420 protein-coding genes, 6 tRNA genes, 1 pseudogene and 3 riboswitches (2 of these 430 only partly in view) are annotated in these 461373 nt (G+C 72.6%); of the genes and pseudogenes, 290 read left to right on the forward strand and 137 right to left on the reverse strand.

Annotation, left to right across the window (positions count from 1 at the left end; translation table 11 throughout):
• Together HDG69_RS02970 and HDG69_RS02975 are read right to left on the reverse strand one after the other, a co-directional pair.
• Nucleotides 1-505, reverse strand: partial view of a LutB/LldF family L-lactate oxidation iron-sulfur protein gene (locus tag HDG69_RS02970; protein WP_171782272.1) — the 5' end (the start) only. The gene continues 1067 nt to the left of window position 1, outside the view; 505 of the gene's 1572 nt are visible here — the first part of the coding sequence; the start codon lies at nt 503-505; its stop codon lies beyond the left edge, outside the window.
• Nucleotides 502-1293, reverse strand: a complete 792-nt coding sequence (locus HDG69_RS02975) for a (Fe-S)-binding protein (protein WP_171782273.1) — start codon at nt 1291-1293, stop codon at nt 502-504. The genes HDG69_RS02970 and HDG69_RS02975 overlap by 4 nt, the downstream gene beginning before the upstream one ends.
• Nucleotides 1294-1394: 101 nt before the next feature.
• Between HDG69_RS02975 and HDG69_RS02980 the strand changes: the two genes are divergently transcribed.
• The 3 genes from HDG69_RS02980 to HDG69_RS02990 are packed head-to-tail and all read left to right on the forward strand — an operon-like array spanning nt 1395 to nt 2640.
• On the forward strand, nt 1395-2144 hold the full coding sequence (locus HDG69_RS02980) for an FCD domain-containing protein (protein WP_171782274.1): 750 nt from the start codon (nt 1395-1397) through the stop codon (nt 2142-2144).
• Nucleotides 2145-2185: 41 nt separating this feature from the next.
• Nucleotides 2186-2371, forward strand: a complete 186-nt coding sequence (locus HDG69_RS02985) for a DUF2283 domain-containing protein (protein WP_171782275.1) — start codon at nt 2186-2188, stop codon at nt 2369-2371.
• A complete protein-coding gene (locus HDG69_RS02990; protein ID WP_171782276.1) occupies nt 2368-2640 on the forward strand; it encodes a hypothetical protein in 273 nt (90 codons plus the stop codon). The genes HDG69_RS02985 and HDG69_RS02990 overlap by 4 nt, the downstream gene beginning before the upstream one ends.
• A 10-nt stretch (nt 2641-2650) precedes the next feature.
• Here the strand turns inward: HDG69_RS02990 and HDG69_RS02995 are convergent, their stop codons facing one another.
• Both HDG69_RS02995 and HDG69_RS03000 read right to left on the reverse strand, forming a co-directional pair.
• Entirely contained in the window at nt 2651-3391 is a 741-nt protein-coding gene (locus HDG69_RS02995; RefSeq protein ID WP_171782277.1) for a VOC family protein, read from the reverse strand.
• 16 nt (nt 3392-3407) lie between these two features.
• On the reverse strand, nt 3408-4628 hold the full coding sequence (locus HDG69_RS03000) for an AGE family epimerase/isomerase (RefSeq protein WP_171782278.1): 1221 nt from the start codon (nt 4626-4628) through the stop codon (nt 3408-3410).
• 407 nt (nt 4629-5035) lie between these two features.
• Between HDG69_RS03000 and HDG69_RS19300 the strand changes: the two genes are divergently transcribed.
• From HDG69_RS19300 to HDG69_RS03020, 4 genes are all read left to right on the forward strand, one after another.
• On the forward strand, nt 5036-10471 hold the full coding sequence (locus HDG69_RS19300) for a rhamnogalacturonan lyase family protein (protein ID WP_171782279.1): 5436 nt from the start codon (nt 5036-5038) through the stop codon (nt 10469-10471).
• Between the two features lie 80 nt (nt 10472-10551).
• Nucleotides 10552-11577, forward strand: a complete 1026-nt coding sequence (locus HDG69_RS03010; RefSeq protein ID WP_246255969.1) for a 3-oxoacyl-[acyl-carrier-protein] synthase III C-terminal domain-containing protein — start codon at nt 10552-10554, stop codon at nt 11575-11577.
• Nucleotides 11578-11719: 142 nt separating this feature from the next.
• On the forward strand, nt 11720-13075 hold the full coding sequence (locus HDG69_RS03015) for a Gfo/Idh/MocA family protein (protein WP_246255971.1): 1356 nt from the start codon (nt 11720-11722) through the stop codon (nt 13073-13075).
• 155 nt (nt 13076-13230) lie between these two features.
• Nucleotides 13231-14574 carry a Gfo/Idh/MocA family protein gene (locus tag HDG69_RS03020; RefSeq protein WP_171782282.1) on the forward strand — a complete coding sequence of 448 codons (1344 nt, stop codon included), beginning with the start codon at nt 13231-13233 and terminating at the stop codon, nt 14572-14574.
• A 27-nt stretch (nt 14575-14601) separates the two neighbouring features.
• Here the strand turns inward: HDG69_RS03020 and HDG69_RS03025 are convergent, their stop codons facing one another.
• The 3 genes from HDG69_RS03025 to HDG69_RS03035 form a co-directional block, all read right to left on the reverse strand.
• Complete coding sequence (locus HDG69_RS03025) at nt 14602-15333, reverse strand: hypothetical protein (protein WP_171782283.1); 732 nt, start codon at nt 15331-15333, stop codon at nt 14602-14604.
• Nucleotides 15334-15423: 90 nt separating this feature from the next.
• The gene (locus tag HDG69_RS03030; protein WP_171782284.1) at nt 15424-16584 is read right to left on the reverse strand and encodes a Gfo/Idh/MocA family protein; all 1161 of its coding nucleotides are present in this window, start codon (nt 16582-16584) and stop codon (nt 15424-15426) included.
• A 58-nt stretch (nt 16585-16642) separates the two neighbouring features.
• Nucleotides 16643-18610 carry a DUF6807 family protein gene (locus HDG69_RS03035; RefSeq protein WP_171782285.1) on the reverse strand — a complete coding sequence of 656 codons (1968 nt, stop codon included), beginning with the start codon at nt 18608-18610 and terminating at the stop codon, nt 16643-16645.
• A gap of 250 nt (nt 18611-18860) precedes the next feature.
• On the opposite strand from HDG69_RS03035, the gene HDG69_RS03040 reads away from it, so the two are divergent.
• The 4 genes from HDG69_RS03040 to HDG69_RS03055 all read left to right on the forward strand — a co-directional run bounded on the left by HDG69_RS03040 (nt 18861) and on the right by HDG69_RS03055 (nt 23901).
• Nucleotides 18861-19784: a carbohydrate ABC transporter permease gene (locus HDG69_RS03040; RefSeq protein ID WP_171782286.1), complete on the forward strand. Its 924-nt coding sequence runs from the start codon at nt 18861-18863 to the stop codon at nt 19782-19784.
• Nucleotides 19777-20736, forward strand: coding sequence for a carbohydrate ABC transporter permease (locus HDG69_RS03045; RefSeq protein ID WP_171782287.1), 960 nt, complete (start codon nt 19777-19779; stop codon nt 20734-20736). The genes HDG69_RS03040 and HDG69_RS03045 overlap by 8 nt, the downstream gene beginning before the upstream one ends.
• 85 nt (nt 20737-20821) lie before the next feature.
• Nucleotides 20822-22159 carry an ABC transporter substrate-binding protein gene (locus tag HDG69_RS03050; RefSeq protein ID WP_171782288.1) on the forward strand — a complete coding sequence of 446 codons (1338 nt, stop codon included), beginning with the start codon at nt 20822-20824 and terminating at the stop codon, nt 22157-22159.
• A gap of 146 nt (nt 22160-22305) precedes the next feature.
• On the forward strand, nt 22306-23901 hold the full coding sequence (locus HDG69_RS03055) for a UxaA family hydrolase (protein WP_171782289.1): 1596 nt from the start codon (nt 22306-22308) through the stop codon (nt 23899-23901).
• A gap of 95 nt (nt 23902-23996) precedes the next feature.
• Here HDG69_RS03055 and HDG69_RS03060 read toward each other — a convergent pair whose 3' ends face one another.
• Nucleotides 23997-24803: a MerR family transcriptional regulator gene (locus HDG69_RS03060; RefSeq protein WP_171782290.1), complete on the reverse strand. Its 807-nt coding sequence runs from the start codon at nt 24801-24803 to the stop codon at nt 23997-23999.
• 65 nt (nt 24804-24868) lie between these two features.
• The gene (locus tag HDG69_RS03065; RefSeq protein ID WP_171782291.1) at nt 24869-25348 is read right to left on the reverse strand and encodes a MarR family winged helix-turn-helix transcriptional regulator; all 480 of its coding nucleotides are present in this window, start codon (nt 25346-25348) and stop codon (nt 24869-24871) included.
• 94 nt (nt 25349-25442) lie between these two features.
• On the opposite strand from HDG69_RS03065, the gene HDG69_RS03070 reads away from it, so the two are divergent.
• A complete protein-coding gene (locus HDG69_RS03070) occupies nt 25443-27710 on the forward strand; it encodes an LLM class flavin-dependent oxidoreductase (RefSeq protein ID WP_171782292.1) in 2268 nt (755 codons plus the stop codon).
• Between the two features lie 9 nt (nt 27711-27719).
• Here the strand turns inward: HDG69_RS03070 and HDG69_RS03075 are convergent, their stop codons facing one another.
• On the reverse strand, nt 27720-28001 hold the full coding sequence (locus tag HDG69_RS03075) for a hypothetical protein (protein ID WP_171782293.1): 282 nt from the start codon (nt 27999-28001) through the stop codon (nt 27720-27722).
• Nucleotides 28002-28304: 303 nt separating this feature from the next.
• On the opposite strand from HDG69_RS03075, the gene HDG69_RS03080 reads away from it, so the two are divergent.
• The 5 genes from HDG69_RS03080 to HDG69_RS03100 all read left to right on the forward strand — a co-directional run bounded on the left by HDG69_RS03080 (nt 28305) and on the right by HDG69_RS03100 (nt 32656).
• The gene (locus HDG69_RS03080; RefSeq protein WP_171782294.1) at nt 28305-29537 is read left to right on the forward strand and encodes an AAA family ATPase; all 1233 of its coding nucleotides are present in this window, start codon (nt 28305-28307) and stop codon (nt 29535-29537) included.
• Between the two features lie 12 nt (nt 29538-29549).
• Nucleotides 29550-30611, forward strand: a complete 1062-nt coding sequence (gene mgrA / locus HDG69_RS03085; protein ID WP_171782295.1) for an L-glyceraldehyde 3-phosphate reductase — start codon at nt 29550-29552, stop codon at nt 30609-30611.
• 17 nt (nt 30612-30628) lie between these two features.
• On the forward strand, nt 30629-31489 hold the full coding sequence (locus tag HDG69_RS03090) for a PfkB family carbohydrate kinase (protein WP_171782296.1): 861 nt from the start codon (nt 30629-30631) through the stop codon (nt 31487-31489).
• Nucleotides 31486-32112, forward strand: a complete 627-nt coding sequence (locus HDG69_RS03095) for a nucleoside/nucleotide kinase family protein (protein ID WP_171782297.1) — start codon at nt 31486-31488, stop codon at nt 32110-32112. Before HDG69_RS03090 ends, HDG69_RS03095 begins: the two co-directional genes overlap by 4 nt.
• A gap of 100 nt (nt 32113-32212) precedes the next feature.
• Entirely contained in the window at nt 32213-32656 is a 444-nt protein-coding gene (locus HDG69_RS03100; RefSeq protein WP_171782298.1) for a hypothetical protein, read from the forward strand.
• 4 nt (nt 32657-32660) lie between these two features.
• Here HDG69_RS03100 and HDG69_RS03105 read toward each other — a convergent pair whose 3' ends face one another.
• A complete protein-coding gene (locus HDG69_RS03105; protein WP_171782299.1) occupies nt 32661-33134 on the reverse strand; it encodes an Lrp/AsnC ligand binding domain-containing protein in 474 nt (157 codons plus the stop codon).
• Between the two features lie 274 nt (nt 33135-33408).
• On the opposite strand from HDG69_RS03105, the gene pdhA reads away from it, so the two are divergent.
• From pdhA to HDG69_RS03165, 12 genes are all read left to right on the forward strand, one after another.
• The gene (pdhA, locus tag HDG69_RS03110; RefSeq protein ID WP_171782300.1) at nt 33409-34689 is read left to right on the forward strand and encodes a pyruvate dehydrogenase (acetyl-transferring) E1 component subunit alpha; all 1281 of its coding nucleotides are present in this window, start codon (nt 33409-33411) and stop codon (nt 34687-34689) included.
• A complete protein-coding gene (locus tag HDG69_RS03115; protein WP_171782301.1) occupies nt 34686-35729 on the forward strand; it encodes an alpha-ketoacid dehydrogenase subunit beta in 1044 nt (347 codons plus the stop codon). The genes pdhA and HDG69_RS03115 overlap by 4 nt, the downstream gene beginning before the upstream one ends.
• A gap of 46 nt (nt 35730-35775) precedes the next feature.
• A complete protein-coding gene (locus tag HDG69_RS03120; protein WP_171782302.1) occupies nt 35776-37224 on the forward strand; it encodes a dihydrolipoamide acetyltransferase family protein in 1449 nt (482 codons plus the stop codon).
• Nucleotides 37221-38852: a carboxyl transferase domain-containing protein gene (locus HDG69_RS03125; protein ID WP_171782303.1), complete on the forward strand. Its 1632-nt coding sequence runs from the start codon at nt 37221-37223 to the stop codon at nt 38850-38852. Before HDG69_RS03120 ends, HDG69_RS03125 begins: the two co-directional genes overlap by 4 nt.
• 5 nt (nt 38853-38857) lie before the next feature.
• Nucleotides 38858-40996 (forward strand): ATP-binding protein, encoded by a 2139-nt coding sequence (locus HDG69_RS03130; RefSeq protein WP_171782304.1) that lies wholly within the window; start codon nt 38858-38860, stop codon nt 40994-40996.
• Nucleotides 40993-42186, forward strand: a complete 1194-nt coding sequence (locus tag HDG69_RS03135; protein WP_171782305.1) for an acyl-CoA dehydrogenase family protein — start codon at nt 40993-40995, stop codon at nt 42184-42186. The genes HDG69_RS03130 and HDG69_RS03135 overlap by 4 nt, the downstream gene beginning before the upstream one ends.
• A gap of 93 nt (nt 42187-42279) precedes the next feature.
• Nucleotides 42280-42774, forward strand: a complete 495-nt coding sequence (locus HDG69_RS03140; RefSeq protein WP_171782306.1) for a MaoC family dehydratase — start codon at nt 42280-42282, stop codon at nt 42772-42774.
• Nucleotides 42771-43640, forward strand: a complete 870-nt coding sequence (locus HDG69_RS03145; protein WP_171782307.1) for an aldolase/citrate lyase family protein — start codon at nt 42771-42773, stop codon at nt 43638-43640. Before HDG69_RS03140 ends, HDG69_RS03145 begins: the two co-directional genes overlap by 4 nt.
• Before the next feature lie 51 nt (nt 43641-43691).
• Nucleotides 43692-44297 carry a thymidine kinase gene (locus HDG69_RS03150; RefSeq protein WP_171782308.1) on the forward strand — a complete coding sequence of 202 codons (606 nt, stop codon included), beginning with the start codon at nt 43692-43694 and terminating at the stop codon, nt 44295-44297.
• An 88-nt stretch (nt 44298-44385) separates the two neighbouring features.
• The gene (locus HDG69_RS03155) at nt 44386-45111 is read left to right on the forward strand and encodes a ThuA domain-containing protein (RefSeq protein WP_171782309.1); all 726 of its coding nucleotides are present in this window, start codon (nt 44386-44388) and stop codon (nt 45109-45111) included.
• Nucleotides 45108-45713 carry a copper resistance protein CopC gene (locus HDG69_RS03160; protein WP_171782310.1) on the forward strand — a complete coding sequence of 202 codons (606 nt, stop codon included), beginning with the start codon at nt 45108-45110 and terminating at the stop codon, nt 45711-45713. The genes HDG69_RS03155 and HDG69_RS03160 overlap by 4 nt, the downstream gene beginning before the upstream one ends.
• A gap of 75 nt (nt 45714-45788) precedes the next feature.
• On the forward strand, nt 45789-46952 hold the full coding sequence (locus HDG69_RS03165; RefSeq protein WP_343036225.1) for an MFS transporter: 1164 nt from the start codon (nt 45789-45791) through the stop codon (nt 46950-46952).
• On the opposite strand, the gene HDG69_RS03170 is transcribed toward HDG69_RS03165, so the two are convergent.
• Nucleotides 46863-47768 carry a helix-turn-helix transcriptional regulator gene (locus HDG69_RS03170; protein ID WP_246256155.1) on the reverse strand — a complete coding sequence of 302 codons (906 nt, stop codon included), beginning with the start codon at nt 47766-47768 and terminating at the stop codon, nt 46863-46865. The two genes, HDG69_RS03165 and HDG69_RS03170, sit on opposite strands and share 90 nt — an antisense overlap.
• Before the next feature lie 36 nt (nt 47769-47804).
• A complete protein-coding gene (locus HDG69_RS03175) occupies nt 47805-48284 on the reverse strand; it encodes a tRNA (cytidine(34)-2'-O)-methyltransferase (protein ID WP_171782312.1) in 480 nt (159 codons plus the stop codon).
• Nucleotides 48285-48377: 93 nt separating this feature from the next.
• Here HDG69_RS03175 and HDG69_RS03180 point away from each other — a divergent pair, with 93 nt between their 5' ends.
• The 4 genes from HDG69_RS03180 to trpS all read left to right on the forward strand — a co-directional run bounded on the left by HDG69_RS03180 (nt 48378) and on the right by trpS (nt 53104).
• A complete protein-coding gene (locus HDG69_RS03180; protein WP_171782313.1) occupies nt 48378-49484 on the forward strand; it encodes an alcohol dehydrogenase family protein in 1107 nt (368 codons plus the stop codon).
• Entirely contained in the window at nt 49474-50523 is a 1050-nt protein-coding gene (locus HDG69_RS03185) for a proline racemase family protein (RefSeq protein ID WP_171782314.1), read from the forward strand. The genes HDG69_RS03180 and HDG69_RS03185 overlap by 11 nt, the downstream gene beginning before the upstream one ends.
• A gap of 53 nt (nt 50524-50576) precedes the next feature.
• Complete coding sequence (locus tag HDG69_RS03190; RefSeq protein ID WP_171782315.1) at nt 50577-51791, forward strand: hypothetical protein; 1215 nt, start codon at nt 50577-50579, stop codon at nt 51789-51791.
• A gap of 173 nt (nt 51792-51964) precedes the next feature.
• Nucleotides 51965-53104, forward strand: coding sequence for a tryptophan--tRNA ligase (gene trpS / locus HDG69_RS03195; RefSeq protein ID WP_171782316.1), 1140 nt, complete (start codon nt 51965-51967; stop codon nt 53102-53104).
• Nucleotides 53105-53209: 105 nt separating this feature from the next.
• Here the strand turns inward: trpS and HDG69_RS03200 are convergent, their stop codons facing one another.
• Nucleotides 53210-55138: a phosphoenolpyruvate carboxykinase (GTP) gene (locus HDG69_RS03200; RefSeq protein ID WP_171782317.1), complete on the reverse strand. Its 1929-nt coding sequence runs from the start codon at nt 55136-55138 to the stop codon at nt 53210-53212.
• A gap of 129 nt (nt 55139-55267) precedes the next feature.
• Here HDG69_RS03200 and HDG69_RS03205 point away from each other — a divergent pair, with 129 nt between their 5' ends.
• Both HDG69_RS03205 and HDG69_RS03210 read left to right on the forward strand, forming a co-directional pair.
• Entirely contained in the window at nt 55268-56749 is a 1482-nt protein-coding gene (locus tag HDG69_RS03205) for an XRE family transcriptional regulator (RefSeq protein WP_171782318.1), read from the forward strand.
• On the forward strand, nt 56746-57357 hold the full coding sequence (locus HDG69_RS03210; RefSeq protein WP_171782319.1) for a 4'-phosphopantetheinyl transferase family protein: 612 nt from the start codon (nt 56746-56748) through the stop codon (nt 57355-57357). Before HDG69_RS03205 ends, HDG69_RS03210 begins: the two co-directional genes overlap by 4 nt.
• On the opposite strand, the gene HDG69_RS03215 is transcribed toward HDG69_RS03210, so the two are convergent.
• The 3 genes from HDG69_RS03215 to HDG69_RS03225 all read right to left on the reverse strand — a co-directional run bounded on the left by HDG69_RS03215 (nt 57329) and on the right by HDG69_RS03225 (nt 64609).
• Nucleotides 57329-58693, reverse strand: a complete 1365-nt coding sequence (locus HDG69_RS03215) for a M1 family metallopeptidase (RefSeq protein WP_171782320.1) — start codon at nt 58691-58693, stop codon at nt 57329-57331. The genes HDG69_RS03210 and HDG69_RS03215 overlap by 29 nt on opposite strands.
• An 11-nt stretch (nt 58694-58704) precedes the next feature.
• The gene (locus HDG69_RS03220; protein ID WP_171782321.1) at nt 58705-62691 is read right to left on the reverse strand and encodes a Pls/PosA family non-ribosomal peptide synthetase; all 3987 of its coding nucleotides are present in this window, start codon (nt 62689-62691) and stop codon (nt 58705-58707) included.
• 124 nt (nt 62692-62815) lie between these two features.
• Nucleotides 62816-64609, reverse strand: a complete 1794-nt coding sequence (locus tag HDG69_RS03225; RefSeq protein WP_343036226.1) for an alpha/beta fold hydrolase — start codon at nt 64607-64609, stop codon at nt 62816-62818.
• A gap of 56 nt (nt 64610-64665) precedes the next feature.
• Between HDG69_RS03225 and HDG69_RS03230 the strand changes: the two genes are divergently transcribed.
• From HDG69_RS03230 to HDG69_RS03240, 3 genes are read left to right on the forward strand one after another with little or no spacing between them, the layout of a single operon-like run.
• Entirely contained in the window at nt 64666-65379 is a 714-nt protein-coding gene (locus tag HDG69_RS03230; RefSeq protein WP_171782322.1) for a YqeB family protein, read from the forward strand.
• Nucleotides 65357-65953 (forward strand): TetR/AcrR family transcriptional regulator, encoded by a 597-nt coding sequence (locus HDG69_RS03235; protein ID WP_343036227.1) that lies wholly within the window; start codon nt 65357-65359, stop codon nt 65951-65953. The genes HDG69_RS03230 and HDG69_RS03235 overlap by 23 nt, the downstream gene beginning before the upstream one ends.
• Before the next feature lie 50 nt (nt 65954-66003).
• A complete protein-coding gene (locus HDG69_RS03240; protein ID WP_171782323.1) occupies nt 66004-66444 on the forward strand; it encodes a hypothetical protein in 441 nt (146 codons plus the stop codon).
• Between the two features lie 70 nt (nt 66445-66514).
• Here the strand turns inward: HDG69_RS03240 and glpK are convergent, their stop codons facing one another.
• From glpK to HDG69_RS03255, 3 genes are all read right to left on the reverse strand, one after another.
• Nucleotides 66515-68035, reverse strand: a complete 1521-nt coding sequence (gene glpK / locus HDG69_RS03245) for a glycerol kinase GlpK (RefSeq protein WP_171782324.1) — start codon at nt 68033-68035, stop codon at nt 66515-66517.
• 49 nt (nt 68036-68084) lie between these two features.
• Entirely contained in the window at nt 68085-68819 is a 735-nt protein-coding gene (locus HDG69_RS03250) for an MIP/aquaporin family protein (protein ID WP_171782325.1), read from the reverse strand.
• Nucleotides 68820-68915: 96 nt separating this feature from the next.
• The gene (locus HDG69_RS03255) at nt 68916-70661 is read right to left on the reverse strand and encodes a glycerol-3-phosphate dehydrogenase/oxidase (protein WP_171782326.1); all 1746 of its coding nucleotides are present in this window, start codon (nt 70659-70661) and stop codon (nt 68916-68918) included.
• Between the two features lie 110 nt (nt 70662-70771).
• Between HDG69_RS03255 and HDG69_RS03260 the strand changes: the two genes are divergently transcribed.
• Together HDG69_RS03260 and HDG69_RS03265 are read left to right on the forward strand one after the other, a co-directional pair.
• Nucleotides 70772-71728 (forward strand): sugar-binding domain-containing protein, encoded by a 957-nt coding sequence (locus HDG69_RS03260; RefSeq protein ID WP_171782327.1) that lies wholly within the window; start codon nt 70772-70774, stop codon nt 71726-71728.
• 60 nt (nt 71729-71788) lie between these two features.
• Nucleotides 71789-72301: an amino-acid N-acetyltransferase gene (locus HDG69_RS03265; protein ID WP_171782328.1), complete on the forward strand. Its 513-nt coding sequence runs from the start codon at nt 71789-71791 to the stop codon at nt 72299-72301.
• Nucleotides 72302-72304: 3 nt separating this feature from the next.
• Here HDG69_RS03265 and HDG69_RS03270 read toward each other — a convergent pair whose 3' ends face one another.
• Entirely contained in the window at nt 72305-73183 is an 879-nt protein-coding gene (locus HDG69_RS03270; RefSeq protein WP_171782329.1) for an HhH-GPD family protein, read from the reverse strand.
• 581 nt (nt 73184-73764) lie between these two features.
• On the opposite strand from HDG69_RS03270, the gene HDG69_RS03275 reads away from it, so the two are divergent.
• Entirely contained in the window at nt 73765-74571 is an 807-nt protein-coding gene (locus HDG69_RS03275; protein WP_171782330.1) for a hypothetical protein, read from the forward strand.
• Nucleotides 74572-74597: 26 nt separating this feature from the next.
• Here HDG69_RS03275 and disA read toward each other — a convergent pair whose 3' ends face one another.
• The 3 genes from disA to HDG69_RS03290 are packed head-to-tail and all read right to left on the reverse strand — an operon-like array spanning nt 74598 to nt 78038.
• The gene (gene disA, locus HDG69_RS03280) at nt 74598-75683 is read right to left on the reverse strand and encodes a DNA integrity scanning diadenylate cyclase DisA (protein ID WP_171782331.1); all 1086 of its coding nucleotides are present in this window, start codon (nt 75681-75683) and stop codon (nt 74598-74600) included.
• Between the two features lie 9 nt (nt 75684-75692).
• Nucleotides 75693-77135, reverse strand: a complete 1443-nt coding sequence (gene radA / locus HDG69_RS03285) for a DNA repair protein RadA (protein ID WP_171782332.1) — start codon at nt 77133-77135, stop codon at nt 75693-75695.
• A 60-nt stretch (nt 77136-77195) separates the two neighbouring features.
• On the reverse strand, nt 77196-78038 hold the full coding sequence (locus HDG69_RS03290; RefSeq protein ID WP_343036228.1) for an SDR family oxidoreductase: 843 nt from the start codon (nt 78036-78038) through the stop codon (nt 77196-77198).
• A gap of 85 nt (nt 78039-78123) precedes the next feature.
• Between HDG69_RS03290 and HDG69_RS03295 the strand changes: the two genes are divergently transcribed.
• The 6 genes from HDG69_RS03295 (at nt 78124) to HDG69_RS03320 (ending at nt 82455) form a co-directional block, all read left to right on the forward strand.
• Nucleotides 78124-78693 carry a TetR/AcrR family transcriptional regulator gene (locus HDG69_RS03295; protein ID WP_171782334.1) on the forward strand — a complete coding sequence of 190 codons (570 nt, stop codon included), beginning with the start codon at nt 78124-78126 and terminating at the stop codon, nt 78691-78693.
• A 148-nt stretch (nt 78694-78841) separates the two neighbouring features.
• Complete coding sequence (locus HDG69_RS03300; protein ID WP_171782335.1) at nt 78842-79507, forward strand: hypothetical protein; 666 nt, start codon at nt 78842-78844, stop codon at nt 79505-79507.
• Between the two features lie 11 nt (nt 79508-79518).
• Nucleotides 79519-80346 carry a pyrroline-5-carboxylate reductase gene (gene proC, locus HDG69_RS03305; RefSeq protein ID WP_171782336.1) on the forward strand — a complete coding sequence of 276 codons (828 nt, stop codon included), beginning with the start codon at nt 79519-79521 and terminating at the stop codon, nt 80344-80346.
• Nucleotides 80347-80350: 4 nt separating this feature from the next.
• Nucleotides 80351-80953, forward strand: a complete 603-nt coding sequence (locus tag HDG69_RS03310; RefSeq protein ID WP_171782337.1) for a TetR/AcrR family transcriptional regulator — start codon at nt 80351-80353, stop codon at nt 80951-80953.
• 42 nt (nt 80954-80995) lie between these two features.
• Complete coding sequence (locus HDG69_RS03315) at nt 80996-81742, forward strand: ABC transporter ATP-binding protein (protein WP_171782338.1); 747 nt, start codon at nt 80996-80998, stop codon at nt 81740-81742.
• Nucleotides 81739-82455, forward strand: a complete 717-nt coding sequence (locus HDG69_RS03320) for an ABC transporter permease (RefSeq protein ID WP_171782339.1) — start codon at nt 81739-81741, stop codon at nt 82453-82455. Before HDG69_RS03315 ends, HDG69_RS03320 begins: the two co-directional genes overlap by 4 nt.
• Before the next feature lie 37 nt (nt 82456-82492).
• On the opposite strand, the gene HDG69_RS03325 is transcribed toward HDG69_RS03320, so the two are convergent.
• Together HDG69_RS03325 and HDG69_RS03330 are read right to left on the reverse strand one after the other, a co-directional pair.
• On the reverse strand, nt 82493-83164 hold the full coding sequence (locus tag HDG69_RS03325; RefSeq protein WP_171782340.1) for an NAD-binding protein: 672 nt from the start codon (nt 83162-83164) through the stop codon (nt 82493-82495).
• Between the two features lie 66 nt (nt 83165-83230).
• The gene (locus tag HDG69_RS03330) at nt 83231-84649 is read right to left on the reverse strand and encodes a TrkH family potassium uptake protein (protein ID WP_171782341.1); all 1419 of its coding nucleotides are present in this window, start codon (nt 84647-84649) and stop codon (nt 83231-83233) included.
• 49 nt (nt 84650-84698) lie between these two features.
• On the opposite strand from HDG69_RS03330, the gene HDG69_RS03335 reads away from it, so the two are divergent.
• Together HDG69_RS03335 and HDG69_RS03340 are read left to right on the forward strand one after the other, a co-directional pair.
• A complete protein-coding gene (locus tag HDG69_RS03335) occupies nt 84699-85874 on the forward strand; it encodes an acetoin utilization protein AcuC (protein ID WP_171782342.1) in 1176 nt (391 codons plus the stop codon).
• Between the two features lie 373 nt (nt 85875-86247).
• On the forward strand, nt 86248-86346 hold the full coding sequence (locus tag HDG69_RS03340; RefSeq protein WP_003792170.1) for a 30S ribosomal protein bS22: 99 nt from the start codon (nt 86248-86250) through the stop codon (nt 86344-86346).
• A gap of 134 nt (nt 86347-86480) precedes the next feature.
• On the opposite strand, the gene HDG69_RS03345 is transcribed toward HDG69_RS03340, so the two are convergent.
• Entirely contained in the window at nt 86481-87296 is an 816-nt protein-coding gene (locus HDG69_RS03345) for an HAD family hydrolase (RefSeq protein WP_171782343.1), read from the reverse strand.
• A gap of 35 nt (nt 87297-87331) precedes the next feature.
• Here HDG69_RS03345 and HDG69_RS03350 point away from each other — a divergent pair, with 35 nt between their 5' ends.
• Nucleotides 87332-87616, forward strand: coding sequence for a glutaredoxin family protein (locus tag HDG69_RS03350; protein WP_343036229.1), 285 nt, complete (start codon nt 87332-87334; stop codon nt 87614-87616).
• Nucleotides 87613-88296 (forward strand): redox-sensing transcriptional repressor Rex, encoded by a 684-nt coding sequence (locus HDG69_RS03355; protein ID WP_171782344.1) that lies wholly within the window; start codon nt 87613-87615, stop codon nt 88294-88296. Before HDG69_RS03350 ends, HDG69_RS03355 begins: the two co-directional genes overlap by 4 nt.
• A 59-nt stretch (nt 88297-88355) precedes the next feature.
• On the opposite strand, the gene HDG69_RS03360 is transcribed toward HDG69_RS03355, so the two are convergent.
• Both HDG69_RS03360 and HDG69_RS03365 read right to left on the reverse strand, forming a co-directional pair.
• Entirely contained in the window at nt 88356-88907 is a 552-nt protein-coding gene (locus HDG69_RS03360) for a YceI family protein (protein ID WP_171782345.1), read from the reverse strand.
• Nucleotides 88908-89022: 115 nt separating this feature from the next.
• Nucleotides 89023-90015, reverse strand: a complete 993-nt coding sequence (locus HDG69_RS03365; protein WP_171782346.1) for an ATP-grasp domain-containing protein — start codon at nt 90013-90015, stop codon at nt 89023-89025.
• A gap of 139 nt (nt 90016-90154) precedes the next feature.
• Between HDG69_RS03365 and HDG69_RS03370 the strand changes: the two genes are divergently transcribed.
• From HDG69_RS03370 to ccsB, 5 genes are read left to right on the forward strand one after another with little or no spacing between them, the layout of a single operon-like run.
• Entirely contained in the window at nt 90155-90799 is a 645-nt protein-coding gene (locus HDG69_RS03370) for a histidine phosphatase family protein (RefSeq protein WP_171782347.1), read from the forward strand.
• Nucleotides 90799-91407: a TlpA family protein disulfide reductase gene (locus tag HDG69_RS03375; protein ID WP_171782348.1), complete on the forward strand. Its 609-nt coding sequence runs from the start codon at nt 90799-90801 to the stop codon at nt 91405-91407. Before HDG69_RS03370 ends, HDG69_RS03375 begins: the two co-directional genes overlap by 1 nt.
• Nucleotides 91408-92232: a cytochrome c biogenesis protein CcdA gene (locus HDG69_RS03380; RefSeq protein WP_171782349.1), complete on the forward strand. Its 825-nt coding sequence runs from the start codon at nt 91408-91410 to the stop codon at nt 92230-92232.
• Nucleotides 92232-94010 carry a cytochrome c biogenesis protein ResB gene (resB, locus tag HDG69_RS03385; RefSeq protein ID WP_171782350.1) on the forward strand — a complete coding sequence of 593 codons (1779 nt, stop codon included), beginning with the start codon at nt 92232-92234 and terminating at the stop codon, nt 94008-94010. The genes HDG69_RS03380 and resB overlap by 1 nt, the downstream gene beginning before the upstream one ends.
• Before the next feature lie 2 nt (nt 94011-94012).
• Nucleotides 94013-94999 (forward strand): c-type cytochrome biogenesis protein CcsB, encoded by a 987-nt coding sequence (ccsB, locus tag HDG69_RS03390; RefSeq protein ID WP_171782351.1) that lies wholly within the window; start codon nt 94013-94015, stop codon nt 94997-94999.
• Between the two features lie 53 nt (nt 95000-95052).
• Here the strand turns inward: ccsB and HDG69_RS03395 are convergent, their stop codons facing one another.
• On the reverse strand, nt 95053-95400 hold the full coding sequence (locus tag HDG69_RS03395; RefSeq protein WP_171782352.1) for a PLD nuclease N-terminal domain-containing protein: 348 nt from the start codon (nt 95398-95400) through the stop codon (nt 95053-95055).
• Between the two features lie 79 nt (nt 95401-95479).
• Between HDG69_RS03395 and HDG69_RS03400 the strand changes: the two genes are divergently transcribed.
• The gene (locus tag HDG69_RS03400; RefSeq protein ID WP_171782353.1) at nt 95480-95791 is read left to right on the forward strand and encodes a DUF4229 domain-containing protein; all 312 of its coding nucleotides are present in this window, start codon (nt 95480-95482) and stop codon (nt 95789-95791) included.
• Nucleotides 95792-95828: 37 nt separating this feature from the next.
• Here the strand turns inward: HDG69_RS03400 and HDG69_RS03405 are convergent, their stop codons facing one another.
• Both HDG69_RS03405 and HDG69_RS03410 read right to left on the reverse strand, forming a co-directional pair.
• The gene (locus HDG69_RS03405; RefSeq protein ID WP_171782354.1) at nt 95829-96698 is read right to left on the reverse strand and encodes a 1,4-dihydroxy-2-naphthoate polyprenyltransferase; all 870 of its coding nucleotides are present in this window, start codon (nt 96696-96698) and stop codon (nt 95829-95831) included.
• An 11-nt stretch (nt 96699-96709) separates the two neighbouring features.
• The gene (locus tag HDG69_RS03410; protein WP_343036230.1) at nt 96710-97855 is read right to left on the reverse strand and encodes an AMP-binding protein; all 1146 of its coding nucleotides are present in this window, start codon (nt 97853-97855) and stop codon (nt 96710-96712) included.
• A 102-nt stretch (nt 97856-97957) separates the two neighbouring features.
• Here HDG69_RS03410 and HDG69_RS03415 point away from each other — a divergent pair, with 102 nt between their 5' ends.
• On the forward strand, nt 97958-99025 hold the full coding sequence (locus tag HDG69_RS03415) for a DUF3048 domain-containing protein (protein WP_171782355.1): 1068 nt from the start codon (nt 97958-97960) through the stop codon (nt 99023-99025).
• 16 nt (nt 99026-99041) lie between these two features.
• On the opposite strand, the gene HDG69_RS03420 is transcribed toward HDG69_RS03415, so the two are convergent.
• The gene (locus tag HDG69_RS03420; protein ID WP_171782356.1) at nt 99042-100037 is read right to left on the reverse strand and encodes a 1,4-dihydroxy-2-naphthoyl-CoA synthase; all 996 of its coding nucleotides are present in this window, start codon (nt 100035-100037) and stop codon (nt 99042-99044) included.
• Nucleotides 100038-100154: 117 nt separating this feature from the next.
• Here HDG69_RS03420 and HDG69_RS03425 point away from each other — a divergent pair, with 117 nt between their 5' ends.
• A complete protein-coding gene (locus tag HDG69_RS03425) occupies nt 100155-101408 on the forward strand; it encodes a DUF4143 domain-containing protein (protein ID WP_171782357.1) in 1254 nt (417 codons plus the stop codon).
• A gap of 15 nt (nt 101409-101423) precedes the next feature.
• Here the strand turns inward: HDG69_RS03425 and HDG69_RS03430 are convergent, their stop codons facing one another.
• The gene (locus HDG69_RS03430; protein ID WP_246255973.1) at nt 101424-102191 is read right to left on the reverse strand and encodes a SurA N-terminal domain-containing protein; all 768 of its coding nucleotides are present in this window, start codon (nt 102189-102191) and stop codon (nt 101424-101426) included.
• Nucleotides 102192-102400: 209 nt separating this feature from the next.
• Between HDG69_RS03430 and HDG69_RS03435 the strand changes: the two genes are divergently transcribed.
• From HDG69_RS03435 to HDG69_RS03450, 4 genes are all read left to right on the forward strand, one after another.
• Nucleotides 102401-102586, forward strand: coding sequence for a hypothetical protein (locus HDG69_RS03435; RefSeq protein ID WP_171782359.1), 186 nt, complete (start codon nt 102401-102403; stop codon nt 102584-102586).
• Between the two features lie 59 nt (nt 102587-102645).
• On the forward strand, nt 102646-103686 hold the full coding sequence (locus HDG69_RS03440; protein ID WP_171782360.1) for an o-succinylbenzoate synthase: 1041 nt from the start codon (nt 102646-102648) through the stop codon (nt 103684-103686).
• Nucleotides 103683-105539 carry a 2-succinyl-5-enolpyruvyl-6-hydroxy-3-cyclohexene-1-carboxylic-acid synthase gene (gene menD, locus HDG69_RS03445; RefSeq protein WP_171782361.1) on the forward strand — a complete coding sequence of 619 codons (1857 nt, stop codon included), beginning with the start codon at nt 103683-103685 and terminating at the stop codon, nt 105537-105539. Before HDG69_RS03440 ends, menD begins: the two co-directional genes overlap by 4 nt.
• 143 nt (nt 105540-105682) lie before the next feature.
• Complete coding sequence (locus tag HDG69_RS03450; RefSeq protein ID WP_171782362.1) at nt 105683-107236, forward strand: S1C family serine protease; 1554 nt, start codon at nt 105683-105685, stop codon at nt 107234-107236.
• Nucleotides 107237-107416: 180 nt separating this feature from the next.
• Here the strand turns inward: HDG69_RS03450 and HDG69_RS03455 are convergent, their stop codons facing one another.
• Nucleotides 107417-108790: an isochorismate synthase gene (locus HDG69_RS03455; protein ID WP_171782363.1), complete on the reverse strand. Its 1374-nt coding sequence runs from the start codon at nt 108788-108790 to the stop codon at nt 107417-107419.
• A gap of 77 nt (nt 108791-108867) precedes the next feature.
• Entirely contained in the window at nt 108868-109455 is a 588-nt protein-coding gene (locus HDG69_RS03460; RefSeq protein WP_171782364.1) for a hypothetical protein, read from the reverse strand.
• 299 nt (nt 109456-109754) lie between these two features.
• On the opposite strand from HDG69_RS03460, the gene HDG69_RS03465 reads away from it, so the two are divergent.
• From HDG69_RS03465 to HDG69_RS03485, 5 genes are all read left to right on the forward strand, one after another.
• Complete coding sequence (locus tag HDG69_RS03465) at nt 109755-110744, forward strand: carbohydrate ABC transporter permease (protein ID WP_216645140.1); 990 nt, start codon at nt 109755-109757, stop codon at nt 110742-110744.
• Nucleotides 110741-111625, forward strand: a complete 885-nt coding sequence (locus HDG69_RS03470) for a carbohydrate ABC transporter permease (RefSeq protein ID WP_171782365.1) — start codon at nt 110741-110743, stop codon at nt 111623-111625. Before HDG69_RS03465 ends, HDG69_RS03470 begins: the two co-directional genes overlap by 4 nt.
• A gap of 90 nt (nt 111626-111715) precedes the next feature.
• Nucleotides 111716-113089 (forward strand): extracellular solute-binding protein, encoded by a 1374-nt coding sequence (locus HDG69_RS03475; RefSeq protein WP_171782366.1) that lies wholly within the window; start codon nt 111716-111718, stop codon nt 113087-113089.
• A gap of 2 nt (nt 113090-113091) precedes the next feature.
• Nucleotides 113092-113838, forward strand: a complete 747-nt coding sequence (locus HDG69_RS03480; protein ID WP_171783152.1) for a glycerophosphodiester phosphodiesterase — start codon at nt 113092-113094, stop codon at nt 113836-113838.
• A 38-nt stretch (nt 113839-113876) separates the two neighbouring features.
• Nucleotides 113877-114572 (forward strand): demethylmenaquinone methyltransferase, encoded by a 696-nt coding sequence (locus HDG69_RS03485; RefSeq protein ID WP_171782367.1) that lies wholly within the window; start codon nt 113877-113879, stop codon nt 114570-114572.
• A 19-nt stretch (nt 114573-114591) separates the two neighbouring features.
• Here the strand turns inward: HDG69_RS03485 and HDG69_RS03490 are convergent, their stop codons facing one another.
• Nucleotides 114592-114750, reverse strand: coding sequence for a hypothetical protein (locus HDG69_RS03490; RefSeq protein ID WP_171782368.1), 159 nt, complete (start codon nt 114748-114750; stop codon nt 114592-114594).
• A 232-nt stretch (nt 114751-114982) separates the two neighbouring features.
• Between HDG69_RS03490 and HDG69_RS03495 the strand changes: the two genes are divergently transcribed.
• The 16 genes from HDG69_RS03495 (at nt 114983) to HDG69_RS03570 (ending at nt 133986) form a co-directional block, all read left to right on the forward strand.
• Nucleotides 114983-116296: a geranylgeranyl reductase family protein gene (locus HDG69_RS03495; RefSeq protein WP_171782369.1), complete on the forward strand. Its 1314-nt coding sequence runs from the start codon at nt 114983-114985 to the stop codon at nt 116294-116296.
• A gap of 146 nt (nt 116297-116442) precedes the next feature.
• Nucleotides 116443-116802 carry an NADH-quinone oxidoreductase subunit A gene (locus HDG69_RS03500; protein WP_171782370.1) on the forward strand — a complete coding sequence of 120 codons (360 nt, stop codon included), beginning with the start codon at nt 116443-116445 and terminating at the stop codon, nt 116800-116802.
• A 58-nt stretch (nt 116803-116860) separates the two neighbouring features.
• Entirely contained in the window at nt 116861-117412 is a 552-nt protein-coding gene (locus HDG69_RS03505; protein WP_171782371.1) for a NuoB/complex I 20 kDa subunit family protein, read from the forward strand.
• Nucleotides 117409-118167 carry an NADH-quinone oxidoreductase subunit C gene (locus HDG69_RS03510; RefSeq protein ID WP_171782372.1) on the forward strand — a complete coding sequence of 253 codons (759 nt, stop codon included), beginning with the start codon at nt 117409-117411 and terminating at the stop codon, nt 118165-118167. Before HDG69_RS03505 ends, HDG69_RS03510 begins: the two co-directional genes overlap by 4 nt.
• Entirely contained in the window at nt 118164-119525 is a 1362-nt protein-coding gene (locus HDG69_RS03515; RefSeq protein ID WP_171782373.1) for an NADH-quinone oxidoreductase subunit D, read from the forward strand. Before HDG69_RS03510 ends, HDG69_RS03515 begins: the two co-directional genes overlap by 4 nt.
• Complete coding sequence (nuoE, locus tag HDG69_RS03520; RefSeq protein ID WP_171782374.1) at nt 119522-120370, forward strand: NADH-quinone oxidoreductase subunit NuoE; 849 nt, start codon at nt 119522-119524, stop codon at nt 120368-120370. The genes HDG69_RS03515 and nuoE overlap by 4 nt, the downstream gene beginning before the upstream one ends.
• Nucleotides 120363-121700: an NADH-quinone oxidoreductase subunit NuoF gene (gene nuoF / locus HDG69_RS03525; RefSeq protein ID WP_171782375.1), complete on the forward strand. Its 1338-nt coding sequence runs from the start codon at nt 120363-120365 to the stop codon at nt 121698-121700. Before nuoE ends, nuoF begins: the two co-directional genes overlap by 8 nt.
• Nucleotides 121700-124357, forward strand: coding sequence for an NADH-quinone oxidoreductase subunit G (locus HDG69_RS03530; protein ID WP_171782376.1), 2658 nt, complete (start codon nt 121700-121702; stop codon nt 124355-124357). The genes nuoF and HDG69_RS03530 overlap by 1 nt, the downstream gene beginning before the upstream one ends.
• A complete protein-coding gene (gene nuoH / locus HDG69_RS03535; RefSeq protein WP_171782377.1) occupies nt 124354-125682 on the forward strand; it encodes an NADH-quinone oxidoreductase subunit NuoH in 1329 nt (442 codons plus the stop codon). The genes HDG69_RS03530 and nuoH overlap by 4 nt, the downstream gene beginning before the upstream one ends.
• Nucleotides 125679-126470, forward strand: coding sequence for an NADH-quinone oxidoreductase subunit NuoI (gene nuoI / locus HDG69_RS03540; RefSeq protein ID WP_171782378.1), 792 nt, complete (start codon nt 125679-125681; stop codon nt 126468-126470). The genes nuoH and nuoI overlap by 4 nt, the downstream gene beginning before the upstream one ends.
• A gap of 41 nt (nt 126471-126511) precedes the next feature.
• Nucleotides 126512-127279, forward strand: coding sequence for an NADH-quinone oxidoreductase subunit J (locus tag HDG69_RS03545; RefSeq protein ID WP_246256165.1), 768 nt, complete (start codon nt 126512-126514; stop codon nt 127277-127279).
• Entirely contained in the window at nt 127279-127578 is a 300-nt protein-coding gene (nuoK, locus tag HDG69_RS03550; protein WP_171782380.1) for an NADH-quinone oxidoreductase subunit NuoK, read from the forward strand. Before HDG69_RS03545 ends, nuoK begins: the two co-directional genes overlap by 1 nt.
• 23 nt (nt 127579-127601) lie before the next feature.
• On the forward strand, nt 127602-129548 hold the full coding sequence (gene nuoL, locus HDG69_RS03555) for an NADH-quinone oxidoreductase subunit L (protein ID WP_171783153.1): 1947 nt from the start codon (nt 127602-127604) through the stop codon (nt 129546-129548).
• 12 nt (nt 129549-129560) lie between these two features.
• Nucleotides 129561-131174 carry an NADH-quinone oxidoreductase subunit M gene (locus HDG69_RS03560; protein ID WP_425484017.1) on the forward strand — a complete coding sequence of 538 codons (1614 nt, stop codon included), beginning with the start codon at nt 129561-129563 and terminating at the stop codon, nt 131172-131174.
• Nucleotides 131174-132901 (forward strand): NADH-quinone oxidoreductase subunit NuoN, encoded by a 1728-nt coding sequence (nuoN, locus tag HDG69_RS03565; protein WP_171782382.1) that lies wholly within the window; start codon nt 131174-131176, stop codon nt 132899-132901. Before HDG69_RS03560 ends, nuoN begins: the two co-directional genes overlap by 1 nt.
• 44 nt (nt 132902-132945) lie before the next feature.
• A complete protein-coding gene (locus HDG69_RS03570) occupies nt 132946-133986 on the forward strand; it encodes a polyprenyl synthetase family protein (protein ID WP_171782383.1) in 1041 nt (346 codons plus the stop codon).
• Between the two features lie 28 nt (nt 133987-134014).
• Here the strand turns inward: HDG69_RS03570 and HDG69_RS03575 are convergent, their stop codons facing one another.
• Entirely contained in the window at nt 134015-134593 is a 579-nt protein-coding gene (locus HDG69_RS03575) for a prepilin peptidase (RefSeq protein ID WP_343036231.1), read from the reverse strand.
• A gap of 112 nt (nt 134594-134705) precedes the next feature.
• Here HDG69_RS03575 and HDG69_RS03580 point away from each other — a divergent pair, with 112 nt between their 5' ends.
• A complete protein-coding gene (locus HDG69_RS03580; RefSeq protein WP_171781747.1) occupies nt 134706-135305 on the forward strand; it encodes a hypothetical protein in 600 nt (199 codons plus the stop codon).
• A 25-nt stretch (nt 135306-135330) separates the two neighbouring features.
• On the opposite strand, the gene HDG69_RS03585 is transcribed toward HDG69_RS03580, so the two are convergent.
• Nucleotides 135331-136173, reverse strand: a complete 843-nt coding sequence (locus HDG69_RS03585) for a UbiA family prenyltransferase (protein WP_171782385.1) — start codon at nt 136171-136173, stop codon at nt 135331-135333.
• A gap of 55 nt (nt 136174-136228) precedes the next feature.
• Between HDG69_RS03585 and HDG69_RS03590 the strand changes: the two genes are divergently transcribed.
• The 6 genes from HDG69_RS03590 (at nt 136229) to HDG69_RS03615 (ending at nt 142344) form a co-directional block, all read left to right on the forward strand.
• Nucleotides 136229-137308 carry a type III polyketide synthase gene (locus HDG69_RS03590; protein ID WP_171782386.1) on the forward strand — a complete coding sequence of 360 codons (1080 nt, stop codon included), beginning with the start codon at nt 136229-136231 and terminating at the stop codon, nt 137306-137308.
• Nucleotides 137305-137850 (forward strand): isoprenylcysteine carboxyl methyltransferase family protein, encoded by a 546-nt coding sequence (locus HDG69_RS03595; RefSeq protein ID WP_171782387.1) that lies wholly within the window; start codon nt 137305-137307, stop codon nt 137848-137850. The genes HDG69_RS03590 and HDG69_RS03595 overlap by 4 nt, the downstream gene beginning before the upstream one ends.
• A complete protein-coding gene (locus tag HDG69_RS03600; protein ID WP_171782388.1) occupies nt 137847-138899 on the forward strand; it encodes an FAD-dependent monooxygenase in 1053 nt (350 codons plus the stop codon). The genes HDG69_RS03595 and HDG69_RS03600 overlap by 4 nt, the downstream gene beginning before the upstream one ends.
• A gap of 183 nt (nt 138900-139082) precedes the next feature.
• Nucleotides 139083-140489 (forward strand): FAD-dependent oxidoreductase, encoded by a 1407-nt coding sequence (locus HDG69_RS03605; RefSeq protein ID WP_171782389.1) that lies wholly within the window; start codon nt 139083-139085, stop codon nt 140487-140489.
• Nucleotides 140490-140576: 87 nt separating this feature from the next.
• A complete protein-coding gene (gene htpX / locus HDG69_RS03610; protein WP_171782390.1) occupies nt 140577-141470 on the forward strand; it encodes a zinc metalloprotease HtpX in 894 nt (297 codons plus the stop codon).
• A 55-nt stretch (nt 141471-141525) separates the two neighbouring features.
• Nucleotides 141526-142344 carry a potassium channel family protein gene (locus tag HDG69_RS03615; RefSeq protein ID WP_216645141.1) on the forward strand — a complete coding sequence of 273 codons (819 nt, stop codon included), beginning with the start codon at nt 141526-141528 and terminating at the stop codon, nt 142342-142344.
• Between the two features lies 1 nt (nt 142345).
• Here the strand turns inward: HDG69_RS03615 and HDG69_RS03620 are convergent, their stop codons facing one another.
• The 4 genes from HDG69_RS03620 to HDG69_RS03635 all read right to left on the reverse strand — a co-directional run bounded on the left by HDG69_RS03620 (nt 142346) and on the right by HDG69_RS03635 (nt 146632).
• Nucleotides 142346-143239, reverse strand: coding sequence for an HAD family hydrolase (locus HDG69_RS03620; protein WP_171782391.1), 894 nt, complete (start codon nt 143237-143239; stop codon nt 142346-142348).
• Between the two features lie 20 nt (nt 143240-143259).
• Complete coding sequence (locus HDG69_RS03625) at nt 143260-145104, reverse strand: glycoside hydrolase family 15 protein (RefSeq protein WP_171782392.1); 1845 nt, start codon at nt 145102-145104, stop codon at nt 143260-143262.
• On the reverse strand, nt 145101-146066 hold the full coding sequence (locus HDG69_RS03630) for a TIGR03885 family FMN-dependent LLM class oxidoreductase (RefSeq protein ID WP_171782393.1): 966 nt from the start codon (nt 146064-146066) through the stop codon (nt 145101-145103). The genes HDG69_RS03625 and HDG69_RS03630 overlap by 4 nt, the downstream gene beginning before the upstream one ends.
• Before the next feature lie 71 nt (nt 146067-146137).
• Nucleotides 146138-146632, reverse strand: coding sequence for a YajQ family cyclic di-GMP-binding protein (locus HDG69_RS03635; protein ID WP_171782394.1), 495 nt, complete (start codon nt 146630-146632; stop codon nt 146138-146140).
• 310 nt (nt 146633-146942) lie between these two features.
• On the opposite strand from HDG69_RS03635, the gene HDG69_RS03640 reads away from it, so the two are divergent.
• The 17 genes from HDG69_RS03640 (at nt 146943) to HDG69_RS03720 (ending at nt 173197) form a co-directional block, all read left to right on the forward strand.
• Complete coding sequence (locus HDG69_RS03640; protein ID WP_171782395.1) at nt 146943-153017, forward strand: Ig-like domain-containing protein; 6075 nt, start codon at nt 146943-146945, stop codon at nt 153015-153017.
• Nucleotides 153018-153042: 25 nt separating this feature from the next.
• Nucleotides 153043-154014: an AAA family ATPase gene (locus HDG69_RS03645; protein WP_171782396.1), complete on the forward strand. Its 972-nt coding sequence runs from the start codon at nt 153043-153045 to the stop codon at nt 154012-154014.
• A complete protein-coding gene (locus HDG69_RS03650; protein WP_171782397.1) occupies nt 154011-155294 on the forward strand; it encodes a DUF58 domain-containing protein in 1284 nt (427 codons plus the stop codon). Before HDG69_RS03645 ends, HDG69_RS03650 begins: the two co-directional genes overlap by 4 nt.
• Nucleotides 155291-157696, forward strand: coding sequence for a transglutaminase TgpA family protein (locus HDG69_RS03655; RefSeq protein WP_171782398.1), 2406 nt, complete (start codon nt 155291-155293; stop codon nt 157694-157696). The genes HDG69_RS03650 and HDG69_RS03655 overlap by 4 nt, the downstream gene beginning before the upstream one ends.
• On the forward strand, nt 157693-159222 hold the full coding sequence (locus HDG69_RS03660) for an RDD family protein (protein WP_171782399.1): 1530 nt from the start codon (nt 157693-157695) through the stop codon (nt 159220-159222). Before HDG69_RS03655 ends, HDG69_RS03660 begins: the two co-directional genes overlap by 4 nt.
• Nucleotides 159219-160073 carry a PP2C family protein-serine/threonine phosphatase gene (locus HDG69_RS03665; RefSeq protein WP_171782400.1) on the forward strand — a complete coding sequence of 285 codons (855 nt, stop codon included), beginning with the start codon at nt 159219-159221 and terminating at the stop codon, nt 160071-160073. The genes HDG69_RS03660 and HDG69_RS03665 overlap by 4 nt, the downstream gene beginning before the upstream one ends.
• Nucleotides 160070-161827, forward strand: a complete 1758-nt coding sequence (locus HDG69_RS03670; protein WP_171782401.1) for an FHA domain-containing protein — start codon at nt 160070-160072, stop codon at nt 161825-161827. Before HDG69_RS03665 ends, HDG69_RS03670 begins: the two co-directional genes overlap by 4 nt.
• A gap of 7 nt (nt 161828-161834) precedes the next feature.
• The gene (locus tag HDG69_RS03675) at nt 161835-163505 is read left to right on the forward strand and encodes a serine/threonine-protein kinase (protein ID WP_171782402.1); all 1671 of its coding nucleotides are present in this window, start codon (nt 161835-161837) and stop codon (nt 163503-163505) included.
• 19 nt (nt 163506-163524) lie between these two features.
• Nucleotides 163525-164220, forward strand: coding sequence for a hypothetical protein (locus tag HDG69_RS03680; RefSeq protein ID WP_171782403.1), 696 nt, complete (start codon nt 163525-163527; stop codon nt 164218-164220).
• A 1-nt stretch (nt 164221) separates the two neighbouring features.
• A complete protein-coding gene (locus HDG69_RS03685; RefSeq protein ID WP_171782404.1) occupies nt 164222-168700 on the forward strand; it encodes an FtsK/SpoIIIE domain-containing protein in 4479 nt (1492 codons plus the stop codon).
• A 132-nt stretch (nt 168701-168832) separates the two neighbouring features.
• Nucleotides 168833-169117, forward strand: coding sequence for a WXG100 family type VII secretion target (locus HDG69_RS03690; protein WP_171782405.1), 285 nt, complete (start codon nt 168833-168835; stop codon nt 169115-169117).
• 18 nt (nt 169118-169135) lie between these two features.
• The gene (locus HDG69_RS03695) at nt 169136-169357 is read left to right on the forward strand and encodes a hypothetical protein (protein ID WP_171782406.1); all 222 of its coding nucleotides are present in this window, start codon (nt 169136-169138) and stop codon (nt 169355-169357) included.
• Nucleotides 169358-169482: 125 nt separating this feature from the next.
• Nucleotides 169483-169767, forward strand: coding sequence for a WXG100 family type VII secretion target (locus HDG69_RS03700; protein WP_171782405.1), 285 nt, complete (start codon nt 169483-169485; stop codon nt 169765-169767).
• 122 nt (nt 169768-169889) lie between these two features.
• Entirely contained in the window at nt 169890-171137 is a 1248-nt protein-coding gene (locus HDG69_RS03705) for a WXG100 family type VII secretion target (protein WP_171782407.1), read from the forward strand.
• Between the two features lie 32 nt (nt 171138-171169).
• Nucleotides 171170-171646 (forward strand): LpqN/LpqT family lipoprotein, encoded by a 477-nt coding sequence (locus HDG69_RS03710; RefSeq protein ID WP_171782408.1) that lies wholly within the window; start codon nt 171170-171172, stop codon nt 171644-171646.
• Nucleotides 171643-172437, forward strand: a complete 795-nt coding sequence (locus tag HDG69_RS03715; protein ID WP_171782409.1) for a hypothetical protein — start codon at nt 171643-171645, stop codon at nt 172435-172437. Before HDG69_RS03710 ends, HDG69_RS03715 begins: the two co-directional genes overlap by 4 nt.
• Nucleotides 172438-172486: 49 nt before the next feature.
• Entirely contained in the window at nt 172487-173197 is a 711-nt protein-coding gene (locus HDG69_RS03720) for a hypothetical protein (protein WP_171782410.1), read from the forward strand.
• Between the two features lie 21 nt (nt 173198-173218).
• Here HDG69_RS03720 and rarD read toward each other — a convergent pair whose 3' ends face one another.
• Nucleotides 173219-174166, reverse strand: a complete 948-nt coding sequence (gene rarD, locus HDG69_RS03725; protein ID WP_171782411.1) for an EamA family transporter RarD — start codon at nt 174164-174166, stop codon at nt 173219-173221.
• A gap of 106 nt (nt 174167-174272) precedes the next feature.
• Here rarD and HDG69_RS03730 point away from each other — a divergent pair.
• The 13 genes from HDG69_RS03730 to HDG69_RS03790 all read left to right on the forward strand — a co-directional run bounded on the left by HDG69_RS03730 (nt 174273) and on the right by HDG69_RS03790 (nt 187656).
• Nucleotides 174273-174354, forward strand: a tRNA-Tyr gene (locus HDG69_RS03730).
• 115 nt (nt 174355-174469) lie between these two features.
• Nucleotides 174470-174542 (forward strand) — tRNA-Thr (locus tag HDG69_RS03735).
• A 65-nt stretch (nt 174543-174607) separates the two neighbouring features.
• Nucleotides 174608-174684 (forward strand) — tRNA-Met (locus HDG69_RS03740).
• Nucleotides 174685-174777: 93 nt separating this feature from the next.
• On the forward strand, nt 174778-174948 hold the full coding sequence (rpmG, locus tag HDG69_RS03745; RefSeq protein WP_171782412.1) for a 50S ribosomal protein L33: 171 nt from the start codon (nt 174778-174780) through the stop codon (nt 174946-174948).
• A 23-nt stretch (nt 174949-174971) separates the two neighbouring features.
• Nucleotides 174972-175445: an FAS1-like dehydratase domain-containing protein gene (locus tag HDG69_RS03750; protein ID WP_425484007.1), complete on the forward strand. Its 474-nt coding sequence runs from the start codon at nt 174972-174974 to the stop codon at nt 175443-175445.
• Entirely contained in the window at nt 175445-175876 is a 432-nt protein-coding gene (locus tag HDG69_RS03755; RefSeq protein ID WP_171782413.1) for a MaoC family dehydratase, read from the forward strand. The genes HDG69_RS03750 and HDG69_RS03755 overlap by 1 nt, the downstream gene beginning before the upstream one ends.
• Nucleotides 175877-175986: 110 nt before the next feature.
• Nucleotides 175987-177435, forward strand: coding sequence for a Tat pathway signal sequence domain protein (locus HDG69_RS03760; protein WP_216645142.1), 1449 nt, complete (start codon nt 175987-175989; stop codon nt 177433-177435).
• Nucleotides 177436-177482: 47 nt separating this feature from the next.
• A riboswitch (TPP riboswitch) is annotated at nt 177483-177590 on the forward strand.
• The gene (thiC, locus tag HDG69_RS03765; RefSeq protein WP_171782414.1) at nt 177586-179346 is read left to right on the forward strand and encodes a phosphomethylpyrimidine synthase ThiC; all 1761 of its coding nucleotides are present in this window, start codon (nt 177586-177588) and stop codon (nt 179344-179346) included. Its footprint overlaps the riboswitch before it by 5 nt.
• 187 nt (nt 179347-179533) lie before the next feature.
• Complete coding sequence (locus tag HDG69_RS03770) at nt 179534-181093, forward strand: pyridoxal-dependent decarboxylase (protein WP_171782415.1); 1560 nt, start codon at nt 179534-179536, stop codon at nt 181091-181093.
• Entirely contained in the window at nt 181093-182469 is a 1377-nt protein-coding gene (locus HDG69_RS03775; RefSeq protein WP_171782416.1) for a lysine N(6)-hydroxylase/L-ornithine N(5)-oxygenase family protein, read from the forward strand. The genes HDG69_RS03770 and HDG69_RS03775 overlap by 1 nt, the downstream gene beginning before the upstream one ends.
• Complete coding sequence (locus HDG69_RS03780) at nt 182466-184952, forward strand: GNAT family N-acetyltransferase (protein WP_171782417.1); 2487 nt, start codon at nt 182466-182468, stop codon at nt 184950-184952. Before HDG69_RS03775 ends, HDG69_RS03780 begins: the two co-directional genes overlap by 4 nt.
• Complete coding sequence (locus tag HDG69_RS03785) at nt 184949-187090, forward strand: penicillin acylase family protein (protein WP_171782418.1); 2142 nt, start codon at nt 184949-184951, stop codon at nt 187088-187090. Before HDG69_RS03780 ends, HDG69_RS03785 begins: the two co-directional genes overlap by 4 nt.
• Nucleotides 187072-187656, forward strand: coding sequence for a GNAT family N-acetyltransferase (locus HDG69_RS03790; RefSeq protein WP_171782419.1), 585 nt, complete (start codon nt 187072-187074; stop codon nt 187654-187656). Before HDG69_RS03785 ends, HDG69_RS03790 begins: the two co-directional genes overlap by 19 nt.
• A gap of 6 nt (nt 187657-187662) precedes the next feature.
• On the opposite strand, the gene HDG69_RS03795 is transcribed toward HDG69_RS03790, so the two are convergent.
• Nucleotides 187663-188742: a LacI family DNA-binding transcriptional regulator gene (locus HDG69_RS03795; RefSeq protein ID WP_171782420.1), complete on the reverse strand. Its 1080-nt coding sequence runs from the start codon at nt 188740-188742 to the stop codon at nt 187663-187665.
• A gap of 104 nt (nt 188743-188846) precedes the next feature.
• On the opposite strand from HDG69_RS03795, the gene HDG69_RS03800 reads away from it, so the two are divergent.
• Both HDG69_RS03800 and HDG69_RS03805 read left to right on the forward strand, forming a co-directional pair.
• Entirely contained in the window at nt 188847-190115 is a 1269-nt protein-coding gene (locus tag HDG69_RS03800) for an MFS transporter (protein WP_171782421.1), read from the forward strand.
• Between the two features lie 66 nt (nt 190116-190181).
• Entirely contained in the window at nt 190182-191402 is a 1221-nt protein-coding gene (locus HDG69_RS03805) for a UDP-N-acetylmuramate dehydrogenase (protein WP_171782422.1), read from the forward strand.
• 41 nt (nt 191403-191443) lie between these two features.
• On the opposite strand, the gene HDG69_RS03810 is transcribed toward HDG69_RS03805, so the two are convergent.
• A complete protein-coding gene (locus tag HDG69_RS03810; RefSeq protein ID WP_171782423.1) occupies nt 191444-192457 on the reverse strand; it encodes a L,D-transpeptidase family protein in 1014 nt (337 codons plus the stop codon).
• Between the two features lie 210 nt (nt 192458-192667).
• Between HDG69_RS03810 and HDG69_RS03815 the strand changes: the two genes are divergently transcribed.
• Complete coding sequence (locus HDG69_RS03815; protein WP_171782424.1) at nt 192668-193966, forward strand: phosphotransferase; 1299 nt, start codon at nt 192668-192670, stop codon at nt 193964-193966.
• 30 nt (nt 193967-193996) lie between these two features.
• Here the strand turns inward: HDG69_RS03815 and HDG69_RS03820 are convergent, their stop codons facing one another.
• The 9 genes from HDG69_RS03820 to HDG69_RS03860 all read right to left on the reverse strand — a co-directional run bounded on the left by HDG69_RS03820 (nt 193997) and on the right by HDG69_RS03860 (nt 201882).
• Nucleotides 193997-194587 (reverse strand): hypothetical protein, encoded by a 591-nt coding sequence (locus tag HDG69_RS03820; protein WP_171782425.1) that lies wholly within the window; start codon nt 194585-194587, stop codon nt 193997-193999.
• Nucleotides 194588-194689: 102 nt separating this feature from the next.
• Nucleotides 194690-195346 carry a response regulator gene (locus HDG69_RS03825; protein WP_171782426.1) on the reverse strand — a complete coding sequence of 219 codons (657 nt, stop codon included), beginning with the start codon at nt 195344-195346 and terminating at the stop codon, nt 194690-194692.
• Complete coding sequence (locus tag HDG69_RS03830; RefSeq protein WP_171782427.1) at nt 195343-196854, reverse strand: sensor histidine kinase; 1512 nt, start codon at nt 196852-196854, stop codon at nt 195343-195345. Before HDG69_RS03830 ends, HDG69_RS03825 begins: the two co-directional genes overlap by 4 nt.
• On the reverse strand, nt 196854-197177 hold the full coding sequence (locus tag HDG69_RS03835) for a hypothetical protein (protein ID WP_171781748.1): 324 nt from the start codon (nt 197175-197177) through the stop codon (nt 196854-196856). The genes HDG69_RS03830 and HDG69_RS03835 overlap by 1 nt, the downstream gene beginning before the upstream one ends.
• Nucleotides 197178-197184: 7 nt before the next feature.
• Nucleotides 197185-198270: an adenosine deaminase gene (locus HDG69_RS03840; protein ID WP_171782428.1), complete on the reverse strand. Its 1086-nt coding sequence runs from the start codon at nt 198268-198270 to the stop codon at nt 197185-197187.
• 19 nt (nt 198271-198289) lie between these two features.
• Nucleotides 198290-198853, reverse strand: a complete 564-nt coding sequence (locus tag HDG69_RS03845) for a response regulator (protein ID WP_246256180.1) — start codon at nt 198851-198853, stop codon at nt 198290-198292.
• Between the two features lie 59 nt (nt 198854-198912).
• On the reverse strand, nt 198913-200154 hold the full coding sequence (locus HDG69_RS19520; protein ID WP_171782430.1) for a histidine kinase: 1242 nt from the start codon (nt 200152-200154) through the stop codon (nt 198913-198915).
• Nucleotides 200141-200998: an ABC transporter permease gene (locus tag HDG69_RS03855; protein ID WP_171782431.1), complete on the reverse strand. Its 858-nt coding sequence runs from the start codon at nt 200996-200998 to the stop codon at nt 200141-200143. The genes HDG69_RS19520 and HDG69_RS03855 overlap by 14 nt, the downstream gene beginning before the upstream one ends.
• Entirely contained in the window at nt 200995-201882 is an 888-nt protein-coding gene (locus HDG69_RS03860; protein WP_171782432.1) for an ABC transporter ATP-binding protein, read from the reverse strand. The genes HDG69_RS03855 and HDG69_RS03860 overlap by 4 nt, the downstream gene beginning before the upstream one ends.
• Nucleotides 201883-202065: 183 nt before the next feature.
• On the opposite strand from HDG69_RS03860, the gene HDG69_RS03865 reads away from it, so the two are divergent.
• The 48 genes from HDG69_RS03865 to HDG69_RS04100 all read left to right on the forward strand — a co-directional run bounded on the left by HDG69_RS03865 (nt 202066) and on the right by HDG69_RS04100 (nt 242371).
• Nucleotides 202066-202141: transfer RNA gene (locus HDG69_RS03865), tRNA-Trp, on the forward strand.
• Nucleotides 202142-202276: 135 nt separating this feature from the next.
• Entirely contained in the window at nt 202277-202531 is a 255-nt protein-coding gene (gene secE / locus HDG69_RS03870) for a preprotein translocase subunit SecE (protein WP_171782433.1), read from the forward strand.
• A gap of 65 nt (nt 202532-202596) precedes the next feature.
• Nucleotides 202597-203403 carry a transcription termination/antitermination protein NusG gene (gene nusG, locus HDG69_RS03875; protein ID WP_171782434.1) on the forward strand — a complete coding sequence of 269 codons (807 nt, stop codon included), beginning with the start codon at nt 202597-202599 and terminating at the stop codon, nt 203401-203403.
• A 93-nt stretch (nt 203404-203496) separates the two neighbouring features.
• Nucleotides 203497-203928: a 50S ribosomal protein L11 gene (gene rplK / locus HDG69_RS03880; protein WP_171782435.1), complete on the forward strand. Its 432-nt coding sequence runs from the start codon at nt 203497-203499 to the stop codon at nt 203926-203928.
• 173 nt (nt 203929-204101) lie between these two features.
• Complete coding sequence (gene rplA / locus HDG69_RS03885) at nt 204102-204809, forward strand: 50S ribosomal protein L1 (protein WP_171782436.1); 708 nt, start codon at nt 204102-204104, stop codon at nt 204807-204809.
• Nucleotides 204810-205067: 258 nt separating this feature from the next.
• The gene (locus HDG69_RS03890; RefSeq protein WP_246255975.1) at nt 205068-205676 is read left to right on the forward strand and encodes an RNA polymerase sigma factor; all 609 of its coding nucleotides are present in this window, start codon (nt 205068-205070) and stop codon (nt 205674-205676) included.
• Nucleotides 205667-206167: a hypothetical protein gene (locus HDG69_RS03895; RefSeq protein WP_171782438.1), complete on the forward strand. Its 501-nt coding sequence runs from the start codon at nt 205667-205669 to the stop codon at nt 206165-206167. Before HDG69_RS03890 ends, HDG69_RS03895 begins: the two co-directional genes overlap by 10 nt.
• A 58-nt stretch (nt 206168-206225) precedes the next feature.
• On the forward strand, nt 206226-207968 hold the full coding sequence (locus HDG69_RS03900; RefSeq protein ID WP_171782439.1) for a S8 family serine peptidase: 1743 nt from the start codon (nt 206226-206228) through the stop codon (nt 207966-207968).
• 162 nt (nt 207969-208130) lie between these two features.
• Entirely contained in the window at nt 208131-210536 is a 2406-nt protein-coding gene (locus HDG69_RS03905; RefSeq protein WP_171782440.1) for a CHAT domain-containing protein, read from the forward strand.
• A 262-nt stretch (nt 210537-210798) separates the two neighbouring features.
• Nucleotides 210799-211329 carry a 50S ribosomal protein L10 gene (rplJ, locus tag HDG69_RS03910; protein WP_171782441.1) on the forward strand — a complete coding sequence of 177 codons (531 nt, stop codon included), beginning with the start codon at nt 210799-210801 and terminating at the stop codon, nt 211327-211329.
• Between the two features lie 84 nt (nt 211330-211413).
• Nucleotides 211414-211803, forward strand: a complete 390-nt coding sequence (gene rplL / locus HDG69_RS03915) for a 50S ribosomal protein L7/L12 (RefSeq protein WP_171782442.1) — start codon at nt 211414-211416, stop codon at nt 211801-211803.
• A 516-nt stretch (nt 211804-212319) separates the two neighbouring features.
• A complete protein-coding gene (gene rpoB / locus HDG69_RS03920) occupies nt 212320-215832 on the forward strand; it encodes a DNA-directed RNA polymerase subunit beta (RefSeq protein ID WP_171782443.1) in 3513 nt (1170 codons plus the stop codon).
• 56 nt (nt 215833-215888) lie between these two features.
• On the forward strand, nt 215889-219770 hold the full coding sequence (locus HDG69_RS03925) for a DNA-directed RNA polymerase subunit beta' (protein ID WP_171782444.1): 3882 nt from the start codon (nt 215889-215891) through the stop codon (nt 219768-219770).
• Between the two features lie 549 nt (nt 219771-220319).
• Nucleotides 220320-220694, forward strand: a complete 375-nt coding sequence (gene rpsL, locus HDG69_RS03930) for a 30S ribosomal protein S12 (RefSeq protein ID WP_106267324.1) — start codon at nt 220320-220322, stop codon at nt 220692-220694.
• Entirely contained in the window at nt 220694-221164 is a 471-nt protein-coding gene (gene rpsG, locus HDG69_RS03935) for a 30S ribosomal protein S7 (RefSeq protein ID WP_171782445.1), read from the forward strand. The genes rpsL and rpsG overlap by 1 nt, the downstream gene beginning before the upstream one ends.
• A gap of 114 nt (nt 221165-221278) precedes the next feature.
• Nucleotides 221279-223381, forward strand: coding sequence for an elongation factor G (gene fusA / locus HDG69_RS03940; protein ID WP_171782446.1), 2103 nt, complete (start codon nt 221279-221281; stop codon nt 223379-223381).
• A 126-nt stretch (nt 223382-223507) separates the two neighbouring features.
• A complete protein-coding gene (gene tuf / locus HDG69_RS03945) occupies nt 223508-224704 on the forward strand; it encodes an elongation factor Tu (protein ID WP_171782447.1) in 1197 nt (398 codons plus the stop codon).
• Between the two features lie 468 nt (nt 224705-225172).
• Nucleotides 225173-225481 carry a 30S ribosomal protein S10 gene (gene rpsJ / locus HDG69_RS03950; RefSeq protein WP_013837837.1) on the forward strand — a complete coding sequence of 103 codons (309 nt, stop codon included), beginning with the start codon at nt 225173-225175 and terminating at the stop codon, nt 225479-225481.
• Nucleotides 225482-225492: 11 nt separating this feature from the next.
• A complete protein-coding gene (rplC, locus tag HDG69_RS03955; protein ID WP_171782448.1) occupies nt 225493-226146 on the forward strand; it encodes a 50S ribosomal protein L3 in 654 nt (217 codons plus the stop codon).
• 5 nt (nt 226147-226151) lie between these two features.
• Entirely contained in the window at nt 226152-226865 is a 714-nt protein-coding gene (gene rplD / locus HDG69_RS03960; RefSeq protein WP_171782449.1) for a 50S ribosomal protein L4, read from the forward strand.
• Nucleotides 226862-227164, forward strand: coding sequence for a 50S ribosomal protein L23 (rplW, locus tag HDG69_RS03965; protein ID WP_106267314.1), 303 nt, complete (start codon nt 226862-226864; stop codon nt 227162-227164). The genes rplD and rplW overlap by 4 nt, the downstream gene beginning before the upstream one ends.
• 31 nt (nt 227165-227195) lie before the next feature.
• Nucleotides 227196-228032: a 50S ribosomal protein L2 gene (gene rplB / locus HDG69_RS03970; protein ID WP_171782450.1), complete on the forward strand. Its 837-nt coding sequence runs from the start codon at nt 227196-227198 to the stop codon at nt 228030-228032.
• A 14-nt stretch (nt 228033-228046) separates the two neighbouring features.
• A complete protein-coding gene (gene rpsS / locus HDG69_RS03975; RefSeq protein WP_171782451.1) occupies nt 228047-228328 on the forward strand; it encodes a 30S ribosomal protein S19 in 282 nt (93 codons plus the stop codon).
• Nucleotides 228329-228371: 43 nt separating this feature from the next.
• A complete protein-coding gene (rplV, locus tag HDG69_RS03980; RefSeq protein ID WP_106267310.1) occupies nt 228372-228740 on the forward strand; it encodes a 50S ribosomal protein L22 in 369 nt (122 codons plus the stop codon).
• Nucleotides 228740-229591: a 30S ribosomal protein S3 gene (gene rpsC, locus HDG69_RS03985; protein WP_171782452.1), complete on the forward strand. Its 852-nt coding sequence runs from the start codon at nt 228740-228742 to the stop codon at nt 229589-229591. Before rplV ends, rpsC begins: the two co-directional genes overlap by 1 nt.
• Before the next feature lie 3 nt (nt 229592-229594).
• On the forward strand, nt 229595-230014 hold the full coding sequence (gene rplP, locus HDG69_RS03990; RefSeq protein WP_106267307.1) for a 50S ribosomal protein L16: 420 nt from the start codon (nt 229595-229597) through the stop codon (nt 230012-230014).
• On the forward strand, nt 230014-230253 hold the full coding sequence (gene rpmC / locus HDG69_RS03995; protein WP_246255976.1) for a 50S ribosomal protein L29: 240 nt from the start codon (nt 230014-230016) through the stop codon (nt 230251-230253). The genes rplP and rpmC overlap by 1 nt, the downstream gene beginning before the upstream one ends.
• A 7-nt stretch (nt 230254-230260) precedes the next feature.
• Complete coding sequence (rpsQ, locus tag HDG69_RS04000; RefSeq protein WP_171782453.1) at nt 230261-230545, forward strand: 30S ribosomal protein S17; 285 nt, start codon at nt 230261-230263, stop codon at nt 230543-230545.
• A gap of 133 nt (nt 230546-230678) precedes the next feature.
• Entirely contained in the window at nt 230679-231047 is a 369-nt protein-coding gene (gene rplN, locus HDG69_RS04005; protein ID WP_106267302.1) for a 50S ribosomal protein L14, read from the forward strand.
• A gap of 2 nt (nt 231048-231049) precedes the next feature.
• Nucleotides 231050-231391 (forward strand): 50S ribosomal protein L24, encoded by a 342-nt coding sequence (gene rplX, locus HDG69_RS04010; protein WP_171782454.1) that lies wholly within the window; start codon nt 231050-231052, stop codon nt 231389-231391.
• Nucleotides 231391-231963 (forward strand): 50S ribosomal protein L5, encoded by a 573-nt coding sequence (gene rplE, locus HDG69_RS04015; protein ID WP_171782455.1) that lies wholly within the window; start codon nt 231391-231393, stop codon nt 231961-231963. The genes rplX and rplE overlap by 1 nt, the downstream gene beginning before the upstream one ends.
• Nucleotide 231964: 1 nt before the next feature.
• On the forward strand, nt 231965-232150 hold the full coding sequence (locus HDG69_RS04020) for a type Z 30S ribosomal protein S14 (RefSeq protein ID WP_013837851.1): 186 nt from the start codon (nt 231965-231967) through the stop codon (nt 232148-232150).
• A 79-nt stretch (nt 232151-232229) separates the two neighbouring features.
• Nucleotides 232230-232628 carry a 30S ribosomal protein S8 gene (rpsH, locus tag HDG69_RS04025; RefSeq protein WP_171782456.1) on the forward strand — a complete coding sequence of 133 codons (399 nt, stop codon included), beginning with the start codon at nt 232230-232232 and terminating at the stop codon, nt 232626-232628.
• 19 nt (nt 232629-232647) lie between these two features.
• Entirely contained in the window at nt 232648-233184 is a 537-nt protein-coding gene (rplF, locus tag HDG69_RS04030; RefSeq protein WP_171782457.1) for a 50S ribosomal protein L6, read from the forward strand.
• A complete protein-coding gene (gene rplR / locus HDG69_RS04035; protein ID WP_171782458.1) occupies nt 233184-233555 on the forward strand; it encodes a 50S ribosomal protein L18 in 372 nt (123 codons plus the stop codon). The genes rplF and rplR overlap by 1 nt, the downstream gene beginning before the upstream one ends.
• Nucleotides 233556-233592: 37 nt before the next feature.
• On the forward strand, nt 233593-234258 hold the full coding sequence (gene rpsE, locus HDG69_RS04040) for a 30S ribosomal protein S5 (protein WP_171782459.1): 666 nt from the start codon (nt 233593-233595) through the stop codon (nt 234256-234258).
• Complete coding sequence (gene rpmD, locus HDG69_RS04045) at nt 234258-234440, forward strand: 50S ribosomal protein L30 (RefSeq protein WP_106267288.1); 183 nt, start codon at nt 234258-234260, stop codon at nt 234438-234440. Before rpsE ends, rpmD begins: the two co-directional genes overlap by 1 nt.
• Nucleotides 234441-234442: 2 nt before the next feature.
• Nucleotides 234443-234919, forward strand: a complete 477-nt coding sequence (rplO, locus tag HDG69_RS04050) for a 50S ribosomal protein L15 (protein WP_216645143.1) — start codon at nt 234443-234445, stop codon at nt 234917-234919.
• Between the two features lie 341 nt (nt 234920-235260).
• A complete protein-coding gene (gene secY, locus HDG69_RS04055) occupies nt 235261-236559 on the forward strand; it encodes a preprotein translocase subunit SecY (RefSeq protein WP_171782460.1) in 1299 nt (432 codons plus the stop codon).
• A gap of 80 nt (nt 236560-236639) precedes the next feature.
• The gene (locus tag HDG69_RS04060; RefSeq protein ID WP_171783159.1) at nt 236640-237197 is read left to right on the forward strand and encodes an adenylate kinase; all 558 of its coding nucleotides are present in this window, start codon (nt 236640-236642) and stop codon (nt 237195-237197) included.
• A gap of 7 nt (nt 237198-237204) precedes the next feature.
• Entirely contained in the window at nt 237205-238074 is an 870-nt protein-coding gene (gene map, locus HDG69_RS04065) for a type I methionyl aminopeptidase (RefSeq protein ID WP_171782461.1), read from the forward strand.
• 234 nt (nt 238075-238308) lie between these two features.
• Nucleotides 238309-238530 carry a translation initiation factor IF-1 gene (gene infA / locus HDG69_RS04070; RefSeq protein ID WP_012877432.1) on the forward strand — a complete coding sequence of 74 codons (222 nt, stop codon included), beginning with the start codon at nt 238309-238311 and terminating at the stop codon, nt 238528-238530.
• Between the two features lie 82 nt (nt 238531-238612).
• On the forward strand, nt 238613-238726 hold the full coding sequence (gene rpmJ / locus HDG69_RS04075; protein WP_003956441.1) for a 50S ribosomal protein L36: 114 nt from the start codon (nt 238613-238615) through the stop codon (nt 238724-238726).
• A 180-nt stretch (nt 238727-238906) separates the two neighbouring features.
• Nucleotides 238907-239281 carry a 30S ribosomal protein S13 gene (gene rpsM, locus HDG69_RS04080; RefSeq protein WP_171782462.1) on the forward strand — a complete coding sequence of 125 codons (375 nt, stop codon included), beginning with the start codon at nt 238907-238909 and terminating at the stop codon, nt 239279-239281.
• 71 nt (nt 239282-239352) lie between these two features.
• Nucleotides 239353-239757: a 30S ribosomal protein S11 gene (gene rpsK, locus HDG69_RS04085; RefSeq protein WP_106267278.1), complete on the forward strand. Its 405-nt coding sequence runs from the start codon at nt 239353-239355 to the stop codon at nt 239755-239757.
• A 179-nt stretch (nt 239758-239936) separates the two neighbouring features.
• Nucleotides 239937-240953, forward strand: coding sequence for a DNA-directed RNA polymerase subunit alpha (locus HDG69_RS04090; RefSeq protein WP_171782463.1), 1017 nt, complete (start codon nt 239937-239939; stop codon nt 240951-240953).
• 76 nt (nt 240954-241029) lie between these two features.
• On the forward strand, nt 241030-241548 hold the full coding sequence (rplQ, locus tag HDG69_RS04095; RefSeq protein WP_171782464.1) for a 50S ribosomal protein L17: 519 nt from the start codon (nt 241030-241032) through the stop codon (nt 241546-241548).
• Nucleotides 241549-241627: 79 nt separating this feature from the next.
• The gene (locus HDG69_RS04100; RefSeq protein ID WP_171782465.1) at nt 241628-242371 is read left to right on the forward strand and encodes an alpha/beta fold hydrolase; all 744 of its coding nucleotides are present in this window, start codon (nt 241628-241630) and stop codon (nt 242369-242371) included.
• Nucleotides 242372-242375: 4 nt separating this feature from the next.
• On the opposite strand, the gene HDG69_RS04105 is transcribed toward HDG69_RS04100, so the two are convergent.
• Nucleotides 242376-243122 carry an ROK family protein gene (locus HDG69_RS04105; RefSeq protein ID WP_171783160.1) on the reverse strand — a complete coding sequence of 249 codons (747 nt, stop codon included), beginning with the start codon at nt 243120-243122 and terminating at the stop codon, nt 242376-242378.
• Nucleotides 243123-243162: 40 nt separating this feature from the next.
• On the opposite strand from HDG69_RS04105, the gene truA reads away from it, so the two are divergent.
• Nucleotides 243163-244077 carry a tRNA pseudouridine(38-40) synthase TruA gene (gene truA, locus HDG69_RS04110; RefSeq protein WP_343036235.1) on the forward strand — a complete coding sequence of 305 codons (915 nt, stop codon included), beginning with the start codon at nt 243163-243165 and terminating at the stop codon, nt 244075-244077.
• 185 nt (nt 244078-244262) lie between these two features.
• Here the strand turns inward: truA and HDG69_RS04115 are convergent, their stop codons facing one another.
• Nucleotides 244263-244676, reverse strand: coding sequence for a DUF5709 domain-containing protein (locus HDG69_RS04115; RefSeq protein WP_171782467.1), 414 nt, complete (start codon nt 244674-244676; stop codon nt 244263-244265).
• Between the two features lie 274 nt (nt 244677-244950).
• Here HDG69_RS04115 and rplM point away from each other — a divergent pair, with 274 nt between their 5' ends.
• The 5 genes from rplM to HDG69_RS04140 all read left to right on the forward strand — a co-directional run bounded on the left by rplM (nt 244951) and on the right by HDG69_RS04140 (nt 248979).
• The gene (rplM, locus tag HDG69_RS04120) at nt 244951-245400 is read left to right on the forward strand and encodes a 50S ribosomal protein L13 (RefSeq protein ID WP_343036236.1); all 450 of its coding nucleotides are present in this window, start codon (nt 244951-244953) and stop codon (nt 245398-245400) included.
• Between the two features lie 32 nt (nt 245401-245432).
• Nucleotides 245433-245921, forward strand: a complete 489-nt coding sequence (gene rpsI, locus HDG69_RS04125) for a 30S ribosomal protein S9 (RefSeq protein ID WP_343036237.1) — start codon at nt 245433-245435, stop codon at nt 245919-245921.
• 108 nt (nt 245922-246029) lie between these two features.
• Nucleotides 246030-247391 (forward strand): phosphoglucosamine mutase, encoded by a 1362-nt coding sequence (glmM, locus tag HDG69_RS04130; RefSeq protein ID WP_171782470.1) that lies wholly within the window; start codon nt 246030-246032, stop codon nt 247389-247391.
• Entirely contained in the window at nt 247388-248080 is a 693-nt protein-coding gene (locus HDG69_RS04135) for a peptide deformylase (RefSeq protein WP_171782471.1), read from the forward strand. Before glmM ends, HDG69_RS04135 begins: the two co-directional genes overlap by 4 nt.
• A gap of 191 nt (nt 248081-248271) precedes the next feature.
• Nucleotides 248272-248979, forward strand: coding sequence for a DedA family protein (locus HDG69_RS04140; protein WP_343036238.1), 708 nt, complete (start codon nt 248272-248274; stop codon nt 248977-248979).
• Here HDG69_RS04140 and coaA read toward each other — a convergent pair.
• A complete protein-coding gene (coaA, locus tag HDG69_RS04145; protein WP_171783162.1) occupies nt 248965-249912 on the reverse strand; it encodes a type I pantothenate kinase in 948 nt (315 codons plus the stop codon). The two genes, HDG69_RS04140 and coaA, sit on opposite strands and share 15 nt — an antisense overlap.
• A gap of 185 nt (nt 249913-250097) precedes the next feature.
• On the opposite strand from coaA, the gene glmS reads away from it, so the two are divergent.
• From glmS to HDG69_RS04155, 3 genes are all read left to right on the forward strand, one after another.
• The gene (gene glmS / locus HDG69_RS04150; protein WP_171782472.1) at nt 250098-252002 is read left to right on the forward strand and encodes a glutamine--fructose-6-phosphate transaminase (isomerizing); all 1905 of its coding nucleotides are present in this window, start codon (nt 250098-250100) and stop codon (nt 252000-252002) included.
• A gap of 96 nt (nt 252003-252098) precedes the next feature.
• A complete protein-coding gene (locus tag HDG69_RS19305) occupies nt 252099-252230 on the forward strand; it encodes a hypothetical protein (RefSeq protein WP_281360120.1) in 132 nt (43 codons plus the stop codon).
• Entirely contained in the window at nt 252227-252577 is a 351-nt protein-coding gene (locus tag HDG69_RS04155; protein ID WP_171782473.1) for a holo-ACP synthase, read from the forward strand. The genes HDG69_RS19305 and HDG69_RS04155 overlap by 4 nt, the downstream gene beginning before the upstream one ends.
• A 120-nt stretch (nt 252578-252697) precedes the next feature.
• Here HDG69_RS04155 and HDG69_RS04160 read toward each other — a convergent pair whose 3' ends face one another.
• Complete coding sequence (locus HDG69_RS04160) at nt 252698-253630, reverse strand: hypothetical protein (RefSeq protein WP_171782474.1); 933 nt, start codon at nt 253628-253630, stop codon at nt 252698-252700.
• Between the two features lie 212 nt (nt 253631-253842).
• Entirely contained in the window at nt 253843-254898 is a 1056-nt protein-coding gene (locus HDG69_RS04165; RefSeq protein ID WP_171782475.1) for an LLM class F420-dependent oxidoreductase, read from the reverse strand.
• A 95-nt stretch (nt 254899-254993) separates the two neighbouring features.
• Here HDG69_RS04165 and HDG69_RS04170 point away from each other — a divergent pair, with 95 nt between their 5' ends.
• Genes HDG69_RS04170 through HDG69_RS04180 form a run of 3 tightly spaced genes read left to right on the forward strand, consistent with a single transcriptional unit; the run spans nt 254994 to nt 257898 of the window.
• On the forward strand, nt 254994-255779 hold the full coding sequence (locus HDG69_RS04170; RefSeq protein ID WP_246255980.1) for a formylglycine-generating enzyme family protein: 786 nt from the start codon (nt 254994-254996) through the stop codon (nt 255777-255779).
• Nucleotides 255776-257344 carry an NAD(P)H-hydrate epimerase gene (locus tag HDG69_RS04175; RefSeq protein WP_171782476.1) on the forward strand — a complete coding sequence of 523 codons (1569 nt, stop codon included), beginning with the start codon at nt 255776-255778 and terminating at the stop codon, nt 257342-257344. Before HDG69_RS04170 ends, HDG69_RS04175 begins: the two co-directional genes overlap by 4 nt.
• The gene (locus HDG69_RS04180) at nt 257341-257898 is read left to right on the forward strand and encodes a GNAT family N-acetyltransferase (RefSeq protein ID WP_343036239.1); all 558 of its coding nucleotides are present in this window, start codon (nt 257341-257343) and stop codon (nt 257896-257898) included. Before HDG69_RS04175 ends, HDG69_RS04180 begins: the two co-directional genes overlap by 4 nt.
• On the opposite strand, the gene HDG69_RS04185 is transcribed toward HDG69_RS04180, so the two are convergent.
• Genes HDG69_RS04185 through HDG69_RS04195 form a run of 3 tightly spaced genes read right to left on the reverse strand, consistent with a single transcriptional unit; the run spans nt 257899 to nt 259872 of the window.
• Nucleotides 257899-258381 (reverse strand): glutathione peroxidase, encoded by a 483-nt coding sequence (locus tag HDG69_RS04185; protein WP_171782477.1) that lies wholly within the window; start codon nt 258379-258381, stop codon nt 257899-257901.
• A complete protein-coding gene (locus HDG69_RS04190; protein WP_171782478.1) occupies nt 258378-259229 on the reverse strand; it encodes a cytochrome c biogenesis protein CcdA in 852 nt (283 codons plus the stop codon). Before HDG69_RS04190 ends, HDG69_RS04185 begins: the two co-directional genes overlap by 4 nt.
• Nucleotides 259230-259233: 4 nt before the next feature.
• A complete protein-coding gene (locus tag HDG69_RS04195) occupies nt 259234-259872 on the reverse strand; it encodes a TlpA family protein disulfide reductase (protein WP_171782479.1) in 639 nt (212 codons plus the stop codon).
• A gap of 81 nt (nt 259873-259953) precedes the next feature.
• Here HDG69_RS04195 and HDG69_RS04200 point away from each other — a divergent pair, with 81 nt between their 5' ends.
• Genes HDG69_RS04200 through HDG69_RS04225 form a run of 6 tightly spaced genes read left to right on the forward strand, consistent with a single transcriptional unit; the run spans nt 259954 to nt 264904 of the window.
• Nucleotides 259954-260943, forward strand: coding sequence for a pseudouridine synthase (locus tag HDG69_RS04200; protein WP_171782480.1), 990 nt, complete (start codon nt 259954-259956; stop codon nt 260941-260943).
• A gap of 14 nt (nt 260944-260957) precedes the next feature.
• Nucleotides 260958-262172, forward strand: coding sequence for an alanine racemase (gene alr / locus HDG69_RS04205; RefSeq protein ID WP_343036240.1), 1215 nt, complete (start codon nt 260958-260960; stop codon nt 262170-262172).
• Nucleotides 262169-262708, forward strand: coding sequence for a tRNA (adenosine(37)-N6)-threonylcarbamoyltransferase complex ATPase subunit type 1 TsaE (tsaE, locus tag HDG69_RS04210; RefSeq protein WP_171782482.1), 540 nt, complete (start codon nt 262169-262171; stop codon nt 262706-262708). Before alr ends, tsaE begins: the two co-directional genes overlap by 4 nt.
• A gap of 56 nt (nt 262709-262764) precedes the next feature.
• Entirely contained in the window at nt 262765-263505 is a 741-nt protein-coding gene (tsaB, locus tag HDG69_RS04215) for a tRNA (adenosine(37)-N6)-threonylcarbamoyltransferase complex dimerization subunit type 1 TsaB (protein WP_171782483.1), read from the forward strand.
• Nucleotides 263502-264032, forward strand: a complete 531-nt coding sequence (rimI, locus tag HDG69_RS04220; protein ID WP_171782484.1) for a ribosomal protein S18-alanine N-acetyltransferase — start codon at nt 263502-263504, stop codon at nt 264030-264032. Before tsaB ends, rimI begins: the two co-directional genes overlap by 4 nt.
• Nucleotides 264029-264904, forward strand: a complete 876-nt coding sequence (locus HDG69_RS04225) for a sulfurtransferase (protein WP_425484008.1) — start codon at nt 264029-264031, stop codon at nt 264902-264904. The genes rimI and HDG69_RS04225 overlap by 4 nt, the downstream gene beginning before the upstream one ends.
• 101 nt (nt 264905-265005) lie before the next feature.
• Here HDG69_RS04225 and HDG69_RS04230 read toward each other — a convergent pair whose 3' ends face one another.
• Both HDG69_RS04230 and HDG69_RS04235 read right to left on the reverse strand, forming a co-directional pair.
• Complete coding sequence (locus HDG69_RS04230; protein ID WP_171782485.1) at nt 265006-265629, reverse strand: malonic semialdehyde reductase; 624 nt, start codon at nt 265627-265629, stop codon at nt 265006-265008.
• Between the two features lie 64 nt (nt 265630-265693).
• Complete coding sequence (locus HDG69_RS04235) at nt 265694-266749, reverse strand: substrate-binding domain-containing protein (RefSeq protein ID WP_171782486.1); 1056 nt, start codon at nt 266747-266749, stop codon at nt 265694-265696.
• 83 nt (nt 266750-266832) lie between these two features.
• On the opposite strand from HDG69_RS04235, the gene HDG69_RS04240 reads away from it, so the two are divergent.
• A complete protein-coding gene (locus tag HDG69_RS04240; protein WP_216645144.1) occupies nt 266833-267213 on the forward strand; it encodes a MarR family transcriptional regulator in 381 nt (126 codons plus the stop codon).
• On the opposite strand, the gene HDG69_RS04245 is transcribed toward HDG69_RS04240, so the two are convergent.
• On the reverse strand, nt 267184-267693 hold the full coding sequence (locus HDG69_RS04245) for a Fur family transcriptional regulator (protein ID WP_171782487.1): 510 nt from the start codon (nt 267691-267693) through the stop codon (nt 267184-267186). The two genes, HDG69_RS04240 and HDG69_RS04245, sit on opposite strands and share 30 nt — an antisense overlap.
• A 129-nt stretch (nt 267694-267822) precedes the next feature.
• Between HDG69_RS04245 and HDG69_RS04250 the strand changes: the two genes are divergently transcribed.
• Genes HDG69_RS04250 through HDG69_RS04260 form a run of 3 tightly spaced genes read left to right on the forward strand, consistent with a single transcriptional unit; the run spans nt 267823 to nt 270825 of the window.
• Nucleotides 267823-268914 (forward strand): iron chelate uptake ABC transporter family permease subunit, encoded by a 1092-nt coding sequence (locus HDG69_RS04250; protein WP_171782488.1) that lies wholly within the window; start codon nt 267823-267825, stop codon nt 268912-268914.
• A gap of 58 nt (nt 268915-268972) precedes the next feature.
• The gene (locus HDG69_RS04255) at nt 268973-269989 is read left to right on the forward strand and encodes an ABC transporter substrate-binding protein (protein WP_343036241.1); all 1017 of its coding nucleotides are present in this window, start codon (nt 268973-268975) and stop codon (nt 269987-269989) included.
• The gene (locus HDG69_RS04260) at nt 269986-270825 is read left to right on the forward strand and encodes an ATP-binding cassette domain-containing protein (protein ID WP_171782489.1); all 840 of its coding nucleotides are present in this window, start codon (nt 269986-269988) and stop codon (nt 270823-270825) included. Before HDG69_RS04255 ends, HDG69_RS04260 begins: the two co-directional genes overlap by 4 nt.
• Here HDG69_RS04260 and HDG69_RS04265 read toward each other — a convergent pair.
• The 11 genes from HDG69_RS04265 to urtA are packed head-to-tail and all read right to left on the reverse strand — an operon-like array spanning nt 270794 to nt 280292.
• Nucleotides 270794-271558, reverse strand: coding sequence for an urease accessory protein UreD (locus HDG69_RS04265; protein ID WP_171782490.1), 765 nt, complete (start codon nt 271556-271558; stop codon nt 270794-270796). The genes HDG69_RS04260 and HDG69_RS04265 overlap by 32 nt on opposite strands.
• Nucleotides 271530-272315 carry an urease accessory protein UreG gene (gene ureG / locus HDG69_RS04270; RefSeq protein ID WP_171782491.1) on the reverse strand — a complete coding sequence of 262 codons (786 nt, stop codon included), beginning with the start codon at nt 272313-272315 and terminating at the stop codon, nt 271530-271532. Before ureG ends, HDG69_RS04265 begins: the two co-directional genes overlap by 29 nt.
• Nucleotides 272308-273033, reverse strand: coding sequence for an urease accessory protein UreF (locus tag HDG69_RS04275; RefSeq protein ID WP_343036242.1), 726 nt, complete (start codon nt 273031-273033; stop codon nt 272308-272310). The genes ureG and HDG69_RS04275 overlap by 8 nt, the downstream gene beginning before the upstream one ends.
• A gap of 8 nt (nt 273034-273041) precedes the next feature.
• On the reverse strand, nt 273042-274745 hold the full coding sequence (locus HDG69_RS04280; protein WP_171782492.1) for an urease subunit alpha: 1704 nt from the start codon (nt 274743-274745) through the stop codon (nt 273042-273044).
• Nucleotides 274745-275107: an urease subunit beta gene (gene ureB / locus HDG69_RS04285; protein WP_171782493.1), complete on the reverse strand. Its 363-nt coding sequence runs from the start codon at nt 275105-275107 to the stop codon at nt 274745-274747. Before ureB ends, HDG69_RS04280 begins: the two co-directional genes overlap by 1 nt.
• Before the next feature lie 9 nt (nt 275108-275116).
• Nucleotides 275117-275419 carry an urease subunit gamma gene (locus HDG69_RS04290; protein ID WP_171782494.1) on the reverse strand — a complete coding sequence of 101 codons (303 nt, stop codon included), beginning with the start codon at nt 275417-275419 and terminating at the stop codon, nt 275117-275119.
• A gap of 25 nt (nt 275420-275444) precedes the next feature.
• Nucleotides 275445-276140 carry an ATP-binding cassette domain-containing protein gene (locus HDG69_RS04295; protein WP_171782495.1) on the reverse strand — a complete coding sequence of 232 codons (696 nt, stop codon included), beginning with the start codon at nt 276138-276140 and terminating at the stop codon, nt 275445-275447.
• Nucleotides 276140-276994 (reverse strand): urea ABC transporter ATP-binding protein UrtD, encoded by an 855-nt coding sequence (gene urtD / locus HDG69_RS04300; protein WP_171782496.1) that lies wholly within the window; start codon nt 276992-276994, stop codon nt 276140-276142. The genes HDG69_RS04295 and urtD overlap by 1 nt, the downstream gene beginning before the upstream one ends.
• Nucleotides 276991-278097, reverse strand: coding sequence for an urea ABC transporter permease subunit UrtC (gene urtC, locus HDG69_RS04305; protein WP_216645145.1), 1107 nt, complete (start codon nt 278095-278097; stop codon nt 276991-276993). The genes urtD and urtC overlap by 4 nt, the downstream gene beginning before the upstream one ends.
• The gene (gene urtB / locus HDG69_RS04310) at nt 278094-278978 is read right to left on the reverse strand and encodes an urea ABC transporter permease subunit UrtB (RefSeq protein WP_171782497.1); all 885 of its coding nucleotides are present in this window, start codon (nt 278976-278978) and stop codon (nt 278094-278096) included. Before urtB ends, urtC begins: the two co-directional genes overlap by 4 nt.
• 45 nt (nt 278979-279023) lie before the next feature.
• Nucleotides 279024-280292 (reverse strand): urea ABC transporter substrate-binding protein, encoded by a 1269-nt coding sequence (urtA, locus tag HDG69_RS04315; RefSeq protein ID WP_171782498.1) that lies wholly within the window; start codon nt 280290-280292, stop codon nt 279024-279026.
• A 151-nt stretch (nt 280293-280443) separates the two neighbouring features.
• On the opposite strand from urtA, the gene tsaD reads away from it, so the two are divergent.
• The 3 genes from tsaD to HDG69_RS04330 are packed head-to-tail and all read left to right on the forward strand — an operon-like array spanning nt 280444 to nt 282807.
• Nucleotides 280444-281502 carry a tRNA (adenosine(37)-N6)-threonylcarbamoyltransferase complex transferase subunit TsaD gene (tsaD, locus tag HDG69_RS04320; protein WP_171782499.1) on the forward strand — a complete coding sequence of 353 codons (1059 nt, stop codon included), beginning with the start codon at nt 280444-280446 and terminating at the stop codon, nt 281500-281502.
• Between the two features lie 4 nt (nt 281503-281506).
• Nucleotides 281507-282106: an SRPBCC family protein gene (locus tag HDG69_RS04325; RefSeq protein WP_171782500.1), complete on the forward strand. Its 600-nt coding sequence runs from the start codon at nt 281507-281509 to the stop codon at nt 282104-282106.
• Entirely contained in the window at nt 282103-282807 is a 705-nt protein-coding gene (locus tag HDG69_RS04330) for a DUF4166 domain-containing protein (RefSeq protein WP_171782501.1), read from the forward strand. The genes HDG69_RS04325 and HDG69_RS04330 overlap by 4 nt, the downstream gene beginning before the upstream one ends.
• 22 nt (nt 282808-282829) lie before the next feature.
• Here HDG69_RS04330 and HDG69_RS04335 read toward each other — a convergent pair whose 3' ends face one another.
• Nucleotides 282830-283978, reverse strand: coding sequence for a glutamate--cysteine ligase (locus HDG69_RS04335; RefSeq protein WP_171782502.1), 1149 nt, complete (start codon nt 283976-283978; stop codon nt 282830-282832).
• Nucleotides 283979-284018: 40 nt separating this feature from the next.
• Nucleotides 284019-285263: a class I SAM-dependent methyltransferase gene (locus HDG69_RS04340; protein ID WP_171782503.1), complete on the reverse strand. Its 1245-nt coding sequence runs from the start codon at nt 285261-285263 to the stop codon at nt 284019-284021.
• Nucleotides 285264-285456: 193 nt separating this feature from the next.
• Here HDG69_RS04340 and groES point away from each other — a divergent pair, with 193 nt between their 5' ends.
• The gene (gene groES / locus HDG69_RS04345) at nt 285457-285753 is read left to right on the forward strand and encodes a co-chaperone GroES (protein WP_171782504.1); all 297 of its coding nucleotides are present in this window, start codon (nt 285457-285459) and stop codon (nt 285751-285753) included.
• Between the two features lie 283 nt (nt 285754-286036).
• Here groES and HDG69_RS04350 read toward each other — a convergent pair whose 3' ends face one another.
• Nucleotides 286037-286327 (reverse strand): WhiB family transcriptional regulator, encoded by a 291-nt coding sequence (locus HDG69_RS04350; RefSeq protein ID WP_171782505.1) that lies wholly within the window; start codon nt 286325-286327, stop codon nt 286037-286039.
• Nucleotides 286328-286527: 200 nt separating this feature from the next.
• On the opposite strand from HDG69_RS04350, the gene HDG69_RS04355 reads away from it, so the two are divergent.
• Nucleotides 286528-287640, forward strand: a complete 1113-nt coding sequence (locus HDG69_RS04355; RefSeq protein WP_171782506.1) for a MerR family transcriptional regulator — start codon at nt 286528-286530, stop codon at nt 287638-287640.
• A gap of 75 nt (nt 287641-287715) precedes the next feature.
• On the forward strand, nt 287716-289233 hold the full coding sequence (guaB, locus tag HDG69_RS04360; protein ID WP_171782507.1) for an IMP dehydrogenase: 1518 nt from the start codon (nt 287716-287718) through the stop codon (nt 289231-289233).
• 9 nt (nt 289234-289242) lie between these two features.
• Here the strand turns inward: guaB and HDG69_RS04365 are convergent, their stop codons facing one another.
• On the reverse strand, nt 289243-289977 hold the full coding sequence (locus HDG69_RS04365; protein ID WP_171782508.1) for an exonuclease domain-containing protein: 735 nt from the start codon (nt 289975-289977) through the stop codon (nt 289243-289245).
• A gap of 107 nt (nt 289978-290084) precedes the next feature.
• Between HDG69_RS04365 and HDG69_RS04370 the strand changes: the two genes are divergently transcribed.
• From HDG69_RS04370 to HDG69_RS04380, 3 genes are all read left to right on the forward strand, one after another.
• Nucleotides 290085-291209: a GuaB3 family IMP dehydrogenase-related protein gene (locus HDG69_RS04370; RefSeq protein WP_171782509.1), complete on the forward strand. Its 1125-nt coding sequence runs from the start codon at nt 290085-290087 to the stop codon at nt 291207-291209.
• Nucleotides 291206-291652 carry a GNAT family acetyltransferase gene (locus HDG69_RS04375; RefSeq protein WP_343036243.1) on the forward strand — a complete coding sequence of 149 codons (447 nt, stop codon included), beginning with the start codon at nt 291206-291208 and terminating at the stop codon, nt 291650-291652. Before HDG69_RS04370 ends, HDG69_RS04375 begins: the two co-directional genes overlap by 4 nt.
• A 69-nt stretch (nt 291653-291721) precedes the next feature.
• A complete protein-coding gene (locus HDG69_RS04380) occupies nt 291722-293344 on the forward strand; it encodes a succinic semialdehyde dehydrogenase (RefSeq protein WP_171782510.1) in 1623 nt (540 codons plus the stop codon).
• 19 nt (nt 293345-293363) lie between these two features.
• Here HDG69_RS04380 and HDG69_RS04385 read toward each other — a convergent pair whose 3' ends face one another.
• From HDG69_RS04385 to HDG69_RS04405, 5 genes are all read right to left on the reverse strand, one after another.
• The gene (locus HDG69_RS04385) at nt 293364-293978 is read right to left on the reverse strand and encodes a SanA/YdcF family protein (RefSeq protein ID WP_343036244.1); all 615 of its coding nucleotides are present in this window, start codon (nt 293976-293978) and stop codon (nt 293364-293366) included.
• Nucleotides 293975-295195 (reverse strand): MFS transporter, encoded by a 1221-nt coding sequence (locus tag HDG69_RS04390; protein ID WP_171782511.1) that lies wholly within the window; start codon nt 295193-295195, stop codon nt 293975-293977. Before HDG69_RS04390 ends, HDG69_RS04385 begins: the two co-directional genes overlap by 4 nt.
• Nucleotides 295196-295242: 47 nt before the next feature.
• Nucleotides 295243-296772, reverse strand: a complete 1530-nt coding sequence (locus HDG69_RS04395) for an HD domain-containing phosphohydrolase (protein WP_171782512.1) — start codon at nt 296770-296772, stop codon at nt 295243-295245.
• A 62-nt stretch (nt 296773-296834) separates the two neighbouring features.
• Nucleotides 296835-297788, reverse strand: coding sequence for a DUF4031 domain-containing protein (locus HDG69_RS04400; protein ID WP_171782513.1), 954 nt, complete (start codon nt 297786-297788; stop codon nt 296835-296837).
• Nucleotides 297785-298495 carry a FadR/GntR family transcriptional regulator gene (locus HDG69_RS04405; protein ID WP_171782514.1) on the reverse strand — a complete coding sequence of 237 codons (711 nt, stop codon included), beginning with the start codon at nt 298493-298495 and terminating at the stop codon, nt 297785-297787. The genes HDG69_RS04400 and HDG69_RS04405 overlap by 4 nt, the downstream gene beginning before the upstream one ends.
• Nucleotides 298496-298612: 117 nt before the next feature.
• Here HDG69_RS04405 and HDG69_RS04410 point away from each other — a divergent pair, with 117 nt between their 5' ends.
• Together HDG69_RS04410 and HDG69_RS04415 are read left to right on the forward strand one after the other, a co-directional pair.
• Nucleotides 298613-299170 (forward strand): gluconokinase, encoded by a 558-nt coding sequence (locus HDG69_RS04410; RefSeq protein WP_171782515.1) that lies wholly within the window; start codon nt 298613-298615, stop codon nt 299168-299170.
• Complete coding sequence (locus HDG69_RS04415) at nt 299167-300561, forward strand: GntP family permease (RefSeq protein ID WP_171782516.1); 1395 nt, start codon at nt 299167-299169, stop codon at nt 300559-300561. Before HDG69_RS04410 ends, HDG69_RS04415 begins: the two co-directional genes overlap by 4 nt.
• Before the next feature lie 121 nt (nt 300562-300682).
• On the opposite strand, the gene HDG69_RS04420 is transcribed toward HDG69_RS04415, so the two are convergent.
• From HDG69_RS04420 to HDG69_RS04430, 3 genes are all read right to left on the reverse strand, one after another.
• Nucleotides 300683-301966 carry an acetate/propionate family kinase gene (locus HDG69_RS04420; protein ID WP_171782517.1) on the reverse strand — a complete coding sequence of 428 codons (1284 nt, stop codon included), beginning with the start codon at nt 301964-301966 and terminating at the stop codon, nt 300683-300685.
• The gene (gene pta, locus HDG69_RS04425) at nt 301963-304089 is read right to left on the reverse strand and encodes a phosphate acetyltransferase (protein ID WP_171782518.1); all 2127 of its coding nucleotides are present in this window, start codon (nt 304087-304089) and stop codon (nt 301963-301965) included. The genes HDG69_RS04420 and pta overlap by 4 nt, the downstream gene beginning before the upstream one ends.
• A gap of 100 nt (nt 304090-304189) precedes the next feature.
• A complete protein-coding gene (locus tag HDG69_RS04430) occupies nt 304190-306685 on the reverse strand; it encodes a phosphoketolase family protein (RefSeq protein WP_171782519.1) in 2496 nt (831 codons plus the stop codon).
• A 153-nt stretch (nt 306686-306838) separates the two neighbouring features.
• Between HDG69_RS04430 and HDG69_RS04435 the strand changes: the two genes are divergently transcribed.
• Nucleotides 306839-307753 carry an SURF1 family protein gene (locus HDG69_RS04435; protein WP_343036245.1) on the forward strand — a complete coding sequence of 305 codons (915 nt, stop codon included), beginning with the start codon at nt 306839-306841 and terminating at the stop codon, nt 307751-307753.
• 130 nt (nt 307754-307883) lie between these two features.
• Nucleotides 307884-308897, forward strand: a complete 1014-nt coding sequence (locus HDG69_RS04440; protein ID WP_343036246.1) for a type IV toxin-antitoxin system AbiEi family antitoxin domain-containing protein — start codon at nt 307884-307886, stop codon at nt 308895-308897.
• Nucleotides 308898-308939: 42 nt separating this feature from the next.
• Here the strand turns inward: HDG69_RS04440 and HDG69_RS04445 are convergent, their stop codons facing one another.
• Together HDG69_RS04445 and HDG69_RS04450 are read right to left on the reverse strand one after the other, a co-directional pair.
• Nucleotides 308940-310712: an ABC transporter ATP-binding protein gene (locus tag HDG69_RS04445; RefSeq protein WP_171782521.1), complete on the reverse strand. Its 1773-nt coding sequence runs from the start codon at nt 310710-310712 to the stop codon at nt 308940-308942.
• Complete coding sequence (locus tag HDG69_RS04450; protein ID WP_171782522.1) at nt 310709-312493, reverse strand: ABC transporter transmembrane domain-containing protein; 1785 nt, start codon at nt 312491-312493, stop codon at nt 310709-310711. The genes HDG69_RS04445 and HDG69_RS04450 overlap by 4 nt, the downstream gene beginning before the upstream one ends.
• Nucleotides 312494-312559: 66 nt before the next feature.
• Here HDG69_RS04450 and HDG69_RS04455 point away from each other — a divergent pair, with 66 nt between their 5' ends.
• Together HDG69_RS04455 and HDG69_RS04460 are read left to right on the forward strand one after the other, a co-directional pair.
• Nucleotides 312560-312955, forward strand: a complete 396-nt coding sequence (locus tag HDG69_RS04455; protein ID WP_171782523.1) for a DUF3817 domain-containing protein — start codon at nt 312560-312562, stop codon at nt 312953-312955.
• The gene (locus HDG69_RS04460; RefSeq protein ID WP_171782524.1) at nt 312952-314235 is read left to right on the forward strand and encodes a ThiF family adenylyltransferase; all 1284 of its coding nucleotides are present in this window, start codon (nt 312952-312954) and stop codon (nt 314233-314235) included. Before HDG69_RS04455 ends, HDG69_RS04460 begins: the two co-directional genes overlap by 4 nt.
• Nucleotides 314236-314272: 37 nt before the next feature.
• Here HDG69_RS04460 and HDG69_RS04465 read toward each other — a convergent pair whose 3' ends face one another.
• The 3 genes from HDG69_RS04465 to thiO all read right to left on the reverse strand — a co-directional run bounded on the left by HDG69_RS04465 (nt 314273) and on the right by thiO (nt 316626).
• A complete protein-coding gene (locus HDG69_RS04465) occupies nt 314273-315100 on the reverse strand; it encodes a thiazole synthase (protein ID WP_171782525.1) in 828 nt (275 codons plus the stop codon).
• A 9-nt stretch (nt 315101-315109) separates the two neighbouring features.
• A complete protein-coding gene (thiS, locus tag HDG69_RS04470) occupies nt 315110-315373 on the reverse strand; it encodes a sulfur carrier protein ThiS (RefSeq protein WP_171782526.1) in 264 nt (87 codons plus the stop codon).
• Nucleotides 315370-316626, reverse strand: coding sequence for a glycine oxidase ThiO (gene thiO / locus HDG69_RS04475; protein ID WP_343036247.1), 1257 nt, complete (start codon nt 316624-316626; stop codon nt 315370-315372). Before thiO ends, thiS begins: the two co-directional genes overlap by 4 nt.
• Nucleotides 316617-316721, reverse strand: a riboswitch (TPP riboswitch). Its footprint overlaps the gene before it by 10 nt.
• 70 nt (nt 316722-316791) lie before the next feature.
• Here thiO and thiE point away from each other — a divergent pair.
• The 5 genes from thiE to HDG69_RS04500 all read left to right on the forward strand — a co-directional run bounded on the left by thiE (nt 316792) and on the right by HDG69_RS04500 (nt 321178).
• The gene (gene thiE, locus HDG69_RS04480) at nt 316792-317439 is read left to right on the forward strand and encodes a thiamine phosphate synthase (protein ID WP_171782527.1); all 648 of its coding nucleotides are present in this window, start codon (nt 316792-316794) and stop codon (nt 317437-317439) included.
• Nucleotides 317440-317518: 79 nt separating this feature from the next.
• Nucleotides 317519-318160: a hypothetical protein gene (locus HDG69_RS04485; protein ID WP_171782528.1), complete on the forward strand. Its 642-nt coding sequence runs from the start codon at nt 317519-317521 to the stop codon at nt 318158-318160.
• The gene (locus HDG69_RS04490; RefSeq protein ID WP_171782529.1) at nt 318157-318801 is read left to right on the forward strand and encodes an OmpA family protein; all 645 of its coding nucleotides are present in this window, start codon (nt 318157-318159) and stop codon (nt 318799-318801) included. Before HDG69_RS04485 ends, HDG69_RS04490 begins: the two co-directional genes overlap by 4 nt.
• A 49-nt stretch (nt 318802-318850) precedes the next feature.
• Nucleotides 318851-320470, forward strand: a complete 1620-nt coding sequence (gene guaA / locus HDG69_RS04495) for a glutamine-hydrolyzing GMP synthase (RefSeq protein ID WP_171782530.1) — start codon at nt 318851-318853, stop codon at nt 320468-320470.
• A 108-nt stretch (nt 320471-320578) separates the two neighbouring features.
• Complete coding sequence (locus HDG69_RS04500; RefSeq protein ID WP_343036248.1) at nt 320579-321178, forward strand: aromatic ring-opening dioxygenase LigA; 600 nt, start codon at nt 320579-320581, stop codon at nt 321176-321178.
• Between the two features lie 71 nt (nt 321179-321249).
• Here the strand turns inward: HDG69_RS04500 and HDG69_RS04505 are convergent, their stop codons facing one another.
• Nucleotides 321250-321732: a hypothetical protein gene (locus tag HDG69_RS04505; protein WP_171782531.1), complete on the reverse strand. Its 483-nt coding sequence runs from the start codon at nt 321730-321732 to the stop codon at nt 321250-321252.
• A complete protein-coding gene (locus tag HDG69_RS04510; RefSeq protein ID WP_171782532.1) occupies nt 321729-323249 on the reverse strand; it encodes a PspC domain-containing protein in 1521 nt (506 codons plus the stop codon). Before HDG69_RS04510 ends, HDG69_RS04505 begins: the two co-directional genes overlap by 4 nt.
• Before the next feature lie 124 nt (nt 323250-323373).
• On the opposite strand from HDG69_RS04510, the gene HDG69_RS04515 reads away from it, so the two are divergent.
• From HDG69_RS04515 to HDG69_RS04530, 4 genes are read left to right on the forward strand one after another with little or no spacing between them, the layout of a single operon-like run.
• A complete protein-coding gene (locus tag HDG69_RS04515) occupies nt 323374-324729 on the forward strand; it encodes an ATP-binding protein (RefSeq protein WP_343036249.1) in 1356 nt (451 codons plus the stop codon).
• 41 nt (nt 324730-324770) lie between these two features.
• Entirely contained in the window at nt 324771-325385 is a 615-nt protein-coding gene (locus HDG69_RS04520; RefSeq protein WP_216645306.1) for a LuxR C-terminal-related transcriptional regulator, read from the forward strand.
• A 60-nt stretch (nt 325386-325445) separates the two neighbouring features.
• Entirely contained in the window at nt 325446-325997 is a 552-nt protein-coding gene (locus HDG69_RS04525; RefSeq protein ID WP_171782534.1) for an STM3941 family protein, read from the forward strand.
• Nucleotides 325994-326368, forward strand: a complete 375-nt coding sequence (locus HDG69_RS04530) for a hypothetical protein (protein ID WP_171782535.1) — start codon at nt 325994-325996, stop codon at nt 326366-326368. Before HDG69_RS04525 ends, HDG69_RS04530 begins: the two co-directional genes overlap by 4 nt.
• A gap of 7 nt (nt 326369-326375) precedes the next feature.
• Here the strand turns inward: HDG69_RS04530 and HDG69_RS04535 are convergent, their stop codons facing one another.
• Genes HDG69_RS04535 through HDG69_RS04550 form a run of 4 tightly spaced genes read right to left on the reverse strand, consistent with a single transcriptional unit; the run spans nt 326376 to nt 331052 of the window.
• Nucleotides 326376-327083 carry a sirohydrochlorin chelatase gene (locus tag HDG69_RS04535; RefSeq protein ID WP_171782536.1) on the reverse strand — a complete coding sequence of 236 codons (708 nt, stop codon included), beginning with the start codon at nt 327081-327083 and terminating at the stop codon, nt 326376-326378.
• 57 nt (nt 327084-327140) lie between these two features.
• Complete coding sequence (cobA, locus tag HDG69_RS04540) at nt 327141-328400, reverse strand: uroporphyrinogen-III C-methyltransferase (protein WP_343036250.1); 1260 nt, start codon at nt 328398-328400, stop codon at nt 327141-327143.
• 28 nt (nt 328401-328428) lie between these two features.
• A complete protein-coding gene (locus HDG69_RS04545) occupies nt 328429-329313 on the reverse strand; it encodes a phosphoadenylyl-sulfate reductase (protein ID WP_171782538.1) in 885 nt (294 codons plus the stop codon).
• Nucleotides 329310-331052 (reverse strand): nitrite/sulfite reductase, encoded by a 1743-nt coding sequence (locus HDG69_RS04550; RefSeq protein WP_171782539.1) that lies wholly within the window; start codon nt 331050-331052, stop codon nt 329310-329312. Before HDG69_RS04550 ends, HDG69_RS04545 begins: the two co-directional genes overlap by 4 nt.
• Before the next feature lie 372 nt (nt 331053-331424).
• Here HDG69_RS04550 and HDG69_RS04555 point away from each other — a divergent pair, with 372 nt between their 5' ends.
• Genes HDG69_RS04555 through HDG69_RS04565 form a run of 3 tightly spaced genes read left to right on the forward strand, consistent with a single transcriptional unit; the run spans nt 331425 to nt 332797 of the window.
• A complete protein-coding gene (locus HDG69_RS04555) occupies nt 331425-331796 on the forward strand; it encodes a hypothetical protein (protein ID WP_171782540.1) in 372 nt (123 codons plus the stop codon).
• 40 nt (nt 331797-331836) lie between these two features.
• The gene (locus HDG69_RS04560; protein ID WP_171782541.1) at nt 331837-332319 is read left to right on the forward strand and encodes a DUF456 family protein; all 483 of its coding nucleotides are present in this window, start codon (nt 331837-331839) and stop codon (nt 332317-332319) included.
• Between the two features lie 37 nt (nt 332320-332356).
• Nucleotides 332357-332797 (forward strand): GNAT family N-acetyltransferase, encoded by a 441-nt coding sequence (locus HDG69_RS04565; RefSeq protein WP_171782542.1) that lies wholly within the window; start codon nt 332357-332359, stop codon nt 332795-332797.
• A gap of 9 nt (nt 332798-332806) precedes the next feature.
• On the opposite strand, the gene HDG69_RS04570 is transcribed toward HDG69_RS04565, so the two are convergent.
• The gene (locus HDG69_RS04570; protein WP_171782543.1) at nt 332807-334411 is read right to left on the reverse strand and encodes a DUF389 domain-containing protein; all 1605 of its coding nucleotides are present in this window, start codon (nt 334409-334411) and stop codon (nt 332807-332809) included.
• A gap of 97 nt (nt 334412-334508) precedes the next feature.
• Between HDG69_RS04570 and pcrA the strand changes: the two genes are divergently transcribed.
• On the forward strand, nt 334509-337211 hold the full coding sequence (pcrA, locus tag HDG69_RS04575; RefSeq protein ID WP_171782544.1) for a DNA helicase PcrA: 2703 nt from the start codon (nt 334509-334511) through the stop codon (nt 337209-337211).
• Between the two features lie 5 nt (nt 337212-337216).
• Here the strand turns inward: pcrA and HDG69_RS04580 are convergent, their stop codons facing one another.
• Together HDG69_RS04580 and HDG69_RS04585 are read right to left on the reverse strand one after the other, a co-directional pair.
• Nucleotides 337217-337762 (reverse strand): Clp protease N-terminal domain-containing protein, encoded by a 546-nt coding sequence (locus tag HDG69_RS04580; protein WP_171782545.1) that lies wholly within the window; start codon nt 337760-337762, stop codon nt 337217-337219.
• Nucleotides 337763-337764: 2 nt separating this feature from the next.
• Nucleotides 337765-337968: a helix-turn-helix domain-containing protein gene (locus HDG69_RS04585; protein ID WP_171782546.1), complete on the reverse strand. Its 204-nt coding sequence runs from the start codon at nt 337966-337968 to the stop codon at nt 337765-337767.
• A gap of 224 nt (nt 337969-338192) precedes the next feature.
• On the opposite strand from HDG69_RS04585, the gene sucC reads away from it, so the two are divergent.
• From sucC to purN, 4 genes are all read left to right on the forward strand, one after another.
• On the forward strand, nt 338193-339362 hold the full coding sequence (gene sucC / locus HDG69_RS04590; RefSeq protein ID WP_171782547.1) for an ADP-forming succinate--CoA ligase subunit beta: 1170 nt from the start codon (nt 338193-338195) through the stop codon (nt 339360-339362).
• Between the two features lie 37 nt (nt 339363-339399).
• Complete coding sequence (sucD, locus tag HDG69_RS04595; protein ID WP_171782548.1) at nt 339400-340296, forward strand: succinate--CoA ligase subunit alpha; 897 nt, start codon at nt 339400-339402, stop codon at nt 340294-340296.
• Between the two features lie 133 nt (nt 340297-340429).
• A complete protein-coding gene (locus HDG69_RS04600) occupies nt 340430-341683 on the forward strand; it encodes a cell division protein PerM (RefSeq protein ID WP_171782549.1) in 1254 nt (417 codons plus the stop codon).
• A gap of 5 nt (nt 341684-341688) precedes the next feature.
• Complete coding sequence (gene purN, locus HDG69_RS04605) at nt 341689-342333, forward strand: phosphoribosylglycinamide formyltransferase (RefSeq protein ID WP_171782550.1); 645 nt, start codon at nt 341689-341691, stop codon at nt 342331-342333.
• Between the two features lie 39 nt (nt 342334-342372).
• Here the strand turns inward: purN and HDG69_RS04610 are convergent, their stop codons facing one another.
• Complete coding sequence (locus tag HDG69_RS04610; RefSeq protein ID WP_171782551.1) at nt 342373-342960, reverse strand: ArsR/SmtB family transcription factor; 588 nt, start codon at nt 342958-342960, stop codon at nt 342373-342375.
• A 72-nt stretch (nt 342961-343032) separates the two neighbouring features.
• Here HDG69_RS04610 and HDG69_RS04615 point away from each other — a divergent pair, with 72 nt between their 5' ends.
• Entirely contained in the window at nt 343033-344352 is a 1320-nt protein-coding gene (locus tag HDG69_RS04615) for an MFS transporter (protein ID WP_171782552.1), read from the forward strand.
• Here HDG69_RS04615 and HDG69_RS04620 read toward each other — a convergent pair.
• On the reverse strand, nt 344313-345395 hold the full coding sequence (locus HDG69_RS04620; protein ID WP_171782553.1) for an SDR family NAD(P)-dependent oxidoreductase: 1083 nt from the start codon (nt 345393-345395) through the stop codon (nt 344313-344315). The genes HDG69_RS04615 and HDG69_RS04620 overlap by 40 nt on opposite strands.
• Nucleotides 345396-345461: 66 nt before the next feature.
• Here HDG69_RS04620 and HDG69_RS04625 point away from each other — a divergent pair, with 66 nt between their 5' ends.
• Both HDG69_RS04625 and purH read left to right on the forward strand, forming a co-directional pair.
• Nucleotides 345462-346049 (forward strand): TetR family transcriptional regulator, encoded by a 588-nt coding sequence (locus HDG69_RS04625; RefSeq protein ID WP_171782554.1) that lies wholly within the window; start codon nt 345462-345464, stop codon nt 346047-346049.
• Nucleotides 346050-346202: 153 nt separating this feature from the next.
• A complete protein-coding gene (gene purH, locus HDG69_RS04630) occupies nt 346203-347846 on the forward strand; it encodes a bifunctional phosphoribosylaminoimidazolecarboxamide formyltransferase/IMP cyclohydrolase (RefSeq protein ID WP_171782555.1) in 1644 nt (547 codons plus the stop codon).
• Nucleotides 347847-347942: 96 nt separating this feature from the next.
• On the opposite strand, the gene HDG69_RS04635 is transcribed toward purH, so the two are convergent.
• Nucleotides 347943-349244, reverse strand: coding sequence for an NAD(P)/FAD-dependent oxidoreductase (locus tag HDG69_RS04635; RefSeq protein WP_171782556.1), 1302 nt, complete (start codon nt 349242-349244; stop codon nt 347943-347945).
• Nucleotides 349245-349300: 56 nt separating this feature from the next.
• Here HDG69_RS04635 and HDG69_RS04640 point away from each other — a divergent pair, with 56 nt between their 5' ends.
• Nucleotides 349301-349630, forward strand: a complete 330-nt coding sequence (locus tag HDG69_RS04640; RefSeq protein WP_343036252.1) for a DUF3017 domain-containing protein — start codon at nt 349301-349303, stop codon at nt 349628-349630.
• 210 nt (nt 349631-349840) lie between these two features.
• On the opposite strand, the gene HDG69_RS04645 is transcribed toward HDG69_RS04640, so the two are convergent.
• Nucleotides 349841-350905 (reverse strand): aquaporin, encoded by a 1065-nt coding sequence (locus HDG69_RS04645; RefSeq protein WP_246255982.1) that lies wholly within the window; start codon nt 350903-350905, stop codon nt 349841-349843.
• 220 nt (nt 350906-351125) lie between these two features.
• Between HDG69_RS04645 and HDG69_RS04650 the strand changes: the two genes are divergently transcribed.
• Complete coding sequence (locus HDG69_RS04650) at nt 351126-352112, forward strand: malate dehydrogenase (RefSeq protein ID WP_171782557.1); 987 nt, start codon at nt 351126-351128, stop codon at nt 352110-352112.
• A gap of 90 nt (nt 352113-352202) precedes the next feature.
• Nucleotides 352203-355748 carry an ATP-binding cassette domain-containing protein gene (locus tag HDG69_RS04655; RefSeq protein ID WP_171782558.1) on the forward strand — a complete coding sequence of 1182 codons (3546 nt, stop codon included), beginning with the start codon at nt 352203-352205 and terminating at the stop codon, nt 355746-355748.
• A 55-nt stretch (nt 355749-355803) separates the two neighbouring features.
• Here the strand turns inward: HDG69_RS04655 and HDG69_RS04660 are convergent, their stop codons facing one another.
• A complete protein-coding gene (locus tag HDG69_RS04660) occupies nt 355804-356256 on the reverse strand; it encodes an Lrp/AsnC family transcriptional regulator (RefSeq protein WP_216645147.1) in 453 nt (150 codons plus the stop codon).
• Between the two features lie 58 nt (nt 356257-356314).
• On the opposite strand from HDG69_RS04660, the gene HDG69_RS04665 reads away from it, so the two are divergent.
• The 8 genes from HDG69_RS04665 (at nt 356315) to HDG69_RS04700 (ending at nt 370371) form a co-directional block, all read left to right on the forward strand.
• Complete coding sequence (locus tag HDG69_RS04665) at nt 356315-356935, forward strand: LysE family transporter (RefSeq protein WP_171782560.1); 621 nt, start codon at nt 356315-356317, stop codon at nt 356933-356935.
• 94 nt (nt 356936-357029) lie between these two features.
• On the forward strand, nt 357030-362849 hold the full coding sequence (gene pulA / locus HDG69_RS04670; protein ID WP_171782561.1) for a pullulanase-type alpha-1,6-glucosidase: 5820 nt from the start codon (nt 357030-357032) through the stop codon (nt 362847-362849).
• Nucleotides 362850-363105: 256 nt separating this feature from the next.
• Entirely contained in the window at nt 363106-364260 is a 1155-nt protein-coding gene (gene chvE, locus HDG69_RS04675; RefSeq protein ID WP_171782562.1) for a multiple monosaccharide ABC transporter substrate-binding protein, read from the forward strand.
• Nucleotides 364261-364383: 123 nt separating this feature from the next.
• Nucleotides 364384-365943 (forward strand): multiple monosaccharide ABC transporter ATP-binding protein, encoded by a 1560-nt coding sequence (mmsA, locus tag HDG69_RS04680; RefSeq protein ID WP_171782563.1) that lies wholly within the window; start codon nt 364384-364386, stop codon nt 365941-365943.
• On the forward strand, nt 365940-367118 hold the full coding sequence (gene mmsB / locus HDG69_RS04685; RefSeq protein WP_171782564.1) for a multiple monosaccharide ABC transporter permease: 1179 nt from the start codon (nt 365940-365942) through the stop codon (nt 367116-367118). The genes mmsA and mmsB overlap by 4 nt, the downstream gene beginning before the upstream one ends.
• 67 nt (nt 367119-367185) lie before the next feature.
• Nucleotides 367186-368388 (forward strand): ROK family transcriptional regulator, encoded by a 1203-nt coding sequence (locus HDG69_RS04690; RefSeq protein WP_425484009.1) that lies wholly within the window; start codon nt 367186-367188, stop codon nt 368386-368388.
• Entirely contained in the window at nt 368385-369140 is a 756-nt protein-coding gene (locus HDG69_RS04695; protein ID WP_171782565.1) for an ATP-binding cassette domain-containing protein, read from the forward strand. The genes HDG69_RS04690 and HDG69_RS04695 overlap by 4 nt, the downstream gene beginning before the upstream one ends.
• 97 nt (nt 369141-369237) lie before the next feature.
• Nucleotides 369238-370371, forward strand: a complete 1134-nt coding sequence (locus HDG69_RS04700; protein WP_171782566.1) for a substrate-binding domain-containing protein — start codon at nt 369238-369240, stop codon at nt 370369-370371.
• A 20-nt stretch (nt 370372-370391) separates the two neighbouring features.
• Here HDG69_RS04700 and purU read toward each other — a convergent pair whose 3' ends face one another.
• A complete protein-coding gene (purU, locus tag HDG69_RS04705) occupies nt 370392-371306 on the reverse strand; it encodes a formyltetrahydrofolate deformylase (protein ID WP_171782567.1) in 915 nt (304 codons plus the stop codon).
• 29 nt (nt 371307-371335) lie between these two features.
• Between purU and HDG69_RS04710 the strand changes: the two genes are divergently transcribed.
• The 12 genes from HDG69_RS04710 to HDG69_RS04765 all read left to right on the forward strand — a co-directional run bounded on the left by HDG69_RS04710 (nt 371336) and on the right by HDG69_RS04765 (nt 387640).
• Nucleotides 371336-371911: a GNAT family N-acetyltransferase gene (locus tag HDG69_RS04710; protein ID WP_171782568.1), complete on the forward strand. Its 576-nt coding sequence runs from the start codon at nt 371336-371338 to the stop codon at nt 371909-371911.
• Between the two features lie 32 nt (nt 371912-371943).
• Nucleotides 371944-372975, forward strand: a complete 1032-nt coding sequence (locus HDG69_RS04715; protein WP_171782569.1) for a LacI family DNA-binding transcriptional regulator — start codon at nt 371944-371946, stop codon at nt 372973-372975.
• Nucleotides 372976-373063: 88 nt separating this feature from the next.
• Entirely contained in the window at nt 373064-374677 is a 1614-nt protein-coding gene (locus HDG69_RS04720; RefSeq protein WP_171782570.1) for a xylulokinase, read from the forward strand.
• A 23-nt stretch (nt 374678-374700) separates the two neighbouring features.
• Complete coding sequence (locus HDG69_RS04725) at nt 374701-375417, forward strand: L-ribulose-5-phosphate 4-epimerase (RefSeq protein WP_171782571.1); 717 nt, start codon at nt 374701-374703, stop codon at nt 375415-375417.
• A gap of 53 nt (nt 375418-375470) precedes the next feature.
• Nucleotides 375471-376982: an L-arabinose isomerase gene (gene araA / locus HDG69_RS04730; protein ID WP_171782572.1), complete on the forward strand. Its 1512-nt coding sequence runs from the start codon at nt 375471-375473 to the stop codon at nt 376980-376982.
• A gap of 187 nt (nt 376983-377169) precedes the next feature.
• Nucleotides 377170-378189 carry a LacI family DNA-binding transcriptional regulator gene (locus tag HDG69_RS04735; RefSeq protein WP_171782573.1) on the forward strand — a complete coding sequence of 340 codons (1020 nt, stop codon included), beginning with the start codon at nt 377170-377172 and terminating at the stop codon, nt 378187-378189.
• Complete coding sequence (locus HDG69_RS04740) at nt 378189-379757, forward strand: sugar ABC transporter ATP-binding protein (protein ID WP_171782574.1); 1569 nt, start codon at nt 378189-378191, stop codon at nt 379755-379757. The genes HDG69_RS04735 and HDG69_RS04740 overlap by 1 nt, the downstream gene beginning before the upstream one ends.
• 172 nt (nt 379758-379929) lie before the next feature.
• Nucleotides 379930-380949 (forward strand): substrate-binding domain-containing protein, encoded by a 1020-nt coding sequence (locus HDG69_RS04745; protein ID WP_171782575.1) that lies wholly within the window; start codon nt 379930-379932, stop codon nt 380947-380949.
• A 101-nt stretch (nt 380950-381050) separates the two neighbouring features.
• Nucleotides 381051-382589 (forward strand): sugar ABC transporter ATP-binding protein, encoded by a 1539-nt coding sequence (locus HDG69_RS04750; RefSeq protein ID WP_171782576.1) that lies wholly within the window; start codon nt 381051-381053, stop codon nt 382587-382589.
• Nucleotides 382589-383662 carry an ABC transporter permease gene (locus tag HDG69_RS04755; RefSeq protein ID WP_171782577.1) on the forward strand — a complete coding sequence of 358 codons (1074 nt, stop codon included), beginning with the start codon at nt 382589-382591 and terminating at the stop codon, nt 383660-383662. The genes HDG69_RS04750 and HDG69_RS04755 overlap by 1 nt, the downstream gene beginning before the upstream one ends.
• Nucleotides 383662-384711: a galactofuranose ABC transporter, permease protein YjfF gene (gene yjfF / locus HDG69_RS04760; protein ID WP_171782578.1), complete on the forward strand. Its 1050-nt coding sequence runs from the start codon at nt 383662-383664 to the stop codon at nt 384709-384711. Before HDG69_RS04755 ends, yjfF begins: the two co-directional genes overlap by 1 nt.
• Before the next feature lie 517 nt (nt 384712-385228).
• The gene (locus tag HDG69_RS04765; protein WP_171782579.1) at nt 385229-387640 is read left to right on the forward strand and encodes a family 43 glycosylhydrolase; all 2412 of its coding nucleotides are present in this window, start codon (nt 385229-385231) and stop codon (nt 387638-387640) included.
• A gap of 82 nt (nt 387641-387722) precedes the next feature.
• On the opposite strand, the gene HDG69_RS04770 is transcribed toward HDG69_RS04765, so the two are convergent.
• A complete protein-coding gene (locus tag HDG69_RS04770; RefSeq protein WP_171782580.1) occupies nt 387723-389126 on the reverse strand; it encodes a carboxylesterase family protein in 1404 nt (467 codons plus the stop codon).
• A 169-nt stretch (nt 389127-389295) separates the two neighbouring features.
• On the opposite strand from HDG69_RS04770, the gene HDG69_RS19525 reads away from it, so the two are divergent.
• Nucleotides 389296-390723, forward strand: a complete 1428-nt coding sequence (locus HDG69_RS19525) for a helix-turn-helix domain-containing protein (RefSeq protein WP_171782581.1) — start codon at nt 389296-389298, stop codon at nt 390721-390723.
• Between the two features lie 87 nt (nt 390724-390810).
• On the opposite strand, the gene arfA is transcribed toward HDG69_RS19525, so the two are convergent.
• The gene (arfA, locus tag HDG69_RS04780; protein ID WP_171782582.1) at nt 390811-392340 is read right to left on the reverse strand and encodes an arabinosylfuranosidase ArfA; all 1530 of its coding nucleotides are present in this window, start codon (nt 392338-392340) and stop codon (nt 390811-390813) included.
• 153 nt (nt 392341-392493) lie between these two features.
• On the opposite strand from arfA, the gene HDG69_RS04785 reads away from it, so the two are divergent.
• Together HDG69_RS04785 and HDG69_RS04790 are read left to right on the forward strand one after the other, a co-directional pair.
• Nucleotides 392494-393576: a LacI family DNA-binding transcriptional regulator gene (locus tag HDG69_RS04785; RefSeq protein ID WP_171783177.1), complete on the forward strand. Its 1083-nt coding sequence runs from the start codon at nt 392494-392496 to the stop codon at nt 393574-393576.
• 232 nt (nt 393577-393808) lie between these two features.
• A complete protein-coding gene (locus HDG69_RS04790; RefSeq protein WP_171782583.1) occupies nt 393809-395917 on the forward strand; it encodes a carbohydrate-binding module family 20 domain-containing protein in 2109 nt (702 codons plus the stop codon).
• 58 nt (nt 395918-395975) lie between these two features.
• Here the strand turns inward: HDG69_RS04790 and HDG69_RS04795 are convergent, their stop codons facing one another.
• The 5 genes from HDG69_RS04795 to HDG69_RS04815 form a co-directional block, all read right to left on the reverse strand.
• On the reverse strand, nt 395976-396650 hold the full coding sequence (locus HDG69_RS04795) for a DUF624 domain-containing protein (protein ID WP_171782584.1): 675 nt from the start codon (nt 396648-396650) through the stop codon (nt 395976-395978).
• Nucleotides 396647-398047 (reverse strand): arabinan endo-1,5-alpha-L-arabinosidase, encoded by a 1401-nt coding sequence (locus HDG69_RS04800; RefSeq protein ID WP_171782585.1) that lies wholly within the window; start codon nt 398045-398047, stop codon nt 396647-396649. The genes HDG69_RS04795 and HDG69_RS04800 overlap by 4 nt, the downstream gene beginning before the upstream one ends.
• A 1-nt stretch (nt 398048) precedes the next feature.
• Nucleotides 398049-398915, reverse strand: a complete 867-nt coding sequence (locus HDG69_RS04805; protein ID WP_246255985.1) for a carbohydrate ABC transporter permease — start codon at nt 398913-398915, stop codon at nt 398049-398051.
• A 17-nt stretch (nt 398916-398932) separates the two neighbouring features.
• Nucleotides 398933-399907, reverse strand: coding sequence for a carbohydrate ABC transporter permease (locus tag HDG69_RS04810; protein WP_216645148.1), 975 nt, complete (start codon nt 399905-399907; stop codon nt 398933-398935).
• Nucleotides 399908-399979: 72 nt separating this feature from the next.
• Nucleotides 399980-401329: an ABC transporter substrate-binding protein gene (locus tag HDG69_RS04815; protein ID WP_171782586.1), complete on the reverse strand. Its 1350-nt coding sequence runs from the start codon at nt 401327-401329 to the stop codon at nt 399980-399982.
• 234 nt (nt 401330-401563) lie between these two features.
• On the opposite strand from HDG69_RS04815, the gene HDG69_RS04820 reads away from it, so the two are divergent.
• From HDG69_RS04820 to HDG69_RS04840, 5 genes are all read left to right on the forward strand, one after another.
• Nucleotides 401564-402703 (forward strand): arabinan endo-1,5-alpha-L-arabinosidase, encoded by a 1140-nt coding sequence (locus HDG69_RS04820; protein ID WP_171782587.1) that lies wholly within the window; start codon nt 401564-401566, stop codon nt 402701-402703.
• Between the two features lie 12 nt (nt 402704-402715).
• Nucleotides 402716-402803, forward strand: a riboswitch (ZMP/ZTP riboswitch).
• A 44-nt stretch (nt 402804-402847) separates the two neighbouring features.
• Entirely contained in the window at nt 402848-404125 is a 1278-nt protein-coding gene (gene glyA / locus HDG69_RS04825; RefSeq protein ID WP_171782588.1) for a serine hydroxymethyltransferase, read from the forward strand.
• Nucleotides 404126-404249: 124 nt separating this feature from the next.
• The gene (locus HDG69_RS04830) at nt 404250-405131 is read left to right on the forward strand and encodes a bifunctional methylenetetrahydrofolate dehydrogenase/methenyltetrahydrofolate cyclohydrolase (protein ID WP_171782589.1); all 882 of its coding nucleotides are present in this window, start codon (nt 404250-404252) and stop codon (nt 405129-405131) included.
• Nucleotides 405132-405164: 33 nt separating this feature from the next.
• A complete protein-coding gene (locus HDG69_RS04835) occupies nt 405165-406028 on the forward strand; it encodes a PPK2 family polyphosphate kinase (protein WP_171782590.1) in 864 nt (287 codons plus the stop codon).
• Between the two features lie 75 nt (nt 406029-406103).
• Nucleotides 406104-406592, forward strand: a complete 489-nt coding sequence (locus HDG69_RS04840; protein WP_171782591.1) for a VOC family protein — start codon at nt 406104-406106, stop codon at nt 406590-406592.
• Here HDG69_RS04840 and HDG69_RS04845 read toward each other — a convergent pair.
• Nucleotides 406571-407620 (reverse strand): YdcF family protein, encoded by a 1050-nt coding sequence (locus HDG69_RS04845; protein ID WP_171782592.1) that lies wholly within the window; start codon nt 407618-407620, stop codon nt 406571-406573. The two genes, HDG69_RS04840 and HDG69_RS04845, sit on opposite strands and share 22 nt — an antisense overlap.
• A gap of 73 nt (nt 407621-407693) precedes the next feature.
• Between HDG69_RS04845 and HDG69_RS04850 the strand changes: the two genes are divergently transcribed.
• The 7 genes from HDG69_RS04850 (at nt 407694) to HDG69_RS04880 (ending at nt 413263) form a co-directional block, all read left to right on the forward strand.
• Nucleotides 407694-408509, forward strand: a complete 816-nt coding sequence (locus tag HDG69_RS04850) for an exodeoxyribonuclease III (RefSeq protein ID WP_171782593.1) — start codon at nt 407694-407696, stop codon at nt 408507-408509.
• Nucleotides 408510-408655: 146 nt separating this feature from the next.
• A complete protein-coding gene (locus HDG69_RS04855; RefSeq protein ID WP_171782594.1) occupies nt 408656-409894 on the forward strand; it encodes a Na/Pi symporter in 1239 nt (412 codons plus the stop codon).
• Nucleotides 409895-409917: 23 nt separating this feature from the next.
• Nucleotides 409918-410223, forward strand: a complete 306-nt coding sequence (locus HDG69_RS04860) for a hypothetical protein (RefSeq protein WP_216645149.1) — start codon at nt 409918-409920, stop codon at nt 410221-410223.
• On the forward strand, nt 410216-411211 hold the full coding sequence (locus tag HDG69_RS04865; protein WP_216645150.1) for a substrate-binding domain-containing protein: 996 nt from the start codon (nt 410216-410218) through the stop codon (nt 411209-411211). Before HDG69_RS04860 ends, HDG69_RS04865 begins: the two co-directional genes overlap by 8 nt.
• A gap of 161 nt (nt 411212-411372) precedes the next feature.
• Nucleotides 411373-412611 (forward strand): Na/Pi symporter, encoded by a 1239-nt coding sequence (locus HDG69_RS04870; RefSeq protein WP_171782595.1) that lies wholly within the window; start codon nt 411373-411375, stop codon nt 412609-412611.
• A 26-nt stretch (nt 412612-412637) separates the two neighbouring features.
• Nucleotides 412638-412898, forward strand: a complete 261-nt coding sequence (locus tag HDG69_RS04875) for a hypothetical protein (RefSeq protein WP_171782596.1) — start codon at nt 412638-412640, stop codon at nt 412896-412898.
• 128 nt (nt 412899-413026) lie between these two features.
• Nucleotides 413027-413263 carry a hypothetical protein gene (locus HDG69_RS04880; RefSeq protein WP_171782597.1) on the forward strand — a complete coding sequence of 79 codons (237 nt, stop codon included), beginning with the start codon at nt 413027-413029 and terminating at the stop codon, nt 413261-413263.
• 17 nt (nt 413264-413280) lie between these two features.
• Here the strand turns inward: HDG69_RS04880 and galK are convergent, their stop codons facing one another.
• From galK to HDG69_RS04900, 5 genes are all read right to left on the reverse strand, one after another.
• On the reverse strand, nt 413281-414507 hold the full coding sequence (gene galK / locus HDG69_RS04885) for a galactokinase (RefSeq protein WP_171782598.1): 1227 nt from the start codon (nt 414505-414507) through the stop codon (nt 413281-413283).
• 46 nt (nt 414508-414553) lie between these two features.
• Nucleotides 414554-416140: a GMC family oxidoreductase gene (locus tag HDG69_RS04890; protein WP_343036254.1), complete on the reverse strand. Its 1587-nt coding sequence runs from the start codon at nt 416138-416140 to the stop codon at nt 414554-414556.
• Nucleotides 416137-417645: an aldehyde dehydrogenase family protein gene (locus HDG69_RS18645; RefSeq protein WP_216645151.1), complete on the reverse strand. Its 1509-nt coding sequence runs from the start codon at nt 417643-417645 to the stop codon at nt 416137-416139. The genes HDG69_RS04890 and HDG69_RS18645 overlap by 4 nt, the downstream gene beginning before the upstream one ends.
• Before the next feature lie 12 nt (nt 417646-417657).
• Nucleotides 417658-419736 (reverse strand): choline BCCT transporter BetT, encoded by a 2079-nt coding sequence (gene betT, locus HDG69_RS04895; RefSeq protein WP_246255990.1) that lies wholly within the window; start codon nt 419734-419736, stop codon nt 417658-417660.
• Nucleotides 419737-419939: 203 nt separating this feature from the next.
• On the reverse strand, nt 419940-421106 hold the full coding sequence (locus tag HDG69_RS04900; RefSeq protein ID WP_171782600.1) for a P-loop NTPase: 1167 nt from the start codon (nt 421104-421106) through the stop codon (nt 419940-419942).
• Nucleotides 421107-421164: 58 nt separating this feature from the next.
• On the opposite strand from HDG69_RS04900, the gene HDG69_RS04905 reads away from it, so the two are divergent.
• Nucleotides 421165-421950: a YflT domain-containing protein gene (locus HDG69_RS04905; protein WP_171782601.1), complete on the forward strand. Its 786-nt coding sequence runs from the start codon at nt 421165-421167 to the stop codon at nt 421948-421950.
• Between the two features lie 199 nt (nt 421951-422149).
• Nucleotides 422150-423112 carry a hypothetical protein gene (locus tag HDG69_RS04910; protein ID WP_171782602.1) on the forward strand — a complete coding sequence of 321 codons (963 nt, stop codon included), beginning with the start codon at nt 422150-422152 and terminating at the stop codon, nt 423110-423112.
• 110 nt (nt 423113-423222) lie between these two features.
• Here HDG69_RS04910 and HDG69_RS04915 read toward each other — a convergent pair whose 3' ends face one another.
• Both HDG69_RS04915 and HDG69_RS04920 read right to left on the reverse strand, forming a co-directional pair.
• The gene (locus HDG69_RS04915) at nt 423223-424767 is read right to left on the reverse strand and encodes an aminopeptidase P family protein (protein WP_171782603.1); all 1545 of its coding nucleotides are present in this window, start codon (nt 424765-424767) and stop codon (nt 423223-423225) included.
• Between the two features lie 97 nt (nt 424768-424864).
• Nucleotides 424865-425653, reverse strand: a pseudogene (locus HDG69_RS04920) (alpha/beta hydrolase); the annotation flags it as partial.
• Nucleotides 425654-425740: 87 nt separating this feature from the next.
• Here HDG69_RS04920 and HDG69_RS04925 point away from each other — a divergent pair.
• Nucleotides 425741-426592, forward strand: coding sequence for a PHP domain-containing protein (locus HDG69_RS04925; protein WP_171782604.1), 852 nt, complete (start codon nt 425741-425743; stop codon nt 426590-426592).
• Nucleotides 426589-427224 carry a MarC family protein gene (locus HDG69_RS04930; RefSeq protein ID WP_171782605.1) on the forward strand — a complete coding sequence of 212 codons (636 nt, stop codon included), beginning with the start codon at nt 426589-426591 and terminating at the stop codon, nt 427222-427224. Before HDG69_RS04925 ends, HDG69_RS04930 begins: the two co-directional genes overlap by 4 nt.
• Before the next feature lie 27 nt (nt 427225-427251).
• On the opposite strand, the gene HDG69_RS04935 is transcribed toward HDG69_RS04930, so the two are convergent.
• Complete coding sequence (locus HDG69_RS04935; protein WP_171782606.1) at nt 427252-427548, reverse strand: DUF1905 domain-containing protein; 297 nt, start codon at nt 427546-427548, stop codon at nt 427252-427254.
• A 96-nt stretch (nt 427549-427644) separates the two neighbouring features.
• Nucleotides 427645-429324 carry a DEAD/DEAH box helicase gene (locus HDG69_RS04940; RefSeq protein ID WP_171782607.1) on the reverse strand — a complete coding sequence of 560 codons (1680 nt, stop codon included), beginning with the start codon at nt 429322-429324 and terminating at the stop codon, nt 427645-427647.
• A 233-nt stretch (nt 429325-429557) separates the two neighbouring features.
• Here HDG69_RS04940 and HDG69_RS04945 point away from each other — a divergent pair, with 233 nt between their 5' ends.
• On the forward strand, nt 429558-430313 hold the full coding sequence (locus tag HDG69_RS04945; RefSeq protein ID WP_246256233.1) for a ferritin-like fold-containing protein: 756 nt from the start codon (nt 429558-429560) through the stop codon (nt 430311-430313).
• Nucleotides 430314-430376: 63 nt separating this feature from the next.
• Here the strand turns inward: HDG69_RS04945 and HDG69_RS18850 are convergent, their stop codons facing one another.
• Nucleotides 430377-430601: a DUF3107 family protein gene (locus tag HDG69_RS18850; RefSeq protein WP_171782609.1), complete on the reverse strand. Its 225-nt coding sequence runs from the start codon at nt 430599-430601 to the stop codon at nt 430377-430379.
• A gap of 173 nt (nt 430602-430774) precedes the next feature.
• Here HDG69_RS18850 and HDG69_RS04955 point away from each other — a divergent pair, with 173 nt between their 5' ends.
• Entirely contained in the window at nt 430775-434275 is a 3501-nt protein-coding gene (locus HDG69_RS04955) for an ATP-dependent helicase (protein WP_343036255.1), read from the forward strand.
• Complete coding sequence (locus HDG69_RS04960; protein WP_425484010.1) at nt 434272-437856, forward strand: ATP-dependent helicase; 3585 nt, start codon at nt 434272-434274, stop codon at nt 437854-437856. Before HDG69_RS04955 ends, HDG69_RS04960 begins: the two co-directional genes overlap by 4 nt.
• 201 nt (nt 437857-438057) lie before the next feature.
• Here HDG69_RS04960 and HDG69_RS04965 read toward each other — a convergent pair whose 3' ends face one another.
• Nucleotides 438058-438981 carry a phosphotransferase gene (locus HDG69_RS04965; RefSeq protein WP_171782611.1) on the reverse strand — a complete coding sequence of 308 codons (924 nt, stop codon included), beginning with the start codon at nt 438979-438981 and terminating at the stop codon, nt 438058-438060.
• 74 nt (nt 438982-439055) lie between these two features.
• Between HDG69_RS04965 and nudC the strand changes: the two genes are divergently transcribed.
• The gene (nudC, locus tag HDG69_RS04970) at nt 439056-440006 is read left to right on the forward strand and encodes an NAD(+) diphosphatase (RefSeq protein ID WP_171782612.1); all 951 of its coding nucleotides are present in this window, start codon (nt 439056-439058) and stop codon (nt 440004-440006) included.
• 8 nt (nt 440007-440014) lie between these two features.
• Here the strand turns inward: nudC and HDG69_RS04975 are convergent, their stop codons facing one another.
• On the reverse strand, nt 440015-440281 hold the full coding sequence (locus HDG69_RS04975; protein WP_171782613.1) for a mycoredoxin: 267 nt from the start codon (nt 440279-440281) through the stop codon (nt 440015-440017).
• Nucleotides 440282-440339: 58 nt separating this feature from the next.
• Between HDG69_RS04975 and HDG69_RS04980 the strand changes: the two genes are divergently transcribed.
• The 3 genes from HDG69_RS04980 (at nt 440340) to HDG69_RS04990 (ending at nt 443227) form a co-directional block, all read left to right on the forward strand.
• Complete coding sequence (locus tag HDG69_RS04980) at nt 440340-442376, forward strand: ATP-dependent helicase (protein WP_171782614.1); 2037 nt, start codon at nt 440340-440342, stop codon at nt 442374-442376.
• Between the two features lie 142 nt (nt 442377-442518).
• Nucleotides 442519-442689 (forward strand): hypothetical protein, encoded by a 171-nt coding sequence (locus tag HDG69_RS04985; RefSeq protein ID WP_171782615.1) that lies wholly within the window; start codon nt 442519-442521, stop codon nt 442687-442689.
• Nucleotides 442690-442855: 166 nt separating this feature from the next.
• Entirely contained in the window at nt 442856-443227 is a 372-nt protein-coding gene (locus tag HDG69_RS04990; RefSeq protein ID WP_171782616.1) for a WhiB family transcriptional regulator, read from the forward strand.
• A gap of 58 nt (nt 443228-443285) precedes the next feature.
• On the opposite strand, the gene HDG69_RS04995 is transcribed toward HDG69_RS04990, so the two are convergent.
• Entirely contained in the window at nt 443286-444338 is a 1053-nt protein-coding gene (locus HDG69_RS04995; RefSeq protein ID WP_171782617.1) for a ThiF family adenylyltransferase, read from the reverse strand.
• A 142-nt stretch (nt 444339-444480) separates the two neighbouring features.
• On the opposite strand from HDG69_RS04995, the gene HDG69_RS05000 reads away from it, so the two are divergent.
• Nucleotides 444481-445029: a M48 metallopeptidase family protein gene (locus HDG69_RS05000; RefSeq protein WP_343036256.1), complete on the forward strand. Its 549-nt coding sequence runs from the start codon at nt 444481-444483 to the stop codon at nt 445027-445029.
• Nucleotides 445030-445038: 9 nt separating this feature from the next.
• Here HDG69_RS05000 and HDG69_RS05005 read toward each other — a convergent pair whose 3' ends face one another.
• A complete protein-coding gene (locus HDG69_RS05005) occupies nt 445039-446514 on the reverse strand; it encodes a zinc-dependent metalloprotease (RefSeq protein WP_171782619.1) in 1476 nt (491 codons plus the stop codon).
• A 134-nt stretch (nt 446515-446648) separates the two neighbouring features.
• Here HDG69_RS05005 and HDG69_RS05010 point away from each other — a divergent pair, with 134 nt between their 5' ends.
• The 6 genes from HDG69_RS05010 (at nt 446649) to HDG69_RS05035 (ending at nt 452484) form a co-directional block, all read left to right on the forward strand.
• A complete protein-coding gene (locus HDG69_RS05010) occupies nt 446649-447833 on the forward strand; it encodes a YlbL family protein (protein WP_343036257.1) in 1185 nt (394 codons plus the stop codon).
• Between the two features lie 145 nt (nt 447834-447978).
• The gene (locus HDG69_RS05015; protein ID WP_171782620.1) at nt 447979-451023 is read left to right on the forward strand and encodes a UPF0182 family membrane protein; all 3045 of its coding nucleotides are present in this window, start codon (nt 447979-447981) and stop codon (nt 451021-451023) included.
• 99 nt (nt 451024-451122) lie between these two features.
• Nucleotides 451123-451196, forward strand: a tRNA-Met gene (locus tag HDG69_RS05020).
• Nucleotides 451197-451353: 157 nt separating this feature from the next.
• Nucleotides 451354-451427, forward strand: a tRNA-Met gene (locus HDG69_RS05025).
• Nucleotides 451428-451587: 160 nt separating this feature from the next.
• Nucleotides 451588-451857 (forward strand): DUF7218 family protein, encoded by a 270-nt coding sequence (locus HDG69_RS05030; RefSeq protein WP_171782621.1) that lies wholly within the window; start codon nt 451588-451590, stop codon nt 451855-451857.
• A 123-nt stretch (nt 451858-451980) separates the two neighbouring features.
• Nucleotides 451981-452484, forward strand: coding sequence for a dsRBD fold-containing protein (locus HDG69_RS05035; protein ID WP_171782622.1), 504 nt, complete (start codon nt 451981-451983; stop codon nt 452482-452484).
• 9 nt (nt 452485-452493) lie between these two features.
• Here HDG69_RS05035 and HDG69_RS05040 read toward each other — a convergent pair whose 3' ends face one another.
• Both HDG69_RS05040 and HDG69_RS05045 read right to left on the reverse strand, forming a co-directional pair.
• On the reverse strand, nt 452494-453033 hold the full coding sequence (locus HDG69_RS05040) for a DUF6596 domain-containing protein (protein WP_171782623.1): 540 nt from the start codon (nt 453031-453033) through the stop codon (nt 452494-452496).
• The gene (locus HDG69_RS05045; RefSeq protein ID WP_171782624.1) at nt 453030-453416 is read right to left on the reverse strand and encodes a YciI family protein; all 387 of its coding nucleotides are present in this window, start codon (nt 453414-453416) and stop codon (nt 453030-453032) included. Before HDG69_RS05045 ends, HDG69_RS05040 begins: the two co-directional genes overlap by 4 nt.
• Before the next feature lie 183 nt (nt 453417-453599).
• Between HDG69_RS05045 and HDG69_RS05050 the strand changes: the two genes are divergently transcribed.
• Genes HDG69_RS05050 through HDG69_RS05060 form a run of 3 tightly spaced genes read left to right on the forward strand, consistent with a single transcriptional unit; the run spans nt 453600 to nt 456098 of the window.
• Nucleotides 453600-454472, forward strand: a complete 873-nt coding sequence (locus HDG69_RS05050; protein WP_171782625.1) for a transporter substrate-binding domain-containing protein — start codon at nt 453600-453602, stop codon at nt 454470-454472.
• A gap of 4 nt (nt 454473-454476) precedes the next feature.
• Nucleotides 454477-455346 carry an ABC transporter permease subunit gene (locus HDG69_RS05055; protein ID WP_171782626.1) on the forward strand — a complete coding sequence of 290 codons (870 nt, stop codon included), beginning with the start codon at nt 454477-454479 and terminating at the stop codon, nt 455344-455346.
• Nucleotides 455343-456098, forward strand: a complete 756-nt coding sequence (locus HDG69_RS05060) for an amino acid ABC transporter ATP-binding protein (RefSeq protein WP_171782627.1) — start codon at nt 455343-455345, stop codon at nt 456096-456098. The genes HDG69_RS05055 and HDG69_RS05060 overlap by 4 nt, the downstream gene beginning before the upstream one ends.
• A gap of 24 nt (nt 456099-456122) precedes the next feature.
• Here the strand turns inward: HDG69_RS05060 and HDG69_RS05065 are convergent, their stop codons facing one another.
• From HDG69_RS05065 to HDG69_RS05080, 4 genes are all read right to left on the reverse strand, one after another.
• The gene (locus HDG69_RS05065; RefSeq protein WP_171782628.1) at nt 456123-456503 is read right to left on the reverse strand and encodes a universal stress protein; all 381 of its coding nucleotides are present in this window, start codon (nt 456501-456503) and stop codon (nt 456123-456125) included.
• A 13-nt stretch (nt 456504-456516) separates the two neighbouring features.
• Nucleotides 456517-457632 carry a calcium/sodium antiporter gene (locus HDG69_RS05070; protein ID WP_171782629.1) on the reverse strand — a complete coding sequence of 372 codons (1116 nt, stop codon included), beginning with the start codon at nt 457630-457632 and terminating at the stop codon, nt 456517-456519.
• A 67-nt stretch (nt 457633-457699) separates the two neighbouring features.
• Nucleotides 457700-458155, reverse strand: coding sequence for a SufE family protein (locus HDG69_RS05075; protein WP_171782630.1), 456 nt, complete (start codon nt 458153-458155; stop codon nt 457700-457702).
• A gap of 29 nt (nt 458156-458184) precedes the next feature.
• Nucleotides 458185-459108: a sulfurtransferase gene (locus HDG69_RS05080; protein ID WP_171782631.1), complete on the reverse strand. Its 924-nt coding sequence runs from the start codon at nt 459106-459108 to the stop codon at nt 458185-458187.
• 192 nt (nt 459109-459300) lie between these two features.
• On the opposite strand from HDG69_RS05080, the gene HDG69_RS05085 reads away from it, so the two are divergent.
• Together HDG69_RS05085 and exaC are read left to right on the forward strand one after the other, a co-directional pair.
• Nucleotides 459301-460587, forward strand: a complete 1287-nt coding sequence (locus HDG69_RS05085; RefSeq protein ID WP_171782632.1) for a GAF domain-containing protein — start codon at nt 459301-459303, stop codon at nt 460585-460587.
• Nucleotides 460588-460738: 151 nt separating this feature from the next.
• Nucleotides 460739-461373, forward strand: the 5' end (the start) of a protein-coding gene (gene exaC, locus HDG69_RS05090) for an acetaldehyde dehydrogenase ExaC (protein WP_171782633.1). The gene runs 889 nt beyond the window's last position; the window shows 635 of its 1524 coding nt (coding positions 1-635); the start codon lies at nt 460739-460741; its stop codon lies off the right edge, out of view.

A 461373-nucleotide genomic window follows, 5' to 3' on the forward strand; every position in this document is an offset into this window, starting at 1 on the left:
CGATCGCGGCGATGCCCTCGTCGGCCAGGTGCTCGTTGAGGCCGATCTCCTGGGTGGCCATCGACTTGACCTTGACGACCTCGTCGGCGCCCTTGGCCTGCGCGATCTCGGTGACGATGCGATTGGCCTCGGCGGCGTCCCGGGCCCAGTGCACGACGCCGCCGCGCGCGGTGACGTTCTCCTCGAGCTGAGCCAGGAGGTCCGGCAGCTGCGCCATGACCTGCTCCTTGACCGCCGATCCGGTGTCGCGCAGCGCCTCCCAGTCCGGCACCTCGTCGACGACGGCGGCCCGCTTGCCGCGGATGGTGCGGGTGGCGTGGCCCAGGTTCTTGCGGAGCTGTTCGTTCTTCAGGGTGTGCTTCGCCGCGGCCGGGAAGGACTCGCCCCAGCGCAACGGCTCGTCGGGGTGGGGGACGGCGCCCCAGGGCTCGGCGGCGCTCGCGGCCGTCGCGCCGTCGTCGGGCACGCGCCGCCGCAGGCCGGGGAGGCCGAGGAACGTGCTCATCGGGCCACCTCCGGCGTGCGGGTACGGGGCAGGGGTGTCGGCTCCTCGCGGGTCGAGGCGAGGATCTCCGCGAGATGCATGGTGCCGACCCCTGCCCGCTGCCGGGAGAGCCCGCCGCCGATGTGCATGAGGCAGGAGTAGTCGCCGGCGGTGACCACCTGTGCCTCGGTGGAGCGGACGTTCGCCGTCTTGTCCGCGAGCATCGCGGCCGAGGTGTCCGCGTTCTTCAGGGCGAACGTCCCGCCGAACCCGCAGCAGGACTCGGCCTCCGGCAGCTCGACCAGGTCGATGTCCGTCACCGCGCGCAGCAGCTGCAGCGGCTTGTCGCCCACGCGCAGCATCCGCAGCGAGTGGCAGGTGGGGTGGTAGGTGACGCGGTGGGGGAACCAGGCGCCGACGTCGCGCAGGCCGAGCACGTCGACGAGCAGCTCGCTCAGCTCGTAGGTCTTCGCGGAGACGGCCTCGGCGGTGCTGGCGAGGTCGTCGAGTCCGGCGCGGCGGCACACCATGGCCTGCTGGTGGCGGATCGACCCGGTGCACGAGCCGGAGGGGACGACGACGGCGTCCCACTCGCCGTCGGCCGCGGGGGCGAACGTCTCGACGTGGTTGCGGATGACGGGCACGGCCTCGTCGAGGTAGCCGGTGTTGACGTGCATCTGCCCGCAGCACGCCTGGCCGCGGGGGAAGACGACGTCGTGGCCGAGCCGTTCGAGCAGGCGGACGGTGGCGCGCGGCGCGCCGGGGAACAGGGTGTCCGCGATGCAGGTCGCGGCGAGGGCGATGCGCAACGTCCGGCTCCTTCGGCGGGGTGGCAGGGCTGATCCGTGCTGTGGTCCGACCACTGTAGCCCACTCGCCGGCTGTGGTCAGACCACGGCTAGGATCGTGGCGTGCGCACCCACGAGAAGGTCCTGGCCCGCATCGAGTCCGAGCTCGCCGCGGGCCGTTGGGCGCTCGGCGAGCGTCTCCCGGCCGAGCGGGCGCTCGCCGAGGAGCTGGGCGTCTCCCGGCCGTCCGTGCGCGAGGCCCTGCGCATCCTGGAGGCGATGGGGATCATCCGCACCGCCGTGGGCTCGGGGCCCGACGCCGGCGCCACCGTCATCGACCGGCCCGCCGCAGGCCTCGGCGCCGCGGTCCGGCTGCACGTGGCCTCCGGGACCCTGCCCGTGCACGACGTCGTGAGCACGCGCGTCGCGCTCGAGACCTGGGCCGTGCGGCAGGCGGCGCTCGCGGCCGGTGCCGACGATGCAGCGCCCGACGCCGACGACGGGACGGAGGCCCACCGGCTCGTGCGGGCGATGGCGGTGCCCGGCCTCGCCGTGGAGGAGTTCGTGCGGCTGGACCAGGACTTCCACCTGGCCATCGCGCGCCGGGCGGGCAACCAGCTCGTCGAGGCGATCCTCACCGGCCTGCGCAGCGCCGTGCGCGACTACGTGGCCCGGGGGATGGCGGGGCTGCCCTCGTGGCCGGACACCGCGCGACGGCTGTGCGCCGAGCACGAGGAGATCCTCGACGCCGTGACCGCCGGGGACGCGGACCGCGCCGAGCGGGCCGTGCGCGACCACATCGTCGGCTTCTCCCGCGAGGCCGGGCTCGCCGGGGCCGGGACGACGGGCCATCCGGAAGGAGGGAACCGATGAGTGCCGAAGCTGTTCCTCTTCGGCTCGACCATGACCGAGAGGTGGACGCTGCCTACATCAACCTCACCGGGCGGGATCTGGTCGACGGAGAGGCCATCACCCAGATCCAGGTCGAGGACCCCCGGCTGCACGGCACGATCGTCATCGACCTCGACGGGGACGAGCGGGTGCTGGGCATCGAGCTCGTCGGGTTCGAGGAGATGAAGGCCGGGATCGTCCCCCGATGACCTCCGGTGACGACATCGCAGCGGACCTTCGCCAGTTCGCCGAGCTGGCGCGCTCGTCGCGGGCATGGAGCGTGGATGTCGACGAGCCGACATCCGCGTGGCGCACCGTGAGGGTGACGGTGTCCCGCGGCGATGGATTCGTGACCCTCTTCGAGGACAACGAGCAGGTCTGCTGGATGTCGAGCGCGGTGCCGCACTCGACGCCGGCTCGGAGCAGGGAGCCCGGAGAGCTGATCGGTCTCGTCGAGGAGCTCTGGGACGGGGCCTGAGGAGTGCGCGTCAGCGCACCCCGAGGACGCAGAAGTCGTTGCCCTCCGGGTCCGCGAGGCAGACCCAGGGGACGTCGTCGCCCTGGCCGACGTCCGCGTCGGTGGCACCCAGCGAGCGCAGCCGTGCCAGCTCGGCCGCCGGGTCACCGTCGCGGTGCGACAGCACGTCGAGGTGCACCCGGTGGTGCACCGTTCCCGGGTCGGGGTGCCGGACGAGCTCGAGGTACGGGCCGACGCCCTGCGGCGCCCGGAGCCGCACGAGGTCGTCGGAGGCCTCGTGCCGGGTCCAGCCGGTGACCTCGCGCCAGAACGCCCCCAGTGCGCGCGGGTCCGTGCAGTGGACGACGACGGCGGCGATCGGCCCGGTGTCCCGGTAGACGTCCCGGGGCTCCAGCACGCAGAAGACGTTGCCCTCCGGGTCGGCGAGCACCGTCCAGGGGACGTCTCCCTGGCCGATGTCCGCCGGTGTCGCGCCGAGCCCGACCAGGCGGGCGACCAGCTCTGTGTGGTGCTCGGCCGAGGAGGTCGCGAGGTCGAGGTGCGCGCGGTAGCGGACCGACTCGGGGTCCGGGACGGCGACGACGTCCACGCAGAGCGCGGTGGGGTCCGGCCAGTCGAAACCGGGCGGCTCGACGTTCGCCACTCCCGGTGCCTCGCTGGACAGGTCCCAACCCAGGGCATCGGCCCAGAACCGGCCGATCGCCGTCTCGTCGCGGGCCTTGATGTTCACCTGGACCAGCTGCAGCACCATCGTGCGCCAGCGCCGGTCAGATGGCGCCCGAGCCGGCCCGGCCGGCGGACTCGGCGAAGGAGCCGGCCAGGGGAAGGTCCGGGACGAGGAGGGCCTGGACCGCGTGGTAGATGTCCGGCTTGCCGGCCCACACCTCACCGGCCGGCTGGTCCGCGGCGTCGAGCTCGTGGTGCCAGGAGCCGCGCTCGGGGTCGACGAACCGGTCGCGGACCAGCTCCCACCAGGCGGCTGCCTGCTCCGCGTAGCGAGCGGAGCCGGTGACTCGGGCGAGGACCTCGGCCGCGGCGACGGCCTCGGCCGCCACCCAGTGGAAGCGTCGGCGTTCCACGGGTTCGCCGGACCAGTCGACCGTGTACACGAACCCGGTGCCGTCGAACCCGTCGGACAGCGCACGGTCGAACAGGTTGACGGCCGCCTCGGTGCGGCGGCCCACCTGCTCGGACGCGACGTCGAGCTGGAGCAGCAGGCGGGCCCACTCGAAGCCGTGCCCGGGGGTGGAGCCGTAGGGCTTGAACTGGTCGTGCGGGCGGTCGGCGTTGAACTCGAGGTCCGGTGCCCACTCGGCCGTGAAGTGCTCGGGGATGCGCCAGCCGTTGTCCTGCGCCCAGGCCGCCGTCCGGTCGACGACGCGGGCGGCCCGGTCCCGCCACCGGGCGTCGCCGGTGGCGTCGGAGGCCGCGAGCAGGGCCTCGACGCCGTGCATGTTCGCGTTGATGCCCCGGTAGGTCGAGAGCTCGAGCCAGGGGCGGTCCCACTCGTCGGCGAGCAGGTCGGACTCGGTCTCCCAGAACCGCTCGTCGAGCACGTCGAGCGCCTCGCCGAGCAGGGCCTCGGCACCCGGTCGTCCCGCCTGGGACGCCGAGGAGGCGGCCAGCACCACGAACGCGTGGGCGTAGGCGGCCTTGGTGCCGTCGACGGCGTCGCCCGGGCCGGACGACGCGAACCAGCCGCCGTGCTCGTGGTCGTGCAGCGTGCCGGTCAGCCCGGCGAGCGCCCGGTCGACCCGCTCGCCGCAGTGCGGCACGCCGAGCAGGTGACCGAGGGCGTAGGTGTGCGCCATGCGCGAGGTGATCCAGGTGTGGACGGGCTGACCCGTGTCCGGGCGACCGTCGTCGTCGAGCCACGTGGCGCCGTCTGATCCCTCGACCGACGGCGCGCCGAACTCCAGGAGCTCTCGGACCTGCTCGGCACGCCAGGCGGCGTCGGGCTGGCGGGGGGTGCTGGCCTCGTGAGGCATCGGGGTCCTCTCCGGCGGGGCCGGTCGTCCCGGTGCCTCCGCTGTGGTGGTCCTGCTCCCTGACGGCGGTGCCAGGTGCGCGGGGCCAATCTCTCATGCGGGCTGCCCGGCCTCAACCGTCGCCGGCGGGATCGACCGCGACGCGGTGCGCCGGGTGCTGACCTGGTGTGGACAACGCCGTGACGAGCGGGCATGATGACGACGACGCGCGGATTGAATCCATTCATTAAATCCGTTGAACCAACCTCACCGACGAGGGCGCGTCACCGGCCGAGGCCGGACTCAACGACGAGACGACGAGGTGAACCGTGCAGCAGCCCGACAGGCTCTCACGTGCCGAGCGTGAAAGCGCTTACCGGCACCGTTCGACCACACCACCCCCGAGCCGCCGCCCAGCCCGAGGCCTGGTGGCCGGCGCTGCCGCCGCGGCCCTCGTGCTGCCGCTCCTGCCCGCCACGGCGGTCGCGGCCGACGACGACGCCGTCTGGCTCTTCGACTTCGGCACCCCCGACAGCCCCGTCGCCGAGGGGTACGAGCGCGTGGACCCCACCACCGCCTACGACGAGGACGCAGGCTTCGGCATCACCTCCGGTGACGTCGCCGCCCGCGACCGGTCGACGGACGTCGACCCGCTGACCGGCGACTTCGTGCTCGGTGCCGAGTGGGAGTTCGCCGTCGACGTGCCGGACGGGACCTACGACGTCGAGGTGTGGGTCGGGGACACCCTCGCCGGCACCTCCAGCGTGCGCACCACCGTCGCCCCCGAGGGCGGGGCCGGCACCAACATCACCGCCGACGCCGAGCAGACGAGCAGCGGCACGCTGACGGCCGAGGTCTCCGACGGGCAGCTCAACCTCGGCATCACCGGCAAGGGGTACGGCTACGTCAACGGCCTGCGGATCACCCAGGTCGCCGACGACTCCGAGGAACCGGGCGACGGCGGCGCTGAGCCCGGCGAGGAGCCCGACGACGGCGACGGCGCGCCCGGCCCGGCGAACCTGCGCGTCGCGGCAGCGAGCGACGGCGAGGTCGTCCTGCGCTGGAACGAGGTCTCCGGCGCCACCGGGTACACGCTGACCCGCAGCGACGCCGTCGACGGCGACTACACCGAGATCGCCGCCACCGGCGCCCGCGAGGTCTTCTTCGCCGACACCGACGTCGACACCTCGGCGGTGAGCTACTACCGCGTGCACGCGGTCACCGGCGACGGCACCACGGCGGCCTCCGCGCCCGCGGTCGGCACCCTGTCGAGCGAGCCGAACTTCCCCGAGGGCGGCACGCTGCACATCGACCTGGGCTCCGGCGCGGTCGACGGTGACGCCGTCGTCGTCGACGCCGACACCGCCTACGACGCCGAGAACCGTCTCGGGTTCGTCGACATCTCCGTGGTGACGGCCACCGACCGCGGCGGGGACGACGCGCTGCGCGGCGACTTCGTGACCGCCGACGGCGCCGAGCTCGTCATCGACCTGCCGAACGGTGACTACACGGTCGCCGTCGTCGCCGGCGATGCCGAGGCGGCCACCGACGTCGCGATCACCGCCGAGCAGATGGCCAAGGTGCAGCCCACCGAGAAGCCCGCGGGCGAGTTCCTGGAGATGGAGTTCGACCTCGCGCTCGTGGACGGCCAGCTCAACCTGCAGCTCGCCGGCAGCGCCGCGAACCTCAACGGTCTGACGATCACCCGCCAGGACGACCGGGACGCCGCCGACCAGTCCACCGTGTACGTCACCGGCGACTCCACCGTGCAGACCTACGACCCCTACTGGGCCCCGCAGGCCGGCTGGGGGCAGATGATCGAGCGCTACCTGTCCGACGACGTCGTGGTCGACAACCACGCGATCGGCGGACGGTCCTCGAAGAACTTCATCAGCCAGGGCCGTCTCGACGAGGTCCTGACCCAGATCCGCCCGGGCGACCACCTCTACGTCCAGTTCGGGCACAACGACAACAGCTACGGCGTCGACGACCGCTGGGCGGGCCCGGGCGACTACTACTACTACCTGCGCACGTTCATCGACGGCGCCGTGCAGCGCGGTGCGCAGCCGATCGTCGTCACGCCGGTCTCGCGCCGGTCGTTCGATGCCGCCACTGGCCAGTTCAACGTGTCCTTCCCGGAGTACGTGGACGCCGCGACCCGGGCCGCGGCCGACACCGGCACCCCGCTGGTCGATCTCTCGGCCTCGTCGCGGGCCTTCCTCGACGAGATCGGCCCCGAGGAGGCCAAGAGCGTGTTCCTGCACGTGCCGGCCGGGGTCTATCCGAACCGGCCGCAGGGCACCACGGACGACACCCACTTCCAGGAGTACGGCGCCATCCAGATGGCCCGGCTCGTCGCCGTCGGCACCGCCGAGCTGGACGTCCCGCTCGCGGGCGAGGTCGTCGACGCAGAGCCGCCCGCCGAGGTGCCGGACGCACCTGCCGGGCTCGTGGCGGGCAACGTCTCGGCCACGAGCGTGACCCTGTCGTGGACCGAGTCCGAGGGTGCGGACATCTACCGCGTGCTGGCCCGGACCGGGGACGGCGACTTCGGCCTGGTCGCCAGCTCGACGGTCGGCGTCGCCGAGGTGACCGGCCTCGAGCAGGGCACCTCGTACGACCTGCGGGTCGTGGCGGTCAACGGCCGGGGCGAGTCCGCGCCGTCGGCCACCCTGTCGGTCACCACCAAGGCGCCCCTGTACAAGTTCGACGTGCAGGTCTCCGGCAACAGCACCCAGGACGGCTACACGGCCTTCGACGAGACGACGCTGTACACCGCCGAGCGCGGGTACGGGTTCACCTCGGACTCCGGTCCGGGAGGCCGCGACCGCGGCACCGGCGACGGGGCGCTGAACGACCTGCAGCGGGACTTCCTGCTGCCTGGCACCGGCCACCCGATGCGCTTCGACGTCCCCAACGGCACCTACGCCGTCGAGGTGATCTGGGGTGACCTCATCGGCACCGCACGCCTCGGCGTGACCGTGCAGGGTGTCGACCACGGGTCGGCCAACGCAGGCCGGGGCAGCACCTCCAGCAAGATCGTCCAGCCCGTGGTCGTCACCGACGGCAAGATCGACGTCGTCGCCGACGGCTGGCTGAACGGCCTGGAGATCACCTCGCTCCTCTACGCGCCGACCGAGCTCGTCGCCGGTGACGTCTCGATCGACGGGGCCGACGTCTCGGTGCCGCTGTCGTGGCAGCCGGCGCAGGACGTCGCCGGCTACCGGGTCTACCGGCAGGCGGAGGGCGCGAGCCGTCCGACGGCCCTGGCGGACGTGGACGCGACGGAGCTGGTCGACACCACGGCCGACGTCGGGCTGAGGTACACCTACACGGTCGTCGCGCTCGACGCGGCGGGCAACGAGTCGGTCGCGTCCAACGCGGTCGAGCTCACCACGGTGGATGCCGACGCCGAGCCTGCCGCGACCCCCACGGGCCTGGCCGTCACCGGCATCGAGAAGAACGCCGTGTCGCTCGCCTGGGAGCCGTCCGAGGGTGCGCTGTTCTACCACGTCTACCGTGCCGACAAGGCTGGTGACCTGGTGCTCGTGGACCGCACCGACGACCCGGAACACCGGGACACGGACGTCCTCACCACCATCGGGTACACGTACGCGGTGGCCTCGGTGAACGCGGGTGGCGTCTCCGAGCTGTCGGGGACCGTCACCTCGGACGCCGTGACCGAGCTGGCCCGGCAGGCGGAGCGCACCGGCCGTCAGCCCGTCGCAGCAGTGTCCGACGACGGGGTGTACGTCGGCTGGCGCATGCTGGGCGACGACCCCGAGGAGATCGCCTTCCACGTCTACCGCGACGGGGAGCGGATCACCGCCGAGCCGGTCACGGGATCGACGAACCACGTGGACGCGGAGGGCACGCAGGACGCGACCTACCGGATCTCCGCCGTCGTCGACGGGACCGAACGCTGGGCCACGGGGGACTTCGTGCCGTGGGACGGCCAGACCCTCGACATCCCGCTGAACACCCCGCAGGACGGCACCACCCAGGACGGCCAGCCGTACTCCTACAGCGCGAACGACGTGTCCGTCGGCGACGTCACCGGCGACGGGCAGTACGAGTACATCGTCAAGTGGAACCCGTCCAACGCGAAGGACAACTCGCAGTCGGGCTACACCGGCAACGTCTACCTGGACGCCTACACCCTGTCCGGCGAGCAGCTGTGGCGCATCGACCTGGGCCACAACATCCGTGCCGGGGCGCACTACACCCAGTTCCAGGTGTACGACTACGACGGCGACGGCAAGGCCGAGATGATCGTCAAGACCGCCGACGGCACCGTCGACGGTCAGGGGACGGTCATCGGCGACGCCCGGGCCGACTTCCGCAGCTCGGCGGGCTACGTCCTGTCCGGGCCGGAGTTCCTCACCGTGTTCGACGGTGAGACCGGGGCCGCGATCGACACGATCGACTACGTGCCGCCGCGCGGCGACGTCGGCTCGTGGGGCGACGGGTACGGCAACCGCGTGGACCGTTTCCTGGCGGCCACGGCCTACCTGGACGGGGAGACCCCGACGGCGATCTTCTCGCGGGGCTACTACACCCGGGCCGTCATCGCGGCGTTCGACTTCGACGGGTCCGAGCTCACCGAGCGGTGGGTCTTCGACTCCGACGTCGAGGGCGACCAGTACCGCGGCCAGGGCAACCACGACATGCAGGTGGCCGACGTCGACGGGGACCAGAAGGACGAGATCGTCTTCGGGTCCATGACCGTCGACGACGACGGCACGGCGCTGTACAACACCCGTCTCGGGCACGGTGACGCCATGCACGTCGGCGACTTCGATCCCTCGCGTCCGGGCCTCGAGATGTTCGCGGCCCACGAGGACATGCGGGCGTCGGGCAACCGGGGCGGCACGTTCCGCGACGCCGCCACGGGGGAGGTCCTGTGGTCCGTCCCGGCGCAGGTCGACACCGGCCGGGCCGCGATGGGTGACATCGACCCCCGGTACGACGGCGCCGAGGGCTGGGCCATCGGCGGCGACGGGGCGTGGAACTCGCCGGTCGGCTACCTGATGTCCGCCAGCGGGGAGCTCATCTCCGAGAACATCCCGGCGGCGAACTTCCTGACCTGGTGGGACGGCGACCTGCTGCGCGAGATCGGCGACCACGACTGGGACGCCGACTCCTCCACGGGTGTACCCACCATCGCCAAGTGGGACTGGGAGAACGAGACCGAGGTCGAGCTGTACCGGGCCGAGGGCACGCTGTCGAACAACAGCACCAAGGGCAACTTCTCGATCCAGGCCGACCTGTTCGGTGACTGGCGCGAGGAGATCGTCACGCGCACCGAGGACTCGTCCGCGCTGCGCATCGCGACGACGGTGATCCCCACCGAGCACCGCCTGCGGACACTGATGTCGGACCCGCAGTATCGCCTCGCGGTGGCCTGGCAGAACACCGCCTACAACCAGCCGCCGCACACCTCCTACCACCTGGGTGAGGGCATGGAGGCCCCGGAGGCGCCGCGGCTGGCGTACACCTCCGAGGCGGAGCCGGGTGAGATCGTGCCGGGCGAGACCGACCCGGGCGAGACGCCCGCCGCCTGGTCGGCGGACACCGTCTACACGGGGGGCGACCGCGTGGAGCACGACGGCGTCGTCTTCGAGGCGCTGTGGTGGACGCGCGGCGAGGAGCCCGGGTCCTCGCCGTGGGGTGCCTGGCAGGAGATCGGCCCGGCCGGTGAGCCGGCGCCGGAGTGCGGGGCCCTGTGGACCGCCAGCCGCATCTTCGTCGCGGGCGACCAGGCCGTGCACGAGGGCGCCCTCTGGGAGGCCAAGTGGTGGACCCGCAACCAGGAGCCCGGCGCCAGCCCGTGGGGTCCCTGGGAGCAGGTCGGCGAGTGCTGAGCTGACCTGAGCAACGGCCGGGGGTCGTCGTCGCGTACGCGGCGGCGACCCCCGGCCGTCCGCGTGGAATGATCGGGAGCATGTTCACGCTGCCCGCCGGTGCTGCCGGCTCCCGCATCGTCGGCCTCGGGCACCACCAGCCCGCCCGGGTCATGACGAACGACGACGTCGCCCGGTTCGTGGAGACGAACGACGAGTGGATCCGCTCGCGGACCGGGATCGTCACCCGGCACGTCGCCGCCGACGACGTCACGGTGGCCGACATGGCGACCGCCGCGGCGGAGCACGCGCTCGCCGACGCCGGGGTGGACCCTGGTGACGTCGACCTGGTGATCGTCGCGACGACGACGGCCGTGGACCGTTCGCCGAACACCGCCGGCCGGGTGGCGTACGCGCTGCGCACGGGGGTCCAGCCCGGCGCGAGCACGCCCGAGGGCGAGGAGGCCCCCGACCTGCGCGACGTCGTCGGCCCGGGGGTCGTGGACATCAACACCGCCTGCTCGGGCTTCGCCTATGCCATGGGTCTGGCGGACCAGGCGATCCGCACCGGGAGCGCGAGGACCGCCGTCGTCGTGGGCTCGGAGAAGCTCACGGCCGTCACCGACTGGAGCGACCGGTCCACGAGCATCCTCACCGCAGACGGCGCGGGAGCGGCCGTGCTGCAGGCGACCGACGAGCCCGCGGTGAGCCCCGTGGTGTGGGGCTCGGAGCCGGAGATCACGCCCGCGGTGGTCATCGAGGCGCCGACCGAGAAGTTTGCCCAGGACGGCCGGACGGTCTTCAAGTGGGCCATCACGCGTGCCGCCGACCGCGCCCGGCGTGTCGTGGAGGCCTCGGGCCTCGGGCTCGACGAGATCGAGGTCCTGGTCGCCCACCAGGCGAACCTGCGGATCATCGAGCCGCTGGCGAAGTCGCTGGGGCTCGAGGACCGGGTGGTCGTCACCGACATCACCGAGTCGGGGAACACCTCGGCCGCGTCGATCCCGCTGGGGATGTCGAAGTGGTGGCACGCGGGCCGGCTGCCCGCCGACGCGCCGGCGCTGTTGTTCGGGTTCGGCGGCGGCTTCACGTGGGCCGGCCAGGTGGTGCTCACCCCGCGGCGGTAGCCGCTGATCCGGTCGGCACGATGCGGCCGGGTCGGTACGCATGTCTGCCGACCTGGCCGCATCGTGCCGATGGGATGCCGTGACCCTCTCGGGTACAGTGGTGGGAAACCGCTTTCTGACCGCGAGACACAGGAGTCCGACGTTGTCCTCCACCACCCCCAGCCGCCTCCGCTACGCCGTCGTCGGCACCGGCCATCGTGCCGGCATGTACGTCTCGGCCCTCGTCGACGCCCACGCCGACGCCGGCGAGATCGTCGCGTGGGTCGAGCCCAACCCGGTCCGCGCCGCGGTCCACGAGGCCCGGGTCGCCGCGAAGGTCGGCGGCGAGCGTCCCGTGTACGCCCCGGCCGACCTCGAGAAGGCCGTCACGGAGCAGCGGGTCGACCGCGTCGTCGTCACCAGCATCGACAACACCCACGCCGACATGGTCTCCCGCGCGCTGCGCGCCGGCGTCGACGTCGTGGTGGAGAAGCCCATCGCCGCCACGGCGGAGGAGGCGCGGCAGATCACCGACGCCGTCGCCGAGACCGGGCGCGACCTGACCATGACCTTCAACTACCGCTACTCGCCGCGGAACTCGGCGCTGCGTGAGGTCATCGCGTCCGGCGAGATCGGGAAGGTGTTGTCCGTCCACTTCGACTGGTCGCTCGACACCGTGCACGGCGCGGACTACTTCCGCCGCTGGCACCGCGAGAAGGTGAACAACGGTGGCCTGCTCGTGCACAAGTCGAGCCACCACTTCGACCTGGTCAACTGGTGGATCGACGACGTGCCCGTACGGGTCTTCGCCTCCGGCGGACGGCGCTTCTACGGCGACGACGCTGCGCACGCACAGGGCTACGAGCCGACGGGCGGCGAGCGGGCGCTCAACGCCGAGGGCGTCGACCCCTGGGCGCTGGACATGGCCAAGGACCCGTACCTCGGCGAGCTCTACGGACCCGAGGCGCAGGCGCACGACGGCTATGTCCGCAACAGGTCGGTGTTCGACGCCGGCATCACCACCGAGGACACCCTGGGCCTGGTCGTGGAGTACGCGGGCGGGCCGATGCTCACCTACTCGCTGACGGCGTCGGCCCCCTGGGAGGGCTACCGGGTCGTGGTCAACGGCTCGCGCGGGCAGGCGACCCTCGAGGTGACCGAACGCGGTTCGGTCGTGTTCGGCGAGGACGGGAAGGCGGTCCTGGACCCGAGCCTCACCGAGGCGTTCGCGCAGGACGAGGTGCGACCCAACGGCGAGCGGCTGCTCGTGCAGCGGCACTGGGAGCGTGCGGAGGAGCGGCCGATCGTGGCCCTCGGTGCCGGTGGGCACGGCGGCGGCGACGCGCTGCTGCTGAACGACATCTTCGTGGGGCGCGACGAGTCGGACCCGCTGGGGCGGGCCGCCGGGTTCGTCGACGGGTTGCGGGCGTCGGGTGTCGGCTACGCGGGCAACCGCTCGCTCGAGACGGGCGAGCCGGTGCGCCTCGCGGACCTGGGTCTCGGCGTCGACCTGACCTGACCCGCGGCTCGCTGATCGCCACCCGAGATCGACCCACCCGTACGGGTGGGTCGATCTCGGCATGTGGAGCCCTCTGGCGGAGAGCCGGGGGCGAGGTAGTGTGGACTTGAAAGCGCTTTCCCGCTGACCGAGCGTCCACCCCGAGGAGCCCGACGATGACGTCTCCCCCCTTCGCCGCCCCGGCCACCGAGGCCGGTCCCACGCCGGCACCCCGCCGGACGCGCCGCCGGTACGCCGTCGTCGGCACCGGGCACCGAGCCCGCCTCTACACCGACGCGATGACGGGCGAGCACGCCGACGTCGCTGACCTGGTCGCGCTGTGCGACACCAACCCCGTCCGTCTCGCCTTCCACACCGAGCGGGCGCGGCGCGCCGGGGCGGACGTGCCGGCCGGCTATGACGCGCACGACGTCGGCCGCATGCTCGACGAGGTCCGGCCCGACGTCGTCGTGGTCTCCTCGCCCGACCGGATGCACGCCGAGCACGTGGCCGCCGCGCTGCACCACGGGGCGGACGTCGTCGTCGAGAAGCCGCTGACCATCGACGCCGCCGGGATGTACACGATCCTGGCCGCCGCCCGCACCAGCGGTCGCCAGGTCACGGTGGCGCACAACTACCGGTACGCGCCCCGGAACGCCGCGCTGCGCCAGGTCGTCGCCGACGGTCGCATCGGCGACGTCGTCTCGGTGCACTTCGAGTGGCTCCTCGACACCGCCCACGGCGCCGACTACTTCCGTCGTTGGCACCGGGACAAGGCCACCTCCGGCGGGCTGCTGGTGCACAAGGCCAGCCACCACTTCGACCTGGTCGGCTGGTGGACGCAGGACGTCCCCGAGTCGGTCTACGCCCGGGGCGGGCTGCGGTTCTACGGCGAGGCCGCCGGCGACGGCGGGCCTCGCTACGCCCTCGACCTCGCCGCCGACCCGGAGCTGGCGTCCCTCTACGCAGGTGACGCGGCCACCGACGGGTACCGGCGCGACCGGGACCCCTTCAGCCCGGGGGCCACGATCGAGGACACCCTCAGCCTGCTGGTGGGCTACCGGTCGGGCGCGTCGATGACGTACTCGCTCACCGCGCACAGCCCGTGGGAGGGGTACCGGGTGGCGATCAACGGCACCCGCGGTCGGGCCGAGCTGGACGTCGTCGAACGGTGCCACACCACGGAGGGCCTGCCCGGAGCACGGCCCGACGACGGCGCCTCCGCCTGCTGCGAGGTGCGGCGCGGCGGCGGGCGGCTCGTGGTGCAGGAGCACTGGGGGCGTGCGGTCGAGGTGCCGCTGGTGGGGTCGGCCGGCCACGGTGAGGGGGACGCCGCGATGCTGCACGACGTGCTCCGTGACCACCTGCCGCCGTCGGAGGGTGGCCCCGTGGCCGACCCGCTCGGCCGCCGCGCCGGGGTGGTCGACGGGCTGCGCGCGGTGGCCGTCGGCGTGGCGGGCAACCGGTCGCTGGCGACCGGTCAGGTGGTACCGGTGGCCAGCCTCGGCATCCCTCTGTAGGCGCCGATCGCGTCCGGCGGGCCGGGGTCAGGTCCTGCCGCGGCTTCTGAGCAGCAACACAGCGGCGGCGGCGACGAGCAGAGCACCGCCGACGGCCAGGGCGAGGCCGGTCGACGCCCGCTCCGACACACCGGCAGCACCGTCGGCATCAGCGGGTTCGTCCTGATGGTCCGCCTCGAGCTCTGCCCACTGTGCGGTCTTGAGGTCGCGCAGGGTCTGGACGTCGATCTCCCCGGATCCGATGAGGTCCGCCGCCTCCTCGCTCAGCGCCCGGACGGTCGTCAGCTCGGCCGAGGCCGCGTAGGCCTCGCCGAACCTGCCGTCGGTGAGGAGCACCTGACCCGGCTCCATCGCGGCGATGGCGTCGACCTCCTCGGGGGCGAACCCCCCGTACCCGCCGAACGCGCCGTCTTCCTCGATGATGAGAGTCGATTCCGGCGTCCCGTCGAGCAGGTCGACCGTGATGTAGAAGGGTGGGAGGTCGTCGAAGTCGCTCTCCGTCAGAGTGGCCCCTGCGGAGCCTGGCGCCAGGTCGAGGTAGGCGTACCGGTGCACGTCGTCGAAGGTGCGCACCGCCCCGTGCGCGGTACCTGACGGCAGCTCCTGATCGTGCTCCGCCAGCCACGCCAACCCCGCGCCGCCGGGCTGCAGGCTCTCGAGGACCGCGTCGGGCACGTCGCCCGTCGCCGCGAGCGACAGCGGCAGCGTGTGGAGATCGGCCGCGAGCACGAGCGCGCCGCCTGCGAGGACGTTCCCCATGCCACGAGCTCCTCGCCGGGTCGGTGGCCGGCACCGGTGCCGACCTGTGCCGGGAACCTAGCAGGGCCGGGCCCAGGGAAGGCTGCACGCTCAACGAGCCCAGGGTGCCCCGAGCTCCGAGAACGTCCGCTGGGTCCGTGCGACCTGCTCGCACCACGTCTCGACGTCCTGGACGACGGGACGCCGCGTGTCGCCGTCGCCGGCCCAGGTGACGGCGTCGGCCGGGACGGGTCGTGGGTCAGGTCCCGTGCGCACGGCCTCGAGCACCCGCATGAAGGCACCGGTGTCGCGGACGTCGCACAGCAGCGTGCGCCCCGTGTCACCGGTGGCCCGGGCGGTGCGCACGTCCAGCAGGTCCTCCAGCAGGGGCGTGCGGCCGTACGTCTTGTCCATCGTCACCTTCTCGGTGCGCAGCACGAGCCGGTCGTGCTCGTACTGCAGCTCGATCTCGCCCAGGGTGCCGAGCACGAGCACGTGGGCGGTGCCCCGCTCGGCGGCGCACAGGGTCAGTCCGAACCCGTAGCGGGTCCCGTCGGTCGCCGTGACCCGGACCGACGAGGTGTCGTCCGCCTCGATAGGGTTCGCCCGGTACAGGTCCGTGTCCACCCAGGCCACGTCCTCGGCGCGGGTCGCACCACCGATCCGCAGCGTCGTCGCCACGGCGTGCGCGAGCGGGTTCGTCACGACGCCGTCGACGACGTCGCGCCCGTCGAGCCGCCGTCGTCCCGCCCAGGGGGCGCGCGCCCAGTACGCGGCGTCGCGCACCCAGGTGCCCACGGCGCCGTAGCCGATCACCTCGCCGATCTCGCCGCGGGCGACGAGCTCGGCGACGGCGTCGAGCGCGTGCGACCCGAACGTCTGGAAGCCGACCTGGCAGAGCCGGCCCGTCCGGTCGCTGATCGTCACCAGCTCGGTCAGCTCGGCGAGCGACGCCGTCGTGGGCTTCTCCAGCAGCACGTCCATCCCGGCCTCCATCGCGGCCTTGGCCAGCGGCAGGTGCGTCGGGATCGGGGTGCAGAGCACGACGACGTCGGGGCGGACGTCCGGGTCGGGGGAGGACAGCAAGTCGCCGAGGGTCGGGAACCACGGGGTCCTCGTGCCGTACGCCGTGTGACCCTCGGCGGGCTCGCGCGGGTCGACGACGGCGCACAGGCGTGCCCGCCGGCCGTCCGTGCCGAGCTCCAGCGCGTGCTGCACGTGCTTCTCGCCGTGGCCGTGGATGCCGACGACGGCGATGCGGGCGTTCGTCATGGAGCTCTCCGTGAGTGAGGGGGGTCGTGCCGCCGGGGTCGTCAGCAGAGGCAGGTCGTCAGCGCAGACCGGTGGCGAGCGTGGCGGCCTCGGTGGCGTCGAGCTCGCGGTCGAACATCGCCGCGACGAGCCCCGTCTCGACCGTGCCGCCGGCGGGGACCGTCAGGGGCGAGTTCCACGCGAGCGCCGGGCAGGCGCCCGGGTACTCCTCGGAGCGCAGGAACCAGTGGCGGGCGGGCGAGGTCTGGGCGAGCAGCGTCGTCGTCGACCGCTCGCCGCCCCGGGCGTCACGGTGGCGCTGGACGAACGCGACCCAGGGTGACGTCGAACCATGGGCCAGGTCCTGCCCCTCGCCGTCGGCGGAGAGCACGCGGGTGGACGCCGCGATCGGCAGCCGCCAGAACACCCCGCCGTACCCGGCACCCGGGCGGCCGTTGGTGGCGGGGGACCGGATCTCCAACGGGCCGTGCGCGGCGTGCAGCGTGGAGCGCCACTTGAGCGCCCAGCCGTCGTCGAGCAGGCGGGCGCCGATGCGGCGTCGTTCGTCGAGCTGGGGCGCGCCGTGCTCGTCGGTCCACAGCACGGTGTCCAGCAGCAGGTGCGGGGACAGGGGGTCGACGAGCGTGCCCGTCGACGTCTGCCGGCCGTGGTTCGGCAGGAGCGTCGGGCCGACGTCGGTCACGAACGTGCGCCCGCCCCAGTGGCTCGTGCCGTTGACGTCCGCGACGGCGATGCTCACGCCGTAGTGGTGGCGATGGTCGACGGGCCCCGACTCGGTCAGGGGCACCCCGGCCAGGGAGTGGACGGGGTGCAGGAACGGGCGCGGCGAGTGGATCGTGGGCAGGCCGACCCCCGACTCGTAGCGGGACAGCGCGACGCGGTCGGCCGCCCGGCGCAGGACCGGGACACCGTTCTCGACGGTCCAGGCCGGTGCCTGCTCCGTCTCCTCGTCCGGGGCGTCGTACGCCGTCGGGGCGGTCGACGCCTCCACCGAGGGCTCGGTGCGGACGGGGCTGCGAGGGACGGGGCCGGTGCTGGCCCGGACCTCGAGCCGGACGCCGAACCGCGTGGTCTCGGCGGCGCTCGCGGTGTTGTCGATCACGGCGTGCAGTTCCCTCCAGGCATGCCGTCCCAGGTCCTCCTGGGGAACGGCGACGGTGGTCAGTCCCGGCGTGGCGTACCGGGCGAGCTCGATGTCGTCGAAGCCGCACACGGAGATGTCCGTGGGGACGGCCACGCCCGCCTCGTTGAGCGCTGCGAGCAGCCCGAACGAGACGAGGTCGTTGAAGGCGACCGCGGCGGTGACCCGGCTGGCCAGCACGGCGGGCGCGGCGGCGTGGCCGGCTGCGATGTCGGAACCGGCGGCGATGTCGACGATCTCCAGGTCGGTGTGCCGCTCGCCGCACAGAGTGAGCCCTCGCCGTCGCGCACCGTCCGAGACGGACGCCGCGGGGCCCGAGAGGTAGGCGATGCGGCGGTGCCCGAGCCCGACCAGGTGCTCGATGACCTGCACCGTGGCGTCGGCGTAGTCCACGACGAGGCTCGGCGTGCCGCCCGCGACCTCCCGGTTGATGACGACGGCGGGGGAGACCTCGGGCAGGAGTGCGTCGAGGGCGGCGTCGGGCATCCGCGGGGAGACGAGGATGAGGGCGTCGCAGCGGTGGCGGGCCTCGCGGGCGATGGCCGCCTCCGCGCTCGGGTCCTCCGCAGAGTCGGCCACCAGCACGCGGTACCCGTCCTCGCCGGCGGCCGAGGAGACGCCCCCGAGGATCTGCTGGAACACGGGGTTGCCGAGGTCGGGGACGACGAGGGCGACCGTCGTGGTCCGTCCCAGCGACAGGCTGCGGGCGACGTTGCTCGGCCGGTAGGACAGCTCGATGGCGACCTCCTGCACGCGGGCCGAGATCCCGGGGTCGACCGTGCTGCGACCGTTCATCACGCGGGAGACCGTCGCACGGGAGACGCCGGCCGCTCTCGCGACATCGGCGATCGTCACCGCGGGACGGCGTGTCTTCGCGTCGGGCATCGTTGCCTCCGTCCTCGCGTCACGCGCAGATCACGCGTGGATCACGTTCTGATCACTGCCGGCGCCCTGACGGGGGGCCGGTCCAGAAGATGACGGTACACCATGGGAAACCGGTTCCTACTGTGATACCTTCCTCAGCAGCAACCGGTTTCCCGGCCTGGAGCACCCGCTCCGACCGGCAGCCGCGATCGACGACGATCAGGAGGACGACGATGGTGTCCACCCCTGCACGGCACGGGGAGGTGCGGTCATGGCGATGATTCAGGAGGTCGCCAAGACCCGGCACGCCAGCCGTGAGACCCGCAAGGGCGACGGCAAGGCAGCCGCCGTGTTCCTCGCGCCCTGGTTCATCGGGCTGGGCCTCATCACGGCCTTCCCGCTGCTGGCCTCGCTGTACCTGTCCTTCACGGACTACAGCCTGCTCGAGCCCCCGAACTGGGTCGGCATCGAGAACTACCAGCGGATGTTCGAGGACGCCCGGTGGATCCAGTCCCTCGGGGTGACGTTCCGGTACGTGTTCTTCTCGGTGCCGCTGCAGCTCGCGATGGCCCTCATGCTCGCCATGGCGCTCGACAAGGGGCTGCGCGGGCTGGCGTTCTACCGGTCGATCTACTACCTGCCCTCCCTGCTGGGCGGCTCGGTGGCGATCGCGCTGCTGTGGCGCCAGGTGTTCGGCGCCGACGGCCTGGTGAACCAGTTCCTCGCGTACTTCGGGATCCAGGGCTACGGCTGGGTGTCCCACCCGGACTACGCCCTCGGCACCCTGATGATCCTCAACGTGTGGACCTTCGGCGCGCCGATGGTGATCTTCCTGGCCGGCCTGCGGCAGGTGCCGACCATGTACTACGAGGCGGCGTCCATCGACGGGGCCAGCAAGGTGCGCCAGTTCTTCAGCATCACGATCCCGCTGCTGTCACCGATCATCTTCTTCAACCTGGTGCTGCAGCTCATCGGTGCCTTCCAGGCGTTCACCCAGGCGTTCGTCGTCTCCGGCGGGACCGGTGGCCCCATCGACTCCACGCTCTTCTACACGCTGTACCTCTACCAGCAGGGGTTCAAGTCCTTCGACATGGGGTACGCCTCCGCGATGGCCTGGTTCCTGCTCCTCATCGTCGCCTGCCTGACGGCGGTCAACTTCTTCGCCTCCAAGTACTGGGTCTTCTACGATGACTGACACGCCGGTGCGCCCCGACGCACACACCGAGACCACCACGACCACCGCGCAGCGCATCCGTCCCGAGCGCACGCTGTCCGAGGTCGCCGCCGAGGTCCCCGACGTCCGGCGCAAGCGCAGGGTCGGACCGCGCACGCGGCGCCTGATCAAGCACCTGCTGCTCATCGGGTTCGGGCTGATCATGCTCTACCCGCTGCTGTGGATGCTCTCCAGCTCGTTCAAGCCCAACGAGATCATCTTCCGCGAGCCGGGCCTGATCCCCAGCGAGATCGACCTCACGAACTACACCGCGGGCTGGAACGCGCTGCTGCACCCCTTCAGCCACTACCTGATGAACTCGGCGATCGTGGTGATGGGCAGCGTGCTGGGGAACCTGATCTCCTGCTCGATGGCGGCCTACGCGTTCGCGCGGCTCAAGTTCCGGGGCCGGCCGCTCTGGTTCGCCATCATGCTCATGACGATCATGCTGCCGATCCACGTCATCATCGTGCCGCAGTACATCCTGTTCTCCCAGCTCGAGTGGATCAACACGTTCCTGCCGCTGATCGTGCCCAAGCTGCTGGCCACGGACGCGTTCTTCATCTTCCTCATGGTCCAGTTCTTCCGGGGACTGCCCAAGGAGCTCGACGAGGCCGCGCGCCTGGACGGCTGCGGGCACGGGCGCATCTTCCTGCGGATCATGCTGCCGCTGTCCCTGCCGGCGCTCGCCACCACGGCGATCTTCACGTTCATCTGGACGTGGAACGACTTCTTCAGCCAGCTCATCTTCCTGACCCGGCCGGACATGTACACGGTCCCGATCGCGCTGCGGACGTTCCTGGACGCCACGAGCAACAGCTCGTGGGGCCCGCTGTTCGCCATGTCGATCGTGTCCCTGATCCCCATCTTCTTCGTCTTCCTCTTCGGCCAGAAGTACCTGGTCAAGGGGATCGCGACGACCGGCATCAAGTAGCCGCTCCACCACCCGGACCCCGACGGCGGGGTCCGGTGCTCGATGACAACGACGACGTTCTCGTCACGCACACACAAGGAGAATCATGCGAGCCACGACCACACGGCGGGGACGCTCCCGCGCCGCGTTCATCGCCTTCACCGCCGCCGGCGCCCTGGCGCTGGGTGCCTGCTCCGGGGACTCGGGCGTCCCCGGCGAGGCCGGTGAGACCGAGGCCTCCGAGGAGGGTGGCGACGGGGACGTCTCGATCCGCTTCTCCTGGTGGGGCTCGGACGACCGGCACCAGACCACCCAGGAGATCATCGACCTGTTCGAGGAGAAGAACCCGGGCATCACGGTGGTCCCGGACTTCACCGACTGGGGCGGCTACTGGGACAAGCTGGCCACGACGGTGGCGGGCGGGGACACCCCCGACGTCATCACGCACGAGGAGCGGTTCATCGCCGACTACGCGAACCGCGGGGTGCTGGCGGACCTCGAGTCCCTGGACATCGACACCTCGGAGATCCCCGAGACCGTCCTCGACGGCGGGCGGGTCGACGGCGCCCTCTACGGCCTGGCCACCGGCGTCAACGCCTACGCGATGGTCGCGGACCCCGAGGTCTTCGCCGACGCGGGCGTCGACGTCCCCGACGACACGACGTGGACGTGGGAGGAGTTCGTCGAGGTCTCGGGCCAGATCTCGGAGGCCGCCGGTGACGGCGTCTGGGGCACCCAGGACCTCGGCTTCAACGAGGCCGGCCTGAGCATCCTCGCCCGGCAGAAGGGTCAGGCCCTCTTCAACGAGGACGGCACGCTCGGTGTCGACGCCGAGACGGTCTCGCAGTTCTTCCAGATCGGCCTGGACCTGCAGGAGAACGGCGGCTCCCCGGACGGCTCGCGCACCACGGAGATCCAGGCGGCCGGCCCCGAGGGCTCGCTGCTGGGCACCAACTCCGGCGCCATGGGCGTCTGGTGGTCGAACCAGCTCGGCGCGCTGAGCTCGGCCTCGGGCCACGACCTCGAGCTGCTGCGCATCCCCGGCGAGACCGAGTTCGACCGCACCGGGATGTACTTCAAGCCCGCGATGTTCTACTCGGTCTCGGCGACCACCGAGCACCCGGAGGAGTCGGCGCTGTTCGTGGACTTCCTGCTCAACGACCCCGAGGCCGCCGCGCTGCAGCTCACCGACCGCGGCCTGCCGTCGAACCTGTCGGTCCGCGAGTCGATCCTGGGTGACCTCGAGGCCGCCGACGCCAAGGTCGCGGAGTTCATGGCCGCGCTCGACGAGGAGATCGTGGACGCCCCGCCGGTGCCGCCGAACGGTGCCGGTGACGTCCAGGACATCATCACCCGCATCAACTCCGAGGTGCTCTTCGGCTCCATGACCCCGGACGAGGCCGCCGAGGCGTTCCTCTCCGAGGTCGAGGCAGCCACCTCCTGAGCCGCCTCGGTCCCGAGCCGATGCCACGGCTCACCTGACCCGAAGGGTGCGGGGCCGCCGACCGGAACCTCCGGCGGCCCCGTGCCCGACGGTCCCCGCCCCGTCGGCCGACGGGGCCTTCGCCCTGTGGAGGACGGAAGAACCCGATGAACGACCTGCTGGTGCTCCGCGAGGGCGACGACGTCGCCGTCGCCACGCGCGACCTCGCCCCCGACGACCGCGCGGTCGCACCCGACGGGACCGCCGTCGTCGTCCTCGACGCGGTCCCTCGCGGGCACAAGATCGCGCTGCGGCAGGTCGCCGTCGGAGCTCCGGTGCGCAAGTACGGCCAGGTCATCGGCGTCGCGACGGCGGACGTCGCGCCGGGCGCCCACGTGCACTCCCACAACCTGGGGTTCGACCAGGGCGAGCGGCGGGCGCCGCTCGGTGGTGTCCACACCGAGCTCCCCGTGCCGGCCGGGCCACGTCCCACCTTCCGCGGCTACCGTCGCGCCGACGGGCGCGTGGGCACCCGCAACTACGTCGCGATCCTCACGAGCGTGAACTGCTCGGCCTCGACGGCGAAGATGATCGCCGAGCAGTTCCGTGGTTCGGCGCTGGACGAGTTCGGAGGCGTCGACGGCGTCATCGCCCTGACGCACACCAGCGGGTGCGGCCTGGTGCCGGACTCCGAGGGCGGACAGCTGCTGCTGCGCACGCTGCGTGGGTACGCCGCCCACCCGAACGTCGCCGGCCTGCTCGTGCTGGGACTGGGGTGCGAGATGGTGCCGGGCGCCGCGCTGTCGGCGCGCTCGGGCGCCGTCGCCGACCTGGGGATGCCCGGCGTCGGGGCTCCGGGGCCGACCGAGAGCGCCGGGCTGCTCGCCGCGATCCCGGGCGACACCGTGGTGCGGTCGATGACCATCCAGGAGACCGGGGGCGTGCGTGCTTCGGTGCGCGCCGGCGTCGAGGCCGTGCGGTCGATGCTGCCGGAGGTGAACGCCCGGCAGCGCGTCGAGTGCGACGTCTCCGAGCTGGTGCTGGGGCTCAACTGCGGCGGCTCGGACGGGTACTCGGGCATCACGGCGAACCCGGCCCTCGGCTGGGCCTCGGACCGCATCGTGAGCTACGGCGGCACGTCGGTGCTGGCCGAGACGCCCGAGGTCTACGGCGCCGAGCACCTGCTGACGGCCCGCGCCACCGAACCCGGCGTCGCGAAGAGGCTGCTCGACCGGATCGACTGGTGGCAGGAGTACGTCGCGGCCGGCGGCGGGACCCTCGACAACAACCCCTCGCCGGGCAACAAGGCGGGGGGCCTGACCACGATCCTGGAGAAGTCGCTCGGTGCCGTGGCCAAGGGCGGCCAGGCCGACCTGACGGCCGTCTACGAGTACGCCGAGCCGATCACCGACCGGGGCTTCACCTTCATGGACACCCCGGGGTACGACCCCGTGTCCGTAACGGGTCTGGTCGCGGGCGGAGCGAACGTGGTCGTGTTCACCACCGGGCGCGGGTCGGTGTTCGGCTGCCAGCCCACGCCGTCGATCAAGGTCGCCACGAACACCCCGATGTACGACCGGATGAGTGAGGACATGGACCTCAACGCCGGCACGATCGTGGACGGGACCGCCACGTTGGACGAGGTCGGCGCGGAGATCCTGGCGAAGATCCTCGCGGTGGCGTCCGGCGAGCAGTCCGTGAGCGAGGAGCTCGGCATCGGCGCCGAGGAGTTCATCCCCTGGCACCTCGGCGCCGTCACCTGATCGTTGTGGGCGCGATCTCTGGCCCGATATGTTTGTTTTGCCCAGGCTGGAAGCCCAGAAATCGCGCCCACAGCTCTTCGGTGGGGTGGTCGGAGTCAGGCGGTGGTGACCGGCTGCTGCAGCTCGGTCACCCAGTCGCTCTGGTCCTCGTCCGGCTCCGCGCGGACGTAGAGCTCCCGGCACGGTCCGGACGGTACGAGCCCTCGCGCCGTCATCTCGGTGTGCAGCGCCTGCCAGGACTCGCCGATCCGGTCCATCGAGCCGTGGTGCACCGCGCACACGGCGATGTCCACCGCCGGCAGGTCGACGACCTCGAACCCGGGCCGCGCCTCGCCGGCGTAGGCGTACCCGACCACGACGCGTAGACCGTCCTCGCCGGCGTCGTACTGAGCGATCGGCGTCTCCAGCAGCCCCTGGTTCGGCTCGAGCGCCCGGGCCACGGCGTCGAAGGACGGCCCGACGACGGCGGCCACCTCCGGCTGGGCGGCCACCACGGTGGTGCGCGCCGCGAGCCGGACGGCGGGCAGGGACTTCTTGACGATCTCGATGCTGGTCATGGCCTTCTCCTTCTCGATGAGCCGGAGCCTGCGCTCCACGTCGACGAGCCGCGCCGTCGCCTCCTCGTGCTCCCTGGCCACCTCGGCCCTCCGGACCTGCAGCAGGCCGGTGAGCTGCTCGGCGTCCACGCCGTCGGCGAGGACGAGCGCGACGTCGTCGAGGCCGAAGCCGAGCTGGCGCAGGGCGACGATGCGATGGAGCCGGTCGAGCTGGGACGGGTCGTACGAGCGGTACCCGGTGAACTCGTCGACGTGGGCGGGAACGAGCAGGCCGGCGGAGTCCCAGTGCCGCAGCATGCGGTGGGTCACCTGACCGATCTGCGCGAACGCCCCGATGGACAACATGGCACCGTTCTCCCGTCTGTCACCGTGTCAGGGTCAAGCGCCTCCGAGGGGCAAGGTCTTGCCGGTCAGGTCCCGGGTGCGATGGTGTCGCCGACGACGGCGCACCGGTCGTCGTGCGGTGCGGCCCCGCCGGCCGCCCGCTCGAGCAGGGTGCGCAGCGTCGCGCGCTCGGCGGGGTCGAGGGTCGACAACAGCTCGTCCTCGGCACGGGCGACCGCGCCGTCGAGCCCGGTGACGATCTCGCGTCCGCGCGCGGTGGCGACGATCCGACGCGCCCGCCGGTCGCTGGGGTCGGGCTGCCGCCGGGCGAGGCCCGCCGCGTCGAGCTCGTCGAGCAGGTAGGTCATGACCGTGCGGTCGATCCCGAGGCGGGCGGCGAGCGCTGCCTGGGTGGGGGGCTCGTCGTGCACGACGGCGGAGAGCACCTCGTAGCCCCGGGATCCCTGCGGCAGCTCGCTGCATGTCGCGGCAACCCGCTGTTTCCACTCGCGCAGGAGCGCGGCGAGGGACCAGCCGAAGGGCGAGGGCGCGTCGGGTGAGGGCATGCGGCGATCCTACCGCGGAATGCGATGTCGTCGAGATGAGTTGTTTCGACTATCGTCTGTTCAACAGATTAATCTCGTCCTCAGGAGCAGCCCCATGACCGACTACGGCCACGACCTGGTCTTCGGTACGTTCGTCACCCCGTCGAACCGTGACCCTCAGCAGCCCGTCCGGCTCGCCCAGGCCGCCGAGACCGCCGGCCTGGACCTCGTGACCTTCCAGGACCACCCGTACCAGCCCGGGTTCCTGGACACGTGGACGCTCATCTCCTACGTGGCGGCCGCCACCGAGCGGGTGCACCTGGCCGGCAACGTCCTCAACCTGCCACTGCGCCAGCCGGCCGTGCTGGCGCGGTCGGTCGCCAGCCTCGACCTGCTCAGCGGCGGGCGCATCGACCTCGGCCTCGGTGCGGGCGGGTTCTGGGACGCCATCGAGTCCATGGGCGCCGAGCGGCTGACCCCGGCGCAGTCCGTCACGGCCCTCGAGGAAGCCCTCGAGATCATCCGTGGCATCTGGGACCCCGGTGAGCGTCGCGGCCTGCGCACCAGCGGCGAGCACCACCGCGTCACCGGGGCGAAGCGAGGGCCCGCCCCGGCGCACGACGTGCCCGTCTGGCTCGGCGCGTACAAGCCCCGCATGCTGCGACTCGTCGCGCGCAAGGCCGACGGCTGGCTGCCCTCCCTCGCCTACCTGAAGGACGGTGACCTGGCCCGGGGCAACAAGGTCATCGACGAGGCCGCCGAGGAGGCCGGCCGCCACCCCGCGGAGATCCGCCGCCTGCTCAACGTGCAGGGCGCTGTCGCACCCGCACGCCAGGGGTTCCTGCAGGGGCCCGTCGAGCAGTGGGTCGACGAGCTCGCCACCCTCGCCCTGTCCGACGGCATCGGGACGTTCGTCGTCGCCACCGACGACCCGACCCAGACGGCGGTGCTCGGCCACGAGATCGCCCCGGCGGTGCGCGAGCTGGTCGCCCGCGAGCGCGCAGCCGCCGGGACCGCCCCGGCCGCCACCCGCCGGGGCAGAGCCGCGATCGAGCTGCGCCGGGACGGGATCGACTACGGCGCCGTGCCGGCCGCGCTGGCGAGCACCGCCGTCGAACCGGGCGACCGCGCCTACGACACCGTGCGCCACAACTACCTGCGCTCCGGCGCCCCGGGCCTCGTGCTCCGTCCCCGCGACGCCACCGAGGTCGCCGAAGCCGTCGCCTATGCCCGGGCGCAGGACGTCCCGCTGGGCATCCGCTCCGGCGGGCACGGCATCAGCGGGCGGTCCACGAACGACGGCGGGATCGTCGTCGACCTCGGGTCGCTGAATGCCATCGAGGTGGTCGACGACGCCACCCGCCGCGTGCGGATCGGTGCCGGCGCCACCTGGAGTCAGGTCGCCGAAGCGCTGGCACCGCGCGGCTGGGCGATCAGCTCGGGTGACTACGGCGGTGTCGGTGTCGGCGGGCTCGCCACCGCCGGCGGGGTCGGGTTCCTCGGGCGCACGTACGGGCTGACCATCGACCACCTCGTGGCGGCGGAGGTCGTGACGGCGGACGGGCGCGTCGTACGAGCCTCCGCCACGGAGCACCCCGACCTGTTCTGGGGGCTGCGCGGTGCCGGCGGGAACCTGGGCGCCGTCACCTGGGTCGAGATCGAGGCGCAGGAGGTCGGCGACGTTGTCTTCTCCCAGATGACCCTCGACGCCACCGACACCGCCGGGCTGCTCGAGCGCTGGGGGAAGGCGGTCGAGACCGCTCCCCGCGAGCTCACGAGCTTCCTCATCCTGTCGCCAGGCCGGCGTGGGAACGGGCCGGTCGCCCAGCTCATGACCGTCTGGGCCGGTGACGACACCGTCGCGGCCGTCACCCAGCTCGAACGGTTGGCCGACGCCGGACCGCTCCTGGGGCACGAGGCGTACCTGCTGCCCTACTCCGGCGTCGTGCAGGCGGCGGCGAAGCAGCACCAGGGCGGCGGCGACCCGGCGGTCCGTTCCGCTCTGGTGACCCACCTCGACACGGCGACCGCCCGCGCCTTCGAGCGGGTGGCGGCGTCGGGCGCCGCCTACTTCCTGCAGGTCCGCGCGACCGGCGGGGCGACCCACGACGTCCCGGTGGAGGCCACGGCCTACGCGCACCGGCGGCAGAACTTCGTGCTCTCGGCGATGGGGAGCTCGCAGGAGCAGCTCGACATGCTCTGGGACGCCGAGATGGCGTCGCACACGGACGGGCTCTACCTGTCCTTCGACACCGACACGCGACCCGAGCGGCTCGACGAGGCGTTCCCCGGGCCGACCCTGGCGCGGCTGCGCCAGGTCAAGCGGGACTGGGACCCGACGAACCTCTTCAGCGCCAACTTCCCCGTGCCGCCGGCGGAGTAGCTCGCCGGTTCAGCCGTGGCCGATGCTCGCGGCGAGCGAGAACAGCACGACACCCAGCGTCACGACGCCCGTCATCGCCCCCACGAGCCCCCGGGCGGTGCCGGGGCGCGCGTCGCGCTCGGCGACGTGGATGGCGAACGATCCCAGGCCGATGGAGGCGAGAGCGAGAGGGGCGGCCACCCAGTCGCCGACCACGGGGACGACGGCGCAGGCCAGCCCCGCCACCCCGAGTGCCACCGACCACTCGGCCGAGCGCGGCACGCCGGGCCCCGAGGTGTCGCCGTCGTCCATGTGTCGCTCCGTCTCGCCGGTCCCGTCCTCGTCCGGGTCAAGTGTGACGGGTGTCAGATGAATCCTGCTCTGCTCATCGTGTCGACCCTCCCCCTCGAGTGGAGTCAGGTTCACTCGACCCTCCCCCTTGAGTGGAGTCATGTTTACTCAACCCTCCCCCTCGAGTGAGTATGGTGCTACCTTCATTGCCTGCGCGATGACTCCATCCGGCACCACCTCAGCGAGCGAAACCCCTGGTGGAAGGCGCAGGTGCTCGGCGAAGAGACTACCGCTTGGACGCGGCGGCATCCTGTGCTGCAGGGGTTGGCCACGTACGACATCGGATATCGGGCGGAAGCGCTCGACGACGTCGCGACGGATCCGCTCGGCGATCGGTTGATCGTCCTGTCGGGGCCGCGGCGCATCGGCAAGTCGGTCGTGATGCTGCAGCTCGCCGCGACGCTCTGCGAACGGAGCGATATCGATCCCCGGCAGATCATCCACGTCCCGTGCGACACGTTGGCACTGCAAGACGTCCGCCGCGTTCTCACGCTCGCGCGCAGCATGACGGAGTCGGTCGACCTCGACGGGGCGCGGCCTCGAGTGTGGCTCTTCGACGAGATCACCTCGGTGCGTGGTTGGTCGTCCGTGTTCAAGGACGCCCGGGACAACACGGCGTTCGCGCACGACACCGTCATCGCCGCGGGGTCCCGATGGGACCCGGACGAGGACATCGAGGGCAACCTCATGGCAGGTCGGGCAGGTTCTGAGACACGTCGCCGCCGAACACTCCTGCCGATGAGCTTCCGCGAGTTCCTCATCACCACGCGTGAGAACCTCCCCGTGCTGTCACGTCTTCATCCAGGTCACTTGCAGAGTCGCGAGGCGCGTGCCCAGCTCGCCGAGACGGAACTGTTCGTCGACGAGTTCGATCTGGCTTGGCAGCAGTTCCTGAGTGTGGGTGGGTTTCCGCGCGCCGTGGCCGAGTACGTCCGGAACGGTGCCGTCTCGGATGCGTATCTGCAGGATCTCCAGGCGTGGACTCGGGCGGCCTTGGAGACCCGGCTGACGCGGATGGTGTCGTCGCACGCTGTGCTGCGCTGTCCTCAGCGAGACGACTTCGGAGCGCTGGTGCCTCGAACGCAGTCCAAGCACTACCTCACCGATCCGGTCCTCTCGTGGTTGCCGTCACGCCTACGTGGTGGGGCGAAGGCGCCCGACATGACGTCCCTGACCGAACAGGCCATCGGTGTGCACCTCGCGCGTGCGGTGGACGCCCACTCCGAGGGGCGATGGCTGGCTGGTGACACCATCGGATACGCACGGACGAGCAACGACCGGGAGATCGACCTGGCGCCGGTCTCGTTGCCGTCCGCTGCGGGGACCGTCATGAGCGTGCCGATCGAGTCGAAGTGGGTCTCGCGTGGCTGGAAGAGCGAGGCCCGCGTGATCATGGGGAAGTACCAGCGGGGAATCCTCGCGACGAAGTCGATCTTGGACACGAGCGGAGAGGTGTGGGCCGTCCCGGCGCCGCTGCTGGCGTTGACGCTGCTCTGACAGGATGCTCCTATGCCTCTCGCACCTCGCTACCTGGCCGCCGACACCCGTTACGACACGATGACCTATCGCCGGACGGGTCGTTCCGGGCTGGACCTGCCGGCGCTGTCGCTGGGCCTGTGGCACAACTTCGGCCACGTGAACCCGCTGGAGACGCAGCGTGCGATCCTGTGCCGCGCGTTCGACCTCGGCGTGACGCACTTCGACCTGGCGAACAACTACGGCCCGCCGTACGGCTCGGCGGAGGAGAACTTCGGCCGCCACCTGGCCACCGACCTGCGGCCGTACCGCGACGAGCTCGTCATCTCCACCAAGGCGGGCTACGACATGTGGCCGGGCCCGTACGGCGACCACGGCTCGCGCAAGTACCTGCTGTCCTCGCTCGACCAGTCCCTGCACCGCATGGGTCTCGACCACGTCGACATCTTCTACCACCACCGCCCGGACCCCTCGACGCCGCTGGAAGAGACCATGGGTGCCCTCGCCTCCGCCGTCGCGCAGGGCAAGGCGCTGTACGTCGGGGTCTCGAACTACTCGCCGTCGCGCACCCGGGAGGCGGCCCAGATCCTGGCGGAGCTGGGTACCCCGATGCTCATCCACCAGCCCAGCTACTCGATGTTCAACCGGCACATCGAAGACGCCGAGCGCGAGGACCCCTACGACGGTCAGCAGAGCGAGTCCCTGCTCGACGCCGTCGAGGACCTGGGAGTGGGCACCATCGTCTTCTCCCCGCTGCAGCAGGGACTGCTGACCGGCCGCTACCTGGGCGGTTCGGCACCGGAGGGGTCGCGCGCGGCGCGGTCGGACTCGCCGTTCCTCTCCAGCGACGCCCTCAGCGAGACCTACCTCGAACGGGCGCGCGCCCTGCACGAGATCGCCGCCGGGCGCGGGCAGAGCCTCGCCCAGCTCGCGCTGTCGTGGGTGCTGCGGGACTCGCGCGTGACGTCGGCGCTGATCGGGGCGTCCTCGGTGGCGCAGCTCGAGGACAACGTCGCGGCGCTCGCGGCCGGGCCCTTGACCGAGGACGAGGTCGCCGCGATCGAGCCGTACGCCGTCGACGGCACCGGCCGCTGACCGGGAAGGGGACTCGGATGAGCACCTGCTGGTTCGTGGGCCTGACCACGCTCGACGTCGTGCACCGGGCCACCGCGCGGCCGGGCAGCGACGAGAAGGTCACGGCCGTCCGCCAGGACGTCGCCGCGGGCGGTCCGGCTGCCAACGCCGCCGTGACGGCCGCCGCGCTCGGGGTCCGGGCCGTGCTGATCACGGCGCTGGGTGACGGGCCGGTCGCGATGGCGGCGCGCAGCGACCTGGCCGCCCACGGCGTCGAGGTCCAGGACGTGGCCGCCGGGTCGGACTTCCCGCTCGCCGTCTCCGCGGTGCTGGTCGACGACGCGACCGGGGAACGGTCGGTCGTCTCGGCGGACGCGGCGCTCGCCGACGCCCCGGCGCCGTCGAACCTGCCGCAGCTGCCCACCCCGGACCTCGTGCTGCTGGACGGGCACCACCCGGCGATCGCCCGCGCCGTCGTGGAGCACGTCGGGACCCTCGACCGCCGCCCACCCGTGCTGCTGGACGCCGGGCGGTGGCGGGAGGTGTTCGCCGAGCTGATCCCTGCCGCCGACGTCGCCGCGCTCTCGGCGGACTTCTCGGTCCCCGGGCACGACGACGGCGCTTCGGGCGCCCGGGCGCTCGGGGCCGGCGCCGTGGTGGTCACCCACGGCGGCGACCCGGTCGAGTGGTTCGGCGCGGACGGGTCCGGGACGGTCGACGTGCCGGAGGTCGAGGTCCGCGACACGCTCGGCGCGGGCGACGCCTTCCACGGGGCGCTCGCCGCCGCCCTGGCCGGCGGGGCCGCACTGTCCGAGGCCTGCGCGCAGGCGGCACGGGTCGCGAGCACCCGGGTGGCTCACGACGGACCACGTGCCTGGCTCGCGGAGCTGCGCGGGTGAGCACGACGGCGGAGCTCGCCGCCCGGGCGCGCGGGCTCGTCGCGTCAGGGGAGCGCGCGATCCTCGGGATCGTCGGGGCACCCGGCTCGGGCAAGTCGACGGTGGCGGCGGCGCTGGTCGAGGAGCTCGGGCCGGAGCTGGCCGTCTGCGTCGGGATGGACGGCTTCCACCTGTCGGACGCGGTGCTGGCCGCGCACGGGTCCCGGCACCGCAAGGGCGCGATCGACACGTTCGACGACGCCGGGTACGCGGCGCTGATCGCGCGGCTCGCCGACGCCCGCCCCGGTGACCCTCCGGTCTACGCCCCGGTGTTCCGGCGGGAGATCGAGGAACCGGTCGCCGCCGGTGTCGAGGTGCCGGCCGAGGTGCCGCTGGTCGTCACCGAGGGGAACTATCTGCTCGCGGCGTCGGGCGCCTGGCCCGCCGCACGGGCCCGGATGGCCGAGGTCTGGTACGTCGAGCTGCCCGACGACGTCCGCCTGGCCCGCCTCGAGGCGCGGCACCGGGCGTTCGGCAAGAGCGCCGAGGACGCGCGGCGCTGGGCGCGCGGCTCGGACCAGGTCAACACGGAGCTCATCGAGGCGACGCAGGGTGCGGCCGACCTGGTGGTCGGGCTCTCCTGACGCGACGGCTCCGGTGCGCGCGGACCTTCCCGGCGCGTGCCGGTGCTGACATCATGGCGCCGGGCCGCGGCTGCGTCCCCGCAGAACGAGGGGAGACGCGGTGCGTGGCGGGACGGTGGTGGCCGGAGCAGTGCTCGCGCTCATGGTGCTGGGCGGTTGCAGCGGCAACATGTGGATCGGGTACGGGCGGGAGTGCGAGGAGTCCGTCGAGGCGTACGGGGAGGCCCTGAGCGCGGAGGCGGAGCGCCTGGCCGCGGAGCTCGGGGGTGGTGCACCGCACGAGGTGACCTGTGACACCGATGGCGGTCCGACGGCGTGGGTGGGCTTCGACCTCGACGCGCCGGGGGCCGTCGACGTCGAGACCGCTGATGCCCGGTTGACGGAGCTGGGGTGGGTCCCCGAGAGCTCCGAGGAGGAGGCCGGCGGATACCGAGAGCTGTGGTACGCCGCCGGCGACGGAAGCGGCATGGGCCTGATCCTCACGCGGTTCACGACCGGCGACGTCCGCGTGAGCGTCCACCGCGGGCCACCGGGCGACGACTGACGGCTCACAGCCCGCGGCGCAGCTTCTCCACGAGCGGCTGGATGCGGAACGGCACCAGCTCGCCCATCGAGAGGGACGTCTCGGTGCGCTGCACGCCGTCGATGCGCAGGATCGCGGCGTCGATGCGGAACAGGTGATCGGTGTCCCGGCAGACGACGTGGACGCGCAGGTCCGCTGCTCCGCTGTGCCCGAACGCCTGGATCACCTCGGGGATCTCGGCGAGCTCGGTGACGATCCGGGCGAGCTCCTGCTGGTGCACGGTGACCTCGATGAAGGCGGTCAGCGGGTGACCGAGCACGGCAGGGTCGATGCACCGGTCGAACTCCCGGAAGGCGCCGGCGTCCTCCAGGCGGGTCAGCCGGGCGGCCACGGTGTTGCGCGAGATGCCCAGCCGCTGGGCGAGGGCGACCGTCGTGGCGCGCGGGTCCTGCGAGAGGGCCCTCAGCAGTGCGAGGTCCACGGCGTCGATGCTGTGCACCCGATCAGCCTATCCGTGATGCGCACCACGTTCCGGTCGGCACGTTCGGCTCCGGTCGGCAGCCGCAGTGACCGATCGGAGCCGGAGGTGCCGACCGGAGCGCTGAGGTCACGAACCGCGCCGGGCTGTGCACTCTGCTCAGCCCGACACCACGCACCAGAGCACTGTGCGTAGCGTGCCCGACGGCGGTGGTGCGGTGTGACCCAGCCGCGTTACGTTCGCCACATCGGCGCTCGACGAGGAGCGCCGTCTCCGATGCGAGGTGAGGCCACCCATGCCCAGCACCACGGATCCGAGGACGCGGCGCCTGTCACGAGCAGGCCACGACTCCTCGGTGGACAGCGCCCACGGCGGCGCGCGCGACCATGCGCCCGCCACCGCCCGCCCGGCCTCCGCGCGCGAGGGCGTCGACCCCGGGGACGGCACCGTCCGGCTGGTCGACGCCGACGGCGTGCGCCACCCGGACGCGACGTACGACGCCTGGGTCGAGGACGTCGACCACGCCGCCCTGCTGCGCCTCTACGAGGACATGGTGGTCGTGCGTCGCATCGACACCGAGGCCACCGCCCTGCAGCGCCAGGGCCACCTCGCGCTGTGGCCCCCGCTGCTCGGCCAGGAGGCCGCCCAGATCGGCTCGGCCCGTGCCCTGGACGTCGACGACTTCGTGTTCTCCAGCTACCGCGAGCACGGCGTCGCCCACGTGCGTGGCATCGCCGGGGCGGACCTGCTGCGCGTGTGGCGCGGCGTCACCGGCGCCGGGTGGGACCCGCACGAGGCCCGGATGGCGCCCATGCAGGTGATCATCGGTGCCCAGGCCCTGCACGCCGTGGGCTACGCCGTCGGGATCCTCGCCGACCAGGAGACCGACGAACGGGGCGAGGCCCCGGGCTCCGGTGCCACCGCCGGGGCCGCACCCACCGAGGCCGTCATCTCCTACTTCGGTGACGGCGCGACGAGCCAGGGCGACGTCGCCGAGGCGTTCACGTTCGCCTCGACCTGGACGGCGCCCGTGGTCTTCTTCTGCCAGAACAACCAGTGGGCGATCTCCGAGCCGGTGTCGCTGCAGTCCAAGGTGCCGCTCGTCGAGCGTGCCCGGGGCTTCGGCATGCCGGGCGTCCGGGTGGACGGCAACGACGTGCTGGCCGTGCTCGCGGTGACGCGCCAGGCGCTGCACCGGGCGCGCACCGGCGGCGGCCCCACCTTCATCGAGGCCGTCACCTACCGCCGCGGGCCGCACACCACGGCCGACGACCCCACCCGTTACCGCACCTCCGCCGAGATCGAGCACTGGGAGGCGCGCGACCCGGTCGACCGCATCGCCGCCCACCTGCGTGCCGAGGGTGCGCTCGACGACGACGGCGAGGCCCGGGTGCAGGCCGCTGCCGACGCCGTCGCGGCCGAGCTGCGCGCCGGCGTCACCTCCATCGCGGACCCGTCGTGGCCCGACGTCTTCGCGGACGTCTACGCCGAGCCGCACGCCGAGCTCGACGCCGAGCGGGACGCCTACGCCCGCTACCTCGACGGCTTCGAGACCTCCGAAGGAGGCGGACGATGACGACGCAGACGATGACGCTGGCCCAGGGCCTCAACGCCGGCCTGCGGCAGGCGCTGCGCGACGACGACCACGTGGTGCTGCTCGGTGAGGACATCGGCGCCCTCGGCGGGGTCTTCCGGGTCACGGACGGGCTGCAGCGCGAGTTCGGGCCGCGCCGGGTGGTGGACACGCCGCTGGCGGAGTCGGGGATCCTCGGCACCGCCATCGGGATGGCGTACCGCGGGTACCGCTCGGTGGTGGAGATCCAGTTCGACGGGTTCGTCTACGTCGCGTTCGACCAGATCGTCAGCCAGGTCGCCAAGATGCACGCCCGCACGAGGGGCAAGGTGCCGATGCCGCTGACGATCCGCATCCCCGTCGCCGGCGGAATCGGCGCGGCGGAGCACCACAGCGAGTCCCCGGAGGCGTACTTCGTGCACACCGCGGGGCTGCGCGTGGTGTCGGTGTCGAACCCGCAGGACGCCAGCACCGTGCTGCGCCAGGCGATCGCCTGCGACGACCCGGTGATCTTCTTCGAGCCCAAGCGGCTCTACCACGTCAAGGGCGAGGTCGACCCCGCCGTCGACCTCGCCGACGCCCCGCCCATGAGCGCAGCCCACGTGGTGCGCCCCGGCCGTGACGTCACCGTCGCCACGTGGGGCTCGCACGTCGCCACCGGCATCGACGCGGCCGAGGCGTACGACGGCGCGTCGATCGAGGTCATCGACCTGCGGTCGCTCTCGCCGTGGGACGCCGACGCCGTCACCGAGTCCGTGCGCCGCACGGGGCGGCTCGTCGTGGTCCACGAGGGACCACGTCAGGCGGGCGTCGGTGCCGAGATCTGCGCGACGGTCACCGAGCGGTGCTTCGAGCACCTCGAGGCCCCGCCCGTACGCATCACGGGCCACGACGTGCCCTACCCGCCGGCCAAGCTCGAGGGACACCACGTGCCCGACCTGGACCGGGTGTGCTTCGCCGTCGACCAGGTGCTGGGCAGGGTGCCGCTCGACGTCCCGACGGTCAGCGCGGCCGTCCGGTCCGGCGGGGAGATGGCGGCATGAGCGCGAGCAGCGAGGCGCGGCAGCGTTCAGGCAAGGAGGACGACTCATGAGCACCCAGGAGTTCCTGCTCCCGGACCTCGGCGAAGGACTGACCGAGTCCGAGGTGGTCGAGTGGCGCGTGACGCCGGGCGACACGGTGACGCTGAACCAGGTGATCGCCGAGGTCGAGACCGCCAAGGCGCTCGTCGAGATCCCCTCGCCGTACGCGGGCGTCGTCGCGGTCCTCCACGCGGAGGAGGGGCAGATCGTCGAGGTCGGCGAGCCGCTGGTCACCTTCGAGCTCGAGACGGCGACCGGCTCGCCTGCCGCCCACGACGGCCCGGCACCTGCGACGGAGGAGCCGGCCGCGTCGCACGAGCTGTCGGCCCCGTCCGGGACGCCGACGTCGTCGGCCTCGTCGGAACCGGCGGACGAGGAGGAGTCCCGGCCCAACCTCGTGGGCTACGGGGCCCGCGCGGCCCGTCGCGGCCGCGCGACCCGCCGTCCGCGCAAGCCGGTCGCCGTGCCCGGGCCGGCGCCGTCGGACGGGGTGGCCCCGCGGGCCACGGCCACCCGCCGCGCCACCCCGGGGGTCCGCGCGATGGCCAAGCGGCTCGGTGTCGACCTCACGCAGGTCACCGGCACCGGCACCGACGGGCGCATCTCGCGCGACGACGTGGAGACCGCTGCGCACGGCGCACCGGGCGCCGGTCCCCGCCGCGTGGAAGCTGCCGAGCACCGCGAGCCGGTGCGCGGCGTGCGCAAGCACACCGCCGCCGCGATGGTCGCCAGCGCCGCGATCCCGCAGGCCACCGTGCACCTCACCTGCGACGTGACGGCGCTGACCGAGCTGCTGGCGCGCCTGCGCGAGCACCCGCGCACCGCAGGGACCCGCCTGACCGTCCTCGCCCTCGTGGCCCGCGCGGTGTGCGCGCTGCTGCCCGACCACCCGGCGCTCGTCACGCGGTGGGAGGAGTCCGACGAGGGCCCGCAGCTCGTGCGCCCGGCGCACGTGCACCTGGGGATCGCCGTGGCCACGGACCGCGGGCTCGTGGTGCCGCACGTGCCGCACGCCGACGAGCTGTCCCTGGTCGGCCTGGCCCGGGAGCTCGGCGAGCTCGTCGCGGTCGCCCGCGCCGGACGGACCCGGCCCGAGCGGCTCACCGGCGGCACCCTGACGCTCACCAACGTCGGGGTGTTCGGGGTCGACGCGGGCACGCCGCTGCTCAACCCCGGCGAGTCGGCCATCCTCGGGATCGGGCGGCTCGCGCGGCGGCCCTGGGAGCACGCGGGCGAGATCGCGCTGCGCGAGACGTTGACGCTCAGCCTGACCTTCGACCACCGGGTGGTCGACGGCGAGCAGGGCGCCCGGTTCCTCGCCGACCTCGGGGCGGTGCTCACCGACCCTGCGCTCGTGCTGCTGCTCGGCGGTTCCGACCGCGCGGACGGCCTGGGCGCCGTCCACGGCTCTGCAGCGACCGGCGACTCCCCAGGACCCGAGGGGCGGGTCGCATGACCGTCCTGACCTCCGCCGTCGACCCCGCGGCCGATGCCGTCCGGGCGAACGCCGACGCGCAGCGGGCGCTCGCGGACGAGCTGCGCCGTCGGACCGCGCAGGCGGCCCGCGGCGGCTCCGACGCCGCCCGGGAGCGCCACGTGGGCCGGGGCAAGCTGCTCCCGCGCGACCGCGTCGACCGGCTGCTGGACCCCGGCAGCCCGTTCCTGGAGATCTCCCCGCTGGCGGCGTACGGGGTCGACGCCGGCCCGGGCGAGGTGGGCGAGTGGCCCGGCGCGGGCGTCGTGGCGGGCGTCGGGCTGGTGAGCGGGCGCCAGGTGATGGTGGTGTGCAACGACCCGACGGTCAAGGGCGGCACCTATCACCCGTTGACGGTGAAGAAGCACCTGCGCGCCCAGGAGGTCGCGCTGGAGAACCGGCTGCCGTGCGTGTACCTCGTGGACTCCGGCGGGGCGTTCCTGCCCCGGCAGGACGAGGTGTTCCCCGACCGGGACCACTTCGGACGGATCTTCTACCACCAGGCGCGGCTGTCCGCGGAGGGGATCCCGCAGATCTCGGCGGTGCTGGGCTCGTGCACGGCCGGCGGGGCGTACGTGCCGGCGATGAGCGACGAGACGGTGATCGTGCGGAACCAGGGCACGATCTTCCTCGGCGGCCCGCCGCTGGTGAAGGCTGCCATCGGCGAGGTCGTCACGGCCGAGGAGCTCGGCGGGGGAGAGCTGCACGCGCGGCGCTCGGGCGTGGTGGACCACCTGGCCGAGGACGACGAGCACGCCCTGGACATCGTGCGCGACATCGTCGCGACGCTGCCGCCGGACCCGGAGCCCGCGTGGGAGGTCGTCGAGACCGAGGCGCCCGCCGTCGGGCCGGACGGACTCGACACCGTGGTGCCCGTCGACGTGCAGCAGCCCTACGACCCGCGTGAGGTGATCGCCCGGCTCGTGGACGGCAGCCGGCTGACCGAGTTCAAGGCCGAGTACGGCACCACGCTGGTGTGCGGGTTCGCGCACCTGCACGGCCACCCCGTCGGCGTGCTGGCCAACCACGGGGTGCTGCTGCGCGAGTCGGCCCTCAAGGGGGCGCACTTCATCGAGCTGTGCGACCAGCGCGGCATCCCGCTGCTGTTCCTGCAGAACATCTCCGGGTTCATGGTGGGCACCGACGCCGAGGCAGGCGGCATCGCCAAGGACGGCGCCAAGATGGTCACCGCCGTCGCCACGGCCCGGGTGCCGAAGCTGACGGTCGTCGTGGGCGGGTCGTTCGGCGCCGGGAACTACGCGATGTGCGGCCGCGCCTACTCCCCGCGGTTCCTGTGGACGTGGCCCGGGGCGCGGGTGTCGGTGATGGGCGGCGAGCAGGCCTCCTCGGTCCTGGCGACGGTCCGGCGCGACCAGGCCACAGCCCGCGGCCAGGAGTGGGACGCCGAGGACGAGGAGGTCTTCCGCCGCGAGATCCGCGACTCCTACGAGGCCGCCGGCAACCCGTACCACGCGACCGCGCGGCTGTGGGACGACGGCATCATCGAGCCGGCCGAGACGCGACGCGTGCTCGGCATGGCCCTGGCGGTGTGCGCCCGCACCCCGCTCCCGGCGACCCAGGGCCCGCGCTTCGGGCTCTTCCGGATGTGAGGCACGTGTTCCCGTCGGTCCTGGTCGCCAACCGCGGCGAGATCGCCTGCCGCGTGATCGGCACGCTGCGCCGCCTCGGCATCCGCTCCGTGGCCGTGCACGCGGGACCGGCCGGAGGGATCGACGCGCGATCTCGCCACGTGCGCGAGGCCGACGTCGCGGTGTCGCTCGGCGGTGAGGTCGGTGCCCGCGCCTACCTGGACGTCGAGGCCGTCGTGGCGGCCGCCGTCGCCACCGGGGCGGAGGCGATCCACCCCGGGTACGGCTTCCTGTCGGAGAACCCGGAGCTCGCCCGTGCCTGCGAGCGGGCCGGGATCGTCTTCGTCGGACCGCCGGTCGGCGCGATCGAGGCGATGGCCGACAAGGTCGCCGGCAAGCGGATCGTCGCCGAGCGCGGCGTGCCCGTGCTGCCCGGCACGCTCGACGCCTCGCTCGACGACGACGCTCTCGTCGCCGCCGCGGACGAGGTCGGCTTCCCGCTGCTGGTCAAGCCGGTCGCCGGGGGCGGCGGCAAGGGGATGGTGGTCGTCCGGGCCGCCGCAGCGCTGCCGGACGCGCTGGCCTCGGCCCGCCGCGTGGCGACGTCGGCGTTCGGCGACGACGGGCTGCTGCTCGAACGGCTCGTGGACACCCCCCGGCACATCGAGGTGCAGGTCCTGGCCGACATCCGCGGCGCCGTCGTGCACCTGGGCGAGCGGGAGTGCACGCTGCAGCGCCGCCACCAGAAGATCATCGAGGAGGCGCCGTCGCCCGTGGTCGACGAGACCACCCGGGACCGCCTCGGCGCGGCCGCCTGCGAGGTGGCCCGCTCGGTGGGGTACGTCGGTGTCGGCACGGTGGAGTTCCTCGTGCCCGCGGACGCCCCGGACGACTTCGCGTTCATCGAGATGAACACGCGCCTGCAGGTGGAGCACCCGGTCACCGAGATGGTCACCGGCCTGGACCTGGTGGAGGCGCAGCTGCGGGTCGCCGCCGGCGAGCCGTTGTGGTTCGGCCAGCAGGACGTGCGGATCACGGGCCACGCGATCGAGGCCCGGGTGTACGCCGAGTCGCCCGCCCGCGGGTTCCTGCCGTCGGTGGGGCGCGTCGAGGTGTTCGACGACGCCGGGGTGGGCGCCGGGCCGCAGGCCTTCCCGCTGCGCCTGGATGCCGGGATCCGTGCCGGGGACGAGGTGAGCGGGGACTACGACCCGATGCTCGCCAAGGCCGTCGCCCACGGCGTGGACCGGGACCAGGCGCTGGCCCGGCTCGACGGGCTCCTGGCCCGCACGGCGGTGCTCGGCGTCGAGACCAACACCGCGTTCCTGCGCGACCTGCTCGCCGACCCGGACGTCCGGGCCGGCAAGCTCGACACCGGGCTGGTGGACCGGCTGGTCGTCCCCGCGGAGCCTCCGGGGCCGGCGCGGGACGGGCAGGACGCCGACCTCGACGATGCGGTGGTGGCTGCGGCGATGCTCGTCGGCACCACCTCGGCCGGCGACGACGGTGGCGCTGGTGACGGCGTCGCGAGCCCCTGGATCCGCGACGGCTGGCGCCTCAACGCCGCACCCGCCACCCGTCGGGTCGCCCTGCGCGACGCCGCCGGGACGATCCACGACCTCGAGGCCACCGGGACGCGGGACGCCGCCACGGTGGCGCGCGCACCCGGGGGCCCCCAGGGGCCGCGGCGTGGCGGGGACGCCTCACGGGCCGACGGCGGCACCCCGGTGCGCGCGTCCCTGCGCCCGGCCGGTGGCGCCCCGCACCGCCGCCTGCTCACGCTCGACCGACGCACGACGCCGGTCCACGTGCTGCGGCAGGGCGACCTCGTGTGGGTCGCCGCCGCGGGCCGCACCACCGTGCTCACCGTCCTGGACCGTGCCGCCCGCGCGGCGCTGCGCCGCAGCGGACGGGTAGCCACGGGCGGACCGGGATCACCGACCGGTCCCACCGAGGTCCGGGCCCAGATGCCCGGCACGGTGACCGCCACCCATGCCGAAGGACCCGTCCTCGCCGGTGCCGCCGTCGTCGTCGTCGAGGCCATGAAGATGGAGCACCCCCTGCCCGCACCCGCCGCAGGGACCCTGCGCGTCGTGGTGCACCCGGGCGACCAGGTCCGCCTCGACCAGGTGGTCGCCGTCGTCGAACCCGAAGGAGCGTCATGATCCCCGACACCGCCGCCACCGCCCTGACCGACGAGCAGCGCAAGCTGAGCCAGACGGTGCGCGAGTTCGCCGACGAGGTCGTCGCGCCGGCCGCCTACCGGTACGACACCGAGCGCCGGCTGCCGATGGAGATCATCGCGCAGATGGGAGAGCTCGGGCTGTTCGGGCTGCCGTTCCCGCGCGACGTGGGCGGGCAGGGCGACGACTACGTGTCGCTGTGCCTCGCCGTCGAGGCGCTCGCCCGGGTGGACCAGTCGATCGCCGTGACGCTGGAGGCCGGCGTCGGGCTCGGCATCATGCCGATCTTCCGGCACGGCACCGCCGAGCAGAAGGAACGCTGGCTGCCGGACCTCGTGGCCGGCCGGGCGCTCGCGGCGTTCGGGCTCACCGAGGCCGGCGCCGGCTCGGACGCGGGGGCGACGCAGACGACGGCGCGGCTCACCTCGGGCCCGGCCGGGGACGAGTGGGTCATCGACGGCACCAAGCAGTTCATCACCAACTCCGGCACTCCGATCACCAGCGTCATCACCATCACGGCCGTCACGGGCGAGCGGACCGGTGGCGACGGCGTCGTGCGCCCCGAGCTGTCGTCCATCCTGGTGCCCGCGGGCACCCCGGGCCTGACGGTCGGCGAGCCCTACGACAAGGTCGGCTGGCACACCTCGGACACCCACCCCTTGCGGCTCGACGGGGTCCGGGTGCCGGCGGCGAACCTGCTCGGCGAGCGGGGCCGCGGGTACGCGAACTTCCTCCACGTCCTCGACGAGGGTCGCGTCGCGTTCGCCGCTCTGGCCACCGGCGCCGCGCAGGGGTGCCTGGAGGAGGCGCTGCGGTACGCGAAGGAGCGCACCGTGTTCGGGCGCTCCATCGGGAGCAACCAGCACGTCGCCTTCACCCTCGCGCGGATGCAGGCGCGCGTGCACGCGGCCCGGCTGTGCTGGTTGGACGCGGCGCTCAAGCTCACCCACGGCAAGCCGTTCAAGGCCGAGGCGTCGGTCGCCAAGCTCACCGGTGGGGAGGCGGCGATGGCGAACGCCCGGGACGCCTCGCAGATCTTCGGCGGGTACGGGTTCCTCAACGAGAACCCCGTCGCCCGGCACTACCGCGACTCGAAGATCCTCGAGGTCGGCGAGGGCACCACGGAGGTCCAGCTCATGATCATCGCCCGCGACCTGGGGCTGGCTTCATGAGCGCAACCATGAGTGCCGAACAGGACCTTGCGCCCGCTATGGGCCCGTACAGCGGGCCCAGGTTCCTGCTCGGCACCGGGGGGTGGAGGGGCGATGCGTGACGAGATCCAGCGCGGCCTCTACTACGACGAGCTCGACGACGGCGTGCGGTACGTGCACCGGCCCGGCCGCACCCTCACCGAGGCCGACAACACGCTGTTCACGTCGGTGACGATGAACCCGCAGGGCCTGCACCTGGACGCCGCATGGGCGGCCACCCAGCCGTTCGGGCGGCCGCTGATGAACTCCATGCTCACGCTCGCCACCCTGGTCGGGCTCAGCGTCGCCCACCTCACCAGAGGCACCATCGTGGCGAACCTCGGGTTCACCGAGGTGCGGTTCCCGGCCCCGATGTTCCCCGGCGACACCCTCTACGGGTCGACGACGGTGCGCGACCGCCGGCTCTCGGCCTCCCGGCCGGGCACGGGGATCGTCACGCTCGAGCACGTCGGCACCAACCAGGACGACGTCGAGGTCGCCCGGGCCGTGCGCACCGTCCTGATGTGGACCCGCGCCGGGCACGAGCAGGCCGGGAAGGACGAGCCGTGACCCCGGAGCCCTTCACCCTCGGACCGGCCCTGCTGTTCTGCCCGGCCGACCGCCCCGACCGGTTCGCCAAGGCGGCCGAGAGGGCCGACGGCGTGATCCTCGACCTGGAGGACGGCGTCGGACCGGCGTCGCGGGAGGCCGCCCGCCGGGCACTGCAAGAGCACCCCCTGGACCCCGCGCGGACCATCGTGCGGGTCAACGCCGTCGGCACCCCCGACCACGAGGCGGACCTGGCGGCGCTCGCCGGCACCGCCTACACGACCGTCATGCTGCCCAAGGCCGACGGCCGGTTCGTCGGTCCGCTGCTGCGGGCCGACGGCGCCCCCTACGCGGTGGTGGCCCTGTGCGAGACGGCCGCGGGGGTGCTCGCCGCCCCGGCGCTCGCCATGCGGCCCGACGTCGTCGCGCTGGCCTGGGGTGCCGAGGACCTGGTCGCCTCCCTCGGCGGCACGTCCAGCCGGCGAGCGGACGGCACCTACCGCGACGTCGCCCGGCACGCCCGGTCCGCCGTGCTGCTGGCCGCGGGGGCGGCGGGCAAGGCCGCCGTCGACGCCGTGCACGTGGACCTGGACGACCTCGACGGGGTGCGCGCCGAGGCCGAGGACGCCGCCGCGTGCGGGTTCACCGCCACGATGTGCGTCCACCCGCGGCACGCCGAGGCGGTCCGCGCGGCGTACGCACCCAGCGGCGAGGAGGTGGAGCGGGCCCGGCGCCTGCTCGACGGCGCCGGGGTGCCGCCCTCGGGCGGTGCGGTACCGGGCGGGGCGGCGCGCGTCGATGGGCAGATGGTCGACGAACCGCTGCTGCGGCACGCGCGCACGGTGCTCGAGCGGGCCGTGGCAGGAGGGGCCGTCGGCGAGCACTAAGGTGCTGTGCGGCGGGCGCCCGGTCCGCCGCGGACGGCAGGGAGGTGCCCGGTGGAGCTGTCGCTGGTGCTCGGCCCGATGAAGTCCGGCAAGTCGCTCGACCTCATCGCGCAGGTCGCCCCGCTGGCGTACTCGCGGCTGAGCTGCGCCGTCGTGCAGTCCGCCCGGCACGTGCGCGACGCGCAGATCGTCTCGCGCACGGGGGCCTCGCTGCCCACGATCAAGCTGGAGACGCTCGAACCGCTGCTGCACACGGACGAGGACGTCGTCGCGATCGACGAGGTCCACATGTTCACCCCCGCCGACGTCCGCGTCGTCGAGGAGCTGGTGCTGCGCGGCACCCGGGTCATCGCCTGCGGCATCGACCTCGACCATCGGGGCGAGCTGTTCGCGACGATCCGCGCCCTGCTGGAGCTCGGCCCCACGGATGTCCGGTACCGCCGAGCGGTGTGCGACCGGTGCCAGGACCTGCACGCGGCGTTCACGCAGGTGCTCAGCGGCGGGGTGCCGTTCCTCGAACCGCTCGGGGCCTCCGAGCCGTTGCCCGACGACGGCACCTTCACCTACGAGGCGCTGTGCCGCCGCTGCTTCGTGCTGCCGGAGACGGCGATCGTCACCGGCTCGCCCGGCGTGCCGCGGGCCACCGCGCAGCCGTAGCGGCTCCGCGGCACGGCCGCGAGAACGCCGCCGGCCCGGACCCGACCGCACCTCGGCCGACATCCTCACGACGTGGCACCATCGTGCCGTGACGACGACGCCTGAGCCCTCCGAGAACCCGTACCGCGTCCTGGTGCTCGCCGGTCGTGGCCGCTACGAGGACCCGTGGCACGACCACGCCGCGACGAGCCACCGCCTCGCCCTGGCGCTGGACGAGCTGGAGCTCGGGGGCAGGACCACCGACGTCGTCGTGCGATCCACCTTCCCCGACGCGCTCGACGACCTCGACGACGTCGACCTGCTGGTGGTCAACGCCGGCACCTCCTGGCCGGGTTTCCGCGAGGCGGGCATCGGGCCCGACGACGACGCGTGGGCGCCGTTCCACGCCCGGCTCGACGCCTGGGCACGGGACGACGGGCGGGTCCTCGCGGTGCACCAGTCGGCCAACACGTTCGACGACGCCCCGGGCTGGGAGGAGATCCTCGGGGGCCGTTGGGTGCCGGACACCTCGTACCACCCGCCGTTCCGCCGGACCGAGGTCACCCTGGCCACCGGCGGGCACCCGATCATCGCCGGGTCGCCCGGCTCGGTCGACCTCGACGACGAGCGGTACTGCGCGCTGCGGGTCGCGGCGTCGTCCGAGGTGCTCGGCTGGGTCCCTGACGACGACGGCGGGCGGCAGCCGGTCGTGTGGGCGACGGAGGAGCACGGGGGCCGCACGGTGTACAGCGGTCTCGGGCACGACGTGCGGGCCTACGACTCCCCGGGCTACCGGAACCTGCTGCTGCGCGCCGCCACCTGGTTGCTGGCGTGAGGGTTCGTGCCCTGATCTCCGGCGCCGTCGGCGTGGTCCTGGTCCTCGGGGTCGCGCCTCCTGCGTCGGCGCACAACTACGTGGTGAGCACGGACCCGGCCGAGGACGAGGACGCCACCACGGCCGTCGAGGAGGTCTCTGTCACGTTCAACGACGTGGTGCTCGACCTGGGCCGCGACGCCACCACGGTCGATGTCACGGGACCCGACGGCAGGCACCACGCCGTCGCCTGCCCCGAGCTGTCCGACGAGACGGTGTCCGTCCCGGTCGAGCTGGGCGGGCCGGGGGAGTACCGGGTCGCCTGGCGGATCGTCTCGGCCGACGGTCACCCGGTCTCGGGCGACTTCACCTTCACCTACACCCCTCCGTCGGGCACCGACGAGGCCGCGGGCGCCGCTGGACCCGTGTGCGCGCCGGCCGGAGCCGGCACGGGGGAGGCGGAGGACGCGCAGGGCGACCAGAGCACCTCCGGCTCCACCCCGCCGGCCGGCGTGCTGATCGCCGTCGCGGGCGGCACGGTCCTGCTGGGCGTCGCGGTCGTGCTCGCCCTCGTCGTGGCGGGCCGCCAGCACCGACGCCGACAGGACGGCGCCTCGGACTGACGGGTCCGGCATCCTGGTCAACTGGTCCCGGTGGACGATCAACTCCGTGGGACGGCGGCGGCACAGCATGGTCGGGTGACCACCTCGACACGTCCCCCGACCGCGCCGACGGCGAGAGCGACCTGGACCCCCGTCCTCTCCCTGACCTTCGGCATCACCATGCTGGTCTCCAGCGAGTTCCTGCCCGCCGGGGTGCTGCCCGGGCTGGCCGCCGACCTCGGCGTCACCGAGGGCACCGCCGGCCTGGCCGTCGCCGCGACCGCCGTGGCCGGGCTGCTCACCGCCCCCACCATCGCCGTGGTGGTGCCCCGTGCCGACCGCAGGACCGTGCTGTCCGCCCTGCTGGCGGTCGGCGCCGTGGCCAACCTCGTCGTCGCCGTCGCGCCGTCGTTCGGCGTGCTGCTGGCCGGCCGGCTCCTGCTGGGCGTCGCCGTCGCCGGCTACTGGGCCTTCGCGTTCGCGGCGGGCATCCGGGCCGTGCCGGGCCGCGCCGCCACCGTCTCGACCACCCTCGCCCTCGGCGTCAGCATCGCCACCATCGCCGGGGTGCCGCTGGGGTCGCTCCTGGGCGACGTGTTCGGCTGGCGGCTCGTGTTCGCCCTGGCCGCGCTGCTCACGGCCGCCAGCGCCGTCGCCGTGTGGATCTCGATGCCGAGCGTGCCCGCGCAGCCGGGTGCCGGCCTGGCGATGCTGCGCCAGGCCCTGGCGCACCGGCGGCTCATGCTCGGGATCGGGTTCCTCTTCGTGGCGGTGCTGGGCAACTTCGCGGCCTACCCGTTCATCCGCCTCGCCATCGAGAGGGTGGATGTCTCGGCGGTCGCGCTGCTGCTGCTCCTGTGGGGCCTCGGTGGCCTGGGCGGCAACCTCGCCGCGGGGGCTCTGTCCCGTCGGTTGCGGCTGGCCACGACGGCCGGACCGGCGCTGTTCGCGCTCGCGCTGGCCGTGCTGGCCGGGGCGGACACGTTGTGGGTGGCGGTGCCGGCGGTGATCCTGTGGGGCTTCGGGATGAACATGGTCCCGGTGTCGACCCAGCTCTGGGTGACGACGGCGGAGCCGCGGCGCACCGAGTCGGCGCTCGCGCTGCAGGTGACCGCGTTCCAGGCCGCGATCATGCTGGGGTCGGTCCTAGGGGGCCGGCTGCTCGACGGGTCAGGTCTGACGCCGGTGCTCCTGACCGGTGCGGTCCTCGCCCTCGTGGGTGCTGCGGGCTTCGCGAGCCTGCGCGGGCGGACGGGATGAGTGCGCACGCCAGCAGCGCGGCGTCATCCCGTGCACGCTCGTGAAGGCGCGGCTGAACGCGGCGACCGACCCGTAGCCGACGGCGAACGCGACGTGGGTGACCGAGCGGTCGTCGTCGGCGAGCAGCTGGCGGGAGCGGTGCATCCGTACCTGGCGGACGAACTGCAGGGGGCTGGTCCCCAGCGCCACCCGGAATCGCTCGCCGAGGCTGGAGCGGCTCAGGTGCGCGATCCGGGCGAGCTCCTCGAGCGTCCAGGAGCGGGCGGGGTCGTGGGAGACGGCGGCCACGACCCGTCCGAGCTCGGGGGCGAGGCTCTCGGGGGCGGGCGGGTCGTCGGCCAGCTCGCGGTGGTGCTTGCGCATGGCCGCGGCGATCAGCTCGCCGTAGCTCGTGGCGAAGTAGCTCAGGTGGTGGGCGGTGGACATCGGGCACATCTCGACCAGGGCGGTGATGCCGCGGTGCGTGGTGCCGAAGTCGCGCGCGACGAAGTGCTCGGGCAACGGTGGCTCGCCGCCCGACTGGCGGACGGACGCCAGGACGAGTCGCGTGGCTTCCGTGGTCCGCACCCGGTACGCGTGCGCCCGGCCGAGGAAGGCCGCGTCGCTCGCCGTGAGGACCTCGGTGGCCTGCCACGACTCGACGGCGAGCTCGCCGTCCAGGACCAGGAGCCAGGCGGACGGGCCGGGAAGGTGGACGGTGGTGCCCGCTCCGAGGTGCTCGACGCTCGACCCGGTCAGCTCCCAGCGGGCGGTACGCGGGTCGACGGCGGACGACGTGCCGCTCGGCGCGACGCGTGGGGGCTCCAGGACGACCATGACCGGCACAGCGCGACCCGGGCCGGGACTATTCCCTCAGGCTCCGGCGAACCCGGTCTGGCGCCAGGCCTCGTAGACGGCGATCGAGGCCGCGTTGGTCAGGTTCAGGGAGCGGCGTCCGGCCAGCATGGGGATCCGCAGCTGGTCGGTCACCCGCGGGTGCGCCAGGACGTCGTCGGGCAGGCCGGTGGGCTCCGGCCCGAAGAGCAGCACGTCGCCCGGCGTGTAGGTGACGGAGGTGTACGACGTCGTCGCCTGCGTGGTGAAGGCGAAGACGCGGGCGTCCGGCAGGGCATCGAGCACGGCGTCCAGCGACGTGTGCACGTCCATGAACGCCAGGTCGTGGTAGTCCAGCCCGGCCCGCTTGAGCTTGGCCTCGGACAGGTCGAAGCCGAGCGGCTCCACGAGGTGCAGGCGCGCGCCGGTCACCGCGGCGAGGCGGATCGCCGACCCGGTGTTCCCGGGGATGCGCGGCTCGAAGTACACGACGTGGACGAACGGGTCTGGCTGGGGCACGCCCACGATTCTCGCACCCGCGCCCGGGGGCTCCTGCGGCCGGACGGCGCGCCTCGTGCAGCAGGCGCGCTGCGCAGCCCCTAGCCTCGATGGATGGAACCCGTACCTGCACAGATGAAGGCGGTCCAGCTCGTCGGGCACGGCGGTCTGGAACAGCTGGTCTACCGGGAGATCCCCACCCCTGCCCCGGCTCGGGGGGAGGTGCTGATCGACGTGCACGCCTGCGGCATGAACAACACGGACGTCTGGGTGCGCGAGGGCGCCTACGGCACGGAGACCGACGCCGCGGAGGTGTCGACCTGGCGGCGCGGCCGCTCCACCCTGGAGTTCCCCCGCATCCAGGGGACCGACACCGTCGGGGTGATCGCCGCGGTCGGCGACGGCGTGCCGGCCGAGCGTGTCGGCGAGCGCGTCATGGTCGACTTCAGCATCTACAACAGGCCCGAGGGCGACGAGTCCCTGGCCGACATCGACTACATCGGCCACGGACGCGACGGCGGGTACGCCGAGTACGCCACGGTGCCCGCCGAGAACGCCTACGAGATCACGTCCGACATCAGCGACGCCGAGCTCGCCACGTTCTGCTGCGCCTACCTCACCGCGGAGCAGATGCTCGACCGCGCACGGCTGGCTTCCGGCGAGAACATCCTGGTCACGGGGGCCTCCGGCGGGGTGGGCTCGGCGATCGTGCAGCTCGCCCGGGTCCGCGGGGCGATCCCGTACGCGGTGACGAGCGCCGGCAAGGAGGACGCGCTGCGCGAGATCGGTGCCGAGGGTGTGATCCTGCGGGACACCGACGACCTCGTGGCCGCGACCGAACGCGTCGTCGACGGACCGGTCGACGTCGTGGCGGACCTGGTGGCCGGGCCGATGTTCAACGACCTGCTGCGGATCCTGCGACCCGAGGGCCGGTACACCACCGCCGGGGCGATCGGGGGCCCGGTGGTCGACCTCGACCTGCGCACCATGTACCTCAAGCAGCTCGAGCTGCACGGTTCCTCGCAAGGGACACGGACGGCCTTCCGCCGGCTGGTGCGCTACATCGAGAGCGGTGAGATCAAGCCGCTGCTGGACCGTGCCTTCCGGTTGTCCGAGTTCCACGAGGCGCAGCGCACCTTCATGGCCAAGACCTATGTCGGCAAGCTGGTCGTCGTCCCCGACCGGCACTGGGAGACGGTGGGAGCCGATCATGCATCGTGAGCGGACGCTGCACCTCATCGACACCCAGTCCGGCGGGGACGTCAGCCGGATCGTCACGGCCGGCGTCGAGCTCATCCCCGGGACGACCGTGCTGGAGAAGGCTCGATACCTGGAGCGCGAGGGTGACGGCCTGCGCCGCCTGCTGCTCTCGGAGCCCTACGGCGACCCCGCGATGTCGGTGGACCTCGTCGTGGAGCCGAGCCACCCCGAGGCACAGGCCGGCTACATCATCATGGAGGCGATGGGATACCCCCTGTACTCGGGGTCCAACACCATCTGCACCGCCACAGCCCTGCTGACCAGCGGCATGATCCCGATGCGCCCCGACGACGGGCTGCAGGCCGTGGTGCTGGAGTCCCCGGCCGGGCTGGCGCGCATCACCGCACAGATCGCCGGCGGCCGTGTCGAGTCGATCACCACCCAGGGCGAGCCGGCCTACGTGGCCGACGAAGGGCTCGTCGTCGACGTCCCGCACTACGGCGAGGTGCGGTTCGACCTGGTGTGGAGCGGTGCCTACTACGCGATGATCGAGGCTGCCGCCCACGGGTTCACCATCAACGCCGAGGAGCAGATCGCGCTGACGGCCTTCGGCGACGCCTTCGTCCGGGCCGCCCGCCCGGGGCTGCTGGAGGAGCACCCCGAGCTCGGTCACGTCGGCCCGCTGCCGTTCGCGCACTTCATGGGCCCGGTCCGCGGCGTGGGACCCGGCCACCTGGAGTCGCCGTCGGCGACCTACGTCCACCCCGGCGTGATCTGCCGCAGCCCCACGGGGACCGGCACCTCGGCACGGCTGGCGCTGATGGCTCAGCGCGGCGAGATCGCCGAGGGCGACGCGCTGGAGACGATCTCCCCGCGCGGCAGCCGGTTCGTCGGCACCGTGCTGGGGGAGGCGCACGTGGGCGCCTACCGGGCGCTGCACTCGACCATCACCGGGTCGGCCCGGCTGCTCGCGCACTCGCAGATCACGGTCGACCTGGACGACCCGCTCGTCGACGCCTCCGACCTGGAGCACGTGCTCGCGGTGCAGGAACCTGCCTGACGGCAGGTGCAACCCCCGCCTTCCCGTCCAGGGACGTGACAACATGCGGTGTGATGACCCGCACGGACCCCGGTGACGCCGCCCTGCACGACCTCACCGGCCGCGCCTCCACGATGCTCGGCGTCTCGTTGAGCCTGGTCGGTTCGCTCGGCGGCTCGCGGCGGTCCACCGTCGTGCGATACACCCGGCCCGGCGGCGACGCCGTCGTCGTCAAGCAGGTGCACGACGACGGCACGGAGGCCCGGGAGAGGTTCGTGCGGGAGGTCGTGGGGCTGAGGGTGCTCGACGGCGTCCCGCGGGCGCTGGCTCGCGACGACGACGCGATGGTCGTCGTCATGGATGACCTGGGTGACGGGCCGACGCTCGCCGACCTGCTGCTCGCCGACGATCGCGACACGGCCTGGGAGGGCACACGCGCATGGGCCCGCGCGCTCGGTGTGATGCTGGGACGGTCAGCTGGTCGACTCGGGGAAGCGCGGGAGCAGTTCGCGGCCGTGGGTGTGGACGCCCGCTGGTCGGCTCGCCACGTCGTGATCCGTGGCCTGTGCGTACTCACCGGGCGTGATCCGGACGATGTCCGCGCCGGTGACGCCGGCCTTGCCGACGAGCTGGCCCGCGTCGAGGCAGTCCTGCGGCCCAGTGCCTCCGACGTGCTCTCGCCGACCGACACCTGCCCCGACAACGCGATCCTGACGAGGGTCGGCTGGCGGTTCCTCGACCTCGAGGGCACCTCTGTCCAGCACGTGGCGCTCGACGCCGCGTACACACTGCTGCCCTTCGCGACCTGCTGGTGCGTCTACGACCCGCCCCCCGGCCTCACCGACGATCTGATCGGCACGTTCCGTGCCGGGCTCGGCGAGGCGGCCCCGGCACTGGCGGACTCACCCACCTGGGACGACGACGTCGACGCGGCCTGTGCAGGGTGGATCCTGGCTGCGACCGGCTGGATGGAACGCGGCGCGCAGGCGGGAGATCCGCACGTCGGATTCACCGACCAGGCGCCGCCGTACCGTGAGCTGCTGGTGAACCGCTGGCGCTGGGGCGCGGCCCACCTGGGGTACACGTTCCCGCGGCTGGCCGAGATGTTCGCCGACGCCGCCGAGCGCGCCGACGCCGCATGGGACGCACCACGCCTGGCCGGATACCCAGCGTTCGCCTCGTCACGGGTCGTCGGAGAGTCGTTCCGTCGTGCGTCGGGGCCAGGCTCCGATGTCGTGCGCGCCGACCTCGACGCCTACGTCGACCAGGGGATCGACCCTCGGACCTGATCCGCTAGCCTGGTCGCATGACGGGGCGTACCGACTGGTGGCGGCTGCAGCAGCAGTCGTGACCTGACGCGCCCCGAGCCCACGAGTCCCGAGCTGCCCGCCGCAGCCCGGGACTCGTCGCGTTGGTGCCGACGTCGGGCACCGGTGGCCGGCACCCACCGAAGGAGCCGACCATGAGCACCACCACGACCACCAGCCCCAGCCCCGTCGCTGCGCCAGCACCGGTGCCCGAGACCGACACCGAGACCGCCTCCGTCCGGGCGGCCCGCACCCGCAGCGCCGAGATCGAGCGGCGCATCGCACGCGACCCGAGCATGTTCCGGGTGCTCACCGGAGACCGCCCCACGGGCGCGCTGCACCTGGGCCACTACCTCGGCACGCTGGCCAACCGGGTGCGGCTGCAGGACGCCGGCGTGGACGTCGTCCTCGTCGTCGCCGACTACCAGGTCATCACCGACCGCGACGAGACCGGCAACCTGCCCGCCGTCGTGCGCGAGGTGGTGCTCGACTACCTCGCGGCCGGCATCGACCCGGGCCGGTCCACGGTGTTCGCCCACTCCTCGGTGGCGGCCCTGCACCAGCTCATGCTGCCGTTCCTGTCGCTGGTGACGGTGGCCGAGCTGGAGCGCAACCCGACGGTGAAGGCGGAGGCGGTGGATGCTGCCGGCCGGCAGGGGCGCGGCATGTCCGGGCTGCTGCTCACCTACCCGGTCCACCAGGCTGCCGACATCCTGGCGGTGCACGGCAACCTGGTGCCGGTGGGCGCCGACCAGCTGCCGCACCTGGAGACCTCGCGGACGGTCGCGCGGCGGTTCAACCAGCGGTTCAGCGCGGCGCAGCCGTACTTCGCCGAGCCGGAGCCGCTGCTCGCCGACACCCCGACGGTGCTGGGGAACGACGGCGCCAAGATGTCGAAGTCGCGGGGCAACGTGCTCGAGCTGCGGGCCGACGAGGACGAGACGGCCGCCTACCTGCGGCGGGCCCGGACCGACTCGCAGCGGCACATCACCTTTGAGCCGGACACCCGCCCGGAGGTGGCGAGCCTGCTGCGGCTGGGCGCGCACTTCGTCGGGACGACGCCGGAGGCCCTGGCGGACACGATCGGTGCGGCCGGCGCCGGGCGGCTCAAGGAGGTCGTCACCGAGGCGGTCGTCGAGGGGCTCCGCCCGCTCCGTGCCCGACGGCGGTCCCTGGCAGCGGACGGGCCCGCCGTCGTCGGCGAGGTGCTCGCGCGCGGGGCGCAGCGCGCGACGGTGCTCGCGGAGGGCACGCTCACCGACGTCCGCGAGCTCATGGGGATGACGTACCTCTGAGCCTTAGGTCGCCGAACATGCCCTGACGACGGCCGAACATGTGATGGCGGCCCGTCCCGGACTCGGGACGGGCCGCCATCACATGTTCGGCGACGGGGGGAGGGGTCAGCGGAGGCGGTCGGCGAGCCGGTCGAGCTGGTCACGCAGAGCCTGCGGGACACGGTCGCCGAAGGTGTCGAAGAACTCCTCCGTCAGCCGGGTCTCGGCCAGCCAAGCGTCGCCGGGCACGTCGAACAGGGCGGCCAGGTCCTCGTCGGCCAGGTCGAGCCCGCTGACGTCCAGCGCTCCCGGAGCCGGGAGGAGCCCGACGGGGGACGGGACGGCACCGGAGTCGGTGCGCACGCCCCGGGACCGGTCGATCTGCTCGGTGATCCACTTGACCACGCGGGAGTTCTCCCCGAACCCGGGCCAGATGAACGAACCCTCGGCGTCCTTGCGGAACCAGTTGACCTGGAAGACCTTCGGCCGGTGCTCGGAGGACAGCCCGCTGCCCACCCGCAGCCAGTGCGACCAGTGGTCGGCCATGTTGTAGCCGCAGAACGGCAGCATGGCGAAGGGGTCGCGACGCAGCTCGCCGACGGCACCCTCGGCCGCCGCCGTGCGCTCGGAGCTGATGGTCGCACCCATGAAGACGCCGTGCTCCCAGCTCGTCGCCTGGGCGACCAGCGGAACGTTCGACGCCCGGCGCCCACCGAAGACGATCGCGTCCACCGGCACGCCCGCCGGGTCCTCCCACCCGTCCGCGATGGACGGGCACTGTGCGGCGGCCACCGTGAACCGGGAGTTCGGGTGCGCGGCGGGCTTGTCGGAGGACGGCGTCCAGTCGTTGCCCTGCCAGTCGATCAGGTGCTCCGGCGGCTCCGCGGTGAGGCCCTCCCACCACACGTCGCCGTCGTCCGTCAGCGCGACGTTGGTGAAGATGACGTCGTGGGTGAGCGTCTCGATGGCGGTCGGGTTGGTCTCGACGCCCGTGCCCGGCGCGACGCCGAAGAACCCGGCCTCCGGGTTGATGGCGCGCAGCGAGCCGTCCTGGCCGGGGCGCATCCAGACGATGTCGTCGCCGATGGTCTCGACCGTCCACCCCGGCACGGTCGGCTGCAGCATGGCGAGGTTCGTCTTGCCGCACGCGCTGGGGAACGCGGCCGCCAGGTGGTACTGGCGCTGCTCGGGCGAGGTGACCCGGATGAGCAGCATGTGCTCGGCCAGCCAGCCCTCGTCGCGGGCCATCGCCGAGGCGATGCGCAGCGCGAAGCACTTCTTGCCGAGCAGCGCGTTGCCGCCGTACCCGGAGCCGTAGGACCAGATCTCCCGGCTCTCGGGGTAGTGGACGATGTACTTCTCGTCGTTGCACGGCCACGCGACGTCCTCGTGCCGCGTGCCGTCGTCCTCGACGAGCGGTGCGCCCACCGAGTGCACCGCGGGCACCCACTGCCGGCCACCGTCGATGAGGTCGAGCACCTCGCTCGAGACCCGCGTCATGACGTGCATGGAGACGACGACGTAGGGCGAGTCGGTGACCTCGATGCCGACCTGGGAGATCGGACCCCCGACGGGACCCATGGAGAACGGCACCACGTACATCGTGCGGCCCCGCATCGAGCCCTCGAAGACGCCGTCCAGCTCGGCACGCATCTCGGCCGGGTCCCGCCAGTTGTTCGTGGGGCCGGCGTCGCCCTCGCGCTCGGAGCAGATGAACGTGCGGGACTCGACGCGGGCGACGTCCGACGGGTTCGACCGGGCGAGGTAGGAGTTCGGTCGCCTCTCCTCGTTCAGCCTGGTCAGCGTGCCGGCCTCGACCATGCCGTCGATCAGCCGCTGCTTCTCCTCGGCGGACCCGTCGCACCACACGACGTCGTCCGGCTGGGTCAGCTCGGCGATCTCGGCGACCCAGGCGTGGGGGTCGCGGGTCGGCACGCTGCCCGACGGCGTCGCCGCGGTCGTGGGGTACCCGGCGGCGTCGGTGCGGTCCAGCAGGTCGGGGACGATCTCGGCGAGCGCGAGGCGGGTCCGGCGGGGATTGGCGGTGAAGGTCATCGGTGCTCCTGGATCGACGCGGGTCCCGCCCGGGGGGCGAGGTCTCTGTTCTCACCCTGGACCCGAACAGGCGGCCCTTTCCACCAAGTCGGCCGTGAAGATTCGCAGATCTTCACGTAACGTGAAGCCATGACCGTAGCAACGCCGTCGGACACCCCGGACCTCATCACCCTGGGCCGGCGCATCCGGCACGCCCGCACCTCCCGCGGGCTCACGTTGGACGGCCTGGGCCGGTCGGTGGACTGCGCACCCAGCCTGCTCTCGCTGATCGAGAACGGGCGCCGTGAGCCACGGCTCTCGCTGCTGCGTGCGCTCGCCGAGGCGCTCGGCGTGACCCTGGCCGACCTGCTCGCCGACGAGCCGCCGTCGCGTCGCGCCGAGCTCGAGATCGCCCTGGAGCGGGCTCAGCGCGGTCCCCTCTTCGGTGCGCTCGGGCTGCCGGCGGTCCGGCCGAGCCAGAAGCTGCCCGTCCCGGTGCTCGAGCAGCTCGTCGGCCTGCACGTCGAGCTCGCCCGGCGGGAGGAGGAGGCCATCGCCACGCCCGAGGAGGCCCGGCGCGCCAACACCGTGCTGCGCACGGAGCGCCAGGAGCGTGACAACCACATGCCGCAGATCGAGGCGGTGGCCCACGACATGACGCGCCGCGCCGGCTACACCGGGGGAGCGCTGACCCACCGGACCGTGGCCCGCATCGCCGAGGACCTGGGGCTGACGATCCTGCACGTGGACGACCTGCCGCGCTCCGCGCGCTCGGTGACCGACTGGAAGAACGGCCGCATCTACCTTCCGCCGGCCTCGATCCCCGGGGGTCACGGGCTGCGATCTCTCGCGCTGCAGGCGATCGGGCACCGCGTGCTCGGCCACGAGCGTCCCCGGTCCTACGGCGAGTTCCTGCGTCAGCGCGTCGAGATCACCTACTTCGCCGCGGCCTGCCTGATCCCGGAACCCGCTGCGGTGGAGTTCCTGACCCAGCGCAAGCGCCAGAAGGACCTCGCGGTGGAGGACTTCCGGGACGCGTTCGGCGTCACCCACGAGGCCGCCGCGATGCGCCTGACGAACCTCGCCACGGTGCACCTGGGCATCCCCCTGCACTTCCTGCGGGTGGGCGACGACGGCGCCCTGTTCCGCGGGTACGCCAACGACGGCATCCCGTTGCCCCAGGACGTCACCGGCGCCATCGAGGGGCAGCTGGTGTGCCGGTGGTGGCCGGCGCGCGAGGCGTTCCGCCGACGGGACCGCGCCACGGAGTCCTACCAGTACACCGACACGCCGGCGGGGACCTTCTGGGACTCGGTGCAGACGGGGACGGCGGCGGACGGCCGGCAGTTCTCCATCACGGTCGGCGTGCCGTACGTGCACGCGAAGTGGTTCCGGGGCCGCGACACGCAGGTGCGCCACACCTCGACGTGCCCGGACCCCGCCTGCTGCCAGCGGCCGCCGTCGGACCTCACCGAACGCTGGCAGGCGCACTCCTGGCCGAGCGCCCGCATGCACCAGCAGGTGCTCGCGGCCCTGCCGCGCGGGGTGTTCCCCGGGGTGGACGACACGGACGTCTACCGTTTCCTGGAGCGGCACGCCCCGGCGGACGACGACGGGCGACCGGCGGGATGAGCACGCTGCTCGTCCGGGTCGCGGCCCTGCCGGGAGGGCGGACCTCGCCGGCCTACCGGGACGTCCGCACGGCGCTGCTGGACAGCGTCCTCACCGCGGCCGGCCTCGACCTCGGTGGGGCGGTCGCCGTCCTGCGGCGTCGCTGCCTCACGTGCGGCGGGACCGATCACGGCAAGCCCGAGGTCCCGGCGGCGCTGGCGGCGGGCTGGCACATCGGCGTGGCGCACACCGCGACCCGGGTGGTCGTGGCGGCGTCCGGTGCCGGTCCGTGCGGTGTCGACGTCGAGGACGTCGACGCGGTCGCCCGGGCGCCCGTGGCGCCGGTGCTGCTCGCGCCCGAGGAGCGGGCGGACGCCGGTGCGGAGTCGGTAGAACGGCTCGCGCGGACCTGGGTCCGCAAGGAGGCGCTCCTGAAGGCCGTGGGCCACGGGCTGGCCGTGGACCCCGCGTCGGTGGTCCTCGACGGCGAGCAGCGTGCTCCGCGGGTCGTGCGCTGGGCGGGTCCCGGTCGTGCGCCGGTGCCGGCGGCCTGGGTGGAGGACGACCTGCCCGCGACCCTGGGCGTGCCGCGCGCGCTGGTCAGCGCCGTCGCGCTGCGCGCGCCCTGAGACCGGCGCCGCGGGAGCCGGGTTCCCCGCCCGACGGCAGGTCCGGCAGCTCGGCGTCGTCGAGCCAGCGGTCCAGCAGCTCGTCGAGGCCGTCCGGGGCCGCCGCCACCTCGAGCACCAGCGACCGCAGGTCCGCCGTCGTGGCGTGGCCGTGCCGGTGCCGACCGGTCCAGGTCTGCAGGAGCTCGAAGAAGGCGTCGTCGCCGAGCGTCAGGCGCAGCGCGTGCAGCGTGAGCGCCCCGCGCTTGTACAGCCGGTCGTCGAACATGAGGTCGGGCCCCGGGTCGGCGATGACCAGGTCCTGCTCGAGCACGGCGAGCCGGCCGTGGTGCTCGCGGGCGACCTGGTCCGCCGTCGGGCCTCCCGACCCCTCCGACCACAGCCACTCCGCGTAGCAGGCGAACCCCTCGTTGAGCCAGATGTCGCGCCACGCCCGCACCGAGACGCTGTTGCCGAACCACTGGTGGGCGAGCTCGTGGGCGACGAGGCGGTCGGAGCCCTTGCTCCCGTCCAGGTGGTTCGCGCCGAACACCGAGACCCCGTGCGCCTCGAGCGGGATCTCGAGCGGGTCGGACGTGACCACGACCGTGTACTCGGCGAACGGGTACGGCCCGAAGAGGCCCTCGAACAGGGAGAAGAGCTCGTCGTGCCGATCCAGGTCGTGCGCGACGTCGGCGGCCTGGCCCGCAGGCCGGGCCACGCGGGCACGGTCGCCCAGGGCCGCGACGTCGTACGGGCCCACCTGCACCGTGGCGAGGTAGGAGCACATCGGCTCGGTGCGCTCGAACGTCCAGGTGCGGGTCCCGGCCCGGCGGGTGACCGTGCGGAGGGGCGCGTTGGCGACCACGGTGTACGGGGCGTCGGTCGTGACCGACAGGTCGTACGTCGCCTTGTACCCGGGGTGGTCGTTGCAGGGGAACCAGGTGGGCGCACCCGTGGGCTGCCCGGCGACGAGCGCTCCCTCGGTCAGCTCCTCCCAGCCGACGTCGCCCCAGGGACCCGTGGCCGGTGCCGGGTTCCCGGCGTAGGCGACGGACACCGCTGCGGTGCCTCCGGCCTCCAGGGCGTCGGCGAGGCGGACCCGGACGGAGCCCTTGCGCTGGGAGTGGCGGACGCGGACCCCGTCGACCTCGACGCGGGAGACGCGCAGGCCCACGAGGTCGAGCTGCAGCTCGTCGAGCGCGCCGAGTGCGCGCACGGCCAGGCGGGCGCGGCCCTCGAGCCGGTTCGGTTCCACGCGGTAGCGCAGATCCAGGTCGTAGTGGTCGACGACGTAGTCGCGCGACCCGTGGTGCGGCACGTAGGGGTCGGGGTCGCTCGCGCGGCTGTGCAGCATGGTCGGTGAGCCTATCCGTCCTGGGTCGCCGGCCACGGCGAGACCGGGTTGCCGTGCCAGCGCGAGCCCGCGGGAAGCACCTCGCCCCGCATCACCAGGGATGCGGGGCCCGCCACGGCCGTGCGTCCCAGGCGGGTGGCGGGCAGCACCACCGAGTGCGGCCCGACGGTCGCGCCGGGCAGGAGCTCGACCGTGTCCAGGCTCATCACCCGGTCGTGGAACAGGTGGGTCTGCAGCACGGTGCCGCGGCCGACGACGGAGCCGTCGCCGAGGCGTACCAGGTCGCCCTCGGGCAGCCAGTACGTCTCGCACCACACGCCGCGGCCCACCTGCACGCCCATGGTGCGCAGCCAGCCGGTGAGCAGCGAGGTACCCGTGACGTGGTTCGCGAACCACGGGGCGGCCACCACCTCGGTGAAGGTGTCGGCGAGCTCGTTGCGCCACACGAAGCTGCTCCACAGCGGATGGTCGCCGGCCCGGAACCGGCCGACCAGCAGCCACTTGGCGGCCGACGTCAGGAGGGCGGCGAGGAGGCCCCCGGCGAGCAGCGCCGGCCCGGCCAGAAGGCCCGCCGCCCCCCAGCCCGCGGCGCGGGCCGCCTCGAGCACGACGGTCACGACCGCGGCGGCGAGCCCGGCCGAGACGACCACGGCCGACAGCCGGAGCACCTCGACGGCACCGCGAGCCCACAGCAGCCGTCGGTTCGGGTTGAAGGTCAGCCCTTCGTCGGACTCGTCGGCCGTCGCGCGGCGCAGCAGGACCGGGGGGCTGCCGATCCAGGAAGAGCCCTTGCGCGCCTTGTGCGGTGCAGCGGACAGGACGGCGACGAGCCCGTTCTTGGGCACGCTGCGGCCGGGCGCGGTGATGCCGGAGTTGCCGAGGAACGCTCTGCGCCCGACCTTGGCACGGGCCACGCGCATCCATCCGCCACCCAGCTCGTAGGGCGCCACCATGGTGTCGTCGGCGAGGAAGGCGCCGTCGGAGGCCTCCATCATCGACGGGATCCCCACGACGGTCGACGCCTCGACGTGCTTGCCCATCCGGGCGCCGAGCAGGCGCAACCACCCCGGTGTGAACACGCTCGAGTAGAGCGGGAAGAGCGCGGTGCGGGCCGAGTCCATGACGCGCTCGGTGGACCACGCCTGCCAGCCGACGCGGCTGCGCACGGGATGGTATCCCGCGGTCATGCCCAGGCTGAGGACGCGGACGAGCGCGAGCGTGAGCAGCGCGTAGGTCGCGAACGCCGCGAGAGCTGCGGCCGGGAGCCGGGCGGCGGCGGCCACCATCACGTCCGCCGGCGTGGGCGTACCGGCCGGCGGGGGGCCCGCGAGCAGCACGAGCGCCCCGACGGTGACGGCGGCCACGGGCAGCAGGGACAGCAGGACACCGCCCACGCCGTAGAGGACCACCCAGGCCGGGCCCCGGTCCGGGCGCCCGTCCGGCCACGGGTGCTTGACCTGGCTGCGGCGGCGGGTCGCGGGCGATCCCTCCCAGTACTCGTTGCGGCCCGTGGAGCCGACGACGGCGGACCCGGCCGCCACGTCGGTGCCACGGCGGACACGTGCCCCCGGCAGCAGGACGCTGCGCGCGCCGATGGTGGCGCCGCGGCCGATGGTGATCGGGCCGAGGTGGAGCACGTCGCCCTCGATCCAGTGCCCGGAGAGGTCGACCTCCGGCTCGACGGCGGCGCCGTCACCGATCCGCAGCATGCCGGTGACCGGCGGCAGGGTGTGCAGGTCGACACCGCGGCCGATGCGCGCGCCCAGGGCCCGGGCGTAGAGACCCACGAGCGGGGCGGCCGAGACCGTGATGCCGCCGAGGGCGTCGACGAGCCGTTCGGCCAGCCAGAGTCGTCGGTGCACCGAGCCCCCTCGGGGGTGGTCCCCGGCACGCACGCCACGCAGCAGGACCCGGGCCCCGAGGGCGGCGAGGGCCAACCGGCCCAGCGGCGTCACGAGCAGCAACCAGGCGAGGATCACGCCGGCCGCGGGCACAGCCGGGACACCGTCCACCATCCGCGCGGTACCGGACCCGGGATCGAGGACCCCGACGTCGACGGCGCCCCGGGTGGCGACCACGGCCAGCGCGGTCCAGGTGGCCCAGCGCAGGCCCGAGACCACTCGGAGCGCCACGAGCATCACCTGCTGGAAAAGGTGCGTGCCGGGCGCCGTCAAGGGGACCGGCGCGGTGGGGTCCGCGGCCGGTTCGAGGTCGGCGAGCCCGTACGTCGCCTCGAGATGCTCGGCGAGCTCGGCGACGGTGGGGTGGGCGTAGAGGTCGGCGACCGTGGCGGCGGGGTAGCGCTCGCGGACGGACGAGACGACCTGGGCGGCCGTGAGGCTTCCACCACCGAGGTCGAAGAAGTCGTCGTCGGGGTTCGCGGGAGCGACGCCGAGCACCGCCGACCAGCGATCGGCGAGCCAGACGGCGGTCGGCCCGCCGAGGTCGGAGCCGCTGTCGGGTGGCGTTCCCCCGCCTGGTTCGACGAGCGGCCAGGGCAGTGCGTCGCGGTCGACCTTGCCGCTGGTGCGGGTCGGGATCTCGTCGACGACGCCGAGCAGCGGAACGAGCGCCGCGGGGAGCACGTCGCGCAGGTGGGCGGTCAGGGCGTGGGCGTCGAAGGTGGCCGGGTCGGTCGGCACGACGTAGCCCACGATCACCTGGTTGCCGGCACCGGACCGGCGGACGGCGGCGGCCGCGGCCGAGACCTGCGGGTCGGCGAGCAGGGCGGCGTCGATCTCTCCCAGCTCGATGCGCCGGCCGCCGACCTTGACCTGGTCGTCGGCGCGTCCCACGAACAGCAGCCCGGCCGGGTCGTTGACCACCAGGTCGCCCGACCGGTACGCGCGCTCCCAGCCGAGCGAGGGCAGCGGGGCGTACTTCTCGGCGTCCTTGACGGGGTCGAGGTAGCGGCCGAGCCCGACGCCGCCGATCACGAGCTCACCGGTCGCGCCCGCGGGGACGGGCTCCCCGGCGTCGTCCACCACGACGAGGTCCCAGCCCTCGAGCGGGAGGCCGATCCGGATCTCGCCCGTCCCGTCGAGCGGCGCCGCGCAGGCCACGACGGTCGCCTCGGTGGGGCCGTAGGTGTTCCACACCTCGCGGTCCGGCCCGACGAGCCGTGCCGCCAGCTCGGGCGGCACGGCCTCGCCGCCGAAGATGAGCAGCCGGACCCGTTCCAGGTCGGAGGCGGGCAGCAGCCCGGCGAGCGTGGGGACGGTCGAGATCACGGTGATGCCCCGGTCGGCGACCCACGGACCCAGGTCGAGCCCGGTGCGCACCAGCGCGCGGTCGGCCGGGACGAGGCAGGCGCCGTGGCGCCATGCCAGCCACATCTCCTCGCAGCTCGCGTCGAACGCCACGGACAGGCCCGCCAGCACGCGGTCGCCCGGGCCCAGCGGTGCCTGCTGCAGGAAGAGGCGGGCCTCGGCGTCGACGAAGGCGGCCGCGCTGCGGTGGGTGACGGCCACGCCCTTCGGGACGCCGGTCGACCCGGAGGTGAAGATGATCCAGGCGTCGTCCTCGGGTCGGGGCGGTGCAGGGGCGTCGGTGCTCGCGAGGTCGTCGGGGTCGACGACGGCGGCAGCGCCGTCCGGGAGGGCATGGCCCGGCCCGGGGACGACCTCGCCGTCGTCGCCCACCACGGCGACGACCCCGGCCTCGCCGAAGACGAGCTCGGCTCGTTCGGCCGGGTCGTCGCGGTCGACGGGCACGTAGGCGGCACCGGCGTGCAGGACCGCGAGGATCGACAGGTAGAGGTCCGCACGGCCGGACGTGGCACGCACGCCGACGCGATCTCCGCGCCGGACGCCGTGACGGGCCAGCGCCGTCGCCCGCGACCGCACCTCCGCGTGGAGGTCGGTGTAGCTCCAGGTCCTGGCGTCGTCCTCGATGGCCGGGGCGTCCGGGTAGGTGGCGGCGGTGCTCGCCAGGACGTCGACGAGGGTACGGACGGAGGGTGTGCGGTCGCTCGCGAGCAGGGACGAGGTCGGGGACACACGGGTCCTCTCGAGGTGGCCGAACGGGTGCGCCTTCACCCGGATCGTATGTTCCGGCGTCGCGCACCGCTCGTCGTGTCCGCGGGCGCCGTGCGTCGAGCCTCGGCCCTCGTGCGGCGCGTGCTCAGTCGTCCGTGCGGTGCTCCCACGCGTCGAGGCGCACCGTCCAGGGCCAGGGCAGGGCCGCCTGGAGCGCGTCGCGCAGCCGCTCGCCCTCGGCCCGGTGCTCGCCTGCCACGGCGGCGTCGTCCCAGCCGTCGAACGGGCCGAAGTGCTCCTGGAACGTCTCCGCCCAGGCGCGGAGCCGGGAGCGCAGCGTGTCGTCGATGCCGTCCTCGATGCGCGCCGGGAGGCTCGACCACAGCGGCCACTCGGCGGAGTAGTCGTTCATCAGTCGGACCTCGTACGCCGCGTGCGGCGACGGAGGCTCCGCGGGGCTCTCGGCAGAGAGGTCGGTGCCGACGCCCGGGCTGTCGCCGACGGGGTCCGCGCTGTCCGCGGACGACTCGTCGGCGGACCCCACGCCGTCGGGGGCGAACACCTCGCCCGACTGCGGTGCGTAGGCGAACCACCCGAAGGACGCGCTTCCGGCACCTGGCTCGGCGAGCGGCCCGCCGCGCGCGTCGAGCCGCTCCAGCAGGCGGGCGAAGACGTCGCCGGCGCGCAGGCCGTCGTGCTCGAACTCGTTGGTCACCCAGGCGCGGGCGTTGCCCACCCGGGCCGTGGTGTCCAGGGAGAGGCCGGCGTCGACGAACATGTCGTCGTGGTAGACCGCCGCCTCGAGCGGCACCTCGTTCGCGGCGAGCACGTCGAGGTCGTACAGGTCGCGCCAGCCGTCGCGGGCGGCCAGCGCCTCCGCGGCCGCGCGGAACGGCCGCAGGGCGGCGACCTGCTCGAACATCCAGGGGTAGATCATCTCGCCGGTGAGGAGCAGCGGCCGGGCGCCGGTGGCGAAGGAGGGGTCGGCGTCGCGCACCCGCTGCGCCGCCCACGCCGTCGGCCCGGTGCTGGACTGGGCGTAGATGGACTCGTGCAGCACGGCGTACAGCGGGTTGGTGGCGAAGCCGGTGGCGGCCTCGACCTCGGCGAGGAAGGTGTCGGTGAGGGTGTCGGCGGCGCCTGCTCCAGGCAGGTCGTCGAACGCCTCGTCGATGATCCAGTGCACCCGTTCGAACCCAGGCCCCATGCCGAACGCCATGCCGAGGCTCTGGAAGCGCTCGACGGTGAGCAGGTCGCCACCGGGCAGGTGCACGTCGCCGACGGCGATCCGGTCGGCGATCCGGGCGATGCGGTCGGCGTCCTGCGGGTACCGCGCCCGGTACAGCGCGTTCTTCGCGACGACGCGCGGCTGCGTGCGCCCGTAGACGTCGTCGGCGCTCGCGGTCAGGCCGGCCAGCCCGCCGGTGACGTACGACGCCGCCACGCCCTCGGGGGCGAGCGACAGGTAGGTGAGCGTGAGGAACCCGCCGTACGACTGGCCGAGCGTGGACCAGCGCCGGTCGTCGTACAGGGTCCTGCGCACGTGCTCGGCGTCGAGCACGATCGAGTCGGCGCGGAAGTGCGACAGGTGCTCGGCCTGGGCCTCGGCGGTGCCGAGCGCGGCGAGCGTGCCTGCCCGGACCGCTGTCGACCGCCCCGTGCCGCGCTGGTCGAGAAGCACCACGCGGAACCGTTCGAGCGCCTTGCCGAGCCAACCCTCGGGTCCGGTGGGGCGCGGCCCCTTCCCGCCGGGGCCGCCCTGGAGGAAGACCAGCAGGGGTAGGTCGTCGTGACGGCGCTGCGGGGCGACGACCTCGCGGACGAACAGCGAGAGCGTACGGTCGTCGCCGGGCGTCGCCCAGTCGAGGGGGACCGTGAGGGTGCGGTCGGTGACGTGGGCGCCGGGGATCGTGTACCCGGCGGTCGAGGTGATGGTCACGGAAGCAGCCTAAGCCCGGCTTGAGTTCTTGGAGCGGTTGCTCGGATAATGGTCCGGTGACCCCGACGGAACTGCGCCCCTCCCACGCCGCCGCGGTGGCCCTCGGCGTCGGCACGCTCGTGCTGGGCGTGGTGCTCGGCCTCGTCCTGTCGCCCGTCGCCCGCTGGTTGCAGGACGTGCTCGAGGGCACCCCGCTGCCCGTGCACGGTGCCGTCGGGGTCGTCGCCGACCTGCCTCTGACCTGGTCGCTGCCGATCCTGTCCGGCGCGGGCCTCGTCGGGGGAGTCCTGCTCGCGCTCGTCGCCGAGTCCGAGATGCTGCGCCTCACCGTGGCCGACGACCACCTCGAGCACCGCACCGACGACCGCGAGGGCTGGATCGAACGCAGCGACGTCGCGGCCGTGCACCGTGACGGCAAGGACCTCGTCCTCCTCGGTGACGGCGGGCGACCCCGCGCCCGGATGGCGGCGGACGACCTGAACGGCTCGGCGATCGCGAGCACGCTGCGGGCGCACGGGTGGCCCTGGCTCGACGAGGACCCGTACGACGCCGACTTCGAGCCGTGGATCCACGGCCGGCCCGGGTTCAGCGACGTCGAGCAGAACCTGCTGCGGGACCGGCTCGACCAGCGCAAGGACGCCGCCGCCGTCGTCCGGCTGGACGACGAGCTCGCCGCCTGCGGGCTGGCCGTCCGCGAGCGCGACGGACGGCTCCAGGTCCGGCGCTGCGGTGGAGATGGGGAAGGCCGTGGCACGGCCCGTCGACCTTGAGCGCCACGCGGCCCGGCGTCTGCAGATCATCGACGCGGGGCTGACCGTCTTCTCCGAGCGAGGGTACGACGGCGCCACGACGGCCCGGATCTGTCAGCAGGCCGGGATCGGGTCGGGCACGTTCTTCCACTACTTCGCGACGAAGGCCGACCTGCTGGTGGCGATCCTGGAGCTGGGCACGGACGAGGTCCGCGAACGGGCGGCCGGGCTCGCGGACCGCACGGACCCGGTGGGTGTCCTGCTCGAGCTGGTGGGGTCGACGGCGGAAGATGCCGCCGACCCGAGGATCCCCGGCTTCGTCCGGGCGGTGGCCGGGGTGATGGACGAACCGCGGATCGCCGAGGCGCTCGCCGTCGACGACGCTGCGCAGCGCGACGTCCTGCGGCAGTGGGTGGAGCGCGGCCAGTCGGCCGGTGAGGTCCGCACGGACGTGCCGGCGGAACGGATCGTGTCGTGGCTGCTGCTCCTCACCGGGGGCTTCCTCGAGAGGGTCGCCGTCGACGAACGCTTCGACCCGACGGTGGAGAACGGGCTCCTCGTCGCCACGGCGCGGAACCTCCTGCGCGGTGGGTGAGGTGGGGCGCCCGGCTCTCGACGGGTGCCCTCGCGTGCGACCATCAGACCGTGAGCCAGTCAGAGGCGGCGTCCCCGCACCGACGCGCCAGCCGTGACGAGCTCGTCCGTGTCGTCGGTCGGCTGCTGTGGGTGGGTGCCTGTGCCGGCCTGGGCGTGGGCGCGGCGGTGGGACTGGTGCTGCTCTTCGACACCCCTGACTACGTCCAGCCCGGCCTGCTGCTCGGCGGGCTGCTGGGGGCTGCCGTCGCGGTCCCCGTCCAGGCCGTCACCGGCGTGATCGTCTGGAACCTGCTCGCGTCGGTGCACCCGCGGCGCCGACGGGCGGTCGCCGCGGCCGTCGCGACGCCGACGCTCGCTGCCGCGCTGGTCACCGGCGTCCTGCTGGTGTGGTTGGACGCGCCCTCGAACTGGCTGCTCCCCGCCGTCGCCGTGGTGGTGCTCCTCGTGAGCGGGGCGACGGCGCGGTGGTGCTTGAGCCCGGCGGGGTGACGTCGCGTGCCGGAGGACGTCGGAGGCCGCCGCCCCTGAGGGACAGCGGCCTCCGACGCGGCACCGGGGGTCAGCGGGCCTCGGCGTCGTCGTCCACCCAGTCGAAGGTCTTGGTCACGGCCTTCTTCCACTGCCGGTAGAGGCGCTCGCGCTCCTCCTCCGCGACCGACGGCGTCCAGCGCTTGCCCTCGGCCCAGTTGTCGGTGACGTCCTGCTCGCCCTGCCAGAACCCCACGGCGATGCCCGCGGCGTAGGCGGCGCCCAGCGCCGTCGTCTCGGCGACCTCCGGGCGGACGACGTCGACCCCGAGCTGGTCGGCCTGGAACTGCATGAGCAGCTCGTTGGCGACCATGCCGCCGTCGACCTTCAGCTCGGTGAGCTCCACCCCGGAGTCCGCCCGCATGGCGTCCACGACCTCGCGGGTCTGGAAGGCGGTGGCCTCCAGCGCGGCACGGGCGATGTGGTTGCGGTCCACGTACCGCGTGAGACCGACGAGCGCCCCGCGGGCGTCCGGACGCCAGTACGGGGCGAACAGGCCGGAGAACGCCGGGACGAAGTAGGCCCCGCCGTTGTCGTCGACCTTGCGCGCCATGTACTCGATGTCCGGTGCGTCGGCGAACAGCCCGAGGTTGTCCCGCAACCATTGCACCAGCGACCCGGTGACGGCGATCGAGCCTTCCAGGGCGTAGACGGCGTCGGCGTCGCCGATCTTGTAGCAGACCGTCGTGAGCAGGCCGTTCTCGGACGGGACCTTCTCCGTGCCGGTGTTGAGCAGCATGAAGTTGCCCGTGCCGTAGGTGTTCTTCGCCGTGCCGACCTCGAAGCAGGCCTGCCCGAAGGTCGCGGCCTGCTGGTCACCGAGGATCCCGGCGATCGGCACGCCCGGCACCATGCCGCGCGGACGGCCCCGGCCGTACACCTCGGACGAGGAACGGATCTCGGGCAGCATCGACAGCGGGATCCCCATGTCGGCGGCGATGTCCTCGCGCCAGCTCAGGGTGTCGAGGTCCATGAGCATGGTGCGCGAGGCGTTGGTGACGTCCGTGACGTGCACGCCCCCCTCGGTCCCGCCGGTCATGTTCCACAGCACCCACGTGTCGGTGTTGCCGAACAGGAGGTCGCCGCGCTCGGCGGCCTCGCGGGCGCCGTCGACGTTGTCGAGGATCCACTTGATCTTCGGCCCCGAGAAGTAGGTGGCCAGCGGCAGACCGACGACCGACTTGTACTTGTCGGCCCCCTCGTCGCCCCCGAGCTCGTCGACGATCGCCTGTGTGCGGGTGTCCTGCCACACGATGGCGTTGTAGACGGGCTTGCCGGTGTTCTTGTCCCAGACGACGGCGGTCTCGCGCTGGTTGGTGATGCCGACGGCGGCGAGATCCTCGTGCGAGATGTTGCCGCGGGTCAGCGCCAGGCCGACGACCTCACGGACGTTGTTCCAGATCTGCTCGGCGTTGTGCTCGACCCAGCCGGCCTTGGGGAAGATCTGGTCGTGCTCGAGCTGGCCCGTCGCGACGCTGCGACCCGAGTGGTCGAAGACGATGGCACGCGAGCTCGTGGTGCCCTGGTCGATGGCGAGGACGTAGTCGGCCATGCTGTGCTCCTTTGCTTGAGGGTGTTTCGATGCGATGGAAGGGCGCGGGTCAGCCGAAGGCGACCGCGGGGGCGAGCAGACCGGCGAGGATCCCACCGGTGACGGGGCCCGCGACGGGCACCCAGGAGTACGCCCAGTCGCTGGATCCCTTGCCCTTGATGGGCAGCAGGGCGTGCGCGATGCGCGGTCCGAGGTCACGGGCCGGGTTGATGGCGTAGCCGGTGGGGCCACCGAGGCTGGCACCGATGCCGACCACGAGCAGGGCGACGGCCAGCGGTCCGATGTCGCCGGGCCAGTTGCCGAAGTTCAGCACCACGAACACCAGGACGAAGGTGCCGATGACCTCGGTGACGAAGTTCCATCCGTAGGAGCGGATCTCCGGACCGGTCGAGAACACGGCGAGCTTGGTGGCGGGGGGCGCCTCCTCGTCGAAGTGCTTCTTGTACGCCAGGAACGCGAGCGTCGCGCCGATGGCGGCTCCCGCGATCTGTGCCGAGACGTAGATGAACCCGTTCAGGGCGGTGACCGGGATGCCGGGACCGAACTCGGAGGCGCCGCTCGCCCAGATCCCGAACGTGACGGCCGGGTTGATGTGTGCCCCGGACTTGAACGCCACGAACACACCGGCGAAGACGGCGAGGCCCCAGCCGAAGTTGATCAGCAGCCAGCCACCGTTGAACCCTTTCGACTTCGGCAGGATGACGTTGGCGACGACGCCGGCACCACCCAGCAGCAGGATCATCGTGCCCAGGAACTCGGTGATGAAGAGCTCACCTGACGACATTGTCGTACTCACCTTCTGTCGGACTTCGTTGTCGGATCCCCGGCGGGTGCCGGGGTCGTGCAGGGACGAACCAGTCGTGAGGGCCCGCAGAACCGGTCAGGAGCTGCGCAGCGGTTGCATCGGGGCGACGTCGGGCGCCTCTGCCCGCGCCCGCTCGGCGGACGCGTCGTCGGTCTGCCGCGCCGCGGCATCCTCGGCGTCGGCGCGGGACCGGTAGGCGTCGATCTCGGAGCGCTTCGTGTCCTCGTCCCAGCCGAGCAGCGGCGCGGCGATCTCGGCGATCTCCTCCAGCGCGGCGCGGCCCTTGTCGGGCACCTCGTAGACCAGCCGGGTGCGTCGCAGGAGCAGGTCCTCCAGGTGCAGCGCGCCCTCGTGGCTGACGGCGTAGTGGATCTCCGCGCGCAGGTACGCCGGGGCGTGCTCGAGCGGTCGGGCGAGCGAGGGGTCCTCCTCGCAGAGGGTGACGAGCTCGCGCAGCGCGGAGCCGTAGCGGTGCAGCAGGTGGTCGAGCATCGCCGGGCTCCACCGGTAGCGCTGCGACCAGGCGCGGGCCTGACGGCGGACGGCGGCCAGGCCGACGGCGCCGATCAGCGGGATCTGGTGCGTCACAGACGGCAGGGCTTGCGCGCGCTGTCCGATCGCGAAGTCCACGGCGTCCTTGGCCATCACGCGATAGGTCGTGAGCTTGCCGCCGGCGATGACGGTGAGACCGGGGGCGGGGGAGGCGACGGTGTGCTCGCGGGACACCTTGGCCGAGCCGGTGCCCTCCTTCGTCCCGGGCTGCAGCAGCGGACGCAGGCCGGCGTAGGTGCCGATGATGTCGTCGCGGGTCAGGGGGTGCGCCAGGACGGCGTTGGCGTGGTCGAGGACGTAGTCGATGTCGGTGGCGGTGGCCACGGGGTGGACGGGCTCCTGCTCCCACGGGGTGTCCGTGGTGCCGATGATCCAGTAGCGCGACCAGGGGATGATGAACAGCACCGACTTCTCGGTCTGCAGGATCAGTCCGACGGTGCCCTTGATGCGCTCCCGGGGGACGACGATGTGGATCCCCTTCGACGCCAGCACCCGCAGCCCGCCCTCGTCGCCGGCGAGCGCCTCGGTGTCCTCGGTCCACACGCCGGTCGCGTTGATGACGTGCCGGGCGCGGACGCTGATCTCGCGTCCGGTCTCCAGGTCGACCACGACGGCGCCGTTGACGGCGCCCGTCGCGCTCTTGGTCAGGGCGACCACCTGGGTGCGGGACGCGGCGTGGGCGCCGTAGTCGACGGCGGTGCGCACGAGGGTGCTGACCAGCCGGGAGTCGTCCACCGAGGCGTCCCAGTACTGGACGGCGCCGATGGCGGCCTCGTGGGCCAGGTCGGGGAACTTGCGCGCGATCTGCCGCCGGCTGAGGTGGCGGTGGATGGGCATGGCACGGCGGCCCGGCGCGACGGCGGCCAGGGTGTCGTACAGCGCGATGCCGGCGCCGACGTACGCCCGCTCCCAGACGCGGTGCTCGAGCGGGTACAGGAACGGCACGGGCTTGACCAGGTGCGGGGCGAGCTCCTTGAGCAGCAGGTCACGCTCGGTCAGGGCCTCGTGCACGAGGGAGAAGTCGAGCATCTGCAGGTAGCGCAGCCCGCCGTGGACGAGCTTGCTGGACCAGCTGGACGTGCCGGCGGACCAGTCCTGGGCCTCGACGATCGCGGTGGACAGGCCGCGGGTGACCGCGTCGAGGGCGATGCCGGCGCCGGTGACACCACCGCCGACGACCAGCACGTCGAGCTCGGTGGCGGGTTCCTGCGAGCTCTCCAGGGCTGCCAGTGCCCTGGAGCGTGACTCTGCCGTGAGTCGGGAGGCCATCGGTCGTGCTCCTCTCGGTCGGTTCCCCACCAGGGCAACACCTCGGGAACGTTCTCGCAAGCCAGGTGCACGAACGTGCAATCCGCGGCTTCGCGGGGCATCCTGGGGCGGTGACAACCTCCCGGGAACGCGACGTCGTGATGGCCGCGACCATGTACTACCTGCAGGACATGAAGATGGAGTCGATCGCGCGCCACCTGCGCACCTCGCGCTCCACGGTCTCGCGGCTGCTCAAGCGCGCGCGGGACACCGGCGTCGTGGAGATCACCCTGCGCCCGGCGCACTCCCGTGCGCCGGGGCTCGGCCGGGAGCTCGCCTCGCGGTACGGCATCGAGGTGTACGTCGTCCCGGTGGCAGACTCCGCCGACGACACCGAACGGCTCGGCCAGGTCGCCCGCACCGCCGCGCGACTCGTCTCGCGCTGGTTCGACTCGGACATGGTGCTCGGCGTCGCCTGGGGGACCACCCTGGCGGCGGTGGCCGAGCACCTGACCCACAAGGCGACCCGCGGTTCGGTGGTGGTCCAGCTCAACGGGGCGGCCAACACCCGGACGTCCGGGGTGAGCTACGCGGGCGGACTGATCGACCAGATCGGAGCCGCTTTCGAGGCGAACGTGCACCATTTCCCCGTCCCGGCCTTCTTCGACTACGCCGAGACCCGCGCCGCGATGTGGCGCGAGCGGTCGGTGCGCCGGGTGCTGGACGTCCAGGCGCGCACCGACCTCGCGGTCTTCTCGGTCGGGGCGCTCACCGGGGTGCCCTCGCACGTGTACTCGGCCGGGTACCTCGACCCCGAGGACGTCGCCACGCTGGACCGCGCCGGCGTGGCCGGTGACGTCTGCACGGTGTTCCTGCGACCCGACGGCTCCTACCGGGACATCGACATCAACGCCCGTGCGACGGGGCCGACGCCCGACCAGCTCCGGCGCATCCCGCGACGGCTGTGCGCCGTCGCCGGCGACAACAAGATCGTCCCGCTGCGCGCGGCGCTCGCCGCCGGGGTGGTCACGGACCTCGTGGTCGACGAGGCCACGGCCGCGGGCCTCGCCGACGCGGCGGGAGACTGAACGTTCGTGCGCGCGGCGGGGTTCCTGCCCGGCCCGACGTCGCGGTCCTACAGTGGCGGGGTGCGCCCCGCGAGCTTCGTCGTCCGTCAGGCCCTCCCCGCCGACATCCGTGTCGTGCGGGACCTGGTCGAGCCGTACGCCGCCGAACGGATCCTGCTCGCCAAGGAGATGGTCGGCTACTACGAGGCCGTCCAGGAGTTCGCGGTCGCCGACGCCGGACCCGACCACGGTGTCATCGGCTGCGGTGCGCTGCACGTGATGTGGGAGGACGTCGCCGAGATCCGCACGCTCGCCGTCGATCGCTCCTGGACGGGCCACGGCGTCGGTCACGCCCTGGTCACCGAGCTCATCGGCCGGGCGCGCGGCATGGGCCTGCGCCGCCTGTTCTGCCTGACGTTCGAGGTCGACTTCTTCGCGGCGCACGGCTTCGAGGAGATCGACGGCACCCCGGTCACGCACGAGGTCTACGCCGAGCTGCTGCGCTCCCACGACGACGGCGTCGCGGAGTTCCTCGACCTCGCCCGCGTCAAGCCCAACACCCTCGGCAACACCCGGATGCTGCTCGAGCTGTGAGGCTCACGCCGGCAGCAGGTAGCGCCCCGCGTCGTCGGTCTCCGCCAGGCCGTCCTCGACCAGCCCGGCGAGGCACCGGTCGAGCTGGTCCGGCGGACCGGCGTCGGCGAGCAGCGCCCGGTGCACGGGGGACTCGGCTCCCCGCAGCGCCGCCATGACGCGACCCCGCACCTGCCGGTCCGTGCCCTCCCAGGCCTGGGTCCGCCGTCGGGCGGCGTGCTCGTCCGCCGGGAACCCCGCGAGCCGCCACGCGCAGGTCGTCCGCAGCGGACAGTCGTCGCAGTGCGGCACCCGCGCGGTGCAGACCAGGGCCCCGAGCTCCATCGAGGCGGCCGCCCACCGGGCGGCCGTGGCGTCGTCGTCGGGCACGAGGGACGCCGCGAGGCGGCGCTCGGCCGCCGTGTACGACGGTGCGGGCAGCGCGACGCCGGTCACGGCGCGGGCCTGCACGCGGCGGACGTTCGTGTCGACGACGACGGCGCGGCGCCCGAACGCGAACGCCCGCACCGCGGCGGCCGTGTACTCCCCGACGCCGGGCAGCGCCCGCAGCGCGTCCTCGTCCCGGGGCACCTCGCCGTCGTGCCGCTCGACGACGGCCCGGGCGCAGTCGGCAAGCCGCAGCGCGCGGCGGGGGTAGCCGAGGCGCCCCCAGGCGCGCAGGACGTCGGCGGTGGGTGCTGCCGCCAGGTCGGCGGGCGTGGGCCAGCGCCGCATCCACTCCCGCCACACCGGCTCGACCCGCACCACGGGGGTCTGCTGGAGCATCACCTCGCTCACCAGCACACCCCAGGGCGTCCTGTCCGCGGCACGCCAGGGCAGGTCCCGGGCGGCGTCGCCGAACCATGCGGTCACCCGCTCGACCAGTTCTTGCACGAGCGCCATTGTGCCTGGTCCGAGCCCCGGGTGATCCCGGCGGTGCAGCGGCGCGGCTTCGTGGTCGAGCGCTCGTGACGACGTAGCGTCTGCCGCAGGACGAAGTGTCAGGAGGCGGGGGCGCAGTGGCGACAGCGAAGGACCGGGGTCGAGGCGACTCCTCGGGCGGACGGCGGGCGACGCGGTCCGCGCGGGCGTCGTCGGGCGGTCCGCGCACGTCCTCCCGGTCCTCGTCGTCGCGGACGACGGCGGCGCGCGGCGCCAGCGGTGCTGCCGGCAAGAAGTCGGCACCCCGTGCTCCGACGGCGAAGAGCAGCGGTGCGGCGAAGGGTTCGAGCACGAGGAAGCCGGCGGCGAAGGGCTCGACGGCGAGGAAGCCTGCCGCGAAGAAGCCCGCTCCGAAGAAGCCCGGCGCCGCACCGAAGAAGCCTGCTGCGAGGAGTGGCGGCCAGCGGGCGGCGGCCACGCGGCCTGCCGCGAAGACGGGCGCTTCCGGCAGGTCCGGTTCCACGAAGCGTGCCTCGGCCCCGCGGTCCGGGCGTGCCCCGTCGTCGACCGGCCGCCAGGGCGGCGGGTCGCGAGCGCGCGCGGTGACGACCAACGGCCTGGTCGCCCCCGGCGCGACGCCACGTCCGCGACCCAAGCCGTCGTCCCGCAGCACACCCCAGCGCCGACCGAAGAGGCCCACGGCACAGCAGCTGCGCCGTCGTCGAGCCGTCCGCAACGGCATGCTCGTCGTGCTGCTCAGCGTCGGGCTGCTGGTCGGCCTGGGAACGGCTGCGGGCTACGGCATCGGCCGAGCCGTCGACGTCGTCCGCGACGTGTGGCCCGAGGCAGGTCCGGACCTGACCTCCGACAAGGCGCTCCCCCCGGAGCCGATCGACCTGACCGGCCCCGCCGAGGCGTGCACGGCCGGCGCCGTCGCGCTGGACCTGACCGCCGGCGCGACCACCCTGGTCAAGGGCGAGGTGCTGCCCTTCACCCTGCGCGTCACCAACGAGGGGCGCGTGCCGTGCCTGCTGGACGGTCGAGGCACCAGCATGCAGGTCGTGGTGACCGACGACGAGGGGGAGCGGGTGTGGTCCTCCGCCGACTGCGGTGCCGGGGGCGGGAGCGACCTGCTGCTGGGCGCCCGGAACACCCTGGACACCTGGGACACCACGGTCCGCTGGAGCGGGGCGTCCTCGAAGCCCGGGTGCGAGGGCGAGCGAGCGCGCGTCCCCGCGGGGGAGTACACGGCCACGATGACCCTGGCGGACGTCCCCGACGCCGTCGGTGACCCGGTGACGGTGACCGTGGTGGAGCCTCCGGCGAAGGAGTCCGCCGAGGATGACGAGAAGCCTGCCGACGAGAAGTCGGGCGATGACGAGGAGCCGGCCGGCGAGTCGTCGGACTGAGTCCGCCTCCTCGCCGTACGGCCGAGCTACACGTAGCGCTCGAGGATGCTGGACTCCGCGAGCCGGGACAGCCCCTCGCGCACCGCACGGGCGCGCTGGTCCCCGACGCCGTCGACACCCATGAGGTCCTCGGCGCTGGCGGCGAGGAGCTTCTGCAGCCCGCCGAAGTGGGCGACCAGGCGGTCGATGATCGAGGTGGGCAGGCGCGGCACCTTGGACAGCAGCCGGTACCCGTGCGGGGCGACCGCGGCGTCGAGGGCGACGCCGCCACCGGGCAGGTCGAGGACACGTCCGATCTGGGACAGGTCCAGGAGCTGGGCCGAGTCCAGTGCGGCGAGGTCGGCGTGGACCTCCTTGATGCTGCGGCCCGACCGGTCCACGTCCACGTAGTCACGCACGACGAAGTCGCGGTCGGCGCCGATGCCGCCGATCAGCTCGTCGAGCTGCAGGGCGAGGAGCCGGCCGTCGGTGCCGAGCTCGACCACGTAGCCGTCGATCTCGTCGGAGATCCGGCGGACCATCTCGAGGCGCTGGACCACCGCGCAGACGTCCCGGATGGTCACCAGGTCCTCGATCTCGAGCGCCGACAGCGTGCCGGAGACCTCGTCCAGGCGCGAGCGGTACCGCTCGAGGGTGGCGAGAGCCTGGTTGGCGCGGCCGAGGATGGTGTCCGAGTCCTCCAGGACGTGGCGCATGCCGCCGATGTAGATGGCCACGATCCGCATGGACTGGCTCACCGAGACGATCGGCAGGCCGGTCTGCTTCGCGACCCGCTCGGCGGTGCGGTGGCGGGTGCCGGACTCGCTCGTCTCGATCGTGGGGTCCGGCAGGAGCTGGACGGCCGCACGCCGGATGCGGGTGTAGTCCCGGTCGAGCACGACGGCGCCGTCCATCTTGGACAGCTCGCGCAGCCGGGTGGCGGAGAACTCGACGTCGAGCACGAACCCGCCGGAACAGATCTCCTCGACCGTCTTGTCCAGCCCCAGCACGATCAGCGCCCCGGTGCGGCCGCGCAGGATGCGTTCGAGGCCGTCGCGCAGCTCGGTCCCCGGCGCTACCGCGGCAAGGGTCTCTCGCAGCAGGGCGTCGGGGTGCGCGTTGGAGGGAGCCACCTGCGTATTCTACGACGGACTGCCCTGTCGGCCACGGGTTGTCCGACTGGTGTCGTCCTGTGCTGCGAGCTCCACGGCCTCGGCGATGTGCCGGGCCTCGGCCAGCCTGAGACCGGCGGGAGCCTTGACCGAGGTTCCGGCGGGGACGACGGCCCGGCTGAACCCCAGCCGAGCAGCCTCGGTGAGCCGTCGCTCGAGGCCGGTCACCGGGCGGATGTCGCCGGCGAGACCGACCTCGCCGACCGCGACGGTGCCGGAAGGCAAGGCGTCCCCCGTGCGGGCCGAGACGATCGCCAGCGCGGTGGCGAGGTCCGCGGCGGGCTCGGTGACCCGGGCCCCGCCGATCGTCGAGGCGTAGACGTCGGAGTCGGCCAGCCGCAGGCCCGCGTGCCGGTGCAGCACCGCGAGGATCATCGCGAGCCGCTGGGACTCGACGCCGCTGGTCGCCCGGCGAGGATTCGCCAGCGGTGACGGCGCCACCAGCGACTGGATCTCCAGGGCGAGCGGGCGGCGACCTTCCAGGGTCACGGTGACGCAGGTCCCCGGCACGCCGGCACCCAGGTGGGACAGGAACAGCCCGCTCGGGTCGCTGAGCCCGACGATGCCGGACTCCGACAGGTCGAAGCAGCCGACCTCGTCCGTGGGACCGAACCGGTTCTTGACGGCGCGGACCATGCGCAGCCGGGAGTGACGGTCACCCTCGAACTGGCACACCACGTCCACCAGGTGCTCCAGGGTCCGTGGACCCGCCACCGTGCCGTCCTTGGTGACGTGCCCGACCAGGAGCACCGGCACCTGGCGTGCCTTGGCGGCCGCGATGAGCGCACCGGCCACCTCGCGCACCTGGCTGACCCCGCCCGGAGCGCCGTCGACCTCCGCCGAGGCGATGGTCTGCACCGAGTCCACGACCAGCAGCGCGGGGTCGGCGGCCTCCAGGTGCCCGAGCACGGTGGCGAGGTCCGTCTCCGCCGCGAGCAGCAGGGTGTCCGCGAGGGCCCCGATGCGCTCGGCCCGCAGCCGGACCTGTCCGGCGGACTCCTCGCCCGTCACGTACAGCACCGGACGCGCCACGCCGTCCGCCCCGCGGGCCGCGTTCGAGGCGACCGAGAGCAGCAGCGTCGACTTGCCGACGCCTGGTTCCCCGGCGAGCAGCACGACGGCGCCGGGGACCAGCCCGCCACCGAGCACCCGATCCAGCTCCTCCACCCCCGTCGGGGTCGCCCGGGCCGCGTCGACGTCGATCTCCGCGATGGGCCGGGCGGCCGAGCGCACCGGGTTCACCGCCGTCGTGCGTGGTCCCGCCGAGGCCGGACCCTCCTCCGCCACGGTGCCCCACTCCTGGCACTCCCCGCACCGGCCGACCCACTTCGCGGTGGTCCACCCGCACTCGGTGCAGCGGAACGCCGGGCGGGAGGACTTGGCGCGCGAGCGCGCGGAGGTCGTGGTGCTCACGGTCGCCACGCTATGTCCCGGCACCGACACCGGTCGCCGTCCTGCCTGGCGTCCTGCGGATCACGCTGTGGCGGCCGCGGTGTCCATGGTCTGGCTACGCAGCGTTCGGGTGATCATGCGGTCGAGCGTGCGGTCGGAGACGAACCGGATGAGCCGGGACAGGAGCGCAGCCTCCCGGCCGATCGTGTAGCGGGTCCGCGGTCGCGCCGCGGTGATCGCGGTCATGACGGTGCGGGCGGCCTCATCGGCGGTGATGCCCGTGCGATCCAGGGCGGCGGCGTAGCCGAGGAACGCACTCATCGTCTCGCCGTAGAGATCGCGCTGCCGCGGGGTCATGCGCTCGAGCTGTCCCTCGGCCGCCGAGGTGCCCCGCGATCCCATCTCGGTACGCATGCCCCCGGGCTCCACGATCACGACCTGCACCCCGTGGGGTGCGAGCTCCTGCCGCAAGGAGTCACTGATCGCCTCGAGGGCGAACTTGCTGCCGGAGTAGGCGCCGAAGGCCGGCATCGCGACCTTGCCGCCGATCGAGGTGATGTTCACGACCCGCCCGCTGCTGCGGTGCAGCGCCGGGAGGAGGGCCTGCGTCAGGGCGACGGCGCCGAACACGTTCACGTCGAACACCGCCCGCCAGTCCTCCAGGGGCAAGGTCTCCACCGGCGCGTTCGCAGCGAGCCCTGCGTTGTTGACCACGGCCCGCAGCGGCTTGCCGGAGGCGTCGATCCGCGCAGCGAGCCGAGCGATGTCTTCCGCGTGCGTGACGTCGAGGTTCACCGGCTCGGCTCCTGCCTGCCGGAGGCGTTCGCCGTCCTGCTCGCGTCGGACTCCGGCCAGCACGTGGAACCCCCGCTCTGCGAGCGTGCGCGTGGTCGCGGCACCGAGACCGGTGGATGCGCCGCTCACGACGACCGTGCCTGATGTTTCATGTGACAGTGTCATGTCAAACAGGTTAGGCGACTGATGTGACGCTGTCAAATAGACTGTCCGCATGGCAACCAGAGCTGAGACAGCCGCCGCGACCAGACGCGCACTGCTTGACGCCGCGGGGAGTCTGCTCGATTCGGGAGGGCCGGACGCCGTCACGCTCCGAGCAGTAGGTGCGGCCGCCGGGGTCTCCCGAGGAGCGCCCTACGGCCACTTCTCGACCAAGGACGAGCTGCTCACCGCGGTGGCGGCCGAACAATGGGCACTCACCGCGGAGCGACTCGCTGCGCTTCGTGCCGACGAGCGCCTCGCACCCGGAGCGCGCTTGGAGCAGGCGCTGACCGGTTGGCTGCAGCTTGCCCGGAGCCGCCCGCACCTGTACGTCTTCATGTTCGCCCCACCGTCCCCGAACCCGGATGCGCTCATCGCCGCCGCGAACGAGGCGCAGGACGAGTTCCTCGCCCTGGTCTCCGACTCGACGCAGACCGACGATCCCCTCCGGGTCGCCGCACTCCTGCTGGCGACCACCCATGGGGTCGCGGGCCTGGAGCAAGCCGGCCAGCTCGGCACGACGAAGTGGGGAATGACCGGCGCCGAGCTCCTCGGACTGGCCATCGGCCGGCTTGCCTCCTGACTGGCGTGGTGTCGGCGTCGCTCCTCGGCCCCCGACCGGACCGGCGTGCTCTGGGCCCGGTTCCGGTCATCGCTCTGCGCGAGGCCGTAGGCTGCTGCGCGACACCCTCGTCGGCGGCGCCGCGCGGGGGGAGAGCAGGAGGACGTCGATGGTCGACCAGAGGCCCGGGTACATGTCCCCGGGATTCCGGACCCCGGGGGACAAGGTGCACCAGAGGAAGTCTCGGGCCGCCACGGTCCGCCGCCGCAAGATCGGGGTCGTCGTGGCGCTGGTCGTGATCGCCGCCGTGGCCGTCGTGACAGCCTTCGTCTGGCCGGGCTTCGCGCGCCAGGGCGCCGACCCGCAGCCCGACGTCACGGTGACGGCAGCGCCGCCCACCCCGACCGCGGAGCCCGTGGACCTGCCCGGCGACGCGACGGCGTTCCTGTCCGCCATGCCGGGCTCGGTGCTGCAGCTCGTCCGTCTCGAGCCGGCCGAGGACACCGAGCTGGTGGAGGACGCCGACGCCGTCGAGGCCTGGGCGGTCACCTACGGCGACGGGTCCACCGGTGGAGAGCAGGTGGAGCTCCGCGCCGGGCAGTGGGCGGACGCGGACGCCGCCGAGCAGGTGCACTCCGCGCTCCTCGCGGCAGCGGGCGACACCTCCGCCGACGGCGACGTGCTGGTCGACGGCGAGGTCGTCGGCACCTACGCCCTGACGACGGGCAGCCCGGCGGGGACCTCCGTCGTCACCTGGCGCAACGGCACCGCTGTCTTCGAGGTGCGTGGCCCCGACCGGCTGGTCCAGGACTTCTACCAGGCCTTCCCGCTGTGACAGGAGAACCGATGAGCACGCAGATCGCCGGCACCCGGGTGGCCTTCCTCGGGACCGGGAACATGGCCGAGGCCGTCCTGGCCGGAGCGCTCCGGTCCGGCGTCGCGCCGTCCGACGTCGTGGCCACGGTGCGCCGGCCCGAGCGCGGTGCCGAGCTGGCCGAGCGGTACGGCGTCGCCACGACCGTGGACAACGCGGAGGCCGTCGTCGGCGCGCGCGTCGTCGTCGTGGGCGTCAAGCCGAAGGACGTCGGTGCGATGCTCGACTCCGTGGCGGGCTCGCTGGAGCCGGACGCCCTCGTGGTGAGCGTGGCCGTCGGGCTGCCGCTGTCGCTCTACGCCCGCCACCTGCCCGAGGGGCAGGCGGTGGTGCGGACCATGCCGAACACCCCCGCCCAGGTGGGGGCCGGGGTGACGGCTGTCGTCGCCGGACCGACCGCGAGCGAGGAGCACGTCACCCTCGTCGAGGCGCTGCTCGCCGGGACCGGCGAGACCGTCCGGATCACCGAGAAGGAGATCGACGCGTTCGGGGCCCTCGCCGGCTCGGGCCCCGCCTACGTCTTCTACGTCGTCGACGCGATGGCCGAGGCGGGGGTCCTCCTGGGCCTGACGCGCGACGTCGCCCGGCGGCTCGCCGTGCAGACCGTGCTGGGTGCGGGAACGCTCCTCGCGGAGACCGGGGAGCACCCGGTGGTCCTGCGCGAGAAGGTCTCCTCGCCCGGCGGGACCACGATCCAGGCGCTCAAGCGTCTGGACGACGGCGGCGTGCGGGCAGCGTTCCTCGCCGCGCTCGAGGCGGCACGGGACCGCTCGCGCGAGCTCGCGACCGAGCTCGGCTGACGCGGTGGGGGACACCGGTGCCGCCCGGCGCGGCCGGCGCCCCGCAGGGCAGGACACCCGCGCGGTGGTGCTGGACGCAGCACGGGCGGAGTTCCTCGAGCGCGGCTACGACGCCGCGTCGGTGCGCGGGATCGCACGCCGCGCGGGCGTGGACCCCGGGACGGTCCGGCACTGGTACGCCGACAAGCGCGAGCTGCTGACGGCGATGCTGGGCATCGCGCCCCTCGACCCCGCCGCGATGGTGCAGGGAGTGCTGCCTGGTGCCGTCGAGGGGATGGGTGAGCGGCTCGTGCGCGGTGTGCTCGGGCTCTGGGACGACGACTCGGGAGCGACGGTGCGCCTCGTCATGCCGGCGGTGATGGCGGACCCGGACCTGCGCGGCCTGCTGCCGGGCTTCCTGGGCGCGGAGGTCCTGGGCCCGGTCGTCGCGCGGCTGGGTGTGCCCGACGCGCGCCGCCGGGCCTCCCTGGTCGCCTCGCAGGTCGCCGGGCTGCTCATGACCCGGTACCTGGTACCGGTCGAGCCCTTGGCGTCGATGCCGGTCGAGGAGGTCGCCCGGCTCGTGGGACCGAACGTCCAGCGCTACCTGACCGAGGGCCTGGACTAGGACCTCTTGCACGGCGGCTCCCGCAGGAGCACAATTCCTCACATGGAGAAAAACAGGAGCCCCGCCGTCCGCGCCCGGGGACTGGGTGTCGAACGGGGCGGCCACCGGGTGATCGACGGTCTCGACGTCGACGTGCCCGCCGGCCGGGTCGTCGGCCTGCTCGGGCCGTCCGGCTCCGGCAAGACGACCCTCCTGCGGGCCGTCGTCGGCGTCCAGGACCACGTCAGCGGTGAGCTGACCGTCCTGGGCGAGCCCGCCGGCAGTACCGTCCTCCGACGGCGGGTCGGCTACGTCACGCAGGCGGCCTCCGTCTACACCGACCTCACCGTGGCCCAGAACCTGCGCTACTTCGCCCGTCTGGCCGGGCTGCCGCCGTCGGCCACCGGGGCCGGGGTCGCCCGCGCCGTCGCCACCGTCGATCTCGGTGGCCACGAGCACCAGACGGTCGGGACCCTCTCCGGCGGCGAGCGGTCGCGCGTCTCGCTCGCAGCGGCGCTCGTCGGCGACCCGGAGCTGCTCGTGCTCGACGAACCGACCGTCGGCCTGGACCCCGTCCTCCGCCGTGACCTGTGGACCACCTTCCGTGCGCTCGCCGCCGAGGGACGCACCCTGCTCGTGTCCAGCCACGTGATGGACGAGGCCACGCAGTGCGACCGCCTGCTGCTCCTGCGTGACGGCGATCTCGTCGCCGACACCACCCCGGACGAGCTGCTCGTCACCACCGGGGCACCGGACGCCGAACGCGCGTTCCTCGCGCTCATCGACCGCACCACCCAGGAGTCCCGATGATGCTCACCACCACGGGACGGGTCCTCGCCCAGCTGCGTGGCGACCACCGCACCGTCGCCCTGATCCTCGCCCTGCCCTGCCTGCTGCTCGGCCTCATCGCCTGGATGTTCGAGGGCACGCCGGTGCTCGACCAGTTCGGGCCCCTGCTGGTCGGGATCTTCCCCCTCGTCGTCATGTTCCTCGTCACCAGCGTCGCGACGTTGCGCGAGCGCCAGTCGGGAACGCTCGAACGACTCATGACCACGCCGGTCCGCAAGGGCGACCTCGTCGGTGGTTACGCGCTCGCGTTCGGCGTGCTCGCGCTGCTGCAGGCGTTCGTGGTGGTCGGGTTCGCGGTCCTGATCGGCATGGACGTCGCCGGCCCGCTCTGGCTCGTGATCCTCGTCGCCCTGCTCAACGCGGTGCTGGGGTCGTGCCTCGGTCTCGCCGCCTCGGCGCTCGCCCGCACCGAGTTCCAGGCCGTGCAGACGATGCCGGCCGTGATCTTCCCGCAGCTCATCGTCTGCGGGCTCCTCATGCCCCGCGACCAGATGCCGCAGGTGCTCGAGTGGATCTCCCGCGCGTTCCCGCTCACCTACGCCGTGGACGCCATGCAGCAGCTCGCCGCGGGTGGCGGGTGGAGCGACGTGGCGGGTGCGATCGGCGTGACCGTCGCCTTCATCGCGGCCGCGATCGCCCTCGGCGTCGTCACCCTGCGGCGACGGACGCCCTGAGGTTCGGTGCCCGACGGCGTGACCCCGGCCCGAGCGGTCACGGCCTGGCCGAGAACCGCTCCAGCAGGTCCGCGTGGCCCGAGCACACCAGCAGGTCGTTCGCGCTGACCCGCGTCTCCGGCGTCGCGTAGGCGAAGTCGATCCCGGGGGACTTCACCCCGATGACCGTGACGCCGTACTTCTTGCGGACGTCCGACTGCGCCAGCGTGAAGCCCTGCATCTCACGGGGTGGCCGCATCTTGACGATCGTGAACCCGTCCTCGACCTCGATGTAGTCGAGCATCTTGCCGCTGACCAGGTGCGCGACGCGGGACCCGGCGTCGGACTCCGGGAAGACGACGTGGTGCGCGCCGATGCGGGTCAGGATGCGCCCGTGCTCCGCCGAGATCGCCTTGGCCCAGATCTGCGGCGTCCCCAGGTCGACGAGGTTGCCCGTGATGAGCACCGACGCCTCGAGCTCGGTGCCCACACCGACCACCACGACGCCGAAGTCCCGTGCGCCGAGCTGCTCGAGGGCCTCGGGGTTGGACGCGTCCGCCTCGACCACGGGCAGCCGGCCGGACCACTGGGCGACGAGGCGGTCGTCGTTCTCCACGGCGAGCACGTCCTGGCCGAGCCGGTCGAGCGTCGTCGCGATGGACGATCCGAACCGGCCCAGCCCGATGACGAGCACCCCGGCGTCACGCTCGGAAGCCTTCTTGTCTGCCACGTGCGGGTCGTCCTCTCGCAGGGTTCTGTCGGGTGAGCCTCCGGTCTGCCTCGCTGCACCTCCGTCTCACCCGATCACGGGGCGCTCCTCGGGGAAGCGTACGACGCGCCGCCGGTCCCGCAGCGCGATGGCACCGAGCACGGAGATCGTGCCCACGCGTCCCAGGTACATCAGGGCGCACAGCACGTACTTGCCGCCGTCGGGCAGGTCTGCGGTGATCCCGGTCGACAGGCCCACCGTGGCGAACGCCGAGATCACCTCGAACAGGACCTCGGCGAGCGAGAACTCGGTGATGCTCAGCAGGGCGATGCAGGAGGCCAGCACCATGGTCGCGCCGATGAACACGACCGCGATGGACAGTCGCAGCGTGTCCCGCGGGATGCGGCGGCCGAAGACGTCGATGTCCCGGTCGCCGCGGGCCTCGGCCAGGATCGCCAGCAGCATGACCGCCAGCGTGGTGACCTTGATGCCGCCCGCCGTCGAGGCGGAGCCCCCGCCCACGAACATCAGGGCGTCCATGACGAGCCAGGACTCCGGGTTCATCGCACCGGTGTCCACGGTGCTGAAGCCTCCCGAGCGCGGCATGATCGAGGCGAACGACGCCGACAGCAGCTTGGTCGCCACGTCCTGGTCTCCGAACGTGCGGGGGTTCGCCCACTCCATCGCGCCGATGATCAGGAACCCCGCCCCGAACAGCGCGACGCTGGTGGTCACCGTGAGCTTGGTGTGCAGCGACAGGTGGCGGTACCAGCGCCGGCCGAACCGGCGTGCCTGGAGGAGGTTCGCCATCACGGGGAAGCCCAGGGCGCCGACGAACACGCCGAGGCCGATGGGGACGACCACGAGCCAGTCGGACGTGTAGGGCATCAGCCCTTCGGCCGTGGGGACGAAGCCGGCGTTGTTGAAGGCCGAGATCCCGTAGAAGACGGCGTGCCACAGGGCGGAGCCGAAGCTCTCGCCCAGCGCGAGGAAGCGGGGCAGCAGGATCGCTGCGACCGCCGCCTCGATGGTCACGGACACCACGATGATGAGCCGGATGAGGTAGCCGACCTCGCCGAGGCTGCTGGTGCGGACCTTGGCCTCGGAGGCGGTGAGCAGCTTCTGCGTGAGGCCGATGCGCCGCGAGACGGCCATGCCCAGCAGGGAGGCGAGCGTCATCACGCCCAGCCCGCCGATCTTGATGCCGGCCAGGATCACGGCACGCCCGTACTCGGACCAGTAGGTGCCCGTGTCCACCACCACGAGCCCGGTGACGCACACGGCGGACACCGCGGTGAACAGCGCGTCCACGAACCGTGCCCCGGTGCCGGAAGCCGTGGCCCAGGGCGGCAGGAGCAGGAGCGTGAAGATGGCGATCACGGCGCCGAAGACGGTCATCGCGAGGCGTGCCGGGTACTCCCGAGCGGTGCGGTCCACCCACTCCCTCAGCGTCGCACCGCGATCCCGCCACCTTGTCGCCACCGACCGGTTCCTCCGTCGTCTCATCCGCCAGGCGTCTGGCCCAGCCTGCCACGGGTTCGGCTACCGTGGCGGGATGTCCGTCGCCCGGCTGCTGTGGAGTCCTGAGCTCCTGACCTACGACTTCGGCGCCGGGCACCCGATGGCGCCGGCCCGACTCGACCTCACGATGCGGCTGGTCGAGGCGTTCGGCCTCCCGGACTCCCCGTCGCTGGAGATCGCGTCGATCCCGGCGAGCCGGGACGACCTCGTGACCTCGGTCCACGACGCGGGGTACGTCGCCGCGGTCCAGCGTGCTGCCCGCACGGGGGAGCCGGACCTGGAGAGAGGCCTCGGGACCGAGGACAACCCGATCTTCCCCGTGATGCACGAGTCGGCCTCCCGGCTCGTCACCGCCTCGGCGTCGCTGGCCGAGGCGGTGTGGGCGGGCGAGATCCAGCACGGTGTCAACGTCGCCGGTGGGATGCACCACGCCCGTCGTGCCGCCGCGTCCGGGTTCTGCCTGTACAACGACGCCGCGGCGACCGTGCAGCGCTTCCTGGACCTCGGGGCGCAGCGCGTGGCGTACGTGGACCTCGACGCGCACCACGGTGACGGCGTGGAGTCGATCTTCTGGGACGACCCGCGGGTGGTCACGTTCTCGGTGCACCAGGACGGCCGGACCCTCTACCCGGGCACGGGCAGCCCCGCGGACACCGGCGGGCCAGGAGCGGAGTGCTCGGCCGTGAACCTCGCCCTGCCGCCTCGTACGGACTCGGCGCGCTGGCTGCGCGCCGTCGACGCCGTGCTGCCGATCGTCCTGCGGGAGTTCCGACCCGACGCGATCGTCTCGCAGCACGGGACCGACGCGCACGGCAACGATCCCCTCGCGGACCTGAACGTCGGGATCGACGCCCAGCTGGAGGCAGCGTCGTGGGTGCACTCCCTCGCGCTCGAGCTGTGCGAGGGCCGGTGGGTCGCGCTCGGTGGAGGAGGCTACGCCGTCGTCGACGTGGTGCCGCTGGTCTGGTCCGCGCTGGTGGCCGAGGCCGCCCACGTCCCGATCGCGCCGGGGACCCCGCTGCCTCAGGAGTGGCGGGTCGCCGCCGAGGAGATGTCCGGGCTGGAACCCGCGAAGAGGCTCGGCCGCGGCGCCGTGGCGTGGCGTCCCTGGAGTGAGGGCTACGACCCGTCCGACGCCGTGGACCGCGCCGTCCTGGCGACCCGGCGGCACGTGTTCCCCGGTCTGGGCCTGGACCCCTTCCTCGACTGAACCGAAGGTGCAGCGCAGGGTGCGGGCCGAGGAACGAGGCGCTCGCCCGCAGCGGAACCGCAGGTTCGGCCGACGTCGGTTCGACTGAACCGAAGGTGCAGCGCAGGGTGCGGGCCGAGGAACGAGGCGCTCGCCCGCAGCGGAACCGCAGGTTCGGTCGACGTCGGTTCGACTGAACCGCAGGTTCGGTCGACGTCGGTTCGGCCGAGTGACCGGCCAGTTCGGGGCACGGCCCCGGGTCGGGTATTCTGGGGGACGGACTTTTTCGCGTTGGTCGGCAGTGCTTGGTCCCGGGGTTCGTTCACGCGAGCACGGGGCACAGGATCGTCGGGACCAACCGGCCTCCACCACCGATCAGCATTGTGAGGACCTCATGGGCTCCGTCATCAAGAAGCGTCGTAAGCGCATGGCAAAGAAGAAGCACCGCAAGCTGCTTCGCAAGACGCGTCACCAGCGCCGCAACAAGAAGTGACGCAGCGCCCGCCGACGGCGGGCCGCGCGCACCGAGCCCGGACCTCGTCCAGAGGTGCCGGGCTCTTTGCGTTCCCGGGACGAGGCGTGCCCACGGGAGGAGGCGTTCCCGGGCTCGTGGCGACGGCCGTCGCGTCAGTGGCCGCCGAGCCGCCGGCGGACGCTGCGCTGTGCTGCGCGCAGCACGAGACCGACGACCCACGCCGCCCCGGCCCAGGAGGCCGTCCGCACCCCGCGCCCCGCGGCTCGCTGCCCGCGTCCACGGAACTCCCGGATGGGCCAGCCGACCTCCTTGGCGTGCCGGCGCAGCCGGACGTCCGGGTTGATGGGGCAGGGATGGCCGACCGAACGCATCATCGGCAGGTCGTTCAGGGAGTCTCCGTAGGCGTAGGAGGCCTGGAGGTCGAGCCCCTCGCGCTCGGCGAGCTCGCGGACCGCCGCGGCCTTGGCCTCGCCGTGCATGAGGTCGCCGACCAGGGCGCCCGTGTAGTAGCCGTCGGAGTGCTCGGCGATCGTGCCGAGGCACCCGGTCGCCCCGAGGCGTCGGGCGATGAGTCCGCCGATCTCCACGGGGGTGGCCGTCACCAGCCAGACCTGGTCGCCCGCCGCGAGGTGCTCGTCGAGCAGCCTCTTGGTGCCGGGGAAGATCCGCAGCTCCAGGACGGTGTCGTACACCTCCTCGCCGACCGCCGTGACCTCGGCGACGGACCGGCCGGCGATGAGCGACAGGGCGCGCGTGCGCACGGTCTCGATCTGGGAGCGCGACTCGCCGAAGACCAGGTACTTGGCCTGGATCCAGGCGAAGCGCAGCAGGTCGGTGGTCCCGAAGAACCTGCGCTGGTACAGCGCCCGGGCCAGGTGGAAGGAGCTCGCGCCCCGGATGATGGTGTTGTCGACGTCGAAGAAGGCTGCTGCCGTCGGGCGGACCGTGGGCGCAGCGTGAGACGACATGCGGCCCACTGTAGTAGCGCCGATACGCTGTGCTCGTGAGCAGGCCCTCGACCCGACCCGACGCGTCCCGCGTGGTCGTGTACAGCAGAGCCGACTGCCACCTGTGCGACGAGGCGCGGGCGGTGGTCGCCGCGGTGTGCGCCGAGGCGGGGGAGACCTGGCAGGAGATCGACATCGACGCCGAGCCCTCCCTGGTGGAGCGCTACGGCGAGTACGTGCCCGTCGTCGAGGTGGACGGCGTGCAGCAGGGGTTCTGGCGGGTCGACGCGGCGCGGTTGGCGCGGCGTCTCGCCCGGCCCCCGGGAGGGAAGCACAAGTGATCGAGATCGGTGAGGTGACGGTGCCCGCGGCGACGGTGGCGCGGCTGCCGTACTACCTGCGCGCCCTGCGCGACCTGATGCGCGAGGGGGTCGAGACGACGTCGTCCTCGGACCTCGCGGAGCGGTCCGGGGTGGGGTCCGCGCAGCTGCGCAAGGACCTGTCGTACCTGGGGTCCTTCGGGACGCGGGGCGTGGGGTACGACGTCGAGTCGTTGTCGTCGTACATCGCGACGGCCCTGGGGCTCGGCTCGGAGCACCGGCTGGCCATCGTCGGGGTCGGCAACCTGGGGCACGCGCTGGCGAACTACTCGGGCTATGCGGCCCGGGGCTTCCAGGTCGTGGCGCTGCTCGACGCGGACCCCGCGGTGGTCGGGGGTCGGGCCGCGGGGATCGAGGTCGAGCACGTCGACGGGCTCGAGCAGATCATCGTCGAGCGGCACGTGTCGATGGTCGTGCTGGCGACGCCGGGGCCGCCGGCGCAGGAGATCGCGGAGCGGGTCGTGACGGCGGGGGTGCGAGAGATCCTGTCTTTCGCACCCGTGGCGCTGCACCTGCCCGACGACGTCGTCGTCCGCAGCGTGGACGTCGCGGGGGAGCTGCAGATCCTCGCGTTCCACGCGGCGGCGCGGCACGCGAACGGTGTCGCCTCGGCGGGGGCAGACGGCGTCCCCGCCAGGTAGCGCTCGGCCCCGCGAGGTAGTGCTACCTCACGGGGCCGAGCGCGCTGCCTCGCGCGGGGTCAGTTCTGGGAGATCGCGGAGACGTCGAGCGCGATCTTCACCTTGTCGCCGACGAGGAACCCGCCGGTCTCGAGGGCTGCGTTCCAGGTCAGGCCGAACTCCTGGCGGGAGATCTCGACCTCGGCCTCGAACCCGGCGCGGTCGTTGCCGAAGGGGTCCTTGGCGGTGCCCGCGAACTCGGTGGGGAGGTCGACGGTCTTGGTCACGCCGTTGATGGTGAGGTCGCCGGAGATCACGTAGGCGTCGCCGTCCACGGAGATGTTCTTCGAGGTGAAGGACCAGACCGGCTTCTCCTCGGCGTGCCAGAAGTCCGCGCTCTTGAGGTGGCCGTCGCGGTTCTCGTCACCGGTGTTGACCGACGCGGCGTCGAGCTCGGCCCGCACCGCGGTCGACTCGAGGTCCTCACCGACGGTGATCGTGCCGGCGGCGATGTCGATCGTGCCCCGGACCTTGGAGATGCCCGCGTGGCGGACGACGAAGGACGCGGTGGAGTGGGAGGCGTCGATCGTGTAGGTGCCGGAGGTCAGACCGGTGGGCAGCGGCGTAGCCATGGAGATGCTCCTTCTGGTGGATGTCGTGTGCAGTGCGAACCCCACGAGGCGGGTCCATCGAAATGCATCAACCGGGAGCGGTCCACGGCTATTCCCGGTCTCCGGTCGGGGCCGTTCAGGCGTCGGGGTAGCTCTCCCGCAGGAGCCTCCCCAGGAAGCGTGCGATCTCCCGTGGCCCGCTGGCGGGCGCCGTGCTCTCGACGCCCGCGTTGTAGTTGGTGTTGGTGTTGACGTCGTAGGTCAGCACGCGTCCGTCGGCGGTGCGGATGTTCTCCACGCCGGCGATCTCGACGCCGTGGTCCCGGGTGAACCGCAGGTATCGCTCCACCACCGGGTCGTCGTAGCCGGCGCGCAGCGAGAACAGGCTCGTCGCGTCGTCGGGCGCCATCTGGACGGTCGCACCCGGGGGCATGACGGGCCGGCCCGTCGTCGGGTCGATCTCGCAGGCGTCCGCCGGGCAGAGCTGGAAGCCGCCCCGCTCGGTGTCCCCGCGCACGGCGTAGATCATCTCGCCACCGACGATCTCCACGCGCGTGATCCCGCCGTCGGCCGCCGTGACGTACTCCTGGACCAGCGTGATGCCGTCCACCGGCTCGGCGTAGTCTGCGGAGGCGACGTGGTCGGCCAGGTCGTCCACCGCCTCGAACCGCAGCACGCCCAGGCCCTTGCCGCCCTGGTTGTGCTTCGTGACGAAGGGGCCCGGCACGGCGTCGGTGAAGCGGCGTGCCGCCTCGACCACGCGGTCGCGCCCGACGGCCGCCACCGTCCTCGGCACGTCGATGCCGGCGGCCCGCAGCGCGGTGAGCTGGTCGACCTTGCTCATCTCCAGCTCGAGCACCCGCCGACCGTTGACGGTGCGGCGTCCGTGCGCCTCCAGCCAGGACAGCACGGCCCGGGAGTAGTCCTTGGTGAGGGCGTGGTCGCGGGTGTGGGACGACGCCGAGATGCGCGACCAGAAGATCCCCTCGGGCGGAGCCTCGTCCAGGTCGAGCGTGCCGTCGAGAAGCTGCCACTCCACCCAGGGCAGACCCTCGGCGTCGAGGGCGTCGGCGAACACCGTGAACCACTCGGGATTCTCGTGCAGCGCATAGATCATCGGGCGGTCCATGGCTCCACGATAGGCACCGGGAAGGTCGTCCCGATCGCGTCGGGTGAGCTTGTGAGACCTGTCACAACCTCGGGGAGGAATCTCCCGGAGACGGCCGGACGGCACCTGAAGGCGCCCGCGATCTGGGACACTGGGGGCCATGGCCACCACCACCGTCCATCTGCTGCGGCACGGCGAGGTCCACAACCCCGACGGCGTCCTGTACGGGCGCATCCCCGGGTACCGGCTGTCCGAGCGCGGTCAGCGGATGGCGCACCGCGTCGCGGAGCACCTGTCCGACCGCGGTCGGGACGTCGTCGCCGTCGTGGCGAGCCCCCTGCAGCGCGCCCAGGAGACCGCCGCACCCGTCGCCGCCACCTTCGACGTGGAGCTCGCCACCGACGACCGCCTCATCGAGGCGGGCAACAGCTTCGAGGGCAGCACGATCGGCAAGCGGCCCGGCCAGCTCGTGCACCCCCGCTACTGGAAGCTGCTGTGGAACCCGCTGCGTCCCTCCTGGGGCGAGAGCTACGTCGACCAGGCCACCCGGATGCGGGCCGCCGTCGACGACGCCCGCCGTACCTTCGCCGGCCACGAGGTCGTGCTGGTCAGCCACCAGCTCCCCGTCTGGATGGCGCGGCTGTCCTTCGAGGGGCGCCGGCTCGCGCACGACCCGCGCCGCCGCGAGTGCGCCCTCGCCTCCCTGACCTCCGTGACCTTCGACGACGACCGGTTCGTCGCGCTGCACTACACGGAGCCCGCCGGGGACCTGCTCGCCGGCGCCGACCCGGTGCCGGGCGCCTGATGGTGCGCGTCGCCCTCCCCGGTGCCGTGCGGACGGTCGCCCTGGTCGCGGCCGTCGGGCTGGTCGCTGCCTGCGGCGCCGCCGACTCCGGTGCCGGCGACGTCGTCGGGCAGGGCTTCGTGTCCGGCGACGGCTCCGTGCAGCAGTGGGAGCCCGACGAGCGCGGCGACGTCGTGACCGTCGAGGGCACCTCGTTCGAGGGCGACGACGTCTCCACCGCGGACTGGCTCGGCGACGTCGTCGTGCTCAACACCTGGTACGCCGGCTGCGCCCCGTGCCGCGCCGAGGCGCCGGACCTGGTGGCGCTCGCCGAGGACCGTGCGGACGACGGCGTGCACCTGCTCGGCATCAACACCGAGGACGACGCCGGCACGGCCCTGGCCTTCCAGCGCACCTTCGACGTGACCTACCCGTCGATCGAGGACCGCAGCGGCCAGGTCGTGGCCGGGCTCTCCGGCGTCGTGCCGCTGCAGGCCGTGCCGTCCACGGTGGTGCTCGACGCCGAGGGCCGCGTGGCCGCCCGCGTCGTCGGCCAGGTCGCCGGGTCCACCCTGGACGGGATCGTCGACGACGTGCTGTCGGGGACGAGCCCCGAGGGGAGCGCCTGAGTGGGTGAGGCCTTCGCCACCACGGCCGTGAGCGGCTCGCTGCTGCTCGCGGTCCTCGTCGCGCTGCTCGCCGGTCTCGTGTCGTTCGCCTCGCCCTGCGTGCTGCCGCTGGTCCCCGGGTACGTGGGCTACGTCGGCGGGCTCGCGGCGGCGAACGCCGGACCTGCACGTTCAGGGCGCGCCGACGGCCCGGCCGGCTCGGCGGGCACGGCCGGGCCGACGACGGCGGCACCCCCGCGCGCCCCCGGCCGCGGGCGCGTCGTGCTGGGCGTCGCGCTCTTCGTGCTCGGCTTCACCGCCGTGTTCGTCGCGCTCATGGCGGCCGCCGGGGCCGTGGGCTCCTACCTCGTGCGCTACGAGGACGTCCTGACCCGAGTGCTCGGCGTCGTCGTGATCCTCATGGGCGTGGCGTTCCTCGGCGGTATCCGGTTCCTGCAGCGGGAGCGGCGGCTGCACGTCAGCCCGCGCGCGGGTCTGTGGGGTGCGCCGCTGCTCGGCGTCGTCTTCGGCCTGGGCTGGACGCCGTGCCTCGGTCCGACGCTCGCCGCCGTGCAGTCCCTCGCGCTCAACGAGGCCTCGGCCGGGCGCGGCGTCGTCCTGGGGATCGCGTACTGCATCGGCCTCGGCGTGCCGTTCCTGCTGGTCGCCCTCGGGCTGCAGTCCTCGGAGCGCATGCTCGGCTTCCTGCGACGCCACCGGCTCGCGATCATGCGGTGCGGCGGCGGGCTGCTCGTCCTCATCGGCCTGACCATGGTCACGGGTGTGTGGGGCTCGTTGACGAGCATGCTGCAGAGCTGGATCAGCGGATACACGACGGTGGTGTGATGAGCGGACGCAGCTATCGTCCCGAGGGGATCGCGGACGAGTTCACCCAGGGCGCCCGGGGCGGCGAGCAGCCGACCGACGCCGGTTCCGAGGGCGCCGCGCCGACCGACGCTCCGCCGTCGGGCACGGCACGCGCCCCCCGGATCGGCTGGCGCGGGATGCTGCGCTGGACCTGGCGGCAGCTCACCAGCATGCGGGTCGCCCTCATGCTGCTCATGCTGCTCGCCGTCGCCGCGGTACCCGGCTCGATCTTCCCGCAGCGCAGCCAGGACCCGGCCGCCGTCGTCGAGTACCTCGGCGAGCACCCCACCGCGGGCGAGTGGCTCGACCGGTTCGGGTTCTTCGAGGTCTACTCGTCGGTCTGGTTCTCGGCGATCTACCTGCTGCTCTTCGTGTCCCTCGTGGGCTGCATCGTGCCGCGCACGATCGCGCACGCCAAGGCGGTGCGTCACCGGCCTCCACGCCCCCCGGCACGTTTCGCACGGTTCCCCGCCCAGGCCTCGGGGACCACGTCGGCCGCTCCGCAGGAGGTGACGGACGCCCTCGCCGCCCACCTGCGCGGACGCCGCTGGCTGCCGGCGTTCCGCGTGGACACGGCAGCGGAGCCGGCGCACGAGGCCCGCGGCAAGGTCCCCGCCCGGCCCGCGGCGCGCACCGTGGCCGCAGAGCGCGGCTACCTGCGCGAGAGCGGCAACCTGCTGTTCCACCTGGCGCTGCTCGGGCTGATCGTCGCCGTCGGCGTCGGGCAGCTGATGCACTACCGGGGCCAGGCGATCATCACCGAGGGACGCGGGTTCGCCAACGCCGTCGTCGACTACGACACGTTCGAGAGCGGGGCGTGGTTCCAGCCCGAGTCGCTGGTGCCCTTCTCGATGACGCTGGACTCGTTCACCTCGCAGTTCGCGACCGACACCGTCGCCTTCGCGCAGTCGCGGGACTTCACGGCCGCGGTGACGGTGACCGAGCCGGACGGGTCGTCGTCGCAGGAGACCATCAAGGTCAACCACCCGCTGACGATCGACGGCTCCAAGATCTACCTGCAGGGCAACGGCTACGCCCCGCAGATCACGGTCGAGGACGCCGAGGGAGCGATCGCGTTCTCCGGCCGCGTGCCGTTCCTGCCGGAGGACCAGGTCTACACCTCGCGAGGCGTCGTCAAGGTCCCTGACGTCTCGCCCGGCCTCGACCAGGTGGGCCTCATCGGCTACTTCCTGCCGACGGCCGTCATCGAGGCCGACGGCTCGGCACGCTCGGTCTTCCCCCTGCCGGAGAGCCCGCTGCTGGTGCTCGAGGTGTACCGCGGCGACCTCGGCCTGGACGAGGGCGTCCCCCAGAACGTCTACCGCCTCGACACCGAGAGCCTCACGCCGTCGCTGGACGCGAACGGGGACCGGGTGACCCTCCTGCTCGAGCCGGGGGACACCGTCGAGCTGCCCGACGGCCTGGGCACCGTCTCGCTCGGCGAGGACGTGCCCCGGTTCGTCGCCCTCGACCTGCGCCACGACCCGTCGCTGGTCTGGGTGCTCGGGTTCTCCCTGGCCGCGCTCGTCGGCCTGACCGGCTCGCTGTTCCTGCCCCGCCGCCGCGTCTGGGTGCGATCATGGGTGGACGACGGCGTCACGCGCGTCGAGGTCGCCGGCCTCGCCCGGGGCGACGACGTCGGCCTGCAGCCCGAGGTGGATCGCACGCTCGCCGCGGTCCCGGGTCTGGACGACCCCGCCACCGAGCCTGACCCCGACCCTGTCACCGTCACGACGCACGACCCTGAGAGAGGCTGACCATGGAGATCGCCGAGCTGAGCGACCTGCTCGTCTGGGCCGCGGCGACCGCGCTCGCCGTCGCGATGATCGCGTTCGCCGTCGACCTGGGGCGGCGCACCGAGGAGCGCGTCGGCGCCCGCACGCAGGAGCGGGTGGCCGTCGGGGCCGCGACGGCCCCGGGCGCGCCGACCGCCGGTGCCGACGCGCCGGCCGCCGGTGCCGACGCGCCGGCCGAGGCCGCACCGCGCCGTCGGGCCGCGGGGATCGCCATGGCGACCACCTGGCTCGGCACGGCGATGCTGCTGGCCGCCATCGTGCTGCGCGGGCTCGCCGCCGGGCGCACCCCGTGGGCCAACATGTACGAGTTCACGATGGTGGGCTCTTTCATCGCGCTGGTCGTGTTCCTGCTGCTCAACGTGCGACGTGACGTGCGGTTCCTCGGGGCGTTCGTCACCGGGTTGGTGACGCTGTTCCTCGTGGTGGGCCTGAACTCGTTCCACGTGGCAGCGACCGGTGTCCAGCCCGCGCTGCAGAACTACTGGCTGGTGCTGCACGTCGGCGTCGCGATCGCCGCCACCGGGATCTTCACCGTGTCGTTCGTGATGTCGGCGCTGCAGCTCCTGCGCGACGTCCGCGACGAGGGCAGCCCGTTCCTCTCCCGACCAGGGTTCCGCTGGCTGGACCGGACCCCTGTCCCGGCGACCCTGGAGTCGATGTCGTTCCGGCTCAACGCCGTCGGGTTCGTCATGTGGACCTTCACGATCATCGGCGGGGCGATCTGGGCCGAGGACGCCTGGGGCCGCTACTGGGGCTGGGACCCCAAGGAGGTCTGGAGCTTCGTCATCTGGGTCGTGTACGCGGCGTACCTGCACGCGCGCACCACGCGCGGCTGGTCGGGGCGCCGCGCGGCGTGGTTCGTCGTCGTCGGCTACGCCTGCGTGCTGTTCAACTTCACGGGCGTGAACCTGATCTTCAACGGCAAGCACTCCTACTCCGGCATCAGCTGACCGGGTCGGCCCGCCCTTCCGCGGGCGGCTGACCGGGCCGGCCGCGCCGGGTGCTACCTCGGCGAGTCGCCGTCGCCCTCGCCCCGCTCGCGGCGCTGCTGACGGCGCTTCTCCTGCTCGAGGCGCCACAGGAAGTCCGGGTCGTCGTCGGGGGCGACGGGTCCGGAGGGCCGACGGGGGCCGCGACCGGGCCGGGCGCCGCGTCCGCCCGACCCTCCGCGGCGTCGGGACTGCTTGGTGGCGATCCAGGTGATCGGACCGAAGACGGGCAGCAGGACGATGATGACGACCCAGAGCCACTTGGGCAGCCCGGCGCGATCCTCCTCCTGAGACGCGGAGAGGTCGGCGAGGCTGTAGACCAACAGGCCGACGACGACGAGGCCCACCAGGACGCGGAACATTCCCTCAGCCTAGTTCTCCTGGAGGCGGGAACCGAATCGCGGGGGACGGCTCCACGACGGGCGGCCGTATCCTGGAGGGGTGCCTCTCGTGATCTACACCGTGCTCCGCCTGCTCCTCTTCGCCGTCGCGCTCGGCGTCGGGTACCTGGTCGGGCTGCGCAGCTGGTTGCTGCTGCTCGTGGCGATCGTGGTGGCCTTCGGGGTCGCCTACCTGGTGCTGACGAAGCAGAAGGACGCGGCGGCCCGGTGGCTCGCCGAGCGTGCCGAGCGCCGTCGGGCGGGCCAGGAGGGCCTGGACAGGGTCATCGACGAGGATGCTGCCGCCGAGGACTCCGCCGTCGACGAGGCGAGCCGCACCGACGGGCCGAACAGGAACTTGGGCCCGCAATAGTGGCCCGTTGCGGGCACAGGCTCCTGGTCGGCGAGGGCTACAGCGCCAGGCCCAGGCCGAGCAGGACGCCGTAGGCGAGCTCGAACAGCCCGGTCCCGGCGAGCACGGGGATCAGCGCCCTGCCGCGTGCCCCGGCGATCACGGTGGTCGCCAGCAGCACGGCGGGGAGCAGCAGCACGGCGACCAGGATTGCCCACGGGTTCCACACGGCGCAGGCGAGCCCGAGCAGGACGGGCAGCACGACCCACAGGGCGTACAGCCGCCGTGCGCGGCGGTCGCCGAGGCGCACGGCCAGCGTGCGCTTGCCGGCCACCGCGTCCGTGGGGATGTCGCGCACGTTGTTGACCATGAGCAGCGCGCAGGCGATCAGGCCCACCCCGACGGCGCCGAGCACGGCAGGCCAGGTGATCCGGTCCGCCTGCGTGTAGGTGGTGCCGAGGGTGGCCACCAGGCCGAAGAAGACGAACACACCGGCCTCGCCGAGGCCCGCGTACCCGTAGGGCCGTTTGCCGCCGGTGTAGTACCACCCGGCGAGCATCGACACGGCGCCGACGGCGATCAGCCACCAGTGGCCGCTCACGGCGCACAGCGCCAGTCCGAGCAGCCCGGCCACCCCGAACGCGCCGAACGCCGCGGCCTTCACCTGTCCCGGTCGGGCGATGCCCGACGCCGTCAGGCGCAGCGGGCCGACGCGGTCGAGGTCCGTGCCGCGGACGCCGTCGGAGTAGTCGTTGGCGTAGTTGACGCCGACCTGCAGCGCGAGCGCGACACCGAGGGCCAGCACGGCGGGCAGCCAGTCGAAGGCGTCGACCTGGGCGGCGGCGCCGGTACCGATGGCGACGGGCGCGGCGGCGGCGGGCAGGGTGCGGGGCCGGGCTCCGGCGACCCACTGGGCCGTGCTGGCCATGCGAGCTCCTCTCAGTCGCGCGCGGAACGGGCGCGCACCAGGTCGACGACGGCGGCACGGTCGACCTTGCCGGGTCCGCGCAGGGGGAGGTCCGCCACCCGCAGCAGGCGGCGGGGCGCGGCGGCCGGGCCGAGTCTAGCCGCGACGGCGGACCGCACCCGTGCCAGCTCCGTCGCCTCCCCGTCGCCACCCACAGCATCTGACAGCACGGCGACCAGCTCCTGGCCCCACTCGTCGTGCGGCACGCCGACGACGCACACCTCGGCGCCCAGCAGCTCGCCGAGCACCGTCTCCACAGCGGTCGGTGCGACGTTCACCCCGCCGGTGACCACGACGTCGTCGGCGCGACCGAGGACCCGCAGCACGCCGTCGTCCACCACCCCGAGGTCGCTGGTGCGGAACCAGCGTCCGTCCGGGCCCTCGCTGAACGCTGCCGCGCCGGCCTCGTCGTCGCCGAGGTAGCCGGTGGCCAGCACGGGTCCGCCCAGCTCGACGACGCCCGGGTGTCCGCCGGGGGCGTCGACGCGGACCCGCACGCCCCGCAGCGGCAGCCCGTCGTACACGCAGCCGCCCGCGGTCTCGGACATCCCGTAGGTCCGCACCACCGGCACCCCGGCGTCCCGGGCGCGGGCGAGCAGCCGCGGCGGGGTCGCCGCACCCCCCAGCAGCACCGCCCCGCACCGGGCGAGCGCCTCCAGCGCGGCCGGTGCACCGCCGTCGGCGGCCTCGACCACGCGGTGCAGCTGGGTCGGCACCAGCGAGAGGTGCACCGGGTCGTCCCCGGCGAGGGGGTCGGCGAGCAGCTCGGCCAGCGCCTCCGCGCGGAACGGCCCGGGGCCGGCGACCGTGAGCGGCGTGCCGGCCAGCAGCGAGCGCACGATCACCTGCATCCCCGCGACATGGGTGGGCGGCAGGGTCAGCACCCAGCGGCCGGCGGCGCCGAGCCGCTCGCGGGTCGCGGCGGCGGCCGCACGCAGCGCCTCGGCGGTCAGGGCGACCTCGCGCGGCGTCCCGGTCGAGCCGGACGTGCGCACCACGAGCGCGGTGCCCGACGGCGGCGCCTGCGCCGTGAGGCGGGGCAGCGGCGCGACCGGTGGGCCGCCGTCGAGCGCACGGCGCATGCCGCCCACGAGCGCGGCGAGGTCGGGAGTGCTCACCGGCTCACGATAGGCCGCCACGACACCGGCCAGGGGCCAGGCTCCGCGGCTCGGGCTGCTGCGTGACGTAGGGTGTGCGCCAGTTCACACCTCGGAGGACTGATGACCGCACGGTTCACGCGGCCGGCGGCGCCCGGCGCGCTCCTCGGGACCGCCCTGCTCCTGGTGGCCTGCAGCGGGCAGGAGCCTGCTCCGGCCCCGACGACGACGGTCGACGCGTCGGCCGCCGCGCAGAAGGCGGCACCACCCGAGCCGGACGCGTCGATCGTGTGGCCGCTGACCGGCGTCGAGACCGCCGAGGTCGCCGAGCGACCCGCGCTGGCGATCAAGATCGAGAACTCCCGCGAGGCGCGGCCGCAGACCGGCCTGGAGCAGGCCGACCTGGTCTGGGAGGAGGTCGTCGAGGGCGGCATCACCCGCTACGTGGCGGTCTACCACTCGAGCATCCCGGAGGCGGTCGAGCCGGTGCGCTCGGTGCGGCCGATGGACCCCGCGATCGTCGCCCCGCTGGACGGCATCCTCGCCTACTCCGGCGCTCAGCCGCCGTTCATCGACGCGGTGGACGCCAGCGGGACGCAGTCGGTGATCATGGACGCGGGGGACGCCGGCTTCAGCCGGGACCCGAACCGGTACGCCCCGCACAACGTGGTCGGTGATCCCGAGGCCTTCCTGGCACAGGCCGACGGCGAGCGCACCGTGCCGCCCCCGGCGCAGTTCGCCTTCGCCGACGACCCGGGGGAGGGGACCGCCGTGAGCGACGGGACGCCGGCGTCGTCGCTGGAGGTCGTCATGTCGCGGATGCAGACCACGGGGTGGCAGTGGGACGAGGGCTCCGGCACGTGGCTGCGCAGCGAGGGCACCAGCCCGTCGATGTCGACCTCCGGCGACCAGCACGCGGCGACCAACGTCGTCGTCCTCGAGGTGGAGGTCGTGGACACGGCGTTCAAGGACTCGTCCGGTGCGGCGGTGCCCGAGACGAGGCTCGTGGACTCCTCCGGCACCGGGGTGGTGGCGAGCGGGGGCAGCACGATCGATGTCGAGTGGTCCAAGGGTGGGCTCGACGAGCCCATCGAGCTGACGGCGGGTGGCGAGCCCGTCGAGCTGGCACCGGGCAGCACGTGGGTCGGGCTCATGCCGCAGGCCACCGGCTCGCTCACCGTCACAGGGTGAGCGACCGGCGACCGCGTCAGTAGGCGTAGGGGAAGCCGGACCAGTCGGGGTCGCGCTTGGCGAGGAACGCGTCGCGCCCCTCGACGGCCTCGTCGGTCATGTAGGCGAGGCGCGTGGCCTCGCCGGCGAAGACCTGCTGGCCCATGAGCCCGTCGTCGGGCAGGTTGAAGGCGAACTTGAGCATGCGCACCGCCTGCGGTGACTTGGTGGCGATCGTCGCGGCGTACTCCAGCGCCAGGTTCTCCAGCTCGGCGTGGTCGGCGACCTCGTTGACGGCGCCCCAGCGCTCGGCGTCCTCGGCGGAGTACTCGCGGGCGAGGAAGAAGATCTCGCGGGCCCGCTTCTGCCCGACCTGGCGTGCCAGGTACGCCGAGCCGTAGCCGCCGTCGAAGGAGCCGACGTTCGCGTCGGTCTGCTTGAACCGGGCGTGCTCCCGGCTCGCGATCGACAGGTCTGCCACCACGTGCAGCGAGTGCCCACCGCCGGCGGCCCAGCCGTTGACGACGGCGATGACGACCTTGGGCATGGTGCGGACGAGGCGCTGCACCTCGAGGATGTGCAGCCGCCCGGCGCGTGCCGGGTCGACGTGGTCGGCGGTGTCGGCACCGTCGAGGGGGCGGCCGTCGTCGTCGGTGGCCGTGTACTGGTACCCCGAGCGCCCGCGGATGCGCTGGTCGCCGCCCGAGCAGAACGCCCACCCGCCGTCCTTGGGGGACGGGCCGTTGCCGGTGAGCAGCACGGTGCCGACGTCGGAGGTCATGCGGGCGTGGTCGAGCACCCGGTAGAGCTCGTCGACGGTGTGCGGGCGGAACGCGTTGCGTACCTCGGGCCGGTCGAAGGCGATCCGCACGACCGGCAGGTCGCGCGAGGACGGGGTGCCGTCGTCGGACGTGTCGCGCTCCACGCCCCGGTGGTACGTGAGGTCCGTCAGGTCGTCGAACCCGGCCACGGTGCGCCACCGCGTGGGGTCGAAGGTCTCGGAGACGGGTGCGGGAAGGTCGCTGGTGCTCACGCGGGCCAGCGTAGTGCGCTCCGTGGGTTGGCGGTCCACGCGGACTGGTCTGCAAAGTGAAGTCCGGAATGCCTGCAAAGTGTAGCCTGGAGGTCCTGCAAACTGTAGTATTCGCTGGTGGAGTACATCGAGAGGATCGCCGACCGTCTCGTGGCGGACCGACTTCGGTCGGCGGGAGCTGTGCTCATCGAGGGCCCGCGGGCGTGCGGCAAGACGTCCACCGCGCGGCAGCACGCCGCGAGCGCTGTCTACCTGCAGAACGACGACGCCGCGCGCTCGGCTCTCGACGTGGACCCGCGGCTCGTCCTGGCTGGTGCGACGCCGCGTCTTCTCGACGAGTGGCAGGTGGACGCCACCCGCCTCTGGAACGGCGTACGCGCAACCGTCGACGACCGAGGGAAGCCAGGGCAGTTCATCCTGACCGGGTCGGCGGTGCCGGACGACGACGCCCGGCGTCACACCGGCGCGGGACGGTTCGCGCGAGTGGAGATGCGACCGATGGCCCTCGCCGAGTCCGGCGAGTCCAGCGGTGCGATGTCGTTGCGAGCGCTCCTCGACGGAGATCCGCCGGATCCCGGGCGTTCCGACCTGACGATCCCTGACCTGGCACGGCTGGTGGTCCGGGGCGGGTGGCCGCTGCACCTCCGCATGGATGACACCGCCGCGGCCCAGGCGTCGTCGGACTACCTGGCCTCGATCGCGGACGCGGACCTGGGACGCCTGGACACGTCGCGGCGTGATCCTGCGCGTGCCGGACGGTTGCTGCACGCGTTGGCGCGGAACACCGCCATGGAGCTCGTCGTCGACCGTCTGACCCGCGAGGTCGACGGCCCGGACGGCGCGATGGCTCGCACCACGGTCTACGACTATCTCGTCGATCTTCGCCGTCTCATGGTTCTCCAGGAGCAGCCCGCCTGGGCACCACGCCTGCGGTCGAGAGCGCGGTTGCGCACGCGGCCGCGCGTCCACCTCGTCGATCCGTCGCTCGCATCGGCAGCGCTGCAGGCCGACGCCGATCACCTCCTCGCGGACCTGACGACCTTCGGCCTGCTCTTCGAGTCGTTGGTGGTCCGGGACCTACGCACCTATGCCGACGCCCTGGACGCCCGGGTCTTCCACTACCGGGACTCCGACAACCTCGAGATCGACGTCGTGGTCCAACGACGCGACGGTGTGTTCGGCGCGTTCGAGGTCAAGCTCGGTGCAGGGCAGGTCGACGCGGCGGCGGCAGCCCTGCTGCGCTTCGCGGCGAAGCTGGACGCCGATCACTCCGGTGCGCCCGCGGTGCTCGGGGTGATCACCGGCAGCGAGTACGGCTACGTGCGACCGGACGGGGTCGTGGTCGTCCCGCTGGGGATGCTCGGCGCCTGACGTGCCGACGTCCGCTCACAGGTGGATGGTCACGTCGCCCTGGTCGCGCAGCGTGGACACGATCTCCTGGACCGCCGCGTTCTGCTGCTCGCCGGTCGCCTGCTGGGCGAGCTGGTCGCGGACGTCCTCGAACGGCGGGATCTCCGTCTCCGGGGTCTCCTCGCCGCCCTGGGCCTCCAGCTGCTCGACGAGGGCGTCGTACTGGGCGCGCAGCTCGTCCTCGGACGGCTCCTCGATGTCCGCCTCGGCCTCGATGTAGGCGCTGACCTGGAACTGCGCGGCGGCGTCCGAGCGCACCTCGTCCTCCGAGAGACCCTGCTCGCCGAGTGCGGCGATCACCTCGTCGGCGGACTGCAGCCCGTTCTGCGCGGCGATGTCCTCGAGCGTGGTCCGGACGTCCTCGTCGGTCACCTCGATGTCGGCCTGCGCGGCCGCCTGCGTCAGCAGCCGGTTGCCCACCAGCTGCTCGACGACCTGCTGCTTGAGGGCCTCCTGGTCGATCTCCTCGCCGGTGCTCTGCTGGGTCATCGCGGCCTGCTGCAGCTGACCCTCGTAGCTGGCGGCGAACTCCTCCCGGTCGATGTCCTCGCCGTTGACCTCGGCGACGACGTCGGGCACACCCTCCAGGTCGGCCTCGGGGAGCTCGGTGCCTGCGCCGGCGTCGGGTGCTTGCTCGGCGCTCGGGCCGGCCGCGGGGTCCTGGTCGTCGGTCTCGGACGTGCAGCCGGCGAGCGCGACGACCGCGGCCACAGAGAGCGCGACGAGCGGGCGCTTGATCGACATGGTCACTCCTCGTGATCGGTGCTGGGCGGACGACGGTAAACACATGAACCTGAGAGCGGGCGGAGCGGTGATCAGGTCCCGTTCAGGAACCGGACGGACGGTCGCCGGTCACCGAGCCCTGGCACACGGCACCGAGCTCTTGCAGGGCGTCCCGAGCATCCGCGCGCGTCGCCCGCAGAATCTGCACGACGGTGGCGCACCATGGAGTCATGAACACGATGCCACCTCGAGACACCGAGGTCGCCGACCCGGACGAGGTCGTCGACGAGCTCATCGCCTACGACGCCGCCGCCCTGCGCCGCGCAACCGCTGCCACGCAGTCCGTCCCGTTGACCGCACGGCGCGGGCCGAACCGCTGGACGTACCGCAACCCGCCCGAGGAGTTCACGGACTGACGCGGGGACCGGCGCGGCACAGGCCGCGCGGTCCGGTCGGCTCGTCCTACCCTGAGGTCGTGCCCGCCAACCTCTCCGCGACGAGGCAGGACCGGTCCGTCTGGTCGTCCCCCCTGCGCACCCGCTTCCGCCAGCTCGACGTCCGCGACGGACTGCTCCTGCGTGGCGAGTCCGGCTGGGGGGAGCTCAGCCCCTTCTGGGAGTACGACGACGGCGAGTCGGCCGCGTGGCTGCGTGCGGCCCGGGAGGCCGCAGACCTGCCGTTCCCCGACCCGGTGCGCGACCGGGTCCCGGTGAACGTCACCGTGCCCGCCGTCGACCCGGAGCGGGCCCGCGACATCGTGCTGGGCTCCGGCGGTTGCCGCACCGCGAAGGTCAAGGTCGCGCAACGCACGAGCAGCACGGGAAGCGCCGGGAGCACCCGCGGCGTCGTCGAACCCGTCGACACCGAGATCGCGCGGGTCGAGGCGGTCCGCGCCGCGTTCGACGAGGCGGGGATGCCCGACGCCGCGATCCGCGTGGACGCCAACGGCGCCTGGACCCTCGAGGAGGCGCTGCGGCGCATCCCGTTGCTGGACGCCGCGGCCCGCGGGTTGGAGTACGTCGAGCAGCCGTGCGCCACGGTCACCGAGCTGGCGGCGGTGCGCCGTGGTACCGACGTGCCCGTCGCCGCCGACGAGTCGATCCGGCGTGCCGCCGACCCGTTGCGTGTCGTCCGCGAGGAGGCCGCCGACGTCGTGGTGCTCAAGGTGCAGCCGCTCGGCGGGGTGCGGGCCTGCCTGGCGCTGGCCGAGCAGGTCGGGCTGCCCGTGGTCGTGTCCTCCGCCCTGGAGTCCTCCGTCGGCCTCGCGGCCGGCGTCGCGCTCGCCGCCGCCCTGCCCGAGCTGCCGCACGCCTGCGGGCTGGCCACCTCCCAGCTCCTCGTGCACGACGTGACCGGCACCCCGCTGCTGCCCGTCGACGGCGCCCTCCCGGCCCGCCGCGTCGCCCCGGACGCGGACGCCCTGGCCGCCGCCACGGCGCACCCGGCGCTCCGGGACCGGTGGTTCGCCCGCCACGACCGGCTGGCCGCCCTCCTCGACGCGGGACGTGCCGCATGACCCCCGTGCCGGCGTCGGACGGCCCCAGGCCCGCGGTGGAGGCTGCCCGGGCCCTCGTCGCGGACCTCGTCGCCCAGGGTGTCCGAGACGTCGTGCTGGCACCCGGCTCCCGCTCGGCGCCCCTCGCCTACGCGCTCGCCGAGGCGGACGCCCGCGGCGACCTCGTGCTGCACGTGCGGGTCGACGAACGCTCGGCCGGCTTCCTGGCGCTGGGGCTGTCGCGCGGCTCGGCCCTGGGCCCCACGGACGACGGCGGCACCCCGGACGACGACGCTGCTTCCGGTGGCGCCGTTCTGCGCCCGGCCGCGCCACGGCCCGTCGCGGTCGTGACGACGTCGGGCACCGCGGTGGCGAACCTGCACCCGGCCGTGCTGGAGGCGCACCACGCCCACCTGCCGCTGGTCGCCCTGACCGCCGACCGGCCGCACGAGCTGCGGGGGAGCGGTGCCTCGCAGACCACCGACCAGGTGGGGATCTTCGGCACCGCCGCGCGTGCCGCCGTCGACGTCCCCGCCCCGGACGGCCGCCCGGGGGAGGTGCGCGACCTGCTCGCCACCGGGCGGCGGGTGCTGGCCGCGGCGCGGGGGCTGCGCGACGGCCGGCCGGGGCCGGTCCACCTCAACCTCGCTTTTCGTGACCCGTTGCAGCCCAGCAGCGGACTGGCGGGCCACACCGTGGCGGACCCGGACGGCGTCGAGGTGGTGCCGCCGTCACCCGGTCCCGGCGCCGACCCGGCTCTCCCCGGTGACCCCACGCGCACGCTGGTCGTGGCGGGTGACGGCGCAGGGTCCGGCGCTCGACGCCTCGCCGAGGCGCAGGGCTGGCCCCTGCTCGCCGAACCGTCCTCGGGCAGCGCGGGTGGTCCGCTGGCCGTGACCGCCTACCGGTCGGTGCTCGGCAGCGACGGGATCGCCGACGACGTCGAGCACGTCGTCGTGCTGGGCCACCCGACCCTGTCCCGCCCGGTCCAGCGGCTGCTCGCCCGCCCGGACGTCGCGGTCACCGTGGTCGCCCCCGGTGGCGGGCCCTGGCCCGACGCGGCACGCAACGCGACCCGGGTGGTCGAGGCGCTCCACGACCGGTGGTTCGAGCCGACAGCACCTGCCGACGGCGGGGCCTTCCGCTCCCGGTGGCAGGCCGCGAGCGCGGCCGCGGCTGCCGTCGTCGACGCGGCGACCGGCGACGACGCCGTGCGCGAGGGCCTGCTCACGGCCCCGTACGCGGCGCTCGCCGTCGCCCGCGCCGTCGTCGCCGTCTCGGCCCCGGGCGACGTGCTGGTGGTGGGTGCGTCGAACCCGGTGCGGGACCTCGACCTCGTGCTGGGTCTCGACCCGGTACCGGTGCCGCAGGTGCTGGCGAACCGGGGTCTCGCCGGGATCGACGGCACGCTCTCGAGCGCGACGGGGGTGGCGATCGGGGCCGCCCGGGCAGGTCGGCGCACGCGCGCGCTGGTCGGAGACCTGACGTTCCTGCACGACGTCGGCGGGCTGCTGCGCGGTCCCGGCGAACCGCCCGTGGACCTCGACGTGGTCGTGGTGAACGACGACGGTGGCTCGATCTTCGCGACCCTCGAGCACGGGGCGCTCGCGGCGACGGGACCGACGGCGGCCGCGACCTTCGAGCGGGTCTTCGGCACGCCGCACGGGGCGAACCTGGCCCAGCTGTGCGCCGGCTTCGGCGTCGACCACCAGCTCGTGGAGGACGCTCCCTCGCTGCGCCACGCCCTGGCGGGACCCTCGCACGGGGTGCGCGTGGTGGAGGTGCACGTGTCGCGCGCCGACCGGTTCGTCGGGTCGCGGGACCTCACCGCGCGGGTCCAGGCCGCGGTGGCCGCCCGGCTCGGGTCGCTCTGACGCCGGGCGCCCGGCCCGAGCAGCCGCGATCCTCGCCCCGCTGACCTGCTGCGACCGCGTTTGCCAGGGAGTTCACAGGTCCGGCCAAGGGGTGCCCCAGGATCACGGTGTTCTCTGGACCCAGGACATCGAGGAGAGGGCACATGAGCACCGAGAACACGTCGCCGCAGGACCCGTCGCACGGGGAGCACCCGGTCGAGCAGCCCACCGCACCGTTGCACCCCGTCCACCAGCCTCAGCCCGCCCGGTTCGCGCACCCGGCCGCGCCGTCGTACCAGGCCCCGCCGCAGCAGGCCCCCCACGCGGGTGGTCCGCCGCCGGGGTACCCGACGGGCCAGGCGTACCCCACAGGGGGCCGGCCCCTGCCCGCTCCGTACGCCACGGCGGACGCCACGACGCAGCAGCGCCGGCGCTCGGCGTGGGGCCCGGTCGTGGCCGCCGCGGCCGGTGCCGCCGTCCTGGCGAGCGGTGCGACCTACGCGCTCACCGGGACGCTGGGGGGCGACGGCGTCGCGTCGCTCGCCGACGTGGGCACCCCGGAGCAGAGCACCACGGCGCCCGTGGCGAGCTCCAGCAACCAGAACCCCGACTGGCAGGCCGTCACGGCGGCCGTCGCGCCGTCCGTCGTCGCGATCCAGGTGTCCGGTCAGGGCGGCGGGTCCGAGGGCTCGGGCGTCGTCCTCGACGCCGAGGGTCACGTCCTGACGAACAACCACGTCGTCGCCGGCGCCTCCGACGGCGCGGTGCAGGTCACCCTCAGCGACGGCAGGCTGTACGCGGCGACGATCGTCGGCACCGACCCGACCACGGACCTCGCCGTCGTGCAGCTCGACGACGCGCCCGACGACCTCGAGCCTGCCACCTTCGGTGACTCCGACGCCGTGCAGGTGGGCGACTCGGTCCTCGCGGTCGGCAACCCGCTCGGCCTGGCGAACACGGCGACGACCGGCATCGTCTCCGCGCTGGACCGGCCGGTGGCCGCCTCCGGAGACGACTCCGGAGAGGTCGTGGTGACGAACGCGATCCAGATCGATGCCGCGATCAACCCGGGCAACTCCGGTGGTCCGCTGTTCGACGCGCAGGGTCGCGTCGTCGGGATCACGTCCTCCATCGCCACGCTCTCGAACGGTGCGAACCAGTCGGGCTCGATCGGCCTCGGCTTCGCGATCCCGGTCAACCTCGCGACGAACGTCGCCCAGCAGCTCGTCGAGGACGGCACGGCCGAGCACGCGTTCCTGGGCGTCTCGCTCGGGGACGCCACGGCGGAGGCCGACGGCGTCACGCGCCGCGGCGCCGAGGTCGGGCAGGTCACCGAGGGCTCGCCGGCCGCGGAGGCCGGTCTGCGACCGGGTGACGTCATCGTGGCCATCGACGAGGACAGCGTCAACGGGGCGGAGTCCCTCACCGCCTACGTGCGCGAGCGCACGGCCGGGGAGCAGGCCACGATCACGTACGTCCGGGACGGTCGGACCCAGACGGCGGACGTGACCCTCGCGGTCCGCGAGGCGACCACCACCGGTTCCCAGGGCGGCTCCGACGGCTCGGGGCTGCCTGGGCAGGACGGGTCCGGCCAGCAGGGTCAGGGGTCCGACGAGGGCGGCTCGGACCAGGGCGGCTCGGACCAGGGCGGCGAGGGTTCCGACCCGACGCAGCCCGACAACATCCCGGACTGGTTGCACGACCTGTTCGGCAACTGATCCTCCACGCTCCCGCGGCGGCCCGGCGTCCCCCCTCGTCTGTCGCCACCGCGGGTGCCGACCGTGCCGCCTCACCTCGGTTCGGTCGGCAAGCCGCGGCCGGTTCGGCACGACTGCGTGCCGAACCGGCCGCGTCGTGCCGACCGGATGCCTGGCTGCGCCGAGGCGCGCTGCGTCAGGTCAGGAGAGCCCGCCGAGGGCCCAGCTCATCGGGACCAGCTTCGCCTCCGACTCGGCCAGCTCGGCCTGCGGGTCGGACGCCGCGACGATGCCGCAGCCGGCGAAGAGCCGGACGTGCCGGGGGTCCTCGCCGAGCTCGGCGGACCGCAGCGCGATGCCCCACTCGCCGTCGCCGTCGGCCCCCACCCAGCCGACCGGGCCGGCGTACCGGGAGCGGTCGATGCCCTCGATCTCACGGATGAGGTCGCGGGCCGCCGTCGTCGGGGTGCCGCACACCGCGGCCGAGGGGTGCAGGGCGGCGGCCAGTGTCAGCGAGCTGGCGTGCGTCGCGGGGTCGAGCACGGCCGTGACGTCGGACGCGAGGTGCATGACGTTGGGCAGGTGCAGCACGAAGGGTGCGTCCGGCACGTTCATCGAGGAGCAGAACGGTTCGAGCGCCCGTGCGACGGACCGGACCGCGTACTCGTGCTCCTCGAGATCCTTCGAGGAGCGGGCGAGCTGGGCGGCGTGCAGCAGCGCGTCGTCGTCGCTCATCCCGGGCTCGCGGCGGATGGTGCCGGCCAGCACCCGGGAGGTGACGAGGCCCTTCTCGCTGCGCACGAGCAGCTCGGGGGTGGCTCCCACCATCCCGGCGACGGAGAACGTCCAGCAGGAGGCGTACCCCGCGGCGAGGCGGGCCAGCACCCAGCGCGGGTCGACGGGCCGTTCGGTGGTGGCGAGCACCTCGCGGGCCAGGACGACCTTGTCGAGCTCGCCCGCCTGGATGCGCTCCACGCCCTCGGCGACGACGGCGGGCCAGTCACGGGCGGCGACCGCACCGTCGGCGAACCTCACCCGGCCGGGGCTCGTCACCGTTTCGCGCACGGTGCGGGCGAGTGCCTCGGACCCCGGGGCGTCGAGCTGGTCGGCGGGGGAGACGGTCGTCATCCACGACACGTCCCCGCGCCGGCCGACGACCACGCGGGGCACGATGAGCGAGCCCTCCGGCCGGGCGCCGTCGAAGTGGTCGCCGGCGCCGTCGTCGAACGCGAAGGTACCGAAGGCGACCGGGCCCGTGCCCGGCAGCCGGACCTCGTCGCGCACGACGGCGCGGTCCAGGGTCGCGCGCCAGGCGGCCTCGGCGTCCGCGAACCGCCCGGGGCCGAAGCTGTCCAGGCGGAGCGCCTCCCCCCAGCCGACGAGACCGTCCCCGCGACGCACCCAGGTGAGCGGGCGGGTGTCGGGGAGCAGGTCGACCAGTGCGGTGAGGTCGGCGGGCAGCGGGTCGATGCGGGTGGTGCGCACGACGAGCGGCTGCGGCTCGGGGGCCGGTGCGCGGCTGCCGGTGGACGCGCCCGACGGCGGGACCGGCGCCGGGTGGGGCGTGGCGGACATCGGCCCCAGGATACGCCGCGGGTGGCGTCCTGCTCTCGTGCCGGCGGCCGGCCAGGGGGTGCGCACGGCACCACCGCTCAGACCGTCCGGTAGACCCGACGCCCCTCGCCCGGGGTGAAGCCCGCCCGGACGTAGGCGTCGAGCAGGGCGTCGTCACCCGCGGCGGCCACGACGACGTCGCCCGCGGGCAGGTCCTCGACCAGCCGTCGGGCCAGCAGCACCGCCGAGAGCCTCGTGCCCGGGCGCTGGGCGAGCGCGGCGAGCTGCCAACGCCGTCCGCGCGGTGTCTCGTCGCCCACCGGTGACACGCCGACGGCGCTGCCCGAGACCGAGATGACCGCCCCTCCGACGAGCACCCACACCACGGGCGCGTAGGCGCTCAGCACCACGGCCAGCACCCCGCCGTCCGGGAAGACCAGGGATCCGAGGAACCCGAACAGGGCCGCGAACGGCACCAGCACGAGCACGGCGAGAGCGATCTCCAGCGCGGGCCGCCACCTGGCCAGGACGACCATGCCGTCGCCGTCGGGCGAGGAGTACACCGACCGCGTCAGCGCGGAGGGCGCCAGCGCGGCGAGACAGCCGACCACGGCGACCACGGCCGCCGGGCGGGAGCCCGTGAAGGCCCGTGCCATGAGCCACGCGAGCCGGGGGACCTGCCTCATCCGTGTCGGTGACGGCCGTCGGCGGTATGGCTCGGTGTTCACACGACCGATCCTGGCAGACCGGGCGTGACCGCGGTCGCGGAGGTGCGGATGGCCGGCCGGTGACGCCGCCGTGGACGCTCGGTGGCGCCGTCGTGCCTGGTGACGGGGGTCCTGCCTGTCGATGAACCTTGCTCGAAGCATCCGACGGCAATGGTGCAAAAGCCGTATATCGCACCTCGACGACGGTCGTTCCGACCTAGGCTCCGAACAGCCGAACGGCCGAGCACACCACCCCTTCTGCGAAGCGGATCCCAGTCTTGACCACCGTCATCACGCCGGACGCCGACGCCGTCCCCGCAGCCTCCAGGCCTCCGGGCGACCGGCCACGCCCGCCCGCCCCCCGCCGTCCTGCGACGCGCCGATCGTCGGCGCGCCGCCGCCGTCGTGCTCTGTGGTGGGCGCTGCTGCTGGCCGGCCCGAACGTCCTGCTGCTGCTCGTCTTCACCTACCGGCCGCTGGTCGAGAGCTTCTACCTGTCGACCCTGCAGTGGAACCTCGGGGCGCCGTCGGCGCGGTTCGTCGGCCTGGGCAACTACGTCGAGTGGTTCGCCGCCCCGACCACCGGCCGGGTGGTCACGACCACCGTCGTCTTCACGGTCGCCACCGTCGGAGGTGCCCTGGTGCTCGGGCTCGGGCTCGCCCTGCTGCTGAACCGCCGTCTGGTGGGGCGCACCGTCGCCCGGACGGTGGCCTTCGCCCCGTACGTGCTGTCCGGCTTCGCCGTCGGCATCCTGTGGCTGTTCATCTTCGACCCGCGCTACGGGCTGCTCCAGGAGCTGTTGGGCCGGGTCGGTCTGTCGTCACCCGCCTGGTACACCGAGCGCCCCTGGCCGCTGGTCATGGTGATCGTCGTCTACCTGTGGAAGAACCTCGGGTACGTCGCCCTCATCTACCTCGCCGGGCTGCAGTCCGTCCCGCAGGACCTGCGGGACGCGGCGGCGCTCGACGGCGCCAGCCCTGCCCGGACGCTGCGGTCGGTCGTCCTGCCGCTGCTGACCCCGACGACGTTCTTCCTGCTGGTGACGATGCTGCTCGCCTCGCTGCAGTCCTTCGACATCATCAAGGCGATGACGCAGGGCGGGCCGCTCGGCTCGACCACGACGCTCATGTACTCGATCTACGAGGAGGGATTCGTCAACGGCCGGGCGGGATACGCCTCGGCCGTGGCCACGATCCTGTTCGTCTCGCTGCTCGTCGTCACCGCGGTCCAGCTGCGCTACGTCCAACGGAAGGTCCACTACGCATGACCGCGCTCACGAGCCAGTCGCCCGCCGCGCCTCCGGACGCAGCACCCGCGGTCCGTCGCCGCCGTGGCCGGCCGCAGGTCGGCAGCCACCTCACGATGCTCCTTGCGACCGTCGTGCTCGGTGCGCCCCTGGTCTGGATGGCGCTGGCGAGCCTCAAGACCTCCGAGGAGCTGTACCGGCGGCCGTTGCAGTGGCTGCCCGGTCAGGTCTCCTTCGACAACTACGCCCAGGCGGCCGCCACCGTCCCCCTGGGTCAGCTGCTGGCCAACAGCGTCGGGCTGACGGTCGCGGGGGCGGGGCTCAAGGTCCTGCTGGGCCTGTGCTGCGCCTACGCGCTGGTGTTCCTCGACTTCCCCGGCAAGAAGGTCGTGTTCGGGATCGTCATCGCCACCCTGATGATCCCGCCGCAGATCACGATCATCCCCAACTACACGCTCGTGGCCTCCCTCGGCTGGCTCAACACCTACCAGGGGATCCTCGTGCCAGGGCTCGCCAGCGCGTTCGGCACCTTCCTGTTCCGGCAGCACTTCCTCACGCTGCCGCGGTCGATCCTCGAGGCCGCCGAGCTCGACGGGGCAGGCCACTGGCGCAAGCTGTGGCGGTTCGTGGTGCCGATGTCCGCACCGACGCTGGCCGCCGTCGCGCTCGTCTCGGTGGTCGCCGAGTGGAACGACTACCTGTGGCCGTTCCTGGTGGTCGACGACCCCGCCAAGATGACGCTGCCGGTCGGGCTGACCCTGCTGCAGAACATCGACGGCATGACCAGCTGGGGCGTGCTGCTGGCCGCCACCGTCGTCGTGACCCTGCCGATCCTGCTGGTCTTCCTCGTCCTGCAACGACGGCTCGTCGCCGGGCTGACGGCCGGAGCCGTCACCGGCTGACCGGAGACGCCCCCCGATTCCTGCCCGCGGTCGCGGTGCAGGCGACCGAGCGCTCGTGGCTCGGCCGAACCTCTCACCGAAGGAGCACCCGTGCCACACCCCTCCGCCCGGACCCGTCCTGCCCGGCGTACCCCGTCGCGTGCCCTGACGGCCACCCTCGGCGCCACGACAGCCCTCACCCTCGCCGCGTGCGCCGGCCCGACCGTCGGGGCGACCTCCGGCGACGACGCGCCCGGCGAGGCCGTGGACTGGGCCCAGGTCCAGCCGGCGACCGAGATCACCTTCTGGAGCAACCACCCCGGTCAGTCCCAGGAGGTCGAGCAGGACATCATCGACGCGTTCGAGGCCGAGACGGGCATCGCCGTGCAGCTCGTGACCGCGGGCGCGAACTACGACGAGGTCGCGCAGCGTTTCCAGGCCGCCTCCCAGACCGACGAGATGCCCGACGCCGTCATCGCCTCCGACGTGTGGTGGTTCCGGTACCACCTCAACGACCAGATCATCCCGCTCGACGACGTCCTGGAGCACCTGGACGCCGGTGCGGACGACTTCCAGCCGGCGCTGTACTCCGACTACGAGTACGACGGGCAGCACTGGGCGGTGCCCTACGCCCGGTCGACGCCGTTGTTCTACTACAACCGGGACCTGTGGGAGGCGGCCGGCCTGCCCGACCGCGGCCCGGAGACGTGGGCCGAGCTGGAGGAGTGGAGCACGGACCTGCAGGCAGAGCTCCCCGACGACGGGTCCGCCCTCGGGCTGTCCACCGGACCCTCCTGGGGCGCCTGGTGGTTCGAGAACATGATCTGGGGGCACGGCGGCGCCTACTCCGACGGGTTCGACCTCACCCTGGACACCCCGGAGTCGATCGCCGGCGGTGAGTTCCTGGCCGACCTGTTCGGTGACTCGGGGGTGGCGACGCTCTCCTCGGACGACGCGATGGCGGACTTCTCCTCCGGTCTGATCGCCTCGACGATCGGGTCCACCGGATCGCTCACGGGAGCCCTGGAGGCCGCCGCGTTCGAGGTCGGCACGGCCTACCTGCCCGACGGGCCGGCCGGGGGCGGCACCCCGACCGGAGGGACGGGTGTCGCGGTCTCGGCGTCGTCCACGCCGGAGGAGCAGCTCGCCGCGGCGATGTTCGTCGACTTCCTGACGAACACCGAGAACACGTCGAACTACTCGCAGAGCACCGGGTACATGCCGGTGCGCACCTCGGCGGTGGAGAGCGAGGCCATGCAGGAGATCTACGAGTCCACGCCGCAGTTCCGCACCGCCGTCGACCAGCTCGCCGACAAGGCGCGTCCCCAGGACGACGCCCGCGTGTTCATCCCCGGGGCTGACGCGCTGCTCAACGAAGCGATCGAACGGATCGTCATCGAGGGCGCGGACCCCGCCGAGGCGTTCGGGTCGGTGGCCCCGCGCATCGAGACGGCGTACACCGAGAACGTGGAGCCCTACCTGTGACGATGACCGACGTGCTGCCCCTCGTGGTGGCGCACCGGGGCAACAGCTCCGTGGCCCCCCAGAACACGCTCGCCGCCTTCGAGGCGGCGCTGAGGGTCGGCGTGCACAGCATCGAGCTGGACCTGCACCTCTCGGCGGACGGCGAGGTGGTGGTGATCCACGACGAGACCGTGGACGCCACCACCTCGGGCAGCGGCGCGGTGCGCGAGCTCGACGTGGGCGGCGTGCGGGCGCTGGACGCCGGCGCCTGGTTCGCCCCGGCCTTCGCCGGTCAGCGGGTGCCGCTGTTCACCGAGGTGGTCGACCTGGTCGCGGCGCGCGGCGGGGCCGAGCTCCTCGTCGAGCTCAAGGGCGTCTGGAGCGCTGCCGAGGCGCGGCAGGTGACCGAGGTGCTCGCCGCCGCCGGGCTCACGGGCCGGGCGGTCGGGCAGAGCTTCTGGCCCGAGACGGTCGCCGCGCTCCGCGAGGCCGACCCGGCCCTGCGGCGCGGCCTGCTGGTCGCGGCCGTCGACGACGGCCTGCTGGGTCTGTGTGCCGAGCTCGGGGTGACCATGTGCAACCCGGCGGGTCCCGTGCTGCACGACGACCCGACCCTGGTGGAGCGGCTCCACGCCGCCGGGCTGGAGGTCGCGGTGTGGACGCTCAACGAGCCCGCGCACTGGGCGCTCGCGGTCGCACTGGGTGTCGACCAGATCATCACCGACCGTCCGGACCGCCTGGCCGGGTGGCTCGCGCACCGAGCGGCGTGACGAGCGAGGACATGGCCTCGTCGTGGCACGATGAGGCCATGTCCCGCGCCAGCCTGGAGAAGAACCCTGCCGAGGTCGCGTCGATGTTCGACGGGATCGCCCGGCGGTACGACCTGACCAACGACGTGATCTCGCTCGGGCAGGACCGCCGGTGGCGGCGTGCCACGGTCGCGGCGGTCGGCGCACGTCCCGGGGAGAAGGTGCTGGACCTGGCGGCCGGGACGGGCACCTCGAGCGAGCCGTTCGCGGACGCGGGCGCCGTCGTCGTCCCCTCCGACTTCTCGCTCGGCATGCTGCGCGTGGGCAAGGACCGCAGCGCCGACCTGCCGTTCGTCGCCGGGGACGCCACCCGGCTGCCGTTCGCCGACGGGGCGTTCGACGCCGTGACCATCAGCTTCGGGTTGCGCAACGTCGTCGACACGGTCGCGGCGCTGCGCGAGATGCTGCGGGTCGTCCGACCGGGCGGGCGCGTGGTGATCTGCGAGTTCTCGCACCCCACCTGGATGCCGCTGCGGGCCGCCTACTTCGACGTGTTCCTTCGGGGGCTCCCGTCCGTCGCGGCCGCGGTCACGCGGGAGAAGGGCTCCTACGAGTACCTCGCGGAGTCGATCCGTGCCTGGCCCGACCAGGAGGCGCTGGGCCGGCTCATGCTGGACGCCGGGTGGGCGCGGGCGGGCTTCCGCAACCTGTCGGGCGGCATCGTCGCCCTGCACCGGGCGACGCGCCCCGCCTGAGCGGCGGGGGCGCGGTGGGTCAGCCCTTGGCGAACTCGGAGACCTTCTCCTGGACCCGCGGGTCGTTCCAGGTCTCCGTCGCCCAGCCCTTGGCCTGGTCGAGGGTCTCGCGGCCCTTCTCGGTGCCGAGGAAGTAGCCCAGGGCGGCGCCGAGGACGAGAGCGGTCGTTGCCTTCATGATGTGTGCCTCCGAGGTGATGGGTGGCGGGGCCGGGGTGTCCGCGGTGCCGGTCCGCTGCCCCGACCGTATGACGTGACCAGCCTCGACGCCACCGTCAGCGGCAGGGAAGGTATGCCTTCCTACACATCCGCCGTGGAACGTGACTAGAGTGACGACCGAACGTTGTGACTGAGTTCACAAGACGTCCTCGGCAAGGGAGTCGAGGTCTCACTTCGGGAGGAGGCGGGCAGTGCGGGCATCGCATCGCGACGACGCCGACGTGATCGTCGTGGGCGCCGGGCCGGCCGGCGCGTCGACCGCGCACTGGTGCGCCTCCGCCGGTCTGGACGTGCTGCTCCTGGACAAGGCCGCCTTCCCGCGCGACAAGGTCTGCGGGGACGGTCTGACACCGCGCGCGGTGGCCGAGCTCGCCCGGATGGGCGTCGACACCCGCGCCGACGACGGCTGGATCCGCAACGAGGGCCTGCGCGTCGTCGCCGGCAGCCGGTCGTGGGAGCTCGCCTGGCCGGAGCTCACGACCTACCCGGGCTACGGCATGGCCCGCTCCCGCATGTCGCTGGACCACCGTCTCGTCCAGCACGCCCAGGCCTCCGGCGCCAAGCTCGTCGATCGCACGCGGGTCGCCGGGGCGCTGACCGACGACCGGACGGGCCGGGTCGTGGGCGTCACGGCCCAGCCGCTCGACGGTCGGGGGCGAGCCGACGGTCCTGCGGCCACCTACCGTGCCCCGGTCGTGGTCGCCGCCGACGGCGTGTCCTCACGGTTCGCCACCACGCTCGGCATCACCCGCCGCGACGACCGCCCCATGGGCACCGCCGTGCGCACCTACTTCCGCACGGAGGGCACCTCGCGCCACGAGGACGCCTTCATGGAGTCGCACCTCGAGCTCTGGGACGGCGCGCCGGGGGAGTCCAACCTCCTGCCCGGGTACGGCTGGATCTTCGCCCTCGGCGACGGCACCGCGAACGTCGGTCTGGGCTCGGTGAGCTCGACCCCGGCGCGACAGTCCGCCGTCGGGCACGACTACCGCGCCCTGATGGACGCGTGGATGCGCAACACCCCCACGGAGTGGGGCTTCACCGAGGAGAACCAGGTGGGTCCGGTGCGCGGTGCCGCGCTGCCGATGGGTTTCAACCGGTCGCCGATGTACTCCGACGGCACCCTGCTGGTCGGTGACTCCGCGGGGATGGTCAGCCCGTTCAACGGGGAGGGCATCGCCTACGCGCTGCAGGCCGGTCGCGTGGCTGCCGAGGCGATCGCGCAGGCCCGCACCAAGGTGTCCGACGACGCTCGCGAGCGCACGCTGGCGACCTACAGCGACCGGATGCGCGACGACCTGGGCGGCTACTACACGCTGGGCCGCTGGTTCGTGCGCCTCATCGAGCACCCCGCGGTGATGCGGGCGTGCGTGCGGTACGGGCTGCCACGACGGGTCGTCATGCAGTTCGTCCTCAAGCTGCTCTCCGACTGCTACGAACCTCGCGGCGGCGACTGGGTCGACCGGGTGATCGCGGGACTGACCAGGGTGGTGCCCCGTGCGTGAGATCGAGGAGTCCCCGCGGAGGGACGTCGAGGGACGAGGTGTGCCGGAGCGAGGCACCGCAGAGCTCTCGTGGAGGAGCCGGGCATGAACACCGACGTGGCACGAAGGAGTGACACCCACGTGATCGATCCAGGCGAGGAGATCCGATGAACCCGTACGTCCCGGTACTGGTCCTCATGGGGATCGCCGCGGTGCTGGCCCTCGGCGGGGTGGCGGCGAGCGCCGTCATCGGGCCCAAGCGCTACAACCGCGCCAAGCTCGACGCCTACGAGTGCGGCATCGAGCCGACGCCGCTCGCGATGGGTGGGGGGCGGCTGCCGATCAAGTACTACCTGGTGGCCATGACGTTCATCGTGTTCGACATCGAGGTCGTCTTCCTCTACCCGTGGGCGGTGGACTTCGTGGTCCTGGCCGGGTTCGGGCTGGCGGCCATGGTCATCTTCCTGGCCCTGATCACCGTGCCGTTCGTCTACGAGTGGCGGCGCGGCGGGTTCGACTGGGTCTGACAGGCAGTTCGGCAAGGGTGCCGCCGCGGCGGCACCGACGCTCCGCGAAGGAGGAGACATGGGGTTGGAGGAGTCGCCGTCGGGCTTCCTGCTCACGACGATCGAGGACCTCGCGGGCTACCTGCGCAAGGCGTCCGTGTGGCCGGTGACGTTCGGGCTGGCGTGCTGCGCCATCGAGATGATGGCCGCGGGCGCGTCGCGGTTCGACCTGTCCCGGTTCGGCATGGAGGTCTTCCGGGCCTCGCCGCGCCAGGCGGACCTCATGATCGTGGCCGGGCGGGTGAGCCAGAAGATGGCACCCGTCGTGCGGCAGGTCTACGACCAGATGAGCGAGCCCAAGTGGGTGCTGTCGATGGGTGTGTGCGCCTCCAGCGGCGGCATGTTCAACAACTACGCGATCGTGCAGGGCGTCGACCACATCGTCCCGGTCGACATCTATCTGCCGGGCTGCCCCCCGCGCCCCGAGATGCTGATCAACGCGATCCTGGCGCTGCACCAGCAGATCCAGGACACGCCGCTCGGGGTGAACCGCGTCGAGGCGGCCAAGGCGGCCGAGGCGGCTGCGCTCGAGGCGACGCCCACCTCGCAGATGATCGGCCTGCTGCGGTGACCGCCGCGGACGGGCGCGAGGTCGCCCGCGGCGGTCACGACGTGCCGGAGCCGACGGCGGAGCGGGTCGCGGAGCGGACGGGCATGTTCGGTCCACCCGGCACGGGCGACACCTCCGGCTACGGCGGGCTGGTCCGCACGGTCACGATGCCGCCCGCCGCGGCACGGCCCTACGGCAGCTGGTTCGACGAGGCCGTCGACGTGCTGGCGGAGGTCCTCGACGGCCAGGGCGTCCGGCTCGACGACGCGGTCGAGCGTGTGGTGGTCACCGACCCCCGCGCTCGGGGCGAGGGCGACGGACCGAGCGACGACGCCGAGCTCACCCTGTACGTGTCCCGCGAGCACCTCGTGGCCGTCTGCCAGGTGCTGCGCGACGACCAGGACCTGCGCTTCGAGCTCTCGCTGGGCGTCTCCGGCGTGCACTACCCGCAGGACACCGGGCGCGAGCTGCACGCCGTCTACCACCTGACCTCCGTGACGCACGCCCGCCGGCTGCGGCTCGAGGTCACGTGCCCGGACGGCGACCCGCACGTGCCCACCACCACGGGCGTGTACCCGACCAACGACTGGCACGAGCGCGAGACCTGGGACTTCTTCGGGATCGTCTTCGACGGGCACCCCGGCCTGGCCCGCATCGAGATGCCGGACGACTGGCCCGGGCACCCGCAGCGCAAGGACTACCCGCTCGGAGGCATCCCCGTGGAGTACAAGGGCGCCACGGTCCCGCCCCCGGACACGAGGAGGCAGTACTCATGAGCGCGCCTGCCGACCACGCACACCGTGCGCCGCACTCGACCCGTCCGCCCGCCGAGGACTACGGCCCCGGCGTCCCGGGGTTCGAGGCCTCCGGCGGGGACTGGGACGAGATCGCCCGCGAGGCGATCGGCGAGGAGCGGATCATCGTCAACATGGGTCCGCAGCACCCGTCCACGCACGGCGTGCTGCGGCTGATGCTGGAGATCGACGGCGAGACGGTGACCGAGGCTCGCTGCGGGATCGGCTACCTGCACACCGGCATCGAGAAGAACATGGAGTTCCGCACCTGGACGCAGGGCACCACGTTCTGCACCCGGATGGACTACCTCGCGCCGCTGTTCCAGGAGACGGCCTACTGCCTGGGCACCGAGCGCCTGCTCGGCATCACCGACGACGTCCCGGAGCGCGCGAGCGTGATCCGGGTGCTGATGATGGAGCTCAACCGGGTCGCGTCCCACCTCGTCTGCCTGGGCACGGGCGGCAACGAGATGGGCGCCACCACGGTCATGACGATCGGCTTCACGGCGCGCGAGGAGATCCTGCGACTGTTCGAGGCGATCACCGGCCTGCGCATGAACCACGCGTACGTGCGCCCGGGCGGTGTCGCGACGGACACCCCGGAGGGTTTCACCGACCAGGTCCGCGCGGCGCTGCCGAACATCCGCGGCTACCTGGGCCAGCTCGGCGACCTGATGCTCGCCAACCCCATCTTCAAGTCGCGGCTCACGGACGTCGGGGTGCTGAACCTGGCGGGCTGCTTCGCCCTCGGCATCACCGGTCCGGTGCTCCGCTCGGCCGGCCACCCGTACGACGTGCGCAAGGCGTTCCCCTACAGCGGGTACGAGACCTACGACTTCGACGTGCCCACGGACACGGCCGCCGACTCCTACTCGCGGGTCGTGCTGCGTCTGGAGGAGTGCTACCAGTCGCTCAAGATCGTCGAGCAGTGCCTGGCACGCCTCGACGACACGGTCGGTGACCGGGTCATGGTCGCGGACAAGAAGATCGCCTGGCCTGCGCAGCTCGCCGTCGGCTCCGACGGGCAGGGCAACTCGCTGGACCACATCCGCCACATCATGGGCACCTCGATGGAGGCGCTCATCCATCACTTCAAGCTGGTGACCGAGGGGTTCGGGGTCCCGGCAGGGCAGACGTGGCAGACCGTCGAGCACCCGCGCGGCGAGCTCGGCGTGCACCTCGTGTCCGACGGCGGCACGAGACCGTACCGGGCGCACTTCCGCGACCCGTCGTTCAACAACCTCCAGGCGGTGTCGGTCCTGTGCGAGGGCGGCCAGGTGGCCGACGTCGTCGTCGCCGTCGCCTCCCTGGACCCGGTGCTGGGAGGGGTGGACCGATGACGGCCGAACCGGTGGGTGCGCGGTCGCGCACCGGCTACGACGCCGAGACGCTGGCCGCGCTGACGGCCGACGCCGAGCAGATCGTGGCCCGCTACCCGGACCCGCGCTCGGGTCTGCTGCCGATGCTGCACCTGGTGCAGTCCGTGGACGGCTTCGTGAGCCGCGACGGCATCCTGTTCTGCGCGGAGCAGCTGGAGATGACCGCCGCCGAGGTCTCGGCGGTGGCGACGTTCTACACCCAGTACAAGCGCCACCCCAACGGCACCTACACGGTGGGCGTGTGCACCAACACGCTGTGCGCCGTCATGGGTGGCGACCTGATCTTCGACCGGCTCTCGGAGCACCTCGACGTCGGGCACGACGAGACCACCGAGGACGGGGCGATCACGCTCGAGCGGGTCGAGTGCAACGCCGCGTGCGACTACGCGCCCGTGATGATGGTCAACTGGGAGTTCTTCGACAACCAGACCCCGGACTCGGCCGTCGAGGTCACCGACCGGCTCCGTGCGGGCGAGGACGTCGCCCCGACGCGCGGAGCGTCGAGCGTGTGCACGTTCAAGCAGACCAGCCGGGTGCTGGCCGGGTTCACCGACGGACGTGCCGACGAGGGCGTCGGCGCCGGTGGCCCGACCCTGGAAGGGCTGCGCATCGCCCGCGAGCAGGGGTGGACGGCGCCGGAGCCCGAGAGCCCCGAGGCCACCGGGGAGCCTGCGGCCGAGGTGCCGCCGGAGACCGGCACCGCGCAGTCCAGCGCCGAGCGCAAGCCCGCGACCACGCAGGACGAGAAGCCGGGCACGCCGGACGCCTCGGAGCCGGGCAAGGGAGCGGAGGGTTCCGATGACTGACATGCTCACGCCGGTCCTGACCGACACCTGGGACGCCGAGAGCTCCTGGCGCCTGGACACGTATCTCGCGCACGGTGGCTACGAGGGCCTGCGGGCCGCGCTCGCCCAGGACCCGTCCGACATCGTGCAGCTCGTCAAGGACTCCGGCCTGCGCGGCCGTGGTGGTGCCGGGTTCCCCACGGGCATGAAGTGGGGCTTTCTGCCGCCGCCCGACGGCGGGCCACGCTACCTGGTGGTCAACGCCGACGAGTCCGAGCCGGGCACGTGCAAGGACATCCCGCTGATGCTCGCCAGCCCTCAGCACCTCATCGAGGGGGTGGTGATCTCCAGCTATGCCATCGGGTGCCACCACGCGTTCATCTATGTGCGCGGCGAGGTGCTGCACGTCTACCGGCGCCTGCTGGCCGCCGTGCAGGAGGCCTACGACGCCGGCTACCTGGGCACGGACATCCAGGGTTCCGGGTTCGATCTCGAGGTCACGGTGCACGCCGGGGCCGGCGCGTACATCTGCGGCGAGGAGACGGCGCTGCTGGACTCCCTCGAGGGCAAGCGCGGCCAGCCCCGCCTCAAGCCTCCCTTCCCGGCGGTCGCCGGTCTCTACGCCCGCCCCACCGTGGTCAACAACGTGGAGTCGGTCGCCTCGGTGCCCGGCATCGTCGCCAAGGGCGCCGACTGGTTCGCGTCCATGGGCACGGAGAAGTCGCAGGGCCACGGTCTGTTCTCCCTGTCGGGCCACGTCACGCGCCCCGGGCAGTACGAGGCACCGCTCGGTATCACCCTGCGCGAGCTCCTCGACCTGGCCGGGGGGATCCGTGCCGGGCACGAGCTGAAGTTCTGGACCCCGGGGGGGTCCTCGACGCCGATCTTCACCGCCGAGCACCTCGACATCCCCCTGGACTACGAGTCGGTGGGCGCAGCAGGTTCCATGCTCGGTACCCGTGCGCTGCAGATCTTCGACGAGACGACCTGCGTGGTCCGGGCCGTCAGCCGGTGGACCGACTTCTACGCCCACGAGTCCTGCGGCAAGTGCACCCCCTGCCGCGAGGGCACCTACTGGCTCAAGCAGATCCTGCACCGGATCCTCGACGGCGAGGGTCAGCCGGGGGACATCGAGCTGTTGCTCGACCTGTGCGACAACATCCTCGGCCGGTCGTTCTGCGCACTCGGGGACGGTGCCACCTCGCCGATCACCTCCTCGATCCAGTACTTCCGGCACGAGTACGAGGCGTACATCTCCGGGACGGCGACGCCACCGGACCCGCGCCTCGCCACGCTGTTCGACGACGAGCCCCAGGCGCCGGCGGCGCACGCGGGCGCGGGAGGCCGCTGATGACTGCCACGACGGACCGGCACACCGGTCAGCCCGTCGAGACGGTGACGTGCACGATCGACGAGGTCGAGGTCACCGTGCCGAAGGGCACCCTGATCATCCGTGCCGCCGAACAGGTGGGGATCGAGATCCCCCGGTTCTGCGACCACCCGCTGCTCGAGCCCGCCGGCGCCTGCCGCCAGTGCCTCGTCGAGGTCTCGATGCCGGACCGTGAGGGCAACCTGCGGGCGATGCCGAAGCCCCAGGCCTCCTGCACGATGACGGTGACGCCGGGCATGGTCGTCAAGACCCAGCGCACCTCCGCGGTCGCGGAGAAGGCGCAGGAGGGGGTCATGGAGCTGCTGCTCATGAACCACCCCCTGGACTGTCCCGTCTGCGACAAGGGCGGCGAGTGCCCCCTGCAGAACCAAGCCATGAAGAACGGGCGGGCCACGTCCCGCTTCTCCGACGTCAAGCGCACCTTCCCCAAGCCGATCCAGGTCTCCTCCCAGGTGCTCCTCGACCGCGAACGGTGCGTGCTGTGCCAACGGTGCACCCGGTTCAGCGAGGAGATCGCCGGCGACGAGTTCATCGCCCTGCAGGAGCGCGGTGCCCAGCAGCAGGTCGGCCGCTTCGACGAGCAGGTGCTCGACTTCGCCCCGCCGTGCGGTGGTCACCACGGTGCTGACGAGGGTGCCAGCGGTCCGGTGTCCGACGGTCCCGCTGACCCTGCACTCGCCAGCTCGCTCCGGGCCAGCGGTCCGGTGGACATCCCGCTCGGGATCGCCCAGCCCGACGCCTCGGGCCAGCCCTTCGCCTCCTACTTCTCCGGCAACACGGTCCAGATCTGCCCGGTGGGCGCCCTGACGGGGGCGAGCTACCGGTTCCGGTCCCGGCCGTTCGACCTGGTGTCCGCCCAGGGGATCGCGGAGCACGACGCCTGCGGCTCCGCGATCCGCGTCGACCACCGACGCGGCAAGGTGATGCGGCGGCTCGCGGGCGACGACCCGGCGGTGAACGAGGAGTGGATCACCGACAAGGACCGTTTCGCGTTCACGTGGCAGTCGGCCCCGGACCGGATCACGACGCCGCTCGTGCGCACCGACGGCGAGCTGCGGCCCGCGTCGTGGGTCGAGGCGCTCGAGGTCGCGGCGCAGGGCCTGGCTGCTGCGCGGGACGACGGCGGCGTCGGCGTCCTGCCCGGGGGGCGGCTCACCGTCGAGGACGCGTTCGCCTGGTCGCGGTTCGCCCGGACGGTGCTCGGGACGGACGACGTCGACCAGCGTGCCCGGGTGCACTCGGTCGAGGAGGCCGCGTTCCTGGCGCACGGGGTCGCGGGCACCGGGGTCGGTGTCACCTTCGGCGACCTCGAGGCCGCTCCGGCCGTGCTGCTCGCCGGCCTGGAGGCCGAGGAGGAGGCCGGGGTCACGTTCCTGCGGCTGCGCAAGGCTGCTCGGGCCGGCACCCGGGTCTTCTCCGTGGCGCCGTTCCGCAGCCGAGGGCTGGCCCGGCTGGACGGGACGCTGCTGCCGAGCGCGCCGGGGACCGAGGCGGACTGGCTGAGCACGCTCGCGACGCAGGCTGCGGGAGACCTGGTGCCCGCCGGAGCCGACCGCGAGACGCTCGAGGACGTCGCAGGGGCCCTGAGCCAGGAGGGCGCGGTCGTGCTCGTCGGCGAGCGTCTCGCCGGCGCACCGGGCGCCTACACCGCGGCGCTGCGGCTGGCCGAGGCGACCGGTGCCCGGATCGCCTGGATCCCTCGTCGCGCGGGTGAGCGGGGTGGGGTCGAGGCGGGCCTGCTGCCCGGTCTGCTGCCGGGCGGCCGCCCGTTGCACGACGCCGACGCCCGCGAGCAGGTCGCGGCGGCGTGGGGCGTCGATCCCGAGGCCTTGCCGCAGAGCACCGGGCTGGACCTGGACGGCATCCTCGACGCGCTCAGCGTGGGCCAGCTCTCCGGAGCCCTGGTCGGCGGCGTCGAGCTGGCGGACCTGCCCGACCCGGAGCACGCGCGCCGGGCGCTGGGTGCGGCGCGGTTCGTCGTCGCCCTCGAGGTGCGACGCACCGAGGCCACCGAGCTGGCCGACGTGGTGCTGCCGGTCGCGCCGCCCGTCGAGCGGGCCGGTTCGTACTGGAACTGGGAGGGGCGTGTGCGACCGTTCGCCCAGGCGCTCGACTCCTCCGCCCTGCCGGACCACCGGGTCCTCGACGCCCTGGCCGCCCAGCTCGACGTGGACCTCGGCGCGGCGGAGCCGCTCGCGGCGCACTGGGCGATCGCGGCGTTCGGGGCCTGGACGGGACCTCGGGCGGACGCACCGGTCACCGGTGCCTCCGAACCGCCCGCCGTCGGCACCGGTACGGCGGTGCTGGCGAGCTGGCACCTCATGCTCGACGACGGCGCGCTGCAGGATGGTGAGGAGCACCTGGCCGGGACGGCGAAACGTCCCGTGGCCCGGGTCAGCGCCGTGACCGCCGCCGGCTTCGACGTCTTCGACGGCGACCTGGTGACGGTGTCGACCGACCGTGGTGCGATCACGGTGCCGGTCGCCATCACCGAGATGGTGGACCACGTGGTCTGGTTGCCGACGGCGTCGCGAGGGTGCCGGATCCACGACGACCTGGGCGCCCGGCCCGGGGAACCCGTGCGGATCGCCCCCGCCGAGAAGGGAGTCGACGCATGATCCCCGGAGTCGCCGCGGACTTCAGCGCGGACACCATCGTCACGAGCATCGTCAAGGCCGTGCTCGTCGTGGTGTTCCTGCTGACCAGCGTGCTCTTCGCGATCTGGTTCGAGCGCAAGGTCGTGGCCCGCATGCAGGTGCGGCCCGGCCCGAACTGGCACGGCCCGAAGGGCCTGCTGCAGTCGCTGGCGGACGCGATGAAGCTCCTGCTCAAGGAGGACCTGACGGTCACGCGCGCCGACCGGGTGACCTACCTGCTGGCGCCGATGATCTCCGTGTTCTGCGCCCTGCTGGTGTTCGCGGTCATCCCGTTCGGACCCAGCGTGACGATCCCGTTCACGGACTACTCGACCCCGGCTCAGCTCACGGACTTCCCCGTGGCGACGCTGTACGTCCTGGCGTGCGCCTCCATCGGCGTCTACGGCATCGTGCTCGGCGGCTGGTCCTCCGGCTCGACCTACCCGCTGCTCGGCGCGGTGCGGTCCACCGCGCAGGTCATCAGCTACGAGCTGGCGATGGGCCTGTCCCTGGTGAGCGTGTTCATCATGGCGGGCTCGATGTCGACCTCGTCGATCGTCGAGTCGCAGACGAACCTGTGGTGGTTCCTGCCGCTGGCGCCGGCGTTCGTGGTGTACGTCATCTCGATGGTGGGCGAGACGAACCGGCTGCCCTTCGACCTGCCCGAGGCGGAGGGCGAGCTGGTCTCCGGCTACATGACCGAGTACTCGTCGATGAAGTTCGCCTGGTTCTTCCTCGCGGAGTACATCGCGATGATCAACGTCTCGGCGGTCGCCGTCACGCTCTTCCTCGGCGGCTGGCGCGCCCCGTGGCCGCTGTCCGTGATCGGCGACGGCGTGCTCAACACCGGCTGGTGGCCGGTGCTGTGGTTCCTCGCCAAGGTGTGGCTGCTGATGTTCTTCTTCGTCTGGGTGCGCGGCACGCTCCTGCGGCTGCGCTACGACCAGTTCATGGTGTTCGGCTGGAAGGTCCTCATCCCGTTCGCCCTCGGCTGGCTGGTCGCGTTGGCGACCTTCCAGTGGCTGGGCCTGGCGGGCGTCACCCGCACCCAGATGTTCGTGGCGATCGCCGCGGTGGCCCTGCTGGCCGCGGTGATCGTGTGGCTCCTGCCCGAGCGCAAGTCGCCGGACAGATCACCCGACGACGGCGGGGACGGGCGGTTCGACGCCTTCGCGGGCGGGTACCCCGTCCCGCCCCTGCCCGGGCAGAGCCTGCCGCCCTCGCCGCGGGCCCGCCGGACGGTGCCCCCGGCGCCACCGGAGTCGTCAGGATCACCGGCCGACGTCGACGCGGAGGAGACGCGATGACCGACAAGCCGTACGAGCCGCTGCGCCCGACCAAGGGACCGGTGGGCGAGTTCTTCGCCCCGGTCGCCGGGTTCGGCGTCACGTTCTCGTCGATGTTCAAGCCGACCGTCACCGAGGAGTACCCCCGCAAGAAGACGCCGCCACAGAGCCGGTACCACGGCCGCCACCAGCTCAACCGGTACGCCGACGGGCTGGAGAAGTGCATCGGCTGCGAGCTGTGCGCCTGGGCGTGCCCGGCCGACGCGATCTACGTCGAGGGCGCGGACAACGCGGACCTGCCGGAGAACGACGGCGGCGGGGTGCCGGTGCACATCTCGCCGGGGGAGCGGTACGGCCGCGTCTACCAGATCAACTACCTGCGCTGCATCTTCTGCGCGCTGTGCATCGAGGCGTGCCCGACCCGCGCGCTGACCATGAGCAACGACTACGAGATCGCCGGGCCCAGCCGGGAGGGGATGATCTACGAGAAGCAGGACATCCTGGCCCCGCTGGCCGAGGGCATGCTGGCCGGCCCGCACCCGATGGTCGAGGGCACCACGGACACCGAGTACTACCGCGGCGAGGTCACGGCCCCCACGGCCGAGCAGGTCGACTGGGTGCGTGAGCACCGTCCGGACGACCCGACGCTCGAGGCGGCGGACGCCGTCGTCGCCGGGGACGCACCTCCACCGGTGCCCGACCAGCACCGGTTGCGACCCGACCAGGACCGCGCGGCGGCCACCCGTGCCGCGGCGTACGAGTCCAACCTCGACGGCCGCACCGCGCTCGGGACGGAGGCTCACCCGTGAGCGGCGGCGAGGAGGTCCTCTTCTGGGTCCTGGCCCCGCTCATGGTGATCGCCGCCGCCGGTCTGCTGGTGGTCCGCCGGGCGGTGCACGCCGCGGTGTGCGTCGTCTTCGTGATGATCGGCCTCGCGGTGCTCTACGTGGCCCAGGAGGCCCCGTTCCTGGGGATCGTCCAGGTGGTCGTCTACACGGGCGCCGTGATGATGCTGTTCCTGTTCGTGCTGATGCTGGTGGGCGTCGACGCCGCGGACTCCCTCACCGAGACCATCCGCGGGCAGCGCTGGATCGGGGTCCTGCTGGGTCTGGGGCTCGCGGCGGTGCTGCTCGGTGTCGTCGCGCAGGCGACGTTCCCGCCGTCGGTCGGCCTCGAGCAGGCCAACGCGGTCACCAACCCGGTCGCCCTGGCCCGGGTGCTCCTGGGGGAGTACGTGGTCGCGATGGAGGTGGTGGGCATCCTGCTCGTCACCGCGGCTCTCGCCGGGCTGGTCCTGACGCACCGGCGTCGGCTCGGCAAGAAGCCCACTCAGCGGGCGCTGGCCGAGGCGAAGGTCGCGCTGCTGCCCACGGGGCGCCATCTCACCCCGTTGCCCGCCCCGGGTGTGTACGCGCAGAACAACGCGATGGACACCCCGGCGCTCGGGCCCGACGGGCGCCCGCTCGACCACTCGGTGCCGCGGGTGCTGCGCATCCGTGGGCAGCAGCGGTCCGCGACGGAGCTGCTCACGGCCGAGGAGACCCTTGTCGAACGGCGACAGGGCTCCGACGACGTGGCCCCGGCGCGCTCCGACCGTCCTGAGGAGGAGACCCGCTGATGGATCTCGTGAACTACCTCTACCTCGCCTCGATCCTGTTCGCGCTGGGTGCCACCACGGTGCTCCTGCGGCGCAACGCGATCGTCGTGTTCATGGGGATCGAGCTGATGCTGAACGCGACGAACCTGGCGCTGGTGACCTTCGCCCGCATGCACGGCGACATCACCGGTCAGGTGCTGGCGTTCTTCGTCATGGTGGTGGCCGCCGCGGAGGTCGTGGTCGGGCTGGCCATCATCGTGACGATCTTCCGCGCCCGCCGGTCGGCCTCGGTCGACGACGTCAACCTGCTCAAGAGCTAGAGGGGCCGACGACTTCGATGACGATGCAGACACTCTCCCTCGCGCCCTGGCTGGTCGCCACGCCGCTGATCGGGGCGGCCCTGCTGCTCCTGGTCGGGCGTCGCAGCGACCGGTGGGGGCACTGGCTCGGCGTGCTCGCCTCGACCGCCACGTTCGTGATCGGCCTGGTCATCCTGCTCGACATGCTCGCCGCGGACCCCGACCAGCGGGTGGGCGTGCACACGGTGGCGAGCTGGATCGACGTCGGTCCGCTGCAGGTGGACGTCGGGTTCCAGGTGGACCCGTTGTCGATGACCTTCGTCATGCTGATCACGCTGGTGGGCTCGCTGATCCACCTGTACTCCGTGGCGTACATGTCCCACGACCGCGACCGCCGCCGGTTCTTCGCCTACCTCAACCTGTTCGTCGCGGCGATGCTGCTGCTGGTCCTGGCGGACTCCTACCTGCTGCTGTTCGTCGGCTGGGAGGGCGTGGGCCTGGCCTCGTTCCTGCTCATCGGGTTCTGGGACCACCACCTGCCCAACGCGGTGGCCGGCAAGAAGGCGTTCGTCATGAACCGGGTCGGCGACATGGGGCTCATCGCGGCGATGATGCTCATGCTCGCGACGTTCGGCGGGGTGGACTTCTCCACCGTGCTCGGCTCGGCCGGTGCGGCGGACCAGGGCACGACGACGGCGATCGGGCTGCTGCTCCTGCTGGCGGCCTGCGGCAAGTCGGCCCAGCTGCCGCTGCAGGCGTGGCTCGGCGACGCGATGGCCGGCCCGACGCCGGTCTCCGCCCTGATCCACGCGGCCACGATGGTCACCGCGGGCGTCTACCTCCTGGTGCGCTCCGGGCCGGTCCTCGAGGCCGCCCCGGACGCCCAGCTCGTCATCGCCGTGGTCGGTGCGCTCACCCTGCTGTTCGGGGCGGTCGTCGGCTGTGCCAAGGACGACATCAAGAAGGCGCTGGCCGCCTCGACGATGTCGCAGATCGGCTACATGATGCTGGCGGCGGGCCTGGGCCCGGTCGGCTACGCGTTCGCGATCTTCCACCTGGTGACGCACGGCTTCTTCAAGGCGGGCCTGTTCCTCGGGGCCGGCTCGGTGATGCACGCGATGGACGACGACGTGAACATGCGCCGCTTCGGCGGCCTCGCCCGGCTGCTCCCGGTCACGGCGATCACGATGGGCCTGGGCTGGCTCGCCATCCTCGGTGTCCCGCCGTTCTCCGGCTTCTACTCCAAGGACAAGATCATCGAGGCGGCGTTCGTCGGCGAGGGCTGGCGGCCCTGGGTCTTCGGCACCGTCGCGCTGCTCGGCGCGGGGATCACCGCCTACTACATGTCCCGGTTGTTCTTCATGACGTTCATGGGCCGACGCCGGTGGGTCACCGAGCTCGCCGGCGGTGCGGGGCGCGAGGGTGGGTCGGACGGCACCCCCGTGCGGCACCCGCACGAGTCGCCGTGGCTCATGACGCTGCCGATGATCGTGCTGGCCGTGGGGTCGGTGGGGCTCGGGTTCGCGCTCAACGCGGGCGAGCGGTTCGTGCACTTCCTGGAGCCCGTGACGGGCCATGCCGAGCACCACGACCCGGTGCTGCCGATCTGGCTGATCATCACGCTCACCCTGACGCTGGTGGCCGCCGGGCTGGCGCTCGCCTTCGTGCAGTACGCGATGCGTCCGGTACCGACGACGCCGCCTCCCGCTCCGGCGGTGGTCCGTGCGGCCCGGGTGGACCTGCACCAGGACGACGTCAACGAGGCGGTCGTCATGTTGCCGGGGAAGGTGCTGACCCGCTCGCTGGTCTTCGCCGACCGGACCGCCGTCGACGCCGGGTGGCTGGGGCTGGCCGGGGGAGTGGGACGGTTCGGCACCTGGCTGCGGGGGCTGCAGTCCGGCTACGTCCGGCAGTACGCCGCGATGACCCTGGGCGGTCTCGGTGTGATCGTGCTCGTGATCTGGCTGTTCTCCGGCCAGGGGGCGAGCTGAGACATGGAAGGGATGACGATGTCCAGCTTTCCCTGGTTGACCGCCCTGGTGGTGTGGCCGCTGGTCGCGGCCCTGGCGACGGTGCTCACGGGCGCCGGGCGCGGCCGTCCGGCCTCGGGAGCAGCGAGCGGCGGCGGCGCGTTCAGCGCCGGCTCGGCCCGCACGGTGGCTCTGGTCGGCTCCCTGGTGCAGGTCGCCCTGCTGGTCGGCGCCTTCGGGGCGTTCGACACCTCGACGGCGGGCACGCACCAGCTCACCGAGACCTACGCGTGGATCCCGGCGCTCGGGGCGAGCTACGCCGTCGGCGTCGACGGGGTGTCGCTGCTGCTGGTCGCCCTGAGCGTGGGGCTCGTGCCGCTGGTGATCCTGGCGGCCTGGCGCGAGCAGGGCGGTGACCACGTCCGGCTGCGGCGCTACCTGGCCACGGTGCTGGTGCTGCTGTCCTTCATGGTCGTGGTGTTCGCGGCGCGCGACGTGTTCCTCTTCTACGTGGTCTTCGAGGCCATGCTCATCCCGGCCTACTTCCTCATCGGCGGGTTCGGGCAGGGTGCGCAGCGACGCTACGCGGCCGTGAAGTTCCTGCTGTTCTCCCTGGCCGGCGGGCTGGTCATGCTGGCCGCCGTGGTCGCGCTGTACCTGCAGGTACCGGTCGACCCGGCCACCGGGCTGCGTCCCGAGGACGCGTTCCTGACTGAAAATCTCACCGGTCTGGCGCTCGACCCCACGGCCGAGCGGCTGATGTTCGCCGCCTTCTTCCTGGCCTTCGCCATCAAGGCGCCGATGTTCCCGGTGCACACGTGGCTGCCGGACGTCACGCAGAACGCCACCCCGGGAACCTCCACGCTGCTGATCTGCGTCCTGGACAAGGTCGGCACCTTCGGGATGCTCACGCTGTGCCTGCCGCTGTTCCCGCAGGCGAGCCGATGGGCGGCACCCGCGATCATCGTGCTCGCGGTCATCTCGATCCTGTACGGCGCGATCCTCGCGATCGGTCAGACCGACGTGCTGCGCCTCATCGGCTACACCTCCGTGTCGCACTTCGGGTTCATCATCCTGGGGATCTTCACCTTCACGTCGCTGGGCATCTCCGGGGCGAGCTTCATGATGCTCAACCACGGGATCTCCACCGGTGCGCTGTTCCTCCTGGCCGGGTTCACGATCGCCCGGCACCCGCGGCGCAGCCAGCAGATCGCGGACTACGGCGGCATGCGCAAGGTCGCACCGGTCCTCGGGGGGACCTTCCTGGTCGCCGGGCTCTCGGCGCTCGCGCTGCCGGGTCTGGCGACGTTCGTCTCCGAGATCATGGTGTTCCTCGGGGCGTACGCACGGTGGCCCGCGGCGGTGCTGGTCGCTGTGCCCGCGGTCGTCCTGGCCGCGGTGTACGTGCTGCTCACCTACCAGCGCATGTTCACCGGCGAGGTGGGCGCCGAGGTCGTCGGCGCGAAGGACCTGGACGTCCGGGAGAAGACGGTCGCGGGGGTGCTCGTGGCCGCGCTGGTGGTCCTCGGGCTCGTGCCCGGACCGGCGCTGGACTACGTCCGTGAACCGGCGGGCGTGTCCGTCGAGCACGTGGGTGAGACCGATCCGGAGCCCGTGCTCGGGGCTCTCGAGGGGAGCGAGCAGTGATGGAGTTCGAGGCACCTGTCATCGACTGGGCCGTGCTGTCGCCCGTCCTGGTCGTGCTCGCCGCGGGCGTGGTCGGCGTCCTGATCGAGGCGTTCGTCCCCGACCGGGTCCGGCGCGCCGTCCAGGTGGTGCTGACGCTGGCGGCGCTGGTCGGTTCGGTCGTGGCCGTCGCCCTGCTGTGGGACCGTGTCGCCACGGACGGGTTCGCGTTCGTGGTCAACGGCACGTTCCTGCTCACACCTTTCACCCTGGGGATCCAGGCGGTGGTGGCGGTCCTGGCGATCCTGGGCGTGCTGGTCATCGCGGACCGCACCCGCACGGGGGACGACGCCTTCGCGCCGACGGCGGCCGCCGTCCCGGGCACCACCTACGAGGACGCCGCCCGGGAGGCGGGCCTGCAGCAGACGGAGATCTACCCGCTGGTGCTGTTCGCGACCGGTGGCATGCTGCTGTTCCCCGCCACGGACAACCTCATCGTGCTGTTCATCGCCCTGGAGGTGCTGTCGCTGCCGCTGTACGTGCTGTGCGCGACCGCGCGGCGCCGTCGGCTGCTCAGCCAGGAGGCCGCGTTCAAGTACTTCCTGCTCGGTTCGTTCGCGAGCGCCATCATGCTGTTCGGCATCGCGTTGGTCTACGGGTTCGCCGGCACCGTGAGCCTCGAGACGGCGCTGTTCCGCATGGCGCAACCGGGCGGCCCGATCCTCGAGCTCATGCCTGCCCTGGTGATCGCGGGGGTGCTGCTCATCACGGTGGGGCTGTTGTTCAAGATCGGTGCCGCCCCGTTCCACATGTGGACGCCGGACGTCTACCAGGGCGCCCCGACTCCCATCACCGGGTTCATGGCGGCCTGCGTGAAGGCCGCTGCCGTCGGTGCGCTGGTCCGGGTGGTCTTCACGCTCTCGCTCGGCCTCGACGAGGAGCTGCGTCGCAACCTCGAGGTCGGCCTGTGGGCCGTGGCGATCCTGACGATGCTGGTCGGGACCGTCGCCGGTGCGGTGCAGACCGACGTCAAGCGCCTGCTCGCCTACTCGTCGATCGCGCACGCCGGGTTCCTGACGGTGGCGTTCGTGGGCTTCTCCGAGACGGGCGCGCAGGCCGTGCTCTTCTACGTGCTCGCCTACGGGCTGGCGACGCTCGGCGCGTTCGCGGTGGTGACGCTCGTGCGTGAGCAGGACGCCGACGGGGTGGTGCTCGGTGAGGCGACGCACCTGTCGCATTGGGCCGGGCTGGCCCGTCGTGCACCGTGGCTGGCCGCAGCGTTCTCGCTGTTCCTGCTCTCCATGGCCGGGATCCCTCTCACGGCAGGTTTCATCGCCAAGTTCGGGGTCTTCTCGGCGGCAGTCGTGGCGGGCGCGTGGCCGTTGGCGGTCGTCGGTGTGCTCGCCTCGGCGGTCGCGGTGTTCTTCTACGTGCGTCTCATCGTGCTCATGGTGCTCACTCCTCCCGCCGAGGACGCCGAGGGAGCCCAGGACGCCGAGGTCGCGACCGAGGGCCAGGATGCCCCCGACCTCGCCGCGGACGGTGCGGGGTCGAGCGCTGCGGCGGGCCGGACCCTGGCTCCTGCCAGGACGCTCCGGCGGGCGCCCGTCGTGGTGCTCTCGTCGCGGGGGTTCGCCACGGTCGCCATCGTGATCTGCGCGGTCGGGGTCGTGCTGCTCGGTGTGGTCCCGCAGCTCGCGCTGGACTGGGCGGGCCAGGCGGCGTCGTTCCGGCCCGTGCAGCCGTGATCCTCGGTTCGCCGCTGCCGTGCTCGGGCAGATAGGTTCGGACCGTGACCCGTGCTTCTGACGCCGTCGGCGCTGCCGCCGCGCTGCCGACCGCCATCCCCGTGAGCGACCCCGAGCTGGCGGACCGGCTCGCGGGACGGCTCGCGCTGGTCGACGCCGCGCTCGACGAGGCCGTGGCGTCCACCGATGCGCTGGCCGACGACGCGTCGCGCCACCTCATCGCGGCCGGCGGCAAGCGGTTCCGGCCGCTGCTGACCCTGCTCGCCGGCGAGCTGGGTGACGGCGCGGACCCACGGCTCGTCGACGCCGCCGTGGTGGTCGAGCTCACGCAGGTCGCCTCGCTCTACCACGACGACGTCATGGACTCCGCCCCGGTGCGCCGGGGCGCGCCGTCGGTGCACTCGGTGTGGGGCAACACCGTGGCGATCCTCGTCGGGGACCTGCTGTTCGCCCGCGCGTCGGCCCTGGTGGCCGGCCTCGGCCCGGAGGCCGTCGTGCTGCAGTCGCGCACGTTCGAGCGGATGTGCCTGGGCCAGCTGCACGAGACGACCGGGCCGGCCGCGGGCGCCGACGCCGTGGAGCACTACCTGAAGGTGCTCAGCGACAAGACGGCGTCGCTCCTGGCGACCTCGGCGCGGCTCGGTGCGATGTTCGGTGGCTGCTCGGAGCCGATCGTCGAGGCGGTCACGGGGTACGGCGAGAAGGTCGGGGTGGCGTTCCAGCTCGCGGACGACGTGCTCGACGTCGCCTCCTCGGGCGACGAGTCCGGCAAGACGCCCGGGACCGACCTGCGTGAGCACGTGCCGACGATGCCGGTGCTGCTGCTGCGCCGCCGCGTCGAGCGGGGTGAGGCGACGCCGTCGGACATCGAGCTGCTGGCCCGCCTGGACGGGGACCTGTCCGACGACGCCGCCCTGGCCTCCGTGGTGGCGGACCTGCGCGAGCACGGCGTGCTGGCCGAGACCCGCGAGCTGGCCGTGCGCTGGGCACGCGAGGCGGCGGCCGAGCTCGCGCCGCTGCCCGAGGGCCCGGTCAAGCAGGCGTTCGACGACCTGGCGACGGCGCTGGCCGACCGGGCCGTCTGAGGCCGGCCGAACCTCCCGGGGGCGAGGCTCAGGGCGCCGTGAGCCGGGCGGCCGTGAGCGCGAGAGCCGCGCCGACCAGCATGAACGGGCCGAACGCGATGGCGGTCTTCCGGGTGGCCCGCCGCGCCACGATGAGCGCGGTCGCCACGAGCCCGCCGAGGACGAACGGCAGCAGGGCGGTCGCCCAGAGCGTGCTCCAGCCGTACCAGGCGCCGACGAGCCCCAGCAGGACGGCGAGCTTCACGTCGCCCAGGCCGAGCCCCGACGGGCTGATCAGGTGCAGCAACAGGTAGCCGCACCCGAGGGCCAGGGCCCCGAGGAGCGCACGCAGCGCGGCGTCCCACGAGCCGTCGCCGGCTGCCGCCGCAGCGAGCAGGACGGCGACGACGGCGGTCGCCGGGTAGGTCAGGGCGTTGGGCAACCGGTGGCTCGCGCCGTCGATCACACCGAGGGCGACGCCTGCCAGCGCCGCGACGACGAGCGCGGGCGTCGACCACCCCGGTCCGCTCGCCCAGACGGCCCAGACGGCGGAGACGGCGCAACCGACGGCGATGCGCCGCCGGTACGGCGTCACCTCGTGCAGGGCACGTTCGACGAGGGTGGGCACCTGAGGATCGTAGGCGAGACGAGGTGCGGCGTCGTCGCTGTCCACAGGCAGGCGGCGCACCGGTCTCGGGTAGTGTCCGCGTCGTCCTGCCGTCGACGGAGAGGCTCGATCTGTGAACGTCCGGAACATGCGCACCGTCTTCCTGGCCGCGATGGTCACGCTCGCCGCCGTGTCGGGGCTGCGCCTGGTGGCCGACGTGCGCGCCGGTGACACCGACGCCGCGGCGATCTGGATCGGCCTGCTGCTCGTCGTCGTGATCCTCGCGGTCGTCTTCGCCACGATGTCCCGCCGTGTCGTGTCGTGCGCGGCCCGCGCCGCCCGGCACCGCCCGGGCATGGTGGTGGTCCCGGGCTTCACGACCGCGGAGATGCGGGACATTGCGCGCCACCAGGGCGCCTCGGCGCGTGGCTGGCTGGCGATGGGCGGCAGCCCGGTGGCCGTCGTCGTCACGCCCACGGAGCTCGAGGTGTGGGGACGTCTCGACGACGGACCACGCTGGGTGGTGCAGCGCACGCCCGACGGCGTCACGGACGGTCCCGCGGTCTACGGCGGCCGGGAGGTGCCGGCGGTCTGGGCGCACGACGGCCTGACGGCGGTGGTGCTCGTCCCGGCCTACCGCCCGCTGCCGGCGATGGTCGGCCGGGTCGGGGCGGACGTCGACCGCGCCGTCGCCGAGCTGAGCGGTACGGCGCCGGTGCCCGGCGCGGGCTGAGCGCCCCGCGCGCTGCGGTCCGCCGCTAGACCGCCACGAGGTCGCCGGCCGCCACGATCTGGACCACGCACAGGCCCGCGACGGCCATGCTGAGCAGGAACGGTGCCCGGCTACGAGGCCGGACGACACCGAGGACGCCACCGGTGACGGCGAGGGCCAGGGCGAGGACGGTCAGGACGCTCCTCGTCGCCGAGGGCGTCCCGGCCGGCCCGAGGTACGTCACGAGGCTCCCCGCCGCCAGCACCAGCGGCGCGATCGCGCTGGAGGTCCGGCGACCCAGCCGGTGCGGCAGGCCGCGGATCGAGGTCGCCGCGTCGTCGTCCAGGTCGGGCAGCACGTTGGCGACGTGCGCGCCGACGCCGAGCAGGGCACCGGCGAGCACCGCCCATCCGGCCACGACCTGGTCGCCACCACCACCGGCCACCACGAACGCGGGCAGCAGCCCGAACGCCACGGCATAGGGCAGCCACGACAGGACGGTCCGCTTGAACCACAGGTTGTAGGTCCAGCCGCCGGCGAGCACGCCGAGGTTGGCCAGGCCGGCGACCACGCCGACGCCGAAGCCGAGCACGGTGCTGACGGCCAGGGCCACGAACGCCGCGGTGCGCAGCGTCGCCGGGCTCACCCGGCCCGAGACCGTCGGCTTGTCGGACCGCCCCACCTGGCGGTCGCGGGCGGCGTCGAGCCAGTCGTTGCTCCAGCCGATGGAGAGCTGGCCCGCGCCGACGGCGGCCGTGACCACGAGGGCACCACCGGGGCTCGTCGCGACCTCCACGGCCAGCAGGGCGGCGAACAGGGTGACCGCCGCGGCCGGTGCCGGGTGGGTGGCCGCGGCCATCGCGCGGACCTGCGATCCCAGTCTGGTCATGCCTGCGAACCTAGTGCCCGCGCGGCGAGGCCGCCGAGGTGCCACGATGCCTAGCATGTCCCACGTGCTGGCCGTCGCCCCCGCACTACCCCCGGACGTCTACCCGCAGCAGCAGATCTCGGACGTGATCGTGCCGCTGCTCGCCCCGGAGGGACCCCGCCGCAGGCTCGCCCACCGGGTGCACGCCGCCTCGGGGGTCACCACCCGGCACCTGGCGCTGCCGATCGACGAGTACGAGGACCTGACGTCCTTCGGTGACGCCAACGCCCACTTCGTCCGCGTCGGCACGGATCTGGCCGAGCAGGCGTGCCGGGCGGCGCTCGCGGACGCGGACGTCGCACCCGACGAGATCGACCTGGTGTTCTTCACGTCCGTGACCGGGATCGGCGCGCCCTCGCTCGACGCCGCGCTGGTGCACCGCCTGGGGCTGCGGCCCGACGTCCGCCGCGTGCCGTCCTTCGGCCTGGGGTGCGCCGGCGGGGCGGCCGGGCTGGCGCACCTGCACGAGCACCTCGTCGGCCATCGCGACCGGCTCGCCCTGCTGGTCTCGGTGGAGCTGTGCTCGCTCACCTTCCAGCGCGACGACACCTCGACGGCCAACCTCGTCTCGTCGGGCCTGTTCGGCGACGGGGCGAGCGCCGTCGTCGTCGCCGGTGACGACGTGGAACCGCGGTCGGCCGCCGGGCCGCGCTTGGTCGGCACCCGCAGCCACCTGTACCCCGGGACGGCCCACGCCCTGGGGTGGGACGTGCGGGACACCGGGTTCGGCATCGTGCTGTCTCCTGAGCTTCCCGATCTCCTGGGAGCGCACCTGGCCGGGGACGTCAAGGACCTGCTGGCACCTCAGGGGCTGACGGCGGACGACGTCGGCACGTGGGTGGTGCACGCGGGCGGTCCCAAGGTCGTGGACGCGGTCCGTGGCGCGCTCGACCTGCCGGAGAGCGCGGTCGCGCGCACCCGGGCGACGCTCGCGGCCGAGGGGAACCTGTCCTCCTCGTCGGTGCTGCACGTGCTCGCCGCGACGCTGGCCGACGGTGAGCCGGCGCCGGGGGAGTGGGCCGTGCTCATGGCGTTCGGGCCCGGCGTGGCCACCGAGCTGGTGCTGCTGCGCGGACGTGAGGAGGCTGCCGCATGAGCGTCGCGCTGTACGTCGCGCTCGTGGTGGCGACCGGGTTCGAGCGTCTCGCGGAGCTGGTGGTCTCCGCCCGCCACGCCCGCTGGTCGTTCGAGCGTGGGGGCGTCGAGTCCGGCCGCGGGCACTTCGGACCCATGGTGCTGCTGCACACCGGGCTGCTGGTGGCGTGCGTGGTCGAAGTGGTCGTGCTCGACCGCCCGTTCCTGCCGTGGCTGGGCTGGTCGATGCTCGTGCTCGTGCTGGTGAGCCAGGGGCTGCGCTGGTGGTGCATCGCCACGTTGGGCCCGCAGTGGAACACCCGCGTCATCGTGGTGCCCGGGGCCTCGCTCGTGCGCCGCGGGCCGTACCGGTGGATCCCGCACCCCAACTACGTCGCGGTGGCCCTGGAGGGGATCGCGCTGCCGCTGGTGCACTCGGCGTGGATCACGGCCGTCGGCTTCACGGTGCTGAACGCCTGGTTGCTGCTGGGCTTCCGGATCCCGGCCGAGGAGCGGGCGCTGCGCCTCGCCGACGAGCCGACGCGGGGCGACGGCCGGCGGTGAGCCCGGACACGGACGTCCTGGTCGTCGGGGGCGGACCGGTGGGCCTGGCCGCGGCGATCGAGGCCCGGCGGGCCGGGCTCGACGTCGCCGTCCTCGAGCCGCGGGGCGTCCCGGTGGACAAGGCCTGCGGCGAGGGGCTGCTTCCGGGCACGCTCACGGCGGTGCGCCGGCTCGGCGTCGACCCGGCGGGATGGGACCTGGCAGGGATCTCCTACCGCCAGGACGGCCGGGTCGCGGACCACCGGTTCCGCGACGGGCCCGGACGCGGGGTGCGGCGCACGACGCTGCACGCCCGGCTCCACGAGGCGGCGCTCGCCGAGGGGGCCGTGGTGGTGCCGCGACGTGCGGGCACGGTGGCCCAGGACGACGACGGCGTCACGGCGGGCGGGGTGCGCGCCCGGTGGCTGCTGGGCTGCGACGGGCTGCACTCGCGGGTGCGTCGCGAGGTGGGGCTCGAGGTGGTGCCGGGGCGCCGGGCACCGAGGTCGTGGTGGCCCTCGTCGAGGGCCGGCCGGCGGTTCGGGCTGCGTCGGCACTACCGGGTGGCGCCGTGGTCCGACCAGGTGGAGGTGCACTGGGGTCCTCGGGTCGAGGCCTACGTGACCCCGGTGGCGCCCGACCTGGTGGGGGTGGCGCTGCTCGGCCCGGTCGGCATGGACTTCGACGCGGAGCTCGCGACGATCCCGGAGCTCGCGGGGCGCCTGGCGCGGGAGGCGGAGGGGTCTGTGCGCGGGGCCGGGCCGCTGCGCGTCCGGACCAGGGCTCGCGTACGGGGCCGGGTCCGGCTCGTCGGCGACGCGTCGGGGTACGTCGACGCGCTGACGGGGGAGGGGCTGCGGGTCGGGTTCGCGCAGGCGCGCGCCGCCGTGGCGCTCCTCGACGACGGCGCGGGCTACGAGCGTGCGTGGCGGCGCGTGACGCGGGACTACCGGTGGCTGACGTCGGGCCTGGTCGGGGCGGCGACGTCGCCGGTCCGGCGGGGTGTGGTCCCGGCGGCGGCGCGGTGGCCGGGGGTGTACGGGGCGGTGGTGGAACGGCTGGCACGATGAGTGGTCATGAACCGCTCGCCATGTGAGACGACCTGTTCACACCTCGGGACGGATGTGAGAACCTGGGCGTCCAGCCAGCATGCTGGGCGTCGGTGGACGTGAGGTAACCCTCACCTCCGTGCCCGGAGTTCCTCGTAGAATCGACACCCACGCAAAGCCCCGATCCGGAAGGCGTACCTCGCAGTGAGCAGCTCCCGACCTCTGCGCGTCGCGATCGTCGGTGCAGGACCCGCGGGCATCTACGCCGCGGACATCCTGTCCAAGACGGACCTCGACGTCAGCATCGACCTCTTCGAGCGTCTGCCCGCCCCGTTCGGCCTCGTGCGCTACGGCGTCGCCCCCGACCACCCGCGCATCAAGGGCATCATCGGCGCCCTGCACAAGGTGCTGAGCAAGGGCGACGTGCGACTGCTGGCGAACGTCAACTACGGCGTCGACCTCAAGCTCGAGGACCTGCGCCAGTACTACGACGCGGTGATCTTCTCGACCGGCGCGATCCGGGACGCCGACCTGACGATCCCCGGCATCGACCTCGACGGCTCCTACGGCGCCGCGGACTTCGTGTCCTGGTTCGACGGCCACCCCGACGTGCCGCGCACCTGGCCCCTGGAGGCCAAGGAGGTCGCGGTCCTCGGTGCCGGCAACGTCGCGCTCGACGTCGCCCGCATCCTGGCCAAGCACCCGAAGGACCTGATGACCACGGAGATCCCTGCCAACGTGCAGGCCGGTCTCGAGGCGTCCCCGGTCACCGACGTGCACGTCTTCGCCCGCCGCGGCCCCGCCCAGGTGAAGTTCTCCCCGCTGGAGCTGCGCGAGCTGGGGCACGTGCCGGACGTCGACATCGTCGTCTACCCCGAGGACTACGACTTCGACGAGGGGTCGATGGCCGCGATCGAGGCGACCAACCAGACCAAGCAGGTCGTCAAGACCCTCACCGACTGGACCCTCGTCGAGCCGTCCCAGCAGACGGCGTCGCGACGCATCCACCTGCACTTCCTGCAGGCGCCCGCGGAGATCGTCGGCGAGGACGGGAAGGTAGCCGGCCTGCGCACCGAGCGCACCGCGCTGCAGGGTGACGGCACCGTCAAGGGAACCGGCGAGTTCCACGAGTGGCCCGTCCAGGCGGTCTACCGCGCGGTCGGCTACTTCGGCTCGCCGCTGCCCGAGATCCCCTTCGACGACCTCAAGGGCGTCATCTCCAACCGCGAGGGGCGCGTCGTCGACCTCGACGGCGAGCACCTGGGCGGCGTGTACGCCACGGGCTGGATCAAGCGTGGCCCCGTGGGCCTCATCGGGCACACCAAGTCCGACGCGTCCGAGACCGTCCGACACCTCGTCGAGGACGTCACCGGCGTGCCCGACGGCGGAGACGTCTCGCAGGGCGACCTCGACGGCGGCCGGACCGCCCCCCACGGCGAGCCGCAGCAGATCCTGGACTTCCTGTCCGAGCGCGGCGTCGACGTCGTCACCTGGGACGAGTTCTCCCTGCTCGACGCCCACGAGCTCGCCCTCGGCGAGGCCGGTGGGCGCGAGCGCATCAAGGTCGTCCCGCGCGAGGAGATGATCGACATCGCGAAGGGTCGCGCCTGACCCTCACGTGACACGAGGCCCGACGGCGGTGGGAACCGCGGTCGGGCCTCGTGCGTTGCACGGGTGTCGCCTGGAAGGAGAACGCACGTGGGTCATCGGCACTTCAACGGTCTCAAGACCGTGCTGCTGTTCGGGGTTCTGTGGGCTGTGCTCCTGGGCCTGTGGGCAGTGTTCTTCCGTGGCAGCCAGGGGATGCTCTTCCTGTTCACGGCGCTCGGCCTCATCGGCACCTTCGTCGGTTACTGGAACTCGGACAAGATCGCGATCAAGGCGATGCACGCCTACCCGGTCACCGAGCTCGAGGCCCCGGAGATGTACCGGATCGTGCGTGAGCTGTCGACGGTCGCGCGGCAGCCCATGCCGCGGCTGTACATCTCGCCCACGCAGGCGCCCAACGCCTTCGCGACCGGCCGCAACCCCAAGAACGCGGCCGTGTGCTGCACCGAGGGCATCCTGCGGATCCTCGACGAGCGCGAGCTGCGCGGCGTCCTCGGCCACGAGCTCATGCACGTCTACAACCGGGACATCCTCACGTCCTCGGTGGCCTCGGCGCTGGCCGGCGTCATCACGTCGCTCGCGCAGTTCCTGCTGATCTTCGGCGGCGGCGACCGTCGCGGTGGCGGCAACCCGCTGGCGGCGCTCGCCCTGGCCATCCTCGCGCCGTTCGCCGCGATGCTCATCCAGATGGCGATCTCCCGCACCCGCGAGTACGACGCCGACGAGGACGGCGCCAAGCTCACCGGCGACCCCCTGGCCCTGGCGTCCGCGCTGCGCAAGCTCGAGCAGGGCACCGCCGCGGCGCCCCTGCCCCAGACGCGCGACCTGGAGAACGTCTCGCACCTGATGCTCGCCAACCCGTTCCGCGGCGGCGGCATGGCCAAGCTCTTCGCGACCCACCCGCCGATGGCGGAGCGCATCGCGCGCCTCGAGAGGATGGCCGGCGGCTCGGGCTTCGGCCCCGGGGGCATCACCCGCTACTGAGGCGCACCGACAGAGCGGCCCGGCGGGAACCCGGGTTTCGCTACGCTGACCCGCGATGACCGACCGCACCCTGTCACCGCCCCGCACCCCGTCGTCGCAGCCCGTCGAGGACCCTCGCGTCGCGGCGTGGGAGCGACGGATGGAGTGGCCGCTGATCGTGGTCGCGGGCGTCTTCCTGGTCGCGTACGCGATCCCGATCGTGTGGCCGCAGGCGTCCGCCACGCTGCAGTCGGTGTGCGCGGCCGCCGTCCTCGGATCCTGGCTGGTGTTCGTCGTCGACTACGTCGCCCGGCTGCTGCTGTCCCAGCAGCGCTGGCGGTTCGTGCGCGGGAACCTGCTCGACCTGGCCGTCGTGGCGGTGCCGCTGCTGCGTCCGCTGCGGTTGCTGCTCCTGGTCAAGGCGATCAGGCGGCTCAACAACGCGGGTGCCACGGCGATGCGCGGTCGTGTCGTCCTGTACGCCGTGGCCGGGTCGGCGCTCCTGGTGCTCGCCGGCGCACTGGCCGTCACCGACGCCGAGCGTGGCGCCGCCGGCAGCACCGTCCAGAACGTCGGGGACGGCTTCTGGTGGGCGCTCGTGACGATGGCGACCGTCGGGTACGGCGACACCTACCCGGTGACCGTGACCGGGCGGTTCGTGGCGGTCGCCATGATGCTCGGCGGCATCGCGGTGCTCGGCGTGGTGACGGCGACGCTGTCGTCCTGGCTGGTGCAGAACGTCGAGGAGCGCACCGACGAGGAGCGTGCCGAGCGCCGCGACAGCACGGACGACCTGTGGGCCCGACGCGGCGATGTCGAGAGCCTGGTGGCGGAGGTGCGCGCCCTGCGCGAGGAGGTCTCGCGGTTGCGGCCGGACCACCACCCGCCCGGTTGAGTCAGACCCGCGTGAGCAGCTCCTCGAGCGCTGCGGCGACGCCGTCGTCGGCATGATGGCCGACGACGGCGTCGGCCGCCGCGAGGACGTCGGGGTGGGCGTTGGCCACGGCTATCCCACGCCCGGCCCAGCGCAGCATCGGGAGATCGTTCGGCATGTCCCCGAAGGCCCACACGTCCGACGCCGCCACGCCGCGCCGGTCGCACCACCGGGCGAGGGCGGCGTCCTTCGTCACGTGCGGGGCGAGCAGCTCGGCCATCCCCGCCGCCCCGGAGAACGCGAGGTGCGCACGGTGCCCGACGGCGGCTCGCACGGTCGCGAAGAACTCCTCCTGCGCGGCGTCGCCCGGGGTGCCGCCGTGCTGGACGTCACCGGGACGAACCGACGCCGCCGCCTGCGGGCGCACGGCGAGCAGCTTGCCCACCGGGGACCCGGGCGGTGCCGGGGTGCCGCCGTCGGGCAGGGTCTCCTCGACGGGCACGGCCCGCACCGAGGTCGGGAGCCCGGTCTCGCCTCGGGGGAACCAGGGGTCGAACACCGGGCCGTCGGTCCGCTCGAAGGCGAGGGCGACGTCGGGGACCGCCGAGCGCAGGTCCGCCACCAGGTCGCGCAGGTCCTGGTCCGCGAAGCCGTCGACCTCGAGAGCCGTCCCCGTCGCGAGGTCCCACACGGCGGCACCGCCCAGGCAGACCACCCGACCGTGCCCACCCACGCAGTGCGCCAGCCCGGGCAGCCACCGGGGCGGGCGCGCGGTGACGAACACGATCTCGATCCCTGCTGCCTCCACGGCCTGGAGCGTCGCCCGGGTCCGGGCCGAGACGGTGCCGTCGGCGCCGAGCAGGGTCCCGTCGAGGTCCGTGGCGACAAGCTGAGGGCGGCCCGTGCTGCTCGTCATGGTCCGACCCTAGCCCGCCGTCACCACCGCTCCTCGAACGCCTCGGGCTGTCGCAGCGTCCAGGCGCGCAGCACGTCGTCGTCGTCGCTCCACCGCAGCGCGACCGCCGCCTCGATGAGCCCGAGGTGGCTGAAGGCCTGCGGATAGTTGCCCAGCGCGTGACCGTCCGGGTCCATCTGCTCGGCGTACAGACCGAGCGGTCCGCAACGGTCCACCAGCCAGTCGAAGCGTCGTCGGGCCTCGGACGCCCGGCCGGCGAGGACGAGCGCGCTCACCATCTCGAACGACGAGAGCAGGAAGGCGCCCTCGCCGCCGGTGACGCCGTCGTCGACCTCGTCGGTGTCGTACCGGTGGATCAGGGCCGGCCCGGCCCCGAGTCCCTCGGCGACGCGGTCGATCGTCCCGACCACGCGAGCGTCGTCCCCCGGCAGGAAGCCGAGCAACGCGATGCGCAGCAGCGAGGCGTCCAGCGCCGTGCCGCCGTAGGCCAACGTGAACGCCCCCAGCTCGTGGTTCCAGCCGTGCTCGAGGATGTCGGCCCGCACCTCGTCGCGGTTCCGGCGCCAGACGTCCAGCGGGGCCTCGCCGTCGTCGAGCTCCTCGGCCAGCTGGATCCCCCGGTCGATGGCGACCCAGTTCATCAGCTTGCTGTGGGTGTAGTGCTGCGGTTCACCCCGCATCTCCCACATGTGGGCGTCGGGCTCGCGCCACTGCCGGCACGCGGAGTCGACGACGTCGCGCATCGCCTCCCAGTGCCCGGGGGGCAGGCCGCCGGCCACCCTGAGGTGGATGAGCGCGGTGTCGAGCACGAACCCGTGCGTGCTGTGCTGGACCTGCTCGAAGGCCTCGTTGCCGATCCGCACGGGTCGCGAGCCCGAGTACCCGTCCAGGTGCTCGAGCTCTCCCTCCGCACCGCTCTGCTCCCCGCGCAGCCCGGCCATCGGCCGCAGCCGCTCGACGCCTCGGACGCACCTGTCCACGAGGAACTCCCCGTAGCTGCGACCCAGCCCGACGTGGCCCAGCAGGTGCAGCGCCATCACGTGCAGACTGGCGTCCCGGTGCCACGTGTAGCGGTAGTCCCAGTTCCGTTCGCCGCCGATCTCCTCCGGCAGGGACGTCGTCGGGGCCGCCATCAGAGCACCGGTCTCGTCGAAGGAGAGCGCCCTCAGGACCAGGGCGCTGCGCAGCACGGCCTCGTGCGCCGGCCCGTCGTAGCGCGCTCGCTCACCCCACCGGCGCCACGACGCGGCGGTTCGCTCGGCCAGCTCCTCACCGCGTCCCAGGCAGTCCGTGTCGAGGGCGTCGGGCAGGTAGGCGAGGCCCCAGGTGGCCGACTCGCCGGCCTCCAGCTCCGCGGTCGCCGTGAGCAGGCCGTCCTCGGCCGCCAGCGGGACGTCGGAGAGCAGCCGGACACCCGAGACCTCCTCGGTCCAGGTCCCGTCGTCCTGCTGCCACCGCGGCCGCTGCCGGGCATAGTCCGGCCGGGCGTCGACCCGGCAGCGGACCCGTGCGCGGCCCCGCACCACCCGGACCAGCCGGAGCAGCAGGTGCCCCGCGTCGAGCTCGTCGGGGTCGTCGGTCTGCCGGACGTCCAGCAGGTCGACCACCTCGGCCACCCCTTCGGGCGCCTCCCAGGTCGTGACCAGGACGAAGGTGCCGGGCAGGTAGCGGCGGCCGGTGACCCGGCCGTCGACGACGTCGACCTGCCAGGAGCCACCGCGTCCCGCGTCGAGGATGCGGGCGAAGAGACTGGGGCCGTCGGCCTGCGGCACGCACAGCCAGTCGACGGATCCGTCCGGTCCGACGAGTGCCGTGGTGTGGGAGTCGGACAGGAAGCCGTAGGTGTCGATGGGTGTGTGCGTCACACTGCCTCCAGGGCGGGCAGCACGTCGCTGCCGTAGAGATCGAGGAACGGGGCCTGCTGCTGCCCCACGTGGTGGACGTAGACCTCGTCGAACCCGAGGTCCGCCAGCTCGGCCAACCAGTCCACGTGCTGCCCGGGGTCGCTGCTGGCCAGCACGTGGGGGTGCATGTCGTCGGGGTCGATGTACGCGGCGATCTCCTCGAGCTCCTGCGGGAGGTCCAGCAACCAGCCGACGGGGCTGCCGAGGATCGCCGGCGCCCACTGCTCGTGCGCGAGCCGTCGTGCGGCGTCATCGGTGGGCGCCCAGCTGACGTGCACCTGGAGGACGGCGGGCTTGCCGTCACCGCCGCCGCCGCGAAACGCGTCGAGCACCTCGCGCAGCACGTCCAGCGGCTGGTTGACCGTGATGATCCCGTCCGCCCACTGCCCGACCCACCCGGCCGTGGCGGGCGTGACCGCAGCACCCAGGAGCGGTGGCGGGACCTCGGGCAGGGACCAGAGCCGAGCCCGGTCGACGGTGACGCGGCCGTCGTGGGTCACCTCCTCCCCGGCGAGCAGCGCGCGCATCACGTCGACGCACTCGCGCAGCCGAGCCTCCCGGTCGGCCTTGCGCGGCCACGGATCGCCGGTGACGTGCTCGTTGAGGGCCTGACCGCTGCCCAGCGCCGCCCAGAACCGCCCGGGGAACATGCTCGCGAGGGTCGCGACGGCCTGCGCGTGCACCGCCGGGTGGTAGCGCTGCCCGGGCGCGGTCACCACGCCGAAGGGCAGCTGCGTGGTGGCCAGGGCCGCGCCGAGCCACGACCAGGCGTAGCCCGACTCGCCCTGCGCGGCGCTCCAGGGCGCGAAGTGGTCCGAGCACATGGCTGCCGTGAAACCCGCGCGCTCGGCCGCGCGGACGTCGTCGAGGAGGGGGCCGGGGGCGATCTGCTCGTGGGAGGCGTGGAAGCCGAATCGGGTCACCCACCACGCCTATCACCGGCGCCGTCTGCGCGCACGGGGCGCGCAGACAGCCGTCCCGGGCGCGCGGAGGGTCAGCGGTAGTTGACGAACTGCAGGGCCACGTCCAGGTCGGCACCCTTGAGCAGCGCGATGACGGCCTGGAGGTCGTCGCGCTTCTTGGAGCTGACGCGCACCTCGTCGCCGGTGATCTGGGTCTTGACGCCCTTCGGGCCCTCGTCCCGGATCAGCTTGGTGATCTTCTTGGCGTCCTCGCTGCTCAAGCCCTCCTTGAGCGTCGCGGGCAGGCGGTACTCCTTGCCGGAGGCCTGCGGCTCGCCCTCACCGGTGTCGATCGCCTTGAGGGAGACGCCGCGCCGGATGAGCTTGGTCTGGAACACGTCGAGGACGGCGTTGACGCGCTCGGCGGAGTTGGCGACCAGGACGATCGCGTCGCCGCTCCAGGAGATGGAGGCACCCACACCGCGGAAGTCGTAGCGCTGGTTGATCTCCTTGGCAGCCTGGTTGAGGGCGTTGTCGACCTCCTGGCGGTCGACCTTGGAGACGATGTCGAACGACGAGTCGGCCATGGCGGTTGCTCCTTCTGCTGGTGACTTTCCTGGTGACACCGTAGTCGGCGCGGCGCCGGAGGTGCCTGCTGGTCATTTCTGTCGAGAGCGGACGATCCGGACATACACCATGGGTAGTCCTCCCCATGAGATCCCCTGTCCGTTCTCCTGGGGCAACGGTAAGGTTCCGTCCGGAGTCGTCGTGCCTCGTGGCCGTCGACATCACCCGGGGGGCATCCGGACAGTCTCGCGCCGTGCGCGAGGACGCGCTGCTGCGCGCGCTCGGCCACGAGACGCCCCTGTGCTGGACAACTACTGGAGGGTTCCCCGCATGAGCCTCGTCTCACGCGTCTACGAGCACCGCCGCTCGGTCGTCTCCGGGGGCGTCGTCGCCCTCTTCGGCGCCGGCCTGGCGGGGTTCGCGCTCTGGTACGACGGCGAGGCGACGGCGGACATCGAGCTCAACGACTCGGGGGTGTGGGTCACGCAGACCTCCACGGGGACGCTCGGTCGGTTCAACCACGAGGCCCAGGCGCTGGACGGCACGCTGCTCGCCAACTCCGTCAGCTTCGACGTCCAGCAGAACGCGCAGCGGGTGCTGCTGGAGAACCGTGGTGACCGCTCGGCGAGCCCGGTGGACCCGGCCCAGCTCGCGCTGCGGGGCGCCCTGGCCTACCCCGCCGGTGCTCAGGTGGTCGCGGGCGGGTCGAGCACCGTGGTGCACGACGGCGAGACCGGTCGCGTCTGGGTGCTGCCCTTCGACGGGACGGCCGCGTTCGACGAGGACGAGCTCGATCCCGACCTGGAGGTCGGGACCGGAGGATCGGCGGTGGTCTCCCAGGACGGCACCGTGTTCGTCGCCGTCCCCTCCGACGGCACGCTCTACACGATCGAGACGGGCCCCCAGGGTGCGGCCGTCGCCACCAGCGAGGTGGGGCTGTCCGTCCGTTCGGACGGCGAGGTCGACCTCACGACGGTCGGTGACGAGGTCGTCGTGCTGGACCGTGCGAGCGGCAGGCTCGTCCTGCCGGGCGGCGACGCCGTCGACCTCGACGGGGGAGCAGAGGCCGAGCTGCAGCAGCCGTCGGGGCCCTCCGACGTCGTCGCCCTCGCGACCTCGCGCGGCCTGGTCTACCAGCCGCTCGACGGCGGCGCCGCCACCACGCGGTCGGCCAACGGCACGCCGGCCCGCCCTGTCCAGCTCGGGGGCTGCACCTACGGTGCCTGGTCCGTCTCCGGCCAGGTGATCCGTGACTGCCCGGGCACGGACCGCGACGAGGACATGGTCCTCGAGGGGATCGGCGCCGACACGGCGCTGGTGTACCGGGTGAACCGTGACGTCATCGTGCTCAACGACCTGGTCAACGGCACCCTGTGGATGGCCGCGGACGACTTCCAGATGGTCGACGACTGGGAGCTCACCATGCCGGAGGACGCGGAGGGCGAGGAGGCCGAGTCCGAGGAGAGCATCCCGGAGCAGGTCGACCAGTTCGTCGCGGCGCGTGACGAGGAGAACCGCCCCCCGATCGCGGCGGACGACACGTTCGGTGTGCGCCCGGGAAGCACGACGGTGCTCGACGTGCTCGGCAACGACGTCGACCCCGACGGCGACGTCATGACGGCATCGGTGCTCGACGGCCCGGACGGCGACATCGAGGTGCACCGGGTGCTCGACGGCGCGGCGCTGCAGGCATCCGTCCCGGCCGACGCGACGGGCACCGTGAGCTTCACCTACCAGGTGGACGACGGGCGCCCCGGCGGCACCGACGAGGCCTCGGTGGAGCTGCGGGTGGTGCCGCTGTCGGAGAACGAGGCACCGGTGCAGACGGGCGAGCCGGTGCTGCAGGTGGGCCAGGACCAGACCGGGACCATCAAGGTGCTCCCGTACTTCCAGGACCCCGACGGCGACGACCTGTTCCTGTCCTTCGCCGGCACCAACGACCCGCACGACGAGGTGCGGTTCCGGCCGGACGGGAGCGTCGAGTTCCGCGACGGCGGGTCGGCCACCGGGCGCAAGATCGTGGACCTCACCGTCTCCGACTCGTCGGGACGCCCGGTCGAGGGACGCCTGTTCGTCGACGTGGTGGCGACCAACGTGCCGCCGATCGCCGTCGGTGACCATGTCACGACGCTCACCGGTCAGCCGGTGACCGTGCACCCTCTGCGCAACGACACCGACCCCAACGGGGACACCCTGCGGCTCGTCAACGTCGCCGACCGTGACGGGGTGTCCGTCACCCCGAACCTGTCCGCGGGCACGGTGACGGTCGAGGGTGACGAGCCCGGCTCGTACGACATCACCTACCAGGTCAGCGACGGCCCGAACGCGACGATGGGCCTGATCCGTGTGGACGTCGTCGACCCGCCGGACGACGGCGCACCTCCCGTCGTGGTGGCCGACCAGGTCCTGCTGCCCACGGACGGCACGGCCCTGCTGGACGTGCTGGCCAACGACACCGACCCGAACGGCGGCGTGCTCGTCGTGCAGTCCGTGTCGCTGCCGCAGGACCTGCCGATCGACGTCACGGTGATCGACAACCAGATCCTCAAGATCTCGCAGACCCGGCGCGTGGACGAGCCGATCACCTTCGAGTACACGGCGGCCAACGCGGTGGGCACCACCGTCGGTCAGGTACGGGTGGTGCCGATCCCGGCGCCCGACGTGCTGCGTCCCCCGGAGGCGGCTCCGGACGAGGTGCTGGTCTACGCCGGCGACATCGTGACGATCCCCGTGCTGCGCAACGACACCCATCCGGACGGCCTGGAGCTCAGGCTCAACGACGAGCTCCAGGAGGAGCCGGACCCCGAGCTGGGGGAGGCCTTCGTCTCGGAGGACACCGTCCGGTTCCGCGCCGGTGAGGAGCCCGGGACGGCGCACCTGGTGTACGAGGTGGTCGACTCCAACGGGCAGAAGGACTCGGCCCAGGTGACGGTGACCATCAACGCCGCCGAGGAGAACGCGGCCCCCCAGGTGCCGGACACGACCGCCCGGGTGCTGGCGGGCCGCACCACGCGGATCGCGCTCCCGCTGGAGGGCTCCGACCCGGACGGCGACCACGTCACGGTGACGTCGATCTCGAGCGCTCCCGCCCAGGGCCGCGCCACGATCGTGGACGGGTACATCGACTACGTGGCCGGTGACCGGGCCGCCGGTCTGGACACCTTCACGTACCTGGTGACGGACACCCGCGGCGCCGTCGGCGAGGCCACCGTCCGGGTGGGGGTCGTCCCGCCGCCGGAGACGAACCAGCGGCCCCGCGCCGTCGACGACGAGACCACGGTGCGCCCCGGGCGGACCGTCGCGATCCGCGCCCTGGAGAACGACTCCGACCCCGACGGTGACGACATCGGCCTGCTCGCCGACGGTTTCGAAGGGGTGCCCGAGGGACTGGAGCCGGAGGTGGTCGACGACGAGGTCATCGTCGCTGCCCCGCAGGAGCAGGGCGCGTACTCGTTCTACTACACGATCCAGGACACCTTCGGCGCGCAGGCCACCGGCACGATCACCCTGAACGTCGACGACGAGGCCCCGTTGCTCCGGCCGATCGCCCGCGACGACGTCGTCTCCGCCGACCAGGTGCAGGACTCGGCCGCGGTGACCGTCGACGTGCTGGCCAACGACGTCGACCCCGACGGCGTCACCGCCGATCTCACCGTGACCGTCGAGGATGACCTCGAGGGGGTCCGGGTCACCGAGGACCAGCAGGTCGAGGTGCAGCTCACGCCGCAGCCGCAGGTCATCGTCTACACGATCACCGACGTCGACGAGCTGGAGGCCAAGGCGTTCGTCCGGGTGCCCGGCAACCAGTCGCGCCCGTACCTCACGCCCGGGCTCGAACCGTTGCAGGCCGTCAGCGGGGAACCGCTGCCGATCGAGCTCACGGAGTACGTCGTGGTCCGTGACGAGCGCACCCCGCGCATCACCGAGGAGTCCTCGGCCACGGCCACGGACGGTGGCGTCGAGGTCACCGACCACGAGACGCTCGTGTACACCTCGCACGAGGACTACGCCGGGCCGGCCTCCGTCAGCGTGGAGGTCACCGACGGCAGCGGCCCGGACGACCCGGACGGTCTCACCTCCGTCATCACCCTGCCGATCGACGTCACGCCGGCCGAGAACATGCCCCCGGAGATCGAGGGTTCGCCGGTGCTGGAGGTCGCGGCCGGCGAGGAGAGCGCGGTCGACCTGGCCCGGTACGTCGTCGACCCCGACGGCGACGACCTGACGTTCGAGGTCGAGGGCAGCGAGGGCATCAGCACCTCGGTGTCCGGGGGCACGGTGACGGCCCAGGCCGATCCGTCGGTCCCCAAGGGCACCGTGCGCGACATCGGGTTCACCGTGTCCGACGGCGTGAACCCCCCGGTCTCGGGCCGGCTGTCCGTCACGGTGGTGGGCTCGACCCGACCGCTCGTGCAGACCACCCCCGACGAGGTGCTCGACGCGCACCAGGGCGTGCAGATCGCCGTCCCGGTGCTGGAGAACGACTCCAACCCGTTCCCCGAGACCCCGCTGACCCTGGTGGGCGCCTACGGCGAGAGCGGGCAGGGGGACGTCTCCGTCGACGGGTCGTCCGTGGTCGTCACCCCGGGGGAGAACTTCCACGGGGTGCTGCGCGTGCGGTACACCGTGGAGGACGCCACGCAGGACCCGGACCGGCACGTCGACGGCGTGCTGACGGTCACGGTGCTCGGCAAGCCGGACGCGCCCCGCGCCCCGCGCGTCGACGAGGTGCGCTCCGAGACGGCCGTGCTGAGCTGGGAGCAGCCGAACAACAACGGTGCCGAGGTCACGGGCTACGTGGTGCGGACGCACGACGGCCTGAGCCGAGAGTGCGCCACCACGACCTGCACGTTCGACGGGCTGACCAACGACGTCACCTACACGTTCACCGTCGCGGCGGTCAACGAGGTCGGCGAGTCCGAGCCGTCGCCCGCCTCGGCGGAGGCCCGTCCGGACCAGAAGCCCGACCCGCCGGCCGCACCGACCCTGGAGTTCGGCGACGAGGAGCTCACGGTCTCCTGGACGAACCGGACCTACACCGACCGCTCGCCGATCGAGTGCGTCAACCTGGAGATCAGCCCGGCCCCGGCGAGCGGGCAGGTCCAGCAGACCTGCCTGACCACCACGAGCACCGTGTGGGACGGTCTCACCAACGGCACGGCGTACACGGTGCGGGTCCAGGCCGTGAACCGCGCCCCGGACCCGTCCGACTGGTCGGAGGCGTCGGCGCCGGAGACCCCGGCCGGCCCGCCGTTCCAGCCGGGTGCACCCACGGCCACGCGCGTGGACACCGCGGTCGGCGGGCAGACCACCGTCAGCTGGGAACAGCCGAACACCAACGGTGACGCCATCAAGACGTACCACCTGGACGTGCTGGAGAACGGCAGCGCCGTCCGCACGATCGAGGTCTCGGGGAGCAGCACGTCGCAGACCGTCCAGGACCTGAAACCGACGTCCACCTACACGTTCCGGGTCTCCGCCGAGAACAAGGCGGGCACGTCGGAGAACAGCGCGGCGTCCAACGCGGTGGTGCCCTTCGGCACACCCGTGGTGCCCAGCGGGGTGTCGGCGAGGCTCGGGGAGAACACCAACGGCAGGGCGATCGTCAGCTGGAACGCCACGTCCGACTTCCGGGGCAACGGCCCGTACTACCAGGTGCGGGCGAACGGGTCCGGGACGACGAACGCCGGGAACGACACCCAGTACACCTACACGGGGCTCACCAACGGGACGTCGTACACGTTCGACGTGCGGGCCTGCAACGAGTTCACGTGCTCGGACTGGTCGGCGCAGTCCAACGCCGTGACGCCCTTCACGACACCGGGCACGCCCGGCATCACCTCGTCCCGGGTGGCGGACGACCAGGGAGAGTTCCGCGTGTCGGCCCCGAGCAACAACGGCGGCAGGTCGCTGGACCGCATCGAGTACCGGAGGTCCTGGGACTCGAACGGGAGCAGGACGTCGTGGCCGTGGACGTTCAGGACGTCCAGGGCCTACAGCACCACGTTCACCGTGGAGGCACGAGCCTGCAACGAGGCCGGCTGCAGCTCGTGGGCGAGCCAGAGCTACAGGACCGGCGCGGAGCCGAACCCCCGTGCCGTGGTGTCGCGAGGCAACGGCTACATCGACCCCAACCAGTGCAGAGACGGCACGTGCGCGACGCTCAGGGTGACGACGCACGACTTCAGGGACACGGGCTCGCAGAGCGTGGCCTGCTGGACCGACCTCGATGAAGGGCCCCACCGGTTCCACGGCACGGGGACCTACACGCGGAACATCTCCGCGAACGGGACCTTCGACCTGCCGTGCTTCATCGGCAGCGCGGCCCCGAGGTACGGCGGGCACAACGTCTGGGTCGTGATCAACGGCAAGCACTACGAGAAGACGTTCTGGCGGACCAACTAGGCATGTCACGGAAGAGGAACACGAGATGACCATGACCCCCGAGCAGGCGGCCTGGTTCGCCCAGACCTTCGACCGCCTCAGCGGCAACGTCGGCCTGGCGGTGCTGGGCAAGGCGCCCGTGGTGCGCCTCGCCCTGACCTGCATGCTGGCCGAGGGCCACCTGCTGCTGGAGGACGCCCCGGGCACGGGCAAGACGGCGATGGCCCGCGCCATCGCCGCCTCGGTCCAGGGCACCCAGAACCGCGTGCAGTTCACGCCGGACCTGCTGCCCTCCGACGTGACGGGCGTGATGATCTACGACCAGAAGACAGGCACCTTCGACTTCCGGCCGGGGCCGATCTTCGCGTCCATCGTGCTCGCGGACGAGATCAACCGTGCCTCGCCCAAGACCCAGTCGGCGTTGCTCGAGGTGATGGAGGAGGGGCGGGTCACCGTCGACGGCACCGCGCACGACGTCGGCCGCCCGTTCATGGTGATCGCGACCCAGAACCCGATCGAGCAGGCGGGCACCTACCGGCTGCCCGAGGCCCAGCTCGACCGGTTCCTCATGAAGACGTCGGTGGGCTACCCGGACCACGCCTCGACGGTGGAGATCCTCTCGGGGGCGGCGACCCGCGACCGCAGCGCGGCCCTGAACCCGATCATCACGACCAAGGCGGTCGCCGACATGGCCGACCTCGCCGCGACGGTGCACACCGACCAGGCGGTGCTGGAGTACGTGAGCCGGCTCTCCGAGGAGACCCGCAACGCGCCCGAGGCGCGGATCGGCGTGTCGGTGCGTGGTGCGCTGGCCCTGGTCCGCTGCTGCAAGGTGTGGGCGGCGGCGCACGGACGCAACTACGTGCTGCCCGACGACGTCAAGCAGCTCGCCCAGCCGGTGTGGGCGCACCGGTTCGTCCTCGACCCCGAGGCCGAGTTCACCGGCGCCCGGGCCGAGGTCGTGCTCGCGCGGATCCTGTCCGACGTGGCGGCACCGCAGGAGCGCGCCGGCGTATGACGACCTCAGCACCCCGGCGGGCGGCGCCGCGCGTCGCCGCCGCGAGACTGCGCACCGGGAGGTGGTGGGCGACGGCCGTCGCCACGCTGCGCCACGCCTGGGCGACCCTGCTGCGCGTGCTGGCACCGCTGACCCAGGCGTTCAGCACCTTCGGCGTCGCGGTGCTCGTCGTCGCGGCCGGGGCGTGGGTGGCCGGCCTGGTGCTCGGCTGGCTCGAGGTGCTCGTCGCGGCGATCGTCCTGACGGTCGCGCTCGTGGCGGCCATCGTGTTCGTGCTGGGCCGGCTGCGGTACGACGTCACGCTGAGCCTGACCCAGTCGCGGGTCACCGTCGGGGACCCCGCGGTGGGGCGGCTCGACGTGCGCAACAGCTCGGCCCGGCCGCTGCTGCCGTCCGTCATGGAGCTGCCCGTCGGGCGCGGCACGGCGGCCTTCCCCGTGCCACGGATGCGCGGCGGGGCGACGCACGAGGAGATCTTCCGGATCCCGACCCGGCGCCGCAGCGTCATCACGGTCGGTCCGGTCAAGTCGGTCCGCGCCGACCCGCTGGGCCTGCTGCGCCGCGAGGTGACGTGGACGGACGAGCAGGAGCTGTACGTGCACCCTGCGGTGAAGAGCCTCGCGAGCTCCTCGACGGGGCTGCTCCGTGACCTCGAGGGTCGCGCCACGAACGACCTCACGGACTCCGACATCTCGTTCCACGCGCTGCGCGAGTACGTGCCGGGGGACGACCTGCGCCACATCCACTGGAAGACGACGGCACGTACCGGCACGCTCATGGTGCGGCAGTTCGAGGAGACGCGCCGGTCGCACCTGGCCGTGCTGCTGTCCACCCGGGCCCAGGACTACGCGGACGACGAGGAGTTCGAGCTGGCGGTGTCGGTGTGCGGCTCGCTCGGGCTGCAGGCGATCAAGGAGGACCGCGGGGTGACGGTGCTGGTGCACACCGGGAGCCTGCGCGGCGACCATCACACCCGCCTCCTCGACGACCTCTCCCGCATCGAGGCGATCCCGTCCCGCAGCAAGCTGGTGGACCTGGCCCGCGGCGTCGGGTCCAGCGCCGCCAGCGCCTCGGTGATCGCCTTCGTGGTGGGCAGCAAGGTGACCCCGAGCGAGCTGCGGGCCGCGTCCGCGCGCCTGCCCGTCGGGGTGACGGTCATGGCGATCCAGTGCGTCCCGGGGGCCAACCTGGCACGGCACACGATCGGTGAGGTCGGGGTGCTCACCCTGGGCAGGCTCGGAGACCTGCCCCTCGCGCTGAAGAAGATGAGCGACGCATGAACGACGAGACCACCCGCGGCGGGGGCTTCGCCCGGCAGGACACGAAGGCGCGCGAGGAGTTCCGCACCGGCACGGGGCGGGGCACCACCCGGCGCCACCAGGACGCGGTCCCCCGGGCGACGACGGCGCCCGCGCTGGTCGACCTGGCCGCCCTGCTCGTGCTGCTCGGCGCCGTGGCCGTCGGGTTCGGCCCGGCGTGGGGTTCGCCCGGCTACCTGCTGCCCGCCGTCGGGGGCCTGGTCGTGGGTCTGGGCGTGGCCTGGCTGGGAGCCTGGCGCCGCTTCTCGGCGGTGACCGTCACGGGGCTGGCGGTGCTGGGCTACCTGCTGCTCGGCGGTGTCTTCGCCCTGCCCGGCGCGGCCGTCCTCGGTGTGCTCCCGAGCCTGACGACCCTGCACGACCTGCTCGTCGGCGCGGTCGAGGGCTGGAAGCAGTTCGTGACGACGTCGCCGCCTCTCGAGTCGTTCCCGGACCTCGCCGTCGTCCCGTACCTGCTGATGCTGGTGGTCGCGCTGGTGGCCGGCACGATCGCGTGGCGCGCCCGGCACGCCGTGTGGGCCCTGGCCCCGGTCGTGGTCGGGTTCGTCGCGGTCATCCTGCTCGGGACGCTGGACGAGGCCCTGCCGGTGCTGCAGGGCGGCGTGATCGCGCTGGTCGGCCTGCTCTGGGGCGGGGTCCGCGCCATGGAGGCACGCGTCGGGACGCACTCGATCGCGACGGAGTCGAGCAGTGCCGCGATCCGGCGCCTGCGCTGGTACCGGGTGCGCACCGGTGCGGCGATCCTCGGTGCCGCGGCGCTCACGGCGGCGTTCGTCGCGCCCGCGATCATGCCGGAGCAGCCGCGCACGGTGCTGCGGGAGACGATCGTGCCACCGCTGGACCTGCACCAGTACGCGAGCCCGCTCGTCGCGTTCCGGCACTACGTGAAGGAGCGCCGCACCGACGAGCTGTTCACCTTCGAGAACCTCCCGGACGACGGCCGCGTCCGCCTGGCGACGCTCGACCGGTACGACGGCGTGGTCTTCGACGCCTCCGGTGACGGTGGTGACACCGGTGTCTACAGCCGCGTGGGCGAGCACATCGCGACGGCGGCGACGGGAGAGCCCGTCGAGGTCACGGTCTCCGTCACGGGGTACGACGGCGTGTGGGTGCCGGAGGTCGGCGCGCTCACCGGCGTGCGCTGGAGCGGCCCGAACGCTGCCGCGCAGGACGCCTCGACGTACTACAACTCGGCGACGCGCACGGCGATCACCACCGCGGGGCTGCGCCCCGGCGACTCCTACACGCTCAACGCGGTGGTGCAGGACCTCCCGGACGAGGAGGAGCTGCGTCGGTCGACGATCGCGGAGGCGGACCTGCCTCCGGTCCAGGACCGCGCCGTCCCGGCCGGTCTGCCGGGCAAGGCGGTGCAGTTCACCGGTGAGGAGACCGACGCCACGACCAAGCTCTTCCTCCTGCGGGACCTGCTGGCGTCCTCGGGCGTGCTGTCGAGCGGGCTCGAGGGCCAGCTGCCCTCCCGTCCGGGTCACTCCGCCGAGCGGATCGACACGCTCGTGCAGGAGGAGAAGATGGTGGGCGACGACGAGCAGTTCGCCGTCGCCCTGGCGCTCATGGCACGCCAGTCGGGCATCCCCGCCCGCGTGGTGATGGGTTTCGCGCCGACCGAGGACAGCAGCTACGAACCCGGTGAACCGTGGACGGTGCTGGGCAGCGACGTCCGCGCCTGGGTCGAGGTGCCGTTCGAGGGCCACGGCTGGGTACCGGTCGAGGCCGTTCCCGAGGAGCAGCCGAAGATCCAGCCCGAACCGCAGTCCGAGGAGGTTCCCAAGCCCCCGGTGCTGCAGGAGCCCGAACCTCCCGAGGAGCCCGACCAGGCCCGGTCCGGCAGCGTCGAGGACGAGGAGAAGGACGACGAGGTCGACAACGAGGCCTTCGACTGGGCGCGCTTCGGCCTGATCGTCCTGGCCGTGGGCATCCCGCTGCTGCTGGTGCTGGGCCCGATCGTCGCGATCCTCGCGTTCAAGGCGCGACGACGGACCCGACGGCGGTCCGCCGACGAGCTCACCGCGCGGTTCAGCGGGGGCTGGCACGAGGTCGTCGACGTCGCCACCGACCTCGGCAGCACCGTGCCGGCCTCGGCGACCCGGCGGGAGAGCGCCGACCTGATCGCCACGGCGCACCAGGCACCCGGTACGCTCGCTGTCGCCCACCGCGCGGACGCGAGCGTCTTCGGGGCGGGCGAGTCCAGCGTCGCGGACGCCGAAGGGTACTGGCAGGAGATCGACCAGCTCGTCGGCGGCATGCGTGCAGGGGTGCCACGGGGTCGTCGGCTCCGGGCGGCGCTCTCCCTGCGCTCCGTCCGCGCGCGCAGCCGCTGGGGCAGGAGCGAGGAGAGACGATGAGCGACGTGGTCTGTGCGGGCTGCGGGTCGGGCCAGCGTGCCGGGGCACCGTACTGTGCCGTGTGCGGGCAGGAGTTCCCGCGCACCGGGCGACCGGTGGAGATCTCTCCGGACGGCCCGCGGGGCGGCGTCCAGCAGGCTTTCGGGCAGCAGGCGCACGGCGGGGGTGACCCGGGCGACCCCGTCTCGATGATGCACACCGGCACCACGGAGCCCGAGCACGTGACGGCGACGCAGGTACCGGCCTCCTACCGGCAGCCTCCCGAGGAGCCGGCGGCGACACCCTCGTTCGCTCATGTGGGTCGACGCTTGGTCGCGCACCTGATCGACGGTGCGATCGCCGGGCTGCTGTTCGGGGCCGTCTACGGCGTCGGCTTCGCGTTCGTCGACCTCCCGGCAGGGGTGTACACGCCCGAGGACCCGGAGTTCGCCGCGGTCCTCGGCTCCATCCTCACCGTGCTGGGCGTCGCGCTGGCCGTCCTGCTCGGGTACGGGGTGTTCCAGCTCGTCTGGGAGGGGCGTGCCGGCCGGACGGTGGGCCACCTGATGCTCGGGATGCGCGTCCAGGGTGCCGACGACGGGATGCCGATCGGGGTGGGCCGGGCCTTCCTGCGGTACCTGGTGGTCGCCGCCGGGTCGCTGGTGCTCGGGATCGGCCAGCTCGTCGTGCTGCTCAGCCCCCTGTGGGACGCGAGCGGTCGCAAGCAGGGCTGGCACGACAAGGCCGCCAAGGCCGTGGTCGTCGACGCCCGCGCCAGGTCCACCGCAGCGGCTGCGGCACCGTCGGCGACGGCGTCACAGGCCTCCGCGCCCAGGACTCCCGCGCCCACGACCTACCCGGTGGTCCACCCGACCCCCCACCAGGCCGAGCTCCCGACGCCGGCACCCACGGTGCCACCCGCCGTCGGCGGGCTCGCCGGGCCCTCGGGTGCGTACGGCGCGGGTACCTACGGAGCGCCCGCCGCGGCGGCGCCGTCGCCGCCCGTCGCCGACAGCCTCATCACCGGGGTGCCCGGCGTGACGAGCGACAGCCCGGCACCGGCTCCCGCCGTCGCCCCCGAGGCCACCCCGGACGCCGCCCCCCAGGCCCCGGACGCCGCGCCCGACGCCCTGCCCTCCGAGCACACCTCGTTCGGGGAGACGCGGATGCAGGCACCGGCTCAGCGCCAGGCGCTCTCGCCCGCGCCGGTGGCAGCCGTCGAGCTCGAGCTCGAGTCGGGCGCCCGGCAGACCGTCGACCGGCTCGCCCGGATCGGCCGGAACCCGGACGCCGCCACCGGCGAGGAGGTCCTGCTCATCCGGATCGAGGACCCGAGCCGGTCCGTGTCGAAGAACCACGCCGACCTCGGGGTCGACTCCGCGGGCCTGTGGCTGACCGACCGGGGATCCACCAACGGCACCGTCATCTCGGCGGCAGGGCTGCCGCCCCGGGTGGCGGAGCCCGGCGCACGGGTCCGCGTCCCGATGGGTTCGACCATCCACGTGGGCGACCGGCAGGTCGTCGTCCACCCGGGACGCGGCGCATGACCGCCGGCGAGCTCGTGCTGAGCTGGGGTGCCGCGACGCACGAAGGGCTCCGGCGCCGCGTCAACGAGGACGGCTTCCTCGCGGGCGACGGTGTGTTCCTCGTGGCCGACGGCATGGGTGGTCACGACGCCGGGGAGGTCGCGAGCGCCCTGGCCCTCGAGGCACTGAGCCCGCTGCGTGACGTCACCCGGGTCGACCCCGACGTCGTCGTCGGCCTCGTCACGGCGGCGCAGGCGCGCATCCGCGGCATCGACACGGGCCCTGGGGGGCGCGCCGCCGGCACCACCCTGACCGGTGCGGTGGTCGCCTACCAGGACGACGTGCCCTACTGGCTGTTCGTGAACGTCGGTGACTCCCGCACGTACCTGCTGTCCGGCGGCACGCTGGACCAGGTGAGCGTGGACCACTCGGAGGTCCAGCAGCTCGTCGACGCGGGGCTGCTCACGGAGGAGGAAGCCCGCCGGCACCCGCGCCGGAACGTGGTCACGCGGGCGCTCGGGGCGGACGAGACGCCTGCCCCGGACTTCCGCTACGTGCCGGTGGTCCTGGACGACCGGCTCCTGGTCTGCTCCGACGGGCTGACCGTCGAGCTCACGGACGAGCGCATCACCCAGGTGCTGCTCGACCACGCGGACCCGCAGCAGGCGGCCGCCCGCCTGGTCGACGAGGCGATCGCCGCCGGGGGGCGGGACAACATCACGGTCGTCGTCGTCGACGTCACGGGCGGGAACGACGCCGACCGGACGGTCACGAGCCCGCGGGGCGCCTGGGAGCCGGACGAGGACACGGTGCCGAGCGGTGCGTCGGCCCCAGGTCGGGACGGTTCGCCACGAGCACAGGAGGACGCATGACGACCGCCGAGTACACCGAGGGCACCGCCCGTGCGATCGTGCGCGGCGACACGGTGGTGCTGCTTCCGGAGCCGGTGAGCGCCGAGCTGGTCGACCGGGTCTGGGCCGTGCTGCCCGACGCGAGCGCACCGGACGGCGACGCCGGGGCACCGTCCGGCGGCGTGGTCGCCGTCGTCGGGGTCCTCGCCCACGTCTCGGGCACCCTCACGGACATCCCGCCGTTCGCGGTGGCCACCTGGGACGCGTCCCGGCGGACCGCCCGCGTCGCCGTGCGCGGCACGGCGGCCTCCGTCGTCGTCACGACCGACGACGGAGAGGCAGAGATCACGGGTGCCGACGTGCTGATGTGGGCCGAACGAGTCGTCGAGGGTGCGACGGGGATCCACGTGCGCAGCGCCGGTGCGGAGAGCGCCGCCCCGGTGTGGCCGCTGCTGGGCGGCGTGGTCCGGGCGTCCACGGTGCGCTGCGGTGAGCACGAGCACGCGTCGACCACCACCGCTGCCGCACCGGCCGCGCCGGACCTGGAGACGCCCGACGACCCGGGCACCTGGCCCGTCCCCGGGCAGCGAACGCTCGTCGCGCCGTCGGACGCACCGCTCAGCCAGGAGACCATCGTCGGCAGCGTCGAGGCGCCCCCGGTGCCGACGGGGGCGAGCCCCGCCGAGGAACCCGTGGCGCCCGCCGCCGCGCCGGGCTCCACGGACGCCGACCCCGCCCGCGACGCCGGGGCGTCGGTCGCTTCTGCGGACGCGGAGCCGGGTCCGGGTGATCCTGGGGTCTCCGAGAACACGATGCTGGGCGACGACGGGGACGGCTACGAGCACCTCTTCGGCGACACCGTCTTCCGCCGGGTCGAGGACGCCGCCGTCCGGGTCGTCGAGGAGGATGACGACGCACCGTCGGACGCCGTGCCGCCCGTCGAGCCGGCGGCCGTCGAGCCGGTGCCCTCCGCTCCCGTCTCGTCCCTCACCCTCGCACCGGACGCGCCCTCGCAGCCCGATCTCGCGCCCGGGGACGGGCTCATCGCCGAGGTGCCCGGTGCTGGTGGGCCGCCGCCGTCGTCGCCGCTGGCCGGCACCCCCGGTGCCGTCTCCCGGGCGGCAGCCGTCGACTCCGCACCGCAGGCCGGTCCGAGCGTGGACGCCGGTCAGGACGGCCTCGACGACCACGACGGCCACACCATCATGTCCGGCGAGCTCGCGGCGCTGCGCGAGGCCGCCGGGGACGTCCCGCAGTTCAGCGTCCCGGCACCCCCCGGGGCGCAGGACGTGCTGGCCCTGACCTGTCCGCAGGGCCACCCGAACCCCCCGACGCGGGAGCTCTGCCGCACCTGTCGCACGCCGCTCGACGGTGACCCGCGGCTCGTGCCACGTCCCCTGCTGGGCCGCATCCTCGTCTCCTCCGGGGTGGCCACGGGCGGCACGATCGACGTGGACGGCGGCCAGGCGGTCGAGCTCGACCGGGACGTCGTGGTGGGGCGCCGCCCGCGCACGTCGACGACGTCGGCGGACCGGATCCCGCGTCTCGTGACCGTCACGAGCCCCCAGCACGACATCTCGCGGTCGCACGTCGAGGTCACGCTCGAGGAGTGGCACGTGCTGGTCGAGGACCTCGCCACCACCAACGGCACGATGCTGCTGCGTCCCGGCCAGGAGCCGCGGCGCCTGCACCCGCACCAGAAGGAGATCGTCGCGGACGGTGACGTGGTCGAGCTCGGCGACGGCGTCACCCTGACGTTCGAGGGGATCTGGTGAGGCGCGGATGAGCAGCAAGCGCGCGCCGTCGGCGCCCCCGGAGATCCCCGGCTACGAGTTCCGCCAGCTCATCGGCTCCGGCGGGTTCTCGGACGTCTTCCTGTACGAGCAGCGCCGTCCGCGGCGGCAGGTCGCCGTCAAGGTGCTCCTCAAGGAGTGGTCCAGCGACACGCAGCGGGCGGCCTTCGACGCCGAGGCCGACCTCATGGCCACGCTCGGCAACCACCCCTCGATCGTCACGATGTTCGAGGCCGGGGTGGCCCCGGACAACCGTCCGTACCTCGCGATGGAGCACTGCTCGCGGCCGAACCTGGGGTCGCGGTACCGCCGCGAGAGGTTCTCCGTGGCCGAGGCGATGCGCACCACGATCCAGATCGCCGGAGCGGTCGAGACCGCGCACCGGCTCGGGATCCTGCACCGGGACATCAAGCCCGCGAACATCCTGGTGACCCAGTTCGGGCACCCGGTGCTCACGGACTTCGGCATCTCCTCGACCGTGGACTCGGCGTCGGTGGCCGAGGGCATGTCGATCCCGTGGTCGCCGCCCGAGTCCTTCGGCGACCCGCCGGTGAGCGGCATCGCCACGGACGTCTGGGCCCTCGGTGCCACCTGCTACACGCTGCTGGCCGGCCGCACGCCGTTCGAGGTGCCGGGCGGGTCGAACGCGTCTGCCGACCTCATGAGTCGCATCGCGACGGCCCCGCTGCCCGGCACCGGTCGCGGAGACGTGCCGGACTCCCTCGAACGGGTGCTCCGCATCGCGATGGCCAAGCACCCGTCGTCGCGGTACCCGACGGCCCTGGCGTTCGCCCGCGCGATGCAGCAGGTCCAGGTCGAGCTGGCGCGCGACATGACGCCGATCGACATCCTCGACGAGTCCGGTGGGGTGCACGCCGAGGACGACGACGCCGCGGACGGCACGCGGATGAACCGGATCACCGCGATCGACCCCGGGCAGGCGCCGCCGGACGCCGGGCAGCCCCGTGCAGCGGCATCGCCGGCCCCGGCCGGCTCGCCGGTCTCCGCGAGCTCGGCGGCGAGCCCTGTGGTCCCGGGCGGTCCGGTACCCGTAGCGGGCGGCCCGCCGGTGCCGTCGGTCGGTGGATCCGCGTCCGTGGGCTCCGGCCCTGGCTCGGTGCCCACGGTCCAGGGCGGGTCGCAGTGGGCCCTCCCCCTGGACGAGACGGTCCATCGGGCGCCGGAGCCGGCGTCGAGCACCCCGGACGACGGCGGGGACGACGACGCGCGGTCACGACGGGCGTGGTGGCCTCTCGTGGGCGGCGCCGTCGGGCTGCTGGGCGTCGGCGCCCTCGTCTGGTGGCTGTCCACCGGGACGGGTGGGCCGCAGGACGTCGAGCCGGAGGCCGGACCGACGGACGTCAACCCGGTCGAGGCGGTCGGGGGGTACGTCCCCCCTGTCCGTGGACTGGATGCCGAGGTCGCCGGTGACGAGGTCGTGGTCACCTGGGAGCCGCCTCGCGAGACGCGAGAGGGCGACGTCTACGGGTGGCGGCAGCTGTCCCTGACCGGGCAGTCGCCGTACCAGGAGGTCGGCGAGACGACGGTGCGGGTCCCCGCCGACCCGGCGCAGGACGTCTGCGTCGAGGTGGTCGTGGTGCGGGACGGCAAGCAGTCCGCTCAGGCCGAGCAGGTGTGCGTCGGTTCCGACGAGGCATGACGACGAGGACGGGGGAGAGATGAGCGAGCTGGCGATCGAGTTCTGCGGCGAGTGGTTCCACCCGGAGCCCGGTGAGCCGTTCGACGTCGGGCGTGAGGGCGACCTCGCCATCGACGACAACCTCTACCTGCACCGCCGCTTCCTCCGGTTCGCCCGGGAGGACGGGATCTGGTGGCTGAGCAACATCGGCTCCGCGGTCGCGGCGACGGTCTGCGACCAGCGGGGCGGGGTCCAGTCCTGGCTGCCGCCCGGCAACCGCCTGCCGGTCGTGTTCCCGACGACGTCCGTGGTCTTCACGGCCGGCCCGACCACGTACGAGCTGACCGCCACCCTCACGGACGCCCCGTACGCGGAGGTCAACGCCGAGGAGCCCGCCACCGGGGACACCACCATCGGGGCCGTCCAGTTCACCATCAGCCAGAAGCAGCTGATCGTCGCGCTGTCCGAACCCATGCTGCGGCGCGAGGGCACCGGGCTGAGCGAGATCCCGTCCAGCGCGGACGCGGCACGTCGGCTCGGGTGGGCCACCACCCGGTTCAACCGCAAGCTCGACAACGTCTGCGACAAGCTCGACCGCATCGGCGTCAAGGGCCTGCGCGGCGGGCCCGGCGGGGCGGCGACCAACCGGCGCGCGCGGCTCGTCGAGCACGCGGTCACCTCTCGCCTCGTGACCCAGGAAGACCTGCCGCTCCTCGATCTGAAGGACCCTGCCTGACGTGCGCATCAAGCTGACCCTGAGCCGGCCCGACGAGTCCGCCGTCAACGTGGCCGTCACCGCCGACGCCACCGCCACGGTCCGCGACGTCGCCGAGGTGCTCTTCTCCGCCGACCCGACCCGTCACGGCGCAGCGGCCCCGGACAACCTCACGCTGCAGGTGCTGGGTGACAGCTCGGCGCAGCGTAACGTCACCGCGGGCCGGGTGCTCACGCCGACCAGCGACCTCGTGCAGGCCGGGCTGCGCTCCGGCTCGGCCGTGTCGATCGTGCGGGTCTCGGAGCAGTTCGTCCACCCGGGGCAGGAGCGCGGTGCCGCCGTGGCGGTGCTGCGGGTGCTGGAGGGGCCCGACGCCGGCCGGGAGTTCCACCTGCCCGTCGGCACGTCCTACCTCGGTCGCGACCGGGACATGGACGTCCGGCTCCAGGACCCGCAGGTCTCGAAGCGCCACGCCCGGATCGTCGTGGGCGAGCAGGTCGAGATCCACGACCTGGACTCCGCGAACGGGCTCGTGATGGGCGGCCAGCGGATGACGCGGTCGGCGCTGACGTCGTCCGACACCGTGACGGTGGGCGGCAGCGTCGTGTCCGTCGTGAGCCTGCACCGGTCGACCAGCCTGGTCCCCACCAGCCCGGTGGTCGAGTTCAACCGGTCACCTCGCGTGGTCGCCCGGTTCGCGGAGACGGAGATCGCGTCGCCCAAGCCGCCGCGCCCGAAGACCCCGCGCGGGTTGCCGTGGCTGCCCATGATGGTGCCCGCCATCATGGGCCTGGTGCTCTGGTGGATCTTCCAGAACCCCCGGATGCTCGTGTTCATGTTCATGAGCCCGATGATCATGGTCGCGATGTACCTCGACCGCAAGCACAACGCGAAGAAGGAGTTCGAGGAGGCCACGCGCCTGTTCGAGGAGTCCGTCGCGGCGACCCGGGAGCGGATCACCAAGACGCACGCGGTGGAGCGCGCGGTCCGGCGTTCCGAGGCGCCGGCGCTCGCGGAGGCCATCGACGCCGTGCGGCGGCTCGGCGGACTGATGTGGACCCACCGTCCCGAGCACCGAGGGTTCCTGACCCTCCGGCTCGGCATGGGCAGCGCCCCCGCGCGGACGAAGTTCGCCCAGCCGCGCGAGAACGAAGCCCTCCCGGAGCACTGGGAGATGGTGCTGGACCTGCAGGAACGGTGCTCGGTCATCGATGACGTCCCCACGGTCGCCGCCCTGCGCTACGGGGGGAACGTCGGGCTTGCCGGACCCAGCGGACCGGTGGAGTCGGTCGCGCGGGCGGCGCTGCTGCAGCTCGTCGCCCTGCACTCCCCGGCCGAGATGGTCGTCACCGCCCTCACGTCGCACCGGTCCCGCGAGGACTGGGAGTGGCTGCAGTGGGTGCCCCACACCGGGTCGCCGCACAGCCCGCTCGGAGCCTCCGACCACCTGGCGAGCGACCCCGGGCGTGGTGCGTCGCTGCTCGCCCGTCTGGAGGGTCTCATCGAGTCGCGCGGTGGCGTGCTCGACGGCCCTCCGCCGTTCGAGGGGGAGCGCGACGCGGAGAAGGACCGGGAGGACCGTGCGCCGAAGCCCGTGCTGCCCGCCGTCGTCGTCCTGGTCGAGGACGACGCCCCCCTCGACCGGTCGCGGCTCGTCCGACTCGCCGAGCGGGGCCCGGCGGCGAACGTGCACGTGGTGTGGGTCGCCCCGACCGTGGAACAGCTCCCGGCGGCCTGCCGGACCTTCGTGCTGCTCGACCCGCAGTCCCGTGACGAGAACGGGATGACCGGCGAGGTGCACTACGGACGGCTGACGTACCCGGTCTCCTGCGAGACCGCGGACCTGGCGACCGCCCACGAGGTGGCGCGGATCCTGTCGCCCGTGGTCGACGTCGGCGCACCGGTGGAGGACGAGTCGGACCTGCCCCGCGCGGTGTCCTACCTGGCGCTGGCCGGGACCGACCTCGGCTCGGACGCGGCCGGCGTCGTCGAGCGGTGGCGGGAGAACCTGTCGCTCACGCCGCGTGACGGGTCGGCGCCCGTCCGCCGCAAGAGCCCGACGAACCTGAGGGCGCTGGTCGGCCACAACGGGGTCGAGGAGTTCTACCTCGACCTGCGCACCCAGGGCCCGCACGCACTGGTGGGTGGGACCACCGGTGCGGGCAAGTCGGAGTTCCTCCAGTCCTGGGTGCTCGGGATGGCGGCGGCGCACAGCCCGGACCGCGTCACGTTCCTCTTCGTGGACTACAAGGGCGGCGCCGCCTTCGCCGACTGCGTGGACCTGCCGCACACGGTCGGTCTGGTGACGGACCTGTCCCCGCACCTCGTGCGACGCGCGCTGTCCTCCTTGCGTGCCGAGCTGCACCACCGCGAGCACCTGCTCAACCGCAAGAAGGCGAAGGACCTCGCCTCCCTGGAGAAGACCGGGGACCCGGAGGCGCCGCCCAGCCTGATCATCGTGGTGGACGAGTTCGCGGCGCTCGTGGGCGAGGTCCCCGAGTTCGTCGACGGGGTGGTCGACGTCGCTCAGCGAGGACGCTCGCTCGGCCTGCACCTGATCCTGGCGACCCAGCGTCCTGCCGGTGTCATCAAGGACAACCTGCGCGCGAACACCAACCTGCGGATCGCGCTGCGCATGGCCGACGAGTCCGACTCCAAGGACGTGCTCGACGACGAGATGGCGGCGCACTTCTCCCCGTCGATCCCCGGCCGTGGTGCGGCCAAGACCGGGCCGGGACGCATCACCACGTTCCAGACCGGGTACGCCGGTGGGTGGACCCGTGACGAGCCGGACCCGACGCAGGTCGAGGTCGAAGAGCTGGACTTCGGCACGGGTCGCCGGTGGGAGATGCCGGCCCCGGAGCTTCCGGAGGCCGGGGACCCGGGCCCGAACGACATCTCGAGGATGGTGGCGACGATCCGGCAGGCGGCCACCAGCGCCGGGGTGCCGGCCCCCCGCAAGCCGTGGCTCGAGGAGCTGGCCGCCACGTACGACCTCGCGCTGCTGCCGAACCCGCGCACGGACGCCCGGCTGCTCGTGGGCGTCCTGGACGACCCGCACGCCCAGGCGCAGCCCACGGTGCACTACGAGCCGGACGCGGACGGCAACCTCGCCGTCTACGGCGCCGGTGGTACGGGCAAGAGCACGACGTTGCGCACCGTCGCCGTCTCGGCGGGTCTCACGGCGCGTGGCGGACCGACGCAGGTGTACGGCATCGACTGCGGCTCCGGCGGCCTGTCGATGCTCGAGAACCTGCCGCACGTCGGTGCCGTCATCTCCGGCGACGACGAGGAGCGGATCACGCGCCTCATGCGCCGCCTGACGGAGCTGCTCGACGAGCGGTCCGCCCGCTACGCGGAGGTGCGGGCGAGCACCATCGACGAGTACCGGCGGATCGCGGACCGGCCCGACGAACCACGGATCTTCGTGATGGTCGACGGGATCGGGAACTTCCGCGACTCCTACGAGGTGTCGTCGGTCCGCGGCTTCTCGATCTTCGGCGCGTTCACCCAGCTCGCGACGGACGGGCGTCCGGTGGGTATCCATCTCGTGATGTCGGGCGACCGCGCGGTCTCGGTGCCGCCGTCGTTGACCTCGACGGTGCAGAAGCGGATCGTCCACCGCCTCGCCCGCGAGGACGACTACCTGATGCTCAACGTCCCCCGTGACGTGCTGAGCCCGGCCTCGCCGCCGGGCCGCGCGATCATGTACGGGCAGGAGGCGCAGATCGCCGTGCTGGGGGGCGAGTCGAACGGGGCCGTGCAGTCGCGCGAGCTGGCGCGGCTCGAGCAGACGATGCGGCGGATGGGTGCGCCGCGGGCGCCCGGGGTGGCCCGGCTGCCCGACAGCTTCACGCTCGACGCGCTGCCGCCGACGGTGGGGGACCTCGCGACCGTCGGGCTGCGCGACCTGGACCTCGCCCCGGTCGGCCTGCCGATGCGTTCGCCGTTCATGCTGGCCGGGCCTCCGGGGTCCGGACGCACGACGGCGTTCGTCACCCTCGCGACGACGTTGCGGCGGGCGGGGCGCACCCGCCTGGTGTACCTGTCGTCGCGCCGGTCGAGCCTGGGTGCGCTGGACCTGTGGGACGAGCAGGCGTCCGACCCCGAAGCCGTGGTGGAGCTTCTCAAGGAGCTCACCACGGCGCTGCAGGAGGACCGGGTCCCGCCGGGCCGGCTGACCGTGATGATCGAGAACTACACGGAGCTGACGGGCACGCCGGCGGAGAAGCCGCTGGAGGCGTTCGTCAAGCTCGCGGTCCGCAAGGAACAGCTCGTGGTCGGGGAGTCGGAGACGTCGACCTGGTCGAAGGCCTTCACCCTGGCGGGGCCGTTCAAGTCCGGTCGCAACGGCATCCTGCTCACCCCGGGGGACACGGACGGCGACGTCCTGATGAACACCGGGCTCGGCCGCATGCGCCGCAAGGACTTCCCGCCCGGGCGGGGATTCCTCATCACGGCCGGCCGAGCCTCCAAGATCCACGTCGCCCTGCCGGAGTGATCCGGCGCAGCGACGGACGGGATGGGGAGTGCTCCCCATTCCTTGTGGTCACGGGCTCTGGTTGAGTTCGTGGTGTTGAAGCGATGAGGTGGTTGTCCCGCAGGGGGCGGCCCTTGAGTGAAGGAGCATGGCATGGTTGCAGAGGGTGGCAACGTCTTCGGTCTTGACATCGAGGCGGTCCGGAGCCTGGCCGGGGTTCTGCGGGACCAGGCGGAGGTCGTGCGGACGTCGGTGACGACGATCACGAACCAGATGTCGCAGACGGAGTGGAACGGTCCGGACGCGGTGCAGTTCCAGGACGAGTGGGACGGGACGCACGCGGCGAAGCTGAACGAGATCGCGGCGGCGCTGGATGGTTACGCCACCACGGCGGACAACAACGCCACGCAGCAGGAGAACACCTCGACCGCTTACTGAGCGAGAGGTCTGCTCGCCGTGGGCGCGCTGGGGAGGTGGAGCCTCGGCACCGGTCTGGTGCTGACCGCTCTGGCCGTGGTCTGTGCCGCGGTCGACGTCGTCCCGGTCGCGACGATCGCGGGGATCCTCGCGATCGTCGCGTGGGTGGTCGCGGGGTACGACGCCGTCTACCGGGCGCTGGAGCGTCGAGAGCTGCGGCGCCGGGCCGACCGCGCACGGCGTGCGGGCGGCGACCGCTGAGCCGTGGCCGGCGCATGGGGAGTGCTCCCCATTCCTTGTGGTCACGGGCTCTGGTTGAGTTCGTGGTGTTGAAGCGATGACGTGGTTGTCCCGCAGGGGGCGGCCCTTGAGTGAAGGAGCATGGCATGGTTGCAGAGGGTGGCAACGTCTTCGGTCTTGACATCGAGGCGGTCCGGAGCCTGGCTGGGGTTCTGCGGGACCAGGCGGAGGTCGTGCGGACGTCGGTGACGACGATCACGAACCAGATGTCGCAGACGGAGTGGAACGGTCCGGACGCGGTGCAGTTCCAGGACGAGTGGGACGGGACGCACGCGGCGAAGCTGAACGAGATCGCGGCGGCGCTGGATGGTTACGCCACGACGGCGGACAACAACGCCACGCAGCAGGAGAACACCTCGACCGCTTACTGAGCGGGAGGTCTGCCCCCGGACGGGGGCTGGTGAGGGGTGCGGTGCCGGCGGTGCCGCACCTCTCGTCCGTGGGGCCAGAGAACTGAGGTCGATCCCGGGTGCGCGGGTCAGGAGGAGGAGCTGTGGGCGGAGGGATGTACGGCGCCGATATCGAGGCGCTGCGCCAGCTCGCTGACAAGATCGCGGAGGGCGGTGACGCCCTGGACGCGGTCGTGGCAACGGTGGAGGGCGCCATTCCGGGGCCCGAGGGCTGGGAAGGCCCGGACGGTGACGGTTTCCGCGCCGAGTGGGGGGACACCCACATCGTCCGACTGCGGAACACCGCAGACCTGCTGCGCGACGTCGCGTCGAAGGTCCGGGAGAACGCCGACGACCAGGAGCGCACCTCGGACGACACCGGCTCCGGTGGCGGTCCTGGCGGTCCTAGCGGTGGCGGTGGCACCGGTGGCGGCAACGGCAACGGCAACGGTGGTTCCGGTTCCGGAGGATCCGACGACGACGGCGGCAACCCGCTCGCGTCGCCCGGATCCGACCCGACGAAGTCACCGACGGACACCAGCGATCCTGGGCACAGCTGGACGGACGGCTACAACACGCATCGTGGTCCGCAGTACAACCCCGACGGTGTCAGCGGCACCTACGAGAACGGCGTCTTCACGCCGTCACCCGACGGCGAGAGCGCGGCGACCGCGTCGGAGAAGGGCAACATCAACCACACGTTCGCCGAGGGCGAGACCGGCGGGTTCGCGGGCTACCAGGCGGGCGTGGACGGAGAGTTCGGGTCCGAGGACGGGTTCCACGGGTCCGGCGAGGCCGGAGTCGCCGCGGGGGCCGGCTACGACGCCTCTGGCGAGGTCAGCCTCTCGGAGAACGGTCTGGTGGCCGAGGGCTCCGTGGGGGTCAACGCCGGGGCGAGTGCGAGTGCGAGCGGTGAGGTCGGCTACGGGGACCACTTCGGCGCGCAGGGCTCTGCCGAGGCGTTCGTCGGGGGGCGTGCCGAGGCGAACGCCGGGGCCTCGCTGGGCCCGCACGGTCTCGGGATGAGCGCCGGCGTCGACGCCTTCGCGGGCGCCGAGGCGGGTGTGGACGGGTCGGTCACGGCCGCGGGCGTCACCGCCGGGGGCAGTGCCAACGTCTACGCGGGGGTGGGCTTCACGGCCGGCGCGGACGTGAACTTCGGCATGGACAGCGTGAGCCTGGACCTGGAGCTGGGCGCGGCACTGGGCATCGGTGCCGGGTTCGACGTCTCGCTGGAGTGGTCGCCGGCCGACACGGTCTCGGCGATCTCTGACTTCGGCGGCGATCTCGTCGGCGGTGCCGGGGATGCGGTCGGCGGGTTCGTCGACGGCATCACCGGCGGATGGTGGTGACCGGGCATGGCACCGACTGATTGGATGGACACATGACTACCGTCTCTTACCCGAGCGAGGACTTCCCGGGCTTCCCGGAGATCACCATGGACTGCCCCGACGGGTGGGAGCCCCGGCGGGTCCCGGGTTCCCAGCTCGCGATCGTCCAGCAGCGTCCGGAGGGCGAGTTCAGGCCCAACGTCCTGGTCATCATGCAGCGCCTCCACCCGGACCAGACCGCAGACGACGTGATCGCCGACGCGGTGAAGCGACTCGAGGCCACACCGGGGTACGAGGAGGTCGGCCGGATGAAGACGACGCTGGCCGGCGTCCCGGCGGCGCGGATCGAAGGCGCCTGGTCCACGGAGGAGACGGGCACCATCGCCCAGGCGCTCCGGATCGCCGTGATCGAGCACGATGGCGTCCGGGATGCCCTCGAGGTCACCGGGACGTGCGCCGGACCGCAGGCGCCGGACGTCTGGCCCGCGGTGCGCGCCATCCAGGACAGCATCGCCCTGGTCGGCCGATGAGCGAGACGGGCGCGCAGGACGGCTCACCGACCGGAGCTGATCGCTTCGCCGTGATCAGCCGCCGGGTGATCTTCTTCTCGGGCTACGTGATCATCCCTCTCGGGGCGTGGGCGATCGTCTCGGGCCGGGTCGCTCTCGGCATCACGATCATCGCGGCGTTCTTCGTCGTGGTGGTCGCTCGTGTCGTGTGGATGGCGAGGCGTGGGGCGCGGGCGCTGGCGGAACGCCGGGAGGTGGCCGAGGTGGCGGACGTCGCTGTCGCGACCCCGGGCGCGCCGTCGTCCGTCGACCGGGTGGTCGGTGAGCTGCTCGCACTGAACTCCGACGGCCTTCCCTATCTGCTCGAGGCGCAGCGGGGCGCCGACGGCCGCGTGCGGCTCGAGGTGCGGTGGAAGTCCGAGGAGATGCGTTGGCAGACCCTGTTCGTCAAGGGCAAGGTCGCCTACGCCTGGCGCATGGAGGTCGACCTCGATCCGGTGCGGTCCCGGTACACCTTCGTCGAGTACTCCGGCACGGCGGACTCCCGCACCGTCGTCGGTCCCGGAGGGGCGTCCTCGCGGGCGAGCTGGACGTGGCACCGTGGCAAGACGGCCGGTCGTCTCAACATGACGATCGCCGAGGGTGCCGACGGCCAGGTGCACGTGGCGAGCTCGGGGGAGACGCGGACCTCGTGGGAGGGTGCAGTGTCGATCCGACCGTCCGACGCGAAGGTCCCGGTGCTCACCCTGCTCCGCAACCACGGCTGGCGCCCACGGTTCGACTGGTTCGGCGCCCGGCTGTTCGAGAAGTAGGGCGCCGATCCGCTCGCGAGAACTGACCCGACACGACCTGAGGATTTTCATGCATCACATCAGAAGCCGCCGTCGTCTGGCCGCGGCGCTCACCGCGCTCGTCGTGGCCCCGTCGCTGGCCGCGTGCTCGTTCGAGGTCGGTGAGATCGAGAAGGTCGGCGAGGACGCCGAGACGTCCGAGTCCACCGAGACGGAGGAGCCGGCGACCGACGAGCCCGACGCCGCGGGCGACGAGGGCGCCGCGGACGCCGGGCAGGCCGACGAGGGAGCCGAGGCCGCGGGTGACGCACCGGTGTCCGCGACCGAGCTCGCGACCATCCACGCCGAGCACGTCGCGGCCCGTGTCCCGGCCAACTGGGAGTCGCTGGGCGACGCCGACGGCTGGTCCTACGTCCACCAGCTCTCGAACGCCGAGGGCGGCGTCGCCGGTCGGATCGGGTTCATGCCCGGCGGGGCGGAGATGACCGCCGACGGGGCGGTCGACTGGTTCATCAGCCAGGTCGAGGGCCAGGGCGTCACCGACGAGAACTACGCACCGGTGACGACGCTGCGTGACGACGAGGGCCGCGCCAACACCTCGTACACGTACGACTCGGGCGGCCAGAAGTACGTCGCGGTGGTCTGGGCGCTCGTGGACGGCAACGGCATCCCGTCGCTCGTGCAGCTGTCCGGCTCCCAGGAGGTCGTCACGCAGGATCTGGTGGCGACCATCGACCAGAACCTCAACCTCAACGGCGACTGGCAGGGCACGGCGGGCTGACGCCTCCGCGCCCCCGTACGCTCAGCCCGCCCGTCTGGCCGCCGTCGCACCCGCGGCGGCGGCCAGACGCGTTGCACGGGCCGCCTGCGTGCCGTCCACGGTGAGCACCACCAGCGCGACCCACACCAGCCCGAAGCCGATCCAGCGGGTAGGCGACATGTGCTCGCCGAACACGAGCAGCCCGACCAGGAACTGCAGCGTGGGCGTGAGGTACTGCAGCATCCCCACCACGGACAGCGGCAGGCGCCGTGCGGCGGCGCCGAACAGCAGCAGCGGCACGCCCGTGACCACGCCGGCGGAGACGAGCAGCAGCGCGTGCCCGGCTCCCTCCTGGCCGAAGGTGGAGACCCCGGTGGCGGTCAGCCAGGCGAGGTAGGCGAGCGCGAACGGTGTGGCGAGCGTCGTCTCGACGGCGAGCCCGGGCAGGGCGTCGACCGACCGTCCGGCGCGGTTCTTCATCAGCGAGTAGGACCCGAACGAGAACGCCAGGACGAGGGAGATCCAGGGTAGGCCGCCCACACCGGTGGAGATCACGGCGACCGCGGCCGCGCCGAAGCCGAGGGCGACCCACTGGGCCGGCCGCAACCGCTCACGCAGCGCGACGACGCCGAGCAGGACGGTGACGAGCGGGTTGATGTAGTAGCCGAGCGCGGCGTCGAGCACGTGGTTGCTCAGGACGGCGTAGACGTAGGTCACCCAGTTGGTGACGATGAGGACCGCCGCGACGGCGAGCACGCCGAGGGTGCGTGGCTGCCGGAAGACCGCGGTGAAGCGGGACAGCGTGCGGGTCGCGGCCAGCAGCACGAGGCAGAACACGAGCGACCACACGACACGGTGGGCGATGATCTCCAGGGCGCCCGCGGGCTCCAGGAGCGGGAAGTACAGGGGCATCGCGCCCCACAGGAGGTACGCCCCCAGGCCCAGCGAGAGGCCCCATCGGGCTGGGGGCGGGGTGGGGGTGCTCGTCACCTGCGCAGGATATGCGGTCGGGTGACAAGGGCCACGGTGAACGGATTTCCGCAGCGGGCGCCGGGCCGCTATGGTTGTCTCCGCAAGGCCGTCCGCGGCCTTGCTCGGCAGGTTGCCCGAGCGGCCAAAGGGAGCTGACTGTAAATCAGCCGTCATCGACTTCGGGGGTTCGAATCCCTCACCTGCCACCGCTCGGAGCGTGTCTCACCCCGGTGAGGCGGTTCCGGCACTGTGGAGGTGCACGAGCGGCGTCGAGCTCCGGATTTCGTCCGGACCGCGATGGCCGTGTAATGTTTCCTCCGCGCCCCGATAGCTCAGTCGGTAGAGCATCTCCATGGTAAGGAGAAGGTCAAGGGTTCGAATCCCTTTCGGGGCTCTGTGACATGTCGCGGGGCCGCCACCCGGTATACCGGGTGGATGGTCTCGCGATGAGTCACGCGCGGCGGGGTAGCTCAGCTGGTCAGAGCGCACGACTCATAATCGTGAGGTCGCGGGTTCGAGCCCCGCCCTCGCTACCATCCACACGGCACACACGGTTCGACGGCCGGCGTCGAACCACCCAGTTCCTTGACGCACGTTGCGCCTTCCGGGGGCGCGAGAGGTGACACACCATGGCTTCCAAGAGCGCGGACGTCCGCCCGAAGATCACGCTCGCCTGCGTGGACTGCAAGGAGCGGAACTACATCACCAAGAAGAACCGGCGCAACAACCCGGACCGTCTCGAGATGGCGAAGTTCTGCCCGCGTTGCGCCAAGCACACGTCGCACCGCGAGACCCGCTGACGCGGCTCGTCCTCGACAGCGACGTGGCGAGCACCCTGCCCGACGCCGGCTTCGCCGGTCGTGAGTACCCGGTCACCGCACCGTACTCCGTGGGGCGCGAGAAGATCCGCGAGTTCGCCACCGCTGTCGGTTCCCAGCACCCCGCCCACCACGATCTTGTGGCGGCGCGGGGTCTTGGCTATCCGGACCTGGTGGCGCCGCCGACCTTCGCGGTCGTCGTCGCCCAGCGTGCCGAGTCCCAGTACGTCGCCGACCCGGCGGCCGGGATCGACTTCTCCCGCGTGGTGCATGCGGACGAGCAGTTCACGCACCACCGTCCGATCGTCGCGGGCGACGAGCTCGTGACGATCCTGCACGTGGACGCGGTGACCCAGCGCTCCAGCATCTCGATGGTCACGACGCGCTGCGAGATCCACGCGGCGTCCCCCGAGGGCGCCCCGGGCGAGCACGTCGCCACGGTGACCTCCAGCCTCGTCGTCCGTGGGGAGGACGCCTGATGGCCACGCAGAGGCCCGACCTGGCATCGCTCTCGGCCGGTGACGTCGTCGCCACCCGGTCGATCGAGCTCGACCGGGCTGCTCTGGTGCGGTACGCGGGCGCCAGCGGGGACTTCAACCCCATCCACTGGAACGAGGAGTTCGCCACCGAGGTCGGGCTTCCCGGAGTGATCGCCCACGGCATGTGCACGATGGGCTCCGTGATCGCTGTCGTCGAGGACTGGGCGGGCGACCCCGGCGCGATCGTGCGGTACGGCACGCGTTTCACCAAGCCGGTGCCGGTGCCCTCCCGCGGTGCCGCCGTCGTCGAGGTCACCGCCACGGTCGGTGCCGTGGACGCCGAGGCCGGGACGGTTCGTGTCGACCTCGCGGTCGTGCACGACGGTGCCAAGGTCCTGGGCCGCGCCCAGGCCGTCGTCCGCCTCGCCTGACGATTCTTCCTCCCCGCGGAGCCGGCCCTTCCCAATCGCAGGTGACACGAGTAACTTGTCGCTGGTAGCACTCCCGACGGCGGGAGCGCAGACCATCGAAGGAGATGCTCATGTCCCGACCTGCCATGCCTCTGCCGTCTGCCGCGGCCCCTGGTGAAGCCGATCGCACCGGGATCTCCCGGCGCGGCCTGCTCGTCGCCGGCGCCGCCGGGGCGCTGACCCTCGCCACCGGGGCCGAGGCGTGGGCCGCAGGAACCCGACTGCACCCGAGCGGTGGTGGTGCCGCGGCGCCGTCGGGCTCCGTGCGCCGCGCCCACGGGTTCCTCGGCGCGATGACCGACGCCTATCCCGCGGTGAACCCGGGTCCCCGCCTGGCCCAGTCCTACGCCGACCAGCTCGGCCTGTTCTCGACCGCGTTCGTCTACGACGTCGCGCTGATGATCTGCGCCTCCCTGGCGGGAGGGCGCGTCGAGCGGGCGAAGGTCCTGGCCGACGGCCTGGTCTTCGCCCAGGAGCACGACCCGGCCCACGACGACGGTCGGCTCCGCCAGGCGTACAACGCCGGCCCGTACACGTTCTACGACGGCAACCCGCAGCCGTACGGTCTCGAGCTCCCGGACGGCACCGCCAACATCGGCTGGCAGTTCGGGTTCCTCGGGACGGCGGTCGGGGACATGGCCTGGCCGGGGATCGCCCTGCTGCACACCTACGAGGCGACCGGCGACCGGCGCTACCGGGACGCTGCGGTGCGCATCGGTGAGTGGATCCTCGACAACGCCTGGTCGACCCGGCCGCTGGGAGGGTTCTCCTTCGGTGTCGACGGCGGCAACGCCCCGATCCCCAACGGCTCGACCGAGCACAACGTCGACTGCGTGGCGTTCTTCCGCCAGCTCGACGCGCTGGCCGGCGGCCGGCGGTGGCGGACGGCAGAGCGGCACGCCCGGCAGTTCGTCGACCGCATGTGGGACCACCGTGGGGGGTACTTCTACACCGGCACCAACGACGGCGAGGAGATCAACACCGACCCGCTGCCGCTGGACCCGGCGACCTGGGGATGGCTCGCCCTGCGGGAGAACCGCTACGGGCGAGCCGTCGACTGGGTCGCCTCGGACCTCGCGGCCCGCGACGTCGGCGGCCGGGGGCTCTCCCAGCTGCCCGACGGCGTGTCGATCTCCGGCGTGACGTTCTCGAGCGCCAGCCTGACCACGACCGCGTCGTACGAGGGCGTCCCGGCCCATCCGGACGCCGTGTGGCTGGAAGGGACGGCTCAGCTGGCCTGCGCCCTGACCGACCGGGGGCGTGGTCGTCACGACCAGGGCCGTGCCGACCGGCTGCTGGTCGAGCTGCGCCGCACGCAGGAGCTGCTCGGGGCCGACCAGACGGTCGGTGGTCGGGCCCTGCCCGCGCGCTCCGGCGTGGTCGCCGCGACCAGCCTCGTCGACACCGGGTTCGGTTTCGGGTACTTCCAGGTCCAGCACACGGGTGCCACCGCGTGGTACCTCATGGCCGCAGCCGGGGCCAACCCGCTCCAGGTCGGTGGCCTGCGCGGACGCAGGTGACGACGCCGGCCCCCTGAGCAGCGCGACGGTGCGCCGTGCTACGTTGCAGGTGATCCCACGGGAGCCTCACGCAGGGGCTGAGATCGGGCTGACGCGGCCCGGACCGTCGAACCTGACCGGGTCATGCCGGCGTAGGAAGATGGAGTACACATGTCGCACGACGCACCGTCGCGCGCGCTCGCCTTCGAGCGCGACACCAAGACCGGGATCGTCGTCCCGGTCACCGAGATCACCCTGGCCGACGCCCCTGACGGCTCGGCCAACCCCCCGGTGCGGATCTACCGCACCGACGGCCCGGGCGGGGACCCCACCGTGGGGATCCCGGACCTGCGCTCGGCGTGGATCGCCGAGCGGGGGGACACCGAGGAGTACACCGGCCGGGAGCGGTCCCTCGCCGACGACGGCCGTGGTGCGGCCCGTCGGGGGGCCGCGTCCGCCGAGTGGCAGGGCGCGCGCCGTCGGCCGCTCCGCAGCACGACGGGCCGCAAGGTCACCCAGATGCACTACGCCCGCCGAGGCGAGATCACCCCGGAGATGCGCTACGTCGCGATCCGCGAGCAGTGCGACGTCGAGCTGGTGCGGTCCGAGGTCGCCGCGGGCCGCGCGATCATCCCGAACAACGTGAACCACCCCGAGTCCGAGCCGATGATCATCGGCAAGGCGTTCACCGTGAAGGTCAACGCGAACATCGGCAACTCGGCGGTCCACTCCTCGATCGCGGAGGAGGTGGAGAAGCTGCAGTGGGCCACCAAGTGGGGTGCGGACACGGTGATGGACCTGTCCACCGGGGACGACATCCACACCACGCGTGAGTGGCTGCTGCGCAACGCGCCCGTGCCGATCGGGACGGTGCCGATCTACCAGGCGCTGGAGAAGGTCGACGGCGACGCCTCGCGCCTGACCTGGGAGATCTACCGCGACACCGTGATCGAGCAGTGCGAGCAGGGCGTCGACTACATGACGGTGCATGCCGGCGTGCTGCTGCGCTACGTGCCGCTCACCGCGAACCGGGTGACCGGGATCGTCTCGCGCGGCGGGTCGATCATGGCCGGGTGGTGCCTGGCGCACCACCAGGAGAACTTCCTGTACACGCACTACGACGAGCTCTGCGAGATCTTCGCCCGGTACGACGTCGCGTTCTCGCTCGGTGACGGGCTGCGCCCGGGGTCGATCGCCGACGCCAACGACGCCGCCCAGTTCGCCGAGCTGGACACGTTGGCTGAGCTGACCAAGCGAGCCTGGAAGCACGACGTGCAGGTGATGGTCGAGGGGCCCGGGCACGTCCCGCTGCACCTGGTGCGCGAGAACGTCGAGCGGCAGCAGGAGCTGTGCGACGGTGCCCCGTTCTACACGCTCGGGCCGCTGGTGACCGACATCGCGCCGGGGTACGACCACATCACCTCGGCGATCGGCGCCACCGAGATCGCCCGGTACGGCACGGCGATGCTCTGCTACGTCACGCCCAAGGAGCACCTGGGTCTGCCGAACCGTGACGACGTGCGCACCGGGGTGGTGACGTACAAGATCGCGGCGCACGCGGCCGACGTCGCCAAGGGGCACCCGGGGGCGACCGCGCGGGACGACGCGCTGAGCAAGGCCCGCTTCGAGTTCCGGTGGCGCGACCAGTTCAACCTGTCGCTGGACCCGGAGCTGGCCGAGGAGTACCACGACGAGACGTTGCCGGCGGAGGCCGCCAAGGCGGCGCACTTCTGCTCGATGTGCGGGCCGAAGTTCTGCTCGATGCGCATCTCGCAGGACATCCGCGACGAGTTCGGTGACGCCGGTGCCCAGCAGGAGATCGTGGCCGCGGCGCAGGACGAGGTGGCGGCGGGCATGGCCGCGAAGTCGGCGGAGTTCCGTGCCGCCGGGGGAGAGGTCTACCTGCCCACCCCGACCGTCCCCACCCGGTAGGACCACGCCCCCTCCGCGCCCCTGCGGGTGCACGACACGCCGTCTGACGCGAACCGGCAGCGGCGTGTCGTGCACCCCAGGGGCGCCGTCGGTGGACCTGAGGCTTAGGTGAGGCTAAGTTAGGCGAGCCTGACCTCATCCCCTTGTCTCCCGAGGAGTCCCGGACGTGTCTCTCACTCCGCCCGATGTGACCCTGACCAGCACCGACGCGCTGCTCAACAGCGGCACCGCGGGCGTCTACGCCCGCACGGTCCACCGCGTCGTCGACGACGTCGCGGCCCGTCTCGCGGCCGTCGACCAGCCGTGGAGCGGGGCGAGCCGGACCGAGCTCGCCGAGCTCGTCGACGGCGTCGACCTCGATTCGTCCGGCGTGGGCACCGAGGACGCGCTGCGCGAGACCGCCGCGCTCTACGCCACCCACGCCGTCTGGTTCCACGACCCCGCCTACGCGGCTCACCTCAACTGCCCGGTGGCCGTCCCGGCCGTGGGCGCCGAGGCGATGCTCGCCGCCATCAACACCTCGGTCGACACCTACGACCAGTCCACCGTCGCCACCCTCATGGAGCGCCGCCTCGTCGCCTGGGCGAACCGGCGCATCGGCTTCGCCGGCGGTGACGGCGTCTTCACCTCCGGTGGCACCCAGTCCAACCTGCACGCGCTGCTCGCTGCGCGAGAGCGCGCGCTGACCGGCCCGGACGGCAACCGTCTCACCGGGATCGCCCGGCACGGGCTGCAGGGTCGGCTGCGCGTCCTGGCCACCGCAGCCGGCCACTTCTCCGTCGCGAAGTCCGCGATGATCCTCGGGCTCGCCGACGACGCCGTGGTCACGGTCGCGACGGACGCGAGCGGACGGATGGACCCCGACGCGCTCGCTGGGGCGCTCGCCACCACCGAGCGCGTCGGCGACGTCGTCATGGCGGTGGTGGCCACGGCCGGCACCACGGACCGCGGCACCATCGACCCCCTCGGTCCGGTCGCCGACCTGTGCGACGCCACCGACACCTGGCTGCACGTCGACGCGGCCTACGGCGGCGGACTGCTCGTCTCGCGCACCCGCCGTCACCTCCTCGACGGCATCGAGCGCGCCCGCAGCGTCACCGTCGACTTCCACAAGACCTTCTTCCAGCCGGTCTCGGCCAGCGCCGTCCTGGTCCGGGAGCCCGAGGACCTGGCCCGGACCGCCTGGCACGCCGACTACCTCAACCCTGTCGAGGACTCCGCCGAGGTCAACCAGGTGGACCGGTCGCTGCAGACCACCCGCCGGTTCGACGCCCTCAAGCTGTGGACGACGCTGCGCGCGATCGGTCCGGACGGCATCGGCGCGATGGTCGACGCCGTCTGCGACCTCGCCGCCGCCGTGCACGCCGACCTCGCCCGTGACCCCGAGCTGCACGTGGTGAGCGGCACCGACCTGTCCACGGTGATCTTCCGGTACCAGCCCGACGGCGTCACCGACGAGCAGGCGGACGCCCTCGTGGCGCGCGTCCGTCGCGTCCTGTTCGACTCCGGTCGCGCCAGCGTGGCCAAGACCGTGATCGACGGCCGCCCCTGCCTGAAGCTCACCCTGCTCAACCCTGCCGTCACCCTCGCCGACGTGCGCCGCGTGCTGAGCCTGGTGCGGGACGCAGCGCACGGCCTCCTCGCGGGCCAGGCGCTCGCCGACGAGCACGAGCCCCCCTGCCGCGACGTCCACCCGCACCTCGCCCGCCACGCCGGCGACGCCGTCGGCCCGAAGGAGGCCCGCTGATGAGAACGTACGACCTCGTGGGGATCGGAGTCGGGCCGTTCAACCTCGGGCTGGCGGCGCTCGCGGACCCGCTGGCCGACGTGGACGCCGTGTTCCTCGACCAGGCACAGGAGTTCCGCTGGCACCCGGGCATGATGATCGAGGGCGCGACGATCCAGGTGCCGTTCCTCGCCGACCTGGTGACGATGGCCGACCCGACCTCGCCGTACTCCTTCCTGGCCTATCTCAAGGAGGTCGGTCGGCTGTACCCCTTCTACATCCGCGAGTCCTTCTACCCGCTGCGCGCCGAGTACGACGCGTACTGCCGGTGGGTCGCGGACCGTCTGGAGACGCTGCGGTGGGGACGCCGCGTCGTCGCCGTCGAGCACGATCCGGCGAGCGACACCTACGTCGTCACGGCGGAGGTGACCGGCGCCGACGAACCGGGTGAGCCCCGCCGCGAGAAGTACCGGGCCCGGCACGTCGTGCTCGGCGTCGGCACGACCCCGAGGCTGCCCGCCCCGTTGGCGGCGCTCGCGGCGACCGCGGCCGCCACCGAGGGTGCCGGTCCGGTGGTCCACAGCGCCGACTACCTGCCGCACCGCGCCGACCTGACGGAGAGCGGTGCCGTGACGGTGGTCGGTTCCGGGCAGTCCGCCGCGGAGATCTACCGGGACCTGCTCCAGGAAGCGGGCAGGTACCGGCTGGACTGGGTGACCCGCTCGCCGCGGTTCTTCCCGATGGAGTACACCAAGCTCACCCTCGAGATGACCTCGCCCGAGTACACCGACCACTTCCACGCCCTGGACCCCGAGCTGCGCGACCTCCTCGGCCGCGAGCAGCGTCACCTCTCCAAGGGCATCAGCGGTGACGTCGTCGACGACATCTACGACACGCTCTACCGTCGCAGCGCCCTGGGCCGTGAGGTCCCCACCTCGCTGCTCACCGACACCGAGGTGGTCGCGGCGCGCACCGAGCGGGCCGAGGACGGCGCCTGCGAGCACGTCCTGACCCTGCGGCACGCCCAGCTCGGCACGACGGCCGAGCACCGCACGCGCGCCGTCGTCGCCGCGACGGGGTACGGCTCCGGGGTGCCCGCGTTCCTCGATCCGGTGCGTGATCGTCTCCGGCTGGACGACCGTGGCCGGTTCGACGTCACCCGCGACTACTCGGTGTCCGCCGACGACCGCCTGCACACCCTCAACGGGGAGGAGCACACGCACGGTGTGACGGCTCCGGACCTCGGGTTCGGCGCGTGGCGGAACGCGGTGGTCCTGGCGAAGGTCACCGGCCGGGAGCCGTACGCCGTCGAGCGGCGTATCGCCTTCCAGTCGTTCGGCCTCCCCGACGGCGCCCCCGCCGCGCTCGCCGGGACGGCTCAGGAGGTCGCCCGGTGACCGCGAGCGCAGTGCTGACGACCAGCACGTACACCGCCCCGACCCCCCTGGGCGACCTGGCGTTCGCCTCCGCGGTGCCCGCCGTCGACGCCGTGGCGGTGCACGGATGGCTGGCCCACCCGGCGTCGGCGGCGTGGCACATGGGCGACCTGTCGCCGGACGAGGTGCACGACTACCTCGCCGCCGTGGCCGCGGACGACGCCCAGCAGGGCTGGATCGGTCGCCTGGACGGGGAACCGGTCGTCTACGTCGAGACGTACGACCCGGCCCGGGTGCTCCTGACGGGCGTCCACGACGCCGAGCCCGGCGACGTCGGCATGCACCTGCTCGTCGCGCCGGCGCCCGAGGACCGGCACGCGCGCCGACCCGGGCTCACCGACGCCGTGATGTCGGCGGTCGTGCGCTTCTGCCTCGCCGACACCGCCGCGGGCGGGCGTGGGGGAGCGCGCGTCGTCGTCGAACCCGACGTGCAGAACGCGAAGATCGCCGCCAAGAACGCTGCCGCCGGTTTTCGGGTCCTGCGCGAGGTCGAGGTGACCGACGGCGGCCTCACCAAGACGGCCGCGCTGAGCGTGTGCACGCACCAGGACTTCGCGGCGTCCCCCCTGGGCGACGGCGTCGCCGTGGCACCGCACCTGCGCGGCGACCTCGCCGAGCGCGCCCACCGCCACCTCGTGGCCAAGGCGGTCGCCGAGCTCGCGCACGAGCGGCTCTTCGCCCCGGAGCTCGACGGCACCGGCGGGCCGGAGGGCCCGGGTCGCCCACGGGGCTACCGGCTCGACCTCGACGCCGTCACCTACTCCTTCGTCGCGCGCACCTTCGCCCTGGAGCACTGGGTCCTCGACCCGGCGTCGATCACCCGCACGGGACACGACGGCCGGGACCTCCCGGTCGACGTCCTCGAGCTCGTCACCGACCTGCAGCCGATGCTGGCGATCCCCGAGGACCTCCTGGCGACCTACCTGGAAGAGCTGTCGAGCACGCTGGCTGCCGCCATGGCCAAGCGCGACCGCGAGCTGAGCGGCGTCACGCCCGACGTCGTCCGGCTGGTCGCGGGGCTCACGGCACCGGAGGCTGCGGGACCGGAGGCGCAGGAACCGGCACAGCACCCGGCGGAGGACCGCCGTCGGACGGCGCAGTCCTTCCAGGCCGTCGAGGCCGCGATGAGCGAGGGGCACCCGGGGTTCCTCGCGAACAACGGCCGGATCGGCTTCTCGCTGCCCGACTACGAGCGGTACGCCCCGGAGCGCGGCGGCCGGTTGCGGCTGCAGTGGCTCGCCGCACGCCGTGCGCACAGCCACCTGGCGCTCGCGGCCGACCAGTCCGAGGCGGGGCTGTACGAGGCGGAGCTGAGCGGCGCCGAGCGTGCGGCGTTCGCCGCCCGGCTCGCCGCCCGCGGCCTCGACCCGGCCGACTACCTCTACCTGCCGGTCCACCCCTGGCAGGCGGAGCACCGGGTGCCGATCACGTTCGCGGCGGACGTCGCCCGGGACGACCTGGTGCTGCTCGGTCAGGGCGCCGACGAGTACACCCCGCAGCAGTCGATCCGCACGATGTTCAACCGCACCCGGCCCGAGAGGCACTACGTCAAGGTGGCCCTCGCCATCCAGAACATGGGGTTCCTGCGCGGGCTGTCCCCGGCCTACATGCGCGCGACCCCGGCGATCAACGACTGGGTCGCACGCCTGGTCGAGGGGGACGGCACGCTGCAGGCCGCGGGGTTCGGGGTGCTGCGCGAGCTCGCCTCCGTCGGCTACACGGGGGACGTCTACCACCGCACCGACCGCCCCAACGCGCACCGCAAGATGCTGGCCGCGCTGTGGCGCGAGTCCCCGCTGCCGCGCACGGCGCCGGGGGAGAGGCTGGCGACGATGGCGTCCCTGCTGCACCGGGACGCGGCCGGTTCGGCGCTGGTCACCGAGCTCGTGCGAGTCTCGGGGGTCTCCGCCGACGCCTGGGTGCGTGCCTACCTGGACGCCTACCTCTACCCGCTGGTGCACGGCCTGCGGGCGCACGCCCTGGCCTTCATGCCGCACGGGGAGAACCTCGTGCTCGTGCTGCGCGACGGCGTGGTGCGGCGGGTGTTCATGAAGGACATCGGCGAGGAGGTCGCCGTGCTGTCCGACCGGGGGCTGCCGGAGCCGGTCTCCCGGGTCGTCTCCCCGGTGGACGACGCCGAGGCGGCGCTGGCGATCTTCACCGACGTGTTCGACGGCGTGCTGCGGCACCTCGCCGGCATCCTGGCGGTCGACGGGGTGCTGGGCGAGGACCGGTTCTGGGCCCTGGTCGGTGAGTGCCTGGACCGTCACGAGGCCGAGCACCCGGACCTGGACTCCGGGGTCGACCTGCGCGCGGCGCGGTTCGCCCACTCGTGCCTCAACCGGCTCCAGCTGCGCAACACCCTGCAGATGGTGGACCTGGCCGACCAGTCGAGCTCGCTGATCTACGCGGGCACGCTGGCGAACCCGGTGGCCCGGCGGTGAGCTTCGAGGTCTTCCGCGACACCTGGGGCGTGCCGCACGTGCGGGCCGGCACCGAGCTGGACCTCGCCCGCGGGCAGGGGTACGTCACCGCGCGCGACCGCGGATGGCAGCTCGAGTCGGACCGGTGGCGGGCCGAGGGACGGCTCGCCACGCGGTTCGGGCCGAGCGGGCTCGCCTGGGACCGGTTCGCCGTCCGGGTGCGGCTGGCCGACACCGCGCGGCGGGCCTTCGAGGCGCTGGCCGGTCCCGAGCGGGAATGGCTCGCCGCCTACACCGCCGGGGTGAACGCGGGGCTGTCCGAGGGTGGGCGCGACGTCCCCGAGCTCGCGGCGCTCACCGACGCGCCCGGCCGGATGCCCGCGCACGAGCCCTGGCCCGACTGGATGCCGCTCGGGGTCTTCCTGACCAACCACGTCCTGTTCGGCACCTGGCCGCACCTGCTGTGGCGCGAGCAGGTCCGACGGGTGCTCGGTCGCGAGAACCCGCTCGCCGCGATCCTGTCCGGCGCGCAGGACGCCGCCGGGTCGGGGTCCAACGCCTGGGTGCTCACCGGGGGGCGGACGGCGAGCGGGCTGCCCCTGCTCGCCGGCGACCCGCACCGCCTGCTCGAGCTGCCGGGGGTCTACCAGCAGGTCCGCCTCGCCTGCGACGAGTACGACGTGGTCGGGCTGGCCTTCCCCGGCGTGCCCGGGGTGCTGCACTTCGGCCAGGCGCAGGCGCCCGACGGCGGGTCCGTCGCGTGGGGCATCACCAACGCCCTCGCCCACCAGACCGAGCTGTTCACCGAGACGGCGCGGTCGCTGGCCGCCGAGGACGTCCGGCGTGGTGCCGAGACGGTGCCGGTGCGAGCCGGGGAGCCGGTCGAGGTCGACTGGGTCGAGACGCCCCGTGGCCCGCTCGTGACGGACCGGCACGCGCTGCGCTGGCCCGTCCGGGTGGGGGCGGACCTCGGCGTCGCGTCCTGGCGAGCCCTGCAGCGCGCACGGTCCGCCGCCGACGTCGCCGAGGCGTTCACCGGCTGGGTGGAGCCCGTCAACAGGGTGCTCACCGCCGACTCGGACGGGACGGTGCTCAGCGTGACCGCGGGCAGGGTGCCCGAGCGCAGTGCGGCGCAGCGTGTGCTGCCGCACGCCGTCGGGTCCGCGTGGAGCCCGCCGCCGTGGCGTGCGCCGTCGGCCCCCGTGCCGGTGGGCGACCTGGCGGTGGATGCCAACGAGCGACCCGGCCCGGACGGACGGGTGCCGGACCTCGGGCTGGTGTACGCACCGCACCGGGCGGCCCGGATCCGTGAGCTGTTGGCCGTGCCGCCGGACGGTGGTGACCGGCCGGAGGGTCAGGAGCGGGTGCACGGCGACGTCGCGGACGCCGGTGCGGCGGGACTGGTGGGATGGCTCGACGGGGTCAGCGGCGCGGGCGTCGGACCGGCGGCCGAGCGGCTGCGGAGCTGGGCGGCCTCCGGTGCCCGGATGACCGCGGACTCGCCCGAGGCCGCCCTGTTCGTCACCTGGCGCGACGAGCTGGTCCGGCGGTTCGCCGAGCACCCGGCGCTCGCCGCCCTGCACGAGACGACCTCGGCCCCTGCCGTCCTGGCACCGTGGTTCGACGTCCGTGCCCGGACCGGGCAGGTCCTCGAGGAGCTGCTGGCGGCCGCCGGCTCGTGGTCGCCGCCGCTGGACGCCCGGGCCGTGGCGCAGGAGGCGCTCGTCTCCGCCCTCGCGGCGCTGCGCTCACGAGGACGGCGCGCCGGGCCGGGCACGCGGTGGGGCGAGCTGCACCCCGTCGTGCCGCTGCACGCGCTGGCCGAGGCGACGGGCGTCGACCCGGCGCTGGTGCCCGGGGTGCCGCGCGACCGTCGGGCTCCCGTCGGGGGCGCCGCTGACACGGTGTGCTGCACCGGGTCGGTGCCCGGGGTGTCCACCGCCTCGTGGCGAGGATCCGTGGCGCGCTGGGTGTGGGACCTGTCGGACCGTCGCCGCAGCCGGTGGGGAGTGCCGTTCGGGGCGTCGGGCGACCCGCGCTCGGAGCACTTCGCCGACCAGCACGCCGAGTGGGCCCGCGCGGGCACGCACGAGATCGAGACCGACTGGGCGCGGCTGCGCCGGGAGACGTGGGAGGACGCATGGACCACCGACTGCTGACGGGCGCACCAGGCGAGGAGGTGTGGCGGGACGGGGCAGGGACGACCGTGCACGTGCTCGACCCGGTGGCCGACGTCGACGTGCTGCACGCCTGGGTGAACCGACCGCACGCCGGGTTCTTCGGGCTCGGCGGCCTCTCCCGGGACGAGCTGCGCGACACGTACCTGTTCGTCGACTCGCTGCCCACGCACCACGCCTACCTCGTGCGGGCCGCCGGCGAGCCCGCGGCGCTGGTCCAGCTCTACCACCCGGAGGACGACCCGGTCGCGGCGGCCTACGACGTCGAGCCGGGTGACGTCGGTGCGCACTTCTTCAAGGGCAGCGACGAGCTCGACTGGACGGTGTTCGGCGCCGCCCTGCTGGCGTTCGCCTTCGCGTGCCCGGGAGCGCGGCGGATCGTGGCGGAGCCGGACGTGCGGAACCGGCCGGCGATCGCCCGGATGGCGGCGCTGGGGTTCGAGCTCGCCGGCGAGGTGCACTTCGACTCGCCGCACGGCCCCAAGGACGCCCGGCTCGGGTTCCTCCCGAGAGCACGGGCGACGTCGCTCCTCGCCCGGCTCGGCTGACGGCGGTCAGCGCGCCGGCACCGGTCCCGTCGTCGTGCCGGGGACCAGCCCGACCGGGAGCGCGACGGACGCCGGTTCCTCGCCGGCGATCAGGTCGATCGCGGCCTGCCCGAGCCTCGTGCCCTTCTCCCGCAGGGGCTGGTGCACGCTGGTCAGCACGTCGGGGGACAGCCACGGCAGGTCGAGGCCGTCGAACCCGGCGATCGAGACCTCCTCGGGGATGCGCAGCCCGAGCTCGCGGGCTGCGATGACGGCCCCGGCCGCCAGCAGGTCGGAGTGCGCGACGATCGCCGTCGGACGTTCGGAGGACGGCACCCACGTGCCGAGGATCTCCGTGGCGGCGTCACGGCCGTGCTCGACCAGCGAGGCCGGGGTCTCCCAGGTGATGACGGGTTCGACGACGTCGCGGATCCCTGCCATGCGGTGCGCGGTGGGGGTGCGGTCGACGCAGGTGGCCCGCTCGGCGTCCACCGGGCCCGACCGTTCCCCGCGGCTGAGGGGCAGCGCGATCTCGGCGATCCGGGTGTGCCCGAGCTCGACCAGGTGGCGCACGGCCTCGGCGGCGCCGGCACGGTCCTCCAGGGACACCAGCGGTGCCCCCTCGACGGCACGCCCCTCACCGACGACGACGGGCACGTTGCGGCGCTGCAGGGCGGCCAGCGCCGGGTCGTCCTTCAGCACGCCCCACACGAGCACCGCGACGTCCATCGCGGCGGTCTCCAGCAGCGGGTCGACGGCCTCGTCCCCGAGGTCGACCCCGGGGATGAGCAGGACGCCGAGACCCTCGGCGCCGAGCACGTCGACCAGGCCGTCGAGCACCTGCACGGCGACGGGGTCGCGGAAGGCACGGCCGGGGTGGTCCCCGATGACGACGCCGACGATGCCGGACCGTCCCCGACGCAGCTGGCGTCCCAGGGGGTTGGGTCCGGTGTAGCCGAGGTCGGTGGCGGCGGCGAGGACCTTGTCGCGGGTCTCGGGGGTGATGGGCCCGGAACCGGAGAAGGCGAGGGAGGCGGTCGAGACGGACACCCCGGCGCGCTCGGCGACGCGGGCGAGTGTGGGGCGGTTGCCCGGTGCGCGGCCCATGGCGCTCCTTCCGGCAGACGGTGCGAGCCGCCAGCCTATCGGTGCGTCGGACCGTTCGCTCGAATCGATTTGACGACGGCCCGGCCGTCCGGAACCGTCGGACCGTGAACACCTCTGCACCCACGGCGGCCGAGCGTCGTCTGCGCACCGCCACCTGGGCGGTCCTCGGCGTCTTCGCCGCCGCCGGCTTCGGCATGGCGACCTGGTTCTCGCGCATCCCCGCCGTGCGGGACGGTCTCGGCTACTCCGAGTCGCAGATGGGGCTTCTGCTGCTGACCGCCTCGGTCGGCTCGATCATCGCGCTGCCCGTCTCCGGCATGATCACCTCCCGCATCGGTGCCGGCCGCGCCGTGCTGTTCTTCACCGCCGTGTCCGCCGTGGGCTACACGGTCGCGTGCCTCGGCGTCGGTGCCGAGGAGCACCTGTGGGTGCGGGCCGGCATGTTCGTCGCCGGGATCGGTGTCGGCGTGTGGGACGCGGCCATGAACCTCGAAGGGGCGGCCGTCGAGCAGCGCCTGGGACGCGCGATCATGCCGCGCTTCCACGCGGCCTTCTCGGTGGGAACCGTCGTGGGGGCGGCGCTGGGCGCCGGCATCATCCGGCTCGGTGTCGACCTGCTCTGGCACCTGGCGGGTGTCGTCGTGCTGTACACGGTGGTCGTCGCGCTGTGCGTGCGTGCCTTCCAGCCGGCGCACGACGCGGGCCCGCAGACCTCGATGGCCGGGGCGCAGGACACGATCGCCGACCCGGCTGCCGCCGTCGAGCCGTCGCACGGGCACAGCCTCAAGGACACGCTCGCCACCTGGCGCGAGCCGCGCACCCTGCTGGTCGGGCTCATCGTCATGGGTGCCGCCCTCACCGAGGGAGCGGCCAACGACTGGGTGGGTCTGGCCGTCGTGGACGGGTTCGACGCCCCGGAGGAGCTCGGTGCCACGGCGCTCGCCATCTTCCTCGGTGCGATGACCATCACCCGGTTGGCCGGCACCCGGCTCATCGACCGGCTCGGCCGGGTGTGGGTGCTGCGCGCCTCCGGGGCGTCGGCGATCGCGGGCGTGCTGCTGTTCGGGCTCGTGCCGAGCCTCCCGCTCGCCCTCGTCGGCGTCGCCCTGTGGGGCGTGGGCGCGGCGCTCGGCTTCCCCCTCGGCATGTCGGCCGCGTCGGACGAGCCCGCCCGGGCCGCGCTGCGGGTGTCGGTCGTGGCGACCATCGGGTACTCGGCGTTCTTCGTCGGCCCCGCACTCATCGGCTTCCTCGCGGACGTCACCGGCTACCGGCTCGCACTGCTGGTGCTGGCCGCGCCGCTGGTGCTGGCGCTGTTCGTCGCCGGTGCCGCGCGGCCTCCTCAGGAGCCCGCTCGCGACGAGACGGCCTAGCGTGCGTCCGGCTGCCGTCGTGCTCGGGGGCCCCCGGTACCGCCGGATCGCCCGTACGCTGGACCGGTGAGCCAGACCGTACCGAGCGCCCCCGCCGAGCCGACCACCGGCGTCGGACCTGACGCCGTCCCGAACCTGTCCGACCTGACGACCCTGCGGGTCGGCGGGCCGGCGGGCGAGTACGTCGAGGCGACCACAGAGGCCGAGCTGATCGAGGCCGTGCGCTCTGCGGACGACGCCGGGACGCCGCTGCTGGTGGTCGGTGGCGGGTCGAACCTGCTGGTCGCGGACGAGGGGTTCGACGGCGTCGTGGTGCGGGACGTGCGCCAGGGTCTGGAGGCCGACCTGGCCGACTCCTGCGGCACGGACGGGGCGTGCGGCGGCGCGAGCCTGAGCCTGCCCGCGGGGCAGGACTGGGACGCCTTCGTCGCCCAGGCCGTGGCGAACGAGTGGGTCGGCGTCGAGGCGCTGTCGGGCATCCCGGGGACGATGGGCGCCGCGCCGGTGCAGAACATCGGGGCGTACGGCCAGGAGGTCTCCGGCGTCGTGGCGTCGGTGCAGACGTGGGACCGGGCGACCGGGCAGCGCAAGCTGCTCACCCTGTCCGAGCTGGGGTTCGGCTACCGCACGAGCGTGCTCAAGCGGTCGATGCGTGCCGACGTGACGAGCGGCGACCTCTGGTACCCGACGCCGCGCTACGTGGTGCTGCAGGTGAACCTGCAGATGCGCCTCGGGTCGCTCTCCGCGCCGGTCGCCTACGCGGAGCTCGCACGCCGCTTGGGTGTCGAGGTGGGGCAGCGGGCACCCTCGGTCGAGGTGCGCGAGGCCGTCCTGGAGCTCCGGGCCGGCAAGGGCATGCTGCTCGACGGCGTCGGGGGGGCCGCCGCGCCCGACCACGACCGGTGGAGCGCCGGGTCGTTCTTCACCAACCCCGTCGTGCCGGTGGAGGCGGCGGGCGGCCTGCCCGACGACGCCCCGCGCTACCCGGTGCGCTCGGCGACCCCCACCACCACGACAGGGCCTGCCGTGGGTGAGATCGACCCGTCGCTGGTCAAGACGTCGGCCGCCTGGCTGATCGAGCAGGCCGGGTTCACCAAGGGCTTCGGGGTGGCGGGGGAGCACTCCCCGGCCCGGCTGTCGACGCGGCACACGCTGGCGCTGACCAATCGCGGCGGAGCGACGGCGCAAGATCTCGTGGCGCTGGCGCGGGCCGTCCGCGACGGGGTGCGCGACGAGTTCGGCATCGAGCTGGAGCCCGAGCCGGTCCTCGTCGGCCTCGCCCTCTGAGCCCTCACCACCTGAGGGCCGTGGGTGCACGACGGGTGAGGTCAGTAGACGACGACGGTCGTGCCCTGGGGCATGCCCCAGTCGTCCCACAGCCAGTTCATCGCCGAGTTCGACACCCGGATGCAGCCGTGCGACGCGGGCCACGGTGGGATCGACGGCGACCCGTGCACGGCGATGCCCCCCGTGAAGTACTTCGGCCGGTACATCGCCCCGAGCTCGAGCGTCGACTCGTGCAGGTAGTCGCGCTCCATGTAGACGCTGAACGTCCCGCGCGGGGTCGTCGCCCGGTAGCTGCGACCCTTCGCCTCGAAGCTCTCGCCGTTGCCCGACGACGCGTTGAGGGTGCGCACCACCCGTCCGTCCTCCACCGCGAGCAGGAGCTGACGGTCGAGGTCGATCTCGACGACCTTGCCCTTCGACGACTGAGGGGACGGTCGCGCGCCGTCCTTCAGGGCCTGGCGCGTCTTCGGCCCGACGACGGCGTCACGGCCCAGGCCTGCTGCCTTCTGCAGCGCCCACACCGCCTGCTGCGTCTGCGGTCCGAACGAGCCGTCGGCCTCGGGCAGGTAGTAGCCGAGCTCGATCAGGTCCTCCTGCAGCGCGCGCACCTTCGTGCCCGTGGCGCCCCGCTCGAGGTGGTCGGGCTTCTTCTTCTCGGCCTTCTCCTCGTCCACCTCGCCGGCAGAGCCCTCGGCGTCGGACTCGTCGGGCTCCTCGGCCCGCTCGTCCTCGTCCTGCGCCCCCTGCTCCTCCGGCTCCTCGGCTTCTTCGACCTCCTCGGGTTCCGTGGAGGGTTCCGCGGTCCGGGTCGGGTCAGGTGAGGCCGACGGCGACGCGTCGGCCGACGGCGTGACCGGCGGCGGGTCCGGCGGCTCCTCGGACGGCGTCGTGGTGCTGGTCGGCTCCGACGCCTCGCCCGACGGCGCGGCGGACGTGGTGGCCTGGGCCTCGCTGCCGCTGATCTCGCTCAGGGCGGCGCAGCCGGGGACGACCAGGAGAGCGAGGGCCGTCGCCGCCGCAGTGGTCCCGCGGCGCAGCGAGGTCGGGATCGTCATCGTGCGGAACCTTTCCTGGAGGGTCGCGCAGGGGCAGTGCCCGCCGTCGCGGACCCCTACCATGCCGCGAACCGGGGCGCCGGGCGAGCCGACCGCACCGTGGCCGGGCCGATCGACACCATCCCGTGACCTGAGGGGGTGAGAGCCGGATGAGAGGACTCTCATCCGGCTCTCACCCGCCGCACCCGTGCGCACGGTGGGGTAGGGGGCATGACCGTCACGACCCCTGCACCCAGCCACGACGAGACGGCCTGGCAGGAGACGCTGACCGGCCCTGAGGCCGGCGGCCTGCTGTCGGCGGCGCTCGCGGCGGACGGTGCGGAGCTCGGCAGCTGGCAGGTCCGGGAGATCCACGCCCGGCCGGGCGCGGAGACGACCGTCGCCTACGACGTCGTCGCTCGTCGTCGCCACGACGGAACGGAGCTGGTGGCCCACGAGCACCTCTTCGCGACCAGTGCCACGGCGCGTTCGCTCTCGGCCGCGCGGGGGGCGGCGGCGCTCGGTGACGGGGTGGTGCGCCTCGACGACGGTGAGCGGGTCGTGCACGTGTGGCGACACCCGCACGACCCGGCCCTGCCGGGCCTGGCGGCGGGCAGCGTCCCGGCAGCCGTCGAGGAGCGCCTGCGGGCCGCCGGCGCGGACGTCACGGTCAGCTCGCTGGAGACGGTGACCTACCGGCCGCTGCGCCGCGCCGTGCTGCGTGCCCGGACCGCCGGCACGGCAGACGCGGGGAGCGGCACCGTCTACGTCAAGGTGGTGCGCCCCGGCCGGACGTCGGACCTCGTGCGGCGGCACCGGCTGTTCGAGGGCACCGGCGCTCTCGCCGCCCCCGCCGTGCTCGCGGCCGACCACGACGGCGTGGTCCTCCTCGCCGAGCTGGCAGGCCCGTCCCTCGCCGAGCACCTGGCGGCCCTCCCGGCAGAGCAGCAGGCGACCGCGCTCGACCCCGCCGAGCTGCTGCGGGTCACCGAGGCGCTGCCGACCGCAGGGGTCGAGCTGAGCCGCCGTGCGCCGTGGGCCGACCGGCTCGACCAGTACGTCACGGCGCTGACGGCCCGGCACGGCATCGACGCCTCGCGGCTGGGGCGGGTGGAGGCCCGTGTCGGGTCGGCCCTGCGGGGACGGGACCTCGGCCCGGTCGTGACGACGCACGGTGACCTGCACGCGGCGAACCTGATCCTCGCGGACGCCCGGCCCGGCCGATCGCCTCGGGTGGCCGGTGTGCTCGACGTCGACACCCTCGGTCCCGGCCACCGTGTCGACGACCTGGCGTGCGCTCTCGCCCACCTGACGGTGCTGCCCTCGCTCTCGCCGACGGCCTACGACGGCGTCCCGCGCCTGGTGGACCGGTCCCTGCGGGCCTTCGACCGCGTGGTCGACCCGGTGGTGCTGCGTGCCAGGACCGCTGCCGTGATCGTCTCGCTGGCCGTCGGTGCGCCCGACGCGGTTCTCGCCGGCCGCTGGGTCGGGCTCGCGGAGCATCTGCTGGCCCGGACGGACAGTTTCTGAGAGTGCTCTCACCTCAGGCTCCTCGAGGTCTCACCCGGGCCCACGAGGCTCGAGTCGACAGGCAGCCGAAGGGCTGCACATCACGGACCGCACGGTCCACGGTACGAAGGAGCTGGAAGCCATGAAGGCACGCAACGTCTGGATCGTCAGCGGAGCACTCGGAGCGGTCGCGCTCGGGACCACGGTCGCGGCGGCGCAGGCGACGTTCGACGCGCCGGCCGACGGCGTCGTCTCGTCGGCCGTCACCGTGTCGCCCGAGGGTTCGCGCGGCGAGGCCACGGCCGCCACCCAGTCCGTCTCGCCGTCGCCGGCAGCGGTGCAGAACGGTACCTCGATCACCACGGTGACGGCCGGCTCGGTCGCCAGCGCCACCACGGCGCCGTCGACGCACACCCCGGGGTCGCCGGCCAGCCCGGTCTCGGCCATGAGCCCGGTGAGCCCGGTGTCCCCCCAGTCGGCCCAGAGCCCCCAGTCGGCCCAGAGCCCTCGGTCACCGCAGAGCCCGGCGTCGACGCCCTCCACCCCCTCGGCCCAGAGCGCCCAGTCCGCGCCCTCCGCCCCGTCGGCGGGCTGACGCAGGGCTCGCACCACCCCAGGGGGCGAGGACGGGAGACTCTTCACGCGGTCGTCAGACGGGAAGCGCAGGTCGCGCAGCGACCGTGAGCGCGACCGCGTGGAGAGTCTCCCGTCCTCGCCCGCACACCCTGCTGTCCGGGCACGGCGTCACGCCAGCCGGTACCCCATCCCGCGCACCGTGACGAACCGCTCGGCCCCGAGCTTGTTGCGCAGGTACCGCACGTACACGTCGACCACGTTCGAGCCGGGGTCGAAGTCGTAGCCCCACACCCGCGAGAGCAGCTGCTCGCGGCTGAGCACCTGCCCGGGGTTGCGCAGGAACGCCTCGGCGAGGGCGAACTCGCGTGCGGACAGGTCCACCTCGACGTCGCCGGCACGGGCACGTCGCGTGCGCAGGTCCAGGCTCAGGTCGCCGTGGTCGAGGACGGTCACCTCTCCGCCGGGATCGGCCCGCAGGCGCAGCCGGATGCGGGCCAGCAGCTCCTCGAAGCGGAACGGCTTGGGCATGTAGTCGTCGGCCCCGCCCTCGAGCCCGGCGACGGTGTCCGAGACGGAGGTCCGCGCCGTGAGGATGATGACCGGCAGGGTGACCTTGGCCTCGCGGAGGCGGCGCAGCACGGTGAACCCGTCCTGGTCGGGCAGGCCGAGATCGAGCACCAGCAGGTCGAACTCGCCCGACGCCGCGAGGTCGAACGCCTCGCGGGCCGTGTCCACGGTGGTGCTGGCGTAGCCGGCGGACCGCAGCCCCTTGGCGATGAACGAGGCGATGCGGGACTCGTCCTCGGCGACGAGGATCTGGCTCACGGGTGGTTCCTTCCGTCGGTCGGGAGCGTGATCGAGGGCTCAGCCGCGGGGGCCGCGGCCTCGGGGTGCACCGGCAGGTCGATGAGGAAGGTGGCGCCGCGGCCGGGGGCGGAGTCGACGGTGATCTTCCCCTGGTGGCCGGCGACGATGGCGGCGACGATCGCCAGACCGAGCCCGGACCCTTCGCGGCGGACCTCGCCGTGGTGCCCGCGGGCGAAGCGTTCGAAGATCGCCGCGGCGTCGTCCTCGGCGATGCCGACCCCCTCGTCGCGGACCCACAGCCGCACGCGGGTGCCGTCGTCGGAGGCGCGGGACCCGATCGCGACGGTGCTGCCGGGCTCGGAGAACTTCACGGCGTTCGCGGCGAGCTGCAGCCACGCCTGGGTGAGACGTTGCCCGTCGGCGAGGGCCGTGGTGTCGGTCCGCGCGTCGACGAGCCAGCGGCGCTCGCCGAGCGTGCGGGCCTTGTCGTGGACGTCGTCGGTGAGGCGACCGAGGTCGACGGGCGCCGGGCGGACGAAGTCGGGCTGGCCGACGGTCGCGAGGGTCACGAGGTCGTCGACGAGCCGGCGCATCCGGTCGAGCTCGTCGAGCGTGAGGTCGCGGGTCTCGGCGGCGTCGGCGGGGTCGTGCGGGTCCATGAGCTCGAGGTGTCCGCGCACGATCGTCAAGGGGGTGCGCAGCTCGTGCCCGACGTCGTCGAGGAGGCGCCGCTGGGCCTCGAAGGACGACTCGAGCCGCCCCAGCATGCCGTTGACGGCCTGGGTGAGCCGGGTGAGGTCGTCGTTGCCGGTCTCGGGGATGCGTGCGGACAGGTCGGTGTCCCCGATCTGCTGCGCTGTCGCGGCCAGGAGGCGGATCGGTCGCAGCAGTCGCCCGGCGACGAGCCAGCCGACCACGCCCGTGACGACGAGGGCGGCGAGGGCCACGAGCCCGTACGTGCGGAAGACGGCCTGTGTCTCGGCGTGCTCCGCCCGGCGGTCGTAGGCGAGGACGAGGGCAGCGGGTGCCTGCCCGGGATCGGAGACTGCGGCGGCCGACGTGACCGGGATGACGACGGCGCGGTAGTCGGTCGTCGCGGTGCGTACCAGGCGCAGCACCGCGTGGTCCTCGGTGACGAGGGGGGAGATCGCTCGGACGAACTCCGCGTCGCTCTCCAGGTGGACCGTGACCGACTGCTGGCTCACCAGGGGGCTCTGTCCCTCGCGCAGGCCGAGCACCCCTTCGTTCCGCGACGGGACGGTCAGCTGGATCGCGGCGACGACGACGTCCTCGGGGGACGCGAAGGGTTCCCCGGTGGCGGGGTTCACACCGGAGTCGGCCAGTGCCTTCAGCTCACCGACGTCCTGCCGCAGGTCGGCGTCGATCCGGGTGTCGACCTGCTGGTACGCCAGCCAGTAGGCCGTGCCGCCCGCGAGGGTGAGGGCGAGCGCCGTCAGGGCGAGCAGCGCGGCGAGGATGCGGGTGCGGACGGTGAGGCCGCGGGCCGGGTCGGCGAGGCGCGCCATCAGTCGTCCTCGTCATCGTCATCGTCATCGTCATCATCGTCATCATCGTCGTCGTCATCATCGTCGTCCCCGCTCGCGGGCGGGACGGGAGCGACCTCGCCGCCGCGGCCGTCGTCCTCGTCGTCCTCGTCGGAAGGGCTCGCGTCCGGCGACGGCGCCTCCGAAGTCGGTGAGGGACGCGGTGCGGGCGAGACGACGACGACGTCACCGACGTCGAGGTCCTCGGGCTCGTCGACCATCGCCGCCGCCACGCCGACACCACCGAGCAGGAGCAGGAGGCCCAGGGCCACCCACGGCAGCACGCGGCGTGTCGGTCGGGTCATGCGTGGATCATCCCGTGGTCCGATGAGACGCAGATGAGAGCGAGGTCGCAGCGCCGAGGTCGCCGTCGTCGTCGTCGGGCCCGGCCAGCCAGGAGTCGATGCCGGCCTGGAGGCGTCGCTGCGTGCCCTGCGAGGCGCGCGACGCCCGGACGGACGCGCGGGCGAGGTCGGCGAGCTCGGCGTCGCTGAACCCGTGCACGGTGCGCGCCGTCTCGTACTGCTCCACGAGGCGGGAGCCGAACAGCAGCGGGTCGTCGGCGCCGAGAGCGACCGTCGCCCCGGCGTCGACCAGTGCCCGCAACGGGACGTCGTGCTCGCGCTCGTAGACACCCAGGCTCACGTTGGACGCGGGGCACACCTCGAGCGCCACCCCCGACTCCACCAGTGACCCGAGCAGTGCGGGGTCCTCCACGGACCGGACCCCGTGGCCCAACCGGTCGGGAGCCAGCGCGCCGAGCACCTCCTGGACGTGGGCGGGGCCCAGGAGCTCGCCGCCGTGGGGCACCGAGGCGAGCCCCGCCCGGCGGGCGATGCGGAAGGCGTGCGCGAACTGCTCGGTGTCCCCGCGCCGTTCGTCGTTGCTCAGACCGAAGCCGACGACCTCGCCGGGACCGTCACCGGCGTACCGGGCGGCGAGCCTGGCCAGCGTGCGGGCGTCGAGGGGGTGCCGCATGCGGGAGGCGGCCACGACGACGGCGACCTCGACACCGTGCCGGGCGCTCGCGGCCCGTGCCTCGTCCAGCACGATCTCGACCGCAGGGGTGATGCCCCCGACGAACGGCGCGTACGACGTCGGGTCCACCTGGATCTCCAGGCGTCCCGAACCTTCGGCGGCGTCGTCCGCGGCGGCCTCGTCGACCAGTCGGCGCATGTCGGCCTCGGAGCGCACGCAGTGCCGTGCCGCGTCGTACAGCCGCTGGAACCGGAACCACCCGCGTTCGTCGGCCGGCACCCGCAGGGCGACACCGTCGGTGAGCGCGGACGGCAGCCCCATCCCGTGCTCGACGGACATCTCGCGCAGGGACGACAGTCGCAGCGAACCGGTGAAGTGCAGGTGCAGGTGGGCCTTCGGGAGCTTCGCCAGGTCACGCATCCGCTCAGTCTGGCACCCCTCAGGTGAGCCAGCCGCGCCGGCGTGCCACGGCCACGGCCGCTGTGCGGTCGTCCACCCCGAGCTTGGCGAAGGCGCGCAGGAGGTGCGTCTTCACGGTCGCCTCGGCGATGAACAGCTCTCGCCCGATCGCGACGTTCGACAACCCGCGCTCCACGAGCCGCAGCACCTCGGCCTCCCGCGGGGTCGGGCGCGCCTCCGCCGTGCGGACGGACGTCACCAGTCGCGTCGCCACCGACGGCGCCAGCACCGTCTCGCCGCGCGCCGCGGCCCGCACCCCGGCGACGAGCGTCGCCCGCGGCGTGTCCTTGAGCAGGTAGCCGGTGGCGCCGGCCTCGACCGCTCGCAGGATGTCGGCGTCCGTGTCGTAGGTGGTGAGCACGACGACGCGCGGCCCCGCGGGCGAGCCCCGGACGATCCGATCGGTCGCGCCGACGCCGTCGAGCACGGGCATCCGCAGGTCCATGAGCACGACGTCGGGGGTGAGCTCGCGGGCCAGGGCCACCGCCTGCTCGCCGTCGGGCGCCTCCCCGACGATCTCGACGTCGGGTTCGCCGGCCAGCATCCCGACGATGCCCGAGCGGACCACGGGATGGTCGTCGGCGACGAGGACGCGGATCGCCGTCACGACGGGACCACCGGCAGCCGGACCTGGAGCCGGGTTCCCCGGGTGGGTGCCGGACCGATCTCGAGCGCACCCCCGGCCGCTGCGGCGCGCTCGCGCATACCCGTCAGCCCGAAGCCCTCGGAGAACTGCGGGGGCAGCCCCCGGCCGTCGTCCGACACCTCGAGCTCGACGCCACCGTGGGGGTGGGTGAGCCGGACCGTGACGGCGGACGCCCCGGCATGCCGACGGACGTTCGTGAGCGCCTCCTGCGCCGCGCGCAGCAGGACGACGTCGGTCGTCGGGTCGACCGCACCGCCGTCGTCGGACGTGACGACCGGGCTCCCGACGTCGATCCGCACCGCGGTGCCCGTCTCGGCGGTGAACCGGTCCGCGAGGCGTCGCAGGGCCTCCGGCAGGGTCGAGCCCTGCAGCGGCACCGGCGCGAACGCCGCGACCAGTCCGCGTGCCTCGGCCAGGTTCTCCCTGCCGGTCGCCTCGATGAGGCCGAGCCGTTCGCGGGCGGTCGTCTCCTCGCCCCGGTCGAGCGCCGCCGAGGCGGCCTGCGCCTGCATCACGACACTCGTGAACCCCTGGGCGAGGGTGTCGTGGATCTCGCGGGCCATGCGCTCGCGCTCGGCGGCGACCCCTGCCGAGTGGTGCGTCTGTGCGAGCTGGGCCTGCGTGGCCCGGAGCTCGCGCAACAGCTGGGCCCGCTCGTCGGAGCGTCGCATCCAGGTCGCGGTCCAGAGCCCGAGCGTCAGCGCGAAGGCGAGGGCGACGGCCATCTGCGGTGCCGCCGCGAGCAGCCCCTGCGAGGAGAACCCCGCCTCGTAGGCGAGCCCGAACGTCGTGGCCACGGCCAGCGCCACGGACGCGAGGACGGCCCGGCGGGGAGGCTCGAGCAGCATCCAGAGCTGGGTGAACGCGCCGAACAGCAGGAAGGTCGCCAGGCCGCCCTGGGACACGGCGACAGCGGTCGCGACGACGAGCACCGGCACGTAGGTCAGGGCGCGGCGCTGGTCCCGCGACCGTGCCGCCGGGGCGCCCCAGGCCGTGTAGGCGGCGAGGATGGTCGCCATCGCCCCGTAGGCGACCCACAGCTCCCGGCCCGACTGACCGCTCAGGGGCAGGGCGACTGCGGTGAGCAGGACGATCGCGACGAAGGCGACGTCCCACCAGATCACCTGCCGGTCCCAGTCGTCGGTGTCGTCCGGCGGGTCGGCGACGAGGTCGGGAGCCTCCTGGTCAGCCGTCGTCACGGCGCCGCCACCGGAACGTGCGGACCCCGACCACGAGCGAGACGACCAGCCATGCGGCCAGTACAGCAGCCGTCGCACCGTGCTGCCAGGTGCCGGCCACCTCGAGCGCCTGGGCGTCGTCGGGCAGGAAGACCGATCGCATGCCCTGCGCCATCCACTTCAGCGGGAAGACCGAGGCCACCGTCTGCATCCAGGACGGCAGGGCGAAGAACGCGAAGAAGACCCCGGAGACGAACTGCAGCACCAGGACGACCGGGGTGACGACGGCGGTCGCGGACCTCCCGGACCGCGGCAGCGTGGAGAACGCCACCCCGCAGACCGTGCCCGTGGCGGTGCCGAGCACGAACACCCAGGCGAACGTCGCCCACGACGAGACGTCGGCCGGCATCGGCACGTCGTAGACCGTCGCGGCGAGCACGAGCAGCAGCGACGTCTGCACCACCGTGGTGAGCAGGACGAGCCCGATCTTGCCGTAGAAGTAGCTGAGCGCCGGCAGGGGCGTCGCGCGCAGGCGTTTGAGGGTGCCGTCGTCGCGCTCGACCGCGATGGAGATCGCCAGCGACTGGAAGCTCGTCAGCATGACGCCGGTCGCGACCATCCCCGGCAGGAAGTACTGCGCGAACGGCACGCCGTAGCCGTCTGCGCCCTGGTCCTGGCCGCTGAAGACCGTCGCGAAGATCGCCATCATGATGAGCGGGTAGGAGAAGATGAAGATCACCGCGTCGCGCTCGCGGAAGAACGCGCGCAGCTCGATGCCCGTCCGGTCGGCCCCGAGCCGTGCGGCGGACGGCAGGCGGGGGTGGGCCGCGGTCGCCGCCCGGTTCGTAGGTGCGGTGGCGCTCATCGCGCGACCTCCTCGGTGGTTGCTCCGACGAGCTCGAGGTACACGTCCTCGAGGCTCGGTCGTACGACCTGCAGCCCGGGTACCTCGCCGTCGGGTGCGGTGCTCGCAGCCAGCTCGTGGACCAGTCGCGTGGGACGGTCGGTGCGCTCGCTCCGGGTGCTGCCGTCGGCCCCGGTCCAGCGCACGACGGGGCGCCGGGCCTGCGGCCCGCCGAGCGCGTCGGGGGTGTCGAGGGCGACCAGGCGGCCGTCGCGCACGACCGCGACGCGGTCGGCGAGGTGTGCGGCCTCGTCGAGGTAGTGGGTGGTCAGCAGGATCGTCGTGCCACCGTCGCGCAGCGAGCGGACGAGCTCCCAGAACGAGCGACGGGCCTGGGGGTCGAAGCCGGTGGTCGGCTCGTCGAGGAAGAGCAGCTCGGGGCGGCCCACGATCCCGAGGGCGACGTCCAGCCGGCGACGCTGGCCGCCCGAGAGCTGGCGGGCGCGCGTGGACCCCTTCTCCCGCAGCCCGACGGCGTCGATCACCTCCTCGGGGTCCTGCCCGGCCGGGTAGAACCCGGCGAAGTGGTGCACGAGCTCGCGGACGGTCAGCTCGACCTGGTCGCGAGAGTCCTGCAGGACGACCCCGAGGCGGCTGCGCCAGGCGCGCCCGCCGGACGCCGGGTCCTGGCCGAGCACGGTGACCTCGCCCGCGTCCCGGCTGCGAAAACCCTCGAGGATCTCGACGGTGGTCGTCTTCCCCGCTCCGTTGGGGCCGAGGACGGCGAAGATCTCGCCCTGCTCGACACGAAGGTCGAGGCCGTCGACCGCCTGCTTGGTGCCGTAGCGCTTGCGCAGGCCGAGACCCTCGATGACGGGCGCGCCCTGGCGTCGTGGTGTGTCCATGGACCCACCCTGCTGCGGGCGTGGGTCCCGGCGGGACGACCGTCCGGTGGCACCTCGCGTCCACCGACCGGTGGACGTGGTTCGACCCACGGCGCCGCTTCGCGTACAGTTGTCCCTCGGTGGTTGACGGCCGCCATGCTGGACCGCGCCCTCGGGCGTGAGCCTGGTCGCCGTCGGGCACGAAGGGTAGTGGCGCAATTGGTAGCGCAGCGGTCTCCAAAACCGCAGGTTGCAGGTTCGAGTCCTGTCTACCCTGCCAGCGTGATCCCCCGCGGGGCCGCGCGCAGCGGGGCCATGCGACACGTGTGACCCGGAACGCCAGGAGTCTGTGCCGTGGGTGCGTCGCCGGCAGGCGGCGTGGCTGCGGTGTGATCGCGAAACGGGGTAGGTCGAAGTGAGCGAGTCGCCGGCTGAGGCCGCTGGGACGCACGACGCCGGAGCAGGCAAGGAGCGTCGCAATGTCTTTGCCCGCATCGCGCTGTTCGTCCGTCAGGTGGTGGGCGAGCTCCGCAAGGTGGTCACCCCGACCCGGTCGGAGCTGATCAACTACACGATCGTCGTGATCGTGTTCGTCACGGTGGCGATGCTGTTCGTCACCGCGCTCGACCTCGTCGTCGGCCAGGGTGCCGGCTGGCTCTTCGGGAACTGATCCCGACCAGCTGCCGGCCCGCCCGGGTCGCAACCCACATCCGAAGTCAGAAAGCAGGTTGGTTCGTGTCCCAGGATCCTCTGGAGCAGGCCGAGAACGTCGACCCCACGCAGCCCGACGCCCCCGGCGTCGAGGCTGACCTCGACGTGCCCGGGACCGAGGAGGACGCCGAGGCCGCGGCCGACGACGTCACCGACGCAGAGTCGGACGAGGACGCCGAGACCGCTGCTGACGACGTCACCGCGGAGATCGAGGACCCCGCCGAGGAGCTGAAGCGCACGCTGCGCGGACAGTTCGGCGACTGGTACGTCATCCACTCCTACGCCGGGTACGAGAACCGCGTGAAGGCCAACCTGGAGAACCGCATCCAGAGCCTGAACATGGAGGACTACATCTTCCAGGTCGAGGTCCCCATGGAGGAGGTGACCGAGATCAAGAACGCGCAGAAGAAGACCGTGCGCCGTGTCCGCATCCCCGGTTACGTCCTCGTGCGCATGGACCTCACCGACGAGTCGTGGGGCGCCGTGCGGCACACCCCGGGCGTCACGGGCTTCGTCGGCCACACCCACCAGCCCGTCCCGCTGTCGCTGGACGAGGTCTTCGGGATGCTGGCTCCGACCATGCTCGAGGAAGCGCCCGCCAAGCAGGCGACCGCCGGCGCCACCGGCGCGCAGGGCGCGTCCGCGCGTCCTTCCATCGAGGTCGACTTCGAGGTCGGCGAGTCGGTCACCGTCACGGACGGACCCTTCGACACGCTGCCCGCCACGATCTCCGAGATCAACGCCGAGGCCCAGAAGCTCAAGGTCCTCGTCACCATCTTCGGCCGGGAGACCCCGGTCGAGCTGTCGTTCAACCAGGTCGCCAAGATCTGACCGGGGTGCCGGGTCCCCGGCGCCTCGTGAACGGCTTCATGCAACCGGGTCATCGCCCACGGCGTCGGCCCTGACACAGGAAGGGGATGCACCATGCCTCCCAAGAAGAAGGTCTCCGGCCTCATCAAGCTCCAGATCCAGGCCGGGGCCGCGAACCCCGCCCCGCCGATCGGCCCCGCGCTGGGTCAGCACGGCGTGAACATCATGGAGTTCTGCAAGGCCTACAACGCGGCCACCGAGTCGCAGCGCGGCAACGTGGTCCCGGTGGAGATCACGGTCTACGAGGACCGCTCCTTCACCTTCATCACGAAGACCCCGCCGGCCGCGGAGCTCATCAAGAAGGCCGCCGGTGTCGCCAAGGGTTCGGCGACGCCGCACACGACCAAGGTCGCCCAGCTCACCCAGGACCAGGTCCGGGAGATCGCGGAGACCAAGATGCCGGACATCAACGCGAACGACATCGAGGCCGCGAAGAAGATCATCGCCGGCACCGCTCGTTCCATGGGCATCACCGTCGCGGAGTGACGGAGCGCAGGCGGAGGTAGGACGAGCACAGCGAGTCCTGCCGAAGCCGAGCGCGGTCGCTGCGCGACAGCAGGAACCGTCGCGCAGCGACACCTCAAGACCCGGCGACAGCCGCCGGGCACGTGGGAGGGTCTGCGCAGACCCGTCGACCACGACTGCAGAAGGAGAAGCAGATGGCACAGCGCAGCAAGGCGTACCGCGCCGCCGCGGCGAAGATCGACCGCGACAACCAGTACACGCCCCTCGAGGCCGTGAAGATCGCCAAGGAGACCGCCTCCACGAAGTCGGACGCGACCCTCGAGGTCGTCTTCCGTCTCGGCGTGGACCCGCGCAAGGCGGACCAGCTGGTCCGTGGCACGGTCAACCTGCCCCACGGCACGGGCAAGACGGCCCGCGTGATCGTCTTCGCCAACGGTCCGAAGGCGGAGGAGGCCATCGCGGCCGGTGCCGACGAGGTCGGCGGTGACGAGCTCATCGCGAAGGTCGCCGGTGGCTACACCGACTTCGACGCGGCCGTGGCCACGCCGGACCTCATGGGCAAGGTCGGTCGTCTCGGCAAGGTCCTCGGTCCTCGTGGCCTCATGCCGAACCCGAAGACCGGCACCGTGACCATGGACGTCACCAAGGCCGTGTCCGACATCAAGGGCGGCAAGATCGAGTTCCGCGTCGACAAGCACTCGAACCTCCACTTCATCATCGGCAAGGCCTCGTTCTCCGAGGAGCAGCTGGTGGAGAACTACGGTGCCGCCCTCGACGAGGTCCTGCGGCTCAAGCCGTCGTCCTCGAAGGGCCGCTACATCACGAAGGCGACGCTCGCGACGACGTTCGGTCCGGGGATCCCCCTCGACCAGTCGCGCACCACGCGCCTGATGGAGAGCTGAGACAGCTTCCCGCACCACGACGGCCCGGCACCCTCTCCGCGAGGGTGCCGGGCCCTCGTCGTCCCTGGAGCAGATCCGTACGCGGTGTATCAGCGAGCCGCGAGCGCCCTCCCTTCCTGGTGACAGCGCTGATCGTGCGGAGGGTGAAATCTCATGGGTGGACCCGGGGCGCGCCGCGGGGCGTACCACGGCGCCCTAGGCTCGTGGCAGACCTCCGAGGCGCCCCGCGCCTCGGAGCACGAGGCCGCGCGAGGAGAGATGACGAGTCCCGCTGAGACGGAGAGCCTGGGTGACCGCGCTGCGGCCGCCCTCGTCGGCTACCGCGAGGGCCACGCCGAGCTGATGAGCGAGTTCGTCCGCGAGGCGACGCCGATGCTGTGGCACACGGTGCGCGCCCAGGGTGTCCCGCGGGAGGTGGCCGACGACGTCGTGCAGCAGACCTGGGCCGCGCTCGTCGCGCACGTGGAGTCGATCACCGAGCCGCAGGCCACCCTCAAGTGGTTGCTGGTGACGGCCCGCCGTGCCGCGTGGGAGGCGGTGCGCAAGGGGCGTGCGGACGACCACCGGCGCACAGAGCTTCCGGACGACGACGCCGACACGGCTGCGACGCTGCCGGACACGGCGCCCGGCCCGGAGGCCGAGGTGCTGCGCGACGAGCGTGACCGGATGCTGTGGACCGCCCTGCAGCAGCTCCCGGGCCGTTGCCAGGAGCTGCTGCGTCTGGTGTCCCTCGCCGACCGTCCGGACTACCGCTCCATCTCCGCCGCGATCGGCATGCCGGTGGGGAGCATCGGCGCCACCCGGGGACGGTGCCTCGCCAAGCTGCGGGCCGTCCTCACCGAGCAGGGGGAGACCTCATGGACATGACCGACCTCGACGGCGTCGTGGGCGCCGACGACCCGCTGGACGCCTCGGACGTCGCCCTGCTGGAGCGGGTGGCGGAGCTCAGCGGCCGGGTGGACCCCGTCCCGGAAGGGCTCGTGGAGCGGTCGCGCTTCGCCATGACGCTGGCGGGCCTGGAGTCGGAGGTGATGGAGCTCATGGTGCTCGAGGCGCCGGCCGGCACGGTGCGCAGCGATGCGCCACCCCTGGAGACCCGCACCATCACCTTCACGCACGAACGCCTCACGGTGATGATCGCCCTGTCACCCGGTGACGAGCCACGGACCGTGCGGGTCGACGGCTGGCTCGCCCCCGCAGAGACGTTGACGGTCGTGCTGCGCCGTCCGGACGGCGACCACCGCACCACCGCCGACGACGACGGCCGGTTCGTCCTGGAGAACGTCCCGCGCGGCCTGGCCAGCCTGCTCGTCGAGCAGGACGACCTCCCCATCACGACGCCCGTCATCGAGCTGTAGACCCGAGCACCCTGTCTGACCTGCGGGCGCGAGCGTGCCCGACACCGAGGAGGAGCACGTGAGCGAGACGACCATCTCCGACGCCGCCGGAGGCCGCCGCCCCGTGCGTCACCTGGACCCGGACCGGGTCCGCCGCAGCCCGGGCGCCTCGCGGGTCGCGGAGACCACCTACGTCGCGGACCGGCTCATCGTCCGTGGGCCGCTGCCGGCGGGTCTGCGAGGGCAGGTCGCCGAGGCGGTTCCGGCGCTCGTCGCGGGGGGCGGCAGCGCACAGGCCGGCCTGGACCCGTGGCCCGAGGACGACGAGCCGCAGACGTGGATCGACGGGGTACGACGCATCGCCACGGAGATGGGCTACCGGGTCGTCTACGACGGCACGCTGGGAGACCTCGCGGTCGACGACGTCGACGACGAGACGTTCGGGTACGCGCTGCGCCTGGTCCCGCTGCGCGACGACGACGTCGAGGTGGACGCCTGGCAGGTCCTCGAGCGGATCGCCGGGGAGCTCGGCGAGCTGGACGCTCGCGACGACGGCGACGAGGGGGAGGAGCGGACGCCGCGCGTGGGCCTCGATCATGTGATGCGGGCGCAGCGCCACCGGTCGACGCCGATGCCCTTCGTCCCCGTCGCTCGTGCTCGCAGCACCCCCTTGCCGTACAGCGCCGTCGACGAGTACGGGCGTCCCGGGACGGGCGGGCTGACGCCTGTGCGCTATCTCGGCGGTGCACCGCGTCGTGAGCTCGCCGACGGTCCGACGCCGTGGGCGGCCGCGGACGGCACACGGAGGCCGGTCGTGGCGATCGTCGACACCGGGGTCGGGTCGCACCCGTGGTTCGGCGAGTACGACCCGCACGATCCCCAGGACAGCCCGGTCGTCGTGCGGACCGCCTCCCTCGACGGTCGGCCGGTGGGGCTGTTCCCTGTGTCCCGGTTCGACTCCGAGGACGCTGAGTTCGGCGGCCTCAGCGTCGACCCGCTGACGGGCCCTCTGGACCCGGTGGCGGGGCACGGCACCTTCATGGCCGGAGTCGTCCACCAGGTCTGCCCGGACGCGGTGCTCATGGCCGTCCGCGCCTTCGGAGGTTCGGGCGACATCCCGGAGTGGCAGGTGCTCCACACCCTGTGGAGGTTGCTGCGCTACCACCGGCGAGGACTGGCCGGCAGGGACGGCTACCACCAGGTCGACGTGGTGGTGCTGGCGATGGGTTACTACCACGAGCAGCCGGTGGACTACGGGTACGACGGGCCTCTGCGGCGGGTGCTGCGCGAGCTGCGCCGTGCCGGTGTCGTCGTGGTCACCGCGGCAGGGAACGACGGGACCACGAGGCCCCTGTTCCCGGCCGCGTGGGCACCTCGCCTGGAGCACCGGGAGAACGGCCCGGCCCCGGTCGACGACCACCAGCTCTCATCGACGTACCCGCCCCTCCTGGTCGCCGGGGCCACCAACCCGGACGGCACGATCGCGGTCTTCAGCAACGACGGCCCGTGGGTCACCTGCGTCCGGCCGGGGGCCGCCGTCGTCTCCACGATGCCGACGACGCTGGACGGGCCGGAGACCCCGGAAGCCCGAGTGGCCGAGCGGCTGAGACCCGGGGTCCGGGCAACGGTCGACCCGGACGACTTCACCGGGGGGTACGCCACATGGAGCGGGACGTCGTTCTCGGCGCCGTACCTGGCTGCCCAGATCGCCGCGGCACGTCTGGGACGGGCCCGGGCCGACGGGGATCTCGCGGCGGCGACGTGGGATGCTGTCGCGCAGGCGACGGGCCTCGGCCCTGTCGGGAGCAGCGCGTCCGGCTAGGAGGAGGCAGGGATCGACAAGGCGGCGTACGACGCGCGTCTCCGCGAGGCGCAAGAGCTCAACGCGGCCTCGCAGGTCCGGCGGGCCTCGCGTGCCTACCAGGCACTCCTGCGCGACGTCCTGCCGCTGGAAGCCTCGATCCACGGCGACTGGGTCGTCGAGATGCGTGTCCGCGCACTGATCGGTGAGGCGTCGTGCGTCTACGGGCTGACCGGTGACCTGGCCGGCGCGCGGAGGCTGATCGGTGAGGCGCTCGCCGCCGCACAGGTGCCTGCGCTGGCCGCTGTCGTGCACGCCCAGGACGGGCTGCTGCTGCTGAGGTCCGGCGACGCCGTCGCGGCGGCGCGGACCTTCGACCGCGCACTGTCGACCGCCGATCCCGAGAACCATCGGGACCTTGCCGTGGTGCACATCAACCGGGGGGCCGCGGCAGGTGAGATGGGTGATCTCGACGCGGACCTCCGCCATCACGAGCTGGCGTTGCATCACGCGCGTCGCGCCGGGCACGACCTGTATGCGGCCTTCGCGCTCTTCAACCTGGGCTTCGGGAACTACCTGCGAGGTGACATCCCCGCGGCCCTGAACCAGATGGAGGAGGCGGCCGCGCTCCAGCCCGGCGGACCTGACGGCTGGTCGGAGGTGGGCCGTGCGGCGGTCCTGCTCGATGCGGGCCTGGTCACCGACGCCGAGAAGGTGCTGGCCGGCGCGGTCGACCTGCTGACGTCCGAGGACCTGACCGGGGAGCGGGGCGACGCCGCGCTCGGCCGGGCACAGTGCGCGATCCTGCTGAGGAGGTACGACGAGGCCGTCCGGTGGGCCGACAGGTCGCGCCGCGCGTTCCTCCTGGTCAGGAACGAGGCCTGGGCGCTGCGCGCCAGCGCGGTCGGGCTCGAGGCACTGCTGGCGGCGGACCGGGACGGAAGGCCCTCCCGCCGTGCGACCCGGCGCGCTCGTCGGGAACGGTCGTTGGCGCTCGCGGGTGACGCCGAACGTCGCGGACGGGGTGCGGGCGCTGTCGTCGCGGTGACGGGCAGGCTGCTCGCCGTCGAGTGGTCCCTGCTGGCCGGGGACGTCGGTCGTGCCGGAGAGATCGCCGGGACCCTGCCTCCGCGCCTGAGCGCTGACAACCCGCTCCCGCTGCGGGTGCACCACCAGTCCGTGCTGGCGCAGGTGGCCTTCGCGCGGGCCGATCGGCGTGCCGGGCTGCGTGCCGTGCGCCGTGGGCAGGAGATCCTGGCCGACCACCGGGCGCGTGTCGGGTCGGTCGAGGCGGTGGCTGCGGCGGCGGCGCACGGTGGCCGGCTCGCACGGGTGGACGTGGAGGCAGCGCTCGCCACCGGGCGGGCCCGCGCCGTGTTCGACGCCACCGAACGAGGCCGCGCGGCGTTCGCGGGTGCGGCCCGGGTGCGTCCGCCCGACGACCCCGAGCTCGCCGACCTCCTGACCCGCGCCCGGCGAGCCGGCGAGGAGGCTCGCGAGCTGGGTGCCAGCCCGGACCCCGCCGACCGGAAGGTCGGTGCTCGGCGGGAGCTCGAGTCGCGCAAGCTCCAGGAGCGTGCCCGGCGTCGCTCCTGGCGGCTTGCCGGAGCGGGGGAGAGGATGCCGACGGCGGCGACGGCGTCGGCCGTGGTCGAGCGTCTCCGGTGCGTCGCACCCGACGCCGTGCTCGTCTCCTACCTGCTCACCGACCGCGTCACGGCTCTCCGCGTCGCGTCCGACGGCGTCCGCTCGTCCGAGCTGTGCCCCGCTCCCGAGGTGCTGGAGCTGGCCCGCCGCGTGGGTCAGGACCTCCAGGTCCTCGCGAACCGGCTCATCCCCGCGCCGTTGCGGGAGATCGCGGCGACGTCCGCCCGACGGTCTCTCGCCCGGATCGACACGCTGCTGCTGGAGCCGCTCGGCGTCGGCGGGACGCTGCACGTCGCGGCTCGGGGTGCGCTGCTGGGGATCCCCTGGGCTGCGATGCCCTCCCGGGCCGGCCACGGGACCTGGGTCAACTCGTGGGCCGACCTCGGTTCCGTCGGTCGGCCTGCGGGCGTCGACCGGGCGGTCGTCGTCGCCGGTCCGGGACTCGTGGCCGCAGAGGAGGAGGCCCGTCTGGTGGCGGAGGTGTGGGACGACGTCCAGGTGCTCACCGGGCCGGAGGCGACCTGCGCCGCCACGACGAGGGCATGGGTCGGCGCGGGGGTGGTCCATCTCGCCGCTCACGGGACGCACGAGCCGGACAACCCGTTGTTCTCCTCCGTCCGCCTCGCGGACGGTGCCCTGTACGCGCACGAGCTGGACGGTGCGGACCTGCGAGGGGCCGTCGTCGTCCTCTCGGCGTGCGAGGTCGGACGGTCCTCGTCGCGGATCGGTGGCGAGCCGCTCGGCCTGACGAGCGTGCTGCTGCGGCTGGGCGCCCGTGCCGTCGTCGCCGCCGTCGCACCGTTGCGTGACGACGTCGCGGCACGGGTGATGCCACGGCTGCACCGGGAGCTGCGCGACGGGGCGGACGCCGCGACCGCCCTGGCTCGTGCCGTCCGGCCCGAGCCCGAACCGGTCCCGCTGGTCTGCTTCGGTCCGCTGTGACGCGCGCCTCCCTCCCCGGGGTGCCGTGACGCCGCCGTCGTCGTGTAGGGTTCTCGGGTAACCCAAGACCGCCGGTCGTCAGATACTGCCCGGAGCTTGCTCCGAACGGTTGAAGACCGAAGTCCCGCGAAGAGCGGGGTCCTGCGCAGGTGACACGACGACGATCCACAGTCCTGCTGTGAGCTCCGAGCCCCGTGCGCCTGCGCCGGGGCTCTTTCTCTTTCCCGGGGTGACCGGTGGCTCCACCACCGGAAGGATTGCCATGGCGAGGCCGGACAAGGCAGCCGCCGTCGCGGAGATCGCGGACAAGTTCCGTGAGACCAACGCGGCCGTGCTGACCGAGTACCGCGGGCTCACCGTCACGCAGCTCCAGGAGCTGCGACGGTCGCTGCGCGGCAACGCAACCTACGCCGTGGTGAAGAACACGCTGACGACGATCGCGGCCAAGGAGGCGGGTGTCGAGGGTCTCGACGCCGACCTCAAGGGCCCCTCTGCGATCGCGTTCGTGACCGGGGACCCGGTCGAGGCCGCCAAGGGCCTGCGTGACTTCGCCAAGGCGAACCCTGCACTGGTCATCAAGGGCGGTGTCCTCGACGGGAACCCGCTGACCGCTGCGGAGATCACCCAGCTCGCGGACCTCGAGTCCCGCGAGGTTCTCCTGGCCAAGGTGGCTGGTGGGCTGAAGGCCACGCTGACGCGTGCTGCCTACGCCTTCTCGGCCAAGCCTGCCCAGGTCGCCCGAGTCATCGATGCCCTGCGTCAGAAGCAGGACTCGGAGGGCGTCGCCGCCTGACCTGGCGGACGCCCTGACACACAACCCCCTGCTTCTGGCGGGCCGGACGGCCCGCGAAGCGCTGATTGAAAGGAACGCCACATCATGGCGAAGCTCAGCACCGACGAGCTCCTGTCCGCCTTCGAGGAGCTCACCCTCATCGAGCTCTCCGAGTTCGTGAAGGCCTTCGAGGAGAAGTTCGACGTCACCGCCGCTGCTCCGGTCGCGGTTGCTGCCGCGGGCGGCGCCGCTGGTGGCGCCGAGGCCGAGGCTGCCGAGGAGCAGTCCGAGTTCGACGTCATCCTCGAGTCGGCCGGCGACAAGAAGATCCAGGTCATCAAGGAGGTGCGCGCGCTCACGTCCCTCGGTCTCAAGGAGGCCAAGGACCTGGTCGACGGCGCGCCGAAGCCGGTCGTCGAGGGCGTCGACAAGGACGCTGCCGAGAAGGCCAAGGAGGCGCTCGAGGGCGCCGGCGCCACCGTCACCCTCAAGTGAGCACCGCGGCCTGAGCCGCACTCACGGGTGGCACCGCGACCTGCGTCGCGGCGCCTGATCCGCACGAAGGCCCGTCCCCTCTCCGGGGGCGGGCCTTCGTGCTGTCCGGGCCTGTCCGTGGCGAGGTCCGTTCATGGGGAAACTGTGAGGAGGCGGGGGAGTGTGAGCAAGGGCTCCGTTCTCTGCCTGGCAACCTCGCCTGTCGGGCGGTAACGTCGGTGGGTACCGTTTCTTGGGCGGCATATGGCGGCCACCGAGACAACGTCCTCACAACCGACGAAGCCGAGGACGTCTGCTCGCGCGCCCTCGCGGGTGGACACGTCACTCGGCTTCGGCTACGCTAGCGCTTTGCGCTCGCCTGTGCCCTGACGCCCTTTCCCGCTGTCGTCGTCCCGCCCGCTGAGATCACCGTGGTCACCCTCGGTCCCCTCGCGGCGCGGCCCTTCGCCTGCGGCTCGGCGCCCCGTCGCAGCACGAGCGTACAGCGTGCCATCGAACTGCAGGGAAGGACCCCTCTTGGCTGCCTCGCGCACCCCTTCTGCTCCGTCCGCCGACGCCATCGCGAACCGCACCGCCTCCCGCCGCGTCTCCTTCGCCCGGATCCACGAGCCGCTCCAGGCGCCCGACCTGCTCGGGCTCCAGGTCGAGAGCTTCGACTGGCTCCTGGGCAACGAGGCCTGGCAGGCCCGGGTCGAGGCCGCGCTCGAGTCCGGTCGCCACGACGTCCCGGACGCCTCCGGTCTGGAGGAGATCTTCGAGGAGATCTCCCCGATCGAGGACTTCGGACAGTCGATGTCCCTCTCCTTCTCCAACCACCGCTTCGAGCCGCCGAAGTACACGGTGGACGAGTGCAAGGAGAAGGACTTCACCTACGCGGCGCCGCTGTTCGTCACGGCCGAGTTCGTCAACTACACCACCGGTGAGATCAAGAGCCAGACGGTGTTCATGGGCGACTTCCCGCTCATGACCGACCGGGGCACCTTCGTCATCAACGGCACCGAGCGCGTCGTCGTCTCGCAGCTCGTGCGGTCCCCGGGCGTCTACTTCGAGCGGACCCCGGACAAGACCAGCGACAAGGACGTCTACTCCGCGAAGATCATCCCCTCGCGCGGCGCCTGGCTGGAGTTCGAGATCGACAAGCGCGACGCCGTCGGCGTGCGCGTCGACCGCAAGCGCAAGCAGCCGGTCACCGTCCTGCTCAAGGCGCTCGGCCTGACGGAGTCGGAGATCCGCGAGGAGTTCGCCGACTTCCCCACGATCCTGGACACGCTCGAGAAGGACCACGTCCACACCCAGGACGAGGCCCTGGTCGACCTGTACCGCAAGATCCGTCCGGGCGAGCCGCCCACGGTCGAGGCCGGCCGCGCCCTCGTCGAGAACTTCTACTTCAACCCGAAGCGCTACGACCTCGCGAAGGTCGGCCGCTACAAGCTGAACAAGAAGGTCGGTGTCACCGCCGAGCTCAGCGAGAGCACGCTGGCGGTCAACGACGTCGTCGCGACGATCAAGTACCTGGCCGCGCTGCACGCCGACAAGACCACCATCGACGGCACCCGCGACGGCGAGCCCTACGAGGTCCGCGTCGAGACCGACGACATCGACCACTTCGGCAACCGTCGCATCCGTGCGGTCGGTGAGCTCATCCAGAACCAGGTCCGCACCGGTCTGTCCCGCATGGAGCGCGTCGTCCGCGAGCGCATGACCACGCAGGACGTCGAGGCGATCACGCCGCAGACGCTGATCAACATCCGACCGGTCGTGGCATCGATCCGCGAGTTCTTCGGCACCTCGCAGCTGTCGCAGTTCATGGACCAGAACAACCCCCTGGCGGGTCTGACGCACAAGCGTCGTCTGTCCGCGCTGGGCCCCGGTGGTCTGTCCCGCGACCGTGCCGGCATGGAGGTCCGTGACGTCCACCCGTCGCACTACGGCCGCATGTGCCCGATCGAGACCCCTGAGGGCCCGAACATCGGTCTGATCGGCTCGCTCGCCTCGTTCGGCCGCATCAACCCGTTCGGGTTCATCGAGACCCCGTACCGCAAGGTCGTCAACGGCCGCGTCACGGACGAGGTCGTGTACCTCACCGCCGACGACGAGGACCGTCACGTCATCGCCCAGGCGAACACGGCGCTGAACGACGACGGTTCCTTCGCGCTCGACCGGGTCCTGGTGCGGACCAAGGGCGGCGAGACGGACGACATCCTGGCCTCCGACGTCGACTACATGGACGTCTCCCCGCGCCAGATGGTGTCCGTGGCGACCGCGCTCATCCCGTTCCTCGAGCACGACGACGCGAACCGCGCGCTCATGGGTGCCAACATGCAGCGCCAGGCCGTGCCGCTGGTGCGGTCCGAGGCCCCGCTCGTCGGTACCGGCATGGAGCGTCGTGCCGCCGTCGACGCCGGTGACGTCATCGTCGCCTCCAAGGCCGGTGTGGTCACGCAGGTCTCGGCAGACCTCATCACCGTCGCCAACGACGACGCGACGACCACGACGTACCGCGTGGCGAAGTTCCGCCGCTCGAACCAGGGCACGAGCTACAACCAGCGCGTGCTGGTCGACGACGGCCAGCGGGTCGAGGTCGGCTCGGTGCTCGCCGACGGTCCGGCGACCGACGAGGGCGACCTCGCGCTCGGCCGCAACCTGCTCGTGGCGTTCATGTCGTGGGAGGGCCACAACTACGAGGACGCGATCATCCTGTCGCAGCGCCTCGTGGAGGACGACGTCCTGTCTTCGATCCACATCGAGGAGCACGAGGTCGACGCCCGCGACACCAAGCTCGGGCCCGAGGAGATCACCCGGGACATCCCGAACGTCTCCGAGGAGGTGCTGGCGGACCTCGACGAGCGCGGGATCATCCGCATCGGTGCCGAGGTCGGCGCCGGCGACGTGCTGGTCGGCAAGGTCACGCCCAAGGGCGAGACGGAGCTGACCCCGGAGGAGCGCCTGCTGCGCGCCATCTTCGGCGAGAAGGCCCGCGAGGTCCGCGACACGTCCCTCAAGGTGCCCCACGGCGAGTCCGGCACGGTCATCGGCGTGCGCGAGTTCAACCGGGAGGACGGCGACGAGCTGCCCGCCGGCGTGAACCAGCTCGTGCGGGTCTACATCGCCAACCGCCGCAAGATCACGGTCGGTGACAAGCTCGCCGGCCGCCACGGCAACAAGGGCGTCATCTCCAAGATCCTCCCGCAGGAGGACATGCCGTTCCTGCCCGACGGCACGCCGGTCGACATCGTCCTGAACCCGCTGGGTGTTCCGGGCCGCATGAACGTCGGTCAGGTTCTCGAGACCCACCTGGGCTGGGTCGCCAGCCGAGGCTGGGACGTCGAGCTCGCCGAGGGCGACGACCTGCAGTGGCGCGAGAAGCTCCCCGAGCACGCCAAGCGCTCCGAGCCGGGCGTGCCGGTGGCGACACCGGTGTTCGACGGCCTGGAGGAGGACGCACTGCGCGGTCTGATCTCCACGACGTTGCCGAACCGCGACGGGGACCGCATGGTCGGCCTCGACGGCAAGGCGCCGTTGTTCGACGGTCGGTCCGGCGAGCCGTTCCCGGACCCGGTGGCGGTCGGCTACATGTACATCCTCAAGCTGCACCACCTGGTGGACGACAAGATCCACGCACGGTCGACCGGCCCGTACTCGATGATCACCCAGCAGCCGCTCGGTGGTAAGGCGCAGTTCGGTGGTCAGCGGTTCGGCGAGATGGAGGTCTGGGCGCTCGAGGCCTACGGGGCCGCGTACACGCTCCAGGAGCTCCTCACCATCAAGTCCGACGACATCCCCGGCCGTGTCAAGGTCTACGAGGCGATCGTCAAGGGCGAGAACATCCCCGACTCGGGCATCCCGGAGTCCTTCAAGGTCCTCCTCAAGGAGATGCAGTCGCTCTGCCTGAACGTCGAGGTGCTCTCGAGCGACGGCGTCCAGATCGAGATGAAGGAGTCGGACGACGAGGTCTACCGCGCAGCGGAGGAGCTCGGCATCGACCTGTCCCGCCGTCCGAACTCGGCGACCACGGTCGACGAGATCTGATCCAGCGACCGGCTGAACGACGGAACATCCGAAAAGTTTTGAGGAAGTAGGACATCTTGCTCGACGTCAATGTCTTCGACGAGCTGCGTATCGGCCTGGCCAGGGCCGATGACATCCGTGCCTGGTCGCACGGCGAGGTGAAGAAGCCCGAGACCATCAACTACCGCACCCTGAAGCCGGAGAAGGACGGGCTCTTCTGCGAGAAGATCTTCGGCCCCACCCGGGACTGGGAGTGCTACTGCGGCAAGTACAAGCGGGTGCGCTTCAAGGGCATCATCTGCGAGCGCTGCGGTGTCGAGGTCACGCGGTCCAAGGTGCGCCGTGAGCGCATGGGCCACATCGAGCTCGCCGCCCCGGTGACGCACATCTGGTTCTTCAAGGGTGTGCCCTCGCGACTCGGCTACCTGCTCGACCTGGCACCGAAGGACCTGGAGAAGGTCATCTACTTCGCGGCCTACATGATCACGTGGGTCGACGACGAGGCCCGCCAGGAAGACCTCCCGAACCTCCAGAACGAGATCGACCTGGAGAAGAAGGAGATCAGCGACCGGCGCGACAACGACATCAACGTCCGCGCCCAGAAGCTCGAGGCCGACCTGGCCGAGCTCGAGGCCGAGGGTGCCAAGGCCGACGCGCGTCGCAAGGTCCGTGACTCGGCCGAGCGCGAGATGGCTCAGCTGCGCAAGCGTGCCGACGCGGAGCTCGACCGCCTGGAGCAGGTCTGGGACCGCTTCAAGAACCTCAAGGTCGCCGACCTCGAGGGCGACGAGATGCTGTACCGCCAGCTCGTCGACCGCTACGGCACCTACTTCGAGGGCTCGATGGGCGCCGCGGCGATCCAGAAGCGTCTGGAGAGCTTCGACCTGGAGGCCGAGGCGGAGACGCTCCGTGAGCTGATCCGCAGCGGCAAGGGGCAGCGCAAGACCCGCGCGCTCAAGCGCCTCAAGGTCGTCAACGCGTTCCTGACGACGACGAACTCGCCGTCCGCCATGGTGCTCGACGCCGTGCCGGTCATCCCGCCGGACCTGCGCCCGATGGTGCAGCTGGACGGTGGCCGCTTCGCGACGTCGGACCTCAACGACCTGTACCGCCGCGTCATCAACCGCAACAACCGCCTCAAGCGGCTGCTCGACCTGGGCGCGCCGGAGATCATCGTCAACAACGAGAAGCGGATGCTGCAGGAGGCCGTCGACTCGCTGTTCGACAACGGTCGCCGTGGTCGCCCGGTCACCGGGCCGGGCAACCGCCCGCTGAAGTCGATCTCCGACATGCTCAAGGGCAAGCAGGGGCGGTTCCGCCAGAACCTGCTCGGCAAGCGTGTCGACTACTCCGGCCGTTCGGTCATCGTGGTCGGCCCGCAGCTCAAGCTGCACCAGTGCGGCCTGCCGAAGCAGATGGCGCTGGAGCTGTTCAAGCCGTTCGTCATGAAGCGGCTCGTGGAGCTCAACCACGCGCAGAACATCAAGTCGGCCAAGCGCATGGTCGAGCGCACGCGCGCCGTGGTGTGGGACGTCCTCGAAGAGGTCATCACCGAGCACCCGGTGCTGCTCAACCGTGCACCGACGCTGCACCGCCTGGGCATCCAGGCCTTCGAGCCGCAGCTCGTCGAGGGCAAGGCCATCCACCTGCACCCGCTCGTCTGCGGCGCGTTCAACGCCGACTTCGACGGTGACCAGATGGCGGTCCACCTGCCCCTGAGCGCGGAGGCGCAGGCCGAGGCCCGCATCCTCATGCTCTCGAGCAACAACATCCTCAAGCCGTCGGACGGCCGTCCGGTGACCATGCCCTCGCAGGACATGATCATCGGTCTGCACCACCTGACGGCGGACCGCCCGGGTGCCAAGGGCGAGGGCCGCGTGTTCTCGTCCCAGGCCGAGGCGATCATGGCCTTCGACCGTGGCGAGCTCGACATCAACGCCGAGATCACGGTGCGGATGTCGGACCTCGTACCGCCGCTGCGCGGCTTCGAGGCCCCCGAGGGCTGGGAGCAGGGGCAGCCGCTGCTGTTCTCCACGACGCTCGGCCGGACCCTCTTCAACGAGGCGCTGCCCGTCGACTACCCGTTCCAGAACGAGATCGTCGGCAAGAAGGAGCTCTCGACGATCGTCAACGACCTGGCGGAGCGCTACCCGAAGGTCGACGTGGCGACGTCGCTCGACGCGCTGAAGGACGCCGGCTACAAGTGGGCCACCCGCTCGGGCGTGACGATCTCGATCACCGACGTCGCGATGCCGGTCGAGAAGAACGAGATCCTCGACGAGCACGAGGCGCGGGCGCTCAAGGTGCAGGGCCAGTACGAGAAGGGTCTGATCACCGACGACGAGCGCCGTCAGGAGCTCATCGAGATCTGGACGCAGGCGACCGACAAGATCGCCGGCGTCATGCGCGAGCACCTCGAGAACGACGAGCGCAACACCCTGTACCGCATGGTCTCCTCGGGGGCCCGTGGTAACTGGATGCAGGTCCGTCAGATCGCCGGTATGCGTGGCCTCGTGGCGAACCCGAAGGGCGAGATCATCCCGCGCCCGATCAAGTCGAACTACCGTGAGGGTCTGTCCGTCCTCGAGTACTTCATCGCCTCCCACGGTGCTCGTAAGGGCCTCGCGGACACGGCGCTGCGGACGGCGGACTCCGGCTACCTGACGCGTCGTCTGGTCGACGTCTCGCAGGACGTCATCATCCGCGAGGAGGACTGCGGCACCGAACGCGGCCTCCCGCTGCCCGTGGGTGAGCGCATCGGTGACCAGTTGGTGCCGCACCCCCGGGTGGAGACGTCGATCTACTCGCGGACCTTCGCCACGGACGTCGTGGCGAAGGACGGCACGGTCATCGCCGAGGCCGGCTCCGACGCGGGCGACATCATCATCGGCAAGGTGCTCGAGGCCGGGATCGAGGAGGTCAAGGTCCGTTCGGTCCTGACCTGCGAGTCTCGGGTCGGTACGTGCGCGAAGTGCTACGGCCGATCCCTGGCGACGGGCAAGCTCGTGGACATCGGCGAGGCCGTGGGCATCATCGCGGCGCAGTCGATCGGTGAGCCGGGAACCCAGCTCACGATGCGTACCTTCCACACCGGTGGTGTGGCCTCCGCGGAGGACATCACGCAGGGTCTGCCCCGTGTCACCGAGCTCTTCGAGGCCCGCACCCCCAAGGGTGAGGCCCCGATCGCGGAGTACACGGGACGGGTCACCATCGAGGACACCGAGCGCACCCGTCACCTGGTGCTCACGCCGGACGACGGGGGCGAGGAGATCCGCTACCCCGTGACCAAGCGTGCCCGTCTGCTGATCGCGGACGGCGACCACGTCACGGTCGGGACCCAGATGGTGCAGGGTGCGGTCGACCCGAAGAAGGTGCTGCGCATCCTCGGCCCGCGTGCCACGCAGAAGCAGCTCGTGGACGCGGTGCAGGAGACGTACCGCTCGCAGGGCGTGGACATCCACGACAAGCACATCGAGGTCATCGTGCGGCAGATGCTGCGTCGCGTGACCGTGCTCGACGCCGGAGACGCCGCCCTGCTGCCGGGTGAGCTCGCCGAGCGCACCCGCTTCGAGGACGCGAACCGCAAGGCCGTGGCGGAGGGTGGCCAGCCGGCTGCCGGCCGTCCCGAGCTGATGGGTATCACGAAGGCCTCGCTCGCCACCGACTCGTGGCTCTCGGCCGCCTCCTTCCAGGAGACGACCCGGGTGCTCACCGAGGCGGCGATGAGCGGTCGTCGGGACCCGCTGCTGGGCCTCAAGGAGAACGTCATCATCGGTAAGCTCATCCCCGCCGGTACGGGCCTGCCCCGCTACCGGAACATCGAGGTCGAGCCGACCGAGCAGGCGAAGGCCGAGCTCTACCCGAGCTTCGGCTACGACGAGATCGACTTCCCGACGCTCGGCATGGGCTCGGGCGAGGCGATCCCGCTGGAGGACCTGGACTTCGGCGACTTCCGCTGATCTCGTTCGGCACGGGGTAGGGGAAGACCCCCGCCGATCCGGTCGCGTTCACGGGCGCTGCGCGCCCTCCACTTCGGGAACGCGGACGACCGGATCGACGGGGGTCTTCCCCTACCCCTTTGTCGTGTCCTCGCGGAAGGGTCGCAGGGACGACGACGGCGGTGCCGGCGGTGCCTCGGTGCGGTTTCGTCAGGGCGGGGGCGACGGACGTCACAGGGCGGCCGTCGTCTCGTCCTTTGACCACGCTTGCTTCCGCAGGTAGCCTAGGAAGCCGTGCCCGTGCCGTCGCGCCGTGCATCCGTCAGTACTCCGGGACCTGTGTCCGGGAACTGTGCGGAGGCGCCGTTGATGCGTGCACGAGCATCCCGGGGTGACCGCTCGACCCGTTCCGTCAGGACGGGGAGCGGACCCGGGCCATCGAGCCGGTGGTAAGTGGCGTTGCGGTCCGTGAGGATCGCGGGTGCTGCCTGCGATCGGCACGCACAAGCCAGACAGACCACCGTCGAGGGCCACGAGGCCCTCGTGAGCTCGAGAGACGACGGAGACGTAGTGCCTACGATCCAGCAGCTCGTCCGCAAGGGCCGGACCTCCAAGGCCGGGAAGTCGAAGACCCCGGCCCTCAAGGGTTCCCCCCAGCGGCGCGGCGTGTGCACCCGTGTGTACACCACCACCCCCAAGAAGCCGAACTCGGCGCTCCGTAAGGTCGCGCGTGTGAAGCTCTCCTCCGGCATCGAGGTCACGGCCTACATCCCCGGTGTCGGCCACAACCTCCAGGAGCACTCGATCGTGCTCGTGCGCGGAGGCCGTGTGAAGGACCTTCCCGGCGTCCGCTACAAGATCGTGCGCGGCGCGCTCGACACCCAGGGTGTCAAGGGCCGTCAGCAGGCGCGTTCCCGGTACGGCGCGAAGAAGGAGAAGGCCTGATGCCTCGTAAGGGTCCGGCCCCCAAGCGGCCGCTCATCGTCGACCCCGTCTACGGGTCGCCCGTCGTGACGCAGCTGATCAACAAGGTCCTGCTCGACGGCAAGAAGTCCACCGCGGAGTCCATCGTCTACGGCGCCCTCGAGGGTGTCCGCGACAAGACGGACCAGGACCCGGTCGTCGTGCTCAAGCGCGCGCTGGAGAACATCCGCCCGGCGCTCGAGGTCCGCTCCCGCCGTGTCGGTGGAGCGACCTACCAGGTGCCGGTCGAGGTCCGTCCGTCGCGCTCGACGACGCTCGCGCTGCGCTGGCTCACCGACTTCTCGCGCGCTCGCCGCGAGAAGACGATGACCGAGCGTCTGATGAACGAGATCCTCGACGCCTCGAACGGCCTCGGTGCCGCGGTCAAGCGTCGCGAGGACATGCACAAGATGGCCGAGTCCAACAAGGCCTTCGCGCACTACCGCTGGTGATGCGCACGGACGACCTCGGGAGCATCCCGGGGTCGTCCGCGGATCCGGAGCCGGCCGGAGGCCGGGTCTCCGGCACCGGTTCCCGACGTCCCACTACCCGAGGGGTAAGACACCGTGGCACTTGACGTGCTGACCGACCTGAAGAAGGTCCGCAACATCGGCATCATGGCGCACATCGATGCCGGCAAGACCACCACCACCGAGCGCATCCTGTACTACACGGGTGTGAACTACAAGATCGGCGAGACGCACGACGGTGCGTCGACGATGGACTGGATGGAGCAGGAGCAGGAGCGCGGCATCACGATCACGTCCGCCGCGACGACCTGCTACTGGGACAACAACCAGATCAACATCATCGACACCCCGGGTCACGTCGACTTCACCGTCGAGGTGGAGCGCTCCCTGCGTGTCCTCGACGGTGCCGTCGCCGTCTTCGACGGCAAGGAGGGTGTCGAGCCCCAGTCGGAGACCGTGTGGCGTCAGGCCGACAAGTACGACGTCCCGCGCATCTGCTTCGTCAACAAGATGGACAAGCTCGGTGCGGACTTCTACTTCACGGTCAAGACGATCGTCGAGCGCCTCAAGGCCAAGCCCCTGGTCATCCAGCTGCCGATCGGCGCCGAGAACGACTTCACCGGTGTCGTCGACCTGCTGCAGATGAAGGCTCTGGTCTGGCACGGCGAGACCGCCCTCGGCGAGAAGTACGAGATCGAGGACATCCCCGCGGACCTTCAGGAGAAGGCGGAGCAGTACCGCAGCGAGCTCATCGAGGCCGTCGCCGAGACGGACGAGGAGCTGCTCGAGAAGTACCTCGGCGGCGAGGAGCTGACGATCGACGAGATCAAGGGCGGCATCCGCCAGCTCGTCGTCAACTCCGAGGCCTTCCCGGTGCTGTGCGGCTCGGCGTTCAAGAACAAGGGCGTGCAGCCCATGCTCGACGCCGTGATCGACTACCTGCCCTCCCCGCTCGACGTGCCCGCGGTCCAGGGCCACGACGCCAAGGACGAGGAGAAGATCATCGAGCGTCACTCGGACGCCTCGGAGCCCTTCTCCGCGCTGGCGTTCAAGGTCGCCTCGCACCCGTTCTTCGGCAAGCTCACCTACGTCCGCGTCTACTCGGGCAAGGTGGAGCAGGGCGCCCAGGTCTACAACACGACCAAGGGCAAGAAGGAGCGCATCGGGAAGCTCTTCCAGATGCACTCCAACAAGGAGAACCCGGTCCCCGAGGCGCAGGCCGGCCACATCTACGCGTTCATCGGGCTCAAGGACACCACCACCGGTGACACCCTGAGCGCCCCGGACTCCCAGGTCATCCTCGAGTCGATGACCTTCCCGGAGCCCGTGATCGACGTGGCCATCGAGCCGAAGACCAAGGCGGACCAGGAGAAGCTCTCCACGGCGATCCAGAAGCTCGCCGAGGAGGACCCGACGTTCCGGGTCAAGCTCGACGAGGAGACCGGCCAGACCGTCATCGGCGGTATGGGCGAGCTCCACCTCGACATCCTCGTCGACCGCATGAAGCGGGAGTTCAAGGTCGAGGCCAACGTCGGCAAGCCGCAGGTCGCGTACCGCGAGACGATCCGTCGCAAGGCGGAGAAGATCGACTACACGCACAAGAAGCAGACCGGTGGCTCGGGTCAGTTCGCGAAGGTCCAGGTGACCTTCGAGCCGCTGGAGACCACGGAGGGCGAGCTCTACGAGTTCGCCAACGCGGTCACCGGTGGCCGGATCCCGCGTGAGTACATCCCGTCGGTGGACGCCGGTATCCAGGCGGCCATGCAGCAGGGTGTGCTGGCCGGCTTCCCGGTGGTCGGCGTCAAGGCCACGCTCATCGACGGGGCGTACCACGACGTCGACTCCTCGGAGATGGCGTTCAAGATCGCCGGCTCCATGGTGTTCAAGGAGGGTGTCCGCCGTGCCGACCCGGTGCTGCTGGAGCCCCTCATGGCCGTCGAGGTGCGCACGCCCGAGGAGTACATGGGCGACGTCATCGGCGACATCAACTCGCGGCGTGGACTGATCCAGTCCATGGAGGACGCGACGGGCGTCAAGGTCGTGCGCGCCCAGGTACCGTTGAGCGAGATGTTCGGGTACATCGGGGACCTGCGTTCCAAGACGCAGGGCCGCGCCGTGTACTCGATGCAGTTCGACAGCTATGGCGAAGTTCCCAAGGCCGTGGCTGACGAGATCATCAAGAAGACCCGGGGCGAGTGAGTCCCCACAGGTCGAACACCTGCACAACCATCAACCTGTAGGAAACCGCAACGCCCCGAGGGTTAGGCTTGATCGGCCGACACTCGCAACGTTCGGAACATCTACCCAAGTCCCAGGAGGACCCCAGTGGCTAAGGCCAAGTTCGAGCGGACCAAGCCGCACGTCAACGTCGGCACCATCGGTCACGTCGACCACGGTAAGACGACGCTGACGGCCGCGATCTCGAAGACGCTCGCCGACGCGTACCCCGACCTGCCTGCCAACACGCAGCGCAACTTCGACGAGATCGATGCCGCGCCGGAGGAGAAGCAGCGCGGTATCACGATCAACATCGCCCACATCGAGTACGAGACGCCGAACCGTCACTACGCTCACGTGGACGCGCCGGGTCACGCCGACTACATCAAGAACATGATCACGGGTGCGGCGCAGATGGACGGCGCCATCCTCGTGGTCGCCGCGACCGACGGCCCGATGGCCCAGACGCGCGAGCACGTCCTCCTGGCCCGCCAGGTGGGCGTCCCCTACCTGCTCGTGGCTCTGAACAAGTCGGACATGGTCGAGGACGAGGAGCTCCTCGAGCTCGTCGAGATGGAGGTCCGCGAGCTGCTGTCGTCGCAGGAGTTCGACGGCGACAACGCTCCGGTCGTGCGCGTCTCCGGCCTGAAGGCTCTCGAGGGCGACCCCGAGTGGACCAAGAAGGTCCTGGAGCTCATGGAGGCTGTGGACGAGAACGTCCCCGAGCCCGTCCGCGAGCTCGACAAGCCGTTCCTCATGCCGATCGAGGACGTCTTCACGATCACCGGCCGTGGCACGGTCGTCACCGGCAAGGTGGCGCGTGGCACGCTCGACATCAACTCCGAGGTCGAGATCGTCGGTATCCGTCAGCCGCAGAAGACCACGGTCACCGGTATCGAGACGTTCCACAAGCAGATGGACCAGGCGCAGGCCGGCGACAACACCGGTCTCCTGCTGCGTGGCCTCAAGCGCGAGGACGTCGAGCGCGGCCAGGTCGTCGTGAAGCCGGGTTCGATCACCCCGCACACGAACTTCGAGGCGCAGGTCTACATCCTGGGCAAGGACGAGGGCGGCCGTCACAACCCGTTCTACTCGAACTACCGTCCGCAGTTCTACTTCCGGACCACGGACGTCACCGGCGTCATCACGCTGCCCGAGGGCACCGAGATGGTCATGCCCGGCGACAACACCGACATGTCGGTCGAGCTGATCCAGCCGATCGCCATGGAGGAGGGCCTCGGCTTCGCCATCCGCGAGGGTGGCCGCACGGTCGGTTCCGGCCGTGTCACCAAGATCCTCAAGTGATCTGCTGATCGCTCGATGATCCTGGGGAGCTGAGCTCCACCGGTTCTCTGCCCGAGGCCCGGACCCCTTGGTGGGACCGGGCCTCGGGTGCGTCCGGGGTCACACCCGGACGACTTGGCCTCTTGCACCCTCGTGTGGCAAGATGGTCAAGTTGCCTGTCACGGGCGCGTTCTTTCTCGTGTCGAACAGTGTGTAGCACCGCGGTGCACGTCACGGCCTCTGGCTGGGACGGCGCCTGGAGCGGACCCCTCCTTCGAGGGGCTCGTGGGGATGCCTGCTGTCGATACGCGGAACGCCCCACGAGACACATGTCTCGACAGGCTGGACATACGTCGTGGTCCGCGCAGCGGTCCACAATCAACGGCCCCGACGCCGAACAGGCGTGCGCTCGAACATGTCGCACTATGCGACACGCCCGAGCGCGGGGGTCGGACAGTAGCGGTTCGAGAGAGAGAGTCAGACGACGCCATGGCGGGACAGAAGATCCGCATCCGGCTCAAGTCCTACGACCACGAGGTCATCGACAGCTCGGCGCGCAAGATCGTCGACACGGTGACGCGCGCTGGTGCGACGGTCGTGGGTCCGGTGCCGCTGCCGACGGAGAAGAACGTCTTCACCGTCATCCGGTCGCCTCACAAGTACAAGGACAGCCGTGAGCACTTCGAGATGCGCACGCACAAGCGCCTGATCGACATCATCGATCCCACGCCGAAGGCGGTCGACTCGCTCATGCGCATCGACCTGCCGGCTGACGTGAACATCGAGATCAAGCTCTGAGGCTGGAGATCATGACCAACCAGCAGAAGAACATGACCGCGGTGCTCGGCACCAAGCTCGGCATGACGCAGACCTGGGACGACGCGGGCAAGCTCGTTCCCGTCACCGTCGTCGCCGTTCCCACCAACGTGGTGACGCAGGTCCGTGCCGCGGACTCGGACGGCTACGCGGCCGTCCAGCTCGCCGCCGGCCAGATCGACCCGCGCAAGGTCACGAAGCCGCTCAAGGGCCACTTCGAGAAGGCCGGCGTCACGCCGCGTCGTCACGTCGTCGAGGTCCGTACCGACGACGCCGGCGAGTACTCGACCGGCCAGGAGATCACCGCCGAGGCCTTCGAGGCCGGGGCCGTGGTCGACGTCGTCGGCACCACCAAGGGCAAGGGCACCGCCGGTGTGATGAAGCGTCACGGCTTCTCCGGCGTCGGCGCCTCGCACGGTGCGCACCGCAACCACCGCAAGCCGGGTTCGATCGGCGGCGCCTCCACGCCCTCGCGCGTGTTCAAGGGCATGCGGATGGCCGGTCGCATGGGCCACGCCCGCAAGACCGTCCAGAACCTGACCGTCCACGCGGTCGACGCGGAGAAGGGCCTGCTGCTCGTCAAGGGCGCGGTCCCGGGTCCCAAGGGCGGCATCGTCCTCGTCCGTACCGCCGCGAAGGGAGCCTGAGACAGATGGCCAACCTGAACGTCGACGTGCTCGACGCCACCGGTAAGAAGGCCGGCACCGCCGAGCTTCCTGCCGAGGTCTTCGACGTCGTCACGAACGTCCCGCTGATCCACCAGGTGGTCGTCGCCCAGCGCGCTGCGGCGCGCCAGGGCACCGCGTCCACCAAGACGCGCGGCGAGGTTCGCGGCGGCGGTCGCAAGCCGTACAAGCAGAAGGGCACCGGCCGCGCCCGTCAGGGTTCGACCCGCGCCCCGCAGTTCGCCGGCGGTGGCACCGTCCACGGCCCGCAGCCGCGCAAGTACGACCAGCGCACCCCGAAGAAGATGAAGGCGGCCGCCCTGCGCGGTGCGCTCTCGGACCGGGCTCGTGCGGGCCGCGTGCACGTGGTGTCGGGCTTCGGCGTCGACGGCGTGCCGTCGACCAAGACCGCGCTCAGCACGCTCGCCACGCTCAGCGACCGCCGGCACGTGCTGGTCGTCACGGAGCGCACCGACGAGCTGACCATCAAGTCGCTCCGCAACGTCGAGCAGGTCCACCTGCTCACCGCGGACCAGCTCAACACCTACGACGTGCTCGTCTCCGACGACATCGTCTTCACGCAGGGCGCGCTCGACGCGTTCCTGGCGGGCCCGGCCACGGGCAAGCCGGTGAAGGCCGTCGCCACGGAGAGCGACGTCGAGGCCGAGGCCGCGACGACCACCGAGGAGGCCACCAAGTGACCGCCGTGACGAAGGACCCGCGCGACATCCTGATCGCGCCGGTCGTCTCCGAGAAGTCCTACAACCTCCTCGACGAGGGCAAGTACACCTTCGTCGTGGACCCGGACGCCAACAAGACCGAGATCAAGATCGCGGTCGAGCAGGTCTTCGGTGTGAAGGTCGCCTCGGTGAACACGATCAACCGCAAGGGCAAGACGCGTCGCACGCGTTACGGCCTGGGCAAGCGCAAGGACACGAAGCGTGCGATCGTCACCCTCCGCGAGGGTTCGATCGACATCTTCGGCGGTCCGGTCGGCTGAGCCGGACGAGAGCAGATCGAGGACAACTTCCATGGGAATCCGTAAGCACAAGCCGACGACGCCCGGCCGCCGAGGCTCGAGCGTTGCCGACTTCGTCGAGATCACGCGCTCCGCGCCGGAGAAGTCGCTGGTTCGTCCGCTGTCGAAGACTGGCGGCCGCAACAACTCCGGTCGGATCACCACCCGCCACAAGGGTGGTGGCCACAAGCGCGCCTACCGAGTGATCGACTTCCGTCGTCACGACAAGGACGGCGTGCCGGCCAAGGTCGCGCACATCGAGTACGACCCGAACCGCACGGCGCGCATCGCGCTGCTGCACTACGCCGACGGCACGAAGCGTTACATTGTGGCGCCGAACAAGCTGAAGCAGGGCGACACGGTCGAGGCCGGTCCCGGTGCCGACATCAAGCCCGGCAACAACCTTCCGCTGCGCAACATCCCCACGGGTACGGTCATCCACGCTGTCGAGCTCCGGCCCGGCGGCGGCGCGAAGATCGCCCGTTCAGCGGGGGCATCCGTGCAGCTCGTCGCGAAGGACGGTCCCTACGCCCAGCTGCGTATGCCGTCCGGCGAGATCCGGAACGTCGACCTCCGCTGCCGCGGGACCGTCGGCGAGGTCGGGAACGCCGAGCAGTCGAACATCAACTGGGGCAAGGCCGGCCGCAACCGCTGGAAGGGCATCCGCCCGACCGTGCGTGGTGTCGTCATGAACCCGGTCGACCACCCGCACGGTGGTGGTGAGGGCAAGACCTCCGGTGGCCGTCACCCGGTCAGCCCGTGGGGCCAGCCCGAGGGCCGGACCCGCCGCCCGAACAAGTCGAGCGACCGGATGATCGTCCGCCGTCGCCGTACCGGCAAGAAGCGCTGATAGGAGCCTGACAGATGCCTCGTAGCCTGAAGAAGGGCCCCTTCGTCGACGACCACCTTCAGAAGAAGGTGGACGCGCAGAACGAGAAGGGGACCAAGAACGTCATCAAGACCTGGTCCCGCCGGTCGGTCATCACGCCCGACTTCCTCGGTCACACCTTCGCCGTGCACGACGGGCGGAAGCACACCCCGGTCTTCGTGACCGAGGCCATGGTGGGCCACAAGCTCGGCGAGTTCGCTCCCACGCGGACCTTCCGCGGCCACGTGAAGGACGACCGGAAGGGCCGCCGCCGCTGAGCGGCGCGCCCCTGTCGGTCTGAGAAAAGGAAGCAGGACAGCAATGGAAGCCAAGGCGCAGGCGCGGTTCGTCCGTGTCACGCCCCAGAAGGCCCGGCGCGTCGTGGACCTCATCCGTGGCAAGCAGGCCGTCGAGGCCGTCGCGGTGCTGAAGTTCGCGCCGCAGGCCGCGAGCGAGCCGGTCCGCAAGGTCGTCGAGTCCGCTGTGGCGAATGCCCGGGTCAAGGCCGACCGCGCGAGCGAGCGCTTCGACGAGACCGAGTACGTGGTCTCCGAGGTGTACGTGGACGAGGGGCCGACGCTCAAGCGGTTCCGTCCGCGGGCGCAGGGGCGTGCGAGCCAGATCCTCAAGCGCACCAGCCACATCACCGTGGTCGTCGCACCGCGTGAGCAGAAGGAAGGGGCCCGATAGTGGGGCAGAAGATTCACCCGCACGGGTACCGCCTCGGCATCACCACCGACCACCGGTCGCGCTGGTTCGCCGACAGCACCAAGCCCGGTCAGCGGTACCGCGACTACGTCCGCGAGGACGTCGAGATCCGCAAGCTCATGAGCACGGGTCTCGAGCGTGCCGGCATCGCCAAGGTCGAGATCGAGCGCACCCGCGACCGTGTCCGCGTGGACATCCACACGGCGCGTCCGGGCATCGTCATCGGCCGCCGTGGCGCTGAGGCGGACCGCATCCGTGGTGAGCTCGAGAAGCTCACGGGCAAGCAGGTCCAGCTCAACATCCTCGAGGTCAAGAACGCCGAGATCGACGCGCAGCTCGTCGCGCAGGGCATCGCCGAGCAGCTGGCGAGCCGCGTCTCCTTCCGTCGCGCCATGCGCAAGGGCATCCAGTCCGCGCAGCGTGCCGGTGCCAAGGGGATCCGTGTGCAGGTCGCCGGTCGTCTCGGCGGCGCCGAGATGAGCCGGTCGGAGTTCTACCGCGAAGGCCGTGTGCCGCTGCACACCCTGCGCGCGAACATCGACTACGGCTTCTTCGAGGCCCGCACGACCTTCGGCCGCATCGGTGTGAAGGTCTGGATCTACAAGGGCGACATGACCGAGAAGGAGTTCGCCGCGCAGCAGGCCGCCGCCGGTCCGCGCCAGGGCCGCGGCGGAGCCCGCGGTGGCGAGCGCCGTGGCGGTCCTCGCCGCAACGACCGCAACGAGCGTCCGTCGCAGCCGAAGCAGCAGTCCGCTGCCGAGGCACCCGCCGCGTCCGACGCGCCGGCCCCGGCCGACCAGGCCGCGGCCCCCGAGTCCGGAACGGAGGCCTGAGTCATGCTGATCCCGCGCAGACTCAAGCACCGCAAGCAGCACCACCCGAAGCGCTCCGGCATGGCCAAGGGTGGCACCACGATCTCGTTCGGCGACTACGGCATCCAGGCTCTCGAGCCCGCCTACGTCACCAACCGTCAGATCGAGGCTGCTCGTATCGCGATGACCCGCCACATCAAGCGTGGCGGCAAGGTCTGGATCAACATCTACCCGGACCGTCCGCTCACCAAGAAGCCTGCCGAGACCCGCATGGGTTCCGGTAAGGGTTCGCCCGAGTGGTGGGTCGCCAACGTCAAGCCCGGCCGCATCGTCTTCGAGCTGGCCGGTGTCCCTGAGGAGCTTGCTCGCGAGGCGCTTCGCCGCGCGATGCACAAGCTCCCGATGAAGTGCCGTTTCGTGGTGCGCGAAGGTGGTGCGAACTGATGGCTATCGGTACCCAGGGTCTTGCCCTGGCCGACCTCGACGGCTTCGACGACGAGACTCTCGTCGCCAAGGTCAAGGAGCAGAAGCAGGAGCTCTTCAACCTGCGCTTCCAGGCCGCCACCGGCCAGCTCGAGTCGCACGGCCGCCTCAAGGCGGTCAAGCGTGACATCGCGCGGATCTACACGGTCCTGCGTGAGCGCGAGCTCGGCATCCGTACGGCCCCGAGCGTGAGTGAGTGAGGCTTTGATGAGCGAGAACACCGAGACGGTGACCACCGAGGAGCGGGCGAGCCGCAAGGTGCGCCGCGGCTACGTCGTCAGCGACAAGATGGACAAGACCATCGTCGTCGAGGTCGAGGACCGTGTGAAGCACCCGCTCTACGGCAAGGTCATGCGCCGTACCAACAAGGTCAAGGTGCACGACGAGCAGAACACCGCCGGTATCGGCGACCTGGTCGTCATCATGGAGACCCGCCCGCTGTCCGCGACCAAGCGGTGGCGTCTGGTGGAGCTCCTCGAGAAGGCCAAGTAAGACAGTCCTTCCCGGTGGGGACGCGGTGTGACACACGTATGCGTCGGGTCCCCACCACAGCAACTATCCGTTCGGCAAGGCTCGCCCGGGAGATCCTGGGCAGAGAACCGGCTCGACGACAGGAGATCAATCAATGATCCAGCAGGAGTCGCGACTGCGGGTCGCCGACAACACGGGTGCCAAGGAGATTCTCTGCATCCGTGTTCTCGGTGGATCCGGCCGTCGCTACGCCGGTATCGGCGACACCATCGTCGCCACCGTCAAGGACGCGATCCCGGGCGGCAACGTGAAGAAGGGCGATGTGGTCAAGGCCGTCATCGTCCGGACCGTCAAGGAGCGCCGTCGTCCCGACGGTTCCTACATCAAGTTCGACGAGAACGCCGCCGTCATCCTCAAGACCGACGGCGAGCCGCGCGGTACGCGCATCTTCGGCCCGGTCGGTCGCGAGCTGCGCGACAAGCGGTTCATGAAGATCATCTCGTTGGCCCCGGAGGTGCTCTGACCATGGCGAAGATCAAGAAGGGCGACCAGGTCCAGGTGATCTCTGGTCGCGACAAGGGCCTGACGGGCCGCGTGCTCGAGGTGCTCACCGACAGCGACCGCATCGTCGTCGAGGGCGTCCAGCGCGTGACCAAGCACGTGAAGGCCGGCCAGACGTCGCGTGGCACCCGCACGGGTGGCATCGAGACCGTCGAGGCGCCGATCCACGTCTCCAACGTGATGCTGGTCGACCCCGAGAGCAAGAAGCCGACCCGCGTCGGGTTCCGCCTCGAGGAGGTCGAGCAGGACGGTCGCACCCGTACGGTGCGCGTCCGCTACGCCAAGCGCTCCGGGAAGGACATCTGATGACCGAGACGACTCTCGAGGCCAAGGTCCAGCCGCGCCTCAAGCAGAAGTACCGCGAGGAGATCCTTGCCGCGCTCCAGGAGGAGTTCGGTCACTCGAACCTCCACCAGGTCGCCGGCCTGACGAAGATCGTCGTCAACATGGGTGTCGGTGACGCGGCGAAGGACTCGAAGCTGATCGAGGGCGCGATCCGCGACCTCACGGCGATCACGGGCCAGAAGCCGCAGATCAACCGTGCGAAGAAGTCCATCGCGCAGTTCAAGCTGCGCGAGGGCATGCCGATCGGTGCGCACGTCACGTTGCGCGGCGACCGCATGTGGGAGTTCCTCGACCGTCTGCTGTCGATCGCGCTGCCGCGTATCCGCGACTTCCGTGGTCTGAGCCCGAAGCAGTTCGACGGGCACGGCAACTACACGTTCGGTCTCACGGAGCAGTCGATGTTCCACGAGATCGACCAGGACAAGATCGACCGGGTCCGCGGCATGGACATCACGGTCGTGACCACGGCGACGACCGACGACGAGGGCCGCTCCCTGCTGCGCCGTCTCGGTTTCCCCTTCAAGGAGAACTGACATGGCGAAGAAGGCCCTGATCAACAAGGCGAACGCCAAGCCGAAGTTCGCCGTGCGCGCCTACACCCGGTGCCAGCGGTGCGGTCGTCCGCACTCGGTCTACCGCAAGTTCGGCCTGTGCCGGATCTGCCTGCGGGAGATGGCCCACCGTGGTGAGCTCCCCGGCGTCACCAAGAGCAGCTGGTAAATCAACTACGCCGTAGGTCCGTGCGGCGCTCCTCGGAGCGCCGCACGGATACCCCGGCGAGGAAGGGCTGGAGCCCGATATGACTATGACCGACCCGATCGCAGACATGCTGACACGTCTGCGTAACGCGAACTCGGCGCACCACGACACGGTCACGATGCCGTTCTCGAAGCTGAAGTCGCGGATCGCGGACATCCTGCAGGCCGAGGGTTACATCACCGGCTGGACCGTCGAGGACGCGAAGGTGGGCAAGGACCTCACCATCAACCTCAAGTACGGCCCGAGCCGCGAGCGCGCCCTGACGGGCGTGCGCCGTGTCTCGAAGCCCGGCCTGCGCGTGTACGCGAAGTCCACCAATCTGCCCAAGGTCCTCGGCGGCCTCGGCGTGGCCATCCTGTCCACCTCGTCCGGGCTCCTGACCGACCGTCAGGCCCAGGACAAGGGCGTGGGCGGCGAAGTCCTCGCCTACGTCTGGTAATCGGAAAGGAGAGACGCCAATGTCTCGAATCGGCAAGCTCCCCGTTCCGGTCCCGGCCGGCGTGGACGTCACCATCAGCGGAGCGCTCGTGACTGTGAAGGGCCCCAAGGGGTCCCTCGAGCACACGGTGCCCGCACCCATCACCGTCGAGCAGGAGGACGGCAGCCTGAAGGTCGCCCGTCCCGACGAAGAGCGTTCGTCCCGTGCCCTGCACGGGCTCACCCGCACCCTGCTCGCCAACATGATCACCGGCGTGACCCAGGGCTACGAGAAGAAGCTCGAGATCGTCGGCACCGGCTACCGCGTGGCGGCCAAGGGCAAGGGCCTCGAGTTCGCCCTCGGCTTCTCGCACCCGGTGGAGGTCGCCGCTCCCGAGGGCATCACCTTCACGGTCGAGAGCCCGACGAAGTTCTCGGTGGCCGGCATCGACAAGCAGCAGGTGGGCGAGGTCTCGGCGAACATCCGCAAGATCCGCAAGCCCGAGCCCTACAAGGGCAAGGGCGTGCGCTACGCCGACGAGGTCGTCCGTCGCAAGGTCGGAAAGGCTGGTAAGTGATGGCTCTCAAGGTTCTGGGCAAGGGCAAGAGCGTCGCTCGTCAGCGCCGTCACCTTCGCCTGCGCAAGAAGATCAAGGGCACTGCAGCGCGTCCGCGCCTCGTCGTGACCCGTTCGTCCCGTCACATGGTGGCCCAGGTCGTCGACGACACCGTCGGCCGCACCGTGGTCTCCGCCTCGACGCTCGAGGCCGACCTTCGCGCCTCGAACGACGACAAGACCGCCAAGGCGCGCAAGGTCGGCGAGCTCGTCGCCGAGCGAGCGAAGGCTGCCGGGATCGACGCCGTGGTCTTCGACCGCGGCGGCAACAAGTACCACGGTCGGGTGGCTGCGGTCGCCGACGGCGCCCGCGAAGGCGGTCTGGCGCTGTGATGACGACCACTTTCGCACGGAAGATGAGGATCCTCTGATGGCTGCAGGGCAGCGCAACACCGGCGCCCCCCAGGGCGCCAACGAGTCCAAGAACGACGGTCGTCGCTCCAACCGGCGCGACGACCGCCGCAACAACCCCCGCGAGGACAAGAACGCCTTCGTCGAGCGCGTGGTCACGATCAACCGCGTCTCCAAGGTCGTCAAGGGTGGTCGTCGCTTCAGCTTCACCGCCCTGGTGGTCGTGGGCGACGCCGACGGGACCGTCGGCGTCGGCTACGGCAAGGCCAAGGAGGTTCCCTCGGCGATCGCCAAGGGTGTCGAGGAGGCGAAGAAGAACTTCTTCCGCGTTCCCCGCATCCAGGGCACCATCCCGCACCCCATCCAGGGTGAGGAAGCGGCCGGCGTCGTGTTCCTGCGGCCCGCCTCCCCGGGTACCGGTGTGATCGCCGGTGGTCCGGTGCGTGCCGTGCTGGAGTGCGCCGGGATCCACGACGTGCTGAGCAAGTCCCTCGGCTCGTCGAACGCGATCAACATCGTCCACGCCACCGTGGCGGCCCTCAAGGGCCTCGAGGAGCCGGCCGCCGTGGCCGCTCGTCGCGGTCTCCCGCTCGAGCACGTGGCCCCGGCCTCGCTCCTGCGGGCGCAGGCCGCCGGTCTTGCCGCCAAGGGCGACAAGAAGACCGACGAGAAGGTGGGTGCGTGATGGCTCGCCTGAAGGTCACCCAGGTCAAGTCCGCCATCGGCGGCAAGCAGAACCAGCGTGACACGCTGCGGACCCTCGGCCTCAAGCGGATCGGCGACACCGCCGTGAAGGAGGACCGCCCGGAGATTCGTGGCATGGTCACCACGGTGGCGCACCTCGTCACCGTCGAGGAGGTCGAGTGAGCATGGCCGACAGCACCGAGAAGAACGCGGCGCCGTCCCAGCCGCTGAAGGTCCACCACCTGCGTCCGGCTCCCGGCGCCAAGAAGGCCAAGACCCGTGTGGGTCGTGGTGAGGCGTCGAAGGGCAAGACGGCGGGTCGCGGTACCAAGGGGACGAAGGCTCGATACCAGGTTCCGGCAGGTTTCGAGGGTGGGCAGGTTCCCCTGCACATGCGCCTGCCGAAGCTCCGCGGGTTCAAGAACCCGTTCCGTGTCGAGTTCCAGGTCGTGAACCTGGACAAGCTCGCCGCGCTGTACCCGAGCGGTGGCTCCGTCACCGTCGAGGACCTCGTCGCCAAGGGCGCGGTCCGCTCCGGTCAGCCGGTGAAGGTGCTCGGGACGGGTGAGATCACCGTCAAGCTGGAGATCGCGGTCGACGCGATCTCGGCGTCCGCCAAGGAGAAGATCCTGGCGGCCGGTGGCTCCGTCTCGGAGGACTGAGAGCTGACGAAGGGCCGGCGGCGCACCTGCGCTGCCGGCCCTCCGTGCTGTCCCGGACGGGGTGACGACCGTCTCGGGAACGTCTGTCGGGAGGACCGACTTCGGGCGATCTGCTAGTTTCGTTCGACGCACGTGGCCCAGGTCACGTCCCGAGGCACGTAGAATCCGTCACGGTCCGCACTGCACGCGGCGTACGCGGCGTGTGCAGCGTTCGTCGGGTGACCGGCCGGGCCACGACCGAGTCGGTGCGTCGACGCCGCGGTTCCGACCGCGGCAGTGCGTGCCACACCTCGCCGGACCCCGGCGACACGACACCCCGCCGCGGCGGGTCAGGAGGATAGGTGCTCAGCGCATTCGGCCGGGCTTTCCGGACACCGGACCTGCGGCGCAAGCTGCTGTTCACGATCGCCATCATGGCGCTCTTCCGCGTGGGGTCTTTCATCCCGACCCCGGGCGTCGACTACGGCAACGTGCAGCAGTGCGTGGCGACCCTCGAGGGCGAGACCTCGCTGCTCGGGCTGGTCAACACGTTCAGCGGTGGCGCGCTCCTGCAGCTGTCGGTCTTCGCCCTCGGCATCATGCCGTACATCACGGCGAGCATCATCACCCAGCTGCTGCGTGTGGTGATCCCTCGCTTCGAGGCGCTCCACAAGGAAGGCCAGTCCGGCCAGGCCAAGCTGACGCAGTACACGCGCTACCTCACGATCGCGCTGGCGATCCTGCAGTCGACGACGATCGTCACCACGGCTCGCACCGGGCTGCTGTTCCCGGGCTGCGGGCTCGACGTGGTCGTCAACGACAGCTTCGTGACGGCTGCTCTGATGGTCGTGACGATGACGGCGGGGACCGGTCTGGTCATGTGGATGGGCGAGCTCATCACCGAGCGCGGCATCGGCAACGGTATGTCGCTGCTGATCTTCACCTCGATCGTGGCCAGCTTCCCCACGGCCCTGTGGTCGATCGCCGGCGGCGCCAACGGGCCGCTGAACTTCATCATCATGATCCTGGTGATCGTCCTGGTCATCGGGATGGTCGTCTACGTCGAGCAGTCGCAGCGCCGGATCCCGGTGCAGTACGCCAAGCGCATGGTCGGCCGCCGGATGTACGGCGGGACGAGCACCTACATCCCGATCAAGATCAACATGTCGGGCGTCATCCCGGTCATCTTCGCGGCGTCGATCCTCGCGATCCCCGCGCTGCTCGCCCAGTTCGGTGACCAGACCGCCGACTGGGTGATCTGGATCTCCAACAACATCGCTCAGCAGGACCAGGCGCTGTACATCGCCTTGTACGTCCTGATGATCATCTTCTTCGCCTTCTTCTACACGTCGATCACGTTCAACCCGGACGAGGTCGCGGACAACATGAAGAAGTACGGGGGCTTCATCCCCGGTATCCGTGCCGGCCGTCCCACGGCCGAGTACCTGGACTTCGTGATCACCCGCATCACGTCGGCAGGTGCGCTCTATCTCGCCATCGTCGCGCTCATCCCGACGCTGGTGCTGGTCTTCCTGGGAGCTGCGACGAACATCCCGTTCGGCGGTACGTCGATCCTCATCATCGTCGGCGTCGGCCTCGAGTTCGTGAAGCAGGTCAACTCCCAGCTGCAGCAGCGACACTACGAAGGGTTCCTCCGTTGACCGAGACGAACACCCCGACCACCCGCCGCGAGCTCCACGGCGCCCCGAGCGACGAAGGGCGAGTGACGCGACTGGTGATCATGGGCCCGCAGGGCGCCGGCAAGGGCACCCAGGCGGCGCGGCTCGCCGAGGTCTTCGGCATCCCCGCGATCTCGACCGGGGACATCTTCCGTGCGAACATCGCCGGCGGTACCGAGCTGGGCCGCCTCGCCCAGGAGTACTCCTCGAAGGGTGAGCTCGTCCCGGACGAGGTCACGGACTCGATGGTTCGCGACCGGCTCGCCGAGGAGGATGTCCACGGCGGGTTCCTGCTGGACGGCTACCCGCGCAACGCGCACCAGGTCGAGGCGTTGGACGGCATCCTGTCCGACCTGGGCTGGGAGCTGGACGGCGTCATCGAGCTGACGGCGGACCGTGACGAGCTGCTCGGGCGCATCGCCAAGCGTGCGGAGGTCGAGGGGCGTGAGGACGACACCCCGGCCGCGATCGCGCGTCGTCTGGACATCTACGACGCCGAGACGGCACCGCTGACCGCCGCGTACGCGGAGCGGGGCATCCTTGCCCAGGTCGACGGCATCGGGGAGATCTCCGAGGTCACGGACCGCATCGTGACCGCGCTCGCGCAGCAGCTCGGCTGAGCTGGCGTTGTTCCGCTCGCACCCACGGATCGAGCTCAAGAGCCTCGACCAGATGCGCCTCATGCGACGCGCGGGGCTGGTCGTGGCAGACACGCTCGCCGCGGTGCGGGCGGCCGCGCGTCCGGGCTGCACCACGAGCGACCTCGACGCGGTCGCGGCCCGGTCGATCGACGCCGCCGGTGCCGTTCCCTCGTTCCTGGGCTACCAGGGCTTCCCGGCGACGATCTGCACGTCGGTGAACGAGGAGATCGTCCACGGCATCCCGGGTCGGCGCGTGCTGGCCCCGGGGGACGTCGTCTCGGTCGACTGCGGTGCCGTCGTCGAGGGCTGGCACGGCGACTCGGCGATCACCTTCGTCCTCGGCGAGGACGGCGCGACGGACCTCGAAGACCCGGCCGGCGACGTCGACCAGGCTGACCTGGGACTGGTTCGCGCGACCCGTACGGCCATGTGGGCGGGTATCGCGGCGCTGGCGGACGGCCGCAGGGTCGGCGACGTGGGCGTGGCCGTCGAGGCGTCGGTGGAAGTGTCCGCCGACCTCCTGGGTCACGGGTACGGGATCGTCGAGGAGTACACGGGCCACGGCATCGGCACCCAGATGCACCAGCCGCCCGACGTCGTCAACTTTGCTGCCGGCGACCGGGGGCCCCGGTTGAGGCCGGGCATGTGCCTGGCGGTCGAGCCGATGGTCACGCTCGGATCGGCGACGACCGCGGTCCTCGACGACGGCTGGACGGTGGTGACGGCCGACGGGTCCCGCGCTGCGCACTGGGAGCACACGGTCGCTCTCCTCGACGGCGGGGTCGCCGTGCTGACGGCTCAGGACCTCGGCGCGGCCGGCCTGGAGCTGTTCGGCGTCCGGCCCGTCGGGTTGTGACCGACGTCAAGGTTGCTCTTCGGACTTCATGGCGTAGGATGGTCTGTCGGGTGTAGTCCGTTCGTGCGTGCCCGTCCCGAGCTCGTGGAGTCTCCGCTGAGCAGAGGATGTCGGCCTGGCTAGCGGAAGCACGCGATCCACGTTCCCGACGTCCTGTCCTGGTGCCGCCACGGACGGTCGGGGGGCGCGTGGCAGCAGTCCGTCGAGAGACACAGACGAGAGTTAGCGGAGGACATGGCAAAGAAGGACGGTGTCATCGAGATCGAGGGCAGCGTGATCGAGGCTCTGCCGAACGCGATGTTCCGCGTGGAGCTGGCCAACGGTCACAAGGTTCTCGCGCACATCTCGGGCAAGATGCGGCAGCACTACATCCGGATCCTTCCCGAGGACCGGGTCGTGGTGGAGCTCAGCCCGTACGACCTGTCCCGTGGCCGGATCGTCTACCGCTACAAGTAGTCGTCATCCCCCCACCCGATCTACATCGCCGCCTGCGCGGCCGGCCTCACGGCTCGGCCAGGGAGGCGGCGGAGGAACACTGATGAAGGTCAAGCCGAGCGTCAAGAAGATCTGCGACAAGTGCAAGGTGATCCGCCGGCACGGTCGCGTCATGGTGATCTGCGACAACCTGCGCCACAAGCAGCGCCAGGGCTGATCGCAGCAGCATGACTCCGTGGCCCGTCCTCCGGGGCGAGCCGCGCACAGCGCACCAGCACGAACCCGACCGTCCCTCCCGGGCGGCGGGGGAACCTCCGGTCCAGAGGCCGGGGCCCGCGGACCGCGGGAGGCAGGTGCGGCAGACCTCTGGAGAGCAGTACAAGGAGCCGGAAGGCACATGGCACGTCTTGTCGGCGTCGACCTCCCCCGCGAAAAGCGGATCGTGGTCGCGCTCACCTACATCTACGGCGTCGGTCGTACGCGCGCCGAGCAGGCCGTCGCGGCGACGGGGGTCTCCCCGGACGCACGCGTGAAGGAGCTCGGCGACGCCGAGCTCGTCGCGCTGCGCGACTACCTCGAGGGGAACTTCCAGCTCGAGGGTGATCTCCGTCGCGAGGTCGCCGCCGACATCCGCCGCAAGGTGGAGATCGGTACCTACCAGGGTCTGCGTCACCGTCGCGGACTGCCGGTGCGCGGTCAGCGCACCAAGACCAACGCGCGTACCCGCAAGGGCAAGAAGCGCACCGTCGCGGGCAAGAAGAAGGCCCGCTGACGTCAGCAGTCCGTGGAGCGGCCTGACCGCCGCCCCGGTCCGACGACCTCAGACCAGGAGTATTTGCACATATGCCTCCCAAGACTCGCGCAGGTGCTGCGCGCAAGCCCCGCCGCAAGGACAAGAAGAACGTCCCGCTCGGCCAGGCGCACATCAAGAGCACGTTCAACAACACGATCGTCTCGATCACCGACCCGTCGGGCGCCGTCATCTCGTGGGCGTCCGCCGGCCACGTCGGCTTCAAGGGCTCCCGCAAGTCCACGCCGTACGCCGCGCAGCTCGCTGCCGAGTCGGCCGCTCGCCGCGCGCAGGAGCACGGCGTCAAGAAGGTCGACGTCTTCGTCAAGGGCCCGGGTTCCGGTCGCGAGACCGCCATCCGCTCCCTGCAGGCGACCGGCCTCGAGGTCGGCTCGATCCAGGACGTGACGCCCCAGGCGCACAACGGCTGCCGCCCCCCCAAGCGTCGCCGCGTCTGACCGTCTGATCGCCGGCCGCACCCGGGTGCGGCGTGGGAGTGCCGAGAGGCGGCTCCCGCGCCTCGCCCGGGCCGACCGGCAACCTGCCCGGACGGGTGGACCGAGTCCCGTCCGGGACCGCGCCAGACCGCGGATCGTGATGCGTCATATAGCGGACGCACACTGAAAGGACCAACACAGTGCTCATCGCACAGCGCCCCACCCTGACCGAAGAGGTCATCTCGGAGTACCGTTCGCGCTTCTCCATCGAGCCGCTCGAGCCTGGCTTCGGCTACACGCTCGGCAACTCGCTGCGTCGCACGCTGCTGTCGTCCATCCCGGGCGCAGCGGTCACCTCCATCCGCATCGACGGTGTGCTCCACGAGTTCACCACCGTGCCGGGTGTCAAGGAGGACGTCACCGAGATCATCCTCAACATCAAGAACCTCGTCGTCTCCTCGGAGAACGACGAGCCGGTCGTGATGTACCTGCGCAAGCAGGGTGCCGGTGCGGCGACCGCGGCGGACATCGTGCCGCCCGCGGGTGTCGAGGTGCACAACCCCGACCTGCACATCGCCACGCTCAACGACGAGGGCAAGCTCGAGATCGAGCTCACCGTCGAGCGTGGACGTGGCTATGTGTCCGCCGCGCAGAACAAGGCGTTGGACGCCGAGATCGGTCGGATCCCCGTGGACTCGATCTACTCGCCCGTCCTGAAGGTCACCTACAAGGTCGAGGCCACCCGTGTCGAGCAGCGCACGGACTTCGACAAGCTGATCGTCGACGTCGAGACCAAGCAGGCCATCGCACCGCGTGACGCGCTCGCGTCGGCCGGCAAGACGCTCGTCGAGCTGTTCGGCCTCGCCCGGGAGCTCAACGTCGAGGCCGAGGGCATCGAGATCGGACCGTCGCCGACGGACACCGCGCTCGCCGCGGACCTGGCGCTGCCGATCGAGGAGCTCAACCTCACCATCCGGTCGTACAACTGCCTCAAGCGCGAGGGCATCCACCAGGTCGGTGAGCTGGTCGCGCGCAGCGAGGCGGACCTGCTCGACATCCGCAACTTCGGTGCCAAGTCGATCAACGAGGTCAAGGAAAAGCTCGCGGAGCTGGGTCTCGCCCTCAAGGACTCGCCTCTCGACTTCGACCCCTCCGGCGCGCAGTACTTCAGCGGCGGGGACGACGAGACCTCGTACACCGACGAGCAGTCGTACTGACGCACCGCGCCCGCAGCGGCCCCGCTCGACATGACGGGGCCGCGCGACGCGGTACCACCCTCAAGGAGAACCAGAAATGCCTACCCCCACCAAGGGTCCGCGGCTCGGTGGCAGCCCGGCTCACGAGCGCCTGATCCTCGCGAACCTCGCGACGGCGCTCTTCGAGCACGGCCGTATCACCACGACCGAGACGAAGGCCAAGCGTCTGCGTCCGACCGCCGAGCGTCTCATCACGCTCGCCAAGCGTGGCGACCTGCACGCCCGGCGTCGGGTGCTGACGGTCGTGCGCGACAAGTCCGTCGTGCACACCCTGTTCACCGAGATCGCCCCGGCCATGGCCGAGCGCAACGGTGGCTACACCCGCATCACGAAGGTCGGTAACCGCAAGGGCGACAACGCGCCGATGGCGGTCATCGAGCTCGTGACGGAGCCGGTCAGCCCGAAGCAGGCCGTCGTGGCCGAGGCCACCAAGGCCGCCGAGAAGTCGGCGAAGGCCGAGACGGCGGAGAAGCCGGCCGAGGAGGCGCCCGCCGCCGAGTCGCCGGTCGAGGCCGCCGAGTCCGAGGCCCCGGCCGAGGAGAAGAAGGAGGACTGAGTCCTCTCTTCTGCCAGTCTCCGAAGGCCCCGCACCACACCAGTGGTGCGGGGCCTTCGCCGTCCCTACCGTGGGTGCCATGCTCCCCGTCGTCCTGGTCCACGGCTCCCGGACGTCACGGACGATGTGGCGGCGCCAGCTCGAGGTGCTGCAGGCCGCCGGGATCCCGGCGATCGCTCCCGACCTGCCCGGGCACGGAGCGCGGCGTGACGAGAGGTTCGGCCTCGACACCGCCGTCGGGGCGGTGCACGACGCCGTCGCGGACGTCGGTGGTCGGGCACTGGTCGTCGGGCTCTCACTGGGCGGGTATGTCGCGATCGAGCATCGAGCGCGGTTCCCTGGGCAGTGTGCGGGCCTGGTCGCCGCCTCGTGCTGCACGAGCCCGACCACGCCGCTGCGGGCGGGCTGGTTGACGATCGCGCGCTGGATCGAGCGGTGGCCCGACTCCGGGGCGCGGCTCAACGAGACCCTGGTTCGGGGGCTGCTGGACGCCGAGGCCGGCCGCGACCTGGCGGCCGGAGGCTTCGCGCTCGAGGTCATGGTCGACGTCCTGCAGGAGGTCGAGCGCGTCGACGTGCGCCGTTCGCTCGCAGTGACGGACAGCCCGGTCCGGCTCGTCAACGGTCAGTGGGACCACTTCCGGGGTCAGGAGCGGTCGATGGTCGCCGCGGCGCGTGCGGGTGGGGCGGACGCGCGTCTCGTCGTCGTCCCGCGCGCGCGACACCTCGTCAGCCTGGACCGTCCGGTCGCCTTCAGCCGTGCCGTGCTGGAGGCCCATGCCGCGGTGGCGCCCCACGACACCCGTCCGGCGGCCGGTGCGTAGCGCCTCAGCCGGCGAACAGGTCCCATGCGCGTGCTCCGCCGACCAGCGCCGCCGCGTTCGGGACGACGACGACGTCGTCACCCAGCCGTGCGAGCGCCGACGGCGTGATGCGGCGTGCGTTGCCCCCACCCAGGTAGAGCCGGTCCCACCAGAAGACGGGACGCAGCCCCTCGACGACGGACACGACCCGCCGGGACCACAGGCCGTCGCCGAGGCGGCGTCGTTCAGGCTCCCCGACGTAGGCGTCGTAGGTGGTGCCGCGACGGACCGGTGCCCGGGACCACTCCAGGTGCGGGGCGAGCCGGCCGCCGTCGAACAACGCCGATCCCAGGCCGGTACCGAGGGTGAGGACGAGCTCGACACCGGACGACGCGACGACGCCGGCGCCATGGATCTCCGCGTCGTTGAGCACGAGCGCGGGCACGCCGAGTCGATCGACCAGCGCGGCCCGGACGTCGAAGCTGCGCCAGGCCGTCACGAGCTCGGGCACGACCCGGGTGCGCGGCCCCGCGCGGGTCACGTAGTGGGGCGTGTGCACCACGACGCCGTGACGCACCATCCCCGGCATGCCGAGCGTCACCCTGTCGGCGGGCGGTAGCCCGGCCGCGATGTCGGCGACGGTGTCCACGAGCAGGGTGGGCGGGAGCGGGTACGGCGTCGGGACACGGACCGGCGGCGAGTGGGCGGTACCTGCCGCGTCGAGGACGTTCGCCTTGATGCCGCCACCGCCGCAGTCCACCGCCAGGGTCATGAGATCGGCCACCACTCCATCATCCGGTCAGAATGGTGCCGTGAGCACCACGACACCCTCGGACCCCTCGGGCAGGGTTCCCGGCAGCCTGCGGGTCCGCCTCGACCTGGCCTACGCCGGGACACACTTCGCCGGGTGGGCCGCCCAGCCCGGCCTGCGGACCGTCCAGGGCGTCCTGGAGGAGGCTCTGACGACGATCGTGCGGGCCGAGCCGCTCGGCCTCGCCAGACCCCGGCTGACCGTGGCCGGCCGGACGGACGCCGGCGTGCACGCCCGGGGGCAGGTGGCGCACGTCGACCTCCCGGTCGAACGGTGGGAGGCGATGCCCGGTCGGTCGGGCCGGACCCCGGGCCGGGCACTGGTCGACCGGCTGTCCGGGCTGCTGCCGCCCGACGTCGTCGTCCATCGTGCGAGCCGTGCGCCGGCGGGGTTCGACGCGCGCTTCTCCGCGACGGCTCGGACGTACCGGTACCGGATCGCCGACCAGCACGAGCTGCGCGATCCCTTGCGGCGGGAGGGAGTGCTGTGGCACCGCCGCGAGCTCGACGTGGCGGCCATGCAGGCTGCCGCGCAACCGCTGCTCGGGCTGCACGACTTCGCGGCCTACTGCAAGCCTCGCGAGGGGGCCACGACGATCCGCGAGCTGACCAGGTTCGACTGGTCGAGGCCGGACGCCGGAGCTGACGCGGGGCTGGTGGTCGCGGTGGTCGAGGCGGACGCGTTCTGCCACTCCATGGTGCGGGCGCTGGTCGGCACGTCGCTCGCGGTGGGGGAGGGGCGGCGCGACCGGGAGGACCAGGCGCTCGTCCTGGCCGGGAGGGACCGCGCGGCCGCGGCCGCGGTCGCGCCGGCGCAGGGGCTCACGCTCGAGCGGGTGGACTATCCGCCGGACGAGGAGCTGGGGGAGCGAGCGGCGCGCATCCGGGCGCGACGCTCGCCCGACGAGCTGAGGTAGCTCACGGCGACGGTGAGCGTCTCGCCGCGAGCCTGCGCTGTGCTGCGGGCGCCGGCCTCGTCCCTCGGCCGCCACCCTGCGCGACGCTCCGGCTCACGGCTCGGTGCCGGTGGTCGCCGCGAGCCTGCGCTGTGCTGCGGGCGCCGGCCTCGTCCCTCGGCCGCCACCCTGCGCGACGCTCCGGCTCACGGCTCCTGGACCCAGTGGACGGCGGCCTCTTCCGCCGTGGCACCTGCGCCGTCGATCCCCGCGTCGGCCCCGTACACGTCGTTGTCCCGTGCCCCGTCCGCACCCGGGTCGGCGTCGCCGTCGGCGACGAGACGTCCGGCCCGCGAGGTGTCGGCCCGGCTCAGCGGGTCGCGGTCCCACGACTCCGGCTCCTCCTGCGCGAGACGCTGGTCGAGGGGCTCCCCGTGGGACTCCTCCCACTGCGTCTCGCCCCAGTGGTTCTGCCGTGGGCGGTCCGGTGGTGAGTAGCCCTCGTCGAGGAAGTCGCGTGTCCCGCGGTCCAGCAGCGTGTCCTCGGTGGGCAGCTGGTTGCCGTCGCCCTCGGTCCCGAGCTCCGGGTCCGGGCGTGTCCCTGGCGTGTCTTCCGTCATAGACTCCACGGTGCACCGCGAGCGCCGGGCGCGCAGCCCGGGACGGGACGTGAGCATCGCGACGTCGCGGTGACGCACGTCGCTTTGACCGCCGCGACGGCGTACCGCTAGACTGACCAGTCGTTGTGCTATGCCCCGGCGTCCCGCACTGTCCACGTTCCCACCGTCGGACAGTGCAAGGCCAGGACGCCGACCGGGGCCCCGCGTACAACATCTGACTCATCGGGCGCCGCTTCTCGCCCGACGACACCGACCACGAAAAAGGTTACGAACCGTGCGTACGTACACCCCGAAGCCCGGCGACATCCAGCGCGACTGGCACGTCGTCGACGCGACCGACGTCGTCCTGGGCCGCCTGGCCAGCCAGGTCGCCACCCTCCTGCGCGGGAAGCACAAGCCGACCTTCGCGCCGCACGTCGACGGTGGTGACTTCGTCATCGTCATCAACGCGGACAAGGTCGCCCTCTCCGGCAACAAGCGCGAGGACAAGCTCGCCTACCGCCACTCCGGCTACCCGGGCGGCCTCCGTTCCGTCAAGTACGGCGACCTCCTCGAGAACAAGCCCGAGGAAGCCGTGGAGAAGGCCGTGCGCGGCATGCTCCCCAAGAACACGCTCGGGCGCGAGCAGATCAAGAAGCTCAAGGTCTACCGCGGTGCGGAGCACCCGCACGCGGCCCAGACGCCCCAGCCGTTCGAGATCACCCAGCTTTCGCAGCAGGCCTGAGCCGCTGCCCGATGCCGAGCGAAGGAAACACCGTGGCTGACACCACCGTCGACACCGAGCTGGACGAGAACACGCCCAGCAGCTACACCACCGAGACCGCGGCCCCCGTGGCCAACGGCGGTCAGTCCATCACTGCCCCGGGCCAGGCCCTGGGTCGCCGCAAGGAGGCCGTGGCGCGCGTGCGCCTCGTCCCCGGCACCGGCCAGTGGAAGATCAACGGTCGCACCCTCGAGGACTACTTCCCGAACAAGGTGCACCAGCAGCTGGTCAACGACCCGCTGAAGCTCGTCGAGGTCGAGGGGCGTTTCGACGTCATCGCCCGCATCACCGGCGGGGGCCCCTCGGGCCAGGCCGGTGCGCTGCGACTGGGCATCTCGCGTGCCCTCAACGCGATCGACCAGGACGCGAACCGCGCCGCCCTGAAGAAGGCCGGCTTCCTCACCCGCGACCCGCGTGCGGTGGAGAGCAAGAAGGCCGGTCTCAAGAAGGCCCGCAAGGCTCCGCAGTACTCGAAGCGCTGACCTGTCGCTTCCGCGCACGGCCCCGTCGGTCTCTCCGGCGGGGCCGTCCGCATGTCCGGACGCACTACGATCGTCCGAGCGCCCACCCCTCCGAGAGGATCAGAACCGATGGCACGACTCTTCGGCACCGATGGTGTCCGTGGCCTGGCCAACCGTGACGTGACGGTCGAGCTCGCGCTCGACCTCGGCAGCGCCGCCGCGCACGTGCTGGGTTCGCGCACCGTGCCAGGGCACCGGCCCAAGGCGGTCGTCGGACGGGACCCCCGTGCGTCGGGCGAGTTCCTGTCGGCTGCGGTCTCGGCAGGTCTGGCGGCTTCCGGCGTCGACGTCGTGGACCTCGGTGTCGTCCCCACGCCGGCGCTGGCCTACCTCGTGAGCGCGATGCACGCCGACCTCGGGGTCATGGTGTCCGCCTCGCACAACGCCATGCCGGACAACGGCATCAAGTTCTTCGCCCGGGGCGGCCTGAAGCTCGACGACAGCGTCGAGGACGAGATCGAGGCCGCGCTCGGCAACGGCTGGGAGCGCCCGATCGGTGCCGAGGTCGGGCGCATGCGCGTCGACACGGGCATCGCGGCCGAGCAGTACGTCGAGCACCTGACCGCGAGCATCGGCACGACGCCGGACCACCGGCCGCTGGAGGGCCTGCGCATCGCGGTGGACGCCGCCAACGGGGCGGCGAGCCAGGTCGGGCCGGACGCCCTGCGCGCGGCGGGTGCCGACGTCGTCGTCATCAACGCCAGCCCCGACGGGCGCAACATCAACGAGAAGGCCGGGTCCACGCACCCCGAGCAGCTCCAGGCCGTCGTGGTGGCGGCGGAGGCGGACTTCGGTGTGGCGTTCGACGGGGACGCCGACCGCTGCCTGGCCGTGGACCACGGGGGCGTCCTCGTGGACGGCGACCAGATCCTCGGGATCCTCGCCAAGTCCATGAAGGACGACGAGCGGCTCCCGGGGGACACGCTCGTCGTGACCGTGATGAGCAACCTCGGCCTGCTGCTCGCCATGAAGGACGCAGGGATCAGCACCGTCCAGACGGGCGTCGGTGACCGGTACGTGCTGGAGGAGATGCGGGCGCACGGCTACGGCCTCGGCGGCGAGCAGTCCGGTCACATCATCCTCGCCGAGCACGCCACGACGGGCGACGGCGTCCTCACCGCGCTCCACCTCGCCGCCCGCATCCAGGCGACCGGCCAGCGGCTCGCCGACCTCGCGACCGAGATCCCCCGGCTGCCGCAGACGCTCGTCAACGTCAAGGGCGTCGACAAGGCGCGCGCCTCCACCGACGAGGACCTCCTGGCCGCCGTCGCGAGCGCCGAGTCGCTGCTGGGTGAGACCGGCCGCGTGCTGCTGCGCCCGTCGGGCACCGAGCCGGTCGTGCGGGTCATGGTCGAGGCCGCGACCCAGACGCAGGCGGAGGGCGTCGCGGAGACGCTCGCCGCCGTCGTGCGCGAGCGCCTCGGTCTGTGAACCACTGGGGCGGTGACCCGGTGCCGGCGCTGGTGGAGGCGGTGGGCGACCTGCTCGACGTCGCGTACGCCCACCCCGAGACACCGGGGGTCCTGCCGATCGTGCAGGCCGGGGACCCGGTCCTGCGCAGGCCCGCCACGGCCTACGACGGCCAGCTCGGCGACCTGCTCCCGCGGCTGCTGGACGCCATGCGTCGCACGATGCACGCCGCACCCGGGGTCGGGCTCGCCGCCCCGCAGATCGGCATCGGGCTGGCCCTGGCCGTCTGCGAGGACGCCGGCATGCCCGGGGACGAGCGGGACCGAGAGCCGTTGCCGTACCGCGTGCTGGTCAACCCTGGCTACGCACCTGTCGACGACGACGGCGCGCCGGTACCGCCGTCCAGCACCGCGGGGTCGGTCGCCTTCTACGAGGGCTGCCTGTCCGTGGACGGGTGGCAGGCCGTCGTCGCGCGACCGCGCCGTGTCCGGCTGTGGTGCCAGGACGAGACCGGCGCACCGGTCGACGAGGTCCTGCGCGGGTGGCCGGCACGCATCGTGCAGCACGAGACCGACCACCTCCACGGTGAGCTGTACCTCGACCACGCCGAGCTCCGCTCGCTCACCTCCCACGCGAACCTCGCGCGCCACTGGTCCGCGTCCCCCGACCCGGCCCCCGCCGCCGAGGCGCTCGGATTCACCCTGCCGTGAGCGCCCCCGACGCCACCTGCGGGCGGCGCTGGACAGATGCTGTGAAGCCGGCGTGAACGTTCGTCGCTCAGGGCCGGACCGGGGGGATCCCTGATGTTCGCACCGCCGCGGCGCCTCTACGCTGGTACCCGCGGCACCGGATGGTGCCGTCGCCGCCGCCGGACCGTACCGGCTGACGAACGAGGGACCGCGTGCCGGGAATCACCGCGATGCTGAGCCAGGTGGAGGCCTGGATCCTCGAGATCGCCGCATCCGTGTGGATCTACCCCGCGATGTTCGCCTCGGCGTTCATCGACGGGTTCTTCCCCCCGGTCCCCAGCGAGTCCGTGCTCGTCACCCTCGTCATCTCGGCCCAGGCCACCGGCGTGCCGTGGCTGTGGTTGATCATCCCGATCGCCGCGGTCGGGGCCTGGCTGGGGGACCAGACCGCCTACTTCCTGGGACGCCGCTACGGCACCGAGCGCCTCCTGGCGATGCGGAGCAGACGCGGACGCAAGACCGTCTCGTGGGCACGACGCGCGCTGGCTCGTCGCGGCGCCGTCTTCATCATCGCGGCGCGGTACGTCCCTGTCGGCCGGGTGGCGGTCAACATGACGGCCGGCGCCCTCGGCTACCCGCAGCGACGCTTCATGGCGTTCTCCGGTGTCGCCGCCGTGCTCTGGGCCGGGTACTCGACGCTCATCGGGATCGCGGCCGCCGAGGTGCTCGGGCACGACCCGCTGCTCGCGATGGTCGTCGGCGTGGTCGGCGGTGGTGTCCTCGGCCTCCTCGTGGACCGCGTCGTCCAGGTCTTCACCCCCCGCGAGGAGGTCCTGGAGGAGATGCGCCACCAGGTCCCCGTCGGGGTGGCGGCCGCGGACCGGCCTGCCGACGACGGCGAGCCCTCAGAGCTTGCGTAGGCGGACCCGCTGGACCGAGTGGTCCGAGCCCTTCGTCAGCACGAGGGTGGCGCGTCCCCGGGTGGGCAGCACGTTCTGCTCGAGGTTGGGGGCGTTGATCGACTCCCAGATGCTCAGCGCCCGCTGCGTCGCCTCCGCGTCGGACAGGTCGGCGTAGCGGCGGAAGTACGACTCCGGCCGGCTGAAGGCGGTGCGGCGCAGCTTGAGGAACCGGTCGACGTACCACTGGCGGATGTTGCGCGTGCGGGCGTCGACGTAGATCGAGAAGTCGAAGAAGTCGCTCACGGCCACCGTCGGGTCGGTGGCCGAGGTGGGACGAGCGGGCTGCAGCACGTTGAGCCCCTCGACGATGAGGACGTCCGGGCGGTGCACCACCGCCTCCTGGTCCGGCACGATGTCGTAGACCACGTGCGAGTACACCGGGGCGTAGACCTCCGGGTGACCGGCCTTGACCCGGGACAGGAAGCGCACGAGCGCCCTGCGGTCGTACGACTCCGGGAAGCCCTTGCGGTCCAGCAGGCCCCGTCGTTCCAGCTCGGCGTTCGGGTAGAGGAAACCGTCGGTCGTGATCAGCTCGACGTGCGGGGTCTCGGGCCAACGCGCCATCATCTCCCGCAGCACGCGCGCCGTGGTCGACTTGCCGACCGCCACGGACCCGGCGACACCGATCACGTACGGCGTGCGGGGCGGCTCCTCGCCGAGGAACGTCGACGTCGCCTGGTGCAGCCCGGCCGTCGCCGTGACGTACAGGTTGAGCAGCCGCGACAGCGGTCGGTAGATCGCGTCGACCTCGGCCAGGTCGATCGGGTCGCCGAGGCCCCGCAGCCGCGCGACGTCGTCGTCGGTGAGCGGCAGGGGCGTCTGCTCGGACAGTCCGCTCCACGCCGGCCGGTCGAAGTCGACGTAGGGCGAGGCCGGCGCGAGCCGGGGCAGGTGCTCCGACAACGGAGGGAGCGACGGTGGCTCGCCGTTCGCAGGAACGGGTGCCGTGGGCGAGGAGGTCACCGGTCGATTCTGCCCGAGGTCCCCACCGGCGACGCAAACCACCGATCGACGACCTCCGTGGCGGCGTCGTCCAGCGCAGGTCCGGTGCACCCGGCGTGGGTAGACTCCCGCGCATGTGTGGCATCGTCGGATATGCGGGCCCGGGGACCGGGCGCCGCACGGAGCAGGACGTCGATCTCGGCCCGGGGCCGTCGCAGCGGCCGCTCGAGGTGGTGATCGAAGGGCTGCGACGGCTCGAGTACCGCGGCTACGACTCCGCGGGCGTCGCGCTCGTCGGGCCGGACACCGAGGATGTCGCCTTCGCCAAGAAGGCGGGCAAGCTCGTGAACCTGCGGACCGAGCTCGCCGACCGTTCGCTGCCCGCCGCGACGGCCGCCGTCGGGCACACGCGGTGGGCCACCCACGGCGGGCCCACCGACGGCAACGCGCACCCGCACCTGGCCGACGCCGGCCGCCTCGCCGTCATCCACAACGGCATCATCGAGAACTACAGCGAGCTGCGCCGCACGCTCGCTGCCGAGGGTGCGACGTTCCGCTCGGAGACGGACACCGAGGTCGCCGCCCACCTGCTGGCCCGTGAGTACCGTGCGGCCGGCGACCTCACGGCGGCGATGGTCGCCACCGCCGGTCACCTGCGCGGCACGTTCACCCTGCTGGCCGTGCACGCCGACGCGCCCGACACCGTGGTCGGCGCGCGGCACGACTCGCCGCTCGTGGTCGGGCTGGGCGAGGGGGAGAACTTCCTCGGGTCCGACGTCGCGGCGTTCGTCGCGCAGACGAAGGAGGCCATGGAGCTCGGGCAGGACCAGGTCGTCACCATCACGCCGACGTCGGTGTCGGTGGTCGACTTCGAGGGCCGACCCGCCGAGGGCAAGCGGTTCACCGTCGACTGGGACGCCGCCGCGGCCGAGAAGGGTGGCTTCGAGTCCTTCATGGACAAGGAGATCCACGACCAGCCGCAGGCGGTGGCCGACACGCTGCGGGGTCGGACCGACGCGGACGGGCGCATCGTCCTGGACGACCTGCGCATCGACGAGGCGGTGCTGCGCTCCGTCGACAAGATCATCGTCATCGCCTGCGGGACCGCCGCCTACGCCGGGCACGTGGCCAAGTACGCCATCGAGCACTGGTGCCGCATCCCGGTGGAGGTGGAGCTCGCGCACGAGTTCCGCTACCGGGACCCGATCGTGGACGCCCAGACGCTCGTCGTGGCGATCTCCCAGTCCGGCGAGACCATGGACACCCTCATGGCCGTCCGGCACGCCCGCGAGCAGGGCGCCAAGGTCCTCGCCGTCGTCAACACCAACGGCTCGACGATCCCGCGCGAGTCGGACGCCGTGCTCTACACCCACGCCGGTCCCGAGATCGCGGTGGCCTCGACCAAGGCGTTCCTGGCGCAGATCACCGCGGCCTACGTGCTCGGCCTGTACCTGGCCCAGCTGCGGGGCAACAAGTTCCCCGACGAGATCGCGACGACACTCGACGAGCTGCGGGACATGGCGCGCAAGGTGCAGACCGTCATCGAGCGTGGGGAGTACGTCCGCGCCACCGCACGGTCCATGAAGGACGCCGACAAGGTGCTCTTCCTCGGCCGGCACGTCGGGTACCCCGTGGCGATGGAGGGCGCGCTCAAGCTCAAGGAGCTCGCGTACATCCACGCCGAGGGGTTTGCCGCCGGTGAGCTCAAGCACGGGCCGATCGCCCTGATCGACGACGGGCAGCCGGTGTTCGTCGTCGTCCCGTCGCCGCGGGGGCGCGACCAGCTCCACTCCAAGGTGGTCTCCAACATCCAGGAGATCCGGGCGCGGGGGGCACGCACGCTGGTCATCGCGGAGGACGGCGACGACGACGTCCGGCCCTACGCCGACGAGATCTTCTGGATCCCGAAGGCTCCGACGCTGCTGCAGCCGCTGCTCGCCGTCGTCCCGCTGCAGATCTTCGCGATGGCGCTCGCCACGGCCAAGGGCCTGGATGTCGACCAGCCCCGCAACCTCGCCAAGTCCGTCACCGTCGAGTAGCCCTCCCGTGGTGCCGAGCATTCGATGGCGGCCCGTCCGGTCGATCGGACGGGCCGCCATCGCATGCTCGACCGTCCTCAGGGCATGATCGGCACCATGAGCGAGTCGAAGAACGGTGCGCAGGCAGCCCCGGCGACGTTGGCCGGACTGGCCGACGAGCTCGAGCGCAAGTGGTTCCGCTGGCGGCACCTCGCCGAACCGCAGGACGAGGCCGGGGTGCGCCGATGATCATCGGGGTGGGGATCGACGTCGTCGACGTCGAGCGGTTCATGGCCACGCTGGAGCGCACGCCGCGGCTGCGCGAGAAGCTCTTCACCGTCGAGGAGCGTGACCTGCCCGCCTCGTCGCTCGCCGCGCGGTTCGCTGCGAAGGAGGCCATCGCCAAGGCTCTCGGTGCTCCGGGGACCATGCACTGGCACGATGCGACCGTGCATCGGGTGGTCGGCGGTCCGCCTGAGGTGGAGCTGCGGGGCACGGTGCAGGCACGGGCCGACGAGCTGGGTGTGCGGCACTGGCACCTGTCGATCTCCCACGACGCGGGGATCTCCTCGGCCATGGTGATCGCCGAGGGCTGACCCCCTTGGCGCCGAGCATGCGGTGACGGCCCGTCCGCGGTGGCAGACGGGCCGTCACCGCATGCTCGACGGTTGCCGGGGCATGCTCGGCGGAGGAGCAGGGTCCACGGGCGGCGGCGGTCAGGATCTCAGCGCGCGCCGCACCGTCCCGGCGATCGAGCCGAGGTCGCGCGACGTGAACCTCAGCAGGTCCACCGCCCCGGTGCCGGTGAGGAGATTCTGCCGGCGGCGGTCGGCAAAGAGCGCCGTGGGTGAACCGTGGACGTCGAGACCGTCCATCTCCACGACGAGCCACCGACCGCCGGCGCGCCACCAGGCCATGTCGCCGCGCGCCACGACCCGGCCCGAGCCGTCGACCAGGGGCAGCTGGAGCATCGTCGGTGGCACACCGGCCTCGATGCACTCCCACCGGGCGAACGACTCCAGGGGCGACTCGGCCCGGGCGTCCGCCTCGCTCCACAGCACATGACGGCTCGCCACACCTCGGCGGCCACGGGCGTGCTCGTGCGACCGCAGCAGGGACGCCCGGGACACGGCCCCGGTCCGCAGTGCAGCGTCCAGCACGGCGAGGCCGTAGCGGTGCGGCAGCTCGGGCACCGACTGGGCGAGGGCCCACTCGACGCTCACCGCCCGGCAGCCGGGCATCTCGACGACCACCATGCCGTCGTCGAACTGGCGCAGGGAGACTCCTTCGCGGTTCCGTCGGTTCACCGCACCCGGCAGGGCAGCCTCGGCCGGGATGGTCCGGGGGAGCCCGGCGATCCCGTGCAGCGCGAGGGCGCAGCGGCCGACGGCGACCGCGTCCGGTCCGAAGGTGAGCATCGCGAGCCAGGCCGATCGCCGTCGTCGGGCATCGAGGTCCGACGCCGGTGGTGCCGCGTCGCGGACCTCGTAGACCTGGCGGGCCACACGGCGCCAGCGACATCGTGCCACCAGCCCGCGGACGTCCTTGTCGCTCAGCCCGAGCTCTCGGCACTGGTCGAGAGCGACCAGGCCCGACTGGTGCAGTGCCAGCCGGTGCAGCGCCGAGGGCGTCTCTGCTCGTGGATGCATGGCCTGCATCCCAGCAGCCGGGCTCGGGGGGCGGGCACCGGTGTGGCGGTTCTGTGGACGGAGGTCCATGGTGGGCGGCCTCGTTCCGCCGGACCGTGTGCTCGCCGACCATACCCTACGGCCCGCCGACCATGCGATGGCGGCCCGTCCGCGGAGGCAGACGGGCCGCCATCGCATGGTCGGCGCAGCAGGAGGAGAGAGAGGAGGAGGGGTCAGTCCTGGAGCTCGGGGATCACCTGCCGCTGGAACAGCTCGATCTGGTCGCGGTCCCGGGCGGCGTCGGCGAAGTACGTGATCGCGTAGGTCATGCCCAGCGACCTCATCTCCGTGAGCTTCTCGACGATCTGCTCCGGTGTCCCGACCATGAGCCCGTGGCGCCACAGCGAGCTCTCACGGTGTCCCTTGTCACCGGGCGCGTACCGGGCGAAGTGGTCGTCGATCCACGCGAGCTTGTCGTCGATCGCTGCCTGGTTCTCGCCGATCACCACGTTGTAGTTGGCCGAGCGGGTGATCTCGCCGAAGTCCCGCCCGACGTCGCGGCAGTGCTCCTCGAGGATCCTCGACCTGTGCGCGAACTCCTCCGGGCTGCCCGAGAAGTTCGTGTACTGCGCGTGCTGCGCGGCGATGCGCAGGGTCTTCTTCTCGCCGCCGCCCGCGATCCACAGCGGGATGCTCGGGACCTCCGCGCCGCCGTCCCCGACGGGCAGCTGCTGCAGCGGCTGCGGGTAGCACAGTGCCCCGTCCACCTGGTACCGCTTGCCCTCGAAGGTGCCGGACGACCCGGTGCGCCACATGCGCTCCATGATCTGCACGCCTTCGTCCAGCGCACGCAGCCGCTCCCCGGCGGTGGGGAAGCCGTAGCCGTACGCCCGCCACTCGTGCTCGTACCAGCCCGCGCCGATGCCCATCTCGACGCGGCCGCCGGAGATCGCGTCCACGGTGGAGGCGACCTTCGCCAGGTAGGTCGGCTCGCGGTAGGCCATGCAGGTGCACATCTGCCCGAGCCGCACCCGCTGGGAGGCGGCGGCGAAGGCGGCCATGAGCGACCAGGCCTCGTGCGTCGCCTCGGTGCTGGCGACCGGGACGGTGTGGAAGTGGTCGTAGACCCACACCGACTCCCAGGCGAACTCGCCGCCCGGGACGGCCTCGCCGGCCGCGGCGTTGTCGGCGTAGTGGAGGAGAGACAGCATCGTCTCCCAGTGCTGCTCCGGGGGGATGTCGGTGAGCGACATACGCCAGCCCTGCGGGATGAAGAGTCCGAATCGCATGCCGCGAGCCTAGTCCGGTCGTGCCTGCGGCGCGCCCCTCGTCCGTGCCTGCGGCGCGCCCCTCGTCCGGGCGCGCGTCGTGGCACGCTGGACGCATGACCTCTGTGCTCGCCGGACCACCGTCGATGCTCTCCGTGCCGGCCGGGACGATCGACCTGCGCGACGCGCGGACGGGCTCGGTCCGTGAGGTCGGGCTGCAACCGTTCTCGATCGGGGCGACACCGGTCACGCGACGACAGTGGGAGCTCGTCGGACCATCGTCCGCGCGCGAGCGCCCGACCGTCCCCGTGCGTCCCGTCTCCTGGTTCGACGCCGTGTCCTGGTGCAACGCCGCCTCGACGACGGCGGGCCTCCGGACGGCCTACACGATCGAGGGCCGGGCGGTCACCTGGGACACCACCGCCGACGGGTTCCGTCTGCCCACCGAGGCCGAGTGGGAGCATGCGGCCCGCGCCGGCAGCACCGCCCCGACCTACGGTCCGCTCGCGGCGGTCGCCTGGACGGCTCTCGACGAGGTCGACGGCGTGCAGCCGGTCGCGCGCAAGGAACCGAACGCGTTCGGGGTCTACGACATGCTCGGCAACGTCTGGGAGTGGTGCTGGGACTACGCCGACCCGGCACGGTACGCGGACTACCGGGTGCTCCGGGGCGGCGGCTGGGCGGACCGGCACTGGAGCGTCCGCGCCTCGGTGCGCCGGGGGAGCCTGCCCGAGGCACGGCTCGAGGACGTGGGGTTCCGTGTGGCGCGTGGGGCCGTCGGGCAGGTCGGTTCCGCGCAGGGGTGGTCCGCGCGACGCGACCGGGAGCGCGCGGACGTCCGTGGTCCGGTGCCGTTCGGCTGGACGCCGCTGCGGGAGCTGCTCGAGGACGGTGCTCGGTGATCAGCGCCTGGGACGCCGACGACGTCCGTGCCGCCGAGGCGCCGCTGCTGGAGGCCGGTGAGCCGCTCATGGACCGCGCCGCCTTCGCGCTCGCGCGGCAGGTGCTCGCGGACCTGCGGGCCCGACGGCGGCACCTGCGGGGCGCTCGCGTCGTGCTGCTGGTGGGGGCCGGCAACAACGGTGGCGACGCGCTGTTCGCCGGCGCGGTGCTGGCGCGCCGGGGGGTCGCCGTGACGGCGGTGCTCGTCTCCGACCGGGCGCACGACGGCGGGCTCACCACCCTGCGGCGTGCCGGCGGGCGGGTGGTGGACCTGGCGGGCGAGGGACCCGAGCGGGTCGGTGCTGTCGCCGCCCAGGCCGCCCGGGCCGACGTCGTCGTCGACGGGGTGCTCGGCATCGGTGCCCGCGGGGCGCTGCGTGGCCGGGCCGCCGAGCTGGTCGATGCCCTCGCCGAGGCCCTGGCGCGCGGCGACGGACCCGCGGACGGACCCGGACGCCCCTGGGTCGTGGCCGTCGACCTGCCCTCCGGCATCGGGGCCGACGACGGCACGCTGCCCGGCCCGGTCCTGCCCGCCGACCGCACGGTCACCTTCGGGGCGGTCAAGCCTGGTCTGCTGCTCCCGCCGGCCGCCTCCCGCTGCGGTGAGGTCACCGCGGTGGACATCGGGCTGGCCCTCGACGGCCCGCCGGCGCTGCGCCGGCTCGAGGCCGCCGACGTCGGCCGCGCGTGGCCGGTGCCAGGCCCCGCCGACCACAAGTACACCCGTGGCGTGGTCGGCGTGGTCGCCGGCACGGCCGCCTACCCGGGCGCCGCCGTCCTCACCACGTCGGGCGCGGTCCGTGCCGGCGCGGGGATGGTCCGCTACCGGGGGCCGGGCGCTGTCGGGCAGGCCGTGGTGGCGGCACGGCCCGAGGTGGTGGTGGGCCCCGGTCGCGTGCAGTCCTGGGTGGTCGGACCCGGGATCCCCAGCGGCCCCGACCAGCCGCCCGACGCCGACGACGGCCAGCACGAGCGCGGCGGTGCCGCCCTGGCCGCCGCCCGCGGCGAGCTGGCGGGCGTGCGTGAGCCCGCCCCCGCCGTCGTCGACGCCGGTGGCCTGGCCCTGCTCGGTGACCGCTGCCCCCCGTGGTTCGTCCTGACCCCGCACGCCGGCGAGCTGACGACGCTCCTGCGGTCGCGGGGTGAGGACGTCCGGCGCCACGAGGTCGAGGCGGCGCCGCTGCGGTGGGCACGCCGGGCACAGGAGCTCACCGGCGCGACCGTGCTGCTCAAGGGCGGCGTGACCGTCGTCGTCGGGCCGCGCGGCGCCTTCTCGCAGGCCGACGCGCCGGGCTGGCTGGCCACCGCGGGCGCCGGTGACGTGCTGGCCGGGCTGCTGGGCGCGATGCTCGCGGCGCGCTCTGCCGAGGTGGTCGAGCAGCCGACGCTCGCGGCCGAGGTCGCCGCCGCTGCCGCCCTGGTGCACGGCCGGGCGGCGCGCCGCGCGAACCCCGGGGGGCCGGTGGCCGCGCTCGACGTGGCCGAGGCGGTCCCGGCCACCGTGGCGGAGCTCGTCGGACGGTGACGGTGTTCGCGCGCTTCGCGCCGCACCGGCACGGGACGCCGGTCCCGGTGACGGTGCGGCCCGCCACGGTCGCGGACCTGTCGGCGATCGGGACGATCCAGGAGGCTGCGGGCCAGACGCGGCTTCTCGACGGTATCCGCGCGGCGGTGCTCGACAGCGGCCGGCTCGTGGTCGTCGCCGAGGTCGGTGCAGGCGGGGCCCACGGGCCGGCCGTGGTCGGCTGGGGCAAGACGCACCAGCACCCGCGGCCCGACGGCGTCGCACCGGCCGGGCACTACCTCGGCGGGGTGACGGTGGACCCGGCGTGGCGGCGACGCGGGATCGCGACGGCGCTCACCGCGGCACGCATGGCCTGGGTCGCCGACCGTGCCGACCGGGTCCACTACGTCGTCAACGCCGCCAACGCCGCCTCGGTCGCCCTGCACGAGCGCTGGGGCTTCCACGAGGTCGCACGGGCCGCGGCGTTCCACGGCGTCACGTTCGCCGGCGGCGACGGACTGCTGATGGCCGCGGACGTCGGCCCGCCGGGAACCCGCCGTCGGACCGGCCGGTGACTACCGTGGCAGGTGGGCCTCGATCGCCTCGATGATCTCCGGGTCGTCGGGGACGGTCTTGGGGGAGTAGCGGCGCACCTCGCCGCCGGGCAGCACGAGAAACTTCTCGAAGTTCCAGCGGATCTTGCCGTCGTGCCCGCCGGCGTCCGGCGTCTTCGTCAGCTCCTGGTAGAGCGGGTGGGCGTTGCGGCCGTTGACCTTGACCTTCGAGACCACGGGGAAGGTGACCCCGTAGGTGGTGGAGCAGAACTCGGCGATCTTCTCGTCGCTGGACAGCTCCTGCAGGAACTGGTTGCTGGGGAAGCCCACCACGGTGAACCCCCGGTCCGCGTACTTGCGCTGCAGGGCCTCCAGCGTGTCGTACTGCGGGGTCAGGCCGCAGCGCGAGGCGACGTTGACCACCAGCACCACGTCGTCGCGGTGCTCGGCGAGGGTCGCGGAGGTGCCGTCCATACGGTCGAAGGGGATGTCGTAGAGGCTCATGCGTCCATCTTGGCCCGACGACGACGCTGCCACCAGGCCCCGAGGCCCGCGACGACGACCAGGGTGACCAGCAGCCCGACCCACCCGATGCCCTCGGCGGCCCCCGCGAGCCAGCGCTGCACGGACGCGGCGGCGCCGACCACGGGGTCCTCACCGGCCCGGCCCGCCAGCACCCGCAGCTCCCAGAACCCGTACCAGGCCACGTACAGCCCGGCGATCAGCAGGATCGCCCCGCCGACCCGCGCGAGGACCGGGCCGGCGCTGCGGGCCCGCCCCACGACGCCGGCCCCGGCGGTCGCGACGACGACGGCGGCCGTCCCGACGAGCAGCGCCATCCCGGCCGCGTACGTGGCGAACAGGGCGACACCCTGCCCGACGGACCCGGCGCGGAAGGCCGTGACCACGACGGCGAGGAACGGTGCGATCGTGCACGTCAGGGACGCCAGCGCGTACGAGGCGCCGAAGCCGACCACGGACCACCAACGGTCCGTCAGGGGCCTGCCGCTGCCGGTGCGCAGCAGCCGCAGCCCGGGCAGCTCGCGGCCGGCGACCACCCAGATGCCCGCCGCGGCGAGCACGACCCCCAGGACCAGGGTGAACGCGGGCAGCCAGCGCTGCACGGAGCTGGCCACGGGAGCGACGACCAGGCCGAACACGCCGAACACCGCCACGAAGCCGAGCGTGAGGGCCGCCGTGGAGCGCAGCGCGCGGCCGACGGCGGAGGCCCGGCCGTCGTCGGGTCGCACCAGTGTGGCGAGGTAGGCGGGCAGCAGGGCGAAGCCGCAGGGGTTGACCGCCGCCACCAGCCCGGCGCCGAGCGCGAGCGCGAACGCGCCGTCGCCGAGCACCGGCTCAGCCCGCGAGGTCGGCGACGGCGGCCTCGAGCTCGGGCTCGGTGAGCACGCCCTCGGCGACGATCTCGCCGTCGGCGTCCAGCACCACGAACGTCGACTGCTGGGTCATCCCGAAGTGCTGCCAGACGTCCCCGGCGTCGTCGACGAGGTGCGTGATCCCGGCGATGTCCTCCTCGGCCATGCCGCTGATGGCCGAGGCGTCGTCGAGCCCGCCGACCCCGACCACCGCGACGTCGTCGCCGTACTCCTCGGCGAGGCCGGTGACGGCCGGGATCTGCATGATGCAGGTGGGGCACCACGGGGCCCAGAACCACAGCACGGCCGGCGCCCCCGCGAGGGACGAACCCTCGAAGGTCCCGCCGTCCAGGGTGGTGGCGGAGAAGTCGTAGACAGGGCTCGTCCCCATCTCGTCGCTCATGTCGTCCGCCATGTCGTCGGCCTCGTCGTTCATGTCGTCCGCCATGTCGTCGGCCTCGTCGTTCATGGCGTCGTCCGAGGCGGCCATGTCGTCCGTCGCCGCCGTCTCCTCGGTCGCGTCGGAGCCGGGTGAGGCCTCCGGCTCGGCGGCGCACCCGGCCAGCGTGAGGGTGGCGGCCGTGGCCAGGGCAAGGGCTGTGCGGTGCAGTCGGCGGTCCATGCGACCAGTCTGACCGCCCCCGGTCGCCGCGGGGAGCCCCGGACGCCTTACGAGGTCGTGACGCCGCGCGACAATGGGGCCATGCCGTCCCCGCGCAAGCATGTGCCGCCGCTGCCCGTGCGGGACGGTCTCAACCCCACCCGGCTGGTCCTGCCGCACGACCCGGGCTCGGTGGCGCGGTACGCCACCGCTGTGGCGTACCTGCTCGACCGGTTCCCCGACGACACCGACCGGCTGCGCGAGAAGATCGCGGCCGAGGAGGTCGTCACCGGCGAGGGCACCCCGGTGACCGCGGCCACGCCCTACGCGCCGCGCGGGTTCCTCTACCTGTACCGCGACCCGCCGGCCGCCGAGCCCGGGGTCCCGGCGCTCGCGGACGTCGAGGTGCTGCACCGCGACGACGACCTGCTCGTCGTGGACAAGCCCCACCTCGTGGCGACGACGCCGCGCGGCCGCTGGGTCACGCAGACGGTGCTGACGCACCTGCGCGTCACCCTCGACCTGCCCGACCTGGTGCCCGCGCACCGCCTGGACCGACCCACGGCAGGCGTCCTGGTCCTCACGGTGCGCCCGCAGGTGCGCGGCGCCTACCAGACGGTCTTCCAGGAACGCCGGGCGCGCAAGACCTACGAGGCGGTCGCGGCCCTGCCCGACGACGACGCGCCGCCGTTCCCGCGGACCGTGAGCTCGCGCATCGTCAAGCGTCGCGGCGTCGTGCGGGCCGAGGAGGTTCCGGGCGAGCCCAACGCGGAGTCCTCGATCGAGCTGGTCGGCAGCGACGAGGAGCGAGGTCTCGGGCTCTACCGGCTCGCGCCGCGCACCGGCAAGACGCACCAGCTCCGCCTGCACATGGCCTCGCTCGGACTGCCGATCCTGCACGACCCCTTCTGGCCGGAGCTGCGGGCCGACGGCGACGACGGCGTGGACGACGCCGGCCCGCCGCTGCAGCTCCTGGCACGCTCGCTGGAGTTCGACGACCCGCTGACCGGCGCACCCCGTCGCTTCACGTCGCGTCGGACCCTGGCCGAGTGGCCGGGCTGCGAGGAGGACGGCTCGCAGGGGCCGAGGTGAGAGAATCGCTGACCGTGAGCCTCCCCGCCCTCGACGACGGCACCCCGGCCCAGGCGGTCGTCGACCTCGACGCGATCAGCGACAACGTGCGCGCACTGCGCGGCCACGCGCCGTCGTCGGACCTCATGGCCGTCGTCAAGGCCGACGGGTACGGGCACGGCATGCTCCCGGTCGCCCGGGCGGCGCTCGCGGGCGGTGCCCGCTGGCTGGGGGTGGCGACGGCCGCGGAGGCGCTGGCCCTGCGCGCCGGGCTCGGCGCCACCGACGCGCGTCTGCTGGTGTGGCTGCTCACCCCCGGCGCGCCGTTCGCGGACCTGCTGCGGGCCGACGTCGACGTGACCGCCGGGGCGCCGTGGGCGCTCGACGAGATCGCCGTCGGTGCCCGCGCGGCCGGCCAGGTCGCCCGGGTGCACCTCAAGGTGGACACCGGGCTGTCCCGCGGCGGGGTGGCGATGCGGGACCTGCCGGACGTGGTCCGTCGGGCGGCGGCGCTGGAGGCCTCGGGCGAGCTGCGGGTCGTCGGCGTGTTCTCGCACCTGGCCTGCGCCGACGAGCCGGGTCACCCCTCGATCGCCCGCCAGGCCGCAGCGTTCGCCGACGCGCTCGACGCGGTCGCCTCGGCCGGGCTGCGGCCCGAGGTGCGCCACCTGGCGAACTCGGCCGCGACACTGACCCTGCCGGGCCTGCACCACGACGTGGTCCGCACCGGGATCTCGGTCTACGGGTTCTCCCCGGGGCCGCTGCTCGGTGCACCGAGCGACCACGGGCTGCGCCCGGCCATGACGCTGCGGGCCCGGCTCGCGGGCGTCAAGCAGGTCGACGCCGGGGAGGGCGTCTCCTACGGTCACCTGTACACCACGTCGCAGGACACCCGGCTCGGGCTCGTGCCCGTGGGCTACGGCGACGGGGTGCCCCGACAGGCCTCCGGCGGCTCGGCCGGTCCGGGCGGACCGTTCGCCGTCGGGTCCGGCGCCGACCGGCGCGTGCTGCGCGTGGCCGGGCGCGTGTGCATGGACCAGCTCGTCCTCGACCTGGGACCCGGAGCGAGGGAACGGGCCGGGGACGTCGTCACGCTGTTCGGCGCGTCCGACGGTGTGGCGCACGGTGCCGAGGTCCCGAACGCCCAGGACTGGGCCGAGGCGGTCGGCACCATCAGCTATGAGATCGTCACCCGCCTCGGTGCGCGGGTGCCGCGTACCTACCTGTCACGAGGAGTGGTGGAGCCGTGAGCGACGACGTCGTGCGGACCGAGACCGACCTGCCGGACGCCGCGTCCACCCGGGCGCTGGGCGCGGCGCTCGCCGGGGTGCTGCGCGCAGGGGACCTGGTGATCCTCACCGGCGACCTCGGCGCGGGCAAGACGACCCTGACCCAAGGGCTCGGCGCGGCGCTGGGGGTGCGCGGCCAGGTCGCCTCCCCGACGTTCATCGTGGCCCGTGAGCACCCGCCGCTGCCCCGGGAGGACGGCACTCGCGGCCCGGCCCTGGTGCACGTGGACGCCTACCGGCTCGGGGACCTGTCCGAGCTGGACGCGCTCGACCTCGACTCGTCGCTGGACGAGTCGGTGACCGTCGTCGAGTGGGGCCGTGGTCTGGCGGAGGCGCTCACGGACGAGCGCCTCGAGATCGACCTGGAGCGCCCGCGCGGCGGGGTGGGCGACGACACCGACGCCGAGCTCGACGCCGGCGCAGGTACCCGGCGCGCCGTGCTGCGCGGTGTGGGCGCCCGGTGGGCGGACGTCGACCTCGCGGCGCTGCTGCCCTGACGGTCGCGGCGCTCGCGCCGACGTCGGCGGGACGTCCGGCGCCGTAGGCTGGGCCCGTGGCAGTTCTCGCTCTCGACACCTCTGCAGCCGTGGCCGTCGCCCTCGTGGACGACGACGGAGGTCGCCTCGCGGCACGCGCCTCCGCCGAGCGCCGCCGGCACGCGGAGTCGCTCGCTCCTCTGATCGCCGAGGTCCTGGCCGAGGCCGGTGTGGACCGCACCGACCTCACCGCCGTGGTGGGTGGCACCGGCCCTGCTCCCTTCACCGGGCTGCGGGTGGGCCTGGTCACCGCACGCACGCTGGCGCTGAGCCTCGGCATCGACCTGCTCGGAGTGCCGAGCATCGACGCGCTGGCCGTCCAGGCGGTCGCCGACCTGGGTCTGCAGCCCGGGGACGAGGTCCTCGCCGTGACCGACGCGCGGCGCAAGGAGGTCTACTGGGCGCGGTACCGCGTGGTGGCGCACGAGGGGCCGCACGGGGTGCCCGTCGTCGAGACCCTGGCCGGCCCTGACGTCCAGAAGGCGGCCGACGTCGCTGCGGCCGGGCTCGACCCGCCGGCCGAGCCCGGCGGCAGGCTCGCCGTCGTCGGCGAGGGTGCGGCGCTCTACCCGGACGACCTGAGCCTCGACGAGGACGCGCCGCTGGTGCCCGACGCGACCGTGCTGGCGCGCGTCGCCCTGGCCCGGCGCGACGCAGGTGCACCGTTGCCGGCCGAGCCGCTGTACCTGCGCCGCCCCGACGTGCAGGAGCCGGCCGGGACCAAGCGCTCGCTCCCGTCCACCGGGGGGACGGCATGACCGAGAACCCGATCGAGGTACGGCTCCGCCCGCTCGCCAGCGAGGACTTCGATCGCGTGCTGGAGCTGGAGCACGAGCTGTTCGGCCCGGGTGCGTGGACCTACGGGATGCTCGCCGACGAGCTGGCCGGCCTCGGCCGCTGGTACGTCGTGGCCGAGCCGGCCGACGCCGCCGAGCGCTACGGCGTCGGGCGCAAGCCGGTGATCGGCTACGCGGGGCTGTGGTTCGACGGCGAGGTCGCGCAGGTGATGACTCTCGGCACGGCGCAGCGCTACCAGGGCCGGGGGGTCGGCCGACGCCTGCTGCAGGCGCTCGTGGACCGCTCGCGGGCCCTGCGCGCCCGGGCGCTCTTCCTCGAGGTCGCGGTGGACAACACGCAGGCACTCGCCCTGTACGAGCAGTTCGGGTTCGAGCGGCTCGGGGTGCGCAAGCGCTACTACCAGCCCGAGGACAAGGACGCCTACACGATGCGGATGGAGCTCGCGGCACCGGAGGCCGGCTCGACGGCCCCGGGGGACGCGGCGTGACCGGCCTGTCCGGGTCGGCCCGGGACGAGGTGCTCGTCGACGTCGCGACCCTGGCGGCGGACCTGCAGCTCGGTGGGCTGCAGGACCCGCTCGGCGGGGCACCCGTCCTGCTGGACGTGCGCTGGGAGCTCGGCCGCAGCGACGGCCGCGAGCAGTACGAGGCGGGCCACCTGCCGGGAGCCGTGTTCGTCGACCTGGAGACCGAGCTGGCCGCACCGCCGTCGGCCGCCGAGGGGCGGCACCCGCTGCCGTCGGCGGGCGCGTTCCAGGAAGCGGCGCGACGCTGGGGCGTCCGGACGGGCTCGCGGGTCGTGGTCTACGACGCCGTGGGGGGCATGTCGGCGGCGCGGGCCTGGTGGTTGCTGCGGTGGTTCGGCGTGGCGAGCGTCCAGCTCCTCGACGGCGGGCTCGCGGCCTGGCAGCGTGCGGGCCACCCGCTCGAGGCAGGGTCGGTCGAGAGCGAGCCGGGCGACGTCGTCGCGCGGCCGGGCGGGATGCCGGTGCTGGACGCCGAGGGGGCTGCAGCGCTCGCGGGGGACGGTGTGCTCCTCGATGCGCGGGCGGCGGAGCGCTTTCGCGGCGAGGTGGAGCCGGTCGACCCGCAGGCGGGTCACGTCCCGGGTGCCGTGTCGGCGCCCACGGCCGGCAACCTGGCCGACGACGGCACGTTCCGGCCGGCGGCCGAGCTGTCGGAGCGCTTCGCGGGCCTGGGCGCCACCGACCAGGTGCCCGTGGGCGTGTACTGCGGCTCGGGGGTCACCGCGGCCCACGAGGTCGCGGCGCTGGCGACCGTCGGGGTCACGGCGGCGCTGTACCCCGGGTCGTGGTCCCAGTGGTCGAACGACCCGGCCCGCCCGGTGGCCACCGCCTGACGAAGGTTGTGGGCGCGATTTCTGGCCCGTCTTGTCCCGCGAAACGGGATGAAACCGGCCAGAAATCGCGCCCACAACGCTTGGGGCAGCGTCGCCTGGGTTCAGAGGGCCTGGGACACCTGGTCGAAGGACAGGCGCGGGTTGCGCGGGTACGGCGAGCCCTCGCCCTCGGCGACGCCGACGTTGACGACCATCAGGGACTTCCAGCCGGACTCGGCGAAGAACTCGCCGTCGACGCCGTCGAGGTCCATCCCGTCCATCGGCCCGGTGGCCAGGCCGACCGAGCGCAGCGCGACGACGAGGTAGCCCGCCTGCAGCAGCGCGTTCTTGCGGGCCATGGCCTCGCGCATCTCGGCGGCCGGAGCGAGCTGCTCACGGATACCGGGGTAGACGGGGAAGAGCTCGTCCAGGTGCTCGTGGAACGCCGGGTCGGCGGCCAGGACGAGCGAGACCGGTGCGGCCTCGACCTTCGGCCTGTTCCCCTCGGCCATGTGCGGCACGAGACGCTGCCTGGCCTCGGTGGAGCGCACGACCAGCACCCGCAGCGGGAGCGTGTTCATCGCCGTCGGGCCCAGCTTGGCGAGGTCCCAGGCGGCCTGGAGCCGAGCGTCGCTCACCTCGGCGTCGGCCCACTGGGAGGTGGTGCGGGCGTGGCGGAAGATCAGGTCTGCCGCGGTCTCGTCGATGGCGAGCGACGGTGCGGTCTCGAGAACGGTGTCGGTCATGTCCCGGGCAACAGGTCCATCCGTCCGGATGATTCCTGGTGCGGACGTGACGTGACGCACACCGTCACAGCTCGGTGAGCAGCTCGAAGTCGACGCCGTCGGCCCGCGCCAGGTAGAGCCGCTGCTCGGCATGGTTGCCGGTGAAGTGCACCGCGCCCCGCGGACCCTCGTAGACGAGCCCGTCCACCGCCCGGTCGGTGGCGGCGACGTCGGGGCTGCCGGCCCGTTGGACGATCGAGCGCAGCGCGAAGATGCCCTCGTAGCAGGCCTCGGCGGCGGCCCCCACGGCCGGTGCCCGCTGCCCGTGGTGGGCCGTGTACCGGCCGATGAGGTCGAGGGCCTCGCCGGTGGCCAGGCTGCGGAACCAGCCACCGGCCGAGAACAGGTCGTCGGTGGCGCCGACGCCGCTGCCGAGGAGCATGTTCTCCTCCATCAGGGTGCTCAGCCGCACCATCCGCTCGTGCAGGCCGCGTCGGGCGAAACCGCGGTTGAAGCGGACCCCGTTCTGCCCGACCATCAGCAGCAGCACGCCGTCGGCGCCGGCCGCCTCGACCGCGTCGAGGGTCGACGCGAGCTCGGCCGGGCTCGCACCGGCCGCAGGCAGGAACCGGGCGCCGGCGAACCGGGCGTCGAGCCCGGAGATCTGCTCGGCCAGCACCCGGAAGGTGCCGCGCGGCCAGGCGTAGTCGTCGCCCACCACGAACCAGCGGCGTACCCCCCGCGAGGCGCGCAGCCGGCGGATCGCCGGGAAGAGCTGTGCCGAGGGCACCTCGCCGGTCACGTAGAGGCCGGAGCGGGTCTCGGCGCCCTCGTAGGCCGCCGGGTAGACGTAGGGCACCCGCTGCTGGACGAGCGGGACGACGGCGTTGCGCACGGCGGAGGTGTGCCACCCCGTCAGGGCGTGCAGTCGCCGGGCGTCGAGGGCGGTCGCGAGCTGGCGCCGCAGAGCGGGCGTCGGCTGACCGGCGTCGAGCAGCTCGATGCGCAGGGGTCGGCCGAGGACGCCGCCGGTGGCGTTGATCTCCGCGACGGCGAGCTCCGTGACGGCCTGGCACGACGGGCCGTAGATCCCCCCGGGACCCTGGAAGTGCAGCAGGACGCCGACGACGAAGTCACTCATGCCGCCCCGTCCGCGCAGGGGACCCGCAGGCCCCGGCCTGTGTTGGCGGGTAGTCTAGCGAGCACCGAGAGGGAGAGATCAGCATGCGGACACCACGCGGGGCGGTCGACGCCCTCGACACCGACGTCGAGGCGACGATGGGGGCCGCCGTGCTGAGGGAGTCGGTCCTGGGGGCGCGCCGCGCGTCCCGCCGTGCGGCCGAGGTTCTGCGCCAGGAGGGTTTCACGCTCGACGAGTGGCTCGTGCTCGGCTCCCTCGAGGATGCCGACGGGCTGACCATGACGGAGCTGCGAGAGGTCACCGTCACGGACAAGGCGACGCTCGGGCGCCGCGTGGACTCCCTGGTCACGCGCGCCCTCGTGTTCCGCGAGGTCGACGGAATCGACCGACGTGTCATCCGGGTGTACCTCTCCACCCGCGGTCGGGAGGTCCTGTCACGCCTCACGGTGCTGCTGGCGCGATAGTCCGGCGGCGCACCGCTCGCACCGACCGGGCAGCGTGACGGCCGGGGCGTCCACGACGAACCCGGTGGCCGCACGGATGCCGTCGACCGCGCCGTGGAGGGCCGTGACGGGCAGCGCACCCACTGCTCCGCACCCCGAGCAGACGAGGTGCAGGTGCTCGTGCTCCGGGGCCACGGTGGCGAGGTGGTACACCGGGCCGCCGCCGGGAGCGAGCCGCCTGTCGACCACCGATCTCTCGACCAGGAGCTCCAGCGTCCGGTAGACGCTGGCGCGGTGCCCGTCGGCGCCCACCGCGGTCACGATCTGCTCGGCCGTCATCGGATCGTGACGGCCGGCGAGCACGTGGATCACCGCTCGCCGCGGGGTCGTCACCCGCAGGGAGGCGGCGCGCAGCCGGTCGGTCGCGCGACGTACCGCCTCGTCGGCGTCCACGTGGAGCTCCTCGTGGTCGACGGGTGTCGCGCCGGGAGACCTCGTCATCGCGCCATCGTCGCACGCGTCCCGGTACCGCCCGGTGCTCGCCGGCGCGGGGACGTCGGACCGAAACCTGCTCGAAACGGTCGGCCGCCATACTTGCTGCGACAAGGTCGCAACAGCCGAGGAGACGACGTGCCACCAGCGACGACGACGGCGGGCCCGGCGCCGGCGGAAGGGCTGCGTTCCGCTCGACGTCGCTCCGCTGCCTGGACCGCCGGCCTCGCGGTCGCGCTGGTCCTCACCGCCGTGGTGTGCGTGGCCGTCGGCCCGGTGACGATCGCTCCCTGGACCGTCCTGACCATCGTCCAGCAAGCGCTGCTCGGCGACCCGGGCGGTGCCGGGGCGAGCGCCGCGGAGCAGACCATCGTCCTGGACGTGCGGGTGCCACGGGTCCTGCTCGGGGCGGCCGTCGGGGCGGCGCTCGCGGTGTGCGGGGCAGCGTTGCAGGCCATGGTCCGCAACCCGCTGGCGGACCCGTACGTGCTCGGGATCTCCGGGGGCGCCTCCACCGGCGCCGCCGCAGCCATCCTGTTCGGTGCGGGCGCGGCGCTCGGGCAGCAGGCACTGCCCACCAGCGCGTTCCTCGGTGCTCTGGCCGCCGGTGTGCTCGTGCTGACCGTGGCACGCACGGCCGGGCGGGTCACCTCGGTGCGGCTGCTGCTCTCCGGTGTCGCCGTCGGCTACGCCCTGTCCGCGCTGACGAGCTTTCTCGTCTTCGCCTCCGGGTCGGCCGAGGGCGCGCGGTCGGTGATGTTCTGGCTGCTGGGCTCGTTGTCGTTGGCGCGCTGGGACGCGACGCTGGTGGCGGCCGTCGCCGTGACGGTGGTCGGGGTGGCGGTGCTCACCGCCGGCGCGCGGACCCTCGACGTCCTGGGGGCGGGGGACGCGACGATGCACGCCCTGGGCTACTCGCCGTCCCGGGCACGCGTCGCGCTGCTCGTGGTCGTCAGCCTGTGCACCGGGGTCGCCGTGGCCGCCGCCGGCAGCATCGGCTTCGTCGGCCTGGTCGTGCCGCACCTGGCGCGCCGCGCCGTCGGGGCGCTGCACGCCCGCATGCTGCCGGTCTGCGCGTTGCTCGGTGCCGTGCTCCTGCTGTGGGCCGACGTCCTGGCCCGCACGCTGATGGCCCCCCGCGAGCTGCCCATCGGCATCGTCACCGCCATGGTCGGCGCACCGTTCCTCCTGGTCCTCGTCCGCCGCGCACGGCTCGGGCGGGAGCCATGAGGTGCCGTCGGCCCCCGTCGTCCCGGGCGACGCCCGCCCCCCGCGAGAGGACCCCTTCGTGACCCACCCACCGACCCGGAGCCGGACGGCGCGTCTGCGCCCGACGGTGCCCGCCCTCCTGGCCGCCGTCGTGCTCGCCGGCTGCTCCGCGGCCGCCTCGACCACGGGGTCCTCGGGTGCCACCGACGACCCCGTCGGCCCGCGCACCGTGACCAACTGCGGGGTGGACGTCGCGCTCGACGAGGCTCCGGAGCGTGTGGTGCTGCTGGACCCCGCGCCGGTGACCGTCCTCGACGGCCTCGGAGTCCTGGACCGGGTGGTCGCTCGTGCGGGCGTGTTCGACCCGGCCTACTACGACGACGCCCTCCTGGCGCGCATCGAGGCGATCCCCGCGCTGACCGAGGAGGTCGACGCCACCGGGCACCTGATGATCTCGTCCGAGGTCGTCATCGCGCAGCAGCCCGACCTGGTGCTCGGCCTGCCCGAAGGGCTGACCCGGGACGGGATGGCTGACGCCGGCGCCGCGGTCCTGGTGTCCCCGGTGTTCTGCCCCGGGGGTGCCGGCGACGCGTCCTTCCAGACGCTGTACGACCAGGTGCGCGACCTCGGGACGGTCTTCGGCCGGGACGACGCCGCCGCGGAGCTCGTCGAGTCGCTGCAGGACCGGGTCGGCGCCGTCGAGCAGGTCGCGCCCGACGACGGACGCACGGCAGCGGTCCTCTACCCGTCGGTCGGCGGAGGCCCGTTGTACGCCTACGGCCGCGGGTCGATGGCCCAGCCACAGCTCGACGCCGCGGGCCTGGAGAACGTGTTCGCCGACACGGCCGACCGCGTCTTCGAGGTGGGTGTCGAGGAGCTGGTGGCGCGCGACCCCGACGTCCTCGTCGTGCTCTACCAGGGCGACGTGGAGGGGATCGTCGAGGAGGTGACCGCGCTGCCCGGCGCCGCGGCGATCACGGCGGTGCGCGACGACGAGATCCTCGTCCAGCCGTTCAACTTCACCGAGCCCTCCTCCCCGCTGACCGTGACCGGGTTGGAGGCCGTCGTGGAGCGCTTCGGGCGGGACGGGTCGTGATCGTCGCCGACGGCGTCTCGCACGCCTACGGCGACACCGCCGTCCTGGCGGACGTCGCCCTGCGGGCGGCCGACGGTGAGGTGCTGGGACTGGTCGGGCCGAACGGCAGCGGGAAGACGACGTTGCTGCGGGCGCTGCACCGCGCGCTCGTCCCGGACGCCGGGGCGGTCGCCGTCGACGGCGACGACGTGGACGCCCTGTCGGCCCGGTCGCTGGCACGCAGGGTGGCCGTCGTCGTGCAGTCCACCGACGTCGAGTCCCAGCTCACCGCCATGGACGAGGTGCTCCTGGGCCGCTCGCCCTTCCTGGCGCCCTTCCGGCGCGCCGGGACCGCCGACGAGGAGATCGCTGCCCGGTCGCTGGAGCGGGTGGGCGCCGCCCACCTCGCGGGGCGGGAGGTGGCGACGCTCTCCGGCGGCGAGCGGCAGCGTGTGCTCGTGGCGCGCGCGCTCGCGCAGGAGCCGCGCTATCTGCTCCTGGACGAGCCGACCAACCATCTCGACGTGCACTACCAGCACGAGGTGCTGCACCTGGTGCGCGACCTGGACGTCACCGTGGTGGTGGTGCTCCACGACCTGAACCTCGCGGCCCGGTACTGCGACCGGCTGGTGATGATCGAGCGGGGGCGGGTGCGCGCGGTCGGGACACCGCAGGACGTGCTGGTGCCCGACCTCGTGGAGCCCGTCTACGGGGTCCGTGCCCAGCGGGTCACCGCGCAGGACGGCTGCCCCCAGATGCTCTTCGCGCACCGGTCCGGCGACGGAGCGCCGTCGGCGCACCATGCCGACGTCACCGATGCCGACGTCACCGACAAAGTGCCCGCTCGATCGGGCTGAGGTGGGCGGCACCGCCCAGCCACCGCACGAGGCGTCCACCGCGTTCGAGCTCCAGGGTCGCCACGTGCTCGCCGGCCGGCTCCGGGGCGAGGGGCGGTGCCGCCTCGTCCTGCGGGTCCGTGCCGGTGGCGTGCAGGACGTTGAGCGTGTCGAGCACGCGGTGCGGACCCAGCACGCCGGGCACCGGGCGCCCGCCGTCGGCGACGACCTCCTCGACGAGGACGGGCCCGTCGTCGTCGGTCACCTCGCTGCGCAGGACGACGCGACCCCCGCGCTCACCGTCACGACCCAGGACGACCGTCTCGCGCAGGACCATCCGGGCGCCGGGTCCGAGGTGGGCGGACGTCGTGCGCTGCACGTCCGCGCCGGTCGAGACGACCAGCGGCATGCCGTACCAGTCCAGCCGGGCGTCCCGGCCGAGACGGACCTCGACGTCCCAGCGGCAGCCGGCGCCCTCGCCGTCGTAGGCGACGGTCCCGCCCACGTCCGTGACCCGCAGCGCGCACCCGTCGGCCACGTCGAGGCGGACGACGACGTGGTCGCCGCCGAGCAGCACCGCACCGGTGGCGACCAGGGCGACCTCCGCGTGGTCGGTGCTGCGTGACACGGTGCGCACCGCGAGCAGGCCGTCGGTGGCGTCGACCCGGACCGGAGCCCCGGGCGCGCTGCCCCGCACGACGCCGACGGCGGTGGTGACCCGGGTGTCAGCGGGCGACGGCGTCGTCGTGGTCATGGGCGTGGGCGTGGTCGCCGTCGGCGTGGCTGTGCAGCACGCCGACGCCGTCCTCGTCGGCGTGGAAGTGCGGGGCCATCGGCCCGGGGTCCTGGGCGACGTGGGCTCCGGACCGGTAGGAGGCGAGCACGTCGAGCAGCCAGCCGCGCAGGGCGGCCACGGAGTCCTCGTCGGTGCGCGACAGGGCGATCACGGCGCGCCCCTCCCGGGCCGCGGAGGCGTCGGCCACCATCTGCTCGACGTCGACGCCGACGTGCGGTGCCAGGTCGGTCTTGTTGACGACCAGCAGGTCCGCCCTGCCGATGCCGGGACCGCCCTTGCGGGCGACGTCACCGCCGCCGGCGACGTCGAGGACGAAGATCTGCGCGTCGACCAGCGCGGGGGAGAAGGTGGCCGTGAGGTTGTCGCCCCCCGACTCGATGATGACCACGTCCAGCGGTGCGAAGTCGGCGGCCAGGTCCTCGGCGGCGAGCAGGTTGGCGGTGACGTCGTCGCGGATCGCGGTGTGCGGGCAGGCCCCGGTCTCCACGGCGCGGATCCGCTCGGGCTCCAGCACGCCCGCGGACCGCAGGAACCGCGCGTCCTCGTCGGTGTAGATGTCGTTGGTGATGACCCCGATCTCCAGCTCGGCGGCCAGCGCGCGGCACACGGTGGCGATGAGGGACGACTTGCCGACGCCGACGGGGCCGGCAACACCGAGGCGCAACGGCCGCGCCGGGGTGGTGGGTGCGGTCTCGGGGAACGGGTTCTCAGGCACGGAACAACCTCTGGTTCGTCAGGGCGTGGGCCTCGGCCCAGCCTTCGGTCAGGGGGGCACCGGACGACGGGATGTCGTCCGGGGTGGTGCACGCCGCCACGCGGCCCACGTGGGCCTCGGCGGCGGCGCAGGCGTCGAGGACCCACCGTGCGGGCACGAGAGGGTCCAGGGGTTCGAGCTTCAGCAGCGCGGACGCCGCCGTCTGGGCGTCGTCGTACACCGTCAGCCGGACGACGTCGACGGCGTCGAGCCCGGCGGCGGCAGCGACGGCACCGAGGACGACGGCACGGGGCGGGCTGCTGCTCCGGGTCGCCCGGGCGGCGACGGCCGCGACCGCGGGGTGGGGCCCCCACAGCGAGCGGGCCACCCGCAGGTAGCCGCGGCCGAGGAGCCGGGAGGCGTCGCGCAGCGCACGCGACGGGGTCCGGGCGGCCCACGCGCGCTCGACGGTGGAGAGCGCGGCGTCGTGGTCGAGACCGTGCGGACCGCTCGTGAGCACGCGTGCGGCCACGACGGCGGTGCCCGCCTCGACGAGGCCGACCGTCGTGGCGCGCCCCACCATCCAGGCGGGCACGTCGGCCGCGGGCAGCCCGCCGAGCAGCGCGGGCTCGAGGCTCGCCGAGTGCGCGTGCCCGCCGCCCGGCAGGCGGGCGTCGGCCAGGAGCATCGCGACCGACGCCGGCGCCGGCCGGGCCGGTGGCGCTGAGGTGGGGTTCACGGCGGCCCTCAGAACATCGAGTAGAGCTGAGCGAGCGGCAGGCGGGCCGCAGGAGCGGGTTCGACGAGGTCCCCGTCGATGCGGATCTCGAACGTGTCGGGCCGGATGTCGATGCGCGGCAGCGCGTCGTTGTTGCGCATGGCCGACTTGCCGACCCCGCGCGTCGAGGCGATCGGCGCGAGGCGGCGCCGCAGCCCGAGGCGGTCGGCCAGCCCGTCGTCGATCGCGGCGGGCGCGACGAAGGCGAGCGAGGTGTCCGCCGCGAGCGCTTCGCCGAACGCGGGCCGCTGCAGCACGGGCTGCGGGGTGGGGATGGAGGCGTTGGGGTCGCCGAGCGCCGCCCAGGCGATGACGCCGCCCTTGATCACCAGCTCGGGCCGGAAGCCGAAGAACCTCGGGTCCCACAGCACGAGGTCGGCCAGCTTGCCGGGCTCGACGGAGCCGATCTCGGCGTCGACCCCGTGGGCGATCGCCGGGTTGATCGTGTACTTGGCCACGTAGCGGCGGGCCCGCTCGTTGTCGGCGGGCTCGCCGGCCCCGAGCGACCCTCGCCGGTGCTTCATCACGTGCGCCACCTGCCAGGTGCGGGTGATCACCTCCCCGATGCGCCCCATGGCCTGGGCGTCCGAGGACGTGATCGAGATGGCGCCCATGTCGTGCAGCACGTCCTCGGCGGCGATGGTCGACGCGCGGATGCGGGACTCGGCGAACGCCAGGTCCTCGGGCACCGCCGGGTTGAGGTGGTGGCAGACCATCAGCATGTCGAGGTGCTCGGCCACCGTGTTGACGGTGTGCGGCAGCGTGGGGTTCGTCGAGCCGGGGATCACGTGCTCCAGCGCCGCGATGGTGAGGATGTCGGGGGCGTGGCCGCCCCCGGCACCCTCGACGTGGTAGGCGTGGATGCCCCGGCCGTCGATCGCGTCGATGGTGGACTGCACGTACCCGGTCTCGTTGAGAGAGTCGGAGTGCAGCGCCACCTGCAGACCCCACTCCTCGGCCGCGGTGAGGGCTGCGTCGAGGGCGGCGGGAGTGGAGCCCCAGTCCTCGTGCACCTTGTAGCTGCCGGCCCCGGCGAGGGCCTGCTCGGCGAGGGCCTCGGCGCTGACGGTGTTGCCCTTGGCCAGCAGCAGCACGTTCAGCGGCAGGGGGTCGAGTGCCCGCAGGACCTGGCGCAGGTGCCAGGCGCCCGGCGTCACGGTGGTCGCCTTGGAACCCTCCGAGGGACCGGTGCCGCCACCGGCGACCGTCGTGATGCCGGTGGCGAGCGCCTCGTGCAACGCCGACGGGGACAGCAGGTGGACGTGCGGGTCGAAACCCCCGGCGGTGAGGATGCGCCCCTCGCCCGAGATGACGTCCGTGGACGGGCCGATCACCAGGTCGGGGTGCACGCCGTCGGCGACGTCCGGGTTTCCTGCGCGCCCCAGGGCGACGATCCGGCCGTCGCGCACGCCGACGTCGGCGCGGACCACGCCCCACCAGTCGAGGACGACGGCGTTGGTGATCACCGTGTCGAGCGCACCCTGGGCACGTGTCCGTGTCGACTGCGCCATCGACTCGCGGATGGTCTTGCCACCCCCGAACACGGCCTCCTCACCACCGACGGTGCGGTCCTCGGTGACCTCGATCCACAGGTCGGTGTCCCCGAGCCGGACCTGGTCGCCGACCGTCGGGCCGTAGAGGGCGGCGTAGCGCTCGCGGTCGACCCAGACCATCAGCGTGTCCCGGCGCCGGGGACGTCGAGCGTCCCGCCGTCGGTCTTGCCGCGCTGCAGGCCGGGGACCTGCCGGGTCCCGCGCAGCGCGACGGCGTCGACCTCGCGGCTGACACCGGGCTCGAACCGCTGGGAGGTGCCGGCAGGGACGTCGAGGCGGAAGCCGTGCGCGGCGGCGCGGTCCATGCGCAGCGCCGCGTTGGCGTCGGGCAGGTGGACGTGCGAGCCGACCTGCACCGGGCGGTCACCGGTGTTGGTGACGACCAGGCGCAGCCGTTCGGCGTCGCTGCGGTCGGCGTTGAGCTCGATCCGGCCGGGGGCGACGCGGATCGCGCCGGGGCCGGTGGTGCTGTGGGCGGACACGGGGAGCTCCTACGGGATCGGGTGGTGGAGGGTGACGAGCTTGCGGCCGTCGGGGAACGTGGCCTCGACCTGCACGTCGGTGAGCATCTCGGGCACGCCGTCCATGACCTGTGCACGGGTGAGCACGGTGCTGCCGTCCCGCATGAGGGTGGCGACGTCCGCGCCGTCGCGGGCGCGCTCGATCACCCAGCACGAGAGCAGGGCGATCGTCTCCGGATGGTTGAGTCGCACCCCGCGGCCGAGGCGGTCGCGGGCGACCATGCCGGCGACGGCGAGCAGCAGCTTCTCGGTGTCGGCGGGTGTCAGGTGCACGCGGACTCCTCCGGGTCGTGGGGACTCACAGCGCCATCGCCTCGCGGGCCTCGGCGACGGCCGTGGCGCCGCCCGGTGCGCGGTGCGTGATGCGGCCGGAGGTCATCACCAGGTACTCGGCGGCGTGCTGCACGGCATAGCCGATGTGCTGCTCGACGAGCAGGACGGACAGGTCGCCGTCGGACCTCAGCGCGGTGACGGCCGCGTAGATCTCCTGCACCACGTTGGGCTGGATGCCCTCGGTCGGTTCGTCGAGGACGAGCAGGCGCGGGCCGGTCACCAGGGCGCGGGCGATGGCGAGCTGTTGACGCTGGCCGCCGGAGAGCAGACCGGCCGGGCGCCCGAGCAGCGGACCGAGGGCGGGGAAGAGGTCGAGGGCCTCGGCGGTGCGACGTCGCCCCTCGGCACCGTAGGCGTCGGCCACGACCTGGAGGTTCTCCCTGGCGGTGAGCTGACCGAAGGACTGCTGCCCCTGGGGGACGTAGGCGACGCCTCGACGGACCCTGCGGTGCGGGGGCCAGCGCGTGACGTCGTCGTCGCCGAGCAGCACGGTGCCCGACCGGACCGGCAGCAGACCGAGGACGGCGCGCAGCAGCGTCGTCTTGCCGGCGCCGTTGTGTCCCAGCACGGCGGTCAGGGCGCCGTCGGGGACCGTGAGGTCGACGTCGTGGACCACGGCCGTGCGCCCGTAGCCGGTGCTGACCCCGGTGAGCTCGAGCATCAGGCCTCCTCGTCGTCCGTGTGGGTGGCGCCGAGGTAGACCTCGACGACGGCCGGGTCGTTCTGGACCTCGGCCACGGTGCCCTCGGCCAGCACCCGGCCCTGGTGCATGACGGTGACCGAGTCGGCGTAGGACCGGAGGAACTCCATGTCGTGCTCGACCACGACCACGACCCGCTGGGAGCCGATGCGGCGCAGCAGCTCCCCGGTGGCCTCGCGCTCCGCCTGCGTCATCCCGGCCACGGGCTCGTCGAGCAGCATCAGGTGGGCGTCCTGGACGAGCAGCATCCCGATCTCGAGCCACTGCTTCTGACCGTGGGCGAGCACCCCGGCGGTCGTGTCCCGCAGGGCGCCGAGGCCGACCAGCTCGAGCGCCTGCTCGACAGCCTCGGGGGTGCCGCGACGTCGGCGCAGCAGCGTCGAGGGGCCGCGCCGGGCGCCGGCGGCGATGTCGAGGTTCTGCAGCACGGTGAGCTCCTCGAAGACGCTCGCCGTCTGGAAGGTCCGTCCCACGCCGTCGCGGGCGATGCGGTGCGTGCCGCGGCCCAGCAGCTCGGTGCCGCCGAAGCGGGCCGATCCCGTCGCTCCCACCAGCCCGGTGATCGCGTCGATCAGCGTGGTCTTGCCGGCGCCGTTCGGGCCGATGAGGAACCGCAGGTCGCCCTGGGTGACCGTGAGGTCGACGTCGCGCACCGCGACGAACCCGCCGAACGTCACGCGCAGGCCGCGCACCTCGAGGTAGTCGTGGCGGAAGCGGGAGGTGTCGGTGCCGAGCAGCGCCTCGGCAGCCGGGCCCGTGGTGTCGGGCTCCGGCTCGATGGCGGCCGGCTCGGTGGTGGTGGGGAGGTCGGTCATGCGGGGCGCTCCTCGAGCTCGGGTGCGGGCGGTGACGCGGCGCTGTCCCTCCGCCGTCGTCGGCGGACGAGCGAGGCGAGCCCGCCGGGCAGGAAGGCGATGACGACGATGAACAGAGCGCCCTGGAAGTAGATCCAGCCGGAGGGGAACTGCTCCGAGATGGAGGTCTGGGCCCAGCTCACGGCGATGGAGCCGAGCACGGGCCCCAGCAGGGTCGCCCGCCCGCCGATCGCCACGCCGACGAGGAAGCCGATCGAGGGGACGACGCCGACGTCGGCGGGCGAGATGATGCCGACGATCGGCACGAACAGGGCACCGCCCACGGCCGCCATCACGGCGGCGACGACGTAGGCGACGGTCTTGACCGCGGCCGGGTTGTAGCCGAGGAACCGGACGCGGTCCTCGGCGTCGCGCACCGCCACGAGGAGCTCGCCGAAGCGCGAGACCATGAGCTGGCGTGCCACCAGCACCATGAGCAGCAGCACCCCGGCCGCGATGAGGTAGAGCATCCGCTGGTTGACGGGGTCGGTGAGGTCGTAGCCGAAGAACGCGCGGAACCCGTTGAGGCCGTTGGTCCCGCCGGTGGTCTGCTGCTGACCGATCAGCAGGATGGCGAACGCGGCGGCCAACGCCTGGGAGAGGATCGCGAAGTAGGCGCCGCGCACCCGGCGGGTGAACACCGCCCAGCCCAGCAGTCCCGCCAGCGCGGCAGGGACGAGCACGATGAGCAGCACCGTGGCAGCGGGGGAGCGCATCGGCTCCCACCACCAGGGCACCTCACCGGTGCCGTACAGGCTCATGAAGTCCGGCACCCCGCCGGGGCCGGCGTCGGCCAGCTTGAGGTGCATGGCCATGAGGTAGGCGCCCAGGCCGAAGTAGACCCCCTGGCCCAGGGTGAGCAGGCCGCCGCGACCCCACGCGAGACCGATACCGACGGCCACCATCGCCAGGCACAGGAACTTGGCGAGCAGGCTGAGCCGGAACGGGCTGAGCAGGACGGGTGCCACCGCGAAGAGCAGGACGGCTGCGAGCGCGAAGCCGGCCAGGGCCCGGGTGCGTCCCGGCGCCAGGAGGGTGTGCAGTCGGTCGGTCATGCCGGTCATACCAGGCTCCTCGTCCGCACGGTGACCAGCCCCTGGGGGCGCACCTGCAGGAAGGCGACGATCACGACGAAGACCAGCACCTTGGCGACCGACGCCGTCGTGGAGTACTCGAAGAAGGCTTGCATCAGCCCGAGCGCGGTCGCGGCGATCACCGTGCCCTTGATCTGCCCGATGCCTCCCGCCACGACCACCAGGAAGGCGTCGACGATGTAGCTGGTCCCCAGCGTCGGGCCGATCGAGCCGAGCAGGGTGAGGGCGACCCCGGCGATGCCGGCGAGACCGGAGCCGATGAAGAACGTCAGCCGGTCGGTGCCGCGCGAGGAGACGCCGGACGTCTCGGCCAGGTCGCGGTTCTGCACGACGGCGCGGATGCGCCGGCCGAGCGGTGTGGCCTTGAGCGCGATCGACAGCGTGGCGACGCAGACGATCGCGACGGTCAGGATGAACAGGCGCGTCTTGGGGAGCGTGACGTCGCCGATCGTGACCGCGCCGGAGAGCCACTCCGGCGCGGTCACGTCGACGTTCGGCGCACCGAAGACGTCCCGGGCGACCTGCTGCAGGACCAGGGCGACTCCCCAGGTGACCAGCAAGGTGTCCAACGGTCGGTGGTACATGCGATGGATGAGGGTCGCCTCGAGCAGGAGCCCGAGGAGGCCGCCGACCACGAAGCCGAGCGGCAGGGCGACCAGCAGGCTGATCCCCGCGCTCCCGATGACGCCCTGGACCACGAAGGCCGTGTAGGCGCCGGCCATCATGAACTCTCCGTGGGCCATGTTGATGACTCCCATCTGGCCGAACGTCAGCGCGAGGCCGAGTGCGGCGAGCAGGAGCACCGAGCCGAGGCTCAGTCCCGCGAAGAGCTGGGAGAGGAGGATGTCCATCGTCAGTGTCCGATCGTCGGGTGCGTCGGGTCGGTGGGGTTCACGTCAGGACAGACCCTCGGCCCAGTCGTAGCCCTCGAGGAACGGGTCGGGCTCGATCGGGCCGTCCGAGCTCCACTCGGTGTAGATCAGGCCGTCGTCGCCGATCCGGCCGATGAGCGCGGTCTTGGCGATGTGGTGGTTGTCGCCGTTCACCGTGACGGTGCCCTCGGGGGCGTCGAACGAGACGCCGTCGGCGGCCTCCTGGACGTCCGCGACGTCGAAGGACTCGGCCTTCTCGACCATGCCCTTCCACAGGTAGAGGGAGTCGTAGGCGGCTTCCATCGGGTCGGAGGTGACGCGGTCCGCGCCGTACTCGGCCTGGAAGGCCTCGACGAAGGCGGCGTTCTCCGGGGTGTCGACGGTCTGGTAGTAGTTCCAGGCGGTGAGCTGCCCCTCGACGTTCTCGACGCCGATGCCGCCGATCTCCTCCTCGGCGATGGACACGGAGAGCACGGGCATGTCGTCCGGTCCGAGGCCCGCGTTCGAGTACTCCTTGAAGAACGCCACGTTGGAGTCGCCGTTCAGCGTGTTGAACACCGCGTCGGCGTCGGCCGACCTCACCTTGTTGACGATCGTGGAGAAGTCGGTGTGGCCGAGCGGTGCGTACTCCTCGCCGAGGACCTCGATGCCGTGCGCCTCGGCGTAGGCGTTGATGATCTTGTTCGCGGTGCGGGGGAACACGTAGTCCGAGCCGACGAGGAACAGCGACTCGACGCCCTGCTCGGCGAGGTAGTCGAGACCCGGCACGATCTGCTGGTTGGTCGTGGCACCGGTGTAGAAGATGTTCGGCGAGGACTCCAGGCCCTCGTACTGCACGGGGTAGAACAGCAGGGAGTCCTGGGACTCGAAGACGGGCAGCATCGCCTTGCGCGAGGCCGAGGTCCAGCCACCGAAGACCGCCGCGACGCAGTCGCTCGTGATGAGCTTGGTGGCCTTCTCGGCGAAGACGGTGGGTTCGGACTGGCCGTCCTCGGTGACGATCTCGAGCTCCTTGCCGAGGACGCCGCCGTCGGCGTTGATCTCCGAGGCGGCGAGCTGCAGGGAGTCGTGGACGGTCTGCTCGGAGATCGCCATCGTGCCCGACAGCGAGTTGAGGAAGCCGATCTTGACGGTGTCGCCCGAGGTGTCGACGCAGCCGGCGCCGGTCGCCTCGGAGGGCTCGCCGCCCGCTGTGTCGACCTGGGCTCCGCAGGCGGTCAGCGCGCCGGCGGCGAGTGCTGCGATGGAGAGGGCGCCGAGACTTCTCGTGCCGGCGTGTGTCCGTGGACGCATGGCGTGCTCCGTTCGTGGCGGGCCCGGGAAGGCCATTTAGGTTCAGATGAACCTAAGTACGCCGAGGTGTCCGATCTGTCAGCCCCACGTAACTTTCGTGTTTCCGGTCGCGGTGGCCGGCCGTGCTCGCGACGGTGCGATCATGGTGGCCATGACTGACCAGACCGGTGGCGAGCCCCTGGTGCTCGGGATCGAGACCTCCTGCGACGAGACCGGCGTCGCGCTCGTGCGCGGCGACACGCTGCTCTTCGACGCGGTGGCGAGCTCCATGGACGAGCACGCCCGGTACGGCGGGATCATCCCCGAGGTCGCCAGCCGCGCCCACCTCGAGGCCATGGTGCCGACGATCCGCCGGGCGCTGGGCGAGGCCGACGTCGACCTGTCGCAGGTCGACGCGATCGCCGTCACCGCGGGACCGGGCCTGGTCGGCCCCCTGACCATCGGCGCCAGCGCCGCCAAGGCGTTGTCGATCGGGCTGAACCGGCCGCTCTACGGCGTCAACCACGTCATCGGCCACGCGGCGGTCAACCAGCTCGTCGACGGGCCGTTCACCGGTCGGTCGATGGCCCTGGTCGTCTCCGGCGGCCACAGCTCGCTGCTGCTCGTCGACGACATCGCCACCGGCGTCACCGAGCTGGGCTCGACCCTCGACGACGCCGCGGGGGAGGCGTTCGACAAGGTGGGGCGTCTGCTCGGCCTGCCGTACCCGGGCGGCCCGCACATCGACCGGCTCGCCCGCGAGGGCGACCCCGAGGCGATCCGGTTCCCGCGCGGCCTGACCGCCCGCAAGGACCAGGCGGAGCACGCCTACGACTTCAGCTTCTCCGGTCTCAAGACGGCGGTGGCCCGGTGGGTCGAGACCTGCCAGGACGCGGGGCGCGACGTGCCCGTGGCCGACGTCGCGGCCTCCTTCGCGGCCGCCGTCGTCGACGTGCTCACCGCCAAGACCATCGCCGCCTGCCGGGCGCACGACGTCGACACCCTGGTCATCGGTGGCGGCTTCTCCGCCAACAGCCAGCTGCGGGACCTGGCGGCCGAGCGGTGCGCCGCCGCCGGCATCGACCTGCGCATCCCCCCGATCCGCTACTGCACGGACAACGGGGCGATGATCGCCGCGCTCGGGTCCGCCGTCGTGCGGGCCGGTGTCGCGCCGTCGGACCTGGACATCGGGGTGGACTCCTCCATGCCCCTGACCTCGATCACCGTCTGAGCGCATGGCCGCGCTGTACGTGGAGGTCGTCGTCCGCACGACGATGGACCGGCTCTGGGCGCTGACCCAGGACCCTGCCGAGCACGTGCGCTGGGACCTGCGGTTCAGCCGGATCGTGCCGACCGGGGAAATGTCCGGCGGAGGTGCCCGCTTCCGGTACGAGCGGGCGATCGGTCCCCGCACGATCCGCGGCACCGGTACCTCCCTGGGCGAACGGCACCGCCGCGACGGCACGCGCACCTCCGCGCTGCGGTTCGACACCGACGACCGCCTCTCCCCGCTGCGGGACGGGCGCGGCTACTGGCGCTACACCCCGGTCGACGGCGGCGTCCGCTTCGTGACCGGCTACGACTACACCCCGGGGTTCGGCCGTGCGGCCGACCGGCTGCTGCGCCCGGTGGTGCTGTGGATGACGGCGTGGAGCTTCGACCGGCTGCGTGTCTGGGCCGAGACCGGCACCCCGCCCGAGCGATGGCCGCTCGCCTCCGTGCTGGCGTTCTGGCGCCGGGACCGCCCCCGGGCGTCGCGCTGCGTGACCCGGCGCCCGGGCCGCGACCCGATGCGCGACGCCCCGGACTCGCTCGGCTCGCTGGAGGCCCCATGACCGACGTCCCGCGCGAGAGCGGAGAGAGCATCTTCCGGCGGGCGCTGGGAGCCGACTTCGACCGGCTGCACCCTCAGCTCCAGCGTCGCTTCGGGGTGTCGACCGACGACGGGTACGCCTGCGTGGGCCGGGGGACCATGCGCCGGATCCGCCGCGGTCCGTGGTGGACGGTGCCGTTCCTGCAGATCGGGCGGCTGCGCAACATCCTCGTCGCCGACGTGGGTCAGGACGTGCCCTTCACCGTCGAGAACTACCCCTACCGGGACCCGCTGGGCCGCGAGACGGTGACGTTCGTCCGGGAGTACCGCGTCCCGGGGCGGCGTCGTCCGAGCCGCTTCGACGCGACGATGGTCCTGGACGCGGGCCGCGGCACGATCGTCGACTACCTGGGCACGCACCAGCACCTCGCCGTCGACCTGGACCTGCAGGTCGAGCCCGACGGGTCGCTGCTCCTGCGGTCCGGCAACCAGCGGTTCTACGAAGGGCTGCTCGGCTTCCGCTTCCCGATGCTGCTCTCCGGGAGAGCGACGCTGCGCGAGCGCTACGACGACGAGGCCCAGGTGTTCCGCATCGACCTCGAGGTGCGGAACCGGCTTTTCGGGTTCCTCTTCGGCTACGACGGACAGTTCACCTGCGACTACCCCGCGGCGACGACGGCGCCCGAGCGGCTGCTGCCCGTGCGGCACGAGCGCCGGTTCTGAGGCGGGGACGCGGGACGACGGCTCAGAGCACTGGCAGGGGCCGGCCCGCCCGCAGCTCGGCCACGAGGGCTCGCACCACCGCCTCGAGGCCGGGCTGGCCCCCGCCGTGCGCCGCGGCCACCGCGCGCTGGCGCTGGTAGGACGCGCCGGCGCGGACGATCTCATGGATCCCGGCCAGCTCGTCGGTGCAGCCGAGGCGCTCGGCCACGGGGGCGAGCTCGTCGAGGAGCCGGGGCAGCGCGTCGGTGATCAGCTCCTCGTTGCCCGCGGCGTCGAGGATGATGATGGCGTCCATGCCGTAGCGGGCTGCCCGCCACTTGTTCTCGTGGACGAACCAGCGCGGCATGGTGGGCAGCTCGCGTCCCTCGTCGAGCAGCGTGGAGAAGTGCTCCACGAGGCAGTGCACGAGCGCTCCCAGCGCCGCCAGCTCCAGCACGTTGGAGGTGCCGTCGCAGATCCGGACCTCCACGGTGCCGAAGTGCGGGGCCGGGCGGACGTCCCAGCGCACCTCGGTGAAGTCGTCGATGACGCCGGTCCTGAGCATGTCGTCCGTGTACTGCTCGAGCTGGCTCCACTCGGAGAACTGGTAGGGCAGCCCGGCGGTCGGCAGCTGCTGGAAGATCAGCGCGCGCATCGACGCGTACCCGGTGTCGTCGGCGCCCCAGTAGGGCGACGATGCCGAGAGGGCCTGCAGGTGGGCCACGTACACGAGCAGGGAACGCACGATGGGCAGCACCTTGGCCCGGTCCTCGATCCCGACGTGCACGTGCACGCCGTAGACGACCTGCTGACGGCCCCACACCTGGGTGCGGTCGACGACGGTGGCGTACCGCTGCTTGTCGGTGACCTGCTGCTGGGACCAGTGCGCGAACGGGTGGGTGCCCGCGCCCATGATCTCGGCGCGCATCGGGGTGATGACGTCCTGGATGACCGCGATCCCGGCCTCGAGGTCGGTGATGGCCTGGCCGACGGTGCCGCACACGTCGGAGACGACCTCCAGGGTGTTGCGGAGGAACTCGGGCTTGACGTGGCGTGCCCGGGCGTCGGGGCCGAGCGCCTCCATCACGGCGGGCGCGACCTGCCGCAGGTTTCCCGAGTCGGCGTCCACGAGCGCCAGCTCCCACTCGAGTCCGACGCTCGAGCGACGGGACGGCGCGAAGTCCAAGGTCATGTGGTCATGCTTCCACGCCGCACGGGTGGCCGCCCGGACGCTAGCCGCGGTCGCCGAGCGGTTCGACGACGAGCACGTGCTGACGCCCGGCGATCCGGGTGAGCACGAGGGTGGCCGCGGCGTCCCCCTTGAGCGCGAGCTGCGACCGGAGCTGTTCCGGGGTGACTGCCGTGCCCCGCTTCTTGACCGTGAGCCGGCCGACGCCGCGCTCGCGCAGGTACGCCTTGAGCTTCTTCAGGTTGAAGGGCAGCACGTCCAGCACCCGGAAGCCCGTGGCGATCGGGGCGACGCCCGACGACGGCGCGGCGGCGGGGGCGTCCGTCGTCACGTAGGCGATGGTGCGGTCCACGAGCCGTCCGCCGAGCTCGGCGGCGGCGTGCGCGACGAGCCCGGCACGCACCACGGCTCCGTCCGGCTCGTACAGGTAGCCGCCGACGGCGCCGACCTCGGGCACCAGCTCGGCGCCACCGGTGCCGTCCGTCTCGCGAGCCCGCAGGGTGCGCGACGCCGTGCCCTGCGCCGTCGTGCGCAGGACATGCGCCGACCGCCCCGGGCCGTCGGGAGCGAGCGGGCCGAACCACAGCCCGGCCTCGACGACGTCGCCGTCGACGGAGACCCACTGCACCTCGGCGTCGTCGGGCAGCCCGTGGTGGGGGATGCCGGGGCCGACCTTGATGCCGAGGGCGGGGACCTGGTCACGCAGCGCCCAGACCGCGTCGAGCGGGGGAGCGTAGGCGGACGGGTCGAAGATGCGCTTGCCGCCGCGGGTGCGACGGGCCGGGTCGGCGTAGACGCCGTCCACGCCCTCGGCGACCAGGTCGACGTCGAGCCCGTCGGTGTGCCGGACCTCGGCCTCGGGGAACGCCCGCAGGTTGACGGTCGCCATGGCGGCGGTCATCTCGTCGATGTCCGTGGCCAGCACGTCGAGGCCGACGCCGGCGAACGCGAGGGCGTCCGCCCCGACGCCGGAGGTGAGGTCGGCGACCTTGGTGACACCTGCCGCGAGGTAGCGGCGGGCGTGCAGCCCGGCGACGACGAGCCGGGTGGCCTGCTCGACGCCGTCGGAGGTGAAGAGCATGCCGTCGGCGAAGGAGCCGAGCTTGGTGCGGGCCTTGGCCCGCAGCCTGGACTGGGTGAGCACGGCGGCGGCCAGGTCCGGGTCGACGCCCTCGGCACGGAGCCGGGTGGCCAGCACCATCGCCTGCGCCTCGTCGTACGGGGGGAGGGCGTTGAGCAGCGCCCAGCCCTCAGGGCTGAGCAGCTTGGTGAGGGAGGCCGGGTCCATGGGGCCATCGTCTCAGGCGGCAGGCCGGGCGGGCGATGACGCCCTGGGAGGAATCCTGGCACTCGACTTGTCAGAGTGCTAACGGCTGCCTAGATTTGGTCCCAGCGCACGAGGCTGAGCCGGCACCCGCGACGACGGCCAGCGCCAGAGCGCGTCCCAGTCCAGCAAGTCATCGCGAACAAGGAGGTCCGACGTGTCGGTCCCCATCAAGCCGCTCGAGGACCGGATCGTCGTCAAGGCCGTCGAGGCCGAGACCACGACCGCTTCCGGCCTGGTCATCCCGGACACCGCCAAGGAGAAGCCCCAGGAGGGCGAGGTCCTGGCGGTCGGCGACGGCCGGTTCGACGACCAGGGCAACCGTGTCCCGGTCGACGTGAAGGTCGGCGACAAGGTCATCTACAGCAAGTACGGCGGCACCGAGGTCAAGTACGCGGGCGAGGAGTACCTGGTGCTCTCCGCGCGCGACATCCTCGCCGTCGTCGTCGGCTGAACGAAGCCGGCAGACAGGCGCCGTGGGTCGATCACCGACCCTCGACGCTGACGACCGAGGCCCCGCATCATCCGTGATGCGGGGCCTCGTCGTGTGTTCAGAGGGTCTCAGCGGTGCCGTCGTCGGCCGAGCCTGCGGTTCCACGCCGGGCGGGCGCCTCGTCCCTCGACCCCCACCCGTCCCTGCACCTCCGGCTCAGCGGTGCCGTCGTCGGCCGAGCCTGCGGTTCCACGCCGGGCGGGCGCCTCGTCCCTCGACCCCCACCCGTCCCTGCACCTCCGGCTCAGCCGGCCTTGCGGTCGCGACCGGCGAGCGCGGCGCTGCGCTCGTCCTCGCTGAGCCCACCCCAGACGCCGTAGGGCTCCCGCACGCGCAGGGACTGCTCGCGGCACTGCATCATCACCGGGCACGAGTGGCAGATGGCCTTGGCGGCCTCCGCTCGTCGACGCCGGGTCGAGCCCCGTTCCCCTTCGGGGTGGAAGAACAGGGTGTCGTCCGCGTCGCGGCACGAACCCTGGTACTGCCACTCCCACAGCTCCATGACCGGCCCGGGCAGTCTTGAGATCTCTGTCATGGCGAACAACCTACAAGTTGTGCAGAGGTTGTTCAAGGGGTTGGCACAAGTTGGCCGGATCAGACCCGAATCGGCGTCCTGACCAGGTGATGAACCGCTTTGTCTCACGCGTGACCGGCTTTGAGCGATGAACTCCTCTCGGTTCGTGACGCGCCGGGGGCCGCAGTGGCGGCCTGGCGAAGCCCTGGCAGAATCGAGGCATGACCTCCTCGCGACCGGCCCAGGACTCGGGCGGGTCACGCCCGTCGGGCCCCGGTCTTGCTGTCGCGGCCGTCGCCCGGCGTCTCGGGGTGGCCCCGGCCACCCTGCGGACGTGGGACCGTCGTTACGGTCTCGGACCCTCGGACCGCACCGCTGGATCGCACCGCCGTTACACACCGGACGACGTCGCGCGCCTGCTCGTCATGCGCCGGCTCACGCTCGAGGGCGTCGCCCCGGTGGACGCCGCGCAGGCGGCGCTCGAAGCCGACGTCGACGAGCTCGAGAAGGCGCAGAAGGCCTCGCTGCCTGCTGCGACGGAGGCGCACGAGCCGGCGGTCGGCGCCTCCTCCGGCACCGACGAGGCGCCCGGGCGGCCAGGACGCGCCCACCTGCGCGCGCTGCCGGGCGGAGGGCAGGGGGCACCGGGGCCGTCGGGGCACGGCGCCCCGGGCCAGAACGCCTCCGGCAAGGTCTCCGCCGTCGTCGACGCCGCGCTCGCCTACGACCAGGGCCGTTGCGACGACCTGTTGCGGATCCCCGCGCACGGCGATCCTGCGATGTGGTGGGCGCACCTGCTCGAACCGGCCTGGAACAGGGTCGCCGAGCGGACGGTGCTCGCCGGACCGGGCGCGGTGCCGGAGGTGGTCCTGGCCACCGCCGCCCTGCACGCGCTGCGGTCCTTCACCGAGGCGTTCGAGCAGGCCGTCGTGCAGAACGGCGGCCCACCCGCCAACCACCCGAGCCGCATGCGCAACATCGTGCTGATCTTCGCGGCGCCCGACGAGGTCGTGCCGCTCTCCGCGCACGCGCTCGCCGCCGCGCTCACCGCCAAGGGCAAGACGGCACGGATCGTCACGGGCCCGGCCAGCACCCGCCGCTCGCTGGAGCTCGTCACCATGGTCCGCCCGGCGGCGCTGGTGCTCGCGACCACCCAGCGGCGACCGGACCTCGACGTCGTCCACGCCGTCCACGAGGGCTTCCCCGACCTGCCGATCTTCGTCGGGCTGCGGCGCGACGACGCCGCGACCGAGATCCCCCTCGCTCCGCAGGTGCAGCGCGTCCGTTCCTTCACCGGTCTGCTCCACGAGGTCCTCGCCGTCGTCTCCTCCTGACCCCGCACGGCACCTGGCTCGTCGGGTGACGGAGGGCACCTCCGGAGCGACGCCGACCGGCCGTAGACTCAGCACATGACGGAGACGACCTCGCCAGCGCACGACCCGTTCGGATTCCTCGGCCTCACCTACGACGACGTCCTGCTGCTGCCGGGGTACTCGGACCTGGCGCCGTCGGACATCGACACGACCTCCCGGCTGACCCGCGAGATCTCGCTGAAGGTGCCGCTGGTCTCCGCCGCGATGGACACGGTCACCGAGTCGCGGATGGCGATCGCGATGGCACGCCAGGGCGGGCTCGGCGTCCTGCACCGGAACCTGTCGATCGAGGACCAGGCGTACCAGGTCGACCTCGTCAAGCGCACCCAGACGGGCATCATCTCCAACCCGGTGACCATCGGCCCGGACGCCACCCTCGAGCAGCTCGACGAGCGCGCCGGGCAGTACCGGGTGTCCGGCTTCCCGGTGCTCGACGAGTCGGGCAAGCTGGTCGGCATCGTCACGAACCGCGACCTGCGTTTCACGCCCGTCGCCGAGTGGGCCACCACCACCGTCGCCGAGGTCATGACCCCGCAGCCGCTCATCACGGGCCGTTCCGGGATCTCCCGCGAGGACGCCACCGCGCTGCTGCGCAAGCACAAGCTCGAGCGCCTGCCGCTGGTCGACGACGACGGCCGGCTCGCCGGGCTCATCACCGTCAAGGACTTCGTCAAGTCCGAGCAGTTCCCGAACGCCTCCAAGGACGGCCAGGGCCGGTTGATGGTCGGCGCGGCCATCGGCTACTTCGGTGACGCGTGGGAGCGGGCGACGACCCTCATCGACGCCGGGGTGGACGTGCTCGTCGCGGACACCGCGCACGGCAACGTGCGGATGCTCATCGACATGGTCCGCCGCCTCAAGTCCGACCCTGCCACCAAGGACGTGCAGGTCATCGGCGGCAACGTCGCGACCAGGCAGGGTGCGCAGTCGTTCGTCGACGCCGGCGCCGACGGCATCAAGGTCGGTGTGGGCCCGGGGTCGATCTGCACCACCCGCGTCGTCACCGGGGTCGGTGTCCCGCAGGTCACCGCCGTGTACGAGGCCTCGTTGGCCGCGCGTGAGGCCGGTGTCCCGGTCATCGCCGACGGCGGCATGCGGCACTCGGGCGAGATCGGCAAGGCCATCGTGGCCGGTGCCGAGGCCGTCATGCTCGGTTCGATGCTCGCGGGCACCGAGGAGGCTCCGGGTGAGCAGATCCTCGTCAACGGCAAGCAGTTCAAGGCCTACCGTGGGATGGGGTCGATGGGAGCCATGTCCTCGCGCGGCAAGAAGTCGTACTCCAAGGACCGCTACTTCCAGGCCGAGGTCACCAGCGACGACATGATCGTCCCCGAGGGCGTGGAGGGGCAGGTCCCCTACAAGGGGACGCTCGCCACGGTGGTGCACCAGCTCGTGGGCGGGCTGCACCAGACGATGTTCTACGTCGGAGCCCGCACGGTGCCGGAGCTGCAGGCGGACGGCCGGTTCGTGCGGATCACGTCGGCCTCCCTCAAGGAGTCCCACCCGCACGACATCAAGATGACGGTCGAGGCGCCCAACTACAAGGTGTCCTGAGCCGAGCGCTCAGCCTGCCACGGGCGGCTCGACCGGCCACGCCGTCGAGGCGCCCGGCCCCTCGAGCCCCTTCGTCCGGCGCCACGCGTTGAAGCTCGTCGCCCAGCGGTGGTGCGCGTCCCGCTGGGCGGAGTGCAGGGCGTCCAGGGCGACCGCCCGCAGCTCCGGGAAGTGGTGGAGCTGGGCGTCGAGGACGTCCAGGGTGGCGAGGACGTCGACGTCGGCGCTGTGGAGCTCGCCCTCGCCGGTGATGCCGTACAGCTCCACGAGGTCGCCGAGGCGGCGCTTTCCCCGCCGGTAGCGGTCCTGCCACCGGTCGATGACCAGCGGGTCCAGCACGGGGGAGACGGGACGCCCGAGCCGTTGCGGCAGGGTGGGGAGCCCGTGGCGTGCCAGCTCGGCGTCCAGGAGCGTCAGGTCGAACGCGGCGTTGTACGCCACCACCGGCACCCCCGCGCGGCTGTGCTCGGCCAGGACCGCGGCGATCTCCTCCAGCGCCTGGCGGGGGGCCCGGCCGTGGGCGCGGGCGTGCTCGGTGGTCACCCCGTGGATCGCTGCCGCCTCGTCCGGGATCTCCACGCCGGGGTCGACCAGCCAGGTGCGCACGTCCGTCGTGGTGGCGGTGCGCAGCACGACCGCGGCGGTGACGATGCGGTCGGAGTGCACGTCGACCCCCGTCGTCTCGGTGTCGAAGCCGAGCAGCGGGCCACCGTTCCATGCGGCGTGGTCAGCGGTGTCGTCCATCGTGAGTCCCTTCCTCGCATCCTGGTCCGGACCCTGCCACCCGCCACCGACAGCGCCCCGCGGACACTCTCGCGGCGCCCCGTGCCCCGGCCGGTAGGCTGGTCCGCGTGAGCAACGAGATCGAGATCGGCCGTGGCAAGCGCGGACGCCGCGCGTACTCCTTCGACGACATCGCGGTGGTCCCCTCGCGACGGACCCGTGACCCGAAGGACGTCTCCACCGACTGGCAGATCGACGCCTATCACTTCGACCTGCCGATCATGGCGGCCCCGATGGACTCGGTCATGAGCCCGGACACCGCGGTCGCGCTGGGCAACCACGGCGGTCTCGGCGTGCTGGACCTCGAGGGTCTGTGGACCCGGTACGAGTCCCCGGAGCCGTTGCTCGCCGAGATCCGTGAGCTGCCGGCCGACCGGGCGACGCGGCGCATGCAGGAGATCTACGCCGAGCCGATCAAGCCCGAGCTCATCACCCAGCGCCTCAAGGAGATCCGTGCGGCGGGCGTCACCGTCGCCGGCGCCCTGTCCCCGCAGCGCACCCAGGAGCACTACCAGACGGTGGTCGACGCCGGCGTGGACCTCTTCGTCATCCGCGGCACCACGGTCTCGGCCGAGCACGTCTCGGGCAACGCCGAGCCGCTGAACCTCAAGCGGTTCATCTACGAGCTGGACGTCCCCGTGGTGGTCGGCGGCGCCTCCACCTACACCGCTGCCCTGCACCTCATGCGCACGGGTGCCGCGGGCGTGCTCGTCGGGTTCGGCGGGGGAGCGGCGCACACGACACGCGTCAGCCTCGGCATCCACGCCCCGATGGCCACCGCCGTGTCCGACGTCGCCGCCGCGCGGCGTGACTACCTCGACGAGTCCGGCGGCCGCTACGTGCACGTCATCGCCGACGGCGGCGTCGGTCACTCCGGTGACGTCGTCAAGGCCGTCGCCTGCGGCGCCGACGCCGTCATGCTCGGTGCCGCCCTGGCGCGGGCCGCCGAGGCTCCGGGCAAGGGCTGGCACTGGGGACCCGAGGCGCACCACGCGCAGCTCCCGCGCGGTGAGCGCGTCGCCGTGGGCACCGGCGGCACCCTCGAGGAGATCCTCTTCGGACCCGGCCGTCAGGCCGACGGGACCACGAACCTCGTCGGCGCGCTGCGGCGTGCGATGGCGACCACGGGCTACTCGGACCTCAAGGAGTTCCAGCGGGTCGAGGTCGTCATGTCCCCCTACCAGCCGCGGTGAGCGAGCCTGACCCGCGGCAGACGATCCTGCGGGAGATCACCGACGACGACGTCGAGCAGGTCGTCGCGCTGTGGCGCGAGTGCGACCTGACCCGGCCGTGGAACGACCCGCACCGCGACGTCGCCGACGCCCGGCGCAACCCGACGTCCACGGTGCTCGTCGCGCTCGACGCGACCTCCGCCGTCGTCGGCTCGGCCATGGCCGGGTACGAGGGGCACCGCGGGTGGCTCTACTACGTGGCGGTGGCCCCGCAGCTCCGGGGAACCGGGCTGGGACGGGTGCTCGTCGGCGCTGCCGAGGAGTGGCTCCGCCGCGCCGGAGCGAGCAAGGTGCGCCTGATGGTCCGCTCCACGAACGCCGCAGTGCTCGGCTTCTACGCGAGCCTCGGCTACGAGGACGCCGAGTGCACCGTGCTCGGGCGGACGCTCGAGCCGTCGCGCTGAGAGCGAACGACACGGACATCTGACGCAGTGTTCACGGTGCCGTCACCGGCGCCGCATAGAGTGTCGCCCATGGCAACCGCGCACGAGAGCGACGGCGCTCTGGGCGATCTCATCGATCCCGAGCTCCCCTCGTCCACCTACGTCCTCGAACCCGAGGTCGTGTCCCCGCTGGTCAAGAGGATCGTCACCTCCCACGACGCCGGCACCCACCGCAGCACCTCGCCGTTCACCGGCGCCCCGCTCGCCGCGGTCCCGCTCTCCGGGCCCGCCGACGTCGCGCGCGCCGTCGAGCGGGCACGCAACGCCCAGCACGACTGGGCGGCGACGTCGCTCGTCGAGCGCGGACGGGTGCTCGACCGGCTCGGGACGCTGGTGCTCGACCGCCAGTCGGAGATCCTCGACCTCATCCAGATGGAGTCCGGCAAGTCGCGGCGCAGCGCCTTCGAGGAGGTGGCCGACGTCGCGCAGACCTGCCGCCACTACGTCGTGCGCGGACCTCGCTACCTCGCCGACCGCCGGGTCCCGGGTGCGCTGTCCGTCCTGACCGGTGCCCGCGTGCACCGGCGCCCGGTCGGGGTGGTCGGGGTCATCGCCCCCTGGAACTACCCCCTGACGCTCGCCCTGTCGGAGGCGATCCCCGCGCTGCTGGCGGGCAACGCCGTCGTGCTCAAGCCGGATCCGCAGACCACCCTGTCCGCCCTGTGGGCCGCCGAGCTCCTCGCCGAGGCCGGTCTGCCGGACGACCTGCTCGTCGTCGTCGCGGGCGGGGGCGACGTCGGTGCCGCGCTCGTCGACCACGTGGACCACGTGGCGTTCACCGGGTCGACGGCCACCGGACGCAAGGTCGCGGCACGCGCGGGGGAGCGGCTGATCGGCGCCACGCTCGAGCTGGGCGGGAAGAACCCGCTGTACGTCGCCGCGGACGCCGACCTCGACGCGGCCGTCCCCGGTGTGGTGCGGGCCTGCTTCTCCAACGCCGGCCAGCTCTGCATGTCGATCGAGAGGCTCGTGCTGCACGAGCGCATCGCCGACGAGTTCCTGGAGCGGTTCGTCCCCGCGGTGCGGGAGCTCGCGCTCGGTGCCGGGCTCGACTACACCGCCGACATCGGGTCCCTGGTCTCCGCCGCGCAGCTCGACAAGGTCACCGCCCACGTCGACGACGCCCTCGCGAAGGGGGCGCGGGCGCTGGCCGGCGCGGTGCACCGGTCCGACGTCGGACCGTACTTCTACGCCCCGACGGTCCTCGACGACGTCCCCGACGACGCGGTCTGCCTGCGCGAGGAGACGTTCGGCCCGGTCGTGGCCGTCACCCGGGTGTCCAGCGACGACGAGGCCGTGCACGTCATGAACGACACCGAGTACGGGCTCAACGCCTCGGTCTGGTCCCGCGACGTGGCCCGTGCGCGACGGATCGCGGCACGTGTCGAGGCCGGCACGGTGGTCATCAACGACGGCTACCTGCAGGCCTGGGGCTCGGCGGGTGCACCGATGGGCGGCATGAAGGCCTCCGGCCTGGGACGCCGGCACGGTCGCGAGGCGATCGACGCCGTGACCGAGGCGCAGAGCGTCGTGGCGCAGCGTGGGCTCAGCGCGGGGCTGTCGCTGGACACGCTCTACGCGCTCGGCGGCGACGTGCCGAGCCGGGCGCTGACGGGTGCGATGCACGTGATGCGGCGGCTGCGGCTGCCCTGAGCGCGGTGCAGGCCGGGGCTCAGAGCAGCTCGCGGGCGGCGGCCCGCCAGGAGGCGGGGATCTCCCGCACCCGCCACCAGGTCGCCTGCGCCGGCGTGAGGCTGAGCGACGAGACGCCGAGCCCGGTGGCGTCGACCCCCGCCCGGTCGCAGGAGAACAGCGCGCGGCGCAGGTGGTAGTCCTGCGTGACGACGACGGCGGAGGCTGCGCCGTAGACCTCGTGGGCCCGGCGGCAGGTGGCCGTCGTGTCGAAGCCCTCGCGATCGAGCACGAGCGCGTCCGCGGGGACGCCGCGGTCCAGGATCCAGTCGCGCATCGCTCCGGGTTCGTCGTAGGGCGTGCCGTCCGCGCGGTCCTGCCCGTCACCCGAGAGGATCACCCGGGGCGCCGCGCCCGCAGACCACAGCTCGGCGGCAGCCTCCACCCGGCGCCGCAGGTAGGTCGACGGGGTGCCGTCGGGCCGCAGGCCCGCACCCAGGACCACGATCGCATCGACCCTCGTCGTGGCGGCATCCTCCACCGACGGTCGCACCCGGGAGTGCCCGGTCGCCTGTACCCAGGCGACCGGGACGACGAGGACGAGGGCGAGCGCGGCGGCGCCGGCACCGAGCAGGCGCCGCGAGGGTCGGGTCACGACGTCGAACCATACTGGTCGGCGCGCAGCCCGGCGAGGCCGGCTCGGCGGTGCAGGATCGCCGTCCACCCCGCACCCACCAGAGCCACGGCGGCCGCGACGACGAAGGCCCCCGGGATGCCGGCCGCCCCGGCGACCAGGCCGAGCACGATCGGTCCGCCGCCGAGGCCGAGGTCGAGGGCGATCGACGCCGTCGCCGACGCCGCGCCACGCTCGGAGGGCGCGGCCGTCGCGAACACCGCGGCGAAGAAGGCCGGTGTGCTGAAGGTGATGCCGAGCGCCAGGACGACCGCGCCGAGGATGAGCCCGGCGGTCGTGGGTGTCGCGGCCATGACCACCAGGCCGGCTGCGATCAGGCACAGGGCCGCCGTGCCGAGCGCGAGCGGGGGGAACCGGTCGGGGACCCGCGCGAACGCGATCCGGCACACCACGACGACCGCGCCGTAGGTGGCCAGCGGCACGCCGGTCGCGACCATCCGGAGATCTGCTGCGTGCAGCGCGGCGAACGCCAGGAACCCGCCCATGGCGATGATCGAGGCCAGCAGGCCCAGGGTCGGGGCGACGGCCCCGCGGTGGATCAGTGGGGAGGGTTCCGCGTCCGCTGCTGCGGGGTCGCGCGTCTCGCCGATGGTGAGGACGACTGCCGCGGCGACCAGGGCCAGGACGGCGGCGCCGTACCAGGCCCCGGTGAACCCCCCGACGGCGATGAGCAGGCCGCCGAGCAGCGGCCCGCCCGTGATGCCCAGGTAGAGGCCCAGCGAGTTGTAGCTGAGCGCCTCGCCCAGCCTCGTCGGGGGCGCGATGTCGACCAGGGCGGCGAACCCCGCGACGAAGAAGGCGGCCTCGCCGACCCCGGCCAGGAGCCGGATGGCTACCACCAGGGCCAACGACTCGACGTGTGCCGTCGCGACCATGCCCACCGCGCACAGCAGTGCACCGCAGAGCAGGAGAGGACGCCTCCCGACCGTGTCGGCGAGGCGGCCGGCCGCGGGTCGCAGGATCAGGGCCGTGATCGCGAAGGCGCCGAACGCGAGCCCTGCTCCGGCGGTGCCCGCCCCGACCGGTCCGGTGACGTACAGCGGCAGGGCCAGGACCGACACGCCGACAGCGGTGAAGTAGGCGAGGTCCGCGACGGCCAGTCCGACGAAGGCCGGTGTCAGCAGGCGTCGCCGGTCCGGTGGGGAGCCCGTCGAGGAGGGTGCGGCCGAGGTCGTCATGCCGCCAGGCTCGTCGCCTGGTGGCCGGTGGGGATGGGTAGACCTACCTATCTCCGGGTCAGCAGGCCGTGCTCCATCGCGTACAGCGCGGTGGCGGCGCGGGTGGACGCGCCGATCTTGACGTAGACGTCCTGCACGTGGTGCTCGGCGGTCCGCCGCGCGATGACGAGGGTGTCGGCGATCTGCTGGTTGGAGAGCCCGTCCGCGACCAGCCGGAGGACCTCGACCTGGCGGTCCGTGAGCCCGTCCGGGTGCCCCGGGCGGACGTGCGCCCGATGGCCGGCCGCCTCGAGGACGGCCTCGACGACCTCGCCGTCGAGCCGTCCTGCGCGGACGGAGTCCCGCAGGTGGTGCGCAGCCTCCCGGGTGGACGACCGGCCTCGGCCCGGACGGTCCTCGAGGAGCGTGCAGTAGGCGTCTGCCGCTGCGAGGACGCGGGATGGTACAGAGATCCGGTCACCGGTGAGCCCTCGGTGGTACCCGCTCCCGTCGTTGCGCTCGTGGTGCTGACCGGCGAGGAGAGCCACGTCGGCCAGCTCGGGGACGCGGGCGAGCACGCGCTCGGAGTGGTACGGGTGGAGTCGCGTCTGGTCGCGCTCCGTGGCGGTCAGGGGCGATGCCTTCGACCAGTGCCGGCTCGGCGCGGCGACCCGGCCGATGTCGTGGAGGTGGCCGGCGATGCGCACCGTCCGCACGTCCGCACCGAGCCCGAGCCGTGCAGCGGCCTCGGCCCCGAGGCCCGCGACCGTGGTCGAGTGTCCCTGCAGGCAGGGGGCCTTCAGGTCGACGAGGTCGCCGAAGGTGCGCGCCACCGCCTCCCGCTCGGAGAGGTCGACCCGCCGCACCGGGTCGGGTTCAGCGTCGAGGACCACGTCGAAGGGGTCGACGTCGGCGATGCCGTCGAGGAGGTCGTCGGCGTGCGTGAGGAACGCGCCGGCGACGGCAGGGTCCAGGGCGGTACCGGTCCGGCGCCGGACCTCCGTGAGCGCGGGCCGAGGGCCGGTGGACAGCAGGAACAGCACCGCGACGGAGGCGACGTGCATCACCCGGGTGGGCAGCGGTAGCTCGTCGCCGGAGAGCGGCGGGTACCCGCTGCCGTCCCACATGGCGGTGGTGGCGGCGAGGCACTCCTGGACGGGTGCTGCCAGCCCCAGCCGGCGGGACGCCTCGCGAGCCACCTCGCAGGTCGCGACGGGCGCCTCGGCGTCGATCGACCGGACGTGGCGGGCCGTCGTCGCCAGCGCGCCGAGCCAGGACCGCCCGGTCGCGGCAGCCAGGCCCGGCACCCAGACGCGCAGGAGGTCGCGCGGATCGCTCTCGTCCACGCGCTGGGCGAGCCGGGTGGCGGCGACGTCGTCGCCCAGCGCCTGGGACAGCTCGTGCGAGTACGCGGTGCAGCCGAGGTGCTGGAGCAGCGACGTGTAGAGGACCTCCCGCACCGTGGCCTCGTCACAGCCGATCGTCCGCGCCAGCCGGGTCGCGACCGTGCACCGGAGCAGGGACTCGTCGGTCGCCGATCCGGTGCCGAGGTCGGTGACCGCGGCGAGCCCTGCGAGCAGGCTGAGCAGACGGAACACCTGTCCACAGTGGCACCGTCGTCGGCCGGACGCCATCGTCACCGGGCGTCTCGCGGGGAGCGTCAGCGCCGGTCGTCCGGCGCGGCGAGCGCGACCAGCTCAGCACGCAGGTTCTGCTCGGCCGCGTCGCTCCAGCGGTGCCGCCCTGCCGACGTGCGGTACAGCCCAGGCCCCGTGTGCAGCGTGAGGAGCTGATCGAGCACCGCACCGCGTCCCGCTCGGAAGTCGCCGTCGGTGACGTGCCCGTACTCGGCGCGGACCTGTGCCACGTAGCGGTGGTAACGCCTCGGGTCGGCGCCGAGGATCGCGAGGTCGGCGTCGCTGACCAGGCATCCCGCGAGATCGCTCGGGTCGGGGTCGTGGCCGGCGGTGAGCAGCACGAGCCGTTCCACCTCCGCGAGGTCCGGGCGGGTGAGGCCTCCGAGCTCGACGAAGGGCTCCAGGAGGGCGCGGGTGAGCGCGGCGGAGCGTTCCTCGTCGTCCGGGGTGGCGCCGTCGTGCACCGCGTCGTGGAACCACAGCGCGACCGCGGCACGCCGCTCCACCTCGTCGCGGCGGGTACCCAGGAGGGGCAGGGCGTCGAGGGTGTCCGCCAGGTGGAGCCGCCCGTGGTAGACGCGGTGGGGCTCGCGCCACCGGTCGACGACCTCCTCTCCGACGGCGTGGACGGTGCTCGTCGGTGCGTGCCCGACGCTCCCGGCGTCGGGCCACAGCGCGCCCCACCGGTCCAGCAGCGCCGGGCGCTTCGCCCGTCGTCGTTCGTGGCCGGGCACCCGCAGGCCGGAGGCGGCGAGACGCCGGGCCAGGGTGCCGCCGTCGACGGGGGTCGCCCCGGCGGTGACCAGGTCGTCGTACCGGTCGGCGGGGACGTCGTAGTGGTCGAGGTCGAAGGCGCGGTCGGGGATGCCGGCGGCCCGGGCGAACGTCCGCAGCTCGTGCAGGGAGGAGTCGGAGACCAGGTGGGACCAGAGTCGGTCGTGCGCGGGCCAGGCGGGCGGGTCGACGAGGACGGTCACCGGTGCTCCCCGACCGGGCCGGCGGCGTCGAGGGCCGTGCGAACCTCGCCGACCAACGCCGACATCGCCGCCTCGGCAGCCGCGGCGTCACTGTCGGCGACGGCGCGGGCGACGGCCTCGTGCTGGTCGAGCGCCTCGGGGACGGGTGCGGCGGGCATGAGTCCCAGGTGGGTGCGACCGGTGAGCACCTCGGCGACCACGGCGGCCAACGCGCCGAACATCTCGTTGCCGCTGGCTCGCAGCAGCAGCTCGTGCATCCGGATGTCGAGGGCGAGGAACTCGGTGAGGTCGCCGCGGGCGCCGAGCACGCGCATGCGGTCGGCGAGGTCGACGAGCTCGGCGCGCTGCTCGGCGCTCGCGTGCCGGGCGGCGCCGGCGGCGGCCAGCGGTTCGACGGCGTGGCGGAGCTCGGTGAGGGTGCGCAGCTGCTCGTCGCGGCCGGGTCCGGCCAGCCGCCAGCGGATGACGCGGGGGTCGAGGACGTTCCACTCGGCCATGGGCAGCACGACGAGGCCGACGCGGCGGCGGGAGCGGACGAGGCCGAGTCCCTCCAGCATCCGCATGACCTCGCGGGCCACTGTGCGGGATACCTGGTGCTGTGTTCCGATCGACTCGAGGGTGAGGGGAGTACCGGGCACGATGTCGCCGCTGGTGATGGCCCTCCCGACGGCGTCGAGGACGGCGCTGTGCAGGGCGGGTGGCGGCATGGTGAGAGCCTAGCGGCGCACCGAGCTCCCGCAATTGGTGTCACCAATGGCTTGCCAAAGGTGCTACCAATAGTGCATCCTCGACGGACTGACCCACCGACACGGAAGTCGAGACTCATGGACACCGACGTCACACCCGCCGGCACGCCGGAGGTCGCCCATCTCGTCGTCATGGGGGTGGCCGGATCGGGCAAGACCACCGTCGCGACGCTGCTCGCCGACCGCCTCGGTGTCGAGTACGCCGAGGCCGACCAGTTCCACTCCGCGCAGAACATCGCCAAGATGACGGCCGGGACCGCGCTCACCGATGCTGACCGTGCCCCCTGGCTCGAGGCGATCCGGGACTGGCTGACCGCCGAGGCCGACGCCGGACGCCCCGGCGTCGTCACCTGCTCCGCCCTCAAGCGTTCCTACCGCGACGTGCTGCGCTCCGCCCGCGGGCTGGTGCGGTTCGTCCACCTGGACGGCAGCCCCGAGCTCCTCGCCGAGCGGATCACCGCGCGGTCCGGTCACTTCATGCCGACCTCGCTGCTGCCCTCCCAGCTCGCCACCCTCGAACCACTGGACGACGACGAGGACGGGCTCACCGTCGACATCGCCGTCCCCCCCACGGAGATCGTCGACGACGTCGTCGCGCGGTGCGCCATCACGACGTCGGCAGGGAGCCCCGCATGACCATGGACGACTGGACCCAGACCCTCAGCGCCGGCCCCCTGCTCGCGATCGCCGCCGCGGCCGTCGCGCTGCTGCTGGTCCTCATCATCAAGGTCCACCTGCACGCGTTCGTCGCGCTCATCCTGGTCAGCCTGCTCACCGCGGTGGCGGCCGGGCTGCCGGCCGGGGGCATCGTCGACGTGCTGCTCGACGGCTTCGGCAGCACCCTGGCGGCCGTCGCGCTGCTGGTCGGGCTGGGGGCGATGCTCGGACGGCTGGTCGAGACCAGCGGCGGGGCGAAGGTCCTCACCGACGTGCTCATCGCGCGGTTCGGCGAGCGACGCGCCCCGCTGGCGCTCGGGATCGCCTCGCTGCTGTTCGGCTTCCCGATCTTCTTCGACGCCGGCCTGGTCGTCATGCTGCCGATCGTGTTCGCCGTCGCGCGTCGCCTCGGCGGGTCGCTGCTGCTGTACGGCCTGCCCGTCGCCGGTGCCTTCTCCGCCATGCACATCTACGTGCCGCCCCACCCCGGGCCGGTGGCGGCCTCGGAGTTCCTCGGCGCGAACGTCGGCATCGTCATCCTCGTCGGGCTGGTCGTGGCGATCCCGACCTGGTACGTGACGGCCTATCTCTTCGGCCGGTTCGCCGGCCGGCGCATCCAGCTCCCCGTGCCGGAGATCCTCGGCCGCGCCGACGACGCCCAGATCGAGAACCCGCCGCGCTTCGGCGCCGTCGTCGGGATCCTCCTGCTGCCGCTGGTGCTGATCTTCGCCAACACCGGGCTCGAGACCGCGGCGACGGCCGGTTGGATCGACACCGACAACGGGGCCGTCGCCGCGACGGTCGCCGTCGCGGGCGCCGTCGGCTCCACCCCCGTGGCCCTGCTCATCTCGGTGCTCGTCGCGGCCTGGGTGCTGGGGCGCCGTCGAGGGGTCGAGGGCACCGCCCTGGAGAAGACCCTCGACTCCGCGCTCGGCCCCGTCGCCTCGGTCATCCTCATCACCGGCGCCGGAGGGATGTTCGGCGGCGTGCTGCGTGCCTCCGGCATCGGTGACGCGCTGGCCGACGTGCTCGGCGACATGGGGCTGCCGGTCATCGTGGCCGGGTTCGTCATCGCCGCGGCGCTGCGCGTGGCGCAGGGCTCGGCGACCGTCGCGCTCACCACCGCGGCCGGGCTCATCGCCCCCGCAGTGCTCAACGGCGGGTACGGCGCGGTCGAGCTGGCCGCGATCGTGATCGCCGTCGCCGCCGGGTCCGTGGTGCTCAGCCACGTCAACGACTCGGGGTTCTGGCTGGTCGGCCGGTTCTTCGACATGGACGTGCGCACCACGCTGCGCACCTGGACCGTCATGGAGACGGCGATCGGCGTGATGGGCTTCGCGATCGCGTGCGTGATCTTCGCCGTCGCCTGATTCTGGCGGCCCGTCCCCTGCCGAGCATGCGCTGAGGGACCGTCCGGTCGACCGGACGGTCCCTCAGCGCATGCTCGGCGGTGACCGTCAGCCGGCGGTGACCGTCAGCCGGCGGTGACCGTCAGCCGGCGGTGACCGCCGCCGCCGGCCGCCGCCCGTCGACCGCCTCGACGCACTGGCGGGCGATCGCGAGCTCCTCCTGGGTCGGGACCACCATGACCAGGGTCGACGTCCAGTCGGGGGAGATGATCCGCTCCCCGCCGCGCGCGGCGTTGCGGTCCGCGTCGACGGCGATCCCGAAGCCCTCGAGGCCCTCGCAGACGGCGGCCCGCACCGCAGGGTCGTTCTCGCCGACGCCCGCGGTGAAGGCGACGACGTCCACCCGGCCGAGCAGGGCCGCGTACGCGCCGACGTACTTCTTGAGCCGGTGGACGTAGACGTCGAACGCGAGGGCCGCGCCGTCGTCGCCGGCGTCGATCAGCTGCCGCAGCTCCCGGAAGTCGTTGACCCCGGACAGCCCGAGCATGCCCGAGCGCTTGTTGAGCAGCGTGTCGAGCTCGTCGATGCTCATGCCCGCGTTGCGCGCCAGGTGGAAGACGACCGCCGGGTCGACGTCGCCGGAGCGGGTGCCCATGACCAGGCCCTCCAGCGGGGTCAGCCCCATCGAGGTGTCCACCGGCACCCCGCCGCGGACGGCCGACGCGGACGCACCGTTGCCGAGGTGCAGCACGATCGTGTGGAGGTCCTGCACGCGACGGCCCAGCACGCGCGCCACCTTGCCGGCGACGTACTGGTGGCTGGTGCCGTGGAACCCGTAGCGGCGCACGTCGTGCGCGGCGGCGACCTCCCGGTCGATCGCGTAGGTGTAGGCCGCCGCGGGCAGCTGCTGGAAGAACGCCGTGTCGAACACCGCCACGTGCGGCACGTCGGCCAGCAGCTCGCGAGCCACCCGGATGCCCTGCACGTTCGCCGGGTTGTGCAGGGGAGCGAGCGGCACCAGGGCCTCGATCCGGTCCACCACGCCGTCGTCGACCACCACCGGCCCGGAGAACTCCGCCCCGCCGTGCACCACCCGGTGCCCGACGGCGTAGATCCCGGCGTCCGCGAGCCGCGGGCCGATCTCGTCGAACATCCCCAGCGCGATCCGCAACGCCTCGCCGTGGTCCGGGACCTCGAGCTCGCGCCGGGTGCGGTTGCCGGCGAAGGTATGGCTGACGATGCCGCCCGAGGAGCCACCCGACTCGCCGATGCGCTCGATCGTCCCCGCGGCGATCGCCTCCCCGCCGACCGGGTTGACGAGCTGGTACTTCAGCGACGAAGAGCCCGAGTTCAGCACCAGCACCGACCCGTGCGCCCCGTACGCGCTGTACGGGTTGGGCCGCTCGGCCTCGGGGAGGATGCTCATGCGGACGCTCCGTTCGTCGTGCTCGGGGTGGACTGCGCCTGGATCGCCGTGATCGCGACCGTGTTGACGATGTCGGCCACCAGCGCCCCGCGGGACAGGTCGTTGACCGGCTTGTTGAGGCCCTGCAGCACCGGCCCGACGGCGACCGCACCGGCCGAGCGCTGCACCGCCTTGTACGTGTTGTTGCCGGTGTTGAGGTCCGGGAAGATGAAGACGCTCGCCCGGCCGGCCACGGTCGAGTCCGGCAGCTTGGACGCCGCGACGGAGACGTCCACCGCGGCGTCGTACTGGATCGGCCCCTCGACGCTGAGCTCCGGGTGGCGCTCGCGCACGAGGTCGGTGGCGGCGCGCACCTTGTCGACGTCGGCACCCGAGCCGGACGTGCCCGTCGAGTAGGACAGCATGGCGATCCGGGGGTCCACCGCGAACTGCGCGGCCGTGGCCGCTGACGACGCCGCGATGTCGGCGAGCTGCTCCGCCGTCGGGTCCGGGTTGACGGCGCAGTCGCCGTAGACGAGCACACGGTCGGGCAGGCACATGAGGAAGACCGAGGACACCACGGACACCTCCGGCTTCGTCTTGATGATCTCGAACGACGGCCGGATCGTGTGCGCGGTGGTGTGGGCGGCGCCGGAGACCATGCCGTCGGCCAGTCCCAGGTGCACCATCATCGTGCCGAAGTAGGACACGTCGGTGACGATCTCGCGGGCCCGCTCGACCGTCATGCCCTTGTGCGCCCGCAGCCGCGTGTACTCGGTGGCGAAGCGCTCGACGTGCTCCGGGTCCGTGGGGGACCGCACCACCGCGGCGGAGATGTCCAGCCCGAGCTCCGTGGCGCGCGCACGGATCGCCGTCTCGTCGCCGAGGATCACCAGGTCGGCGATGCCGCGCGCCAGGACCGTGGAGGCGGCCCGCAGGATGCGGTCGTCGCCCCCCTCGGGCAGGACCACCCGGCGGCGGTCCGCTCGCGCCCGCTCGACCAGCTCGTGCTCGAACATCAGGGGCGTCACCACCGGGGTGCGCTCGACGTCGAGCCGCGCCAGGAGCTCGTCGCCGTCGACCCGCTGCTCGAACATGGCGCGGGCGACGTCGTGCTTGCGCTGCGCGGTCGCCGTCATCGCCCCGCGGGTCCGGGCGGCGACCCCGGCCACCTCGTAGGTGTCCATCGTGGTGGTGATGATCGGCACGTGGGGCTCCAGCGCGGCCGCGAGCTGGCCCGAGCGCCCGGACGGCCGGTACCCGCCGGTGAGGATCAGCCCTGCCAGGGAGGCGAAGCGCGGTGCGGCCTGCACGGACAGCAGCCCGAGCAGCACGTCCGTGCGGTCGCCGGGTGTGATGACCACGGTGCCGTCGGCGAGGTGACCGAGCATGTGCTCGAACGTCATCGCCCCCACGATCACGTCGAGCGCCTCACGGGCCATGAGGTCCGGGTCCCCGAGGAGCAGGGTGCCGTCGACGGCGTCGGCGAGCTGGGCGACGGTGGGAGCCCCCAGGAACGGTTCCTCCGGGATGACCCACGTCGGCAGGCCCTGGCCGCTGATGCCGGCACGCGCCGCCGCGGGCATGTCCGTGACGACCTCCTCGGCGCGGTTCACCACGACGGCGATCGGCTGGGCATGGCCCGCCCGCAGCTCGGTGAGGCTCAGGCGCGTCAGCGTCGTCACGTCGTCGACGCCACGGCCGCGCCCCGAGACCACCAGCAGCACGGGGGAGTCGAGGTTGGCGGCCACGCGGGCGTTGAACGCGAGCTCCGTCGCGCCCGAGACGTCCGTGTAGTCCGTGCCGAGCACGACGACGGCGTCACAGCGGGCGGCGACGGCGTGGTAGCGCGCGACGATCCGGGCGAGCGCGGCCTCCGGGTCGGCGTGCACGTCGTCGTAGGTCACTCCCACCGCGTCGGCGTAGTCGAGGTCCACGCCGTCGTGCGCGAGCATCATCTCCAGGACGTGGTCGCGCACCCCCGTCCCGCCGTCGGCCGCGGGGCGCTCCGGGACGCGCGAGACCGCTCGGAAGACCCCGACGCGCTGCACCTGGCGGACCAGGAGGTCGAGCACCCCCAGTGCGACCGTCGACTTGCCGGTGTCCCCCTCGGGGGACGCGATGTAGATGCTCCGTGTGCTCACTGCCCACCTGTTCGCTCGCGTCGGACGTCACGCCCATTCCACCGCACCGCGGCCCGTGGTGCACCGTCCCGAGAGCGTCGGGTTGGTCACTCCCGGCGGGTCACTCGTTGTCCCCGCCGGTCGCCGTCGCGGCGTCGTACATCGGACCGGCGGCCTCGGTGGCGGTCTGCCCGGCGTCGGGCCACACCCAGTCGCGCACCGCGGGCACGTCCTCGCCGTGCTCGCGGGTGTACTGACGGGCCGCGAGCCGCGCGTCCACCATCCGCTGGCGCAGGCCGGCGACCTTCGAGCCCAGCCCGGGGACCCGGTCGATGACGTCCAGCACCAGGTGGTACCGGTCGATGTCGTTGAGCATCGCCATGTCGAAGGGCGTGGTCGTGGTGCCCTCCTCCTTGTAACCGCGCACGTGGATGTTGCCGTGGTTCCGGCGACGGTAGGTCAGGCGGTGGATGAGCCACGGGTAGCCGTGGTAGTTGAAGATCACGGGCCGGTCCGAGGTGAACAGCCCGTCGAAGTCCTTGTCGGACAGGCCGTGCGGATGCTCGCGCTCGTCCTGCAGACGCATGAGGTCCACGACGTTGACGACCCGCACCTTGAGGTCGGGCAGCTCGTCGCGCAGGATGTGCGCGGCCGCCAGCACCTCGAGCGTCGGCACGTCGCCCGCGCAGCCCAGCACGACGTCCGGGTCCTCGCCGGGGACCTCGGTGCCGGCCCACTCCCAGATGCCCAGCCCCCGTGTGCAGTGCGCGATGGCGTCGTCCATCGGCAAGAACTGCGGACCCGGCTGCTTGCCGGCCACCACCACGTTGACGTACTGGCGGCCGCGCAGGCAGTGGTCGTAGGTGCTGAGCAGGGTGTTGGCGTCCGGCGGCAGGTACACCCGCACGATCTCGGCCTTCTTGTTGACCACGTGGTCGATGAAGCCCGGGTCCTGGTGGGAGAACCCGTTGTGGTCCTGGCGCCACACGTGGCTCGACAGCAGGTAGTTGAGCGACGCGATCGGGCGGCGCCAGGGGATGTGGTTGGTGACCTTCAGCCACTTCGCGTGCTGGTTGAACATCGAGTCGACGATGTGGATGAACGCCTCGTAGCTCGTGAACAGGCCGTGTCGTCCGGTGAGCAGGTAGCCCTCCAACCAGCCCTGGCACTGGTGCTCGCTGAGCATCTCCATGACGCGGCCGACGCGTGCGAGGTGCTGGTCGACGTCGGGCCCGTAGAACTCCGCGTTCCACTGCTTGTCCGTGACGTCGTAGACGGCCTGGAGCCGGTTCGACGCCGTCTCGTCCGGTCCGAAGATGCGGAAGTTGTCCGGGTTGCGCCGGATGACCTCGGTGAGCCAGGTGCCCAGCACCCGGGTCGACTCCGCGACGGCGCCACCGGGGCGCGGCACGTCCACGGCGAAGTCCCGGAAGTCGGGCATCCGCAGGTCCTTGAGCAGCAGCCCGCCGTTGGCGTGCGGGTTGGCCCCCATGCGCAGCTCGCCGTCCGGAGCCTGCGCGGCGATCTCGGGCAGCAGCCGGCCGTCGTCGTCGAAGAGCTCGTGCGGTCGGTAGGAGTGCAGCCAGTCACGCAGCACGTCCAGGTGCTCCGGGGTGTCCCTCGCGCTGGCCAGCGGCACCTGGTGGGCGCGCCAGGAGTCCTCGGTCTTCTGACCGTCGATCTCGGGCGGGCAGGTCCAGCCCTTGGGGGTGCGGAAGACGATCATCGGCCAGGCCGGTCGCTCGTCGCTCCCCTCGGACGAGTCCCGGGCGTCTGCCTTGATGCGCGCGATGTGCTCCATGACCTCGTCGAGCAGCCGGGCGAACCGGCGGTGCACGGCGGCGTGATCCTCACCGTCGAAGCCCCCGGTGAAGAAGTACGGCGTGTGCCCGTAACCGATCATGAGGTCGCGCAGCTCGTCGTCGCTGATGCGGGCCAGCACCGTGGGGTTGGCGATCTTGTAGCCGTTGAGGTGCAGGATCGGCAGCACGACGCCGTCGGTGCGGGCGTTGACGAACTTGTTCGAGTGCCAGCTGGTGGCCAGCGGGCCGGTCTCGGCCTCGCCGTCGCCCACGACGGCCGCCACCAGCAGGTCGGGGTTGTCGAACGCCGCACCGTAGGCGTGGCTCAGCGCGTAGCCGAGCTCGCCGCCCTCGTGGATCGACCCGGGGGTCTCCGGCGCCACGTGCGACGGGATGCCGCCCGGGAACGAGAACTGCCTGAACAGCCGCCGCACCCCCTCGTCGTCCTGGGTGACGTCGCTGTAGATCTCGGAGTACGTGCCCTCGAGGTAGGTGTTGGCGACCAGGCCCGGGCCGCCGTGCCCCGGGCCCGCCACGTAGACGGTCGACTGGTGGCGCTCGCGGATGACCCGGTTGAGGTGGGCGTACAGGAAGTTCAGGCCCGGCGTCGTCCCCCAGTGGCCGAGCAGGCGTGGCTTGACGTCGTCGCGCTCCAGGGTGCGGCGCAGCATCGGGTTGTCGAGCAGGTAGATCTGGCCGACCGAGAGGTAGTTCGCGGCGCGCCACCACTGGTCCAGGCGTTCGACGTCCGTGTCCGTCAGGTCCGCGACGCCGGTGGCGGGCCAGGTCGTGGTGTCGGGGGCCGAGGTGCTCATCTGACGCTCCTACCGGTTCGGGGGCGATCGTGCTCGTCCTCATTCCACCGCAGTGCGGGTCCGGGCGCAGCGCGGGCGGGCACCTGGAGACCCGCGACGTGAGGTTGACCACGCGATTCCTGCTCCTGAGCAGTGCGCGGATACCGTGGTGCCGTGCCCGACGCCCCGCCAGCCCGCCGTTCGTTCCGGGCGGTCGCCCGCCAGCCCCGCATGATCACGATCCTGCTGATCTTCCTCGCCGCCGCAGCGGTGTGCGGCCGGCTCGGCGTCTGGCAGATCGACCGGGCCTACGAGCGTGCCAACCTCGCGGCGGAGCAGGAGGCCGCCGAGGCCGCGGTGGCCGCACCGGTGGCGATCGGTGAGCTCCTGGCGCCCCAGGCCTCGTTCCCCGGCGAGCTCGTCGGCCGTGAGGTCGCCGTCACCGGGACCTACGAGCCCGACGGGCAGCTGCTGGTCGCGGGACGTGCCCTCGACGGCGCCGACGGCTACCTCGTGCTCACCCCGTTGCGCGTGTCCGACGACGGCACGGGCGGGGCGAGCTGGGCATCGCTCTCCGGCGAACCGGTGCTCCCCGTGGTGCGCGGGTGGGTCGACTCATCGACCCCCGATCCTGCCGCGCTGGAGGTGCCACCCGGCGAGGTCGCGCTGCACGGCTGGCTGCAGGCCTCCGAGTCCACCGCGCGCAGCGGTGTCGTCCCGGACAACCCGGGCGGGCCGCCGCTGACGCAGGACATCGCCTCGAGCGCCCTGGCCAACACCTGGCAGGGCCCGATCTACACGGGCTACGTGGTGCTCACCGACTCCGCACCGTTGCAGACGACCGCCGCCGAGGGCGGCCCGGCGCCCCTGCCACGCCCGGTGCTGGAGGGCGGCGCGGACGTCAACCTGCAGAACTTCTTCTACGCGCTGCAGTGGTGGGTGTTCGGACTCTTCGCCGTGGCCCTGTGGGTGCGGCTGGTGCGCGACGAGATGGCCGGCGGGGTGCGCGAACGACGGTCCTCCCGCGACCGGGGCGGTCGCGACGCCGACCCGGTCGGTACCGGTATCGCCGGGCTCCCCTCCTCCTGACCTCTCCCTGCTCAACGAGCGTGCTGCAATCTTCCTCAACACCGTGCCGTGAGGGACACTCCAGCACGCTCGATGCGGAGCCTGTGGGTAACGCCAGCGGCGTTCGGTCAAGCCTGCTCTGCTGTGCGGCATGTCTCGACGAGCACGGCCGGTCCCCTCGCAGCTGAAGGTGCTCGCGCGCCGACAAGCCGGATTGCTGGCGATGGCACAGTGCCTCGACGCGGGCATGACGCCCCGGCAGGTCAGCCGGCGCGTCGAGTCCAAGGCGTGGGACCGGGTTGTGCGCGGGGTCTACGACACGGGTGAGCCGGTTCCGGCATCGATGTCGGAACGGCTTGATCAGCAGCGTCGCCGGAGCGCGCTCGTCGGACCGCTCTCGCAGCCCCGAGGGATCGCCGTCGGGCTGGGTGCGCTCGTGCTCCATGGCGTGCGTGGCGCCCCCATCGAGATCCCGTGGGAGGTCGCGGTCCCCCGGGCACAGCCTCGGAAGCCGGCAGGGCCTGTTCGCGTCCGGCGGATCCTGGTCCCGCAGCCGATGAACGTCCAGGGCATCCCGTGCATGTCCGTACCCCAGGCGTTGGGCCTCGCTGTCCCGACGATGCACCGGTTCGAGGCCGTCGCGATGATCGACTCGGCACGGTACCGGGGGCTCCTGTCCGATGCGGAGCTGGCGTGGGCGTGCAGCACCACTGCTGGTCGGCGTGGTGCTGCGACGAGCCGGAGCTGGTGGGCCGAGTCGGACGCCCGTGCCGAGTCGCCGGCGGAGTCGTGGGCGCGGCTGTCCTGCTCCGAGGCGGGCTGCCCTCCCGATGCTCTCCAGCTGTGGACGCTGGCCGGTGGCCGTTGGTATCGGCTCGACCTCGCATGGGTGCTGCCCGGCGGCGGACTGCTCATCGTTGAGATCGACGGTCGCGAGGTGCACGATCGGATCGAGGCGCTCTACGAGGACCGTGAGCGGCAGAACCGGCTGGTGACGCCGTGGACGATCCTGCGGCGGTACACGGGGCGCGACGCGCGGTCCGGCGTCATGGCGGCCGAGGTCTCGCTGCTGCTGAAGAGCCGCGGATGGCGGCCTCAGCCGCTCGATGTCGACGCTGCCTACGACGTCGAACGTGCTGGGTTCTTCCGAAAACGCCGTTCTTGAGGAAGAACCCAGCACGCTCGACGCGCAACGCGGGGCGGGCGCCTACTCGTGCTGCCAGGACCGCCACAGCCGGGCGTACTCGCCGTCGGCGGCCACGAGGTCGTCGTGCGGCCCGATCTCGGTGATCCGCCCACCGTCCACGACGGCGACCCGGTCGGCGTCGTGGGCGGTGTGCAGCCGGTGCGCGATCGCCACGACCGTGCGCCCGGTGAGCACGGCGTTGAGCGAACGCTCCAGGTGCCGTGCCGCGCGGGGGTCCAGCAGGGACGTCGCCTCGTCGAGCACCAGCGTGTGGGGGTCGAGCAGCACCAGCCGGGCGAGCGCCACCTGCTGCGCCTGCGCGGGCGTCAACGGGTGCCCGCCCGAGCCCACCTCCGTGTCCAGCCCGGACGGCAGCGTGTCCGCCCACTCGCGGGCGTCCACCGCCGCCAGGGCCTCCCGCAGCGCGTCGTCGCCGGCGGTGGTGTCCGCCAGCCGGAGGTTCTCGGCGAGCGACCCGACGAACACGTGGTGCTCCTGGGTGACCAGGGCCACCTGGCCGCGCAGCTCCTCCAGCGGGAGGTCGACCAGCGGCACCCCGCCCACCGTCACGGACCCTCCGGTCGGCGGGTGGATCCCGGCCAGCATCCGCCCGAGCGTCGACTTCCCGGCCCCGGACGGCCCGACGACGGCGAGCCGTTCCCCGGGGGACAGATCCACCGAGATGCCGTGCAGCACGTCGTGGCCCTCGCGGTAGGCGTAGCGCACCTCGTGGGCACGCACCTCGTCCGACGTCGGGACCTCGCCCGACGCGACCCGGTCCGGCCCCACGAGCCCCACGCCGACCACGCGCGCCAGCGCCACGGCGGCGACCTGCAGCTCGTCGAGCCAGAACACCAGGTCGAACACCGGTCCGCCCATCTGGTGGGCGTACAGGGCGATCGTGGCGACGGCTCCCACCGTCGCCAGGTCCTGGGAGACCAGCCACGCACCCCAGACGATCGCCGCGATGGGTGCGAGCGCCACGGCCGAGTCGAGGGCGGGGATGAGCCGGAGGCGCAGCCCGAGCGTGTAGCTCTCCGCGCCGAACGCCTCGGACAGGTTGCCGCGCAGCCGACGGCGCAGCCGGGGACCGAGGGCCAGCGCGTCGGTGGTGCGCGCACCCTCGACCGCCTCGGTGATCGTGCCGTTGATCGTCGCGTAGGCGGCGGACTCGCGCAGGTAACCGGGGGTGGCGCGCTTCAGGTACCAGCGCACGGCGACGACGATGATCGGCACCCCGACGAGCAGCCCGAGGGCCACCAGCGGGTCGGTGAGGAACGAGGCCACGAGGGTCAGCCCGATCGTCACCACGCACACCAGCACCCGGGGCACCCCGAAGCGGACCGCGTGCTGCAGCTTGTTGACGTCGTTGGTGGTCCGCGCGACGAGGTCGCCGGTGCCGGCCTTCTCCACGGTGGACAGCGGCAGCCGGGTGGCGGTGTCCATGAACTCCTCGCGCAGTTCGGCGAAGACACGCTCGCCGAAGACCATCGACAGCCGCTGGGCGAACCGGGTCACCACGGCCTGCACGACGACGGCACCGACCAGTACCAGCGCGAGCTGGTTGACGCGGGCGAGGGTGGTGCCGGCGGAGACCTCGTCGATGAACCGACCCAGCAGGAACGGCCCGGCCAGACCGGCGACCGCCGCCACCGCGTGCAGCACGGCGATGCCGCCGAGCTGCACGCGGTGATGGCGGAACAGCCGCCCGACGGTCCGCCTGACCTCGTGACGGTCGGCGATCGGGAGCTGGTTCTGCGCGGCCGACGACGGCGCGGCGGTGGTGGCACTCATCGTGCGGCTCCTTCCAGAGAGGGGTCGTCCGACGTCTCGGTGCCGGGTTCGGCCATGGACCGGCCGACGACGTCGCGGTAGCGGGCGCCGTCGTCGTCGGTCCGGGCGAGCAGCTCGCCGTGCCTGCCGTGGGCGACCACACGCCCGTCGGTGCTCAGCAGCTGCACCTCGTCGACGTGGTCGAGGACGAGCGGGCTCGCGGTGACCACGAGGGTGGTCCTGCCGCGGCGGACCGCGGCGACCCGCTCGGCGATGCGGGCCTCGGTGTGCGCGTCCACGGCGCTGGTCGGCTCCACGAGCACGAGGATCTCCGGGTCGGTGAGCAGGGCGCGCGCCAGGGCGACCCGCTGGCGCTGCCCGCCGGACAGCGACCGTCCCTTCTCGGGCAGCTCGCCGCGCAGGCCACCGGGCAGCGAGTCGAGGACGTCGTGGGCGTCCGCCGTGAGGATCGCCGCCGTCAGGTCCGCCTCGGTCGCCCGCCCGCGGGCGTCCAGCTCCTCGCCGAGGATCCCCGAGAACAGGTGCGGGGTCGCCTCGGAGACCACGACGCGGTGCCGCAGCGCCTCCTTGTCGAGCTCGGCGAGGCGGACCCCGCCGAGCGTCACCGGGGTGGCGGCCTCGGCGGCGTCGTCGAACCGGCCGAGCCGGGTGGCGACCTCCGCCGAGACGTCCGGGTCGGCGCACACCAGCGCGACCACCCGCCCCGGGCGCAGGACGAGCCCGGAGGAGTGGTCCACCAGGTCGCTGCCCGACGGCGGCGCGTCGGCGGGCACGGCGGCCTGCGGCGTCGCCTCGGTCACCCGCAGCACCCCGAGGATCTTGCGGGCGGAGACGAACGCGTTGGTGGTCATCTGCAGCATCTGGGTGGCCATCTGCACCGGCCACGACAGGAACGCGGCATAGCCGTAGAAGGTCACGAGCTCGCCGGGGGTGAGGTCGCCGCGGACGACGGCGCGTGCCCCCAGCCAGAGCACGAGGGCCACGAGCAGCCCGGGCAGCAGCACCTGCAGCCCGTCCAGGACGGACTGGACGGCCGCGACCCGCACGCCCCGGCGCCGCACCTCCTGGGACTGGCGGGCGTAACGACCCGAGAACACCTCCTCGCCACCGATGCCGCGCAGGATGCGCAACCCGGCGACCGTGTCGGAACCCAGTGCCGTCAGCCGGCCCACCGACTCGCGGTGGGTCTGCTGGCGACGTTGCAACGGCCGGACGAGCAGGGCGAGGACCGCGGCCACCACCGGGATGCCGAGCGCCACCACGAGGCCGAGCGGCAGGCTCTGGGAGAGCAGGTACGCCGCAGCCGCGACGTAGGCCAGCACACCTCCGGCGAACCGGCCGGACATGGCGAACATGTCCCCGGCGCGCAGCGCGTCGTTCGCCACCGCGGCCACGACCTCACCCGTGGGGAGCTTCTTGGTCACCGCGTGGCCCGAGCGGGTGGCCTTGTCGCCGACGAGCTCGGTGAAGGAGAACGAGGCCCGCAACCAGTTCTCGACGTCGTAGGTGTGGCTGAACACCCCGGCCACGACGATGGCGACCGCGGCCACCAGCATCCCGCCGCACCAGAGCAGCAGCTCCCCGCCGAAGCCGGCACCGAGCCCCGAGTCGACCGCACCCCCCAGGAGCAGCGGAGCGGCGGCGGCGGCCAGCAGCGAGACGCTGCCCGCGGTCACGGCCTTGGCGAGCACGTCGCGCTGGCGCCACGCCTGCCAGGCGAGCAGGCGTGTCGCCGACGTCAGCGGAGGGGTGCCCGGGTCGGGCAGAGGAAGGGGGCGCACGGTCGTCCAGCCTAGGTGGGGCCACCGACGTCGGGCACCCGATTTTCCCCGCCTATCCTGGATGGCGTGAGCACCGAGCAGAACACTCCGACCGCCACCACCGAGCAGGCCGCGACCGCCATCCGCAAGGCGCGCGGGGCGCTGACCCGCTACCGGGTCCTGGCCTTCGTCACCGGGGTCATGCTGCTGGTGCTCTGCGTGGAGCTGATCTTCAAGTACGTGGTGCCGGTCCAGGCCGTCATCGACTACATGGGCTGGGTACCGTTCGCGCACGGGTGGATCTACGTCGTCTACCTCGTCACGGTGCTGGACCTGTGGGCCAAGATGCGCTGGGGCTACGGCCGTCTCGCCACGATGGTGTTCGCCGGCGTCGTCCCGGTGATGTCGTTCGTCCTCGAGAAGCGGGTGCACGCCGACGCCGACGCCAAGCTGACGGCGCTCGCGGAACGGTACGGGGCATGACGGCGCCCGCCGTCACCGACACCGGGACGCAGCGGCTCGCCCCGTTGGTCGAGCCGGGCCGCGAGCTGTCCGACGCCGAGCTCGACCGGTACGCACGGCACCTCGCGCTGCCCGGTCTGGGTGTCGAGGGCCAGCGTCGTCTCGCGGCCGCCCGCGTGCTCGTCGTCGGGGCGGGGGGCCTCGGCAGCCCCGTCCTGCTGTACCTCGCCGCGGCCGGGGTGGGCACGATCGGCGTGGTGGACGACGACGTCGTGGACGTCACCAACCTGCAGCGTCAGGTGCTGCACGGCCAGGCCGACCTGTCCCGGCCCAAGACCGCCTCGGCGCGCGACGCGATCGCCGAGGTGAACCCGCACGTCGAGGTGGTCGAGCACCCGGTGCGGCTCGACCGGGACAACGTGCTCACCGTCCTGGGCGACTACGACCTGGTGCTGGACGGCGCGGACAACTTCCCGACCCGCTATCTCGTCTCGGACGCCGCGGAGATCCTCGGTCTGCCGGTGGTGTGGGGGTCGATCGACCGGTTCGACGGGCAGGTCAGCCTCTTCTGGGGTGCGCCCGGTGGGCCGGAGCGTGGTCCGACGTACCGGGACGTCTTCCCCGTCCCGCCCCCGCCGGGCACCGTCCCGGACTGCGCCACCGGCGGCGTGCTCGGTGTGCTGTGCGGTGCCGTCGGCTCGGCGATGGCGACCGAGGCGATCAAGCTGGTCACCGGTCTCGGCACCTCGTTGCTGGGGCGGCTCGCCGTGTACGACGCCCTCGCGCTGGACTGGCGCGAGCTCACGGTCCGGCCCGACCCCTCCCGTGAGCCGGTGACGGCGTTGCTGCCCGGCGACGACGCCTATGCCGCGTTCTGCGGCCTCGGCCCGTCCGGCCTCGGCCCGTCCGGCCTCGGCCCGTCGGGCCTCCGCCCGACCGCCTCCGGTCCGGGCGAGGTGGCCGGCACCCTGGCGGGGGACCCGCAGATCGACGCGGCCGACGCCCGGGCGCTCCTCGTCGTCGACCCCCCGGCGGCGCTCGTGGACGTCCGCGAGGAGTGGGAGGCGCGGCTGCGTCCCGTGGACGGTGCCCGGCTGGTGCCCAGCGGGACGTTCCTGGGCACGGCGGGGTCCGATCCTGACGAGACCGCCCGGCAGGCCCTGGCCGCGCTGCCCGCGGACCGGCCGGTGCTGCTGGTCTGCGCGGCCGGTCCGCGGTCGACCGCGGTGGCCCAGGTCGCCCGGGCCCACGGGGTCGACGCCCGTTCCGTCGTCGGCGGCGTCCCGGCTCTGCTCGGCTGACCCGCGGCCGCGTCGACGGCGCCGGGCACCCAGGGCGTCAGAGCGCCAGGTCCAACCGGCCTTCCGGGGACGAGCTCGCCAGGGCTCGTTCCCGGCGCGGGATGCGCCCGGCACCTGCCGCGGTCCGACCCGCCTCGACCGCGAGCCGCATCGCGCGGGCCATGCGCACCGGGTCCTCGGCCCGCGTGACCGCGGTGGCGAGGAGCACGCCGTCGCAGCCCAGCTCCATCGCGAGCGCGGCGTCGGAGGCCGTGCCGATGCCCGCGTCGAGGATCACCGGGACCCGGGCGGCCTCGGCGATCGCCTCGATGTTGCGGGGGTTGAGGATGCCCAGCCCGGAGCCGATGGGGGCACCGAGGGGCATCACGGCCGCGCACCCGACGTCCTCGAGACGCCGGGCCAGGATCGGGTCGTCGTTGGTGTAGGGCAGCACGACGAAGCCGTCTCGCACCAGCTCCTCGGCGGCCTCGACGAGGCCGATCGGGTCGGGCAGCAGGGTGACGTCGTCGGCGATCACCTCGAGCTTGACCCAGCTCGTGCCGCAGGCCTCGCGCGCGAGCCGCGCCGTGAGCACGGCCTCGCGCACCGAGAAGCAGCCCGCGGTGTTGGGCAGCGCGCGGATGCCGAGGCGTTCCAGGAGCCCCCAGATGCCGGCGTCCCGGGACGGCTCGCCGCCTGATCCCGGGGAGACGCGGCGCATCGCGACGGTCGTCAGCGCGGTGCCGGAGGCCACCAGCGCCCCCTCGAGGGTGAGGAGGTTCGCGGCGCCGCCGGTCCCCATCACGAGGCGGGAGCCGATCTCCGTGCCGGCGACCACCAGCGTGCTGTCTGTCGTGGCGGCGCGTTGTGTGCTGTTCAGCGTCATGTGTCCTCCTCAGCCGCCCTGGACGGCTGCGACGATCTCGATCCGGTCACCGGCGCGGACCACGACGGACTCCCAGGTCCCGCGGGGGACGACGGCGTCGTCGATCGCGACGGCCAGTCCGCGGGGGGCCCCGTCGGCCACGTGGCCCGGCCGGAGCCGTGCCACCAGGTCGGTCAGGGGGATCGCGGCGTCCGGCCCGAGGTCGAACGGCTCGCCGTTCACCTGGGCTGCCGTCGCCGGGTCGGGCGGCGCGTTGCTGGACGGGTGGTTCATCGGGTTCCTCCGTCGGTGCGAGGGTCGGTCGCGGGCGGCGTGAAGCGCCGCGGGTCCGTCGCCCGCAGGGCCGCGAGGGTGGCCGACGGGTCACCGGACGAGATGTCGACGTCGAACCAGGACCCGGTGAGCCCGGCGACGACGACGTCGGCGGTCAGGGGCGCCAGCAGGATCCCGTTGCGGTGGTGACCCGTGGCCAGGTGCAGGCCCGCCACGTGCGTCGGCCCGACGAGCGGCAGGTTGTCGGGCGTGCAGGGGCGGGCACGGGGAGTCGCCTCGATCAGGGCCGCCTCGTCGATCGCCGGCAGCAGTACCCGGGCGTCCCGCAGCAACGCGTACACACCGCCGGCGAGCGCCCGCCGGTCGTCCGGGTTCTCCTCGGTGGTGGCGCCGATCACCAGCTCGCAGTGGCCCTTCCACGGGCCGTCGGTGGCGGGGGCGCGGGAGACGACGTAGACGGGGCGGCCCTGCACCAGCCCCCGCACGACGTGCCGGGGGGCGAGGTCGGGGTCCGCCTGCAGCCGCAGGGTCTGCCCCTTGACCGGCCGGACGGGGACGGCGACGTCGGGGATGTCGGTGAGCAGTGGCGCCGACGCCCAGCCGGCGGCCACGACGACCGCGTCGGTGCGGTGGCGGTGGTGGGTCTCGTCCACCGCCGCGACGACCCGGCCGCCGCGCTGCTCGAGGCCGACCGCCGCCCGCAGCACCACGGAACCGTCGGCGTGGTCGTCGATCGCTCGCCGCAGCGCGGTGTGCGTCGCCCGCGGGTCGACGGCGTGGTCGCCGGGGACCCACGCCGCCCCGGCGAGGCGCTGGCCCAGCAGGGGTTCGCGCCGTCGTGCCTCGGCGACCGTCAGCTCCTGCGACGAGACGGCGTGCCGGGTGTGCAGCGCCAGGATCCGGCGCAGCAGGGCGGCGTCCGTGTCGTCATAGGCGAGGGTCAGCGTGCCGGACTCGCGCAGCCCCACGCTGACGCCCGAGGCCGCCTCCAGGTCGGCGGCGAACGGCAGCCATCGGGCGGCACCGGCCAGGTGCAGGTGGAGGGCCGCGTCCTCGGTGAACTCCGCCTCGGTGGCCGGGGCGATCATCCCTGCGGCCGCGTGCGTCGAGCCGTCGCCAGGGTCGGGGTCCAGGACGGTGACGCTGAGCCCTGCGCCCAGGGCACGCCAGGCCACGGCGAGGCCGATGATGCCGCCTCCGACGACGACGAGGTCGCGGACGCCGGTGGGCAGTGCGGGCAGACGGACGGTCACGCGGTGCTCCCTTCGCTGGCATGATCCAGATCAGGTGGGACGGTCGGCGCCCCTGCGCCCTCTCAGCCCCGGCCGGGGCTCCCGTGCTCGGTCCACCCTACCGGGACCCGTGGGCCCGGACCCATCGTCCCTGGACGGGAGCTTCCGTGCTCCTAGACTGCCCGCGTGACCTCCGACGCCGTCCGTGCCCGCCTCGCCGACGCCCGCCTGTACCTGTGCACCGACGCCCGCGAGGACCGTGGTGACCTCGAGGTCTTCCTGCACCGGGCGCTGGCGGGCGGGGTCGACGTCGTCCAGCTCCGGGACAAGTCGCTGGACGTCGCCCGCGAGCTCGAGCTGCAGGAGCTGGTGGCGCGGGTCGCGGGCGAGCACGGGGCGTTGTGGGCGGTGAACGACCGGGCCGACGTCGCGCAGCTGGCCGGGGCGCCCGTGGTGCACATGGGCCAGGGCGACCTGCCGGTGCCGGCCGTGCGGTCGCTGCTGGGCCCCGGCCCGGTGCTCGGCCGGTCCACCCACTCCGCGGCGCAGGCGGCCGCGGCGGAGGCCGACGACGACGTCGACTACTTCTGCGTCGGGCCGTTGTGGGCGACGCCGACGAAGCCGGGGCGCGCCGCCGTCGGGCTCGACCTGCTGCGGGAGGTCGCCGTCACGGCTCCGAGCACCCCGTGGTTCGCCATCGGCGGGATCGACGAGCACCGGCTGGACGCGGTGCTGGACGCCGGGGCGCGGCGGGTCGTCGTCGTCCGGGCGATCACCGAGGCACCGGACCCGGAGCGGGCGTCGCGCCGGCTGCGGGACCGCCTCGCCGGGTAGCACCCCGAGGGCTTCCTCCTGGTCAGGAGACGTGGCACGATCGCCGGGTTCCCCCGACGACGACACTGTGGAGTCACCGATGACCGCTCGCCCCCGGCTCGTCGCGGCCCTCGCCGTGGCCCTGCTGCTGACCGGATGCACCGGGAGCCCTGACGAGGAGCCCCCGACCGGTGCCACCGTGGCCCCGGACGAGTCGGCGCCGACGGCCTCGGAGAGCGCGCAGGAGGTGGCCGCCGTCGGGAGCGCCGACGTGACGGGGCCGGACGTGGTGATGGCGGAGCAGACGGTCGACACCCCGGGCGAGGCAGGCGGCACGCTCACCGTCGTGCTGCGGACCCTCGAGGTGCGCGACGACACCACGACGTTGCGCTACGCGCTGCGGTGGGACAACGACGACGCCCCCGACGGCGCGACGGCCAGCCACTACCAGCTCGGCATCGACTGGGTCCCCACCGTCACGGACACCGCGGCGCTGGTCCAGTACCGGCCCTTCTGCACCCAGGGCGCCTGGAAGGACGGTGCCATCTCCCAGCAGCAGTGCGGGTTCAACGTCACCGCCTCGCCGAGGTTCCCGTTCGACGGGTTCGTCAACCACGCCACGATCGAGGGCTGGGCGACGCTGCCGGCGCCCGATGGTGAGCCGGCCACACTCGACGTGGCTCTCGGTCAGGGCCTGCCGGTGTTCACCGGCGCGACGGTGTCTGCCGCCGGAGACGCATGATGCGGTGGCGGACCGTCGCGGTCCCGTCCGCCGTGACGGCGACCCTGGTGCTCGGTGCTGCCGTCGCCTCGGCCGATGCCCCGTCGTCGTCGGAGGAACCGCACGACCCCGCGGTGTCCGCGGTGCTGGAGGAGCTCGCCGCCGAGCGTGCCGAGCTCGAGTCGGTGGACGTGACCGACGAACAACGTCGGGACGCGACGTTCCCGGTGGACGCCGCCGACGCGACCTTCCCGCTGGACGCCGCCGACGCCGGCACCGAGATCGCCACGGAGACCGAGACCGGGGACAGCACGCTGGTCACCCTGACCGCCGACCTGCTGTTCGACTTCGGCTCGGTCGAGCTGACCGACCGCGCGGCCGAGGTCGTCGAGGAGCTGGCCGGCGAGATCCCGCAGGGAGCGACCGTCCGGGTCGACGGGCACACGGACTCCGTCGGCTCCGAGGGTGACAACCAGCGGCTCTCCGAGGAGCGGGCCGGGGCCGTGGCCGACGTGCTCCGCGACGCCCGCGGGGACCTGGACCTGCAGGCCAGGGGGCACGGCGAGACCGACCCGGTGGCCGACAACACCGTGGGCGGTGAGGACAACCCGGCCGGGCGGGCCCTGAACCGCCGCGTCGAGGTGACCTATCCGACGTCCTGAGCACCGGACGGACGTCGGCGCGCTCGCCGCGGGCCTCTATCCTGGTTCGGTGACGTCTCCCGCCACCGCTCCCGCCACCTCCGAGGTCGCCGCGACACCGCGCCCTGTGCTCGTCGTCGACTTCGGCGCCCAGTACGCCCAGCTCATCGCACGCCGCGTGCGTGAGGCCAACGTCTACTCCGAGATCGTGCCGCACACGTGGACGCCGGAGCAGATGCTGGCCCGCGACCCGGCCGCGATCATCCTCTCGGGCGGGCCGTCCTCCGTCTACGCCACGGGCGCCCCGTTCGTGGACGCCGCGCTGTTCGACGCCGGCGTGCCCGTCCTCGGAATCTGCTACGGCTTCCAGGCGATGGCGCAGGCGCTCGGTGGCAAGGTCGCCCAGACCGGCACCCGCGAGTACGGGGGTACCGAGGTCGAGGTGTGCTCCGCCGGCGTGCTGCTCGCCGACACCCCCGCGACGCAGACCACGTGGATGAGCCACGGCGACTCCGTGCACGCCGCCCCCGAGGGCTTCGACGTCCTGGCGACGTCGTCCGGCTCTCCGGTCGCCGCGTTCGAGGACCCGGCGCGCCGGCTGTACGGCGTGCAGTGGCACCCGGAGGTCAAGCACTCCGCGCACGGTCAGACCGTGCTCGAGCACTTCCTCTACGACGGCGCTGGCCTGCGTCCCGACTGGACGCCGGGCAACGTCATCGCCGACCAGGTCGCCGCGATCCGCGCCCAGGTGGGCGACGCCCGGGTGATCTGCGGTCTGTCCGGGGGTGTCGACTCCTCGGTCGCGGCCGCGCTCGTGCAGAAGGCCGTGGGTGATCAGCTGACCTGCGTGTTCGTCGACCACGGGCTCCTGCGCGAGGGAGAGGTCGAGCAGGTCGAGCGCGACTTCGTCGCCGCGACCGGCGTCAACCTGGTGGTGCGCGACGAGCGCAAGCGGTTCCTCGACGCGCTCGAGGGGCACAGCGACCCGGAGACCAAGCGCAAGATCATCGGGCGCGAGTTCATCCGCGTCTTCGAGGACGCCGCGCGCGACATCGTCGCCCAGAGCCACGAGCACGCCGTGCACGGCTCCGGGGGTGAGGTGAAGTACCTGGTGCAGGGCACGCTGTACCCGGACGTCGTCGAGTCGGGCGGGGGCGAGGGCGCCGCCAACATCAAGAGCCACCACAACGTCGGCGGACTTCCGGACGACCTGCAGTTCGACCTCGTCGAGCCGCTGCGCACCCTGTTCAAGGACGAGGTGCGGGCCGTGGGTCGCGAGCTCGGGGTGCCGGAGCCGATCGTCGCCCGCCAGCCCTTCCCCGGGCCCGGGCTGGGCATCCGCATCGTCGGTGAGGTGACGGCCGAGCGTCTCGAGATCCTGCGCCGGGCGGACGCGGTCGCCCGCGAGGAGCTCACCCGCGCCGGCCTCGACGGCGAGATCTGGCAGTGCCCCGTCGTGCTCCTCGCCGACGTGCGGTCCGTGGGCGTGCAGGGCGACGGCCGCACCTACGGTCACCCGATCGTGCTCCGCCCCGTCTCCAGCGAGGACGCCATGACGGCGGACTGGACCCGGATGCCGTACGACGTGCTGTCCGTGATCTCCACGCGCATCACCAACGAGGTGCCCGAGGTCAACCGCGTGGTGCTCGACGTGACGAGCAAGCCGCCGGGGACCATCGAGTGGGAGTGACCGAGGGCTGACGGCGGCCTCTGTCCGGGGCTTCGCCGTGCTGTGCGGTCCCGACGGCGCTACGTTGGCGGTGTTCACAGCCGAGCGTCACCGTCGGAAGGCACCGCCATGTCGAGCACCGTCACCGTCCGGCCCGCCAGGGGAGTGCGCGGCATCGGGATGCTGTCCATCATCGCCGGCATCATCTTGATCCTCGCTGGCGTCGCCGTCTGGGTCGTGGTCTCGACGACCCTGTCCGACGAGAACATCACCGTGTCGGAGGACGCCGACATGTTCGCGGGTCAGCAGGTCGCCGGCCCGTTCACCGCCTACGCGCAGGCCGAGGTCATCGACGAGCACGCCCTGGAGATGGCGGACGGCCAGACGTACGCGGAGCTCGACCGGGAGGACCCCGTGCGGGCCAGCGTCATGGACGCGTCGTTCCTGCGGGCGTCGCTGTTCACCTCGGTCGTCGCGTTCGGCGTGTGCGCCCTCGTCATCGGGCTGGGACTGATGTTCATCCTGGTCGGTGCCGCCCTGAGACGTCTGGCCGGTGGGCCGGCGGTGGCCGTCGAGACCCCCGGGACCACCTCCGCGGGTGGCCTGTCGGCGGCACCGCGGCACAGCGCCACGCCTCCGCCCGACGCCGCCGCTCCTCCCGCACGCCCGACGACCCGTCCCGCCGACCCGCCGTCGGTCGGAGGACGGGCGGACACCCCGCCGGCCTGACCGCGGCACTCCTGCGGTACGACGAACGCGCCCTCCGGCAGGGAGGGCGCGTTTCGTCGTACCGGAGCCTCTCAGCTCACCGTCGCCTGTCGGCGGCGACGCAGCGAACCGGCTACCGAGCCGACGACGAGCATCAGGCCCGCGACGGCCAGCAGCAGGATCGCCGCGAGCTCGAGGTCGATCGACGCGCCGGCGGTGCTGGCCAGGAGCCCGACGCCGATCGCGACCACGATGAAGCCCCACACGATCGTCGTGATCCGCGGCCCGGAGCGGACGAGGGGCCTGGCCGGGACGGCGGGGGAGTCGTCGACCGAGGCGGCGCTGGTCGTCGACGCGGCGACGGGGTCCTCCGCGGCGGCCGGTTCCGGTGCGGAGGAGGCAGACCTGATCGGCTCGTCGAAGACGGCGAGCGGGTCGCCCGGTGCCGAGGCCGGGAGCTGCTGGGTGGCCGGCACCTCGCCCGACGGGAGCTGCTGGGTGGCCGGCACCGCGCTGTCGGCGGTGCGCTCGTCGGACTCCGGGGTCTGCGGACGGTCCTGGTGGTCGTTGCTCATCGTTCCTCCTCGATGACGATCTCTCCGGCGCGGGCGTCGACGTCGAGCCGGAGCACGGCGCCGCCGAGCTCGGCGACCTCGTCGGTCTGGTAGGCGGACGGACCGCCGCTGAAGCCGGACGTGACCGTCCGGTCGCCGTCGATGTCGACGACGAGGTTGCCGGCGTTGAGGTCCGCGACGATCTCCACCGCGGTGTCGGCCGGGATCTCGACGACGGTGCGTCCGGCGGTCATGTCGACGGGCACGACGACGGGGTCGCCGGGCGTCACGTCCGACAGGTCGAGCTCGGTGAGGTCCACCCTCGCGTCGCCGAACTGCACGCGGACGCCGTCCTCGGCGGCGCCGATCGACCGAGGGGTGACGGTCCCCTGGCTGATCACGGTGCCCGACATCGTGGTGATCTGGGCCTCGTCCCAGGGCCACGGGTCGTTCTCCGCGGCGAAGGGCCAGGTGATCGCGGCCGTGAGGATCCCGCCCCACGCGAAGGCCGTGAGCCAGCCGCCGCGGAGCCCACGGAGGCCACCGACGACGATCCCGGCCCCGAGGACGACGACAGCGATGCCGACCCAGGTGGGCCAGACGGCCACGTCGACGCCGAGGACGATCTCCGCCGCGAGCAGCGCCGCGCCGGCCAGCAGGGCGAGCCCGACGACGACGCCCACCGTGCTCGCCCCGACGGTACGGCGGGGGGCGGGAGCGACAGGCACGGGTGGGACGGGTGGACCGGCAGGGTACGGAGGCCCCTGCACCGGTGGGCCCTGGGGCGGGTAGCCGCCACCGGAGTGGGGTGCCGGCGGCTGGTAGGCGTAGGACGCGGGCGGTGCCGGCGTGAAGGGTTCGGTCGGGTGCACGGTGGCCTCGTTCCGGTACGGGGTCGACGGGTGGACCGGCCCGGAGGTGCTCGAGGGGTAGGCCCCCGGGGCTCCGCCTGCTCGCGGCGGTCCGTAGGGTGCCGGCGGTGTGCCGGGCGGAGGTGCCGCCGTCGTCCCGTCGGGACGACCGCGGGTGCGGACGAGCTTGACGATCAGCCAGACGACCGCGACCCAGAACCCGATCCACAGCAGGACCGAGACCCACTCGGCGGGGCCGATCCACCACGGCCAGAACCCGCCACCCCAGATGAGCCCCAGCAGCACGGCGATGCCGGCACCGAGCATGGCCACGTCGAAGGTGCCGCGGATCGCCTCCTGCAGGTGGATCCGTCCGTCCGAGCGTTCCGGCAGCAGGGCCCAGGCGATGCCGTAGAGCACGAGCCCGGCTCCTGCGACGAAGAAGCTGAGGATCAGCAGCCCGCGCACGAGCAAGGGGTCGAGGCGGAACCGGTCGGCGAGACCGGCGGCGACGCCCCCGACCCAGCGGTCGTCGGACCGCGTGATGCCGATGCGTCGCACCGAGTCGAAGAAGCCTTCGCCTGCGGGGCGTCGGGGCGGGGGAGGGGGCGCCGCGGCGCCGTCGGTACCACCGGCTCCGGCGGCACCACCGGGGGCGTCCGGTGCTGGGGTGTCGTTCGTGGTCATGTCTCCATGGTGGTCCTCGCCCGGGTGCGGAACCATCGGGTGTCCCCCTGACCTGACCCTGATCACCTCCTCGGGAACCCCGGGTTCCGCTCCGGAGGGTTCCCGGACGTGCCACGATCAGGGGGTGACGACGATCGACGCTCCCGTGCGGCTGCCGCTGCGCCGCCCCCGCCAGGGGCGGTGGCTCGGTGGTGTCTGCGCCGGGGTGGCGGTGCACCTGGACGTCCCGGTCCGGCTGGTCCGCCTGGTGATGGTGGTGCTCGCGCTCCTCAGCGGTGTCGGTGTCGCGCTCTACGTCTTCTGGTGGCTCACCGTCCCGGCGGGCGACCCGCACGACGTCGCGCACGAGACCCGCCCGGCAGCGCTCGCTCGGCTGGCCCCGCGGCTGCGGCGCAGCGGCCCGGTCGCCGGGCTGTCACGGCGCGACGTCGCGATCGGGGTGACGCTCCTCGTCCTCGCCGCGCTCCTGGTCGCCCTGCGGTCCGGCTGGGACCTGCCCACCATGTGGTTGCCGCTGCTCGTCGTCGCAGGGGGTGCGGGGCTGGCATGGAGCCAGCTCGACGCCGTCCAGCGGTCCCGCGAGACCGGTGCGGCGCCCTCGCGCTCCAGCACGCTGCTGCGCCTGATCGGTGGCCTGGTGCTGGTGACGGCAGGCGTGCTGCTGCTCTTCGTGCAGGGCACCCCGCCACGTGAGCTGCTGACCGTCGCCCTGGCGTCGCTGGCCGTGCTCGTCGGCGTGGCACTGGTGCTGGCCCCCTGGTGGCTGCGGCTCGTGCGGGAGCTCGGCGACGAGCGTGCAGCCCGTGAGCGGGAGGCCGAGCGTGCCGACATCGCCGCCCACCTGCACGACTCCGTGCTGCAGACCTTGGCCCTGATCCGGGCTCGCGCGCACGACGGCGACGAGGTCGCCCGCATGGCACGGGCGCAGGAGCGAGAGCTGCGCGAGTGGCTCTACGACGACCGGCAGGCGCCCGGGACGTCGTTGGCCACCGAGCTGCGGGACCTGGTCGGTGAGGTGGAGGACGGCCGTGCGGCGGAGGTCGAGCTCGTCGCGGTCGGGGACTGCGCGCCCACCGCGACGACCACCGCCCTGCTGCAGGCGACCCGGGAGGCGCTGGTCAACGCCGTCGTGCACGGCGCCCCGCCCGTGACCGTCTACCTGGAGGTGACCGACAGCGCCGCCGAGGTCTTCGTCCGGGACCGTGGCGACGGCTTCGACCTCGACGACATCGCCCTGGACCGGTTCGGGGTGCGCGAGTCCATCCTGGGACGGGTCCGGCGGCGCCACGGCACCGCCGAGGTCGTCAGCCGTCCCGGCTGGGGGACCGAGGTGCGGCTGTCCGTGCCGCGCGGTGCCGACCAGGAGCACAGCGCGACCACGCCGCCGAGCGGTCCCGTACCGTCCGCCGCGCCGCCCCCCGACCTGCCGGCCACGACCGACCCGCAGAGCACGCCCCGTGACGAAGGAGCCCACCCGTGAGCGAGACCCCTGTCCCCGTCGTCCTCGTGGACGACCACCACATGTTCCGTACCGGGGTGCGGGCGAGCCTCGACGGACGGGTCCGGGTGGTCGGCGAGGCCGCCGACGTCGACGAGGCCGTCGCCGTGGTGCACGCCGAGAAGCCTCCGGTCGTGCTGCTGGACGTGCACCTGCCCGGGGGGAACGGCGGGGGAGGCGCGGAGGTGGTGCGCCGGTGCGCGGACCTGCTGTCCGGGACGCGGTTCCTGGCGCTGTCGGTGTCCGACGCCGCCGAGGACGTGGTCTCGGTGATCCGCGCCGGAGCGCGAGGGTACGTCACGAAGAACATCTCGGCGGCGGACCTCTCGGGAGCGGTCGTCCGGGTGGCAGCGGACGACGCGGTGTTCTCGCCACGGTTGGCCGGGTTCGTCCTGGACGCGTTCGGCACGGCGGCCGGCGACGTCGCGGTGGCCGACGACGAGCTCGACCGGCTCTCGAAGCGTGAGCAGGAGGTCATGCGGCTCATCGCCCGGGGCTACACCTATCGGGAGGTGGCCGGGGAGCTGTTCATCTCGGTCAAGACGGTCGAGACCCACGTGTCCGCGGTGCTGCGCAAGCTGCAGCTGTCCAACCGCAACGAGCTCACGCGCTGGGCGGCGGCGCGCCGGCTGCTCTGAGCGGGGGCTGGGCGCGCGCTGGCGTAGCATCGCAGACTGCGACGCGACGAGAGGACCCCGATGACCCACGATCAGCTGCCCGAGGACGCCCTCGCCGTGGTGGACCCGTCCCGGCCGATGGTGCTCAGGACGCGACGCGTGCGGGCGTTCCTGCTGGCGCTGGCCGCGCTGGTCGGTGTGCTGGTCGGCCTGGTGATGGCCGTCGGCGAGGAGCCCGTCGCGACCCGGGTCTTCGGCGTCGTCGTCGTGATGCTGTCGCTCTACGCCGTCTGGGTGCTGCTGCGGCAGGCCTTCGTCCAGCAGGCCGAGGTCAGGCTCGACGATGCCGGGCTGCACATCGAGGGTCACCCGACGATCGCCTGGCAGGAGATCACCGAGCTGTCCGCGGTCACCGTCAGCGGTCAGCCGATGCTGGGCGTCCACGTCGAGGACGAGGACGGCCTCCTCGAACGGTTCCCGGCGAAGACCCGTGCACTGGCTCGCGCCAACCGGAAGCTGGCCGGCACGCCGGTGACCGTCGCGGTCCGGAACTTCGGTACCGGTGTCGAGGAGCTCGGCGCGGCCGTCGAGGTCTACCGGCGGGCCCACACCGCTGAGACCGAGGGATCGTGACGCAGGGCGTCGAGGAGGTCGACCGACCTCCGACGGGTGATCGGGTCGCCGGGTGGGTGCTGTTCGGCGGGCAGGCGGTCCTCGCCGTGGTGCTCAGCTACGGCGGGTACTTGTGGTGGGCGCTCGTCGGTTTCGGCTGCTCGGACGACTCGGTCGAGGCCTGCGACGCCCTGGACATCGAGGCGGTCATGGGGTTCTTCGCGATCTTCCCCTGGGTCGTGCTCGTCGGTGCGCTCGTCTGGCTGATCGTCCGGCTCCGACGTCGGCAGCCCATCTGGTGGGTGCCGCTCGTCGCGGGCACGGTGCCCGTCGGCGTGCTCGTCCTCGGCCTGGTCGTGCACGTCCTCGGCCTGGTCCTGACGTCGTCGTAGGCGACGGTCAGCGGGCGGTGCGGTAGCGCTCGACGACCACGTCGACCATCTCGTCGGGTGCGGCGGCGTCGGGCAGCAGCAGCGGGCCGGTGGTGACGTCGCCGCCGGCCTTCTCCGCCAGCGTCTGGAAGTAGCCGGGCGCGATGAGGTAGCTCGCGGTGACCACGCGGGTACCGGGATGCTCGGCTCGCACGGCCGCGACGACGTCGGGCACCCGCGGGGTGGCGTTGGCGATGTAGCCCACGCTCACCGGGTGCCCGGTGCGCTCGGCGAGCGACGTCCCCATGCGTTCGCAGTCGGCCACCGCGCGGTCGTCGGAGGAGCCGGCGGCGGCGAGGACGATGACGTCACCGTCGGCGAGGCCGGCCTCGGTGAGCCGGCGCTCGAGGAGGTCGACGAGCCGCGGGTCCGGGCCGAGCGCTCCGGCGAGGGTCACGTCGCGGCCCTGGGCCAGCGCCGCGTCGACGTCCTCGCGCAGGTCGACGTGGACGTGGAACCCGGCGGACAGCAGCAGCGGCACGATGACGGTGCGCCCGTCGCGGAGCCCGTCGAGGCAGGTGGGGACGTCGGGCTGCTGCACGTCGACGAACCCGGCGTGCACCGGCGCCTCGCCGGCGAGGCGGTCGGCGACGGCGTCGACCAGGGTGGCGACGGCGCCCGCGCCCACGGGCGAGGAGGTGCCGTGCGAGATCGCGAGGAGGGTCGGTGCGGTCATGTCCGCCACGCTACGCGGCGAAAGCGTTCGCGGGGGTGACACCCGTGTGACGCCCGGTCACGACGTGCTCACGGCGTCGTGCCCGGCGGCGTGAGGTTCCCAGTCGGGGCACAGGCGCACGACGTCGCCCACCACGGTGACCGCCGGGGGCTGCACCCCGGCTGCGGCGGCACGCCCGGCGATGGTCGCCAGGGTCCCGAGCGTGACGCGCTGCCGCGGGCCGTACCCGTCCTCCACCACGGCGACCGGGGTCTCGGCGGGGCGACCGGCCGAGACCAGCGCCTCGGCCGTCCGCGCCAGCCGGGTGACGCCCATGAGCAGCACCAGCGTGTGATCCGTCCCGCCGGGGACGTCGTCCAGGGCCTCGTGGGCCGTCAGCACGCTGAACCCGGCGGCCACGCCACGGTGCGTCACGGGGATGCCGACGGCGGCGGGCACCGAGACCGCGGACGTCACGCCGGGCACCACCTCGACCTCGACGCCCGCCGCGCGGCAGGCGGCGACCTCCTCGCCGCCACGGCCGAACACGTACGGGTCGCCGCCCTTGAGCCGCACCACGTCCCGGCCGGCCCGGGCGTGCTCGACCAGGAGCTCGTTGATGCGCTCCTGCGGTACCGGGTGGTTGCCGGACGCCTTGCCCACGTCGATCACCTCGACGTCGTCCGCGAGCGTCGTCAGCAGCGACCGCGGTCCGAGCCGGTCCACGACGACGACGTCGGCGCTCGCCAGGAGCCGGCGCCCGCGGCCGGTGACCAGTCCCGGCGCGCCGGGCCCACCACCGACCAGGGCGACCCGGCCGGGGCGGGTGCCGCCGTCCTCACCCCGGGAGTCGTCGAGCCGTGCGCGGACGCGCCGCAGCGGCAGCTCGCCGGCCGCCAGGGACGCGGCGACCGCGTCCCGGAGGCGCACGGCGCGGCGGGGGTCCCGGCCGGCGTGGACCGCGACGGTCACGTCCTCGAGCCGGGTGACCGCCGGCACCCACGCCGAGGCGGCCGCTGCGTCGGAGGCGACGACGCAGAACGTCCGCGCTGCCTCGGCGTCGGCGGCCACGGCGGTGTCCACGGCCGGGTCACCGGTCGCGGTGTGGACCAGCCAGGCGCCGTCGAGGTCACCGACCGTGTAGCCGCGGGGCCGGTGCTCGACGGTGCCGTCCGCGACGAGCGCGGCGAGGCCCTCGCTCAGCGCGGGGGCCACGACGCGCACCCGGGCGCCGGCGTCGAGCAGGCCACGGACCCGGCGTGCGGCGACCGGCCCGCCGCCGACGACGACGACGAGCCGGCCGTGCACGCGCAGGCCGAGGGGGTAGAGGTCGCTCACGACGCTGATCCTCGCAGGCTCGGACGGCTCAGATGTGCAGGCCGCACTCGGACTTGTCCGCACCGGACCAACGACCGGCACGGGCGTCCTCGCCCGGGGCGACACGACGGGTGCAGGGCTCGCAGCCGATCGACGGGTACCCGTCGTTCAGGAGCGGGTTGACCGTGAGCCCGTGGGCCAGCGCGTAGCCGACCAGCTCGTCGTCCGACCAGGCGGCGATGGGGTTGATCTTCACCAGGTTGTTCGACGCGTCCCACGAGACCAGCTCGGCCGAGGCACGCGAGCCGGAGTCGGCACGGCGGACGCCCGTGGCCCAGGCCTCGTAGCCGGAGAGGATGTCCCTCATGGGTTCGACCTTGCGGATCCGGCAGCAGGCCTCGGGGTCCCGGGCGAACAGGTCGGGGCCGTAGGCCTCGGCCTGCTGCGCGACGCTGAGCCGCGGACGGACGTCGACGATCGTCACGTCGAGCTGGTGCGCGACCGCGTCGCGGGTGCCCAGCGTCTCCGCGAAGTGGTAGCCGGTGTCGCCGAACAGGACGTCCACCCAGGGCAGCTGCTCGCTGACGAGCGCGGACAGCACGGAGTCGGTCATGGAGGACGCGACCGCGAGGGAGTCGCCGAACTGCTCGACGGCCCACGCGATGACGTCGTGCGCGCTCGCCTCGTCCGGCGATCCGATCCCGGACCCGCCCAGCTCGCGCCGCCCGCGGGCGGCGATCTGGCTCAGCTCGGCGTCCGAGCGACGGCGACGCTCGCGGCCGTCGACACGGGCACGTCGCCGAGCGCGGGACTGCTCCCGCTCGGCCGCGCGGCGCTTGGCCGCCTCGGCGGCGCCGGCCAGCGAGGAGCTGGCCCCCGCGGGTGCGCCGGTGGCGTTCGGGCCCACCCCGAGGGCGACCGAGACGGCCGTCACTGCAGCGCCTCCTCGTCGGCCCGGTGCGCCCACTGGGCGAACGTCTCGGTACCGTCCCGGTCCGACTCGTAGCGACGCACGACCCGTTCGACGTAGTCGGCCAGGTCGGTGGACGGCACCTTGAGCCCGCGCACCGTGCGGCCCAGCTCGGCGGTGTCGCGTCCCTTCTCGACGAGGCCGCCGCCCAGGTGCACCTGGAACCCCGGCACCTGCTCGCCGTCGACCGTGATGATCTGGCCCTTGAGGCCGATGTCCGCCGTCTGGATCCGGGCGCACGAGTTGGGGCAGCCGTTGACGTTGAGGGAGATGGGCCGGCCCAGGCGCGCCTCGACGTCGCCGAGCCGGTCCTCGAGCTCGCCGATGACCCGGGCTGCCGTGTCCTTGGTCTCCACGATCGCCAGCTTGCAGTACTCGATGCCGGTGCAGGCGATCGTGGATCGCCGGAACAGGCTGGGCCGGGCCGTCAGGCCGAGCGGCTCCAGGCCCTCGACCAGCTCGTCCACGCGGTCCGCCGGGACGCCGAGGATGACGACCTTCTGGTGGGCGGTCAGTCGGGCGGCCTCCGCGCCGACCTTCTCGACCAGGTCGGCCAGGCCCGTCAGCGTGCCGCCGCCGACGCGGCCGACGACGGGAGCGGCCCCGACGTAGAACCGCCCGTCCTTCTGCTCGTGGACGCCCACGTGGTCGCCCGGGCGGGTGGCCGGTGCCGGCGCGGGGCCGTCCGGGAGCTCGTAGCCGAGGTACTCAGACTGGAGAACTTCCCTGAACTTCTCGGTGCCCCAGTCCTTGAGGAGGAACTTCAGGCGTGCCTTGTTCCGCAGGCGGCGGTACCCGTAGTCGCGGAAGATCTGGACGACCCCGTGCCAGACGTCGGGCGCCTGCTCGGCGGTGACGAACACCCCGAGGCGTTCGCCGAGCCGGGGGTTCGTCGACAGCCCGCCGCCGACCCACAGGTCGAAGCCCGCACCGAGCTCGGGGTGACGGACGCCGACGAGCGAGATGTCGTTGATCTCGTGCACGACGTCCAGGCTGGGGTGCCCCGTGATCGCCGTCTTGAACTTGCGGGGCAGGTTGGCCAGGTCCGGGTCGCCGATGTAGCGCTTCTTGATCTCGAGGATGACCGGCGTCGGGTCGAGGATCTCGTCCGCCGCGACGCCGGCCACGGGGCTGCCGAGGAACGGACGGGGAGAGTCGCCGCACGCCGTCGTCGTCTCGAGGTTCACGGCGTCGAGGCGGCGCCAGATCTCCGGCATGCTCTCGACCTCGATCCAGTGGTACTGGATGTTCTGCCGGTCGGTGATGTCGGCGCTGCCCCGGGCGAAGTCGGCCGAGATCTCGCCGAGCACGCGCAGTGCGTTCGCGTCGAGGGCCTGCCCGTCGGTGCGCACGCGGAGCATGAAGTAGCGGTCCTCGAGCTCGTGCGGCTCCAGGGTGGCGGTGCGGCCGCCGTCGATGCCCGGCTTGCGCTGCGTGTACAGCCCCCACCAGCGGAAACGTCCGTGCAGGTCGTCACCGGGGATGGAGTCGAAGCCCTCGTGGGCGTAGATGTTCTCGATCCGCTCGCGCACGGCGAGGGAGTCGGACTCCTGCTTGAACTCCTCGTTGTGGTTCAGCGGGGTCTTGCCGTCGATCTTCCACTGGCCGTTCGGCCGCGCGGCGCGTGCGGGCCGGGCCGGGCGCTCGGAGCGTGCGGCGGCAGCGTCGGAGGCCTGTTCGGCGGGGGTGGTCTGCGTCGTCATCCTGGGGGGTTCCTCGGGTCCTCGGGGGGCGGGACGCGCGACGACGAAGGCTCAGCAGGGGTGGGCCGAGACCGACGGCGCGCGCCGATGCTCAGGTCCGCAGGTGCGGTGGGGGGCTGAGGTGGGGCGCGATCAGCGACAGGAGCACTGACAGCTGCACATGCGCGTACGCAGGCAGGGGCGCGCCGACATGTCACGACGGGTGGTCGTGAGGGAGCGGGACGCGGCCGTGGTCATACCGAGGAATCTAACCCGGGATGCCCAGTGCGCGAAACCCCTCGTCCGCATGCTGGGACCGGCGCCACGGAGTGAGACGGTCGGGGGTCTTCGGCGGTGGCCCGACAGGCGGTGCGCCGCCGATAGGCTGTCGTCATGGAGTTCCTCTACAACGTTCTCACCGTGCTGCACTTCATCGGATGGGCCATCGTCCTGGGGGGCTACCTCGCTTCCCTGCGCAGCCCGGGCCTGTACCGCGGGGTCTTCCACGGCGCGGCGACGGCGCTGGTCGCGGGTGTGCTGATGGTCGGCGTCGCGGAGATGGGCGGTGTCTGGGGCGACGACGGCCCCGACATGGCCAAGATCGGCGTGAAGCTGGTCGTCGCCCTCGTCGTCGCGGTGCTGGCGTTCGTGGCCAAGCGCCAGGGCAGCAAGGCGGACAACGGCACCGGTGCCGTCGCGCCCGCCCTGAAGCACAGCCTCGGCGTGCTCGTGGTGATCAACATCATCGTCGCCGTCTTCTGGTGACCCGCCCCGACCTGGCGCCCCCGCGAGGCGGGCGGGTCCGGTGAGCGCTCTCGGCGAGGTCCTCGTCGGTCTCGCGATCGCCGTGGGGCTGGTCGGCATCATCGTCCAGATCCTGCCCGGCAACGCCCTCGTGCTCGGCTCCGTGCTCGTGTGGGCCTGGGTCACGGGTGGCACGACCGCCTGGGTCTGCTTCGCGGTGGCCGCGTTGCTGATCGTCGTCGCGGAGACGGGTCAGTGGCTCCTGGCAGGACGGCACATGCGCCGCGCCGAGGTGCCCTGGTCGACCCTCGCCGTCGGCGGTCTGGCCGCGGTGGTGGGCTTCTTCGTGGTCCCGGTGATCGGGCTCTTCCTCTTCTTCACCGCCGCTGTGCTCGTCATGGAGTACCTGCGCCGGCGGGACGGCCGGGCTGCGTGGCGGGCGACCGTGGCCGCGCTGCAGGCGACAGCCATCACCATCGGGATCCAGCTCCTCGGAGGGCTGGCGGCGACGCTCACCTGGGTGGCCGGGCTGTTCCTGACCTGACACCTGCGGGCACGGCGACGGGTGCGACCATGGGGCCGTGCAGATCCTCACCCGGCCCCTCGACGCCCTCGACCCCCGGACCGCGTTCGGCATCTGGCGGCTGCGCCAGGACGTCTTCGTCGTCGAGCAGCGGTGCGCCTACCCCGACCTCGACGACCGTGACCTCGAGCCCGGCACCCGGCACGTCGTCCTCGTCGACGACGACCGCGTCGTCGGCACGGCCCGGGTCCTCGACGACGGCGACGTCCAGCGCATCGGTCGCGTGGTGTGCCACCCGGACGTGCGGGGGAGCGGGGCGTCCGGTGAGCTGATGCGCGCCGCCGTCGACGCCGCGACGCAGGCGGCGCCGTCGTCGGACGTGGTGCTGGGCGCGCAGTCGCCGCTCGTGGGCTGGTACGCGACGTTCGGCTTCGCTCCCGACGGGCCGGAGTACCTCGAGGACGACATCCCCCACACCCCGATGCGACTGCAGCGCTGACCGGCGGGCTCAGCCTGCCGCGGGCAGCCGCTGCGTCACCACGGGGGTGACCACGACCTCGAGCGCGTACGACCCGTCGAGCGCGTCGTCGAGCGCCGACTGCAGGTCGTCGAGCGGTGGCAGGTCCTCCGACGGGCCCGCCAGCTCGACGACGACGGTGGCCGCGCCGACGTCGACGTTCGTCAGGCCGAGCGCCGAGTCGTCGCCGAGCCAGTCGCTCACCGTCGCCTGGGCCTCGCGTCCGTCCGCGGAGGTGGTCAGCAGCCCGCCGGTCGTCAGGAGCAGCGGGACCAGGATGATCAGCGCGGCCGCGACGAACGGTGTCAGGGTGAGCAGCACCCGCCGTCCCCCCTGGCGCAGCCGTTGGGGGTTGGCCAGACCTGCCAGGACGAAGACGACCGAGGCAGACAGCACGATCGAGACGAAGTTCGTCGAGAACAGCAGGAGCGCGCCGGCGGCGTCGCCGGGGTGCGACGCCGCGAGGGCGACCCCCACCACCGATAACGGGGGGACCAGGGCGACGGCGATGGCGACCCCGGCGATCGAGGGGGCGACGCGGCGGTCGACCGTCGCGAACGCGCCGGCCGCCCCGGCGGCTATCGCGACGAGCATGTCGAGCAGCGTCGGGTTCACCCGCGAGGTGATCTGGCTGTTGGTGTCGAAGGGGACGACGGCGGGCACCCACGAGGCGATGGCGTAGGCGATGACGACGGCGGCGGTCGCCCCGGCCACGATGAGCAGCAGCGAGCCGATCGCCCGTCGTGGCCAACCGCTCACCAGCGCCGCGGCGAGCCCGAGGATCGGCGTCATCAGCGGTGCGACGAGCATCGCCCCGATGACCACGGCCGTCGAGTCCTGCAGGACGGCGAGGGTGGCGATGCACACGCTCAGCACGAGCATCGACCACCAGGCCACCTGCTTCGCCGCCCGCTCGGGTCGCTCGAGATAGAGCTGCTCCGCCAGGAGGGTGCGACGCCGGGTCCCGACGTCCACGTGCTCCACCCACCACCACAGCAGCTCCGTCAGGGACGGGTAGGCACCGCTGGGTGCCGGCGTGATACCTGCCGCGACCCGGTAGCCGTAGACGAGGGTCACCGCTCCGCCGGCCAGGGCGGCGAGCCCGAGCGAGACCGTGAACCAGTCCACGACCACGTCCGGCACGGCGATGACCAGCGCGCCCAGGACGAGCCCCACGCCGCCGCCGGCGAACCGCGGTGCCCGGCGGTCCCGGTCCCGGCTGAACAGCGCGAGCACCAGGGTCACGAGGCTGCGGAACAGCAGGTAGATCCCACCGAGGAGCAGCGTCGCCTCGAGGGCGTCGCGGAACGAGAGCAGGAAGACGGCGGCGAGGGCCACCGAGGCCAGCCCCCGCAGCAGGGCTGCCGCGCGCGCCGTCGCCCGTGCGCCGCGGCGTCCGACGGCGGTCCACAGGTCGTTGCCGCCCGAGACGACCAGCCCGATGCCGACGACGGTCTCGGCCAGGTCGACGGAGATCGCCGGGACGAGGACGAGCACGAGGCCCACCGCGACGGCGACCGCGCCTCCGACCGTGGCCGGGTTGGCCAGGCGGGAAGGGTTCCGCAGCAGGTCGGCGCCGCGGGCCACGGGATCCATGGCGTGACCGTAGCGGAGCACCGGCGGTCCGGCACCCTGGGAGCCGGCATGCCGGGGTTCCGTCGATGTCGGCGCCGGCGCCTAGGCTTGGTCCACGATGACCTCCCTCTTCGACAGCCTCTCGCTGCCCGGCTTCGACGCACCGCCGTCCGACGACACCGCCCGCCTGCCCCGCACCGCGCCGCGGTGGGACGACGACGACGCCCCGGCGTGGGCGCAGCCCGCGGCGAAGGAGCGGGGCGACGCGCGCGGGTCCGCGGCGGACGCCGCGGTCGAGGCGCTGCTGGACGGCCTCAACCCGAACCAGCGTGCCGCCGTCGTGCACGCCGGGTCACCGCTGCTCATCGTCGCGGGAGCCGGCTCCGGGAAGACGCGGGTGCTCACCCACCGGATCGCCCACCTGCTGGCCACGCGCCGTGCGCACCCGGGTCAGATCCTGGCGATCACCTTCACGAACAAGGCCGCTGCGGAGATGCGCGAGCGCGTCGGTCAGCTCGTGGGCCCGGCGGCGAGCCGCATGTGGGTGTCGACCTTCCACTCGGCGTGCGTGCGGATCCTGCGCCGCGAGGCCACGACCCTCGGCCTGCGGTCCAGCTTTTCCATCTACGACGCCGCGGACTCCCAGCGGCTCATCACGCTGGTCTGCCGCGAGCTCGACCTGGACACGAAGAAGTACCCGGCGCGCTCGCTCGCGAACAAGATCAGCGATCTGAAGAACGAGCTGATCGACCCCGAGACGTACGCCGAGCGGGCGGGCGGCGACGTGACGGCGGACGGGTGGCGGGAGCGGGCCCTGGCCGGCGGAGGCCTTGCCGACGCGGGGGCGGCGCAGTTCGACGCGGTGCTCGCCGACGTCTACCGCCGCTACCAGGCTCGACTGGCTCAGGCGAACGCGCTGGACTTCGACGACATCATCATGACCACGGTCAACCTGCTGCAGGCCTTCCCGGCCGTGGCGGAGCACTACCGACGCCGGTTCCGGCACGTCATGGTCGACGAGTACCAGGACACGAACCACGCGCAGTACGTGCTGGTGCGCGAGCTGACCGGCGTCCCCGCGAGGAGCGAGCTCGCGAGCCCCGCGGGCGGGGCGCCCCGTGACACCGGCGTCGGTGGGCAGGACGACCCGGCCGGCCTCGACCCGGCCGAGCTCACCGTCGTGGGCGACGCGGACCAGTCGATCTACGCGTTCCGGGGTGCGACCATCCGCAACATCGTGGAGTTCGAGGAGGACTACCCGGACGCCACCACGATCCTGCTGGAGCAGAACTACCGCTCCACCCAGAACATCCTGACGGCCGCCAACGAGGTCATCTCGCGCAACCCGGGTCGCAAGCCGAAGCGTCTGTGGACCGATGCCGGCGCCGGTGCGAAGATCGTCGGCTACGTCGCGGACGACGAGCACCACGAGGCGCGTTTCGTCGCCCAGGAGATCGACCGGCTCGGTGACGACGAGGGCGTGCGGCCGGGCGACGTCGCGATCTTCTACCGCACGAACGCCCAGTCGCGGGCGTTGGAGGAGGTGCTGATCCGCGTCGGGCTGCCCTACAAGGTGGTCGGCGGTACGCGGTTCTACGAGCGCAAGGAGGTCAAGGACGCCGTCGCCTACCTGCGGGCCCTGGCCAACCCCGACGACGACGTCAGCCTGCGCCGCGTGCTCAACGTGCCCAAGCGCGGGCTGGGGGACCGGGCGGAGTCGCTCGTCGCCGGGTTCGCGGCCGCCGAGCGCATCTCGTTCGGTGCGGCGCTGGACCGTGTCGACGAGATCCCTGGGATGACGACGCGTTCGCTCAAGCCGCTGCGGGTCTTCGCCGCGATGATGGGGGAGCTGCGCGCGCTCGTGGACGGCGGGGCCGCTCCGGCGGAGATCCTCGGTGCGGTGCTGGATCGCACCGGCTACCTGGCCGAGCTGCGCGCGAGCGACGACCCGCAGGACGCCTCGCGGGTCGAGAACCTGGCCGAGCTGCACGCGGTGGCCGCGGAGTTCGCGGAGCTGGATCCCGAGGGCGACCTCGCGGACTTCCTGGAGCGCGTGTCCCTGGTGGCCGACGCCGACCAGATCCCCGACGAGGACGTCGCCGACGGTGCCGCCGAGCACGAGCACGACGACGCCCCCGCCGTGGACCAGGGCGTGGTCACCCTGATGACCCTGCACACCGCCAAGGGCCTGGAGTTCCCCGTCGTGTTCCTCACGGGCATGGAGGACGGGACGTTCCCGCACATGCGCTCCCTGCACGACGACGCCGAGCTCGCGGAGGAGCGGCGCCTCGCCTACGTGGGGATCACGCGGGCACGCGAGCGGCTGTACATCTCGCGCGCGGGGACCCGCTCGGCCTGGGGGATGGCGAACGAGTTCCCACCCTCGCGGTTCCTCGACGAGATCCCCGCGGAGCTGTGGGACTGGCGGCGGGCCGAGTCCGCCACCCAGACGCTGCGCCGCGGCGGCTCCGCCTGGGGCGCGCCCGGCGGGGGGCGAGCCGGCGCGGGCCGTGGAGGATCGTCCGGCTCGACGGGTCAGACGGGGTCGTCCTGGGGCGAGCGGCGGGAGAAGACGGCCCGCACCGGCGCGCCGTCGGGAGCGTCGGATGGTGGTGTACCGGGCTTCGGGTCGGCCACCCCGCGTCGGGACGCCGACATCCCGTCGCTGAGCCTGGGGGACAAGGTGACCCACGACGCCTACGGCCTCGGCACCGTCGTCTCGCTCGAGGGTGCGGGCCACAACGCGGTGGCGAAGATCGACTTCGGCGCGGACGGCACGAAGCGGCTGCTGCTGCGGTTCAGCCCGGTCACGAGGCTCTGACGTCGTCAGGCGGCCCGGCGGTGGTCCTCGACCGCGGTGCGCAGCGAGACGACGTCGGTCCCGCCGGCGTCCAGCGCACGCTCGAGCGCCCGCCCGCCGGGGCAGTCGGCGCGCACGACCCCGAGCAGCACGTGGCCGCTGCCGATGGTCTTGTCACCGAGCCGCAGCGCCTCGCGCAGCGCCAGCTCGAGCGCCTTCTTCGCGTCGGGGGCGAACGGGAGGTGGCCCTTGCGGCCCCTGCGGCCGGCACGGTCGAGCGCCCCGCGACCGAACGTCGCGTCGGTCTGCTCGCGGACGGCTGCGAGGTCGATGCCGACGGCGGCGAGCGCGGCGGCGTCGAGATCCCCGGTGGTGAGCTCGCGTCGGGTCGCCGCGGCGACGGCGTCCGGGTCGAGCCCGACGTCCCGCAGCGCCGTCGCCGCGGGTCCGGGGGCCTCGGCGAGAGCGACCACGAGGTGCCGCGTGTCGATCGTCGCGGTGCCGGTCTGGCGGGCGACGAGCTGGGCGTCGACGACGGCCTCGCGCGCCCGCCTGCTGAACCTCTCGAACATGTCTACCTCCGGTGCTTCTTGTTGACCGCCTGCTTGCTCACGCCGAGCTGGTCGGCGATCTCCTGCCAGGACCAGCCGAGCTCGCGGGCACGACCGACCTGGAGCGTCTCGAGCCGGTCGGCGAGCTCGCGCAGGGACCGCACGGCCCGCAGACCCTGGGTGGGGTCGTCGCCGGACGCCGAGGCGACGAGCATCTGTTCCGTCATGTGTCAACCTTGGTTGACGGAGCGGCGGTTGTCAACCCTGGTTGACGACGTTCGACCCCGGGCGGACGCTGTGGAATGGGTCACGGTCCTCGCCGGAATCTCCCGCGGGCGTACCGTCGAGGAGGTCCGGAGGGCTACTCTGGACAGGATGTCTTGACGTCGAGACATCGCTCAGGCCGGCCTCTGCCGACCCAGGGGCTCAACCGATGGAAGGACGCAGCAGGGTGGACCTGTTCGAATACCAGGCGCGTGACATCTTCGAGAAGCACGGCGTGCCCGTGCTGGGCGGCGTCGTCGCGACGACGCCCGACGAGGCCCGCGAGGGCGCAGAGAAGCTCGGCGGCGGGACCGTGGTCGTCAAGGCCCAGGTCAAGACCGGTGGCCGCGGCAAGGCCGGGGGCGTGAAGCTGGCGCACTCGCCCGAGGAGGCTGCGCAGAAGGCCGAGGAGATCCTCGGCATGGACATCAAGGGCCACACCGTCCACCGCGTGATGGTGGCCGCCGGCGCGAAGATCGCCGAGGAGTTCTACTTCTCGGTGCTCCTGGACCGCTCCAACCGCAACTACCTGGCGATGTGCTCGGTCGAGGGCGGTATGGAGATCGAGCAGCTCGCCGTCGAGCGGCCCGAGGCGCTCGCCAAGGTCGCCGTCGACCCGATCGTGGGCATCGACGACGCCAAGGCGGCCGAGATCGTCGACGCGGCGGGCTTCGCCGAGGACCTCAAGGCTCCGGTGGCCGACGCCATCCGCAAGCTCTGGACCGTCTTCACGGCCGAGGACGCCACCCTGGTCGAGGTGAACCCGCTGGTCCGCACCGAGGACGGCAAGATCATCGCCCTCGACGGCAAGGTCACCCTCGACGAGAACGCCTCCGAGGTCCGCCACCCGGACCACGAGGCGCTTGAGGACAAGGACGCCACGGACCCGCTCGAGGCCAAGGCCAAGGCGAACGGTCTCAACTACGTCAAGCTCGACGGTGAGGTCGGCATCATCGGCAACGGCGCGGGCCTCGTCATGAGCACCCTCGACGTGGTCGCCTACGCCGGCGAGGCGCACGGCGGGGTCAAGCCTGCCAACTTCCTCGACATCGGTGGCGGCGCGAACTCGCAGGTCATGGCCAACGGCCTGGACGTCATCCTGCACGACCCGCAGGTCAAGTCGGTGTTCGTCAACGTCTTCGGCGGCATCACCGCCTGCGACGAGGTCGCCAAGGGCATCGTCGGCGCGCTGGAGATCCTCGGCGACGAGGCCACCAAGCCGCTCGTGGTCCGCCTGGACGGCAACAACGTGGCGCTCGGCCGCCAGATCCTGGCCGACGCGAACCACCCGCTCGTCACCCTCGCCGAGACCATGGACGGCGGCGCCGAGAAGGCCGCCGAGCTGGCCAACGCCTGACCGCCGCCGGACCTGAGAGAGCAGAGACAAGAACACCATGTCGATCTACCTGAACTCCGACTCCAAGATCATCGTCCAGGGCATCACCGGCGGGATGGGCGCCAAGCACACCGCCCTGATGCTCGACTCGGGCGCCCAGATCGTGGGCGGCGTCAACGCCCGCAAGGCCGGCACCACGGTCGAGCACGTCGACCAGCACGGGCACGACGTCGTGTTGCCCGTGTTCGGCACGGTCAAGGAGGCCATGGCCGAGACCGGGGCGAACGTCTCCGTGCTGTTCGTGCCGCCGGCCTTCACCAAGGACGCGGCGATCGAGGCCGTCGACGCCGAGATGCCGCTCATCGTGGTCATCACCGAGGGGGTGCCCGTCCAGGACACCGCCGAGGTCTGGGCCTACCTGCAGGGCAAGAGCACCCGCATGATCGGGCCGAACTGCCCCGGCATCATCACCCCGGGCGAGTCGCTCGCCGGCATCACGCCGCACACGATCACCGGCAAGGGCCCGGTGGGCCTGGTGTCGAAGTCCGGCACGCTGACCTACCAGATGATGTACGAGCTGAAGGACTTCGGCTTCTCCACCGCCATCGGTATCGGCGGCGACCCGATCGTCGGCACGACGCACATCGACGCGCTCGAGGCGTTCGAGAACGACCCCGAGACCAAGGCGATCGTCATGATCGGCGAGATCGGTGGCGACGCCGAGGAGCGTGCCGCGGCCTACATCGCCGAGCACGTCACCAAGCCGGTCGTCGGCTACGTCGCGGGCTTCACCGCCCCCGAGGGCAAGACGATGGGCCACGCCGGCGCGATCGTGTCCGGCTCGGCCGGCACCGCGCAGGCGAAGAAGGAGGCCCTCGAGGCCGTCGGCGTCAAGGTCGGCAAGACGCCGTCCGAGACGGCCGAGCTCATGCGGGAGATCCTGCAGGGTCTCTGAGCGCCTTCTGAGCGGCTCGACGTCCACGCCCGCCTCACCCGGTCCCCGGGTGAGGCGGGCGTCGTCGTCCCCGGACCACCAGGGCGCGGCGTGGGACGACGACGGCGCAGCACGGGCGGGGGACCATGAGGGCGTGAGCGCAGCATCCCGGACCGCAGCAACCCGTGTCGTCGAACCCCCGGTGCCGGGGCGGCTGCGGGAGCGCCTGGCCCTGGGGTCCAGCGGGGTGTGGGCCGCCGTGCAGTCCATCGGCCTGTCGTACACGGTGGTCACCCTGCTCGCCGTGGTCGCCGTGCTCGACGCCCCGTCGGCCTCGGGCGTCGATGGGGGGCTCGGGGCGGGTGTGGCGGTCGCCACGGGCCTGTGGCTGCTCGGGCACGGCGTCCCGCTGTCGGCGGCCGGGACGACGCTGACGATCGTGCCGCTGGGCATCACGGCGCTGGTGCTGTTCACCCTGCACGTGGCCGCCAAGAGGTCGGCCGTGCCGACCCTGCCCGCCTGGGTCGCCGGCACCGTCACCTACGCGGCAGCGACGACGGCTCTGGCGATCGCCCTGGACGTCGTCGGAGGGACGGCCGCGGCTCGCGGCGCCGTGGACGTGGCGGTGCAGGTGGGTGCCGCTGCGGTCGGTGGCCTCGTCGTCGGCGGTAGCGGGATCGCGCTCGGCATGTTCTCCGCACCGGACGGCCCGTTGCTGGCCGGGCTGGCGCCGCGGTGGAACCCCTACCTCCCCGACACCTTCCGGCTGGGCATGCGTGCCGCCGTCGTCGGGGTCGGCCTCCTGATGGGCCTGGGGGCTCTGCTGGCCGGCGTCTGGGCGGTGCTCGGCCGGGACACCGCCGCCGCCGTGGCGGCCGGCCTCGGCGCGGGCTGGCTCGGCACCGTGCTGCTCGGGCTGGCGCAGGCCGTGCTGATGCCGAACCTCGCCGTCTGGGCGGCTGCATGGCTCGCCGGCCCGGGGTTCGCCGTGGGGCAGGACAGCACCTTCTCCCCGACGCTCACGGAGTCCGGCCCGCTGCCGGCCGTGCCGCTGCTCGGGTACCTGCCCGGGGAGTCCTGGTCGACGCCGGTCGCTGCGTGGGCCCCGGCGCTGGTGGTGGCCTGCGGTGCGGTCGGTGGGTGGTTCGCCTGGCGCCGGCTCGAGCCGAGCCTCGTGCGGCCGCGTGACCTGCTGTGGGTCGTCGCCGGCGTCGTCGTGGTCGCGGGGGCGCTCACCGTGCTGCTGCAGTGGGCGGCCGGGGGTTCTGGGGGCGCCGGTGTCCTCGCCGTGGTCGGTGCCGACGTCTGGGTGACGGGTGCGTCGGTCGCGGCCGAGATCGCCGGCGGCGCGGCGGTCGTGCTCGGCGGGTACCTCCTCGTCGGGCGGTGGCGGGGCGACATAGGGTAGGGGCCGTGCAGACCCCTTCCGGCCACCTCGTCGAACCGGCGACCGGTGCGCGTCTTGTCGTCCTGGCCTCCGGCGGAGGCTCGAACCTGGCCGCGCTGCTGGCCTCGCACGGCGACCCCGCCTACGGGGCGCGCGTCGTCGGCGTGGTCTCCGACAAGCCCGGTGCCGGGGCGCTGGACCTCGCGCGGCAGGCAGGTGTGCCGTCGGTGGTGGTCGAGCCCGCCGACTTCGCCGACCGGGACGCATGGAACGACGGGCTGGCGGAGGCCGTCGAGGTGTTCCAGCCGCACTACGTCGTGCTGGCGGGATTCATGCGGATCCTCGCGCCGTCGTTCCTCGACCGGTTCGCCGGACGGGTCGTCAACACCCATCCTGCCCTGCTGCCGTCGTTCCCGGGGGCCCATGGCGTGCGCGACGCCCTGGCGTACGGCGTGCAGGTCACCGGGTGCACGGTCCATGTCGTGGACCACGGGGTCGACACCGGCCCGATCATCGCGCAGACGGCGGTACCGGTGCTCGACGGCGACGACGAGGAGACGCTGCACGAGCGGATCAAGGTCGCCGAGCGGTCGCTGCTCGTGGAGACCGTCGGCCGTGTGGCCCGCGAGGGTCTACGGGTCGACGGCCGCCGTGTCGTCGTCGGCGGCTGACCGGACCGAGGTGCGCCGGCCGGGGCGGGTGCGCCGTCGTCAGGTCCGGGTCGTCGGGGCCCCGTCCGCGTCCTGCTCCTGGCGCGGGCCGAGCGCCAGGAGGAGCTGGTAGACCTCCCGTGCCTCGGAGGGTTCGGCGCGGGCGGTCTCGAAGACGCGGTCGGTCCATCGCTTCTGCAGGTCGACGAGCTCCTCGGAGAACCGCTGCGCCTCCTCGGCGGTGAGCGGCAGGTTGTTGAGCACCAGCAGACGCTGACGGCCGTCCTCGTCCGGGCGTCGCCCCGTGGACGCGCGGCCGATGAGCTCCTGCAGCCACGCCGTCGCGGGCCGCAGCGCCTGGTCTGCCGCGCCAGGGGTCTCCGGGTCCACCTGGTACGAGGAGGCGACGTTCCGCCAGACGCGGTCCCGCTTGTCCCGGGCGTGCTCCGGGGCCTCGACGACCATGCCTGCCCTCGCCAGCGTGCGCAGGTGGAAGCTGACCGAGTTGGCCGGTTCGGAGATGGCCGCTGCGAGGTCGGCAGCACGCGCGTGGCCGGAGACGGCGAGCTGCAGGAGGATGCGCTGCCGCACGGGGTGGGCGATGGCCTTCAGCGCCTCGGGGCTCTGCACCAGGAAGGTCTCGTCCATGTCCGGATGCTAGCAAGAAACACTGCGCAACAGATCTTGCGCAGTAGATATTGCGCAACTAGTGTTGCGGGCATGACGCAGACCGCCGCCCCCGTGCCTCCCGACGCCCCCGCCCCGGCCCCGGGCCTGTTGCGCAACCGCTCCTACCTGCTGGTGATGTCGGGGCTGACCACCGAGGCGCTCGGTGCCGGGATCGCCGTCTTCGCGGTGCCGCTGATCGCCCTGTCCCTCACGGGGTCGGTGTGGCAGGCGGGCGTGGTCACCGCCGTGGGTCACACCGGGGCCCTGCTGGCCACGCTGCCGGCCGGGGTGATCGCCGACCGCGTCGACCGGCGTCGGCTCATCGTGCTCACCGCGAGCATCGCGGCGCTCGCCTGGACAGCGGCGGCCGTGGCAGCCGTCACGGGACAGCTCTCCGTGTGGCACCTCGGCGGCGTGCTGCTGGCGTCGTCGGTCGCCGGAGCGTTCGTGGAGCCGGCGGTGGCCGGCGCCTTCCGGTCCGTGGTGCCGCAGGAGCAGCTCGCCACCGCCTACGCCGCGTCCCAGGGCAGGGACGCGGCCGCCGGTCTCGTCGCCGGGCCGGTCGGCGGTGTCCTCTACGGCATCGCGCACGCCGTGCCGCTGGTGGCCGCGGCGGTGGGTCACCTCGCGACAGCCGTGTGCACGTGGCTGGTGCGTGAGCCGCTCAACGCCGACACCGCCGCCGCCCGGGCCGTGCGCCCGGTCGTCGCGCTGCGCGAGGGCCTGCGGTACGTCTGGTCGGTCCCGCTGTTCCGGTTGTGCCTCGGGCTGTTCGCCGTCATCAACATCGCCATCAACGGCATGTTCGTCGCGATCACCCTCGACCTGGCCGACGGCGGGACCTCACCCGCGCGCATCGGTCTGCTCTCCGGGGTGGTCGGGGCGTCGATGCTGATCGGTGCCGTCCTGGCGCCCACGATCGTCAAGCGGGTGCGCGTCGGTCGGCTGACGCCGGTCGCCCTCGGTCTCGTCGCGGTGGCGGCGGGCGTCATGGCGGTCGACCAGAGCTACTGGGGCTACGTCGTCGCGCTCGGGGCGGGCGTCCTGCTCGTGCCGGCCGCCAACGCGGCCATGGCGGGATACTCCGCGGCGATCACCCCGCCCCGGCTGCAGGGCAGGTTCTCGTCGGTGATGGACCTCTGCGCGACGGTCGCGATGCCCCTCGCGCCCCTGGTCGGCAGCGGCCTGCTCACGCTGATCGGGATCGGGCCGACCTTGCTGGCGCTCTCGGGGTTGCTGGGCGTGACCGTCGTCGCCGTGTGGTGCGCCCGCCCGCTGCGTCGGATCGGTCGCCCGGAGACCTGGGCCGACGACGTCGTCGACCCCGGGGGTCAGGCGGCGGACCAGCCGCCGTCCGAGGCGAGGACCTGACCGTTGACGTTGGTCGAGTCGGTCGACAGCAGGAAGGTGATCGACGCCGCGAGCTGCTCCGGCATCGCGATGTCCGCCATGATCCCCATCGCCGACTGCACCCGGTCCATCCCGAACTCGTCGACGTCGCGCGGCTGCATGCCGGTGGCCACGCCGCCCGGCGCGACGGCGTTCACCCGCACGCCGGTGCCCGTGTACATGAAGGCGGCGTTCTTGGTCAGGCCGACGACGGCATGCTTGGAGGCGGTGTAGGCGGCTCCCGACGCCGATCCGCGCAGCCCTGCCTCGGAGGCGACGTTCACGATGCGGCCGTCGGCCGCCTGGAGCATCCCGGGCACGACAGCGCGCATGAGTCTCATGGTGCCGGTCACGTTGACGGCGAAGACCCTCTCCCAGGTCGCGTCGTCCACGGTGTGCACGGCCGCGAAGCGGTCCATGATCCCGGCGACGTTGGCCAGTGCGTGAACCTGCCCGCCCGCGGCCTGCAGGACCTCGGCGACCGCGGCGTCGTCGGTGATGTCCGCGACGACGGGGACGACTGCCGCTCCCTCGGGCAGGGTGCCGTCCTGGCCGAGCTCCGTGGCCAGCTCGTCCAGACCCACCGCGGTCATGTCGACCGCGACGACACGGCCCCCTTCGCGGGCGACGCGGGAGGCCGTGGCGCGGCCGATGCCGGACGCGGCGCCGGTGACCACGACGGTCTGCCCGGCGAAGCGTCCGGGCGAGATCGACTCGACCCACTCGGCCGGTTCCGGGGAGGTCTCCGGGGCGGCGGAGGCAACCTCCGGCGCCACCCCGGCGGGTGCTGCACCGGGGCCGGCTGCCGCCCTGAGCTCGGCAGCGCGGGCGACCAGGGCCTCGGCGGTCTCGGCGGAGAGCTTGCCGCGCGAGAGCTTGACCAGCCGGGCGAGGCTCAGCCGCTTGGCGGGAGCGAGGGACCCGACGCCGGCGCCGGCCTCGGTCAGCATCTCCGTCAGCACCCGTTCCCCGACCGGATCGGCGAGCCACTGCGCGACGGTGTTCTTCAGGGTGAGGTCCGACATCCGTGCTGCCCGTCCTTGGTCCGCACCGGACATTCGTGTCCGGTATTGCCAGCCTAAGATAGCACCGTGAGCACACCCGCGACCAAGGCCTCGCGCCGGGCGAACGCCGGGCCCCGCGCAGCGGCACGCAACCGCGCGGCACTGCTCGCCGCGGCCCGCGAGATCTTCGCCGAGCACGGGTCGCACGCACCGCTCAACGCCGTCGCGCGGCGAGCAGGTGTCGGGCAGGGGAGCCTCTACCGGCACTTCCCCGACCGCATGGCCCTCGTGCTCGCCCTCTTCGAGGAGCAGGTCAGCACCGTCGAGAGGATCGCCCGCGACCCGGGCGTGCCCCTCGCCGACCTGCTGGGCGTCGTCACCCGCCACGCCATCGAGTCCGTGGTGAGCATCGACGTCGCCACCGCCTCACCCGAGCAGCGACCCGACCCGCGTCTCGTCGACCTGCGGGACCGGACCGCCGACGTCCTGGGCTCCCGCCTCGAGCGGGCGCTGGCCGAGGGCGACGTGCGTCCCGGCACCACCGTCGACGACGTGCTGCTCGGCGTCGAGATGGTCGCGGCCACGCTCACCCGACGTCCCGCGGCGGACCGGGAGCGCTGCGCGCTGCGCGCCTGGCAGCTCCTCGGGATGACCGTCCACCTGCCCGACCGGTAGGATCGGGCCCGGTCGTGACTGGCGAGGGTGGACAACCACCGGGGAGCGGCCGATCCGGCCGGGCGTCCCCCGCGGCAGGCCGGGCCACCGTGCGCACCGCCCGCCTGGGTGCCAGGGTTTCCGCGAAGGCCACCACCTGAGGAGACCACCACGATGTCCGGTGCCCCCACGTCCCCCGACGTCCAGCTCACCGACGACTCCCGCCGCCCGGTCCGCCGCGCGCTGCTGAGCGTCTACGACAAGACCGGCCTGGTCGAGCTCGCCACCGCCCTGCACGCCGACGGCGTCGAGCTGGTCTCCACCGGCTCCACCGCGAGCCGGATCGCCGACGCCGGGGTGCCCGTGACCCGCGTCGAGGACCTCACCGGGTTCCCCGAGTGCCTCGAGGGCCGCGTCAAGACGCTGCACCCCCGCGTGCACGCAGGGATCCTCGCCGACACCCGCAAGCAGGCCCACCTCGACCAGCTCGCCGAGCTCGACATCGACACGTTCGAGCTCGTCGTGGTGAACCTGTACCCGTTCGCCGAGACCGTCGCCTCCGGCGCCGCGCCCGACGCCGTCGTCGAGCAGATCGACATCGGCGGACCGTCCATGGTCCGCGCCGCCGCGAAGAACCACCCGAGCGTCGCCGTCGTCGTCGACCCCGCCCGGTACGACGACGTCGCCGCGGCCGTGCGCGACGGCGGCTTCACCTTCGCCCAGCGCAAGCGCCTCGCCGCCGCGGCGTTCGCCCACACCGCCCGCTACGACGTCGCCGTGTCCGCCTGGTTCGCCTCGGCCTACGCCCCCGACGAGGCCGCCGTCGAGTCCGGCCTGCCGGACGTCACCGGAGCCACCTGGGAGCGGTCGGACGTGCTGCGCTACGGCGAGAACCCGCACCAGAAGGCGGCGCTCTACGCCCGCACGGACGGGCCCGCCGGGCTCGCGCAGGCCGTCCAGCTGCACGGCAAGGCGATGAGCTACAACAACTACGTCGACGCCGACGCCGCCTGGCGTGCCGCCCACGACCACGCCGAGCCCGCCGTCGCGATCATCAAGCACGCCAACCCCTGCGGCATCGCCGTCGGCGGCGACATCGCCCAGGCGCACGCCCGGGCCCACGCCACCGACCCGGTCTCCGCCTACGGTGGCGTCATCGCCGCCAACCGCGTGGTCACCCGGGCCGCCGCCGAGCAGATCGCCCCCGTCTTCACCGAGGTGGTCGTCGCGCCCGGGTTCGAGCCGGAGGCCCTCGAGGTGCTCCAGGCGAAGAAGAACATCCGCCTGCTGGTCATCGAGGGTGCGGCGGCGGACCAGGCAGGTCGCGTCGAGCTGCGGCCCGTCTCGGGCGGGCTGCTCGTCCAGGAGGTCGACCGCTTCCAGGCCGACGGGGACGACGTCACCTCCTGGACGCTGGCGGCCGGTGCACCGGCGGACGAGGCGACCCTCGCGGACCTCGCCTTCGCGTGGCGGGCCGTCCGTGCGGCCAAGTCGAACGCCATCCTGCTCGCCGACGACGGCGCCGCCGTCGGCATCGGGATGGGGCAGGTCAACCGGGTGGACTCCTGCCGGCTGTCCGTCGAGCGCGCGAACTCCCTCGCGACCGGTGAGGACGGACCGGTCGAGCGGGCCCGTGGCGCGGTCGCTGCCTCCGACGCCTTCTTCCCCTTCGCCGACGGGCTGCAGGTGCTGCTCGACGCCGGGGTGCGCGCCGTCGTGCAGCCCGGCGGGTCCATCCGCGACGAGGAGGTCGTCGCCGCCGCGCAGGCAGCAGGGGTCACCATGTACCTCACCGGGACCCGCCACTTCGCCCACTGAGGGCGCTCAGCCGCTGCCCAACGAGCGTGCCTATTCGTTCCCCTCTCCGGCTCCATGAGGAACAAGCGAGCACGCTCGTTGGGTAGGGAGGGGCGTTCAGGACACCAGGACGTCGCGCAGCCGGACCGCCGGGTCGCCGGCCGCCTCGACGTCCAGGTGGACCGGACCCCCCGCGTCGAAGGCCCGGCGCACCGGGCCGACGTCGCGCGGCGAGTCGACCAGCAGCGCGGCGCGGAGCACGGCAGCGCTCCGCCCGCCGCCGTCCGTCTCGTGGCCGCTGGGGTCGTCCGAGTCCTGAGCGGTCCAGAACGCCGCCCAGGGCCCGGCACCCGGCGTCCCGCGCCACACCGTCGGGGGTCCCGTGGGCAGGCCGAACAGGGCCAGGTCGTGGCCGAGCTGGCGGGAGAACACGTACGGCGCGTGGCCCGTCGCGGGCTCGATGCCCAGCACGTCACGGGCCACGAGGTCGGGGTCGTGCAGGGCGGCCGACCAGTGGCCGCCGGGCACGCGACCGAGCACCGGGTGCGGGTGCGACGCCACGTCCCCGACCGCCCACACCCCCGCCACGCCGGGTACTGCCCCGCCGGGGTCGACCAGGAGCGCGCCCACCGGGTCGAAGACCGCCTGCGGCAGGTGCTCGCGCAGCCACGCCGTGGCCGGCCGGGCGCCGACGGCCGCCAGGACGACATCGGCGGGGACGCGCTCGCCGGAGACCAGGGTGACGCCGTCCCGCCGCACCTCGGCCGCCGTCGCGCCCCGTCGGAGCCGCGCACCGGCCGCCGCGAACCAGGGGACCAGGTGCTCGCCCACCTCGGTCCCGAGCTGACGGGCCAACGGCGTGGCGCCGGCCTCCAGCACCGTGACGTCCACGCCGGCCCCGGCAGCCACCCCGGCCACCTCCGCACCGATCCATCCCGCGCCCACCACCACCAGGCGGCTGCCGGCGCGCAGACCGGTGCGCAGCGTGTCCGCGTCGGCGGACGTGTGCAGCACGTCCGCGTCCCAGCCCGCCGGCAGGACCGGCCGCGAACCACAGGCGAGCACGACGGCGTCGGCGTCGAGGGATCGTCCGGACCGCGTGATCACCCGCGGCCCGGGGTGCAGGGCGACGGCCGGGTCGGCGAGGAGGACCTCGTCGGCCAGGGCCACCAGGTCGATACCGAGGTCGTCGTGCAACCACAGCGGTTCCGGCCGTGACAACAGCTCCTTGGACAGCGGCGGACGGTCGTACGGTGGCAGCCCCTCCTCGCCGAGCACCGTCAGTCGGCCGTCGAACCCGTGGGCACGCAGGGCGGCGGCCGTCTGCGCCCCGGCCAGCCCGGCCCCGACGACGACGACCGATCGTGGCGTCGGGCCGACGGCTGCGTCGACGGTAGGGGTCGGGGCGGAGTCGCTCATGGCAGGCACGTGCCCAACCTACGGCGTGCGCGCGCCCGCCAGGTAGGCTCGGCGACGTGGTCCCTGAAGCCGACGCGCACCCGCAGCCGCACTGGCACGCCGTCGACGTCGTGCACGACCGGTCGCGTCCGGTGCGCAGCCCGGTGCCGGCGATCGTCGTCGTCCTGGCCGGCATGCTCGTCGCCGTGCTGCTGGCGCTGACGGTCGGCGCACGGGTCGGCGCCCTGACGATCGCCGCGACGCTCGCCGTCGCCGGCACCTGGCGAGCGACGTCGTCCTCCGGCCCCGTCGGCCTGGCCATCCGGAGCCGCAGCTTCGACGTCTTCCTGTGCTGGGCGACGGCCGGCGTGATCGCGGTGCTGGCGCTGACGGCGCCCGGGGTCTGACGCTCCGCCGTCGACCGGCCGAGTGTCCGACGAAAGACGGAGGCGGGGGACGAACCCTGGCGCTCGGTCGCGTTCACGGGCGCTGCGCGCCCTGCACTTCGCGTCTGACGACCGAGCGCCAGGGTTCGTCCCCCGCCTCTGCGCGGACGTCGCGGCTCGCGCTTCTCCTCCGGCGGCGGTCCGTGCGGCCGCCGCCGGAGGAGCAGGTGGTCAGGGGCGGGCCGGGGGAGTCGGCTCGTCCGTGTCCGTGTCCTCGACGACCTCGGTCTCCTCGACCTCGACCTCGGACGGTGCGTCCGTCGCGACGTCGGTGTCGGCCACCACGGTCGTCTCCTCGACGACCTCGGTCTCCTCGACGGTGGTCGGGGCGGCCTCGTCGGCGACGACCTTGGCTGCTGCCGTCTCCGCCACCTCCTCGAGGGTGCCCTCGGTCGGGTAGGTAGCCGTCCCCGGCTGCTCCTCCCAGCCGTCGGTGACCGTGAGCGCCGGCACGGGGGCGAACGCCCGGGCGAAGAGGGCGGCCAGCGCGGCACCGAGGAGCGGCGCCGCGAAGAACAGCCAGAGCTGTCGGCCCACGCCGTCGGCGGCCCAGGCGTCGGGGGAGATCACCGAGGCGAGCGAGCGGGCCGGGTTGAACGAGGTGTTCGTGGCGGGCCACGAGATGATGTGCAGGGCCGCGAGGGTCAGGCCGATGACCACCGGTGCGTAGGCGACCTTGGCCCGCGTGTTCGTGACGGCGAGGATGACCCCGACGAACACGACGGCGATGAGCACCTCGACGATCGCGGCCTGCGGCAGCTCGAAGGTCGACTGGCCCTGGGTGAGCGCGCTCAGGGGCGAGTGGTCACCGTAGCCGTTGGCCGTCGCGGCGAGGACCTCGCCGGCCGACCCGGCGCCGACCAGGGGCGGGTAGGTGTCGGGGATGATGAGCAGCAGCAGCGCGCCGCAGGCCGCCGCGCCGACGAGCTGGGCGATCCAGTAGGGGACGAGGTCCACCCAGCTCGACCGGCCCGCGAGGGTGAGCCCGAACGTCACCGCCGGGTTGAAGTGCCCGCCGGAGAGATGGCCCAGCCCGGCGATGACCGCCATGAGTGCGATGCCGCCGGCGAGCGCCACGGTGATGATCTGGCCGTTGTTGACGATGTTGAACGTCGCCGTGCCGACGATGCCGAGCACGAGCACGAAGGTGCCGAACGCCTCGACGCACATCCGGGTGAAGAGTCGGGGCACCGGCGGCGCCTCGACGTCGGTCGGTGTCTCGGTTACCTGGGACATGGAGGTCCTTTGCTGGTCGTCGGGTGGAGGTCTCGTCGCGTCCGCGACGCGGCGGCGATGCTGGCACCGGTCCCTGGGAGCCCTCTGAGTCCTGGCGAACCCTCTGAGTCCCAGGTCACAGCACGGTCCCTCGTGGGAACGCTACCGGCTCGTCACCTGTTCGGCAGCACACCGCGCCGCAGGGGGTGACGTCACCGGCCAGGTGCGCGAGAGTAGGGCCATGACGACACCTGTGAACGTGACCGTGACCGGGGCCGCCGGTCAGATCGGGTACGCGCTGCTCTTCCGCATCGCCTCCGGTGCGATGCTCGGCCCGGACACCCCCGTGCGCCTCCGGCTCCTGGAGATCCCGCAGGCGGTCCGCGCCGCCGAGGGCACCGCGATGGAGCTCGACGACTGCGCCTTCCCGCTCCTGGCCGGGATCGACATCCATGACGAACCGGCCGCAGGGTTCGCCGGCACGAACATCGCGCTGCTGGTCGGAGCCCGGCCCCGTGGACCCGGGATGGAGCGTGCGGACCTGCTGGAGGCCAACGGCGGCATCTTCGGTCCGCAGGGCAAGGCCATCAACGACGGCGCGGCCGACGACGTCCGCGTGCTGGTGGTGGGCAACCCGGCCAACACCAACGCGCTCATCGCCGCCGCGCACGCGCCGGACGTCCCTGCCGCGCGGTTCACGGCTATGACGCGCCTGGACCACAACCGTGCCCTGTCGCAGGTGTCGGCCAAGGCGGGCGTGCCGGTGGCGGACATCCGTCGGCTGGCGATCTGGGGCAACCACTCCGCGACGCAGTACCCCGACCTCTTCCACGCGGAGGTGGGTGGCAGCCCCGGCGGTGCCCTGACGGCAGACGCGGGCTGGCTCACCGAGGACTTCATCCCCACCGTCGCCAAGCGCGGCGCGGCGATCATCGACGCCCGGGGTGCGTCGTCGGCGGCCTCGGCCGCGAACGCCGCCATCGACCACACCCGTGACTGGGTGCTGGGGACCCCCGAGGGTGACTGGACGAGCGCGGGCGTGGTCTCGAAGGGCGAGTACGGCGTGCCCGAGGGCCTGGTGTGCTCGTTCCCCGTGACGTCGTCGGGCGGGGAGTGGCAGGTGGTCGAAGGCCTGGAGATCGACGACTTCTCGCGCGAGCGCATCGACGCGAGCGTCGCGGAGCTCTCCGCGGAGCGTGACGCGGTGCGTGAGCTCGGCCTCGTCTGAGCCCTGCCCCGACCGACGGTGAGCCGTCGGCCCCGCCTGCCGCGCAGAAAAACGTCGAGAACGGATGCCTCGTCGATCTAGTCTCGGCAGGTGATCGACGCGCCCGCCGCAGCACCCCCGACGCCGCACCTCCCGCCCGCCGACGACCCGTCGCGACGGCTCGACTGGCGCCGCCTGCGCGGACCGGTCGCCGCCGTGGCGGTCCTCGCGCTGACGGTGGGTGCCGTCGGGACCGCTCTCGGGACGGTCGTGGCCGGTGGGCTGGCAGCCTCGCCGGACCTGACCGGGATCCTCCTGCTCGCGCTGTGCCTGGTCGGCGGTGCCCTGCTGGACGCCGCCGGTCAGGTCGCGTGGGCCGGTGTCGTCGACCGGGCCGAGGGTCGCCTGCGCGGTGACCTGCTCAGCGCCGCCCTGCACCAGCCGCTCGGGGTGCTCACCGAGCAGGCGGTCGGCGAGGTCCTCGACCGGGTCGACGACGACACGCACGCCGTCGGCGCGCTCGCCCGGCGCCAGCTGTGGAGCATGGGCCGGACCGTGGTGGGCGTCGCGCCCATCTGGGTCGTCGCCGGGGTCACCTGGTGGCCGGCCTGGCTCCTCTTCCCGCTCCTCGGGGCGGGCACGTGGTGGACGGTGCGGTCGCTCCTCGGCGAGATCGCCCGCCGCAAGGTGATCGAGGAACGGGCCTGGACCGACAACGCCGCCGTGCTCGAGGAGGGCATCGCGGCACGCGACGACCTGCGCACGGCGGGCGGGCAGGCCTTCGCGCTGCGTCGGCTGGCCGAGATGTCCGCGGTCGTGCACCGGGCCCTGCTCGCCGTGGTGCGGGTGGAGACCCGCATGATGCGCCGCGTGGGAGTGCTGCTGCACGCCCTGCTCGCCGCCGTCGTCGTGTCCGGTGTGGCACTCGCCGTCGCGGGGGACATGTCCGTCGAGCGGCTCGTCACGCTGTTCCTGGTGACCTCGCTGTTCGTCGGTCAGATCGACCGTCTCGCGCAGCACCTGCCCGACCTGCAGGAGGGGCTCGGAGCCGTCGTCCGTATCCGGCAGCTCCTGGACACCGAGCCGGAGCCGGTCGGCGGGCTCGGCCTGCCGGACCGCCCCGTGGAGCTCGAGGTGCGGGACCTGGACTTCGCGTACACCGAGGGCACCTTCGCCCTGCAGGGGGTGTCGGTGTCGGTCCCGGCCGGGCAGACCGTCGCGTTCGTGGGGCGCACGGGGTCGGGGAAGACGACGCTCGCCTCGTTGCTGTCCCGCGCGGTCGAGCCACCACGGGGGGCGGTGTTCCTCGGCGGCGTCGACGTCCGCGACGTCGACCTGCAGGCGCTGCGCGCCGGCGTCGGGGTGGTGACGCAGCGCACCGAGATCGTCGCCGGCACCCTGGCGGAGAACGTCGCGCTGTTCTCCGACGTGCCGCGCGGCGACGTCGAGCAGGCGGTGGCCGAGCTCGGGCTCGCCGACTGGGTGTCCGGCCTGCCCGACGGGCTGGACACGCTGCTCGGGCCGGGCGGTACCTCCCTGTCGGCGGGGGAGGAACAGCTCGTCGCGTTCGCGCGGCTGCTGGTGCGCGACGTCCGCGTCGTCGTGCTCGACGAGGCCACGGCCCGGATGGACCCGCACACCGAGGCCCGGGTGGTCGCGGCCGCAGACCGCCTGCTCACCGGGCGGACCGGCGTCGTCGTGGCCCACCGTCTCGGGACGGTGGAGCGGGCGCACCGTGTCGTCGTCCTGGACCACGGACGCGTCGTGCAGCAAGGGCTGCGTGCCGACCTGGCACGTCAGGACGGGCCGTTCCGGGACCTGCTGGTGGCGAGCCGTGGTGGCGACCTCGACGGCCCGGCGCCGGACGAACCGATCGATGCCACGGGCGAGGCGGCTCCCGGGGCGTCGCCGACCGCCATCGGCGCCCGTCGCCGGACGGGGGAACCACCCGTCCTCGACGACCCGGGCCACGGACCGAGCCTGGCCCGCAGCGTCCTGCACGCGCTGGTGACCAAGCCCCGGTGGGGTGCCGCGGGCGCCGGGTTGTTCCTGCTGACCAGCCTGTTCGCCGCCCAGGGGGCGCTCGCCGGGTTCCTGTGGGGGCGCTCGGTCGAGTCGCTCGCGGTGGGTGGCGAGCCGTGGGTCCTGACAGGGCTGCTCGCGGTGATGCTGATCGTGGCCCCGCTGTGCCTGGCGTACGCGGTGCGGTTGTACCCGTCGTGGTGGATCGAGCTGCTCCTGCGGGTGCGGGTGGCGGTCCTGGCCGGGCAGACCCGCAGGCACCGGCTCCGGCGCACCCCTGCCGGGGAGGTCGTCGCCCGGACTCTCGACGCCGACCGGTTCGTGCTGTACGTGGACCGGTGGGTCGACCTGCTCAACGGGCTCCTCGTCGTCCTGGTCACCTGGGCGATCAGCGGGGAGCCGCTGGCCGGGGCGGTGCTGCTGGCCGTGATGGCGGTGACCGCGGTCTCTGCGCTGGCAGGTCGCCCGATCGCGGGGCGTACCGCGACCCGGTCTGCCGAGGCCCGGGCCGGCTTCGGCCGTGCCCTGGTCTCGGCCCTGGACGCCGCGCGGACCGTCAAGCTGGCCGCCCGCACCCCGGAAGTCCACCGACACCTGCGGCACGTGGACGCCGGCCGGGTCGGGGCCGCGATCCGCGAGCACCGGGTCCAGGCCGTGCTGGACGGCATCCCCACCGTCATGGTGCAGGCAGGCGTGGTGACGGCGTGGGCGTTGCTCCTCGTCGGGACCTGGGACCTGGCGACGACGTTGCTCGTCACGGCGGCCGTGGGCGGTTTCGCCTACTTCGGGGTGGTGGCGGGCGCCGTCATCACCGAGGCGCCGGGCACCCGGAACTGGCTGCGGGCGACGTCGTCGTTCGCCGCGGGAGCCGACCTCACGCGGCTGCCGGAGGGCGTCGACCTCACCACGGGCGCCGCGCCGCGTCCGCGCGTGGTGCCCACCCCCGAGCCGCGCTTCGAGCACCTCGACCTGCGCGGGGTGGAGGCGGTGCACGACGACGGCACGATCGGGGTCACCGACGTCGACCTGCGCGTCGAGCGGGGCGAGCTCGTCCTGCTGCTGGGGCAGGTGGGCGCGGGCAAGTCGAGCCTGCTGTCCGCGCTGGCCGGGCTGATGGCGCACCGCGGAGAGGTGCGGTGGAACGGCGAGACCGTCGTCGACGCCGAGACGTTCCTGCGCCCTGCGCGGGTGGCGCACGTGGCCCAGGTGCCGCGGGTGCTCTCCGGCACCTTCAGCGAGAACGTCACCCTGGACCACGACCGGCAGGTCGCCGGACCGGTCTCCGTGGCGCGGCTCGCTCCGGACGTGGCCGACGCGGGCGGTGCGGACTCGCTGGTCGGGCACCGCGGAGTGCGGCTCTCGGGGGGCCAGGTGCAGCGTCTGGCGCTGGCTCGGGCGCTCGCCACAGGCTCCGAGGTGCTGCTGGCGGACGACGTGTCGAGCGCCCTGGACGCCGCCACCGAGGTCGAGCTCTGGACGGCGCTGCGCGAGCAGGGCCTGACGGTGGTGGGCTCGACGTCGAAGCGGGCGGCGCTGGAGCGTGCGGACCGGGTGGTGGTGCTCGTCGAGGGGCGGGCGGCGGAGATCGGGTCGTGGCGCGACCTGGCAGCGAGGTGGTCGCACCTGGCGGGGTGATCGGAGGTGCGCGACCTCGGCGCACGCGGTCGGGCGGAGCCTCTCCCGCGCCCGGTCAGCCGGCGGTGGCCCGCAGTGCCAGCCGGGTCTGCGTCTGGCCGGCGCCGGCCGACCGCTTCAGCCGGCGCAGCAGCGTGTCGAGCTGTGCGGTGTCCTCCACGTGGACGTGCAGGAGATAGTCGTAGGGCCCGGTGACGTGCACGGCGTCACGGACGCAGGGCTCGTTGCGTGCCAGCGCGAGGAACGCGTCGGAGTCCTGATCGGGCCGGAGCCTGACGTCGACGAATGCTTCGAGGGTGGTGCCACGGCGGGGTGCTGACGATGGCGTCAGGTCGCTGAGGATCGCGCGGTAGCCGAGGATCGCGCCGTCGTTCTCCAGACGCCGGACCCGTGCCGCGGTCGCGTTGGTGCTGAGACCGATCTCGCGGCCGAGTGCAGCGAACGAGATGCGGCCGTCGATGGCGAGAATGTCGGTGATCTTCTGATCGATAGCGTTCACGACGAACATCCTCTCGTCGTGCAGACGATCTGTCGTGGCGACGGAGGCGGTCGGGGACGCTCGAGGCATGGAGATCGTCGCAGCGTTCGGTAGCGGTGCCGTCGCGGGCCTCGGCGTCGCCGTGCCGCTGGGGGCGATCGGGGTGCTGCTCGTCCGCGAGGGGATGGACCGTGGGCTCCGCGGGGGTGCGGCCGGTGCTGTTGCGGTGGCTCTGGTCGACACCCTCTACTGCGGGGTCGCGGTCGTCGGCGGGGCCGTGGCCGCTCCGCTCGCCGACCGTCTCGGCGACTGGCCCACCGCGATCGCCGCGGTCGTCGTCCTCGTGATCGCCGCATCGGGGGTGCGCAGGGCGGTACGGGCGCCAGGACGAGAGGACCCGGTGGTGTTCGGCCGTCCCTCGCGCCGGTTCCTGCTCTTCCTCGGGCTGACGGCGATCAACCCGGTCACGCTGGTCTACTTCACAGCGATCGCGATCGGGTTTCAGGGGCTGCTGAGGGGGTCCTGGCACGTGGCCGCATTCGTCGTCGGGGTCGCGCTGGCATCCCTGGCCTGGCAGCTGCTGCTCGTCGGTGCGGGTAGCGCGCTGCGGCATCGAATCTCGGTGCGGCTCCGCAAGGTCACGACATTGATCGGCAACGGCATGGTCGCGGCGCTCGGCGTCGCCATGCTCTTCCGTGCGATCCGCTGAGGACGGCGACCCAACACCGTTGCTGCAAAGTTGCAGCAACGGTACAGTCGCTGGAGGTCGCGATCTGCGCGCCCGGTCGACGAAGGAGTCCTCCATGGTCCGTGCCTCCCGCCCACCCCTCAGACGCCGCGGGGTCGCCGCCCTCGCGGCGCTCACCGTCGCCGTCCCGGGACTGGCGCTGGCGTCCGGTGCCAGCGCCGCCGACGAACGCACGGTGACGCTCGTCGGCGACCTGCAGACCGAGCTGGGCTGCGCCTCCGACTGGGACCCGTCGTGCGAGGCCACGCGGCTCGCCGCCGCCGGCGACGGCCTCTACGCCGCCGATGTCGACCTCCCCGCCGGCTCCTACGAGTACAAGGTCGCCCTGGACGGCGCGTGGGACGAGGCGTACGGCCGCGACGGTACGGACGCCAACGCGCCCCTCGTCCTCGGCGGCGACGCGCGGCTGCGGGTGACCTACGACGACGCCACGCACCGTGTCGCGCTCACCCCGCTCGACCTGGCGGGGGAGTACGACGACGCCGCGGACGACGCGATCGTCCTGCCCCCCGTGCGGCAGGCCGGCGCCGACGAACGCTTCTACTTCGTCATGACCGACCGGTTCGCCAACGGCGATCCGGACAACGACACCGGCGGCCTCGACGGCGACGCCCTCGACCACGGGTTCGACCCGACGGACAAGGGGTTCTACCACGGCGGGGACATCGCCGGCCTGCGCGAGCACCTCGACTACATCGAGGGGCTCGGGACGACGGCGATCTGGCTCACGCCGTCGTTCATGAACCGCCCCGTGCAGGGCACCGGTGACGACGCCAGCGCCGGCTACCACGGCTACTGGATCACCGACTTCACGCAGATCGACCCGCACCTGGGGACCAACGCGGAGCTCGAGGCGCTGATCGAGGACGCGCACGCCCGCGGCATCAAGGTCTACTTCGACATCATCACCAACCACACGGCCGACGTCATCGACTACGCCGAGGGCGAGTACTCCTACATCGACCAGGCCACGGCGCCCTACACCGACGCGGCCGGCGAGGTCTTCGACCCGGCCGACTACGCGGGCACCGACGACTTCCCGGAGCTCGACGCCGCCACCTCGTTCCCCTACACGCCGGTCATCGCGCCCGAGGACGCCGACGTCAAGGTCCCGGCCTGGCTCAACGACCCCACGCTCTACCACAACCGCGGTGACTCGACCTGGACCGGGGAGTCGGTGACGTTCGGCGACTTCGTCGGCCTCGACGACCTCATGACCGAGCACCCCACGGTCGTGAACGGCTTCGTCGAGGTGTACTCCGACTGGATCGACCTCGGGATCGACGGCTTCCGGATCGACACCGTCAAGCACGTCAACCCGGAGTTCTGGGAGGTCTGGTCGGCGGAGGTCATGGACTACGCCCGCGCCCAGGGCAAGGACGACTTCTTCATGTTCGGCGAGGTCTACGACGCCGACGCGCGCCTGCTCTCGCCGTACGTGCGCGACACCGAGATGAGCTCCGTGCTCGACTTCGCGTTCCAGGCGTCCGCCACCAGCTTCGCCAGCGGCAACAGCGCCAAGGGCCTGGCGAACCTGTTCGCGAGCGACGACCGCTACACGACGCCCGAGACCTCGGCCGCCGCGCTCCCGACGTTCCTCGGCAACCACGACATGGGGCGCGTCGGGTACATGCTCGCCGGCACCGACGACCCGCTCGCCCGCACCGAGCTCGCCCACGAGCTGATGTACCTCACGCGCGGCCAGCCGGTCGTCTACTACGGCGACGAGCAGGGCTTCGCCGGCAGCGGCGGGGACAAGGACGCCCGTCAGACCCTCTTCGCCACGCAGGTCGACTCGTACGCCGACCAGCCGCTCGTGACCGGCGAGACCGCGGGCAGCGTGGACCGGTACGACACCGACGCACCGCTGTACACGCACATCGCCGCCCTCGCGGCGCTGCGCGAGGAGCACCCGGCACTGTCGCAGGGTGCTCAGGTCGAGCGCCACGTCGCCGACGGCGCGGGCGTCTATGCCTTCAGCCGTGTCGACCGGGACGAGAAGATCGAGCACCTCGTCGCCGTCAACAACACGTCGGCGGCCCGCGAGGCGACCTTCACGACGCTCACCCCGGGAGCGGACTACGAGGTGCTGCACGGCGACGGGGAGCCGGTGACGGCCGATGCCTCGGGCGAGGTGACGCTCACCGTGGGTGCGGCCTCCGCCGTCGTCCTGGTCGCCGACCGGACCGTCGGCGCCGAGACCGACGGCAGCATCGCCGTCGAGGTCCCGGCGCCGGGAGCCGCGCTCGAGGGAACCGCCCCGGTGCGGGCCGCGATCGACGACGCCTGGGCCGAGACGAGCTTCGCCTGGCGGGAGGTCGGCACCACCGACTGGCAGCCGCTCGGCACGGCCGAGGACACCACCCCGCGGCTGTTCCACGACGTGGACGGGCTCGGCGAGGGCACGCTGGTCGAGTACCGCGCGGTGACCGTCGACGCGGACGGCGACCGCGCCGCCGCCTCGACGTTCGCGTCCGTCGGTGTCGACGTCTCCGGCACGGTCGGTGAGGTCGGGCCCGACCCCGACATCGACATGGTGACGGTGCCCGGCAGCCACAACAGCGAGATGGGCTGCGCCGGGGACTGGACGCCCGACTGCGAGAGCGCCCGCCTCAGCGTGCGACCCGACGGCGTCTGGGCGGGCACCTTCGACCTGCCGGCCGGCGACTACGAGTACAAGGTCGCGCTCAACGGCTCGTGGGACGTCAACTACGGCGTCGGAGGTGTACAGGGCGGTCCCAACGCGACGTACACCCACGACGGCGGGAAGGTCACCTTCTACTGGGACCCGGTGAGCAAGGACTTCTCCTCCACGGCCCAGGGGCCGATCGTCACCCTGCCCGGCTCGTACCAGGACCAGGTGGGCTGCCCGAGCGCCTGGGCGCCGGACTGCCTCGCCACCTGGCTCAAGGACCCGGACGGCGACGGGGTGTACACCTGGTCGACCGACGCCCTCGACGGTGGCGCCTACGAGACCAAGGTGGCCCACGGCCTGAGCTGGGCGGAGAACTACGGCGTCGGCGGCGCCCGGGACGGGGCGAACTACTCCTTCAGCGTCGGCGACGGCGAGACCGTGGAGTTCTCCTACGACCTCGCCACGCACGAGCTGGCGATCGACGTGGCGAACCCGCCGCTGGACGGGGTCGGTCAGCAGGCCGCGCACTGGGTGCGCGAGGCGCTGGTGCTGGCCCCGGAGAGCCTCGGCACCGGGGACGACTGGACGCTGTGGACCGCCCCCGCCGGCGGGCTGCGGGTGTCCGACGGCCAGGTCACGGGTCCTGACGGCGGCGACCTGCCCGACGGCGCCCTCGCCGTCGAGCTGAGGCCCGCCGACGGCGTGCCGGACGACGTGGCCGACGACTTCCCGGCGCTGGCGGGCCACGCCCCGTTCGTGCCGACGTCGGACGGCGCGCCGCTGGACCGCGAGACGGTGGAGCGGCTGCTCACCGGCCAGCTCCTGGTGGTGCGCTCGGACGATGACGTCGTCACCGCGGCGACCGGGGTGCAGGTCCCGGGCGTGCTCGACGACCTGTACGCCGAGGCTGCGGCCGACCGTACGTTCGGCGCCGTCGTGCATCCCAACCGCAAGTGGGCCTCGTTCGCGCTCTGGGCTCCCACGGCCCAGGACGTCGACCTGCTGGTGTGGCCCGAGGGCCGCGACCTGGAGGCCGACCCGGACCGCTTCGACGCCGCTCGCCAGGCGGACGGCTCCTGGACGCTCGACGGCAAGCAGACCGACAAGAAGTACCCGTGGGTCGGTGCCCGCTACCGGTACGCCGTGGAGGTGTACGTCCCCGGGGACGTGGCACCCCACGGTTCGGTGGTGGTCAACGAGGTGACGGACCCGTACTCCGTGGGGCTGACGCTCGACTCCACGCACTCCGTCGTCGTGGGGCTCGACGACAAGAGGTGGCAACCGAAGGTCTGGCGCACCACCCCCCAGCCCGTCGTCGAGCGGCCCGTGGACCAGACGATCTACGAGCTGCACGTGCGGGACTTCTCGATCGCCGACGCCACGGTGCCCGAGGACGTCCGCGGGACGTACCTCGCGTTCGCCGAGGACGCCTCCGACGGCATGTCCCACCTGCGCGGGCTGGCCGAGGCCGGCCTGACCACGGTGCACCTGCTGCCGACGTTCGACATCGCCACCATCCCCGAGGCGCGCGCCGACCAGGAGACCACCGGTGACCTGTCCGGGTTCGCGCCGGACTCCACCGAGCAGCAGGCCGCGGTGGCGGCCGTGCAGGCGACCGACGGCTTCAACTGGGGCTACGACCCCTACCACTTCACGACGCCGGAGGGCTCGTACGCGGTGGACGCCGACGGCGGCGCCCGGGTCGCGGAGTTCCGCACGATGGTGGGCTCGCTGCACGACGCCGGACTGCAGGTGGTGCTGGACCAGGTGTTCAACCACACGGCGGCCAGCGGCCAGGACGCGAAGAGCGTGCTCGACCGTGTGGTGCCGGGCTACTACCACCGGCAGAACCCGATCACCGGGGCGGTCGAGACCAGCACCTGCTGCCAGAACGTCGCCACGGAGCATGCCCTGGCCGAGAAGCTCATGGTGGACTCGGTCGTCACCTGGGCCCGGGACTACAAGGTCGACGGGTTCCGCTTCGACCTCATGGGGCACCACTCCCGGGCGAACATGCTCGCGGTGCGCGAGGCCCTCGACGACCTCACGGTGGCCGAGGACGGCGTGGACGGGTCGGCGGTGTACCTGTACGGCGAGGGTTGGAACTTCGGCGAGGTCGCCGACGGCGCCCTCTTCGAGCAGGCCACCCAGGGCAACCTGGGAGGCACCGGCATCGGGACGTTCTCCGACCGGCTCCGCGACGCCGTGCACGGCGGGTCCCCGGTCGACGGGGCGTCGACCTTCACGCAGGGCTTCGGGACCGGGCTGTTCACGGACCCGAACGGCCGTGAGGCGCGCACGGGCGAGCCCGGCACGGTGAACGACGGCGGGGCGGACGAGGAGGCCGACCTCGCCCACCAGACGGACCTCGTGCGTCTGGGGCTGGCCGGCAACCTGCGCGAGTTCTCGTTCGTCGCCTCCGACGGCGAGCCCACGCGGGGCGAGGACCTCGACTACCGGGGCTCGCCGGCCGGGTACGCCGACTCCCCGGAGGAGGTCGTCACCTACGTCGACGCCCACGACAACGAGACGCTGTTCGACCTGCTGGCGCTCAAGCTCCCGCAGGCGACGTCGATGGACGACCGGGTACGGATGAACACGCTGTCGCTGGCGACGGCGGCGCTCGCGCAGACGCCGTCGTTCTGGCACGCGGGGACGGACCTGCTGCGGTCGAAGTCGCTGGACCGCAACTCCTACGACTCGGGCGACTGGTTCAACGCGATCGACTGGACGGGTCAGGACAACGGGTTCGCCCGTGGCCTGCCGATGGCGGCCGACAACGAGGAGAAGTGGCCGCTCATGGCGCCGCTGCTGGCCGACCCGGCGCTCACACCGGAGCCGGCGCACATCGCCGAGGCCTCCGGGCGGGCACGGGAGCTGCTGGAGCTGCGCGGCTCCACGGACCTGTTCCGGCTGGGGTCCGCCGAGCTCATCTCCGAGAAGGTGACGTTCCCGGCCTCCGGTCCGGACGCCGTGCCGGGGGTGATCGTCATGTCGATCGACGACACCGTCGGTACCGACGTCGACCCGGATCTGGACGGGGTGCTGACCGTCTTCAACGCCTCGCCGGACCCCGTGACGGTGGCGGTGGACGGCCTCGCCGGCCGCGACTACGGCCTGTCGGCTGTCCAGCGCGACGGCGGCGACGCCGTCGTGCGCGAGACCGCCTGGGACGCGGGCACCGGGACGGTCGCCGTGCCGGCACGGACGGTCGCCGTGCTGGTGGAGGACCAGGGCTGAGACCAGCCACTTCGGTCAAGAGTCGCGGCTTGCCTTCGCAGATCGAAGGCAGGCCGCGACTTTTTCTCCGTGTATGTCCGGTGTGATCCCTCACATGTCGTGACCAGATCGTGATCCTGGCCCGTTGACTTCGAGACTTGAAGCCAGCAATGTTGTCCCCGGCCTTCTTCCCGGGAGGCTGCGGTCCAGCCCCGACGGGGCGCCGACGGTGAAGGTCGCCGCCGGAGGACCCTCGACGACGAGAAGGAGCGCGAGGATGCGACTCGGCAAGAAGATGGGCGTGGTCGCCGCAGGTGCGGCGCTGGCGCTCACCCTGACTGCGTGTGCTGGTGACGGTGCGGGCAGCAGCAACGAGAACGCCACCGACGGTGAAGCCACCGAGGGCGGCACGATCGGTGTGGCGATGCCCACCGAGACCTCCGAGCGATGGATCGCCGACGGCAACGCCGTGCAGGCGGGACTCGAGGAGGCCGGCTACGACGTCGACCTGCAGTTCGCGGGCGACGACATCCCGGTCCAGACCCAGCAGATCGACGCGATGATCACCGGTGGCGTCGAGGCGCTCATCATCGCCGCGATCGACGGCACGGCCCTCACGAGCCAGCTCGACGCCGCCGCCGCCGCAGGGATCCCGGTCATCTCCTACGACCGCCTGATCCGCGACAGCGAGAACGTCGACTTCTACGTCTCGTTCGACAACTACAAGGTCGGCGTCGCCCAGGCGACCGCCCTGCTCTACGGCCTCGGTCTGACCGACGAGGCCGGCGAGCCCACCGGTGAGGAGGGCCCGTTCAACATCGAGCTCTTCGCCGGCTCGCCGGACGACAACAACGCGAACTTCTTCTGGGACGGCGCGATGGACACGCTCCAGCCGTTCTTCGACGACGGCTCGCTCGTGGTCCCTTCCGGGCAGACCGCGTTCGACCAGGCAGCCACGCTGCGCTGGGAGCAGGAGCGGGCGCAGAAGCGCATGGAGGACCTGCTCACCTCCACCTACACCGGTGGTGAGGAGCTCCACGGCGTGCTCGCCCCGTACGACGGCCTGTCCCGCGGCATCATCACGGCGCTCCAGGGCGCCGGCATGGGCGGCGACACGATCGAGGACGGCCTGCCGGTCGTCACCGGTCAGGACGCCGAGATCGCGTCGGTGAAGTACATCCAGGACGGTGTGCAGCAGTCCACGATCTTCAAGGACACGCGCAAGCTCGCCGACCAGGCCGTCATCGCCGCGCAGGCGTACCTCGCCGGCGAGGAGCCCGAGGCGAACGACACCGAGACGTACGACAACGGCGTCAAGACCGTGCCGTCGTACCTCCTCGAGGTCGACACCGTCTACGCGGACAACATCACCGAGCTGCTGGTCGACAGCGGCTACTGGACCCAGGACCAGATCGACGCCGGCCAGGCGTGACCTGATCCTGACCACCGGGCCCGCCGTCGACGCTTCCCCCGAGCGTCGGCGGCGGGCCCGGCCAGGGCTCCGCACCGGGTCGCCGGCGGCGGGCACACCCCAGAAGGAGGGACGAGGGCGCACATGAGCACCATCCTGGAGATGCGCTCCATCACGAAGGAGTTCCCCGGCGTCAAGGCGCTGGCCGGCGTCGACCTCGACGTCACCGAGCGGGAGATCCACGCGATCTGCGGCGAGAACGGAGCGGGCAAGTCCACGCTCATGAAGGTGCTGTCGGGCGTCTACCCGCACGGCACCTACGACGGCGACATCGTCCTCGAGGGCGACACGATGCGGTTCGGGTCGATCAACGACTCCGAGGACCGCGGCATCGTCATCATCCACCAGGAGCTCGCCCTGGTGCCGTACCTGTCCGTGGCCGAGAACATCTTCCTCGGCAACGAGACGCGCAACCGGTTCGGTCTGATCGACTGGGACAGCGCGAACCACCGGGCCGCCGAGCTCCTCGCCCGCGTGGGCCTGCACGAGAACCCCACCACGCCCGTCTCCCAGCTGGGCGTCGGCAAGCAGCAGCTCATCGAGATCGCCAAGGCGCTCTCGAAGCGGGTCAAGCTGCTCATCCTCGACGAGCCCACCGCAGCGCTCAACGACACCGACTCCGCGCACCTGCTGGACCTGCTGCGGAACCTGCGTGACGAGGGCATCACCTGCATCATCATCTCGCACAAGCTCAACGAGATCGCCGACATCGCCGACCGCACCACCATCATCCGTGACGGTCGGACGATCGAGACGATCGACATGGCCGACCCGGACTCGACGCAGGACCGCATCATCCGCGGCATGGTCGGGCGCTCTCTCGAGAACCGCTACCCCGACCGGACGCCGGACATCGGCGAGGAGGTCCTGCGGGTCGAGGACTGGCACGTGGACCACCCCACGCAGGCCGGGCGCAACATCATCACCGGTGCGTCGTTCAACGTCCGTGCCGGGGAGGTCGTCGGGATCGCCGGGCTCATGGGCGCCGGCCGCACCGAGCTCGCGATGAGCATCTTCGGCCGCTCCTACGGCCGCAACATCCGCGGCCGGATCTACAAGAACGGCCAGCAGATCCAGGTGCGCGACGTCGCCGAGGCGATCAACCACCACATCGCGTACGCCACCGAGGACCGCAAGCAGTACGGTCTCAACCTCCTGGACGACATCCGTCACAACGTGTCGTCGGCCGGCCTGGGCAAGATCTCGCCCGGCGGCTGGATCAACGGCAACGAGGAGCTGAAGGTCGCCGAGGAGTACCGGGCGTCCCTCAACATCAAGACGCCCAACGTCCTGGCCAACGTCGGCAAGCTCTCCGGCGGCAACCAGCAGAAGGTCGTGCTGTCCAAGTGGCTGTACACCGACCCGGACGTGCTGATCGTCGACGAGCCCACGCGAGGCATCGACGTCGGGGCGAAGTACGAGATCTACACGATCATCAACAAGATGGTCGCGGCGGGGAAGGCGGTCGTCGTCATCTCCTCCGAGCTGCCCGAGCTGCTGGGCATCTGCGACCGCGTCTACACCCTGGCCTTCGGTCGCATCACCGGTGAGGTCCCTGTCGCCGAGGCGACCCAGGAACGCCTCATGGAGCTCATGACGATCGAGCGCGACCAGCCCCTGCCCACGAAGGAACTGAACTCATGAACGTCATCGCCGGAGCCCGGGACCTCATGACCCGGCACCTGCGCGAGAGCGGGATCTTCATCGCGTTCGCGATGATCGTCGTCCTGTTCTCCGTGCTCAACCCGAACTTCCTGAGCCCGGGGAACCTGACGAACATCATCCTGCAGTACTCGTACATCCTGATCCTGGCCATCGGCATGCTCATGATCATCGTGGCGGGGCATATCGACCTGTCCGTCGGATCGGTGGTCGCGCTGACCGGTGCGGTCTCGGCCGTGGTGGTCATCAGGATGGGCATGCCGTGGTACATGGGCGTGATCGCGGCGCTCGTGGTCGGGCTGCTCGTCGGGATGTGGCAAGGGTTCTGGGTCGCCTATGTCGGTATCCCGGGCTTCATCGTCTCTCTCGCGGGCATGCTGCTCTTCCGTGGCATGACGTACCTGGTGCTCGACAACGTCTCCCTCTCGCCGTTCGGCGGCACGTACTACCAGATCGCCAACGGGTTCTCCAACGGGCTGCTCGGCGGTGCGGGCTTCGACGTCTTCACCGTGCTGATCTTCGCGATCGCCGTCGTCGGTTACGCCGTCAGCCAGTGGCGTTCGCGCCAGGGCAAGATCGCCTACCGGCAGACCGTCGAGTCGCTTCCCATGTTCGCCCTGAAGATCCTCCTCGTCGGCGCGGTCGTCATGTGGTTCGGCTACCAGCTGTCCCAGAGCCGTGGGCTGCCGCTGGTGCTGATCATCCTGGCCGTGCTGATCATCGTCTACGCGCTGGTGATGCAGAAGTCGGTCTTCGGCCGGCACATCTACGCCGTCGGCGGTAACCGCCACGCGGCCGAGCTCAGCGGTGTGAAGGTCCGTCGGATCAACTTCTGGATCTTCGTCAACATGGGCTTCCTGGCCTCCGTGGCCGGCATCGTGTACTCCTCGCGGATGAACGCGGCGCAGCCCGCGGCCGGCAACATGTTCGAGCTCGACGCGATCGCCGCCTGCTTCATCGGTGGTGCGTCGACCACCGGCGGCATCGGCCGTGTCGGTGGCGCGATGATCGGTGGTCTGATCATGGCCGTCATGTCCAACGGCATGCAGCTCATGGGGGTGCCGCAGTCGATGCAGCAGGTGATCAAGGGCCTGGTGCTCCTGCTCGCCGTGGCCTTCGACATCTGGAACAAGCGTCGCGCGGCCGCCGCGCGCTGATCCACCGACGACGGCGGGCAGGCGGGGCACTCCCGCCCGCCCGCCGTCGTCTTCTACACTCCGGTGCGTGAAGGGACGGCATCCCATGGCGGGATCCCAGTCGTCGCTGCGCGAGGCCAACCGAGCCCGCGTCGTGGACGCGGTGAAGAAGCACGGCGGGCTGACACAGGTCGAGCTGGTCGGTGCCACCGGGCTGTCCGCCGCGACCGTCTCCGCGATCGTCAAGGAGCTGGTCGCGGGGGAGATCGTCGAGGTCCGCAGCACCGTGCGCTCGGGCCGGCGGGCCCAGCTCGTCACGCTGGCGCACCGCGTCGGCCTCGTCGCCGGCGTGGTCGTCGGGTTCCGGCACCTGCGGGTCGCCATCGCGGACGTCTCGCACGAGGTGCTCGCCGAGCAGGTCCTGCCGCTCCCGGCCGACCACCGTCCCGACACCAGCCTCGACCGTGTGGCCCTGCTCGTCGTGGACCTGGTGGAGCGGGTCGGTGCCGGTCTGGACGAGGTGCTCGGGATCGGGCTGGGCCTGCCGGCTCCGGTCAACCCCGCCACCGGCATGGTCGGGCTGCGAGGGGTGCTGCGCGGCTGGGACTCCGTCCAGATCGCCCAGGTGCTGGAGAAGCGCCTCGCCCGCCCCGTCTTCGTGGACAACGACGCCAACCTCGGGGCGCTGTCGGAGTCCACCCTCGGCGCCGGGCGGGACCTGCAGGACATGCTCTACGTCAACGTCTCGCAGGGTGTGGGCGCCGGGCTGGTGGTCAACGGCCGGGTCCACCGCGGCACCGACGGGACGGCCGGGGAGATCGGTCACGTGCAGGTCGACCCCGCGGGTCGCATCTGCGCGTGCGGCAGCCGAGGGTGCCTCGAGACCGTCGTCGGGAGCCCGGCCCTGCTCGAACCCCTGTACCCCAGCTACGGCAACCTCACCCTGCGCGACGTGGTGCGGATGACCAAGGAGGACGACCCGGGCTGCCGGGAGATCGTGGCCGACGCCGGCTCGACCGTCGGTGGGGTCGTCGCCGCGCTGGCGACCGGGCTCGGCCCGCAGCGCGTCGTCGTCGGCGGTGAGCTCGCCGAGACCGGTGAGGCGTTCCTGGCTCCGTTGCGCGAGGCGATGCGCCGCCGGACGGTCCTGAGCCGGTCCGGTGGTCCCGACGTGGTGCCCGCCGCGCTAGGGTTGCGTGCCGAGCTCCTGGGTGCGATCGCGCTCGCCCTGGCGAGCACCGACCTGTTCGAGCGACCCGACAGCACCGACGACGAGGGAGCGGGAGGATGACGCTGCCCAACGACGGCACGCGCCGGCGCTCGCCCCTGCTCGCCCTGCACGAGGTGAGCAAGAACTTCGGTGCGGTCGAGGCGCTCGTGGGGGTCGACCTGGAGGTCCGGTCCCACGAGGTCGTGGCCCTCGTCGGCGACAACGGTGCCGGCAAGTCGACGCTCGCCAAGATCGTCGCGGGCGTGCTCGTGCCGGATGCCGGCCAGGTGGAGATCGACGGGCGGCCCGTGACGATCCACTCGCCGTCGGCCGCCAACGAGCTCGGTGTGGCGAGCGTCTTCCAGGACCTCGCGGTGTGCGAGAACCTCGACGTGACGGCCAACGTCTTCCTGGGCCAGGAGAGCCGCAACCGGATGGGCATGCTCCGTGACGGGCAGATGGAGGTCGACACCCGGCGCCTCCTGGAGCACCTCACGGTGCGGATCCCGTCGGTACGCACCCCGTTGCGCAACCTGTCCGCGGGGCAGCGTCAGGCGGTCGCGATCGCGCGCACCCTGATCGGCGACCCGCGGATCGTCGTGCTCGACGAGCCGACGGCGGCGCTCTCCGTGGCGCAGACCGGGGAGGTGCTCACGCACATCGAACGGCTGCGGGAGCTCGGGCTCGGGGTGATCCTCATCAGTCACAACCTCAACGACGTGCGTGCGGTGGCGGACCGCATCGAGGTCATGCGCCACGGACGCAACAACGGCTCCTTCCCCGCCTCGGCCAGCCACGAGTCGATCCTGGCCGCGATCACAGGAGCCGCCTGAACCCACTCGGTGACCGTCGACCGTCGACCATTCGGCGGCCGGTGCCCGAAGACCAGCGTCCGCCGCCCGGTACGGCGGACTGAAACGGAGGAACGCGATGAATCGACGACTGGCAGCAGGTGCTGCCGTCGTGGGGACGGCTGCCGCGCTCGCCCTGGCGGGTTGCGGGGCGGGCTCCAGCGAGGAGAGCGAGGGCGGCGGTGGCGCCGGCACGATCGGTGTCGCGATGCCGACGGAGTCGTCCGAACGATGGATCACGGACGGCCAGACCCTGGCCGCCGGCCTGGAGGAGGCCGGGTACTCCGTCGACCTGCAGTACGCCGGCGACGACACCGCGGGCTTCAAGCAGGCCGACCAGGTGCAGGCGATGATCGACGGCGGCGCCGAGCTGCTGATCATCGCGGCCGTCGACGGCGCCGGGCTCGGCGACCAGCTCGACGCCGCCGCCGCGCAGGGCATCCCGGTCATCGCCTACGACCGCCTGCTCCTCGACACCGAGGGCGTGGACCACTACGTGACGTTCGACAACTACGCGGTCGGCGTCGCCCAGGCCACCTCGCTGCTGCGCGGGCTCGGTGTCGTCGACAAGGACGGCGAACCCACCGGGGACGAGGGCCCCTACAACATCGAGCTCTTCGCCGGCTCGCTGGACGACAACAACGCCCACATGTTCTGGGAGGGTGCGGTCGACACGCTGCAGCCGTACCTCGACGACGGCGTCGTCGAGGTGCCGTCGGGCCAGACGGACATCGTCCAGGCCGAGTCCTGGCGCTGGTCCAAGGACCTGGCGCAGGACCGGATGTCGAGCCTGCTCGCGCAGTTCTACACCGACGACATCCCGCTGGACGGGATCCTCTCGCCGTACGACGGCATCTCGCGCGGCGCGATCACGGCGCTGGCCCTCGACGGTCGGGGCCCCACGATCCCGGACGGCATGCCGGTCGTCACCGGGCAGGACGCCGAGGCCGCGTCGGTCAAGCTGATCCGCGACAAGATGCAGTACTCGACGGTCTTCAAGGACACGCGCGTCCTGGCGCAGGTGGCCGTGGACGCGGCGCTGGCCTACCTGGACGGCGGCGAGCCCGAGGTCAACGACACCGACACGTACGACAACGGCGTCAAGATGGTGCCGTCCTACCTGCTCGACGTCGCGACCGTGAACCGCGGTGACGTCCAGGAGGTGCTCATCGACAGCGGGTACTACACGGCCGAGGAGATCGGCGAGGCCTGACGTCCTCCGCCGGGCGGGAGTCAGTGGAAGACGACGGTGCGGTGGCCGTCGAGCAGCACCCGGTGCTCGGCGTGCCACCGTACGGCGCGGGCCAGGGTGCGCCGTTCGACGTCCTCGCCGAGCGCGACGAGGTCGGTGACCGCGCGCGAGTGGTCGACCCGCTCGACGTCCTGCTCGATGATCGGCCCCTCGTCGAGGTCGCCGGTGACGTAGTGCGAGGTGGCGCCGATGAGCTTGACGCCCCGCTCGTGGGCCTGGGCGTAGGGCCGGGCGCCCTTGAAGGACGGCAGGAACGAGTGGTGGATGTTGATGACCTGACCGGACAGGTCGCGGCACAGGTCGTCCGAGAGGATCTGCATGTAGCGGGCCAGGACGACGAGCTCGACGTCGAGCTCGTCGACGAGCCCGCGCAGCCGGTCCTCGGCCTGGACCTTGGTGTCCTTCGTGACCGGGACGTGGTGGAACGGCTTGTCGTAGAACGCAGCGATGTCCTCCAGGTCGCGGTGGTTGCCCACCACGCCCACGACCTCGATCGGCATCCCCTGGTGACGCTCGCGGTAGAGGAGGTCGACGAGGCAGTGTGCTGCCCGGGAGACCATGACCAGCGTCCGCACCGGCCGGCCCACCACGTCCAGCGACCAGGTCATCTCGAAGGTGGCGGCGACGTCGGAGACCGCCGCCTCCAGCTCCTCGCGCGAGGCGTGCGACTCGACCTGCACGCGCATGAAGAACGTGCCGGATCCCGGGTTGCCGAACTGCTGCGACTCGGTGATGTTGCCGTCGTGGTCGGCGAGCATCCCGCTCACCGCGTGCACGATGCCGGGGCGGTCGGGGCAGGAGAGGCTCAGCACCCACTCGGTGGGGCGGCCGGTCGGTGCCGGCAGGCCCGAGGGCGGGGACGAAGGTGGCGTCGGCTGCGTGGTCACGCACGCCATTGTCGCCCACCGTCTGCCACGATGGGGCCATGAACGACACCACTGGCGTCCCGGACGATGCAGCGAGCGGCAGCACCGCGCCCGACAGGCCCACGCGGATCGCCCTGGTCACCGACGACCACGCCGGCGAGCTCCTGACGCTGCGGCGAGCGGCCTTCGTCTCCGAGGCGCAGCTGTACGACGACCCGAACATCCCGCCGCTGACCCAGACGCTGGCCGAGCTGCGTGAGGACATGGCGCGCGAGGACATCGTGACGATCGGCGCCTGGGAGGGCCACCGGCTGGTCGGCTCCATCCGCGTGGAGGTCGAGGGCCAGAAGGCGACGCTCGGCCGTCTCGCCGTCGCGCCGGACCAGCAGGGGCGTGGGCTGGGCACCACGTTGATGTTCGCGATCCTCGAGCACCTGCCCGAGCAGGTCACCGAGATCTGGGCGTTCACGGGCAAGGACTCCAAGCACAACCTCGCGCTCTACACGAAGCACGGCTACGAGGCGCAGTACGACGAGGCGGCCGGTCAGCTGACGATGACGTACCTGCGCCGGGTGCTGCACGCCGTCGACGCGCAGACCGTGGACGCGGCAGGCACCTCCGCCGACCGGCCGTGAGCGGCTCGGGACGGCGCACGGGTCGGCCGTCCATGGCGGACGTCGCGGCCGTGGCCGGGGTGTCGCACCAGACCGTCTCACGCGTCCTCAACGGCCACGCGAGCGTCCGTGGCGAGACGCGCGAGCGGGTGCAGGAGGCGATCGAGCAGCTGGGTTACCGGCGCAACAGCGCGGCCAGGGCCCTGGCGACGTCTCGCTCGGCGACCTTGGGCGTGGTGACCACGGGATCGGCGCTCTTCGGGCCGACCAGCACGCTCATCGCGGTCGAGGAGGCCGCGCGTGACAGGGGCTACTTCGTCTCGGTCGCGACGTTGCGGACCTACGACACCTCGTCGATGCACCAGGCGCTCGAGCACTTCATGGCGCAGGGGGTGGACGGGATCGTGGTCATCGCGCCGCACGACGACGTCGCGGCCGCCGTGGAGTCGTTCCGCGCGCCGGTGCCGGTGGTGGTGGTGGCTGCCCTCGAGGAGCGCCCGGAGTCGGCGCTCGCCCCGGGTTCCACGCCGTCGGCGACGATGTCGGTCGCGGTCGACCAGCGAGCGGGCGCCCGGGCGGCGACGGAGCACCTGCTCGGGCTGGGGCACGCGGACGTGCTGCACGTGGCGGGCCCGCAGGACTGGTTCGACGCCCGGGAGCGGGCGGCCGGCTGGCGCGAGGCCCTGGAGGCCCGCGGCGTGGTCCCCGCGCGGCCGCGCACGTGCTCGTGGTCGGCGAAGGACGGCTACCAGGCCGGCCGCGACCTGGCCGAGGCGGTCGTGGCGGGGGAGGGCCCGACGGCGGTCCTGGCCGGCAACGACCAGCTCGCCCTGGGGATCCTGCGGGCGTTGTGGGAGCGCGGCCTCAGGGTGCCGGACGACGTCTCGGTGGTCGGGTTCGACGACGTCGCGGGTGCGGCGTACTTCGTGCCGCCCCTGACGACGGTCCGGCAGCCGTTCGCCACGCTCGGTGCGCACTGCGTGGCGATGGTGCTGGCCTCGTTGTCGGGGGAGACCGTGGCGGTGGAGCGGATCGAGCCCGAGCTGGTGGTCCGTTCGTCGACGGGCCCGCCGCGTCGCCCCTGATCGTGGCGCCGGGCCGGGGCAGGTTGAGATCCGCCGTATGTGAGCGCTAACATGCATTGACCCGTTTTCCTCGAGGAGTGGACCCCTGATGACGCAGCATGACCGGTCGGCCGAGGTGCGCGACGCCATCACCTCCGGGCGGGCGACGCTCGGTATCGAGCTCGGCTCCACCAACATCAAGGCCTGCCTCGTCGGGCCGGACCACGCCCCGGTCGCGGCCGGTTCGGCCTCCTGGGAGAACGAGCTGGTCGATGGTGTGTGGACCTACTCGCTCGACGCCGTGCACGGCGGTCTGCAGGGCGCCTACGCGGCGTTGGTGGCCGACGTCGAGCAGCGGTACGGCGTGCGCCCCACGACGTACGCCGGGCTCGGGGTGTCCGCCATGATGCACGGCTACCTGCCGTTCGACGCCGACGGCGAGCTCCTCGTGCCGTTCCGCACCTGGCGCAACACGAGCACCGGCCCCGCCGCTGCCGAGCTGTCGGAGCTGTTCGGGTACAACATCCCGTTGCGCTGGTCGATCGCGCACCTTTACCAGGCGATCCTCGACGACGAGCCGCACGTGCCGCAGATCGCCTCCTTCACGACCCTCGCCGGCTACGTCCACCGTGCCCTGACGGGACAGCACGTGCTCGGGGTCGGCGACGCCTCCGGCATGTTCCCGGTCGACCCCGCCACGCGCGACTACGACGAGCGCATGCTCGGGCAGTTCCACCACCTCGTCGCCGCGAAGCGCCCCGGGCTCCAGGTGGAGGGCCTGCTGCCCCGGGTCCTGCCCGCCGGCGCCGACGCCGGCCACCTGACCGCCGAAGGGGCAGCGCTCCTGGACCCCACCGGAACCCTCGAGCCCGGCGTGCTGCTCTGTCCGCCCGAGGGGGACGCCGGGACGGGCATGGTCGCCACGAACGCGGTGGCGCCCCGCACCGGGAACATCAGCGCCGGGACGTCGATCTTCGCGATGGTCGTCCTGGAGAAGCCCCTGACCAGCAGGCACCACGAGCTGGACCTCGTGACCACCCCGGCGGGCGACCTCGTGGCGATGGTGCACTGCAACAACGGAGCCAGCGAGCTCGACGCCTGGGCGGGCGTCTTCGGCGAGTTCGCCACCGCCCTCGGGCACGACGCCGCGGCCGACGACGTCTTCGGAGCCCTGTTCCGTGCCGCGCTGGACGGCGCCCCCGACGGCGGCGGGCTGCTCGCCTACAACTACCTCGCCGGCGAGCCGATCACCGGCCTCGACGAGGGCCGACCGCTGATCGTGCGGACGCCGGACAGCCGGTTGACGCTCGCGAACTTCATGCGGACCCAGATCTACGGTGCGTTCGGGACCCTCGCGCTGGGCATGCGCGTGCTGCACGGCGAGGGTGTCGCCATCGACACGATGTTCGCCCACGGCGGGGTGTTCCGCACCGCCGGCGTCGCCCAGCGACTGCTGGCCGCCGCCGTCGGCGCACCCGTCGCCGTCGGGCAGACCGCCGGCGAGGGCGGGGCCTGGGGCATCGCCGTGCTCGCCGCCTACGCGCGCGCCTGCACCGACGGCGCGGCCGACGGTCTCGACGCCTACCTCGCCGAGCGCGTCTTCGCCGACGCCGCCCTCGACGTCGCCGAGCCGGACGCGGACGACGTCGCGGGCTTCGCCACCTACCTGGAGCGCTACGCCGCGGGACTCGCCGTCGAGCGTGCCGCGACGCAGGCCCTCTGAGAACGTCCCGAACGGAGCCGCACATGACGAACACACCGATCACCGAGGTCCCGGCGCACCTGCGTGCCGCCGTCGACGCCGCGAAGCAGAAGGTCGCGGACCTGCACGCCGAGCTGCCCCGCTGGGAGCTCGTCGTATGGACCGCCGGCAACGTCTCCGAGCGGGTGCGCGACGACCGGTCGCCCGACGGGACGGGCGACCTGCTGGTCATCAAGCCCTCCGGCCTCTCCTACGACGACATCACCGCCGAGGCCATGGTGGTGTGCGACCTGGAGGGCAACCTGGTGGAGGGCGACCGTGCGCCGTCGTCGGACACCGCCGCGCACGCCTACGTGTACGCGCACATGCCCGAGGTGGGCGGCGTCGTCCACACGCACTCCACCTACGCCACGGCCTGGGCGGCGCGCGGCGAGGAGATCCCCTGCGTGCTGACGATGATGGCCGACGAGTTCGGCGGCCCGGTGCCGGTGGGCCCGTTCGCGATCATCGGCGACGACTCCATCGGCCGCGGCATCGTCGAGACGCTCCGCGGCTCGCGCTCGAAGGCCGTGCTGATGCAGAACCACGGCCCGTTCACCATCGGGGGCGACGCCAAGGCCGCGGTCAAGGCCGCCGTGCTGTGCGAGGAGGTCGCCCGGGCGGTGCACGTCTCGTGCCAGCTCGGTGAGCCGCTGCCGATCGCGCAGGAGCACGTCGACGCGCTCTACGACCGCTACCAGAACGTCTACGGCCAGCGCTGAGCCGGCCCCGCCGCCCGCCGTCGGGCACGGACACATCTCTCGAGAGGAAGAACATGAGCAAGCCCTACGGTGACCGCGAGGTCTGGTTCCTCACCGGAAGCCAGGACCTCTACGGCCCGGAGACGCTGGAGCAGGTCGCGAGCCAGTCGCAGGAGGTCGCCCGCGCGCTCGACGCCGCCGGCGACGTCCCCGCGAAGGTGGTCTGGAAGCCCGTCCTCAAGGACGCGGGCTCGATCCGCCGCGCGATGCTCGACGCCAACAGCGACGACAACGTTCTCGGTGTCATCACGTGGATGCACACCTTCAGCCCGGCGAAGATGTGGATCGCGGGCCTGGACGCGCTGCGCAAGCCGCTGCTGCACCTGCACACGCAGGCCAACGTCGAGCTGCCGTGGGCGGACATCGACATGGACTTCATGAACCTCAACCAGGCCGCGCACGGCGACCGCGAGTACGGCTACATGCTGTCCCGGCTCGGCGTCGCGCGGACCACCGTGGTGGGGCACGTGTCGAACCCGGCCGTGCAGCGCCGGGTGGGCACGTGGATCCGCGGCGCCGCCGGCTGGGCCGCCACCCACGAGCTCACGCTGGTGCGGTTCGGTGACAACATGCGCAACGTCGCGGTCACCGAGGGCGACAAGACCGAGGCCGAGCTGAAGTTCGGTGTGTCGGTGCGCACCTGGGGCGTCAACGACCTCGTCGCGGCCGTCGACGCGGTCGCCGAGACCGACGTCGACGCGCTGGTCGCCGAGTACGCCGAGCACTACGACGTCGCCCCGGAGCTGCGGGACGGCGGGGAGCGGCACGACTCGCTGCGGTACGCCGCCCGCCAGGAGATCGCCATGGAGGCGTTCCTGACCGAGCGCGGCGCCAAGGCGTTCACCACGAACTTCGAGGACCTCGGCGCGCTGCGTCAGCTCCCGGGTCTCGCGGTGCAGCGGCTCATGGCCAAGGGCTACGGCTTCGGCGCCGAGGGCGACTGGAAGACCGCCGTGCTGGTCCGTGCCGCGAAGGTGATGGGCGAGGGGCTGCCCGGTGGCGCCTCCCTCATGGAGGACTACACCTACGACCTGACCCCGGGCAACGAGCTCATCCTCGGTGCGCACATGCTCGAGATCTGCCCTTCGTTGACCACGTCGACGCCGCGGATCGAGATCCACCCGCTGGGGATCGGCGGCAAGGAGGACCCGGTGCGGATGGTCTTCGACGCCGACACCACCTCCGGCGCCGTCGTCGTCTCGCTGGCCGACATGCGCGACCGGTTCCGCCTCACCGCGAACGTGGTCGACGTGGTGCCCCCGTCGGCGGAGCTGCCGAACCTGCCGGTGGCCCGGGCCGTGTGGAAGCCTCGCCCGGACTTCGAGACGTCGGCCGAGGCCTGGCTGACGGCGGGCGGTGCGCACCACACGGTGATGTCGACCGCGGCCGGCGTCGAGGCCTTCGAGGTCTTCGCCCAGATCGCCGGGACCGAGCTGCTCGTCATCGACGAGTCCACGACCCGGCGTGGCTTCGCCGACCAGGTGCGGTGGAACCAGGTGTACTACCGCGTCGCTCAGGGGCTCTGACCCCCCTCCCGCCGAACCCGCCCCCGCTGTGGGTGCACGACACGCCGTCGGACCATCGGGTCCGACGGCGTGTCGTGCACCCACAGCGGGGGCGTTCAGCGGGGGCCGTTCGCCGTCGGCGGTAGTCTGTGGACGCCGCACCGCCGCACAGCCGCGCGGTCGCCGGCAGAACCCGAGGGAGGCCCGCATGGCGAGTCCCGGTGCCGACAAGCCGAACATCCGGCAGGTCGCACAGCTCGCCGGCGTGTCGCACATGACGGTGTCCCGGGTGCTCAACGACCACCCGAACATCCGCGACACCACCCGTCGTCGCGTGCAGGAGGCCATCTCCGAGCTCGGGTACCGGCCGAGCATGACGGCCCGGGCCCTCGCCACCCAACGCAGCCGACGCATCGGCGTCCTCGTGGAGAGCGCGGTGACCTACGGGCCGACCAGCACCCTGTACGCCGTCGAGTCCGCCGCCCGGGCGTCGGGCTACGAGGTCAGCTCGATCCTCCTGCGGGCCGGTGAGGAGATCACCCCGCAGGAGGCCGTCGACCACCTGCTCGCCCTCGGCATCGACGCGCTGTGCGTCGTCGCGCCCCGGTCGTCGTCGATCGCCGCACTGCGCCGGATCGCCGTCGGCGTGCCCGTGCTCGTCGTCAAGCCCGAGAAGGACCCCACCTTCCTCACGGTGACCGTCGACCAGCAGGCGGGAACGGCCCTCGCCGTCGACCACCTGGTCTCGCTCGGGCACCGCGACATCCTGCACCTGGCCGGCCCGCTCGACTGGCTCGACGCCCGGACGCGGGAGAGGGCGTTCCACGCCCGGGCGAAGTCCTGGGGGATCCGCGAGCGGCCCATCGTCGTGGGCGACTGGACGGCCGACTTCGCGTACGACTTCGCGCGCGGCATCCGGGAGCTCCCCGCCTACACGGCGGTGTTCGTCGCGAACGACGACATGGCGATCGGGCTCGTCCACGGGCTGCACGAACGCGGGTTCTCCGTGCCGGACGACCTGAGCGTCGTCGGGTTCGACGACATCCCCCTCGCGCGGCACGTGATCCCGCCGCTGACCACGGTGCGGCAGAACTTCGAGGCGCTCGGGGTCTCCGTCGTCGACGTCCTGAGAGCGGCGATCGAGGACCGCGAGATCCCGGCAGCCACCCGCATCCCTGCCGAGATCGTCGCGCGCGCGTCGAGCGCACCGCCCAGGAAGGTCGACTGATGGCCGCGCGGGACGTGCCGGTGGAGGTGACCGCACCCGTCGTCGAGATGCGCGGGATCACCGTGGAGTACTCGGGCGTGCGGGTCCTCGACGGGGCGGACCTCACGCTGCGCCCCGGGGAGGTGCACGCCCTCATGGGGGAGAACGGCGCCGGGAAGTCCACCCTCATCGGGGCGCTGACGGGCACGGTGCCCATCCTCGCGGGCACGGTCCTGGTCGACGGGCTGCCCCGCACGCCCACCAGCGTCGCCCGGAGCCGGGCCGAGGGCATCGCGACCGTCTTCCAGGAGTCCCACCTGAGCCCGCACCTCTCGGTGGCCGAGAACATCATGATCGGTCACGAGGTGCGGGGGCGGTTCGGCATCAGCTGGGCGCGGAGCAGGAAGCAGGCCGAGGCCGCACTCGCCACCGTCGGCATCGAGGACGTCGACCCGAGAGCACCGCTGGCGGCGTTGTCGCCGGCGACCAAGCAGCTGGTGGCCGTCGCCCGCGCCATCGTGCTGGAGCCGCGCGTCCTGGTGCTCGACGAACCCACGTCGAGCCTCGACGAGTCCGAGGCCACCCGGCTGCTCCGGGTCGTGCGCCGTCTGCGGGACCAGGGTGTCGCCGTCCTGTTCGTCTCGCACTTCCTCGAGCAGGTGTTCGCGGTGAGCGACCGGATGACGGTTCTGCGGGGCGGTCGCGTCGTGGCCGAGTACCGGACGGCCGAGGTGGATCGTGCCGAGCTGATCTCCAAGATGATCGGCGAGGACATCGACGCGCTGCAGGCGCTGCACTCCCAGCGGCTCTCGCACCACTACGCGGAGTCGAGCCGGGTGGCTCTGCGGGCGACGTCCCTCGGACGCCGGGGGATGCTCGGGCCCACGGACCTCGACCTGGCCCGGGGCGAGGTGGTGGGGTTCGCCGGCCTGCGGGGTTCGGGCCGCACGGAGCTCGCCCGGCTGATGAGCGGCGTGCAGCGCGCGGACCGCGGCGAGCTGTGGCTGGACGGCGAGCGGGTGCAGCTGCGCGGTCCGGCGGCCGCGCTGCGGCACCGGATCGCCGTGTCGAGCGAGAACCTCCGCCATGAGGGCATCGTGGCGGGTCTCACGGTGCGGGAGAACATCGTCCTGGCGCTGCAGGCGCTGCGCGGCTGGGCGCGGCCGTTGTCCCGGGCGGAGCAGGACGCCGTGGTCGACACGTACCTCGATGCCCTGCACCTGGCGCACGAGGACCTGGACCGCCCGGCCGGCGAGCTGTCGGGAGGGACCCAGCAGAAGGTCATGCTGGCGCGGTTGCTGGCCACGCGGCCGCATGTGCTGATCCTCGACGAGCCGACGCGCGGGATCGACATCGGCGCCAAGCTCGACATCCAGCGCCGGGTCGCGAAGCTCGCCGGCGAAGGGGTCGCCGTCGTCTTCATCTCCTCCGAGCTCGAGGAGGTGGTCCGCCTGAGCGACCGCATCGTGGTCCTCAAGGACCGCGAGAAGATCGGTGAGCTGAGCAACGGGCCGGGGGTCACGGTCGACACGATCGTCGAGATGATCGCGGCGGAGCTGGACGGTCCCGACCCGGGCGACGACGGCTGACCGACGCCCGCGCCGGGTGTTACGCGATCGTGACGTACCAATGTCCGCGGAGACCTTTTGTGACCGGTCACATCTCCGCTATGTTAGCGGTCACAACACAAGCCATGCCGGAGGTCGAAGCTGACCTCGGACCGGACTCACCGGTCGACCGGCGTCTCGAAGAGGAGTGGACATGGCACGGAAGATGTGGATGCGCGGCACGGTGGCCGCCGTCTCGGCAGTCGCGATGCTGACCCTGGCGGCCTGCAGCAGCGAGCAGGCACCGTCCGGCTCGGGCGAGGAGACCGCGGCCGGCGGGGACGAGATGTCCGAGGGTGACGACCTCATCACGATCGGCTTCTCCCAGGTGGGCGCGGAGTCCGGCTGGCGCGCCGCCAACACCCAGTCCATCCAGGACACCCTGACAGAGGAGAACGGCTTCTCGCTCAGCTTCTCCGACGCCCAGCAGAAGCAGGAGAACCAGATCCAGGCGATCCGCTCCTACATCTCCCAGGGCGTCGACGTGATCGCGTTCTCGCCGGTCGTCGAGACCGGCTGGGACCCGGTGCTGCAGGAGGCGCAGTCCGCCGGCATCCCGGTCATCCTCACCGACCGCGCCGTCGACTCCGAGGACGACAGCCTCTACGAGTCCTTCATCGGCTCGGACTTCGTGCTCGAGGGCGAGATGGCCGGCGAGTGGGCCGTCGAGCAGTACGACGGCGAGGGCTACACGATGGTCGAGCTGCAGGGCACCACCGGCTCCGCACCCGCCATCGACCGCAAGGAGGGCTTCGCCGCGGCGATCGAGGGCAGCGACATCGAGGTCGTCGACTCCCAGACGGGCAACTTCACCCGCACCGAGGGCAAGCAGGTGATGGAGGGCTTCCTGCAGAAGTACGACGACATCGACCTCGTCTTCGCCCACAACGACGACATGGGCCTGGGTGCCATCGAGGCCATCGAGGCCGCCGGGATGGTGCCCGGCGAGGACATCAAGATCATCACGATCGACGCGGTCAAGGACGGCATGCAGGCACTCGCCGACGGCAAGATCAACTACATCGTCGAGTGCAACCCGCTGCTCGGTCCGGACCTCGCCGAGATCGCCCAGAAGGTCATCGCCGGCGAGCCGGTGGAGAAGCGCATCGTGGTCGAGGACCTCGCCTTCGACCAGGAGGCGGCCATCGAGGCCCTGCCCGACCGCCAGTACTGATCGGTCGCCCGGCGGGCAGGACGCGGTCCGCCCGCCGGGCATCCCCCTGAACCCGCGGCGAGGTGCGACCGCACCTCGCCGCGTTCCACGGAAGGTCAACGATGACGAGCTCCGAGACGGTGGAGCGGCCTGTCGTCGAGATGACCGGGATCTCCATCGAGTTCCCCGGCGTCAAGGCGCTCGACCAGGTCGACCTCCGCCTGCTCCCCGGCGAGGTGCACGCCCTGATGGGCGAGAACGGCGCCGGCAAGTCCACCCTGATCAAGGCGCTCACCGGCGTCTACGACATCGACGCCGGGCAGATCCGCGTCGACGGTGCGCACCACCGGTTCTCCGGTCCCGGCGAGGCCCAGTCCGCCGGCATCGCGACGGTGTACCAGGAGGTCAACCTCTGCGAGAACCTCACCGTCGCCGAGAACATCATGCTGGGCAACGAGCCACGGCGGTTCGGTGCGATCGACTGGCGTGCCACCCGCAGGGAGGCCGCCCGCCACCTGGCCACCATGGGCCTCGACATCGACCCGTCGTCGTCGCTCGGTGCGCACTCGATCGCGGTGCAGCAGCTGGTGGCGATCAGTCGCGCGATGGTCGTCGAGGCGAAGGTCCTCATCCTCGACGAGCCCACGTCCAGCCTCGACGCCGACGAGGTGGCCCAGCTCTTCGCCGTCGTGCGCAGGCTGCGCGACGAGGGCGTGGCGATCCTGTTCGTCTCGCACTTCATCGAGCAGGTGTACGAGATCTCCGACCGGATGACGGTGCTGCGCAACGGCCGGCGCATCGGGGAGTACCTCACGGCCGAGACGGACCGGGTCGAGCTGGTCTCCACGATGATCGGCCGCTCGATGGAGGTGCTCGAGGACCTGCACGTCACGACCGACCGGGCCGTGCAGATCGAGCGCGGCAACGCCCCGTTCCTGCAGGCCGTGGGTCTCGGGCGCAAGGGGAGCGTCCAGCCGTTCGACCTGGACGTCTACGCGGGGGAGGTCGTGGGCCTGGCCGGGCTGCTCGGCTCGGGACGGACCGAGGTCGCTCGCCTGCTGGCGGGTGCGGACCGCTCCGACGAGGGGTCCACGCAGATCAAGGGGCTCCCGGCCCGGCTGGGCACCCCCCGGGCCGCGATCGCCCGGGGAATCGCCTTCTCCTCGGAGGACCGCAAGGCCGAGGGCGTCGTGGGTGACCTCACCGTCCGCGAGAACATCGTCCTGGGCCTCCAGGCCGGTCGCGGCTGGATGCGTCGCCTGCCGAGCCGCCAGGTCGACGAGATCGTCACGAAGTACATCCGGGCGCTGAACATCCGCCCGGCCAACCCGCAGGCCCTGCTGCGCAACCTCTCCGGCGGGAACCAGCAGAAGGTGCTGCTCGCCCGATGGCTGGCGACGGCGCCGCAGCTGCTCATACTGGACGAGCCGACGCGCGGCATCGACGTCGGTGCCAAGGCGGAGATCCAGAAGCTCGTCGCCGAGCTCGCCGGCCAGGGCATGGGCGTCGTGTTCATCTCGGCGGAGCTGGAGGAGGTCCTGCGGCTCAGCCACCGGATCGCCGTGATGCGCGACCGGGAGAAGGTGGCCGAGGTGGTCAACACCGAGGATGTCGGGGTCGACGACGTCGTCGACCTCATCGCGAGTGGAGGGAAGCACTGATGCCGACGACGACACCGGCACGACCACGTGCCGCCGAGGGCGGCCTGCGCAGGATCGCCCACCACACCCTGTTCTGGCCGGTCGTGGCGCTCATCGCGCTCCTGGCGGCCAACACGGTCTACCGGCCCAGCTTCCTGTCCGTCACGGTGCTCAACGGGCACCTGTTCGGCGCCCCGATCGACATCCTGCGCAACTCCGCACCCCTGATGCTGGTCGCGCTCGGCATGACCCTGGTGATCGCGACCCGGGGCATCGACCTGTCGGTGGGGGCCGTCGTCGCCATCTCGGGGGCCCTGTCGCTCAGCTTCATCGCCACCTCGCCCAACCCCGGATCGCTCTCGACGGTGCTCCTGGCCATCGCCATCGCCCTGGGAGTCTCCCTGGTGCTCGGCGTGTGGAACGGGTTCCTCGTCTCGGTGGTCGGCATCCAGCCGATCATCGCGACGCTGATCCTCATGACGGCGGGACGGGGCATCGCGATGCTCATCACCGAGGGGCAGATCACCACCGTCACGAGCCCGCCGTTCAAGACGCTCGGTGCCGGGTTCTGGCTCGGGCTGCCGGTCGCGACGCTCGTCGCCGGCGGGGTCTTCCTCCTGGTGGCGTTCCTGACGCGCCGCACCGCGCTGGGCATGCTGGTGGAGTCCGTGGGCATCAACCCCTCGGCCAGCCGTCTCGCCGGGGTGAAGGCTCGCACGATCGTGTGGACGGTCTTCGCGCTCTCCGGCCTGTTCTCGGGTCTGGCAGGGCTGATCCTGGCGTCCAACGTCATGGCGGCCGACGCCAACAACGCCGGCCTGTTCATCGAGCTCGACGCCATCCTGGCCGTCGTCATCGGCGGGACGTCGTTGCAGGGCGGCAAGTTCTCCCTCTCCGGCACGTTCGTCGGGGTGCTCATCATCACCACCCTCACCCTCACCGTCACGATCGTGGGGATCTCCCCGCTGGTGACGCCGTTGTTCAAGGCCCTGGTCGTCATCGCGGTGACGCTCCTGCAGTCACCGCGGATCAGGGAGTCGTTCGCCGCCCGAGCCCGACAGCGGGCCGCTCGTCCCGAGGAGGTGTCCGCCTGATGGCTGCCGTCGCCCCTGAACGGTCCTCGACCGGTCCGGCCCCGTCACCCCGCGAGCGGAAGGGGGGCCCGTCGGTGCGAGCGATCGCGCGTCGGCTGCACGTCGACCGGCGCTACATGCCCGTCATCGGGACGTTCGTGGTGCTCGCCCTGATCCTCGCGATCGGTGGGGTCCGCTACGACAACTTCCTGTCCGTGCAGGTCCTGGCGAACCTCTTCATCAACAACTCGTTCCTCATCGTGCTCGCGGTCGGCATGACCTTCGTCATCCTCACCGGGGGTATCGACCTGTCGGTCGGTGCGGTCCTCGCGCTGTCCGCGGTGAGCGCCGCCTACCTGCTGGACGTCGGGGTGCCGGCCGCGGTGGTCCTGCCGGCCGTGGTCCTGATCGGGTCGATCATCGGATTCCTCATCGGCGTGATGGTCCACGTCTTCGACGTCCAACCGTTCATCGCGACGCTCGCCGGGATGTTCTTCGCCCGGGGGCTGTGCTTCGTCATCGCTCCCGAGTCGATCCCCATCACCGACGAGACCTTCGTCGCGATCGCCGGCTGGGACACGTGGGTCGGCGGGCAGTGGCGGATGACCACCAGCGTGGTGGTCTCGCTGGTCGTGGTCGCCGTCGCCTTCTACCTGCTGCACTACACGCAGTTCGGTCGCACGGTGTACGCCATCGGCGGGGGCGAGCAGTCGGCCCAGCTCATGGGGCTGCCGGTCGCCCGCACCAAGGTGCTCGTCTACGTGGTCTCGGGCACCTGCGCCGGGCTCGGCGGGCTGCTCTTCGCGATGTACTCCCGGTCCGGCTACTCGCTGACCGGTGTGGCGATGGAGCTGGACGCGATCGCGGCCGTCGTCATCGGCGGGACGCTGCTGACCGGCGGGACGGGGTTCGTGCTGGGTTCCGTCCTCGGCGTGCTGGTGCTCGGTCTCATCCAGACGATCATCACGTTCGAGGGAACGCTGAGCTCGTGGTGGACCAAGATCGTCATCGGCGTGCTGCTGCTGGTCTTCGTGGTTCTGCAGCGCGTCCTCACCCTGCGGCGGACGTAGCGCCGTCCGGCCCGTCGTCCGCGACGGGCCGGACCGGCCCACCCCCCCAACCCGGACCGGAGGTGTCTCGCCCCCTTGATGTGAGCGCTCACATCCTTAGATGTGCGAGGCGGCGACGATGCCGCCTCCGCACGCACGGCGCCGACCGGGCAGCACCGAGACGCGCTCAGCGAGGAGCAGTCGCGATGTACCGAGCACGACGACGAGCAGCCCCGGTGGCGGTGGCCTCGGCCCTGGCATCGCCCGCCAGTCCTGGTCGACGGGGCATGGAGCGGAGGAGCGAACGGGTTCACGGACGTCTCGGGCAGGCCGACACGGCAGCGCCGCCTGAGGTCACGGCCTGGGACGCCGCGGTCGTGGACGCGGAACCAGGAGCCCGGTGCCCCGCCCCTCGCCGAGCAGGAAGTTGGGCCCGTATTCCCTGTGGATAGCGGGCTCAACCTCCTGGTCGGCAGCCGTCGCCGACCGATATCGATTTCCGCAGACCTATCAGGAACACCAACACCAGGAGGAAGAGATGGACCAGACCCCACGGAGACGACGAGGTCTCCGACTCACCGCGGCGGGTGCGGCAGCGACCATGCTGCTCTCCGCCCTGATCGCCACGTCGCCGTCGTTCGCCGCGGACGAGGAACTCGTCGTCAACGGCGGTTTCGAGGACGGCACCACCGGGTGGTTCGCCAACGACGGCAACCCGACCGACGCCGCCGAGCTGACGATCACGTCCGACGCGTACGCCGGCAGCTCCGCCGTGCACACCAGCGACCGGGCCACGACCGGCTCCGGGCCCATGCAGGACCTGAGCGGCAAGGTGCAGGCGGGGGAGACCTACACCCTGAGCGCCCGGATCCGGTACGACGACGAGGCAGCCCCCGCCACCAAGCAGTTCTTCGCCACCATGCACTACGGCGGGACGAGCTACACGAACCTGGTGGACACGGTGGCCACCAAGGGCCAGTGGGCTGCGCTCGAGGGCACGTTCACCGTCCCCGGGACGCAGGACGTCTCGACCGCCCGGCTCTTCTTCGAGACGCCGTGGACCAGCGATCCCGGGTCCGACCCGGCGACCCACCTGATGGACTTCGTCCTCGACGAGGTCTCGGTCGTCGGCGCGCAGCCGCCGCCCCCACCGTCGCGCACGATCGAGGTGCTCGGCAAGGTGCCCGGTGAGAACAACCCGCTGATCTCCCACAAGTTCGGCGCGGACGCCTTCGGGTTCGTGGACGACGGCCGCGTGTACCTGTACCTGACGAACGACACCCAGGGCTATGCCCCGGACCCGGTGACGGGAGTGTCGCCCCAGATCAACTACGGCGACATCGACGAGATCACCGTGATCTCCTCCGAGGACCTCGTGAACTGGACCGACCACGGCGAGGTCACCGTCGCCGGACCGGACGGCGTGGCACCGTTCACCAACAACTCGTGGGCACCGGGCATGGCCAAGAAGACCGTCGACGGCGAGGAGAAGTACTTCCTCTACTACGCCAACGGGGGCGGCTCCAGCAACGTCATCACCGGGGAGTCACCGCTCGGGCCCTGGACCAGCGAGCGGAGCAGCACGTTGGTCAACGGCGCGACGCCCGGTGTCTCCGGGGTGGCGTGGCCGTTCGACCCCGCGCCGTTCGTGGACACCGACGGCACGCCGTACCTGTACTTCGGTGGCGGTCCGCCGCCGGCGGCCATGCCGGACGCGGAGAAGTTCAACAACCCGAAGAACCTGCGGGTGATCGAGCTCGGTGACGACATGGTCTCGACCGTCGGTGCGGCCGAGGTGGTCGACGCCCCGGTGGCGTTCGAGGCGGCGCACGTCTTCGAGCGGGACGGCCTGTACTACCTGACGTACTCGTCGCACTTCGGTGGCCCCGACTTCGGTGGGTCCCAGACGCCGCTGCCCGGCTACCCCGGTGGCGGCCAGATCGGGTACATGGTCTCGGACCACCCGGCACAGTTCCCGAAGGAGACCTACGAGGGAGTGCTGTTCCCGAACCAGTCGCAGTTCTTCGGCGCGGGCACCGGGGGGAACAACCACCAGTCCGTGTTCGAGCTCGACGGGAAGCACTACTTCACCTATCACGCGCCGACGCTGAACAAGCGCATCAACGGCAGCACCACCCAGGGCTACCGCAGCCCGCACATCCAGGAGCTGGCCTTCAACGCCGACGGGACGATCCAGCAGGTCGTCGGTGACTACGACGGTGTCGACCAGGTGAAGGACCTCGACCCGTACCGCGTCCTCGAGGCCGAGACCTTCGCCTGGCAGCAAGGTCTGGCCACGGGTGCGGTCGACGGTGGGTCGGCCGCGTTCGGTGCCGACGCACCGAACCTCGTCGTCCGGGACGTCGACGACGGTGACTGGCAGGCGCTGTCGTCGGTGGACTTCGGCGGCGACGGCGCGGCGGAGATCGTCGCCCGTGTCCGTCCGCTCGTGGAGGGTGCGGAGATCGAGGTGCGGCTCGACAGCCGTACGGGGCCCGTCGCCGGGACGTTGGCGCTCGACGGTCCGGTCGGTGAGTGGGCCGAGATCAGCGCTCCGCTCGACGGCGCCGTCGGGGTCCACGACGTGTATCTCACCTATCGGGGACCGGCCGGCGACGACCTGCTCGAGGCCGACTGGTGGGAGTTCACCGAGGCGGGTGCTCCGGCACCGGACGTCGCGGTCGACGTGGACGTCACGGCGCAGTGCGCCGGGGTGAACGCCCGGCTCGTCGTCGACGTCGCCAACCGTGAGGACGTGCCGGTGTCGGTGGACGTGTCGACGCAGTTCGGCTCCAAGAAGCACCCGCGCCTGAAGGCGGGTGGCACGATGTCGCGTCCGTTCGCCGCGCACAGCCGCACGCTCGACGCGGGCAGCGTGACCGTGACGGTCGACACGGGTGACCGGGTCGGCACGATCGAGGCCGACCACGGTCCGCTGCGCTGCGGCTGATCGTCCGGTCGACCCTCGCCGAGCAGGAAGTTGGGCCCGCTATTCGTCCGGAATGCGGGCCCAACCTCCTGTTCGGCAGCTGTCAGGAGCGGGCGACGACGCGCAGGCCACCGCTCCAGCCGGTCCCGGTGCGGACCCGGTCGGTGGAGAGTCGTCCGGTGGTGGCGAACTCGGCCCACGCCGCTCGCAGCTCTCGGCCGGCCTCCACGAGGTGAGCCGCGCCGTCAGGCCCGACGACGGGAGCCTCGGCCCACCGCTCGGTGTGCGGGAAGAGCAGGCCGAGCTCGACGGCGTGCGTCGCCCCGAGGGGGTTGCCGACGGGTCGGGCCGTGATCTCGGCGGAGACGACGGCGGCCCCGGCGTCGGCCATGTCCGTCGCGAAGGTCTTCGCGCCCCGACGGAACAGTGCATCGGTCACCCGGCGGGACACGAGCCGGAACAGCGCCGGACCGACCAGCGGCTTGGCCCGCAGGGCACGGCCCTTCGGGTCGAGCTGGACGAACGCGCTGCCGTCCTGGGCCATCCACGTGACCAACAGCTCCGTCCCGGGGGCCCGACGCCGCCAGGTGGCACGGAGCTCGTCCTCCGGGGGCAGCGGCGCCCGCCCGTACTCGGGGGCGAAGGGCATGCCGGAGCGGTCGTTCATGCCGGCGACGGCGGCAGCGGCGCGGCGTTGGGCGTCGAGGACGTCCTCGACGGCGCCCGTCGGGTCCAGGTCGCCGACCGTGCCGGCCATCCGCTCGTGGATCTCGGTCCGGCCACCACGGATCCCGAACGGTGCCGACTGGAGGATCGCCCGCTGCACGAGCCCTTCGGTGCCGTCCGCGCCGAGCACGTGGGCGATCAGATCGGCTCCCGCGGACTGGCCGAGCACCGTCACCCGCTCGGGGTCGCCGCCGAACGCCGCGACGTGCCGGTGGACCCAGCGCAGCGCCTCGACGATGTCGAGCAGCCCGAGGTTCGCCGTCCGTCCGCCGGGCCGGCCTCCGCCGTCCGGTGCCTCGGGGGAACCGAAGAACCCGAGCGCACCGAGACGGTAGGTGACGTTCACGACGACCATGCCGTGCTCCCGGCAGAGCGCGGTGGGGTCGTAGCCCGGCAGGTCGCCCGCGCCGGAGACGTAGGCGCCGCCGTGCACCCAGACGAGCACGGGCGCCGGGCCGGTGAGGTCGGCGGGACGGGTGATGCTCAGGCGCAGGCAGTCCTCGGTGAACGTGGCGCCGGTCAGCTGCGGCCCGTAGACCTCGTCGGCGGCGCTGGGAGGTTGGGGGCAGGCGAACAGCGTGCGCTGGAGCGCGGCGGACTCGCCCGGGTCGGGGTCCACGGCCTCGGGAGGAGCGAAGCGGTCCGCCCGGGCGTACCGGATGTTGCGGACCCGGACGGCGCCGTCGCGACGCAGGGCGGCGAAGGATCCCAGCGGGGTGTCGAGACCGACGGCCTCGCCGACCGGTCCGGCACCGGGCTGGGTGGTGGAGCTCTGGCTCATGGGACGTCCTCCTCGACGGCGTCCGACCACGATAGCGAACCGACCGGCCGGTATGCCAGAGGTGACGTCGTCGCTGGTCACGATCGGCTCCCGATGTCTCCCGGAGCGTTGACTTCCCGAGCGCGGACCTGTTGATATATGGAGCCATCACCATATTTCGGAGGAATACGTGACTCAGCAGGAAGCTCCCTCGAGACCTCGCTACCGCGGTCGGCACCTGCCGATGGTGGCCGTGGTCATCGCGGCCTTCATCGCCACCGCCCTGGCCTACAGCGGAATGGTCCTGTTCGGCCTCGAGGTCGCGAACATGGAACCGCTCGAGGCCTACGCGCTCGCGGGCTTCCTCGAGGTGAGCCTGATCGCGGTCGCCCTCATGGCACGCAACGCCGCGCTCGAGGGCCGCCCGTACGGCGTGCTGCTGACACTCACCTGGATCCTGTCCGGGACCTCCGGTGTGTTCGCGGCCCTCCACGAGATCGCCGTCCCGACGGCCAGCACCCCGTACATGGTGGTCTTCCGGTTCGTGCCGCCGCTCGTGGCGGCGATGATGTGGCACCTGGCCCTGGTCGGCGAGCGCCACCTCGTCACCGGGCACACGCTCGACGAGCGCCGCCGCGAGCACCGGGTGCACCAGTACGTCACGGCACTGGAGATGTGGCGCGACGCGCGGCTGGACAGCTCGGGCAGCCGACGCAGCACGAAGAAGATCCGTGCCGCGCACGAGCGGCAGCGCGCGGCCCGTGACCGCGCCCTGAAGCTGCTGACCGTGGAGGACTTCGAGCGCCGGATGCAGGTGTGGGTCGAGCGCCTGGAGGCCGCAGAGCGCCACGGCAGCCGGCTGGACACGATCGGTGCAAGCTCGGCCAAGCGCGGCACGGCCCGCGGGACGTTCGCCGTCGAGGACCTGGTGACGGTCGGTGACGACCGCCGCCAGGAGCTTGCCGCCGCCGAGCCCGTCGCCTTCACCCCACCGGTCGCTGCTGGGCCCGCCCCCGCCCCCGCCCCCGCCCCCGCCGAGGCGGCCCCTGAGACGGACGCGACCGAGCCGGTCGCTGCGGACGGTGCGGAGCCGTTCGCCGAGGAGTTCGGTGCGGCGCTCGGCGGAGAGCCTGCGGGCACCGACGGCACCGGCCGCGCCGACGACGCGGCCGAGGATCCGGCCGGCGAGGTGCTCAGCGAGGCGCCGCAGCCGACCGAGCCGCTCCCGGAGACGGGGCACACCCGACGGGTCGAGGCCTTCGGGCTGAACCGCCTCGGTGACCAGGCGGCCACCGGGGCGACGCCGCGGGTGCCGACCTGGTCGAACCTGCACGGGACCTCGGAGATCCCGGTGGTCACCGCGAGCGCCCGGGCCGAGGAGGTGGACGCGTCGGGCGAGCGGCCGGGGGAGACCCTGGCCGACGGCGTGGTCGACGAGCCCACCGCCGGTCGCGACCAGCGCATCCTCGAGCTGGCACGCCAGGGGATGAACCAGCGCGAGATCGCCGACGAGGTCCAGGCCTCCCGGTCGACGGTGAGCCGGGTGCTTCGGCGCTACGAGGACCAGAAGCCCGACGCGGACCAGTCGGACGACCAGCTGGCACTCGCGCCCGCCTGACGCTCCCCGGCGCGAGGCCGGCCCTCCCGTCCGGAGATCCACGCACCAGGCGTCGATCTCTGGACGGGAGGGTCGATCCGTGGTTGCTCAGGCGCGGGCGAGCGTCCCCGCGAACGCCGTCCACGACTCCGGGGCCAGCCGGACGGTCGTCGTGCCCTCGGTCGCCTCGAGCACGGTGCTCGTCAGCTCGACCGTCGACCAGCAGGCGTCGGCGACCTTGGCGGCGTGCTCGGGACCGTGCGCCGCGGCCTCGTGGTCCGCGACCATCCGGTGGCCCTCGGTCAGCGACAACGACGCCCCGACGTGGGCCAGGTCGACCTCGACGACCTGGTCGGACCGGTTCGTGAGGAACAGCCCGAGCGAGCCGTCGTCGTCGACGGTCGCCGCCGCCGTGACCGTGGGGGCTGCGCCGTGGCGCTTGCTCTCGTAGGACGGGGCGTCCACGCGGACGTCCAGCGCGGTGCCGCGGGCGAGCCGCGCCGTCGTCGCGAACGGGTGGAACGTCGGCTGACGCCAGGCCTCGCCGCCCGGCTCGGTCATGATCGGAGCGATGACGTTGACGAGCTGGGCCAGGGCGGCGACCGGCACGCGGTCGGCGTGGTTGAGGAGCGTCACCATCAGGTCACCGACGACGACGGCGTCGAGCGCCGAGTAGACGTCCTCGATGATCCGCGGTGCGTCGCGCTGGATCGGGAGGTTCGACTCGCCGGGGAAGCGTGTCTCGAGGTACCAGACGTTCCACTCGTCGAACGAGATGGTGATCTTCTTGTCCGACCGGCGCTCGGCGCCGACGGCGTCCGCGGAGGCCACGACGCGGTCGATGAACCGGTCCATCGCGGTGCCGGAGGCGAGGAACGAGGCGCGGTCGCCGTCGTGCTCCTCGTAGTAGGCGTGCATGGAGATGTGGTCGACCAGGTCGTACGTGTACGACAGGACGGTGCGCTCCCACGCTCCGAAGGTGTCCATCTGCATGGAGCTCGACCCGCACACGACGAGCTCGATCGACGGGTCGACCAGCTTCATGGCCTTGCCGGCCTCGGCGGCCAGCTTGCCGTACTCGTGCGCGTCCTTGTGGCCGATCTGCCACGGGCCGTCCATCTCGTTGCCCAGGCACCAGAGCTTCACGCCGTAGGGCTTCTCGCGGCCGTTGGCGATGCGCAGGTCTGCCCAGCGCGTGCCGGCCTCGCCGTTGCAGTACTCGACGAGCGCCGCGGCGGCGTCGACCCCGCGCGTGCCGAGGTTGACGGCCATCATCGGCTCGATGCCCTCGCGCTCGGCCCACTGCAGGAACTCGTCGGTGCCGACGAGGTTCGGCTCGACGGTGCGCCAGGCCAGGTCGAGGAACGGCTTGCGGTCCTCGACAGGGCCGACGGCGTCCTCCCAGACGTAGTTGGAGACGAAGTTCCCGCCGGGGTAGCGGACCATCGGCACGCCGAGCTCGTGGATGAGGCCGGCGACGTCGCGGCGGAACCCGTGCTCGTCGGCCTGCTCGTGGCCGGGTTCGTAGATCCCGGTGTAGACGGCGCGGCCGAGGTGCTCGACGAAGGAGCCGAACAGGCGGCGGTCCACGGCGCCGCGGCGGAAGTCGGGGTGCAGGGTGATGCGGGCGTCAGCCATGTTTCTCGGTGTTCCTCTACGAACGGGACGGGTGTGCCGCCAATGGTTACAACGATGTAGAGTGAATCACGACACGGGTGTCCGGCACCAGTCCGGTGGCCCGTGGCCTACGCTGTGTGCGACGACGAGGAGGTGTGCCGCGTGGCAGTGACCATGCATGACGTGGCTGTTCAGGCCGGCGTGTCCATCAAGACGGTCTCGAACGTCGTCAACGGCTACCCCCACATCCGGCCCGAGACCCGCCGTCGGGTCCAGGAGGCGATCGACGACCTGGGGTACCGGCTCAACACCACCGCGCGGAACCTGCGGACGCGCCGGACCGACATGATCACCCTCGCCGTGCCGGAGCTGTCGCTGCCCTACTTCGCGGAGCTGGCCGACCGTGTCATCCGGGTCGCGGAGGAGCAGGGTCTGACAGTCCTCATCGAGCAGACCGGTGGCTCCCGCGACCGCGAGGTCGAGGTCCTCACCGGCAAGCGCCGTCAGCTCACCGACGGCCTGATCTTCTCGCCCCTGGAGCTGTCCCAGGCCGATCTCGACCTGTTCGACGTCGACTTCCCCCTGGTCGTCCTCGGTGAGCGCGTCTTCGACGCCCCGGCGCACCACGTCACGATGAACAACGTCGCGGCCGCGCGGGCGGCGACCGTGCACCTCGCGTCGCTCGGGCGGCGCCGGATCGCGGTGATCGGTGCTCACGAGGGCGAGGAGCTCGGCTCGGCGGCGTTGCGGACCGAGGGCTACAAGCAGGGCCTGGCCGAGGCGGGGCTCCCCTTCGACCCGGCGCTGGTGGGGGAGGCCGGTCTCTGGCACCGGTCCACCGGCTCGGAGACCATGGGGCGCATGCTCGACGACGGCGTGGACGTCGACGCGGTCTTCGCGCTCAACGACGCGATGGCGCTCGGTGCCCTGCACGCCCTGCACGCCCGCAGCCTCGACGTACCGGGCGACGTCGCGCTCATCGGGTTCGACGACATCGACGACGTGCGCTACTCCGTCCCGACGATCAGCTCGGTCGACCCCGGCAGCGCGCAGATCGCGAAGGTCGCGGTGGACCTGCTCGTGGAGCGCCTCACCGCACCGGCCGACCACGGCTACCGCCGTGTGGTGCCGGCGTCGCGCGTCGTCGGCCGCGAGTCCACGGGTGACGTGGCCGAAGGGGCGCCGGAGCGCGTGGTGGCGGAGCTCGACGGTGGCGTCGAGCAGATCTCCTCCGCCGCGCTCGGACGGACCGCCTGACCGGACGCACCGCCTGACCGGACCTGTCGGCTTCCGCGGGGCACGGCTGCCCGGCCGTCGTCTGGTCGCCTGATCTCACGCTGCCGCGGTGTCCCGTGCCCTCGTCTGCAACTTGCTGTACGTTTACATACGGCTTGCAGGCGTGTTTCCCTCGCCGCGCGAGCCGTCGACCCCGACGACGACGCCGGGGCACCCGGGTCCGACGGAGGGCCCCCGACGAAGGAGCGCAGCGATGAAGCTCGCACGACGAACGCCCGCACGACGGCGATCACCGCGCCGCCGGACCCTGGCCGGGCTGACGGCCCTGTTCCTCGCCACCGGCGGCCTGCTCGGCACGGCAGGCCCGGCGACGGGCGAGACCTCGGTGCCCAGCCCGGTGGTGGACTCCCCGAACGGTCGGGGGAACGTCGTCCTCAACCTCTTCCAGTGGACCTGGGACGCCGTGGCCGACGAGTGCACCAGCACCATCGGCCCGGCGGGCTTCGGCCACGTGCAGGTCTCGCCGCCGCAGGAGCACATCCGGGGCACCGAGTGGTGGACCTCCTACCAGCCGGTCAGCTACCGGATCGAGTCCAAGCTCGGCACCCGCGCCGAGTTCCAGCACATGGTGGACACCTGCGCCGACGCCGGCGTGGGGATCGTCGTGGACGCGGTCATCAATCACACCACCGGGGCGAACGTGGGGTCGGGCACGGGCGTGGCAGGCAGCCCCTACGGCCTCGACCACTTCCCGGGCCTGTACGGCGCGGCGGACTTCAACGACTGCCGGACGAACATCTCCGACTACCGCGACCGGTACCAGGTGCAGAACTGCCGCCTGCTGTCCCTGCAGGACCTGCGCACCGGCTCCGAGCACGTCCGGGACACCCTGGCCGCCTACTTCGACGACCTCCTCGGCATGGGCGTGTCGGGCTTCCGGATCGACGCCTCCAAGCACATGCCGGCCGCCGACCTGGAAGCGATCAAGGCCAGGTTGTCGGACCCGGACGTCTTCTGGGTGCACGAGGTCATCGGTGCCGCCGGCGAGCCGATCCAGCCCTCGGAGTACCTCGGCAGCGGCGACTCGCACGAGTTCGACTACGCCCGTGAGCTCCGCGACCGCTTCGACGGGAGCATCAAGGACCTGCGCACCATCGGTGACGGCAAGCTGCCCTCCGGCAGCGCGGGCGTCTTCGTCGACAACCACGACACCGAGCGCAACGGCGAGACGATGAACTACCGGTGGGGTGCGAAGTACACGCTGGCCAACACGTTCATGCTCTCGTGGCCCTACGGCTCGCCGACCGTCTACTCCGGCTACGAGTGGGACGACAAGGACGCGGGGCCGCCGGGAGCCACCAGCACCACCGTGCCCGCCGCCGACTGCTCCGCAGGCTGGACGTGCACGCAGCGCTGGACGGAGATCGTCGGGATGGTCGGCTTCCACAACGCCGTCGAGGGCACCCCGGTCACCAGCTGGTGGGACGACGGCGCCCACCACATCGCCTACGGACGGGGCGACGTGGGCTACGTGACGATCAACAACGCGGGATCGGCCGTGACGCGCACCTACCAGACGTCGCTGCCGGCCGGGACGTACTGCGACGTCGTCGCCTCGACGGACTGCTCGCAGACGTACGACGTCTCGGCCGCGGGCACCTTCACCGCGACCGTGCCGTCCTACGGCGCGCTGGCGCTGCTGCCCGGCGAGCCCGCCGACCCCACCGACCCCACCGACCCTGAGGAGCCCGTCGAGCCCGGCGACGACGTGACGACCGTCTACTACTCGACCGACGCGGGGTGGGACGCGCACAAGATCCACTACCGGGTCGGCACCGGGGCGTGGACCGAGGTGCCCGGTGTGGACATGGACGCGGCCTGCACGGGCTGGGTAGCGCGCCAGGTCGACCTCGGCGGGGCCTCGGACCTCACCGCGGCGTTCAACGACGGTGCCGGCACCTGGGACAGCAACGGTGGCCAGGACTACGCGTTGTCCGGCCCGCACGTGGCGGTCGCCGCTGGTGCCGTGGTTCCGGGCAACCCGTGTGCGGACTCCGGCTCGGGGGACGTGCAGGGCGGCACCTCGGTCGCGGTCGAGGCCACGACCGCCTGGGGCCAGGACGTCTACCTGGTGGGCAGCATCCCGGCGCTGGGGTCGTGGGCGCCCTCGGGCGGCATCCTGCTGTCGGCGGAGACCTACCCGGTCTGGCGGGCCTCGCTCGAGCTGCCCGCGGGGACCTCGTTCTCCTACAAGTACGTCAAGATCGACGGCGCCGGGGGAGTCGTCTGGGAGAGCGGCGACGACCGTCGCGCCACGGTCGGCGACGACGGGACGCTGACGCTGGACGACAGCTGGCGGTAGACCAGGGTGCGGGCGGGGGCGGTGCGTGAGGCCGGCAGGCGGCCTCACGCACCGCGCCTCAGCCCGGCAGGTCGTCGTCGAGGCGGTCCAGCCGGTCGTTCACGAGCCGACCGGTGGCCCACAGCGCGAACGAGACCCCGACCAGGACCGCTGCGAGGGGCATGAAGGTCCAGGCGATCCACACCACGAGCAGCACGACGAGCACGGCGAGGCTGGTCGCAGGACCGAGCAGCGGTGCCAGCAGGACGAACCGCCACGTCGGCCGGACCGGTCGGTCGTAGCGCAGCAGCACCCTCGGCCAGTAGGCCAGCATCACGGACGACCAGGCCAGGATCACCACGAGACCACCGAGCAGCACCGACCGTGCGGGGCCCTCCAGCAGGGTGACCGCCACCCCGTCGAACCACAGGAGCGTCGCCAGGACCCAGAACGGCGCGAACCGCGCGTTGGTGCGCCAGAAGCCCGCGCGCCAGGTCCGCCAGAACGTGCGCCACGGGGTCGGCTCGTCGGTCATCCGCTCCACGGCGGCGCTGCCCGCGCGCAGCGCCGGCCCGACGCCGAGCACGACCCCGCCGGCAAGCGTCCCCAGCACGACCATGACGTTGATCTCGATCAGCAGCGTCACCCAGCGCAGCACGAACATGACGCCGCCGGTCCATCCGGGCACCTCGGCGTCTGCGACCCGTTCGTTCACGGTCGCACGGGTCCCGCTGCGTCGTGGGTCGTGCGTCACGAGCCTCCTTCGCCGAGCCGGGTGGCGAGTACCACCCGGGAGCTCTCGCCGAGCGCGGTCAGGACCAGGGCGGGCCGGTCGCGCACGGCGTCCCACCCAGGATGCACGACGGCGGAGAACCGTGCGTCGTCGTCCCCCCGCCAGACGAAGCGCCCGGCCCCGAGGGAAGCCACGTCGTGGCGCGCGTCGAGCTCGCGCACCACGCCCTCCTGGACCCGCGTCGGGTCGGCGCCGGGCTCGAGCACCTCCCAGGTCCCTTCGAGCACCGCGGGATCCGTGGGCCACGTGGACGCGTCGTCGCACTCCCGGGAGGCACCCGCCCAGGGCTGCGGGCTGACCAACGGCCACCCGTCGTGCGTCCAGACCAGGCGTCGCAGCTGCAGCCGGTGCTCGGTGGGCGCGTCGGCGTCGCGCACGTGGTGCACGAAGGTCTGCCGGGTGCCGCCGTCGGGCAGCGTCTCGGTGAGCACGGAGCCGTGGCCGGGGGCGAGGATCCCCGGCCCGTCCCCGAGGCGGTGTCCGCTGAGCACCGGGACGCCCACCGTCCAGGGAGCGGCCTCGAGGTCGGTCATGAGGTTCCCGAGCCGGTCGCGGAACGGACCCGTCACGGCGTCGCCGACGGCGGCGCGCACGTGATAGCTGGCGGCGAGCGAGTCGTAGGACACCAGCAGCGCCCAGCCGCCGTCCGGTCGTGGCAGGACGAAGGCACCCTCGACGGCGCCGTTGTCGACATGGGGTGCGCGCCGTGCCACGAGGACGCCAGGGTGCTCGGTGAGCCCGCCGGGCTCCGCGGAGCGCGCGGCGGACTCTGCCACGTGCCCGGACACCGGGTCGAGCGGCAGCACGTGGATCCCGCCGAAGAACGAGCCGTAGACCAACCACTGCCTCGAGCCGTCGTCGACGACGTTGGCGTCGATCGCGTTGGGGTGCCCGACGCCGGCCGGCGGGTCGTGGTGCTCGGAGGACACGACGAGCCCGCCGTCCCGCCACGGACCGGCAGGGTGCGGTGCGACGGCGAGGCCGATCGCCGAGCGGCGGGAGCCGAACGACGAGGCGGAGTAGTACATGCGCCAGCCGTCGCCGCCCGGGGCGCGGACGACGTCGGGGGCCCAGAGGCCCTGGGCGCCGGCCCAGTCGGCGGCCGCGGCCGGGACGCCGTCGAGGGCCCAGCCGTGGAACGTCCAGTCGACGAGGTCGTGCGAGCGTCGCACCTGCACACCGGCACGGACCGGCCCGTCGGAGCGGGCGTCGGTCGAGAAGCACCAGTAGGTGCCGTCGTCGTCGCGGACGACGGTGGGGTCGTGGACGTGCCGTCCTGCCCAGGAGGCGGTCTCGGGCACGGGTGCGACCGGCCCCCCGTCGGTCAGCCCGACGGGGGGCGTACGGAGCTCGGCCATGTCAGCCCTTGGACCCGGTGAGCGCGATCGACTCGATGATCTGCCGCTGGAAGATCAGGAAGACGACGACGATGGGCAGCAGCGCGACGACGGAGGCGCCCATGATGAGGGGGTAGTCGCGCTGGGTGGCGTACTGCACGTTCATGTTGGCGATGACCACCTGCAGGGTCTGCCGCTCGGGGGTGCGCAGGTACAGGATCGGGGCGAGGTAGTCGTTCCACACCGCCATGAACCACAGGATGAACTGTGCGGCGACGGCGGGCCGGATGATCGGGAAGATCATCCGCCAGAAGATCTGCCAGAACGACGCGCCGTCGATCTTGGCCGCCTCGATGAGCGAGTTCGGCACGCTCTCGAGGTACTGCCGCAGGAAGAAGATGACGATGATGTTGCCGAACACGGCCGGCACGATCAGCGGCAGCAGGGTGTCGACCCAGCCGATCCGCGCGAAGATGACGAACTGCGGGATCATGAGGGTCGGGAACGGGATCATGATGCCGGTCAGCAGACCGATGAAGATCGCGTTGCGGTACGGCAGGCGCATCTTGGCGATCGAGAACGCCGCCAGGGAGCAGGTCAGCGTGCCGAGGATGGTGACGGAGAACGTCACGATCGCGGAGTTGGCGAAACCGGACAGGATGTAGGAGTTCTCCCACATCCGCACGTAGGTGTCCCACTGGGGGACCTCCGGGATCCACACCGGCGGCAGGGCGAAGACCTCGAGCTGGGTCTTCAGGGACGTGGACAGCATCCACAGCAGCGGGGCGAGCATGAAGATCGCGCCGGACGCCAGGACGATCCACACGACGGTGTCGGTGATCCGGGTGCGTGCCGTGCGGCTGAGGTCCATGGTGGTGGTCGAGCTCATGAGTTGTCTCCCTGGCCTCAGTCGAGAACGAAGCTGTTGCGCTTGTTCAGCCGGAACTGGATGAGCGTGATGATGAAGATCAGGATCCCCAGGACGATCGCCATCGAGGTCGCGTACCCCATCTGCTGGTACTGGAACGCCTGGCGCCAGATGTGGAACACCGCCGACGCCGTCGAGTACTCGGGTCCGCCGCCGGGGGTCATGATCTGGATCTCGGCGAAGATCTGCGCGCTCGCGATGATCTGGGTGACCACGAGGAAGAAGGTCACGGGGCGCACCATCGGCAGGGTGATCGCGCGGAACCGCTGCCAGGCACCCGCACCGTCGAGCTCGGCGGCCTCGAGGAGGGACCGGGGCACGGCCTGGATGGCGGCGAGGTACAGCAGCATCGAGTAGCCCAGGCCCTTCCACACCATCATGACCACGATGGCGGGCTTCGACCACGTCGCGTCGGAGAGCCAGTTGGGCCCGTCGATGCCGATCATGGCGAGGAACTGGTTGACCAGCCCGAAGTCACCGTTGTAGGCCCACTGCCACAGGATCGCGATGGCGGCGATGGAGCAGATGACGGGGACGTAGTAGATGGTCCGGAAGACGGTCAGGCCCACGAGCCGGCGGTTCATCGCCAGGGCGAGCGCCAGGGCGAGCGCCAGACCGATCGGGATGCCGAGCAGGTAGAAGATCGTGTTCCACATCGACTGGTGGAAGCGCTCGTCGCCCAGCAGGGTGACATAGTTCTGCAGCCCGATGAACTCCATCGCGCCCAGCCCGTTCCACCGGGTGAACGAGGCGTACAGGGCGAACAGCACGGGGTACAGGATGAAGAGCAGGTATCCGAGCACGGGCAGCGCCACGAAGGCGAGCGCCCACTTCTGCTCGGAGCGGTGCAGCCGCGACGACCCTTCGCCGAGCGGGGCCTTCTTGCGTCGGGCGCCCTTCATGCGCGCCGCGGTGGCCAGCCCGGTCGTGGCCGGGGTAGCGGTGGAGGTCATCGCAGACTCCTTCGTCCAAGTCGTACGGACCGGGTGCGGCCGCCGGACCGGCGGCCGCACCCGGAGGTGGTGTCAGTCGTTCTGCGCGTTCTGCTCCGCAGCGCGGGCAGCGTCCTCGTTGGACTGGTCGAGGAGAGCCTGCATGCGGGGCTGGACCTCGGCGAGGTACTCGTCGGCGGGACGGACCCCGTCGACGACCGGCTGGATGTCCACCCAGAGCTCGTCGTACCAGGCGGCACCGTAGGTGAAGGCGGCCGGCATGGCACGTCCGTAGTCCTCGGCGATGTCGAGGAACTCCTGGCGGTTGGCCGGCTGTGCGTCGGGCTCGGCGGCCCACTCCTGGGCCGTGTCGATCCGGTTCGGGATCTGGATGTTGGCGTCGATGAGCGTCTCCTGGGCGGCCTCGTCCGTGGAGAGGTACGTGACCAGCTGGACGGCCTCGTCCGGCATGTCGGACGTCGCGGAGACGCCGATGCCGAGGGAGCCGACCCAGGCGGCGGTCTCACCGGTGGAGCCGACGGGCCAGGGCATGAGGTCGTACTCGAAGTCCAGCTCGTTGTAGACGCTCATGTCCCACGGCCCCACGGGGAAGAACGCGATCTCACCAGCCATGAAGCGCTGGTAGGTGTCGAGCGTCTGCGCCTGCTCGGGGTTCGGGGTGACCCCGTGGACCGTGGTCAGGTCGGTGAAGTACTGCAGCGCCTCGGCGAACTCCGGGGTGTCGACGGTGACCTCGGTGCGGTCCTCGTTCGTCCAGTCGCCGCCGTTGCTCCACACGAACGACTGCAGGTTCCACTGGACGTTGAGCCCGGTGCCCCACTGGTCGACCTCGCCGTCGCCGTCGGTGTCGACGGTGACCTCCTTCAGGATCTCGAGCCAGTCGTCCCAGGCCAGGGGGACGTCCGGGTCGGGGCGCTCGACGCCGGCCTCCTCGAGCATGGTGGCGTTGTAGCCGAAGGCGAACGGGCCGATGTCCTTGGGCAGGCCGTACAGCCGGCCCTCCGGAGTGCCCTGGAGGGTCCCGTCGTAGCGGTAGGAGTCGACGCCGTAGTCCCAGATGTTGTCGAGGTCGACGCCGAGCTCGTCCACGGCGTCCGTGATGTCCAGGAGGATGCCCTCGTTGACGTACGCCTGCAGGTTGGCCTGCTCGATGTAGAACACGTCCGGCACCTGGTTCCCGGCGATCGACGCCTGGAGCTGTGTCGCGTAGTTGTCGGGGTCGGAGACGACGACCTCGACGTCGACCCCGGTGTCCTCGGTGAAGCGGTCGATGGCTGCCTGGTAGGCGGCCTTCTCGTCGTCACCGCCTCGGAACATGAAGGTGAGGCCGTCGGACGATCCGCCACCACCGGTGCTGCACGCGGCAGTGCCGGCGACGACGAGCCCGGCGACGACGCCGGCGGTCAGGCGTGACTTCTTCATCACGGGTCCTCTCGTTGAGCCTTGAGCGGCGGCCCGGTGCTGACGATAGGAGCCGGTCCGCTTTACATCGATGGAGAGCCACCGACGGGAGCAACGGTCGCACGCCCGGCCCGGCGTGGTCAAGTGGCCACGGTCACAGGTATACAACGATGAAGAAGTCGCTTGACCCTCCCGTGGCCCAGGAGGCACGATCATTCGTCTACAACGATGTATCGACGATCGAGGGGACACACCATGGTGAGCGACGACGCCGCCCGCCCGTCCGCGGGCCCAGGCTCCCGGGACAGCGACCCGACCACCCGGCCTGCCGAGCAGGACACCCCCTCCGGACCCACCGGTGCCCGCCCGCCGCGCCGCCGTCGTGCGCTGGTCCTGCTGCTCGCCGGTGTCGGCCTCCTGGCGGTCGCCGCCGTCGTCGCGATCCTCGTGCTCCGCCCGGGCTCCGGGCCGCGCGAGCTGGAGCTCACCGGTGACCTGGCCACCCACGACCCGGCGCTGGTGGTCGGCCAGGAGGGCGAGCCCTGGTTCGTCTACTCGACCGGTGACCCGGGCCGCGGTCTCGGCGCGCCCATGGTGCACCGCTCCGACGACGACGGCGCCACCTGGGAGCGGGTCGGCCCGGCCTGGGAGGCGAGCGAGGACCCGCAGTGGGTGCGCGACTCGATCGACGGCGTCGAGCACTACTGGGCGCCCGAGCTGTTCGAGCACGACGGCACCTGGTACCTCTACTACTCGGCGTCGACGTTCGGGTCGAACACGTCCGCGATCGGGCTGGCCACCTCGCCGACCCTCGACCCCGCCGACCCGGACTACGGCTGGACGCACCAGGGGCCGGTGTGGCGCTCGCAGGCGGGCGAGACGAACTACAACGCCATCGACCCGGGCATCGTGGAGGACGCCGACGGCGATCCGTGGATGTTCTTCGGGTCGTTCTGGGGCGGGATCCAGGTCGTCCCGCTCGAGTGGCCGTCCGGGATGCCGGCGCAGGGCGCCGAACCGGTCGTGGTCGCCACCCGCTCCGGGGTGCCCGAGAACCAGATCGAGGCACCGTTCGTGGTCGAGCGCGACGGGTACTTCTACCTGTTCGTCTCGTGGGGCAAGTGCTGCTCCGGCACCGACTCGACCTACTCGATCCACGTGGGCCGCTCCCCGAGCGTCACCGGCCCCTTCCTCGACGCCGACGGCAAGGACATGGCCCGCGGCGGCGGGACACGGGTGCTGGGGACCGACGGGTCGATGATCGGCCCCGGCGGGCAGTCGCTCGACCAGGGTCACCTGGCCTACCACTACTACGACGGCGACGCGGGCGGCATGTTCCGGCTCGCGATCACCGAGCTCGACTGGGTGGACGGGTGGCCGGTCGCCGTGCCGTGAGCCTTGGTAGTATCGCCACGTCGCGACTGGCGTACAGGTGGATCACCACCGGGGAGCGACGCGCTGTGCTGACGACGGGTCGGTCGCCTGGGCCCGGTCGTTCACCGAGACACGAGTCCGTCCGACACAGCAGGAGACGCCGCCATGAGCACGCCCGACCCCACGTTCAACGCCCCCCTGTCCGAGGTGGACCCGGAGATCGCCGCGGTCCTCGACGGGGAGCTGGCCCGCCAGCGCGACACCCTCGAGATGATCGCGTCGGAGAACTTCGTGCCGCGCGCCGTCCTGCAGGCGCAGGGTTCGGTGCTGACCAACAAGTACGCCGAGGGCTACCCCGGCCGTCGGTACTACGGTGGCTGCGAGCAGGTGGACATCGCCGAGAACCTCGCGATCTCGCGCGCCAAGGAGCTCTTCGGCGCCGAGTACGCCAACGTCCAGCCGCACTCCGGCGCGCAGGCCAACGCCGCCGTGCTGCACGGCCTGATCAACGCCGGGGACAAGATCCTCGGCCTGGAGCTCGCCCACGGCGGTCACCTCACGCACGGGATGAAGATCAACTTCTCCGGCAAGCTGTACGACGTCGGCGCGTACGGGGTGGACCCGACGACGCACCGCATCGAGATGGACGAGGTGCGCAAGCGGGCCCTGGAGCACCGACCGGACGTCATCATCGCCGGCTGGTCCGCCTACCCCCGCCACCTCGACTTCGCCGCGTTCCGCGAGGTCGCCGACGAGGTCGGTGCCAAGCTGTGGGTGGACATGGCACACTTCGCGGGTCTGGTGGCCGCCGGGCTGCACCCCTCCCCGGTGCCGCACGCCGACGTCGTCTCCTCCACGGTGCACAAGACGATCGGCGGCCCGCGCTCCGGCTTCATCCTGGCCAAGGAGGAGTACGCGAAGAAGCTGAACTCCGCCGTCTTCCCCGGTCAGCAGGGCGGCCCGCTCATGCACGTCATCGCCGGCAAGGCCGTGGCGTTCAAGGTGGCGGCGTCGGAGGCCTTCGCCGAGCGCCAGCAGCGCACCGTGCGCGGCGCGCAGATCATCGCCGAGCGGCTGCTGCAGGCCGACGTCGCCGACACCGGTGTCTCGGTGCTCACCGGTGGCACCGACGTGCACCTGGTTCTCGTCGACCTGCGCCACTCCGCGATGGACGGCCAGCAGGCCGAGGACCTCCTGCACGACGCCGGGATCACCGTCAACCGCAACGCCGTGCCCTTCGACCCGCGCCCGCCGCGCGTCACCTCGGGTCTGCGCATCGGTACCCCGGCGCTGGCCACCCGCGGGTTCGGCGACGCGGAGTTCACCGAGGTCGCGGACATCATCGCGACGGCGCTCAAGGACGGCTCGTCGGCCGACGTCGAGGCGCTCAAGGCCCGGGTCGCGAAGCTGACGGCGGACTTCCCGCTCTACCCGGGTCTCTGACCCTTCCGGCCGACCATGCGATGGCGGCCCGTCCTTGGACTCTGACGGGCCGCCATCGCATGGTCGACGGTCACGAAGGCATGTTCGACGACGATCGAGACGACGTGTTCAGAGGGAGACGGCGATGAGCGCACAGAAGCTGGACGGCAAGGCGACTGCCGCCGCGATCAAGGACGACCTGCGCGGGCGGGTGGCCACCCTGCGGGAGAAGGGCGTGGTGCCCGGGCTCGGCACGCTGCTGGTCGGTGAGGACCCGGGTTCGCAGTGGTACGTGGCCGGCAAGCACCGCGACTGCGCGGAGGTGGGCATCGAGTCCATCCGCGAGGACCTGCCGGCCGACGCCACGCAGGAGGACATCGAGGCGGCCGTGCGGCGGCTCAACGACGACCCGACCTGCACCGGGTACATCGTGCAGCTGCCGCTGCCGGCAGGGATCGACACCAACCGCGTGCTGGAGCTCGTCGACCCGGCCAAGGACGCCGACGGCCTGCACCCGACCAACCTCGGCAGGCTCGTGCTGCGGGTCGGCGAGGAGATCGACTCCCCGCTGCCGTGCACGCCGCGCGGCATCGTCGAGCTCGTCGAGCGCCACGGGGTCGACTGGGCCGGCAAGGAGGTCGTGGTGCTGGGCCGCGGCGTGACCGTGGGTCGGCCCATCGGGTTGCTGCTCACCCGCAAGGCGGTCAACGCCACGGTGACGCTCACGCACACCGGGACCCGTGACCTCCCCTCGCTGATCCGCCGCGCAGACGTCGTGATCGCGGCTGCCGGGGTCGAGGGCCTCGTCACCGCGGACATGGTCAAGCCCGGAGCGGTGCTCGTCGACGTGGGCGTCTCGCGTCGCACCGACCCGGAGACCGGCAAGTCGCGGGTGGTCGGCGACATCGCGCCCGAGGCCCGGGAGGCGGCCGGCTGGTACTCGCCCAACCCGGGCGGCGTCGGCCCCATGACCCGGGCGATGCTGCTGGCGAACGTCGTCGAGTCCGCGGAGCGGGCGGCCGGCTGACCGCGGTCGGGACTCCTCTGCCAGGATGGCTCGATGACTGCGACGAGCCAGCACGGCTGGACCACCGACCCTCGTGAGCTGCTCCGTGTCGGGGAGGGGTTCCGTCTCGCGGACGTCGACCCGGACGCCACGCCCGGCTACGACGGGCGCAAGAAGCATGGCCGGGCCGACCTGCGCGCCGGCGCCGACGAGCTCGCCGCCCTGCAGGAGCGGCTCTACGCCCAGAGCCGGGTGGACCCGTCGACGCCGGCCGTGCTGCTCGTGCTGCAGGCGATGGACTCCGCGGGCAAGGGCGGGATCGTCCGACATGTCATCGGGGCCACCGACCCGCAGGGCATCCGGCTCAAGGCGTTCAAGAAGCCGACGGCCGAGGAGCTGCAGCACGACTTTCTGTGGCGGGTCGAGAGAGAGCTGCCCGAACCGGGCTTCATCGGCGTCTTCGACCGCTCGCACTACGAGGACGTCCTCATCGGTGCCGTCCGCGAGCTCGCGCCACCGGAGGAGATCGAGCGTCGCTTCGGGGCGATCAACGACTTCGAGGAGCGGCTGGCGGCGTCGGGGACCAAGGTCGTCAAGGTCATGCTCCACATCTCGTCGGCGGAGCAGAAGTCGCGTCTCATGGAGCGCCTGGACCGGCCGGACAAGCACTGGAAGTACAACCCGGGCGACGTCGACGAGCGTCTGCTGTGGCCGCGCTACATGGACGCCTTCCAGACGGTGCTGGAGCGCACGTCGACCGACCTCGCCCCGTGGCACGTGGTGCCCGCGAACGCGAAGTGGTACGCCCGCCTCGCCGTGCAGGCGCTGCTGCTGGACGCCCTGGAGTCCATCGATCCGCGGTGGCCGGCCGCCGCCTACGACGTCGCGGCCGAGAAGCGGCGCCTCGCGGCGAGCTGAGCGGCGATGAGTCCGGCCGCCCGGCACCGTCGTACCTCCTGAGGCCCCGACCCGCGGGGCGAAGGAGGGAACGCCATGGTCACCGTTCGACCGCACCTGTGGTTCGCCGACAACAACGCCCACGAGGCCGCGGCCTTCTATGCCGAGCACGTCCCCGACTCCAGGGTCCGGCACGTGCTCACGGCGTCCGACGGGATCCCGGGCGCGGAACCGGGCGAGCCGTTCATCGTCGAGTTCACGGTCTGCGGTCTCGAGGTCGTCGGCCTGAACGCCGGTCCGCACCTGCGCCTGGACGAGGCCTTCAGCTTCTACCTGCTGTGCGACGGCCAGGACGAGGTGGACCACTACTGGGACCTGCTCATCTCCGGTGGCGGCCGGCCCGGGCAGTGCGGATGGTGCACCGACCGCTTCGGTGTGAGCTGGCAGGTGATCCCGAAGCAGCTCGAGGAGCTCTGCGGTGACTACACCACCGCGGCGAACCAGCGGGCGATGCAGGCGATGCTGCAGATGTCCAAGATCGACGTGCCGACCCTGGAGGCGGCCTACGCCGACCAGCCGGCATAGGCGACGAGGGCCGCGGCCAGGAGTATCCCGACGCCGACGACGACGTGCACGCGTCGTCGGGCGCGCAGGACCGCGACGAACTCGCGCAGGTAGGCGCTCGGGAAGTAGTACGGCGCGGTCGGGGCACCGATCGCGTGCGCCTCGATGCCGAGGTCCAGCGCCTCCAGCGCGGCCCGGGGCGCGTGGTAGCTGTTGGTCGCCACCAGGTAGGGCGGCTCGATGCCACGCTCCCGCAGGAGCGTCGCCGAGAACACCAGGTTCTCCTGCGTGGTGCGCGCGCGGTCCTCGACGAGGACCCGGTCGGCCGGGATGCCGTGGTCGGTCAGCCAGGTGGCCATCGCTCGTCCCTCGGGCACGGTCTCGTCCGCGCCCTGACCGCCGGAGGCCACCAGCCACGCCGGGACGTCGTCGCCGAGACGTCGGGCGGCCTCGACGGCGGTCCGCAGTCGAGCGGCCAGCAGGGGCGGGACCTTGCCGGAGACCACCCGGGACCCGAGCACGACGACGGCGCGGGCGTCCACGCGGCGTGCGTACCGCCGGTACTGCCACGTCTGCACGACGAACCCGAGGAAGTAGTACGCCAGCCATGCCCCGCCGAGTGCCACGGCGGTGGCCAGTGCGGAGGCCAGGGGCTGGTCGAGCAGGACGAGTCCGACGACGACCCCCGGCGCGGTCAGCAGCGCCGCGCCGGCCAGCAGCGACAGCAGGTTGCCCAGCGACCGGCGCTCGGAGCGGATCATCGTCAGGCCGTTCGCGACGAGGAAGAACGGCAGCACGAGCGCGGTGAGGGCGACGACCACCAGGAGGGCGAGGGAGAACCACTCGAGGACCTCGGTTCCGTCGGGCAGCAGGGCGACGGTCCGGTTCACCAGACCGACCAGGCTGTAGCCGAGCGCCACCAGCAGGAAGCCGTTGCGCAGCCGACGGCGGTCGCGACGCATCGACCACGCGCACCAGGTGCCCCAGAACAGGGTGGAGGCGAGGGCGGCGACGACGGCCTGCCAGGTCACGGTGTCCACGGTCCCCACGACGCCACCCTACGAGGAGGCACGTGACCTGTCCGACTGACAGGTGTCGGTGGCATGTGGTCGTATAGCCCGCGTGCTGACCATCGCCACCGCCAACGTCAACGGGATCCGTGCCGCCTTCCGCCGCGGCATGCACGACTGGATCTCCCGCCGCTCACCCGACGTCCTGCTGCTGCAGGAGGTCCGTGCCCCCGACGCGCTGGTGCGCGACTACCTCGAGGGGTGGCACGTCGCGCACCTGCCGTCCGAGCTCAAGGGGCGTGCGGGCGTCGCGGTCGCCTCGAGGCTGCCGGTCGCCGCGGTGCGCGGCGGGCTTCCGCCGCTCGACGGCGGTGCCGAGGCCGACGTCGACTCCGGGCGCTGGCTCGAGGTCGACCTCGCCCTGCCCGACGGCGGGACGATCACCGTGGTCTCGGCCTACCTGCACTCGGGCTCGACCAACCCGGGCCAGGAGCACACGATGGTCTCCAAGTACGCCCACCTGGACCGGGTGAGCGCCCGGATGGTCGAGCTCGCGGCGTCGGACCTGCCGGCCCTGGTGGCGGGCGACCTCAACATCGCCCACCGCGAGGTCGACATCGCCAACTTCAAGGGAAACCGCAAGAGCGCGGGGTTCCTGCCCGAGGAGCGCGCGTACGTCGACCGCTGGCTCGGCGCCGGGTGGACGGACCTCGGCCGGGCGCACGGCGGCGACGGGCCCGGGCCCTACACCTGGTGGTCGTGGCGCGGTCAGGCGTACGTCAACGACCGGGGGTGGCGCATCGACTACCAGCTCGCGAACGCGGCGCTCGCGGACCGGGCGGTCAAGGTCGAGGTCGACCGGGCGCCGTCCTACGAGGAGCGTTGGAGCGACCACGCGCCCGTCGTGGCCACGTACGACGTGGTGTGAGGCGCCCTTCGCCCTGAGGCCCCGGGCACCTGACGTGGTCAGAGTTCCGCTGCTGGTCATCTCGGCGTCGGCCAGGTGTCGTCCGACGCTGGTGGTATCTCCCTGGACGAGCTCGTCACACGTCCGCCGACCACGGGAGGCCAAGGATGAGCGAGACGAAGGCGCCGGAGCGGGAGCCTGAACCGACGGACGTCCGTCAGCAGGCCCGAAGTGTCACGTTGCGCAGCCCGCTCGAACGCCTCGGGCTGCGTGGACGGACGTTGGACGTCGCGAACTGGGTCTCCGTCGCGGCATCGATCTACTTGCTGATCACCGCGGTCAACATCATCGGCTCGGGGTTCAAGACGGCGACGGGCGACAGCGCGGACGGCGTGTTCGCCTTCGCGTCCAACCCGTTCGTCGCCCTGATGATCGGGGTGCTCTTCACCGCGTTGACGCAGTCCAGCTCGACGACGACGTCGGTGACGGTCGGCCTGGTGGCCGGCGGCATGCCGATCCAGATCGCGATCCCGATGCTCATGGGTGCCAACATCGGGACCACGCTGACGAACACGCTGGTCAGCCTCGGCATGGCGCGGGACCGGGAGAACTTCCGCCGTGCCTTCTCGGCCGCCACCGTGCACGACTTCTTCAACCTCCTGGCGGTGCTGATCTTCCTGCCCCTGGAGATGGCCTTCGGGCTCCTGCAGCGAACCTCCGCGGTGATGGCCGAGTGGTCGTCGGGAACCGACGGCGGCGTCGTGGCCACGGTGTTCACCGGGATCGGCACGGTGGTCGGCGCCGTGACGAAGCCGCTGTCCGACCTGGTCAAGGACAGCACGGACTCCCTGCCCGACCTGTGGCAGGGGATCGTCATGATCGTGCTGGGGATCTCGCTGATCCTGTGGGTGATCAACCTCGTCGGCAGGCTCCTGAAGGTCCTCATGGTCGGCAGGGCCGCCGCCGTGCTGCACACCGCCATCGGGCGCGGGCCGGTGACGGGCATCGGCAGCGGCGCGGTGGTCACGGTCATGGTGCAGTCCAGCTCGACGACGACGAGCCTCATGATCCCCCTGGCGGGCTCGGGTGTGTTCTCCCTGAGGCAGATCTACCCGTTCACCGTCGGAGCCAACATCGGCACCACGATCACCGCGCTCATCGCGGCGTTCGGCTTCACCGGCGTCGAGGCGGAGGCGGCGCTGCAGGCCGCGTACGTGCACATGATGTTCAACGTCTACGCCACGTTGCTCATCTTCGGACTGCCCTTCCTGCGGGTGCTGCCCGTGCGGGGCGCCGAGTGGCTCGGCCGGGTAGCCAGCGTCAACAAGCTGTGGGCGGCCGCCTGGGTGCTCGGCGTGTTCGTCGCGATCCCGCTGACCCTGATCTTTGTCACCGCGGTCCTCTGACCGCTCGAGGAGACGAGTACGCCATGACGGAAGCCCCTAGCCCTGGCCTGCGGGAGCACGAACGCGAGCTGGCCGCGATCCTCGACGAGGCCGAGCAGCGGATCGGTGAGCTCCGGCTCGAGCTGTCGCGCCGGGAGGACCTGTCGGCTCAGCACGCGGAGCTCGACCGGTTGGACGAGCACCTGGCGACGGCCAGGGTGAGCTGGAGCGAGGTGCGCGGCTTCTTCGACGACGTGCTCCACCAGCTCCGTGGGCGCGGGAACCCGCCGGCCGGGGACGAGGCTCCCGGAGGGCTCCGGGCCGCGGGACGGGAGCACGACGATGCGTGAGCGCAGGATGTCCGGCGTGGTGGCCGCCGCTGCGGTGGCTGGCGTCCTGCTCGCGGGTTGCGGGACCGGTCCGACGGCGACCGCAGGCGGTACCGGGTTGCTGGTGTCGGGGTCGAGCACGGTCGCCCCCATCACCCAGGCGGTGGCGCGCGACGGCCGGTTCGACGTCGACGTCGCGGCCGAGGGGACCACCGACGGCTTCGAGCGGTTCTGCCGGGGCGAGACCGTCGTCAACAACGCCTCCGAGGCGATCCCCGGGCCTGCCGAACCCGTCGACTACATGGCGTTGTGCGACGAGCACGGCGTGGAGTACGTCGAGCTGCCGGTCGCCCTCGACGCGCTGAGCGTCGTGCGTCATGTCGACGCGGACTTCGTCGACGGGCTGACGTCCGCCGAGCTGCAGGCCATCTGGTCGCCGGGAACGTCGGTGCGGACGTGGGCCGACGTCCGGCCGGAGTGGCCCGACCGGGAGATCTCGTTCTACGGCCGGCCGCCGGGCTCGGGCACCTTCGACTGGTTCACGCACCGCGTGGTCGGCGAGACCGGCGCGGTGCGGAGCGACCTGCGTGGTACCGATGACATGGACCAGCTGGCAGCGTGGGTGGCCGGCGACCCGGACGCGCTGGCGTTCATGGGGGTCGGCAGCTATCTCGCTGCCGACGAGGGCCATCGGGACCAAATGACGAACATCGACGTCGACGGCGTCGCCCCGACCCTGGAGAACGCCCGGTCCGGCGACTACGGGCTGGCACGACCGCTGTTCATCTATGTCTCGGCCGACGCGCTGGCGGAGGACGAGGAGGTGGAGCGGTTCGCCGAGCACTACCTGGACGCGGTGGCGACGGTGCTGCCGAGCACCTACTTCTATCCGTTGCCCGACGAGGCCTCCGAACGGGTGGAGCAGCGGCTCCAGGACCGCCTGACCGGCAGCGTCTACGCCGGCGACCCGTTCCGGCCGGACTCGATCGTCACGCTGCTCGGCGGGTGAGCGACCAGGTCGAGGTGAACGTGTGATGCACCGAACGGTGCGTGTTCATCTTCTGTTCACCTGAGGTCCGTGGTGGCGTCATCCAGCACTGGTTCTCTCGGAGGGTGATGACGAGCAGTGGCCGCCGGAAGGGCGGGTACCTCACCTCGACGGGAGACTCCATGACCGACGTCCTGCCACAGGCGTCCGTGACCTCCGCCGCACCGACCGCCCCCGCCGAGGGCACGAAGCGGCTGGTCAGCCCGTTCGAGCGGCTGGGGCTGTCGGGCCGTCCGCTGCGGACGGCGAACTGGCTCGGCGTCGTCGTCGGTGTCTACGTGCTCATCACCGCCGTCGAGCTCATCGGGTCCGGCTTCAAGGTGGCGACCGGTGGCACCGCCGAGTCGCTCTTCGCCTTCGCCGCGAACCCGTTCGTCGCCCTCATGGTCGGCGTGCTGTTCACCGCGGCGACGCAGTCGAGCTCGACGACGACGTCGGTCACCGTCGGCCTGGTCGCCGGTGGCCTGCCCATGAGCATCGCCATCCCCATGCTGATGGGTGCCAACATCGGCACCACGCTGACGAACACGCTCGTCAGCCTCGGGATGGTGCGGGACAAGGAGAGCTTCCGCCGGGCCTTCTCGGCCGCGACGGTGCACGACTTCTTCAACCTCATCGCCGTCGCGATCTTCCTGCCACTGGAGCTCGCCTTCGGCGTGCTGCAGCGGTCCTCGGCCTGGCTCGCGGACGCCAGCTCGGGATCTGACGGCGGGTTCGTCGCCACGATCTTCTCCGGCCTCGGTACCGTCGTGGACACCCTCACGGAGCCCCTGGCCGACCTGCTCGCGTGGTCGACCTCGTTCTTGCCGGGCGCCTGGCACGGCGTCGCCATGATCGTCCTCGGGATCGGCCTCATCCTGGCCGTCATCAACTGGCTCGGCCGACTCCTCAAGGTCCTCATGGTGGGCCGGGCGGCCGAGGTCCTGCACGCCTCCGTGGGGCGCGGTCCCCTCACCGGCATCGCCAGCGGTGCCGCGATGACCGTCATGGTGCAGTCCTCGTCCACCACGACGAGCCTCATGATCCCGCTGGCCGGGTCCGGGACCTTCTCGCTCAAGCAGATCTACCCGTTCACGGTCGGTGCCAACATCGGCACCACGATCACCGCGCTGATCGCCGCCTTCGCCTTCACCGGCGTCGAGGGCACGCTCGCGCTGCAGGCCGCCTACGTGCACCTGCTGTTCAACATCTTCGCCGCCCTGGTGGTCTTCGGGATGCCGCTGCTGCGCCAGCTCCCGCTGCGTGGCGCGACGTGGCTCGGTAACGTCGCCGCCACGAACAAGCTGTGGGCCGCGGCCTGGGTGCTGGGCGTGTTCGTCGGGATCCCGCTGGCGCTCATCGGCATCACGACCGTCCTGTGAGCCTGCACGGATGGGGAGGAAACCCCATGACGAGCGAGAAGCCCGAGGACGCCGCCGCCGTCGAGCGTGAGCTGGAGCGGATCGTCGCCGAGGCAGAGGCCAAGCTGGCCGAGGTCCGCCGTGAGCTCGCCGAGCGGCGCCGGCAGGACGCCCAGCACGCCGAGATCGACCGGCTCGAGGAGCACCTGGCCAACGCCACCGTCCGGTGGGAAGAGGTGCGCTCGTTCTTCGACGACGTGCTGACACAGCTCCGCCGGCACGACGACGGCGAGCACCTGTCCGAGTGACCCGCTGACCCGCTAGGCCCCGCGCCGGCGACGAGTCGTCGCGAGGAGAACCGTGGGCATCACCAGGCAGCACGCCTTCCCGGCACTCCGCATCGTCATCTGGTGCCCCTGCCGCCTCGCACCCGACCGTGACGCTGCAGGCCGCCACCCCCGTGACGGCGTCCGTCATCGGTCAGGTCCCCGCCGAGTACGAGGGGGAGGGCCCGCGCGCGTACCTGCTGGTCGACCACATGACCCGCTGGTTCCCCGACTCCGTCTCGGCGGACAACTACCGGTTCTGGGTGCCACCGGACAGGGCTGACGAGCTGGCGACGGTGCTCGCCCGGGACCTGACGGCCGCCGGGGCACCGTTCTCCGTGGACTGAGGTCCGGTACCGACCGGTCAGGCGGCCGGGTCCGACGGCGGTGCGAGCAGGAAGCCCGGCGCCACGAGCCCGGCGTCGTCGAACGCCGCCTGCACCGCGGTCGTCACGGCGTCGACGTCGTCGGCCCGCACGAGGGCGATCGCGGACCCGCCGAACCCGCCGCCCGTCATCCGGGCACCGAGGGCGCCCGCGCCCAGGGCAGCCTCGACGACCAGGTCGAGCTCGCGCGCCGAGACCTCGTAGTCGTCCCGCAGGGACGTGTGCGAGGCGTTCATCAGGGGGCCCACCGCGGTGATGCGCCCGGCGCGCACCAGCTCCGCGAACTCGCTCGTGCGGGCGATCTCGGTGACCACGTGGCGGACGCGGCGCTGCAGCACGTCGCCCCCGGGAGACCCGGCCAGCTTCTCCAGCGCGACGTCGAGCTCGTCCGGTGCGACCTCGCGCAGCGAACCGACACCCAGGATCTCCGCGGCCCGCTCGCAGGCCGCCCGCCGCTGCGCGTACTGCCCGTCCACGAGCGCGTGCTCGGCGCGGGTGTCCACGACCAGGAGCGTCAGGCCCGCCGCGGTGAGGTCGAACGGCACGCGGTCGGCGGACTCCAGCGCCGACAACCCCGGACGGCAGTCGAGGAGCAGCGCGTGCCCGGCCGAGCAGCGCAGGGAGGCCGCCTGGTCCATGCCGCCCGTGGGCGCGCCCGCGATCTCGTTCTCCGCCCGGACGCAGGCCGTCACGAGCGACGCCCTCCCGGCGTCGTCGGCCGCCAGGCGCAGCCCGTGCACGGCGTCGAGCGCGACGGCGACCGCGCACTCCAGCGCCGCCGACGAGGACAGGCCCGCGCCGAAGGGGACGCACGAGTCGACGACGGCGTCGAACCCGCCGATCTCGTGACCCGCCTCGCGCAACGCCCACGCGACCCCGGCGACATAGGCGCCCCAGCCCTGCGTCTCGCCGGGGGCCACGTCGGCGAGCCGGGTCTGCCAGGTCTCACCCGGCGCCTGGGCGGATGCGAGGCGCACGACGTCGTCGGCCCGGGAGCGCAGCGCCACGTACGTGCGGTGCGGCAGCGCCACCGGCAGGGCCAGACCCGCGTTGTAGTCCGTGTGCTCGCCGATGAGGTTCACCCGGCCCGGAGCCGACCAGACGCCGTCGGGCTCGCCGTCGGCGAAGACCTCGGCGAAGAGGGTGCGGACGCGGGCGGCGCCGTCGTCGGCGGACCAGGAATCGAGCCACTGGGGAGACGTCATGGCGCCCAGTATGGCCGACCTGTGCACGCTCCCGGGAGCCGTTCCGTCAGGCGGGCGCGCCCGCCCGACCGGCCTTGAGGAAGTCCGCGCAGCGCTCGCCGATCATCATCACGGTGATGTTCGGGTTCACCGTCGTGATCTCCGGCATGACGGAGGCGTCCGCGACGCGCAGACCCGTGACACCCTTGACCCGCAGCTGCGGGTCGAGCGGCGAGGCGTCGTCGTCCGGCGCGCCCATCCGTACCGACCCGGTCGGGTGGTAGACGGTGTTGTGCGTCGCGCGCACGTACGCCGCGATCTCCTCGTCGGACTGCACGCCCGGGCCGGGGAACAGCTCGCGACCGGCCCAGTCGGCCATCGCCGGCTGGGCGACGATCTCGCGGGCGCGCTTGATGCCCTCGACCATGACCTGCATGTCGTGCGGGTCGGAGAAGTATCGCGGGTCGACCTTCGGCTTGTCCCGGAAGTCGCGCGAGCGCAGTCGCACGGTGCCACGCGACCGGGCGTGCGTGACGTTCGGCGTCAGGCAGAACACGTTCTCCGCCGTCGGGTAGCCCTGGCGGGCGGTGTGCATGTCGAACGGGACGGACCCGTAGTGGAACATCAGGTCCGGGCGGTCGTCGCCCCGCTCCGCGGCGGCCGCCGTGCGGGTGAAGATCCCGATCTCCCACCACTGCGTGGACGTGGTGGTCATCGGCTGCTGCGCCTCCCACGAGATCACGCCCTCGGGGTGGTCCTGCATGTTCTCGCCGACGCCGGGGGAGTCGACCAGCACGTCGACGCCCACCTCGCGCAGGTGCTCCGCGGGTCCGATGCCGGAGAGCATGAGCAGCTTGGGGGTGTCGATCGCACCGGCGGACAGCACGACCTCGCGCCGGGCGGCCAGGTGGCGGGTGTGGATCAGGTCGGGGTCGAGGAAGTCGACACCGGTGGCCCGCCGGTCGGCGTCGAAGGTGACCCGCTTGACCCGGTGGTCCGTGAGGATCGTCAGGTTCGGCCGGTCCAGCACCGGGTGCAGATAGCTGACCGACGACGACGAGCGCACGCCGTCCTCGCGGGCGTTGATCTGGAAGAAGCTCGCGCCCTGGACGACGGTGACCCCGTCGTTGAACTGCACGCGCGGGATACCGGCCTGCTCGCAGGCGTCCAGGAGCGCGACGCCGCACGGGTCCGACGGCGGCACCTGACGGATGCGCACGGGCCCGTCGTGGCCGTGGTGGTCGCCCGGCTGGTCGTTGTTCTCGAGCTTGCGGAAGTAGGGCCGGGACTCCGCGTCCTGCCAGCCCGCCGCGCCCATCTCGGCCCACTGGTCGAGGTCCTCGGCGGGGGCGTGGAACGCGATGCACGAGTTGTGCGACGAGCAGCCGCCGAGCACGCGGGCACGCGCCTGGCGCATGAACGAGTTGCCGTTCTCCTGCGGCTCGATCAGGTAGTCCCAGTCGTAGCCGGACTCGAGCAGCCCCATCCAGCGGTCGAGGCGGAGGATGGCGTCGTCGCCGACGTCGGACGGCCCCGCCTCCAGCAGGGCGACGGTGACGTCGGGGTCCTCCGAGAGCCGGGCGGCGACGGCCGCACCGGCCGAGCCGCCGCCGATGACGAGGTAGTCGTAGGTGTCGGTCGTCGTGGGGGTCACCGGTCGGCTCCTTCGTGCTCGTCGGAGTGGTCGGGGAACCAGCCCGTGACAGCCGGGCGCAGGTTCTGGTAGACGTGCTTGGGCTCGGTGTACTCGCCGAGCCCCGTGGGGCCGAGCTCGCGGCCGATGCCTGACTGGCCGAACCCGCCCCACTCGGCCTGCGGCAGGTACGGGTGGAAGTCGTTGATCCAGATGGTGCCGTGCCGCAGCGCGTTCGCGACCCGCTGCGCCTTCCCCGCGTCCTGCGTCCACACTGCGCCGGCCAGGCCGTACACGGTGTCGTTGGCGATCTCGACGGCCTCGTCCTCGCTCGTGAAGGTCTCCACCGTGACGACGGGACCGAACGCCTCGTCGACGACGGCGGCCGTACCGCGGGCGACGCCGTCGAGCACCGTGGGCCGGAAGTAGAAGCCCTTCTCGAGCTCGCCGTCGCCCCAGGTCCCGCCGCAGCGGAGAGTGGCGCCGTCGGCGACGGCCTGTTCGACGTAGGCGGTGACCTTGTCGCGGTGGGCGGCCGAGATGAGCGGGCCGGTCTCCGCGGCGTCGTCGAACGGGCCGCCCATCCGGATCTGCTCCGCGCGGCGCACGAGCTCGTCGACGAACCGGTCGTGGATGTCCTCCTCGACGATCAGGCGTGCCCCGGCGGAGCACACCTGGCCGGAGTGGACGAACGCCGCGTTGAGCGCGTTGTCCACGGCGGCGTCGAAGTCGGCGTCGGCGAAGACGACGTTCGGGTTCTTGCCGCCGAGCTCGAGCGCCACCTTCTTGACCGTGGCAGCCGTGTTCGCCGCGATGACGCGGCCCGTGACGAGGCCACCGGTGAAGGAGACCAGGTCGACGTCCGGGTGCTCGGAGAGCGGTGCGCCGGCGGTCGGGCCGGCGCCCAGCACGAGGTTGGCCACGCCCGCGGGGACCCCGGCGTCGGTCAGCAGGTCCATGAGGAGGATCGCGGTGTGCGGCGTCAGCTCGGAGGGCTTGAGCACGAAGGTGTCACCCGCTGCCAGGCAGGGTGCCACCTTCCATGCGGTCTGCAGCAGCGGGTAGTTCCACGGGGTGATGAGCCCGCACACGCCCACCGGCTCGTGCTGGATCCGGCTGAGCACGTCCGGGCTGCCGGCGTCGACGATCCGGCCGGACTCCGAGCCCGCGAGCTTGCCGTAGTACCGCAGGCAGGCGGTGACGTCGTCCATGTCGATGCGGGACTCGACGAGGCGCTTGCCCGTGTCGAGCGACTCGGCGCGGGCGAACTCCTCGGAGCGCTCGACGAGCAGGTCGGCGGCCCGCAGGAGGAGGTCGCCGCGCTCGGGCGCGGTCGTGCCGCGCCACGGCCCGGCGTCGAACGCACGCCGGGCGGCTGCGATGGCACGCTCGGTGTCCGCGGGAGCGGCCTCACTGACGGCGGCGACGAGCGTGCCGTCGGCAGGGCAGCGGATCTCGCGGGTGCCGCCGTCGGCCGCGGCTTCCCAGCGTCCGTCGATGTACAGGGTGGTGACGTCGTCTGTCATGGGATCCTCCGGTCAGACGTCGGTGTGGTCGATGGACACCGCGGGTGCGGCCGAGGACTCCTTGAACACGACGTGTCGCTCGAACTGGTCGAGCACGTCGCCGATCAGCTGTTCCTTCGTCCACCCGGTGACCTCGTAGCCCTGCGAGCCCTCGGTGAGGTAGACCTCGACCCGCAGGTAGGTGGCGTCCGACTGCGGCTTCGCGGCGAAGGAGGGCATCTCGGCCTCGACCGGGCAGAGCCGGTAGCGGAACGGCTCGTCGTCGTCGTGGACGACGGCGAGGGTCAGGATCGGCAGGCCCTGCGGCCCGTCGTCGGACCGGTCGCAGCGGGCGGTGACGCCCCGGTCACGCAGCTCGGCCGCGACCTCGTCGAGCGCCGGTGAGCAGACCTCCTCGAGGAAGCGCGCGATCGGTTTGTGCCCCGGGTAGGAGACGAGGCGGTGCAGCCGGTGGCGCCACGCACCGCTCTCGGCGTGGGTGCGACCGGAGAGCGTCGCGGGGAGAGCGTTCTGTGCCGAGTCCAGCTTCTGCCCCTCGGCGTGCAGCGTGCGATACAGGGACACCATGACCAGCAGCAGGACGAACGAGAACGGCAGCCCCATGATCATCGTCGCGCCCTGCAGGGTGCCCAGGCCGCCGGCGACCAGCATGCCCAGGGTGATCATGCCGATCAGCACCGCCCACACGACACGGAGCCAGGGCACGGCGTCGTCCTTCGGGGAACGCGGGTCCGTCGAGAACTTGGCGAGCACCAGGGCGCCGGAGTCGGCCGAGGTGACGAAGAACAGCAACCCGACGAAGATCGCGACGGCGATCATCAGGCCTGCGGCGGGGAACTGCTGGAGCAGCCCGAACAGGCCCCCGGCAGGGTCGTCCATCGCGGTCTGGATGAAAGCCGCACCCTCCTCGGTGCCGTCACGGCCGAGCTGGAGGGTCGTGTTGCCGAAGACGGACACCCACACCAGGACGAAGCAGAAGGGGATCGTCATGGTGCCGAGCACGAACTGGCGGATGGTGCGCCCGCGGGAGATGCGGGCCAGGAACAGCCCGACGAACGGTGCCCAGGCGACCCACCAGGCCCAGAAGAAGAGCGTCCAGGCGTTCATCCACTCGGTCGGGGCCTCGAACGCCATGGTGTCGAGCGTGAGTGCCGGCAGCTGGGCGATGTAGTCGCCGGCGTTCATCACCAGGCCGTTGAGCAGGAACGCGGTGTCGCCGGTGAACAGCACGAAGGCGAGCAGCACGAAGGCGAGGACGGCCTGGAGCTCGGACAAGCGCCGCACACCGCGCGCCACACCCGAGATCGTCGAGACGATCGACATGATCACGGCCACGGCGATGAGGCAGATCTGGACGAGGAGACCGTCGTCGACCCCGGTGAGCTCGTGGAGGCCGCGGCTGAGCATCGAGACGCCGATGCCGAGCGTCGCGGCGAGGCCGAAGACGGTGCCCATCACGGCGGCGATGTCGATGACGTGACCTGCGCGGCCCCACACCCGGTCCCCGAAGAGCGGCTGCAGCACGGATCGCAGCGAGAGCGGCAGACCTCGGCGGTAGTGGAAGTACGCGAGGGCCATGCCGAGCAGGGCGTACATGGCCCAGCCGATGAGGCCGTAGTGGAACAACGTCCACACGATCGCCTCACGAGCGGCGACGGTCGTGCCGCCCTCGGTGACCGGCGGTGCGAGGTACTGCGCGGCCGGTTCGGCCACGGAGAAGAACATCAGGTCCGTGCCGATGCCCGCGGCGAAGAGCATCGCCGCCCAGGTGAAGATGTTGAACTGCGGCTTGGACTCCTCAGGGCCGAGCTTGACACGCCCCGCGCGGCTGATCCCGACGACGAGGACGAAGACGAGGATGGCCGCCGCCAGCAGGAAGTACCACCAACCGAACCAGGTCGAGATCCACCCGACGAGGACGAAGATCGCGCTCTCTGCGTCGCCCGGGCGGACCATGGCCCAGACGGCGAGCGCCAGGATGACGACCGCCGACCCGATCAGGACGACGGGGTTGATCTTTCGGGCGTTCCCGTACTCGGCGTCGGTATGGTCCTCGGTCGCGGACATGCTGCTGCCGTCGACGTCTGTCATGGGTTCCTCCCTGCTGGTCACGCCCGTCGGGGAACGACCGGCGCGCGTCGCGGTCGCCGTTGACCGCGGACGTCAACGCTTCCCACCTTCCGTTGCGCGGTGGTGACGGGCGTGTGCTCTTCACGGTAGCGCGACCGGTCCGGCTTTGACACCTTCGGACGGGACGTCTCGCTGGGCGAGACCTGTGGTGCTGGGCCTGCGGCTCAGCCGACGGGAGTGACGCCGAGCTGCCGCCCGGCGAGCCCGCGTTCGCGCCCCGCCAACCGACGGGCGACGTCGCGCAGCACCTGGGCGCCCGGGGAGTCAGGGGCGGCGAGCACCACCGGGGTGCCGTCGTCGCCCCCTTCCCGCACGGCCACGTCCAGCGGCACCTGACCGAGCAGCGGCACGTCCTTGCCGACGGTCTCGGTGAGGCGGCTCGCGACGCTGGCACCACCGCCCGCGCCGAAGAGCTCGAGGCGAGAGCCGTCGGGCTGGACCAGCCAGGACATGTTCTCCACGACGCCGACCACGCCCTGCGACGTCTGGGTCGCCACCGAGCCTGCGCGCTCGGCCACCTCGGCGGCGGCCACCTGCGGCGTCGTGACCACCAGGATCTCGCTGCCCGGCAGCAGCTGGGCGACCGAGATGGCGATGTCGCCGGTGCCCGGCGGCAGGTCCAGCAGCAGCACGTCCAGGTCGCCCCAGAACACGTCCGCGAGGAACTGCTCGAGCGCGCGGTGCAGCATCGGCCCGCGCCAGACGACGGGCTGCCCGGCCGGGACGAACATCCCGATCGAGACGACCTTGATCCCGTGCGCGACGGGCGGCAGCAGCATGGAGTCCACGCGGGTGGGCTGGCGGTCGACCCCCAGCATCCTGGGGATGGAGAAGCCGTAGATGTCGGCGTCGAGCACGCCGACGCTCAGGCCGTCGGCGGCCATGGCGGCAGCCAGGTTCGCCGTGACCGAGGACTTGCCGACTCCGCCCTTGCCGGAGGCGACCGCGAACACCTTCGTGAGCGAGCCGGGCTGCGCGAACGGGATGACGGGGTCACCGGCGCCACCGCGAAGCTGCGACCTCAACGCCTTGCGCTGCTCGGGCGTCATGACGCCGAGCTCGACGTCGACGCTCCCGACGCCGTCGACATGCTCGGTCGCGGCCGTGACGTCACGCACCAGGGTCGACTTCATCGGGCACCCGGCGATCGTCAGGTCCACACCCACGGTCACGTGCGCGCCCGCCGTCCGGTCGCCGGTCACGGGCGCCTCGCCCACGGTCACCGACCGGATCATGTTCAGCTCGGTCAGGGGGCGGCGGATCTCGGGGTCGACGACGGCGGACAACGCGTCCCGGACGCGTGCCTCGAGGTCGGGTGCGGAGGGAGCCATGGTCCGATCCTAGGTGTCGTGGTAGCCCCGCCACCGACCCGTGCGGGATACTGTCGGGATGAGCCTGAGCCGCCAGTCCGTCGTGCCCCGCGTGCCGACCCTGCCGAAGGGCGAGGAGATCGCCGCCTACGACTCCTACCTGGAGGCGCAGAAGGCGGTCGACTACCTCTCGGACGAGAAGTTCGCCGTCCAGCACGTCACCATCGTCGGCACCGACCTGCGGATGGTCGAGCGCGTCACCGGCCGGCTCACCTACGGCCGGGTGGCGCTCGCCGGCGCCCTCTCCGGTGCCTGGTTCGGCTTCTTCGTCGGTCTGCTGCTGACGCTCTTCGCCGGCGGGGAGGCCGGGGTGCTGATCGTCGCGCTCGCGCTGGGTGCCGGCTTCGGGCTGATGTTCTCCGTGCTGTCCTACGCCTTCACCGGTGGTCGGCGTGACTTCACCTCGCAGTCGCAGATCGTCGCCTCGACGTACGCGATCCTGTGCGCCACCGAGCAGGCGGGGGAGGCGCGGCGCATGCTGGCCGGCTCACCGAGCGGTCTCGGCAAGCGGCGGACACCCGAACGGCCGGTCGCACCCGCGGCGCCCAGCACCCCGGACCCGCGGTGGACGATGCCCGACGGCGCGCCACGCTACGGCGCCATGCGCCCCGGCGAGACGTCCGACGCCGGATCCTCGACGTCCTCCGTGGCCGGCGGGGAAGGGGACTCCCACCCGCAGCCGCCGGTCGGTGCCGAGCTGCCCGAGGACCCTGCCCGGGACGACCGGCAGCCGCCGGGCACCACGGCCGCACCGAGCTCGACCGTGGACCCGGACGACCCGTACGCGCCGCCCCGCGACCGCTAGTCGGGCGCTCGCCGCCGCTTCATCTGATCTGTTCGGTACGCCGCGGCCGGGTCGGTACTCCTGAGTACCGACCCGGCCGCGGCGTACCGACCTGACGGCATGGCACGACGTGATCAGACGTCGTCCACCGGCCGACACCGTCCACAGGACGCCAGGTGCTCGTTGCCCGCCGTGGGCACGGCGCACCAGCCTGACGGTCATGATCAGACCGGGAGACCTCGTTCTCGCTCGCGACCACGACCGCAAGCAGCTGCACCGCGCACTGCAGGATGGTGTGGTGACACGGCTCCGGGTGGGCGCCTACCTCGGTGTCGACACCGACGACGGTCGTGCGGCGTACGGCTCGCGTCGGGCGAAGGTACTGATGCGCGCGGTGCACCGGCAGCTGCGTGCCCCGCACACGTTCAGCCACCAGAGCGCAGCGCTGTGGTGGGGTTGCTCGCTGTGGAAGCACCCTGACCAGACGCACCTCGTCCAGGACTATCGGGCGTCGGGTCGCGCGGCGAAGGACGTGAAGCGGCACCGCGGGACCGTGCCGGACGACCAGCGGGCCCTGGAACGGGGGCTTCCGGTCACCACGTTGGCCCGCACGGTCGTCGACTGTGCCCTGTCCATGCATCCGATGGAGGCGCTGGTCATCGCGGACTCCGCGCTCCGCCTCCAGCCTGCTCTCGACCTGGACGAGGCGAGGGCGATCCTCGACGGGGTCCTGCGCCGCAACGGGCGGGTCCGCGCGCGGTGGGTGCTGGACCATGCGGACGGAGGTGCGGACTCGCCGTGGGAGACCTGGACGCGCTACCTCTGCCTGCGGGTCTCCCTGCCGCGTCCGCTCACGCAGGCGCCGGTCGTCACACGACTGGGTACCTACCACTGCGACCTGGGGTGGCCCGACCACGGCGTCTACGTCGAGTTCGACGGGCGGGTGAAGTACCTCGACGACGGCGTCCGCCGTGGCCACGACGCACGCGAGGAGCTGCTCCGGGAGAAGCGCCGGACCGACGCGCTGCACGAGGCAGGGGTGCTTCCGGTGCGGGTCATGGCCGGTGACGCCAGACCGGCTCCCGGCACGGAGACGGTGCTGCAGCGGATCGCCCGCCGCTTCCCGGCACCGGTGCGGCGACAGCTCCGGGTGGTGCCCTTCCTCCCGCCGCCGGTGATCTGAGCCGATCGACCAGATCGGTTCGGCACGACGCGGCCGGGTCGGTACTCCTGAGTACCGACCCGGCCGCGTCGTGCCGAACTGACGAGGCACCCGGCCCCGCCGGAAGAGGCTCAGCCGCGCAGTCGCGCCATCCAGGCCTCGACGTCCTCCGGGCGGCGGGGCAGCGCCGCGGAGAGGTTCTCGTTGCCGTCGGCGGTGACCAGCACGTCGTCCTCGATGCGCACGCCGATGCCGCGGTACTCCTCGGGCACGGCGAGGTCGTCGGCCTTGAAGTAGAGACCGGGCTCGATGGTGAAGACCATGCCGGGTTCCAGCACGCCGTCGAGGTACATCTCGCGACGGGCCTGCGCGCAGTCGTGCACGTCCAGCCCCAGGTGGTGGGAGGTGCCGTGGACCATCCACCGACGGTGCTGCTGTCCCTCGGGGGTCAGCGCCTCGGCGGCCGGCACCGGCAGCAGGCCCCACTCCTCGAGCCGGGCGGCGATGACCTCCATCGCGGCGGCGTGCACGTCACGGAACCGCGCCCCCGGCCGGGCGACGGCGAACGCGGCGTCCGCGGCGTCGAGCACGGCGGTGTAGATCTTGCGCTGCACGTCGGTGTACTCCCCGTCGACCGGGAGCGTGCGGGTCACGTCGGCGGTGTAGAGCTCGTCGATCTCGACCCCGCCGTCGAGCAGCACCATCTCGCCGGAGCGGACCTCACCGTCGTTGGTGATCCAGTGCAGCGTGGTGGCGTGCTCGCCGGCGGCGGCGATCGTCTCGTAACCCACGGCGTTGCCCTCGAGCCGGGCGTGCGCGTCGAACGTGGTCTCGATGACTCGCTCGCCGCGACGGTGCCCCACCGCGCGGGGCAGGACCCGGACCACGGCCTCGAACCCTTCGATCGTGCGGTCGACGGCGGTCCGCATCAGCTCGATCTCGAGCTCGTCCTTGACCAGCCGCAGCTCGGAGGCCGCCTCGGCCAGGGACTCGTCCGACGCCGTCTCCTGCGTCCCGGCCTCGGTGCGGATCGCCTCGACCAGCGCGGCGATCTCGTCGTCGGCCTCGGTGACGACCAGCACCTGCACGCCGTCGGCGCCCACGTCCTTGGCGAGCGCCTCGCGGAGCTCGTCGACGTGCCGTGCCTCGATGCCCGTCAGCGTCGTGACGTCGTCGAGGCTGGGGCGTGCGCCGACCCAGAACTCGCCGTAGCGGGAGTCCGCGTAGAACTCCTCGGTGTCGCGGGGCGCCAGGGGGCGGACGTACAGCACGGCGTGGTGGTTCGAACCGGTGCCGTCCGCGCCGGGGTCACCCTCGCCCTCCGCGACCGGGTGCAGCACCAGCACGGCGTCGGGCTCCTGGTCGGTCCCGAGGCCGGTGAGATGGGCGAACGCGGAGTGCGGCCGGAAGCGGTAGTCGGTGTCGTTGGACCGCTGCTTGAGAGGTCCGGCAGGGAGCACGAGCCGGGCCCCCGCGAAGCGCGCGGACAGCCGTGCGCGGCGACCGGCGGTGAACGGCACCGCCCGACCGGGTGTGATGCCGAGCTCGGGACGCGGGCCCCACTGCGAGGTGATGAAGTCCTTGAACGCCTGCGAGTCGGGGCGGTGGGAACGGTTGCTCCCACGGTCCTCGACCGTCTCGTCGGTGGTCTCGTCGACCGGGGTGGTGTCGCTCATGGCACTCATCCTCCACCTGCAGCACCGCCGGCGCCGCCCGGCGGTCACGTCGGGCGAACTCGTCCAGGGCGCGGATCAGCGTGCCGTTGAAGGCGGCCGGTGCGTCGGAGTTGACGTCGTGCCCGGCCTGGGGGACGACCACGAGGGCACCGTGCGCGGCCGCGGCCAGGTGCCGGGACTCCTCGAGGCGCATCCGGTCGCGAGCGCCGTTGACGAGCCAGACGGGCGCGCGGATGGCACGCACGTCGTCCACCGACGACCGGCCGACGAGACCGGTCAGCGCGTCGGTCACGACGTCCCACCCCGGACGGTAGGACGAGGGCCACGGCGCCCGCAGGGCGGGCACGTCGGTCCCGCCCGCCGGGCTCCGGCCGGCGGACCAGGTGCGGCGCCAGCCCCGGGCGAGGGAATGCCGCGCCGTCGTCGTGCCCGACACGGCCAGCCGCGCGGCGTCCCGGAACAGGGCCAGTGGCTTGCCACGCGGGTCGGTGCTGCAGCCGGCCGCGACGACGCCCGCGAGCCGTGGGCCGTCCGCACCCCGGCCGCGCTGGTGCTGCGCTGCCCACGCCAGCGAGACGTAGCCGCCGAGCGAGAGCCCGACCACGGCGACCGGAGCGCCTCGGGCGAACGAGGCGGCCGCCTCGTCGAGCACCTCGAACGCCCGGGGCATGGAGAACCGTTCGGCGCGCAGCGTTCCGTGCGCGGGCAGATCGACGGCGAGCGCGTCGTGACCCTCCCGACGTACGTGGTCGACCTGTTCCCGCCAGATCGCCGACGACGTGCGCATGCCGTGCACGAAGACGACGCCGGTCCGCGGCGTCGGTGGGTGCGCGGTGGGCGGGTACGTGGCGTGCTGGTGCGTCGTGGGCAGGTCCATCACCTCCATGGTGTCCCGCGGTCCTATGGATCTCGCGGCCCGGCTCGGGGGGCCCGGTGAAGAGGTTGTGATCGCCTCCGTCCGTACACTTGGCGCGTGATCGACCTCCACACGCACTCGCGGGCCTCCGACGGGACGGACAGCCCCCGTCAGGTCATGGAGGCCGCCTCGGCCGCCGGGCTGACCACGGTCGCGCTGACCGACCACGACTCGACGAGCGGCTGGGCCGAGGCCGCCGCCTGCGTGGGGAGCACGGGGGTGGCGCTGGTGCGGGGTGCGGAGATCTCCACACGGGTCGCGGTGCCCGACGGCGGCATCAGCGTGCACCTGCTCGCCTACCTGCACGACCCGGCCCACCCCGCGCTCGTCGCCGAGCTGGCGCGCACGCGCGACGACCGGCTCGTGCGGGCGCGCACGATGGTCGACCGGCTGGCCGCAGACTTCCCGCTCACGTGGGAGGACGTCGTGGCGCACACGCACGGTGACGCCACGGTCGGGCGACCGCACATCGCGGACGCGCTCGTGGCGGCCGGCGTCGTCGGGCACCGCGACGAGGCCTTCGCCACCATGCTGCACCCCGGCACCCCGTACTACGTGCCGCACTACGCCCCTGACACGGCCGAGGCCGTGCGCGCGGTCCTGGCGGCCGGCGGAGTGCCGGTGATGGCGCACCCCCGAGCGGGCAAGCGCGGTCGCGTCGTCACCGAGGCGACGATCGCCGAGCTGGCGGAGGTCGGGCTGGCGGGGATCGAGGTCGACCATCGTGACCACGACGAGGCGGACCGTGCACGGCTGCGCGAGCTGGCCGCCGAGCTGGACCTGCTGATCACCGGGTCGAGCGACTATCACGGCGCCGGCAAGCTCAACCGGATCGGCGAGAACACGACCGAGCCGGAGGTGCTGGCCGAGATCGAGCGACGCGGAGGGCTGGAGGTGCTGCGACCGTGAGCGACATCATCGACCTGACGCTCTTCACCCAGGCCTTCGTCACGCTCTGGGTGATCATGGACCCGCCCGGCACCATCCCGGTGTTCCTCGCGCTGACGTCGACCATGGGGTCCAAGCAGCGCAGCCGGGCGGCACTGCAGGCGGTCCTGGTGGCGTTCGGCGTCATCGTGACGTTCGCGCTGTTCGGTCAACAGCTCTTGCAGTACATGGGCATCTCGTTGGCGGCCCTGCAGGCCTCGGGCGGTCTGCTGCTGCTCATCGTCGCCATGCAGCTCCTCACCGGGAAGTTCGACTCCGGAGAGGCGACGGCCGCGACCCCCGGCGCGAACGTCGCGCTGGTGCCCCTGGGGACGCCGCTCCTGGCGGGCCCGGGGGCCATCGTGGCGACGATGGTGTTCGTGCAGCAGGCGCGGTCGGACGACGGCGGGGTGCCGGCGATCGTGGCCATCTCGGTCGCGATCGTGCTGGTGCACGTGTCCCTCTACCTGGCGATGCGCTTCGCCGACGTCCTGCACCGCGTGCTCAAGGACTCCGGTGTCACCCTCATCACGCGCATCGCCGGCATCCTGCTCGCGGCGATCGCGGTGCAGCAGATCGCCGACGCGATCGTGGAGTTCGTGCGCACGGCCTGATCCGCCGGACCTGACCGGTCGCCGCACCTACACCGAGGTCGCCAGCGTGACCGTGACGGGGTCACCGCCGCCGAGACCTTCGGCCCGGCGGACCGCCTTCTTCATCGGCAGCACGTAGCCGTCCTGTTCCTTGGACGGGAAGACCGAGGTGTGCCACGTCGTCGTCCCGACGGTGACCCGGACCCGGATCGACCCGAAACCACGCGGTGGCAGGGGCAGGTCCGCGAGCAGGTCCGACTCGTCCGGCGGCACCGTGACGAACCACCAGGAGTCGTCCTGACGGGCCTGCCACTGCCACAGCGGTGCGGTGAAGGACAGCTCCATGCGCCCCACCCTAGCCAGGAGGTGTCGGACAGGAGCGTGGGCCCGCGCTCCATCTGGAGCACGGGCCCACGCTCCTGTTCGACACGCGAGGTGCGATCAGCTCTCTGCGGGAGCGGACGGCGCGGCGTCACCCGCACCCGTGCCGCTCCGCGTGCGCCGACGCCGCCGACGACGGCGCTGGCCGTCGCCGGGTCCCTCACCGGCGGGAGCGGACTCCTCGGCGCGCGCCTCGCCGTCGGGCCGGGTGGCGCCGGAGCGGCGCGCCTCGCCGTCGGGCCGACCGCCGCGCCCGCTGTCGCGACGGTCACGACCGCCGCGCCCGCCGTCACGACCGCCGCGCCCGCGCTCGCCGCCCTGGCCGCGGCCGCCGTCGCGGGGCCCGGCCGTCCGCTTGCCGGTCTCACCGAGGTCCTCGAGCTCCTCGGCGTCGAGCCCGCCGAGCTTCTGGGCGTTCTTCGGCAGCCGGCCCTTGGTGCCCTCGGGGATCCCGAGGTCGGAGAACAGGTGCGGCGACGACGAGTACGTCTCGACCGGCTCGGGGAAGCCGAGGTCGAGGGTGCGGTCGATCATCTGCCAGCGGGGCACGTCGTCCCAGTCGACGAACGTGATGGCGGTGCCCTTGTTGCCGGCACGGCCGGTACGCCCGATGCGGTGCAGGTAGGTGCGCTCGTCCTCGGGGCACTGGTAGTTGATCACGTGCGTGACGTCCGTGACGTCGATCCCACGGGCGGCGACGTCGGTGGCCACGAGGACGTCGATGTTGCCGTGCCGCAGCGCGCGCAGCGCCTGCTCGCGCGCCCCCTGGCCGAGGTCGCCGTGGATGGCGCCGGCGGCGAACCCGCGGCTGCGCAGCTCGTCGGAGACCTTGGCCGCGGTGCGCTTGGTGCGGGCGAACACGATCGTGCGACCGCGGCCCTCGGCCTGGAGGATGCGGGCCAGCACCTCGACCTTGTCCAGGGCGTGAGCCCGGTAGACGACCTGACGGGTGTTCTTCACCGTCGCGCCGTCGTCGTCCGGGTCCGCCGCGCGGATGTGCGTCGGCTGCGACATGTAGCGCCGGGCCATGGAGACGACCGGTCCGGGCATGGTGGCGGAGAAGAGCATGGTGTGGCGCACGGCGGGGGTGCGGGACAGGATCTTCTCGACGTCGGGCAGGAAGCCGAGGTCGAGCATCTCGTCGGCCTCGTCGAGCACCACGGTCGCGGCGCGCGTGAGGTTGAGGTGGCCCTGGTTGAGCAGGTCGACCATGCGGCCCGGCGTGCCCACCACGACCTCGACGCCGGTGTTCAGCGTCTCGATCTGCGGCTCGTACGCGCGGCCGCCGTAGATCTGCACGATGCGGACGCTGCGGTGCTTCGAGGCGGTCTCCAGGTCGCGCGCCACCTGCGAGGCCAGCTCGCGGGTGGGGGCGACGACGAGCGCCTGCGGCTTGCCGGGGGCGGGCAGCTCGTCGAACCCGGGCTCGCCGGGCGCGACGACACGGTGCAGCAGCGGCACGCCGAAGCCGAGCGTCTTGCCCGTACCGGTCTTGGCCTGGCCGATGATGTCATGGCCCTGCAGGGCGACCGGGAGCGTCATCGCCTGGATGGGGAAGGGGTGGGTGATGCCGGAGTCGCTGAGGGCCCGGACGATCTCCTCGCGGACGCCGAAGTCCGCAAAGCTCACGTCCTGGGCCTGGATGGCCGCTGCGCTCGAGTAGTCGAGGTCGCCGATGGGCTGGTCGCCGTCGACGGGAGCGGCGGAGGCGCCGTCCGGGGTGATGTCTGTGGTGGTCACTGGTGCCTTCGCATGTCGTCGGCGCGACGGACCACGATGCTGCCCGAAGGGCTTGCCGCGGGTCGCACGCAGCGCCGAGGTGGTCGGCAGCCGATCGCGAAAGTACATCGCGCGGTGAGCGCGGAGGGTCTGCATCGAGACGACCGGGCAACCGAAGTACCACACCATGGTATCGGAACGCACGCCGATCGGCGGGAGGTGTCGGTCACCGTGCCACCTATCCTGGTGCGGTGATGAGCCCTCGCGGCGCCGCCGGCGTCGATCCCTCCGTGCCCGCACCGGTCGTCGAGCTCGTGGGGCTCGCCGCCTACACCGAGCTGGCGGAGTTCGGGCTGCTGGCTGCGCGGTCCGTGGACGCCCCGGATCTCGCGACGCGTCAGGCGCTCGCCGACGGGGCCGACCGGGCCCTGGCCCGCCAGCGCGCGCTGCTGGCCCTGGTGAGTGCCGACGACGGAGTGGTCCCCGGCGTGGTCGGTGCGACCGTGATGGCGCCGTTCGACCACGCGCTCGCCGACTTCGACGCGCGCACGGACACCGAGGACTGGTCCGAGGGTCTCCTCAAGGGCGTCGTCGGGCACGGCGTCGCCCAGGACTTCTGCCGCGTCCTCGCCGGCGGTCTCGGCGGGTCGAGCGGCCGCGCCGTGCGCCAGGTGCTCGAGAGGCCCGCCCCGGGGCCCGAGGCGGGGGCCGACGCCGGCGCCGACGCCGAGGCGATCTGGCTGCTGGCCCGCCTCGCCGCCGCCGACGACGTGCTCTCCTCCCGGCTGGCCCTGTGGGGTCGGCGGGTGGTGGGCGAGGCCCTGGGCGTGGTCACCGCGCTGCTGGGGCGGCGTCCGGCGCTCGTGGAGCTGGCCGCGGAGGCTGCAGCGCGCTCCGGTGCGGACCTGGGCGGGGGGTCAGGGGGCGACGACGCGGTGCGCAGCTGGCTGGTCGCCCGGCTCACCGGTGAGCACACACGCCGGATGGACCGGATGCGCCTCGCGGCGTGAGGACGGCCCGGTGGTCGTGATGACCGACCGGGCCGTCGTCGTGCAGGAGCCTCGGGCGCCTGCTCAGAGGCTGCCGAAGCCCACCGGCCGCTGGTCCCCGGTGCCGATCTCGACGTAGCCGAGGGTGGCCGTCGGGACGATGATCTGGCGACCCTTGGTGTCGGTGAACTCGAGCGCGGGCCCGCCGTCGAGCGCCTTGCGGACGGCCTTGGCGACGTCGTCGGCCTTCTGGTCGGTCTCGAACACCAGCTCGCGGCTCAGGTTCTGCACACCGATCGTGATCTCCACGTTGACTCCTTCGCGCGAGGCGCCGCGACCTGCGGCGCCGGTTGGACGGCCTCCCCCCGATCCTATGCACCCGGTGCCGGTCCGAGCGGCGGCGTCCGCGCAGGGTGAACGCCTCGCCGGCACGCCCCGGGTGGTCGGAGACGATGTCAGGGGCTCGTGGTCGAATCACACCCGTGACAGCAAGTGCTCCCGTCCGTCTCGTGCCGCCGGCCCCCGCGCAGAACGCCGCCGGGGCCGGCCTCGTGCTGGACGAGACGCAGGAGGCGGCGGTGGTCGCCGCGCTCAGGGGCGCGGCGACCCTCGTGGTGGGCGCGCCGGGCACGGGGAAGACGACGGTGGCGCGCGAGGTCGCCGTCCGGGCGATCGTCGACAGCGTCGAGCCGTCGCGGGTGCTCGTCCTGGCCGCTACCCGGCGCTCCGCCGCACGGCTGCGCGACGAGGTCGCCGCCGGCGCCGGCCGCACGATCGGTGCGCCGATGGTGCGCACGGCTGCGTCCGCGGCGTTCTCGGTCCTGCGCACGCGTGCCGCGGCCCTCGGTGAACCGCCGCCCACGCTGGTCTCCGGTCCGGAGCAGGACCTCGTGCTGGCCGAGCTCCTGGCCGGTCACCTGGCGGGCGAGGGCACGCCGCTGGCTCTCCCGGAGGGTCTGCCCGAGGAGTCGCTCGGGCTGCGGGGTCTGCGCCAGGAGCTGCGGGACCTGCTCATGCGCGCGGCGGAACGGGGCCTGACGCCCGTCGACCTGGACGAGCTGGGCCGCCGGCACGAGCGACCCGAGTGGGCGCTCGCCGCTCGACTCTACGAGGAGTACCTCGACGTCACCGCGCTCCGGCTCGGGACGCCGGACGCGGGCGCGCGCTACGACCCCGCCGTCGTGGTCGACGAGGCGGCGCACGCCCTCGCGACGTGGGACGTGCCGGGTACGGCCGCCCCCACCTGGGACCTGGTCGTCGTGGACGACCACCAGGAGTCCACGGTCGCGACCGCCCGGCTGCTCGGGACGCTGCACGACGCCGGGGCGAGGCTCGTGCTGCTCGCGGACCCTGACGCCGCCGTCCAGGGTTTCCGTGGTGCGGCCCCCGTCCTGGTCGGGCGGGCCGCGGCACGCCGGGGCGAGGTCGGAGCCTTCGACGCCACCACGGTCGTGCTCGGCACCGCCTGGCGGCAGCCGGAGCGGCTGCGCGAGGTCACGCAGGCGATCACGTCTCGCGTCGCCGCGGTCTCCGGTGCCCTGCACCGCGGGGCGTCGCCCCGCCCGGGCCCGGCGCCCGACGGCGACCCCCCGGCAACGGACGGCGGGACCGGCAGCGAAGCGCTGGCGGCGGACGCGGCCCCGCCGGACCTCGACGCACAGGTCCACGTGGCGGTCCTCGCCGGGACGGCCCAGGAAGCCGCGTACATCGCCCGGGAGCTGCGCGCCGAGCACCTGCTGCGCGGCACCCCGTGGGAGCGGATGGCGGTGGTCGCTCGCAGCGGCGACCGACTGGCCGCGCTGCGTCGCGACCTCGTCGCCGCCTCCGTGCCCGTGGCGCTGATCGGCTCCGACGTCCCGTTGCGCGACGAGCCCGCCGTCGTCCCGCTCCTCGCGGCGCTGCGCGTGTGCGCGGCGCCGGTCGGGCTCGACCGGATGCTGGCCGAGCTGAGGTCTGTCGCCCCGACGGCCCACCACGATGCCGAGGCCGGCGACGACGCCACGGATGGTCCGGTGGACGGCGTCGCGCACCCCGATCCCGAGCCGGTCCTCGACGCGCCGCTGCCGGGCGCCGGACGGCTGCCGGCCCTGGATGCGCAGACGGCCGCTCTGCTGCTCACGTCCCCGGTCGGCGGCCTGGACGCCGTGTCCCTGCGACGGCTCCGTCGTGCCCTGCGCTCCGAGGAGCTGTCCGGTGGCGGTGGACGGTCGTCGGACGCCCTGCTCGTCGACGTCCTGGGCGACCCGGCACGGGCCGCGACGCTCCCGGCACCGGTGCGTCGTGGTCCCGCAGCGGTCGCCCGGGTCCTCGCTGCCGGTCGCGAGGCAGCGGCGGTCGACGGTGCCACCGCCCAGACGGTGCTGTGGTCCGTCTGGGCGGCCACGGGACTGGCGGACCGCTGGCGCGACGCGGCCCTGTCCGGGGGGCCGGCGGGGGCGCGGGCGGACCGCGACCTCGATGCCGTGCTCGCGCTGTTCCGGGCGGCCGAGACCTACGTGGAGCGGATGCCGGGCGCTCCGGTGGCCGCGTTCGTGGACTATGTCGCCGCGCAGGACCTTCCGGCGGACTCGCTCGCTGCCGCGGCCACCGGCGCACGCGCGGTCGAGGCGTTGACCCCGGCCGGCGCGGCGGGGCGCGAGTGGGACGTCGTGGTGGTGGCCGGCGTGCAGGACGGCGTGTGGCCGGACCTGCGCCTGCGTGACTCCCTGCTCGGCTCCCAGGCGCTGGTCGAGCTGCTCGCCGGCCGCGCTCAGGACGCCCACGGTGTCGGCAAGGAGGCCCGCGCGCAGGTGCTCGCGGACGAGCTGCGCGCCTTCGTGGTCGCGGTCTCGCGGGCGCGGCAGCGGCTGCTCGTCACGGCCGTCGAGGACGCCGAGGACAGCCCGTCGGTGTTCTGCGACCTCGTCTCGCCGCGGGGCGAGGGCGAGACGGACGGACCCGACCCGCGACGTGTCCCTGTCGGGCCGCCGCTCGACCTGCGCGGGGTCGTGGCCGCGGCGCGGGCGGAGCTCGTCCGCTCCGCGACGGCACGCCTGGCCGCGGGCGCCGGACGTCCTCCGGGTGTGGCCGAGGTGTCCTCGCAGGAGGACGGCAAGATGCCCGACCCGCGCGTGCAGACGGCCGCGGCGCTGCTGGCCCGGCTGGCCGACGCAGGCGTGCCCGAGGCCGACCCCCGGACCTGGTACGGGGTCGCGCAGGCCTCCAGCGCGGAGCCGCTGTGGGGGCCGAACGACGAGGTGGTCGTCTCACCCTCGAAGGTCGACACCGTCACGACCTGTGCGCTGCGGTGGGTCTTCGAGTCGGCCGGCGGGACCGCTCCCGACGCGACCCACCAGACGCTCGGCACGCTGGTGCACAGCATCGCGGAGGACCACCCCTCCGCCTCTCTCGGCGTGCTCCGTGCCGAGCTGGACCGCCGGTGGCCGGAGCTCGCCCTGCCGGAGGGGTGGCCGGGCCGGCAGCTGCGCCGGCGCGCCGAGGAGATGGTCGCGCGGCTGGCCGAGTACTACCGGGACGCCGGGGACCCGGTGCTCGTCGAGCCGTCGTTCGACCTGACGGTGGGGCGTGCCCGGCTGCGCGGGAAGGTCGACCGGGTCGAGGCGGACGGTGAGGACGCGGTCACCGTCGTCGACCTCAAGACCGGTCGCAGCGCGCCGTCCAAGGACAAGGCGGCGGAGAACCCGCAGCTCGGCGCGTACCAGCTCGCTGTGGAGGGAGGTGCGCTCGACCTGCCGGAGGGCACCCGGAGCGCCGGCGCGCGGCTGGTGTTCGTCGGTACTCCGACCAAGGGGCCGTCGTTGCGGGGCCAGGAGGCGCTGGAGCCCGGGGCGGACGGCTCCAGCTGGGCGCGCAGCCTGGTGGAGCAGGCGGCCGACACGATGGCTGCCTCGGCCTTCACCGCCCGCGAGAACGACCTGTGCGGCATGTGCCCCGTGCGCCGCAGCTGCCCCGTGCAGACCGAGGGACGGAGCGTGATCTCGTGACCACCCCGCACGTGCCCGAGCCGGGGCCTCGCGGCGACGCCGCGGAGCTCGCCGGCGTCGACTGGGCGGCCCTCGGTGCCGAGCACCGGAGCGTCGCGCTGGGCTTCCCCGAGCTGGACGGCCCCGACGGCCCCGTGCCGGGAGGACCGCCCACCACCGGGACGAGCTCCCCGGTGCCGCGGGTCTCCGCCCGGGACATCGCCGGCCTGCTCGGCCGCCCGTCGCCGACGGACGAGCAGGTCGCCGTCATCGAGGCGCCGCTCGAGCCGGTGCTCGTGGTCGCCGGTGCCGGGTCGGGCAAGACCGAGACCATGGCGGCGCGCGTCGTCTGGCTGATCGCCAACGGCCTCGTCGAGCCGGAGGAGGTCCTCGGGCTGACGTTCACCCGCAAGGCCGCCGGGGAGCTCTCGTCGCGCGTGCAGTCGCGGCTCGGTCAGCTCGCCCGCGCCCAGGGCAGGACGGCGGGCGACCTGGACCTCCTGTCCCGGCCCACCATCGCCACGTACAACGCGTATGCCGCCTCGCTCGTCGCGGACCACGGGCTGCGGCTCGGCGTCGAGCCCGGCTCCCGGCTCCTCGGGGAGGCCAACCAGTGGCAGCTGGCCGCGGAGGTCGTCGAGTCCTGGGACGGCGACCTCGGCACGGACAAGGCCGTGAGCACGGTGGTCGGCGCCGTGCTGTCGCTGTCCGGCGCGCTCGGCGAGCACCTGCTCGACGTGGAGTCGGCGCGCACCGCGCTGGACGACGTCGTGGAACGGCTGGACTCGTTGCCGCTCGGCCCGCGCCAGCGAGCACGGACGAAGGACGTCGACCAGCTCATCGCCTCGCTGGCCGAGCGGTCGCGGCTGCTGGGGCTGGTGGCCGAGTACCGGCGGCGCAAGCGGCACAGCGACTCGCTGGACTTCGGCGACCAGGTCGCGCTCGCCGCGGAGCTCGCCCGCACGGTCCCGGCCGTGGGGACGGCCGAGCGAGCGCGGTACCGGGTGGTGCTCCTCGACGAGTACCAGGACACGTCGTTCGCGCAGGTGGAGCTCCTGGGCGGACTCTTCCGGGGCGGCCACGCGGTCACCGCCGTGGGGGACCCGCACCAGTCGATCTACGGCTGGCGCGGTGCCTCCGCGTCCGGCCTGGCGCGCTTTCCGCAGCGGTTCTCCCGCGCGGACGGCGGGGACGCGTCGGTGCGCTACCTCAGCACGTCGTGGCGCAACGACGCGGCCGTCCTCGCCGCCGCGAACGTCGCCTCGGGTCCGCTCCGCGCGGACGGCGGGTCGACGACGACGACGGTCCAGGTCCCGCCGCTGCACCTGCGGCCGGGTGCCGGGGACGGCTCGGTGACGGCGCACGTGGCGACCACCCTGGAGGAGGAGGCGGAGGCCGTCGCCGACTTCGTCGCTGCCCGGTGGCGTCGCGCCACCCGGCCCGACGCCTCCGACCGGGTGACCGCCGCGGTGCTGTGCCGGGCACGCTCGCAGTTCGCGGCGCTCGAGACGGCGCTGCGTCGCCGCGGCCTGCCGGTGGAGGTCGTCGGGCTCGGCGGGCTGCTCACCACACCCGAGGTCGTCGACGTCGTCGCGCTGCTGGAGGCCGTGCACGACCCGTCCCGCGGGGACTCGCTGCTGCGCCTCCTCACCGGGCCCCGGGTGAACCTCGGTGCCGCCGATCTGCACGCGCTGGGCTCGTGGGCGGCCGATCTCGCCCGACGGGACGCGCCGCTCAGGCGGTCGTCCGTCGACGCCGGTGCGGTGGAGGACGGCTCGGAGGAACCATCGGTCGTCGTCGAGGGCGACGTCGTCGACCACCGTTCCATCGTCGACGCGCTCGACGACCTGCCTGGACCGGGGCGTCCGGCCCGGGACGGCCGCGTCCTGACCGTCGACGGCCACACCCGGCTGACCGCGCTCGCCCGGCTGCTGCGTGAGCTGCGGTCCCTGACCTACCTGTCGCTGCCCGAGCTCGTCGTCACCGCGGAGCGTGCGCTGGGTCTCGACGTCGAGGTCGCCACCGCGGAGGTGCTCGCGAGCACGGTCGACGCCGGGCCGGGCGGTGCGCCGGCCGCCGAGGGGATCAGCCGGCGCGGCCGCGAGCACCTCGACGCCTTCCGCGACGTCGCCGCGAGCTTCGCCCAGTCGGCCGACGTCGCCACTCTCGGGGCGTTCCTCGCCTGGCTGGGCGTGGCCGACGACCAGGAACGCGGCCTGGACATGCCCGTGCGCGAACCCGACCCGGACGCCGTCCAGGTCATCACCGCGCATGCTGCCAAGGGCCTGGAGTGGGACGTCGTGGCGGTGCCGGGTCTGGTCGACGGGGTCTTCCCCACCCAGGCCGAGACGTCCAAGGGGCGCACGAGCAGCGGTTGGCTGACCGGCCTGGGGGAGCTGCCGTACCACCTGCGGGGGGACGCCGACGACCTGCCGTCCTTCCGCTTCGACGCCGCCGCCGACACCAAGGACCTCCTCGTCCGGCGCGACGAGTTCAAGCTGGGCTGCGGTGCGCACCAGCTCGCGGAGGAGCGGCGCCTCGCCTACGTCGCCTTCACGCGCGCCCGGCGTGAGCTGTTGTGCACGGCGTACTGGTGGGGGACGGGCTCGCGCCCCCGACAGGTCTCGCCGTTCCTGTCCGAGCTGGCCGAGGCCGGGCTCGTCGACGCCGCGGGCTGGGTACCCGCGCCCGTCGATGAGGCCTCCAACCCGCGTGACGAGATCGAGCGGACGGACGTGTGGCCCGTGAAGGAGCCGGTGCCCGACGCCGGTGCCCCGGGTGACGGGTCCCCGGGCGGGGACCAGCCACGAGGAGCGACCCCGCGGGAGGTGCTGCGGGAGACCGCGGCGAGAGTGAGCGACGCCGCTCGGGCGGCTGCCGTGCCTGCGGACGGCGTCCTGCTCGACGAGGCCGAGCACGACCTGGTCCAGCTCGCCGACCTCCTTCTCGCCGAGCGGGGGGTGCGCGACGAACCGTCCGTGGAGATGCCCGCGCACGTCTCGGCCTCGGGCCTCGTGCGTCTCGCCCGGGATCGCGACGAGTTCGCGCGCCAGCTGCGCCGCCCGGTCCCGAACGAGCCGACGGTGCACGCCCGCCGGGGCACGCTGTTCCACGCCTGGGTCGAGCAGTTCTACTCCTCGGCCTCCCTCCTGGACGTCGAGGATCTGCCGGGGGCGGACGAGCTCGACGTCGCGACGGACCTGGCGCTGGAGGACCTGCGCACCCGCTTCGAGCAGACACCGTGGGCAGCGCTCACACCCGTCGCCGTGGAGCAGGACGTCGAGACGCCCGTGGCCGGGGTGATGGTGCGCTCACGGATGGACGCCGTGTTCGTCGACCCCGAGGCGCCGCCGCCCGCGCCGGGCGAGCCGCCTGCCGTCGTCGTCGTCGACTGGAAGACGGGGCGAGAGCCCCGAGACCCGGACGACCGCGCTCAGCGGGAGGTGCAGCTCGCCGCCTACCGCCTCGCCTGGGCCAGGTGGTCCGGTCTGCCCGTGGAGAAGGTGAGTGCCGCGTTCGTGTACGTCGCCTCCGGGACGACGGTGCGGCCGGCAGAGCTGCTCGACGAGGAGGGCCTGGAGGCCCTGGTGCGCGGGCACTGAGGGGGGCAGGCGGTGCACCTCCGCCTCAGGCGGTGCTGAGCCGCCTGAGGCTGCGGTTCCGCTGCGCGCGAGTGCCTCGTTCCTCGGCCCTCACGCTGCGCTGCACCTCCGCCTCAGGCGGTGCTGAGCCGCCTGAGGCTGCGGTTCCGCTACGCGCGAGTGCCTCGTTCCTCGGCCCTCACGCTGCGCTGCACCTCCGCCTCAGGCGGGGGTGTCCTCGCGGGTGGCCTCGTCCAGGTCCGCCAGCATCGACTCGGCGTCGGCCACGACGTCGGGCAGCCGGCGGCGCACGCCGTGCAGGAGCCAGCGGGCCAGCGCGAGCTCGCTGACCAGGAGCGCGCGGTCCACGAGACGGGGGTCGGTGAGCTCGGTGCGGCGCAGCTGGTAGGCCTCCATGATCGCGTCCACGCACTCCGGAGGAGCGGCGGCGAGGAGCCATGCCAGGTCGTCGGCGGGGTCGGCGACGCGGGCGTCCGCCCACCCGCTGATGCTGGTCACCCGCTGACCGGTCACGAGCACCTGGTCGGGTGCGAGGTCGCCGTGCACCACCACGGGCTGGAAGCGCCACAGGCTCACGTCCTCCAGCGCCGTCTCCCACCGACGCAGCAGGTCACGGGGGACGCGACGGGTCGCGGCGGCCTCGTCGAGCTCCACGAGCCGGCGCTCCCGGTACTCGGCCGAGGTGTACGACGGCATCCCGCACGCCTCGACGAGCGCGGTCGGCAGCTCGTGGACGGCGGCGAGGGTCCGGCCGAGGTCAGCCGCCAGGCCGGGGCCAGGGTGCAGCGCCGAGACGTCGAGCGGCGCACCGCCGAGCCGCTGGTGGACGACGGCGCGGCCTCCCTCGGGCAGCAGGGCCGAGCCGGCGATGCGCGGCACGGCGAACGGCAGCACACCGGCGTCGACGTAGAGGTGCAGCGCCTCGAGGAGCTCGATCTCGGCCTCGAGGGCAGCCCCGGCCAGAGCCGTCGTCGGTGCGCGGACCATCCACTCGTCGCCGGTGCCCGCCGTCACGACGGCGACGTCGTAGTCGCCGGGCACGTCCTCGTGCCGCACGGTCCGGGCGTCGAGGCCGGGGACGGCGGCCGTCGACAACGCGGCGAGGGCGAGCTGGCTGCGGGGCACCTGCCCACCGTAGTGCGGTCACCTGCCCGGGCCGGGCTGCGCGACCGGGCGTGTCCTGGCGTACGGTCGCTGCCGTGCACCCCCTCGAGCTCCCGTTCTCCCGCGCCGGACACGATCGCGCGGCCCACCGCCGGGCCGAGCCGGACCTCGTGGAGCGGCTGCGCGCCGACCCGCGCACCCGGGTGCTGGTGCTGCGGGGTGGCCGCCTCGCCGTCGTCGGGCAGGAGCCGCAGCGTGTCGCCCTGCTGCCGGCCGACGAGCCGGCCCGCGGTGCCGACGGGTCGTGGGCGTTCCTCGGCGAGGCGGACGGGGCCTCCTACCTCTCCCTCGTCCTGCCCGACGGCGACGAGGGGCCGCCGCAGGGAGCCGACGGGTGGGCAGGTCTGCGGCAGGTCGTGCTCGGGCAGTCCGCCGCTCTCGCGGCGGCGGAGCCGGACGTGGTGCTGGTCCACGGGCTCTCGGTGGCGGCCGTCGCGCTGGCGGGATGGCACGCCACCCACCGCAGGTGCGGGCGCTGCGGGGCCGAGACGACCGTCGTCCAGGCGGGCTGGGCACGGCGCTGCGCCGTCGACGACCGGGAGACGTACCCGCGCACGGACCCGGCGGTGATCATGGCCGTGGTGGACGACGCCGACAGGCTGCTGCTCGGGCATGCCGCCACCTGGCCGACGGGGCGGTTCTCGACGCTCGCCGGGTTCGTCGAGGCCGGCGAGGCGCCCGAGGACTCGGTGCGACGCGAGGTGGCGGAGGAGACCGGGGTGATGGTGGGCACGGCGCCCGGCGACGTCGTCTACCGGGGCAGCCAGGCGTGGCCGTTCCCGTCCTCCCTCATGCTCGGCTTCCGGGCACGGGCGGTGTCGACGGCGGTGCAGACCGACGACGAGGAGGTCACCGACGCGCGGTGGTTCACGCGGGACGACCTGCTCGCCGAGGTCACCTCGGGGGCTGTCGGCCTGCCGGGGCGGCACTCGATCGCTCGTGCCCTGATCGAGGAGTGGTACGGCGCGGAGCTGCCGGTCGTCTGAGGGCCGGCTCAGCGCGCCAGCGCCGCCTGGACGTCCGCGAGGGACGGGTTCGTGGCGGCCGAACCGTCCGGGTAGACGACGGTCGGCACGGTCCGGTTGCCGCCGTTGACCTGCTCGACGTACTCGGCAGTCTCCGGCTGCTCCTCGATGTCGATCACCGTGTAGCCGATGCCGACGGAGCCGAGCTGGGTGCGCAGCCGGCGGCAGTACCCGCACCAGGCGGTCGAGTACATGGTGACGGTGCCGTGGTCCGGCAGAGCGGGGCGGGCGGTCATCGAGGTCTCCTGTGGACGGCGGGGTGGGTGTCGGCGACGCCTGCGACAATCGCAGACGATGTCAGCTCTGACCAACTCCCCGGACGTCCCGCTTCATCCCGACGCCATCCTGGAGGCTCTCGACCCCGAGCAGCGCGACGTCGCGCTCGCCCTGGCGGGTCCGGTCTGCGTGCTCGCGGGTGCGGGGACCGGCAAGACCCGCGCGATCACCCATCGCATCGCCTACGGCGTGCGGACGGGGGCCTACCCGCCCACCTCGGTGCTCGCGGTGACCTTCACGGCGCGGGCGGCGGGGGAGATGCGCACCCGGCTGCGCGAGCTGGGCGTGGCCGGGGTGCAGGCGCGGACGTTCCACGCCGCGGCGCTGCGCCAGCTCGGCTACTTCTGGCCGCGGATCGTCGGCGGAGCCCCGCCGCAGATCATGGAGCACAAGGCGCCCGCGGTCGCGGAGGCGGCGCGCCGCATCGGGGCGAGCGTGGACCGCGTGGCCGTCCGCGACCTGTCCAGCGAGGTGGAGTGGGCCAAGGTGTCGCTGGTCACCGCCGAGGACTACGTCAAGGCGGCCGCGGCCGACGACCGCCCCGCGCCGTCGGGCTACGACCACCAGACCGTCGCCCGGCTCGTCGCCGCGTACGAGGACGTCAAGACCGAGCGCGGCGTCATCGACTTCGAGGACGTGCTGCTCATGCTCGCGGACATGCTCGGCTCGCACCCGCACGTGGCCGACCAGGTGCGGTCGCAGTACCGGCACTTCGTCGTCGACGAGTTCCAGGACGTCTCGCCGCTGCAGCAGTTCCTGCTCGACCAGTGGTTGGGGGGTCGCAAGGAGCTGTGCGTCGTGGGGGACCCCTCCCAGACCATCTACTCCTTCACGGGTGCGACGCCGCACTACCTGCTGGACTTCACGCGCACGTACCGCGACGCCCACGTGGTCCGCCTGGTGCGGGACTACCGGTCCACGCCGCAGGTGGTGCACCTGGCCAACGACGTGCTGCGGCGCGGCCGGGTGACCGGGGCGCTGGAGCTCGTGGCCCAGCGTCCGGCCGGACCGCCCGTGCGCTTCACCACGTACGACGACGACGAGTCCGAGGCGGCGGGGATCGCTGCCCGTGCCGCGCGGCTCGTCGCCGACGGTGTGCGAGCCAGCGAGATCGCGGTGCTGTACCGGACGAACGCGCAGTCCGCGGCGTTCGAGTCCGCGCTGTCCGACGCCGGGGTCAGCTACCAGGTGCGTGGCGGCGCACGCTTCTTCCAGCGGCGGGACGTGCGCGACGCCGTCGTGCTGCTGCGTGGCGCCGCGCGGTCCGCCGACCCGGACCAGCCCATGCCCGAGCAGGTGCGTGACGTGCTGCTGTCCGCGGGCTGGTCCGAGAAGTCGCCGGCGGTGCGCGGCGCCACGCGCGAGCGGTGGGAGGCGATGCAGGCGCTGGTCGGGCTGGCCGACGACCTCGCGTCGGCTGCGCCCGAGGACGCCCCCGCCACCCTGGCGAACCTGGTGGACGAGCTCGCCGAGCGCGCGTCCGCGCAGCACGCCCCGACGGTGGACGGCGTGACGTTGGCCTCGCTGCACGCGGCGAAGGGGCTGGAGTGGGATGCGGTGTTCCTCGCGGGGATGAGCGAGGGGTTGATGCCGATCTCCCTGGTGGAGACGGACGAGGGCGTCGCCGAGGAGCGTCGCCTGCTCTACGTCGGCGTCACACGCGCGCGCGAGCACCTCGACATCTCCTACGCGCGCTCGCGGAACCCCGGTGGGCGAGCGACGCGCAAGCGCACCCGGTTCCTCGACGGCATCTGGCCCGACGACGGCCGCGGCACACGCTCCCGGCCGTCGAAGGGTCAGGCCCGAGCCCGGCTGTCCGAGCAGGCCGACGTCCAGCTCTTCGACGCGCTGCGCGACTGGCGGCTGTCCGTCGCGCGCGAGACGGACAAGCCCGCCTACACGGTGCTGGGCGACGCCACCCTGGCGGCGATCGCCGAGCTGCGGCCGACCTCGACGGCCCAGCTGGCGCGGATCAACGGCATCGGTCCCGCGAAGATCGATCGCTACGGCCCGACCCTGATCAGCCTGGTCGAGGCGGCTTCACCGGGAGCCTGAGCGGGACACGAGAAGTCGTCCGAAAAAAAGTCGGAAAAAGATGTGGCGAGCCCGGCGTGGGCGTCTATGCTCGTCATGACCGAGTTGGAGCGGTGCCTGCCGAGAGGCAGGGACCCGAGATGACGAAGGAGGTGGGCACGAGATGGACATCAAGACGACGCAGCTGATGGGCGGCACGTACGTCGCGGCAGGGGACACCTCTGCCCTGGGCGCACTCGTGCCGGCCTTCCGCATCCGTACGCGTCACGGCGCTGGGGCTTCCCTCGTCGATCTCGCACCCGACTCCGTCTCCTGGAGACCACCGGTCATCTGACCGATCCAGGCCGCGGAGTCCACCGGGACCCGCGGCCTTCGTCATCTCCCCACCGGGAGAGCGGCCATCGTTGGCCGGACGATCCGTCCCTCTCACAGCAGAGGGTCGTCCGCAGGTCCTGAACACCGACGTTCACACCACACCCAGGACCTGACGGAGGAACATCGTGCGTCTCGCACAGCTGTTGGACGAGCGGCTGCTCGACGCTACCCCCGCCGGTGGCACCAGTCGCTGGACCCCCCATCAACCGGTGGCGCAGAGCCCCGAGGAGGCCGCCGAGCTCGAACGGCAGTTCGCGGCCCTCCTGCCCTGCCGTACCAACGACCCCGAGCTCTGGTTCGCCGAGCACACCGACCAGGTGGAACGGGCCAAGGCGCTCTGTCGCGCCTGCCCGCTGCAGCGTGGCTGCCTGGCTGGCGCCCTCGAGCGGTCGGAGCCGTGGGGAGTCTGGGGCGGCGAGGTGTTCGTCGACGGCGTCGTCGTCGCCCGTAAGCGGGGACGTGGGCGCCCTCGCAAGACCGACCAGGCGGCCGCCTGAACCGATCCGATGCCCCGCGAGGTCGTACCTCGCGGGGCATCCCCATCCCCGAGACCGGCTAGCCCGGTGGCGTCGTGCACGGGCAGGCCGGGTGCACCGGTACCGGTCGGACCCGCGGGAGCGCCTCCGGGAGCGTCACCTCGACCACGGCGCCGGCCGAGGCCGGCCGCGCACCGTCGAGATGGGCCAGCACCTGGCCCGTCACGAGGGCAGCGGCAGTGACGGACAGCACCGTCTCCTGCCCGGGGTCGCCCGGCACCTCGGCGAGCTGGCCGACCATCGACGGCCAGCGGCCGTCGGCGTCGGTGGCGTGCCGGTGCCAGCAGGCCGTGCACGCGGTGGTGCCGGGCAGCACGAACGGCCCAAGCGTCACGTCGGCCTCTCCGACGACCACCGGCAGGTGGGGGATGTCGGAGCTCATCAGCAGGGTGAACGTCTCCGGTCGGGCGACCCGGTCGCTGACCACCACGACGGCGTCCGGAGGTTCGTCCTCGTGCCACGTCCTGGCCACGGTCGTGCGCGGGTACCGGGTCCGGAGCGCCTCCTGGAGGCGGCCTGCGCGGCGGCAGCCCACGTCCGTCTGCCGGTAGGTCCCCGTCCCGAGGTCCGTGAGCCGGACCGAGGAGTCGTCGTCGAGCAGGAGCGTGCCGACGCCGGCGGTCGCGAGGTGAGCGGCGACCAGGGCGCCGATCCGACCGAGTCCGCTCACCCCGACCGAGCGCAGGGCGCGCTTCGCCAACGTCACCATGCCACCGCCGTCGGGCAGCAGCGCGCCCAGCACCGGGGCGTCTGCCGCCCCGCCCGCCGTCGAGAGCACGTCGGGCGTGCGCCGGGCGGGGCGGACGAGGAAGCCGCAGCCGGCGAGCAGGGCGCCGATCTCCTCGCGCCGGTCCTCGTCGACCCCGAAGCGGGCGGCGGTGCGCTCGAGGGAGGCGTGCGGGGTGCCGGCGGTGGCCGCGAGCCAGCGGGACTCGGCCTCGTCGAGCCCCGACAGGACGAGCGACCAGCGTGGGTCGGTGCCGAGCTGGACCTCCCCACGGCCCCGGTCCAGCACCGGTGCCCCGGGTCGCAGCCTCAGCTCGGCCGGGCGGGGCCCGCTGGTTGATGCCATGCAGGCACGATGGCACGTGGTCGCTCAGGTCCGCCGAGTCCCTCCACAGGGTGTGGACCGGGTGCCAGGACGACGGGGTGCCGCCCGGCGCCGGCGTGTGTCACGGCTCACGGTTCAGGCCTGCTCCCGGTATGGTCAGGGTGTGGCCCGCGACACGTTGCCGTCCGTCGAGGTCCGGCGGAGCCGTCGTCGGACTGCGACGGTCAGCGCCTTCCGCGACGGCGATCGCACCGTCGTGGCCATCCCCGCGCGCTTCTCGCGCGCTCAGGAACGCGAGTGGGTCGAGAAGATGGTCGCCCGGCTCGAGGACAAGGAGCGCCGCCGCCGCCCCTCGGACGCCGAGCTCATGGAGCGGGCGCAGGACCTGTCGGTGAAGTACCTGGACGGCCGCGCGCGCGCCACGAGCGTGCGATGGGTCAGCAACCAGGAACGACGCTGGGGGTCGTGCACGCTGGTCGATGCCTCGATCAGACTCTCGACGCGTCTGCAGGGCATGCCCGAGTGGGTCATCGACTACGTGCTGCTGCACGAGCTCGCACACCTGCTGCACGCCGGGCACGGGCCCGACTTCTGGAAGCTGCTGGAGACCTACCCGCGCACCGAACGAGCCCGGGGGTTTCTCGAGGGCGTCGCGTTCACCAGCGACGGCTCACGCGAGGAGGACGCCGACTCCGGCTCGTCGGCGTCCTGACCCCCCGCCTCAGTCGTCGCGTCCCGTCGCCGGGTCGTCGCCGGAGACGTCGTCCGCCTGCCGGGAGGGGTCGGACGACGGTCCGGAGGACTCCGAGAAGATCTGCGCGAGCGCCTCGTCCACGTCGGCGTGCTCCTCGGCCTGCGCCGTGCGCCGGTCCGCGTAGCCCGCCGGGTTGTCGAGGTCTGCCGTGTCCGGCAGCAGGTCGGGGTGGTCCCACACGGCGTCACGTGCCTCCGCGCCACCGGTGGCGAGCAGGTGGGCGAAGAGCGCTGCGGCGTCCCGGGACCGGCGCGGTCGTAGCTCGAGACCGACCAGCGACCGGAACGTGTGCTCCGCAGGGCCCCCGGCGGCACGCCGGCGGCGGATCATCTCCCGCAACGGGACCGAGTGCGGCAGGTGCGGCAACGAGGCGGTGGCCGCGACCTCGGAGACCCATCCCTCGACGAGGGCGAGCGCCGTCTCCAGACGCAGCAGCGTCGCCTGCTGCTCCTCGGTGTTGTGCAGGCCGAACACGTCGCCCGACAGGGCCCCGCGCAGCGACTCCGCGTCCGACATGTCGATGTCACGGACCTGCTGCTCCAGCGCGTCGAGGTCGATCCGGATGCCCCGGGCGTACTGCTCGACCAGGGCGTGCAGGTGCGCGCGCAGCCAGGGCACGTGCACGAAGAGGCGTGCGTGCGCGGCCTCGCGGACCGCCATGTAGAGCTGGACCTCGTCGAAGGGGGAGTCGAGGCCGTCCGCGAAGGCCCGGACGTTCGAGGGGACGAGCACCGTGGCCGGCTCGCCCAGCAGCGGGACCCCGACGTCCGTGGCGCCGAAGACCTCCCGGGACAGGGTGCCGGCGGCCTGGCCGACCTGCATGCCGTAGACGGCCGAGCCGAGGCTGCGCATCATCGTGGCCGGGTCCAGGCCGCTCAGGCTCCCCCCGGGGAACACCGGCAGGCCGGGCATCCCGGGCAGCTCGAGACCGGCCGCGGCGTCGTCACCGAGCTGGTCTCCGAGCACCGTGGCGAGCGCGTCGGCGGCCGAGGCCGCGACGGGCGCCACGAGCTGCTGCCAGGCCGGCAGGGTCGCCTCGACCCACTCGCTGCGGCTCCAGGCCCGGGTGGGCCCTCCCGAGGGCGGCAGGTCGGTCGCGGCGTCGAGCCACAGCTCGGCGACGCTCAGCGCCTCCCGGGCCGAGCGGGCCTGCGCCGCCGTCAGCGACGGGTCACCCTCGGCGACGGCCACCTGACGGGCCAGGTCGTGCGCGACCTCCGTGTTCACCGGACCGTCCCCCGAGGTGAACAGGCGCTCGAGCTGGTTCATCAGGTGCTGCATGGTCGCGGGGTCGGGGGCCTTGCCCCCCAGCAGGGCGGCGGGATCGAGTCCCTGGCTGCGCATCTGGTCGAGCACCTCGTCGGTCCGTTCGCCGAAGATGCCGTGCAGGGCGTCGCGGAGCGCGCGCTCGCGCTCCTCGGGGTCGTCGGGCAGCTCGCTCATCGCAGTCCTCGGCTCCTTCCGGTACGGCGTGTGCCGTACGTTCACGGTATCCGTGTCCGACGACGGGGTGCGGGCACGAGTTCCTTCGTTCGCTCACGGCGCACCGACCGGCGGGGATCGGCGATGATGGGCCGGTGAGCTTCGATCGCAGCCATCTCCCGGCCGAGCTGTCCGGGCACGCGTCGCACCTGGTCCCCGAGGACCACGCCGCGGTCGGCACCGACGAACCGGACCCCCGGGTCCGCCGTCTCCGGACCCACCGCAGATCGGTGACGCTCGTGGTGTCGATGCTGACGACCGCCGTCCTCGCCGCGGTCCTGATGGTGCTGCCCATGCCGTACGCCGTCCGCACGCCCGGTCCGACGGAGGACACCCTCGGCGTCCAGGACCGGGGCGCGGGGCAGAGCGCGAGCGAGCTCCCGCTGATCGCGATCTCGGGCGCCGAGACCTATCCCGCCTCGGGAGAGCTGCGGCTGACCACGGTGTCGGTGTACGGCGGGCCCGGTGGCGACGTGCTGATCGGGGACGTGCTGTGGGGCTGGACGTCCCCGGAGCGTTCGGTCCAGCCCGTCGAGCTCGTCTTCCCCGAGCCGGTCACCCAGGAGGAGCAGCAGCAGCAGGGACAGGCGCAGATGATCAGCTCCCAGGAGTCCGCCACCGTGGCCGCCCTGACCGAGCTGGGCTACGAGGTGCCGACCGAGATGACCGTGGTCGCCGCCGCCGAGGGCACCGGGGCGGACGGCGTGATCGAGCCGCAGGACGTCATCGTGTCGCTCGACGGGGAGTCGTTGGAGAGCTATCCGGAGCTGCTCGCCGAGCTCGACGGGGTGGTGCCGGGCGCCGACGTCGTCCTGGGCGTGGAGCGGGACGGCGAGGTCACGGACCTGACGATCACGACGGGCGCGGGCGACGGTCGTGCGCTGCTGGGTGTCCTCATCGACCCGGTGTACGACTTCCCGGTCGACGTGACCATCCAGATCGAGGACATCGGCGGGCCGAGCGCCGGCACGATGTTCGCGCTCGGCATCATCGACCTGTTGACGCCGCAGGACGAGCTGGACGGGGCGGTCGTCGCGGGGACGGGGACCATGGACGTCGACGGCCGGGTCGGTCCGATCGGCGGCATCGGGCAGAAGATGTACGGCGCGCTGCGCGACGGAGCCGAGTGGTTCCTCGCCCCCGCGGACAACTGTGCCGAGGTGGCGGGGAACGAGCCCGACGGGCTCGAGGTGGTGTCGGTGAGCACCCTCGCCGAGGCGCGCGCGGCGATGGTGGCCATCGGCGCGGGGGAGGGCGCGGACCTGCCGCGCTGCCGGTGAACCGCCGATCGTGACCGCTTCGTGAGGGTCACGGCCCACTCGTGTGCAGGAATCGTGGGAACCTGGGGAGACGCCGGGGCGTTGACCAGACGTCCCCGCGTGTCTGCACGTGTCCCGTCCCGAGCACGAATGAGGTGCCCGCACCGTGTCCTTCGCCCCACCCCGTCGACCCGACGGACCGCCGCCAGTGAGGCGTCGGAGCCCGCTGCTGATCACGGTCGTGGTCCTGGCGGCCGTCGTCGCCGCACTCATCTTCCTGGCGACCTTCTGGACCGAGGTCCTGTGGTTCACGCAGGTCGGCTTCGCCAACGTCATCTGGACGCAGTGGATCGCCCGCGCCGTCCTGTTCGTCGTCGCCTTCCTGATCATGGGCGCAGCGGTGTTCAGCTCATTCACGATCGGCTACCGCTCGCGGCCCGTCTATGCGCCGTCGACGCCGGAGCAGGCGACGCTCGACCAGTACCGCGAGGCGGTCGAACCGCTGCGCAAGATCGTCACGTACGCCGGCCCGGTCGTGATCGCGTTCTTCGCGGGTGTGGCCGCCTCGTCGCAGTGGCGCACCGTGCTGCTGGCCCTCAACGGGCAGTCGTTCGGGCAGTCGGACCCGGAGTTCGGCATCGACATCGGCTTCTACGTCTTCACGTTGCCCGTGGTGCGCTTCGCCGTCAGCTTCTTCATGGCGGTCGTGGTCATCTCGGCCATCGCCGCGGTGGTGACGCACTACCTGTACGGCGGGCTGCGGATCGGTGCGCTGCCGGCCGGGATGTCGCGGACTACGACGGCGGCCCGCATCCATCTCGCCGTGCTCGGTGCCGTCCTGATGCTGCTCATCGCGGCGAACTACTGGCTCGACCGGTACAGCATCCTCACGAACTCGAACGAGCGGTACGACGGCGCCTCGTACACGGACGTGCACGCGGTGATCCCGTCCAAGGAGATCCTCATGGGGGTCGCCGTCCTGGTCGCCGCGCTCTTCGTGGCCGCCGCCTTCCGGGACACGTGGCGGCTGCCGGCGATCGGTGTGGGCCTCATGGTGGTCTCCGCGATCGCGATCGGCGGGATCTACCCCTCGATCGTCCAGCGCTTCCAGGTGGACCCGAACGCCCAGTCGCTCGAGGCGCCGTACATCCAGCGCAACATCGACGCCACGCTCGAGGCGTTCGCGATCGACGAGATCGAGTCCCAGCAGTACGACGCCACCACCGAGGTCACGGCGGGCCAGCTGCGCGACGACGCCGCGACCACGGCGTCCGTGCGACTGCTCGACCCCCAGGTCGTCAGCCCCTCGTTCCGCCAGCTCCAGCAGAACAAGCAGTTCTACAACTTCACCGAGAACCTGTCGGTCGACCGGTACGAGATCGACGGCGAGTCGCGCGACACCGTGATCGCGGTGCGTGAGCTCAACCTCGACGGCCTGGGCGAGCGGAACTGGACCGTCGACCACACGGTGTACACGCACGGCTTCGGCGTCGTCGCGGCCTACGGCAACCAGCCGGGTCCGGACGGTCAGCCCGCGTTCTTCGAGGGGGGCATCCCGACGCAGGGCGCGCTCACCGACATGTTCTCGGACGGCTACGAGCCGCGGATCTACTTCAGCCCGGAGGCGCCGACGTACTCGATCGTCGGTGCGCCGGAGGACGTCGACCCGTGGGAGCTCGACTACCAGGCCGACGACGAGGGCGGTCGCCAGGTGCTGTACCAGTTCCCGACGGACGAGGTCTCGGCCGGCCCGGAGATCGGGACGTTCGTCCAGAAGCTGCTGTACGCGCTGAAGTTCGGCGACGAGCAGATCTTCTTCTCAGACCGTGTCACGGAGGCCTCCCAGATCCTCTACGACCGGGACCCGCAGGAGCGCGTGGCCAAGGTCGCCCCGTGGCTGACCCTGGACAACAAGGTGTACCCGGCGGTCGTGGACGGTCGCGTCAAGTGGATCGTCGACGCCTACACGACCACCGACGCCTACCCGTACTCGACGGCGGCACCGATGCAGGAGGCGACCACCGACTCGCTGACGCTCGCCGCGCAGGGTGTCCCGGTCGACCTGCCCCCGGAGGTCAACTACATCCGCAACTCGGTCAAGGCGACCGTCGACGCGTACGACGGCACCGTGACGCTCTACGCCTGGGACGAGGAGGACCCGCTGCTGCAGGCCTGGAGCCAGGTCTTCCCCGACTCGCTGCAGCCGATCTCGGAGATCTCCGGCGACCTCATGTCGCACGTGCGGTACCCGGAGGACTTCTTCAAGGTGCAGCGGACGCTCCTGGAGCGGTACCACGTCACCGATGCGGTGCAGCTGTTCTCCGGCTCGGACGAGTGGAGGACCCCGGAGGACCCCGTCGCCGCGTCCGATGCGGCGGCGTCCAAGCAGCCCCCGTACTACCTGACGCTGCAGATGCCGGGTCAGGACGAGTCGGCGTTCTCCTTGACGAGCACGTTCATCCCCGGTGGCAACACCGACCGGGAGATCTTGACGGGCTATCTCGCGGCCGACGCCGACGCCGGCTCGGCCGAGGGTGAGGTCGCCGAGGGGTACGGCACGTTGCGGCTGCTCGAGCTGCCTCGTGACGCGACGGTCCCCGGACCGGGTCAGGTGCAGAACAACTTCAACTCGAACCCGACCATCTCCGAGCAGCTCAACATCCTGGGCCGCGGGGACTCCGTGGTGGTGCGTGGGAACCAGCTGACGCTGCCGGTGGGCGGTGGCCTGCTGTACGTGCAGCCGGTCTACATCCAGTCGGCGGAGGGCACGCAGTTCCCGCTGCTGCGGCGCGTGCTCGTGGCCTTCGGTGACCAGACGGGTTACGCGGAGACGCTGGACGAAGCACTCGACCAGGTGTTCGGCGGTGACTCCGGTGTCCAGGCCGGGGACGCCGACGAGGCGGAGACGGACGTGCCGACCGACGTCCCGACGGACGAGATCACGGACCCGGCGGCAGAGCCGACGGCCGAGCCGGAGGACCCGGAGACGCCGGCGGAGACCGAGGAGCCGGCCGAGACAGAGGCTCCTGCGGCGCCGACGGGTGACGCGCAGGCTCGCCTGAACGCTGCGTTGGCCGACGCCAACGAGGCCCTCACGGACGGCCAGACGGCGCTCGAGAGGGGCGACTGGACGGCGTACGGCGAGGCTCAGGAGCGTCTGCAGACGGCGCTGGAGCAGGCGCTCGCGGCCGAGGAGGAGCTCGAGGGCTGACGCCGACCGGACGGGTGGGGCGCGGGTGTGACCTGCGTCCCACCCGCCCGGGCCGGTTGGACTTCGGGCCGTCGGGTGCCGTAATGTTCCAGACATCGCCGCGGGGTGGAGCAGTTCGGTAGCTCGCTGGGCTCATAACCCAGAGGTCGCAGGTTCAAATCCTGCCCCCGCTACTCAGAGGATCGCGTCAGGCGGTCCGCCTCGAAAGGCCCTCGGAAACTTCCGGGGGCCTTTCGCTGTGTCGTGCCGTTGTGTCGTGCCGCTGTGTCGTGGGTCGCACGCTGCCAGGTGGATCCTGCACCAGGGATGCCGTAGTGTTCGAGACATCGCCGCGGGGTGGAGCAGTTCGGTAGCTCGCTGGGCTCATAACCCAGAGGTCGCAGGTTCAAATCCTGCCCCCGCTACTCAGAGGATCGCGTCAGGCGGTCCGCCTCGAGAGGCCCTCGGAATCTTCCGGGGGCCTCTCGGCGTCCCGGTGCCGAGATGCGACCACCGTGACGTCGGGGTCACGATGGCGCCGAGGCGACCGCCGTCGGGTGGCCGCCGGTGCGAAGGGAGAGAACCGTGCCGCGACGAGACCCCGGCCCCAGCGTGAAGGACGACGAGCTCTACGAGAAGCTCCGCGACGAGGGCAGCAGCAAGCAGAAGGCGGCGCGCATCGCGAACGCCGCGGCCAACGAGGGTCGCAGCAGTGTGGGCGCCAAGGGCGGTCGCTCCGGGTCCTACGAGGACTGGACGGTCGACGACCTCAGAGGACGCGCCGCCGAGATCGGGATCGACGGGCGGTCGAGCATGACCAAGGACGAGTTGATCGACGCGTTGCGCTCGCACTGAGCTGCGACAGCGGTCGGCCGACGTGGTCACGCGCGACGACCGGACCTCCGGCACGCGAGCCCCCCGTTCCGGGCGCACCATGGAGGCACACCAGGTGCTCGACGACGCGACGGAGGGATCATCATGAAGGCCTCGGTGGGCGACAGGATCGTGACGGCCGCCGGAGTGGTCGGGGGAGCGGTGCGCGACGGCGTCGTGGTGGAGTGTCCTCACGAGGACGGTTCCCCGCCGTACCGGGTGCGGTGGTCGGACACGGGCGAGGAGACGCTGGTGTTCCCCGGTCCGGACTCCCTCGTGCAGCCCACCGACGACGATGCCGGTGACCAGGTGCCCGACGTGCGCCCGGCGCGTGCGGTGACCTGGCAGGTGCAGGTGGCGCTGGTGGAGGCAGCGGGGAGCACCACGGCCGAGGCGGTGCTGGTGGCCGGCCCACCCGAGCACTCCGACGTGGGTGCGCTGCGGGCGGTCGGCCACGCGCGCAAGGACCCGGATGACGCCGAGGTGCCCGTCATCGGCGACGAGGTGGCGGCCGGCCGGGCGCTCCGGCGCCTGGCCGACACCCTGCTCGGCCAGGCAGAGGCCGACATCGCCGCGTCGACGGGGCAGCAGGGGCACGTGCACGCCTGAGTCGCAGGCTCAGGCGAGCGCGTCCCGTCGCAGTCGGAGGTGCGCGCGCTCGGCCTCGTTCCCGCAGAGGGCGCACGCGGCGTCGTAGGCGTCGCGCGCCTCGTCCGTGCGTCCGGCCCGGGCCAGCAGCTCGGCACGGACGGCGGGGAGCCGATGGCCGCGCAGCACGACGTCGGCCAGTGCGTCCAGCCCGGCGTCCGGACCGTGCACCTCGCTGACCGCGACGGCCCGGTTGAGCCGGACGACGGGGCTGCCCGTCAGCCCGACGAGCTCGTCGTAGCGGGCCAGGATCCGGTCCCAGGCCGTCGCGGTCGGTTGCGGGGCGATGGCGTGCTCGGCGGCGATGAGGGCCTGCAGCAGCATGAGGGCCAGCAGCGCATCGAGCTCGCGTCGGTCCGCCGTGGGCGGCAGGACGTCACGCAGCACGCGGACCAGACGGATCGCCTCGCCCGCCAGGTCGACCCGGACGACGGCGTCGCCGGAGCCGGGCGTGTACCCGGCGGTGAAGGCCAGGTAGGCGATGTCGGCGACGTCGTCGGTGGACGTCACGCCCCCGCGTCACCCGAGTGGTCGACGACCTGACGGACCTCGACGACGTCCTGCGTGCCCGGGAGGGCGGTGCCGGCGAGGACGCCGCAGACCTGCAGCAGGTCGTCGAGGTCGTCGGACTCGACGGTGTAGAAGCCGGAGATGTGCTCGGCGGCCTCGGCGTACGGGCCGTCGGTGACGGAGATGTTTCCGGCGGCGTCCTGGCGGACCGTCGTCGCCGTGTGCGCGGGCATGAGCTCCTCGCCGCCGGTGATCCGGTGGCCGCGTTCTGCCATGAGCCGCGCGAACGTCTCGTGGAGGCCGACGACGGTGGCCTTCTGCTCGGCGGTGGCGTTCTCCCAGGAGTCGTCGCTGCCGGGAAGCAGCACGGTGTAGGTGGTCATGGTGACATCGTCCTTCCTTCGGGTGGTCCTGACACCTTGATGACGGACGAGGACCGCCCGGATCGACATCGTCCGGCACTGTGACGAGCCGCACGGCCGCGAGGGATGTCAGCGGTACCGTGACGTGTTGTGATGCATCAGGTGGTGCGACCCCGCGCCGCTCCGTGACCTGGAGGATCTCCTGTGCGACCCCGCCCTGTGCTCGCCGTAGCGTTCGCCCCTGTCGTCGTCCTCGGCCTGGCCGCGTGCGGCCCCGACGACTCTCCCGCGGAACCCGCGACGTCGGCCGGTACCGAGGCACCCGCCGGAGCGGTCGGCTGCGACGCCGCCGACCTTCCCACGCTGACGTCCGGCACGCTGACCGTCGGCGCGTCCGATCCCTTCGAGCCCTGGTACGTCGGCGACCCCGCCGGCGGCGAGGGCTTCGAGTCCGCGCTGGTCTACGAGGTGGCGGACCGGCTGGGCTACGCGGCAGAGGACGTCGAGTGGACGTCGGTGACCTTCGAGCAGATCGTCTCGCCGGCGATCAAGACGTTCGACATCGCCGCGTACCAGACGACGATCACCGAGGAGCGTGCCGAGGCGGTCGACTTCTCCAGCCCGTACCTCACGAGCCGGCAGGGCGTCATCGTGGCCGACGACGGCGACTACGCCGACGCCACCGGCCTGGCGGACCTGGCCGGGGCGAAGATCGGTGTGACCGCCTCGCAGACGTCCCTGGCGGCCGCTGAGCAGGCCTGGGGCGAGGACGCCGACGTGGTGCCCTTCAGCGCCGCCGGTGACGGGATGACCGCGCTGACCTCGGGCACCGTGGACGCGATGGTGATGGACGTCGACCAGGGCGTGGCCGCCTCCACCGTGTACTTCCCGGACACCAGCGTCGTCGGGACGCTGCCCGACGCCGGCGAACCCGAGCAGCTCGGCCTGGTGCTCGACAAGGACTCCGAGCTCACCGCGTGCGTCTCCGCCGCCGTGGACGAGCTGGAGGCCGACGGCACCCTGGACGAGCTGCGCACGACGTGGCTCGCCTCGGACGACATCGAGCAGCTCTCCTGAGGCGATGACCGACTGGCAGCCGTCGGAGCTCGCCCGGGAGCGAGAGGCCTTCCGCCGCACCCAGCGGCGCCGGGCGCTCGCCGTGGCGACCGTGGCGACCGCCGTCGTCGTGGGAGCGGTCGCGTACGTCGTGGCCACGGCGCCGGGCTGGGAACGCGCACGGCAGGCGTTCTTCTCGCCCGAGCGTGCCGTCGAGGTGCTGCCCGAGGTCGCCGAAGGGCTGCTGCTCAACCTGCGCGTGTGGGTCGTCGCCTCGGTGGTCGGGCTCGTGGTCGGCCTGCTGCTGGCCGTGGTCCGCACCTCGCGGCTGCCCGCGCTCTTCCCGCTGCGGGTGCTGACGGTGGTCTACGTGGACGTCTTCCGCGGCGTGCCGGTCCTGCTGGTGCTCCTGCTGGCCGGCTTCGGGCTGCCCGCCCTGCGCCTCGAGTGGTTGCCGGTGAGCGCGGCGTTCCTGGGCGGGCTCGCGATCGTGCTGACGTACACGGCCTACCTGGCGGAGATCTTCCGCGCGGGTATCGAGTCGGTGCACCCCTCGCAGGTGGCGGCCGCACGCTCGCTCGGTCTCTCCCGTGGGCAGACGGTGCGCCGGGTCGTGCTGCCGCAGGCGGTCCGCAACGTCACGGCGCCGACGGCCAGCACGCTCGTCTCCCTGCAGAAGGACTCGGGCCTCATCTCGATCCTGGGTGCCGTGGACGCCATCCGGGCCGCGCAGATCGCGACCACCGGGGACTACAACTTCACGCCCTACGTCGTGGCCGGCCTGCTGTTCCTCCTGCTGTCGATCCCGCTCACGCGTCTGGTGGACGCCTGGTCCGCGCGGCAGGGCTGGCGCGGCCGCCTGCGCGGCGTGAGCGGCGGCGGGGTGATCCGATGAGCGCGTCGCTGCTGTCGTTGCGCGGCGTGCGCAAGACCTATCCCGGCCCCGGCAGGGGGGCGGCGCCCAAGGTCGTGCTCGACGGCGTCGACCTCGACGTCACCGAGCACGAGTGCGTCGTGCTGATCGGGGCGTCGGGGTCCGGCAAGTCGACCCTGCTGCGGGTGATCGACCTGCTCGAGGAGGTCGACGACGGCCAGGTGCTCCTCGACGGTGTCGACGTGGCCGACCCGTGGGTGGACGCGAACGCTGCCCGGGCACGCATGGCGATGGTGTTCCAGCAGTACAACCTGTTCCCGCACCTGCGCGTCCTCGACAACGTCACCCTCGCGCTCCGGCTGGTGCACGGCCGCGGCCGGGCGGAGGCCGCGGCGTCCGGCCTGGCCATGCTGGAGAAGGTGGGGCTGGCGCACAAGGCACGTGCCTACCCGGACGAGCTCTCGGGCGGGGAGCAGCAGCGAGCGGCCATCGCGCGGGCGCTGGTCGGCGCGCCGGAGCTGCTGCTCCTGGACGAGGTGACCTCCGCGCTCGACCCCGAGCTGGTGGGCGAGGTCCTCGACCTGCTGGTCGCGCTGCGCGACGAGGGCACGACGATGGTGGTCGCCACGCACGAGATGGGGTTCGCACGCGAGGTCGCCGACGAGGTGGTGTTCCTGCACGACGGCCAGGTCCACGAACGTGGTACCCCGGCACAGGTGCTCGACGACCCGCAGCGGGAGCGTACCCGCGACTTCCTGCGTCGCCTGCGCTGAGGCTCCGGAGGGCGTGCTCGCGGCTCAGGCCCCGTAGGCGTCCTTGACCACCAGGACGGGCACGGGGGAGTCGAGCAGGACCCGTTGCGTCGTGGTTCCCATGAGGAACGTGCCCTGGCTGGAGCGCTTGCGCGAACCGAGGACGACGAGCGTCGCCCCGGTCGACTCGGCGGCGTCCAGGATGGCGTCCGCGGGCTCGGTGAGCTCGTCGCGGGAGGTCACGACCGGGACGGCGCCGGCGTCGGCCAGCAGGGCCGTCAGCTCCGGGGGCGACGGGACGTCGGCAGGTTGCGGGTCCAGCACGAGCACGTGCAGCGGCAGGTCGCGACGCTCGGCCTCCGCCAGCGCCGCGCGGACTGCCGCCTCGCCGTGCGGGGAGACGTTGTAGGCCACGAGCACGGTCATGGGACCAACTCTGTCACACCTGTCGCCGCCCGCGGCGCAGCCCCAGCTCGTAGGCCGCCAGGGCGACGAGCCACACGGCCGTCACCGGCAGCACGAACCAGAGCATGGTGGCGCTGAAGGGTTGCAGCGCGGCGTGCTCGGTGGCGGCCAGCAGGACGAACGTGAGGTAGGCGAGGTACAGGGCCACGAAGAGGGCGCCCTCCCAACGCTTGATGATCTGTCCGGTGAAGGCCACCGGCAGCAGCGCCAGGGCGACCGCCACCATGAGCGGCAGATCGAAGTGCACGGCTGCGGGATCGACGCCGATCCCGCCCGGCGAGATGACGGCGGTCAGCCCCAGGACGGCGCCGATGTTGAAGATGTTGCTGCCCACGATGTTCCCGACCGCCAGGTCTCGCTCGCCCCGCCGCACGGCGATGATGCTCGTGGCGAGCTCGGGCAGCGAGGTCCCCACGGCGACGACCGTCAGCCCGATGACGAGCTCGCTCACCCCGAAGGTCGTGGCGATCTCGGTGGCCGCCCGCACGAGGAGCTGGGCGCCGGTCACCAGCAGCGCCACCCCGACCGCGACCAGCACCACGTCGACCAGGACGGAGCGTGCACGGGTGGTGCGGAACCGGCTCGTGGCGCCCTGACCGCCGGCGGTGTCCTCGGGCGCCGGCGGTCGGTCGGTCCAGCCGCGCCGGGAGCGCAGCACCGTGACGACGACGTAGCCGACCAGCAGCACGAGCAGCACGACGCCGTCCACGGTGCTGATCGTGCCGTCGAGGGCGAGCACCAGCGCGAGGACGGACAGCGCGATCATCACCGGGATGTCGGTGCGGACGACGCGGGAGGTGACCGCCAGCGGGACGACGATCGCCGAGATGCCCAGGACCAGCAGGATGTTGGCGATGTTGCTGCCGACGACGTTGCCGATCGCCAGGCCGGGGGAGCCCGACAGCGCTGCGCCGGCGCTGACGGCGAGCTCGGGGCTCGACGTCGCGAAGGACACCACCGTCAGTCCGACCACCAGGGCGGACATCCCCATCGTGCGCGCGAGGGAGGCTGCCCCGCGGACGAGGGACTCCCCGCCGCCGACGAGCAGCACGAAGCCGGCGAGGAGCAGCAGGACGCTCGAGAGGCTCACGCGCCCAGGGTACGGGCGGGTGAGCCTCTCGGCGGGTCGGGCACAGGGAGCAGCGCGGGGAGTCCCGTCAGGACGCTGCCAGCTGTTCGACGACCTGGCGCTTGGCGCGGGTCAGCATCCCTGCCATCCCGTTGAGGCGCAGCGCGCTGACCGCGCGGGTCAGGCCGAGCTGCAGCGGGAACTCCTCGGGCACGTCGAGGACCTGCCGGGGCGTGAGTCCGGACAGGCCCTGCGCCAGGATCGAGGCGAAGCCCCGGGTGGTGGGGGCCTCCGGCGGGGCCGAGGCGTAGAAGTGCACGACGTCGCCGTCCACCTCCGCGAAGGCGCGCACCGGTGACTGGCACTCCTCGACCTTCTCCAGCAGGCCGGGTGCCAGGGCGTACCGCTCGGGCAGCTCGGGCAGCTCGCGGGAGAACTCGAGCAGGAGCTGGAGCCGGTCGGGCTCGCTCAGCGCCAGGAAGTCCTCGCGGATCTCGGCGAGCTGTGCGGGCAGCTCGGCGGTGGTGGGCGCGTCGTCGGTCATGGTCCCAGTGTCCCTCAGGTGCCCCGGTCTCAGGCGGCCCGGCGCGGTGCCTCGCCCGGCTGGTCGCCGGCGACGATCGGCACGCGCACCGCGTTGCCCCACTCGGTCCAGGAGCCGTCGTAGTTGCGCACGTCCGTCAGGCCCAGGAGGAAGTGCAGCGCGAACCAGGTGTGGCTGGAGCGCTCGCCGATGCGGCAGTAGGTGATGACCTTGTCCTCGGCGCGGATGCCGAGCCCGCCCTCGGAGGGGTCGGAGAGGTAGATCTTCTCGAGCTCGGCGCGCGGCTTGTAGGTGCCGTCCTCGGCCACGGCCGTGGCCCAGGGGACGTTGTGCGCGGTGGGGATGTGGCCGCCGCGCAGCACACCCTCCTCGGGGTAGTCCGGGATGTGCAGGCGCTCGCCGGTGAACTCCTGCGGCGAGCGGATGTCCACGAGCGGGCCGTTGCCGAGGTGGGCGAGCACGTCCTCCTTGAACGCGCGGAAGGTGGAGTCGTCGCGGTCCACGGCGGGGTAGCCCGCCGGCTCGGGCGCGGGCACGTCGGTGGTCAGCTCCCGGCCCTCGGCGACCCACAGGTTGCGGCCGCCGTCGAGGAGGCGGACGTCCTCGTGCCCGAACAGGGTGAAGACCCAGGCGGTGTAGGCGGCCCACCAGTTGTTCTTGTCGCCGTACAGCACGATGGTCGTGTCGCGCCCGATGCCCTTGGAGCCGAGCAGGTCGGCGAACCCGGGGCCGTCGAGGTAGTCGCGCTCCACCGGGAGCAGGAGGTCGGTGTGCCAGTCGACCTTGACCGCGCCCGGGATGTGGCCGGTCTCGTAGAGCAGCACGTCCTCGTCGGACTCGACGACCACGAGGCCGGGGTCGTCGAGGTGGTCGGCGAGCCACTCGGTGGTGACGAGGCGCTCGGGGTGGGCGTACTCCTGCAGGCGGGGGTTCGGGTCCAGGGGTGCGGGCATGGTGTCCTCCGGTGGGTGCGTGGTCGGTGCCGCGTGGTCTGCCCACACCCTAGGCAGGCATCCACCAGCGACGACACCCGCCGTCCATGATGTGGGACCAGGATGTGAGACAGGTGCGCACGACGGGCGGTCGCGGCCGGCGCGCGGCTGCCTACACTGACAGCACCACCGCACGACGACGTCGGAGGCGCCATGCTGGACCCCGTTGCCGGGCAGGAGCCCGCCGCTCCTCGCACGCCCCCTGCGGGCCCCGCCCGCACGGCCCGGCGCGACCGGCGTTCGGTGCGTACCGCCTACGACAGGTTCCTCGGCACGGGGTCCCTCGCACCCGGGATCGACCCCCTCGTGGCCGCCTCCTGGCGACGCAGCCTGCTCAGCGGCGTCGACCCCGACGCGCCGCACGCGGACGGCGGGATCGACGACCGCGCGCTCGACGACTACCGCACGACCCACCCGCTGGCACCGTTCATGCCGCTCGTCCGCGACCTCGTCGTCGACCCCGCCCGTGACGACGGGCTGGTCGTCGCGATCGGCGACGACGTCGGCCGGCTCCTGTGGGTCGAGGGCGACACCCGCACCCGCACGACGGCGGAACGGGTCGGGTTCGTCGCCGGAGCGCTCTGGCGCGAGGAGGACGTCGGCACCAACGCCCCCGGCACGGCCCTGGCCACCCGGCGGGCCGTCCAGGTGCTGGGCGCCGAGCACTTCTCCCGACCGGTCCAGTCGCTCAACTGTGCCGCCGCGCCCATCCGCACCCCCGACGGTCAGGTCCTCGGTGTGCTGGACGTGACCGGGGGCCGCGCCGCCGCCTCACGGGTCGTGCTCTCCCTCGTCCGGGCGACCGTCGCCAGCCTCGAGCGTGAGCTCGCCGGGCGTGGCCCGGCTCCCGTCGCCCGCGCCGGCAGCACCCCTGTGCTGCGGCTCCTCGGCGCACCGGTCCTCCGCGGTTCCCACGGCGACCAGCGGCTCTCGCCGCGGCACGCCGAGATCCTCGCGCTGCTCGGCGCCCACCCCCGGGGGGTCACCGCCGAGGAGCTCGCCGTGCTGCTGCACCCCGGTGACCTGTCCGACGTCGCGGTCCGCGCCGAGATCTCCCGCCTGCGCCGGGCCGCCGCCGGGATCGTCACCGGCTCGCGCCCCTACCGGCTCGCCCCCGGCGCACGCAGCGACGTCGACGTCGTGCGCGAGCTCCTCGCCGTCGGACGGACCACGCAGGCGCTCGCCGTCTACTCCGGACCGCTGCTGCCCCGCTCGGTCGCCCCCGGTGTCGAACGCCTGCGGGCCGAGCTGACCGCGGAGGTGCGCTCCGCCGTCGTCGGCAGCGCCGACCCGGCCGCCCTCGACGCCTGGACCAGGACGGACGAAGGTGCCGACGACGTGGAGGCCTGGGCGCTCCTGGTGCGCCGTGCCGATCACGGCAGCCCGCTGTGGCACCGTGCGCGAGCCCACCTCGCCGTCGTCGACGCGGCCCTGCGTTGAGCGTCACAGCGCGGCGCTCCCCTCACCCCGGCCGCTGCAACGAGGCTGCAACCCTCCGCCGCCTAGCGTGAGCGCCACGGCGCGAGGAAGCGCCGTCGTCGGGCCCAGGGAGCCGACCGGGCCGACGCGAGTGCGCGAGGAGGCAGCACGCATGACCGTCTACACGCCACCGGGGCAGCCCGGGTCGATCGTCGAGTACCGCAGCCGCTACGACCACTGGATCGGCGGGGAGTACGTCGCCCCCGCCGGCGGGGAGTACTTCGAGAACCCCAGCCCTGTCACGGGGCAGACCTTCACCGAGGTGGCCCGCGGCACCGCGGAGGACATCGAGCGAGCGCTCGACGCCGCCCACGGCGCGGCCCCCGCCTGGGGTCGCACGTCCGTCACCGAGCGGGCCAACGTCCTCAACGCCGTCGCCGACCGCATCGAGGCGAACCTCGAGAGGATCGCCGTGGCCGAGAGCTGGGAGAACGGCAAGCCCGTGCGCGAGACGCTGGGCGCCGACATCCCCCTGGCGATCGACCACTTCCGCTACTTCGCCGGCGCCATCCGCGCCCAGGAGGGCTCGATCTCCGAGATCGACGGCGACACCATCGCCTACCACTTCCACGAGCCGCTCGGCGTCGTCGGGCAGATCATCCCTTGGAACTTCCCGATCCTCATGGCCACGTGGAAGCTGGCACCGGCGCTCGCGGCGGGCAACGCCGTCGTGCTCAAGCCCGCCGAGCAGACCCCGGCGTCGATCCTGTACCTGATGGACATCATCGGCGACCTGCTGCCCCCGGG

It is taken from the genome of Isoptericola halotolerans (genome assembly GCF_013149785.1).
Classification (GTDB): Bacteria; Actinomycetota; Actinomycetes; order Actinomycetales; family Cellulomonadaceae; genus Isoptericola; species Isoptericola halotolerans.

Bases quoted from the DNA above. Each gene is read 5' to 3' on its own strand.
- HDG69_RS04980 (WP_171782614.1), top strand. From the start codon at position 440,340: ATGTCAGCTCTGACCAACTCCCCGGACGTCCCGCTTCATCCCGACGCC.
- HDG69_RS04860 (WP_216645149.1), top strand. From the start codon at position 409,918: ATGACGGAAGCCCCTAGCCCTGGCCTGCGGGAGCACGAACGCGAGCTG.
- ccsB (WP_171782351.1), top strand. From the start codon at position 94,013: ATGGAGATCGCCGAGCTGAGCGACCTGCTCGTCTGGGCCGCGGCGACC.
- HDG69_RS03810 (WP_171782423.1), bottom strand. From the start codon at position 192,457: ATGACGATCCCGACCTCGCTGCGCCGCGGGACCACTGCGGCGGCGACG.
- HDG69_RS04995 (WP_171782617.1), bottom strand. From the start codon at position 444,338: ATGGCATCAACCAGCGGGCCCCGCCCGGCCGAGCTGAGGCTGCGACCC.
- HDG69_RS04750 (WP_171782576.1), top strand. From the start codon at position 381,051: ATGACGAGCTCCGAGACGGTGGAGCGGCCTGTCGTCGAGATGACCGGG.
- HDG69_RS04620 (WP_171782553.1), bottom strand. From the start codon at position 345,395: ATGTCGGACCTCACCCTGAAGAACACCGTCGCGCAGTGGCTCGCCGAT.
- HDG69_RS03895 (WP_171782438.1), top strand. From the start codon at position 205,667: ATGGACATGACCGACCTCGACGGCGTCGTGGGCGCCGACGACCCGCTG.
- HDG69_RS04645 (WP_246255982.1), bottom strand. From the start codon at position 350,905: ATGTCCCAGGTAACCGAGACACCGACCGACGTCGAGGCGCCGCCGGTG.
- urtA (WP_171782498.1), bottom strand. From the start codon at position 280,292: ATGCGTCCACGGACACACGCCGGCACGAGAAGTCTCGGCGCCCTCTCC.
- HDG69_RS03020 (WP_171782282.1), top strand. From the start codon at position 13,231: ATGACGTCTCCCCCCTTCGCCGCCCCGGCCACCGAGGCCGGTCCCACG.
- HDG69_RS04735 (WP_171782573.1), top strand. From the start codon at position 377,170: ATGGCGAGTCCCGGTGCCGACAAGCCGAACATCCGGCAGGTCGCACAG.
- HDG69_RS04350 (WP_171782505.1), bottom strand. From the start codon at position 286,327: ATGACAGAGATCTCAAGACTGCCCGGGCCGGTCATGGAGCTGTGGGAG.
- HDG69_RS04570 (WP_171782543.1), bottom strand. From the start codon at position 334,411: ATGGATCCCGTGGCCCGCGGCGCCGACCTGCTGCGGAACCCTTCCCGC.
- HDG69_RS03590 (WP_171782386.1), top strand. From the start codon at position 136,229: ATGTCCCACGTGCTGGCCGTCGCCCCCGCACTACCCCCGGACGTCTAC.
- HDG69_RS04945 (WP_246256233.1), top strand. From the start codon at position 429,558: ATGAGCCCTCGCGGCGCCGCCGGCGTCGATCCCTCCGTGCCCGCACCG.
- HDG69_RS04720 (WP_171782570.1), top strand. From the start codon at position 373,064: ATGACGCAGCATGACCGGTCGGCCGAGGTGCGCGACGCCATCACCTCC.
- proC (WP_171782336.1), top strand. From the start codon at position 79,519: ATGAGCACGCAGATCGCCGGCACCCGGGTGGCCTTCCTCGGGACCGGG.
- HDG69_RS04835 (WP_171782590.1), top strand. From the start codon at position 405,165: ATGACTGCGACGAGCCAGCACGGCTGGACCACCGACCCTCGTGAGCTG.
- HDG69_RS03030 (WP_171782284.1), bottom strand. From the start codon at position 16,584: ATGACGAACGCCCGCATCGCCGTCGTCGGCATCCACGGCCACGGCGAG.
- pulA (WP_171782561.1), top strand. From the start codon at position 357,030: ATGGTCCGTGCCTCCCGCCCACCCCTCAGACGCCGCGGGGTCGCCGCC.
- rplJ (WP_171782441.1), top strand. From the start codon at position 210,799: ATGGCGAGGCCGGACAAGGCAGCCGCCGTCGCGGAGATCGCGGACAAG.
- HDG69_RS04020 (WP_013837851.1), top strand. From the start codon at position 231,965: ATGGCGAAGAAGGCCCTGATCAACAAGGCGAACGCCAAGCCGAAGTTC.
- HDG69_RS03405 (WP_171782354.1), bottom strand. From the start codon at position 96,698: ATGGCCAGCACGGCCCAGTGGGTCGCCGGAGCCCGGCCCCGCACCCTG.
- HDG69_RS03270 (WP_171782329.1), bottom strand. From the start codon at position 73,183: ATGGCGCTCGTGCAAGAACTGGTCGAGCGGGTGACCGCATGGTTCGGC.
- HDG69_RS04935 (WP_171782606.1), bottom strand. From the start codon at position 427,548: ATGGAGCTGTCCTTCACCGCACCGCTGTGGCAGTGGCAGGCCCGTCAG.
- glmM (WP_171782470.1), top strand. From the start codon at position 246,030: ATGGCACGACTCTTCGGCACCGATGGTGTCCGTGGCCTGGCCAACCGT.
- HDG69_RS03140 (WP_171782306.1), top strand. From the start codon at position 42,280: ATGCGTGACGAGATCCAGCGCGGCCTCTACTACGACGAGCTCGACGAC.
- rpmC (WP_246255976.1), top strand. From the start codon at position 230,014: ATGGCTATCGGTACCCAGGGTCTTGCCCTGGCCGACCTCGACGGCTTC.
- HDG69_RS03560 (WP_425484017.1), top strand. From the start codon at position 129,561: ATGACGATGTCCAGCTTTCCCTGGTTGACCGCCCTGGTGGTGTGGCCG.
- HDG69_RS03295 (WP_171782334.1), top strand. From the start codon at position 78,124: ATGGCAACCAGAGCTGAGACAGCCGCCGCGACCAGACGCGCACTGCTT.
- thiC (WP_171782414.1), top strand. From the start codon at position 177,586: ATGTCGCACGACGCACCGTCGCGCGCGCTCGCCTTCGAGCGCGACACC.
- HDG69_RS04865 (WP_216645150.1), top strand. From the start codon at position 410,216: ATGCGTGAGCGCAGGATGTCCGGCGTGGTGGCCGCCGCTGCGGTGGCT.
- HDG69_RS02990 (WP_171782276.1), top strand. From the start codon at position 2,368: ATGACCTCCGGTGACGACATCGCAGCGGACCTTCGCCAGTTCGCCGAG.
- araA (WP_171782572.1), top strand. From the start codon at position 375,471: ATGAGCAAGCCCTACGGTGACCGCGAGGTCTGGTTCCTCACCGGAAGC.
- guaB (WP_171782507.1), top strand. From the start codon at position 287,716: ATGACGGAGACGACCTCGCCAGCGCACGACCCGTTCGGATTCCTCGGC.
- HDG69_RS03680 (WP_171782403.1), top strand. From the start codon at position 163,525: ATGAGCGAGCTGGCGATCGAGTTCTGCGGCGAGTGGTTCCACCCGGAG.
- HDG69_RS05045 (WP_171782624.1), bottom strand. From the start codon at position 453,416: ATGACCACCTACACCGTGCTGCTTCCCGGCAGCGACGACTCCTGGGAG.
- thiS (WP_171782526.1), bottom strand. From the start codon at position 315,373: ATGAACCACCCGTCCAGCAACGCGCCGCCCGACCCGGCGACGGCAGCC.
- HDG69_RS03675 (WP_171782402.1), top strand. From the start codon at position 161,835: ATGAGCAGCAAGCGCGCGCCGTCGGCGCCCCCGGAGATCCCCGGCTAC.
- nuoN (WP_171782382.1), top strand. From the start codon at position 131,174: ATGGAGTTCGAGGCACCTGTCATCGACTGGGCCGTGCTGTCGCCCGTC.
- HDG69_RS05075 (WP_171782630.1), bottom strand. From the start codon at position 458,155: ATGACCGACGACGCGCCCACCACCGCCGAGCTGCCCGCACAGCTCGCC.
- HDG69_RS04535 (WP_171782536.1), bottom strand. From the start codon at position 327,083: ATGACCGCACCGACCCTCCTCGCGATCTCGCACGGCACCTCCTCGCCC.
- HDG69_RS03120 (WP_171782302.1), top strand. From the start codon at position 35,776: ATGAGCACCCAGGAGTTCCTGCTCCCGGACCTCGGCGAAGGACTGACC.
- HDG69_RS03530 (WP_171782376.1), top strand. From the start codon at position 121,700: ATGACTGCCACGACGGACCGGCACACCGGTCAGCCCGTCGAGACGGTG.
- HDG69_RS04510 (WP_171782532.1), bottom strand. From the start codon at position 323,249: ATGACCACGAACGACACCCCAGCACCGGACGCCCCCGGTGGTGCCGCC.
- rimI (WP_171782484.1), top strand. From the start codon at position 263,502: ATGACCGAGAACCCGATCGAGGTACGGCTCCGCCCGCTCGCCAGCGAG.
- HDG69_RS04490 (WP_171782529.1), top strand. From the start codon at position 318,157: ATGATGCGGTGGCGGACCGTCGCGGTCCCGTCCGCCGTGACGGCGACC.
- HDG69_RS03000 (WP_171782278.1), bottom strand. From the start codon at position 4,628: ATGCCTCACGAGGCCAGCACCCCCCGCCAGCCCGACGCCGCCTGGCGT.
- HDG69_RS04295 (WP_171782495.1), bottom strand. From the start codon at position 276,140: ATGCTCGAGCTCACCGGGGTCAGCACCGGCTACGGGCGCACGGCCGTG.
- HDG69_RS04485 (WP_171782528.1), top strand. From the start codon at position 317,519: ATGACCGCTCGCCCCCGGCTCGTCGCGGCCCTCGCCGTGGCCCTGCTG.
- HDG69_RS04430 (WP_171782519.1), bottom strand. From the start codon at position 306,685: ATGAGCACCTCGGCCCCCGACACCACGACCTGGCCCGCCACCGGCGTC.
- HDG69_RS04840 (WP_171782591.1), top strand. From the start codon at position 406,104: ATGGTCACCGTTCGACCGCACCTGTGGTTCGCCGACAACAACGCCCAC.
- mgrA (WP_171782295.1), top strand. From the start codon at position 29,550: ATGCCTCTCGCACCTCGCTACCTGGCCGCCGACACCCGTTACGACACG.
- glpK (WP_171782324.1), bottom strand. From the start codon at position 68,035: ATGGCCGACTACGTCCTCGCCATCGACCAGGGCACCACGAGCTCGCGT.
- resB (WP_171782350.1), top strand. From the start codon at position 92,232: ATGAGCGGACGCAGCTATCGTCCCGAGGGGATCGCGGACGAGTTCACC.
- nuoF (WP_171782375.1), top strand. From the start codon at position 120,363: ATGACTGACATGCTCACGCCGGTCCTGACCGACACCTGGGACGCCGAG.
- HDG69_RS05085 (WP_171782632.1), top strand. From the start codon at position 459,301: ATGCTGGACCCCGTTGCCGGGCAGGAGCCCGCCGCTCCTCGCACGCCC.
- rplP (WP_106267307.1), top strand. From the start codon at position 229,595: ATGCTGATCCCGCGCAGACTCAAGCACCGCAAGCAGCACCACCCGAAG.
- rpsJ (WP_013837837.1), top strand. From the start codon at position 225,173: ATGGCGGGACAGAAGATCCGCATCCGGCTCAAGTCCTACGACCACGAG.
- HDG69_RS03840 (WP_171782428.1), bottom strand. From the start codon at position 198,270: ATGCGTGACCTGGCGAAGCTCCCGAAGGCCCACCTGCACCTGCACTTC.
- rpsK (WP_106267278.1), top strand. From the start codon at position 239,353: ATGCCTCCCAAGACTCGCGCAGGTGCTGCGCGCAAGCCCCGCCGCAAG.
- HDG69_RS03640 (WP_171782395.1), top strand. From the start codon at position 146,943: ATGAGCCTCGTCTCACGCGTCTACGAGCACCGCCGCTCGGTCGTCTCC.
- HDG69_RS03585 (WP_171782385.1), bottom strand. From the start codon at position 136,173: ATGACCAGACTGGGATCGCAGGTCCGCGCGATGGCCGCGGCCACCCAC.
- HDG69_RS03090 (WP_171782296.1), top strand. From the start codon at position 30,629: ATGAGCACCTGCTGGTTCGTGGGCCTGACCACGCTCGACGTCGTGCAC.
- rplR (WP_171782458.1), top strand. From the start codon at position 233,184: ATGGCTCTCAAGGTTCTGGGCAAGGGCAAGAGCGTCGCTCGTCAGCGC.
- arfA (WP_171782582.1), bottom strand. From the start codon at position 392,340: ATGGCTGACGCCCGCATCACCCTGCACCCCGACTTCCGCCGCGGCGCC.
- rpmJ (WP_003956441.1), top strand. From the start codon at position 238,613: ATGAAGGTCAAGCCGAGCGTCAAGAAGATCTGCGACAAGTGCAAGGTG.
- HDG69_RS03775 (WP_171782416.1), top strand. From the start codon at position 181,093: ATGAGAACGTACGACCTCGTGGGGATCGGAGTCGGGCCGTTCAACCTC.
- HDG69_RS04725 (WP_171782571.1), top strand. From the start codon at position 374,701: ATGACGAACACACCGATCACCGAGGTCCCGGCGCACCTGCGTGCCGCC.
- HDG69_RS03480 (WP_171783152.1), top strand. From the start codon at position 113,092: ATGACCGACGTGCTGCCCCTCGTGGTGGCGCACCGGGGCAACAGCTCC.
- HDG69_RS03905 (WP_171782440.1), top strand. From the start codon at position 208,131: ATGCGTGTCCGCGCACTGATCGGTGAGGCGTCGTGCGTCTACGGGCTG.
- HDG69_RS04740 (WP_171782574.1), top strand. From the start codon at position 378,189: ATGGCCGCGCGGGACGTGCCGGTGGAGGTGACCGCACCCGTCGTCGAG.
- HDG69_RS03065 (WP_171782291.1), bottom strand. From the start codon at position 25,348: ATGCCCTCACCCGACGCGCCCTCGCCCTTCGGCTGGTCCCTCGCCGCG.
- HDG69_RS03655 (WP_171782398.1), top strand. From the start codon at position 155,291: ATGAACGACGAGACCACCCGCGGCGGGGGCTTCGCCCGGCAGGACACG.
- HDG69_RS03665 (WP_171782400.1), top strand. From the start codon at position 159,219: ATGACCGCCGGCGAGCTCGTGCTGAGCTGGGGTGCCGCGACGCACGAA.
- HDG69_RS03330 (WP_171782341.1), bottom strand. From the start codon at position 84,649: ATGAGACGACGGAGGAACCGGTCGGTGGCGACAAGGTGGCGGGATCGC.
- HDG69_RS03345 (WP_171782343.1), bottom strand. From the start codon at position 87,296: ATGTCGTCTCACGCTGCGCCCACGGTCCGCCCGACGGCAGCAGCCTTC.
- HDG69_RS03135 (WP_171782305.1), top strand. From the start codon at position 40,993: ATGATCCCCGACACCGCCGCCACCGCCCTGACCGACGAGCAGCGCAAG.
- HDG69_RS04245 (WP_171782487.1), bottom strand. From the start codon at position 267,693: ATGACGAGGTCTCCCGGCGCGACACCCGTCGACCACGAGGAGCTCCAC.
- HDG69_RS04615 (WP_171782552.1), top strand. From the start codon at position 343,033: ATGACGCAGACCGCCGCCCCCGTGCCTCCCGACGCCCCCGCCCCGGCC.
- HDG69_RS04335 (WP_171782502.1), bottom strand. From the start codon at position 283,978: ATGACCTTGGACTTCGCGCCGTCCCGTCGCTCGAGCGTCGGACTCGAG.
- HDG69_RS03710 (WP_171782408.1), top strand. From the start codon at position 171,170: ATGACTACCGTCTCTTACCCGAGCGAGGACTTCCCGGGCTTCCCGGAG.
- yjfF (WP_171782578.1), top strand. From the start codon at position 383,662: ATGGCTGCCGTCGCCCCTGAACGGTCCTCGACCGGTCCGGCCCCGTCA.
- HDG69_RS03595 (WP_171782387.1), top strand. From the start codon at position 137,305: ATGAGCGTCGCGCTGTACGTCGCGCTCGTGGTGGCGACCGGGTTCGAG.
- HDG69_RS04265 (WP_171782490.1), bottom strand. From the start codon at position 271,558: ATGACCACGACGACGCCGTCGCCCGCTGACACCCGGGTCACCACCGCC.
- purU (WP_171782567.1), bottom strand. From the start codon at position 371,306: ATGGCGTGCGTGACCACGCAGCCGACGCCACCTTCGTCCCCGCCCTCG.
- HDG69_RS04380 (WP_171782510.1), top strand. From the start codon at position 291,722: ATGGCAACCGCGCACGAGAGCGACGGCGCTCTGGGCGATCTCATCGAT.
- HDG69_RS05080 (WP_171782631.1), bottom strand. From the start codon at position 459,108: ATGCCCGCACCCCTGGACCCGAACCCCCGCCTGCAGGAGTACGCCCAC.
- HDG69_RS03890 (WP_246255975.1), top strand. From the start codon at position 205,068: ATGACGAGTCCCGCTGAGACGGAGAGCCTGGGTGACCGCGCTGCGGCC.
- HDG69_RS04445 (WP_171782521.1), bottom strand. From the start codon at position 310,712: ATGAGTGCCACCACCGCCGCGCCGTCGTCGGCCGCGCAGAACCAGCTC.
- glyA (WP_171782588.1), top strand. From the start codon at position 402,848: ATGAGCACGCCCGACCCCACGTTCAACGCCCCCCTGTCCGAGGTGGAC.
- HDG69_RS03430 (WP_246255973.1), bottom strand. From the start codon at position 102,191: ATGTCGATCAAGCGCCCGCTCGTCGCGCTCTCTGTGGCCGCGGTCGTC.
- mmsA (WP_171782563.1), top strand. From the start codon at position 364,384: ATGAGCACCATCCTGGAGATGCGCTCCATCACGAAGGAGTTCCCCGGC.
- HDG69_RS04185 (WP_171782477.1), bottom strand. From the start codon at position 258,381: ATGAGCCTCTACGACATCCCCTTCGACCGTATGGACGGCACCTCCGCG.
- HDG69_RS04610 (WP_171782551.1), bottom strand. From the start codon at position 342,960: ATGGACGAGACCTTCCTGGTGCAGAGCCCCGAGGCGCTGAAGGCCATC.
- HDG69_RS04745 (WP_171782575.1), top strand. From the start codon at position 379,930: ATGGCACGGAAGATGTGGATGCGCGGCACGGTGGCCGCCGTCTCGGCA.
- HDG69_RS04900 (WP_171782600.1), bottom strand. From the start codon at position 421,106: ATGGCTCCCTCCGCACCCGACCTCGAGGCACGCGTCCGGGACGCGTTG.
- HDG69_RS03620 (WP_171782391.1), bottom strand. From the start codon at position 143,239: ATGACGAGCAGCACGGGCCGCCCTCAGCTTGTCGCCACGGACCTCGAC.
- HDG69_RS03860 (WP_171782432.1), bottom strand. From the start codon at position 201,882: ATGGACACACCACGACGCCAGGGCGCGCCCGTCATCGAGGGTCTCGGC.
- HDG69_RS04585 (WP_171782546.1), bottom strand. From the start codon at position 337,968: ATGACGGAACAGATGCTCGTCGCCTCGGCGTCCGGCGACGACCCCACC.
- trpS (WP_171782316.1), top strand. From the start codon at position 51,965: ATGAGCACCACCACGACCACCAGCCCCAGCCCCGTCGCTGCGCCAGCA.
- rplC (WP_171782448.1), top strand. From the start codon at position 225,493: ATGACCAACCAGCAGAAGAACATGACCGCGGTGCTCGGCACCAAGCTC.
- HDG69_RS04355 (WP_171782506.1), top strand. From the start codon at position 286,528: ATGACCTCCTCGCGACCGGCCCAGGACTCGGGCGGGTCACGCCCGTCG.
- HDG69_RS04440 (WP_343036246.1), top strand. From the start codon at position 307,884: ATGTCTCGACGAGCACGGCCGGTCCCCTCGCAGCTGAAGGTGCTCGCG.
- HDG69_RS03180 (WP_171782313.1), top strand. From the start codon at position 48,378: ATGGAACCCGTACCTGCACAGATGAAGGCGGTCCAGCTCGTCGGGCAC.
- HDG69_RS04785 (WP_171783177.1), top strand. From the start codon at position 392,494: ATGCATGACGTGGCTGTTCAGGCCGGCGTGTCCATCAAGACGGTCTCG.
- HDG69_RS04230 (WP_171782485.1), bottom strand. From the start codon at position 265,629: ATGACCGACACCGTTCTCGAGACCGCACCGTCGCTCGCCATCGACGAG.
- HDG69_RS03210 (WP_171782319.1), top strand. From the start codon at position 56,746: ATGAGCACGCTGCTCGTCCGGGTCGCGGCCCTGCCGGGAGGGCGGACC.
- HDG69_RS03125 (WP_171782303.1), top strand. From the start codon at position 37,221: ATGACCGTCCTGACCTCCGCCGTCGACCCCGCGGCCGATGCCGTCCGG.
- HDG69_RS04390 (WP_171782511.1), bottom strand. From the start codon at position 295,195: ATGACGACCTCGGCCGCACCCTCCTCGACGGGCTCCCCACCGGACCGG.
- HDG69_RS04810 (WP_216645148.1), bottom strand. From the start codon at position 399,907: ATGACCTCCACCGCTACCCCGGCCACGACCGGGCTGGCCACCGCGGCG.
- HDG69_RS04805 (WP_246255985.1), bottom strand. From the start codon at position 398,915: ATGAGCTCGACCACCACCATGGACCTCAGCCGCACGGCACGCACCCGG.
- galK (WP_171782598.1), bottom strand. From the start codon at position 414,507: ATGACGTCTCCCCAGTGGCTCGATTCCTGGTCCGCCGACGACGGCGCC.
- rplK (WP_171782435.1), top strand. From the start codon at position 203,497: ATGCCTCCCAAGAAGAAGGTCTCCGGCCTCATCAAGCTCCAGATCCAG.
- HDG69_RS04465 (WP_171782525.1), bottom strand. From the start codon at position 315,100: ATGACGCTGAACAGCACACAACGCGCCGCCACGACAGACAGCACGCTG.
- HDG69_RS05060 (WP_171782627.1), top strand. From the start codon at position 455,343: ATGAGCGCGTCGCTGCTGTCGTTGCGCGGCGTGCGCAAGACCTATCCC.
- rplE (WP_171782455.1), top strand. From the start codon at position 231,391: ATGACCGAGACGACTCTCGAGGCCAAGGTCCAGCCGCGCCTCAAGCAG.
- HDG69_RS03500 (WP_171782370.1), top strand. From the start codon at position 116,443: ATGAACCCGTACGTCCCGGTACTGGTCCTCATGGGGATCGCCGCGGTG.
- HDG69_RS03755 (WP_171782413.1), top strand. From the start codon at position 175,445: ATGGCCACGCAGAGGCCCGACCTGGCATCGCTCTCGGCCGGTGACGTC.
- HDG69_RS03715 (WP_171782409.1), top strand. From the start codon at position 171,643: ATGAGCGAGACGGGCGCGCAGGACGGCTCACCGACCGGAGCTGATCGC.
- glmS (WP_171782472.1), top strand. From the start codon at position 250,098: ATGTGTGGCATCGTCGGATATGCGGGCCCGGGGACCGGGCGCCGCACG.
- HDG69_RS04195 (WP_171782479.1), bottom strand. From the start codon at position 259,872: ATGGACCGCCGACTGCACCGCACAGCCCTTGCCCTGGCCACGGCCGCC.
- HDG69_RS03050 (WP_171782288.1), top strand. From the start codon at position 20,822: ATGCGAGCCACGACCACACGGCGGGGACGCTCCCGCGCCGCGTTCATC.
- HDG69_RS04875 (WP_171782596.1), top strand. From the start codon at position 412,638: ATGACGAGCGAGAAGCCCGAGGACGCCGCCGCCGTCGAGCGTGAGCTG.
- tsaD (WP_171782499.1), top strand. From the start codon at position 280,444: ATGACTGACCAGACCGGTGGCGAGCCCCTGGTGCTCGGGATCGAGACC.
- HDG69_RS04505 (WP_171782531.1), bottom strand. From the start codon at position 321,732: ATGAGCAACGACCACCAGGACCGTCCGCAGACCCCGGAGTCCGACGAG.
- HDG69_RS04280 (WP_171782492.1), bottom strand. From the start codon at position 274,745: ATGGTCTGGGTCGACCGCGAGCGCTACGCCGCCCTCTACGGCCCGACG.
- HDG69_RS02995 (WP_171782277.1), bottom strand. From the start codon at position 3,391: ATGGTGCTGCAGCTGGTCCAGGTGAACATCAAGGCCCGCGACGAGACG.
- HDG69_RS04160 (WP_171782474.1), bottom strand. From the start codon at position 253,630: ATGCATCCACGAGCAGAGACGCCCTCGGCGCTGCACCGGCTGGCACTG.
- HDG69_RS03315 (WP_171782338.1), top strand. From the start codon at position 80,996: ATGGAGAAAAACAGGAGCCCCGCCGTCCGCGCCCGGGGACTGGGTGTC.
- HDG69_RS04115 (WP_171782467.1), bottom strand. From the start codon at position 244,676: ATGACGGAAGACACGCCAGGGACACGCCCGGACCCGGAGCTCGGGACC.
- HDG69_RS03070 (WP_171782292.1), top strand. From the start codon at position 25,443: ATGACCGACTACGGCCACGACCTGGTCTTCGGTACGTTCGTCACCCCG.
- HDG69_RS03335 (WP_171782342.1), top strand. From the start codon at position 84,699: ATGTCCGTCGCCCGGCTGCTGTGGAGTCCTGAGCTCCTGACCTACGAC.
- urtB (WP_171782497.1), bottom strand. From the start codon at position 278,978: ATGGACATCCTCCTCTCCCAGCTCTTCGCGGGACTGAGCCTCGGCTCG.
- pcrA (WP_171782544.1), top strand. From the start codon at position 334,509: ATGACCTCCCTCTTCGACAGCCTCTCGCTGCCCGGCTTCGACGCACCG.
- HDG69_RS03470 (WP_171782365.1), top strand. From the start codon at position 110,741: ATGACCGCGCTCACGAGCCAGTCGCCCGCCGCGCCTCCGGACGCAGCA.
- HDG69_RS19305 (WP_281360120.1), top strand. From the start codon at position 252,099: ATGAGCGAGTCGAAGAACGGTGCGCAGGCAGCCCCGGCGACGTTGGCC.
- HDG69_RS03395 (WP_171782352.1), bottom strand. From the start codon at position 95,400: ATGTTCCGCGTCCTGGTGGGCCTCGTCGTCGTCGGCCTGTTGGTCTAC.
- HDG69_RS04915 (WP_171782603.1), bottom strand. From the start codon at position 424,767: ATGAGCGACACCACCCCGGTCGACGAGACCACCGACGAGACGGTCGAG.
- HDG69_RS03040 (WP_171782286.1), top strand. From the start codon at position 18,861: ATGGCGATGATTCAGGAGGTCGCCAAGACCCGGCACGCCAGCCGTGAG.
- HDG69_RS03485 (WP_171782367.1), top strand. From the start codon at position 113,877: ATGTCCCGCGCCAGCCTGGAGAAGAACCCTGCCGAGGTCGCGTCGATG.
- HDG69_RS04520 (WP_216645306.1), top strand. From the start codon at position 324,771: ATGTTCCGTACCGGGGTGCGGGCGAGCCTCGACGGACGGGTCCGGGTG.
- HDG69_RS03200 (WP_171782317.1), bottom strand. From the start codon at position 55,138: ATGACCTTCACCGCCAATCCCCGCCGGACCCGCCTCGCGCTCGCCGAG.
- HDG69_RS04555 (WP_171782540.1), top strand. From the start codon at position 331,425: ATGGAGTTCCTCTACAACGTTCTCACCGTGCTGCACTTCATCGGATGG.
- HDG69_RS04170 (WP_246255980.1), top strand. From the start codon at position 254,994: ATGACCTCTGTGCTCGCCGGACCACCGTCGATGCTCTCCGTGCCGGCC.
- HDG69_RS04365 (WP_171782508.1), bottom strand. From the start codon at position 289,977: ATGGACGACACCGCTGACCACGCCGCATGGAACGGTGGCCCGCTGCTC.
- infA (WP_012877432.1), top strand. From the start codon at position 238,309: ATGGCAAAGAAGGACGGTGTCATCGAGATCGAGGGCAGCGTGATCGAG.
- HDG69_RS04325 (WP_171782500.1), top strand. From the start codon at position 281,507: ATGGCCGCGCTGTACGTGGAGGTCGTCGTCCGCACGACGATGGACCGG.
- HDG69_RS03055 (WP_171782289.1), top strand. From the start codon at position 22,306: ATGAACGACCTGCTGGTGCTCCGCGAGGGCGACGACGTCGCCGTCGCC.
- HDG69_RS04695 (WP_171782565.1), top strand. From the start codon at position 368,385: ATGACGCTGCCCAACGACGGCACGCGCCGGCGCTCGCCCCTGCTCGCC.
- HDG69_RS03415 (WP_171782355.1), top strand. From the start codon at position 97,958: ATGACCGCACGGTTCACGCGGCCGGCGGCGCCCGGCGCGCTCCTCGGG.
- HDG69_RS04985 (WP_171782615.1), top strand. From the start codon at position 442,519: ATGGACATCAAGACGACGCAGCTGATGGGCGGCACGTACGTCGCGGCA.
- rpmD (WP_106267288.1), top strand. From the start codon at position 234,258: ATGGCTCGCCTGAAGGTCACCCAGGTCAAGTCCGCCATCGGCGGCAAG.
- rpsQ (WP_171782453.1), top strand. From the start codon at position 230,261: ATGAGCGAGAACACCGAGACGGTGACCACCGAGGAGCGGGCGAGCCGC.
- HDG69_RS04420 (WP_171782517.1), bottom strand. From the start codon at position 301,966: ATGAGCATCCTCCCCGAGGCCGAGCGGCCCAACCCGTACAGCGCGTAC.
- HDG69_RS05065 (WP_171782628.1), bottom strand. From the start codon at position 456,503: ATGACCGTGCTCGTGGCCTACAACGTCTCCCCGCACGGCGAGGCGGCA.
- HDG69_RS03320 (WP_171782339.1), top strand. From the start codon at position 81,739: ATGATGCTCACCACCACGGGACGGGTCCTCGCCCAGCTGCGTGGCGAC.
- HDG69_RS03370 (WP_171782347.1), top strand. From the start codon at position 90,155: ATGGCCACCACCACCGTCCATCTGCTGCGGCACGGCGAGGTCCACAAC.
- HDG69_RS18645 (WP_216645151.1), bottom strand. From the start codon at position 417,645: ATGACAGACGACGTCACCACCCTGTACATCGACGGACGCTGGGAAGCC.
- HDG69_RS05055 (WP_171782626.1), top strand. From the start codon at position 454,477: ATGACCGACTGGCAGCCGTCGGAGCTCGCCCGGGAGCGAGAGGCCTTC.
- HDG69_RS04755 (WP_171782577.1), top strand. From the start codon at position 382,589: ATGCCGACGACGACACCGGCACGACCACGTGCCGCCGAGGGCGGCCTG.
- HDG69_RS04905 (WP_171782601.1), top strand. From the start codon at position 421,165: ATGAGCCTGAGCCGCCAGTCCGTCGTGCCCCGCGTGCCGACCCTGCCG.
- rpsS (WP_171782451.1), top strand. From the start codon at position 228,047: ATGCCTCGTAGCCTGAAGAAGGGCCCCTTCGTCGACGACCACCTTCAG.
- HDG69_RS04910 (WP_171782602.1), top strand. From the start codon at position 422,150: ATGATCAGACCGGGAGACCTCGTTCTCGCTCGCGACCACGACCGCAAG.
- HDG69_RS04415 (WP_171782516.1), top strand. From the start codon at position 299,167: ATGACCATGGACGACTGGACCCAGACCCTCAGCGCCGGCCCCCTGCTC.
- HDG69_RS03835 (WP_171781748.1), bottom strand. From the start codon at position 197,177: ATGACCCGACCGACACGCCGCGTGCTGCCGTGGGTGGCCCTGGGCCTC.
- HDG69_RS03250 (WP_171782325.1), bottom strand. From the start codon at position 68,819: ATGTCGTCAGGTGAGCTCTTCATCACCGAGTTCCTGGGCACGATGATC.
- HDG69_RS04770 (WP_171782580.1), bottom strand. From the start codon at position 389,126: ATGAGCCAGAGCTCCACCACCCAGCCCGGTGCCGGACCGGTCGGCGAG.
- HDG69_RS03505 (WP_171782371.1), top strand. From the start codon at position 116,861: ATGGGGTTGGAGGAGTCGCCGTCGGGCTTCCTGCTCACGACGATCGAG.
- HDG69_RS03185 (WP_171782314.1), top strand. From the start codon at position 49,474: ATGCATCGTGAGCGGACGCTGCACCTCATCGACACCCAGTCCGGCGGG.
- HDG69_RS04855 (WP_171782594.1), top strand. From the start codon at position 408,656: ATGAGCGAGACGAAGGCGCCGGAGCGGGAGCCTGAACCGACGGACGTC.
- rplV (WP_106267310.1), top strand. From the start codon at position 228,372: ATGGAAGCCAAGGCGCAGGCGCGGTTCGTCCGTGTCACGCCCCAGAAG.
- HDG69_RS04500 (WP_343036248.1), top strand. From the start codon at position 320,579: ATGTCGAGCACCGTCACCGTCCGGCCCGCCAGGGGAGTGCGCGGCATC.
- HDG69_RS03660 (WP_171782399.1), top strand. From the start codon at position 157,693: ATGAGCGACGTGGTCTGTGCGGGCTGCGGGTCGGGCCAGCGTGCCGGG.
- HDG69_RS04815 (WP_171782586.1), bottom strand. From the start codon at position 401,329: ATGAAGAAGTCACGCCTGACCGCCGGCGTCGTCGCCGGGCTCGTCGTC.
- nuoH (WP_171782377.1), top strand. From the start codon at position 124,354: ATGATCCCCGGAGTCGCCGCGGACTTCAGCGCGGACACCATCGTCACG.
- HDG69_RS03075 (WP_171782293.1), bottom strand. From the start codon at position 28,001: ATGGACGACGGCGACACCTCGGGGCCCGGCGTGCCGCGCTCGGCCGAG.
- HDG69_RS04330 (WP_171782501.1), top strand. From the start codon at position 282,103: ATGACCGACGTCCCGCGCGAGAGCGGAGAGAGCATCTTCCGGCGGGCG.
- HDG69_RS03375 (WP_171782348.1), top strand. From the start codon at position 90,799: ATGGTGCGCGTCGCCCTCCCCGGTGCCGTGCGGACGGTCGCCCTGGTC.
- HDG69_RS03205 (WP_171782318.1), top strand. From the start codon at position 55,268: ATGACCGTAGCAACGCCGTCGGACACCCCGGACCTCATCACCCTGGGC.
- HDG69_RS03060 (WP_171782290.1), bottom strand. From the start codon at position 24,803: ATGTTGTCCATCGGGGCGTTCGCGCAGATCGGTCAGGTGACCCACCGC.
- HDG69_RS03035 (WP_171782285.1), bottom strand. From the start codon at position 18,610: ATGCCCGACGCGAAGACACGCCGTCCCGCGGTGACGATCGCCGATGTC.
- HDG69_RS03490 (WP_171782368.1), bottom strand. From the start codon at position 114,750: ATGAAGGCAACGACCGCTCTCGTCCTCGGCGCCGCCCTGGGCTACTTC.
- HDG69_RS03700 (WP_171782405.1), top strand. From the start codon at position 169,483: ATGGTTGCAGAGGGTGGCAACGTCTTCGGTCTTGACATCGAGGCGGTC.
- HDG69_RS04665 (WP_171782560.1), top strand. From the start codon at position 356,315: ATGGAGATCGTCGCAGCGTTCGGTAGCGGTGCCGTCGCGGGCCTCGGC.
- betT (WP_246255990.1), bottom strand. From the start codon at position 419,736: ATGACAGACGTCGACGGCAGCAGCATGTCCGCGACCGAGGACCATACC.
- HDG69_RS03010 (WP_246255969.1), top strand. From the start codon at position 10,552: ATGTTCACGCTGCCCGCCGGTGCTGCCGGCTCCCGCATCGTCGGCCTC.
- rplX (WP_171782454.1), top strand. From the start codon at position 231,050: ATGGCGAAGATCAAGAAGGGCGACCAGGTCCAGGTGATCTCTGGTCGC.
- rpmG (WP_171782412.1), top strand. From the start codon at position 174,778: ATGGCTTCCAAGAGCGCGGACGTCCGCCCGAAGATCACGCTCGCCTGC.
- nuoI (WP_171782378.1), top strand. From the start codon at position 125,679: ATGACCGACAAGCCGTACGAGCCGCTGCGCCCGACCAAGGGACCGGTG.
- HDG69_RS03845 (WP_246256180.1), bottom strand. From the start codon at position 198,853: ATGCTGGCCGGCGAACCCGACGTCGAGATCGTCGGGGAGGCGCCCGAC.
- HDG69_RS04410 (WP_171782515.1), top strand. From the start codon at position 298,613: ATGGACACCGACGTCACACCCGCCGGCACGCCGGAGGTCGCCCATCTC.
- HDG69_RS03435 (WP_171782359.1), top strand. From the start codon at position 102,401: ATGAACACGATGCCACCTCGAGACACCGAGGTCGCCGACCCGGACGAG.
- HDG69_RS05005 (WP_171782619.1), bottom strand. From the start codon at position 446,514: ATGAGCGAGCTGCCCGACGACCCCGAGGAGCGCGAGCGCGCGCTCCGC.
- HDG69_RS04100 (WP_171782465.1), top strand. From the start codon at position 241,628: ATGCTCCCCGTCGTCCTGGTCCACGGCTCCCGGACGTCACGGACGATG.
- rplF (WP_171782457.1), top strand. From the start codon at position 232,648: ATGTCTCGAATCGGCAAGCTCCCCGTTCCGGTCCCGGCCGGCGTGGAC.
- HDG69_RS03170 (WP_246256155.1), bottom strand. From the start codon at position 47,768: ATGGTCGTCCTGGAGCCCCCACGCGTCGCGCCGAGCGGCACGTCGTCC.
- rpsG (WP_171782445.1), top strand. From the start codon at position 220,694: ATGCCTCGTAAGGGTCCGGCCCCCAAGCGGCCGCTCATCGTCGACCCC.
- HDG69_RS03670 (WP_171782401.1), top strand. From the start codon at position 160,070: ATGACGACCGCCGAGTACACCGAGGGCACCGCCCGTGCGATCGTGCGC.
- rpsE (WP_171782459.1), top strand. From the start codon at position 233,593: ATGGCTGCAGGGCAGCGCAACACCGGCGCCCCCCAGGGCGCCAACGAG.
- nuoK (WP_171782380.1), top strand. From the start codon at position 127,279: ATGGATCTCGTGAACTACCTCTACCTCGCCTCGATCCTGTTCGCGCTG.
- rplN (WP_106267302.1), top strand. From the start codon at position 230,679: ATGATCCAGCAGGAGTCGCGACTGCGGGTCGCCGACAACACGGGTGCC.
- HDG69_RS04790 (WP_171782583.1), top strand. From the start codon at position 393,809: ATGAAGCTCGCACGACGAACGCCCGCACGACGGCGATCACCGCGCCGC.
- HDG69_RS03645 (WP_171782396.1), top strand. From the start codon at position 153,043: ATGACCATGACCCCCGAGCAGGCGGCCTGGTTCGCCCAGACCTTCGAC.
- HDG69_RS04580 (WP_171782545.1), bottom strand. From the start codon at position 337,762: ATGTTCGAGAGGTTCAGCAGGCGGGCGCGCGAGGCCGTCGTCGACGCC.
- HDG69_RS03360 (WP_171782345.1), bottom strand. From the start codon at position 88,907: ATGGCTACGCCGCTGCCCACCGGTCTGACCTCCGGCACCTACACGATC.
- HDG69_RS04200 (WP_171782480.1), top strand. From the start codon at position 259,954: ATGCCGTCCCCGCGCAAGCATGTGCCGCCGCTGCCCGTGCGGGACGGT.
- HDG69_RS04820 (WP_171782587.1), top strand. From the start codon at position 401,564: ATGGTGAGCGACGACGCCGCCCGCCCGTCCGCGGGCCCAGGCTCCCGG.
- HDG69_RS04405 (WP_171782514.1), bottom strand. From the start codon at position 298,495: ATGCCGCCACCCGCCCTGCACAGCGCCGTCCTCGACGCCGTCGGGAGG.
- rpsM (WP_171782462.1), top strand. From the start codon at position 238,907: ATGGCACGTCTTGTCGGCGTCGACCTCCCCCGCGAAAAGCGGATCGTG.
- HDG69_RS03450 (WP_171782362.1), top strand. From the start codon at position 105,683: ATGAGCACCGAGAACACGTCGCCGCAGGACCCGTCGCACGGGGAGCAC.
- HDG69_RS04870 (WP_171782595.1), top strand. From the start codon at position 411,373: ATGACCGACGTCCTGCCACAGGCGTCCGTGACCTCCGCCGCACCGACC.
- HDG69_RS03115 (WP_171782301.1), top strand. From the start codon at position 34,686: ATGACGACGCAGACGATGACGCTGGCCCAGGGCCTCAACGCCGGCCTG.
- urtD (WP_171782496.1), bottom strand. From the start codon at position 276,994: ATGACCGACCTCCCCACCACCACCGAGCCGGCCGCCATCGAGCCGGAG.
- HDG69_RS03255 (WP_171782326.1), bottom strand. From the start codon at position 70,661: ATGGCCTCCCGACTCACGGCAGAGTCACGCTCCAGGGCACTGGCAGCC.
- HDG69_RS03365 (WP_171782346.1), bottom strand. From the start codon at position 90,015: ATGGACCGCCCGATGATCTATGCGCTGCACGAGAATCCCGAGTGGTTC.
- chvE (WP_171782562.1), top strand. From the start codon at position 363,106: ATGCGACTCGGCAAGAAGATGGGCGTGGTCGCCGCAGGTGCGGCGCTG.
- pdhA (WP_171782300.1), top strand. From the start codon at position 33,409: ATGCCCAGCACCACGGATCCGAGGACGCGGCGCCTGTCACGAGCAGGC.
- purH (WP_171782555.1), top strand. From the start codon at position 346,203: ATGTCCGGTGCCCCCACGTCCCCCGACGTCCAGCTCACCGACGACTCC.
- rplB (WP_171782450.1), top strand. From the start codon at position 227,196: ATGGGAATCCGTAAGCACAAGCCGACGACGCCCGGCCGCCGAGGCTCG.
- HDG69_RS03515 (WP_171782373.1), top strand. From the start codon at position 118,164: ATGAGCGCGCCTGCCGACCACGCACACCGTGCGCCGCACTCGACCCGT.
- HDG69_RS03760 (WP_216645142.1), top strand. From the start codon at position 175,987: ATGTCCCGACCTGCCATGCCTCTGCCGTCTGCCGCGGCCCCTGGTGAA.
- HDG69_RS03690 (WP_171782405.1), top strand. From the start codon at position 168,833: ATGGTTGCAGAGGGTGGCAACGTCTTCGGTCTTGACATCGAGGCGGTC.
- HDG69_RS03790 (WP_171782419.1), top strand. From the start codon at position 187,072: ATGGACCACCGACTGCTGACGGGCGCACCAGGCGAGGAGGTGTGGCGG.
- HDG69_RS04525 (WP_171782534.1), top strand. From the start codon at position 325,446: ATGACCCACGATCAGCTGCCCGAGGACGCCCTCGCCGTGGTGGACCCG.
- rplQ (WP_171782464.1), top strand. From the start codon at position 241,030: ATGCCTACCCCCACCAAGGGTCCGCGGCTCGGTGGCAGCCCGGCTCAC.
- HDG69_RS04700 (WP_171782566.1), top strand. From the start codon at position 369,238: ATGAATCGACGACTGGCAGCAGGTGCTGCCGTCGTGGGGACGGCTGCC.
- HDG69_RS04975 (WP_171782613.1), bottom strand. From the start codon at position 440,281: ATGACCGCCCGCCCCGCTCTGCCGGACCACGGCACCGTCACCATGTAC.
- HDG69_RS04060 (WP_171783159.1), top strand. From the start codon at position 236,640: ATGGGCCCGCAGGGCGCCGGCAAGGGCACCCAGGCGGCGCGGCTCGCC.
- HDG69_RS04650 (WP_171782557.1), top strand. From the start codon at position 351,126: ATGACGACACCTGTGAACGTGACCGTGACCGGGGCCGCCGGTCAGATC.
- rplO (WP_216645143.1), top strand. From the start codon at position 234,443: ATGGCCGACAGCACCGAGAAGAACGCGGCGCCGTCCCAGCCGCTGAAG.
- HDG69_RS04460 (WP_171782524.1), top strand. From the start codon at position 312,952: ATGACGGCGCCCGCCGTCACCGACACCGGGACGCAGCGGCTCGCCCCG.
- HDG69_RS03720 (WP_171782410.1), top strand. From the start codon at position 172,487: ATGCATCACATCAGAAGCCGCCGTCGTCTGGCCGCGGCGCTCACCGCG.
- menD (WP_171782361.1), top strand. From the start codon at position 103,683: ATGACCCCCGTGCCGGCGTCGGACGGCCCCAGGCCCGCGGTGGAGGCT.
- HDG69_RS04710 (WP_171782568.1), top strand. From the start codon at position 371,336: ATGAACGACACCACTGGCGTCCCGGACGATGCAGCGAGCGGCAGCACC.
- HDG69_RS03215 (WP_171782320.1), bottom strand. From the start codon at position 58,693: ATGCTGCACAGCCGCGCGAGCGACCCCGACCCCTACGTGCCGCACCAC.
- HDG69_RS03045 (WP_171782287.1), top strand. From the start codon at position 19,777: ATGACTGACACGCCGGTGCGCCCCGACGCACACACCGAGACCACCACG.
- HDG69_RS04155 (WP_171782473.1), top strand. From the start codon at position 252,227: ATGATCATCGGGGTGGGGATCGACGTCGTCGACGTCGAGCGGTTCATG.
- sucD (WP_171782548.1), top strand. From the start codon at position 339,400: ATGTCGATCTACCTGAACTCCGACTCCAAGATCATCGTCCAGGGCATC.
- HDG69_RS04235 (WP_171782486.1), bottom strand. From the start codon at position 266,749: ATGAGTGACTTCGTCGTCGGCGTCCTGCTGCACTTCCAGGGTCCCGGG.
- rpsH (WP_171782456.1), top strand. From the start codon at position 232,230: ATGACTATGACCGACCCGATCGCAGACATGCTGACACGTCTGCGTAAC.
- HDG69_RS03615 (WP_216645141.1), top strand. From the start codon at position 141,526: ATGACCGACCGCACCCTGTCACCGCCCCGCACCCCGTCGTCGCAGCCC.
- nuoL (WP_171783153.1), top strand. From the start codon at position 127,602: ATGCAGACACTCTCCCTCGCGCCCTGGCTGGTCGCCACGCCGCTGATC.
- HDG69_RS03545 (WP_246256165.1), top strand. From the start codon at position 126,512: ATGGTGATCGCCGCCGCCGGTCTGCTGGTGGTCCGCCGGGCGGTGCAC.
- HDG69_RS03190 (WP_171782315.1), top strand. From the start codon at position 50,577: ATGACCCGCACGGACCCCGGTGACGCCGCCCTGCACGACCTCACCGGC.
- HDG69_RS04635 (WP_171782556.1), bottom strand. From the start codon at position 349,244: ATGAGCGACTCCGCCCCGACCCCTACCGTCGACGCAGCCGTCGGCCCG.
- HDG69_RS03455 (WP_171782363.1), bottom strand. From the start codon at position 108,790: ATGTCCGCCACGCCCCACCCGGCGCCGGTCCCGCCGTCGGGCGCGTCC.
- HDG69_RS04830 (WP_171782589.1), top strand. From the start codon at position 404,250: ATGAGCGCACAGAAGCTGGACGGCAAGGCGACTGCCGCCGCGATCAAG.
- HDG69_RS04800 (WP_171782585.1), bottom strand. From the start codon at position 398,047: ATGGCCGAGCTCCGTACGCCCCCCGTCGGGCTGACCGACGGGGGGCCG.
- HDG69_RS04340 (WP_171782503.1), bottom strand. From the start codon at position 285,263: ATGGACCCGGCCTCCCTCACCAAGCTGCTCAGCCCTGAGGGCTGGGCG.
- HDG69_RS04660 (WP_216645147.1), bottom strand. From the start codon at position 356,256: ATGTTCGTCGTGAACGCTATCGATCAGAAGATCACCGACATTCTCGCC.
- HDG69_RS03300 (WP_171782335.1), top strand. From the start codon at position 78,842: ATGGTCGACCAGAGGCCCGGGTACATGTCCCCGGGATTCCGGACCCCG.
- HDG69_RS03635 (WP_171782394.1), bottom strand. From the start codon at position 146,632: ATGGCCGACTCGTCGTTCGACATCGTCTCCAAGGTCGACCGCCAGGAG.
- HDG69_RS03855 (WP_171782431.1), bottom strand. From the start codon at position 200,998: ATGAGCGCCACCGCACCTACGAACCGGGCGGCGACCGCGGCCCACCCC.
- HDG69_RS05035 (WP_171782622.1), top strand. From the start codon at position 451,981: ATGAAGGCCTCGGTGGGCGACAGGATCGTGACGGCCGCCGGAGTGGTC.
- HDG69_RS04165 (WP_171782475.1), bottom strand. From the start codon at position 254,898: ATGCGATTCGGACTCTTCATCCCGCAGGGCTGGCGTATGTCGCTCACC.
- HDG69_RS04765 (WP_171782579.1), top strand. From the start codon at position 385,229: ATGGACCAGACCCCACGGAGACGACGAGGTCTCCGACTCACCGCGGCG.
- HDG69_RS03795 (WP_171782420.1), bottom strand. From the start codon at position 188,742: ATGGGCCGCGCACCGGGCAACCGCCCCACACTCGCCCGCGTCGCCGAG.
- HDG69_RS03650 (WP_171782397.1), top strand. From the start codon at position 154,011: ATGACGACCTCAGCACCCCGGCGGGCGGCGCCGCGCGTCGCCGCCGCG.
- HDG69_RS03815 (WP_171782424.1), top strand. From the start codon at position 192,668: ATGACCGTCACGACCCCTGCACCCAGCCACGACGAGACGGCCTGGCAG.
- rplL (WP_171782442.1), top strand. From the start codon at position 211,414: ATGGCGAAGCTCAGCACCGACGAGCTCCTGTCCGCCTTCGAGGAGCTC.
- HDG69_RS04240 (WP_216645144.1), top strand. From the start codon at position 266,833: ATGCGGACACCACGCGGGGCGGTCGACGCCCTCGACACCGACGTCGAG.
- mmsB (WP_171782564.1), top strand. From the start codon at position 365,940: ATGAACGTCATCGCCGGAGCCCGGGACCTCATGACCCGGCACCTGCGC.
- rplD (WP_171782449.1), top strand. From the start codon at position 226,152: ATGGCCAACCTGAACGTCGACGTGCTCGACGCCACCGGTAAGAAGGCC.
- HDG69_RS04105 (WP_171783160.1), bottom strand. From the start codon at position 243,122: ATGACCCTGGCGGTGGACTGCGGCGGTGGCGGCATCAAGGCGAACGTC.
- HDG69_RS03460 (WP_171782364.1), bottom strand. From the start codon at position 109,455: ATGAGGCAGGTCCCCCGGCTCGCGTGGCTCATGGCACGGGCCTTCACG.
- rplA (WP_171782436.1), top strand. From the start codon at position 204,102: ATGGCACAGCGCAGCAAGGCGTACCGCGCCGCCGCGGCGAAGATCGAC.
- urtC (WP_216645145.1), bottom strand. From the start codon at position 278,097: ATGACCGGCATGACCGACCGACTGCACACCCTCCTGGCGCCGGGACGC.
- nuoE (WP_171782374.1), top strand. From the start codon at position 119,522: ATGACGGCCGAACCGGTGGGTGCGCGGTCGCGCACCGGCTACGACGCC.
- HDG69_RS04550 (WP_171782539.1), bottom strand. From the start codon at position 331,052: ATGACGACGCAGACCACCCCCGCCGAACAGGCCTCCGACGCTGCCGCC.
- HDG69_RS03340 (WP_003792170.1), top strand. From the start codon at position 86,248: ATGGGCTCCGTCATCAAGAAGCGTCGTAAGCGCATGGCAAAGAAGAAG.
- HDG69_RS04715 (WP_171782569.1), top strand. From the start codon at position 371,944: ATGGCGGACGTCGCGGCCGTGGCCGGGGTGTCGCACCAGACCGTCTCA.
- HDG69_RS03830 (WP_171782427.1), bottom strand. From the start codon at position 196,854: ATGGCGCGCCTCGCCGACCCGGCCCGCGGCCTCACCGTCCGCACCCGC.
- HDG69_RS03025 (WP_171782283.1), bottom strand. From the start codon at position 15,333: ATGGGGAACGTCCTCGCAGGCGGCGCGCTCGTGCTCGCGGCCGATCTC.